The sequence below is a fragment of the Ectobacillus sp. OTK genome, from assembly GCF_059698935.1.
The window spans coordinates 1421201-1882573 of the sequence record NZ_AP048547.1 but is presented as its reverse complement, the minus strand read 5'-3'; the positions used below and the strand labels follow the sequence as shown (position 1 = coordinate 1882573).

427 protein-coding genes, 1 tRNA gene, 20 pseudogenes and 2 riboswitches (1 of these 450 running past the window's edge) are annotated in these 461373 nt (G+C 38.1%); of the genes and pseudogenes, 145 read left to right on the top strand and 303 right to left on the bottom strand.

Features of this window, described 5'->3' with window-relative positions; all coding sequences use genetic code 11:
* A protein-coding gene (locus tag AC6HZ4_RS09155) for a divergent polysaccharide deacetylase family protein (RefSeq protein ID WP_497495654.1) crosses the window boundary here: on the top strand, positions 1 to 377 show its 3' portion. Its footprint begins 367 nt before the window's first position; only the last 377 of its 744 coding nucleotides appear in the window; the start codon falls outside the window, past its left edge; it ends in the stop codon at positions 375 to 377.
* A gap of 188 nt (positions 378 to 565) precedes the next feature.
* Here the strand turns inward: AC6HZ4_RS09155 and AC6HZ4_RS09150 are convergent, their stop codons facing one another.
* Positions 566 to 1195 carry a class II aldolase/adducin family protein gene (locus AC6HZ4_RS09150; RefSeq protein WP_497494671.1) on the bottom strand — a complete coding sequence of 210 codons (630 nt, stop codon included), beginning with the start codon at positions 1193 to 1195 and terminating at the stop codon, positions 566 to 568.
* A 183-nt stretch (positions 1196 to 1378) separates the two neighbouring features.
* Positions 1379 to 1513: a hypothetical protein gene (locus AC6HZ4_RS09145; protein ID WP_497494670.1), complete on the bottom strand. Its 135-nt coding sequence runs from the start codon at positions 1511 to 1513 to the stop codon at positions 1379 to 1381.
* Positions 1514 to 1673: 160 nt separating this feature from the next.
* Between AC6HZ4_RS09145 and AC6HZ4_RS09140 the strand changes: the two genes are divergently transcribed.
* Positions 1674 to 3440, top strand: a complete 1767-nt coding sequence (locus tag AC6HZ4_RS09140; RefSeq protein WP_497494669.1) for a B12-binding domain-containing radical SAM protein — start codon at positions 1674 to 1676, stop codon at positions 3438 to 3440.
* Between the two features lie 166 nt (positions 3441 to 3606).
* Positions 3607 to 3828, top strand: a complete 222-nt coding sequence (locus tag AC6HZ4_RS09135) for a TM2 domain-containing protein (RefSeq protein ID WP_497494668.1) — start codon at positions 3607 to 3609, stop codon at positions 3826 to 3828.
* 51 nt (positions 3829 to 3879) lie between these two features.
* Here AC6HZ4_RS09135 and ykzP read toward each other — a convergent pair whose 3' ends face one another.
* A complete protein-coding gene (ykzP, locus tag AC6HZ4_RS09130; protein WP_165350754.1) occupies positions 3880 to 4047 on the bottom strand; it encodes a protein YkzP in 168 nt (55 codons plus the stop codon).
* A 134-nt stretch (positions 4048 to 4181) separates the two neighbouring features.
* Here ykzP and AC6HZ4_RS09125 point away from each other — a divergent pair, with 134 nt between their 5' ends.
* The gene (locus AC6HZ4_RS09125; RefSeq protein ID WP_497494667.1) at positions 4182 to 4526 is read left to right on the top strand and encodes a DUF3905 domain-containing protein; all 345 of its coding nucleotides are present in this window, start codon (positions 4182 to 4184) and stop codon (positions 4524 to 4526) included.
* A gap of 194 nt (positions 4527 to 4720) precedes the next feature.
* Here the strand turns inward: AC6HZ4_RS09125 and phaC are convergent, their stop codons facing one another.
* The 3 genes from phaC to phaR all read right to left on the bottom strand — a co-directional run bounded on the left by phaC (position 4721) and on the right by phaR (position 7123).
* On the bottom strand, positions 4721 to 5806 hold the full coding sequence (gene phaC / locus AC6HZ4_RS09120) for a class III poly(R)-hydroxyalkanoic acid synthase subunit PhaC (RefSeq protein ID WP_497494666.1): 1086 nt from the start codon (positions 5804 to 5806) through the stop codon (positions 4721 to 4723).
* 64 nt (positions 5807 to 5870) lie between these two features.
* A complete protein-coding gene (phbB, locus tag AC6HZ4_RS09115) occupies positions 5871 to 6614 on the bottom strand; it encodes an acetoacetyl-CoA reductase (protein ID WP_497494665.1) in 744 nt (247 codons plus the stop codon).
* Positions 6615 to 6667: 53 nt separating this feature from the next.
* Positions 6668 to 7123: a polyhydroxyalkanoic acid synthase subunit PhaR gene (phaR, locus tag AC6HZ4_RS09110; RefSeq protein ID WP_497494664.1), complete on the bottom strand. Its 456-nt coding sequence runs from the start codon at positions 7121 to 7123 to the stop codon at positions 6668 to 6670.
* Between the two features lie 241 nt (positions 7124 to 7364).
* Here phaR and phaQ point away from each other — a divergent pair, with 241 nt between their 5' ends.
* The 4 genes from phaQ to AC6HZ4_RS09090 all read left to right on the top strand — a co-directional run bounded on the left by phaQ (position 7365) and on the right by AC6HZ4_RS09090 (position 9266).
* Positions 7365 to 7814 (top strand): poly-beta-hydroxybutyrate-responsive repressor, encoded by a 450-nt coding sequence (phaQ, locus tag AC6HZ4_RS09105; protein WP_497494663.1) that lies wholly within the window; start codon positions 7365 to 7367, stop codon positions 7812 to 7814.
* A 54-nt stretch (positions 7815 to 7868) separates the two neighbouring features.
* Positions 7869 to 8393 carry a polyhydroxyalkanoic acid inclusion protein PhaP gene (gene phaP / locus AC6HZ4_RS09100; protein WP_497494662.1) on the top strand — a complete coding sequence of 175 codons (525 nt, stop codon included), beginning with the start codon at positions 7869 to 7871 and terminating at the stop codon, positions 8391 to 8393.
* Positions 8394 to 8489: 96 nt separating this feature from the next.
* Positions 8490 to 8933: a MaoC family dehydratase gene (locus AC6HZ4_RS09095; protein ID WP_497494661.1), complete on the top strand. Its 444-nt coding sequence runs from the start codon at positions 8490 to 8492 to the stop codon at positions 8931 to 8933.
* Positions 8934 to 9080: 147 nt separating this feature from the next.
* On the top strand, positions 9081 to 9266 hold the full coding sequence (locus AC6HZ4_RS09090) for an alpha/beta-type small acid-soluble spore protein (protein WP_497494660.1): 186 nt from the start codon (positions 9081 to 9083) through the stop codon (positions 9264 to 9266).
* Positions 9267 to 9438: 172 nt separating this feature from the next.
* Here AC6HZ4_RS09090 and AC6HZ4_RS09085 read toward each other — a convergent pair whose 3' ends face one another.
* The 9 genes from AC6HZ4_RS09085 to AC6HZ4_RS09045 form a co-directional block, all read right to left on the bottom strand.
* A complete protein-coding gene (locus AC6HZ4_RS09085; RefSeq protein WP_497494659.1) occupies positions 9439 to 10152 on the bottom strand; it encodes a hypothetical protein in 714 nt (237 codons plus the stop codon).
* Positions 10149 to 10730, bottom strand: coding sequence for a hypothetical protein (locus AC6HZ4_RS09080; RefSeq protein ID WP_497494658.1), 582 nt, complete (start codon positions 10728 to 10730; stop codon positions 10149 to 10151). Before AC6HZ4_RS09080 ends, AC6HZ4_RS09085 begins: the two co-directional genes overlap by 4 nt.
* A complete protein-coding gene (gene pilM / locus AC6HZ4_RS09075) occupies positions 10727 to 11680 on the bottom strand; it encodes a type IV pilus biogenesis protein PilM (protein WP_497494657.1) in 954 nt (317 codons plus the stop codon). Before pilM ends, AC6HZ4_RS09080 begins: the two co-directional genes overlap by 4 nt.
* 386 nt (positions 11681 to 12066) lie before the next feature.
* On the bottom strand, positions 12067 to 12507 hold the full coding sequence (locus tag AC6HZ4_RS09070; RefSeq protein ID WP_497494655.1) for a type IV pilin protein: 441 nt from the start codon (positions 12505 to 12507) through the stop codon (positions 12067 to 12069).
* A 21-nt stretch (positions 12508 to 12528) separates the two neighbouring features.
* Positions 12529 to 13737 (bottom strand): type II secretion system F family protein, encoded by a 1209-nt coding sequence (locus AC6HZ4_RS09065; RefSeq protein WP_497494654.1) that lies wholly within the window; start codon positions 13735 to 13737, stop codon positions 12529 to 12531.
* 1 nt (position 13738) lies between these two features.
* Complete coding sequence (locus tag AC6HZ4_RS09060) at positions 13739 to 14779, bottom strand: type IV pilus twitching motility protein PilT (RefSeq protein ID WP_497494653.1); 1041 nt, start codon at positions 14777 to 14779, stop codon at positions 13739 to 13741.
* Positions 14780 to 14794: 15 nt separating this feature from the next.
* Positions 14795 to 16459 carry a GspE/PulE family protein gene (locus AC6HZ4_RS09055; RefSeq protein ID WP_497494652.1) on the bottom strand — a complete coding sequence of 555 codons (1665 nt, stop codon included), beginning with the start codon at positions 16457 to 16459 and terminating at the stop codon, positions 14795 to 14797.
* 10 nt (positions 16460 to 16469) lie between these two features.
* Positions 16470 to 17720 carry a hypothetical protein gene (locus AC6HZ4_RS09050; protein WP_497494651.1) on the bottom strand — a complete coding sequence of 417 codons (1251 nt, stop codon included), beginning with the start codon at positions 17718 to 17720 and terminating at the stop codon, positions 16470 to 16472.
* The gene (locus AC6HZ4_RS09045; RefSeq protein ID WP_497494650.1) at positions 17717 to 18169 is read right to left on the bottom strand and encodes a hypothetical protein; all 453 of its coding nucleotides are present in this window, start codon (positions 18167 to 18169) and stop codon (positions 17717 to 17719) included. The genes AC6HZ4_RS09050 and AC6HZ4_RS09045 overlap by 4 nt, the downstream gene beginning before the upstream one ends.
* 95 nt (positions 18170 to 18264) lie before the next feature.
* Between AC6HZ4_RS09045 and AC6HZ4_RS09040 the strand changes: the two genes are divergently transcribed.
* From AC6HZ4_RS09040 to AC6HZ4_RS09030, 3 genes are read left to right on the top strand one after another with little or no spacing between them, the layout of a single operon-like run.
* Positions 18265 to 18912, top strand: a complete 648-nt coding sequence (locus tag AC6HZ4_RS09040; RefSeq protein ID WP_497494649.1) for a type IV pilus modification PilV family protein — start codon at positions 18265 to 18267, stop codon at positions 18910 to 18912.
* Positions 18896 to 19504, top strand: a complete 609-nt coding sequence (locus AC6HZ4_RS09035; protein ID WP_497494648.1) for a PilW family protein — start codon at positions 18896 to 18898, stop codon at positions 19502 to 19504. The genes AC6HZ4_RS09040 and AC6HZ4_RS09035 overlap by 17 nt, the downstream gene beginning before the upstream one ends.
* Before the next feature lie 16 nt (positions 19505 to 19520).
* The gene (locus tag AC6HZ4_RS09030; protein ID WP_497494647.1) at positions 19521 to 21365 is read left to right on the top strand and encodes a hypothetical protein; all 1845 of its coding nucleotides are present in this window, start codon (positions 19521 to 19523) and stop codon (positions 21363 to 21365) included.
* 133 nt (positions 21366 to 21498) lie between these two features.
* Here AC6HZ4_RS09030 and AC6HZ4_RS09025 read toward each other — a convergent pair.
* From AC6HZ4_RS09025 to AC6HZ4_RS09000, 6 genes are all read right to left on the bottom strand, one after another.
* Positions 21499 to 22847, bottom strand: a protein-coding gene (locus tag AC6HZ4_RS09025; protein ID WP_497494646.1) for an IS3 family transposase whose coding sequence is annotated in 2 segments (ribosomal slippage) — positions 21499 to 22391 and positions 22391 to 22847 — 1350 coding nt in all. Because the reading frame shifts where the segments join, the coding sequence is not laid out codon by codon here.
* 187 nt (positions 22848 to 23034) lie between these two features.
* A complete protein-coding gene (locus AC6HZ4_RS09020; RefSeq protein ID WP_497494645.1) occupies positions 23035 to 24246 on the bottom strand; it encodes an MFS transporter in 1212 nt (403 codons plus the stop codon).
* Positions 24247 to 24312: 66 nt separating this feature from the next.
* On the bottom strand, positions 24313 to 24912 hold the full coding sequence (locus AC6HZ4_RS09015) for a TetR/AcrR family transcriptional regulator (RefSeq protein WP_497494643.1): 600 nt from the start codon (positions 24910 to 24912) through the stop codon (positions 24313 to 24315).
* A 229-nt stretch (positions 24913 to 25141) separates the two neighbouring features.
* Positions 25142 to 29377, bottom strand: a complete 4236-nt coding sequence (locus AC6HZ4_RS09010) for a DUF5057 domain-containing protein (protein WP_497494642.1) — start codon at positions 29375 to 29377, stop codon at positions 25142 to 25144.
* A 17-nt stretch (positions 29378 to 29394) separates the two neighbouring features.
* Positions 29395 to 30249: an ankyrin repeat domain-containing protein gene (locus AC6HZ4_RS09005; RefSeq protein ID WP_497494641.1), complete on the bottom strand. Its 855-nt coding sequence runs from the start codon at positions 30247 to 30249 to the stop codon at positions 29395 to 29397.
* 97 nt (positions 30250 to 30346) lie between these two features.
* Positions 30347 to 31102 carry a prepilin peptidase gene (locus tag AC6HZ4_RS09000; protein ID WP_497494640.1) on the bottom strand — a complete coding sequence of 252 codons (756 nt, stop codon included), beginning with the start codon at positions 31100 to 31102 and terminating at the stop codon, positions 30347 to 30349.
* 842 nt (positions 31103 to 31944) lie between these two features.
* Between AC6HZ4_RS09000 and AC6HZ4_RS08995 the strand changes: the two genes are divergently transcribed.
* A complete protein-coding gene (locus AC6HZ4_RS08995) occupies positions 31945 to 32274 on the top strand; it encodes a hypothetical protein (RefSeq protein ID WP_497494639.1) in 330 nt (109 codons plus the stop codon).
* Positions 32271 to 32783: a hypothetical protein gene (locus tag AC6HZ4_RS08990; RefSeq protein WP_497494638.1), complete on the top strand. Its 513-nt coding sequence runs from the start codon at positions 32271 to 32273 to the stop codon at positions 32781 to 32783. Before AC6HZ4_RS08995 ends, AC6HZ4_RS08990 begins: the two co-directional genes overlap by 4 nt.
* A 16-nt stretch (positions 32784 to 32799) precedes the next feature.
* Here AC6HZ4_RS08990 and AC6HZ4_RS08985 read toward each other — a convergent pair whose 3' ends face one another.
* From AC6HZ4_RS08985 to AC6HZ4_RS08975, 3 genes are all read right to left on the bottom strand, one after another.
* On the bottom strand, positions 32800 to 33690 hold the full coding sequence (locus AC6HZ4_RS08985) for an SDR family oxidoreductase (protein ID WP_497494637.1): 891 nt from the start codon (positions 33688 to 33690) through the stop codon (positions 32800 to 32802).
* A 272-nt stretch (positions 33691 to 33962) separates the two neighbouring features.
* Positions 33963 to 34301 (bottom strand): VOC family protein, encoded by a 339-nt coding sequence (locus tag AC6HZ4_RS08980; protein ID WP_497494636.1) that lies wholly within the window; start codon positions 34299 to 34301, stop codon positions 33963 to 33965.
* Positions 34302 to 34546: 245 nt separating this feature from the next.
* Positions 34547 to 35923, bottom strand: coding sequence for an aminotransferase-like domain-containing protein (locus tag AC6HZ4_RS08975; protein WP_497494635.1), 1377 nt, complete (start codon positions 35921 to 35923; stop codon positions 34547 to 34549).
* 160 nt (positions 35924 to 36083) lie between these two features.
* Between AC6HZ4_RS08975 and AC6HZ4_RS08970 the strand changes: the two genes are divergently transcribed.
* A complete protein-coding gene (locus tag AC6HZ4_RS08970; RefSeq protein WP_497494634.1) occupies positions 36084 to 36986 on the top strand; it encodes a DMT family transporter in 903 nt (300 codons plus the stop codon).
* Between the two features lie 159 nt (positions 36987 to 37145).
* Here the strand turns inward: AC6HZ4_RS08970 and AC6HZ4_RS08965 are convergent, their stop codons facing one another.
* The 7 genes from AC6HZ4_RS08965 to AC6HZ4_RS08935 all read right to left on the bottom strand — a co-directional run bounded on the left by AC6HZ4_RS08965 (position 37146) and on the right by AC6HZ4_RS08935 (position 44112).
* Positions 37146 to 37859, bottom strand: coding sequence for a LutC/YkgG family protein (locus tag AC6HZ4_RS08965; RefSeq protein WP_497494633.1), 714 nt, complete (start codon positions 37857 to 37859; stop codon positions 37146 to 37148).
* On the bottom strand, positions 37859 to 39283 hold the full coding sequence (locus tag AC6HZ4_RS08960) for a LutB/LldF family L-lactate oxidation iron-sulfur protein (protein WP_497494632.1): 1425 nt from the start codon (positions 39281 to 39283) through the stop codon (positions 37859 to 37861). The genes AC6HZ4_RS08965 and AC6HZ4_RS08960 overlap by 1 nt, the downstream gene beginning before the upstream one ends.
* Positions 39284 to 39297: 14 nt before the next feature.
* Positions 39298 to 40014, bottom strand: coding sequence for a (Fe-S)-binding protein (locus tag AC6HZ4_RS08955; RefSeq protein ID WP_497494631.1), 717 nt, complete (start codon positions 40012 to 40014; stop codon positions 39298 to 39300).
* Positions 40015 to 40201: 187 nt separating this feature from the next.
* The gene (locus tag AC6HZ4_RS08950) at positions 40202 to 40921 is read right to left on the bottom strand and encodes a FadR/GntR family transcriptional regulator (RefSeq protein WP_497495653.1); all 720 of its coding nucleotides are present in this window, start codon (positions 40919 to 40921) and stop codon (positions 40202 to 40204) included.
* 175 nt (positions 40922 to 41096) lie between these two features.
* Positions 41097 to 42482 carry a sensor histidine kinase gene (locus AC6HZ4_RS08945; RefSeq protein WP_497494630.1) on the bottom strand — a complete coding sequence of 462 codons (1386 nt, stop codon included), beginning with the start codon at positions 42480 to 42482 and terminating at the stop codon, positions 41097 to 41099.
* 2 nt (positions 42483 to 42484) lie between these two features.
* Positions 42485 to 43153, bottom strand: a complete 669-nt coding sequence (locus AC6HZ4_RS08940; RefSeq protein WP_497494629.1) for a response regulator transcription factor — start codon at positions 43151 to 43153, stop codon at positions 42485 to 42487.
* Positions 43150 to 44112 carry a YncE family protein gene (locus AC6HZ4_RS08935; RefSeq protein WP_497494628.1) on the bottom strand — a complete coding sequence of 321 codons (963 nt, stop codon included), beginning with the start codon at positions 44110 to 44112 and terminating at the stop codon, positions 43150 to 43152. Before AC6HZ4_RS08935 ends, AC6HZ4_RS08940 begins: the two co-directional genes overlap by 4 nt.
* Before the next feature lie 587 nt (positions 44113 to 44699).
* Between AC6HZ4_RS08935 and AC6HZ4_RS08930 the strand changes: the two genes are divergently transcribed.
* On the top strand, positions 44700 to 45593 hold the full coding sequence (locus AC6HZ4_RS08930) for a CAP domain-containing protein (RefSeq protein ID WP_497494627.1): 894 nt from the start codon (positions 44700 to 44702) through the stop codon (positions 45591 to 45593).
* A gap of 219 nt (positions 45594 to 45812) precedes the next feature.
* On the top strand, positions 45813 to 46742 hold the full coding sequence (locus AC6HZ4_RS08925) for a CAP domain-containing protein (RefSeq protein WP_497494626.1): 930 nt from the start codon (positions 45813 to 45815) through the stop codon (positions 46740 to 46742).
* A 108-nt stretch (positions 46743 to 46850) separates the two neighbouring features.
* On the opposite strand, the gene AC6HZ4_RS08920 is transcribed toward AC6HZ4_RS08925, so the two are convergent.
* From AC6HZ4_RS08920 to adhE, 4 genes are all read right to left on the bottom strand, one after another.
* A complete protein-coding gene (locus AC6HZ4_RS08920; RefSeq protein WP_497494625.1) occupies positions 46851 to 47456 on the bottom strand; it encodes a DUF1648 domain-containing protein in 606 nt (201 codons plus the stop codon).
* Between the two features lie 91 nt (positions 47457 to 47547).
* On the bottom strand, positions 47548 to 48444 hold the full coding sequence (locus AC6HZ4_RS08915) for an RluA family pseudouridine synthase (RefSeq protein WP_497494624.1): 897 nt from the start codon (positions 48442 to 48444) through the stop codon (positions 47548 to 47550).
* A gap of 114 nt (positions 48445 to 48558) precedes the next feature.
* Positions 48559 to 48897: a YmaF family protein gene (locus AC6HZ4_RS08910; protein WP_497494623.1), complete on the bottom strand. Its 339-nt coding sequence runs from the start codon at positions 48895 to 48897 to the stop codon at positions 48559 to 48561.
* Between the two features lie 282 nt (positions 48898 to 49179).
* Positions 49180 to 51783: a bifunctional acetaldehyde-CoA/alcohol dehydrogenase gene (gene adhE / locus AC6HZ4_RS08905; protein WP_497494622.1), complete on the bottom strand. Its 2604-nt coding sequence runs from the start codon at positions 51781 to 51783 to the stop codon at positions 49180 to 49182.
* A 556-nt stretch (positions 51784 to 52339) separates the two neighbouring features.
* On the opposite strand from adhE, the gene AC6HZ4_RS08900 reads away from it, so the two are divergent.
* On the top strand, positions 52340 to 52957 hold the full coding sequence (locus AC6HZ4_RS08900) for a YitT family protein (protein ID WP_497494621.1): 618 nt from the start codon (positions 52340 to 52342) through the stop codon (positions 52955 to 52957).
* Between the two features lie 173 nt (positions 52958 to 53130).
* Here the strand turns inward: AC6HZ4_RS08900 and AC6HZ4_RS08895 are convergent, their stop codons facing one another.
* From AC6HZ4_RS08895 to AC6HZ4_RS08850, 10 genes are all read right to left on the bottom strand, one after another.
* On the bottom strand, positions 53131 to 53562 hold the full coding sequence (locus AC6HZ4_RS08895) for a YodN-related protein (protein ID WP_497494620.1): 432 nt from the start codon (positions 53560 to 53562) through the stop codon (positions 53131 to 53133).
* Between the two features lie 252 nt (positions 53563 to 53814).
* A complete protein-coding gene (locus AC6HZ4_RS08890) occupies positions 53815 to 56016 on the bottom strand; it encodes an MMPL family transporter (protein ID WP_497494619.1) in 2202 nt (733 codons plus the stop codon).
* Between the two features lie 12 nt (positions 56017 to 56028).
* Entirely contained in the window at positions 56029 to 56670 is a 642-nt protein-coding gene (locus tag AC6HZ4_RS08885) for a phosphatase PAP2 family protein (RefSeq protein WP_497494618.1), read from the bottom strand.
* 148 nt (positions 56671 to 56818) lie between these two features.
* Entirely contained in the window at positions 56819 to 57349 is a 531-nt protein-coding gene (locus tag AC6HZ4_RS08880) for a DUF2179 domain-containing protein (protein ID WP_497494616.1), read from the bottom strand.
* Positions 57350 to 57477: 128 nt separating this feature from the next.
* Positions 57478 to 58530, bottom strand: coding sequence for a polyamine ABC transporter substrate-binding protein (locus tag AC6HZ4_RS08875; RefSeq protein WP_497494615.1), 1053 nt, complete (start codon positions 58528 to 58530; stop codon positions 57478 to 57480).
* Between the two features lie 16 nt (positions 58531 to 58546).
* Positions 58547 to 59338, bottom strand: a complete 792-nt coding sequence (locus AC6HZ4_RS08870) for an ABC transporter permease (protein WP_497494614.1) — start codon at positions 59336 to 59338, stop codon at positions 58547 to 58549.
* On the bottom strand, positions 59335 to 60186 hold the full coding sequence (locus tag AC6HZ4_RS08865; protein ID WP_497494612.1) for an ABC transporter permease: 852 nt from the start codon (positions 60184 to 60186) through the stop codon (positions 59335 to 59337). The genes AC6HZ4_RS08870 and AC6HZ4_RS08865 overlap by 4 nt, the downstream gene beginning before the upstream one ends.
* Entirely contained in the window at positions 60186 to 61157 is a 972-nt protein-coding gene (locus tag AC6HZ4_RS08860) for an ABC transporter ATP-binding protein (RefSeq protein ID WP_497494611.1), read from the bottom strand. Before AC6HZ4_RS08860 ends, AC6HZ4_RS08865 begins: the two co-directional genes overlap by 1 nt.
* Positions 61158 to 61236: 79 nt before the next feature.
* Positions 61237 to 62604, bottom strand: a complete 1368-nt coding sequence (locus tag AC6HZ4_RS08855; RefSeq protein WP_497494609.1) for an aldehyde dehydrogenase — start codon at positions 62602 to 62604, stop codon at positions 61237 to 61239.
* A gap of 239 nt (positions 62605 to 62843) precedes the next feature.
* On the bottom strand, positions 62844 to 64067 hold the full coding sequence (locus tag AC6HZ4_RS08850; RefSeq protein ID WP_497494608.1) for a D-alanyl-D-alanine carboxypeptidase family protein: 1224 nt from the start codon (positions 64065 to 64067) through the stop codon (positions 62844 to 62846).
* 211 nt (positions 64068 to 64278) lie between these two features.
* Here AC6HZ4_RS08850 and AC6HZ4_RS08845 point away from each other — a divergent pair.
* Positions 64279 to 64351: transfer RNA gene (locus tag AC6HZ4_RS08845), tRNA-Val, on the top strand.
* 179 nt (positions 64352 to 64530) lie between these two features.
* Here the strand turns inward: AC6HZ4_RS08845 and AC6HZ4_RS08840 are convergent.
* Both AC6HZ4_RS08840 and AC6HZ4_RS08835 read right to left on the bottom strand, forming a co-directional pair.
* Positions 64531 to 65709, bottom strand: coding sequence for a tyrosine-type recombinase/integrase (locus AC6HZ4_RS08840; protein ID WP_497494606.1), 1179 nt, complete (start codon positions 65707 to 65709; stop codon positions 64531 to 64533).
* Positions 65710 to 66246: 537 nt separating this feature from the next.
* A complete protein-coding gene (locus AC6HZ4_RS08835) occupies positions 66247 to 67458 on the bottom strand; it encodes a hypothetical protein (protein ID WP_497494605.1) in 1212 nt (403 codons plus the stop codon).
* A gap of 228 nt (positions 67459 to 67686) precedes the next feature.
* Between AC6HZ4_RS08835 and AC6HZ4_RS08830 the strand changes: the two genes are divergently transcribed.
* From AC6HZ4_RS08830 to AC6HZ4_RS08820, 3 genes are all read left to right on the top strand, one after another.
* Entirely contained in the window at positions 67687 to 67878 is a 192-nt protein-coding gene (locus tag AC6HZ4_RS08830) for a helix-turn-helix transcriptional regulator (RefSeq protein ID WP_497494603.1), read from the top strand.
* An 88-nt stretch (positions 67879 to 67966) separates the two neighbouring features.
* Entirely contained in the window at positions 67967 to 68572 is a 606-nt protein-coding gene (locus AC6HZ4_RS08825; protein WP_497494602.1) for a CHC2 zinc finger domain-containing protein, read from the top strand.
* Positions 68562 to 69911: a DUF3987 domain-containing protein gene (locus tag AC6HZ4_RS08820; RefSeq protein ID WP_497494601.1), complete on the top strand. Its 1350-nt coding sequence runs from the start codon at positions 68562 to 68564 to the stop codon at positions 69909 to 69911. Before AC6HZ4_RS08825 ends, AC6HZ4_RS08820 begins: the two co-directional genes overlap by 11 nt.
* A 1170-nt stretch (positions 69912 to 71081) precedes the next feature.
* On the opposite strand, the gene AC6HZ4_RS08815 is transcribed toward AC6HZ4_RS08820, so the two are convergent.
* The 4 genes from AC6HZ4_RS08815 to AC6HZ4_RS08800 form a co-directional block, all read right to left on the bottom strand.
* Entirely contained in the window at positions 71082 to 71732 is a 651-nt protein-coding gene (locus AC6HZ4_RS08815) for a hypothetical protein (protein ID WP_497494600.1), read from the bottom strand.
* A gap of 41 nt (positions 71733 to 71773) precedes the next feature.
* A complete protein-coding gene (locus AC6HZ4_RS08810; protein WP_497494599.1) occupies positions 71774 to 71968 on the bottom strand; it encodes a helix-turn-helix domain-containing protein in 195 nt (64 codons plus the stop codon).
* The gene (locus AC6HZ4_RS08805) at positions 71965 to 72747 is read right to left on the bottom strand and encodes a rolling circle replication-associated protein (protein WP_497494598.1); all 783 of its coding nucleotides are present in this window, start codon (positions 72745 to 72747) and stop codon (positions 71965 to 71967) included. Before AC6HZ4_RS08805 ends, AC6HZ4_RS08810 begins: the two co-directional genes overlap by 4 nt.
* Positions 72748 to 73449: 702 nt before the next feature.
* Positions 73450 to 74265, bottom strand: a complete 816-nt coding sequence (locus AC6HZ4_RS08800) for a GIY-YIG nuclease family protein (protein WP_497494597.1) — start codon at positions 74263 to 74265, stop codon at positions 73450 to 73452.
* 697 nt (positions 74266 to 74962) lie between these two features.
* Between AC6HZ4_RS08800 and AC6HZ4_RS08795 the strand changes: the two genes are divergently transcribed.
* A complete protein-coding gene (locus AC6HZ4_RS08795; protein ID WP_497494596.1) occupies positions 74963 to 75223 on the top strand; it encodes a hypothetical protein in 261 nt (86 codons plus the stop codon).
* 100 nt (positions 75224 to 75323) lie between these two features.
* Here AC6HZ4_RS08795 and AC6HZ4_RS08790 read toward each other — a convergent pair whose 3' ends face one another.
* Positions 75324 to 75497 (bottom strand): hypothetical protein, encoded by a 174-nt coding sequence (locus AC6HZ4_RS08790; protein ID WP_497494595.1) that lies wholly within the window; start codon positions 75495 to 75497, stop codon positions 75324 to 75326.
* Positions 75498 to 75648: 151 nt separating this feature from the next.
* Here AC6HZ4_RS08790 and AC6HZ4_RS08785 point away from each other — a divergent pair, with 151 nt between their 5' ends.
* Complete coding sequence (locus tag AC6HZ4_RS08785; protein ID WP_497494594.1) at positions 75649 to 75804, top strand: hypothetical protein; 156 nt, start codon at positions 75649 to 75651, stop codon at positions 75802 to 75804.
* A 410-nt stretch (positions 75805 to 76214) separates the two neighbouring features.
* Here AC6HZ4_RS08785 and AC6HZ4_RS08780 read toward each other — a convergent pair whose 3' ends face one another.
* From AC6HZ4_RS08780 to AC6HZ4_RS08770, 3 genes are all read right to left on the bottom strand, one after another.
* Positions 76215 to 76886, bottom strand: a complete 672-nt coding sequence (locus AC6HZ4_RS08780) for a uracil-DNA glycosylase family protein (protein WP_497494593.1) — start codon at positions 76884 to 76886, stop codon at positions 76215 to 76217.
* 101 nt (positions 76887 to 76987) lie between these two features.
* The gene (locus AC6HZ4_RS08775) at positions 76988 to 77509 is read right to left on the bottom strand and encodes a hypothetical protein (RefSeq protein WP_497494592.1); all 522 of its coding nucleotides are present in this window, start codon (positions 77507 to 77509) and stop codon (positions 76988 to 76990) included.
* Complete coding sequence (locus AC6HZ4_RS08770) at positions 77493 to 78572, bottom strand: PD-(D/E)XK nuclease family protein (protein ID WP_497495652.1); 1080 nt, start codon at positions 78570 to 78572, stop codon at positions 77493 to 77495. Before AC6HZ4_RS08770 ends, AC6HZ4_RS08775 begins: the two co-directional genes overlap by 17 nt.
* A 327-nt stretch (positions 78573 to 78899) precedes the next feature.
* On the opposite strand from AC6HZ4_RS08770, the gene AC6HZ4_RS08765 reads away from it, so the two are divergent.
* Complete coding sequence (locus AC6HZ4_RS08765; RefSeq protein WP_497494591.1) at positions 78900 to 79844, top strand: hypothetical protein; 945 nt, start codon at positions 78900 to 78902, stop codon at positions 79842 to 79844.
* A gap of 17 nt (positions 79845 to 79861) precedes the next feature.
* Positions 79862 to 80218, top strand: a complete 357-nt coding sequence (locus tag AC6HZ4_RS08760) for a hypothetical protein (RefSeq protein WP_497494590.1) — start codon at positions 79862 to 79864, stop codon at positions 80216 to 80218.
* 531 nt (positions 80219 to 80749) lie between these two features.
* Here the strand turns inward: AC6HZ4_RS08760 and AC6HZ4_RS08755 are convergent.
* From AC6HZ4_RS08755 to AC6HZ4_RS08700, 12 genes are all read right to left on the bottom strand, one after another.
* A complete protein-coding gene (locus AC6HZ4_RS08755) occupies positions 80750 to 82660 on the bottom strand; it encodes a radical SAM protein (RefSeq protein WP_497494589.1) in 1911 nt (636 codons plus the stop codon).
* Between the two features lie 12 nt (positions 82661 to 82672).
* A complete protein-coding gene (locus AC6HZ4_RS08750) occupies positions 82673 to 83992 on the bottom strand; it encodes a radical SAM protein (RefSeq protein WP_497494588.1) in 1320 nt (439 codons plus the stop codon).
* 13 nt (positions 83993 to 84005) lie between these two features.
* Entirely contained in the window at positions 84006 to 86039 is a 2034-nt protein-coding gene (locus AC6HZ4_RS08745) for an ATP-binding protein (RefSeq protein WP_497494587.1), read from the bottom strand.
* Positions 86036 to 86980 carry a hypothetical protein gene (locus AC6HZ4_RS08740; RefSeq protein WP_497494586.1) on the bottom strand — a complete coding sequence of 315 codons (945 nt, stop codon included), beginning with the start codon at positions 86978 to 86980 and terminating at the stop codon, positions 86036 to 86038. The genes AC6HZ4_RS08745 and AC6HZ4_RS08740 overlap by 4 nt, the downstream gene beginning before the upstream one ends.
* Before the next feature lie 361 nt (positions 86981 to 87341).
* Complete coding sequence (locus AC6HZ4_RS08735; RefSeq protein ID WP_497494585.1) at positions 87342 to 88982, bottom strand: PhoH family protein; 1641 nt, start codon at positions 88980 to 88982, stop codon at positions 87342 to 87344.
* Positions 88983 to 90869 carry a DUF1998 domain-containing protein gene (locus tag AC6HZ4_RS08730; protein WP_497494584.1) on the bottom strand — a complete coding sequence of 629 codons (1887 nt, stop codon included), beginning with the start codon at positions 90867 to 90869 and terminating at the stop codon, positions 88983 to 88985.
* 16 nt (positions 90870 to 90885) lie between these two features.
* On the bottom strand, positions 90886 to 94254 hold the full coding sequence (locus AC6HZ4_RS08725) for a helicase-related protein (protein ID WP_497494583.1): 3369 nt from the start codon (positions 94252 to 94254) through the stop codon (positions 90886 to 90888).
* 144 nt (positions 94255 to 94398) lie between these two features.
* Entirely contained in the window at positions 94399 to 95472 is a 1074-nt protein-coding gene (locus AC6HZ4_RS08720; RefSeq protein ID WP_497494582.1) for a hypothetical protein, read from the bottom strand.
* On the bottom strand, positions 95462 to 97402 hold the full coding sequence (locus AC6HZ4_RS08715; protein ID WP_497494581.1) for a UvrD-helicase domain-containing protein: 1941 nt from the start codon (positions 97400 to 97402) through the stop codon (positions 95462 to 95464). The genes AC6HZ4_RS08720 and AC6HZ4_RS08715 overlap by 11 nt, the downstream gene beginning before the upstream one ends.
* A 14-nt stretch (positions 97403 to 97416) precedes the next feature.
* A complete protein-coding gene (locus AC6HZ4_RS08710) occupies positions 97417 to 98952 on the bottom strand; it encodes an ATP-binding protein (RefSeq protein WP_497494580.1) in 1536 nt (511 codons plus the stop codon).
* A 1440-nt stretch (positions 98953 to 100392) separates the two neighbouring features.
* Entirely contained in the window at positions 100393 to 101271 is an 879-nt protein-coding gene (locus AC6HZ4_RS08705; RefSeq protein WP_497494579.1) for a DUF3037 domain-containing protein, read from the bottom strand.
* Positions 101238 to 102236 carry a HipA family kinase gene (locus AC6HZ4_RS08700; RefSeq protein WP_497494578.1) on the bottom strand — a complete coding sequence of 333 codons (999 nt, stop codon included), beginning with the start codon at positions 102234 to 102236 and terminating at the stop codon, positions 101238 to 101240. The genes AC6HZ4_RS08705 and AC6HZ4_RS08700 overlap by 34 nt, the downstream gene beginning before the upstream one ends.
* 1166 nt (positions 102237 to 103402) lie before the next feature.
* Here AC6HZ4_RS08700 and AC6HZ4_RS08695 point away from each other — a divergent pair.
* The 3 genes from AC6HZ4_RS08695 to AC6HZ4_RS08685 all read left to right on the top strand — a co-directional run bounded on the left by AC6HZ4_RS08695 (position 103403) and on the right by AC6HZ4_RS08685 (position 108025).
* Positions 103403 to 104401 (top strand): DUF4011 domain-containing protein, encoded by a 999-nt coding sequence (locus AC6HZ4_RS08695; protein ID WP_497494577.1) that lies wholly within the window; start codon positions 103403 to 103405, stop codon positions 104399 to 104401.
* Positions 104370 to 106988 (top strand): PDDEXK-like endonuclease domain-containing protein, encoded by a 2619-nt coding sequence (locus AC6HZ4_RS08690; RefSeq protein WP_497494576.1) that lies wholly within the window; start codon positions 104370 to 104372, stop codon positions 106986 to 106988. Before AC6HZ4_RS08695 ends, AC6HZ4_RS08690 begins: the two co-directional genes overlap by 32 nt.
* A gap of 815 nt (positions 106989 to 107803) precedes the next feature.
* Positions 107804 to 108025, top strand: a complete 222-nt coding sequence (locus AC6HZ4_RS08685) for a hypothetical protein (RefSeq protein WP_497494575.1) — start codon at positions 107804 to 107806, stop codon at positions 108023 to 108025.
* A gap of 145 nt (positions 108026 to 108170) precedes the next feature.
* On the opposite strand, the gene AC6HZ4_RS08680 is transcribed toward AC6HZ4_RS08685, so the two are convergent.
* From AC6HZ4_RS08680 to AC6HZ4_RS08635, 10 genes are all read right to left on the bottom strand, one after another.
* Positions 108171 to 108320, bottom strand: a complete 150-nt coding sequence (locus tag AC6HZ4_RS08680; protein ID WP_497494574.1) for a hypothetical protein — start codon at positions 108318 to 108320, stop codon at positions 108171 to 108173.
* Between the two features lie 181 nt (positions 108321 to 108501).
* A complete protein-coding gene (locus tag AC6HZ4_RS08675) occupies positions 108502 to 108795 on the bottom strand; it encodes a hypothetical protein (protein WP_497494573.1) in 294 nt (97 codons plus the stop codon).
* 18 nt (positions 108796 to 108813) lie between these two features.
* Positions 108814 to 109284 (bottom strand): hypothetical protein, encoded by a 471-nt coding sequence (locus tag AC6HZ4_RS08670; protein WP_497494572.1) that lies wholly within the window; start codon positions 109282 to 109284, stop codon positions 108814 to 108816.
* A 1449-nt stretch (positions 109285 to 110733) separates the two neighbouring features.
* Complete coding sequence (locus AC6HZ4_RS08665) at positions 110734 to 111063, bottom strand: hypothetical protein (RefSeq protein WP_497494571.1); 330 nt, start codon at positions 111061 to 111063, stop codon at positions 110734 to 110736.
* A gap of 12 nt (positions 111064 to 111075) precedes the next feature.
* On the bottom strand, positions 111076 to 111171 hold the full coding sequence (locus tag AC6HZ4_RS08660) for a hypothetical protein (protein WP_497494570.1): 96 nt from the start codon (positions 111169 to 111171) through the stop codon (positions 111076 to 111078).
* A gap of 25 nt (positions 111172 to 111196) precedes the next feature.
* Positions 111197 to 111496: a DUF6884 domain-containing protein gene (locus tag AC6HZ4_RS08655; RefSeq protein WP_497494569.1), complete on the bottom strand. Its 300-nt coding sequence runs from the start codon at positions 111494 to 111496 to the stop codon at positions 111197 to 111199.
* A 26-nt stretch (positions 111497 to 111522) separates the two neighbouring features.
* Positions 111523 to 112527 carry a DUF8426 domain-containing protein gene (locus AC6HZ4_RS08650; protein ID WP_497494568.1) on the bottom strand — a complete coding sequence of 335 codons (1005 nt, stop codon included), beginning with the start codon at positions 112525 to 112527 and terminating at the stop codon, positions 111523 to 111525.
* 444 nt (positions 112528 to 112971) lie between these two features.
* The gene (locus AC6HZ4_RS08645; protein ID WP_497494567.1) at positions 112972 to 113580 is read right to left on the bottom strand and encodes a hypothetical protein; all 609 of its coding nucleotides are present in this window, start codon (positions 113578 to 113580) and stop codon (positions 112972 to 112974) included.
* A 12-nt stretch (positions 113581 to 113592) separates the two neighbouring features.
* A complete protein-coding gene (locus tag AC6HZ4_RS08640; protein ID WP_497494566.1) occupies positions 113593 to 114030 on the bottom strand; it encodes a hypothetical protein in 438 nt (145 codons plus the stop codon).
* The gene (locus AC6HZ4_RS08635; RefSeq protein ID WP_497494565.1) at positions 114027 to 117611 is read right to left on the bottom strand and encodes an AAA family ATPase; all 3585 of its coding nucleotides are present in this window, start codon (positions 117609 to 117611) and stop codon (positions 114027 to 114029) included. Before AC6HZ4_RS08635 ends, AC6HZ4_RS08640 begins: the two co-directional genes overlap by 4 nt.
* 1234 nt (positions 117612 to 118845) lie before the next feature.
* Here AC6HZ4_RS08635 and AC6HZ4_RS08630 point away from each other — a divergent pair.
* Together AC6HZ4_RS08630 and AC6HZ4_RS08625 are read left to right on the top strand one after the other, a co-directional pair.
* Entirely contained in the window at positions 118846 to 119784 is a 939-nt protein-coding gene (locus AC6HZ4_RS08630; RefSeq protein WP_497494564.1) for a hypothetical protein, read from the top strand.
* 177 nt (positions 119785 to 119961) lie between these two features.
* Entirely contained in the window at positions 119962 to 120486 is a 525-nt protein-coding gene (locus tag AC6HZ4_RS08625) for a hypothetical protein (protein ID WP_497494563.1), read from the top strand.
* A 159-nt stretch (positions 120487 to 120645) separates the two neighbouring features.
* Here the strand turns inward: AC6HZ4_RS08625 and AC6HZ4_RS08620 are convergent, their stop codons facing one another.
* The 3 genes from AC6HZ4_RS08620 to AC6HZ4_RS08610 are packed head-to-tail and all read right to left on the bottom strand — an operon-like array spanning position 120646 to position 122014.
* Entirely contained in the window at positions 120646 to 121278 is a 633-nt protein-coding gene (locus AC6HZ4_RS08620) for a hypothetical protein (protein ID WP_497494562.1), read from the bottom strand.
* A gap of 42 nt (positions 121279 to 121320) precedes the next feature.
* The gene (locus AC6HZ4_RS08615) at positions 121321 to 121620 is read right to left on the bottom strand and encodes a transposase (protein WP_497495651.1); all 300 of its coding nucleotides are present in this window, start codon (positions 121618 to 121620) and stop codon (positions 121321 to 121323) included.
* Positions 121616 to 122014 (bottom strand): transposase family protein, encoded by a 399-nt coding sequence (locus tag AC6HZ4_RS08610; protein ID WP_497495650.1) that lies wholly within the window; start codon positions 122012 to 122014, stop codon positions 121616 to 121618. Before AC6HZ4_RS08610 ends, AC6HZ4_RS08615 begins: the two co-directional genes overlap by 5 nt.
* A gap of 360 nt (positions 122015 to 122374) precedes the next feature.
* Here AC6HZ4_RS08610 and AC6HZ4_RS08605 point away from each other — a divergent pair, with 360 nt between their 5' ends.
* On the top strand, positions 122375 to 122584 hold the full coding sequence (locus AC6HZ4_RS08605) for a hypothetical protein (protein WP_497494561.1): 210 nt from the start codon (positions 122375 to 122377) through the stop codon (positions 122582 to 122584).
* 418 nt (positions 122585 to 123002) lie between these two features.
* Here AC6HZ4_RS08605 and AC6HZ4_RS08600 read toward each other — a convergent pair whose 3' ends face one another.
* The 10 genes and pseudogenes from AC6HZ4_RS08600 to AC6HZ4_RS08555 all read right to left on the bottom strand — a co-directional run bounded on the left by AC6HZ4_RS08600 (position 123003) and on the right by AC6HZ4_RS08555 (position 140658).
* Positions 123003 to 123437, bottom strand: coding sequence for a very short patch repair endonuclease (locus AC6HZ4_RS08600; RefSeq protein ID WP_497494560.1), 435 nt, complete (start codon positions 123435 to 123437; stop codon positions 123003 to 123005).
* Positions 123438 to 123757: 320 nt separating this feature from the next.
* Positions 123758 to 125599 carry an AIPR family protein gene (locus AC6HZ4_RS08595; RefSeq protein ID WP_497494559.1) on the bottom strand — a complete coding sequence of 614 codons (1842 nt, stop codon included), beginning with the start codon at positions 125597 to 125599 and terminating at the stop codon, positions 123758 to 123760.
* 17 nt (positions 125600 to 125616) lie between these two features.
* A complete protein-coding gene (locus AC6HZ4_RS08590; protein WP_497494558.1) occupies positions 125617 to 126630 on the bottom strand; it encodes a PD-(D/E)XK motif protein in 1014 nt (337 codons plus the stop codon).
* Positions 126623 to 129334 carry a Z1 domain-containing protein gene (locus AC6HZ4_RS08585; RefSeq protein WP_497494557.1) on the bottom strand — a complete coding sequence of 904 codons (2712 nt, stop codon included), beginning with the start codon at positions 129332 to 129334 and terminating at the stop codon, positions 126623 to 126625. Before AC6HZ4_RS08585 ends, AC6HZ4_RS08590 begins: the two co-directional genes overlap by 8 nt.
* Complete coding sequence (locus AC6HZ4_RS08580; RefSeq protein ID WP_497494556.1) at positions 129324 to 130799, bottom strand: ATP-binding protein; 1476 nt, start codon at positions 130797 to 130799, stop codon at positions 129324 to 129326. The genes AC6HZ4_RS08585 and AC6HZ4_RS08580 overlap by 11 nt, the downstream gene beginning before the upstream one ends.
* A gap of 112 nt (positions 130800 to 130911) precedes the next feature.
* Positions 130912 to 132723, bottom strand: a complete 1812-nt coding sequence (locus AC6HZ4_RS08575) for a DNA cytosine methyltransferase (protein ID WP_497494555.1) — start codon at positions 132721 to 132723, stop codon at positions 130912 to 130914.
* A gap of 230 nt (positions 132724 to 132953) precedes the next feature.
* Positions 132954 to 133106: pseudogene (locus AC6HZ4_RS08570) on the bottom strand (IS6 family transposase); the annotation flags it as partial.
* 254 nt (positions 133107 to 133360) lie between these two features.
* Positions 133361 to 135262, bottom strand: coding sequence for a DUF8724 domain-containing protein (locus AC6HZ4_RS08565; RefSeq protein ID WP_497494554.1), 1902 nt, complete (start codon positions 135260 to 135262; stop codon positions 133361 to 133363).
* Positions 135263 to 135280: 18 nt separating this feature from the next.
* Positions 135281 to 138715, bottom strand: coding sequence for a helicase-related protein (locus AC6HZ4_RS08560; protein WP_497494553.1), 3435 nt, complete (start codon positions 138713 to 138715; stop codon positions 135281 to 135283).
* Positions 138712 to 140658, bottom strand: a complete 1947-nt coding sequence (locus AC6HZ4_RS08555; RefSeq protein ID WP_497494552.1) for a 3'-5' exonuclease — start codon at positions 140656 to 140658, stop codon at positions 138712 to 138714. Before AC6HZ4_RS08555 ends, AC6HZ4_RS08560 begins: the two co-directional genes overlap by 4 nt.
* A gap of 1049 nt (positions 140659 to 141707) precedes the next feature.
* Here AC6HZ4_RS08555 and AC6HZ4_RS08550 point away from each other — a divergent pair.
* On the top strand, positions 141708 to 141926 hold the full coding sequence (locus AC6HZ4_RS08550) for a hypothetical protein (RefSeq protein ID WP_497494551.1): 219 nt from the start codon (positions 141708 to 141710) through the stop codon (positions 141924 to 141926).
* 702 nt (positions 141927 to 142628) lie between these two features.
* Here the strand turns inward: AC6HZ4_RS08550 and AC6HZ4_RS08545 are convergent.
* A pseudogene (locus tag AC6HZ4_RS08545) lies at positions 142629 to 143360 on the bottom strand (IS3 family transposase); the annotation flags it as partial.
* Positions 143361 to 143515: 155 nt separating this feature from the next.
* Complete coding sequence (locus AC6HZ4_RS08540; protein ID WP_497494537.1) at positions 143516 to 143812, bottom strand: transposase; 297 nt, start codon at positions 143810 to 143812, stop codon at positions 143516 to 143518.
* Between the two features lie 72 nt (positions 143813 to 143884).
* Between AC6HZ4_RS08540 and AC6HZ4_RS08535 the strand changes: the two are divergent.
* The 5 genes and pseudogenes from AC6HZ4_RS08535 to AC6HZ4_RS08515 all read left to right on the top strand — a co-directional run.
* A pseudogene (locus AC6HZ4_RS08535) lies at positions 143885 to 144388 on the top strand (APC family permease); the annotation flags it as partial.
* A gap of 836 nt (positions 144389 to 145224) precedes the next feature.
* On the top strand, positions 145225 to 145371 hold the full coding sequence (locus tag AC6HZ4_RS08530) for a hypothetical protein (RefSeq protein WP_497494550.1): 147 nt from the start codon (positions 145225 to 145227) through the stop codon (positions 145369 to 145371).
* 298 nt (positions 145372 to 145669) lie between these two features.
* Positions 145670 to 146035, top strand: a complete 366-nt coding sequence (locus tag AC6HZ4_RS08525; protein WP_497494549.1) for a hypothetical protein — start codon at positions 145670 to 145672, stop codon at positions 146033 to 146035.
* A 236-nt stretch (positions 146036 to 146271) separates the two neighbouring features.
* Positions 146272 to 146559 carry a hypothetical protein gene (locus tag AC6HZ4_RS08520; protein WP_497494548.1) on the top strand — a complete coding sequence of 96 codons (288 nt, stop codon included), beginning with the start codon at positions 146272 to 146274 and terminating at the stop codon, positions 146557 to 146559.
* Between the two features lie 1125 nt (positions 146560 to 147684).
* The gene (locus tag AC6HZ4_RS08515; protein ID WP_497494547.1) at positions 147685 to 148212 is read left to right on the top strand and encodes a hypothetical protein; all 528 of its coding nucleotides are present in this window, start codon (positions 147685 to 147687) and stop codon (positions 148210 to 148212) included.
* Between the two features lie 203 nt (positions 148213 to 148415).
* Here AC6HZ4_RS08515 and AC6HZ4_RS08510 read toward each other — a convergent pair whose 3' ends face one another.
* The 7 genes and pseudogenes from AC6HZ4_RS08510 to AC6HZ4_RS08480 all read right to left on the bottom strand — a co-directional run bounded on the left by AC6HZ4_RS08510 (position 148416) and on the right by AC6HZ4_RS08480 (position 153868).
* The gene (locus AC6HZ4_RS08510) at positions 148416 to 148649 is read right to left on the bottom strand and encodes a hemolysin XhlA family protein (RefSeq protein ID WP_497494546.1); all 234 of its coding nucleotides are present in this window, start codon (positions 148647 to 148649) and stop codon (positions 148416 to 148418) included.
* Between the two features lie 97 nt (positions 148650 to 148746).
* Positions 148747 to 148983 (bottom strand): annotated as a pseudogene (locus AC6HZ4_RS08505) (hemolysin XhlA family protein).
* A gap of 585 nt (positions 148984 to 149568) precedes the next feature.
* A complete protein-coding gene (locus AC6HZ4_RS08500) occupies positions 149569 to 150024 on the bottom strand; it encodes an NUDIX hydrolase (protein ID WP_497494545.1) in 456 nt (151 codons plus the stop codon).
* Positions 150025 to 150302: 278 nt separating this feature from the next.
* Entirely contained in the window at positions 150303 to 150767 is a 465-nt protein-coding gene (locus AC6HZ4_RS08495; RefSeq protein ID WP_497494544.1) for a VanZ family protein, read from the bottom strand.
* A 156-nt stretch (positions 150768 to 150923) separates the two neighbouring features.
* Positions 150924 to 151398 (bottom strand): annotated as a pseudogene (locus AC6HZ4_RS08490) (RNA-guided endonuclease InsQ/TnpB family protein); the annotation flags it as partial.
* A 141-nt stretch (positions 151399 to 151539) separates the two neighbouring features.
* A complete protein-coding gene (locus tag AC6HZ4_RS08485; protein WP_497495649.1) occupies positions 151540 to 152679 on the bottom strand; it encodes an alpha-hydroxy-acid oxidizing protein in 1140 nt (379 codons plus the stop codon).
* Positions 152680 to 153031: 352 nt separating this feature from the next.
* Entirely contained in the window at positions 153032 to 153868 is an 837-nt protein-coding gene (locus AC6HZ4_RS08480; protein WP_497494543.1) for a YitT family protein, read from the bottom strand.
* 448 nt (positions 153869 to 154316) lie between these two features.
* Between AC6HZ4_RS08480 and AC6HZ4_RS08475 the strand changes: the two genes are divergently transcribed.
* Entirely contained in the window at positions 154317 to 155225 is a 909-nt protein-coding gene (locus AC6HZ4_RS08475) for an NAD-dependent epimerase/dehydratase family protein (RefSeq protein WP_497494542.1), read from the top strand.
* A gap of 150 nt (positions 155226 to 155375) precedes the next feature.
* Positions 155376 to 155633, top strand: a complete 258-nt coding sequence (locus AC6HZ4_RS08470; RefSeq protein ID WP_497494541.1) for a hypothetical protein — start codon at positions 155376 to 155378, stop codon at positions 155631 to 155633.
* A gap of 66 nt (positions 155634 to 155699) precedes the next feature.
* Here the strand turns inward: AC6HZ4_RS08470 and AC6HZ4_RS08465 are convergent, their stop codons facing one another.
* Complete coding sequence (locus tag AC6HZ4_RS08465; protein WP_497494540.1) at positions 155700 to 156926, bottom strand: alpha/beta hydrolase family protein; 1227 nt, start codon at positions 156924 to 156926, stop codon at positions 155700 to 155702.
* A gap of 175 nt (positions 156927 to 157101) precedes the next feature.
* Here AC6HZ4_RS08465 and AC6HZ4_RS08460 point away from each other — a divergent pair, with 175 nt between their 5' ends.
* On the top strand, positions 157102 to 157653 hold the full coding sequence (locus tag AC6HZ4_RS08460; protein WP_497494539.1) for a PadR family transcriptional regulator: 552 nt from the start codon (positions 157102 to 157104) through the stop codon (positions 157651 to 157653).
* A gap of 172 nt (positions 157654 to 157825) precedes the next feature.
* On the opposite strand, the gene AC6HZ4_RS08455 is transcribed toward AC6HZ4_RS08460, so the two are convergent.
* From AC6HZ4_RS08455 to AC6HZ4_RS08440, 4 genes are all read right to left on the bottom strand, one after another.
* Positions 157826 to 158704, bottom strand: coding sequence for an IS3 family transposase (locus tag AC6HZ4_RS08455; protein WP_497494538.1), 879 nt, complete (start codon positions 158702 to 158704; stop codon positions 157826 to 157828).
* A gap of 8 nt (positions 158705 to 158712) precedes the next feature.
* Positions 158713 to 159009 carry a transposase gene (locus tag AC6HZ4_RS08450; RefSeq protein ID WP_497494537.1) on the bottom strand — a complete coding sequence of 99 codons (297 nt, stop codon included), beginning with the start codon at positions 159007 to 159009 and terminating at the stop codon, positions 158713 to 158715.
* Between the two features lie 122 nt (positions 159010 to 159131).
* A complete protein-coding gene (locus AC6HZ4_RS08445; RefSeq protein ID WP_497495648.1) occupies positions 159132 to 159488 on the bottom strand; it encodes a DUF4145 domain-containing protein in 357 nt (118 codons plus the stop codon).
* 53 nt (positions 159489 to 159541) lie between these two features.
* Positions 159542 to 160525 (bottom strand): hypothetical protein, encoded by a 984-nt coding sequence (locus AC6HZ4_RS08440; protein WP_497494536.1) that lies wholly within the window; start codon positions 160523 to 160525, stop codon positions 159542 to 159544.
* Between the two features lie 1308 nt (positions 160526 to 161833).
* On the opposite strand from AC6HZ4_RS08440, the gene AC6HZ4_RS08435 reads away from it, so the two are divergent.
* Positions 161834 to 162109, top strand: coding sequence for a hypothetical protein (locus tag AC6HZ4_RS08435; protein WP_497494535.1), 276 nt, complete (start codon positions 161834 to 161836; stop codon positions 162107 to 162109).
* Positions 162110 to 164058: 1949 nt separating this feature from the next.
* On the opposite strand, the gene AC6HZ4_RS08430 is transcribed toward AC6HZ4_RS08435, so the two are convergent.
* The 4 genes from AC6HZ4_RS08430 to istA all read right to left on the bottom strand — a co-directional run bounded on the left by AC6HZ4_RS08430 (position 164059) and on the right by istA (position 167430).
* Positions 164059 to 164214, bottom strand: a complete 156-nt coding sequence (locus AC6HZ4_RS08430; RefSeq protein WP_497494534.1) for a hypothetical protein — start codon at positions 164212 to 164214, stop codon at positions 164059 to 164061.
* A gap of 67 nt (positions 164215 to 164281) precedes the next feature.
* Positions 164282 to 165049, bottom strand: coding sequence for a hypothetical protein (locus tag AC6HZ4_RS08425; protein WP_497494533.1), 768 nt, complete (start codon positions 165047 to 165049; stop codon positions 164282 to 164284).
* Positions 165050 to 165421: 372 nt separating this feature from the next.
* The gene (gene istB, locus AC6HZ4_RS08420) at positions 165422 to 166186 is read right to left on the bottom strand and encodes an IS21-like element helper ATPase IstB (RefSeq protein WP_497494532.1); all 765 of its coding nucleotides are present in this window, start codon (positions 166184 to 166186) and stop codon (positions 165422 to 165424) included.
* Positions 166183 to 167430 (bottom strand): IS21 family transposase, encoded by a 1248-nt coding sequence (gene istA, locus AC6HZ4_RS08415; RefSeq protein WP_497492734.1) that lies wholly within the window; start codon positions 167428 to 167430, stop codon positions 166183 to 166185. Before istA ends, istB begins: the two co-directional genes overlap by 4 nt.
* Positions 167431 to 167841: 411 nt before the next feature.
* On the opposite strand from istA, the pseudogene AC6HZ4_RS08410 reads away from it, so the two are divergent.
* A pseudogene (locus AC6HZ4_RS08410) lies at positions 167842 to 167931 on the top strand (IS3 family transposase); the annotation flags it as partial.
* A gap of 179 nt (positions 167932 to 168110) precedes the next feature.
* Here AC6HZ4_RS08410 and AC6HZ4_RS08405 read toward each other — a convergent pair.
* From AC6HZ4_RS08405 to AC6HZ4_RS08390, 4 genes are all read right to left on the bottom strand, one after another.
* Positions 168111 to 169691: a WG repeat-containing protein gene (locus AC6HZ4_RS08405; protein WP_497494530.1), complete on the bottom strand. Its 1581-nt coding sequence runs from the start codon at positions 169689 to 169691 to the stop codon at positions 168111 to 168113.
* A gap of 811 nt (positions 169692 to 170502) precedes the next feature.
* Positions 170503 to 170667 carry an ArpU family phage packaging/lysis transcriptional regulator gene (locus tag AC6HZ4_RS08400; protein WP_497494529.1) on the bottom strand — a complete coding sequence of 55 codons (165 nt, stop codon included), beginning with the start codon at positions 170665 to 170667 and terminating at the stop codon, positions 170503 to 170505.
* Positions 170668 to 170798: 131 nt separating this feature from the next.
* Positions 170799 to 171410: an HNH endonuclease gene (locus AC6HZ4_RS08395; protein ID WP_497494528.1), complete on the bottom strand. Its 612-nt coding sequence runs from the start codon at positions 171408 to 171410 to the stop codon at positions 170799 to 170801.
* An 88-nt stretch (positions 171411 to 171498) separates the two neighbouring features.
* Positions 171499 to 171864 (bottom strand): hypothetical protein, encoded by a 366-nt coding sequence (locus AC6HZ4_RS08390; RefSeq protein ID WP_497494527.1) that lies wholly within the window; start codon positions 171862 to 171864, stop codon positions 171499 to 171501.
* Between the two features lie 562 nt (positions 171865 to 172426).
* Between AC6HZ4_RS08390 and AC6HZ4_RS08385 the strand changes: the two genes are divergently transcribed.
* Both AC6HZ4_RS08385 and AC6HZ4_RS08380 read left to right on the top strand, forming a co-directional pair.
* The gene (locus AC6HZ4_RS08385) at positions 172427 to 172810 is read left to right on the top strand and encodes a hypothetical protein (RefSeq protein ID WP_497494526.1); all 384 of its coding nucleotides are present in this window, start codon (positions 172427 to 172429) and stop codon (positions 172808 to 172810) included.
* 407 nt (positions 172811 to 173217) lie between these two features.
* The gene (locus AC6HZ4_RS08380; protein WP_497494524.1) at positions 173218 to 174594 is read left to right on the top strand and encodes a hypothetical protein; all 1377 of its coding nucleotides are present in this window, start codon (positions 173218 to 173220) and stop codon (positions 174592 to 174594) included.
* Positions 174595 to 174873: 279 nt separating this feature from the next.
* Here AC6HZ4_RS08380 and AC6HZ4_RS08375 read toward each other — a convergent pair whose 3' ends face one another.
* Positions 174874 to 175797: an LVIVD repeat-containing protein gene (locus tag AC6HZ4_RS08375; RefSeq protein WP_497494523.1), complete on the bottom strand. Its 924-nt coding sequence runs from the start codon at positions 175795 to 175797 to the stop codon at positions 174874 to 174876.
* An 835-nt stretch (positions 175798 to 176632) separates the two neighbouring features.
* Between AC6HZ4_RS08375 and AC6HZ4_RS08370 the strand changes: the two genes are divergently transcribed.
* The 3 genes from AC6HZ4_RS08370 (at position 176633) to AC6HZ4_RS08360 (ending at position 178263) form a co-directional block, all read left to right on the top strand.
* Positions 176633 to 177154, top strand: a complete 522-nt coding sequence (locus tag AC6HZ4_RS08370; RefSeq protein ID WP_497494522.1) for a DUF2690 domain-containing protein — start codon at positions 176633 to 176635, stop codon at positions 177152 to 177154.
* 60 nt (positions 177155 to 177214) lie between these two features.
* Positions 177215 to 177697 (top strand): DUF2690 domain-containing protein, encoded by a 483-nt coding sequence (locus tag AC6HZ4_RS08365; protein WP_497494521.1) that lies wholly within the window; start codon positions 177215 to 177217, stop codon positions 177695 to 177697.
* A 272-nt stretch (positions 177698 to 177969) separates the two neighbouring features.
* The gene (locus AC6HZ4_RS08360) at positions 177970 to 178263 is read left to right on the top strand and encodes an SDR family NAD(P)-dependent oxidoreductase (protein ID WP_497495647.1); all 294 of its coding nucleotides are present in this window, start codon (positions 177970 to 177972) and stop codon (positions 178261 to 178263) included.
* A gap of 167 nt (positions 178264 to 178430) precedes the next feature.
* Here the strand turns inward: AC6HZ4_RS08360 and AC6HZ4_RS08355 are convergent, their stop codons facing one another.
* The 4 genes and pseudogenes from AC6HZ4_RS08355 to AC6HZ4_RS08340 form a co-directional block, all read right to left on the bottom strand.
* Positions 178431 to 179888 (bottom strand): S8 family serine peptidase, encoded by a 1458-nt coding sequence (locus AC6HZ4_RS08355; RefSeq protein ID WP_497494520.1) that lies wholly within the window; start codon positions 179886 to 179888, stop codon positions 178431 to 178433.
* A gap of 206 nt (positions 179889 to 180094) precedes the next feature.
* Positions 180095 to 180187 (bottom strand): annotated as a pseudogene (locus AC6HZ4_RS08350) (hypothetical protein); the annotation flags it as partial.
* Positions 180188 to 180232: 45 nt separating this feature from the next.
* A complete protein-coding gene (locus AC6HZ4_RS08345) occupies positions 180233 to 181066 on the bottom strand; it encodes a hypothetical protein (protein ID WP_497494519.1) in 834 nt (277 codons plus the stop codon).
* 107 nt (positions 181067 to 181173) lie between these two features.
* Positions 181174 to 181653, bottom strand: coding sequence for a GyrI-like domain-containing protein (locus AC6HZ4_RS08340; protein ID WP_497494518.1), 480 nt, complete (start codon positions 181651 to 181653; stop codon positions 181174 to 181176).
* Positions 181654 to 182092: 439 nt separating this feature from the next.
* Here AC6HZ4_RS08340 and AC6HZ4_RS08335 point away from each other — a divergent pair, with 439 nt between their 5' ends.
* Entirely contained in the window at positions 182093 to 183244 is a 1152-nt protein-coding gene (locus AC6HZ4_RS08335) for a type II asparaginase (RefSeq protein ID WP_497494517.1), read from the top strand.
* 349 nt (positions 183245 to 183593) lie between these two features.
* Here the strand turns inward: AC6HZ4_RS08335 and AC6HZ4_RS08330 are convergent, their stop codons facing one another.
* Together AC6HZ4_RS08330 and AC6HZ4_RS08325 are read right to left on the bottom strand one after the other, a co-directional pair.
* Positions 183594 to 183974 carry an avidin-fold protein gene (locus AC6HZ4_RS08330; RefSeq protein ID WP_497494516.1) on the bottom strand — a complete coding sequence of 127 codons (381 nt, stop codon included), beginning with the start codon at positions 183972 to 183974 and terminating at the stop codon, positions 183594 to 183596.
* A 164-nt stretch (positions 183975 to 184138) separates the two neighbouring features.
* A complete protein-coding gene (locus AC6HZ4_RS08325; RefSeq protein WP_497494515.1) occupies positions 184139 to 184495 on the bottom strand; it encodes a hypothetical protein in 357 nt (118 codons plus the stop codon).
* Between the two features lie 368 nt (positions 184496 to 184863).
* Here AC6HZ4_RS08325 and AC6HZ4_RS08320 point away from each other — a divergent pair, with 368 nt between their 5' ends.
* Genes AC6HZ4_RS08320 through AC6HZ4_RS08310 form a run of 3 tightly spaced genes read left to right on the top strand, consistent with a single transcriptional unit; the run spans position 184864 to position 185993 of the window.
* A complete protein-coding gene (locus AC6HZ4_RS08320; RefSeq protein WP_497494514.1) occupies positions 184864 to 185235 on the top strand; it encodes a group-specific protein in 372 nt (123 codons plus the stop codon).
* Complete coding sequence (locus tag AC6HZ4_RS08315) at positions 185222 to 185767, top strand: RNA polymerase sigma factor (RefSeq protein WP_497494513.1); 546 nt, start codon at positions 185222 to 185224, stop codon at positions 185765 to 185767. The genes AC6HZ4_RS08320 and AC6HZ4_RS08315 overlap by 14 nt, the downstream gene beginning before the upstream one ends.
* Complete coding sequence (locus tag AC6HZ4_RS08310; RefSeq protein WP_497494512.1) at positions 185748 to 185993, top strand: hypothetical protein; 246 nt, start codon at positions 185748 to 185750, stop codon at positions 185991 to 185993. Before AC6HZ4_RS08315 ends, AC6HZ4_RS08310 begins: the two co-directional genes overlap by 20 nt.
* Positions 185994 to 186036: 43 nt before the next feature.
* On the opposite strand, the pseudogene AC6HZ4_RS08305 reads toward AC6HZ4_RS08310, so the two are convergent.
* The 8 genes and pseudogenes from AC6HZ4_RS08305 to AC6HZ4_RS08270 form a co-directional block, all read right to left on the bottom strand.
* A pseudogene (locus AC6HZ4_RS08305) lies at positions 186037 to 186117 on the bottom strand (IS6 family transposase); the annotation flags it as partial.
* A 28-nt stretch (positions 186118 to 186145) separates the two neighbouring features.
* The gene (locus AC6HZ4_RS08300) at positions 186146 to 186673 is read right to left on the bottom strand and encodes an AAA family ATPase (protein ID WP_497494511.1); all 528 of its coding nucleotides are present in this window, start codon (positions 186671 to 186673) and stop codon (positions 186146 to 186148) included.
* Positions 186674 to 186911: 238 nt separating this feature from the next.
* A complete protein-coding gene (locus AC6HZ4_RS08295; protein ID WP_497494510.1) occupies positions 186912 to 187394 on the bottom strand; it encodes a hypothetical protein in 483 nt (160 codons plus the stop codon).
* On the bottom strand, positions 187381 to 187839 hold the full coding sequence (locus AC6HZ4_RS08290) for a thiol-disulfide oxidoreductase DCC family protein (RefSeq protein WP_497494509.1): 459 nt from the start codon (positions 187837 to 187839) through the stop codon (positions 187381 to 187383). The genes AC6HZ4_RS08295 and AC6HZ4_RS08290 overlap by 14 nt, the downstream gene beginning before the upstream one ends.
* 574 nt (positions 187840 to 188413) lie before the next feature.
* Entirely contained in the window at positions 188414 to 189289 is an 876-nt protein-coding gene (locus AC6HZ4_RS08285) for an NAD(P)-dependent oxidoreductase (protein ID WP_497494508.1), read from the bottom strand.
* Between the two features lie 508 nt (positions 189290 to 189797).
* A complete protein-coding gene (locus AC6HZ4_RS08280; RefSeq protein ID WP_497494507.1) occupies positions 189798 to 190295 on the bottom strand; it encodes a GNAT family N-acetyltransferase in 498 nt (165 codons plus the stop codon).
* A 277-nt stretch (positions 190296 to 190572) separates the two neighbouring features.
* On the bottom strand, positions 190573 to 191307 hold the full coding sequence (locus AC6HZ4_RS08275; RefSeq protein WP_497494506.1) for a CPBP family intramembrane glutamic endopeptidase: 735 nt from the start codon (positions 191305 to 191307) through the stop codon (positions 190573 to 190575).
* 346 nt (positions 191308 to 191653) lie between these two features.
* The gene (locus tag AC6HZ4_RS08270; RefSeq protein WP_497494505.1) at positions 191654 to 192085 is read right to left on the bottom strand and encodes a VOC family protein; all 432 of its coding nucleotides are present in this window, start codon (positions 192083 to 192085) and stop codon (positions 191654 to 191656) included.
* A gap of 302 nt (positions 192086 to 192387) precedes the next feature.
* Here AC6HZ4_RS08270 and AC6HZ4_RS08265 point away from each other — a divergent pair, with 302 nt between their 5' ends.
* Genes AC6HZ4_RS08265 through AC6HZ4_RS08255 form a run of 3 tightly spaced genes read left to right on the top strand, consistent with a single transcriptional unit; the run spans position 192388 to position 194227 of the window.
* The gene (locus AC6HZ4_RS08265; protein WP_497494504.1) at positions 192388 to 192762 is read left to right on the top strand and encodes a GntR family transcriptional regulator; all 375 of its coding nucleotides are present in this window, start codon (positions 192388 to 192390) and stop codon (positions 192760 to 192762) included.
* The gene (locus AC6HZ4_RS08260) at positions 192759 to 193457 is read left to right on the top strand and encodes an ABC transporter ATP-binding protein (protein WP_497494503.1); all 699 of its coding nucleotides are present in this window, start codon (positions 192759 to 192761) and stop codon (positions 193455 to 193457) included. The genes AC6HZ4_RS08265 and AC6HZ4_RS08260 overlap by 4 nt, the downstream gene beginning before the upstream one ends.
* Positions 193454 to 194227: a hypothetical protein gene (locus tag AC6HZ4_RS08255; RefSeq protein ID WP_497494502.1), complete on the top strand. Its 774-nt coding sequence runs from the start codon at positions 193454 to 193456 to the stop codon at positions 194225 to 194227. Before AC6HZ4_RS08260 ends, AC6HZ4_RS08255 begins: the two co-directional genes overlap by 4 nt.
* A 255-nt stretch (positions 194228 to 194482) precedes the next feature.
* Here AC6HZ4_RS08255 and AC6HZ4_RS08250 read toward each other — a convergent pair whose 3' ends face one another.
* From AC6HZ4_RS08250 to AC6HZ4_RS08220, 7 genes are all read right to left on the bottom strand, one after another.
* On the bottom strand, positions 194483 to 194665 hold the full coding sequence (locus AC6HZ4_RS08250) for a hypothetical protein (protein ID WP_497494501.1): 183 nt from the start codon (positions 194663 to 194665) through the stop codon (positions 194483 to 194485).
* Between the two features lie 137 nt (positions 194666 to 194802).
* Positions 194803 to 195270, bottom strand: a complete 468-nt coding sequence (locus tag AC6HZ4_RS08245; RefSeq protein WP_497494500.1) for an NUDIX domain-containing protein — start codon at positions 195268 to 195270, stop codon at positions 194803 to 194805.
* A gap of 185 nt (positions 195271 to 195455) precedes the next feature.
* The gene (locus AC6HZ4_RS08240) at positions 195456 to 195935 is read right to left on the bottom strand and encodes an NUDIX domain-containing protein (RefSeq protein ID WP_497494499.1); all 480 of its coding nucleotides are present in this window, start codon (positions 195933 to 195935) and stop codon (positions 195456 to 195458) included.
* A 502-nt stretch (positions 195936 to 196437) separates the two neighbouring features.
* Entirely contained in the window at positions 196438 to 196680 is a 243-nt protein-coding gene (locus AC6HZ4_RS08235; RefSeq protein ID WP_497495646.1) for an alkaline phosphatase, read from the bottom strand.
* A gap of 176 nt (positions 196681 to 196856) precedes the next feature.
* Positions 196857 to 197375 (bottom strand): MogA/MoaB family molybdenum cofactor biosynthesis protein, encoded by a 519-nt coding sequence (locus AC6HZ4_RS08230; RefSeq protein WP_497494498.1) that lies wholly within the window; start codon positions 197373 to 197375, stop codon positions 196857 to 196859.
* 219 nt (positions 197376 to 197594) lie between these two features.
* Complete coding sequence (gene rpmG, locus AC6HZ4_RS08225; RefSeq protein WP_066461706.1) at positions 197595 to 197744, bottom strand: 50S ribosomal protein L33; 150 nt, start codon at positions 197742 to 197744, stop codon at positions 197595 to 197597.
* A 271-nt stretch (positions 197745 to 198015) separates the two neighbouring features.
* A complete protein-coding gene (locus AC6HZ4_RS08220; RefSeq protein WP_497494497.1) occupies positions 198016 to 199218 on the bottom strand; it encodes a GTP-binding protein in 1203 nt (400 codons plus the stop codon).
* A 524-nt stretch (positions 199219 to 199742) separates the two neighbouring features.
* Between AC6HZ4_RS08220 and AC6HZ4_RS08215 the strand changes: the two genes are divergently transcribed.
* From AC6HZ4_RS08215 to AC6HZ4_RS08200, 4 genes are all read left to right on the top strand, one after another.
* Complete coding sequence (locus AC6HZ4_RS08215; RefSeq protein WP_497494496.1) at positions 199743 to 200720, top strand: CobW family GTP-binding protein; 978 nt, start codon at positions 199743 to 199745, stop codon at positions 200718 to 200720.
* 178 nt (positions 200721 to 200898) lie between these two features.
* Positions 200899 to 201852, top strand: coding sequence for a metal ABC transporter substrate-binding protein (locus AC6HZ4_RS08210; RefSeq protein ID WP_497495645.1), 954 nt, complete (start codon positions 200899 to 200901; stop codon positions 201850 to 201852).
* Positions 201853 to 201928: 76 nt separating this feature from the next.
* Positions 201929 to 202636 (top strand): metal ABC transporter ATP-binding protein, encoded by a 708-nt coding sequence (locus AC6HZ4_RS08205; RefSeq protein WP_497494495.1) that lies wholly within the window; start codon positions 201929 to 201931, stop codon positions 202634 to 202636.
* The gene (locus tag AC6HZ4_RS08200; protein WP_497494494.1) at positions 202582 to 203406 is read left to right on the top strand and encodes a metal ABC transporter permease; all 825 of its coding nucleotides are present in this window, start codon (positions 202582 to 202584) and stop codon (positions 203404 to 203406) included. Before AC6HZ4_RS08205 ends, AC6HZ4_RS08200 begins: the two co-directional genes overlap by 55 nt.
* A gap of 64 nt (positions 203407 to 203470) precedes the next feature.
* On the opposite strand, the gene folE2 is transcribed toward AC6HZ4_RS08200, so the two are convergent.
* The 9 genes and pseudogenes from folE2 to AC6HZ4_RS08155 form a co-directional block, all read right to left on the bottom strand.
* Complete coding sequence (gene folE2 / locus AC6HZ4_RS08195; protein WP_497494492.1) at positions 203471 to 204364, bottom strand: GTP cyclohydrolase FolE2; 894 nt, start codon at positions 204362 to 204364, stop codon at positions 203471 to 203473.
* 115 nt (positions 204365 to 204479) lie between these two features.
* Positions 204480 to 204893 (bottom strand): Fur family transcriptional regulator, encoded by a 414-nt coding sequence (locus AC6HZ4_RS08190; RefSeq protein ID WP_497495644.1) that lies wholly within the window; start codon positions 204891 to 204893, stop codon positions 204480 to 204482.
* A 394-nt stretch (positions 204894 to 205287) separates the two neighbouring features.
* Positions 205288 to 205557 (bottom strand): 30S ribosomal protein S14, encoded by a 270-nt coding sequence (rpsN, locus tag AC6HZ4_RS08185; RefSeq protein ID WP_497494491.1) that lies wholly within the window; start codon positions 205555 to 205557, stop codon positions 205288 to 205290.
* A 131-nt stretch (positions 205558 to 205688) separates the two neighbouring features.
* Complete coding sequence (locus AC6HZ4_RS08180; protein WP_497494490.1) at positions 205689 to 206699, bottom strand: CobW family GTP-binding protein; 1011 nt, start codon at positions 206697 to 206699, stop codon at positions 205689 to 205691.
* A gap of 6 nt (positions 206700 to 206705) precedes the next feature.
* Positions 206706 to 207137, bottom strand: a complete 432-nt coding sequence (sufU, locus tag AC6HZ4_RS08175) for a Fe-S cluster assembly sulfur transfer protein SufU (protein ID WP_497494489.1) — start codon at positions 207135 to 207137, stop codon at positions 206706 to 206708.
* The gene (locus AC6HZ4_RS08170; RefSeq protein WP_497494488.1) at positions 207130 to 207537 is read right to left on the bottom strand and encodes a (2Fe-2S) ferredoxin domain-containing protein; all 408 of its coding nucleotides are present in this window, start codon (positions 207535 to 207537) and stop codon (positions 207130 to 207132) included. The genes sufU and AC6HZ4_RS08170 overlap by 8 nt, the downstream gene beginning before the upstream one ends.
* A 216-nt stretch (positions 207538 to 207753) precedes the next feature.
* A complete protein-coding gene (locus tag AC6HZ4_RS08165) occupies positions 207754 to 208713 on the bottom strand; it encodes a CobW family GTP-binding protein (protein ID WP_497494487.1) in 960 nt (319 codons plus the stop codon).
* Positions 208714 to 209282: 569 nt separating this feature from the next.
* Positions 209283 to 210122, bottom strand: coding sequence for a class I SAM-dependent methyltransferase (locus AC6HZ4_RS08160; RefSeq protein ID WP_497494486.1), 840 nt, complete (start codon positions 210120 to 210122; stop codon positions 209283 to 209285).
* Between the two features lie 66 nt (positions 210123 to 210188).
* Positions 210189 to 210338 (bottom strand): annotated as a pseudogene (locus AC6HZ4_RS08155) (GTP-binding protein); the annotation flags it as partial.
* A gap of 217 nt (positions 210339 to 210555) precedes the next feature.
* Here AC6HZ4_RS08155 and AC6HZ4_RS08150 point away from each other — a divergent pair.
* The 3 genes and pseudogenes from AC6HZ4_RS08150 to AC6HZ4_RS08140 form a co-directional block, all read left to right on the top strand.
* Positions 210556 to 210840: pseudogene (locus AC6HZ4_RS08150) on the top strand (porphobilinogen synthase); the annotation flags it as partial.
* Between the two features lie 363 nt (positions 210841 to 211203).
* Complete coding sequence (locus tag AC6HZ4_RS08145; protein WP_497494485.1) at positions 211204 to 211989, top strand: MBL fold metallo-hydrolase; 786 nt, start codon at positions 211204 to 211206, stop codon at positions 211987 to 211989.
* Between the two features lie 415 nt (positions 211990 to 212404).
* The gene (locus AC6HZ4_RS08140; RefSeq protein ID WP_497494484.1) at positions 212405 to 212743 is read left to right on the top strand and encodes a hypothetical protein; all 339 of its coding nucleotides are present in this window, start codon (positions 212405 to 212407) and stop codon (positions 212741 to 212743) included.
* Between the two features lie 91 nt (positions 212744 to 212834).
* On the opposite strand, the gene AC6HZ4_RS08135 is transcribed toward AC6HZ4_RS08140, so the two are convergent.
* The 6 genes from AC6HZ4_RS08135 to rpmG (AC6HZ4_RS08110) all read right to left on the bottom strand — a co-directional run bounded on the left by AC6HZ4_RS08135 (position 212835) and on the right by rpmG (AC6HZ4_RS08110) (position 219112).
* Positions 212835 to 213056, bottom strand: a complete 222-nt coding sequence (locus tag AC6HZ4_RS08135) for a chromate resistance protein ChrB domain-containing protein (RefSeq protein WP_497494483.1) — start codon at positions 213054 to 213056, stop codon at positions 212835 to 212837.
* 306 nt (positions 213057 to 213362) lie between these two features.
* A complete protein-coding gene (locus tag AC6HZ4_RS08130; RefSeq protein WP_497494482.1) occupies positions 213363 to 215024 on the bottom strand; it encodes a nucleoside recognition domain-containing protein in 1662 nt (553 codons plus the stop codon).
* Positions 215018 to 216133: an NAD(P)/FAD-dependent oxidoreductase gene (locus AC6HZ4_RS08125; RefSeq protein WP_497494481.1), complete on the bottom strand. Its 1116-nt coding sequence runs from the start codon at positions 216131 to 216133 to the stop codon at positions 215018 to 215020. Before AC6HZ4_RS08125 ends, AC6HZ4_RS08130 begins: the two co-directional genes overlap by 7 nt.
* Before the next feature lie 128 nt (positions 216134 to 216261).
* Complete coding sequence (locus tag AC6HZ4_RS08120) at positions 216262 to 217458, bottom strand: GTP-binding protein (protein WP_497494480.1); 1197 nt, start codon at positions 217456 to 217458, stop codon at positions 216262 to 216264.
* Between the two features lie 108 nt (positions 217459 to 217566).
* The gene (locus AC6HZ4_RS08115) at positions 217567 to 218742 is read right to left on the bottom strand and encodes an FAD/NAD(P)-binding protein (RefSeq protein WP_497494479.1); all 1176 of its coding nucleotides are present in this window, start codon (positions 218740 to 218742) and stop codon (positions 217567 to 217569) included.
* Between the two features lie 220 nt (positions 218743 to 218962).
* Complete coding sequence (rpmG, locus tag AC6HZ4_RS08110; protein WP_379949439.1) at positions 218963 to 219112, bottom strand: 50S ribosomal protein L33; 150 nt, start codon at positions 219110 to 219112, stop codon at positions 218963 to 218965.
* Between the two features lie 882 nt (positions 219113 to 219994).
* Here rpmG (AC6HZ4_RS08110) and AC6HZ4_RS08105 point away from each other — a divergent pair.
* Both AC6HZ4_RS08105 and AC6HZ4_RS08100 read left to right on the top strand, forming a co-directional pair.
* Entirely contained in the window at positions 219995 to 220204 is a 210-nt protein-coding gene (locus AC6HZ4_RS08105) for a hypothetical protein (RefSeq protein WP_497494478.1), read from the top strand.
* Between the two features lie 34 nt (positions 220205 to 220238).
* Positions 220239 to 220400, top strand: a complete 162-nt coding sequence (locus AC6HZ4_RS08100; RefSeq protein ID WP_497494476.1) for a hypothetical protein — start codon at positions 220239 to 220241, stop codon at positions 220398 to 220400.
* Between the two features lie 137 nt (positions 220401 to 220537).
* On the opposite strand, the gene AC6HZ4_RS08095 is transcribed toward AC6HZ4_RS08100, so the two are convergent.
* Both AC6HZ4_RS08095 and AC6HZ4_RS08090 read right to left on the bottom strand, forming a co-directional pair.
* Positions 220538 to 221380, bottom strand: coding sequence for an IS3 family transposase (locus tag AC6HZ4_RS08095; protein WP_497494475.1), 843 nt, complete (start codon positions 221378 to 221380; stop codon positions 220538 to 220540).
* A 14-nt stretch (positions 221381 to 221394) separates the two neighbouring features.
* Complete coding sequence (locus tag AC6HZ4_RS08090; protein ID WP_497494474.1) at positions 221395 to 221679, bottom strand: helix-turn-helix domain-containing protein; 285 nt, start codon at positions 221677 to 221679, stop codon at positions 221395 to 221397.
* Positions 221680 to 222073: 394 nt separating this feature from the next.
* Between AC6HZ4_RS08090 and AC6HZ4_RS08085 the strand changes: the two genes are divergently transcribed.
* The 6 genes from AC6HZ4_RS08085 to AC6HZ4_RS08060 all read left to right on the top strand — a co-directional run bounded on the left by AC6HZ4_RS08085 (position 222074) and on the right by AC6HZ4_RS08060 (position 228534).
* The gene (locus AC6HZ4_RS08085) at positions 222074 to 222229 is read left to right on the top strand and encodes a hypothetical protein (RefSeq protein WP_497494473.1); all 156 of its coding nucleotides are present in this window, start codon (positions 222074 to 222076) and stop codon (positions 222227 to 222229) included.
* A gap of 943 nt (positions 222230 to 223172) precedes the next feature.
* Positions 223173 to 223862, top strand: coding sequence for a response regulator transcription factor (locus AC6HZ4_RS08080; RefSeq protein WP_497494472.1), 690 nt, complete (start codon positions 223173 to 223175; stop codon positions 223860 to 223862).
* A 6-nt stretch (positions 223863 to 223868) separates the two neighbouring features.
* Positions 223869 to 225212, top strand: coding sequence for a sensor histidine kinase (locus tag AC6HZ4_RS08075; RefSeq protein WP_497494471.1), 1344 nt, complete (start codon positions 223869 to 223871; stop codon positions 225210 to 225212).
* Between the two features lie 78 nt (positions 225213 to 225290).
* Complete coding sequence (locus AC6HZ4_RS08070) at positions 225291 to 225872, top strand: PepSY domain-containing protein (RefSeq protein WP_497494470.1); 582 nt, start codon at positions 225291 to 225293, stop codon at positions 225870 to 225872.
* A 303-nt stretch (positions 225873 to 226175) separates the two neighbouring features.
* A complete protein-coding gene (locus tag AC6HZ4_RS08065) occupies positions 226176 to 226772 on the top strand; it encodes a beta-class carbonic anhydrase (RefSeq protein ID WP_497494469.1) in 597 nt (198 codons plus the stop codon).
* Positions 226773 to 226788: 16 nt separating this feature from the next.
* On the top strand, positions 226789 to 228534 hold the full coding sequence (locus AC6HZ4_RS08060; protein WP_497494468.1) for a SulP family inorganic anion transporter: 1746 nt from the start codon (positions 226789 to 226791) through the stop codon (positions 228532 to 228534).
* 251 nt (positions 228535 to 228785) lie between these two features.
* Here AC6HZ4_RS08060 and AC6HZ4_RS08055 read toward each other — a convergent pair whose 3' ends face one another.
* The 15 genes from AC6HZ4_RS08055 to AC6HZ4_RS07985 form a co-directional block, all read right to left on the bottom strand.
* The gene (locus AC6HZ4_RS08055) at positions 228786 to 229784 is read right to left on the bottom strand and encodes a lipase family protein (protein WP_497494466.1); all 999 of its coding nucleotides are present in this window, start codon (positions 229782 to 229784) and stop codon (positions 228786 to 228788) included.
* Between the two features lie 354 nt (positions 229785 to 230138).
* Positions 230139 to 230579, bottom strand: coding sequence for a hypothetical protein (locus tag AC6HZ4_RS08050; protein ID WP_497494464.1), 441 nt, complete (start codon positions 230577 to 230579; stop codon positions 230139 to 230141).
* A 16-nt stretch (positions 230580 to 230595) separates the two neighbouring features.
* Positions 230596 to 232596 (bottom strand): protein kinase domain-containing protein, encoded by a 2001-nt coding sequence (locus AC6HZ4_RS08045; RefSeq protein ID WP_497494462.1) that lies wholly within the window; start codon positions 232594 to 232596, stop codon positions 230596 to 230598.
* 25 nt (positions 232597 to 232621) lie between these two features.
* On the bottom strand, positions 232622 to 233278 hold the full coding sequence (locus tag AC6HZ4_RS08040; protein ID WP_497494460.1) for a hypothetical protein: 657 nt from the start codon (positions 233276 to 233278) through the stop codon (positions 232622 to 232624).
* Positions 233279 to 233299: 21 nt separating this feature from the next.
* Complete coding sequence (locus AC6HZ4_RS08035) at positions 233300 to 234076, bottom strand: PP2C family protein-serine/threonine phosphatase (RefSeq protein ID WP_497494459.1); 777 nt, start codon at positions 234074 to 234076, stop codon at positions 233300 to 233302.
* A gap of 3 nt (positions 234077 to 234079) precedes the next feature.
* Positions 234080 to 234733, bottom strand: coding sequence for an FHA domain-containing protein (locus AC6HZ4_RS08030; protein WP_497494457.1), 654 nt, complete (start codon positions 234731 to 234733; stop codon positions 234080 to 234082).
* Between the two features lie 16 nt (positions 234734 to 234749).
* The gene (locus AC6HZ4_RS08025) at positions 234750 to 237083 is read right to left on the bottom strand and encodes an FHA domain-containing protein (protein WP_497494456.1); all 2334 of its coding nucleotides are present in this window, start codon (positions 237081 to 237083) and stop codon (positions 234750 to 234752) included.
* Between the two features lie 74 nt (positions 237084 to 237157).
* Complete coding sequence (locus AC6HZ4_RS08020; RefSeq protein WP_497494455.1) at positions 237158 to 238237, bottom strand: leucine-rich repeat domain-containing protein; 1080 nt, start codon at positions 238235 to 238237, stop codon at positions 237158 to 237160.
* Positions 238238 to 238297: 60 nt separating this feature from the next.
* The gene (locus AC6HZ4_RS08015; RefSeq protein ID WP_497494454.1) at positions 238298 to 241270 is read right to left on the bottom strand and encodes an InlB B-repeat-containing protein; all 2973 of its coding nucleotides are present in this window, start codon (positions 241268 to 241270) and stop codon (positions 238298 to 238300) included.
* Positions 241271 to 242717: 1447 nt separating this feature from the next.
* Positions 242718 to 243173, bottom strand: coding sequence for a (2Fe-2S)-binding protein (locus AC6HZ4_RS08010; protein ID WP_497494453.1), 456 nt, complete (start codon positions 243171 to 243173; stop codon positions 242718 to 242720).
* Between the two features lie 30 nt (positions 243174 to 243203).
* The gene (locus AC6HZ4_RS08005) at positions 243204 to 244037 is read right to left on the bottom strand and encodes an FAD binding domain-containing protein (RefSeq protein WP_497494452.1); all 834 of its coding nucleotides are present in this window, start codon (positions 244035 to 244037) and stop codon (positions 243204 to 243206) included.
* Positions 244024 to 246354 (bottom strand): xanthine dehydrogenase family protein molybdopterin-binding subunit, encoded by a 2331-nt coding sequence (locus AC6HZ4_RS08000; protein ID WP_497494451.1) that lies wholly within the window; start codon positions 246352 to 246354, stop codon positions 244024 to 244026. Before AC6HZ4_RS08000 ends, AC6HZ4_RS08005 begins: the two co-directional genes overlap by 14 nt.
* A 1017-nt stretch (positions 246355 to 247371) precedes the next feature.
* Entirely contained in the window at positions 247372 to 248157 is a 786-nt protein-coding gene (locus AC6HZ4_RS07995) for a 3-hydroxybutyrate dehydrogenase (RefSeq protein ID WP_497494450.1), read from the bottom strand.
* A gap of 272 nt (positions 248158 to 248429) precedes the next feature.
* Positions 248430 to 248666 carry a 3-hydroxyacyl-CoA dehydrogenase family protein gene (locus AC6HZ4_RS07990; RefSeq protein WP_497494449.1) on the bottom strand — a complete coding sequence of 79 codons (237 nt, stop codon included), beginning with the start codon at positions 248664 to 248666 and terminating at the stop codon, positions 248430 to 248432.
* Positions 248656 to 248976 carry an SDR family NAD(P)-dependent oxidoreductase gene (locus tag AC6HZ4_RS07985; protein ID WP_497495643.1) on the bottom strand — a complete coding sequence of 107 codons (321 nt, stop codon included), beginning with the start codon at positions 248974 to 248976 and terminating at the stop codon, positions 248656 to 248658. The genes AC6HZ4_RS07990 and AC6HZ4_RS07985 overlap by 11 nt, the downstream gene beginning before the upstream one ends.
* A 543-nt stretch (positions 248977 to 249519) precedes the next feature.
* Here AC6HZ4_RS07985 and AC6HZ4_RS07980 point away from each other — a divergent pair.
* Positions 249520 to 250023, top strand: a complete 504-nt coding sequence (locus AC6HZ4_RS07980; RefSeq protein ID WP_497495642.1) for a CBO0543 family protein — start codon at positions 249520 to 249522, stop codon at positions 250021 to 250023.
* Between the two features lie 484 nt (positions 250024 to 250507).
* Positions 250508 to 251017 carry a hypothetical protein gene (locus tag AC6HZ4_RS07975; protein ID WP_497494448.1) on the top strand — a complete coding sequence of 170 codons (510 nt, stop codon included), beginning with the start codon at positions 250508 to 250510 and terminating at the stop codon, positions 251015 to 251017.
* Positions 251018 to 251364: 347 nt separating this feature from the next.
* Here the strand turns inward: AC6HZ4_RS07975 and AC6HZ4_RS07970 are convergent, their stop codons facing one another.
* On the bottom strand, positions 251365 to 252327 hold the full coding sequence (locus AC6HZ4_RS07970; RefSeq protein ID WP_497494447.1) for a 2-hydroxyacid dehydrogenase: 963 nt from the start codon (positions 252325 to 252327) through the stop codon (positions 251365 to 251367).
* Positions 252328 to 252640: 313 nt separating this feature from the next.
* Here AC6HZ4_RS07970 and AC6HZ4_RS07965 point away from each other — a divergent pair, with 313 nt between their 5' ends.
* Positions 252641 to 253171, top strand: coding sequence for a GNAT family N-acetyltransferase (locus AC6HZ4_RS07965; protein ID WP_497494446.1), 531 nt, complete (start codon positions 252641 to 252643; stop codon positions 253169 to 253171).
* A gap of 209 nt (positions 253172 to 253380) precedes the next feature.
* On the opposite strand, the gene AC6HZ4_RS07960 is transcribed toward AC6HZ4_RS07965, so the two are convergent.
* The 7 genes from AC6HZ4_RS07960 to allC form a co-directional block, all read right to left on the bottom strand.
* Entirely contained in the window at positions 253381 to 254175 is a 795-nt protein-coding gene (locus AC6HZ4_RS07960; protein ID WP_497494445.1) for a hypothetical protein, read from the bottom strand.
* Between the two features lie 444 nt (positions 254176 to 254619).
* On the bottom strand, positions 254620 to 255996 hold the full coding sequence (locus AC6HZ4_RS07955; protein WP_497494444.1) for an allantoinase: 1377 nt from the start codon (positions 255994 to 255996) through the stop codon (positions 254620 to 254622).
* A gap of 498 nt (positions 255997 to 256494) precedes the next feature.
* Positions 256495 to 257355, bottom strand: a complete 861-nt coding sequence (locus tag AC6HZ4_RS07950; RefSeq protein ID WP_497494443.1) for a fumarylacetoacetate hydrolase family protein — start codon at positions 257353 to 257355, stop codon at positions 256495 to 256497.
* 46 nt (positions 257356 to 257401) lie between these two features.
* Complete coding sequence (locus AC6HZ4_RS07945) at positions 257402 to 258580, bottom strand: amidase (RefSeq protein ID WP_497494442.1); 1179 nt, start codon at positions 258578 to 258580, stop codon at positions 257402 to 257404.
* Between the two features lie 225 nt (positions 258581 to 258805).
* Positions 258806 to 260155 carry a uracil/xanthine transporter gene (locus tag AC6HZ4_RS07940; RefSeq protein WP_497494441.1) on the bottom strand — a complete coding sequence of 450 codons (1350 nt, stop codon included), beginning with the start codon at positions 260153 to 260155 and terminating at the stop codon, positions 258806 to 258808.
* A gap of 171 nt (positions 260156 to 260326) precedes the next feature.
* A complete protein-coding gene (locus tag AC6HZ4_RS07935) occupies positions 260327 to 261532 on the bottom strand; it encodes a pyridoxal-phosphate-dependent aminotransferase family protein (protein WP_497495641.1) in 1206 nt (401 codons plus the stop codon).
* A 55-nt stretch (positions 261533 to 261587) separates the two neighbouring features.
* Positions 261588 to 262835 carry an allantoate deiminase gene (gene allC / locus AC6HZ4_RS07930; protein WP_497494440.1) on the bottom strand — a complete coding sequence of 416 codons (1248 nt, stop codon included), beginning with the start codon at positions 262833 to 262835 and terminating at the stop codon, positions 261588 to 261590.
* A gap of 213 nt (positions 262836 to 263048) precedes the next feature.
* Here allC and AC6HZ4_RS07925 point away from each other — a divergent pair, with 213 nt between their 5' ends.
* The 3 genes from AC6HZ4_RS07925 to AC6HZ4_RS07915 all read left to right on the top strand — a co-directional run bounded on the left by AC6HZ4_RS07925 (position 263049) and on the right by AC6HZ4_RS07915 (position 267218).
* Positions 263049 to 264680, top strand: coding sequence for a PucR family transcriptional regulator (locus AC6HZ4_RS07925; RefSeq protein WP_497494439.1), 1632 nt, complete (start codon positions 263049 to 263051; stop codon positions 264678 to 264680).
* Positions 264681 to 265587: 907 nt separating this feature from the next.
* Complete coding sequence (locus tag AC6HZ4_RS07920) at positions 265588 to 265743, top strand: hypothetical protein (protein WP_497494438.1); 156 nt, start codon at positions 265588 to 265590, stop codon at positions 265741 to 265743.
* A gap of 77 nt (positions 265744 to 265820) precedes the next feature.
* The gene (locus AC6HZ4_RS07915; protein ID WP_497494436.1) at positions 265821 to 267218 is read left to right on the top strand and encodes an NCS1 family transporter; all 1398 of its coding nucleotides are present in this window, start codon (positions 265821 to 265823) and stop codon (positions 267216 to 267218) included.
* A gap of 186 nt (positions 267219 to 267404) precedes the next feature.
* On the opposite strand, the gene accC is transcribed toward AC6HZ4_RS07915, so the two are convergent.
* The 5 genes from accC to AC6HZ4_RS07890 form a co-directional block, all read right to left on the bottom strand.
* Positions 267405 to 268757: an acetyl-CoA carboxylase biotin carboxylase subunit gene (gene accC, locus AC6HZ4_RS07910; protein ID WP_497494435.1), complete on the bottom strand. Its 1353-nt coding sequence runs from the start codon at positions 268755 to 268757 to the stop codon at positions 267405 to 267407.
* Between the two features lie 27 nt (positions 268758 to 268784).
* Entirely contained in the window at positions 268785 to 269270 is a 486-nt protein-coding gene (gene accB, locus AC6HZ4_RS07905; protein WP_497494434.1) for an acetyl-CoA carboxylase biotin carboxyl carrier protein, read from the bottom strand.
* A gap of 43 nt (positions 269271 to 269313) precedes the next feature.
* Positions 269314 to 270318 carry a 5-oxoprolinase subunit C family protein gene (locus tag AC6HZ4_RS07900; protein ID WP_497494433.1) on the bottom strand — a complete coding sequence of 335 codons (1005 nt, stop codon included), beginning with the start codon at positions 270316 to 270318 and terminating at the stop codon, positions 269314 to 269316.
* The gene (gene pxpB, locus AC6HZ4_RS07895; protein WP_497495640.1) at positions 270315 to 271052 is read right to left on the bottom strand and encodes a 5-oxoprolinase subunit PxpB; all 738 of its coding nucleotides are present in this window, start codon (positions 271050 to 271052) and stop codon (positions 270315 to 270317) included. The genes AC6HZ4_RS07900 and pxpB overlap by 4 nt, the downstream gene beginning before the upstream one ends.
* 441 nt (positions 271053 to 271493) lie before the next feature.
* Complete coding sequence (locus AC6HZ4_RS07890) at positions 271494 to 271658, bottom strand: hypothetical protein (RefSeq protein ID WP_497494432.1); 165 nt, start codon at positions 271656 to 271658, stop codon at positions 271494 to 271496.
* 492 nt (positions 271659 to 272150) lie between these two features.
* Here AC6HZ4_RS07890 and pxpA point away from each other — a divergent pair, with 492 nt between their 5' ends.
* The 5 genes and pseudogenes from pxpA to AC6HZ4_RS07865 all read left to right on the top strand — a co-directional run bounded on the left by pxpA (position 272151) and on the right by AC6HZ4_RS07865 (position 276969).
* The gene (gene pxpA, locus AC6HZ4_RS07885; RefSeq protein ID WP_497494431.1) at positions 272151 to 272909 is read left to right on the top strand and encodes a 5-oxoprolinase subunit PpxA; all 759 of its coding nucleotides are present in this window, start codon (positions 272151 to 272153) and stop codon (positions 272907 to 272909) included.
* 31 nt (positions 272910 to 272940) lie between these two features.
* Positions 272941 to 274179, top strand: a complete 1239-nt coding sequence (locus AC6HZ4_RS07880) for an NRAMP family divalent metal transporter (protein WP_497494430.1) — start codon at positions 272941 to 272943, stop codon at positions 274177 to 274179.
* Between the two features lie 12 nt (positions 274180 to 274191).
* Positions 274192 to 274416, top strand: a pseudogene (locus tag AC6HZ4_RS07875) (D-glutamate cyclase family protein); the annotation flags it as partial.
* A 321-nt stretch (positions 274417 to 274737) separates the two neighbouring features.
* Positions 274738 to 275997, top strand: coding sequence for a DNA polymerase IV (locus tag AC6HZ4_RS07870; protein ID WP_497494429.1), 1260 nt, complete (start codon positions 274738 to 274740; stop codon positions 275995 to 275997).
* A 243-nt stretch (positions 275998 to 276240) separates the two neighbouring features.
* On the top strand, positions 276241 to 276969 hold the full coding sequence (locus tag AC6HZ4_RS07865) for a ZIP family metal transporter (protein WP_497494428.1): 729 nt from the start codon (positions 276241 to 276243) through the stop codon (positions 276967 to 276969).
* A gap of 231 nt (positions 276970 to 277200) precedes the next feature.
* Here AC6HZ4_RS07865 and AC6HZ4_RS07860 read toward each other — a convergent pair whose 3' ends face one another.
* The 12 genes from AC6HZ4_RS07860 to AC6HZ4_RS07805 form a co-directional block, all read right to left on the bottom strand.
* Positions 277201 to 278367, bottom strand: a complete 1167-nt coding sequence (locus tag AC6HZ4_RS07860) for an anti-sigma factor domain-containing protein (RefSeq protein ID WP_497494427.1) — start codon at positions 278365 to 278367, stop codon at positions 277201 to 277203.
* Positions 278360 to 279088 carry an RNA polymerase sigma-I factor gene (gene sigI / locus AC6HZ4_RS07855; RefSeq protein WP_497494426.1) on the bottom strand — a complete coding sequence of 243 codons (729 nt, stop codon included), beginning with the start codon at positions 279086 to 279088 and terminating at the stop codon, positions 278360 to 278362. Before sigI ends, AC6HZ4_RS07860 begins: the two co-directional genes overlap by 8 nt.
* A 493-nt stretch (positions 279089 to 279581) precedes the next feature.
* The gene (locus AC6HZ4_RS07850) at positions 279582 to 279764 is read right to left on the bottom strand and encodes a hypothetical protein (RefSeq protein ID WP_497494424.1); all 183 of its coding nucleotides are present in this window, start codon (positions 279762 to 279764) and stop codon (positions 279582 to 279584) included.
* 658 nt (positions 279765 to 280422) lie between these two features.
* Positions 280423 to 281007: an ATP-dependent Clp endopeptidase proteolytic subunit ClpP gene (clpP, locus tag AC6HZ4_RS07845; protein WP_497494423.1), complete on the bottom strand. Its 585-nt coding sequence runs from the start codon at positions 281005 to 281007 to the stop codon at positions 280423 to 280425.
* 16 nt (positions 281008 to 281023) lie between these two features.
* On the bottom strand, positions 281024 to 281716 hold the full coding sequence (locus AC6HZ4_RS07840; protein WP_497494422.1) for a sigma-70 family RNA polymerase sigma factor: 693 nt from the start codon (positions 281714 to 281716) through the stop codon (positions 281024 to 281026).
* 208 nt (positions 281717 to 281924) lie between these two features.
* Positions 281925 to 282281, bottom strand: a complete 357-nt coding sequence (locus AC6HZ4_RS07835; protein ID WP_497494421.1) for a GIY-YIG nuclease family protein — start codon at positions 282279 to 282281, stop codon at positions 281925 to 281927.
* A gap of 25 nt (positions 282282 to 282306) precedes the next feature.
* Positions 282307 to 283062, bottom strand: coding sequence for a DUF2087 domain-containing protein (locus AC6HZ4_RS07830; RefSeq protein WP_497494420.1), 756 nt, complete (start codon positions 283060 to 283062; stop codon positions 282307 to 282309).
* 177 nt (positions 283063 to 283239) lie between these two features.
* On the bottom strand, positions 283240 to 284616 hold the full coding sequence (locus AC6HZ4_RS07825; protein WP_497494418.1) for an MFS transporter: 1377 nt from the start codon (positions 284614 to 284616) through the stop codon (positions 283240 to 283242).
* An 89-nt stretch (positions 284617 to 284705) separates the two neighbouring features.
* On the bottom strand, positions 284706 to 285296 hold the full coding sequence (locus AC6HZ4_RS07820) for a TetR/AcrR family transcriptional regulator (RefSeq protein WP_497494417.1): 591 nt from the start codon (positions 285294 to 285296) through the stop codon (positions 284706 to 284708).
* 315 nt (positions 285297 to 285611) lie between these two features.
* Positions 285612 to 286946, bottom strand: coding sequence for an NAD-dependent malic enzyme (locus AC6HZ4_RS07815; protein ID WP_497494415.1), 1335 nt, complete (start codon positions 286944 to 286946; stop codon positions 285612 to 285614).
* Between the two features lie 297 nt (positions 286947 to 287243).
* Positions 287244 to 288167 (bottom strand): DMT family transporter, encoded by a 924-nt coding sequence (locus AC6HZ4_RS07810; protein WP_497494414.1) that lies wholly within the window; start codon positions 288165 to 288167, stop codon positions 287244 to 287246.
* Positions 288164 to 289123, bottom strand: a complete 960-nt coding sequence (locus AC6HZ4_RS07805; RefSeq protein ID WP_497495639.1) for a proline dehydrogenase family protein — start codon at positions 289121 to 289123, stop codon at positions 288164 to 288166. The genes AC6HZ4_RS07810 and AC6HZ4_RS07805 overlap by 4 nt, the downstream gene beginning before the upstream one ends.
* A gap of 116 nt (positions 289124 to 289239) precedes the next feature.
* Between AC6HZ4_RS07805 and pdxR the strand changes: the two genes are divergently transcribed.
* Positions 289240 to 290652, top strand: coding sequence for a MocR-like pyridoxine biosynthesis transcription factor PdxR (gene pdxR, locus AC6HZ4_RS07800; RefSeq protein WP_497494413.1), 1413 nt, complete (start codon positions 289240 to 289242; stop codon positions 290650 to 290652).
* 182 nt (positions 290653 to 290834) lie between these two features.
* Here pdxR and AC6HZ4_RS07795 read toward each other — a convergent pair whose 3' ends face one another.
* The 3 genes from AC6HZ4_RS07795 to AC6HZ4_RS07785 form a co-directional block, all read right to left on the bottom strand.
* The gene (locus AC6HZ4_RS07795; RefSeq protein ID WP_497494412.1) at positions 290835 to 291767 is read right to left on the bottom strand and encodes a response regulator; all 933 of its coding nucleotides are present in this window, start codon (positions 291765 to 291767) and stop codon (positions 290835 to 290837) included.
* Between the two features lie 1101 nt (positions 291768 to 292868).
* The gene (aspA, locus tag AC6HZ4_RS07790; RefSeq protein WP_497494411.1) at positions 292869 to 294305 is read right to left on the bottom strand and encodes an aspartate ammonia-lyase; all 1437 of its coding nucleotides are present in this window, start codon (positions 294303 to 294305) and stop codon (positions 292869 to 292871) included.
* Positions 294306 to 294331: 26 nt separating this feature from the next.
* Positions 294332 to 295615, bottom strand: a complete 1284-nt coding sequence (locus AC6HZ4_RS07785; protein ID WP_497494410.1) for a cation:dicarboxylate symporter family transporter — start codon at positions 295613 to 295615, stop codon at positions 294332 to 294334.
* Positions 295616 to 295924: 309 nt separating this feature from the next.
* On the opposite strand from AC6HZ4_RS07785, the gene AC6HZ4_RS07780 reads away from it, so the two are divergent.
* On the top strand, positions 295925 to 296311 hold the full coding sequence (locus AC6HZ4_RS07780) for a hypothetical protein (protein ID WP_497494409.1): 387 nt from the start codon (positions 295925 to 295927) through the stop codon (positions 296309 to 296311).
* 256 nt (positions 296312 to 296567) lie between these two features.
* Here the strand turns inward: AC6HZ4_RS07780 and AC6HZ4_RS07775 are convergent, their stop codons facing one another.
* From AC6HZ4_RS07775 to AC6HZ4_RS07755, 5 genes are all read right to left on the bottom strand, one after another.
* Complete coding sequence (locus tag AC6HZ4_RS07775) at positions 296568 to 297767, bottom strand: phosphoglycerate dehydrogenase (protein WP_497494408.1); 1200 nt, start codon at positions 297765 to 297767, stop codon at positions 296568 to 296570.
* Between the two features lie 193 nt (positions 297768 to 297960).
* Positions 297961 to 298039: riboswitch (ZMP/ZTP riboswitch) on the bottom strand.
* A 44-nt stretch (positions 298040 to 298083) separates the two neighbouring features.
* Positions 298084 to 298845 (bottom strand): IclR family transcriptional regulator, encoded by a 762-nt coding sequence (locus AC6HZ4_RS07770; RefSeq protein ID WP_497494407.1) that lies wholly within the window; start codon positions 298843 to 298845, stop codon positions 298084 to 298086.
* Positions 298846 to 299113: 268 nt separating this feature from the next.
* Positions 299114 to 300658 (bottom strand): DUF4084 domain-containing protein, encoded by a 1545-nt coding sequence (locus AC6HZ4_RS07765; RefSeq protein WP_497494406.1) that lies wholly within the window; start codon positions 300656 to 300658, stop codon positions 299114 to 299116.
* A 442-nt stretch (positions 300659 to 301100) separates the two neighbouring features.
* Positions 301101 to 302771 (bottom strand): PAS domain-containing sensor histidine kinase, encoded by a 1671-nt coding sequence (locus AC6HZ4_RS07760; RefSeq protein WP_497494405.1) that lies wholly within the window; start codon positions 302769 to 302771, stop codon positions 301101 to 301103.
* A gap of 386 nt (positions 302772 to 303157) precedes the next feature.
* Positions 303158 to 303427: a DUF1292 domain-containing protein gene (locus AC6HZ4_RS07755; RefSeq protein ID WP_497494404.1), complete on the bottom strand. Its 270-nt coding sequence runs from the start codon at positions 303425 to 303427 to the stop codon at positions 303158 to 303160.
* Between the two features lie 267 nt (positions 303428 to 303694).
* Between AC6HZ4_RS07755 and AC6HZ4_RS07750 the strand changes: the two genes are divergently transcribed.
* Positions 303695 to 304249, top strand: coding sequence for a DUF3231 family protein (locus tag AC6HZ4_RS07750; RefSeq protein WP_497494403.1), 555 nt, complete (start codon positions 303695 to 303697; stop codon positions 304247 to 304249).
* A 936-nt stretch (positions 304250 to 305185) separates the two neighbouring features.
* Here the strand turns inward: AC6HZ4_RS07750 and AC6HZ4_RS07745 are convergent.
* Together AC6HZ4_RS07745 and AC6HZ4_RS07740 are read right to left on the bottom strand one after the other, a co-directional pair.
* Positions 305186 to 305737: a DUF3231 family protein gene (locus AC6HZ4_RS07745; protein ID WP_497494402.1), complete on the bottom strand. Its 552-nt coding sequence runs from the start codon at positions 305735 to 305737 to the stop codon at positions 305186 to 305188.
* A 163-nt stretch (positions 305738 to 305900) separates the two neighbouring features.
* Positions 305901 to 306269 (bottom strand): hypothetical protein, encoded by a 369-nt coding sequence (locus AC6HZ4_RS07740; protein ID WP_497494401.1) that lies wholly within the window; start codon positions 306267 to 306269, stop codon positions 305901 to 305903.
* 352 nt (positions 306270 to 306621) lie between these two features.
* Between AC6HZ4_RS07740 and AC6HZ4_RS07735 the strand changes: the two genes are divergently transcribed.
* The gene (locus tag AC6HZ4_RS07735) at positions 306622 to 307149 is read left to right on the top strand and encodes an ion channel (RefSeq protein ID WP_497494400.1); all 528 of its coding nucleotides are present in this window, start codon (positions 306622 to 306624) and stop codon (positions 307147 to 307149) included.
* A 110-nt stretch (positions 307150 to 307259) separates the two neighbouring features.
* Here AC6HZ4_RS07735 and AC6HZ4_RS07730 read toward each other — a convergent pair whose 3' ends face one another.
* The 5 genes from AC6HZ4_RS07730 to AC6HZ4_RS07710 all read right to left on the bottom strand — a co-directional run bounded on the left by AC6HZ4_RS07730 (position 307260) and on the right by AC6HZ4_RS07710 (position 311272).
* A complete protein-coding gene (locus tag AC6HZ4_RS07730; RefSeq protein WP_497494399.1) occupies positions 307260 to 307496 on the bottom strand; it encodes a YjcZ family sporulation protein in 237 nt (78 codons plus the stop codon).
* A 230-nt stretch (positions 307497 to 307726) separates the two neighbouring features.
* On the bottom strand, positions 307727 to 308065 hold the full coding sequence (locus tag AC6HZ4_RS07725) for a PadR family transcriptional regulator (RefSeq protein ID WP_497494398.1): 339 nt from the start codon (positions 308063 to 308065) through the stop codon (positions 307727 to 307729).
* A gap of 99 nt (positions 308066 to 308164) precedes the next feature.
* Positions 308165 to 309103: an ABC transporter permease gene (locus AC6HZ4_RS07720; RefSeq protein ID WP_497494397.1), complete on the bottom strand. Its 939-nt coding sequence runs from the start codon at positions 309101 to 309103 to the stop codon at positions 308165 to 308167.
* Positions 309096 to 310013, bottom strand: a complete 918-nt coding sequence (locus AC6HZ4_RS07715) for an ABC transporter ATP-binding protein (protein WP_497494395.1) — start codon at positions 310011 to 310013, stop codon at positions 309096 to 309098. The genes AC6HZ4_RS07720 and AC6HZ4_RS07715 overlap by 8 nt, the downstream gene beginning before the upstream one ends.
* 386 nt (positions 310014 to 310399) lie before the next feature.
* On the bottom strand, positions 310400 to 311272 hold the full coding sequence (locus tag AC6HZ4_RS07710) for a TetR/AcrR family transcriptional regulator (protein ID WP_497494394.1): 873 nt from the start codon (positions 311270 to 311272) through the stop codon (positions 310400 to 310402).
* A gap of 183 nt (positions 311273 to 311455) precedes the next feature.
* Between AC6HZ4_RS07710 and AC6HZ4_RS07705 the strand changes: the two genes are divergently transcribed.
* The 4 genes and pseudogenes from AC6HZ4_RS07705 (at position 311456) to AC6HZ4_RS07690 (ending at position 313708) form a co-directional block, all read left to right on the top strand.
* Positions 311456 to 312262 (top strand): efflux RND transporter permease subunit, encoded by an 807-nt coding sequence (locus tag AC6HZ4_RS07705; RefSeq protein WP_497494393.1) that lies wholly within the window; start codon positions 311456 to 311458, stop codon positions 312260 to 312262.
* Positions 312259 to 312522: pseudogene (locus AC6HZ4_RS07700) on the top strand (efflux RND transporter permease subunit); the annotation flags it as partial. The gene AC6HZ4_RS07705 and the pseudogene AC6HZ4_RS07700, both read left to right, overlap by 4 nt.
* A gap of 258 nt (positions 312523 to 312780) precedes the next feature.
* Positions 312781 to 312915 (top strand): annotated as a pseudogene (locus tag AC6HZ4_RS07695) (BBE domain-containing protein); the annotation flags it as partial.
* 34 nt (positions 312916 to 312949) lie between these two features.
* The gene (locus AC6HZ4_RS07690) at positions 312950 to 313708 is read left to right on the top strand and encodes a hypothetical protein (protein WP_497494392.1); all 759 of its coding nucleotides are present in this window, start codon (positions 312950 to 312952) and stop codon (positions 313706 to 313708) included.
* A 99-nt stretch (positions 313709 to 313807) separates the two neighbouring features.
* On the opposite strand, the gene AC6HZ4_RS07685 is transcribed toward AC6HZ4_RS07690, so the two are convergent.
* Positions 313808 to 314734 (bottom strand): DMT family transporter, encoded by a 927-nt coding sequence (locus AC6HZ4_RS07685; RefSeq protein WP_497494391.1) that lies wholly within the window; start codon positions 314732 to 314734, stop codon positions 313808 to 313810.
* Between the two features lie 476 nt (positions 314735 to 315210).
* Between AC6HZ4_RS07685 and AC6HZ4_RS07680 the strand changes: the two genes are divergently transcribed.
* From AC6HZ4_RS07680 to AC6HZ4_RS07665, 4 genes and pseudogenes are all read left to right on the top strand, one after another.
* Positions 315211 to 315414 carry a DUF3311 domain-containing protein gene (locus AC6HZ4_RS07680; RefSeq protein ID WP_497494390.1) on the top strand — a complete coding sequence of 68 codons (204 nt, stop codon included), beginning with the start codon at positions 315211 to 315213 and terminating at the stop codon, positions 315412 to 315414.
* Positions 315414 to 316936: pseudogene (locus AC6HZ4_RS07675) on the top strand (sodium:solute symporter family protein). The gene AC6HZ4_RS07680 and the pseudogene AC6HZ4_RS07675 overlap by 1 nt, the downstream one beginning before the upstream one ends.
* A 68-nt stretch (positions 316937 to 317004) precedes the next feature.
* Positions 317005 to 317211, top strand: a complete 207-nt coding sequence (locus AC6HZ4_RS07670) for a capping complex subunit for YIEGIA (protein ID WP_497494389.1) — start codon at positions 317005 to 317007, stop codon at positions 317209 to 317211.
* A 134-nt stretch (positions 317212 to 317345) separates the two neighbouring features.
* Positions 317346 to 317963, top strand: a complete 618-nt coding sequence (locus AC6HZ4_RS07665) for a YitT family protein (RefSeq protein ID WP_497494388.1) — start codon at positions 317346 to 317348, stop codon at positions 317961 to 317963.
* Positions 317964 to 317974: 11 nt separating this feature from the next.
* On the opposite strand, the gene cysC is transcribed toward AC6HZ4_RS07665, so the two are convergent.
* From cysC to AC6HZ4_RS07640, 5 genes are read right to left on the bottom strand one after another with little or no spacing between them, the layout of a single operon-like run.
* On the bottom strand, positions 317975 to 318565 hold the full coding sequence (cysC, locus tag AC6HZ4_RS07660) for an adenylyl-sulfate kinase (protein ID WP_497494386.1): 591 nt from the start codon (positions 318563 to 318565) through the stop codon (positions 317975 to 317977).
* A gap of 22 nt (positions 318566 to 318587) precedes the next feature.
* Positions 318588 to 319736, bottom strand: a complete 1149-nt coding sequence (gene sat / locus AC6HZ4_RS07655; protein ID WP_497494385.1) for a sulfate adenylyltransferase — start codon at positions 319734 to 319736, stop codon at positions 318588 to 318590.
* Between the two features lie 26 nt (positions 319737 to 319762).
* A complete protein-coding gene (locus AC6HZ4_RS07650; protein ID WP_497494384.1) occupies positions 319763 to 320473 on the bottom strand; it encodes a phosphoadenylyl-sulfate reductase in 711 nt (236 codons plus the stop codon).
* A gap of 3 nt (positions 320474 to 320476) precedes the next feature.
* Positions 320477 to 321037, bottom strand: a complete 561-nt coding sequence (locus AC6HZ4_RS07645; protein WP_497494383.1) for a histidine phosphatase family protein — start codon at positions 321035 to 321037, stop codon at positions 320477 to 320479.
* A complete protein-coding gene (locus AC6HZ4_RS07640) occupies positions 321022 to 321789 on the bottom strand; it encodes a phosphosulfolactate synthase (RefSeq protein ID WP_497495638.1) in 768 nt (255 codons plus the stop codon). The genes AC6HZ4_RS07645 and AC6HZ4_RS07640 overlap by 16 nt, the downstream gene beginning before the upstream one ends.
* 186 nt (positions 321790 to 321975) lie before the next feature.
* On the opposite strand from AC6HZ4_RS07640, the gene AC6HZ4_RS07635 reads away from it, so the two are divergent.
* From AC6HZ4_RS07635 to AC6HZ4_RS07610, 6 genes are all read left to right on the top strand, one after another.
* On the top strand, positions 321976 to 323199 hold the full coding sequence (locus tag AC6HZ4_RS07635; RefSeq protein ID WP_497495637.1) for an MFS transporter: 1224 nt from the start codon (positions 321976 to 321978) through the stop codon (positions 323197 to 323199).
* An 8-nt stretch (positions 323200 to 323207) separates the two neighbouring features.
* On the top strand, positions 323208 to 323498 hold the full coding sequence (locus tag AC6HZ4_RS07630) for a hypothetical protein (RefSeq protein ID WP_497494382.1): 291 nt from the start codon (positions 323208 to 323210) through the stop codon (positions 323496 to 323498).
* 23 nt (positions 323499 to 323521) lie between these two features.
* Entirely contained in the window at positions 323522 to 324433 is a 912-nt protein-coding gene (locus AC6HZ4_RS07625; protein WP_497494381.1) for a YIEGIA family protein, read from the top strand.
* 61 nt (positions 324434 to 324494) lie between these two features.
* Positions 324495 to 324653 (top strand): TSUP family transporter, encoded by a 159-nt coding sequence (locus AC6HZ4_RS07620; RefSeq protein ID WP_497495636.1) that lies wholly within the window; start codon positions 324495 to 324497, stop codon positions 324651 to 324653.
* Positions 324654 to 324838: 185 nt separating this feature from the next.
* On the top strand, positions 324839 to 326302 hold the full coding sequence (locus AC6HZ4_RS07615) for a spore germination protein (RefSeq protein WP_497494380.1): 1464 nt from the start codon (positions 324839 to 324841) through the stop codon (positions 326300 to 326302).
* A gap of 168 nt (positions 326303 to 326470) precedes the next feature.
* The gene (locus AC6HZ4_RS07610) at positions 326471 to 326755 is read left to right on the top strand and encodes a hypothetical protein (RefSeq protein ID WP_497494379.1); all 285 of its coding nucleotides are present in this window, start codon (positions 326471 to 326473) and stop codon (positions 326753 to 326755) included.
* A 406-nt stretch (positions 326756 to 327161) separates the two neighbouring features.
* Here AC6HZ4_RS07610 and AC6HZ4_RS07605 read toward each other — a convergent pair whose 3' ends face one another.
* The 6 genes from AC6HZ4_RS07605 to AC6HZ4_RS07580 form a co-directional block, all read right to left on the bottom strand.
* On the bottom strand, positions 327162 to 327998 hold the full coding sequence (locus AC6HZ4_RS07605; RefSeq protein ID WP_497494378.1) for a polysaccharide deacetylase family protein: 837 nt from the start codon (positions 327996 to 327998) through the stop codon (positions 327162 to 327164).
* 414 nt (positions 327999 to 328412) lie between these two features.
* Positions 328413 to 328613 carry a hypothetical protein gene (locus tag AC6HZ4_RS07600; protein WP_497494377.1) on the bottom strand — a complete coding sequence of 67 codons (201 nt, stop codon included), beginning with the start codon at positions 328611 to 328613 and terminating at the stop codon, positions 328413 to 328415.
* Positions 328606 to 329550, bottom strand: coding sequence for a hypothetical protein (locus AC6HZ4_RS07595; protein ID WP_497494376.1), 945 nt, complete (start codon positions 329548 to 329550; stop codon positions 328606 to 328608). Before AC6HZ4_RS07595 ends, AC6HZ4_RS07600 begins: the two co-directional genes overlap by 8 nt.
* Before the next feature lie 130 nt (positions 329551 to 329680).
* On the bottom strand, positions 329681 to 329884 hold the full coding sequence (copZ, locus tag AC6HZ4_RS07590) for a copper chaperone CopZ (protein WP_497494375.1): 204 nt from the start codon (positions 329882 to 329884) through the stop codon (positions 329681 to 329683).
* 25 nt (positions 329885 to 329909) lie between these two features.
* On the bottom strand, positions 329910 to 332318 hold the full coding sequence (locus AC6HZ4_RS07585; protein WP_497494374.1) for a heavy metal translocating P-type ATPase: 2409 nt from the start codon (positions 332316 to 332318) through the stop codon (positions 329910 to 329912).
* Between the two features lie 20 nt (positions 332319 to 332338).
* Complete coding sequence (locus AC6HZ4_RS07580; RefSeq protein WP_497494373.1) at positions 332339 to 332650, bottom strand: metal-sensing transcriptional repressor; 312 nt, start codon at positions 332648 to 332650, stop codon at positions 332339 to 332341.
* 298 nt (positions 332651 to 332948) lie between these two features.
* On the opposite strand from AC6HZ4_RS07580, the gene AC6HZ4_RS07575 reads away from it, so the two are divergent.
* Positions 332949 to 333500 (top strand): hypothetical protein, encoded by a 552-nt coding sequence (locus AC6HZ4_RS07575; protein WP_497494372.1) that lies wholly within the window; start codon positions 332949 to 332951, stop codon positions 333498 to 333500.
* Between the two features lie 184 nt (positions 333501 to 333684).
* Here AC6HZ4_RS07575 and AC6HZ4_RS07570 read toward each other — a convergent pair whose 3' ends face one another.
* Positions 333685 to 334302 (bottom strand): YdhK family protein, encoded by a 618-nt coding sequence (locus AC6HZ4_RS07570; protein ID WP_497494371.1) that lies wholly within the window; start codon positions 334300 to 334302, stop codon positions 333685 to 333687.
* 567 nt (positions 334303 to 334869) lie between these two features.
* Here AC6HZ4_RS07570 and AC6HZ4_RS07565 point away from each other — a divergent pair.
* The 3 genes from AC6HZ4_RS07565 to AC6HZ4_RS07555 all read left to right on the top strand — a co-directional run bounded on the left by AC6HZ4_RS07565 (position 334870) and on the right by AC6HZ4_RS07555 (position 337551).
* On the top strand, positions 334870 to 335832 hold the full coding sequence (locus AC6HZ4_RS07565; RefSeq protein WP_497494370.1) for an MBL fold metallo-hydrolase: 963 nt from the start codon (positions 334870 to 334872) through the stop codon (positions 335830 to 335832).
* Positions 335833 to 336232: 400 nt separating this feature from the next.
* Entirely contained in the window at positions 336233 to 337228 is a 996-nt protein-coding gene (locus AC6HZ4_RS07560) for a F510_1955 family glycosylhydrolase (RefSeq protein ID WP_497494369.1), read from the top strand.
* 77 nt (positions 337229 to 337305) lie between these two features.
* Entirely contained in the window at positions 337306 to 337551 is a 246-nt protein-coding gene (locus AC6HZ4_RS07555) for a hypothetical protein (RefSeq protein ID WP_497494368.1), read from the top strand.
* 32 nt (positions 337552 to 337583) lie between these two features.
* Here AC6HZ4_RS07555 and AC6HZ4_RS07550 read toward each other — a convergent pair whose 3' ends face one another.
* Positions 337584 to 339203, bottom strand: a complete 1620-nt coding sequence (locus AC6HZ4_RS07550) for a multicopper oxidase family protein (protein ID WP_497494367.1) — start codon at positions 339201 to 339203, stop codon at positions 337584 to 337586.
* Between the two features lie 156 nt (positions 339204 to 339359).
* Between AC6HZ4_RS07550 and AC6HZ4_RS07545 the strand changes: the two genes are divergently transcribed.
* The 7 genes from AC6HZ4_RS07545 (at position 339360) to AC6HZ4_RS07515 (ending at position 349121) form a co-directional block, all read left to right on the top strand.
* Positions 339360 to 340034, top strand: coding sequence for a response regulator transcription factor (locus tag AC6HZ4_RS07545; RefSeq protein WP_497494366.1), 675 nt, complete (start codon positions 339360 to 339362; stop codon positions 340032 to 340034).
* Positions 340035 to 340063: 29 nt separating this feature from the next.
* Complete coding sequence (locus tag AC6HZ4_RS07540; RefSeq protein ID WP_497494365.1) at positions 340064 to 341440, top strand: sensor histidine kinase; 1377 nt, start codon at positions 340064 to 340066, stop codon at positions 341438 to 341440.
* 250 nt (positions 341441 to 341690) lie between these two features.
* Entirely contained in the window at positions 341691 to 342827 is a 1137-nt protein-coding gene (locus AC6HZ4_RS07535; protein WP_497494364.1) for a stage II sporulation protein P, read from the top strand.
* A gap of 579 nt (positions 342828 to 343406) precedes the next feature.
* Complete coding sequence (locus AC6HZ4_RS07530) at positions 343407 to 344624, top strand: murein hydrolase activator EnvC family protein (RefSeq protein WP_497494363.1); 1218 nt, start codon at positions 343407 to 343409, stop codon at positions 344622 to 344624.
* Between the two features lie 530 nt (positions 344625 to 345154).
* Positions 345155 to 347107: a lipoteichoic acid synthase gene (ltaS, locus tag AC6HZ4_RS07525; protein WP_497494362.1), complete on the top strand. Its 1953-nt coding sequence runs from the start codon at positions 345155 to 345157 to the stop codon at positions 347105 to 347107.
* 326 nt (positions 347108 to 347433) lie between these two features.
* Positions 347434 to 347512, top strand: a riboswitch (ZMP/ZTP riboswitch).
* Positions 347513 to 347563: 51 nt separating this feature from the next.
* The gene (locus AC6HZ4_RS07520) at positions 347564 to 348730 is read left to right on the top strand and encodes a phosphoribosylaminoimidazolecarboxamide formyltransferase (RefSeq protein ID WP_497494360.1); all 1167 of its coding nucleotides are present in this window, start codon (positions 347564 to 347566) and stop codon (positions 348728 to 348730) included.
* A gap of 91 nt (positions 348731 to 348821) precedes the next feature.
* A complete protein-coding gene (locus AC6HZ4_RS07515) occupies positions 348822 to 349121 on the top strand; it encodes a YciI family protein (protein WP_497494359.1) in 300 nt (99 codons plus the stop codon).
* A 495-nt stretch (positions 349122 to 349616) separates the two neighbouring features.
* On the opposite strand, the gene AC6HZ4_RS07510 is transcribed toward AC6HZ4_RS07515, so the two are convergent.
* The 7 genes from AC6HZ4_RS07510 to AC6HZ4_RS07480 all read right to left on the bottom strand — a co-directional run bounded on the left by AC6HZ4_RS07510 (position 349617) and on the right by AC6HZ4_RS07480 (position 357195).
* Positions 349617 to 349967, bottom strand: a complete 351-nt coding sequence (locus tag AC6HZ4_RS07510) for a zinc-binding dehydrogenase (protein WP_497495635.1) — start codon at positions 349965 to 349967, stop codon at positions 349617 to 349619.
* 181 nt (positions 349968 to 350148) lie between these two features.
* On the bottom strand, positions 350149 to 351351 hold the full coding sequence (locus AC6HZ4_RS07505) for an aminotransferase-like domain-containing protein (RefSeq protein WP_497494358.1): 1203 nt from the start codon (positions 351349 to 351351) through the stop codon (positions 350149 to 350151).
* A gap of 117 nt (positions 351352 to 351468) precedes the next feature.
* Complete coding sequence (locus AC6HZ4_RS07500) at positions 351469 to 352770, bottom strand: MFS transporter (RefSeq protein ID WP_497494357.1); 1302 nt, start codon at positions 352768 to 352770, stop codon at positions 351469 to 351471.
* A 118-nt stretch (positions 352771 to 352888) separates the two neighbouring features.
* Positions 352889 to 354277 carry an aminotransferase-like domain-containing protein gene (locus tag AC6HZ4_RS07495; protein WP_497494356.1) on the bottom strand — a complete coding sequence of 463 codons (1389 nt, stop codon included), beginning with the start codon at positions 354275 to 354277 and terminating at the stop codon, positions 352889 to 352891.
* 478 nt (positions 354278 to 354755) lie between these two features.
* Positions 354756 to 355088 carry an MmcQ/YjbR family DNA-binding protein gene (locus tag AC6HZ4_RS07490; protein ID WP_497494355.1) on the bottom strand — a complete coding sequence of 111 codons (333 nt, stop codon included), beginning with the start codon at positions 355086 to 355088 and terminating at the stop codon, positions 354756 to 354758.
* Between the two features lie 85 nt (positions 355089 to 355173).
* Complete coding sequence (locus AC6HZ4_RS07485) at positions 355174 to 356394, bottom strand: sn-glycerol-1-phosphate dehydrogenase (RefSeq protein WP_497494354.1); 1221 nt, start codon at positions 356392 to 356394, stop codon at positions 355174 to 355176.
* Between the two features lie 12 nt (positions 356395 to 356406).
* Positions 356407 to 357195, bottom strand: coding sequence for an HAD-IIA family hydrolase (locus tag AC6HZ4_RS07480; protein ID WP_497494353.1), 789 nt, complete (start codon positions 357193 to 357195; stop codon positions 356407 to 356409).
* Positions 357196 to 357678: 483 nt separating this feature from the next.
* Between AC6HZ4_RS07480 and AC6HZ4_RS07475 the strand changes: the two genes are divergently transcribed.
* Complete coding sequence (locus AC6HZ4_RS07475) at positions 357679 to 358797, top strand: GntR family transcriptional regulator (RefSeq protein WP_497495634.1); 1119 nt, start codon at positions 357679 to 357681, stop codon at positions 358795 to 358797.
* Positions 358798 to 358843: 46 nt separating this feature from the next.
* On the opposite strand, the gene mmsB is transcribed toward AC6HZ4_RS07475, so the two are convergent.
* The 8 genes from mmsB to AC6HZ4_RS07435 all read right to left on the bottom strand — a co-directional run bounded on the left by mmsB (position 358844) and on the right by AC6HZ4_RS07435 (position 368859).
* Entirely contained in the window at positions 358844 to 360058 is a 1215-nt protein-coding gene (gene mmsB, locus AC6HZ4_RS07470; protein ID WP_497494352.1) for a multiple monosaccharide ABC transporter permease, read from the bottom strand.
* A gap of 6 nt (positions 360059 to 360064) precedes the next feature.
* The gene (mmsA, locus tag AC6HZ4_RS07465; RefSeq protein ID WP_497494351.1) at positions 360065 to 361600 is read right to left on the bottom strand and encodes a multiple monosaccharide ABC transporter ATP-binding protein; all 1536 of its coding nucleotides are present in this window, start codon (positions 361598 to 361600) and stop codon (positions 360065 to 360067) included.
* 84 nt (positions 361601 to 361684) lie between these two features.
* Complete coding sequence (gene chvE / locus AC6HZ4_RS07460; protein WP_497494350.1) at positions 361685 to 362761, bottom strand: multiple monosaccharide ABC transporter substrate-binding protein; 1077 nt, start codon at positions 362759 to 362761, stop codon at positions 361685 to 361687.
* Positions 362762 to 363019: 258 nt separating this feature from the next.
* Positions 363020 to 364261: a response regulator gene (locus AC6HZ4_RS07455; protein ID WP_497494349.1), complete on the bottom strand. Its 1242-nt coding sequence runs from the start codon at positions 364259 to 364261 to the stop codon at positions 363020 to 363022.
* Between the two features lie 29 nt (positions 364262 to 364290).
* On the bottom strand, positions 364291 to 366000 hold the full coding sequence (locus AC6HZ4_RS07450; protein WP_497495633.1) for a cache domain-containing sensor histidine kinase: 1710 nt from the start codon (positions 365998 to 366000) through the stop codon (positions 364291 to 364293).
* Between the two features lie 96 nt (positions 366001 to 366096).
* Positions 366097 to 367107, bottom strand: coding sequence for a substrate-binding domain-containing protein (locus AC6HZ4_RS07445; RefSeq protein WP_497494348.1), 1011 nt, complete (start codon positions 367105 to 367107; stop codon positions 366097 to 366099).
* A gap of 600 nt (positions 367108 to 367707) precedes the next feature.
* A complete protein-coding gene (locus AC6HZ4_RS07440) occupies positions 367708 to 368343 on the bottom strand; it encodes a FusB/FusC family EF-G-binding protein (RefSeq protein WP_497494347.1) in 636 nt (211 codons plus the stop codon).
* 252 nt (positions 368344 to 368595) lie between these two features.
* Positions 368596 to 368859 carry a CD3324 family protein gene (locus tag AC6HZ4_RS07435; protein WP_497494346.1) on the bottom strand — a complete coding sequence of 88 codons (264 nt, stop codon included), beginning with the start codon at positions 368857 to 368859 and terminating at the stop codon, positions 368596 to 368598.
* Positions 368860 to 369758: 899 nt separating this feature from the next.
* Between AC6HZ4_RS07435 and AC6HZ4_RS07430 the strand changes: the two genes are divergently transcribed.
* The gene (locus AC6HZ4_RS07430) at positions 369759 to 370928 is read left to right on the top strand and encodes a glucose-1-phosphate adenylyltransferase (RefSeq protein WP_497495632.1); all 1170 of its coding nucleotides are present in this window, start codon (positions 369759 to 369761) and stop codon (positions 370926 to 370928) included.
* Positions 370929 to 371123: 195 nt separating this feature from the next.
* Here AC6HZ4_RS07430 and AC6HZ4_RS07425 read toward each other — a convergent pair whose 3' ends face one another.
* The gene (locus AC6HZ4_RS07425; RefSeq protein WP_497494345.1) at positions 371124 to 371378 is read right to left on the bottom strand and encodes a hypothetical protein; all 255 of its coding nucleotides are present in this window, start codon (positions 371376 to 371378) and stop codon (positions 371124 to 371126) included.
* Positions 371379 to 371711: 333 nt separating this feature from the next.
* The gene (locus tag AC6HZ4_RS07420) at positions 371712 to 373286 is read right to left on the bottom strand and encodes an alpha-amylase family glycosyl hydrolase (RefSeq protein WP_497494343.1); all 1575 of its coding nucleotides are present in this window, start codon (positions 373284 to 373286) and stop codon (positions 371712 to 371714) included.
* Positions 373287 to 374168: 882 nt separating this feature from the next.
* Between AC6HZ4_RS07420 and AC6HZ4_RS07415 the strand changes: the two genes are divergently transcribed.
* Positions 374169 to 375743 (top strand): phytoene desaturase family protein, encoded by a 1575-nt coding sequence (locus AC6HZ4_RS07415; RefSeq protein WP_497494342.1) that lies wholly within the window; start codon positions 374169 to 374171, stop codon positions 375741 to 375743.
* Between the two features lie 146 nt (positions 375744 to 375889).
* On the opposite strand, the gene AC6HZ4_RS07410 is transcribed toward AC6HZ4_RS07415, so the two are convergent.
* The 4 genes from AC6HZ4_RS07410 to thrC form a co-directional block, all read right to left on the bottom strand.
* Positions 375890 to 377014 (bottom strand): Ger(x)C family spore germination protein, encoded by a 1125-nt coding sequence (locus AC6HZ4_RS07410; protein WP_497494341.1) that lies wholly within the window; start codon positions 377012 to 377014, stop codon positions 375890 to 375892.
* Positions 377011 to 378105: a GerAB/ArcD/ProY family transporter gene (locus tag AC6HZ4_RS07405; protein WP_497494340.1), complete on the bottom strand. Its 1095-nt coding sequence runs from the start codon at positions 378103 to 378105 to the stop codon at positions 377011 to 377013. The genes AC6HZ4_RS07410 and AC6HZ4_RS07405 overlap by 4 nt, the downstream gene beginning before the upstream one ends.
* A gap of 2 nt (positions 378106 to 378107) precedes the next feature.
* Positions 378108 to 379448, bottom strand: a complete 1341-nt coding sequence (locus AC6HZ4_RS07400; RefSeq protein WP_497494339.1) for a spore germination protein — start codon at positions 379446 to 379448, stop codon at positions 378108 to 378110.
* A gap of 366 nt (positions 379449 to 379814) precedes the next feature.
* Positions 379815 to 381218: a threonine synthase gene (gene thrC, locus AC6HZ4_RS07395; protein ID WP_497494338.1), complete on the bottom strand. Its 1404-nt coding sequence runs from the start codon at positions 381216 to 381218 to the stop codon at positions 379815 to 379817.
* 829 nt (positions 381219 to 382047) lie between these two features.
* Between thrC and AC6HZ4_RS07390 the strand changes: the two genes are divergently transcribed.
* Positions 382048 to 382401, top strand: a complete 354-nt coding sequence (locus AC6HZ4_RS07390; protein WP_497494337.1) for a fibronectin type III-like domain-contianing protein — start codon at positions 382048 to 382050, stop codon at positions 382399 to 382401.
* A gap of 57 nt (positions 382402 to 382458) precedes the next feature.
* Here the strand turns inward: AC6HZ4_RS07390 and gnd are convergent, their stop codons facing one another.
* From gnd to tkt, 3 genes are all read right to left on the bottom strand, one after another.
* Positions 382459 to 383865, bottom strand: a complete 1407-nt coding sequence (gene gnd, locus AC6HZ4_RS07385) for an NADP-dependent phosphogluconate dehydrogenase (protein WP_497494336.1) — start codon at positions 383863 to 383865, stop codon at positions 382459 to 382461.
* Between the two features lie 116 nt (positions 383866 to 383981).
* The gene (gene fsa, locus AC6HZ4_RS07380) at positions 383982 to 384650 is read right to left on the bottom strand and encodes a fructose-6-phosphate aldolase (RefSeq protein ID WP_497494335.1); all 669 of its coding nucleotides are present in this window, start codon (positions 384648 to 384650) and stop codon (positions 383982 to 383984) included.
* A 17-nt stretch (positions 384651 to 384667) separates the two neighbouring features.
* A complete protein-coding gene (gene tkt / locus AC6HZ4_RS07375) occupies positions 384668 to 386662 on the bottom strand; it encodes a transketolase (RefSeq protein ID WP_497494334.1) in 1995 nt (664 codons plus the stop codon).
* A gap of 332 nt (positions 386663 to 386994) precedes the next feature.
* Here tkt and AC6HZ4_RS07370 point away from each other — a divergent pair, with 332 nt between their 5' ends.
* Positions 386995 to 387840: a MurR/RpiR family transcriptional regulator gene (locus AC6HZ4_RS07370; protein WP_497495631.1), complete on the top strand. Its 846-nt coding sequence runs from the start codon at positions 386995 to 386997 to the stop codon at positions 387838 to 387840.
* Positions 387841 to 388067: 227 nt separating this feature from the next.
* Here AC6HZ4_RS07370 and AC6HZ4_RS07365 read toward each other — a convergent pair whose 3' ends face one another.
* The 3 genes from AC6HZ4_RS07365 to AC6HZ4_RS07355 form a co-directional block, all read right to left on the bottom strand.
* The gene (locus tag AC6HZ4_RS07365; RefSeq protein ID WP_497494333.1) at positions 388068 to 389420 is read right to left on the bottom strand and encodes a GntP family permease; all 1353 of its coding nucleotides are present in this window, start codon (positions 389418 to 389420) and stop codon (positions 388068 to 388070) included.
* Positions 389421 to 389839: 419 nt separating this feature from the next.
* Positions 389840 to 390121 carry a hypothetical protein gene (locus tag AC6HZ4_RS07360; protein WP_497494332.1) on the bottom strand — a complete coding sequence of 94 codons (282 nt, stop codon included), beginning with the start codon at positions 390119 to 390121 and terminating at the stop codon, positions 389840 to 389842.
* A gap of 271 nt (positions 390122 to 390392) precedes the next feature.
* The gene (locus tag AC6HZ4_RS07355) at positions 390393 to 392036 is read right to left on the bottom strand and encodes a GMC oxidoreductase (RefSeq protein ID WP_497494331.1); all 1644 of its coding nucleotides are present in this window, start codon (positions 392034 to 392036) and stop codon (positions 390393 to 390395) included.
* Between the two features lie 409 nt (positions 392037 to 392445).
* On the opposite strand from AC6HZ4_RS07355, the gene AC6HZ4_RS07350 reads away from it, so the two are divergent.
* Complete coding sequence (locus tag AC6HZ4_RS07350; protein WP_497494329.1) at positions 392446 to 393414, top strand: aldose 1-epimerase; 969 nt, start codon at positions 392446 to 392448, stop codon at positions 393412 to 393414.
* Between the two features lie 146 nt (positions 393415 to 393560).
* On the opposite strand, the gene AC6HZ4_RS07345 is transcribed toward AC6HZ4_RS07350, so the two are convergent.
* Positions 393561 to 393869 (bottom strand): winged helix-turn-helix transcriptional regulator, encoded by a 309-nt coding sequence (locus AC6HZ4_RS07345; protein WP_497494328.1) that lies wholly within the window; start codon positions 393867 to 393869, stop codon positions 393561 to 393563.
* A 193-nt stretch (positions 393870 to 394062) separates the two neighbouring features.
* Here AC6HZ4_RS07345 and AC6HZ4_RS07340 point away from each other — a divergent pair, with 193 nt between their 5' ends.
* The 4 genes and pseudogenes from AC6HZ4_RS07340 to AC6HZ4_RS07325 all read left to right on the top strand — a co-directional run.
* Positions 394063 to 394470 carry a DoxX family protein gene (locus AC6HZ4_RS07340; protein ID WP_497494327.1) on the top strand — a complete coding sequence of 136 codons (408 nt, stop codon included), beginning with the start codon at positions 394063 to 394065 and terminating at the stop codon, positions 394468 to 394470.
* A 19-nt stretch (positions 394471 to 394489) separates the two neighbouring features.
* Positions 394490 to 395341 carry a VOC family protein gene (locus AC6HZ4_RS07335; protein WP_497494326.1) on the top strand — a complete coding sequence of 284 codons (852 nt, stop codon included), beginning with the start codon at positions 394490 to 394492 and terminating at the stop codon, positions 395339 to 395341.
* 94 nt (positions 395342 to 395435) lie between these two features.
* Positions 395436 to 396035, top strand: coding sequence for an NADPH-dependent FMN reductase (locus AC6HZ4_RS07330; RefSeq protein WP_497494324.1), 600 nt, complete (start codon positions 395436 to 395438; stop codon positions 396033 to 396035).
* A gap of 14 nt (positions 396036 to 396049) precedes the next feature.
* Positions 396050 to 396204: pseudogene (locus AC6HZ4_RS07325) on the top strand (NAD(P)-dependent oxidoreductase); the annotation flags it as partial.
* 67 nt (positions 396205 to 396271) lie between these two features.
* Here the strand turns inward: AC6HZ4_RS07325 and AC6HZ4_RS07320 are convergent.
* The 7 genes from AC6HZ4_RS07320 to AC6HZ4_RS07290 all read right to left on the bottom strand — a co-directional run bounded on the left by AC6HZ4_RS07320 (position 396272) and on the right by AC6HZ4_RS07290 (position 403711).
* Positions 396272 to 397396 carry a chitobiase/beta-hexosaminidase C-terminal domain-containing protein gene (locus tag AC6HZ4_RS07320; RefSeq protein WP_497494323.1) on the bottom strand — a complete coding sequence of 375 codons (1125 nt, stop codon included), beginning with the start codon at positions 397394 to 397396 and terminating at the stop codon, positions 396272 to 396274.
* 35 nt (positions 397397 to 397431) lie between these two features.
* Positions 397432 to 397743 carry an AtuA-related protein gene (locus tag AC6HZ4_RS07315; RefSeq protein WP_497494322.1) on the bottom strand — a complete coding sequence of 104 codons (312 nt, stop codon included), beginning with the start codon at positions 397741 to 397743 and terminating at the stop codon, positions 397432 to 397434.
* Positions 397724 to 399061, bottom strand: coding sequence for an acyclic terpene utilization AtuA family protein (locus AC6HZ4_RS07310; protein ID WP_497494321.1), 1338 nt, complete (start codon positions 399059 to 399061; stop codon positions 397724 to 397726). The genes AC6HZ4_RS07315 and AC6HZ4_RS07310 overlap by 20 nt, the downstream gene beginning before the upstream one ends.
* Before the next feature lie 10 nt (positions 399062 to 399071).
* A complete protein-coding gene (locus AC6HZ4_RS07305) occupies positions 399072 to 400370 on the bottom strand; it encodes a CitMHS family transporter (protein ID WP_497494320.1) in 1299 nt (432 codons plus the stop codon).
* A 392-nt stretch (positions 400371 to 400762) separates the two neighbouring features.
* The gene (locus AC6HZ4_RS07300) at positions 400763 to 402199 is read right to left on the bottom strand and encodes a sigma-54 interaction domain-containing protein (RefSeq protein WP_497494319.1); all 1437 of its coding nucleotides are present in this window, start codon (positions 402197 to 402199) and stop codon (positions 400763 to 400765) included.
* Positions 402200 to 402436: 237 nt separating this feature from the next.
* Entirely contained in the window at positions 402437 to 402766 is a 330-nt protein-coding gene (locus AC6HZ4_RS07295; protein WP_497494318.1) for an ATP-binding protein, read from the bottom strand.
* A 42-nt stretch (positions 402767 to 402808) separates the two neighbouring features.
* Positions 402809 to 403711, bottom strand: a complete 903-nt coding sequence (locus AC6HZ4_RS07290; protein WP_497494317.1) for a PAS domain S-box protein — start codon at positions 403709 to 403711, stop codon at positions 402809 to 402811.
* A 354-nt stretch (positions 403712 to 404065) separates the two neighbouring features.
* Between AC6HZ4_RS07290 and AC6HZ4_RS07285 the strand changes: the two genes are divergently transcribed.
* Together AC6HZ4_RS07285 and bioC are read left to right on the top strand one after the other, a co-directional pair.
* Complete coding sequence (locus AC6HZ4_RS07285; protein WP_497494316.1) at positions 404066 to 404809, top strand: alpha/beta fold hydrolase; 744 nt, start codon at positions 404066 to 404068, stop codon at positions 404807 to 404809.
* The gene (gene bioC, locus AC6HZ4_RS07280) at positions 404806 to 405627 is read left to right on the top strand and encodes a malonyl-ACP O-methyltransferase BioC (protein ID WP_497494315.1); all 822 of its coding nucleotides are present in this window, start codon (positions 404806 to 404808) and stop codon (positions 405625 to 405627) included. The genes AC6HZ4_RS07285 and bioC overlap by 4 nt, the downstream gene beginning before the upstream one ends.
* 101 nt (positions 405628 to 405728) lie before the next feature.
* Here bioC and AC6HZ4_RS07275 read toward each other — a convergent pair whose 3' ends face one another.
* The gene (locus tag AC6HZ4_RS07275) at positions 405729 to 406664 is read right to left on the bottom strand and encodes a response regulator (RefSeq protein ID WP_497494314.1); all 936 of its coding nucleotides are present in this window, start codon (positions 406662 to 406664) and stop codon (positions 405729 to 405731) included.
* Between the two features lie 473 nt (positions 406665 to 407137).
* Here AC6HZ4_RS07275 and AC6HZ4_RS07270 point away from each other — a divergent pair, with 473 nt between their 5' ends.
* The 3 genes from AC6HZ4_RS07270 to AC6HZ4_RS07260 are packed head-to-tail and all read left to right on the top strand — an operon-like array spanning position 407138 to position 409346.
* Positions 407138 to 407920 carry a transporter substrate-binding domain-containing protein gene (locus AC6HZ4_RS07270; protein WP_497494313.1) on the top strand — a complete coding sequence of 261 codons (783 nt, stop codon included), beginning with the start codon at positions 407138 to 407140 and terminating at the stop codon, positions 407918 to 407920.
* A 56-nt stretch (positions 407921 to 407976) separates the two neighbouring features.
* Positions 407977 to 408621: an amino acid ABC transporter permease gene (locus tag AC6HZ4_RS07265; protein WP_497494312.1), complete on the top strand. Its 645-nt coding sequence runs from the start codon at positions 407977 to 407979 to the stop codon at positions 408619 to 408621.
* Positions 408618 to 409346 carry an amino acid ABC transporter ATP-binding protein gene (locus AC6HZ4_RS07260; protein WP_497494311.1) on the top strand — a complete coding sequence of 243 codons (729 nt, stop codon included), beginning with the start codon at positions 408618 to 408620 and terminating at the stop codon, positions 409344 to 409346. Before AC6HZ4_RS07265 ends, AC6HZ4_RS07260 begins: the two co-directional genes overlap by 4 nt.
* 209 nt (positions 409347 to 409555) lie before the next feature.
* On the opposite strand, the gene AC6HZ4_RS07255 is transcribed toward AC6HZ4_RS07260, so the two are convergent.
* From AC6HZ4_RS07255 to AC6HZ4_RS07210, 10 genes and pseudogenes are all read right to left on the bottom strand, one after another.
* Positions 409556 to 410860, bottom strand: coding sequence for a sensor histidine kinase (locus AC6HZ4_RS07255; RefSeq protein WP_497494310.1), 1305 nt, complete (start codon positions 410858 to 410860; stop codon positions 409556 to 409558).
* A 62-nt stretch (positions 410861 to 410922) separates the two neighbouring features.
* Positions 410923 to 411627 (bottom strand): HAD family hydrolase, encoded by a 705-nt coding sequence (locus AC6HZ4_RS07250; RefSeq protein ID WP_497494309.1) that lies wholly within the window; start codon positions 411625 to 411627, stop codon positions 410923 to 410925.
* Positions 411628 to 412228: 601 nt separating this feature from the next.
* The gene (locus AC6HZ4_RS07245) at positions 412229 to 412453 is read right to left on the bottom strand and encodes a hypothetical protein (protein ID WP_497494308.1); all 225 of its coding nucleotides are present in this window, start codon (positions 412451 to 412453) and stop codon (positions 412229 to 412231) included.
* A 269-nt stretch (positions 412454 to 412722) separates the two neighbouring features.
* Positions 412723 to 413595 carry an arginase family protein gene (locus AC6HZ4_RS07240; RefSeq protein WP_497494307.1) on the bottom strand — a complete coding sequence of 291 codons (873 nt, stop codon included), beginning with the start codon at positions 413593 to 413595 and terminating at the stop codon, positions 412723 to 412725.
* 217 nt (positions 413596 to 413812) lie between these two features.
* Positions 413813 to 414808, bottom strand: a pseudogene (locus AC6HZ4_RS07235) (family 1 glycosylhydrolase); the annotation flags it as partial.
* A gap of 98 nt (positions 414809 to 414906) precedes the next feature.
* Positions 414907 to 415263, bottom strand: coding sequence for a DoxX family protein (locus AC6HZ4_RS07230; RefSeq protein ID WP_497494306.1), 357 nt, complete (start codon positions 415261 to 415263; stop codon positions 414907 to 414909).
* A gap of 29 nt (positions 415264 to 415292) precedes the next feature.
* Complete coding sequence (locus tag AC6HZ4_RS07225; RefSeq protein ID WP_497494305.1) at positions 415293 to 415745, bottom strand: MarR family winged helix-turn-helix transcriptional regulator; 453 nt, start codon at positions 415743 to 415745, stop codon at positions 415293 to 415295.
* Between the two features lie 44 nt (positions 415746 to 415789).
* The gene (locus tag AC6HZ4_RS07220) at positions 415790 to 416551 is read right to left on the bottom strand and encodes a pirin family protein (protein WP_497494304.1); all 762 of its coding nucleotides are present in this window, start codon (positions 416549 to 416551) and stop codon (positions 415790 to 415792) included.
* Between the two features lie 28 nt (positions 416552 to 416579).
* Positions 416580 to 416933, bottom strand: coding sequence for a DoxX family protein (locus AC6HZ4_RS07215; RefSeq protein WP_497494303.1), 354 nt, complete (start codon positions 416931 to 416933; stop codon positions 416580 to 416582).
* A 307-nt stretch (positions 416934 to 417240) separates the two neighbouring features.
* Positions 417241 to 418083 carry an NAD(P)H-dependent flavin oxidoreductase gene (locus AC6HZ4_RS07210; protein WP_497494302.1) on the bottom strand — a complete coding sequence of 281 codons (843 nt, stop codon included), beginning with the start codon at positions 418081 to 418083 and terminating at the stop codon, positions 417241 to 417243.
* 215 nt (positions 418084 to 418298) lie between these two features.
* On the opposite strand from AC6HZ4_RS07210, the gene AC6HZ4_RS07205 reads away from it, so the two are divergent.
* Positions 418299 to 418691 (top strand): GyrI-like domain-containing protein, encoded by a 393-nt coding sequence (locus tag AC6HZ4_RS07205; protein ID WP_497494301.1) that lies wholly within the window; start codon positions 418299 to 418301, stop codon positions 418689 to 418691.
* Between the two features lie 112 nt (positions 418692 to 418803).
* Here the strand turns inward: AC6HZ4_RS07205 and AC6HZ4_RS07200 are convergent, their stop codons facing one another.
* Complete coding sequence (locus tag AC6HZ4_RS07200; RefSeq protein WP_497494300.1) at positions 418804 to 419787, bottom strand: sugar ABC transporter substrate-binding protein; 984 nt, start codon at positions 419785 to 419787, stop codon at positions 418804 to 418806.
* A 557-nt stretch (positions 419788 to 420344) separates the two neighbouring features.
* Here AC6HZ4_RS07200 and AC6HZ4_RS07195 point away from each other — a divergent pair.
* Both AC6HZ4_RS07195 and AC6HZ4_RS07190 read left to right on the top strand, forming a co-directional pair.
* Entirely contained in the window at positions 420345 to 420914 is a 570-nt protein-coding gene (locus AC6HZ4_RS07195) for a hydroxymethylglutaryl-CoA lyase-like TIM-barrel protein (RefSeq protein WP_497494299.1), read from the top strand.
* A gap of 68 nt (positions 420915 to 420982) precedes the next feature.
* Positions 420983 to 421306: a hypothetical protein gene (locus AC6HZ4_RS07190; protein ID WP_497494298.1), complete on the top strand. Its 324-nt coding sequence runs from the start codon at positions 420983 to 420985 to the stop codon at positions 421304 to 421306.
* Positions 421307 to 421693: 387 nt separating this feature from the next.
* Here AC6HZ4_RS07190 and AC6HZ4_RS07185 read toward each other — a convergent pair whose 3' ends face one another.
* The 10 genes and pseudogenes from AC6HZ4_RS07185 to AC6HZ4_RS07140 form a co-directional block, all read right to left on the bottom strand.
* Positions 421694 to 422164: a phosphotransferase gene (locus tag AC6HZ4_RS07185; RefSeq protein ID WP_497494297.1), complete on the bottom strand. Its 471-nt coding sequence runs from the start codon at positions 422162 to 422164 to the stop codon at positions 421694 to 421696.
* Between the two features lie 51 nt (positions 422165 to 422215).
* Positions 422216 to 422494 (bottom strand): hypothetical protein, encoded by a 279-nt coding sequence (locus AC6HZ4_RS07180; RefSeq protein WP_497494296.1) that lies wholly within the window; start codon positions 422492 to 422494, stop codon positions 422216 to 422218.
* A 107-nt stretch (positions 422495 to 422601) separates the two neighbouring features.
* Positions 422602 to 423168 (bottom strand): hypothetical protein, encoded by a 567-nt coding sequence (locus tag AC6HZ4_RS07175; protein WP_497494295.1) that lies wholly within the window; start codon positions 423166 to 423168, stop codon positions 422602 to 422604.
* 117 nt (positions 423169 to 423285) lie between these two features.
* Positions 423286 to 423573, bottom strand: coding sequence for a DUF4306 domain-containing protein (locus AC6HZ4_RS07170; RefSeq protein ID WP_497495630.1), 288 nt, complete (start codon positions 423571 to 423573; stop codon positions 423286 to 423288).
* A gap of 441 nt (positions 423574 to 424014) precedes the next feature.
* A pseudogene (locus tag AC6HZ4_RS07165) lies at positions 424015 to 424515 on the bottom strand (M56 family metallopeptidase); the annotation flags it as partial.
* 21 nt (positions 424516 to 424536) lie between these two features.
* Complete coding sequence (locus tag AC6HZ4_RS07160; RefSeq protein WP_497494294.1) at positions 424537 to 425814, bottom strand: FtsW/RodA/SpoVE family cell cycle protein; 1278 nt, start codon at positions 425812 to 425814, stop codon at positions 424537 to 424539.
* A complete protein-coding gene (locus AC6HZ4_RS07155; protein WP_497494293.1) occupies positions 425801 to 426226 on the bottom strand; it encodes a PadR family transcriptional regulator in 426 nt (141 codons plus the stop codon). The genes AC6HZ4_RS07160 and AC6HZ4_RS07155 overlap by 14 nt, the downstream gene beginning before the upstream one ends.
* Positions 426227 to 426229: 3 nt before the next feature.
* Complete coding sequence (locus AC6HZ4_RS07150) at positions 426230 to 426763, bottom strand: sigma-70 family RNA polymerase sigma factor (RefSeq protein WP_497494292.1); 534 nt, start codon at positions 426761 to 426763, stop codon at positions 426230 to 426232.
* Between the two features lie 363 nt (positions 426764 to 427126).
* Positions 427127 to 429316, bottom strand: a complete 2190-nt coding sequence (locus tag AC6HZ4_RS07145; RefSeq protein ID WP_497494291.1) for a M56 family metallopeptidase — start codon at positions 429314 to 429316, stop codon at positions 427127 to 427129.
* Between the two features lie 2 nt (positions 429317 to 429318).
* Positions 429319 to 429720: a BlaI/MecI/CopY family transcriptional regulator gene (locus AC6HZ4_RS07140; RefSeq protein ID WP_497494290.1), complete on the bottom strand. Its 402-nt coding sequence runs from the start codon at positions 429718 to 429720 to the stop codon at positions 429319 to 429321.
* Positions 429721 to 429965: 245 nt separating this feature from the next.
* Between AC6HZ4_RS07140 and AC6HZ4_RS07135 the strand changes: the two genes are divergently transcribed.
* The 3 genes from AC6HZ4_RS07135 (at position 429966) to AC6HZ4_RS07125 (ending at position 431940) form a co-directional block, all read left to right on the top strand.
* Positions 429966 to 430151, top strand: a complete 186-nt coding sequence (locus AC6HZ4_RS07135; RefSeq protein WP_497494288.1) for a hypothetical protein — start codon at positions 429966 to 429968, stop codon at positions 430149 to 430151.
* A gap of 44 nt (positions 430152 to 430195) precedes the next feature.
* A complete protein-coding gene (locus AC6HZ4_RS07130) occupies positions 430196 to 430327 on the top strand; it encodes a hypothetical protein (RefSeq protein ID WP_497494287.1) in 132 nt (43 codons plus the stop codon).
* A 1226-nt stretch (positions 430328 to 431553) separates the two neighbouring features.
* A complete protein-coding gene (locus AC6HZ4_RS07125) occupies positions 431554 to 431940 on the top strand; it encodes a hypothetical protein (RefSeq protein WP_497494286.1) in 387 nt (128 codons plus the stop codon).
* A 204-nt stretch (positions 431941 to 432144) separates the two neighbouring features.
* On the opposite strand, the gene AC6HZ4_RS07120 is transcribed toward AC6HZ4_RS07125, so the two are convergent.
* The 5 genes from AC6HZ4_RS07120 to AC6HZ4_RS07100 form a co-directional block, all read right to left on the bottom strand.
* Positions 432145 to 433590 carry an alpha/beta hydrolase family protein gene (locus tag AC6HZ4_RS07120; RefSeq protein WP_497494285.1) on the bottom strand — a complete coding sequence of 482 codons (1446 nt, stop codon included), beginning with the start codon at positions 433588 to 433590 and terminating at the stop codon, positions 432145 to 432147.
* A gap of 285 nt (positions 433591 to 433875) precedes the next feature.
* Positions 433876 to 434067 (bottom strand): serine hydrolase, encoded by a 192-nt coding sequence (locus tag AC6HZ4_RS07115; RefSeq protein WP_497495629.1) that lies wholly within the window; start codon positions 434065 to 434067, stop codon positions 433876 to 433878.
* Entirely contained in the window at positions 434054 to 434356 is a 303-nt protein-coding gene (locus AC6HZ4_RS07110) for a serine hydrolase domain-containing protein (protein WP_497494284.1), read from the bottom strand. The genes AC6HZ4_RS07115 and AC6HZ4_RS07110 overlap by 14 nt, the downstream gene beginning before the upstream one ends.
* Before the next feature lie 265 nt (positions 434357 to 434621).
* Positions 434622 to 434855 carry a hypothetical protein gene (locus AC6HZ4_RS07105; protein ID WP_497494283.1) on the bottom strand — a complete coding sequence of 78 codons (234 nt, stop codon included), beginning with the start codon at positions 434853 to 434855 and terminating at the stop codon, positions 434622 to 434624.
* A gap of 230 nt (positions 434856 to 435085) precedes the next feature.
* Positions 435086 to 435958, bottom strand: a complete 873-nt coding sequence (locus AC6HZ4_RS07100) for an alpha/beta hydrolase (protein ID WP_497495628.1) — start codon at positions 435956 to 435958, stop codon at positions 435086 to 435088.
* 456 nt (positions 435959 to 436414) lie between these two features.
* Between AC6HZ4_RS07100 and AC6HZ4_RS07095 the strand changes: the two genes are divergently transcribed.
* The 3 genes from AC6HZ4_RS07095 to AC6HZ4_RS07085 all read left to right on the top strand — a co-directional run bounded on the left by AC6HZ4_RS07095 (position 436415) and on the right by AC6HZ4_RS07085 (position 437522).
* Complete coding sequence (locus AC6HZ4_RS07095; protein ID WP_497494282.1) at positions 436415 to 436621, top strand: hypothetical protein; 207 nt, start codon at positions 436415 to 436417, stop codon at positions 436619 to 436621.
* A gap of 166 nt (positions 436622 to 436787) precedes the next feature.
* Positions 436788 to 436967: a DUF4083 family protein gene (locus AC6HZ4_RS07090; RefSeq protein WP_497494281.1), complete on the top strand. Its 180-nt coding sequence runs from the start codon at positions 436788 to 436790 to the stop codon at positions 436965 to 436967.
* A 108-nt stretch (positions 436968 to 437075) separates the two neighbouring features.
* Entirely contained in the window at positions 437076 to 437522 is a 447-nt protein-coding gene (locus AC6HZ4_RS07085) for a hypothetical protein (RefSeq protein WP_497494280.1), read from the top strand.
* Positions 437523 to 437692: 170 nt separating this feature from the next.
* Here the strand turns inward: AC6HZ4_RS07085 and AC6HZ4_RS07080 are convergent.
* The 4 genes and pseudogenes from AC6HZ4_RS07080 to AC6HZ4_RS07065 all read right to left on the bottom strand — a co-directional run.
* A pseudogene (locus AC6HZ4_RS07080) lies at positions 437693 to 437839 on the bottom strand (IS3 family transposase); the annotation flags it as partial.
* Positions 437794 to 438562, bottom strand: a pseudogene (locus AC6HZ4_RS07075) (IS3 family transposase). The pseudogenes AC6HZ4_RS07075 and AC6HZ4_RS07080, both read right to left, overlap by 46 nt.
* Positions 438559 to 438855 carry a transposase gene (locus tag AC6HZ4_RS07070; RefSeq protein WP_497494279.1) on the bottom strand — a complete coding sequence of 99 codons (297 nt, stop codon included), beginning with the start codon at positions 438853 to 438855 and terminating at the stop codon, positions 438559 to 438561. Before AC6HZ4_RS07070 ends, AC6HZ4_RS07075 begins: the two are co-directional and overlap by 4 nt.
* A gap of 105 nt (positions 438856 to 438960) precedes the next feature.
* The gene (locus tag AC6HZ4_RS07065) at positions 438961 to 439131 is read right to left on the bottom strand and encodes a hypothetical protein (RefSeq protein ID WP_497494278.1); all 171 of its coding nucleotides are present in this window, start codon (positions 439129 to 439131) and stop codon (positions 438961 to 438963) included.
* 193 nt (positions 439132 to 439324) lie between these two features.
* On the opposite strand from AC6HZ4_RS07065, the gene AC6HZ4_RS07060 reads away from it, so the two are divergent.
* From AC6HZ4_RS07060 to AC6HZ4_RS07050, 3 genes are all read left to right on the top strand, one after another.
* The gene (locus AC6HZ4_RS07060; protein WP_497494277.1) at positions 439325 to 439891 is read left to right on the top strand and encodes a DUF6241 domain-containing protein; all 567 of its coding nucleotides are present in this window, start codon (positions 439325 to 439327) and stop codon (positions 439889 to 439891) included.
* Positions 439892 to 440382: 491 nt separating this feature from the next.
* The gene (locus tag AC6HZ4_RS07055; RefSeq protein WP_497494276.1) at positions 440383 to 440778 is read left to right on the top strand and encodes a hypothetical protein; all 396 of its coding nucleotides are present in this window, start codon (positions 440383 to 440385) and stop codon (positions 440776 to 440778) included.
* Between the two features lie 167 nt (positions 440779 to 440945).
* Positions 440946 to 441218, top strand: coding sequence for a hypothetical protein (locus AC6HZ4_RS07050; RefSeq protein WP_497494275.1), 273 nt, complete (start codon positions 440946 to 440948; stop codon positions 441216 to 441218).
* Between the two features lie 194 nt (positions 441219 to 441412).
* On the opposite strand, the gene AC6HZ4_RS07045 is transcribed toward AC6HZ4_RS07050, so the two are convergent.
* Positions 441413 to 441814, bottom strand: a complete 402-nt coding sequence (locus AC6HZ4_RS07045; protein ID WP_497494274.1) for a DUF4304 domain-containing protein — start codon at positions 441812 to 441814, stop codon at positions 441413 to 441415.
* Between the two features lie 674 nt (positions 441815 to 442488).
* On the opposite strand from AC6HZ4_RS07045, the gene AC6HZ4_RS07040 reads away from it, so the two are divergent.
* From AC6HZ4_RS07040 to AC6HZ4_RS07030, 3 genes are all read left to right on the top strand, one after another.
* Positions 442489 to 442716 carry a tautomerase family protein gene (locus tag AC6HZ4_RS07040; RefSeq protein ID WP_497495627.1) on the top strand — a complete coding sequence of 76 codons (228 nt, stop codon included), beginning with the start codon at positions 442489 to 442491 and terminating at the stop codon, positions 442714 to 442716.
* Between the two features lie 98 nt (positions 442717 to 442814).
* Positions 442815 to 442976: a hypothetical protein gene (locus tag AC6HZ4_RS07035; RefSeq protein WP_497494273.1), complete on the top strand. Its 162-nt coding sequence runs from the start codon at positions 442815 to 442817 to the stop codon at positions 442974 to 442976.
* Positions 442977 to 443546: 570 nt separating this feature from the next.
* Positions 443547 to 443849: a hypothetical protein gene (locus tag AC6HZ4_RS07030; protein ID WP_497494272.1), complete on the top strand. Its 303-nt coding sequence runs from the start codon at positions 443547 to 443549 to the stop codon at positions 443847 to 443849.
* A 383-nt stretch (positions 443850 to 444232) separates the two neighbouring features.
* Here AC6HZ4_RS07030 and AC6HZ4_RS07025 read toward each other — a convergent pair whose 3' ends face one another.
* From AC6HZ4_RS07025 to AC6HZ4_RS06975, 11 genes are all read right to left on the bottom strand, one after another.
* The gene (locus AC6HZ4_RS07025; RefSeq protein WP_497494271.1) at positions 444233 to 444445 is read right to left on the bottom strand and encodes a hypothetical protein; all 213 of its coding nucleotides are present in this window, start codon (positions 444443 to 444445) and stop codon (positions 444233 to 444235) included.
* A 342-nt stretch (positions 444446 to 444787) separates the two neighbouring features.
* Positions 444788 to 445402, bottom strand: coding sequence for a hypothetical protein (locus AC6HZ4_RS07020; RefSeq protein WP_497494270.1), 615 nt, complete (start codon positions 445400 to 445402; stop codon positions 444788 to 444790).
* Between the two features lie 389 nt (positions 445403 to 445791).
* Positions 445792 to 446412 (bottom strand): hypothetical protein, encoded by a 621-nt coding sequence (locus AC6HZ4_RS07015; RefSeq protein ID WP_497494269.1) that lies wholly within the window; start codon positions 446410 to 446412, stop codon positions 445792 to 445794.
* Positions 446413 to 446575: 163 nt separating this feature from the next.
* Positions 446576 to 446866 carry a hypothetical protein gene (locus tag AC6HZ4_RS07010; RefSeq protein WP_497494268.1) on the bottom strand — a complete coding sequence of 97 codons (291 nt, stop codon included), beginning with the start codon at positions 446864 to 446866 and terminating at the stop codon, positions 446576 to 446578.
* Between the two features lie 61 nt (positions 446867 to 446927).
* Complete coding sequence (locus AC6HZ4_RS07005; RefSeq protein WP_497494267.1) at positions 446928 to 447662, bottom strand: hypothetical protein; 735 nt, start codon at positions 447660 to 447662, stop codon at positions 446928 to 446930.
* Between the two features lie 145 nt (positions 447663 to 447807).
* Entirely contained in the window at positions 447808 to 448281 is a 474-nt protein-coding gene (locus AC6HZ4_RS07000; RefSeq protein ID WP_497494266.1) for a hypothetical protein, read from the bottom strand.
* Positions 448282 to 448337: 56 nt separating this feature from the next.
* Positions 448338 to 448754 carry a hypothetical protein gene (locus AC6HZ4_RS06995; RefSeq protein ID WP_497494265.1) on the bottom strand — a complete coding sequence of 139 codons (417 nt, stop codon included), beginning with the start codon at positions 448752 to 448754 and terminating at the stop codon, positions 448338 to 448340.
* A gap of 918 nt (positions 448755 to 449672) precedes the next feature.
* Positions 449673 to 450872, bottom strand: a complete 1200-nt coding sequence (locus tag AC6HZ4_RS06990; RefSeq protein ID WP_497494264.1) for an ABC transporter permease — start codon at positions 450870 to 450872, stop codon at positions 449673 to 449675.
* Positions 450865 to 451566, bottom strand: a complete 702-nt coding sequence (locus AC6HZ4_RS06985) for an ABC transporter ATP-binding protein (RefSeq protein WP_497494263.1) — start codon at positions 451564 to 451566, stop codon at positions 450865 to 450867. The genes AC6HZ4_RS06990 and AC6HZ4_RS06985 overlap by 8 nt, the downstream gene beginning before the upstream one ends.
* A 199-nt stretch (positions 451567 to 451765) precedes the next feature.
* Positions 451766 to 451954 carry a hypothetical protein gene (locus AC6HZ4_RS06980; protein WP_497494262.1) on the bottom strand — a complete coding sequence of 63 codons (189 nt, stop codon included), beginning with the start codon at positions 451952 to 451954 and terminating at the stop codon, positions 451766 to 451768.
* A gap of 66 nt (positions 451955 to 452020) precedes the next feature.
* Positions 452021 to 452323, bottom strand: a complete 303-nt coding sequence (locus AC6HZ4_RS06975; protein WP_497494261.1) for an antibiotic biosynthesis monooxygenase family protein — start codon at positions 452321 to 452323, stop codon at positions 452021 to 452023.
* A gap of 638 nt (positions 452324 to 452961) precedes the next feature.
* Between AC6HZ4_RS06975 and AC6HZ4_RS06970 the strand changes: the two genes are divergently transcribed.
* Together AC6HZ4_RS06970 and AC6HZ4_RS06965 are read left to right on the top strand one after the other, a co-directional pair.
* Positions 452962 to 453744: a putative protein N(5)-glutamine methyltransferase gene (locus AC6HZ4_RS06970; protein ID WP_497495626.1), complete on the top strand. Its 783-nt coding sequence runs from the start codon at positions 452962 to 452964 to the stop codon at positions 453742 to 453744.
* 103 nt (positions 453745 to 453847) lie between these two features.
* The gene (locus tag AC6HZ4_RS06965) at positions 453848 to 454345 is read left to right on the top strand and encodes a hypothetical protein (RefSeq protein ID WP_497494260.1); all 498 of its coding nucleotides are present in this window, start codon (positions 453848 to 453850) and stop codon (positions 454343 to 454345) included.
* A gap of 692 nt (positions 454346 to 455037) precedes the next feature.
* On the opposite strand, the gene AC6HZ4_RS06960 is transcribed toward AC6HZ4_RS06965, so the two are convergent.
* A complete protein-coding gene (locus AC6HZ4_RS06960; RefSeq protein WP_497494259.1) occupies positions 455038 to 455178 on the bottom strand; it encodes a hypothetical protein in 141 nt (46 codons plus the stop codon).
* A 320-nt stretch (positions 455179 to 455498) separates the two neighbouring features.
* Here AC6HZ4_RS06960 and AC6HZ4_RS06955 point away from each other — a divergent pair, with 320 nt between their 5' ends.
* The 3 genes and pseudogenes from AC6HZ4_RS06955 to AC6HZ4_RS06945 all read left to right on the top strand — a co-directional run bounded on the left by AC6HZ4_RS06955 (position 455499) and on the right by AC6HZ4_RS06945 (position 456214).
* Positions 455499 to 455627, top strand: coding sequence for a GapA-binding peptide SR1P (locus AC6HZ4_RS06955; protein ID WP_497494258.1), 129 nt, complete (start codon positions 455499 to 455501; stop codon positions 455625 to 455627).
* Between the two features lie 235 nt (positions 455628 to 455862).
* Positions 455863 to 455991, top strand: a pseudogene (locus AC6HZ4_RS06950) (IS6 family transposase); the annotation flags it as partial.
* A 64-nt stretch (positions 455992 to 456055) separates the two neighbouring features.
* Positions 456056 to 456214, top strand: coding sequence for a hypothetical protein (locus tag AC6HZ4_RS06945; RefSeq protein ID WP_497494257.1), 159 nt, complete (start codon positions 456056 to 456058; stop codon positions 456212 to 456214).
* Positions 456215 to 456640: 426 nt separating this feature from the next.
* Here AC6HZ4_RS06945 and AC6HZ4_RS06940 read toward each other — a convergent pair whose 3' ends face one another.
* The 3 genes from AC6HZ4_RS06940 to AC6HZ4_RS06930 form a co-directional block, all read right to left on the bottom strand.
* Positions 456641 to 457615 (bottom strand): DMT family transporter, encoded by a 975-nt coding sequence (locus AC6HZ4_RS06940; RefSeq protein ID WP_497494256.1) that lies wholly within the window; start codon positions 457613 to 457615, stop codon positions 456641 to 456643.
* Between the two features lie 6 nt (positions 457616 to 457621).
* Entirely contained in the window at positions 457622 to 458287 is a 666-nt protein-coding gene (locus AC6HZ4_RS06935; protein WP_497494255.1) for a GntR family transcriptional regulator, read from the bottom strand.
* A 222-nt stretch (positions 458288 to 458509) separates the two neighbouring features.
* A complete protein-coding gene (locus tag AC6HZ4_RS06930; protein WP_497494254.1) occupies positions 458510 to 458689 on the bottom strand; it encodes an HAD family hydrolase in 180 nt (59 codons plus the stop codon).
* Positions 458690 to 459297: 608 nt separating this feature from the next.
* On the opposite strand from AC6HZ4_RS06930, the gene AC6HZ4_RS06925 reads away from it, so the two are divergent.
* The gene (locus AC6HZ4_RS06925) at positions 459298 to 460731 is read left to right on the top strand and encodes an alanine/glycine:cation symporter family protein (protein WP_497494253.1); all 1434 of its coding nucleotides are present in this window, start codon (positions 459298 to 459300) and stop codon (positions 460729 to 460731) included.
* 394 nt (positions 460732 to 461125) lie between these two features.
* On the opposite strand, the gene AC6HZ4_RS06920 is transcribed toward AC6HZ4_RS06925, so the two are convergent.
* On the bottom strand, positions 461126 to 461305 hold the full coding sequence (locus tag AC6HZ4_RS06920; protein ID WP_497494252.1) for a hypothetical protein: 180 nt from the start codon (positions 461303 to 461305) through the stop codon (positions 461126 to 461128).
* Between the last annotated feature and the right edge of the window lie 68 nt (positions 461306 to 461373).

Sequence of the window (461373 nt, the reverse complement as noted above, 5' to 3'; positions counted from 1 at the left end):
CAAAGGTAACAGCAGATGAACGAGTGATGCGTATCATCCTATCTGTTTGCAAAAAATATGGCCTGTTTTATTTAGACAGTAAAACAAATTCAAAAAGTGTTGTCAAAAAAGTTGCAAAAGAACTTGATGTTCCAGTGATTGAAAATCATTTATTTTTTGATGACATCTATACGTCATCACATATTACAAAACAAGCAAATCTCCTGCTAAGCAGAGTAAAACAGGAACCCGTTACAGTTGCAATTGGACATGTCGGACCGCCTGGGGAGATTACCTCTAGCGTGATTCGCTCTAGCATCCCAAGTCTCAAGGAACATGCTAAATTTGTATTCCTCTCTCAGCTTGTGCAGCAGCGCCCCTTGCTTCCCTTGCATTAAGAAGAAATCCAGGATCTCAACAACCGCAACTCAAATGAAAGAGGTCTTCCTCTCTCATTTGAGTGTGGGTTATCTAATAAATGAAGCATTTCTTTAAAAATAAAACGCTTACATTTATTCTGTAGGGCAAATGCGCCATTTGCAGTAAGAAACACTCATCGGCCTGAAATCTAAGGAGTGTTGTTCTGTCAAATGACAGAACTTCGCGCTCCTTTAATCATGAGAAGCTTCACGTGGTAATTCATTAAATACTCAAGCCCTTCTAACCATTTCTTCGTTTCCTCTGGCGAAGCAGCCCAGACGATTAATCCATAGTCATGTACGAGAACTGCACCACGCTCAGGAGTAAATGCACTTGTTTCTCCATTTAGCAGCTCAATGAATTGCTGCTCATTATCAACAATAGGCACGGTAATATTCTCAATACCTTCTTTTCCAAATACGCGGCTTACGTTCTTTTCTTCAAATGTTACTTCCCGTTGCTGACTATATAGCTCTGAAACGAGATGGCTATCTACAGTTTGTACCTGTAAAATACAATCGGCAGCTGTTTGTTTATAGATATGTGCGTGAAGAGGAGATTCTGAGGCTGGTTGCTCTTCCAGCTGAAAGACTGGCTCGCAGGAAGCATTCACTACAATAAAGTCATCTTCGGAAAAAATCCCTTTATCTTTTCCTTCTATATTTACTAGAAATGTAAGTGGATCCTCGGAAACTCTCATAGACATACTAATCTTTGTACCATAAAACCAATCCCGCAAGGCTAGTTCCATCTTAATATCCCGCAGTTCCTTCCATTTTCTTAAGAAAAATAACATTCTTTCACCCCCGTGTAATCTTGCATTCTTTACTTGATTTGTTCATTACAGTCGGCTATATATGAACGTTCATTCCTTTGAAATTGTTTGATAATTCTTAAAATTTAATCAAATTATCACATGAAAATAACTGTTTTGTCAATAACTTTTCTACATGTTCTGTAAGTTTATTCCAATAACTTTTTATGAAAAATACTTATTCTTCTTGTTCTTGTGAAGCGTATCGATAATTTGCTGTTTCTCTTTTTCAGATATGATATGAAGCTTTTTCAACAAATGTGCATACCACTCTGTTTTCCCGTTCGTTCGCTTATTCATGTTCGTCCCCCTCTTTCCTTAAGTCAACTTTTTTTCTCTTGGTAAATTATATGATGAAAGTGCAGGAATGTGTACAGTCTCCATTGAGTTTTCTTTGGAGTATGCCTATACTAGGAGAGTGTCTACACTATGACTAAAAATAGATTTGAGGTTCAAACAAATGAAGATTGTTGTAAGTACATTAAATGCAAAATATATTCATACAAATTTAGCCCTGCGTTATTTAAAAGCATATGCAGCACCGGAATTTGACTTAGAAATGGCAGAATATACGATTAAAGATCCAGCAATGAACATCGTGACAGATTTATATCGGCGCCAGCCTGACGTAATCGGCTTCAGCTGCTATATTTGGAATATAGAGGAAACCATTCAAGTTATTCAAATGCTGAAAAAAATCAATCCCAGCCTTATTGTGTTTATTGGCGGGCCAGAAGTAAGCTACGACACAAAATATTGGTTAGAGCGCATTCCAGAAGTCGACTTTATTATTATTGGCGAGGGTGAGGCTTCTGTAAAAAAATTGCTTTTTGAAATCCAAGGAAACAAGCAATACGAAACGCTCGATGGCATCGGTTTTGTAAAGGAGGATGGAACATATGTAATCAAGCCGCAGCGTGAAAAGCTCGACTTAAAAACAATTCCATCACCGTACCGCTTTCCTGAGGATATTCCGCATCTCAGTAAGCGCGTCACTTATATTGAGACAAGCCGCGGCTGTCCGTTTAGCTGTCAGTTTTGTCTTTCTTCTATTGAAACAGGTGTTCGTTATTTTGACCGCGAACGCATTAAGGACGATATCCGTTACTTAATGAAACATGGTGCGAGAGTAATTAAGTTCGTAGACCGCACCTTTAATATTAGCCGCAGCTATGCGATGGATATGTTTCGATTTTTAATTGATGAGCATCTTCCGGGCACTGTATTTCAATTTGAAATTACAGCGGACATTATGCGCCCCGAGGTCATTGAATTTCTAAATCAGGAGGCGCCTCCAGGGCTGTTTCGCTTTGAAATCGGCGTGCAATCAACCAATGATCGTACAAATGATCTTGTCATGAGACGTCAAAACTTTGAAAAACTCACTCGTACTGTGACGATGGTGAAAAACGGCGGAAAAATTGATCAGCATTTAGATCTAATTGCCGGCTTGCCGGAGGAGAACTATGACTCCTTCAAAAAGACGTTTAACGATGTGTTCGCACTCCGTCCAGAAGAACTGCAATTAGGCTTTTTAAAGATGCTGCGCGGCACTGGTCTGCGAATTCGCGCTAAAGATCACAGCTACGTATATATGGATCATGCTCCTTATGAAATTCTTGGAAACAATGTACTTCCATTTGATGATATTGTTCGCATTAAGCAAGTGGAGGACGTATTGGAGAAATACTGGAATGCCCATCGTATGGATCGTACGCTTGAATATCTTGTGTCAAATACCTTTGAGACGCCATTTGACTTTTTCCAACAGTTCGGTTCTTATTGGGACAAACAGGGGTGGGTGCGCATTGGTCACCAGCTTGAGGATTTATTCAAGCGGCTGTATCAATTTTTAGAAGAAACAGAGGCCCCGCAGCTTGATGTAATCCAAGGATTAATGAAGGCTGACTATCTACAAGGACATAAGTATCGTCCGCGCAAGCCATGGTGGGATGAAATTGTCTCAAAAGAACAGCTCTCGCTCTGCTATAAAACTATTTTGGAGCGTCCATCTCTTTTAGGCGAAGAGTTTGCTTCTCTTGCCTTGACGGAAAAAGAGCTGTATAAGCATACAATTCTAGAGTTTGTACCGTTTGACTTTGCGAGCTTTGAGGAGACAGGTGCAATTATCATGAAGCCGTCCCTTTTACTAGCCTATTTCAATCCGAAAACATTGCAATGTACCATCTACTCTGCTCCTGCCCATCTTGCTGTAGCGGCAAACTAGGAATTGTTCTGAGGCTTAGGATATGAATCCCCCGCCTGCAGAATAGCTTTACAAAAATGCCTTGGGTCATTAGAAGAATTTTCCGACGGAAGAAAGGAGACTATGTCCGATTTTTTTATTCTGATTCTTTTCCTTTCCTCATAGAGTAAGGGAGGGAGGGATGAAGATGAACGTATCGGAACGCAAATCCTTCGGTTTAGCAATTTTGATATGGTTTTTTCTCGGTGGTATTGGAGGACATCGCATTTATATAAAGGAAAAAATAAGTGTGATTCTCTGGTATTGGCTCGTTTGTATGATTACATTTGGCATCATTTGGCTCGTGGATGTCTTTTTAATTAAAAGGTGGATTGACGAAGCCAATCGGATGCATAAAGCCTCTCTTTAGGTGAAAATAGGACTAACCTTAAATGGTTAGTCCTATTTTCATTACAGGGATTTACAATTCAGAGGAAGAATTCTTTTTTCCCTTTTTTGAATTACGATTCGCATATTTGGCCACGTTTTCACTCGCGAACTCCATTGCCATTTGCCCTCCAGGTAAGCTTTCCTTCGGTGTTTGATTGTTTGTTGAAGCTGCATTGTAGCCTACTTTGCGTTTGACCATTTGTGTTCCCTCCATAAATAAGCTGTACGCTTAGTATGAAGCAAACCTTCTTGTCTATGAGTGGCAACTTTTAACGCTCAGCAAAAGAAGAGACGGCGGGTACAATAGTAACAAAAAGAAAAGGAGTATGCACTATGAAGGATCCAAAGCTTTCTTCGCCAATTTTAGATGAAACGATTCCCCATCAAGCAGGCTTTCCTTCTTTTAAGGGAACGGGGATTAAAATGGAGCCTCCTTTTATAAACAAGTACGGGGTTGTAATTGGAGACAGCAAATATAATTCAGAGAATAGTCCGCTCAATAACTGGAGCGAGGATACGGATCCGGCCATTATGTCAGGAGATGAATGGGTTCATCCAACTAATGATATCGGCTGGATTGCTCCGGAAAACCAAGAGCTGCTTGAAAAGGAACGAGAGCCGAAGCATGGTAAAAACAGTGATGTATTTATGCATCCTCAGCGCGGCATAAATGATTAAGAAAAGTTAAAGGTTTCGAGGCTGGACAGCTGATTTGAAAAGCTAGCTTCCTCTACGGTTCCTCTATAAAGCGCAAAAAGCAGCCCCTCTTTAAAAAACGGGCTGCTTTTATCTTACACTTTAGGAAGTTTTAAGAATAAAGTGAAACTACGCCTCTGTCTTCGCCTAACGGCTCGCCAATCGGCGGGTTTTCTTTATTGGGAACGTTTTTCAAGCCAATCCCCAATCGTTGGATACGTTTGCTTGACTGCTGTGCCTCCGTATACGATGGACACATGCCCTGTAGGAATGGAAACATATTCCTTATCAGTGCTGGAAATATGCTCAAGCAATGCTTCTACCTGGCAAGGAAGAGCGATATGATCACGCTGCGCTGAAAGATTCAGCACATTTGCTTTAATATTTTCAAGCTTTACCTCTTGACCGCGAATAACAAGCTCACCTTTTACCAATTTATTGTTTTGGTAAAACTCGCGAATCCATTGACGATAAGCCTCGCCAGGGAACGGAGTGCCGTCGCCTACCCACTTTTGCATAAGCTTCCAGCTTTCTACAAAGCGTTGGTTATCAGAGCGGTCAAACAAACTTACGTAAGGTCCAGCGAAGTTTGTAATCGGCTTTAGCATCTTATTTCCAAAATCGATCATTTCTGCTGGAATGTTGCCTAATGTATCCACTGCTTTATCAAGATTAAAGTAGCGCTCATCAAGTACTACGCCGTATAATCCTGTATCAGAGAAGTCAAACGGACTTGTCATGAATACTAAATTACGAATCGGCATATGCGGGTGCAAAGCAGCATAGATGGCTGTCATTGTTCCGCCCATGCAATAGCCAAGAAGGGAGATATCATCCGCTTTGGAAATACGAAGAACCTTTTTAACTGCTTTCGCAATATAGTCCATAACAAAGTCGTCGAATTTCAGGTGACTATCCTCAGGTCCGAATGTGCCCCAATCGAGCAAATATACATCAAAACCGCGGTCTACCAAATATTCGACGAGACTGCTGCCAGGTGTTAAATCCATTATATACGGTTTGTTAATTAACGCATAAATGAGCAAGAGAGGAGTAGCGTGTGTGTTCTCTTGCTTGCGAACGTAACGATATAGCTTTGCTTTATTTTTTGTCCAAACAACTTCTTTGGGAGTAAGCCCAACTTGCGGCTCTGCTTCGCGATATAAAACCTCAGTTGCCCGCTTAAAGCGATTATATGCGCTTTTATATTCTTCAGGATAAAAATCGAGCTGTTTTTCCCACTCGGTTAACATGGATGCCATTTCGGTTTCCTCCTTCTCTTTAAAAGGAGGTGCATGATACATGCACCTCCGAACATACCGAAAATTACATGTACAAGCCGCCGTTAATATTTAATTGCTGTCCTGTTACATATGCACCATCGCGGCATAGGTATAGAACACCATTTGCGATTTCTTCGGCTGATCCTAAACGTTTTTTCGGGATTTTAGCAACGATTTGATCTAATACGTTTTGCGGGATTTCCGCAACCATATCTGTTTCAATAAAGCCAGGGCAAATTGCGTTAACGGTTACATTCGTTCTCGCAAGCTCAAGCGCCAATGATTTTGTAAAACCAATCATACCCGCTTTTGCAGCAGAGTAGTTTGTTTGTCCGAATCCACCAGCTTGACCGATGATAGATGAAATATTAATGATTCGGCCGTTATCAGACTCCGTTATGTAAGGAAGAGCTGCGCTGACCGTATTGTACACGCTGCTTAAGTTTACATCGATTACTTGATCCCAGTCCTCGCGGCTAAGCTTCTTGAATGTACGGTCTCTTGTGATACCGGCATTGTTAACAAGAATATCTACTTTACCAAAGCGTTGTACAGTTTCTTCTACAAGACGTTTAGCATCTTCTAATTTAGAAACATCAGCTTGAGATGCGTAAGCTTCGCATCCTTGCTCTGCTAATTCGTTTACTAATGCTTCTGCTGCTGTTGCACTGCTGTTATAATTGATGACAACTTTTACCCCTTGTTTAGCAAGCGCTTCTGTAATCGCTTTACCGATCCCTTTCGCGCCACCTGTTACGATTGCTACTTTGCCATCTAACTGAACCATTTTCATTTCCCCCTAATATGATATAACGTAGTTGTTTGTATAGAATAAAAAGCTTATTGCTTTTCTTCTCCAGAAGTTTTCGACGCTGCTGCTAGTAATTCCTGCTGCTTTTGCAAATATTCTAAAACTTGATCCACTTTATTTTCGAGGAGTCGGATATCTTGCTTCATCTTCGTGATATCACGCTTCGCTCCAGGACCTTGATCCACATTTTCTAACTTGTCTTCCAAAAACTCCTCAATGTTATCAACTTTGCTTTCAAGATTAATGATTAAAGATGCGATCCTTGCAATGTCTTCCTGCGTCGGAACGTTCATCTTTTCTAGATACCCCTTTGTGATATCATTGAGCATTTTCTGGTAAAACAAATTTAAATCCAAAACGCTTCCTGTCCATGCGGAATATTCCTCGGATTTTAGCGTTTCGTTCAGCGTTTTACCCCAAAATTTCTCTGTTTGGTCGTATACTTCCTTCCAAGCCTTCAACGGATCAAATTTTTGATCAATCACATTATCACACCCCTTTGGAATTAACGTGAAAATTTGAAATTATTCAGTATATCTTGTATTTTCTAACATTTAGGAGAAAGGTGCAACCCTTTTTTTTACTTTTCAAAATTTGGGAAGAAAATACGAGCTTTTTTTATTTTTCGGAATTTTTCGTTGACAACAGAAACAGGTAGGTGTAAATTACATGTAGGTGAGAGAAAAAAATTACCATTTTTGGATTGGTTTACGAGGTGATGCCACTATGAACAATAAGGAACCTGAACACAATGCGCTTCTAGAGGAACCTCAAGCGAAAGTACCAAATGCTCTTCCAAAAAACTTCTTAGTGCCTTTTTTGCTTCTATGTTTAAAGGATTGGAGTCTTCATGGTTACAAACTCATTCAAATGCTTATGGATATTGGCTTTTCTTCCATTGACCAGGGCAACGTGTACCGAACGCTGCGAAAGCTGGAAAAGGAAAAGTTGATCTCATCCACATGGGATACGAGTGAGGGCGGTCCAGCCAAACGAATTTATTCTATAACAGAATACGGAGAAAAATATTTGGAATCTTGCGTTTACTCGTTTGAGCAGTACCAAAAAATGCTGGGAACTTTTTTTACACTGTACACAAATGCCTTTTTTCCTTTTTCCGCATCTGGAAGCAAGGAAAAAAAGCAAACGCCTTCATCAGGTGATTCTGCAGAATAGTCTGCATTCACAAATATGCAAATAAATATGCAAATAATTAGCGGAGGTCAAGTCATGGAAATGAAACCGTACGAAATGATGGATGCATTTTGGAAAAATTGGACTCAATCGCTCTCAGTGTTTTCTAACGCTGGAAAACAAATGGAGCATCTTACTTTAGAAACAATGAAGCAACAGCAAGAAACACTGCATAAGATGGAAGAAGCAGTGAAAATCATGGAGCAAGAAATGAAGCAGTACTCTTCCCAATTGAACTCTCAATACACAGATTATGTGAAGCAAATGGGAGGCAACCCATTCGGTGCACAGTTGGAAGAATGGCAAGGAAAGTGGAATGAATTTGCGCAGCAAATGCAGCAATTCTCTATTTCTCCTGCAAAGGCTTCCGTGTCCTTTCTTTCACAAGCAAGCGGACAGCTTGAAGACACAATGAAGCAGTTGATCGCACAAAATCAAAGCCAACGTGAAGAAATCCAAAAGCAAATGCAGACTTTTCTTGAGGAATTAAAGGGTATGCAATTGGATTTGGTAAAAAAGTTTGAAGAGGGCTCTAAAAACCTATTCGCTTCAGTAAAATAAATATATATCGACTTCTTGCTGTCAAAGGAGCTCGTCTGTTTGGTGTACCGCTGTCATCCTTCCGGCTTTATTATGGTAACTAAAAAGGAGGATCATATGAACCTTTTTCAAGAGGCACAAGTTGTTCCTGAGCGCGCCTATGGAGATATTCAGATTGGGGAGCAGGCTTCTCTTACGAAAATGATCACAGACGAAGACATTCAAGCATTCGCAAAGCTTACCGGAGACGTAAATCCCGTTCACTTACTTGATTCGTTCGCACAAACAACGATGTTTAAAGAGCGCATTGCACACGGCATGCTCGTGGCTAGCCTTATCTCGGCCGTTTTAGGCACAAAGCTCCCGGGAAAAAACACGATTTATTTGTCGCAAAACGTATCCTTTAAAGCGCCTGTTAAAATCGGCGATACAGTGACCGTGATTGCAGAAGTCATTCAAAAACGTGATGATAAAAAAATTATGACGCTTGAAACCAATATCTATAACCAGCATAAACAGCTCGTTGTAGCAGGTTCAGCAGTCGTGATGAAAATGGAGTAGCTTATGGCTACTCTTTTTTGCTTTTCCTTCTCATCCAAGAACTGCTATACCCTCCTTCTACTTCCGAGTATGCCTCTTGCAAAACAACACATTCTAATAACACCAGCTTACGAAAGCTGGAATGCAGGCAAAAAGGAGTGTTACAATATGACTCGTACAAATAAACTTCTTGTTCCAGGCTGTGAACAAGCTTTGGATCAATTCAAATACGAAATCGCAAGTGAATTCGGTGTAAACCTTGGCTCCGATTCAGCTTCTCGTTCTAACGGTTCTGTTGGCGGAGAAATTACAAAGCGTTTAGTCGCTCTTGCGCAACAACAATTACGTGGATAATTTCATAACAATGGCTGAAGGCGGGCGGATATTCCGCCCGCCTTACTTTCTCTGCCCTGCTCAATTTCCCCTATAAGCGCAGGGCCTTCCTTGTTAAGGTTCATAGTATACTGCAATTGCTACAGATAGTTGTACTAAAAATAAGCAAGGATCAGTGTATCGCAGCGCTTTTTTAGTTACATACTTGAGTCTCAATCGGGTTTGTCCGTTCCTTGCATAATGGAGGAAGATCAATGTCTGCAGCTTGCTTGCTGCTTTCTGCCGTATTTGGCGCATAATACGTTTCCAAGGTTAACGTACATGTATACGCCTCCCTCCTAGCAGACGCTGAGAACATTTCTTCTCGTCCGCCAAATTCAATGCTTTTGATTGTTGTGACTCGATTCAGTGCTTCTATTTCCTTCAGGAACGCCTGCAGCTGCTCATAGACATCAAATTTTACATCTACCGTCCATGTGATAACAGCAGGTGCAGAAGTGCTAGCTTCCTGTACTGATTCCTGCTTGGAGCTATCTATATTTGTTTTGTCTTCCTCGTTTTGAACTGCGAGGGATTGCTTTGTATCCTGGAATACAATATTTTGAATCGTTAAGCCGGCAATGCCCTCGGCTTTTTCTAAATCCAGCATGTATTGGTCCACGAGAGGGCTCGTTGGCAATTGTTCTTTTAGAATATCTGCAGCCGGCTTATCGTCTTGTCTGGCTTCTGTTCCTTTCTCCGTCTTTGACAACAAAGTATTTTGCAGCTTCAGTTCGCTTTGAAGCTGCTCCTTCTGAAGCTCAATAGACTGAAAATACGCAAAGTATGCGTATACGAGGCACAGCGCCGCTATAAGCAAAAATCCAAATAAAAACAAAAGCTGACCTTTGGAAAAGCGAAGCTTCATTGGTTCTCCTCCTTTTCCAATTGTTTCGCCTTAGCAACGTCCAGCGTGATCTCATAATGTGCCAAATATCTAGGCATTCCTGTCTCATTTCCTTGTTGGTCACGTACCTCTACAGCTTTTAAAAAGGACAGAACTGTTTCTTGTGCCCAGCCTTCTCCCATGAGGCGATTATAAAAATAAGCAGCATCTCGCTTCTCGTCAAAACGAACTTCTAAAACTAATACACCCTGCTCTCGATAAGAGAAGGTTTGGACAACACCGCGAGCTGGGAGAAAAGAAGTAATCTTTTTTAAAAGCGGCACCATCTTTACTTGCTGCTCTTGTACCATTTTTACCATCTGCTCAAGCGCTGCGCTAGAAATGGTTGTTGTTTCCTCTGTCTTTGGCAACTGCTCTGTTTTCGCTTTCACAATCATAAGCTGATTTTCCAATGCTATTTTCTCATTTTCTGCTTGCTTTGCAGCTATATACACCCAAATGCTCCCCACTAGCAGTACAACGGTGCAAAGCACCGCGATAACTGCAGAAGAGTTTGTTTTTTTCTCACGCTGCGGAAGAAGATTAATATTTGCAATCATAGCGGCACCCCTTTTAGCGCAAGACCAAGTGAGGAATAATATTTTGGATGCATATTCTCTAAATCTGATGGATAATGCATATATACCGCTTCAAATGACAAGCGTTTTTGGAGCATTTCGTATATGTCTTGTAAAAACGGATGATCTCCGCTTAGTACCGCTTTCCCAATCGTTCCGTTTCCTGACATAAACGAATATCTATAAAAATGGAGAATACGGTCAATTTCTTCCATCCATTCCTCGATTGCGGGTATAACAACCTCAAAAGGAAGCTGTACTCCCGTCTCTGTCACCTCTACCGATTTATCATATTCAAAATGCTGATGCTGCATAAAAATAGGAATATCATCGTTAAAAATAGTTAAGGTAGAATCAAGCGTATCAAGCTTAATGAATAAAAGCTCTTCCCTAGCTGTCGGTTTCTCAAGATACGTATATAACCTGTACAAGGAAAGGGAAGAAATATCTACAGCTTCGGGGCGAAGCTTCATCCCCTCAAAGACATCAACATACGATTTCACAAGATCTTCAGGAGCAGCAAAAATAACAATTTCTGTCTTCCCGTCTGTTTCACCCACTATTTGATAATCAAATGTTGGATTTTCAAAAGGGAGGTGGATGCTTCGTCCAAGCTCAAAGAAAATGTAGCCGCGCAGATCTTCCCTTGCAATTTCCGCCGGTACAAGCTGCTTGCGAATTACTACATATGAATCCGGCACTAAAAAACGAACTGCCTTGCGCTTCAATCCCCACTTTGTTACGCAGTTTCGAAAAATCATTTGAAATGTTTTCGGATCGACAATTACACCGTTTTTAATAACACCAGGGGGGATATACGCTTCATCGATAACCAATGGCTTTAGCGGCATGCCACGCTTCGCATCAACATAGCGAATGACGTAGTCCTTAATTTCAAGGTTAACGAGTTTTTTTCTAGATGATAACATCATATTACTCCCTCACCATTTATGAAATAAACGAAGTGCTATACACAATATGCCTCAAAGCAAGCATATCGCTGGCACTATCGAAATACATATTCCTTTTATCATTATAAAAGGAATTACAAATGATTCCGAGAAGAAAAATATACTTATATAACAAAAACATACCATTTTGCGTTTTTTTGTCTTTTTTACATTTTAAGAAATTATAAATTTCCAGATAGATGCTCATTCGATGTAGTAAAAAATTTTAGGGATAAAATGTAAGTGCAGCTACGCCTCTGTCTTCGCCTAACGGCTACAATAAAGAAGGGTATGGAAAGAAGCTAGCTCCTTCCCATACCCTTCTTTCGCTATATCCATTCTCTGAGTGTTACGGTGTTCGTTTTGTATTATTCTCCTGGGATTGTTCGAGTAGTTCCATAGTTATCGTCTTCATTGATGTCAGAAACCTCTGCATCCTGAAACGTAATGGTAATTTTACCAACATCAATTGCACTTGTAGTTAACTTAAATTCTTTTCCATCCTCTGAAACAGAAACGCTGTATCCTTCACCCAAGTTCGCATTGTCCACGTAATCTGCCAATTCATCCTGCGCGATAACGCCATCCTCAGCATCAGTTCCCTCTGGAATGCCATGCTCTGCCACATATGTTTTCGCAGCACTTAGTACCTGCAGCGCATCAGCTTTTACCGCATTCTCTTTCGATTTTTGAATGACGCTTCCAATGGATGGAACTGCGATAGCTGAAACAATACCTAAAATAACGATAACTGCAAGAAGCTCTACAAGCGTAAGACCTTTCTCGTTTTTGAAAAATTTTCTAAACATGAATATTCTCCTCTCAATCTATTAATGTATATTGTTATATAGTTTAAATAACGGAACCATAATTGCGAGCACAATTACCCCTACAACGACCGATAATATAACAACCATGACTGGCTCAATCAAGGATTTTAAGCTATCCGCAGCGCTCTCCACCTCCGCCTCATAAAAATCTGCTATTTTTGAAAGCATACTATCTAGAGAGCCTGTTTCTTCACCGACAGCAATCATATTAGAAACGAGCGAGGGAAATACCCAGTGCTTCTTCAACGGCTCTGATAAAGCCTTGCCGCTTTGCAAGGATTCCTTCGATTTAGACAGCGCGCGGGCTACCACTTCATTTTGAACAACGCCTTCTACGATCGACAATGCCTGTAAAATCGGCACAGCACTTGATGTGAGAGAGCTAAGCGTTCGAGCCATACGAGCGATAACAGTTTTTTGAAATAGTATGCCAATAACAGGTGTCTTCAGTATAGCATGGTCTAAATAGTACTTGCTAGACTTATATTGCAGTATTAATAAAATAATTATATATAAAATAACGGATGATATAAGAAGGATCCACCAATACTGTACAGTCCACGCACTTAAAGAAATAACGACCTTCGTAATCCATGGAAGTTCAGTGTTATTTTGCTTAAACATTTCGACAAACGTGGGTACAACCGACACAAGAAGAAAAACTACAACAGCTGCTGCGATGATTCCTACTACAATTGGATAGGCCATTGCTGACTGTATCTTTTGCCGCATACGCAGCTGCTTCTCATAGTAATCGGCCATTTGTTCAAGTACACTATGAAGCTGCCCTGTCGTCTCGCCAGCTTTCACCATACTAATAAACATATCTGAGAACAATCGTTTATGCTTGCGATATGCATCCGAAAGAGGATGCCCGGATCGTAAATCATCGTCAATTGCTTCGAGCGCACGACGCAATGCTTTGCTTTCCGTTTGTACTGTCAAAATCCGTGTTGCCTCCGCAACTGTAATACCTGCTTCTAGCAATGTGGCAAATTGGCGAAGATATACAACGAAATCCTTCAGCTTTAATGGGTTGCCAATCGTAATCTCCTTCGTCCAAAACGATTGTGGAATCTCTTGTATCTCTAGCGCTCTTACTTCCCGCTGCAGCAGCTTCTCATATGCTTCCCTGCGTGTAGCTGCAGTAATTTTCCCGGTTTGCTTTTTCCCCATTTTTGTACGCGCTGTATATTGGAATTGCGCCATTTTATCTAATCTCCTCTTGTAAATAGGCAGCAGCTGCTTCATATGAAATAACGCCCTTTGCTACATAGTCCTTGAGCGATGTATGAAGTGTATGCATTCCCTGCTCCCTATTTGTCAGCATAACATTCGGAATTTGCTCTAGCTTATCGTTCCGAATTAAGTTCGCAACAGCTGGATTGTTAAGAAGAATTTCAGTAACGGCAATCTGTCCTCGTCCGTCTGCTCGCGGAAACAGCCGCTGCGCAATTGCAGCTCGCAATACAGTAGCCAGCTCTAAACGAATTTTATTTTGCTGCTCCCCCGGGAATACCCCGATAATGCGCTCCATTGTTGCAGCGGCATTTGTCGTGTGAAGTGTCGCAAATACAAGGTGTCCCGTCTCAGCTGCCGTAATCGCTGTGCTCATTGTCTCCATATCACGCATCTCTCCGACAAGGATCACGTCCGGATCCTGCCTAAGGGCAGCGCGCAGACCGCTTGCAAATGTTTCCGTATCATGTCCGACCTCTCGCTGCTGCACAATGCAGCTTCCATGCGGATGCACATACTCAACGGGATCTTCTAGCGTAATAATATGCTTTCGCATCGTCGTATTTATATAGTGAAGCATTGCCGCAAGCGTGGTTGATTTTCCGCTCCCGGTCGGACCTGTTACAAGCACCAGCCCATTTGGTTTTGACGCAATTTTCTTGAAAATGGGCGGAAGCAGCAATTCCTCTAGACTTGGGATTTTCTTTGGTATGACACGAATTGCAAGCGAAAGCTGGCTCCGCTGCTGAAACATATTAATACGAAAGCGTGACAGTCCTTCTACTTCATAAGAAAAATCCAGCTCGCCCCTCTCCTCGAAGGAGGCCCATTGCTTCTCCGTTGTTAAAGCCTTTGCTATAGAACGCAGCTCCTCGCCGTGAAACGGCTCTTCCTCCATCCGATGCAAATCACCGTATAAACGAAAGACAGGCGGCAGGTTAGCGGAAAGATGCAAATCCGTCGCCCGCATTTGGCAAACTGTATATAGCAGTTGATGCAGCCTATGTTTCAACCCTATCCCCTCCTTCTATTGCTCCGTTACAACACGCAATACTTCTTCCGTTGTTGTGTACCCTTGCTTCACCTTCAATAAGCCATCATCAAGCAAGAAAATTGTTTTGTTTTGCACAGCGATGTCTCGCAGCATGGAAAAGCTTATCCCGTCCCCAATGGCCTTTCGCATGTTCTCATCTACTACAAGCAGCTCATGAATCGCTAATCGTCCCTTATAGCCTGTCATCCCGCATACCGCACAACCTTTACCGCGGTATACCTTTTCAATGCTCAAATTCCTTTTAGAAAAAATTTCTTTTTCCCGATTTGTTGCTTCCTGCTCTTGCTTGCAATCACGGCACACCTTGCGAATGAGACGCTGCGAGATAATACCTGTTAAGGAGGAGGCGAGTAAAAATGGTTCAATTCCCATATCAATTAAACGTGTAATTGTAGCAATCGAATCATTCGTATGGAGCGTGCTTAAAACAAGATGACCAGTTAAAGAAGCCCGGATCGCAATTTCTGCTGTTTCACGGTCGCGGATCTCTCCAATCATAACGACATCCGGATCTTGACGCAAAATCGAACGCAGCCCGGCTGCAAACGTCATTCCGACCTGTGGGTTTACTTGAATTTGATTGATTCCTTCTATTTGGTATTCAACAGGGTCTTCCACCGTAATAATATTGATTTCTTCGCTGTTCAGCTTATTAAGCGCTGCATATAACGTGGATGACTTACCGCTTCCAGTTGGTCCGGTAATTAAAACAATGCCATTCGGCCTTTGAATAAAATTTAAAAAACGCTGCATGTTGATCGGATTAAAGCCAAGCTTCGTAATATCATTCAAGGCATTTCCTAAATCTAGAATACGAATAACGATTTTTTCTCCAAAAATGGTTGGCAACGAAGAAACGCGCAAGTCCACCTGATGAAATTCATATTGAAACTTGATGCGTCCGTCTTGGGGCGTACGTTGCTCCGTAATATCCATGTTCGCCATAATTTTAATGCGGGCTGTAATCATACCCTGCATATATTTTGGCAAAATACGCTCTGTACGCAATTGGCCATCCGTACGGTACCGGATGAGCACCTTTCCTTCCTGCGGATCAATATGAATATCGCTTACCTTTTGCTGGATCGCTGTTTGCAAAAGTTGGTTCACAAGCTTCACTGCCGGCGATTCTTCTTCCACGACTGCTTCCTGCTGCTGCTGCGGAGGCATCTGTTCGATACCCCAGTCTTCAAATGATTCCTGCAAATCATAGAACCGATTAATTGTACGTAAAATATCATCCTTTACGGCAATAAGCGGCTCAATCTGGAAGCCTGTGGACAAACGCAAATCATTCATCGTTAAATAATCGAGCGGGTCTGCCATTGCCACGTACAGCTTATTTCCCTGCTTCTTTAACGGAACAACAAGATTTCGCTTTGCAGTTTCCTTTGGAATGAGATGGAACAATGTCTCATCAAACGGATAGCGATATAAGCTGACGTGCGGAATGCCAAGCTGAAATTCCAATACTTCAATTAACTGCTGCTGCGTAATATATCCTTTTTGTAAAAGCGCATCTCCGAGCTTTTGTGTCTGCCCCTTATCCCGTAACGTTTCTTGAAGCTGCTCCTCCGTAATCAGACCTTCATGCACAAGTAAATCTCCAAGACGTTGTCTATATCTTTGCTTTGACATAATATCCCCCTTACTGCGATTGCCCGTTTGTAGATGCAGGTGCCGGCTGAGTTGCCTCAGTTATTGCTTGTTGCTCTGTCTGCAAAGAAGCCGGCTGTTGTGATTCCGGCACAAACTGCATGTGCTGCACCTCATTCACTTGCAAGTAGTAATCATCTGCGACAAGCTCTCTTTTCACAAGCTGCCCGCTCTCGTTGTATGCTTCTCGGTACACATGTACTTCATAGCCGTCTTTCCCATCTGCTGGCGGTGTTACTGCATCACTCTTCCCTTGATTTGGGATCGTGGTCTGCACAATTGTTCGATTAGAAATCGTTGTTACATCGCTTGTGTTTATTCCATATGAATATACAAAGGGAAAACCTTGGATGGACAAGGAGAATAGATTATTTTCAAGAGAAAAGCTCAAGCTATAAGGGAGTTCATTACGATTTTCAAAGATAAAATCACTGTCTTCCCTTTCAACACGAGCCTCTTCTCCTAGCAGCGCATAAGAGGGAAGCTCGCGGCTAATGCTTCTTTGCGTCACGATAAAGTTTGTCGGCAATACAGCTTTGTATATAAGCGAGGCAACAAGGCTGAGCGTCTCATTGTCCGCCGCGATATTTTTTTCCTTCACAAGCTGTAATATCGACACTTTGCTATTAGGGTCTGCCGTTAGCGTCGAATAATGCGCAAGCCATTGCTGCAGCCCCTGCTGCTGTGCCGGGGAGACTTCAATAGATGCCTGCGAAACCGTTCTGCTAGCCTGCTGTTCATTCATAAATTGAACAAGCGAAAACATCCTTCCGGCTGAAAGATGCTCTGCTGCCTCTACAAGCTCTTTTTGTAATTCTTCCATGCGCAGGTTTTCTATGATTGCTCCATTATTGAAGCTTTGCTTCAAAAAGGTTATAAACTGTGTTTGATCCAGCTTTACCTGTGCAAGTGACGCTTCCCCATCCTTTACGGTATGCATCGTTTCAGTAATATCAAAGACAAACAATGAGGATGGAACAGAAATCAGAACGTCCTGATATTGAAGCTGAAGGCCCGGAGAAGACTTCCATTTTTCTATCTCCCTTCGAACGCTGTCTTCTGCTTGCTCCTGCAGCATGCCGCCCACATTAACGTTTGCAACCTTGGTTCCTTCCTTAAATCCCTCGGTTGTATGGAATACTTGAAGCATCAAAGAGTAAACCGCATGCTGCCCGATAAATATGAATATGCTGCAGGCAAGGATAATGAAGAAAAAACGAAGGGAGCGAATGTGAACCATCATCGTATATCCCCTCCTTTCATTTCCTCACTTCCCTGCCGAAATAGTTCCTCCCAATCGCGTATATCAACCTGTTCTTCCATGACCGGCTGCTCAAGAATCTTCTCCAATGAGGCGGTCTGATTGTCAGTATACTTCTCAGTAAATTGTTCATATAGCGGCGTTGCTTCATCTGTAGAAGTAACCGCTTCCTCTTTCTGGGAAATAAACAAATGATGCGCAAGCTTTGCTTGCAGCAAATACGCAATGCACAACCCGAGCATCAGAGAAATGAGCACACTTTGCCAAAGCGGAAAGAGAGCCTTTGTCAGAAAAACGAGCGTTGTGAATAAAAAAGACAAAGCAATTGCTGCCGTCATACCAACGTAAGAAAGTCCCACTCTCGTTCGTACAGCCCATATAATTGGAACAAGTAGAAGACAAGCAACTACACTCGGAAATATATGTTCCATCTCTGCACCTCTTTTTATAGTAAAATACATGTACAAATTGCTTTTTTAATATATTATTATATTATCCTATCTAAAGGTGAGAGGGAAAGAGACAAATGCGAAAAAGACATGAACAAGGTTTAACATTAATAGAAGTATTATCCTCTGTAACCATATTGTCTATTGTCATTGTTGGATTATTATCTCTTTTTCCAAAGGCTTATTTTTTTATGAAAGCAAATCAATCAAAAACATTAGCTGTTAACATTGCCCGCGGCGCTCTTCATTATTTTGAAAAGCAGGATTACGATTTACTGAACGGATACCGCCTGGCCCTAGGGGACGGGAAGGTTGCTATTTTTGATTCGGCCTCTATTTGCAGCGAATCCAAATCTATACGCATCTCGAACGAAGAAATCATTGTGTCGGCGCTATTTCCTAACGCTGAAAGCTGCGCCAAAATATTAGAACCGACCATCAACAACAAGACGTATCAAAATGGAAATATTCAAGTGTTCCTTATGCCATCCGCATGGGCGGATACACAGATTGAAGAAGTGCGTTCACATATTAAAGAACTTCATCCAAGCACATCTCTTTCGGAGGCAACAAAATCACTGCAGCGATTTCAAAAAGAGCAGAGAAACACAAAGCAAACAGATAAACCGGTTGTAAATGTTCTTGTTTATGTAGATTTGAACGAGAAGGATAACAAAGAAGGGATTATATTAGAAGGGAGTATTGCCCATGAATCGCTTCGTTAAACGGATACGGAATGAGCAAGGTGTTTCACTTATAGAGATGCTGGGAGCCGTTACGATTTCCGGTATGGCAATGCTCTTGATTTACAGTGTGTTTGCCATCGGCCTGAAAACATACAATAAAATTACTGCAGAAGGACATCTTCGCGATGAAGCAGATTATGTTGTCTCCATGATTATGAATGAATTGTATTCCGCTGATTACGATGATGTACAATACAATGAGGCTACGAAAAGCTTAGAGTTTTATAAACGAACGGACGTAGCCTTTCAAAATGATTCACTAACATATTCTTACTATAAAGTATCTGATCCGGCGGCGAGATTATACATTGAAAATGGACGAGTACTGTTTGAAAAATCTGACGGCGGTGAAAAGAAGATAGTCTCTTTTCAAGATGACACCTCAGCGCAGCTTGCAAGCAACTCCAGCATCGGGGTCTTCTGTACACAAGAAGGAACAATCACATACGAAGAAAATGGCACGATTCAATCCTTAAATGTATGCAACAGCGGGATTGTACAGCTGCAGTTGATTTTTCAAACAACGAAGAGCATTAAACCGTTTGCCGTGACAAGCGAGATTGGCTTTTAAGACGAGGTGAATGAGAATGAAAAACGAACGTGGTTCTACGTTAGTACTCGTATTGCTTGTTAGCACCGTTCTTTTAACCGTCTCTTTAACTATTTTTTCATTAACGATTGGCGGAACAAAACGAACGGAAATTCGTAAACAAGATGTGATGAAAACACAAAGTTCCATTGAAATGATGAATCGAGCCATATCAGATTTCCAGCAGGCTGTTCAAGAACTGCCAAATACTGTGCAGCTAGACGATAGCTTAGAGAGCGGCTTATACGAGGCAAAGCTAGAAAGCATTCGATCACAACTGCAATCAAACTATACATCAACCGATGGAGCTGTGCTGACGATCACGAACAATACAAAAGAGCGGCTTGGCTTCTCCTCGGCTGACTATACAAGAAAATATTTCACACGATCGTATGAATTTGCTGTGCAATATAAGAAAGGAAACAATAACAGTCCGGAATTTACAAAGATTACAAAGCGAAATGTATATATATCACCAACCCCGAGCTTCCTTCAATATGCAGTTGGATCCGAAAATACATTATATTTAAATGGGGCGTCTGATATAGTAGGGAATGTATATGCCGATACCATGTACACCGGAAATGTGGCAAAGTACGTAAATGAGCTCACCGCTGATACAAATACGTATACTTACAGCCAAGCAAAAACGTTGTATCCGTCCATTCAGGGAAATGTGGTGATCGATAAGGAATTGCGCATATTGGATAACAAAGCGGAAGAGGATGCGTCTCCCATTAAGACATTTAATAAATACACACTCTCTTTGCAAAAACGGCAAAGCTTTCTTCCTTATTTTTATACAAAGGAGGAAAAAAGTGAACAGCTTCCTATTATTCGGAAATCGTATGATCCATTTGTATCGGTGGACTTCGCAAAAACCTTTGTTGACAAGCTGAACAGCCTGGAATTAGATGGAAAGAACCTGCATCTGGAAAAGGAGGATATACAAGCAATCGACTTCGGGAATACAATAGCAGCCCAAATGCTTGCTTTAACAGGAGGGCCTTCCTTAGAAGCAGGTGTTCCTATCTTTAACAATAGTAACCACTCTGTTTCTATCATCGAGAAGCATGTAAATCCAGGAGACCTTTCAAATGATTTTACTCTTGGCTCGTATGCATCGAAAAGCGTCATTCTCGTCACGGATTTACCAGGTACGGCTTCCTTAGCAACGAATGATGCATTTATTATTAACAGCAATTTGAAAATGAAGCCGGACCAATGGCTTGTTGTCAACGGAAACTTAGAAATTTACAGCAATGGACAGCCTATTTCTGTGCAAGGAAATATACTAGTTATGGGTGACATCACCATTCATGGTAACGCGTTGAACTTCGGTCATGAACAAGATAATATTTCTTTTTATTCCTCCATTTATACAACAGGAAAAGCAAAGATTTACAGCACAAACATTACAGGAATTGATGAAAAGCAGCTTGTGCTATTATCTCAGGGTGATTTGCTTATTACACGTATTAACGAGTTTGAACGGACGGACAGCAGCATTCGTCCGATGGATGCCTTTTTCTACACAGAGCAAAATGCAGAACTGTACGGCGTTGGGTCCCTTTTTAAAATTCACGGCGGCATCTTCGCAAAACAAAAGCTAACAATCAATGCCATCCGACAAACGAACGTCCCAGCTCCGTTAGTGAATATCGCCTCTGATCAAACAGCGCGTTCCATTGAGCTTTCTATCGACCCGAGAGAGATTCAAAAAACGGCGCAGTCCCGCTTTGTTGTTGAATACGATAAATCCGTTATTTTAGATCAGCTTGATGCGCTTCCGCGCGTGAATACGCTGCAAGTTCTGGTTGATGATTATACGATTGGCAATTAGGAAAAGCGTATACGCTCCGCTCTGTTTGCAAAGAGGGCAGCATTCAAAAGGTTTTCATATCCCAGTGGAAAACAAAGTTGTCTATGAAAAAATCCTGAACTTTGAACTGAACCCAAAAAGTTAGACATGAATATTAGGCAGCTTCTTGGGCCTGAGTCCGGTATTGAACCGGGCTCAGGCCTTTTAATTTTGCCTTAATTCGTTTGTGGTTGTAATAGTGAATGTAGTTCTCTAATTCCTTCTTGAAATGCTCCATACTCTCAAACTCTTTGAGGTATAGTAACTCACTCTTTAATAAGCCAAAGAAATTCTCTATGACTGCGTTATCTAAACAATTGCCCTTACGGGACATACTTTGTCTAATTCCTCGTTCTTTCAATGCATGTTGATACGATTTCATCTGATAATGCCAACCCTGATCGGAATGAAGGATGAGGGAATCGCCATCTTGTACTCGTTCAAGGGCCTGGTCCAACATCTTTGAAACGAGTGGATACACAGGACGCTTTTCTAAGTTATACGCAATAATCTCACCGTTATAGAGATCGAGAATAGGTGACAAATACAGCTTTTGGCCATGTAAATGGAATTCCGTCACATCTGTTACCCACTTCTCATTTAGCTTTGTCGCGTTGAAATTGCGCTCTAATAGGTTTGGCGCAATCTCGCCTACCTTCCCACGGTAAGAGCGGTACTTCTTCATACGGACAAGACATTGTAAGCCCATCTCATTCATCAGGCGACGGACAGTTTTATGGTTATTTACATAGCCTCGATTGTGTAGTTCCAAGGTGATACGACGATAGCCGTACCGGCCTTGATGTTCCTCGAAAATCTGTTGGATAACTTCCCTCACTTCGCTGTGTTTATCTTGTCTACCCATTTGTTTGATCCAGTAATAATACGTACTACGCGCGATGCCAGCGACTTTTACTAAGTCAATGACTTTCCATTGATGCCTTAACTCATAAATTACTTGCGCTTTGTCCTGTTCTGTGATGTTTCCTTTTCTTGAATTAAGGCATGTAACTTTTTTAAATATGCATTCTCCATACGTAATCGCTCATTCTCAGCTCGTAATGCTTCTTCTGATCCTTCTACTGGTTGGTTCTTCTTAGACTTTTTGTTCATGATCGGACGCTCCTTTACTTTTGGTTGTAGAGCGTCCACCCCCTTTTCTTCTACCAGCCTCTTCCACTGTAGAATCGTTGATGGGGAAGGGATATTATATACAGCCGCTGTTTGGTTGAGGGACGCTCCAAATTCGTTCATGTAATTGAGTACGTCCATTTTAAAATGAATATCATACTTTGTATAGCTTGAAACTAAACCTTCCTTGCCATGTTCTCTATAATGTGCAACCCAGGTCTGTAATGGTTTAAGACCTACACGGAATCGTTTCGCAATTTTTTGAAAGGATTCTGATCCATCTAAGTACGCCAGAACTGCTTTTAATTTTAATTCAAATGAATATTTGGTCATAGAAAAACTGCACCTCCAATTGTTAGTTGTCATTGTGTCTAACAATTGGGGTGCAGTTCAACTTTCGGGATTTTTTCATAGAACTATCTTTTCTTGGTATGTTAAATCTAGATTAGGCTCGCATAGCGAACACAGTCTAGGCCAGGTTGATTTCTAATATAGGACTTTATCCCTCCTGACAATCAACTTATAAGCCCGGAGACTGTCGTTTTCCTTCTTGCAGCTCCATCCGGGAAATTGTTAAGACAGATAAGGCAATGCAAACAGAGGAGATAATAAATACTGAGATGAGCGAGGAGAAGCTCATAAGGATACCTGATAAAGCAGTGCCAAGAAGCATTGTTGCCATAAAGACTGGCATAATAGTTCCATTTACCCGGCCGACTAGATGCTCTGGCACAAGCTTGATCATGAAGGTGCCCACAACAATATTTACAACAGCGAGAAAAGCTCCGCTCAGAAATCTCATTGTGCTGGTGAGCCAAAGGCTAGTGGAAAACACCTCTATTATTGTTGCGATTGCCAAAAATAGAGTTCCCCCCATTAAAATAGTTTTTGGATGCAGTTTAGTTGCAAATATGGCAGCTACTCCGCCTGCAAGCAAACCAATCCCCGCAGCAACTGAAAGATATTGCACTGCTTCCTTTTCTAATCCTAACCTCTCTGTAATCAGAAATACTTCTAGTGGCTGCACAAGGCCTGAAGCGAAGCCAATGATAGAAAAAGCACATGTCAAGAAATAGAGATCTCGGGTATAAAACACATAATGCCAGCCTTCTCTTATATCTTGCAGCAGCGCCCCCTCTGTTCTTGTTTTATCTCCTTGCTCCTCCCATGCCGGTAGAAAGGCTAACACACACGCAGATAGAAGAAAAGCCGCTGTTAAGCTGTAGAGGGAGGAGGACAGCCCTAGCTTTGTGTACAAAAGCGTGCCAATCATCGGTCCGAAAATCAAAAATAAGGACTGCAGACTCTGTGTAATTCCTATTGCGGCAGCGATATGCTGTTCAGGCAGATGACGTTTTAATAGGCGGGAAGAAGAGGGTTGGGAAAATTGACTGACCACAGCTGCTATAAAGGCTGCCGCAAATACTGCTTGCCAATAATCGAAGCTGATGAGCAAAAGAATGAGGAGAATAGACAATGCGCTTAGCACATCTCCGGCAATCATCGTCTTCTTTGGATTCCATCTATCAGCGAGAGCCCCGCCGATGAAAGAAAACAGAAAAATTGGCACATATTCGGCGAATGTCAAAATGGATACAGCGACCGGGTCCTCATTGGTCTGCTCCATAACGAAGAACAGCAATGCCATATTTCTCACCCAAATTGCAAGGTTCTGCAGCAGGTCAGAGGCCGTGATAAGTAAGAACGTCTGATTTCTCCATAATAAATTCATTTCTAATCCCCCTTAATAAACTGACTGTTCGGTCTAAAAAATTCTAAAAAGAAAGGCTGATTACCATCAGTCCCTTCTTACACTGATACCAAACAGCAAAATGTCCATTGCTTTCTTGTAGAGCCGCTTAATTTCTGTAATATCCTTCTCATAATACAAAGTACCAAGACCGCCAAGCAGGCCGTTTAGGATATACATCAGGTCGTTTGCATTTTCCTTTTGAAATTCGCCGCTTTCCATCCCTTCCTGAAGTAATTCCTCGTATAAATGATATTGTGATTGCGTTAAAGTAAGGATTTCCTGCATAACCTCCTCACTGATCACCTGGCCGCTGATAAACTCATCCACCGTTTTCATCAGCGGATTCTCAAAATCCTCAGCGAAGTGCTCAGCTATAGCATACAGCTGTTCTGTGCTAGTAGCATACCGCTTTTTTTTCTCATACCAATTGTCTCGCCACTCATTTAGATTGAGCTTGATTAGATGCAGAAACAGATCTTCCTTACTTTTAAAGTAGTAATAAATACTGCCTTTGCTTCGTCCTGTAACTTCACATATGTCCTCCATTGAGGTGGCCGCATAGCCTTTAGAGGCAAACAGTTCTTTTGCCTGCATCACAATATCCTTCTTGATTTGCTCTGCATCTTTTCTTCGTTTCACTTCCATAGTCATTTGCCCCTTCTATTAAACCGACTGTACGGTTTAATATTAGCCGTTTTTTTATAACAATTCAAGGTAATTCTGCGGATTTTTACCATAAAAATCTTAGAGACAGTAGCTAAAGCTTGTTACGTTTACTGCTTTGCAATTGATGAATTTATTTTTCAACAAACTGGAAAAAGAACGATGCATCGGCATCGTTCTTTTTCATTATAAGGAGACAAATGGAGAGACTTTACCAACGGAACAAAGGGGCGTCTCCCTTATTCGGAAGCTGTGCTCCTCCTTGCTCTGTTACATAAATAACAATGCTGGCTGTTTTCCCACCATCCTCCGAGACAGCTGTAACGGTTGCATAGCCTTTCGCTTTCCCTTGGATCACGCCGCTGTTATTTACAACAACAAAACGCGGGTCGTTCGAAGACCAGGAAACACGCTGATTGGTAGCTGCCGCAGGAAGAAAAACGAGCAGCGATGATAAATCAAATGTATCTCCAACCGAGATGGTTTTGCTCGTATTTGTGAAGGAAATCCCTGTCACCGGCACATGATTCGCATTCACCATTACCGATACATCCGCTGTTTTACCGCTGCCGTCCTGTGCCGTCACCGTAACAATTACCGGCTCTGTTGTTGGCCTTATAGCGGAAAAGAGGCCGTCTTCACTCACCGTAACAGGCGAGAGTGGATTTGGAGTCTTTAAAGCCCAGCGGAGCGGTACATTGCTAAGCTCTTCCGGTTCAATGGCAATCTTAAAGTACGTCTTAGCGCTGCGAGTTTCCCCCTCCATCAATACCAAATTATTTGGAGTAACCTCGAGCTTTGATACGTACGGTACAACTGTAATTTTTGTTTGACGCACAATTGGCTGTTTATTGTAGTCATATCCTGTTACCTGCACGGTCGTTGTTCCCGGCTTCAGGGCAGTGACTTGCGCGTTCGGCTTCGCCGGAGAGTTTTCCAGATTTTGATCTACTGTAACAATGGAGCTGTCCCCGACCTTCCATTCGAGCGTTTGCTTCGCGCTTATAGGCGTGACAACCAGATCTAGTGACTTCGTGTCTCCAACCTTCATTTGCAGTTCTTCTATCATTTCAATATTCGAAACAGGCTGGCGCACCGTCACAATCGTTGCAGCCTCACGCACCGTACCAAAAATATCTTGTACAGATACGGATACCTTCGCGTTCCCCGGTGCTAACGGCGTAATAATTCCGGCGCTCGGATCTACGGATACAACAGCTTGTCCCGTCTCAGCGGACCATTTTACTGATTGAATGATTCCTTGCTCCTCTGCATCTGCAGGATTATACGACATCAACACGTTTTGCGGGCCGCTATCGATATTTAACTCTATAGACGAAGGAATGCTGACAGACTGCAAGCCTTTTTTGGCTGTTATGAGCAAATCCTCAAATTTCAGCACTTGGTTTTGTCCGTCAATACCTTGGAATGAGACAGAAGAACGATCCAACGAATATTGTCCCTTCTCCTGAGGGGTTACCTTGATGGAAAAGGAGTAACCCGGAGCTTCATATAAGCCTGAGGCATTTTGTTTGTATATGAAGCTGCCAATATTTCCTGTCACAATCGTTTCACCGCTTGTATTCACTTCTTTCTTGAAAGAACCGTTATCTGGCACCTGCACATCCAATCCTTTTGGGAATGTTTCTTTAAATACCATGTTATTTAAAGAAAACGAGTAATCCTGCACAAATTCCAGAAAAGTAATACTATCCTCATTTACGCGAAATCTAGCAAATCGCGTAAATAAGCTGCTTGTTTGGTCGTAAATCGGAAGCGTGAGGACAACTCCAGGAACAGCATGAATATAATCCTCTAGCGCATTTTTGTAACGGCCGTAGGCGTTCGCATCTGAATTTATAATCCCATTGCCAGAGTTAAGGTCGCTAACGGATACAGTATTTGGATGCCCGTCCATCATATCATTTTCGATGGAATCGCTAAATTTTAACGTTTGTACGATGCTTGCTTTGACAAAGGCGTTGACAAGCTGATGAACGGATGGATTTTTGGAACCTTTTATCGAAACAACTGGGTCCCCTGGTTGTAAATTGTTCACAATAGATTCATAGACTGCAAGCGGACGAATTCCGCTTGCCTTCACGTATTGCTGTGAACTTCCGTTTAAGCCGCCCGGGTCAATACTCTCTGGCTGGATTGAATATTGAATGGATAGAGGACTGCCAACTGGGACAACAGACGCTTCACTTAGCTTTCTTGTTACTGCGACATGCGCATCTGCATGCTTGACTGAAATAGTAAACTCTTTGGTCGTTTTCGCCCCGCTTACATCGCTGGCCTCAATTCGAATGACTGCTTGCCCGCCGCTTGGCAGCGAGTGTTCAATTGCTTTTGTAAGAACAGTGCCGCTCGCAGCCTGATTATTTTCATACACGAGCGCATTATTGCAATACACCTGTACCTGCAGCGTTCGGTCCTTTGCATCTACATCCTCCGCTTGAAATACAAGATTGATGTTTTGATTACTGAACACTGTATCTGCTTCAGAAGGAGAATGGACCGTAATGGACGGAGCATGGTTCGCACCGGAAAAGGCGCGGTAAAGCGTATTTATAAACAGCTTCTTTTCCTCCTCTGTAAATCCGCTGCTTAGATGTCCTGCTCCTGTATACGTAATGTTTTTTCGTGAGTAAATATAAAAATGGTTATAGCTGTCATTGCTGTCAAGGGCATCATTATTTGCGTCACTATCGTTGTCTGTGGCCATTAGGTTATACCACGGAATAACTTCAGGATCATCCAAATCAAGCGCAAAATATTGCGAGTGTGTTACCGCTACGGGCACGTTTGTCGGAAGGGAATTCGGATACATCGTCAGCAAGCCTTCATTTATACGCTTCGTATTGGCGGCCGTTACTACATTTCCCTGCCCAAGGTTTGTTTCTAGAAAGTACTTCCCTGGTGTTTTCAGCTTATTTGTTATTGCTTTCGTTGCGTAGTCTCCCATTACTCCGATCTCGTACGTTTGTCCGGCTGGCTCCATCAAGTGTTCAAACCAATTGTTTTGATTCGGCTCCTTTAGCAGAGTTTGATGCGTGCCGCTCGTTGCCATTCTGTCTCTGCGCAGTGTATCGTGGGTCATCAAAACGCTTTGCCCGGTTTCTATAAACTTGTCTAACGCAGCAATGGCAGCGTTGTTGGTTAGCTTCATAGATCCGTATTCATCCTTAAATCCAAACACAACCATGTTATAATACCCCTTACTTAAGTCACGATAGCAAGGAATATAAGAGTTAATAGAGGTATTATAGCTGCACAGTCCGTCATTTTTTCCTGAATCCGTCTCAAAATTCACTTTGTTTACAACATCGACTGTGATTTTATAATCCGCCGTATCGATGCTTGCCGCTTTATAGGCGATACCGGCTGGATTTAAAGTCGATTTATACCCAGGCATCGTTTGCAAAATATCTGTTAGCGAGCCTGTTAAAGCAGTTGTTCCTGCTCCGTCTGAGGTAACCTGCAGCACACGAAGGTTTACCTTTTCTCCTTGGAATTGAAACACTCCTGTTTGATAGTCCTTAAAATTCCGCTGGTCTGTTACTTCAAGCTTCCAAATGCGAACTCCTGATAATCCGCGCGGCAGCTTATACTGCATTGTGTACCCATTGCTGGCGGCAAGGTTTTGAACAGGGCTGGAATACACCCGTTCTCCGGGCTCAAACTTATTATTAAAGTTGCTGTCTATATAAAGATTGGCAGTTAACGTATCAGGTGCTGCGTGGGACACTTGAAACGTAAATGAAACGGTGTCTCCTGCTTTGTATATGGTGTTTCCTGAAGAGCCCGTATATTTGCTTGGGGATGCGGTTATATTGATGTGCGGACGCATTACTTTCAGACCGCTTAAAATTTTTACAGCCTGTGCGACAGTCGTTGCCGAATACACATTGCTTTTATCTGTATATTTCATAAATGTGCTGGCGAGCACATTTTTTCGGCCTTGTATTTGTTTTTCGTTTGCCGCTTGTTGTAAGATTGCCGCATCAAACACGATCGGTAATCCCTTATTAATGTAATAGGTTTCTAGCTCATTCGCCTTTAGAAGCGTCAAATCATTCATAACCGTTTGCGTTTTATGAGATTGTGCTCTTCCAGCATTATTTGTCAGCCAATTCCCTCCATTTACTGGTTCCGGATCAAGCGTAGGGAAGGCTGTTGCATACGTACCGGGGGCAATATAAATTGCATCATATTTACCGTCTATATCGTCACGTTGTGCAACAAACATTTTCATCGGCATCGTTGTGATTTTATATGCACTGCTGGAAAGCTGCCCCTTTAAAACTGAGCTATTGCTTTTATCAACAATTTCCAAAATGTGGAGTTTTCCTGAATCCTCGGCTCGTACGGAGTTTCCAAACGGAATACATGTTGTCCATAATAACAAAAGAATTAAAATTGCAGCTATCCCCCGTTTTCCCATGTGCTCTCCCTCTCTTTTTAACGTGGCTGAAGAAGGGCTGCTATATCGCTGTAACCTGCTTCCTCAGCTAATTCTCTGCATGTTTGTTGATTTTTTGTCATATGCTGCGGGTTAGCTCCAGCTTGCAGTAACGCTGCACTCATTTGGCGGAGTCCGTATGAAGCTCCGTAGCACAATGCAGTGTAGCCTTTCTCATCCTCTGCCTCAAGAGCAGCGCCATTTTGGAGTAAAATGTTAACAGCAGCTTCATCGTTTTCTTGCACAGCAACCATAAGCGGTGTGACTCCTTCTTGATTGGGAGTATTGACACTCGCCTCAGGCAGCAGTCTTTGGAGAAGCTCCAGCTGCTTTTGATAGATTGCTTCATGCACGAGTGTCCACCCTGTATTTGTCACAGCTGTTTTGTCGGCTCCATGCTGCAGGAGCCATTGTACCATCTCTGTTTTATCCTCCTGCGAGGAGACCGGCACAAGCGCCTCAAATAAAGGTGTTCTGCCTTCCTTTGTTCTCGCATTTACATCTACTTGCTTCCCTACTGCATACGCCGCCAGCTGTATATTTCCATTGCGGGCAGCCTCATGAAGAATAGTCACCCCGTCACGATCCTGCACGTTTGCTTTTGCCCCCTTCTGTAAAAGAAAAAGAGCAATGTCTTCATTTCCTGTTTTAGCAGCAAGCAGCTGGGGCGGTATGTTCTGCAAAACAGGAAGTTCATTTATATTTGTTTTTTCTGCAATAGCATGCACCGTGTGTACATCACCTTGATAAATCGCCGTATATAGCTTCTCAGCCTCGCTTTGACGCTTCTTTTCGCTGCTGCATCCCAGTAATAGTAAGCATATACATACAATTGTTCCAAGTTTGCGAATCACATTCCACCTCTGATGTGTTTTATCTATATGTTGCGTTATTATTATATTATAAAAGAGTTTTTATATATTGTCCTGCTTTTTTCGTATAGTTTAGTTCTTATAAATGAACAATCGAAAAATAATAATCCAACAACTTGGAACCGAAGAAATATGCGACAATCGTTCCTAGTGCAATAAACGGACCGAATGGGATTGGCTCTCCGCGCTTCACCAGGCCGAATATCATCCCTCCCAGCCCAAATAGGGTGCCAAAAAATGAGGCAAACAAGAAAGCAAGCAAAACGGTTTTTACGCCAAGAACAAAGCCTAGGAGACCAAAAAGCTTTACATCTCCGCCGCCCATACCGCCTTTGCTTACTATGGCGATTACAAACAACATGGAAAAAGCAACACACGCTCCCGCTATACTGTCCCACCATGGGCTAAGCGGAATAAAAAATCGTTCCACGGCAAATATGGGAAGGAAAAACAACAAAATCTTATTCGGAATTAGCATATATCGTAGATCAGATGCTACAACTGCTGCTAAGAGTGCTAATAACGTCCAAGCCACAATGGTTTCTCTATTCCATCCAAACAGCAGAAATGCGGAAACAAACAGGCAGCCGTGAATAAGCTCTAGAGCGGGGTATAAAGGAGAAATACGTACACCGCAGCCGCGGCATTTTCCTTTTTGCCATATATAAGAAAATACCGGAAGGAGCTCTGATGCTCCGAGCGTACGCAAACAGGACGGACACGCTGAGCGCGGACGAACAATAGATTGTCCTGCGGGGATACGAAGACCAACAACATTATAAAAGGAACCAAGAACGAGACCGACGGCAAACAAATACAAAATTAGACCAATCATACACACCGTCCTTTTGATTTATTTCGCGTTTCATCTAGAAATTGAGAGATTATAAAGCAACCTTTCTTTTTCATTGTATAAAATCAATGATGAAATGCAAGTGGAATTCTGGGCAGGGGGTCCTGACGGCAAAGCGCATATATTATACGCTAATACATTTTATGGAAGGGAAAACCGCAACTTCCTTACTCTAAGGACAGGTTTGATCAATAACGAAGGTTTTTGGTGATTTGAAATGATGGTTACAGCTCCTGTGTTATAGCCCGATAAACCTTTTTATTTATTGAGATTTTTTGTGATTATTCTGTTCCCTTACGTTGTAACAAGTGCATTGATATTGAATTTTCAAATCAGTTTTACATCAAACATTTGCTTATACTTAGTGTTATATATTGGTAAAGCATAGCTAATAATATGTATACGATACTATTAATTAGGCTTTTTAAAGTATAAGGTTAATTTATACCAAGGAGCTCTGTTATCGTTCGATGTTGATTTTATTGAAGTAACGGGCAGAAAAGTGGGATTCCCCCCAAAAATGGACAGGATAAGAAAAGCATTCATTGAAATTATGTTTGTTAATTTTTCTTGTAGATGCTGAATCTTATCCATAGCCGTATGCATTACAGCAATGTTGCCACTAACTAATAGAAATGATGGAAGAAACGTTTCTTTGAAAGTAGAGGAAGTGTCCGATGGCCTTGGCTTTTTTCGTTTTATTGAATGCTTCCGCAGTAGTTTCTTTTTTCAAGTACCAGCGGAGAAATCTTCATGCCCTTGAGATATTAATGTATTGGTCGGCTGCGACCATTCTCTTTCAAAACTATTCGGCGCTTTTTTTCATGAATTTTAAAACCTTTATCATACCTGATACGGCGAGCACGGAGTTATCGCACTTGTTGAACCGCATCGTGCTTTATCCGATGCTCACTTTGACGGTTTTAAATCACTACGTAGCATTGACAACTGTACGAAAAAAAGTGCTGTTCTTCTTAAGTTCTATCGTCCTTCTTGGCAGCACGGAAGGATTGGAGCATGTATGCGGTGTTCTCATTCATAATGGTTGGAAAATTTGGTGGTCGTTGTCGTTTTGGCTGCTTTACTTGCTAATCTTTCTCGGGTTTATGAAATTTTTTCGAAAGAGACTTAGAAAAGGGGATTCGTCTGCGTGAATTTCACAATTGACTGGAACGAATATTTTATAGCTCTTTGTGCGCTCGGGGGCGTATCCGCTTATTTATTGATCCGAAAGCATTTTCACCCGGTATCCAGCATCATGATTTGGATCTTTACGATTTCCATGGTTGAATTGTTTGATTATTCTTTTGCCGCCACTCCGTTTCAGTTCTACTATTGCGCAGATAACACGTCTTACGAGCCTGTAACGGGGATTCTTCAATTTTTCGTATATCCGCCCTATTCGTTTATTTTTCTGTACTTTTACGATAAGTGGAAAATTCGCGGCGGCAAGCTGATTTTATATATCTTAGGCTGGACAGGTTTTTCCGTATGGTTTGAATGGATATGTGTATTAAATGGCGTTTTTACTTATACCGGCTGGAGTTTATATTATTCGGTTCTTGTTTACCCGATTTCCGATTTGCTAATTATTAAGCTGCACCATTTTATTAATAAGCATCTTAACGATCCTTTACCCGATCCGAAGTCTGCCGTTCGTTAAGCGGTACACGCCAGGGTCATAGCCCGTAATACTCTCCTCCGTTGACATGAATGGTTTGCCCTACCGTGTAGGTGGAATCGCCGGATGCCAAATATAAATAGACGGGCGCAATTTCCACAGGCTGGGCCGTCCGTTTCATCGGAGTTGTTTCTCCGTATGAAGTATAGACTTCAGGGGGCAGCGATGCGGGAATTAACGGAGTCCACGTTCTTCCCGGAGCGACGGCATTTACCCGAATGCCTCTTTCGATAAGAGTCGCCGCCAAGGAACGGGTAAATGCACCGACCGCTCCTTTGGTTGCCGAGTAGTCAATGAATCCTTTGAAGCCTGCGTCTGCAGCTAAAGAGCTTGTATTGATGATGGCGCTTCCCGGCCTTAAGTGGGGAACAACCGCTTTGGCTAAGTAAAAGTAAGAGAACACATTCGTCCTAAATGTGCGTTCAAGCTGCTCGTCGGTAATACGTTCAAGGGTTTCTTGATAATGCAGCTCCCCCGCGTTATTGATCAATATATCGACACGCCCGAATTCGGATAATGTGAGTTCTACCGCTTCCCTGCAAAAGGCTTCCTTTCCAATGTCTCCGGCGATCGTCACGCATCTGCGGCCCAACTGCAGGATGTGTTCCTTCGTTTCCATGGCGTCCCCATGTTCATTGAGGTAGACGATGGTGATGTCCGCACCTTCCTTGGCAAACAAATAAGCGACAGCGCGCCCGATTCCGCTGTCTCCCCCAGTGATAATAGCCACCTTTTCTTGCAATTTCCCGGTTCCTATGTGCTCATGGGTTTCCGAAATCGGTCTCGGAATCATGATAGATTCGATCCCAGGCTGCCCCGGTTGATACTGGGGCGGAAACTCAACAGGGATATGTTCGCACTTCGTTTTATAACCGTAATTTGAGAACATGACCTGTTCCTCCTTTCCGGCAATGCCTATTCTAGCTTATTCCTTGGAATTCAAGTGGATGACTGTCTCGTATGAACTTATAGGGGTCCTGACGCATGCCCATCAAGACAAGGAAAAATCCTATCCCCAAAACGATAAAAATGAGTAATTTAACAAAATCTTCATCGTTTTAGGGTTATGATATCCTAACTTGATAGACATGCAGCAGCAGCCCGCTAATGCTTATTGCGAGGTACTATATTCCTCAATACAACACTTATTGTGTGCTTCATTCAATTGTGAATCTCGACGGTGAATCCGCCAGGCGCTTTAACATAAAAGGTGTAACGGTGCAGTTGTTTTGGGGGCTTTACATCAAACCCATCCTCTTTCAAATGTTGATGGATCTTGTTTACCTGCTCTTCGCTTTCCTGCGAAAAGCCTATATGAAAGGTCTTAGGGTAGCTGACCTGAGCACCTTTCGTTAAGGAGAGCAATACGCCAGCTTCATCTAGCAGTACAGCAAATGAATCTCCGTGCGTGCTCTTGGTTTGTAGACCAAAATATTTCTCCAAGAACTCTCGAGCAGCATGAACGTCAGTGACCGTGAGATTGATATGGCTTAATTTCATAGGCTGCACTTCCCCTTCTTAGTTATAATCGTCTTTCCGATATTCACTTTACGAAACCGCTCTGCCAAACTAGAAGTATAAAACAATCTAACAATTGAACTGTGATTAAAAAGATCAGTTCGAACGTCAGCAAGTTTTACCTGCCCTTTTCTCTTGGTCTGCCCTTCTTTGTTGTTTGCTCACCTGCTTTATTTTACAATTGGTTATTAATCATTAAAAATATATACTATAGAAACTTACCCATACTAAAAGAGTAAAAAGTTATTTGGAGTAATATGATTTTTCCTACTGTCAATTAAAGTAATACAGTGAGCCAATCGTTCTACTCCTAGTTTAATTTTACTCTCGTTCACTTGAGAGATGCTTAATCGAAGGAGATTTTCCTTTTTATATTCTGGCAAGAACATTCTAGAAGCATCATCAACATATATATGCTGCTCGTTAAGCATATGAACTACCCGTTTTGCTGTGACATTCTCAGGCAAAATGATGGATAGATAGAATCCTGAAGTCGGTTTAGTAAAATGAGTATTAGCTGGTAGTAATAATTCACATGCTTCTTGAAGAATTTGCATTTTAGTATGGTATACCTTTTTAATTTTTTTGAGGTGACTATTAAACATACCACTTTTTAAATAGATTTCTAGAGCACCTTGAGATAGTGCTGAACTATTAAAATCCGAACTAAATTTATATCGTAAAAAATTGTTAATCATTAATGCAGGAAGAACGACAGTAGCAATCCTTAACCCTGGGAGAAAAATTTTCGAAAAGCTTTTAATATAAATCACTCTCCCAGAAGGATTAAAAGAAAATAAAGGATCTGATTTTGCATTTGGATCAAGGTCTCCTAAAAAATCATCTTCCACTATATATACATCGTATTTTTCAGCTAGCTCAACGATTTTTTTCTTTTCACTATTCGTGTAACAATGTCCAAGAGGATTGTGAAATCTCGGGATCATATAGAAAAATTTTATATCGTTATTTCGAAAAATGTATTCCAGACGCTCTAGATCAATCCCTTCCATCGATAACTCAATCCCAAAGGTAGTAGCCTGATGCAGAGTGATGGACTCAATAAATCCGAAATAAGTAGGCTGTTCAATTAGAATATTGTTTTTTCCATTTGGAAATGGCATAGAAGCTAATAAATTAAGGGCTTGCTGCGAGCCAGATACAACGACTAATCTTTCAGGTTGAGTGAACACCTGTAAATTCTGCAAATACTTCACTAACTGTACTCGTAATGAGTAAGACCCTTGTTGATCAGAGTATGTAAAAAGCGCTTCTTTATATTGTTCAATTGCTTGATTCATACAATGTTGAAATTCAAGATAAGGCATAACGTTTTTATCTGGACCAGCAGACAAGAAATCAATCGCCTCATTTTCAATCGTCGCATTTTGAAATTCATTCACAACATAGTAGCCGCTTTTAGGAACAGAATAAATTAAATGCTCTTGTTCTAGTTCGACGTATGCTTTAATGACCGTATTTTTGCTGCATGAAAAATACTCAGATAACTGACGAACAGAAGGAAGTTTACTGCCTGCAATAAGCGATCCATCTGCTAGTCGAAGCTTAATTTCTTCCATTATCTTGATATATTTTGAGCTCATATATTAATTCCCCTTTAATTGTACCAGTACAGATGGGTAAAAAAACGATTTATTTTATTGTATGTACCCCATTATCATTTTAATTATATCAGAACTGTTTTTTAGAAAAGCAGAAAATGGTACAGATATGATCCGAATTAAAAGATAGGGGTAGGGTAAGATGCAGAGAGAAACCAGAGAGAAATTTGGACTATTGTTGGGTTTAGTAGGTGTCATTTGTTTTAGCTTAACGCTCCCTTCTACAAGCATCGCAGTAGAGTATTTTGGGACTACGGTTGTCGGCTTAGGAAGAACAGTTGTTGCCGCTATATTAGTAGCTGTGGTATTGATTATTCGAAAAGAAAAACTACCTTCTCCTCGCCAATTTAAAAGTCTAATTATTGTTGCTGTTGGAGCAGTTTTAGGATTTCCTCTCCTCACTTCTTGGGCAATGGAATCCTTGCCTGTTTCTCATGGTGCTGTAGAAGTGGCCCTGTTACCATTAGCAACAGCTGGATTTGCTATGTTTAGAGCGGGGGAAATCCCTTCACTCAAATTCTGGATTTCAAGTATAATCGGTTCTTTAGCTGTTATTATGTATGCACTTCATCTTGGATTCGGTCAATTACAATTTGCCGATTTAGCTTTATTAGCAGCAGTTCTTATACTTGGACTTAGTTACGCAGAAGGTGGGAGATTAGCGAAAGAATTAGGTAGCTGGCAAGTGATTGCTTGGGCAATTATGATCGGTGCTCCATTTTTCATTATTCCGGTTGTGCTAAACCTTACAACTGAAATGCTCCATGCTCCTTTACAAGCTTGGGTTAGTTTTCTTTATCTGGCAGTAGTTAGTCAATTTCTAGCATATGTTGCTTGGTATAGCGGAATGGCTATGGGCGGAATAGCAAGAGTTAGTCAGATTCAATATTTACAGCCATTTTTAATGATTCTATTTGCAACAGTATTTCTAGATGAATCTATCACATTGTTGACTCTTGTAATAGCAGTGATTGTTGTCTTTTCTGTTATAATAGGCAAAAATGCTCCCGTATCAAAAAAAGAAGCTGTATTAGAGAAAAACTAACTGCATGTTCAAAAGGTTGGGAAGAAATATACTTAAACTAAACGGGGGCTTTAATTGAAGAAAAAGGACAATACATATTAGTCATATAAAATATGTATTGCCCTTTCATTTATTGAGATTTTCTACTTTAGGTCTTGATAACGTATGCACTCGTTTTTCTTACACAACTATATAATACGCCTTTAACGGACCATGTACGCCGACAACGAGGTTCATCTCAATATCGGCCGAGTTGCTCGGGCCGGAAATGAAGTTAATGCAGGAAGCAACGGTTTCTCCTTGCTCAACACGTTCATGCAGACTGTGCACCGCCTGTGTAATGCGGGGCACAAGCGTTTCACGAGGGATAATCACAACATAAATTGTTGGCAGAAAATGCAGTGCACGTCCCTGGCCTTTATGTGTTTGCACAACAATTGTCCCGGATTCTGCAAGTGTATAATCGCTAAATACGATCCCGAAATTGGCTTGTTCTGCAAACGCATGGTTTTCTTCGCGTCCTTTTTCCGCATCCCAAGCCTGCACTTGTATCCCTTGACTTGGCAATTCTGTCGTCAATAGCTGCTCCAAGCCATATTCGGCAAAGCGTGCATCCTGCGATGTAATAATCGGTCCTCCGCCATTTTCTGTAATTACCTGCTTTAGCGTAGAAGCCAAATTTTCCTTCGATGCTTCCAAAACGGTTGTATGAATTTTATTACAGTGCTCCTTAAATGCGCTGAGCAATTCATCCTGCGTATAATCCTTCATTACTTCCCAGTTCACATTATGCTTCCAAGCCGGACGCGTCACACCGCTTGTGCGTCGCTCGCGTCCGAGCTGCTTTGCAAGATTGTCTAAAAATGCTTCACGATTTTGAACAGTTCCCTGCATTAGTGATTCCCGCCTTTCTTGTGGTCTTTATACCAATCGCGGAAGCGTTCCTTGCTCGGCGCCGGGAATTCGCGAATATCCGTCCAATTTTTCAGCGGACCGACACCTTTGGATACACGGCCTCCAGAGGTAATTGGCATCATTGCAGCCGGTGCGATTTTTGTTCCTAATTTGTACAATGCAGAAGAGGAGGCACCCATTTCAAACATTTTCATTGCCAGCTTTTCTGCTAGCGGGGCACGTCCTTCCTTCTCAACAATTACTTGGCGATGCTTGAGCAGCAGCTCATGCAGCGGAATTTTTACCGGGCAGGCATCCGTACATGCTGCGCAAAGGCTTGATGCATAAGGCAGCTCCTTATAGTCATCGTATCCGCCTAACAGCGGGGATAATACAGCGCCGATTGGACCTGGGTAAATGGAGCCGTATGAGTGGCCGCCGATATGACGGTATACTGGACACACATTAATGCACGCCGCACAACGAATGCATTGCAGCACCTGACGAAATTCTGACCCTAAAATTTCAGAACGGCCATTATCTACAATAACAAGATGGAATTCCTCTGGACCATCCGCTTCTCCTTCATGCTTTGGACCGACTGCTGTAATATAGCTTGTCAGCTTCTGTCCTACTGCACTGCGGCAAAGCAATCCGACTAATACATCCAGCTCCTCCATCGTCGGAACAAGGCGTTCCATTCCCATCACGGCAATTTGCGTTTTTGGAATGGCTGTGACAAGGTCAGCGTTTCCTTCGTTCGTTACTAAACAAATGGAGCCTGTATTCGCAACAGCAAAGTTACAGCCTGTTACGCCGATTTCTGCCTCTACGAACTTTTGACGCAAAATTTTTCGAACGAACTTCGTCATCTCATAGGGATCCTCTGTTTGTCCGTAGCCTAGCTTTTCTTCAAATACATCGCGGATTTGTTCTTTTGTCATATGGAGTGCCGGCGCCACGATATGTGACGGCGGCTCATGATCATCAACCTGAAGAATATATTCGCCGAGGTCGCTTTCCACAACTTCACAGCCGATGCTTTCCAGCGATTTATTCATTTCGATTTCTTCTGTGACCATCGACTTTGATTTCACAACTTTTTTTGCTTGCTTTCGTTTTGCTACATCTTGAATATACTGCGCTGCTTCTTCCTTTGTTTTGGCAAAGAATACGTGCCCGCCTCGCTTCATGACACTTTCGCTTAGCTGCATTAAGTAATAATCTAAATTCTCAAGCGTATGCTGGCGGATTTGTTCACCAAGTTCACGCCATTTTTCCCAATCCCCTAGCTCATCTGCAGCAGTTAAACGACGTGTGTACAGGCGTTCCTGAGCGGCGGAAACCGCGCCGCGCATTGTAGAATCCTGAATGCCTTCGCCGACGCGCTCATTAAACTTTTTATCGCTAATTTTCATGCTCATGATTCATTTCCCCCTTATCGGCTGTTTAATACTTCCGCAATGTGAAGCACCTTTACTTCTTTTCCTAAACGCTCGATGCGCCCCCCAATGTTCATTAAACAGCCGCAATCTGCCCCAATTAAGTAATCCGCTCCAGTTTGTTCCACACTCTGCACCTTTTCGTCTACCATCTGCTCGGAAATTTGCATCATTTTGACTGAAAATGTTCCACCGAAGCCGCAGCAATTTTGCGCATTTGGCAAATGCTCAATCTCTAATCCCTTTACGTTAGAAAGCAATGTAAAAGGCGCTTCCTTCACGCCAAGCAAGCGCGTCATATGGCACGATGTATGATACGTCGCCTTTCCGTTTAAGCGCGCACCGACATCTGTCACTTTTAACACTTCTACAATAAATTGTGTGAGCTCATACGTTTTTTCTGCGAGCCGCTTTGCCCGTTCCTCCCACTCAGCATCTCCATGAAAAATATGCGGATACTCCTGAAACATTGTCGCGCAGGAACCAGATGGCGTAACGATATATTCTGCGTCTTCAAACGTCCGAATCATATTTTTTGCGACTTCCTTTGCTTCCGACACATATCCGCTATTGTAAGCCGGCTGCCCGCAGCATACTTGCGATTCTGGAAATTCGATCTCGCAGCCAAGGCGTTCGAGCAGCTCTACCGTTGCTTTTCCGACGTTCGGCTGAAATGTATCAATTAGACATGTAACAAACAATGTAACCTTCATTCTATCTCTCTCCTCTTCCATAACACTTTCACTTATGATTATCAGGTCATCTGATGACTTAGCGAAAAGAAATGAAATATTCTCCTCTGGAATATTCCTGTTTCTTATAAATACGAAAAAAAAGAAAACGTTTACTTATTATTCTAGCAGAAATTTTGAATTTGGAAAGAAAAAGTTTTGCGCATTTTCATGTTGTTTTGCTCCAAACAGCGCTGAGCATTTCCTCTATGTCTGTTAAGTGATTAACAACGGCGTCTCTAGCGGCATCTGCATCCTTTTGCACAATGGCTTGAAAAATCATTCTATGCTGCTCGGCCAGCCGTTCTGCTGTTGTTTGCTCGCCGTATAAAATCAACCGCCGCGTTTCTCCAATGGTTTCAGCAATCATACCGGATACATGGTTCATAAGTTCAAGCAGCATAGGGTTGTGGGCAGCATTGGCAATAGCCATATGAAATTGAAAATCAGCTGTTTCCCCCGCTTCTTCGTCTCCTGCACCTCGCTCCATTTCTTGTAACCAATGTTCGATTTCAATTAGATCCTCGTTTGTCCGCTTTAAAGCAGCAGCCTGAACCGCCCCGGCTTCAAGAACCTTGCGAACCTCAAGCAAATTGATGACATCCTCTTGCTTCATTAACAAAACAGAATTTAAGGGGGCTGCTACCGATGAAGCATCGAAGCTTCTCACGTACGTCCCTTCACCTTGACGCATCTCAATGAGTCCCATTGCCCGAAGTGCGCTTAGAGCCTCGCGTACAGCGGAACGTCCGACTTGGAATTGCTCCGCAAGCTGATGAACAGGGAGCAGCTTGTCCCCTGGCTTTAATGTTCCGTTTTTAATCATAGATAAAATGGCTTCCGCTACTTCTTCATATATTTTCTTTGGTCGAATCGATTTGTAACTCAGCTTATACCACCTCGGCATCCTTCCGGCAACAGCAAGTATTTTGCTGCACCGGTAAAGGAAAGTTTTCAAATTTATCTTTTATTGTAGCCGTAATCGGCATAAACCACAAACAATTTATGAAGCTTGATTGCGAAAACAGTCGACATAATTGGATAGAACGAACTCGATTCTCTGCCTACTCTGCCATCGGGAGCGTAATAGCAACCGTTGTTCCCTTACCTTCTTCACTTATAATATGCAATGTCCCTCCGTGAATCTCTACAATTTGCTTCACAATAGCTAAGCCAAGGCCCGTTCCTCCATTTTGGCGGCTGCGTGCTTTATCGACGCGGTAAAATCGCTCCCCAAGCCTCTCTACGTGATGCGGCGGAATACCTTTTCCTGTGTCAGATATACGAAGCACGCACATCCCCTCTTGCTGAAGCAAAGCAACAGAAATTACACCGCCTTTGGGCGTGTAGCGAATCGCATTATCCATTGCGTTGTGCACCACCTGCCGCATGCGATCTTCGTCGATATAAGAAATAATATCCGGGTCCAGCTCCGTTTTTAGACAAATCCCCTTTTCAAGCAGATTCGGTTCATACGTTTCCAATGTGTCCTCTACAAGCTGTGCGAACGCGGTTGGCTGTTTATTGAGAGGAAATAAATCACCCTCAAGCTGCGCTAAGTCTAATAAATCATGTACGAGCCGCTGCATACGCCCCGCCTCTTTATGAATTAAACCAATAAACTTCATCTGCTGTTCCGGCTTACTAATACCGTCCAATATTGCCTCACTGTAGCCCTTTATATAGCTAAGCGGAGTGCGCAGCTCATGTGAGACATTAGCTAAAAACTCTTTACGCTGCAAGTCCTCCTTTTGTAAAACTTGCGCCATGCTATTAAAAGCAGATGCCAGCCGGCCAATTTCATCATTTGTTGTAATAGGAATCCGCTCGGTAAAGTCTCCTTTTGACATTTGATAGGAAACGCGCTCCATTTGCGAAAGCGGCTTTGTAATGGCAATGACAATTTTGCGGCCGACCCAAGCCATAAGCAAAATTAAAACAATAGCAAGAGGCGTTAGCACAAAGGCTAAATCAAAGATTAAATCTTTAATGCTTTTGAGCGGAACGTAGGAATATACAATCCCCATTAGCTTCTTCTTTTCTAATACTGGAATAATGACACCCATAATTTGGCGATGAAATCGTTCTTCATACCCTATCTTTGTCACTGTTTTTCCATCTAGCAGCTGCTGCCGGTTTTCCTCTGTTATAATGGCATTATATTGAACATCAAACGGCAAGCAAGCACTTAAATCGCGCGGATTGCTCACAAACAGCAGCTCCGCCCTTGAAATCGAATTAAACCACTGTACCTTCTGCTCAAAATCCGGAAGTGACCCCTTATACTCAGATACGAGCTGCCTCCCCTCTGTTTGCAGCGTATCTTCTATATGCTGTACATACAGCTTTTGATAGGAGTACATGGAAATAAAATATAACAAGGAAACGGTAATGACCACAGCGCAGCTAATCGTGAGCCAAAGCTTTTGTACCATAGTAAAACGAAGCATACTTACACCTCAAACTTATATCCGACGCCCCACACTGTGCTAATATAGCTGCCGTAGGAACCGAGCTTAAGCCGGATTGTTTTTATATGCGTATCAACCGTTCTCGTACCGCCCGCATAATCATAGCCCCATACGCTTTCGAGCAGCTGTTCGCGGCTGAATACTTGTCCTTTATGATAACAGAGGAAGGTAAGCAAATCGAACTCCTTCACCGTTAATGCTACAGCCTTGCCGCCCAGCTCGACGCGGCGGCCTGCTTCGTTAATCACAAGCTCGCCATACGACGCAGCATGTTTCGGCTCCGCTTTTGCATATCGGCGCAGCACCGCCTCCATACGCGCAACGAGCTCACCTGGACTAAACGGCTTCACAATATAATCATCACCGCCGCTGCGCAGTCCGTTCACCCGGTTCCACTCCTCTCCCTTTGCTGTCAAAAAAATCACAGGAACATCGGATGTTTTTCGGATTTCCTTGCATACAGAAATCCCGTCCAACTCCGGCATCATAATATCTAGAATAAGCAAATGAAAATGCTCGCGCCTGATCATCTGAAGAGCTGTTCTGCCGTCAGGCGCCTCATCCCACTCATATCCTGCATTCTCCAGGTACATCCCGACAAGCTGCCTCATATCACTCTCATCATCTACGATTAACACCTTATACGTCATGGCTTGCTCTCCCCTTTCCGTTCTGTCATATGAAACGGTCCTTTTCCGACCTTGATGCTTGTCTCAATTTTCATTGTGTCTGCATTTACCACGTATACTTCGTCGCTGTCATAGCTTGCAACAAGCAACGCTTTACCGTTCAGCCATAATGCAAATGGATTGGCACCCACCTCAACAGCTGCTATTTCTTTGTGCGTGCTTCCATTTATTTTTCGCAATATGCCAGAGCCGTGGCTGAGAATATATATCGATTCGTTATCGGCCGCAAAGCTGACCGGCATTTGCGGTGCAAGCACCTTCTGTTTCATGGAATGATTTTCATATACGTATACCTTCTCATTAATTTCTGCACCGCTTCCATGACCGCCAATCCATAGTTCACTGCCGTATATAACAGCACCAAGGGAAGAACGCGGGACAGAAAATGTATCTATTACCCTCTTTTCCTTAAGACCCACAACGGACAAGACAGTATCGTCAAAATTCAGCACATACAACCGATTGTTATGCTCTACCATTGTCATCGGCCGCTTTCCAACGGAAATAGATTCCATTTCCGTTCCGCTCCTGTTATATAGACGTACAGCATTGCTCTGCTGATCCGCAAGCAGTATATCCTGCCCGCTTGATGATGTAAGGATATTCGTAATTCCTTTACCCGTTTTCCATTCCCCGATCTTTGTTCCTTTGCTTAAGGAATACAAATAGACAGACTCCAAATCTTGACCATATACAGCAATCGTGTCACTATCTGGGAGCACCGCTGTTCCCATGATAGCCTTATGGATGGGCCAGGAAGCAATCATTTTCTTTTTACTTGCATCTATAAAGCTAAGGCTGCCGTCCTTTTGATTCGTTATGATCACAACATCCTTATTTTTTGGAATTCCTTTATATATCTCCCGGCTGCATCCAGTCACAAGCAATAAAGCAAACAACAGTAAAATGAAGTTTTTCAAATCATCACCTCAATGGGCAGCTTATCATTTCCATTGTAGAATACCAAAGAGTTGTGAGGAAAGTGTGAAATGCTTTGTTGGGTTTTGAAGAGAAATCTTAAACAGTCTTATGTAAGCGCAAGATGAGTTGATCTGTGTGCGAGAGAACAAAAAGCTCTTAAAACATGTCTTTTATTAACCCTATATAAATATTATCAAACAAAACTGTTACAGTCGTGTTACATGTTTTCCATATTTCTCCTCATTCATTTCATGTTTTTCTTGAATTAGCTGCATTTCTTCCGTCCTGTTCATCCAATATCATCCAATTTATCAGCTGTTCTTCTCTCCTAAAACAACCTTCCTACATCCTGTTAGCTCCCTTGAACAGATTACACCTGAAGTACATGGGGCTCCCGTTTTCCTCTAAATCGAAAAACCTATTTTACTAGGATATAAATGGAAATGTATATTGGTATGAAAATATTTCCACCCTATCATTCTCTAAAGCTATGTTACTATGAGTGTGTCGAACAACGGCACCAATATTTTGGATAACTCGACATGTTGAGATCAGTATAGACACTTCTACTTAGGGGGTTATAAGGATGAAGAAAACAACATTACTATCTCTTGCAGCTGCTGCAGCTCTTACATTTGGGGCAGCATCCACAAATGCAAAGGCAGAAACCATTCAGCAGCCTGTATCATATGAAAAAGTAATTTATGTATCTCCATTTCAATGGAATGTAGAAAACCAAATAGATTGGACAAAGCTATTTACTTCTTTATTTAATAACTACAAGGTATGGCAGTCATTTAATGTACCGCTAGAAACAGTGCAAAAACCGGCTCAGCCAGCAGCAGCAAAACCGGCTCAGCCAGCAGCAGCAAAACCGGCTCAGCCAGCAACAACGAAACCGGCTCAGCCAGCGGCAACAAAACCAGCTCAGCCAACGGCAGCAAAACCGGCTCAGCCAGCGGCAGCAAAACCGGCTCAGCCAGTGGCAGCAAAACCGGCTCAGCCAGCGGCAACAAAGCCAGCTCAGCCGACGACAACGAAACCGGCTCAGCCGGCGGCAGCAAAACCGGCTCAGCCGACGCCTGCTCCTTCAACAGGCACATTAAGTGCATATGAACAAAAAGTAGTAACGCTAACAAACCAAGAGCGCGCTAAACAAGGGTTACCGGCACTAAAGGTGGATAGCGCTTTAAGCAAGGTTGCAAAAGCTAAATCTCAGGATATGTACAATGCAAACTATTTCTCCCATACGAGTCCAACGTACGGATCACCATTTGATATGATGAAACGCTTTGGCATCTCGTACCGCACAGCAGGAGAAAATATCGCAATGGGTCAAAAAACACCAGAAGAAGTGGTACAAGCATGGATGAACAGCGCAGGCCACCGCGCCAATATTTTAAATAGCACATACACACATATTGGTGTTGGATATGTCTCTGGCAAAAACATTTGGACCCAACAATTTATTTCTAAATAAAATGGACAGCCTTCTCGTTATCGGGAGGGCTGTTATGCTTTTATACAGACAGTACTATCCTATGCTGTATTTAGTATAAGCCGGATTCCTATTCTTATTCTCTTCCTCTTGAAACTCCCTGACTTACGATTAATTACCAAGCATCTCCCTGAACCATATAGGAACAATACAAGAGAAAGGAATTCCTTTCAGTTGAATGCCATAGAGGAGGAATTTAAGATGAGGAAATTCCGTATTTTTACGACTGCTGCCGTTCTTTCTCTCTCATTGCTTACAGTTAGCGGCTGTGCTGATGGTGACCGAGACAACGCTATGGATAATGCGGGCAATCGCCGCAACGTAACCACGAATGATGTGACACGAACGGACCGTGATAGAGATTTGCGTACAGTAGGAATAGATCGTAACGGTGATTTACGTACAGATCGCAATAATGGCTTGTGGCCAGATCGCGATAATAATGGTTTGTGGCCAGACCGCGATAATGGTTTATGGCCGGATCGCAATGATCGTAACACTGGCTTGCGAACAAATCGTGATAATGATTTTAGAGACCGTAACAACGCGATACCTGCAAGAAATGCAAGAGGCTATATCACGCCAAATCCTGTAACCCATTATAATCGCCTATGTCCTTGTCCGAACCAGGCAACGCCAGGCACTACAACAAGACCGGGCACTACAACGCCAGGCACTACAACACCTGGTACCACCACTACAACACCAGGCACTACAACAAGACCGGGTACTCCAACAACCGGCGGTACACTTGATGCGACAGAGGCACGTGTAGTGGAATTAACAAATGCAGAGCGAAGAAGAAATGGCTTGCGCGACCTGCAAGTCGATACTTCGTTAGCAAACGTGGCACAAGCAAAATCCAATGATATGTTAAGCAAAAACTATTTCTCGCATACAAGCCCAACGTATGGTTCGCCTTTTGATATGATGAGAAGCTTTGGCATATCTTATTCCTATGCAGGAGAAAATATCGCCAAAGGGCAACGATCTGCTGATGAAGTAGTAAGAGCATGGATGAACAGTCCTGGTCACCGTGCGAACATCTTAAACGGCAACTTTACTCATATCGGAATCGGGCATACAGCTACGCAAGATTATTGGACACAAATGTTTATTGGAAAAAGATAACAAAAAATCGGCCATCTCGGCCGATTTTTTCTTAGGAAGGATTATTCTTTAGAAAGCAGAATTGCCGGGACTGAAAAATCTCACCAGCAAGCAATTTTGCTCTACTATCTATTTCCGATTTTCTGTTGTATAGTAATACAGCGTCATGACAATCATAAAGATTCCGCCAAAACCAATCATGCAAATAGCTGTATAGACTTGCCAATGCTGCGGCAGGGCAAGACTGGCCAGTACACCAAACCCAACGAAACGAAATGTTCGTACAGTATACATCTGCATTTTTTGAAATAGTGAAGACGCAACCGGCTCACGAGACTTTATTTTTGCAAAGCCCCAGCTTAATACAAGAAAGAACGCTCCCGCAGCCATTAGGAGACACGTTTGAAAATCAATGAAGATTCCGGTCCCTGTCAGCAAAATAAGGGCGTGAATGAATAGCAAAAAGGACAAAACGGCATTTGTGACAATCGTATGCGCTGCGTAGCTTGGTTTGTTAGGTCCATATATATAGCGCCTTGTAAAGTGAAAGACCGCAAATAGGACTATCATCAGGATCGGGATAAGGAAACCGGCGGTTATTTTTGTGGTATATTCATCTGCTGTTCCGTTAATATTCCAATGTGTAGCAATTCGATTTGGCAAAAGCGGGTATACAGCAAGACTCATACATAGCGAAAACAGACAAAGATATACGGAGGCTTTACGGATCAGCATGATCTTTCCCACCTTTCTTTTCATGTTTCGTGAGTTAAAACATTCGCTTTTCCCTCGTAGAAACCCTTCTATCTACATCATTTGTAACGATTTATAATAAACTTGTAATATCGGAGGGAATTGGTGCAGAAACTTCAACCCTTTCCTCTGTAATTGGGTGAAGAAGCCGAATTCGCATCGCATGCAGCGCCTGGCGTGTTATAAACGAAGTACGGCTGCCATATAAGCGATCCCCGGCAAGCGGATGGCCGATATAGCTCATATGTACGCGAATTTGATGCGTGCGCCCTGTTTCCAGCTGCAGTTCTACCAAGGACAGCTGCTGCTTCGGCATGTAGCGTATCACCTCGTAATGCGTAACAGCGCGGTCCCCTTTAGGCGATACTCTTCGCCGCACCGCATGATGGCGATCTCGTCCAATCGGAGCATCAATAACGCCCTTTTTCTCCTTCAGCTTTCCTTCAACAAGCGCCATATATGTTCGTTTAATATTTCGCTCATGCAACAGGCGATCCATGATGGCTCCGGCGAGCGCATGCTTCGCAAACACAACAGCACCTGACGTGTCCTTATCTAAGCGGTGAATATGCCGCACCTTTGCCGCGATGCCTGCTGCTTGCAAATAATAAGCCACTCCATTAGCTAACGTATGCTTGCCTCCCTTATCTGCCGGATGCGTATCCATACCAATCGGCTTGTTTACAATCAGAATATGATCATCTTCATATAAAACATCTACGTCCATGTATTCGGGCACAACACCAAGATCTTCCTCCAGAAACATTCGAACGCGCAGCACGTCTCCTTCTTGCAATACTTCGCTCCATCGTTTTGCTTCTCCATTTACAATAACGCTCTTCTCCATTCGATATTGATGAAGAAGCTTTTTGGGTACTTGCCACCTGTCTTTTAATAGCTGTTCAATTGTACAGTTCCAATGTGCAGGTACGATGATTTCGCACCATTCTCCTTTTTTTACCATGTACATATTTCATCACCTTGTTACATTGTAAATGAAAAAGGGCCTGTTTCCAAACGATAACAGGTCCTTTTCTTCATAAATGTGAAAGCTTTTTGTAAGGAAAAAAGAACTGTACGATCTTTATTTCGTACCTGGTGCAGGCTGGTCTACTCCCTTAACATGATGCCTGTGCCCATCATCTTCAGTAGTGTAAAAATCGTAATAATGAACATGCATCCCATTTCCAACAGGGATAGCGGGTCCTGAGTGCGCCTTATAATAATGGGTATGCCCATCCTCAAATACAACATACCCTTCTGTATAGTGAATATGCCCTCCATCCTGCGTCGGAATTGGAGGAGATGTTACGTCCAGGCATTGATGTACATGCCCTGCCTCGACAGAGGTATAATCCACAGACCCATGGTTATGGTTTGGTACAAATCCAGGAACAAAATCATTTTTTCCTACTCTATTCAAGCTGTTCACTCCTTGTCCATAAAGATAAGCTTTATAAACATATATGCATAGAAAAACAGGGCCATTCCTATTTTTTATGCCTATACTGTCAATGCGTCGCTGAACCATGTACAGCTATCAAGAATAAAAAAACCGCCTAAGCAGGCAGGGTTTGTTGCGTTAATGGGGGCAAACTAGAGGGAGAATGCTTTTCTTAGTGTCTCATTCTCGCCAGTTGTTCTTTACGATCCAAGGCAAACAGCGCCTTGGATCGTGAGGAACCTTCCGCAAACCATTTCTTACTTACACGCCTTCGTATGCTTGGCGATAGATCTCTGCAAGCTCTGTAACGAGCGGCAGCTTTGGATTGGCAGTTGTACATTGATCTTCAAATGCCCGCTCTGCCAGTTCCATGACTTGGTTTTCAAACACTTCTTTGTTTACGTTTTGTGCAGCAATGCTCATCGGAATGTTCAATTCTTTGCCAAGCTTGATGACAGCTTGCACTAAGCTTTCTACCCCTTCTTCTACAGTGCGGGCAGGCAAGCCGAGAACACGGGCAATTTGTGCATAACGCTCATCAGCAACGAAGTGCTCATATTTCGGGAACAACGCGTGCTTATACGGCTTTTTCGCATTGTAACGAATAACGTGCGGCATTAAGATTGCGTTAGAACGTCCGTGTGCGATATGGAACGCTGCACCAAGCTTATGTGCAAGGCTGTGGTTGATACCTAAGAACGCATTGGCGAATGCCATGCCGGCAATAGCAGAAGCGTTGTGCATTTTTTCGCGGGCTTCTTCGTCGTTGCCGTTTTTATATGCTCTTGGCAAGTATTCAAATACTAGTTGAATTGCCTTTAATGCCAAACCGTCTGTATAATCATTTGCCATGATAGACACATACGCCTCAATTGCATGCGTTAATACGTCCATTCCTGTATCAGCTGTAATATGCGGCGGAACTGTCATAACAAACTGCGGGTCGACGATCGCAACGTCAGGTGTTAATTCATAATCTGCCAACGGATATTTAATATTGTTTTGTTTATCCGTAATAACCGCAAACGGCGTAACCTCTGATCCTGTACCAGATGTTGTTGGAATCGCAACAAATTGTGCTTTTTGGCCAAGCTCAGGGTACTTAAATGTACGCTTGCGAATATCAAGAAACTTTTGCTTTAAGCCGTGGAAGCTTGTTTCCGGGTGCTCATAGAAGAGCCACATTCCTTTTGCAGCATCCATCGCAGAGCCGCCGCCAAGGGCGATAATAACATCCGGCTTGAACGCGCGCATCATTTCTGCGCCTTTAAACACTGTTGCATCAGATGGGTCTGGCTCAACATCAGAGAAAATTTCAACTTGTACGTGATTAGCATTTTGATTTAAGTAATGCATGATAACATCAACGTAGTTCAATTTGACCATTCCTGGGTCTGTTACAATGAAGGCACGAGAAATCTTCGGCATTTTGGCTAAATATTGTGTTGCGTTTTTTTCAAAATAGATTTTGGGAGGCAGCTTAAACCATTGCATATTATTATTACGGCGTGCCATCCGTTTTACGTTTAATAAGTGGACAGCTGTTACGTTAGAAGAAACAGAGTTCTTGCCGTAAGATCCGCAGCCAAGTGTTAAAGATGGCAGGAATGCATTATATACATCACCGATTCCGCCTTGAGCAGACGGTGCATTTGCCACAATGCGGCAAGCCTTCATACGAAGCGCAAATTCTCTTTGCAGCGCTTCATTTGTAGAGTGGATGACCGCTGTATGACCGAGCCCGCCAAGATCAAGCATATTTTCACATTGACGGAAGCCTTCTTCTGTATTTTTCACGCGAATGAAGGCAAGAACCGGGCTTAATTTTTCACGGGATAGCGGATACTCTGCACCTGCTCCAGCGATCTCCGCTGCGAGAATTTTCGTTTTCTCTGGTACTGTAAAGCCTGCAAGATTCGCAATATATTCAGGAGATTTACCTACGATATCCGGGTTTACAGCGCAAGTGTCCTCGCGAATAACAAGCTTCTCTAACAGCTTCTTTTCTTCTTTTGTAACGAAGTAGCAGCCGCTTGCGATCATTTCTGCCTTTACTTCTTTATAGACTTCTTCATCTACAATCACTGCTTGTTCAGATGCGCAAATCATACCATTATCAAATGTTTTGGACAAAATCACATCGTTTACGGCACGCTTCACTTTCGCTGTTTTCTCAATATAGCAAGGAACGTTGCCAGGACCTACACCAAGAGCCGGCTTACCTGTGCTATACGCGGATTTCACCATGCCTGCTCCGCCTGTTGCTAAAACAAGAGCCACTCCTGGATCATTCATGAGAAGCTTCGTTGCTTCCACAGAAGGCTGTTCGATCCATTGAATGCAATGCTCTGGTGCTCCTGCTTTTAAAGCTGCTTCGTATAAAACACGTGCTGCTTGCGCAGAGCACTGTTGTGCGGACGGATGGAATGCGAAAATGATCGGGTTTCTTGTTTTGATCGCAATTAACGCCTTAAACATAGTTGTAGATGTTGGGTTTGTTACAGGTGTTACCCCGGCAACTACACCGACCGGCTCTGCAATTTCAATGATGCCGGCTTGTTCGTCCTCGTGGATAATACCGACAGTTTTATTGTTTTTAATGCTATGCCAGATATACTCTGTCGCAAATATGTTTTTCGTAATCTTATCTTCGTAGACACCGCGGCCAGTCTCTTCTACCGCAAGCTTTGCGAGCGGCATATGCTGATCCAAACCGGCGAGGGCCATTTCATGAACAATTGTATCAATTTGTTCCTGTGTAAAAGTCGAGAGCTGCTGTAATGCCTTCTGCCCATTTTGCACGAGCTCATGAATCACTGCACTTGTGTCTTGTACCTGCTGCACCATTTGTTCTTTTACTGCCATGGTTGCTCCTCCTTGGCGGACCGAAAGTGACCCTAGGATACATTTTTGGTCCCGCTTAGTTTTGTTTGTGATATTTATCACAATCTCTATACTCATACTATACTGCATTATTGGAAAAATGTGTGTGAAGCAATTGTGAATCATTTCACACACATTTCCGACAAATATGTATTTTTCATGTCCCTGTTCTTCTGTAAAGTAAATGTAAATAATATACATTCTTTTCTATGCTGCGAAAACATATGATATAATAAGAATGTATCCTATAAAGAAAGGATTTGAAACCATGGTTGCTCGAAGGAGCATCTGGAAACGTCAAGATTTATCGTACACTTAGCGTCTTTTTTCGTTAGACGGTTGTTGTCTACGAAAACAAAACGAAAGTGGGCGAAAGTATGTTGGATCAACGGCCTCGTTATTCCTTCTGCTACATATAGCATAGTTAGTTTTTTTAGAAAACTAACTCCGAAAGAGCCATGCTCTTATGCTGTATGTGCGGTAGTTAGTTTTCTATCAGGATCTTCCCGAAAAAACTAACTACGAAAGAGGAATAACAATGAAATGGATTCGTTGGCGAGAATTTACGATGATTTTGTTCGGTTCTTTTGTTTTGGCAGCTGCATTTTATCATATTCACGTACAAAATAATTTAGCCGAGGGCGGATTTATCGGAATTGCTTTGCTTGTACAAGCGTTATTCCATATTTCCCCGTCCATCACAACTCTTTTATTAGATATTCCATTAATTTTACTTGGCTCGAAGGTGTTAGGAAAACGATTGGCGCTCAAAACGATTATTGGCGCGACATCCTTCTCCGTTTTTTATTCTCTCATGGAGCGATATTCTCCGTTTCAAATTAACCTTTCACAGCACCTATTTTTTGCCGCGCTGCTGGGGGGCGTTCTTGTCGGCTTTGGACTTGGACTGATTTTACGCTACGGAGGCGCGACGGGTGGAGATGATATTTTATCGATACTCGTAAGTAAAGTGTCACGCCTATCTGTCGGCAAAGTGTATTTTATATTCGATGCGCTTGTTCTTATTTTGTCTCTCATATACTTATCGTGGGACCAAGTCGCCTACACCGGATTTTCGGTGGCGGTGTGCGCCTATATGACGGATTGGGTCATGACATATCATAGACGGGATAAAACGGAAGCAGCCTATATATAAGAAGAGAAAGAAGCTATGCGAAAGGGAGATGAATTCCTGTTGCATAGCCTCTTTTTGCGCTTTCAGAAAGCATACATTTCCAGCTAGAAGCAAATTTGGCGCAGCAGGAAATTTGAGGAATACAGCATAAGTGCAACTACGCCTCTATCTTTGCCTAACGGCTCACCCATCGGCTAGGAACTAAATTCCTTCAACTTCCCGAGAAGCTCCTCAGCTTTTCGTTCATATGATATGTCATTGAATAAGGAAGCCAATCTCCGGTAATCGTTATAGGCATCCAGCAATTCATCTACATGCTGGCGGGCCGGTATTTTCGGCGGCTGTTTCGTCACCTTCGCTTTTACCGGATAGCGATAGCCGCACAGATCTTTTATTTTATAGTACTCATCCTCGACCTGCACGATTTTCACAAGTTCATATTCCTCTGCATCCATCATGTAACCGTCAAATTCACGAAGCAATTCATATACAATGTGCGTCCAATCTTCGTTGCCCTCCACGCCATATCCTTTTTCCAGCCGATAGCCGACAATTCGATAAATATGTCCGTCATTCTCTGCAAACTGTACTGTATCATTGAGCCTAAACTTGAAGTATCGAAACATCTTGTCCTCACCTCAATCGTAATCTCTTTATGACATACTTTGTCAAAAGATAGAGAAATCTATTCATCCTGCCTGTATTACATGGAGGAGAAGCACATATATAGGCTTTGCAATCTTTCTAATGATCCAAGAAAACCTGCCAATTGGCGAGCCTTTGGGCGAGGACGGGGCTTAGCTGCATCTATACTTGATTCCTAACGTTTCCCAATTCTTAAAGTATAAAAAAATCGGTATCCTCTGCAGGAATACCGACTACACACCGCTTTTTGCTTCTTTATGCATACTCCATTTCGTAAAAAACCACCAATTCCAATCCCCAAGCATTTTCATTAAGCTTGGCACAAGCAACAGACGGATCACAGTGGCGTCAAGAAAAATAGCGAGCGCAACTCCCAATCCCATCTGCTTCACAGGCAAAATATCGGTAAACGCAAATGCCCCGGTGACAACAATCATAATAAGAGCCGCCGACGTAATAATGCGGCTTGTAGAGACAAGCCCTTCCAGCGTTGCTGTATCGTTGTTTTTCGTTTCCTTATACAGCTCGTACATTCTCGAAATAAGAAATACTTCATAATCCATGCTGAGCCCAAACACAAGCCCAAAAATAAAAATAGGCAGGACGAACATAATCGTGCTTTGCTCAAGCCCGAACCGGCCTCCTTGAAATAGCCACACGATAATCCCGATTGTTGCGCTAAGACTCAGCACATTCATCACAATGGCTTTAATCGGGATAATGAGCGAGCGGAACGCAATCATTAAAATGAGAAATGTTGATCCGAAAATAACAGTCATCGCTATGGCAACACGTGCCTTCACCTCATCCTGCAATTCCTGCTCAAACGTCGTCATACCGCCGAGCGAATATGTAACACCAGGCTGCTTATACATATCTTTAAAATTCCGCACCCATCGTTTTGCTTGTTCAGCCTTTGGCTTTGCCTGCAGCACAACCTGCACGAGTGCACGGCTGCCGTGCGTGTACGCCTTTACCGCAGGAAGCACCTGTTCCTTTTGCGGTGATTGCATGAGTGCATACAGCTGGCTGCTTGGCATATCGCCGAGCATGCTGTAAACACTCGTTACTTTGTATACATCCGGGTCCTGCTCCAGTTCTTTTACAACGGCTTCCAGCTTCTCTAAGCTTTCTCTCTCGGTCATGCTTTGCTTCGTTTCCACAAGAACGGTTACATCCGCATGCCTTTTGAGCAAAGGATTGAACTCCGTTTCATACCGTTCGTAAGCTGTGCGGGCATCGCTATGTTCAGGAAGCGATTCAATGCCTGGAAACTCAAAATTTGCTCCTCGCAGCGGCAGTAAGCAAAGCACAATCCCAATGAGTACGACAGCTGTCATGATGACGGGCCTTTGCATCACAAAATGAGCGAATGCACGCCAAAACGCTGCTGATCGCCGCTTTTGGCCCATTTGTTTCAAACGCTTGCCCATCAGGGACAGTGCAGCCGGAAGCAGCGTAAGCGAGAACAGAATGCTCATTACAACGACAATCATGCCGCTTAACGCAATAGACTGCATATACTCAATCCGAAAGAAAAATAAGCCCGACAAGCCGACAAACACGCATAAGCCGGAAAACAAAATAGCACGCCCCGCCGTTTGATAGGTCGCCGCAATTGCTTCCGCTACCTCGCGCTGCTCCAATTCTTCACGGAAACGATTCACAAACAAAAGCGCAAAATCAATTGACAATGCAAACCCGACCATCGGCGCCACATTCAGCACGAAAATGGACAGCTCCTTTTGCTGGCCGATCATATATAAAATTCCCATCGTCGCAGCAACGCTCAGCCCGCCGTTAAGGATCGGCAGAAGAGATGCCATAAGATTTCCAAACGACAGCAGCAAAACAAGAAATGCAATAGGAAGACCGATCATTTCAGCCTTCTTCAGGTCACTTTGGCTGCGCGCATTAATTTCGTCATTAATAACCGTAAACCCTGTTGGAGATACCTGCAACGCATCGCTGCTTTCCTTTTGTATTCGTTTGGCAAAGGCGAGCGTGTTGGACGTTAATTCCTCTGTTGTGTTTCCTTTTAGTAAAATCGTTGCATACGCGATATCCCTGCGCATCATAGCTGGATCCTGCAGCGGATGACGAAAGGAAGCATAGGTTTCTTCCTTCTCAATTTTTTGGACAATTTGTTTGATTGCCGCATGGAACTCGTCTGACGAGACCTTTTTCTTTTTTTGAAATACGAGAAAAAGCGTATCCTGCGATTGTTTAAAATCCTTCTCTAACACTTTACGAGTTTCTTGATAATCTCCCTCTGTCTGAAAGCCATCTCCTCCTAAAACAGACGGCAGCTTCGGTGCAAAATAACCAAGAACCGCTGCCAGCAATAGAAGTGCGGCGATAAACGTAAAACGAAAACGGTGAATCAAAAGCCCGGTATATCCCCAGCTGTCGAGCTTCTGGACCGATGCCCGCAACTCTCTCCCTCCTTATTTCTTCATTAAGATTTTCAGAAAATGGTGCGCATATAAAAACGCAACAAGCAGCATGCCGCCAAGACAATAGCCGCCAAGAACGTCCGATGGATAGTGAATGGAGAGAACAATGCGGCTTAAGCCGATTGTGACGATCAAAGCAGCGGCTGCGGCAACTGCTGCTACACGTGTAGCTTTCCCAAATTTTCCATTTGCAATCAGAAAAGCAACAAACCCGTACGTGACAATACTCAGCATTGCATGACCGCTTGGAAAGCTGTAACCAAGCGCATCGGCCGCTTCAGGTAAGGCCGGCCGTTCACGTGCAACGACTGCTTTCAACCACTTATTTACGAAATTTGTCACAATGATTGCTAGTGGAAAAATAATCATCGCAGCATACTGCTTTTTTCTCCAAAGCAGCAATAGACTCACGACAAGGGTAGAAATAATCCCGATTTCTGCCCCCATCTCTGTAATCACAGTGAAAAAGGCGAGGCTTCCCTTTGTTTGCAGGGACTGCAATCGACCCTTCATAAACTCATCTACAAAAAGGGTTTCCCCTCCCTTAATGCGATTTACAATAATACTGACAAAGCTAAGCAGCAAAGCGGTAAAAACCGCTGCATATGTATGACGGTTGAAATAACGTTTCATCGTACACTCTCCTCAATTTAAAAACGCGATTTCTTAAAAAGAAACCGCGTCTCACGTTGTTGAAAAACGAAGTAGTCCATAAAAAAATCACCAATTTGAACTACACCTCTTGATAAAAGAAAACCCTAGTCGACCTTGCGTCCTTTTCTTACCCAATTTTTCTTCTTTTCATCACTTTGGTTAAATATCCACCTTTAAATGAACGTATCTCATAAGAAGCCATAAATGCTTTCGGGGCAATCGTGTTTACAATTTCCAGGAATTCCTTCTCTCTTGAGCGTTTCGCCACTATATCCAAGCGAAAACGGGTTGTATCATTAATACCTTCTCCCTCAAATACCGTAACTCCGAATCCTGCCGACCGTAACGCCTCTACCAAATCATTACATTTTTCTAACAAACTTACATTATATGTAATGTAGCCAATCGCCAATTTCCTTTCAATATACCCTCCCAGCAGCAAACCGACACTAAATCCAATGACATATGCAACAATATTCCAAATATTAGATAAATCTTGAAAGACAATTCCTAAACTGACGATGTAGATGATGCCTTCCAAAAGTCCAACACCGGCTGCTGATTTCGTCTGGTTCTTTACTAAAAGAATTGTACGAATTGTTAAGACTGGAACATAAACAATCTGTAGCAAAAAGATTAGCAATGCTTGCATTAACATGCAATCACCTCTCTATTTGTAGTCTAGGTATGGTACCAACCATTGAAAAACTTATTACAATATGAACTCTTTTGGATACTATACTTAATCTGAAACGCGATTTCTTAAAAAAAGAAACCGCGCCTTTTTTAATTTTTTGTTCCTGTTTTCAACTTGGTCCAGTATTCATCATAGGAACGAAGCTTCTCACCCACGTCAACAAGCCACTCCGTACGGCTTAATTCTTCTTTTGACAAGAAAATCATTGTATTGTCACGATACTCTTGGCTGTGAAGCGGATATGCTTTTTCGTTTGGATTGCTGTAGCCGATAGATTCATAGTTTTTCACGCTCACCTTTGGATCAAACAAATAGTTAATAAACTTCTCTGCTAATTCCTTATGCTTCGCACCCTTAGGGATGGCAAGTGTATCGGCCCAAATCGTTCCGCCCTCCTTAGGCACAACATAGGCAATATCTTTATTTTCTGCAGCGATAAACGCAGCATCGCCGGACCAAACTGTACCGATCCAAGCATCCTCAGTAATGAACTTTTGCTTAATATCATCCGTGTCGAACGCTAACACATTAGGCGTTAGCTTCTGTAAATCTTCATAGGCCGTCTTCAGCTCCTGCTCGCTTGTCGTGCTATTGGAATAGCCGTTTTTCTTTAATCCCATGCCAAGCACTTCCCGAGAGTCATTTAACAATACAACATGCCCCTTATACTTCTCATTCCATAGATCGCTCCAGCTTGTTGGAGCCTCCTTTACATATTTTTTGTTATAGGCGATGCCGGTAACGCCCCATGTATACACGATGGAATACTTATTTCCCGGATCAAACGGCGGCGTTTGGAATGTTGACACAAGATTTTCTACGTTTGGAAGCTGCTTTTTATCCAGCGGCTCCAGCATATGTAGCTGAATCATTGTCGCTACCATATAATCGGACGGCTGGATAAGATCATACTGCGCTCCGCCGGCCTGCAGCTTTGCAAGCATTTCCTCATTGCTCGCATACTTATCATAGTTAATTTTCACATTATACTCTTTTTCAAAGTCGCGCAGCACATCTTCATCAAAGTTATCTGCCCAGCTGTAAATATTGAGTTCTTCCTTCTTTTCCCCGCAGCCAGCAAGCAAGCTGCCAGTAAGAAGCAAGCCAGCCGCAACACTTATGATTTTCTTCATCGTTTTCATAATCTTCCTCCTATCTTCAAAACGGAAGCTGCCCTTTCCTTCCTTCCGCTCCCTTCGTCCGAAACATTTCCGAGATCATCATTAATATGAAAATCATACCTATTAAAATCGTAGACAGAGCATTAATTTCCGGTGTTACGCCTCGTTTTACCATGCTGTAAATATAAAGCGGAAGCGTCGTCGAACCCGGACCTGATACGAAAAAGCTAATGACAAAATCATCGATAGATAGCGTAAACGTCAGCAGTGAAGCGGAGATGATCCCCGGCAGCAGGGCTGGGAGCGTCACGTATCGAAACGTCTGCCATGGTGTTGCGCCTAAATCGCTTGCTGCTTCCTGCAGCTCCTTTCCCATCCCGGCAAGCCGTGCTGATAAGAGAATGACAACAAATGAAATGCTAAATGTAATATGGGCTATGATAAGCGTAAGTTTGCCAAGCTCCCACTGCAGCTGATGAAATAAAATCAACATCGACAAGCCCATCAAAATATCCGGCACAAGAATAGGCAAATACATGAGACCGTTCATTACATTGCGGGAACGCTGCCTATATGTATGAAGCCCCAGCGCGCAAAGCGTACCAAGTGCCGCAGCTGCTGCCGTTGTAACAAGGGCGATCAGCAGGCTGTTCAAAAAAGCATCGATAACAGCTTCATTTTGAAATAAATCAGCGTACCAATGAAGCGTAAAGCCCTTCCACTGTGCGTTAATACGAGAATCATTGAAGGAATATGCAACAAGAATTACAAGCGGTATATACAAGAATAAAAGAATAAATGAGCTATATGTCAGAAGGGCCTTCTTCATGCGTCTTTTCCCCCTTCCATATGGCTGTATCGTCTCACCACTCTGTAATACAAATAGATAAGCAGAATGGAAAACAGCACAAGTATAAACGACAACGCTGCCCCGAACGGCCAATCACGTGCGCCGAGAAACTGGTTTTGAATCACATTGCCCACCAACGAAACCTTGGATCCGCCCATTATATCCGAAACAACGAACATTCCAATAGAAGAAACAAAGACTAGAATCGATCCGGCTGCCACGCCTGGCATCGTGAGCGGCAGCGTAATACTCCAAAACGCCTTCCATGGTGTCGCTCCTAAATCATATGCTGCTTCAAGCCGCTGCTTGTCAAATTGTTCAAGAGAAGCATAGACTGGTAAAATCATAAACGGCAGCAGCGTGTAGACCATCCCTAACACTACCGCAGGCGTATTGTATAGCAGCTGCAATGGTTCAGAAATCAATCCAAGCTGCTGCAGGAGCGTATTGACAACACCTTGCGAACGTAAAATCACAATCCAAGCATAGGAGCGGACAAGAAAATTAATCCAAAACGGAATAGTGGCCAGCAGCAGCAACATCGATTGCCGTCTTTTTGAAACAGTTGTCACCGTGTACGCAAACGGATAGCCAATCAGGAGACAAAGGACAGTCGTTAGAATCGCTATTTTCAAAGTTTCCCATAATACACGGCCGTACAGCGGATCAAACACGCGCCCAAAATTTTGGAGAGTAAAGCTTTTCACAAGCTCCCCATATGTCCCGCGCTCCCAAAAGGAAAAGATGAAAACAAACATAAGCGGAAGAAGAAAGAAAAAAGCAAGCCACCCAACAGCCGGCAGCGTAAGCAACCGTCCCTTTCTCACTACAGCTTCACCTCATCTTCCTTACGCCAGCTCACCCTTACCTCATCGCCCTTTTGTCCTTGAAACGGCTCCGTCCCGTGATAGTAGATGATAAAGTTATCTGATGTCTCTTTATCACGAACATAGAACTTTTCCATGCTGCCGACAAATTCAGTATCCTCAATGATACAGATGCGGCCTTCTACGACTGTCGGCTCGTCCAGCAGACGAATATGCATTCGTTCCGGACGCACCGCAATGCGTGACGAACGAACCTCCATAATATTATTCTCGCCGATAAAGCTCGCCACGAACAAAGTCTTAGGCTGATGATAAATCTCCTGAGGCGTTCCAATCTGTTCAATTCTTCCTTCATTCATAACAGCAATGCGATCGCTCATACTCATCGCTTCGTCCTGATCATGTGTGACATACACGAATGTAATCCCTAAATCACGCTGCAGCTGCTTCAGCTCCCGCTGCAAATCCTTGCGCAGCTTAAAATCCAGAGCCCCGAGCGGCTCATCCAGCAGCAGCACCTTTGGATTGTTCACAATCGCACGGGCGATGGCCACACGCTGCTGCTGGCCGCCGGAAAGCTTGGACGGCTTTCGATTGCAGAGCGCTGTCAGCTGCGTCAAGCGCATCGCCTCCTCTGCTCTCCTTTTCTGCTCAGCCGCTGGAACATTCTTCATTTTTAAACCAAAACGAATATTTTGCTCAACCGTCATATGAGGAAATAAAGCATAATGCTGAAAAATAAGGTTCATATCCCGCTTATAAGGCGGCAAATCTACAATATTCTTGCCGTCTAAAGAAATACTTCCCCCTGTCGGCTGCTCAAATCCGGCAATCATGCGCAGCAGCGTTGTTTTGCCGCAGCCGCTCGGCCCTAAAATCGTCAAAAACTCTCCTTCATGAATCTGAAGAGATAACGGCGGAATCACAACGGTCTCCCCAAACCTTTTTTCTACAGCTTCAATTGCGATCATGTATGCCCCTCTTCCTAATTTTACATATACAGAAAAACCCCTTCTTGCAGAAGGGGATATTTACAGTTATACAACAACCTCATTTTAACAACTTCCGAATATATTTTAAAGCCTTTTTTGTTGACGAGTAGCGCAGCTTAAGATCCCACTTTGTCGATTGATACAGCACGCTTTTGTAATGAGAAAAGGATTTGAAGCTCTGCTCGCCGTGATAGCTGCCTGTCCCGCTTTCTCCCACGCCGCCAAACGGCAAATACGGACTAGCCAAATGGTAAATCGTATCGTTCACACAGCCGCCGCCGTATGAAATTCGTTCCACGATTTTTTGCTGTACATGTACATTTTCGGTGAACACATACAAGGCAAGCGGCTTCGGATGTGCGTTAACCGTTTGTATCACATCTTCTAGATCCGAGTACGTCAGCACCGGCAAAATCGGACCGAAAATCTCCTCCTGCATCACCGAATCATCCCAGGAAATACGATCGAGCACCGTCGGTTCAATCACAAGACGCGACGCATCCGCCTTCCCGCCTGCCGCAATCGTCCCATCCTGCAAAAACGAAGCTAACCGCTGAAAATGACGCTCACTTACAATACGTACAAACTCCTCATTTTCAAGCGGCCGCTCCCCGAACTGCTCCCGAATTGCTTTTTGCAGCTCCCTAAGCAGCGGTTCCTTTACATTCTCATGCACATAGACATAATCCGGCGCTACGCACGTTTGCCCGGCATTAATAAACTTCCCCCACGCAATGCGCCGCGCCGCAACATCCAGCTTCGCATCCTCATGAACAATGCACGGACTCTTTCCGCCAAGCTCAAGCGTTACCGGAATCAGCTGCTTTGCCGCAGCCTCCATCACAATCTTCCCTACCGCCACGCTGCCTGTAAAAAAGATATAATCAAAAGGCTGCCTTAGTAGCTTCGTACTCATCTCCACGCCGCCCTCTACAACCGCAATATGATCTGGGTGAAACAGCTCGCCAATGATACGCGCCAGCACCTTTGACACATGCGGCGTTAATTCGGATGGCTTCATCACAGCTGTATTCCCTGCCGCAATCGCGCCAACAAGCGGAGCAATCGCCAATTGAAACGGATAGTTCCACGGTGCAATAATAAGCGTCACACCGTACGGCTCAGGAATAATCCTCCCCTTTGACCCGGCATGTGTAATCGGTGTTTTCACCCTCTCCGGCTTCATCAAAGCGGGAAGCCGCTTCGTTAAAAAGGAAATTTCCTTCAGCGCATACCCAATCTCAGTCATATAAGCCTCTGCCTCTGACTTATTCAAATCCGCCTGAAGAGCAGCTAAAATATCAGCCTCATTCCGCTGAATCCCTTCATATAAAGCACGTAAATGATATCTCCGTGCTTCAAGCGGCCTCGTTTTCCCGCTGTTATAATACTCCTTCTGCCTTGTAACAAGTGCTGCAACATCCATTGGACTGCTCCTTTATGTATGACATACAGTGTATTCTACTGCTCATTGTCCCTATCCACAAAATTTTTACACCTAAAACGGAAAAATATAAAAAATTATCATGGTACAAAGGCCAACCATAAAACAAACAAAAAAACAGAGCTCTCCAAAAAGGATACGCTCTGTTTTTTATCAGCATCTTTTCCGCGCCCATATCTTCACATGTACAAAAAGTGATACAGGAACTAAGCCCTAACAGCCTACACAGACTCTCTATTTCCCGATTTTCTTACCCTCCGCACCACAAAAGCAAGACCGCCCACAGCGATCAACCCAACAGCTGCAGTCTCCGTTGCCGGAAACGTCGAAAGCTTCTTCGGCACCGGCTTTTCGAACGCTACATCATCCTTGGAAATGACATTCACTGTATCTAAAACATTTCCGTTTTTCATCACAGTCACTTGACCAAGCACTTCGCCCTTATGAATGCCTTCCTTATACAGCTTCTCATCATTAAAATGCAGCGGCTCAAAATGGGCTTGTACACTCTTACCCTCTCCGCGCTTTAACAGAAGCTCACTTCCTCTTTCTAACTCAACGTGAACAGGCTTATGCAGCAGCTCCTCCCGCTCTTTCCACGTCGCCTTATCAAGCACAGTTTGCTTCTCAAACTCGCTAAATGCGTAGTTAGCTATAATATTCATATCATTATAGATATCCGGCCTTTGCGAAGCCATCACAACATTAATAATCTCCATACCATCCTTTTGATTAATCAAAACGAGTGTATTCCGCGCCTGATCTGTAAAGCCTGTCTTTCCTGCAATACAGTTTGGCAGCTCAAAAAAAGTGGCCTTATTAAAAATGGAAGCCGTTTGCCGCGATGTTGTCACCGTCGTCTGCTTCGTAATCATTGCCTTTATAATTTCCGGATACTTCAACACCCCGCGCGTAATCATCGCCATATCGTATGGAGTCGTAAGATGCGCTGGATCATGCAAACCGCTAGGCGTCACAAAATGGCTATTCTTCGCCCCAAGCTCCGCAGCCTTCTCATTCATCAGCTTAGCAAAAGCCTCCTTGCTCCCCGCAATATGCTCTCCAATCGCATAAGCCACATCATTTGCGCTAAGCACCATCAAAATCGTAAGCGCCGTATCGCGATCGACCGTCTCTCCCGGCTGAAACTCAATTTGATAATTACTCTTCTCCTCATTCAACGCTGTCTGCGAAAACGCAATCTGCTCCCCCGGCTTCACACGCTCCATGAGCAAAATCGCCGTCAACACCTTTGTAATACTCGCCGGATATGCCTGGCCGTAGGCATTCTTATCATATAAAACATCCCCAGTTTTCGCATCAATCGAAACCGCATATTTCCCAAACACATCCGGCTGCGCCTCACCAGCATAATATCTCGATGGAATGCTCAAAAACGTCAAAACAGCTGCGAGCAGCATCGTAAATATTCTCACTACCTTCATACTCGTTCCCCTCTACTTTTCTCTCAATTATGAATATGTACAAGCAATATATGTATTACCCTCTTGATAAAGCGCATACAAAAACATTCTTTTAAAATATTACTTCTCATTTCACTATATCATAATTTTTAAACATTGGACATATTTTTCGAGAAAACGTTGACAAGTTGTTGGAAACATTATATATTATGTAGTACATAACTTACATCACGATCCTGTAGCTCAGCAGGGAGAGCGCCACCTTGACAGGGTGGAGGTCGCTGGTTCGAACCCAGTCGGGATCATTAGTACAGGCCCTTGTAACCCTTTGTGGTGCAAGGGTTTTTGCATTATAACAGAATTTCGGGTTTTGAGTGGTACAGATGGTTGGGGTTTATTTTGGGGTTTAACTACATCAATTAAAACATATTAAAGCCTAATAGAACTAATACAGATTAAAACTCCTCTCCTTTTTAATTTAGCATTATGCCTTTTTCTGTTCCTCATCGAATAAATCTTCAAACATCTCAGCTGCTCTATCGTCCGCTTCTTTTAAGTTATGCCCATAAATATTCATAGTTGTGCTGATATTGGCATGTCCTAAACGAGCACTTATTGTTTTCATATGTGCTCCTTTGTTAATTAAGTGAGTAGCTGAGGTATGCCGTAAGTCATGAAATCGAATGTAACGAAAATTATTTTTTTTAACGAATCTTCTCCACCATGTAGACACACTGCTCGGATTCAAAGGCTTACCATTGAATCCCGCAAATAAAAAGAAATGCTCTCCTTCCTCCCACATATCATCAGCCTTCATCCGATTCTCTAAAGCTATCTTTCTATACTTCTTTAAATTGTGCAACATCCTCGTATTAAGACTTATCCTTCTTACAGAATTCCTTGTTTTTGGTTCTTTTACAACATAACCTGCATTCTTCGTATAAATGATGCTCTGTCTCACATATATAGTACTCTCATCCAAATCAACGTTCTTCCAATCAAGTCCTAGAAGTTCTCCTCGTCTCATTCCTGATGTGACTGCAAGCCCTATGAGTACTTGCCACATAATTTCTTCCTTCTCTAACGCCATGAATAAAAATCCCAATTCTTCTCCATTATAAACATCTGCTTGTTTTTGTATCACCTTCGGCTTCTTAGCACCTGCCACTGGATTGTCCTTAATGAGCTTCCACTCAACTGCTCTAGAGAAAATATTTTTTAGAACTCTATGATAGTATTGGATAGAACCAGACGATAATCCACCTTCTTTGCCATCTCCCCTCGCGCCAGCCTGCTTCAATTTTTCCAGAAAGCTGAGCACATGTAATGTGTTCACCTTATCTAAGCGCATATGACCAAACTCAGGCAAAATTCGTCCTCTAATCATTTCATCGTACCTTGCTAAGGTAGTAGGTGATAGATGGTCTACAGCATACTTAGATCGCCATTCTGGAATGAAGTCTGCTAAGAGCATTCGTTGAGGGTCAATATACTCTCCAGTTAGAATTTCTGCTTCAAATTGAGTCAAAAGTTTCCTTGCCTCACGTGGGCCAGAAGCTTTAACTGTCTTTCGCTTTTTAATTTGTTTTCCGTTGTGGTCATAACCTAGAGTCACTGTAAGACGATATGAATTCTCACCACGTTTTTCTATGCTACCTGCCATACTTATCCCCCTTTATTTATTAATATAAACTATTGAAATTCCTATCCTGTTTTGTGCAATTGTCCCCCGTTCTCATATTATGCCTCTAACCTTGTATCTCAATTGCAGTGCTTTCTTTTCTCACACCACCTCCTTTACTATCTTAACACTTTCCCCTTTAAACACTCAGTGTAGACTGATATATCAGATTCTGAAATTACAATACAGTTATGGGATTATACTAAATACGCCAATCAAGTTCCAGTTTATTTTGTAAGATAAACACTATACATCCTAAGAAATCATTTTGCTGTCGTGACAACTTTTCTCAAATTCTTCAATCTTTCTAAAAGTATAAGCCTTGCTTCTGTTTCCCATTATCTGTTTACTAATTTCCATAGTAAATGCTATCTATATAGAATGTACTAAAGAATTTAAAAAAGTCATTAAGAGCATTAACAATTCTTCACTTATAATTATTGCACTCTCTGCACAACACTCTCTTTAAGAAATTCAAAAACCTTTCGTGCGTTTCATATATATACCTTCTTTTTATTATTACTCTGCCTTTTCTTTCTCAAAAGCCCAATTCCTTACCTTCTCCTTATCTATTTCATTAAGTGCAGCAAACATGCTTACTTTTTCTTGCAAGGATAAGTCAAATATTACAGGTGAATGAATAAATTTCAAGAACTTCTTCTTTAATCTAAATAACCTTTGTCTTTCACGATTTTTTCTGCGCTGCGCTTCCCCGCTTTTTATTTGCTCTATTTCCATCCGTTGTTTAGCTTGTCTCCTTTTACACTCCTCTTCCCCACAAGTTCCTTTTCCATATCTTCCTCTCGCATGTAGGCCGTCAAGTCGATACACTGAACCACAAAATTGACATAAGCCTATTGGCATATTAATTAGGTGTGCAAAAAATAGCTCGAAGTACGCTAAATGAAATGGGTGACTGTACTCTTTCACTGGTAGCATTAACGCATAAGATAGTTCTGGAACTAGTCTATTCTCCTCTATACCAGTCTCTAATTTCTTCACACTTTTTGAGACGGCCAATATTTCAATTGGTAACGCCTGTAGCCTCTCTTCATAGAAGGCTGACATAGAATGAACTAGCTCGCTGTGGGTAAGAGTCTCATCCGAGCTGCTACATATATAATTAATGCTCTCTATAGCTATGTTAACAAAGTCTTTATTAAAAATAGCTTGTCTATTATGAAACATAGTAGCAAAGAAAATTATACTGATTAGTTCCAAATCTTCCAGACATAAGTTACGCTTTTTACTACGCTCCTTAGAGTATCTAGTGAAAATAATCTCAGACCTTACATTTAAAATATCTTTTATAGCTCCATTAACAAGATTATCAAGAATTGAATTGCAATTTGTTCTCTCTAAGACGAATTCACCCTCATCTATACTAAATACATAATGCGTTCCACCATTGCTCACAAAGGAATTAGAGCACCTCTCCTCATTTGTATTGTCTAAACTAGCAAAAGACAAAAGTCCTATATTATCCATGAGACTGTCTATATCTTGAAAGTAATTAAAAACAGCTCCATCGTTATATCTATCCTTCTTTTTTAATTCCTCTCCATATAAGAATCGTTTTGTTACTAGGCTAATTAGTGGTAATGGATTCCTCTTCTCCTTCCATCCCCTAGTAAGCCTGATTGCTTTTCCATCACTATCTATATATAGTTCAAAGTCTTTATGTAGTATTAAACTATTCCTTAATTCAGTACTGTTAACAACATTACTCATGTAGTAGACCTCCTTCTTAATAGTTAATATATCCAAAGAATAACACCTTAAACAAGAAACAATTGAGTATAACCTTTTGTCAAAGTCAAGTCTAAACTAGCAATAGTTGTTGGTCAGGTGGCTGAATTTTACCTTTTCAAAAAATATGTATAAACACAGCGTAACTATACAAAATAAGATTAATTAAAAATTACACTTTCCCGGGACTTGTGTATAAAGGAGGACAAAATGAAGAAACGTGTTTTAAATGTAGAGGCAGTTGCAAGTTATTTGGGTGTATCAAAAGACACCATCTATAAGCTGGTAAGAGAGAAAAAAATCCCTCATTTCCAGCCTCCTGGTCTTAGACGTATCCTTTTTATCCAAGAATTGATTGATGAATGGTTAGTTGAGGGTATAAAAGATGAGAAGGTAACCTAAACACTTTACAAGGTAGTTATAGAGCCGTTATGAGATTAGTGATTTTCTGAAACAAGGGGTCAGTATCAATGAGAGGTGATAAATCAAATTGACTACTTACATTGACATCATAAAGGCTCGATTCAGTATTTTCGATGCTATTCAACAGTTCTCGAATATTGAACTTAAAAAAAGTCATTTTCATAAGAAAAGTTTTACAGTTAATTGTCCATTCCATAATGATCGAAGTCCCTCTTTTACAATCTATCCTAAGACAAATACATTCTTCTGCTGGTCTGGTTGTAATGATAGAAAAGCTGGGGATGTTATTAACTTTGTTGCCTTAGCAAAAGGGGTTTCAGTTCAGGAGGCAATCCAAGTTTTAATTAGCTATCTCAATCTTAGGAATATTCCGAAGGCACAGTTGCTAGAGCAATTGAGCAGGAAGCGGATGGAGCAACAAAAAACCTTAGTTCTTCGGGAGCAAGTACTGACTTGTACAAGGTTTCTATTCGATTTAGAGAAGCGGGTCCAAAGAAAGTTGCTTCATTTTAAAAATATCGATGAAGTCGAAGAACATTGGGCTCTGTACCATTTCTACACGAAAATTGATTACTGGCTGTACCATTTGGAACATAGTGATTATGCAGTTCAACAGGACATTATACAAACTATAGATGCTTTTATGAGAAAGGAGAGTTCTTATGTCGAATAATTTAATCCCATCTGACGATGAATTTCTGGAACAGTTAAATAGAAATGAGGAGAGAAACCATTATATTCAACAAAAGACAACTCATTGGAAGCAGATTGAGCAAGAAGATTTCATTGATGAAAAAGGGCTGTTTGAGTATAGTCTCTCTAAAGAAGCATATCATGGTGTACTAGGTAGTTTCTTAAAGGAATTCATGTCTCATACAGAAGCTGATCCTTCGGCAGTTCTTATTAACCTTCTATCTGCCTTTGGTAACATAATTGGTAGGAATGCTCATTTTGTTGCGGATGGTCAAAAGCATTTCCTAAATTTATTTACTCTTATTGTTGGGGACACAGCAAATGGCAGAAAAGGAACTGCATTACGACCAATTAAGCCTTTATTTGAAACTATTGATAGAGATTGGGCTGGTCAAATAACAGATGGTCTATCAAGCGGGGAAGGACTGATTAAGGCGATTGAAGATAAAGAAGGGATTGTGCACCCTCCTGAAAAAAGACTTTTTATTAAAGAGGAGGAATTTTCTTCTGTGTTAAATGTTATGCGGCGAGATGGTAATACACTCTCTCCTATTATAAGAAAAGCTTGGGATGACGGAGATTTGCATATATTAACAAAGTCCAACCCTTTGCATGCTACAGGTGCCCATATAAGCATTGTGGGACAAATTTCTAAAGGAGAACTTGTTTCACTGTTACGTCGAACAGATATTGAAAATGGTTTCTTTAACCGGTTTCTATTTGTGCACTCAAAACGTTCAAAATTCCTCCCCGACGGTGGAAATTTCTCAGAGGAACGCTTGAATCATTACATTACAGAACTAAAGATACGTGTATTATTTGCTAAGAAAACTGGCAGGATGGAAAGAAATCCTGATGCAAGTGAATACTGGAGAAGCCTCTATCCATATCTCTCCGATGGTATCACTGGTCCTGTAGGTGGAGTTACAGCACGAGCCACAGCACATATCATGCGCATAGCGTGCTTGTACGCCCTGTTAGACATGTCAGAGGTGATCAAATTGGAACATTTGGATGCAGCTCTCTCCGTTTGGGATTACTGCTTTAAGACTGCACGTTATGTGTTTGGAAACGAGAAAGTGTTACTTAACCCCACTGCGTGCAAGATTTTGGATGCACTAGAAAAAAACAAGGAACTAACTCGCACACAAATATCAAAGCTATTTCATAACAACTTATCAAAGCAACAAATCGATCAAGCTATTGCTGACTTAAACCATAATGGATACACCAAGGTCTTCACGAAATGCAAAGAAGGCTGCAAGAAGCCAGTGAGAGTTATAACACTAACTGAACGAATTTGTCGCAAAAAGCAGTAACATCAATAAAAAAGCAGAACCTATTCTTAAGAACTTGTTAAGAATTTAAAACGAAAAACAAAAGTAAAAAATTCTTAACAAGTTCGTTATCCATTTTTATTGTTAATCACTGTTATAAATTGTTTTGCAGTAGCAAATTCTTAAATTCTTTAAATTCGTTTATATTATATACAGAAGAGGCACCATTTATCCCATTTTAAAACATTCAAGACATCCTATTTACATCAATAATATCGTGGTGTTTTAATCTGTAGATTTTTATTAAAAACAGTCACAGAATACTTTGAGCTCCAAAAGATTCGATTTATCAGGTGGTCAGACAGAATAAAATTCTGTATTGCAAAATGAGAAACACATCGCATTCCGTATAGTAGCTATTGATTAGTGACTACATTAACAAAAAACCTAATTTTAAGTGTTGGGGAACTTTGCATCTTAAAAATGCAAACTTGGGGAAATCTTGCAAAGTTTTTCGTGAACAGCTATCTAGCAGCGCGGTAAAGGGGATTAGCACATAAAACAAACATGATTAGCTTAAGATCTCAGAAGCTAACTTAAATTCTTGATTTTACATCCTTATTCAGCAATATACTCATGAAAGGTGCTTGTATTCTCATTCTTCCTCTTACCACAATTGCCTAGTATCTTTAAGAATGGTGCTCTTATTCTGAAGGGCAGACTTTGGGCATCTGTTGGCACTCTATAGTGCATTTCACCTCTTATTGATTGGCAATCGTAAGTGTCACATAATTGAGTGCTTTTCACTTTCTTGTGAGCACTCGTTCTTTTGGCGGAGGTTTTTTCTTTCTCTGATTTCTCTCATATATGGTATCAGTATTCTTTGTGTGACATTCTGTAATGCCTTCAAATGAAATGCCCTACACTATTATTATATACCCTTTTTTTCGCCGTTTTTCTACACCACTTTTTAATGTTCACAAAATGTTCATAATCAGCGCTTATCTTATACAAAATATGGGGGATATGACTTCTCTGATTAGCAAGCCCTTACGTTAATAAAGCAAACAGTGCAGGGAATATGCTCTATCGTCTCCTGCACAAAATCTGCTTTCTTTCATATCAAATATCTTGTCTTGCACAATTTCAGTGTTATGATTCATTAATATTTTATCTTCAGACCATACTGTTCCATGTCGAATACTTCTGGTGTTATGACAGTAGAAACTCTGTATATTTCATTGATCCACCGCTCTTATCATAGAAATCTTCTGTATCCACAACCTCATAATTGTATAGTCGGAGCTCTTTAATACGTGCTTCTGCAGCCCGATTAAGCAAAACTGTTGGCTTTTCCAGATTCCTTGGCAACATACATAATTCTCTATAGGATGTATTTTGAATCTTGTTCATCAACCGTTTAAAATGGAGGGCCATATCCTCTCCGAAGATTATATCCTCAACCCAACAATCTTTTGCTAATGTTTCTAGTTCTTCCTCGCTAAAACCTGTATTCCATGAATCAATAATAAGATGAACAATTGATTTCTTATCCTCTGAACGACCAGGCTCTATAACAACCAAATGCTTCTTGATATATGAGTTTCTTCGTTTCATCTTATCCAAGATATTTGTTACTTCCATTTTTATAGATTTTAAATCATGAGAATTAGCCTTAAATGTGATATATCTTGCATCTATATCAGTATTAGAAAAATTAGTCATGATTAAGTTCTCAACAGTTACACCACCGAACATATCTGCTCTTTCTTCATGCTCACAAACTCCTTTTGTTTTCTTGTGCTCTCCATCATAAATCGCTACCTTAGCTCCCGCGATGATTAATTTAGTATAAGTGCTCATTTAAATATCCCCCTGCATAAATTATCGTTTTATTATTATAATTAAATGTTTTTGTTATCTGCGCCTTCTAGCCATTGCTGGAATACAGCTTTTGAAATTTTAATCCGCTTGCCAACCTGAGTGACATGGAAGACTCCTGATTTCACTAATTTATAGGCCTGTCTTTTCCCGATCCCTAGGTACTCTTGAATATGGATTACATCAAGAACTTCTGGATAATGCTCTAGCTTTTTCATGATAGTAACACCTCATTCCTCCTGGATACATCAATATAGTAGAAGCACTTCTGTATTTTTCCATAGTAAGGTGATTCAAATGATTCTACTCTATATAAGTCTTCATCAGTCAACTTTAACTTTTGCTGCAGTTCTTCTACTTCGTCATTCCCAATAACGTCTTTAGGCTGAAGCAAATTGCGGCTGCTTAAATATTTACTCACACCCTCCAGCCTTGAATCATAAATACCTTTTGTGATATAGCCAGAAATTCTTTGATTCTCTAGAGGTGATGAATTTGTATGGAGGCTGATATGAGTGTCACCCTTTCCCCATATGGCCCTTAAATTTTTGTTGCATATATACGGCATATCAGTTACAAGGTGAAAGTGTACGGATCCATTGCGGTTTTCATCCTGAAATTCAATTACCCCTAGGTATTTAAAAGACATCCCCTTGAACGTCTTCTTTAAATAGCGATTCATACGCTTCCGAAACTTTTCAAATTCACCTTTGCACGCAGGCACTGATGTTATGTCTAGCCCACATCCGTCTCTGAATGTCAGTGTGACGAATTTATAAGTACCTTCGAAGTTAGTTGCAATCAGCCTTTCAAGTTTTTGCGCAGCTCTTCTGGCTGAATCACGATGGTTCTTTTCTGGATCCTGAGCTTGTATGGAAAATGACTTAACATTTCTTTTAGGAATGGTAATCCCATTCATACGGATAAGTGGTCGCTCATAATGGATGATTTCTATTAAATTCCCACTCTGAATGGCTTTCTTGTTGTATTGAATCATGATGAATCCTCCTGTTTATAAATTAGGTAGTGTCTTCTAGAATGTGCTATTGCGGTCAAGATTGTCGCTAATACCTCAAGTTAAATATTTATAAGCATTTTATTTCCTGCTATTCCCTTCAGCCTCCTTTAGGTGTTTCTTGTGTACATCCTTATTGTAGTAAGCTAGCACCAAACATGCACCTTGTGTCAGGCTGCAGCAAATGCTATCTCCATATTCCTAAGCTGATTTCGCTAATGGTTCCTACATCATTCTTAGAAATGCTCAAATTATCTCTTGTTTTCTCAAATGACCTAAAAACGTGTAGTTTGAAGTGAGTTTTGGCGCGGCATTTCTTATATCGGGAATTTTTATAAAAAATTTCTGGAGAATACCTACTCTATATGGAAAGATGAAGTATTAATGTTTTGAGCCCCACCCTCTTATAAAAGACATTTCACATATCAAACAACTTCAAACTTGAGTTAAGCTTCTAATCCAAAAAACAAAAAAACACAGAAACAGTATTCTGTGCTTTAAAAGGTATTAGGGACTATTATGTTGTACGTAACCGAATTCATATGTTCATCTATCAAACTTGTTACTTGGTTATAAAATAATAATATAACTTTATAATAAAATCATATTGTTATACTTATTCAAGGTACCATTACACTTTTCTGGTCCATCACAATAGTACCACCCAGAAATAACGATTGTATTTTAGAGACTCCATCCCTTTTTTAATATGTATTTCACTGCTTGATAGCGTATACGATCCACCTCACGTTGACTTAGGTTTTGTGCTTTCAGGTTAGGTAACTCACGCCAATCCCCATCTTCAGGTATTAAAATAACTGATAAGGGATAAGGTAAATACAACCTCTGGATTCTTTGTATATCATTTGAGGAAAGGTCGTGCCACTCTCCGTCTACGCGTTTATACTTAAAGTATTCAAGTATCCACCTATCTGCTTGTCTCCCATAGTCCGTATAAAAAATCTGTAAGACTTGAATTGGCGTTGAACATATTTTTCGCACCTCGCTAATTCGCTTTTTTGCTTCCGTTGTTTTGCCCAGTTTGATAAAACCTGTTGTTTGACATTGAGCAATGTATAAATAAGCTCCATTCTTTTTGAATTTTCCTGCTAATCTCATTTCGTGCAAATCCTTTGTATACCATGGTTGATGTCGGAATTCCTCCTCCTTCACCTCATATAAAAAATCTTCCATTAAACAACGAACATCATCAATAAATGGCTGTACTGCTTGTAGATCTTTTTCAATCCAATCAAGCTGTTCTCTAACAAATAGTGTATATCTTGTTTCCCAACACCAAGCATCAATAGGAAATTCATAAGTGACTATAATAAGATTCCCTAGAAAAGGAAAGTGTATTATGTAATTAACACAATTATGAATTCGATCCGATCGATAAATATTTGCTTGTTGTATCACTGTGTCTTGCATATTGCGTAGGGTAATCTTTTTGCTGTAAATCGGTGTTTCAGTACGGAAATACTCATCGAATGTGTACATGGTTCTCCTCCCTATTTTTGCGCATTTGTTCTATTTTTAAGTTGCGTATTTTCTTTGCTACCTTTCATTTAAGTAGTTACACATAATTTTGAATAGCGGCATTTACTTACTTCAAGTAGTTGTTAAATATATTTTTGTTGTTTTTATTTTGTGACTTCTTTCTTATCAACGATGATTGAAATTTCGGGAGCGTGTCATACATAACTTGTTTCTTAATAACTAACAAAATAACTAACAAAGCCCAGATGGTTTGCTTGTGCCTAGAGTAACCGCAGCTCTTTTAATCTCATGGCTATAAGTTCCCCCTAACTTATTTTTAATTGTTATATGGTAATTTTAACATATGAAACCCTGATCAGTAAATGAAATTTTATGTTATCGTCTATTTATCATGTGCATTCTACCTATTTAGAAAGCTATTTATTACCAGAAGTTACTCAAAAGGGGTTCACTTCCTATCTCCATGCTAATTGCTCAGGTTATAGATAGTTCTAGATTGTAAAATATATGATAAGAACCCCTTCAAAGCTTCTAATATTTAATCAAAATAGGGATAATGCAGTAGTAAAAACAAGAACTAAATATATCTTATTTTGACAAGTATTACCTAGTTTTTATAAGCTAATAGTAGTTCGTAATTTGCAAACGTATGTTTACATATCATAACATCGCTTTAAACTAACAGGAGGGTGATACTATGAGGAGAAAAATTATGCGTAATGCAGCAGTACGAAGAAGCGCTCAGGCTATTCGTAGAAACAGAAGTAGAATTGGATTAGATACTTTTAGGATCAGTGAAGCAGAAATGCACAAAATCAACGAAGCACTTACAGACGCTTATGCTGATATTTTAGATGATTTTATTAATAGTCAAGAGAATATGCCTTATGAAGATGAAGATGGCACTATTCGCTTAGACAGGGATAATCCAAGACACCGTAGATGGCTAGAGGATTAAGAGGATACAGATTTATGATTTTATGGCGTGTACTTTCCGTATAAAGGTAGGCCGGATGGTAAATACTGTTCCGGTCTTATGTATTATCATTAAGGAGGTTCTATCTCCCTTCATTTTTTAAAGATTCTAAATGTACAAACACTTCCTCCTTGGTCTTAAAGACTTTATATTCACCTTTTACAAGGTCTTCTTGACTTGCCTTCATTCTATCCTGCCATTCTTTTGTCCAGAAGTATTCTTGTGATTTAGGAATTTCAACTCCATTACGCTTCAAAAAACTCCCTCCTTTCCTGTTCACATGAATATTATAACATCATTAACCATCATTTTACATACACTCGCATTTTCTTAAAACTATAACAAGCTTATACAACATTACTGTTATTAGAAAACATCTATATACTTTTAGGATTAGTGAAGCAGAAATGCAAAAGTTAAATGAACTCACCACATCACAATTTGATTTAGATTTTTTATTTGATGAAGAGCAAATGAAAGAAGATCTAGCATGTCAAGTTGAACATGGCCATTTCCATTTAGACATGAATAATCCAAGACATCGTGCATGGGTGGAGGGTTAAGTAAATGAAGATTGATAAAATTTAAGAGGTGTAGTACTTTCCTTATAAAAGTAAACCAGGTGGTAAATACTGTCCCGTTATTTATTGCCGTTAATAATGAGTAGGGCTATAGCAATGGCTTGTAAAGTTACTATCTCAAGGACTGCAATTCATTCCTGAAAAATAGTAAAAATAGATGGAGGGGTTAAGAATATCCGGATACCCTAGCAGAATAGAGTCTTTTTTATCTACAGCTGATTACAATTTTCTTAAAAATCCTCATCTTTGCTATACTGGCATTATTTACTTTGAATTGGCGCGGCGCTCCTTATACAGGCAGGATTTCAAAAAAATTCTGTAGGGTACCCACTCTATACAGAAAAAGCAGTTAATGACGTTTTGAGCCCCACCCCCACTCCTTCCTACCCTACCTAAATTTCATTTAAATGCTTATAAATTGTTTGGAGATATTCTTCCTTCCCCGCCTGAAGATTTGTCTTTATAGAACAATGGTAAGGATGATTCAAACGAGGTCCTATAGAAGCTTTGAATCGTTTATCTTTTTGCATTTGCACAAGCGTTTTCTGTACTTCTTTGCTAACTGGAATAATAGCCTTCGGCTGAACAATATCCATTTCCTTTATGAAGGTATCGGTAAACTTATGCTGCAGATTTCCTGGAAGTTCATGATAGTTTACATTTTTCCCCTTAGATTGGAATCCGAACCATGATACATTTGTTAAATATACATGGTCAAAAAAGGTTTTTGCTCCAATCTCTTCAATAATCGAATAGATGAACTGTGCACTCTGTTCCCAATCATCATCGTATGCCCCTTCAATTAGCTTTGAGATACTACGGTAATCTATAAACGGGACTCCAGTTTTCCCTGCACCTTTTTTACCTGGATTGATTCCACATAACACAATTTTGGTATTAGGCTTTGAATCGTACCATTTCCGATAGAACTGCCTTACAAGCTCAATATTGTCTTCAAACCCACTAAGAATCTGAATTTCAGACCTCTCTAGCTGCTGCATAGCCTTTGGGTCATTTTTAATTTGCTTTAAGAATGCTAAATGAAGGTCTACGATTTTCTCCACGTTCATCATCCCCCTGCTCATAAGAGCTATTTCAATCATCTCTATGCATTCATTAACCTGTGGAAACAATATTAATACCATAGCTGTCTGTGCTAAACTCTCTATTCCCTTTCACCTTTAGCTATCACTTCTTTTAAATAAATAACTACACTGTCTACATCTAGAAGTTTCTTTACCAAGTGGATAAAGGTTTGTTGTGGTTCCCGAAGCTTATCCTTGCCCTTCTTTACTTCCACGAAGAAATACTTGTTCTGACCATATACAAATAGGTCTATATTCTCAATGCGCTGTCCCTTTTCGTATAAGCCTCTAGCATGCTGCCCGAATCTCAATAAGTTCTCAGATCCAACAAGGTCCGCTATGACAGCATTGTTTTGTTTAAACTTTGATATTTTAGAAATAATGTTATAATCACGCATTACCTCATAGCCCATTTGCCTGTAATAGCTTTCTACATACCACTCACCAAATCCGTATCCGTTCTCTATCCCGGGTCCCTTATGTTCAAGTAAGTGAGCAGGCACAATACTGATATCTCTGTTACGCCAACGGTTCAGCAATGAAGAATCGTATTCCAAAACAAGCTCTTGCAGCTCTAGTTTCGCTTTATCCTTTTGAATCATCTGAACGCCATCCTAAATTAGGGTTGTTAGTCTTAATTGCATGAAGCTCGTGTAATTTCCCAACGAAATACTGCTGTATTGCTGCAATGTGATCTTCTACCCCTAAGATAGACAGCAATTCCTGCTCATAAGCAATGTATGACCACTCTTTGTCATCATCTAGATGATATGCATTCCATTCTGCATGATTAGCTACAAATTCTCTCATGACTTGAATAGCCCTATCTCTTTCAGGGTTATTGGGCTTAACTGAGAAAATAATATCTAAAGACGGGTACTCTAGAGTTTCATTAAATGTAAGACCACAGCCCACCCACATCTGCCAATTATTCTGTTGGGAAATAATAAAGTACCGATTATGATCTCTTAACTGTACATGCCGATTGGTCCATCCGAATGGCTTTCCGAATAAATTCCTCAAGGCTTCTTCAACAATTCCATCTAGGCATTCATCCATCATACGCTGCAACCGATTCATTTGCTGCAATGCATACATATCCTGCGGTAAAAATTTTCGGCTTTCATTCAATTGAATCTCCTCCATAAATTCGATTAGCTTCTTGATATATGTATCGTCTTGAAATGCTATAAGCCATTGATAAATTTGATACCAGCGCAAGGGAATGAATTGCGTAGCTGAACTCTTATCAATAATTTCACATACATCCTTGCGATCCTCATACTGTGTAGTATAGATGAGATAAGTTTTCGAGCCTTTATGTTCATATGTATGTAAATGATCGGCATATCTTTTTAATTGCTCAAATCCCTCTCCCGCATTAAGCTTATTCTCAAACATTATATAGTAGTGCTGCTTCCCATCCTTAAAATTCACAACAATATCCGGTCTGCTGTCAGTACTATGTCCTGGTAGCCTCGTGTAGACTCTCTGAGTGTAGACAGAAACTGCATAGAGATTTGTCACTTTCACATTAAGGAGCTGCTGACAGAAGCTAGCTAGGATACTTCGCTGATTAAGAATTTCTGAAAAAACCTCTGTCAAAAAATCCTCTAGGCAGCCTCGTTCTTCTTGCTTAAACAGCTTGTACAGCCTCATGAACATCGAACTCAATAAAATCACTCACTTTACTTTACTAAGGTTAATTATCCTTCACAATCAAAACTGCTTTATTTAAATGTCCAATGCGAATACATACTTCGTCATATTGTGTATAGAACCCTTTCTACTTCTCCGGTTTAAAAGACAGGGCTCTCTTCTTAATATAAAAGCTCTGTTTAAAGAGTGTTGTTGATTTTCTTCTTCAGCGGTGCAGGTTAGTTAAAGAAGTGTAAAATTTTTCGACAAATTTTAACAGGAAAGGTATAATTAAACTCAAATAATAAATACAGAAGGTAATTGGTGGAAAGTTGATTAGGGCGGAGGAGAATAATGGCAATAAACAAAAAAAAAGGAAATCTGCTTGTTGCAGACTACTCAGAAGATATAGTAGGTTTTGCGTTAGATTCATTTCTTGCGTTAACAAGTTTTCCAAAATACAGAGTGACCATTGAGCCGTTTTCTAGAGGGAAGGAACGTTGGCTTGGAGCTGATGCAAGAATTGTAAATGAGATAACTGGATTTAAGCCATTTTATATGCAATTTAAGAGACCGTCTGCATATCCAGACTCCAGTCCTTCAAAGATTATAAAGGAACGGAAATTGCTATCTCTTGGAGTTAGTCCAATATCTTTGTTTTTTGGTCTAAGAGAGAAAAGTATTAACCATAGTGACTATCAGCATAACATTCTTTATAGATGGCGAGAGCGATTAAAAAAATATGCAAACAGTGATGCGGCTTATGTCTGTCCATTATTTTTAGATCGTTCAGCATATAGATTTTATCTTCACTTATCTGGAGTAAGAAGATGGTGGGGATTTGGGAGATCCCCGTGGGACAGCAGAAATGTTTTTATTGAAGAACTTGGTGGAGGAAGCCCACGCCCATTCGCTGATGTTCCTTTTTTAGCAGAGCATGTAAGTATCCCACCACATGCTTTAGTAACAACGGCCAAACACAGCTATAGTTTTACAGAACAAGGAACGGAATTATGTTTTCACTCCCCTTTATCGATCTCGGAGGGATCTTTCCGATTGGGAGAATGGATTGATTCATTATCTAGAGATTTATTGTCTGAGGATTCTTTAATTACTGTTCAGCAAGCTAGTAACAAATTGAAAGAGCTTGTAATTGGTGATCAGCATGACGAGGCAATTCCATTTCCAGATGCTCTATTTGAAGTGGAAGAAGGTCTAGCAGCATGGTCGGAATGGGGGAAGTATCTTAGAGAAAACTACTCCATTCAACAATATGCTTTCTTTATTTGGAAGAATTGAAACGGAGGTGTAGTGTTATGGCTGAAACTAACATACAATATCAAATAATAGACGGCAACGTAATCATAGAATACAACAAGCTTTGTGGATTTGCTGAAAACTGTCAGGAAAAGGAGATTGGACAGGACTTTGAACAAAGAAGTCATTTGCTTAACGATTCGGAAGTTGCATATGATGCAATCAAGTGGTTTATCAAACAATCTAAAGAACAACTCGCTAGAGGTAAGAAGGTTATCTTTACGAAACCAAACGGAGACACGTTAAAAGAGTTTGATGATATACAGAACTTTAGAGATTGGGCAAATAAATTTTTTAGTATTCCTAAGTATAGATTTATTAAATCAAAAGTGGTTGATGTAGAGTTTGAAGATTAAGTTGGTATTTACTTGCATACGAACTTGGAGTGAAAGGATAAACAAAAAGTGGGTTCCCTCGTTCAATTTTTTACCCATTTCGTTAACTTGTTATCTATTGTATTGTTCTGCATGACCTCACCAAAATAAATTGTTTTTTACTACAGCAGTCTTTTTTTCAACAACGTGATCAGGTCACTTCTATCAAGAAGTGACCCGATGCTCAAATTAACTTGATGGCTGTGTGGAAGGGATGTCCTAAATACTACTAAATTTGTCTTGGACCTAAGTCAATAAGTTGGATACAAAAATATGAGGCTATACTGATTTTCTAGCCTGATCCTCGAAACCTTCTGGAGTGATAGTTAGAAGAATGCTTCCACATATATAAATTCATCCTAATTCTTTGAAATACCTAGCCCTATTGTCCTCTGTATACTCAACGTGGCAGGGGTTCCTATGTCATATTTTTAAATTAGATTTATATGAATAAAGTATTCCAACCCTTTTTACCCTGTAATTCAGTCTTATATGAGAGGAGCAAAGTCAATATTATAGTTGATTTATAAACATTGTAGTAGAGATTGGTTTAACAGATGAATAATTAACAAAACTTTCTCTAAACTGTCTAGAGACTCTATCATCTCCATAGATATCAACAGATTCACCATTAACCTTACTGTTAATCCTTTGCATAAAACTCTCAAGACGTAAGTAATCTTCAATTTTCAACTCTTGCCCTTCATGCCTATCTGCATGCTCCTTTTTCAACAGATTGAAAAAAGGAAGATTTTTCCCGTTCAAGTGTTGCAGATCGAACTTATTTTCCTCAATATACTGTTTATACTGGTCAAAAACCATTGTTGATGGAACTGGTGTAAAAAGCATAGGAATAACCGAACCTACTTTTTGCGAAGCATACAGCACCGTATCATAAATTTCCTCAATGTCCTCACCTGGTAAACCAAACATAACAAAAGCATTAATATTTTGTTTACGAGGATTATAACCTACCTCAATCAGAGAATTTAATAACGTCTCAAAACGAGCTAAATTACTATTCCAAGAACGATTCCAACGAGCATTTGTTTCTTTCTTTATGGTCTCGAGTGGTAAGTAAAAACGGTCAAACCCACATAATTTCATTAAATAAATAACTTCTGGTACCGTAGCTACATATAAGCCAAGCTTGCTCTCAGATTTATTTATATATATTACCTCATGGCGATTTCCAGTTTTTTTAATTTTTTGAAGAATAACCGTATCTTGGCCACCTACTCTTAAAGTAACTGTATCAGCATCTTCAGCTATCACCTCTATATTACCATGGGTAAGATCTTCCTCCATAATAAGGGATAGCTCAGTCTCACCAGTTTCAGGGTTTTTGTTTCCATCTAATGAAAAAGTAGCAATAATTTGTTTATTGGAGTCTAATTTTAAAAGAAAACGTTTTTTATCACTCAATGCAACTCCAATCTCTACTCCTTCAGGAGCATATAGTTTAATTCCTTTCAAGGATTGGTCATCCAGGACTTTTCTTAAAATTGTTTTAAATTCGTTCATTTTCATTAAAAGGTTGTCTTCGTAAAAACAGAATACTCTTGTTCCATTACGAAACTTTTCTTTAATTTCGGCAATCACGTCATCCAATGTTCGATTACGAACCTTTGTACCACCATTCAAGACATTTGAAGCACAGTATGCACAAATATGCGGGCAGCCTCGTGATGTTGTTAAAATTGTATAAGGTGGACGTTCGTTGTCCTCATATAGGTCTAGCATTAAATCCAAATCTGACGCACCAGGCACTTCTCCTGTTACAACATAATGGGTATTGAGATACTCATTATTATTCAACATTGTATCAAATACCTTGCCTGTGATTTTCTCGATTGGTCGAGAAAATGTTTGTTGGAATTTCTCTACTAAGTGATCTGGCGCTAGTGTTGGGTAAATTCCTCCAATACGAATTTTCGCATTAGGGAAAACATCAAAAGCTTCTTTAACAACATCAATTGTACTCTCCCACCAATAAGTCATAATAGATGTGATCCAGATTTCAACTTGGCCATATCCCTTAAAGCGAATATCCTTCTCGATAACCCTTAAGCGATCATTTAACATATAATGAGATAGACCGAAATGAAATTTCCATTTTTCATCAGGGTTAAGTTTGTAGTTATATGGCAACTCTTCTATCAGGGTTTCAATATTTGTACCTAATTTAATAACTGATCTTTTTTCTTTTCGTACAATGTCATATCCTTCATAATCAATTGGTTTCCCATCAACCTTACTTCCTTCACCATATGGATTTAGACAATCTATTAGTTTTATATCATAATTGTTTTTCTGTAGCCAGGATGCGATTTTTAAAAGACCATGCGGCATACTCCAACGAGCCCAATATTGTGTATCAAAAATAAACGGATTTATTAAAATGGCAAATTTCTTTTTCTCCACGATTTCCCTCCTCTACAACAATTTTTTTCGAAGACTGTTCTTAAGTGCTTCAGTCGAATAATTATCATCAAAGAAGTTAAATCCTTTACCAGCTCTTTTCTCATTTAAAAATGCTGCATGTTGATAAAAACTCCTGTACTCTTTACGTGTTATATTGCTAATTTCAGCTAACGGAAACAAATGGGGTGATAAATATTCTAGCCCTGCCTTACGCTTAACCTCTTCATACTCGCTAGACCATAAATTGGGAGTAAATGGTTTTGGAATAAAGGTTCCGAATAATTCCAATAAATTAAAGGCATGTCGAAACATTGTTTCTAAATTATCCTGACTAGTTCCTATCATTATAAAACCAGCCAGGTTTCCAGATGATATTACACGAGGCCCATTCAGGATCTCTATATAGGCACGTTGATAAAGGTCTAGAACCAGTTCACCATTGTTATCTGTTTGATGCTCAATAAATAATGACCTATAACCACCCTCTAACATCTTTGTGAAAATTCCATTCTTTGCATTTTCTAAATGAATACCACACAATCCATAGAATTTTGGTCGCATATTCTTTTTTTCAACTTGTCCCAAAAATCCCTCTAGAATATCGTCCTTAAATATGTCCTGCTCAAAAATAACAAATTCATTAACCCCATTTTCATTTAAGGTAATAACTTGTTCAATTAGGTTATTTACAGTGTCTCCATTAGTATATTTCAGACCACCAAAGTGTAATGTATACCCTTGATTCAGGAATTTCGTTATATCCTGATAGTAAATTTTAAAATCAGGAGTATAGTTGCTTAAGTCGAGAAAGTCACAAAATCCATAGTCAGCCATGGTTTTTTCAGCATGGGCAGGTTCGCAAACTGGATAAGCACCTGTCACGGTGATAATGGTCCTTGGAAGAATTGTTTTAATTAATGGAATTAGACGTATAATACTCTCATACCAATAACTTGTCAGAGAACTTATGACAATATGGTCTGGCTCCCATGTCTGTTTTAACTCGGATAACAGCGGACTTATCTCCTGATACATACGTCCGAAATGCCTTAACGTATATGTTTCTTGAAAATCCCCTACTCCAATCTTACGTTTCAATGACAAATTTCTAGTAGATACACTATTATTTTCATTTGGAAGCATAAAGTCTAAAAGCTCGACTTCACAGTTTAATCGTTTTTTTAAAAAACCTGATAAAGCCAGTAACTCAGACGGTTGATTCCATTTAGACCATGCATAGCGTATTTCCTGAACAGGCGGATTTATTAACAAAACTTTACTTCCTGATTTTAAAATTGTTTCACACCAAACCTGTGATTTAATAAGTTCCATCGGACTATCACCTTTACAAATTAGTTGTGACAATTTTTGTGTATAAATTTAACTTATCTTGGTCAATCCCAGCTGTAATAACTGCTAGACAATGTTTAATATACGCAGTGTCTCCTAATTTACTACGCAGCGGATGGTCCCAGTTAATATAAATTCTTTTTAGACTTGAATGAACTTCACAGAAAATTGTCGCTTTTTTCCCTTGTTTAAATACTACCTCATAGTTGATTCCACCTATATAAACGTTCCTTTGCCATATATCTGCACTTTTGTTCAGCAACAATTCTTTATTATAATAGTCTACTTTATACTCACCCTCGATATTATCAACTAACTTCACGATAAAGTTACTAAGTTTGCCTTCCGCCTTATATGAAACAGCAGGTTGAAGTAATAATTCATAGTTATCTTTATCTACAGCAAAATTATCTATAATAAATGGGTCCATAAAGAATTCTTCATTAATTAGAGCTCCTGCCTCAACGATAGCTTGGCGATGCCCTTCATACTTCTTCTTAAAATTATTTAAGCTTGCATTTGTCTCACTACGTGTAACAACGGCATCGATAATATCTCTCAATAGTCCAGCTGGTTTCTCTGGGTCTTCCCCAATTAGCCATTTCTTAATCATATTATAAGTCGGACTTTCTTTATAGAATCCTTCACGTCCGGGATTAATATCTGTAATTGCATCGATACCACTCAGGATATTAATTTCTCCTGAAATATATGATAAGGCTGCCTTAGTAGCACCAGATAAAACCTTATCTAATCCAAAAAATTGGGACTCACCAACAGCTACACCCTTAACTCGAAGTAAAATTCCTCGGCTTTCCGCTGGATAAATAACAGATTGTTGCCCAATTAAAAAACCTTTAATACAGTAATCGTTATTATTTTCATTAATAATGTAGTATAAATCGCGGTCTTCTATATCCGACATTGTATACTTTGGTTCAACAACATAACGTAATAACGGTTCTGTTTTATGAATGACCACGATATCCCCTGTGCTTTTATCTCTTTTATGAACAGGATAATGACATTGTACCGAAAATGTGCTTTCCCCTACTTCCGTTCGATAATAGTCCAACTCATCTGTAATAAATTCTTTTAATTCCTGTGGTAGATTATCACTTACTTTGGGCTGAACAGGGATAATCCGACTTAAATTCCATAGAAATTGAAAAATACCGTCTCTACTCTCAACATTCTTTGCTAACGGTTTTCCACTCTTTAACAGATCCGCCTTTGTTGTGTTGTTTATACCAACTAGTGTTAATTTTGTATAAGAATTGTTTTTTTGGTCTTCTTCAACCTTAGCAATACGTACTTTACAGAAATTTTGGATTTCTTCTAGGCTCGTACTTGAATCTAATGAGAATAACAAGTTAAAGTCAATTTCTGCATCTAATTCAAATGTTCTTGAATCAAAGGTATACCACACTTTTAATTGTGTTTCCGCGGTAGAATTCTCTAGTAAAAGACCTGAGTACTTTACAGAAACATCCAAATCATTATTGTCTGTTATTTTTTCAATGTTTATAAACTTGAGAATTTCCTCATCCTGAAAGCCATCAAGTAATATTTTAGAAAGGTCAAGGTGTTCATTTTTATTTACTTGAACTGTGATATATCCCCTAGATTTTTCTCCTTTCTTTGTTCTTATCAATAATTTCTCACAATATCTTGCTGGCGCTAGGAATCCAATTCCTTTACCACCAATACGAGGTCTGTTGTATCTTGGTGTTAACTCCGCTGAGCTCACTGTACTCTTGCCGATACGCAAGTATTTCTGAATAAATTCATATGGGTCCATACCCAGACCGTTATCATGTATCTCTAATTCATCGAAATCATCACTAAAACGCAATTCCACAGAAGTGGCATCAGCATCATAAGAGTTTGAAACAATCTCTTTTACAGCCTTCACAAATGGTTGATATACACCTGACAATTCACGTAATACTGTAGGACTTATACCTCCAAAACGTAAACTTTTACTGCTCTCTAATGACTGGTCTAATCTTGATGTTCCATTACTCATTCTTCATCCTCCGTACTCATCACAAATATTTCCCCATATTCTCCAACCCCAATTCTCAAAAGGAGTATATACGAAAAGTTCGTGGCCACAATATAATAGTGTCCGTTATTGGCATTAGGAATCTGCCATTCAAATCCATTATTGCTTACCATTTTGTTACTCTTAGGGTCAACAAAAAACAAACAATTCTTATATATACATCCATCATAAATGGAAGTGAAGTTAAAATTTTTATCGTTAACATGTACCCAATCACCAGTGATTCGCTTTATCTCAAATGGAAGATTAATCAATTCCTCCCTATAGTGTCCTGTCTCTATTTCTAGAGTACACAATAAGTTACCCGGCTTTAAAAAAAACATTTTATCATAGGTAGAAAATTGATACCACCATGACTTTACATCACCATTTCTCCATTCTGCTTCATGACTCGACCTTAAGTAAGTAACCCCTGTAACATTTATCGTAATACAGTCACTGTTTTTAAGTTTAACAACCAGATCATCTTCTAAAGGATAATCATTAAGGCTGAAAGTATTATTATTAAAATTAAAATAATACTTTCCAACCTTTAATAAGTTCTCCTTAATTCGTTGTGGGGTGAATCGGTATTTTTCATATAAAAGGGATCCCTTCCAAAGAGGAACGTTAGTTCTTGTCTTGTAATTATAACAACCAATCCTACTCGCCTGCAAATGTGAACGTGCATCTTCGATTTTTGCTAAATATATATTCTCACCTGAAACTCCGAGAATTGTTGTCCAATACACCTTTACGTTAACAAGAACTTTGAGGGTTTTTAAGTCATATACTAATAATTCTCTATCATTATTTTCGTTTTTTAAACATAAGCACAATAAGTTCTCGTTAAGCACTATTGAATTATTTACATCAAAGTAAGGAGGAATAACACCTTCCCAAATTTTTGAAAACTTAATCACATTTTTCATCCTTTTTTAAAACTTTAATATTGAATTATTATAACAAATGTGGATCCCCTTTAGTAAGAAAACAATCCTAAAACAAAAGAAAGTTTTTAAACAATAATTTGATATTAGAAAGGAAACATTATGGATACATTTTATAAAAAGAAGCGAATTGGAGGAGAATCGATAAAGGTCGTCCTTTCATTACCCTAAGAAATAATTGATTGTAAAAGGGAGCTTAAGGAGCTAGGGCTATGAATCTTTAAAATAAAACCACGAAATAAGCCTTCGTCTAAAGTTCGAAGGCTTATCTTCGCTTGAAAACGTAGTAGAAGCTCAACTACATCCTACTTATCTTATATCTCCCTGTACTATTTCATTGGTTTGTACTACATTCAATAACAAATAGTAGAAACTTCGCACGAGTATAGGCAACAAAATCAAGTTGAGTATTATCATAAGGACTTGTAGGGTCACAATGCTTCAAATAAATAACCACATCCGATTCTAGACCCTTATAGCCTTGAACGGTTCGGAAGAGAATTTTATTCTTATCTAGTTCTGACCTTTTTTGAATAAACGTAAATGGTCCTAAATTTTGATAACCCCCTAAAATGGAGTTTTCGAACCTCCTGTTTGAAAGTACCACGATGGATTTCTCAGGTACAAGTTCATTTAAAACAAGTCTCCTTAAATCATCTTCCAATTTTTTACGCGCATCTTTTTTTCTGCGAATTCTATGGTATTCAGGCTGAGTACCTGCGATGTTATTAATCTTAGTATAATAGCCTAAGCTCGTTTTCTCTTTTACCCATTTTGCAATCTCTGCAGTGTTTCTTAAGTTTTCACGTAATAACAAAGGTGGGTTCTCGATTAAAAAACCATTTTTGAAGTTACGATTAAATATGTTTTGTTCACTATCGTAGAAAACATAGAATGTTGATTTTATATCGTTTCTCAAAAATAAACGAGTAGTGCACGCCCATTCCTCGTTAAAGTCTTGAGCTTCATCTAGGATGATTGCATGATATTGCGGGAGGGAACTTATTCTTGAAAGAACGTCCCACAAGCCAGGCATCTCACTATCATGTACTAACATTTCGTAAGTCTTCTCGTCTACTACATCTTTTATTAACTGGTGAAATGTCTTACATATGATATTGTGAAAAGATTTAGTAGCATGAGATAGAAACTCTACTAATTCGCTATTATAACAAAGTAACAATACTTTATGTTGTTCACTTTTACTTGCTATTCTCATTGCTTTCTTTACGGCCATCCAAGTTTTTCCTGTTCCAGCACCACCTACAATAAAAGCCTGGTGATAGTTCTCTACGAAATCCAAGTAATTATCTTGAACACGGTTTAATAGCGTAAGCATTTCTTGTTGCCGGTTAATATTTGCACCAATCACCGCACTAACTGTAATTCTCCGATGAAGCATTTGAAGAAAATTCTCCTGAACTGCAGCAGAAATAAGTAACCTACCTGAACGCGTAGAAGACCAATAATGAAAGATTTCATTAATCCGCCTTTTTAGATTATTCATATCTGAGAAGTCAATGGTTAGATTTTTGGGAGCTTCTGTACCTAAATCATTACTTACATTAAACATAGGAAATGCGCACGCGAAACCATATGCCCCTGAAAAATGCACATTATATTGCTTATAATAATACTCCTTTAGAAAAAACATGCTCTCTTCGGCTTGTTTGTACGGACTCCTTTTTAGTATCCTCTTCTCACTCTCATCTAATAACAGTTCCCAAGTACCATTTAAATCTCTTTGAAGTGCTTTCCCTCCCTTCACCTCAATCGTAAGAAACCCAAAATCAGGGTCGAAAATTACAAAATCACTTTCACTATTTTCCCTACGACCATTTTGTGTATTGTACCAACTTACAGAATAAAACACTGATATTCGGTCGGGAAGCTGGATTTTTAATTGATTAAACATCATCTTTTCCGATTCTGTTACCTTAAGCAAATCAATACTATCAGGGTACATCTTTGCCATCTAGCACTCCTCCCAAAAACCATGCGTGCGCTTCCCTGATGTTTTGTCTACCCAACCAATCAACATTCGACGGTCTAGGTCTTTATTAAAGTGAACACATGAAACCTCATTAACTTGCAAGCAACCTGGGCATGAACGGTCCCGATCAATACAAACTGGGTCGAAAATACATTTTTCAAGGTCATCTTTTGTCGATTCAAGCCATTTATCAAAATATGCTTCAAATAAATTAAAGAGTGCCCCAATATTTGTTCCTTGTGAGTTCTGACAGTAAATTAAAACTGCTGGTATATTTGGGAAAATGTACTCCGACAATGAATTTTTATCTAGCCCACATAGATTAGCAGCTTGTTTCAATAGTGCATGACTCATCGAGTGGATTAAATTATACACATGGAACGTTATCTTCTCCATTTTTTCATCGATTGGTGAAAAAGTGGAAATCGCATTTGTGTGTACATGATTTAAAAACCAAATCTTCAATTCGGCTTCATTTTCTAAATCCGGAGCGTCTATCTCTGTAATAACTTCATTCTTTAGTAACCACTTAATAATCTTCGCACGGTCAAATTCAAATAGAATTCCCTCAGTGTCTAACTTTGCTGCATATACATTCTTTTTATTACGTGATTCAGCGGGAAATCCCATTAATACTGCCCCCTTTTGTGGATCAGTCTCTTTACGAGTATATCCATATGAGCATAGGATGAACGGAATATCTCCACTCGCTTGAACATGCCTAATTCCAAAATCTTGTGCTAGAGTATGGAATCTTTCTGGGTTAGCATTGGTATTAAGCTTCTTCGAGATATTAATTGCATCATCTAATGTAGATACATTCTGTCGTTTAGGATTCAGTACTGTATCGTATTCTAATATTTGAACAGCCAAGTCTTCTAGATACTTGTTACTGAGATTGAAAATTGATTGTTTAATCTCGGTAACAAGATGGTCCGAGCTAATTCCAGCGGGGCTAGCATCTAAAAACGTATTAGCAATCTGCTTTAATACCTCTAGAGGAATCCCAGGATGTTGAGCTTCTAACTGTTGTAACTTTTCGTTATATTCTTCATTAGAGATTGCCACACTTTTACTTTTTACCAGTTTTTTTAATTCATCCCTATTCAAACGTCCGAGCCAATAGCTCAGAAGGATTTCTGCCGCATCATCATCTTCTTGAAGGAATTGGTCTAATTCTATATCAACTAAGTCAATCATTGTTATACTAAATGGATAGTAGTTAGACATATCTAGAGCATTTTTAGTACGTAGCCCTTTATTACACGACGGGCATACCCTTTGGATCTCAATTTTTCTATTTTTTTCATGTTTACAGTAGTATGAAAAGTCCCCTCGATAATAGAGATTTTTATCCCCGTGATTTGGACAGGGAATTGGTTCCACAGGTCCACCCCAGCCACATTTACAGGCATATACAAGATTTAATTGCTTAATAGTGGATTTACAATCTATACAGACTTTTCTTGGATTTAAACGAGTAAACTGGTCTGACGTACGATAAGAATGTACCTTATAGCATTTACTACAGAAAAACGTTAATGGACTGATTTCTGTTATCACATCCGCGTTCAAACCTGGATCGGGCGTCCGAATTTCATACGTTGACTCATTAATCGGAAAAAGAAAATCCTTTACATCTCCTTTTTCCTTAAACTCATTTAGAACACTACCTACTCTTAATAAAACGCGATGCTTATTTAAAGCCTTATCTGACAGTATCCCACTATTCCAATTTTTTACGTATGCAGTATAAGCTGTACGATCTACTTTCTTATAAAAGTCTATCCAAGAATGGGGTAAATATTTATATAACGCTTGATTCAAACCTCTATTCATCTGATTATCTTTCAGTTCATTTTGACTCATTTAATATCTCACCACCCTATTTTAGTTCAATTATAATAGGGATATCTGTATCCCTTAAGCTCATCATAGGCCTTAAGAAACCTAATTTCTCTATTCCTTCAGTAATATACACGTCACGTTTTTCTTTTGGATTAAAGTTTTCTTGAACAATACGACTATAAAATTTATCAATTGCCCATTCAATCCATTCATCATATATTTTACCGATTGAATTTAGGTCACTTTGATATGCTTTTTTAAGATGATAGGTTACTTCTTCTTTCGGAAGCTTTCCTTGTTCAATAACCTTTCTTAAGTTACTCATCATATAAATATTTCCACATTCATTCTGAAGCTTAAAATCGTAATAATTAATAATAATTGCAGACAATATACCAGGAAACGTACGTTCAATCGCTTTACTTGCCCAACGATTAATTGGAACAGGCTCAACTAAAATATCCTTAAATTCATGAAATTTATTGAAGTTTTTCAAATAACTTAAATCTTTCTCCCGCGAAGGTCGCATAATCATAAATACAACACCGGGGTAATGACGCCCAACACGACTGTAAGCTTGAATATATTCTGCCGTATTTCCAGGCATTCCAAAAAAGAACATAATATTAAAACGGTCAGCATCAACACCGTGTGAAATCATGTTTGTTGCAGCGATCAAGTTTGGTCCTTTAAACACATCTGGTGTTGTTTCAACTTCCGCTAATACTTTACGTACATCCTGAAAACTATCGTCGCCTGTCATTTTTCGAGGGTCAAACGGTTGGACCCCTTCTTTTTCTAACTCAGTATTAATCGGGTCATCTAGTGCATTTAATATTTTATTTCCATCTAGCTTTACATTGTTATACTCCAAAAATATCCAATAATCTTCAAGTAATTTTAATGCTTCTCTTTTATCTTTTAGTTCTATTCCTTCGATTTGTAAAATAAGTTCTGGATTTTCATAATATTTCCATAAAGTTTGTTTCATGCTTTTTAAAGAATAGACTACACTATTGACGATAGCCTTCCCGAAAGGTGCATATCCTACAATTTTACGATGCAACTCCTCTTCATCAATATAAGCGTAGAAATTTCTATTTAAATAAGGAGAGGCACAAGGAAAACGTAAAGGTTCCTTAAGGTATAGATGCCAACACTGCTCTTTGTATGCTGAAATTGTTGCTGTTGCCCCAATTAACTTAATCTTCTTCCTCGATGGTGCTAAATGACGGATATAATATTGAGTAAAACCTTCGTAGTGAGCATCGTACACCCCTAATGATTCACGAATAAGATGTAGCTCATCTTGGATAAATAGTGTCGGTGATAAATCTTTTAATTGTATGCGATGAAGAAGTTCGTTACTTTTACAAACTTCTTTTTCTGTACATGTCTTCTTGCTACTATAACCATGTTTTTCACACTGATATTGAACATTGCCAAGAATATTTCGAAAGTCAGACTGTACCCCAATAGAAGCAAATTTATCAATCGTACTAATAATAACCGAGGGCAAATAGCGATAGATTTCACGGTCAACCATATAGAATGGGAGAATACCGCCAGATTCACATTCGTTATTATTACAACGATGAACGAGCCTGATTTCCTCTGGTAGATATTCAACCGAGACATCCTTTGAACGACAATAAGGACATATATCAATAACTTTATACTCCTCGGTAATTTCTTGTATAGACATTTCCTGAAATCGCTCAGCTATTGTTGTATTAATTTTATTGGGTGTATTATTATCTCCTACAAAATAACCTAAGGAAAACTCTTCTGTATCCTGGATGTCTGGCTCACAACGTCTAACTAACTCAGCCATCGCAAGTACATCTGCTAAGCGTTGTACTTGCTGAACTGAAAGTAAACGTAATGGATATTTAATAATTGCAGTTACCCCCGCAACTTTATCTCTCAATCTATCAAAGAATAATGTAAACAAGGTTATTCCTAGAAAAGCCTCTGTTTTCCCCCCACCTGTAGGGAAATACAATAAATCCACCCAATCAATAAAATGAGAAGCCATAGCTTGTTCACTATATTCACTTGTGCAAACATCAGGAATAAGAGAGACTATAAAGACGATTTGAAAAAGGCGCCATTTTTTATATCCTTTTGGTGATTTAGAAAATGATTTATTCATTAAAATAAACGCTTCTCTTATATTCGTATAGTCTCTAATTACACGAATACCATTTTCAAACCGCTTTTTCTCTATTTCAAAGTCATCAAGCTCAGCTTTGAATTGTTCTTGTCCTTTCTTAGTTAGTTGTTTGCTTGCAACTCTTTGCTCATAGTCAACACGCATTTCATCGTAAAACTTTTGCATCTCAGTTGCGACTAATTCTAATGTTCTAACTGGTTCTAAAATTAAATCATTAAAAGTTATTTCAATGTCATCCCTTGTCTTGAGTCTCTTCTGTTCATAGATTGGGATGTGTACTGTCCTAAGTGTATTACTATCTTCAATAATGCTACAATTATGCCCGATAGCATGTTGGATTTTCTCATACTTATAATCATCTTCAAAGTAAGGTAATTCTAGAGGTTCATATGCCCCGTTCGTTAGTTCGACTTCTAATCCAGAATTGAACAAAGAGTTAATTCGCACTTTATCTTTCTTATGTGAATCCTGGCCAGTTAAATTATAGATAGCCACAGCTACTTTATAATTGTTACTTGACCTCTTTATCTCACATTCAACAGCAAAATCCCATTTGGGAGCCTTAAATTCATTCCTATTTCGGTCTAGAAATGATTGCCATGTCCCTTCATTTATTAGATCCCTTACTTGAACATCTTCACGAATAATATGGTATGCTTGATAGTCTCGTTGTAATGATTGTTTTGCCTGGTCCAAGAAATTATTAAGTTTTGAGTTTCTATCTCTTTCTGTAGAATAATAACCATATTCAGTATCATTATTGTAGAAGTCCCGAAAATTAAGTTGGATTTTCAAATCTTCAACACTAACCTTTTGATAAACCGGAATAACCTCGCATGAATAATTCTCGTTTTTTAGCTTCAAATAACTCTGTAACGTTTGGATAGAATCAAATTGCTTTTGATATTGCTCAGATGCCTGTTTTAAAAATGCTGTACACTGCTCTTCGAAAGTTGGAAATACTCGATAAAAAAAGTCACCCTTTGGAATGACTACTAATTCTCCGTTTTGTAATGACTGGTTATTGATATAAAAGTCTATCCCCACACGCGAAATATTTGTTGTGGATGATTGTTCACTACTTTCAACTCCTAATGGAGAAAGCTTGCCAACAAGAAAAACTTCTTCAGGATGATTATTAACTACACGTGTCTTATTAGTTCCCTGGATCTCCTGTAAGTATTCATTAACTATATGATTCATAAAGATCTCTTTGTTTTTATTTTCCAATATACACACCTTCTTTCTTAATTTTTCTGTTTATCAGTCTAGAATAAGTGAAAGATATTTAAGTCAATAACAGGAACAAATAAGTATTATTTTGGTTAGCGGAATAATTTTCTTTTCTTAGTGCTACTCTAGCCTAAAAATTCCTTAACATCCGGAGAATAAGGTATTTAATAACTTACCAACTAAATTATCATACTGTTCTGCATCAAGAAGATATTTACGCAGCTGCAAAAAATACAGACTCTGGATCACGCTTTCACGGTCATTATTTCGCACTCTAAGATTCCGTGTGTTCTGTTTTGCTTCTACAAAGAATTCACCTAACACATCTTCTACCAATGAAATAGAATACATAAATTTTGGTGTTGAAGCCTTAATATTTAGCAAAACTATAAACTCTTCAATATATTCTAATTTTGACAGGTGTGAAAGTTTTAAAATTTTAAGATAATTCTCACAATAGAGACTGTAATTCGGTAAAAAGCGTTGGATTGCATCAAATTGTACCCCTATTTCATCATAGTCCCAATGTTGCTCCATTGTCTTTACATAATCCTCAAATAACTTAAGTAGTATAAAGTTTTCTTTACTTAATTCAACTTGTAATTGCTCCATCTCGGTATGGTCACTAAAAATTCCAATTGAATACTCACGTTTTGTCAAAGCATCAGGGGTTTCCTTATCCTGTGAGTTAAGAACCATAGACCTTTGAGCATTTATTTCCACATGCTGAATGTAATCTTTAGAAATCACTGTTTCTGCTGTACAACTGCCAGGTCCTAGAATCCCTTCAAGGCTTATTAAACTGTCCTTAACCTTTAAGTATTCGCCAACAATTATCGGTCCTTTAATAAGTAAATCTTTACCCACTAAACACTTCTCAGTATCAATTGAAAAAGCTAGTATATCGCCTCCAGCCTCAACGCTTTTGCACTTTAAGTCTCCAGTAACTTGTATAGTCCCATTTACAGTTATGCTATCTGAGCTAATATTTCCGAAGACATATATGTTTCGCTTAACATGAATTCTCTTAACTTGTACATTCCCTAATACATATAAGTCGTAATCTGCTACAATACTTTCGCTGGTAAGCCCCCCAATTATGACCATACTTGATTCGAAATGAACAAATTCTTGGGGAATTTTATCTGCAAAAACTACATCATAACCTAATGATGCTAAGAAAGACTTCTGTGATAATTCAATCTTATTTATCATACGGCTCCTTCTCTTTCATTGCATTTAATAATATCTTTGAATAAATATTTGATTGGTCATGAGATAAAATAACGTATAGGAAATCTCGAGCTCGTGTCATTCCTGTATATAACTGGTTTACATTTTTAAAGAATTCTTCTCTTCGAACCATACGAATCTCTTCCGTAATACTTTCTTCAATTAAATGTTGTTCTTCATATGCTTGCTCATAATGCCCTAATGGAAGTAACCCACAAATAATAACCGCTTGAAAATCGAGACCTAATGCAGATTCAATAGTACAAATAGATACACCCTTTCGTTCACCGTATCTTACATAATGTTCATCATCATTTAAAAGAGGGGTGCAATCTATACCTCTTCGATTAAACTCATCTGTTAACCATTTCAGAATATAATATTTCTTCGTTCTATATTGCCTTTGCGGTATAAGGATAGCAATTTGTGAGAGGGGAATTCCATGGTTACTTTCTAACTCATCAATTGCCCTAAAGACTTCTTGTACCTCTTTAACACGGCTGGAACAAATTATTTTCGGTTCATATCCATGTCTAACAGCTTTTCCACGCAAAAAGAGGTCTTCCCGTTTACTAACATCAATTTCAAAGGTTTGTAGATATTGTTTAGTTTCTCTGACAAATCCATTTATATAATTGTTTATTTCAATGCAGTTGCGGTAGTTCTTTTCGATCCTAACTGTACTTCCTCTAAACGTTGGAAATCCGTCTTTTTCGACTTGCCAAGGGGCTAAACCTTTTGCAATATTATTATTGACATTCTGGGACTTGTCACCCGCAATTACAAACAAGTGTTTATCTTTACTTTTTGAAACCAACATATTGTAACAAAATTCATACCATTCTTTCTTAAAGACCTGCACTTCATCAATAAAAATGGCATCATACTCAGGTTTGATTTTTCCACTCTTAAACTGTTGAAGAGCATAAGAAAAAATCTGGTCATAATCGTCCGTTCCAAAATTTAGAGATGTCCTATTTATATTAAAATAATCTAGTAGATATAAACAAAAACTATGAAATGTACGGCACTCAAGATTTCTATTTGTAAATCCAGCCACATCTATTCTCCACATATAATACTGGGCAAGATTTTTATTAAAGCAAGTAACTAGTACCTTTTTATCGGGATAAGCACTTGCAAATCTTAGAGCTTTTGACAATAAAATAGAACTTTTACCACTACCTGCACAAGCTAATAGTAAGTGGTCATTTGTATTAAATTGGTTAATTAAATCTATTTGGTCACTATCTAATGATAATGCTTGTGCTATCTGATGTTTATTCGTAATACTTAGGTACTCGTGCTTTATATCAGAGACAATATCGATATCATTCTTAGGGACGAGCTTTTCTACATTTAATGGGATATAGTATTCTGGCGCTATTATGAATCCTAGATGATTCATCACTTCTTCTGCAAGGTCCTGTTCATGACTAAACTTACTTAATAAAAAATTATTTAAGCTGTCTTCTTCTTTGAGAAACCTAGCAATGTCTTCTTTGAATATATAATTGTATGAATCTGTATTGGAGGTAGTCATTCTATCGGCATCCGGAAACGCATAAATCCAGTTAACATTTACAATAATTTCCCCATCACTATTCACAAGCCTCCTCTCTCTTTGGAGCTTCTTACGAAGAATAGCTTCCTGCGGTGTCCACATATTAGGTTTTAAAAGCTGTATAGTAGAGACTACATTTTCAGTACCGATTCCTTCATTGAACACTATGCAGACAAGTCCGATGGAACGGTGAAGGATTAGTAAAAAGGTAGGAATTGGGCCACCTGTAGGGTTTAGTTCTAAAAAACCCTTGAAGTCATCACCCAGTCTTTTTTTACAAATCATTAAAAACATCTTCTTACTTGAAGACAGATTAAGGCTACTGTAATCTGTTGGTACTAGCTGCATAATTTACTTCCACCTCATCTTTGTCTAACGCCAAAAACATTACTTAATTTCTTATACATATGAGCAAGTAGCTCCTCTTCATTTTCAAGTTCATATTTTCTAAAGAACGTTCTAATAGATTTAGTCATAATCTCATAAACTTGTTTTTCGCTTGGTTTAAAATCAATTTCAACTTGGTTTTCTTTTTTTACTTCTGCTTCCTCTAACTTTTTCTTCTCTTGATTAAGTTGGTTAATTACGTGTGTTGCCTTTTTTATCTTGTCCTTTGAAAGTACGGATTTGTTTGTTTGTACCTTCTTTTCGAGTTTTTTTACTTTATCCTCAATCTCTTTTTCTTTTTGTTTAATCATTTCTATCGGAAGAGATGATTGTTGAAAGCTCTGTACATCTCTAACTAATTTTTCCACTTTCTCAATTTCTTTTTCAACAGAGTTACTTTGAGATGTTTTGTTCGCTATTTTATCCAAATTTTTTCCAATCTGTTCCCTCAATTGAGTGTATAGTTGATTCCGAGCAGAATTGCTTTCAAACTGGTCGCGAGCTGAAGTTGGAATTAGCTCTTCATCTATGACATAGATTTCACCTGCAAACCATGCAGCTAGAAATAGTCGCCCAGATGTAAATAGAACTGGTGTTAATATTTCCTTGTCTCCAATCATAAAACCCTTATAACTTACACGTATATTCTTTATGTGTTCGTTTGAAATTCCTTTTGATTTCTGTCCGTTCTGCATAACCCATCCAAATGCGATTAAATCTCTCTCTGCTTCAGCATCTTTATACACTTTGTAGAAAGTTAAACCTGACAAGCCATCTTTATCATGATAAGGTTTAAATACTTTCTTCATATTTAAATAGATGTCAACAGTTCGAAAATTCTCAATATTATGTTCTAAATTTTCAGTTATTATTTGCGCCTGCTTAAATACTTGATGGTCAAACTTAACAGGCATAACCTGTGAAATATGCTGTCGTAATACCTCTTCATCAAGTAATTCACTTGCATGTTCTTTGATATCGTGTAAAATAACTTTTGTATAATGTGCATTAGCATCTTCTGGATATTCTTCGATGAGTGTAAACTCTTCAATTAGTTCCTCTAATGGATAGTTTTCACCTATTTTTTTTCCTGTAACAACTTTAGACAGCATTTTAGAAGCTTCAAACTTTATGCGATATTGGAACGGAATATTTATTTTAGATGTAATTACCTCTAAATCAGTAGCAACACTTAATCCTGCTAACTTTCCAATACCACGAAAACCTGTATTCTTTGTTGTGACTTTTTCTGAATAGCCAAAATATCGATATTTCTCAACAACCCGACGGTCCATCCCTATACCTGTATCATGAATAATAATTGATTTACCTTCTATGCTAATGTATATTTCTTCGGAAGCAGGGTATCCTAGTTCACGTAATGCTTGTATTGCATCGTAGCTATTTTGAACATACTCTCTTAAGACATCTAAATTATTTGGATATAAACCAGAAGTTAATACTTCTAATACATATCCGTAAACATGGTTACTCTGTGCATTTATACTCATCTTATAGATTTCTCCTCAATAAGGCTTGTTGATTACATAATTACTAAATCAATTATAAATGATCTTTAGATTAACGGTGTATTAAATTCGAATTTTCAGTTGGATTTCTTTAACTTTTATTGCATATTTACAGAAGCGCTCTTTTATTAAACATAACCGTTAATATTATATCAAAATACAAAAAAATCTTCTCTCTTCAATCGATGAAGGTTAATTATATTTGGTATGAATATGATATTGATGTAAATGGTTATTGCTAAAGGTTTTTCAAATAATTCCCTAAAATCAATTAATTATAATATAGAACTGTTTATTCATTTTTCATACAAACTTCTTGATATTTATCATCACCTATAGCTCATCCATTATTCTAAAAATAAAAAAGATGTGTAGGGTTAATTATAGCTCTTCAAACTTTGTGGCTTGATGTGAACGTATAATTGGTCACACCTTAAATGGGAAGTTATCGTATACTGCTATGTGTATAATAAATGGGCTGATAGAGGCTTTGACACCTTTCATCCAAAAGTATAAATACAAAAAAATAATAATTTATTTAAATTCCGATATATAAATATCCATCAGTTACCGCTGCAAAAGAAAATTAAGAGGAGAGAACAAGAGGCATACATATACTTAAGCAAGATACCATTGCACAGGGATACATAACTCTTACGTATTTTGGATTACAGAGTTACAATCTAGATGGATTGAAAGACAAGGCGGTCATCCTAAGCACATACCACATGTTGCAATTATCATTAACAGGTTCATATCCCCCAGAAGAAGCGTTGTTGGCGCCCGATAATCCTGTCACTTTTACATTTCATTAGATGCCTTATCCTTGTTTAAAAGACAGGAAAATTAGAATAAATCACTTAATAGCCTTCCATTTATAACAAGAAACAACTATTTCCTTACAACTCAATTAATTATATTTGATACCTTTAGTGAAAAAATCAACCTTAACTGGCAATAAGGGCGCTCATTATTAAATTGCTTAACTGACTTTTAATTTGAATGGCTTTTTACAACATTTGAAAAAAATGACTACGGTATTGATGTCTATGCTGAAACAGTGAAAGATGAGAAAGCAACAGATCATGTTCTTGTATTGACTTGAAGTCAAAGTGTATTTATCAAGGAGGAAAACTTTTTAAGAAAGGGTACATAAATATTGATGGAGGCCAAGAGGGGTGTGTAAGAAAACTTTATTATGTTATATTCTAATATTAGATATTTGAACTGCTTGGGGGGGAATCTCATGCTCAAGGGGATATTTGAGCCTAGTGACGACCTGCTTATTATCTAGCTGCGAGAATAAGGCAATTGTCATCCCTTATATTTCCTGGCATTATCATATACTAAATTGAAAAAAGCCTACACCCTCCTCTTGTAAAAAGGCGGGCATAGGCTCTTTGTTTTATCGGATAGGCTTCCCTATGAAATTTTTAGTGTATCTAAATCATGTGCATCTCGCGCAATTACTTTGCATAAGCGTTCTAACTCACTCTGATTATCAATGTTGAGTCGACTCACCCGCTCGTTGCGACTTACTAGATAATCCATTAGATTGCCTAAATCCTCGTTTTCCTTGCAATCAATCTGCCTGAATAAAAGATGAACATTAGCATCACCATCAATATTTTCCAACATAAACTTGGTTTTCGCAAACCACTCCGTATTCTTTGCAGAGCTATGAAGGACTGGTACTGCTTGCATATAGTTCCATACACCGTTCTTATAGGCAAAATCGATATTTAACTTCAGATTATTTGGTCCTTCAATTGGAGTAATAACAAAATCTGAAGCCACCTTCTTATGTAATAACTGTTTTTCTTCAAAAATATTCCTAATATACTTCTTGGCACCTACTTGTGCATTATTTTGGTTTGCATATTTCTTACCAACATATGTCTCAAAAATTTTATTGAATAACAAATCCATATCTGCAGTTAATGCGTACTTAGGACGTGTTAGATATAATGGACTTTTCTCATAGTAAACAGCAAGTTTTTGAAGAAAATCTTCGTCTATTGCGGGCGCAACCTGCAGTGAGCCAACAGCTCCAAACAGGTTTGAAACACAATTCTGTAAGTAATACTCTAATATGTCTCTAAACGACTTATATGTACTTATATCAACTTGAGAATTTGTTACAGCTCGAATTTTAGCTGAATTTTCCTCAAGCATACGATAGCGAATCACAACAGAATCCTCAATAGAATGCAGAATGAGACCAACATTTATAACTTCGCCTGTTAGTTGGTCAGGACAATACCTAACTATACTGTACCAGCTTGCTTTTCTTCCTTCCACTGCAGCGCACCTCCCCTGAAATTTGTAAATGCCCTTCTTTCAGCCAGACGTTGAAGAATATGTCGAACTAAATCCTTCTGTCTTAGTAAATAATGTGCGTAATAAGATACCTGAGCATTCTTTTCCACATACCATGATTCTGGTATATTATTAAGCCATTGAAGGACTTGTTCTTCGTTTATCCCTTCTATCATAGACACGATGTCTTGAAAGGAATGATATTGCAAATCATCCAAATTAATTTTCTCTTCCACAGCACGAAAAACCTCTCCAAGACCATTTGCATTTTGCAATCCGTTAATTTTATTTAAATTGAGAACAAAATTAACGAAAGATTCGATGTACTCCAAATTTGACTTAGGAGCAGAAAGTCCTTGTATCTTGTTTCCATCCCATAGCGGTCCAAAGAAAGCATGTCCATGATCTATACCATAGATTTTTCTTCCCTCCGAAGTGTTGGCAATGAGCAAATTTCCAGTATTATCATAGCGGTCAAAGTTGGCAATAAGAATATCAAATGCAACAATCCGCGCAATGTCCTCAGGATTAACAATTTTGTTAAAGAATTGTTTCCAATTTCTTTTAATATGAGATTTTCCCATAGCCATCAAAAGTCGATAGTTCTCTTGCAAGTTCTCCTCTGTTTCAGGTAACTCTTGCGAAGCAAAATGAATCCCCTCCTGAAATCTATGTACAAATACAATCTCTGGGTCGTTTTCCAGGAATGCTTGGTCAATATGAGCAATTGCAACATCCGGCACTGGGACTTTTAAGTATTTGGCAATTTGAGCACTCAATAACTCATTCAGAAACATACAGTCAAAAGTAGTTAATTTCCCATTATGTGTAACCTTCTGTGTTTTTAACACATAACGCTCCATGTCATCCCCTATAACAAGCGCTGGATCACTTATCCCCTGTCCAAGAAATTTTAAGAATGTATCTACGTTTATTTTCTTTATCACTTACATCCTCCTCTTCCCGCCCTAATACACTAATTTTAGACAAAATATACGAGGTAATCAATCAATTCATAAGAAATTAACAGCACTAGAACGTGCAGGAGACATTTGGGTATTAAGGTTCAGCATGTAAGGATAGACATTAAAATAATATATATAAAATTAATAACAGTTGCGTTTAAGAATGAAGTTCTAAGTTGTGCAAAAGAACTTGTATTAGGAGTAAGCTGATTTTTTGAAGCGCACTTCTGTGTTTCTCGAGCTGGTAGGAACATAACCGTAGAGAAAACGAGGTCTGCTTTGAGTTTTTATTGAACACAACAACTTAAAAACAGTTCCTAGTACAACATGTTGGTTCTCAGCTTTGTAGAGTTCATATTTGTATAAATAGCTTAGCGTTCTCTGTTACAATAACAAATATTCTTTGAGGTTTATTTAGGATTCAAATAAAAAATAACCCCCAACACATCCTACTCCATCTCAACCCAACGACAAATTTAATAAAATCAGGCTTTTCATACTAAATCTGTTATAACCCTACGATCACCATGGCTTTGCGAGGGCGGATGTCGCTCGTTCACGTTCAAACCCATTCGGAGTTATTCATACATATTCTCTCGGCCAATACCATTGTCTATATGGAGATAAATTTCGTCTCCCCCGCAATCCATTCTCACAGATATACTTCACCAGATTATACGTATCTTCTCCTGAATCGCGATTCTGGGACAAGATGTGTACTTGACGATTGTCTAAATAGAAGACAGCAGCCTACACTTGCCTTGCGATGGTAAAGCCTTCTGGACAGTCTCTTAGCTCACCCACATACAGATTGATTTTTTTCTTTTCTAAAACCGTATGCTATAGCGTCCTTTCCATCATCACTTGGTGCATCTGTGTTTAAGAAGGAGAACTCGAAATTCCTAACTATTCCTTTAACTATCTGATTTCTAAAGGCTGGTTTATATTGCTGGGATTTCATCTGCTTCAGAAATATATAAGACCCTCTCAGAAATACATTAGTTTTAACTCTTCTGAGCAAAATACACAGGAATAGCTTCTGTGCTTTTAAGCACCTCTTCGACTCTCTATAGATGACTAAAGGATAAAACGAACAATATTTCCTAATAATACCAAATATACTTATCCTTAGACGACAGGTAATTCATATGCAGCTGATCAACAAACTGAAGCAGCTTCAAGACAAGCTCAACGACCTAAATCAAAATAATAAAAATATCAAGCTCACCCGCCTGAATAAATCTTATATAGACCTTTCTGCAATGCCGGAACAACAATCCCAGTCCGCTATTGATCTTATCCGTTCCCTTATCAGCCAGACAAGCGTGGGAAAATTTCGGGTTACCAATACTAAAAGCTCTTCCATGGAAGAAATAAAATGGACCAACAGCTTTAAAAATCTGAAAAAGGAATGGGAAGACCATTACGCCAAAACCGGTGCACGCGATTTATACATCGGTTTTCCTTTCCTATCTGGCACACTGCAAGACGGCACGCGTGTTCATGCCCCCCTCTTATACCACTCTGTGGAGCTGACAAAGCACGGGGGAGAATGGTTTCTATCTTCCGAAGAAGACAGCGAAGTATTCTGGAACCGTACTTTAATTTTGGCCATTCAACAAAGCAATGAAACGTCTATCCCGGAGACACGCTTGGAACAAGCTCTTCTCTTCTCCGATTTTTTCAACCTGCAGGAGTATGCTATAAAACTTTGGGAGATGGGGCTGCAGATTCACTCTCCCCTACCTAATCATGTAAATGCCTTCGTTCCGCTAGAGAAGTATCTGGAAGAGTTAGAAGGGTCTTACAAAAAGGTCTTTTCATTACAGAAGACGGCACCTTTGGCAATTGTGGCTCATGCCATTTTAGGTCAGTTTCATCAAGGTAAAAGAGGAATTGCTAAGGACTATCAATCTTTAATTAGGAGCATAGAAAGTGGCGAACAAAGCAAACTGATTTCGTTGCTGTTAGATGGAACTGAACTAGAGCATGAGGAAACAAACACAAAGCGTATTAGTCATGTAGACGAAGGTCCTGAAGAAGATAATTTCTTCTTGCTCAGTACGGATACTTCACAGGAAGAAGCTATACTGGCTGCTCGCTATGAGCACGCGCTTGTCATTGACGGTCCGCCGGGCTTTGTATGACAAGCTGGTGCAGCGGCTCATCAATTCTGCGGAGGCAAATTGGGAGCAGGCAAGAGATGAATATAAGGAGTGCTCTCAAGAAATTGCTGAAAAAACCACCTATTTGAATAGCATTGCCAGAACGCTGTGGAATCCTCAGCAGAACGGACTTTCACTGTTTGAAATGTATAACCGGCACTTCTCCTACCGCGGCAAGGAAACCCGGCTTCGCCTTCCTTCAGAAGCGTACAACTTAACGGTTGCCGACCTGAAAGCAATGAAGGAAAAACTGGAGAAGCTAGGGCGCTATGCAGCACGCTATTATCATAAAGATCACCCCTGGGCCGAGCGGAACAGCTTCTCTGCCATGACGTTGGAGCAACGGAATTACTGGCTGGAAACGATGGACAGCCTGCTTGCATGGGAGCAGCAAAAAGCAGATTTGCTTCGGCTGTTTGAAGAAATGAACGTACCCAGCAGCTACCTGCAGCACCACAAGTCCTCAATCGAAAAGGGACGAGCTCTCTTGCAGGGAGCCATTAGAAACAAGTTCCTTGCCAAATGGCGCTGGAATCAGTGGACGCGCAAGCACCAGACATTTGCAGCACAGTTGGGCGGTACGTCAGAACTGGAATGGGACAAGCTGGCTGTACAGTTTGACAACATTCAAACTTGTTACAGCACTTATGAGCAAATTGAACTAGGAATAAGAAACTTTGAATCCCTGTTGCCAAAATCGATGATAAATACCAAAATAGCGGAATTGCATGAGGATAAGTCACAGGAAGAGTGGCTACGAGAATTGCGCCGCACTCTTCAGGAAGACTGGGATTCCTTAAAGCAAGCAGATTTGGAGCGAGACAGTCTCTCCCGCACAGTCCGTTCCGTTTATGAAAAGTGCATGCAGGAGTTTCCCCCATCCCCAGGCCATGCTATTGGAACACAGTGGTGGGAACAGGTGGAGCAGGCATATTTAGAGTACTGGATTCATCAGACAGAAGATACTAATCCGGCTGTTAGAGATATTTCAGAAGGAGAGCATGAACTGCACCGAAGCCGATATGGAGAACTGCTGAAGCAAAAGCAAGGATTGGCCGCAGCTTACCTGCGCCTGAAGCTACAACAGGGAATGCAGGAACTAGATGCTAAAAAGTACTTAGACATATCCAATCAGTGCAATAAAAAGACAAGAGTTATGCCTATCCGCCAGCTCCTGTCATCTTCCCCTGAGGTTATCTCAAAAATTGTACCTGTATGGCTTGTCTCCCCAGAAACAGCCAGTACAATTTTTCCGCTTCAGAAGGACTTGTTTGACCTCGTAATTTTTGACGAGGCCAGCCAATGTCCTCCAGAAAACGGCATCCCTGCTCTCTTCCGGAGCAAAAGGGCAGTAATTGCAGGCGACGATAAACAACTCCCGCCGACAAGAGTAGGAAGAAAAAGTTATTTAATGGAAGAAGATGACGAGAACTATATTGAAGAAATTCAAACAGCAGAGTCCCTGCTCACCTTGGCGGCTCGGACGTGCAAACGAAAGCCGCTGCAGTGGCATTACCGTTCTAAGTTTGAAGAACTAATCAACTTCTCCAATCATGCTTTTTACAAAAATATTCAGGTAGCGCCAAACGTAGTACCAATTCAGGACCCTCCAGCCATTCAATGGTTTCACGTAAAAAATGGTACCTGGGTGAACAACAGTAATATGGAAGAGGCAAAAAAGGTTGTAGATTTAATAGCTGACCATTATATGAATCAGAGACCTCAATCTCTAGGTGTTGTAGCCATGAATGGGCAACAGGCTGAACTGATTGAAACCCTGATAAAACGCCGCGCAGCAGAGGATGCGGCACTCGGCTCCGCATATGCGCAGGTTAATAGTCAAGAGCTTGATAAAAGACTGCTCATCCGCAACATTGAAAACATCCAAGGGGATGAACGGGATATTATTATCTTTTCCATCACATATGCCCCGGATATACAAGGAGAGATGTATGCGAGATTCGGGCTCCTTAGCCGAGCGGGAGGAGAAAACCGCTTAAACGTAGCCATCACCCGCGCCAAGGAAGCCGTCTGGATTGTTTCATCCATCCTACCAACAGAACTGCCTGGGAATGAGCAAAACAAGTCTATCTACTTTTTCAAGCGCTATCTGGAGTATACGTATGCCATTTCCCAGCGTAACCTGCAAGGAGCACGCGCAGTGCTTGCCAATTTGAATGCTGACTACAAAATGCAACTGAGCGGTCTAGGTCCGCCGGAATTCGACAGTCCGCTTGAACAAGAAGTGTATGAAGCGCTTTCAGCCAAAGGATATCTTTTGCATACGCAAGTTGGGGCATCTGGTTACCGAATTGACATGGCTGTTGTTCATCCGAATGACTCGAGACGATATGTGTTAGGGATTGAGTGTGACGGAGCGATGTACCACAGTTCTAAGACGGCGCGGGAGCGAGATGCTGTGAGACAAGATTTTTTAGAGAAACGCGGATGGAAAATTGAGCGAATTTGGAGCCGAAACTGGTGGAAGCGCCCGGAAGAGGAATTGGCGAGGATTGAAAGAAAGATAGTGGAGTTAATGAGAATAAATGAGGATGGGGCGAGTTCGTAAGGAGCTGAAAAACACTCTACTTGCTTGTATGTTGCACAAGAATTACTTCCTATAAGTTTGTCACAGGATTTCCCTTGCAGTTTTTCTGTTTAGTGAAATTGATGAAAAAAGCTCTTTCTAAATTTCTATCGAAAGGGCTTCCCTCATCATAACCGACAGCACTCACTTTCGGGCACAAGCTGAAAAGAAAAACGAAAAATTATTTGTAGGCATTAGCGTCTTTCAAGCAATACCTAATATTAGAAGCATTCGGGATTGTGTGGACTCTAATAGCGGCTGTCATCGTCAGCAGCAACGCCTATAATACTTTTTCCACAAGGGGAGTCAACGTGAACATCACCAACCGAGCGAGATTTAAATACGGAATCGCGCAAGCTGCATAGGCTAAAAGTGGATGGCTTGATTAATGGGGAGAAGTTCCAGATACAAAAAAGATTATGGATTACCATTACCATGTAAAAAAGTGAAAGGGGGGTGACTCAAAATGCTGACACGTTTTAAATCCCCCTCCCTCCTGTCTCTTCACACGGTATATTTACAGGCATGAGAAAAAGTAACAATACTTTTCAAAGACTAAGATATGTGCTATTCATAAAAAGAAGGTGCATTTCTGTTCCTCTCGGATGACTACAAAATGGTGTTTTAGCAAAAATAAAAAGAGCCCTAGGAATGACTCTGATTAAACTATCTATAAAACTGATACCCCTTGAACATGGAAACTTTAGGAAATCTAATTGAATAAATAGCGTTACAAAAGTTATAATTATCCTGATTTTTTTAAAATGCCCCAGTGGGCAGAAAGATGGTGTGTAAAGTTGGAAAATATGGTTCTGCTTGTAGATGGACGAGTCGATAACATAATAATTGTAACTGTTCAAACTGATGTTGAAGCCGCTTTGTTAGAAGAAGGGGGATCCCGTTCTTACACACAAAAAGCAGTTAACGAACAGATCGAAATCGCAAAACGACATAAATCTCATTCAATTTCTATTTATAAATCACTTGAAGATTATCTAAAGAATGAGCAACCTTTCTGATAAAAACGGTACACAAGAGGAGCATCTCTGTCCTTCTTATGTACCATCCCTTTGGTTTTTATCCCCAAAAAAATTCAATGTAAAAAACGATGCTTATGCACCGTTCTTTACATTAATTATAAAGTTCTTTTTCTTACGGATGTACTTACCTATCCAACATTCTTGACAATTCGCGTTCCATTGCTTCCTCTAATTCTTCGTCAGTTTCCGCATTAGGGAACCATGAACGCAAACCATCTTCAGCTTCTGCACGACATTTTTTGCATTCACAGTCAAAATCATGATCATAAGGCATTAGATATGCACCTCCAAAGAAAAGTACTTAAATTAAATAATACTTTAAAAGAAATGTCAATTCATTTTAATGCAGTCTATCTTTATGTTACATAATTCTCCTAAAGCCGTCTATATATACCTTCGTTGTTCAAAAGAAGAAGAGCAGCCTTAGGATACTCTTGAAATACACCTATATAAATTTAAAAACGAACACTTACGGCTCTAGTTTTAAATTGTTCCATTTCAGCTTTTGTTAAATCTCGAAGTGTTTTTCCGTGTACTCGGCAATAATTTCGGGCTGCGATATAATCCAAATGCTCCATATGTGATCTTTCCCTCTTTGACCGGCTTACTAAAGGTCCTAAAGGCGAAGCAGCAGGAAGATTGGTTTCTGAAACTTCTACTTTACGTCTCAGCTTTAGTCCCAACTTTGAAGTTCTAGCTGCTACTAGTTGTTCAGATTTATACCGATGCATGTTCCTTTTTCGATTCACACATATCTACCTCCTTTATCATAGTCCACAATTTTGAATTAATTCTTTTGCGGCTTCAGGGTATATAACCATGTACCCTAGGCTGTCCTCTTCCGCCCCGATAGCCTCGAAGAAAGCTAGTGCTTCATCATGTTTAGGTACTGCCTTTATGAAGAAATGGACATCTGTTTTAAACCAATTTATCCCCATTTTACATGCCCAACCAACCAAATGAGTGCCTACATAATCATAAGTAGACTCAACTAAGTATATTTCAACATATCCACCTTCGTTTCCCCCTTCAAAAACATAAGGTATTAAGGAAATAAAACCAAGTGCTTCGTTATCTTGACCAGGGAAATGACACATAAAGACATGGGAATTTTCCTCATAAAACGCCTCTTTCTCCCAGTCAAAGTATTCACAGCAATGGTTGAGGGTCGAAAAATCTTCAGGTTCAATTCTCCTAAATGAAGGGGTAATTAAATTTCCGTCTCGATCTTTTATCATGGTAACCCCGCTATTAAATATGATATTCAATTATAGCAGGTTTTGATTCGAACATATAGCTATGCACTATATTTTCCCCCATTATTACCCATCTTTAGACTTAGAACACTGTTAGAGCAATAAAACTTTACTAACAAAGCCGTATTTGATTAAATTTTAACCGCCTTTCAACACTTTACACTCTTTCCATGTACCTGGTGTCCAATATGCTACACACTTCCATTTTCCAACGATATACTTTGAACCTGCTGTTCCTAACTCGTTTGGTGCGGTATTGATACACTCTTCACCTTGTCAATGAGTTCCTGTTGTAGGTGTAGCAGTATCGCAGTATGTTCTTCGCGTATCCCTCAATAGCTTTTGGGCAGTTTGGAATGGTTTCAATACTAGTATAGAACGAACAAGATTCTTTATAAAGCGATGACCTTGCTCAATGGTCAGTAGCATAAATGCGCAGGTTTACACAACAAAACTCCAAAAAGTCTCATTTAGACTCTTCAGGGCTTTTATTTCTAGATAAGCATTTTATTAAAAACAAAAGTCCGATTGCTGCGATGTATACCAATATGCCCAATTAACAGCTTTTCCCCGTTTTGAACATGCTCATGCCCCCACTTGAAGTAAATACGCTGAGCAGAATACTTATTACTCAGGGTGTGGAATGATGTTTAGCCACGAAAGTCTTGTCAGCATTACAACCGCAGCGTCGCTCTCGTCGTCTGTCTGGAAGCGGAGGACTCTTGGGAGGTTGTAGCCATTGCTTCACACCACGCTCTACTTCTGCCTCTGAAGCACGACCTTTGTCAGTAACAGTTGGCCCATATGTTGGCTTTGTGTTTTGTGGTTTCATCTCCTGCATGGCTTTGATGTTTTAACGTAATTGTACAGTTCCAATATTGCATTACCAGAAGGAGACGCAGAGAGCCATAAGGCTATATTGTATCCTTTCACTTACACATTTCTGCTTGGAACTGTGGAACTACCATGAAAATTAACTTCTGTGTCTTCGATAAAAAGGCAATACTTAAATAGACGCAGCTCATTCATTAAAAAAAAAGAGGAGCGCATTGATCAGAGGTGTTTATGAATTTGGGTTATGGATTAGGAGGCTTCTGTAATTGTCACAGTATAACCTAAGTTTTCTAACCTGCGAACCGAATGTCTTACAATAGGTGTTTGTCTTTGTTTATCAAAGTAGTCTTCGCCTAAATCAACATATGTTTCTTTCCTGGTTAAAAGGTAGTAAGCGATCCTCAACATCGCATGAGCAACTACAATTGCTGCTTTTTTTACCTTTTCGTCCGGCTGTACGTCTGTCTATACAGTGCACCAAGATAGTTCTTTGATCCTCTTACTGATTGAGCTGCTTATGTTAATGCTGATCGTAAATACTTATTCCCTTTTTTAGCTCGAGCTAACTATAGGGTAGGATAGGCAGTCCCGTCTCCCTTACTCTTTGGTAATGGCTATCGGAACAACGGAAACCTCAAACTCCCATCCATTCCCGTGTGCCAAAGCCCATAATGAAGGTGCTGCTGTATGAGGGTCATTGAATGGCATATCTTCTGTCAGCGTATGCTTGATAAGATGATCAAGCACCCGCTCCCGCAAATTCCTGCCGGTCTGTCCAATATAGACAAGTCTATTAACTCCGACAGGCTTGATTCTGTACATGCCCGCCACATTTGGGACTTGCTTTCTATACTCTTGCGCCTCTGAAAAGCGAATCCAATGTGTCCATGTCAGACAGCCCCAATCCTGCTGCAAAAATTGCTCCATTGTGTGTCCTCCTTACTCATCTTGAATTGCTCTTGTATAAAATTGCAATTGTTGTCCAATTTCCAACCCTTGCAGGGGGACAGAACAAGTGATACCGGCCCCTTCCAAAATCGGGATTAGATATTGCCGATAGTTACGACCGGCATAGAAGTCTACATGTGTCGGCTAAAGTGAAAGGATGTCTGCCGACGTGCTCGGCCCATGTTTTCCGTTCTTTAGCCGGCATATCATTCAAGGTAATATCATACGGCTGAATTTCTCTCCCCCTTTCCAACAGCCCATACTTTGCTGAGAGGACATACCAGTCGCCGTAGCCCCTTCCTTGTATATAGGACGTTGCTTTACGGAACAGTGTAGATGGCTGGTACATCTCCGCTGCCTTACATGGATAGGATTGTTTATTTTTCGTACAACTGACAAGCGCAATTCTCATATAGTTCAGCCCCCCTAAAGCATAATTCAAAACAATACCACTTTCTTTGCTAATCCAAATGTAATCAGCGCTTCCTCTGGCAGCTCATTCAGGTTTTGAAACAGCATGTCTACAAATTCTCTTCCGTCAATAAAGCCAATATTTTTCCGATCCACCAAATACTTTTCAGCCAGTTTCTTGGCAGATAACCCAACATGCCCGCTTGTCACAATAATACCGTTGTCTCCCGCATCCATTGAATCAGCCAATTGCTTGACCACTCCTTCCTCTAATGCTCCGTTGCCAATATAGAAGTGCTTTACCTGCACTCGAACATTGACCCCTCCCGGTAGTTCGGCAAGAAGATCTGTATCTCCCGTCTGACTGTTCGTTGTGGCAAGACGAGTCAATCCCGGAAAATAAAGAGATAACAACATACAAACAGAACTCTCAAATGTATTGGAGTTGACACCATTGAGATTACCAGATTGCAACTTTTGCAGATACTCTTGCTTCATTTCAACGTCAGCTTGCTGCAAGAAATAGTGAGGCTTGTTTGTAACTAGATCATGAACATCGTTGTAATGCGTTGCGAACAGCGTCTGTCTTCCCTTCAACGAGTCAAACAATCGTCCTGTGAGCATTTGTCTTTGAACGGCTCTCTTGTCGCATTGCCATTCAATAAATCTCTGGTGAGGATAACCCTCCTGCTCGCTATCAACGGAAGCCTCATAATGGTAGTCGGACATCACTTTTCCAACGTACACATAGCCACCATCTGGCACAAGAACGTAATCTCCTATTTTCACTTCACAGAGGAAGCGATAGATCACTCCTACCTTTTGACCAAGAGCATTCGCCGAATATGTCCGTTTCTGGTCAAGAATATCTCTTACCTCTCCTCTTGTCGTCACACTAGACAAATCTCCAGTACCAGGCCATCCGATTGCTATTTTGCCATTGCCAACGGATTGTCCGTCTTGCTTTGTAAGAAATTCCCTCATTCGATTTATGCCATGAGGGAAAGGCCGAACTACCCACGCATTACCCATTCTTATCTCTCCCCAAACTCAAATTGGTGACTCTCCCTCCATCATACATTTTGTGTCCAGTTCCTTCCACCAGTTTGTCTCTCTGGAAATGTTGTTATTGTAATGGCAGTCAGTTCCTTCTCCATTGTCTTTTCTTATTATGATTTTCCCCTATGTACTTACCCTTTCACAAGACACACTTACCCCTTTACGCGTCCACTTCCGGTATGCTACCCCTATAATCAAGAAAGATTGTGTTATGGATGGAGAAAAAGCGGCCTAGCTCCTAATAAACCTATTAGGAGTGCCCCTAATCCCTAAGAACCGTCAAACACCCCTCCTTAACAGGGTAGAGATCGCTGGTTCGAACCCAGCCGGGAGCTATAATAGCTAAAAATACCGTATCAAACTAAATAAAAAACGACATCCTTTTAAATGTAAAGGATGTCGATCCTACTGGTTATGTTAAAACCTTGGTACAAGTGTATATTGATTTGTACCATTGGTTGAAACAACATTAAATACAGTTTGCTTCCGATCGGGGAATTTGACGGCATATGTAATTGCACCAGTTCCCTTTAGCCCACGGATTGTGACAACACTAGGTACAGGTACAGAATAAGCAGCAACATTACTGTTAAGAATATGCACTTCACGAAGCACCTTGCCATCTACTAAAATTTGAATCTCATTTCCTGAATTTCCACGAAAGTCCCACACCAACATTCGAGCATTGCCCGTTCCACTAAAGCCCTCAATTTTAAAATCTTTTGGCTCAAGCTTCACTGCCATATCCTTATTAAGTGTAAAGCCAGCCTTTGTAGAATCGCTAATACGATTTTTCACCTCTTCTACTGCTTTTTCGCTTGAAGTATTTGTTGAAGTGAGCACTCCCAACACCAGAAACAGAATGGCTAGTAACCCGAGTGCAGTACGAAACTTCTTCTCGCCTAAAACTAATTCCTCGTACTGCTCATCATCTATAAATTGCTCATTGCTATTCTCGACTTGGTCATGTCTTATTGTAGGTAAAGGACTTTCGTTAGAGAGTCCTTCTTTCTGATGTCCTCGCATTCATCTCTCCCCTTATTTGAACATTTTTACACTGATTGGATATTTCCAATACCAGTACGACATAAATGCACGCACAAGCAAGAAGCTAAGAATAGACAATATAATTGCCATTCCCCTTGAAATTACTTCGTTTTCAGCCCACATATTCATGAAAAATAATCCTACAGCTAGACCGATTGTAACCATAAAAAGCATTTGCGTAAGTGGCCAGAGTACTGGTATCTTCTGATACAACTTACGAAATAGCTGTATACGAACAGATAAATATAGAATAAAACTGATCACAAATAATAGGATAAAGTATGGATTGTCTTTTGGTACCTCATATTTCACAACTGCCAATACATCTAAAAAGGACATTAAAGGTGTAAATAACAGCATTATAAGAACAAAAAGATACAATGGAATATAAGCTAAAAAGAGCAGTCCCTTAGCGAGTTTAATCATCATACAGTACTCACCTCTCTGTTTATGTCCTCTGCCTCAATGGTAGTTAGTTCTTGGATACTAGCATCAACTTTTCCTGAGTAGCGTATCGCATGTTGACGAATGGCACCTTCACATAGATTTCGTACAAAACGTCCGTTTCCACTGTCCCTTTTTTCCTCTTGTTCCTTAAACAACTCCAACATCGCTGCTTCTGCTGATTTAGATACTGTATAGCCTTTGCTGCGAAATAAAAGTCTACCAATCTCCAAGAGTTCATGTGTTGTATAGTCGGGAAATGTAATGATGTTTGGAAAACGAGAACGAAGCCCTGGATTTATGCTTAAGAAATTCTCCATGTCGCTACCATAACCAGCAACAATGACAACGAGATCATCCCTATAATCTTCCATTGCTTTTACCAATGCATCTATTGCTTCTCGGCCGAATGAGTCAGTCGAAAGGCTATATGCTTCATCTATAAACAACACTCCTCCTAATGCACGCTCAATTACTTCCTTTGTTTTTAACGCAGTCTGTCCAACATATCCCGCAACAAGTCCAGATCGATCAACTTCGATCAAGATATCTGTTTTAATTACATTAAGTTCTTTCAGTCTTTTCGCTATAATACGGGCTATTGTCGTTTTACCAGTTCCCGGATTCCCTTTAAAGACCATATGCAAATTTTGACTGCTAATATCAGGAAGGCCCAACTGTTTGCGGCGGTTGTTCATTTCAATTTGAGCAAACAGACCATGAACAAAGTCCTTTACCTCACTTAATCCAGTGACATTTTCAAGCTCATTGAAAGCAGTAGGTTTAGCTTCTCTTTCATTTAAATTAAAATCAAATGCTGTTAACAACGTCAGTTCTTCATTTGTAAGCTTCATTTCATCTACAATACGGACCGCTTGCCTACGGATTGCTTCTTCTAATACATTCCGAACTAAGCGGCCATTCCCTGCATCTCTTTTACCAGTAATCTGCTTTGATTGGTACCATGCTTTTAACGACTCTGAAAGACCAGTTTGTAACTGAAATCCTTTTGAGCGAGCCATATGGTCTGTTATTTGTACCATTTCCTCTGGGCGGTAATCAGGAAATTCAATTTGCAGTGGGAAGCGTGAAGCGAGTCCTGGATTAACACGGAGGAATTCCTGCATTTCGTCCGTATAACCAGCAAGTATGACTACAAGATTGTCTTTATATATCTCAATTAGACGAACAAGCTCATGAATGGCCTCTTCCCCTGCTCCTCCTTGTTTTTGGTCATTAAGAGCATATGCTTCGTCGATAAAGAGTACACCACCGATAGCAGATTCAACAATATTCTTTGTTTTTTGGGTGGTTTGTCCGACATATCCTGAAACTAAATCGTTTTTTCCAACCTCGATAAGCTGTCCCTTTTTTATTACACCTAGATGCTTCAACATGTCCGCAACAAATCGAGCAATCGTCGTTTTACCAGTTCCCGGATTTCCAGAAAATATCATGTTGAGTGTTTGGTCCGTATTGACCTCAATACCTACATCTTTTCTCCGCTTATTTGCAAGAATTTGCTTTTCCAGGGTACGTAAAACAGTTTTTACATCATCAAGTCCAATAATTGTACTAAGTCTATCTTCCAGTCGGAATGCTTGTTCTTCTGTTACACCGAAATCTTCTTTCGTCAGAAGATTTAATTCTGACATGTTTTGATTACCCTTTGCAAGGCGGACTGCCTGCTTCCGAATTGCTTCCTCTAATGTGTTTCGAACGAGACGCCCATTCCCACTGTCATTTCTTCCTGGGATCTGTTTTTGAGTAAATAGGTCAATGAGTACCGTACTCAAATCTTGATCTAATTCATATCCTCGTTGTGATGCAGCCATTTCTGTAATTGCAACCATTTCTTGTGGACTATAGTCTGGAAACTCAACTTGAAACGGGAATCGGGAAGGCAAACCAGGGTTTGTCTTAAGAAATTCCTTCATTTCATTAGTATAACCGGCTAAAATGACAACAAAATCATTTCGAAAATCTTCCATCCCTTTTACGAGAGTATCAATTGCTTCTTGACCAAACGGGTCATTTTTGTCTCGTGATAATGTATATGCTTCGTCAATAAAGAGCACACCCCCAATTGCTTCATGAATCTTTTGATTCACTTTTGGAGCAGTTGAACCAACATATTGACCAACTAAGTCTTGTCTAGCTGTCTCCACTAATTGACCACGCGAGAGAATTCCCATCGCTTTTAATATACGACTGATGAGACGAGCAACTGTTGTCTTTCCTGTTCCCGGGTTTCCAGAGAAAACCATGTGTAAAGTCATTGGATTATTTTTCTGACCTGCTTGCTTTCGCAATGACTGAACGTATACCGTATCAATAAGCTCTTGTACAAATAATTTGACAGAATTCAACCCAATTAGCTGCTGAAGCTCCTTCACAAGTTCAGCTAGCGATTCCTCTTCTACAGATAGTTGGAAAACATGATAAGTTTGATCCGCTATCTTAGCGGCAATACTATCACCATCTATAATGAGAGGGACATTATCACCAGGGTTAATTCTCCCGGTTGCACGTAGATGAACAAGGGATGCCTGCATGTCTAATTCAATCCATTTGTGTATGGCAGCCCCATATTCGCCTGTGTATGCAGCATGTTTACTTATAAAATTGGGAACATCCTCCTCAAAATAAATAGAATACTGTGCATTTCTATTTAACTGATGATTCATAAATTGCAACCGCTCAACCGCAATGGTACTAAGCCCTTGAATAGATAGCGGTTCCGACAATGCTACAGTACCAATTACGCTTCTGATTGCTTGAGGCAACTTACTTAAAGCTCCCTCATAACTAGTAATATTTTCATCTATTAAAAAAACTATAAAGTAATCCCTTGCCTCAACTACAATACCCGCATCTGTCCGGAAAAAACCCTTCGTTATAAGTGAAGTAACGTAATGAACAATATCGGCATGTGCTTTTTCGATACCTCTAAAAGATACCGTTCCAATTCCATATTCAAAGGCAGCCATGCAATCAGTAATAAAATTTGTATGTATTTCCTTTTCATTGTATACAGCCAAATCTATTTCTACTGGTCTCCGATAAGGAATCAGACGGTGAATATAGAGCTGTTCAATTAGTAACGAAAGACTAAGTGCTTTACCCGTGCCTTCTGGACCTGCTAAAAGTAAAACTTGTTGAATAGCACCTTTTCTTTTATTTAAAAGTGCTCCTTTATATGCTGTAGATAGTTGTTCGATAAATGTATCTTGCTCTAAAATCCGGCTCTTCAAATGAAGATTCACCTGTTCAAAAATGTCATCAATGTTACCGCTTGACGTTTTTGTTCGTAGGCTTGCAACCCCCTTTTTTGTATCTCTAACCACTTCCTGTACTGCTCCTGTCGATAGTGGGCTGTTAGATACAGAAGAAGATTGTACAGGCTTTTGAGGTAGATGATTATTGCTAAGCGAATTCATTTTAAATTGTCTTTCTATTCCCTGAGTTGTTCGCTTTTGTCTTCTTATAAAGCCTTGCTGTTTAATATAATCAAATAATTGAACTTCCGGTAAGATAACACGTAGCCATCTTTCAAATGAAGACATGCAGTTCTCTCCTTTTTGTTTTGGATATCTTTATTTTAGAATTTCTCCCTAATTTCTTATAGATGAAAACTACAGAAGGTACCCAACTTATACACACCATATTAAATATAATGAAGTAAATAAAAAAAGATCTACATGTTGTTAATTACAAAATGAAAACAATTTTATTGTAGACACCACTTTCATCCTTCACTACTCATCTCTTCTTTATTGTAGCAAATCTCGGTAGGAATATTTCATATGTTTTCCGTAGAAATTGAGGAAATAGAAGAACCGATCTTTATCATTTTACCCAAAAAGTCTAGTTTCTCCTGTTATAATAACGTATATCCCTGGGGATTTTTTGGGGTTTATTTGGGGTTTAAATCAAAAAAATAATCCCCAACTCATCATACTCTATCAACTCAATCCAACGACAAACCCAATAAAATCAGGCTTTTTCATACTAAATCTGTTATAATCCTACGGTCACCACGGCTTTGACAGGGTGGAGGTCGCTGGTTCGAACCCAGTCGGGATCATACATACTCGTAAAAGGGCGCTCTATCAATGGATAGGGCGCTTTTTTATTTGCTGATTTGGTCGCTGATTTACGCGACAGGGTTGCGTACACCGCCAAACAGTATTATAACGTCCCTTCCCCATTAAGCTCCTATTTCGTTAACAAACGAAAAGGGAGTTTTTATTGTCCTCAAACACCCTCAAAGGCAAGCGCCTTAAGCAAGCACGATCCATTAAACGAGAAACGCAAAGCCTTACTCACCTATTTAATATCTTTTTACACATAAAAGAAGCCGAAGGAAAAGCGCCTAATACGCTAAAGCAGTACAAAGCTAACTTCCTTAAGACGGGGCGCTTATGGTGCTCTTTTTATCTAGGATAATTCGTATCCCCTTGAGTTTCGAATCGTTCACCCAGTACCGAACTAAAGCAAAAACTTTTATGATAATAAAAATGTATACATACGTAACTAACTAGCCCCGTATTACATCTAAATTTACAACACCTTATAGAATAACTTTATTTGTTTACAATAAAATTCCAGCTTAACAGTTTAATCAATGAAGTGAATATAAGAAAACCATTTATTTGATTTTCTAAGATATTAGACTAGTTTAATTATCGATAAATGAGATATCATATGATTATATTTGTTTTTTATATGAACATTTCTCTACGCTTCTCTCGTACATAATGTAATTTGAGTATTTTTATATTTAAGGAGAATTTGGGTATGAATTTACATTTAGAATTAAAAGATATTATAGCTTCCCTAGCAATTTTAGTCACAATTATTATGACTACGACAGCTCAGATTTTATCTCATTTGCTAACCCAAAAAAGAGAGGATCAAAAATATATAAAGGAGTGTTATCAGAACCTATACTCCCCTATTATATTTAAGGCAATGGATTATATAGAAAAGGAAAGAGCTGAACGTCACGCAAATAATTGGTATGAACTGTCTAAAGAAGGATCTGAGGGTGAAGTACCAATCCCTGAGCACTTGAAGAAGGCTAAAGAAGATACTCTAGCTAGTCTTGATACAATTATGGAAATCTTGAAGTCCAATATAAAATACGCTCACCCCAAACTACTGATGTCTTATGAAACTGTTAGAAAATTATCACCTCGCAACACTGGCTTTCGAGATGAGGTTGACGACTTAATGTTCAAGGTAGAAGCAATGCTTCTATGTATAAATTTTCTATCTGAATATGTACAAATAAGTCAAAAGATTAAGTCTTTATCACCTGATATTATGGAACAAATTAATCTATATTCTCTTCGAGGTAGATTATATACATTTGCAGTAAGATGTAGGTTCGAAGAACTGGCTTATAAATCACTGTACGTAACGCCCTCTAGTGAGTTTTCAGCAGAAGAGACAAAACATCTTTTGGAAGATATAGAAAAGGCTGAACAAGCATTTATTATAAATGAGAAAAAAGAAACTGAGTTACTTATATCAATCAGGCACAGAGGAGTATTTGACTCACCTGATATAAATGGTCTATTAAAACTCAATTGTTACGAGCAAGCGTTCACTTTTTTTGAAGGAATAGCAGAGTATATATCTGCTTGGAAAGGGAACGATGCCAAGGATTCATGGTTACATAACATAGAATACGATCGTAAAAGGCATACTTTCCAATCGCTAGCTAGGGGATAGGACATCTATTTAATTAAATGTAGAAAAAAGCCTGTACTTTCAAGCGGGAATTTTTGTGCAGTTACTTAGATGTACCTATAGATACAACTGCATTTAACATAATTTACCTGTATTAACAAAATAGGTATAATAATTTTATACTTGTGTGACTATTGAGCTACTATTGGGGGGGAGAATTTGGGTAAAATCGGAATTTCAATAAGAGGTAAAGGAATTCAAAATGAATGTATCAGAATTGATGCCTATGGTAGCCAGCATATCTGGTGGAAGGAAGAGGATTATACCTTCACATTTCTTCCAAATAATGAAGAAGGTGTTTATATTGTCTATGGAAAGGTAGACAGACATGATGATGATTCTCCTACTCATGTATTATATGTTGGAGAAAGTGGCGAAGACTTTCGGACAAGGTTTCAAAAACATCACTACAGAGCCTTATTTGTTTTATTTGCAACAAGAGTTGTTTTATATAAGTTTAACGATGGTGAAGATGCTGAAAGGATTCTATTTGAGAAAGCTAAAATTCTTGATTTAAAACCATTGCTTAATAAACCAAGAAGCCCTGAAAATGATAGTATCCTTAACGAATATAGGGCTAAAGTATACAACAATTCTAAATTTAATAGAATTCTAAATAACGGGTTTGGTACAGATGAAGAAGTATTGGAGCTAATCGACAATATAAAGAAAGGTAATGTTTAATTTTACTTCTTTAGAGCGATGTTACAGACATAATTGTCAGTCATGAATGGAGTTAGCCCCTGTACAGAAAAACTCAAATTAAAAGGGATGCAATTTTGCATCCCTTTTGAGGAGAAATAGGAACGAAAAAACTTAATACATAAATTTTACGAATATTTTTCACAAGGATTTTGTATCATTATCCTGATAAAATCTTCTGGAATAATTTCGTATCTCTTCAATAGGGTGTTGTAACCCTTCTATAATGACTTTTCTTAGATTTTGTATTTGTTGTTTTGAGAAGTGTTTCAAAAAACCTTGGTAAAACTCATACAAGGACTTGGTTTCCGGCAGCTTTATAAACAGTTTCTCTAGTAATGTTCTATCTTCTATTCCAACAGATGTAATATCTCGAAGGAATGCTTTCTTTATTTTGGAGTCATTCTTTTTGGACGGCAAGGACTTTACATCCACCCCCATCTTTAATAGCCGCCTGAAATCTTCAATACGTATACGTACTGTAGAGTATTTACCTGTAAAACCTAGCTTTCTTAGGTGTGCATCTATACTTTTGTTGGTATATCCTTCTCTGACTAGCCGTTGTAGTTCCTCTACAAAAGGATCAATCAGGGAAGGGCGATAACCACGTCCGCCATGCCTTGGATCCTCGATCTTTGTATATTTCTTCACTGTTCTAGGATCAAGACCAAGAAGTTTTCCGATTTTCGTCATGGACATTTGCTGTTTTTCTAATCGCTTCACTTGCTTGATTAACGCTTGTTTCTGTTTATCTACTTGCCGTTGCTTTCTCACCTTTAGTCTATTATCTGTGATGGATATCTGAAGATGGTTAGATCATAACGAAAAGCGAGCTGGAATCACTCTTTTTAGAACAGACTCTGTTGTTTTTCTTAGATTTTGTACGATATGGAAACGATCAGCTACTTGTATAATGTTAGGATTTGCTTCATCTATAGCTTTCTTAAATGTAAAGGATGAGTCCCTACTTACCAATTGGATCGTTGGATGATTCTCTAGCCACTTCTGTACATCTTCTTGTGTCCGAGAAGGCAGTACATCAATAGGACGTTTCGATTCTAAATCACAAATCAGACAGCCATATGTATCCCCCTTTAAGAAGGCAAAATCGTCAATGCCTACGAAAGGGTGAGTGATCTGTAGTAAGCCTTGTATCTTTCACTACCCGAAGCAATGTATCATGACTAACAGAAATATGATGTTGAGAACATATATACTCTGCCTGTAAACAACTAGTAGAAAACGAAACAGTGCGTAAAAATTCCTCTAACCGCTTTGTATATGTTTTATGAGGGGGAAGCCATGCGAAACGCTCCGCAAAAATATTCGATGTACAGTTAGGATTGGTACAAAACCATTTTCTGATCTGTACCCGCAAGTAAACAGCTCGATCACCTACAGGAAGATCCTTTACTACTCGATAATACAGGCTATGTTTTCGTGTGCTCATGCGTTGACAAGTAGGACATACTGCCGAGCAGCTACTACTTTTGATACGAAGGAATATCATGTTCTCTTGCATTTCATAATCTATTACTTCTATTTCTTTATCCAAGTTGAGGATTGGTTCAATTGTGCTCATATTCATACACCGCCATTTTACTTTTTGGCTATAGTGTCTCCAATCCTTTATCACCTAAGACGCGTAAGAACCATTTTTTAGTTGCCAAATACATCTAAGTATAAATTAAATTGAAACTACCTTCCTTAAAATTTAATTTAGAAAGGATAATTAGAAATAAATTATTAATGTTACATTTATACGATAAAAAGACTACCATTATTTTCAAGAATTTATTTCTAAATACAAATTAACAGGAAAACATCTCTTTATATTGAATAAATAAGTTTGGAGGAGGTGATTCAGTAAATGAAAGTAATAAAAACCGGAATTATTGATGGGAATGAATATGTAGGGCATGTTACAGAACAAGGTGATAGATTTGCTGGTTCAGTTCATCGGGTTCCTGAGGCCAACCAGACTGCTGTTTTTCATGATCATTCTACAGAGTTTTTCAACACCTTTGCAGAAGCAGAGGAATATGTAATTAGAGAATGGAACAGGAGAAAGAGTAAATAATAGCTCGGCTCGTAAGGAAAGATAATTGTTTGGAACTAATATTAATTAATGAGAGATACTGCAAGGCTTAGTATCTCTCCACACCCTTGCAAAGGAGATGATCTTGGAATTGAGCATTTTAATTTATCACTCTCTTTTAACTTGGTTTCAGTAGTAACACACAGCCAATTGTCTCTCAACATCTTTTAACACTTCGTTTGGAAAAGAGACACAAAAGAAAGTGGTCATGACTATTTCTCATTTAATTAATAAATTATATCCGCTCTCTCCTGTCTCTGCTTTTCTAATCTTCAAAACAATACCCAGCTTATCGCTCAGGCAGGCTAGGCCATACTTACGATATTAAAATACTAGCTCCAGTAAGAAACCTCGTTGTCAGGATACCTGCCTACAAATATTCACGCAGCCGAATATCTAACTATTTAATCTGTTTATTTGACCTAATTTTAGCATCCTCTATGAACTCAGCCAATTCCTCAATAACTCCATCTAGATTCTTCTTTACATCATGCTCCCAAATCCTTTTTATATTCCATCCTTTCTCTTTATAAAAGGTATTGACCTCTATATCTCTTTCCTTATTTCTTTTTAGTTTTGGGACCCAGTAGTCTCGATTACTTTTGGGAATATTACCATGTATTTCACAGCCATGCCAAAAGCATGAATCAATAAAGATTACTGCTTTGTATTTTTTTATTGATATGTCGGGTTTACCTAATAATTTTTTATCATTTCTCCTGAAACGAAATCCTTTTTTCCAAAGTTCCCTGCAAACTGTATCTTCGAGTTTTGATTTTGATTTTATAGCCCGCATGTTATTTCTTCTTTGTTCCTCTGTATGTGTATCCGACAAATTACCGCCCCCTGTATATTTCTGCTTTAAAGTTTACTTTTAGGATATCCATCTTTGTATAAAAAAGCATTATTAACTGGTGTTAAACTATACGAGTATCTATAAATGCTAAATCCATAGTACATTGATCTAATTGTACGATCCTTAAACTAAAAACACCGCCCGAATACTCGAATATTCAAACGGTGATATAAGTGATTCTTTAATTTTAAGGCTGCCTATGTTACCTAGAAACAATATTAAGGCATCTTTGAATTCTCCAAAATCTTATATTACAGCTCTGACCCTTGGGCAGTTGTTTATAAATCTTTATAAAAACACTAAATTAAGTTTATCAATTGTTTATAGCATACCTCTTTAAATTGTTCCCAACAACTTTCTTGTTTTGCCCACTGAGTTACATTACGATCCCCAGCCGATTCTTTTAAGAAATTTAAAGCATGACTAGCAATTATCTCTATTGTGTTATCCCATTGCTCAGATAATACCTGCTTTTCCCAAACTTCTTGCAAATCAATCTCTTTGCCATAAATATAGCTCAGCATTGCCGTAGTATAATAAATAACGTTAGCTCTATAGCCCTTGAGTTTCATTTGTTCAACAATATTAGCAACATGCTGATTAATAATACTTCTTGCAATCAATGTTTGATATGTTTCTACTGTAACATCTGCTAAAGCTTGTACTTCATCATCTTGGTTTCTTTCATATTTCCAATACTTACGGTTTTGTTCCATAAATCTTTTGAAAGCTTCTTCTCCGCCCTTACTTGAGATATGAGGAAAACCTTCCCATGACATAAAATATTTAGCTAGATCGACTTTTGTTAGAACTTTCTCTTTTGGAAACTGTTTTTTAAAATCATTTTGCTCTTTACCACGTTTTCTTCTGCCGATATCGACCATATATTGACCGCGAGCACGCTCAAAATACCATTTTTCTTCTGCCTTACGTCCATCTTGTGTTGGTACCCATGTACTGCGTGATAATTTTTCAATATCAGACATAAATCGAGTATTAGCTAATAAATCTGATTTATTGATTTTATTTTGTGTGTTTGCATATTCCGAGATTTTAGACACCATTTCATCTTCTAATGCATGTTGATCATTATCTTGATCCGCTTTAACCTTTAAAATAGTTAATTTAGTCTGTACATACACTCCCTTTAAATCAATACCACTTTTAAAAGCTTGATGAATTGATGCTGTAGTTTGTCCCCCGTTAACAATTTGCCATCCTGTCAATCCTGTTACACTATACAAATTAACATTTTCACTAATTTTTTGAATAGTTCCTGATCGAGCAACAGTTGAAATACCATTATTGTAAGCAACAAACATTTGACGTTGCCCTGGATCTTTGAGAGTATCCCTTATTCCTTTATTTGTACCACCTTTCGCTTGTAAGAATGAACGAACATTTCTCTCTACTAATTTAGGTCCCCAATCTTCATACATTCTAGCTAAAAGTTCAGCTGGAATAAAGCCGATGTAACAGTCAAAGTCACAGTCAGCTGTACCGTTTTGCTCATTTGGTACAAACATCATTTCAAATGATTCATTATAACTCTTCACTAAATCAATATGAAATTCTTGAACTCCTTGTTCTGCCATTGCCAATTGATAGACACGATCCATATCCCATACTTGAACATTGACAGTTTCTATACCTGAAATATTAATCTCAATTGGTTTATTTGAAAGATAAAATTTATTGGTCAAAACAAAAATATTAATTTCATCTATTAGTACGGAATCATCTTTAATCATTTTAGCGAAATCATATACATCGCGAGATTTATCAACATTCTCTAAAATAAAATTCTTATTGGTAAAAAAACGCTTTGCTTTATTTCCGACTTCTAATAATGCCGACATAGTTACTGGTGTGATAGCATTATCAAGTACGTCATAATCATAATTAACAACATACAAATCCAAAGAGTTTTGTTCTTCGTCAAAAGAGTATGCATCTAACTGAATGTTTTTCACAGAGCTAAAATATGGTGTAGATAAAAAAACTGGTTCATCTGGTCTTTCCATATAATTAAGCATCTCATGTAAAAAGGAGGTTTGATGGCTGCCATCTAATGCTGCTCGAATTTCAACTTTTTCAATAAATGATTGATAAAACTCTATTTTCTGAGATTCTTCCCTCATAAAAACCCAACTTTCTCCTATAAACTAAATACATCGTCTAAAGGACATTTAAACGCCTCACAATGACTCAAATCAATATAATAACTAACATGTGAGATACCTTTAGGCAATGCTTCATCTGATATTTTAGGAAAGTCCTCTGTGACTTTGTATGCCTTTTCTTCATGTACAAAAAATAATTTGTCTATATACTCATCATCTTTAAAACCAAGTTCCAATAACAGATCATTAAACTTTAGCAAGAGCCCTTCTGACCTCTGTTCGAGCAGCAATTGGCGAAGTTTATCAACAATTTCTTGTAATGATTGACCTTGAGCATTATTCATCTCTATAAAGCAAACATATAAGTATAGCTTGCTTACTACATCCGTTAATTTCAATTGTTTTTCACTGGAAATCTTAATTTCTTTTCGTAACTTTTCCGTACAAGTTTTAATTTCTACTCCATATCTTGTACTTTTAAAATCGATTCGACCACTCGTTGGTCCTTCCCATTGCTCAATTAAAATTGGCGGTTGATTTGGAAAACGTTTTATCCATTGCTGAATAAAGTATAGTTCGCCAAATAGCCCTCGTTGCTGTTCATCAGTAAGTCGCCGATAACCACCTTTAGAAAAGAAATGATGCCAGCGATCTAAAACACGATAAATTATACTAAATAATGTTTCTTCTTTTGACATATGGATAATATGATCAATAACATTTTGTAAAACGGATTCAAAAATTCCGGAACTTTCGTTCGATTCTTGCATTAAAATTAAGAAATATCGTTCTTTTAATGGGCCCATCCGATCAAAGTAGTCAATTTTAATAGACAAACCTCTCCATTTCGGGAGGGAGCGAAACTGCTCCGCTTCCCATGGCTGATTTCCCAAATCAATATATAGCTGGCGATTCATGTTAAGCGTATCAATTCCAGCAAGTAAGTAGGGTGATGTCGTTGAAATCAACTTTAGTTTATAAATATCCTGAGCAGATTGACTTTCAATACCTTTTATCATCTGTTCGAATTCTGATTTGAGATTAATCACGGCTAACCTCCCCTGTAATCTTTTCCGAAACGGTCGAATTTTTTTTATATATTTTCTTTTTATCGAATGTTGAATTCTCCTCATCACCAGAAAATGAAATTCCTATACCAATCGGCACTAATGAGTTAGTAAATTCAATATTTAGTTTTTGAAAAACTTCAACACCGGGGTGTAGAGGGTAAATTAATAACATTCCCTTTTCCTTTGGCCGTTTTGCCCGAAGCAGCTCCTTGTCATTAATTCCTTTAACATCATCATAATTTAAATCAACAAACTCTTGCTTACCGGCAACTATTGCTCCTATGTCTACCTTTTCAACTTGTCGATGTGGATATTTCTTGTAGGCATCCGTACCGCGTATAACGGAATTTTTAATTTCAACCTCTCCAAACAAAACAGGAAATTTTTTCAGTTCGTTCTTTTGATTATCGTTGCCATCAACTATTGCGACTGTCCAACTTATTAGCTCATTATGTTGATTTGCAGTTGTGATGTAATCAATTAGCAGCTGCGAAACAACTGTCTCAGCCATTCTGCTAGTTCTGTAATGCCTTAGAAAATCTATAATAATATTTACATCGATATCTCTTGCCATAAGGTAATTAGTTTTAGCCGCTCCAAAAGTAGTGACTTTAAGTTTAGCAGCAATACTGCTAACTAGATTTTTAGTTGCTTGCATGTTATTCACATAAAAATCTCTATCTTTATCGAATAGCCTTGTTTGCTGTAATTTCCCATGAAAATTAAAGGACGTCGATATAGCCGTTTTCATTTTCAATGGACTAGTCAAAGACATTTTTGGGTGGCTTAGCATTCTTATTGCGTATTGTTGAGGGGTTAAGTCAAGTTTAGCCAGTTTCTCAAATTCCAATCGTAATTCAACCATTGCTTCAGCAAGATGCTCAAAGTATTGCGCAATTGTACTGGAAGTGTAAATGCGACACAGATCCATATAACCTTTGCGATAACCAAACCAGCGCCCCATCTGCATTAGCGTATCATACATTAGTGTATTTCGATAATAATATGTGATGCTTAACCCTTCCAAAGTAAGACCACGGGAGAGTTTATCTCCGCCTACTGCAATTACATTTAACCCCTCCTCCTTATATTTATGATAGGCAAGAGCATCTTCACTTTCACCATTTATCTCCATTACTTGAATCTTACTGATAACTTCCTTTATTTCGCAATAAATGGTAATCCAGTCGTACGGGTTACTGGATTCCGGCCACTCGTTAGTAGTTTTCACAAAATCATTCAGATACAAATCCTTTAACCTTCTAACTGTCTCACCAGTTGGATTAAATAAAATCTGATCAGCAATAGCATTAAAACTAGCTTGGATTTCGTTTTTAATTGTTGTTTGAACATTTGTAAATCTTGAGGTATGGATTAGCATTGAATTGTGCTGTTTTTGTTGTCCTCGTAAGTTACGAATCGCTACAACAATAAGAAAGGCTAACATGGACTCAATCATCTTATCTGGAACTTGTTCAAATTTATCACTATCAGTCTTCTTTTTTATACTGTCAAATATATCTGTTTCTTCAGGAGGCAGCACTCTAATTAAACTTGGACGTGTGTCATTCTCATTTTCAAGTACATTGAAAAATTCCTCTGGTCCGCAATATTCTTCTGGTTTAGGAAGACCTATAAGAAAATCCTTTGGATATAAATCTCTTCCCTCCTGCTGCGTTTCAGCTGACACATCAATTAGTAAATTAGCAAAAGGAGTAGCTGTATAGCCTACATATGCCTTACGATTAAAAACCTCAAGTATCTGTCTGATTAAACTATTAATTGTTTTAGGATCTTCACTCTTATTTGGGTCCGATGTATCTACAGAAGCTTGATCTGCCTCATCATCCACTACCAAAACTGGAATATCAAGATTGTATAATGCTTTGTGGTAATTTAATCTATCCCTTAATGCCTCTAAAACCGTTTTATTTTTCTTTACCACCATTAATGTCGGACGATTTATATGTGTCACATTTCCAACTGAATTAGAAGATATATCTTTTTCTTGTGTAGTCCATGTTGAAATAATATGGTTAGTATCATTTGCACGAATTTGGGCTACGCCCTTTGGTTGGCCATCTTCTCCTAATATAGAACCAACGACCTCTTCTTCTAATCTTATTTGTGTTTGGCTTCGCAGGTCATTATGCATACCGGATAACACAATAATTAGCTTATAGCCCAAATCATACGCCTTATTAATCAATCCCGTGAAATTAGCGGTTTTACCAGATTGTACATATCCTAAAACTAATCCTCTTTTATCAAATGGTTCTAAGTTTTTTGGATCACCTAATGATTTTAGTATTTCATTTGTTGTTTCATCAATTACCCTAACAGCCTCTAATGGCCATGATTTAATTCTAAGCAAATATTGTTTATATCTGCTCCAGAAGAAAGAACCTGATAACATTTTATTATCAAACCAGCCAGAAGGATCGCTTGCTCGCATAATTGATATTTTTTCAAATTGTATTCCGATATCATACTTAACATACATTTCAAGTGACCATGCTTCAATGATGCTTTGGTCGGTTACATTTAAAATATTTTCCACTGTAGATTTTGCTAATTCTAAGGCTTGATCAGCAGCTCTTTCTTGATTTGAAAATATATTAAGAAATAACAGATAGTTATTTTGAAAAGTATCTTCAAATAATTGTTTTGCATTATTTTCCATGAAGTAATTTTTCCTCCTCAATTATTGATGTAAGTGTTGCATAATTTAAACTCTCAAAACCTGGCTGTGTCATAAAAATATTAACTAATTGTTCTGTGCTCTCAGCTAGGTTTAAATCACGGAAAATAGTTGCAAACTCAACAATTAAGCGCTTCATTGAGTCGTCTATATATTGAACTGTATCCTCCGCAACTTTTGGTGTATCAAAAATATTATTGGGAGAACCTAATTCAACAGATTTTAAATATACATTTAATAACTTAGATGTATTTTCATCAATTTTATCAAGGATTTCACATAAGAGTGGATGTGTTCGATTCAACTTAAACATAGTTCCGTTATCATTCTCTAAACGTTCCCATGTATTTAAGCTGCCTTTTATTTTCTGATTTGTATAACTTGATTTTGTTCGAAAGTAAAACATGTCTTTTGAAACTTGACGATATTTTTCTGCTATCTTTTGTAATGGGATTTTTGCATCTTCCGGAACAGATATTACTGATTTTTTTACGTCTACTTGCCAATCTTCATCTGCTGCATTAGTCAAATCTATTCTAATACGTGTTAATTGGGAAGCTGCATCTTTCGGAAACATTCCTAGCCAATCACCAAAATATAGTAACCGGTTTTCACGATAAACATAAAAGCCCTGTTGATCCCGCCATCCCCTTATTCCTCCTGCAAGTTTATAGTTTAGTTCATTAAAATTAGAAGAATGAGGAAGTACATAAGGAGTAACTATAATCTTATGATTATTTACTTTTAAAACTTGTCGTTCTCCTTCTGTAGTCTTTGGATTACTTAATAAGAATGGATCCCATAACTTTAAAGCAGTACTGTTAATAAAAATTTTCAAGTTTTCATTAAGGAGAGAATGAAAAATTAACTCCAAATGATTTTTAATTCGGCCGACCTTCTTAAAAAAACTAGCATCTTTAATGACTTTATCTGTGCCAAATCCCATAAAGCGATCTAGCTTATCAATACACACAACTGTTCCGCTGTCTCCCTCAATTTCATCTATATGATCTTTAATATGCCTAGGAATTTCTTTAAGAAGCCGCCATTCATTACATTCCGACACATAATCTAAATCCCAGCAGCGTTCGACATAACGATTATTTTGTTTTGTTAATACACTTAAACGTTTACCGAGCGAAAATGCAGCTGTCTTCAAACCCATCCCAAAACGTCCAAGTTCATTTGGTTTTCTTGTGTCACGTGGATCTTTTGAACCAATATTCATGGCAACTTGAAGCTCTTCCTCATTCATTCCTACGCCATTATCTCTAATTATGATAAACCCATCCGTTTGCTTAAACTGAAAATCTAAGTGCACCTGTGTTGCTTTTGCATCAATACTGTTATCTATTAAATCTGCTATTGCAGTTTTTGGTTTATACCCGATTGAGCGCAGTGCTTGCATTACCGGTGTTGCTGAAGGTTGGGTTAAAATCGTGTCCATTATAAACATGCCATCCTATCTATATACTCTGTTTTTTAAATTATATCAGAATACGCTCTAAAAGTGACAGCCTTTATAAAGTCTGTAAAAAACAGGAAAGAGTAGATTGCGGTTAGCAACTACTCTTCTCCTGTTTGTTTAATTCTTCTTCAATTGTAACCTCTGGTTTATCACCTAATATTTTTAAAATCTTTTCTGCAACTCCTCTTGCCATTAATGGAGGAACTGCATTCCCCACCTGTTGATATTGCTGATCCTTGCTTCCATAAAAAATGAAGTTATCTCGAAATGATTGTAACCTAGCTGCTTCGCGAATACTAAGTGCAACTGCATTTTCCGGATGATTCCACATTGATTTTCTAATATTTACTACGGTCGGTGACGGCTCATCATACTTTAAACGCCGATAAACTGTGTTTTGTGTTCTAGCTGCGTTAGCATAAGTTGTTTTCAACTCTTCAGGCAAACTATGAAAATTTTTTCCTCCGGATTCTTTTATCGCCTCAAAGCGTTTGAGACTCAGCTCCTTACTTTTTGTATTAATATGATTATAAATTTCTCCCCTCACATTTCCAACACGATAATAGCATTGTAACGCTGTTAATGGTTCCTTATCAGCGTAGGATTCTGGTTTATATGTTTCAATGTCGTGTTGTGGTGAAATTGATTCCAAGTCCCCAATAGCATCAAATGTTGTGTGTAATTTTGAAAAATTAGGGATTTCTTCTGGCAATTCCACCTTTTCTTCACTCAGTACCTCTTCTCTAATACCAAGAATCATAAAACGATTGCGACGTTGCGGAACTCCAAAATTTGATGCTGTGAGCACTTTAGCATCAGTTTTATAACCAAAATAAGCAAATACATGCTTTAAATATTCTACAACATTATAAGATTTTACATCAGCTATAACCTGAAACTTATCAGAAATTTTTTTTACTTCTGGCAGTTTATTCAAGATGATTTTTTCGTCAATAATCTCCTGATAATGCATTAAAAATTGATTTAAATCCATAAATGGCTCGATATTAGTTAAAATTTCTTCTCTTGTAGTTTTTGTATCTTTTATTTTCTGAAGCACGTTAACCGCTCTGGAAATTATCGGCTTAATGTTTAGTTGTTCAAAACTTGTATCAGTTCGCAACTTTGTTTCCAGATAGTCAACTAACTGGGACAGTTCTTTCTTTTCCTTATCAGTTTGTAACTGTAAATGCGATAGTTTTGTTGCTTTGCGCGTTATACTTCTCAGTCTCGAGATAAACGTTTCTGATTCAATAACAGGACTTGTTAAGTTAGTTTGGATAATCGTGTTAAAAATATTTTCTAGTTCACTATACTTTGTTGCTACTAAGGAAATTGAATCATTTTTCCAAAATGGTTTTAATAGGCCATCTTCAAATTGTGTAATTTGAGATAGATATACTTCTGAACTGTATGCAAATTTTGTATTATCGATATGCTCCGTCACAAAAAATTTATGGATCTCAGAATCCATTGTTTCTACATTTTCCATTAAAAAAGCAATGGGTTGAATTTCCTCAATAGCTCGAACAAACTCTTTTACTAATTGATTATTTCCCGATATTAAATAATTTTTTTGTCGATTTGCTCTTGAGAAACCTTGACAGGGTGGCCCTCCAATAACGATGGTATTAGCTCCAGTGATTTTTTGTTCACGAAGAAATTCAATAAAATTGATTTTCGAAATATCACTTACCTTTTGGCCCTTCGGTTTAATAATAATGCTTTCATTATCTCCATGGTTCTTAATGTATGTTTTGACAGCAGCACGGTTAATTTCCACTGCACCAATTACTTCAAAGCGTCCTGTTTGTTCAAACCCATTGCTTAACCCACCTGCACCAGCAAATAGATCAATGATTTTATACTTAGGTTTTTTTATATGTTTATCTGTAAGATTCATCACTTTACTTCCATACCTTTCAAGAACGTATATTCCTCTTTTTAATCTCTATACAGCAGCATACCATTGAATAGGAACAAAAATCAATAATTTACAGACATTAAGAACAGGTGTTTTTTGTAAGTTGATTTTTCCTAATATCAAGAATTTAATTTGGTTAAAAAATCAATATATAATAGTCACTGCTTGACTAACAAAACCTAAAAAGATTAAACCTACTAACTTCATTATTGACGAACCCAGCGCATAATCGTTATGTGAGCCGTTGATAATCCACGTTCTTTCATCATTTCCACCAGGTTACGAAAACTAAGATTGTACCATAAGTCCCGCCCCACTGTTAATAAAATAATGTCAGGTTGATAATGTTTCCGCTTGAACAAATTTTGCTTTTCCGTACCCTCACTCCCTTTTTAGGGTAACAGTATATCCAAGCTTTGATGATTAATTGCGAATTATTTTGAGTTTGCACTAGAGCCGATCTCCTTAACAAATTGCTTATGTGCTTTTTATTGAAATTTATTATAGGTTTAAATGACTCTCTTTTCATAAAAGAATAAATGCTTCTTTTTATCTATTATTAAAATACCTTAGCCAACAGGCTAAGGTCGAAGCGGTCTAATAATTTATTATAATTTCAAGCCTGTGCAAGCTCATATTCCCAGAATCCATAAGTGCGATTATTGTCTTCATCAATATTGCCAATTAAATACGCTCTGTTTAAATCCTTATTGAAATGTTCACAAGAAATTTCATTTATGTGTACACATCCTAGACATGCTCCCTTATCTTCGATACAGATTGGATCATATAAACAGTTATCCGCATTCTCGACACCGTTGATTAACCATTTATCCAGAAATGCCTCAAATAAGTTAAACATAGCTCCTAATTTAAAACCTTGGGCATTATGACAATAAATAAAGACAGAAGGAATTCCAGGGAAAATATACTCAGATAGAGAATCAATTCCTAAACCGCATAACTCAGCAGCTTTCTTCATTAGAAGGTGTGAAATAGTATGAATCAGCGTATACACATGCTTTGTTACTGTATATTGAGTGTCAATCTCCTCATGTCGATTAATTCCATTAGGATTCATATGGGTTAAGAACCATGCTTTTAAAGCTTGTTCATCATTGAGGTCGTCAGGTACATTAAAAGCTTCCCTATCAATTAGATTATTCTGAAGAAGCCATTCAATTATTCTTTTCCTATCAAATTCAAATAGGATACCTTCTGTTTCAAGTTTTGTCCCATATACTGGTTTTTTTGAAGTGTTCTCCAATTCTCTATCCTTTGGAAATCCTCTTAATTTAACTTTGTTTGGACTCGAATCTCTTCTAACATAACCATAGGATGTAAATAACATGGGAACACCAGAACAAGCTTGAACATTTGTAAATCCATACTTTCTAACGATTTCCTTAAACTCATCCGGATTTGAAGATGAAGACAACATTTTTGCTTTTTCTATTGCATCATCTATATTAGAAATAGATTTACTGGTTTTTACAGCCTGATACTCTAATAGGTTTAAAGAATTCTGATATAGTTGTTCAGGTGATGTGTGGATTATTGAATTAACCTTTAATTCAATTTCATTTAATTTATTATCCGGATTATTTACGGAAATAGCATTTGCTGCAATTGTTTTAGCTGATAATTCATCCATTCCATAGCTTATAAATTCTGCAATTTTTTCTTTTAATAAAGTTTCATAATCTTGATTTGCATCATCCTCTTCAACTTGCTTGATTATTTTTCGGACATTTTTCAAATCTGTTAATCCAAGGTAATTTGCATGAATAAGCTTTTGAACATATGCTTTTTCTAAGAATTGTTCTTCAGGATCTTGCTGAACGAGATGTCCAGACGAGTGATCAGTACGGATTAAATCAATCATTGTTAAAGTTTTCGGTATATACACATCAAACTGCCTAAATGGAGAAAGAACCAACCTTTGCTTACATTCAGGGCAAGATTTTATTAATGGTTTTTCTTTTCCGCAAGCACTGCAAAGCCATTTTCTGTTTCTTATATCTTTATGATCTTTAAATTTAATATGTTGAAAACCGTGTTCTTTGTTATTGCACGGAGACACCTGAATTGGTCCTGCCCACCCGCAGCGGCAAGAATAAATTAAATCGAATTGTTGTAATTTTCCTGAGCATTTTTGACAGCAGTATTTCCCTTTTGTTAGCTTTTTCATCTGTTCAACACTTTGATATGAAAATGCACTTTTACATTTTCTGCAATAAAATGTTAATGGATTTGCATCCACATAAATATATTTGGGTTCCATAATTTCATAGTCTTCCTCGGAAAGTTTATCAGGGAAGCCGCTTCGATTCGTGAAAACTTGAATTTCATTTTCTATTCTTTTCAAGACTCTCTTTTTATTAATGCCTTGCAAAGGTCTAGAATCCCACTTCTTGACTACTGCAACACCGTTCCCAGAATCAAAATCAATCCAGCTTTCTGGAAGATATCTAAAGAGGGATTGAAGAATCCCTCTGGACATAGTTATTTTAGCCATAAAATATCTCTCCTAATATCATTTTCTTATCATTTCTGCATCAGGGTCTTCCATAATCACATCTAGCGGTGTATCAGTGTCCCGCAGACTTCTCATCACTGGATATCCGATTTTACTTAGAGCATTCGTTAGGAAGTAGTCATTCTGTTGATTAACCTCTTCTGTCATTAACCCATTCAATATTCTTCCAGTTAAATACTTTATCTTTTCATAATATATAGCTCCAAAAGGATCCTGATCAGCACCATATGCTTTAGCTAATATTTCGAATAGTTCTGTTGCAGCAGGCAATTTATTAGCATTAACAGCCTCTTGGAATCCTGATAACATATAGATCTTATACCCTTCTTTAGATAAATAGTAATCATAGTAGTTTAACATTAAGGCTGAAAATAGACCTGGGAGAGTTTTTTCAACGGCATTATTGGCCCATCTGTTAATAGGGACGGGTTCTACCAGCAAATCTTTATACTCATTAAACTTTTTGAAATGTTGGTTGTAACTCGAATCCTTTTCCCTATTGGAGTTAAAAACCATAAAGATTAAAGCAGGATATTTTCTTCCAGCCCGCGAATAAGCCTGAATATACTCGGCAGTATTTTTAGGAACGCCAAAGAAAATCATGAAATTAAATGTGTCAGCATCCACGCCATGGGAAATCATGCTCGTTGCGGCTATCAAGTCAATCTCCGATTTCTCTCCGGCAGGTCTTTCAACTTCGGATAAAATCTCTCGTACATCCTTAAAGGTATCATCACCAGTCATCGTTTTGACCGTTAAGTCTGGGATTCCTTGAACTCTCAATCTTTCATTAATCATTGAACTAATTGAATTTACAATTTGCATACCCTCATTTTTGATCTGATTATATTCAAGAATTACCCAATAATCTTTTAGAACCTTCTTGTAATGGAGGATCGGAATAACCGGCATATCCTTGATTTCTTCCAATGATTCTGGGTTATGCCAAAGCCTATGCAATTCTTCTCTATAATATTGGATTAGATCCAAAATACTATAGACCGGCGTTTTCCCATATGGTGCAACTCCAACAATCACCCTGTTTAAATCTTTGTAATCTGTATAAGCATAAAAACTTTTATCAATATATGGAGATGCAGCAGGGAATCTTATCGCTTCTTTATGATAAAGATGGTAGACTTGCTGTTCATAATCCGAAATCGTTGCTGTTGCTGCGATAAATTTAATAGGTCTTTTCAAGGCTGTAAACTCACTTAGAAAATGATTAATAAAAGTTTCGTAGTGTGCATTAAATGCCCCAAGGGATTCCCTAACTAGATGCAGCTCATCTTGAATGATTAAACTTGGACTTGGATCATAGATTTTAATATCTTCAAAGGATTCAGGAGGTTCTTTGCACATATCCCCTTCTGATTCCAAACATTTATCCTGGCTTGTGTATCCATGCAAAGAACATTTTTTATGGAAATTACCAAAAATGTTTCTGAAATTTCGCTGCATTCCAATCAATGCTGATTTATCTAGTGTACTCACGATAAATGTAGGAAGGTATCGATATACCTCTCGATCAATGATATACAACGGTAAGATAGTTTCACTGCAATTTTTATTTTTGCATACATGAACCAATCTTCGTTCGTCGACCAGTACATCAATTGAAATTAGATTGCTTTGACAGAAAGGACATCTGTCTATGACTAAAAATTTATCCATTCGCTCTTGCTCAGACATAGCATGAATAATAGGAATAAGGTCTTCTTTTCTGTCTGATTCATATAGTTTATTTGGTGTATTGTTACTTCCGACAAAGTATCCAACGGAAAAAGGATCAGAATCAACCATATCATCTTGTTGCCGGCGAATTAATTCAGCTTGGGCAGTTATATCAGCAGCACGTTGAAGCTGCTGCAAAGAAAGCAGTCTTAACGGAAATTTAATTAAAGCTGTCGTTCCAGCTTTTTTACCTCTTATCCGATCAAAAAACATATTAAAAATTACTGTGCCTAAATATGTTTCTGTTTTTCCTCCTCCAGTAGGGAAATAAATTAAATCTACCTTTTCATATTGTGCCAATGGTTTAATTTCATCAATTTCCCGGCTAACAATGTCAGGAATCATCGAGACGATAAAGATAATCTGAAATAGCCTCCAACTTTTGTATCCCTTGGCAGAGTTTTTAAAGGCTTGGTTCATTAACTTAAATGCCCTTAATGCTAGATTAGGGTACTTTTCCAAAACATCAATGCCATTCTTAAAACGTTGAATTTCAGAATTAAACCCTTCTATTTCTTTGTTGAACTGCTTTTGGGCTATGCCGCTCAATGACTTGGCGGAAAAATCTTTCTTCCAGTTATCTCTCTCCTCAACCATTAATCGCTGAAGTTCTCTTAGTAGCGGAACTGGTTCATCGATTAACTTTTGGAAGTAGGCTTGAAACTTAGTATCATCTGTAACCAATCTATATTGTCTATAGATAGGTAAACTGCTAGTTTGAATTTTTGTAATTCGATTAGATAAAGGACTTAGGTTTTCAACACTGCAATTTTTCCCTAGCGCTATTTGAACTTTTTCATATTTGTAATCGTCTTTTAGTGCCTTTAGTTCAATTGGTACTATTTCATATTTTGATAACTCTACTGTTAAGGCAACGTTGAAAAATGTATTAACTGTCTCACGAACTTTGTTGTCATCATTGGTTGAATTGATAAAAGAAATAGAAACCCGGCTAAACTCGGAGTTTTCTTCCTTTATTTCAACCAGCACTTTACAATCCCAAATTTGTTTATAGGGTCTGGCAGCATTTCGATTGATGAAATCTTCCCATTTTGTATGTGTATCTAAATCTTCAAATTTAATCGGATCATTAATCTTTCCGTATCTATTGGGTATTTGATTAATTTTTTTATCTAAAACATCCAGGATATCTTCTCTAACATCATTTAAATATTTTTTCCCCGTAGGTTTATCCTCACAAACAGAACTTAAATTTAAGGTGAAGGAATAGTCTTCCAACCGTACTTTTTCAAAAACAGGGAGTACTTCACATGTAAAGGATGGATATTGATTAATTTTCTCTTTTAAATCACTAAAAAATGATACTTTTTCTTCAGAATGCCTATTATTAAACTCATTAAGATACTGTTGACATTGTTCTTCATAAGTTGGGTTAACTCTTACATAAAAGTCTCCTGATAACTTAACTTTAACAATTTCATCCTGTAATATTTCTTTATTAACTCTAAAGGTTAATCCGATTTGTTTTGGTTCCGATTGACTGAATTTGTTGCTGGTATCCCCTTTATTCCCAGAGATTCTACCAATAAAAAATATATCCTCGGGATGCGAGCCATCATTAAGTCTAGTGACGCTGCTCCCGCTTACTCTATCTGACAAATAATTTTGAAGATGATTTACCAACGCAACTCTAGCCCTATAATCTGTTTCCTTATCAATTAATTGCTCTATGGTCATTTCTTAACTCTCCTTTTTTGAGCCAATTGTTTATGAACTTTTTTTAAGATTATCTGAGTGTCATCAAATAACTTTAAGTAAGGGTTGCTGTTCCTTTCCAAAATTATGATTGAAAGATACTTTGATGAACGGGTAATAGCGGTATATAAAAGATTGATATGCTTCATAAATATATTTTTAGTTTCCAGTGAGGAATGGGAACTTATTTTGGAAGGGAATAATCCGTGCAATCCAAACAGAACCACTCCCTGAAAATCTAATCCTTTTGACTTGTGTATAGTAGAAACCACTACTCCAGTTCTATTATAGTAACTAGAAATATTATTCTCGTTATCACTTAAATCTGTATATGGTATGGCGTTATGCTCTAGTGCTTTTAATAAAAAATGATGAGGAAAGTAATTTTTATACTCGCTTCTTCTGTAAGGAAATAACACTGCTATTTCTGAATAAGGTATTTTTTCAGAGAAATGCAATTTTTCAATGCAATCAATAACCTTGCTAATCTCTTCATCATATTTGTCAACTCTACAAATATCAGGAGACTTCCCAGTCTGATTAAACACGGTTTTAGAACTAATAAACAGTTCCTTATCTTTACTTTGTTTAATATCAAATTGTTCTAAGGTTTTCCGGCTCGCTTCTCCAAATGCTTTTGTAAAATTATTTAAATGCTTTGTATAACGAAAATTTTTCTTCAAGATAGTTTTTGCATCTTTATAACTTATCTCTTTAATAACGTTCCAAGGTTCTCCGCTCTCAGCAATGATTCCTCTTATATCTTGTGTCTTGTCACCGCAAATATTAATAATGTATTCATTTTTGTTTTCAAGTAACCTCATCAAAAATTTATACCATTCCGGCTTGAAATCCTGAATTTCATCTATAAATATCCCGTAGTATCGGTCCTTAATTTTACCCTCATCTAAAGCTTTAACAGCTGTATCAAACAGCTTGTCAAAATATTGTTCATCACTAGTTCTGTGACAAGGTATTCCATTGCTATCAAGAAGATCGATTAATAACCCATGAAAAGTTCTATTTTTTAAATTTCTAAGCCGCATTCCTGATGTATCCAAAAATAATTTTACACTTTCAGCTAAGGGTGAATTATAGCAGGTAAGCAGGATATCTTTTTCAGGAAAAGCTTTTGCTATTCGAAAAGCCCTTGACGTTAACAATACAGTTTTCCCGCTTCCAGCACCAGCCAGAATTAACTCATGACCATAACTGATATTATTAACGATGCCTATTTGTTCATCTGTAAGTTCGAGCATTTTGAAGTGGAAATTCATTTCGTTATTATTAGTGAATTTCACCTTTCCATTTTTAAGTAAGCCTGAGTTGTGCTGCTCAGTGCTTTCCTTACTTATTTTTGGTATGATATACTCTGGGCATATGGCGAGTTTCATATTTTGCAGTTGAGCATCAGTGAACTTTTTAAAAGAAACTGGATTACTCACTAATGCCCTTTTTAGTTTGTTAAGAACTTCATTACGACTCTTCCAATTAGTAATCTCATCCACAAATAAACAATGGTTATCAATAAATTTATTAGATAAGCTAACGGAATCCCGTGATAAATTTTCAAAGTAAAAAATTATTCCATAAGGAAACTTCATTTCTCCATCATATAAGGATTTAAAATCTTTAAATTTGATTTCTAACTGGCTAATGTATTCTTTCATAATTATGTTTTCATACATAAAGAACACTTTTTCAATATTTGTAGTTTGTGGTTTTACAGTTATGATTGGGATGAATCCAATCTCATTGTCTATCCAGCAAATATCCAATTTGATATTATTGATTGGAAAAAGCTTCAATAAAATAACGGCATCGATGTCATTGTTATACTCGTTAAGCTTTTTCAAAAAAGTAAGTTCATTCGATGTAAGCCCAAGTGTATCAATTGTTTCATAGTTACTAGGTACAAACTTCATTAAAATTCACTCCGTGATGAATTATTTTTTACAAATACATACATTATGTTATAGTTTATTAACTATTTTTTAGAACAAATATGTCAAGAAGACCTATTGTCAGAATTTTTTCATTTACCTCTATAGTTTTTTGTTTTTACTTTATAAAATAGAAACAAGTGACTTAGATAGTGTTATGGATTGTTGATTCTATTTTAAACTCCCTGATGGAAAATAGTGAGGTAAAAAAGCCAAAGTAACCTAACTCGCTATAGTCATTCCCTGCATACTTTCATGTGTAAATCTCATCTCAGGTGTCTAATATTCAAAAAACGCACTTTCTAGATCTATTTTACAACATTAGAGGATATTATTCTGCAAAAAAAATGTGTCATTATCTAGAAAATGTAAAATCCCTTAAGAAAAGCCACATATATTCTATTTTATTGAATCTCCTGCCCGCATAGAATGATTCCTTCTTTAAAGAAGGCCAAAGACTACCTGTATGAAAAACGGTATAAAATTAGACTGACTTGATAACGCTCGCTATACGTATAGCGAGCGTTATCAAGTCACATATAAATAATTTGGATAAATAAAGGAAGCATCTAATAACCCTTACGATTTGCCACGTTTAATATGGGTATCCTTCTGTTATCTTCGTTATAAGATTAAACGATTACAATACATTCCTTTAGGGCAAGACACTCTTTTAGCAGTTGCAGTGTTAACAACTCTTTTTTAGTAATTGTTCTATATAAGTCCAATTTAAAAATCCGATATATCAATAACTTTACAACTCAATGAACACTTGGGTTGCCCTGATTTAGATGTGTCGAAAAATTAAAGTGGACTTATATAAATTCAAACGATATATCTGCAAATTGTTGAACATAGCTAGAGTAAGTGTTGTCATAGTAACTTCATAATTAACCTCATCCATATAATCTTCCAATTATTTCAGAACAATGTATGAAATCAGAAGAATTACAGTGATACTAATGATGACAACTTACTGTATACCAATAGCCGATCTAAATTAAATGAATAAGGGGATTCTGCATCTCTAGATGAACAAGGAAGATGTAATATTTCCTACATATGAAAGTTCTCAGCGATGGTTACACCAAGCTCGTAAGGTAACAATTGATGGAGAAGCTACAGACACTGTTCCTTTTAGAGCAGTTCAACTACCTAGTGCTAGGACTAACACCTATGTTTTTGAAGAGGTTGCTTTGTTTACCGCTTCGCTAGAACAGCAAACCCTATTTCTTCAAGAGAACAAATAGAAAATATACTTCAGAATGGTAACGACAGCGTCACAAAATATTTAGTTAGACCATGAGGGATTTCCAACATTTAATTCCACATAAAAATGAACCAAAACCTAATCTGAAGCAATATGCTGTTTACTTTAGAAAATTTGCGGCTGAAAATTGCAGGGTTGATTTGAATAGACGTACGATAACTTCGAGAAGATATACAAAGAACTTTTAGAAGGAGGGAGATAGTATCTGGGGCCCGGCATTTCCATTCAATTATATTTTGCAGAACCACAAGAAATAGAGCAGGAATTAATTCGCGAAATTCAGAAGGTGTTAGCCAAATTACCTTAAACCTTGTCTTATGAACGCCTTTAAAACTAGAAAGTATATCCTCTATACAGCCTAGAATGTTCTTTTGAGAACCATTGAAGCTTCATGCCCTAGGCCATAGGACTAAAACAGGGTATATAATAAAAAGGAATACACACAATCAGAGCAAACAGATTGGGCTCCTAAAGTCAGCCAAAATTTCAATACAAAGAGATACAAAAATTGAACTTATCTCATTAGAAAATATTCATTTTCTCCCTGAAGCATTAATTGTTCCAATACCATTCGAACAAAGAAGCCGTGGAAGACCTACTTTTTATTTACATACATAAGATAAAGGAGCCTTTCCTTATATGGAGTGACCCCTGTCAAGTAGACAGTGATAAAAAGGCAACCCTAAGCAGCCTGAGTTCTATATTCGTATGGACTCAGGTTGTTTAATTTTTTCTGGAATCGTTGATGGTTATAAAAACGGATGTACCGTTGCACAGCAGTCTTCACCTCATCAGCTGTTCGGAAGGAGTGAAGATGAAAGCATTCTGATTTAAAGTGGCTAAAGAAGGTTTCCATACTTGCATTGTCCCAACAGTTGCCCTTTCGGGACATACTAGCTTTCATCTTATACGCCTTGAGGGCATAATTATATTGGCGGGATGTGTACTGAAACCCTTGGTCACTATGAAGAAGAACACCTTGTACATTCCGTTTCTTTCGTGCCTTTTTGAGTGTATCCATGACGAGCTTTACATCATTTTTTCGACTGATCTGATAAGCAACAATCTCATTGTTATAGAGGTCTTTAATGGCAGACAGATACAGTTTTTGTCCTCGAAATATGAGATAAGTGATGTCTGTAACCCATTTTTCATTTGGTTTGGATGCTTGAAAATCTCGATTCAAGTGATTTTGCGAAATGACATATACTTCTTTTTTGCCATAGTATGGGCGTTTCTTCCGAATAACGGCACGAATTCCCATCTCACGCATGAGTCGTTGTACACGCTTATGGTTTACCTGTAAGCCGTGTCTACGTCTCAACCAAACCATAACTCTTCGATAGCCATAAATTCCTTTCAACTTTGCGTGGCATTCCTTAATTCTTTCTTTTATTTTCTGATCCTCTATTTGTTTAGGGGAGAGGTATGTTTGTCTTTGAAGCTACTTATAGTATCCGCTCCGAGAGACTTGCGCTAGGTCACAGAGGAGTTGGATTGGATACTGATGTGCCATTCCCTGAATCACTGCGTACTTCTCCCTTGCCGATACTGCTTCCAATCCCCCTTTCACTTCCCTAAGAGCTTTTTTAGTAATGCATTTTCTGCTTCCAATCGTTTGATTTTAGCCTCTGGATCCTCTGGCCGAATTCTAGGTCTCCCCTGACCAGTCCCTTTTGCCTTTCCTCGTTTTTCCTCAAGCCCCTTCATTCCTTCGGCTTCAAAGTGTTTCACCCAAAGTCGTACCGTTTTAGAATCAATCCCTAATTCCTTGGCAACCGTTTTGTATCCCATCCCTTTTTGGAAGTATAAATCTACCGCTTTTTTCTTAAATGCTTGATCATATGTTTTTCTGATTTCTCCCATAAGAAAATCCCCTCCATAGTAGATAGATTAAGGGGCTTCCTTTTTTCTGTCTACTATAAGGGGATCATATCAGGACCGGTGGGGGCATATTTAACTGCTATTTTAGCACTTTTTATCTCGTTTAGTGCTGTACACTCTAATATAGCTGGCTTTTCAAGAATGATTTATGCCTAAGCAAGAGAAGGAAATTTCCCTTCTGTCTTTTCTGTTTTACATTCAAAATTTCAAACCCCTACAAGAGTCTTGATAGCATTGGGAGGAGTATTTAGCATCATTTTAATTACATATGGTGTAGCGCGTCCTAATTTGGATATTCTTCTTAAAGGTCCTAGTGTTATTTTTATTACCTCTTATATATTCACAATGTTAGCAGCGCTTAAGCTATTAAAGATACATGATATAGGCTGGTGGATGGCCCTACTCTCTTTAATCATTTGCGTCATTGTATATTTATTTAGTGACTGGGCTATTCTTTATCCAATTAGTCTCTCTTTAATTGGTGCAGGATATATATACGCTAGCAAGAAGCGTAAAACTGTTGATAATACACATGTAGAGCTAAATAAAACACTATAAAAGGTCCTGATGCAAAAATTCTCTGAAACCTGAACATATTGATATTACTCCACTAAAAAAGGTGTATGATCAGTATGTCTAAGGAAAATTTAATTATATTATAGAAGAAACACGTCAAAAAAGGAGCATCTGTCGGTAGGCAGGTGCTTCAGAAGGCTCTGGTACAAAAATAATTTGAGAACCATAGAACAGCAATACTCTATTAACCTTGAAATTCAACAGCCAACCTAAACGACTTATGAATGACTTCAGCCTTATTTTAGGTAGATTTCGCCCTTTGATAAAGTTGCCCTTTTTTACATAACTTCGATACCTCTCAAAATCAAGATGACTGTGTGAAAGGACTTCGATACTAACATAGAACGAACCTTTTTTATAAAACAAAGAGATCTTGTTTAGATACTGTATTCGTCGTATTTGTATACCTTCTGGCAAGCTTTTTTTCTGCTTTTAACTCTTGAATCACTACAGAAAAAGTTTTATAAAACTAATTAAAAACTGGTCAAGATTCTGGTCAAGATTTTTTATTTTTTTATGTTAGCGGATTTATATAACAAAATACAGAACCCTCCTCGAACCTTTGATACGACTAGCTTTTCGTTCGATATTTCCGAAGTGTAAAATACATGTCTATTATCTTGACAGGGTGGAAGTCGCTGGTTCGAATCCAGTCGGGATCATACAAACTACGAAAACCGTGTCAAACCAACGTTTAATGCGTTTTTTTCTTTTCCGTTGACTTACCGTAGACTTGGCGCACGGTGGCGGTCGGCTGCGGCGAGTAGTTATGCGTCTCTTGTCTCGTTTTCACTAACGAAATAAAGGGCGTTTTTATTATGTCTAATGAAGAAACTGTTTCAAAACGTAAAGGGAAACGTGTAAAGAAAGAGTTACGAACCGTTACGACACAAACGATTGACTACTTAGGATACCAACAGGACAATAAAAAGTCCTCAGAATTGATTTTAGAGGCTCCGATTTAGTAACAAATAATTATTTTATAGAAATCATGATAAAAACCAATCTATTAAATATAATGCGTTCCCATTAAGAATCCTTACTTGTTTTCTTCTGTAAACTAATGGAATATATTGTAATCACCCTCTATCCTTCCTATCGATAAATAACTCAGCATACAAGAAATGTCTACATAAGACACTTTAAGAAGCAGGGAAAAAATATTTGTATTATTATGGTAAAAATGACTATTCCATTCTGAAAGGACAAGCATAATCTATTATGTAAATAGAATCACAAAATCTAAAAAAGAGAGGATAACATATGGAAAAAAAACCCGTATTCACAGAATGGTCTATTTCAGACAACCCTTATGATGATTATAAAACACAATATAGTTCAAAGAAATCTGATAATGATCACAAAGAACAGAATTGTCCGCATCGTGATGAGATTTGTAGACTACTTGGAACAATTCAAATAAATAATTTACCTATTATAGTAAGACGTGTTTCCATAGATGGTGGAGTAAGGACTAATATTGAATCATTAGTTAGCGTTATACCAGGATTTACAAATAACAGATATATTGCCGTGTTTAGAGAAACAACAGGAGATCTTATCTTTATTGATTGTATTCGTATTGATTTCATCCAGTTTCATAACCATTATTATAATGGGGGAGAGTGAAACTTATGAATTATAACCCGATATATTATTGTTGTCCGAACAATCATATGACTTTTAAAGAGTGGAAAGCTACAAGGAAGAACACTAGACCCAAACACAATTGTTGTTGTTGTAATGATGTCGATGTTAACAGCAATAATGATATAGAAGTCAATACTCGTAATTTCCAACCTGATCTAACCAACACATCTACGATTACTGCGAACCCTATTAATACCGCGAATCCTACTAATAACGTGAATTCTAGTTCTAGTATTTCAGTAAATATTCCAACTTCTATCGGAGGTGGTACAGGAGGAGGTGGTATCCCTGGCATCCCTGGTATTCCTGGCATCCCTGGTATTCCTGGCATCCCTGGTCTCCCTGGCATCCCTGGTCTCCCTGACATCCCTAGTCTCCCTGACATCCCTGACATCCCTGGTATCCCTGGAGCTGGCATCCTAGGAAGTGCTCTAGAAAGTGCAGGTGGACAATTCGGAGGACCTCTTGGAGCTGCACTGGGCTCTCGGAATCTTAGGGCATGAAATTGGAGGACAGATAGGGAATTAATTACTCGTAAATTACGATGTAAAAAGGATACCAAGCAAAAGGTATGCTTTTATAAACACAAAAACAGGACAATTAATAGTTGTCCTGTTTACAATTCGAGCGTGACATTTCTTTGTTTATTAGAATGAGAATTAAGGATCTCCTTTTCTCTCTCCAACCTTTTTATGGCATCTATCATTTCCTTCCTATTTTTCTTTAATGCTTCCTTAAAAAGTCTAGAAGCTACCTTTGGCAGTTTATTTTTGTTAAGTTGATGCCTATGTGTCGACTCCCATATAACATACATACACTGAAAAGTCGCCGGTACGAATCAGTTTACGAGCGCCCTTTTGCTATTGATATTCATACTTTTTTGTAAATGGAGCAGTATGTCATGTTTAACTGAATCACTCTACTAGTATTTACAGCGTCTAGTGGCATAACTCTTGATACATCTATATTTCTGAATGTAGTTGTCACTGATTCGTAGGGGGCGGGGTTTTCAAAATCGGGACATTTCCTGACCATAACGTCAAGTGTTTTCACTTGTCATCTATATCTAAGCTCCACTTGCGCCCAGCTTCTCATAACGTATATATCTTATATAGCTGTATCCTTATGAGGTATAACGTATTAGACGTATTGTCCGCACTAAGCCAAGAAAGTCGCTCCGCTCCCTTTCTCGTCTAACCCTGCCTTCAGCTATGCTTTCAGCAGTCTTGTGTAAACAATAGGTACATTTGATTTAGCGTCTGTTACCGAAGCTGATAAGCTGAAGGTACAGCACAGAGTTTGCAAAGCTAACTCGGTGTTAGCTCTTTGGCCGTTCAGGCGGTTATACGGTTACTACGTTTCCCTCCCTCTTATTGTAGAATCTTAATAATATAATACACAAGATAAAGAAGTAATTTCAGCGTGAAAGTACCATAAACCCAGTAGTATGAACGGTTCAAGTTACTTTTTCACAAGTTCAAAAAGGACACTTATTTTATTTGACTTCTTTCTTTATAGAGTAGATAACATGAACACAAAAAATAGCTGAAAAAGCAAATAAATAATGGTCTGTTTTCCCAAACATTAATTACAATGGTAATAGTAAGAGAATATAAGACGGTGCAAAAATGAAAGAAATAACGAATTATCGAAAATTACGCGGTCTATCTAAAATCATGGATGGTGACTATTTAAAAGCAATCGAACGTATCGAGGTAACAGAGAAAAATAATCGAACTGAGGTCCGTTTTTCTTATTATCACCCAACCCATAAGGGAAACTGGAGGATTACACCAAGTCCGTTAACTATTACAGAAGATAAGTGGTGTGAACTGTTCGAAGAAGCACTTCAAACAACTGTATTTCCTGGAGAATTTATTGAACATGTATATGCTATTTGTAAGAACTACTTAGACGAATTGACTGAAATTGTCTATAGGATTGAAATTAAAAAAGATGGAAACTATGATATCCATGCCAAAGGTTATATTGAGAATGAAAATTCATTAAATACGATAGAAAAAGTTTACTCAAAAGAACAAAACCGTGAAGAAATTCGATTTGCATGGTATCAGCGAAACAATGTAGGAAATTGGAGGCTAATGACCAAACGTTCTTTAGATGTTGTAGAAGCAGATTGGTTTGACCTGTCTTGAATTTTGCCGAGAGTACCTTCGAAGCCAACAAATCCAATCGTCTGCAGCACTAATCCGCCCAACGTAAAAAGAGCAACCTATGTTTTTCAGTTGCTCAAGCGTTTTTCAATATTCTCTTTTGTGAGTTTCATAGTAAACCTCCTTATTCAGCTCACTATCTCCTATTGTAAACATGAATCAATAGACCGTATAGGCTCACCTATTTACAGCCCACCTTGAAATAAAACTGATAAGACATACGTAATAACGGCACCTATGATAACACGCAGAATCCAGGTAGTATTACTTTTGATTCCTTGCAAATCTTCCTTAATTTCATTGATGTCTTTTTCATCAAGAAGTATTCTTGTTTCTAAAGAACGGACATTCTGGGATAAGTTCCTTTGTTCTTCCTTAAGCTGTTTTATCTCCTCTTTTGTATATCCATTTTCCCCCATCTATCACTCTCCTCCTAACACTATCAGTTTGTCCTATTATTATATGTAAGGGAAGCCTAAGTAGTGATAGAAGAATGTCATGGAATTTCCAATACTTTTACACGCCCTCTTTCATAAGTAGTCCAAGTAAGCCAGTTACTATAGCACCAATAACAAGCCGAAGAATCTATGTTGTATTGCTGCTGATTTTTTCTAACTGCTTATTAATATTCGTAATCTCTCGCTCATTCACAGTAGTCCGAGTCTCTAGGCTGCGACTATCCCTTTGTATATCCTTCTGTTCCTGATTTAAATTCTGCAACTCTTGTTTGAGTTCACGGCTATCCTCCCGCATGATCTACCCCTTTCAAGGTAAAAGAAAAAGAGAGCTATGCAGCTCTCTTACGTACGGTAAATGGTTAAACTTCTATAATAATTTTATGTAAAAAAAAATTTACATTTTTTAAGAGAAGAAATGTAAGCTAGCAATGATTATACCCCAAAGAGGTACGCTCAATAACGATCCCCACAGAACCCCTTTAAACACACTTCCTTCCTGTTCTAGAGGAGTTTGATAGACTGTTGATTGGGCGTTGATAACTCCCTGTCCATTTTGTATTTGCTCAAGTATAATCATTTGACTTCGCCTTCCTTTCCATCACTATTCCCATCGGAGCTGCTTACAGATTACCCTTCTTACATGAAAACTTGGTGAAAAACCTAAATATCAATTACTTTCAAAAAAACTTTAAACAACCATGGAGCAGAGTTTCACCCCGTCCTCTCCATCGTCTTGTACTGCTATTAATGTAAGATTTATTCATTTTTAAGTTTGTACATTAATTATAATTGAAAACGCTTTCTTTGTATATACCCTTTGCAGATTTTATGTTTGCTAAACTCATGCTTTTATTGAAACAACAACCATATCTCATCCGCTTCAATATTCGATTTTCTCACTTAAATATTTATCCAACATTACTTTACTTGTTTTCATTATGTTTTCTGGGAAGGATTGAGTATCAAAATATCTAAGTTCTTTACTCTCCTCATCAACTCTAATCTCTCCGGTGATATCGGAAGAATAGTAACAAATAATAACATTGTATACTTGATCACCATTGGGGTATTTATAATACATTTGGTCCCCTGAAAAAATGTGAAACAGCTTTAATTCTCCTACCGTTAACCCTGTTTCTTCAAAAATCTCTCTTCTCGCTGTATCCTCAATCGTTTCACCAATTTCCATAAAACCACCCGGTAACCCCCAATCATTTGTATCTGCTCTATGCTGCAACAGAATTCTGCCTTCAGCATCGATTAAGATTACACCTGCAGCAGTTAATATTAATGGACGAGTTCCTACAGCAGATCTTAATTCTTGAATATAATTCATGTTAAACCCTCCTATGGCACTAGCCTCAGTTTGATATCAAAAAACAGATTCCTCCACCATCTTACATCTGTTTATGAATGCACCTTCACAAATCTTATTTTCTGCAATTAACCTTAGCATACCTCTTGAATAAGTTTTCATCAAAGATCATATTCTATTCAGTTATACAAATGTATCTATGCAATAAAAAAAGCGACCTGCGTCGCCCTTTGAATTACTATAAAATGGTGTCTTGACTCAATTGCTCTGTTTAACAAAATGCGGAACATTCTTCTTTTTTAAATGACAGCACTCTGAGTTTTTTTATTCCCCTTTGACTGCCATAAGAATATAATCCAGAGAAGCAAGAATGCCGCAGTCGAATCCAATACTACATCATGCACAGCTGCACCACGGCCTGGAACAAAAGATTGATGCCATTCATCAGAAGCAGCATAAACAGTTACAAAAAGCCATGAAATGATGTATCGCTTGCTCTTAAGACGAAGTGTTTTCCAAGTTAAGTAAGCCAACACTCCAAATAATACAACATGTGCTGATTTTCTCATAACCTGATTCAGATAATCTGTTGTTAGATAGAACGTCTTATTGTTAGTATCCTTATTCGTTACGTGATATGAAGCCTGGACAGTCTCTTGAACTACAACTTTAGTATTCTTACTAGTAAATGATGGGGTTGCAGTAAACAAGTAAATTACCGCACACCAAAGAATAGTCATCATCACCCAAAACTTTTTAACCACATCAATTACCCCCTACAAACTTTCAGTTCTCTGTTCCGATATACGAATTTTGGTAATAATGTTATATATTAGCATGGCACACGCCGCTAAGGCGACTGTCTGTTGTATCTATACTGCCTTTTACGAGTGGATCCTTATCCTTAGCTAGCAGTATCTCTATTGTAATCTATTAATTATTTCTCCCAAATCACTTACACAATCTCCACAGGCGTAACTTCGGACAAGACCAGCTTTTTCGATATTACGTGCAGCATTGTGGTCACGGTCAAGAACAGTACCACATGTTTGTGCATATATGTACCCGGCCAGAGAGAGATTTATTTACGATTGTACCACAAAAGGAACATTCTTGAGACGTATAGTGTGGCTCCACTTTCACAAGCAGTCCACCCATTTGGTGGCACTTGTACATGAGGAAGGAACGAAACATTCCCCAGCCGGCATCGTGGATAGACTTTGCCAACTTCCGATTGCGGACCATATTCCGGATACGCAGGTCTTCCACGCAAATGATACTGTAAGCCCGAGAAAGACGGAAACTAGCTTTGTGCAGAAAGTCTTTCCGCTGATTGGCTACCTTTGTGTGAATTGCTTGTACCTTTTGTAGTTGTTTATTCCAATTTCTGGATCCTCATCACTGGGCTACGCCCTTTACACGCTTGAAAAAGGGGAGTTCTGGGCTAAGTTCGTTAAAAAGTGCCTTCATAATACAATAATACAAACCCCCAATTTTTGATGGGGGTTATCTGTGTTATAAAGATTTATTTGTTGTTTATCGAAACTCTTCTGTTACTAATAGACGATCTACCTCTTTAATAGTGCTTCTCCCTGAAATCGCTAATTGAAGTTCAGTTTCTGCAATAAAGTTTTCAAGCACTTCTTTTACACCAATTTCTCCAGCTACTCCCAATGCGTATGCATATGGCCGGCCAATCAGGACAGCAGAAGCGCCAAGTGCAATTGCTTTTAAAATATCAGCACCTCTTCTTATACCACTATCGACCAAAACGGGAATTTTGTTTTCAATTGCCCTGCATATTGAAGGTAAAACATCTAGTGTAGCGACTGCTCCATCCAGCTGTCGTCCGCCATGATTGGAAACAATAATCCCAGCCACTCCATATTCTAAAGCAAGAAGAGCATCATCAGGGTGGGTAACTCCTTTTAAAATCACGGGTAAGGAGGTTTGATTACAAATATACTCAAGCTCTTTCCATGTAAAGGAAGTATTATTTCCTTGTTCCAATGCTTTTTTGCTAGCTGCCTTAACATTTTTTTCTGGAGGTTCTTCGAGTTTAGACAGAAATATGGGATCTGAAAAATAGTTCCCCATACCTTCTCCTGATAAAAAGGGCAAATATGCATTTTGTAAATCTTTTTCTCTCCATCCGAGTAAAGTGGAATCATTGGTAACAACGATAGCCGAATAACCAGCATCTTCTGCCCTTTTTAAAAAACTATTTGTTAATTCATGATCTTTTGGTGGATATAATTGGAACCATCTTAAAGCATCTCCCATTGCTTTCGCTACTTCTTCCATTGATTTTGTCGAAACATTACTTAGAATATAAGGAACTCCTAACTTAGCAGCAGCTTTTGCTGGAGCTAGTTCAGCCTCTGGATGAAGTATAGAGTTTATACCAATAGGTGCAAGTAAAAACGGAACTGGAATATTCTTTCCGAATAAATGAATGGTTAAATCTCGTTTGCTTACATCCCGGCAAATTCTTGGACGAATTTGATACTTTTGAAATGCTTTTAAATTAGCACGTAATGTATCTCCAGCTCCCGCAGCGCCGCTTACATAATCGAAAGGACCAGCTCCGAGAACTTGCTTTGCTCTTTTCTCCCAATCTTCAAAAGAAATTGGAAGCAAACTCGCTCCCTTATCACCGCTTTGATAGAACTTCATTTGTATGTCTTCAGAATTCTTCAAAATAATACTCCTCCCAAAATTAAAAAAGAAACTTTTTGTTCGTATATTTTTTAAGACAAAGGAGACATAAAGGAAGTATAATTCTCATAAGCAATTTAGTTTCTCAATACGAAGGCAAGAAAATCATACCAACTACTTTGATGTTGATATTATATTTTGTAACGAATTTAATAATGCATTTGTTATTGTTTGAGAAACAAGCACGATTATACAAGTGAAAAGATTTAGTAACGTAGAAAGGTTGAAACCATCAAACTCTTTTTTGATAAAGAGAAAATCGAATTAGACTAACATGATTCTTAACGGAGGACAGAAAAAATCTCTTTTTTTATTCATCAATATCTACAAAACCCTCTCCAAATACATCTCTTACATCATGAACCGTGACAAACGCATCCTTATCAACTGAGGTGACAATTTTTCGAAGGTGGGTGAATTCTTGTTTATTAATAATAATATGTAAGATATCTTTTTTATTTTTTGTGTAATAACCATACCCTGTTAAAACTGTAACGCCTCTTTTCATTTCATTATTTACATTTCTTGCAATCTCATCGTATGACTTGGAAATGATTGTAACAGCCCGTTTTGAATTTAGACCTTCAATAATAAAGTCTGTTACCTTTGTTGCGATATAAAGCATGACAAGGGTTAACATAAGTCCTTCTGTACCAATAATAAAATAAGAAGAAAAAACAACAATTAAATCAAAGAATAAAAGACCATAACTTATATTCCATCCAAGATATTTATTTGTTATTTTGGCTAGTATGGTCGTACCTGCACTTGTACCACCAGCCCGAAAAATCAAACCCAGTCCTATTCCCGTAAGAACACCTGCAAAAATACTATTTAAAATAACTTGATTTGAATCAATGGACCATGATTCGGTTAGGTGCAATGATAATGAAATGCATGTAACAGCAATAATTGTGTAGATTGTTGTGGCTTTGTTTAAAAATTTATAGCCGATAATAATTAATAATCCGTTTAAAATAAAACTTGTTATACTTGGTGCCCAACCAAATAAATGATAAAGAATAATTGAAATACCCGTTACTCCGCCTTCTCCCAAATCATTTGGAATGACAAAAATGTTAACTGAAAATCCAAAAAGAAATGATCCTAATACAACAAGAAAAATTTCTAGTATTGTTTTTTTCATAATATTTAGGTCCTTTCTTTGTTGAAGATTTATATCCGAATTTAATGCTTTTACTTGGCGGCAATTTATTGTTTCGTATTAACGGTGCTGAAGTAAAGCAGAATCAAGTGATGATAGGGCATATAATTTTATTTATTCCATTAAAGGACACTTTTCATTTGTGTCTTTTTTGGTTGCTATAAAATACTTATTGACCATTATCTGCCACCCGTCCGCCTTCAATAAAACATATTAAAAAGGGAAGTCTAACAACGAATTAGGATGTAACCTTGGAGTTCTAGTTATTTTTAAAAAACATTAGGGAATGGTTCCAGTGATAGCTAAATTTAAGAACATGGTTAAAAAATATCTGATACTTCTGGAATAAGGAATTAACGAAATATTTAAGAAAGAAATGATTCTTAATGGTTACCCTAATATGGAAATTGCGGAAAAGGAGCAAAAACTTATGAAAGTTGTAGTAACAGGGGCAGCAGGTAAAATCGGTCGATGGGCAGTTAGGACAATATTAGAAGCAGGTCATGAGGTGATTGCATCTGATAGATTATTGAGGGAAGAATCAAGATCGAAAAATTTTATTCAAGCTGATTTATGTAATTATGGTCAGGTTTGTCAGCTTTTGAAGGGAAGTGATGCAGTTGTCCACCTTGGGAATATTCCTACCGATGTAAGGAATACATCGCAAGCTATATTTGAAAATAATATGCTCGTTAATTTTAATATCCTTGAAGCTTGTAAAGACTTTCAAATTCCTAAGCTGGTATGGGCATCAAGCGAAACGGTATTAGGATATCCTTTTGTTCCCGAAGAGCTCGTTTATCTTCCCTTAGACGAGGAACACCCAACCAAGGTAAAATCGTCATATGCGATGGTAAAAAAATTAACTGAAAACCTTTCTGAAATGTATCACAATCTTACGAAAGCACAAATAGTTGCTCTACGCTTTGCTAATATATATGAGCCTGATGAATATGAAAAAATCCCTATCATGCATTGGAATGATGATCGACAAAAAGATGTTCAAAAGAAAAATGTATGGGCTTACTGTGATGTTAGGGATGCTGCAAGGGCATGCCTTCTTGCAATAGAAAAGAGTAATTTAGGAAATGATGTATTCCATATTACGGCCCCCGATACAATCATGCCTGACCTTAGTAAAGATTTGGTGGATAGGTATTTTCCTAATGTAACTATAAAGAGGCCAATAGAAGGACATGAAACACTTATGGCAACTGATAAGGCCAAGAAGATTCTAGGATATGAACCTCGCTATACATGGCGTAAGGTTTTAAATAGTGAAGGCATAACCAAACCACTACCAGAGGATCAACTTGCTTTATCAAAAACAAACATATAAATAAATCTTACTGGTTTGGAGGATTTATCCCTAACTTGAACGATAGGAATCATCATAAGTTATTCAATAATAGGGTGCTTGTGTTGAAGTTCTAGCTGCCATTAGAAGGCAGCTTTTTTCTTATTGTACGAACGTAGCGGATTAGTTGAAATGAAACACCGTTATAATATCTTCTTAAATATGGAGCTAACGGGAATCAATGGTTCAATAAAAAGCGGCAATCCAGAACGTTATTTTCACGTTCTGGATTGCCGCTTTGTTGTTTATCGGGGCTTAGACAACAAGGAGTATTTAATAAGGAGGAAGTGGAAAAAGCAATTCTTGAAATTAACGGGAGTTTGCTTTCTATCCCTTGCTAAGCTTCAATCCCCCGAGCCCCTAAGAATCAATCTTGAAAATTACAAATAAAGCAAGCAGAAATCCCCTGCTTGCTTTATACATATTCTGCATTCTATCATTTGAAAAACAACTTTTTTACCTGTTGGAAATAGCGCGCTGATTATTCGTGCTACTTTTTACATTCAATATCTCGTCTAACCATTCAAATATACGCTGATTGAAGTAAACAAGCGCACCGAATTGGCAATGTTCCTCCGCACCATCTTCAGCTGTAAACAGCATATATGTCTTTGGACAAGTTAATGCGTCATACAACATTTTAGGCTGCCCAGCAAAGAAGTGATCGGCTTCTGCTTCACAAACTAATGTTGGACATTGAATCTGATGAGCCACTCCCTCAAGTGTGACGGCATCTGTTTTTTTCATAAGCTCGACAACCGATGAAGCTTTATACGTAAACATTCCATTCTCAATTGCCCATTGAACACCTGTATGTTTCTTCATTAAAAGTTGGACGAACTGTTCGATAAATTCTGGTTTATTGAACTCTTCATCACTGCCTTGATAAAATTTTCTCCCCATATCGCGGAACCTGTTGGAAAATAAACCATCGTTAGCGATACAAGCTGCTAGGCGATGTTCGAAGGCAGCTGCACGCGGGGCTAAGTATCCGCCAAGACTAATCCCTAGGAGAGCGATTTTTTTAGCGTCTGCTTCTTGTCTTGTTTCTACATAGTCTACAACTGGTGTAACTACCTTTTCCCAATCATAACGGAAAGGAATGTTTTGTTCACGAATCATAGAACCTTGCCCTGGACCTTCAAAGGTTAAACAATTGTAGCCGCGTTCAAGGGCAGATACCGCCACTTGAAAATATAACTCTTCTCCCGTTGAATCAAAACCGCCATGTACAAGTAAAGTTGGCCGTGATGTTTGGTCTACACTATAAAAATAACCAGGTATCGTTGTATCTTCATAAGGAATGTTTACTTTCTCAACAGAAACATTTAGAAATTTAATGGCTTGATGAAACGCATTACGGCTTTTTCCCCAGGTTTCTAAAATACGCGGGTCCTGTTGGTTTCCATGAAGGAAAAATTCGGCTGTTCGGTAATAGTTAGAAGCGCGTAAATAATTTTCCTTAGCACTCACTAGTTTTCCATGCTTTTCGCTTTCTTCGGCATAAGCAAAGACACGTTCAGCAGTTTTATACCATTCTGTATACCAGCTTTCCATATCCCCCTCTTGAATTCGGTATGCAGTAGCCAGACACTCACCGATATCAGCTCCGCCGAATGGAGCGTAGCTTAACGTTCTTAAAAGCTCAAACGAAAAAGTATCATCATTGAAGATTAATTTCATAATTCCCATCCCCTTATTTTATAGGTTAAATTTAACACAAGTAAAAAATAACACATTTCCATTTTATGCGTCAACAATAATATATGTTAATTTTAACCTATGTTAAAAACTTGAAAAATGCTCATAATCGCTATATAGTGTAAAGAACGTTATTTTTCCGAAGAGGAGGATTTCGATGAGTTCCATACGATATGTAATGCTAACCTTGCTAGCTCGAGAATCTCTAACTGGGTATGATATTAAGCAGCAAATGAATACACGACTGGGGGCATTTTGGAAGGTAAATAATAATCAAGTTTATCCAGAGCTGGCAAAAATGGAAGAAGAGGGATTCATTCGTCTGAAAGAGATCGAACAAGAGTCTTATCGTCCAGCAAGGAAAGTATATGAAATCACAGAAGCAGGAAAAGAGGCATTGATTTTATGGACAACTGAGCCCGTAGAATTAGCCACGGTTCGAGATGAATTTCTTGTTAAGGCTTATAACACTTGGTTAGTAGAACCAGAAAAGATGCTGATTAGAGTGGAAGAAGCAAAGCAGAAGCACCAAGAAAGATTATCTGTTTATTTGGTAAAACTTGAAGAATTAAAGGGGATGCTGGATTCTAGCTTGAAATATGATCCAATTTCTTCAAGTATAGACGTAGTTGAGCATGGAATTCTGTATGAACGCATGTATATAGACTGGTGTGATAGAGTAATAAGGAGGATATCAAAAGTACAATAAAATTCAGTGATTTCATGCCCAAAAATCTTATGCAGTTTACTGGATTATTCCTTAAATGAAGTCCATTGCTTGTTATATGGAGTTACTTCAACTTTTTTCATTAGGAATCACCCTTTTGCCCCCTCCCATTTGGAGTGACCCCTGTCAAGTAGACAGCGATAAAAAGGCAACCCTAAGCAGCCTGAGTTCTATATTCGTATGGACTCAGGTTGTTTAATTTTTTCTGAAATCGTTGGTGGTTATAAAAACGGATATACCGTTGTACGGCAGTTTTCACCTCATCAGCTGTCCGGAAGGAGTGAAGGCGAAAGCACTCTGATTTAAAGTGGCTAAAGAAGGTTTCCATACTTGCATTGTCCCAACAGTTACCCTTTCGGGACATACTGGCTTTCATCTTATACGCCTTGAGGGCGTGATTATATTGACGGGATGTGTACTGAAACCCTTGATCGCTATGTAAAAGAACACCTTGTACATTCCGTTTTTTCCGTGCCTTTTTGAGAGTATCCATGACGAGCTTTAAATCATTTCTTCGACTGATCTGATACGCAACAATTTCATTGTTATATAGATCTTTAATGACAGACAGGTACAGCCTTTGTCCACGAAATATGAGATAAGTGATGTCTGTAACCCATTTTTCATTTGGCTTTGATGCTTGAAAATCTCGATTCAAGTGATTTTGCGAAATGACATACACTTCTTTTTTGCCATAGTATGGGCGTTTCTTCCGAATAACGGCACGAATTCCCATCTCACGCATGAGTCGTTGTACACGCTTATGGTTTACCCGTAAGCCGTGCATACGTCTCAACCAAACCATAACTCTTCGATAGCCATAAATTCCTTTCAACTTTGCGTGGCATTCCTTAATTCTTTCTTTTATTTTCTGATCCTCTATTTGTTTAGGGGAGAGGTATGTTTGTCTTTGAAGCCACTTATAGTATCCGCTCCGAGAGACTTGCGCTAGGTCACAGAGGAGTTGGATTGGATACTGATGTGCCATTCCCTGAATCACTGCGTACTTCTCCCTTGCCGATACTGCTTCCAATCCCCCTTTCACTTCCCTAAGAGCTTTTTTAGTAATGCATTTTCTGCTTCCAATCGTTTGATTTTAGCCTCTGGATCCTCTGGCCGAATTCTAGGTCTCCCCTGACCAGTCCCTTTTGCCTTTCCTCGTTTTTCCTCAAGCCCCTTCATTCCTTCGGCTTCAAAGTGTTTCACCCAAAGTCGTACCGTTTTAGAATCAATCCCTAATTCCTTGGCAACCGTTTTGTATCCCATCCCTTTTTGGAAGTATAAATCTACCGCTTTTTTCTTAAATGCTTGATCATATGTTTTTCTGATTTCTCCCATAAGAAAATCCCCTCCATAGTAGATAGATTAAGGGGCTTCCTTTTTTCTGTCTACTATAAGGGGATCATATCAAGGATGCTTTACTTTTTTAAGTATTTTTTCATTGAATTAAACTTTTTAATTCATATATTTCTAAAGGTGGTTTCAACAATTTCCAAATCGGAGAATATAATTTTACGGGGCGGATTATTCAACTTATGAACTGTTTGATTACCTAGTTTTCGAATTATATGTAAAATTGCTGTTTGACTTTCTGTTAAGATATCTTGCTCTGCAAGACCATTTATTTTCCCATTAAGATTTCCACTTCTTACTTGATTATTGTCTTTGTCGAGTACAATTGAACCTGTATTGTCATCTGTTACATAACCATTTTTTATAGAATGATCATTACAAATACCTTCTACAATCATCCTTAATACTGTTCCAGTAAGTAAGTAGTACTTTAATTCATAATTAGCTACTACTTGTTCATAAATATATTATATGTACCTATTTAAACAAGCATTAATTAGTCAATAAGTTTAAGTTTTTATAGACTTCCCTCAATGTTAAACTGCTTAAAACGCTGTTCTACATACAAAGGATACGGTAAATTTTCAGTATCTTTTTCAGGGATACTAAAGGTTACAAGGTAATGAGTCTGCTTACGAACTGTATCCTCTATAACTAAATTAAACGATGTAGTTGGCCATTCACCTGGAGCAATTACAAACTCATTAATTATAAGGGCGCTTTTCCCATACGTAGAATAATAATTTTCCAGAAGTTTAGCTTGCTCAATCCCTACTCGATAAAAAATATTTATTCCTTTCCACGGTAACTGAAAATCTACATTAATTTCGTATTCCCCTACATGCTTTCCGGCTTCTATAGATTGGTATGTTAGTAGCCTTGCAGAAAGACAGGCAAAAAGAACCGTGTTTGTATTATGTACATCTATTTTAGTTGAATCATAGAAAACATCGGGTTTTGGAAATTTACTTATTTTCTTATGAAGAATTAGGCTGAATAAAATAACGCCAAATATCAAAAGTAATAAAGAACCTATAGCAGTTGAATAAAGGGAAAGATTAAAATCACCTCTAGACAAATTTTCAGAAAGATTAAAGTATCGCAGTGCCCATATCCAAAGAAATACGACAAATCCTAGAGTGATAACACAGGCTGTTATTACGACAATAATAAAAAATGATTTTTCGTTATATACCCTCTCATAATTCCACAAAGAACGATTCAAACGAACTGAAAATTCCTTCATATACTTTTTATCAAAATGCGCTTGCTCTATATCCACTAAAAGCTGCTCAGCCTCATCACTCAGTTCACGAAGTAACCACCACTCATTCCTTAATTTCTCAATGACTTGTTGAGTAGTTAATGATATGAATATCGCTACGAGTCCAACCATTGTTAATAATCCTGAAGTAATACCAAAAACTATGGTTAATACTTCACTCGTATTACTACTTAACTCTTCATTAATATTAGTTAATAAGTTGGTAATATTTTGCATAAGACAATGATACCTCCATTATTTTCATGTCCTGGTAAAATCTATTATGGTGATTTAATTTTCATTTCTTAATTTATGTAGTTTAAAACATCTTCTAAATAATACCTTGTAATCATCCTCACTGATCATAGAGGAAATAGAGTCTTTAAATGATCTTTCTCAATAAATTCATATAGATTGCCTATGCCTAAATTTTGTATCATTAAACCCCCATTCAAAGAAGTCACTTTTTTAATACATAATTTTACTATAAATATAATAACTACTTTTCATTATGTATTTCGTATTTAATAAGATTCTCTATTCATCCAAGGGCATTATGTATCTGAAACTAAATTCTAATAATATAACTTTATGGTTAGTTTCATATCATCGTGTCCTATCGTGTCATCTCTGTCTTTGTGATTCCATCCAATCCGCACTCTGTATATACTGTAATAAATGTATTGATTATTTCCACCTTTGGTCTGCCAAGTATTATCTCATTTTGTATAGCTATGTCAATACCTTCCCTCTGACGTTTCTTAATATATTGACGCTCGTCTTCGGTAAGCCACCATAGTTACCTTGTAGCACTAAATCAGAAATGAACATTCCAAGGCTATCCTGTATTTAGTAGTATCTAGCCAAGCATATCGAGAACGGTAATGTCCGCTTTAATGTTCTTCGTTATGTCCGTCCGTTCGTTTAAAATTTCTTCTTTGTTCCGTCCAAATCTGTCTAGGAAGTGAATGTACAGAGCGTCTCCAGATCGTAGATGATACTTTAACGACTTACTGTTCACGATTGAAGTCTTTACTATTTTGTTTATCCGTAAAAATGTCCCGATTACTGATACTGACCTCTTTCATTGTTTGCAGCTGACGTGCCCAGTTCAATCATTTGCGCTGACACGGATGTATCTGAATTTACGATTCTCCCACTTTCCATTCTCCTCTCGATAACTGATTGTATGTATTTTTAGTATAGCGGAAGTGTTCATAAAACCATATAAACAAACGGATATCCGTAAAATTTATTTTCCGCTTTTACGAACATTGATAAAAACGGTACATCAAGGATTTGCCGGCGATACGGAATCTGTTCGTAAATGCATACCTTTCTGGAGAAAATGTAACGGTTGCACCATTTGATGTTACGACTGATACTAACGCTAACTTTAGTGGGGTTTTAATACTTTCAATGGACCAGAAACTACTGTACAATCTAAGCTTTCGTCATATAAATATTATTAAAATGAATTTGAATAAAATACGATTATATTTCTAAGAATATCTATATAGTAAAAATTCTAGGAGAGATATAACAATGGAGTTAGAAAAAAATGTTACTGAATACAACCTTGAAATACCAATTGGTAATGGGCGCATATTAGAAATAATTACCGCAATTATTAAAGATGATAAACCCACAAATTTAGAATTAGAATTCTCTTTAAAGACAGGTTTAAAAGAGCTATTAGGCAATCCTATTCCTTCTGCATCTATGGCTTTTACTGGTGGACAACCAATTCTAGCAATTGATTGTATTACAATTAATCCAACTATTACTAATAATAAAATTAACGGAAAAGTAAATTTTTAGGAACCGCCTAATCAAGGAAGTTCCCAAGTACTTGCTTTTATAACTGTTCAAGTATTTGCATATGGTAGAAAATAAGTTAACAAACAAATCAAAAAAACATGAACTGATATTTTAAAAAAATGGTTTAAAACAAAAAGAAGATGAATTTCTACAAGAAATAGAGTTCATCTTCCTTATTTATATGATGCACTCCATAGCTTGACTTTTTAGCCCGTCAGCTGCCCTAAATGAGATATGTTAAATAGTTAACACAACCCAGATATAACCCATTCATACAATGCGAGTCTATTCTTCACTAATGAAAAAGTCTGGATAGAATTCCTCCTATTTTCATTAAAAAAATCTTACGGGACTACTATAAATTCAAATTTTTCTGGTGCGATAATTCTCTTTTGATGGAAACATTTCAGTTTACATAACTTTTAGATGTATTTTCCTGAGCTTAAAATTACCCCTATTATATAATAGAATTAGGATAATTAAATACCCCAATTAGGTTAAAAGTCGTTTAGTAATAAGTAAGCAACTAGTCCGCAGCTTCTTCTTTCATTTCAGCTACTAGTTTAACCTGAATTAGAACTAGATAACAGTAAACAATATCTTCTTTATTTATGGTTTAGTTCGAACTGATTAATGCTAAACAGTTCCATGCCAGTATCGTTATCTGTTCAACATTATTAGTTTTAGCTTTTAAAAGTGGGGACAACTTTGGGACACAAATAAACGAACTGTCCCCAATTACCTCCTACTAAATCTGAAACACTAAAAAACCAAGCCTGTTATATCAACATTTTCAAAATCAATCTGTTATAATCCGAAACAATGTCTATCTCTGGCAGCGTAGAGGTCATATACGATAAAACAGCTTATTTCACCTTAATGCAGAACAAACATTATGGGGGGGTATTGGAGTTTACTTGGGATTCAAATCAAAAAAATAAACCTAAACACATCATATTCCACCAACTCAATCGAACGAAAAACCCAATAAAATCAGGCTTTATCATGTTAAATCTGTTATAATCCTACGGTCACCACGGCTTTGACAAGGTGGAGGTCACTGGTTCGAACCCAGTCGGGATCATTAAATACAAACCCATGAAATCGCTTGTGTTTCACGGATTTTGTCACTATAACAGATATTTGGATTTTATGTAGTACAGATGGTTGGGGCTTATTTTTGGGTTTAACTCAACCAATTAGAGCCTACTTAAACAAATGAAACTAATACAGTTTAGAATTCTTCTCTCCTCAAGTAAAGAATTACGCTTTTTTCTCCTCTTCATCAAACAAATGATTAAACATATCCGCAGCCTTCTTATCTGCTTCATTTACTAGCTATCACCTTCGGCAGAAAGGACTTTGTTTTGTTTAGCAAACTCATCCAATGATAACTAACCTCATATGAAGTTCGTGTTCCTCAGACCGGAAGTTTGCCGCTCGCTTCCTTCAGATTCCACGTCACCATGAACACCCTTGCGTTAAGCTAGCCGTTACTTCTGCCTTCACGGTTCGGGACTTTCATCCTACAGACTACACTCATGCCAGGTGCACTAAAAAAGATGGAGCATAAATGCCCTCTGCTGTTTCCAGCTCCTTTACTTCTACTTCACGAATATGGAACACTTTATATCATAAGTGTCAGCGGAGTTAAGCTTAATGCCTTACCCTTACGCCGCGCTGATAAGTGGTGTACAGATTTTGAATTACAATCCATAATCGATAAGAACATATTCGCTTGCTCCCCATGCCAAGAGAGCCATTGGGTTCTGTACTTGGATCTGTAGTTTTTCCAGCCTCATAATGTGAACGAACCAAAAAGGATGGGGGCATAGCCCTCGCGTGTTCTTATTTCTAGTTATTGCAAGTCAACACTATCTTTATTATTGATCCAATTAGACAAAAAAGGGGAAGGCAATATCTATACCCTCCCCTTTTTCAAACACAACCTATTTTTTAAATCTTCTTCTAAATCCTAAATACAGACACCCTACAATAAAAGCCATAATTAGAATGGCAATCCATGGGCCAAAAGCTGTGATTGGAGTTACATAATCGCTAGTTTCGGATATTCCTTTAACAGCTTGAGAAGAACCTAGAATCATAGGTCTCAGCTCCTTAAGCGAATGAATAAGTTAAGCTTACTTCTTTTCCGCCAGAAGTAGTCTTATATCATTTCACGTATAAAGTAATTGATTTTTGAGTTGTGTAAAGGTTTGCTCCAAACGCATTGATAGTATAAGTGTAGTTACCTTTTGCATTGGCGTCATGACCTAAAGCAGAAGCGTAAGCATCAGTAACGGAATCATTAGAACTTACAGTATTTGGCCAATAGGCAGTTGTTCCAGCAGTAGTAGAATCATAAACATGGATATTGCTTGTGTTAACACGGAAGTAAGTTTTCAGTACCAACTTGGTATCAGGATACATATAGTGAACAATATTCTTTGTTACAGTATACGATGTACTTACTCCATTCCAATACCAATAAATTGCGCTGGCACTCACTTCTCCATTTGGAGTGGAATCACCGCCTACTGGTGCTGTTTGGGTGGCATCCTCAGTTTGTCCTTCTTCAGGCAATACTTCAACATCTTCAGTAATGATAACTTGTCCGCCGTCTGATAATTCAATTACTGTTTCCTGTGATTTTGCTTTATCAGCTGGACGCCATTTGATTTCCTTTTGATGTTCCTTAACTGCTGCGGCAATTTCTTTCTCCAAATCTTTCAGGTATTCATTGTAAACTTGTGGATCTGTCTTTTCTTTTAATTTCACTGCATCTTCTTTATTTCCTTCTTTATGAAGCTTTTTCAGTTCGTCCTTTAATTCTTGTTTAGAATTAATCTCAAACTGTACTTCATTCGCAAAGGCTGCAGATGGTAGAACTGCGAATAGTGCAAAAGCAGCCACTAACACCTTAATAAAAACCTTCTTCATTTTACTACACTCATAAAATATTTTGGTATAATTATGGAAACGAGTATAATATTAACACCTTTGTATTAAAAATGGTAGATTTATTTACAATATTTCGTAAATAATTTATATAATTTACAAAATACGAATTGGAATTGAAACTATTCCAGAAAGAAACACTATCTGTTTTAGAATTGTACTTGTTAGGTAATGTAACCAATTCCCAATACAATTCCCTCGCCTTCTGGAAGCTATGTTGGGTTGTTAAAGAAATAAATATAGCAGTTAGTCCCACAAGCGTTAGGACACCTGCAGTAACACCAAATATAACCGATGTTAATGTCAACAACGGTTTGAATTATCTCATTTTCAACGGTCTAAAGTTCCCCATTTTTAGCGTTCAATCGGTATCGGTTGAACGCCCGCTTTTTGTTTTTCTCTTAAACGATATGAGTTGCCTTTAATGTTAAAAGTAGTAGAATGATGTAATAGACGATCCAGTACAGCTGTTGCGAGAATGTCATCTCCAAATACATTTCCCCAATCCACATACGACTTATTAGATGTGAGAATGATGGATCCTTTTTCATAACGTTGAGAGACAACTTGAAAAAAGATAGTGGCACTCTGCTCGTCAAATGGAAAGTAGCCTATTTCATCCATAACTAGGATGTCACGTCTACACAGTTTACTAATCAATCGACTTGTAGTTCCATTTTGCTCTGCTTTTTTACAAGCTGAGATAAAATCATCACAACGAGTGTAGTAAGCTGAATAGCCTCGTTGGAGCGCCTCTACTGTAAATCCAATTGCTAGATGTGTTTTTCCAACTCCTGGCGGACCCAAGAGTAGGACGTTTTCTCCATTCTCAATAAACCGACAGGTTAATGCTTCCTTAACCCTTCTTTCGTTGATACTTTGTTGAAAGGTAAAGTCAAAGTCTTCTATCCTCTTGATATAAGGGAGCTTGGCTCCTTTCATTCGTTGTTGAAAGGCTTTTTCTTCTTGAAATTCAATCTCCCGCAATAAAAGGGTGTCTAGAAACTCAGAGTATGATACATTATGTTTAGAGGCATCTTCTAGAATGCCTTCTATTTGGTCAGCTGTAAGCTGAAAACCAACTTTCTTAAGACGTTCAGTTAGAAGAGACAGACTCATCGAAGTTCACCTTCTTCCAACTGTTCTTCATACACCTGAAGGGAACGTTGTTCCACTTGAGGTCCAGAGATGGGAATGTGACGGGTCGCCAAACCTTTTGTTGTCACATTCTCTTCTTTTTTCTCCTGATAATGCTCAAGACTAGTTAAGGATGTTGTTTCTCCTGATAGAATAGGATGTGTTGCGATACATTCTAATTCATAATAAATTTCAATGTGATGATGCAATGTTTCTTTTATTCGTACCTCTAAACCTTTGTATCGGTAAGGAACAGAATATTTACAACTCTCATATGTAACGCAACTATTAGAATCAACTGTTACTGTCATCCACCTATGAATAGGGAATAAAGGTCGTATATTCCACTTCATCAATTTCTCCTGTTCCGCTTCAAAACGCTGAAATGGGGATTCCAATGTTGTTTGATTACACTTTTTATTTGCGACTTGATCTAGCCAGTTCTGTAAGTGTTCATTCATTTCATTGAGCGAAGCTGGGAGTTTACGCTGCATAAAGTTCTTCTTTAAATATCCCACTGCGCTTTCCACTTTTCCTTTTGTCTGAGGCCTTCTTGGTTTACACGCTTTAGGTACGATTCCATAGTAAGCTAGAAATTCTTCGAATTTCTGATTAAATCGGATATCAGCCGGAGTATGCTTGGTTACTACAGTTTTCATATTGTCATATAGAATTTGTTCTGGAACACCGTTAAAGTAAGAGAATGCATTCATATGGCATTTCATTAATTGTTCCATGTTCATGGTAGTAGTAATCTCCATGTACTTCATTCGTGAATACCCAAGCACCATGACAAAAGCATATAACTTTTGTTTTTTCCCATCCATTGTGTACTCTCCGAGTTCTCCCCAATCCATTTGAGCCTGTTTACCTGGAGGAGTCTCAAAACGAATACTTGTCTGTTTCTTTGGTTTTTGACGGTACGGACGTATAAAGTCTCTTAGAATTGTCATTTTCCCATCGTACCCCATACCCTGTATTTCCTCGAAGAGGACAACACAATTCGTCGTTCCTTCTCTTAATCGCTTCAGAAGATATTCCTTATAATCATCTAGTTTGCCTTTTTTGTTAGTTTGTTGGTTATTTTTTCTCCTTGGTAGTTCATCTTGTTTTAAATATTTCCGTATGGTTTTTCGATCAAATCCAGTTTCGGCTGCGATGGCAACCTGTGTCCACCCTTTTTGATGTAACTCTCTAATCATAAAAAATTCCCCGCTTTTGACCACTGTCTCTCCACCTTGTAATCTTCTTAGTTTTGAGACAATTATCCGTTATTTATGGGAACTTTTAAACCGTTCATATTGGAGAGTTTACCACCGTTGTTTGCATTAAGGTTCCAGCTTTTTCAAATTCAGCAAAGTTATTATTGTAAAAATGCAACTAGACTTGAAATAAAATTTTTCACTAAAAATCTCCTCTTCTGTATTCTTTGCTTTAGAAGCTCCCTCAAATAATAAAAAGCCCTGAGATAGATTCTCCACAAACCTCTACTTTACCATAAATTTCCTTTAGTGTATGTTCTTGAAGGTGTTATTCCACAATATACTTTTATCATTTAATTATTTTTACAAGTTCATAAAGTGAGAATTTTCAGTTTCATTTTTAAAACTGTACAAGGTTTTTAAAAATACAATAAGAACTACATTCACTATTACAACCACAAACGGATTAAGGAAAAAAAAGGCATGAGTCCGGTTCAATACCGGACTCATGCCCAAGAAGCTGCCTGGCATCCATGTCTAACTTTTTGGTGTCAGTTCAAAATCCAAGTTGCTTCTATACAGATAAGAATTTAGAAAACACTAAACTGCTTACATGTCATCGTTGCATTTTCATATTATAACAAAATATTCATTGTAGTTTTGCGGCAAGACAATTGATAAAATAAGCTTAAAAACCAATCGACTCAGTTGAGATTTCCAATTTCCTCAAAGTTAGGTTGAATAATTACCTTTCCCTCTTTATCAATGTATCCCCATTTTCCATCCCATTTAACTGCTGCCATTCCTTCATAGAAACTATAGGCATCCTCAAATTGGGGCTGAATAACTACTTTTCCTTCTTTATTAATATATCCCCATTTCCCATCTAATTTAACTGCTGCCATTCCTTCATGAAAAACCCTGCCAACCTCAAACTGAGATTGAATCACTAGTTTTCCTTTCTTATCAATATATCCATACTTCTGTTCTACTTTGACCGGTGCTAACTCTTCACTGAAATACTTAGCATATCCAAACTGAGGTTGAATAACCAAATTTCCTTTTTTATCAATATATCCCCATTTTCCATCCAATTTAACTGTTGCCATTCCTTCATGAAAAAAATCAGTATCATCAAATTGGAATCTAGTCTCAAAATTTCCTTTTTTATCAATAAACCCATATTTCCCGTCTATTTTAACTTTTGCCAGCCCTTCTCTAAAAGAATAAGCGTCCTCAAACTGAGGTTGAATAACAAACTTCCCTTTTTTATTAATGTATCCAAACTTCCCATTTATTTTAACTTTTGCTAGTTCTTCCCTAAAAGAATAAGCGTCCTCAAATTGGGGTTGAATGACTACTGCTCCTTTTGTATCGATATACCCCCATTTCCCGCCTATTTTAACTGGTACCAGTCCTTCCCTGAACTCATAAGTATCCTCAAACTGGGGTTGAATAACAAAGTCCCCTTTTTCATTAATGTATCCCCATTTCTCACCTATTTTAACTGGTGCTATCCCTTCATAAAAACTATAAGCATTTTCATATTGAGGTTGAATAACAAAATCCCCTTTTTTATTAATGTATCCCCATTTTCCGCCTACTGTAACTCTTGCTAATCCTTCTGTAAAATTATCATTTGTTTTTTCCGTTTGGACCTTGGAAGTCGCAATGATTGATGACTTAATAAGATCACCTCTAATCATTACAAATCCAATTATACTGAGAAAAACAAGAATCGTTATACCTATTCCTATCTTCCATCCTGCACTCTTTTTCTTTTTTAATGGAGCCTTTGGCAATGATTCGGAAAATTCCAAGTCTGTTTTAAAAACTCGTGTAGGTAATTCTTTACTGTTTACCTCCTCTTCTTGACTCTCCCTCAAACCTGGATTTTCTTTAATAGTTTGTACTATAAATTCTTTAATTTCATCTAAGCTTACAGTTACTTTTTCTTCTGGGAGAGTTGGTATTTCTATACTGTTTCTCTTCTCTTCATTGGTTGACAATAAAGTTGTCTCTACTGCATGTTCATTTTTTACGGCAGAATGCAAATATACGGTTTCTTCTAGTATTCTAGTTTCATCTAATGTTTTTGCTGCCTCTGCTGCTGCCGCCTGTTGAGGAGCTCCTGTACTCTCTAATAGCTTTTCTGTTTCATCCCTGTGAATAGGCTGCTTAATCGTTTTAACCGAGGGCTTAAATATTGCCCGAAGCAGCAAGACTAATGAAACAATTATTCCAGTAATACCAATTACAACCATTATTATGCCTTTTGATAGCATTAGGTTCAACACCTTCCTAATTTTATCTATCCTTTTTCTCTAAGATCTAAAATAAGTTTATAGAGTGGAACAATTTCAGGAGTATTTGTTCCATCTGGACTGTCTTATCCAAATCCATCAATTGTTTTATCAGATATAATATGTGATTAAAATCTGTTTATAGTTTCATGTGATGGTTCTAAAACACTTCGTTCTCCTACGCCGAAAAGTAGCAAACTTCCATTTTCACAAATCCAAATATTATCTTTAGAAATATTCCTGGGAATAATATTTTTTTATGTAAGTGCCTTACTGCATCCAACAGCCCCCCTATTTGAGTAGGCTCTAAAAATCTGCTTCTCGCAATAAAGTACCTTCTACATAAGGGAGTAGGATATAGACTATGTACTTATATGTGTTTACAACAAAAGTTTTCGGTAAGTACCTAAAATTCATAATATGGAGTTGATAATATTCATAAAATTGAAACCATGCATGATGGGAATGCTTTCTAAATTCCCTCTATGGTATATTGCCGCTAGTTCCTAAATCCACTCAAATCTCTAATCCTATATAATACGCTTCTTTATTTATTAATATTGAACTAGATAAAATAGAGTATCAAAATAGGTCTGCATCTAGGATAATGAAAAACTCATATAACTTATATATTAATATAAAATAGTAAAAAAGTCTTTAATGTCCTTCCTTACTTTGTCTGATTTACCAAAAAACACTGTTAAATTTTAGTTATAAAATAGCGTGCCACAAAACTCATCTCTATACAGAATAGGAGTGTACAGATTCACCTTTTTGCGTTTGATTTAGATTATTACATAGTCATATCGATTGCGGCATCTTCTGTGGAGCTATGAAACTCATCTGTAAATGCCGGAGGAGGCAGAGAATATGAAGCTATAATCTTCGGCATAAAGTCTGCTGGTAACCTCAATAAATACTCTTGATATTGCTCTAACTGCTCCTTCAACTTTTTCACTTCTCTATCCCCTTTCTAAAACAAAAGAGGCCGCCGAAACAAAGAGCAAATATGCTCTCTGAATCAGTGGCCTCACGCTTTCGGACTATATTAAATTAAGATGATTACCAATAAATAAGAATTTAATTCAATTACAAGTAAAGTAAACCTTTCGAATCAAGAATTTCCAATACTTTTTCTTTGTATGGAATATTGGCCTCGACTTTGTAGTACCATTTTTCTGTTGCTAATTCCCGTTGTCTTTTTACTTCATCCAGCCTTGCTTTTCCCACCAGTACTAAAGAATAGCTGCTAATTAATTTTTCAGCTCCGTAAATGGCACAGTCCATACTGCAATTGTTAATGTTTGTAAAATGAACTAATAAGTCATTCATATACTTATTGAAATAAGGAAGTTGACGGGCTCTGCTGTAAAATCCCATAAAGTGTTCAATGTTGTGACATTTTTTACAAATGGATTTAATAGATGTTAAGATGAGCACACGATTCTCCTCATCAAAATCCCACCCTTCATGGGCATGCCAGTTGGTTCCTTTTTCGTCCGCTTTCTTTTTCAATCCGCAAACGTGGCAAGTAAAATCATGTTCTTCTAACACCTCCTTGCGAATCTTTGTCCAAAGGCTTTGCGGAACGACCGCTCTTATATTTTTATTGTGCGCATATAACGGCAAAGCAGAAAAAGGATGTTTGCATTTTTCTAATTCTTCCTCCATAAAATCGTCAATTTCAAACAAATCAATCATGTATTATCTCCTTCAGTTGTTCCCTTATTATTGCAGCTAAACACAACAGATATTCTCCTAAATAACTTTTTAAGTGTAATTTATTTCATCAGTCACACGATGAAAAACCTCCGCCGCTGTCATAATTACTATTAGAACCATAGCTGCTACTATCATGGTGATGACTATAGCTGTCATACGAATCATGTGAATGGCTGCTATGATGGTGTTTATGGTGATAATCATCGCTGTCATAATTGTCTACTTCGTACAGAGAAGGATGAAACAAAAGAATGCCTGTTTCATTCGGGTGAGTTGAGCTGTTCTTAGATGTGCCGCTAGAGTAACTTATTGATGCAGTTTGAGTATGTTCTATTTCTTTATTTTTCTGTTTTGCCGACTGATTCTTAGACAGGTTGTAAGCAATTCTCCCTAAAATCAGAAACACTACAACTACCAGTGCTAAATTGTACATGTGTAAGTCCTCCTCCTGGCTAGCTGCCCAATCATGAGCAACTCACCCCAATTAATAACCCATAATCCTTTTTCTCTAGTTATTTCAGCAACATGTTTTTTAAATAAAATTGCCTTAGTCTGTTATTTTACTTTTTCGATGTAAACCGCCTTATTCCCTTCATTTCATTACTGAACCAAGTTTTGCTATTACTTTAGCAGTTTAGCTTCCTGTCTCATTTGTGCTTCACTTAAATGGCACGGCAATTTAGTTTGTTGATGCAGCGTCAAATGGCACGGACAAAAATCCACCCTGCCTTGTTCATGCCGATACATGGTGCATAATGGCGAATTACATGTTTCGTGCGGTGTTTGCCCGTTCAATTCCTTGAACCATTTAGAACCCGAACAAATATAATTTCCCCATTGTATCCAATGACATCACTTTCTTCATACTGTGTTGCTTAGGAATACTTGATTTCGAATGCATGAAAGTAAACAAAAAGATGGTAGTTTGCCCCTTTCACCTTGGTTATATTCTGCATTTATTATAAGGAACTAATTAGATAAAGGAAGTGTTGATAGTGGCAATCGTATTAACCACTGGGGTGTTAGTTAAAGATCCTGATACATTTAATGCTCACGTTGAAGTAGTTAATCTTTCAAATCGTGATCGAACGGTAACTGTTGAATTTCTTGATTGGGATGTTGATCAACTGTCAGGTCCCCCCGTACCTATTCCCGGGATCCCTTCTGGGCCAGTAGTTATTCAACCTAATACTCATACAGCTTTTCTTGCTAACACGGTACAATCAACTGCACAACCAGCTCTACTATTATCTCATTATGAAATTCGAATTACTCTTTCCAACGATGACGGTGTGATAGTCAACTGTTTTGCCATTGATTCCAATACTAAAATCATAGAGGGAAATACAGTTCTTCATCATGAGCTAAGACAGATCTAATAATCTAAAGAAGCCTAATGGCGGTTCTGGTGCAAAAACCTCCTTTCAAACTTTCAGTGTATTTACACCAGAACCAGCATCCTTACTTCATAAGCTCCTGCCAAGCCGAGAGATTGAAAAATTGGAAATAATTACAGGCGTAATTTTCTATACAGATTTATTTTTTTACTGGCATAATAAGATTTAGATTTCAACTAAGAAAGGCTGGAGTGAATGTGCTTCGATCGTTTTATGTAATTTTTATCTCCTTATGTGTCCTGGTAACGGGGTGTTCACAAGCTCAACCGGAATCTAAGAACATTGCGGCTGCCGAACAGGATGCGAAAAAGAAACTTGACGAAAAAGAATTAGTTGCTTCAAACACCTATCTGCTTCATGCATGGGTATTTACTGAAAAAGCACTTCCGATGATTGAAAACCTTGTTTATACCGCGAAGGAATTCAAGCAGAATTCCGATATTGCACTGAGAAATTCAGAACCCGCATCTCAAGAGTTCCTAAAAACAACAAGTCAAATATTAGAAATCGACAGCAAAGATGTCCCTTCTGACTTCCAATCTATACATAAGACTTTGTTGCAATCGATTGTGGAAATGGCACAAGGGATTGAACAACTAGATAAAGTGAGTGAAACAGATGGCTTAAATGAAGAACAAATTGACACTATGATCAAGAAGTTCTCTGAAGGAGAAAAAATATTCAAAAAAGGAAAGGCCAGTCTGCCAAACAAAACTGCCAGCTTTTTAGCTGAAGAAGGAAAATATAGTAAGACCGCAGAAGCAACTGAGTCTGGAACAAGTGATACAGATCATGGCGCCAATTTGATTATAAATGGACAAAATTTGCTTCAGACATGGCTATCTATCGATGAATCACTGCCCATCAAGGAACATTTATACATCCAATCTTATAATCTAAGTGACTATATTGAGCAAAAAAGTGCTGAAACAGAACTAAAAACTATGGAAAAAAAGGTTGGAAAAGCTGCCGGCCAACTCCAAAATATGAGGGATATACCTTCTAGTTCCTCTGGTCTGCATGATACGCTCTCTCAATCTATAGAAGAACTGCAGCTTGCCCTACAGAAGATTAAGAAAGCAGTCGAAACTTATGATTCTACTATAGACCCAGTTGAAATACGGAATCACCTTTCTTCCTATGAAGAGGGAATTAACCTCCTGCTGGATAAAAGCACTGATGCTTTTATTGAAGGAGAACAGTATGTACATAATATAGCTGCTTCAAATGCCTCGAAAAAGGAAAAGCAAGGAGAAACCATTAATCTAAAGGAATTGGGCATGATCGTATTAGATGAGCAATTTGTGAATGATTTACATCAAGGAATGATTACAGCTATACCTTTAGGAATTGGCTCCAGTGAACAAGAATTACTCGAAAAGCTAGGTAAACCTGTTTCCTCCCATACTCTAGGGGATTGGGGCAAAGAATATATATTTTACAATAATTATGGAACATTAACATACACAATAAATACATCAGGAGTTATCAACACTATTACACAAGTTGTAAACGGAGGAGAGTTAGGAAGGAAATTGCGCCTTTCTAAATTAAAAAGTTTACTAGGAACTCCAACATCAGAAGGACCGGACAGTAATAATAACAATACGTACAAGGTTGAATATGATTTGAGCAATGGCTTGCATCTTCAGGCAGCATCGGATGATCCGCATGAATTCATTACATCTTTAACCTTAAGTAACCCAAAGGAAATATTGCAGTCTCGTCAACAAACAGGCCCTATTCAAAATTCTGAAGATAATTAAGCGAAAAAGGAACTAGATTTATAAACTACTCCATATTAAGTGGGTTCACAGGATCAGTTAATATAGCGTAATTTCATTTAGCTTACTAGGAACAAAAAAGCACACAAGATTTCATATGTGAAATTACGTGTGCTTTTTATATGGTGAAAACAATAACCTTCTCCCGACGTTTAACTGGAAGGCTTTCACGTTTACATAATTGTGAATTATCGGCACTCAATCTCTTGTGTAATAAACCATCGTTCTCGGTAGTTGTATGTGTGGCTATAACAGACTTCTCTAGCCGAATAACGTAAAAATAGCCAATCCATTAGGAAAATCTAAATCTCCAGCACCAAACTCTCCTACACGTATAGGAGCTATAGGAATGGAAATATTATAAATTTCTACCGTGTTATCTCCAGTGTTTGCTACATAAAGAGTCGTACCTGTAATAGCTAACACAGCAGGAGCATTTAAATTTCCTGTATTAAACTCTCCTATACGTACAGGGGCTGTAGGGTTGGTAATATTATAAATTTCCACAGTATTATCACCAGCATTTGCTACATAAAGAGTGGTACCTGTAATAGCTAATCCTGCAGGAACATTTAAATTTCCTGCATTAAATTCCCCTACATGTACAGGAACTGTAGGGCTGGTAATATTATAAATTTCTACTGTGTTATCCCCAGTATTTGCTACATAAAGAGTGGAATCTGTAGTAACCATTCCAGAAGGAGCATTTAAATTTCCTGCATTAAATTCTCTCACATGTACAGGAGCTGTAGGATTTGTAATATCATAAATTTCCACAGTACTATCACCAGCATTTGATACATAAAGAGTAGTACCTGTAATAGCTAATTGATCAGGAATATTTAAATCCCCCGAACCAAATTCCGTCACACGTACAGGAGCTATAGGGTTAGCAATATTATAAATTTCTACACCATTTCCCAAATTCGCTACATAAAGAGTGGTACCTGTAATAGCCAATCCGGCAGGACCCAAACTAGTTATTGATGGAAACTCTCCTACACGTACAGGAGCTGTAGGATTGATAATATTATAAATTTCTATAGTGTCATCGTCGGTGCCACCGTCAGTACTAGATACATAAAGAAATCTAGCTCTTACAATAGGTGGGAAAGCAGCTGGGAAAGCAGGAAAAAATCTACGGCAGTCTCTCTTCTGGAATGACTTTGAAAAATATGAGTTCAAAACAACTCACCTCCTTTTTTTCAAAACTTAATATAATTATTTATATTCGAATCTAGTAATTTTGCTTATACGCTTGTCCACATTTGTCCAATAAAAAAGGATGAATACCCTATACATGTGAGGTTTACATAACCACGCATTATCGGAAGTGGATTCCCTCGGGCATCCGCGCCAACACTGGGTTTCCCTCATTCTCGGACAATAGCAAATATGCAGGATTTTATGCAATGCCAAAGCGGGCGGATTTTGGCCTCCCGATCCTTTGACAAGCCTCCATGCTTTTTGCATAAAATCCTGCATATTTTTTGGTGAACTCCTTTGTTTCCAACGGCTTAGGGGGGTGTTTCTATTTGTCTTAAAGGGGGACCGACGTCAGGATCCCTTTATAAAATATTTTTTAATTAAACGGAAAGATGATTATGTTAATATTCCAGTTTTTTGTTTCTGTCGAAATCTTACATTTTTATATGGTAGAATGTGGTCGAACTCTAAAAATGGTAAAATAAACCATTTTAGAAGGATGGAAGAAAGGAGAATTGTTGTGAAAAAGACATTACATGCAGGGATTTTGTTTTTACTTATCTTTGATCTGTTTAATGTGGCATCATGACAAGAGCATTCGTACTATCTTACGGGTATGGCAAGAATTCGTTACTTTTGGCCGTAAGAGTAAAAATGACATAGAAGATGTCTTATACGTCATTTTTGGATGAGATTGGTATAAAAGATCCCGTAAATCCATCAGTTAACGAAAAGAAAATATGCTTATTAGTGTTATTTGAGAATTATCAACTTGGATGTCTAAAGGAACAATATTAGATAGGGAGGAAAATCAATGTTAGATAAAGTTCGTAATCTAATAAAAGTATGTATTTTTGCTATGGCTAGTATTGTAGTTTGGTTTGGCTTTCAAGGGACCACATTTGCTATCTCAGATTTAAGTAGTTATTATGATGGGAAAAATCCGACAACAACCAAGGTCTATGGAGGAAGTGCTACTTGTGATTCTGATGCCTTTAATGCAAAATCCGCTGGAGTTTATGAAAATGGGAAAAGAGTGGGAACTGTTTATCTTAGGTATAGTAATAAATGCCATGCAGCATGGGCTAAACTTGTGTTGAATAGTCCTGCACCCTCTGTATCTGGAGGGGTATATGCTTATGCTGTTGTTAATAAATACAAAAATGGAGTATTCCAAAAATCAGTAGACTCTAATAGCGGCAATGGAGCGATTAAAACAGGACAAACGAGTACCTATACAGGAATGGTATTTGATGAAACTCCGACCTGGGGGTATACTGCTGATGCTGCAGGGGTTACCGTTAAGTCTGGATATGGAAAGACTGCCCGCTACTAGAAATTCATTTGCAATAAACTGGTATCTTCTAGGAACCTTATTTAAGGAGAGTGAGATTTTATGAAGGCTCTAAAACAAGTTATGTCATATACTTTTTTAACCTTTATGGCCTTTTGTTTCATGTTTGGGACTATTAACTTCCCAGGCAGCCAGGTGTTTGCAGAAAGTAATTCGTATGATGGAAAAAGCCCCTACTATGACAGTTGCGCAAACTCTGCCGTAACCAAAGCGAAAAAATGGATCGATGCCACTTCATATGTAGAGTTAAAGTTTAGTACAAAGTGTAAAACTGCTTGGGCGAAAGTCACTATTACTCGTCCCGCAGTGTATAACTATGAAGCAGATGCTAGAATCGTACGGAATACCGATGGTAAGGCATATACTTGTAATAGCCTAGGTGGGAATGGCGCAGTCAATAAAGGACAAACATCATGTTACACACCTATGGTATATGATTTAGACCCGCGTAAGGCACAAGCCCAAGGAAAGCATGCGATTCCAAATAGTGATGCTTATCATTATGCAGAAACCATTTGGTATTAATAGTGAAATGGATTTTATTGGCTGACCTTTATAAGAGGTCAGTTTTTTTATAAGAGGTACCGCCACATCGCCATCAAGGTTATTATCCTAACGGTTTTTAGAATACTTTATTTACCTTATATTTTTTATTAATACAGCATTCTCACTTTTATGTCCTATGTCGAATGTTCTATAAAACCTTTTTTAAGAATACTCTGGGCAATATAATACTTTTCAATCACAGAGTTATCCCTGTGTAAAATAAAAACACCTGTTAGGGAGAAGATTTAAAGCTGAAAAAAGTATGTGTAATCACCGGTGGCGGAAGTGGAATGGGATTTGCAACCGCTAAAATACTCGGTAAGGAGAACTATTTAATTTTAGCTGACAAGAATCCAAACAATCTTGCTAAAGCACTAGAAGAATTAAAAGCGGAAGGAATCGAGGCGGAGTCCTTTATCTGTGATATTACCGATAAATTTTGTGTAAGTGATAAGGCTAGCTTCTTAACTGGTACAGACATACTTTGTGATGGAGGATGTACTGCTTCTATACCAAAAAACTTTAAGGCTAAGCTGAGTGATTAATAGGAAAGAACACCTAATTAGGTGTTCTTACGTTTTACCCACAATATATTTAAAAAAGAACCTTTTCTTGTTAAATTAACCTGCCCCTTTAGTTCCATGATGATTTTAAGTTAAAAGAAGATATGTAAAAAAGGCTGGAAAACCCAGCCTTTTTCCATAGGAAATAACTATTTCTTTATATTCTCTAATGCTCTATAAGCATTTGCTTCCCCTGCACCAAATAAAGCATCTTGTCCCTGTTTTCCATAGTCCAGGGCTGTTTGTTTAATACGTGCTGTTACTTGTGCGGGTGTATAGTCTGGGCGGGCTGCTTTAATTAACCCTGCAATACCGGCCACTTGAGGAGTAGCCATAGAAGTACCTGCACTTAAAAAATAAGGAGAACCCAAGTAGGAAGGCCAAGTACTGAGGATTAAGTTACTTGGATCAGCATCTGCAGGATCATTTGTTTCTACATATTTGGGTCCAAAATCTCCTCCGGGAGCTGCCACATCAATAGCGCTGTTTCCATAGTTGGAGTAGAAAGCGAGCTGCTGAGTCGACCATCTTATGGAAGCAGATACGTTAATGACTCCTGGAATTTGTGCTGGTACTACAGTAGCTGGTCCCTTTACATTTATTCCATATGGTTCATAGAGCTTGTTTAAGAATTCGTTAACCTCATTCTTGTCATCCAAATTCAAACTTTCATTACCACTACCTGCTACTACAGTTACACCATTCTTTACCGCGTATTGAATGGCTCTTTTCCAAAGTAACGTTTCAGCAATTGACTTATAGCTTTCTCCTTCAATCGACATTTTGGTATTATTATAGAAACGAAGAGACATATTGATAACGTCTACCTTATCATTCGTTGCTGCAATAATTCCCTCTATGATCCAAGACGGTTGTGCAAGAGCCTGTTCCGAATAGAGGACACGATAGGCACGTATTCCTAACTCTGGCCCTACACCTTTCACTTTACCATTAGCTGCAATGGTACCGGCAACGTGTGTACCATGCCCATTACGATCTTTTAAGTCATTAGGATCTCCTGTTTCGGATTCATCCATTCCGGCTGGAACAAGATTACGCCCGCCAATTATATTATTCTTCAAATCAGGATGAGACTTGTCAATTCCAGTATCAATAACCCCCACTACGGCTTTGTGTACTATAACGCCATTTTCGTCTTCATATCCACCTGTTTCTAAATCATATGACTTTCCCGCATTTGTCACTCTTTGGATATCCCATTGTGAATTCCAGTAATTCTCCTGCTCTTGCTGGCTGATTATAGCAGACTCTTGTTTGTAAGGAATCGCTGCTGGTTCGTTTAAGACTAGAGGAATTTCTATATTAGCAGCCTCTATTGAGGAAATGTTCTTTAGATTTTGGAGAAAAGAAAGCTGGTCAGATTGGACCTCTACTCCTCCGACTTCAGGGAAAGTTTTGATGATCTCGCCGCCAGCTTTCTGTATCATTTCTTGATAGTCCTTTGGCAACTCACTTTTAAAGGCTATAACATACTTGTTATTCACCTCCTGATTTGGGCTCTTGGCCTGGGCAGGTGCACAACTGACCGACAATACCCCCACACCTAATGTAACCGAAAACAAAGTATGTAAAAATGTTTTGTTCATAATTATCCTCCTATATTTGGAAATTACCTATCAAACAATATCTTAATATAAAATGAGTTTAATTCCAACTTTTTCTAAAATATTCAATTGGGTTTACATAACAATTAGCATATCATTCAAAAAAATCTTTGGATTTAATAGAATCCAAAGATTTTTTGATTGCCGAGAATTCAGTGTTAGGTTAACTGGAGAGCCTATAGCACTGCCTATGTACAACAATATGTCGCGTCACTAACTGCATCTTCAGGAATATATATTTTATTGTCCTTGATTTTATATGGTATATCGTTTCTTTTGAGTTATCTTCTACATGGATTTTTTTGAACTAACGCTACCCATTAAGATTAATCTATATTTTTTAATCTATTTACTTCATCATATAATCCTAATTTATTCATTTCACTAAGGACCAGTTCTTTTAAATCTAGCTCATTTGAAATTAGGAAAGTAAATTGAGCATCTCTTATGAAAGCTAGTTTACTTTCTGTTGTTGCAGTATTAAAAAAAGATTTTACTTCATTTAAGTTAATATTTATGTCATTTTCAAATTGGTATATGGTATGGTTAATATTGTCACTATTTAAAGCTGTTATTCCTATACCATCAAGAGTTGATAAAACTGTTTGTTCCTTTCTTTCTGTCATTACTTTTCTTTCTACATAATCAAATACATCTTCTATTAATTCACATCCAATGGCGAATTTTATTTTTTCTACTACATAATTTACTTTTTCTGCATATTCCTCATCTTCATTTTCTTCTTGTTTTAATTCTTTGAGTAAATTTATATACTGTTTCTCTTCTTTAATATGATTAAAGTTAGAAATAGTTACTGCACTTTTCATAGTAACAACTAAGCTAACAAACTCCCTTATATTTCTAGCTATAATCTTTATATGTGAACCAAAATCCATTGGACTTATGCATACAACAAAAGCCTTCTCTAAATCAGATACTGTTCCGAAATCGGTTAAGAAGCCGAAATGTATGCCATCACAACCTGTACTTGCAAATGTAATTACATCATAAGGAGTAACATCATAAGCGAGGTAGTCAGATTGTAAAATAAGGCATAATTCTCTATCTAAAGAGTACCCTTCCCTTTCGAGAACTTTCTCTAACTTCTTTAGCTTTTCAAAAGTTGGCGGCATGTTCATATACTTTCCAAGATAACTCATTTTTCCTCCTTATTGTCAGGGGTCAAGGTATTTAAAAAACTGCCAAAAGCCCTCCGATTAAGCGTTCTGAAGGGCTTCGTTTCCACATAATCAGGTATTATCAGGAGTTAATCAATAGCAATATAGATGTCTACCTGGCTATTATTTGTGTCTATGCATCGTTCATCATACAATTCAAAATCAGTTGTAAATTTTCTTTTATTCTCTTTTGACCATTTCCAAATATATTCCCAAGCCTCTGGTACCACTTCCGACAATTTCCCCTTGCGTGTTGTAAATACAGCATATTTTGAGGCTGGAATATTGAATACATTCATGTTTTCAGGGACATGAGCTACTTTATCGACAGGAACGCCAACTGCATAAGTATATGTACCATTTTCATTAGATTCATAGTTGGTATATAAGGCAATTGTTACTTCAGGAACCTGTTTATTTAAAATCTTTTCAGCTATTTGCTCCTTATAGTACGCTTCCCATACCTTAGGTATTTTCCCCTTCTTAGTCATCTCAATTTCATTTTTTGTTTCAGTAGCTAACCCAACTACAAAAAATGAATCCCTTGCAATCAAATTTGGTGAATTCATTTAAACCCCTCCAGAACTTACGTTTGTTTTATTGTATCATTAATTGGAAGATAATTACAAGTTTTCTTATATAGATTGAACTAAAAAATATGTATACCCTATTCATGTGAGGTATACTCTTCTAATAAATATTCTTCAATGAGATCTATGTTTCTTTTGTTTTCTGCATAGTTGATTATATGTTCCTTTTCTTTTAGTTTGATTTTTTCTTTCCTTAATGTAGTAATATATCGTGATAAGAGTGAAAATTCCTAGCAACTCCATAAATAAAAAAATTTACAGCTAAAAAAGACGAGTTTCCTAAAATTTTAATTTTTAAGTTTTTGTAGTTTTTTGTTTTTTTATGTGGTTTTTATTATAAAGTTAAAGAAGTGATTTTACCGAAAAATGAAAACGCTTCATTTAACGGATTTATTGTCAGTAAACAGGAGGAATTCTCATGAAGAAACTATCAAAAAAGAAAAAAGCTGCCCTTACCACACTAGCATTAATGTCTTCTGGAGTTATAGCTATCTCCGCAAATAATACTTATGCATCAAATCCCGTTGAAACTAAGCCAGCTACAACAGCTGATGCAAACGATTCTAGCAAGAAAAAGTTACCTGAAATTAAAATTTTAGCAACGGGCGGCACCATAGCCGGCACTGGCTCTACCTCAACTCAAACCACCGGCTACCGAGCTGGGGTCCTAACTCCAGATCAACTATTGGAAGCGGTTCCGTCACTAAAAGATATTGCTAGCATTTCCACTGAGCAAGTAGCAAGCATCGATTCTGGTACGTCTAATACCAACGCCGTGATGGTCAAACTGGCAAAGGAAGTCCAAAAGACATTGGATGATCCAAAATGTGACGGTGTTGTCATTACTCACGGTACGGACACCTTGGAGGAGACAGCTTACTTCCTCAACCTTACTGTTCATTCTGACAAACCAATTGTCATGGTTGGTTCAATGCGTCCTTCTACAGCACTCTCTGCTGATGGTCCGTTGAATCTGTACAACGCTGTAGCACTTGCTGGTTCTAAAGAAGCTTATGATAAGGGCGTTTTGATCTCTATGAATGGCAAGATCGGAAATGCTCGCGACACCTTTAAAACCAGCACAACCGATGTTGATGCTTTTAATAATCCGGAACTCGGTATCCTGGGGTATATGCAAGATGGTAAACCATACTTCTACAACCTGCCGGTTAAAAAGCACACCAAAGGATCCGAGTTTGACATTCGTAATATTACCGAAGATAATCTGCCGCGTGTTGACATTGTTTATTCGCATGCCAACGATGACCGAGTCTTGGTTGATGCTGTGGTTGAAGCGGGGGCAAAGGGAATTATCCACGCTGGTACGGGTAATGGTTCCGTCCACGAAAAAACACTTCCGGGTCTGCAAGATGCTGTGAAGAAGGATGTTGTTGTTGTTCGTGACACTCGTGTACCAGAAGGTATGGTTACTCATGAACAAATCGACACAGATAATCATTTTGTCAATTCTAACAACATTAACCCCCAAAAGGCTCGTATCCTGTTAATGTTGGCACTCACTAAAACCAATGATCCAAATAAAATTCAAGAGTATTTCAATGAATACTAAGGATCGGTTCGGCTATCGGCAGTGGTTCTGATGCAAACATTTTAGAAGAGATATAAAGAGATAAAAAATTCCCTAGTGGAATCTATTTTATGCTGGAAGGTAAAATAGTTGATGAATAAGGTTCATTTGATTTCGGACAGGCTTCTCCCTTGAAGAGTTTGTCCTTTTTTCATCATATGCATCGCTTCTGCTCCTTGAACTATCCGCTAACGCTCCTTTCCCACAAGGGGACAGGGACTTCCTTTGGCCGAAGGGAGAAGTGTTCTCGCCTATTTTTTGCCAAATTTATAATAAATCTCTTCAGCAAAATGGCAATGAAGGAATGTATTGTTTATTATCACTCGGATCATTAGTTATTAGAGGGCCTATTTTTTACTTCTTCCACTATTGATACCCCTTCACTAGTATCATCTATTGTCCATTGCCATTTCTCATGAAGGCGGATTCGGCCATCATGTAAAATTTCTGGAGTTGAGGTACACATACCACTTCTTAACTGATGTTTATTATTTACTTGGCTATATCGAAAATGAAGACAATTTTCATCGTCTACGATTCCAACTAAACTTCCATATAGAATAGAGCCGCCTTTATAAGTGGCGGATAGTACTTTCCCTTCTTGTTTGTAATGGAAAATTGTATCTGTAGATGTTTCTCCATTTTCAGTGTTGCTTATAGCTTTAAAGATTCGATTATTATAATTGATTTGAACTGATTGTTTCTTTTGCATCACATGAACCTTCTTCCTTTAGTGATAGTTAGATTATGGAAACCCTCTGTATGCCGTATACATGTGAAATTAACATAACCATTCATTATTGGACAAAAGTACAGTCACCTCATTTACTCCATTCTGTTATTTGATACATATAGAGACTTTCGCTTTTTGCAAGTTCAAGAGCCGTTGCCTGCGCCTATTTCCTGAATACTGTGTGCTCCAGGATTTCCACCTGAAAGGGCTGGAGAATTAGAGGGCTCAACAGCCATAATTTGAATAGAAGGGTTAAACTTTCCCCACCCTGCTAATCGTGCCGGCGGTGCCTGCACCGCCAACAAAAATGTCCACCTTTCCATCTGTATCATTTCATATTTCTCTAGCGGTTTTTGTATATAATTCCTTATTTCCCTTATTATACTATCTAGAAGAAGCGGCTTGTTATAAAAATGCTCTCCAGCTAAGTGGTCTGGAGAGCATTGCTTGTTCACATCATTCTTAAAAGCGGACGTTGTTTCTGCTTCAGCAGACTCCACTATAAATTCCAGTTTAGTTTGACTTTACTATAACCTGTTTAAGGACAATCCTTCGAATAGAAGAATGCTTATTCCAGATACTCGAATTAGTCCTTTTAGTAAATATATACTGTCCATCCGTTATATCCCCTGTTCGAAACATTCGTTTCCTAATTAATTGTACCGTGTGAGGAAAGGGAAGAATGAAATAAAGAAATTTTCTTATTTAAGTAACGTGGCAAGAATATTGAAAAGGTATAATTTTCCAAAGGCATCGACTAAACCAGTTAAAAGGCGAAGACATCAAAAAATTTTTTTCATTTTAAATGAACTTTTTTGCTCTCTTATTTGTATAGCTTAGGAAAGAAGATAAATGAGAGGTGTTTTAATTGGATATTGGTTGGATTGTTTCACTGATTGTTACAGGTTTTTTAATGGTTTTGATTTTTGCGATTGCTATTCCAATGGATCACAAGTATATTGTCCGTGAAAATGGTAAAATCAATTATAAGAAAACGAAATTATTTTTGCGTTGGAATTTATTTGATACACTTACGCTAAGCCTAGCCGTCTACTCCATGATCTGTGTTCAAACTCTTAATATTTTAATCTCCAGTGGTGAGACGATTGAGAATGTTTTTGTACAGTTTTTTACAAACCAGGCACAAGTCTGGACAGTTGTATCAATTATTTACTTAATTGTCCGGGTGTCTATGACTTTAAAAGCTATAAAGGAACGCTGGGGCGATGACATTGATTGAACGTGAAGACGAATTGATGATCGCTTATCAAAATGGAGATGACGAAGCGTTAGAAGGCATTTACACCCTTATAAAACAGCCTCTTTATTCGTTTGTTTTCCGTTATACAAGAGATGAGCAATTAAGCATTGATATCGTTCAAGATACGTTTGTCAAACTACAACGTTACAGGCACTACTATAATCCAAGCAAAGGAAAACTAAAATCATTTCTTTTTCAAATGGCGTACCGACTAATGATAACGAAATTAAACCGGCGCAAAAAATGGCGTAACCTTTTGCCCTTTCTCACTCCGATCATGAACGAGGAATTTCATCATGCAGATCGAATTACGATTCGGGATGCAGTGGCAAAGCTCCCTGAAATACAGCGTGCGGTTGTTTTACTTTTCTACTATCACGATATGACATATGAAGAAATTGCTGAAATCCTTGAAATTCCTAAAGGGACAGTTAAATCAAGACTACACAAGGCAATCCAAAAATTAAAAGAAGAATTGGAGGGAGATGATTATGAGTCAAGATCCCTTTAAAAAGGAGCAACATCTGCGTACGAAGTTAGATGAATATCACGTAAATATTCCCGACTTCCCTATGAAACCTAAACGGTGGGAACGATTCATCGATGTTCTAGCTTCACCCGCACAAAACCCCCTTGATTCAATAATTTCAACAACTAATGGGTTTATGATGTTAAAAATCGCACCTATAATAGGAACAGTTGTACTCGTATTTATACAATTTTTACTTTTCTTGTAATAAATATTAATATGAATTCAACTTCATCTTGGGCAGACTTCACCTACAGGTGAAGTTGTCTTTTTTTCATCATATGCATAGCTTCAACGCCGCTCAATATAGAAGCGGCTGTTGCATACGACTTTTGCTCTAATTTTCTCGTTGAACAAGAATCAATATTTGAATCTAGGGTCTTCTTTTATATTCAAGACGATTTTATCCAAATCAGATGATTGTAAATTGGTTGTATGATAGAAAAAGCGTTCATCTATCTGTTCTCTTTCAAATTCCCCCATCAGTTCCAAACACCTTGTTCCCATCTGATATTCCTTACTTCTCAACGCATCCCTGCGCAATAACTCATTACTATGTACCCATAAGACAACGTATATGATTTCAACATTCTTAACTTCTGCGTAAAGTCTTTGGGAAAACTTTTCGATTTCTTTTGGAAAAACAACATAATCAATCACAACATCTTTATTTGCTTGAATAAAATTGATACTTAAGTCAGCTATATTTTCCCATATTAGCGATAACAACTCTTCACTTTCCCAAGGTGGCAGGTATCCACCAATAACCATATGGTTGATTACATCTCCTTCAATATAGGCACTATGTTCAAGGGATTCGGCAAGTCTTTTGGAAGTTGTAGATTTTCCTGCCCCTGCTGGACCAGTTATAATATAAATTCTTTGCATAAATTTCCCTCCTTGTCACCCTATACCTTCAAGTTAGCACTACTATATTCCTGCTTCGTCCGAATGTACAAATTTTGAGTGTATATGGTATTTGCATCAGGTCGTACATTATCAGGAGTCAATGTATTTAGGAGACTGCGAAAAGTCCTGCAGATCACTTAACTTTTTCTTTCCTTAATGTAGTAATATATCGTAGTAAGAGCGAAAATTCCTAGCAACTGCATAATCACAAAACTTGTCATAAACTTGTCACCCTTTTTTCTATACTTTTATCGCCCACATTCCCAGCCTTCTTAGTGTTTGTAAAAATCATGAACAATTTTTTGCGATCTAACCAGATTAAAATTGAGCACATAATAGTTAATACAGTACTTAGGTCCTGTACGCCGATATCAAAACAGTAATTTATCATCATAACATTGATTACAATCGGAAAATAACAAATAGCTCCTAGCGTTGCTGTCCTCGGAATCGCAATTAAAATAGCAGAAATGACTTCACCTAGTCCGATAAATATTTCATAAGTACGAGAATAACCAAAAAACGTCCAAGCCATGACAAATCCTTCTCCATTTATCGCTGCAATTTCTGGAGTGGGAGCGCCAAATTGTCCTACAGCTAATTTAGCTGCTCCATAAATAAGGAAAATTATAGCTAAAAAAAGACGAAATGTAGTTGGAATAGACTGCTTAAGTACAGACCCTAGTCTACTGTTGTTCATTTTGTGCACCTTCCTTCTTGTTATCGATATGCAAAAACCTTTTACGAATCTCTGGGGCAGGAATTATACAAATTTCTTGTTTTCTAAAAAAATTGTATCGATGTTTCGCAAACCAACGGTATAATATATCTCGAATTGGTTTAGGAAAAAGGATTAGGACATATAATCCTTTCCATAATCCATCCAATTTTTTGCAAATGCGAAGTACTGCAGTTGACTCTGTAAATAATTGTTTTTTCTCGATCAAAACAATGGAATCTAGCCGAGAAGCAAAAGGGTGATCGGCAAGCATTGATTTCGCTATACTTGATTGCAGCGATGCAAACCGAAAATGGCCTTTGCGATCACGCTGAATAATAAACTGCACAGACTGATTGCAAAAATTACACTCTCCATCAAAGAAAATAATAGAGTGTTTATATAGATCAACTAGGCTGCGATTCATCAGTCCTTCTCCTTTTCTTAATATTCTCCAATAGGGATCTCGTCATCTATCAAGTTAATACAAAATCATCTCTTTAGAACACGGAAGGATTTACTCTTTCTATACAGTATTTAGGAAGGATAGCTTTTTTAATAAAGTGTTTTATTTTCAGTTGCATTGTATCTATTCTCCCATGAAGTACAAAATTACAAATAATATACGCTAAACTGATAAGGTGATTGTAAGGATTCTCTGAACTTATCCCTTTCTACAACAGATTTTATATTTATTTTAAAAATAATTTTAATCCCTCTCCATCGATTTTCCTTACAATACACAAATAAGAATGACAAAAATGTCACTTAAGAATTTCACCTTATCAACAGTAAAACTGAAAATGCGTTTAAAGGGTAGAAGAGGAAACAAAAAGAGCCAGCGTATGCCAGCTCTACTTAACAATAATCTTTGTTATTGGTAGTCATATTGAAATGACTCTGCTACCTGAATAAACTTGTCCTTTGTTGTATCCCTGCCTTGCATATAACAGTATTCTAACCTATCTTTTTGAGCGCCTTCGAAAGGATGCACTACTGCTTTACTTAGTATTTTTATCTTTTAACTCTAAATAAACTGCTGCCATATCTAATTTTGCTTTTCCATTTTCTTTTGCAGCATGATAGGTAGTATTCGTTGCTTCAGCAAGCGGCAATATTGTTTCCATACGGTCTGCCTCAGCTTGTATGAGACCTAAATCTTTAGACATGAGTTCTAACATAAATGCAGAAGGGAATTCCTCTTTGCGGTACATATCTTTTTTTCCTTGGAATAGCGGAGTATTCATTCCAGACAGGGAGATCATATCCAATACTTTTTCTTTATCTAATCCTGATTTCTCTGCAAATAATAATGTTTCTCCGATACCTTGTCCTATAATGCCTAGTAACAAATTAATCGCTAATTTTGCAGAACTGCCTTTTCCATTAGAACCAAAATGAATGGTTTCTTTGCCTAAAATATTAAAATAGGGCTGGCAAAGTTCTATAGCCTTCTTTTCTCCGCCCGCCAGTATAACTAACTGGCCTGCTTTTGCAGCTCCTACTGAACCAGATACTGGTGCATCTAAGTATATGCCGCCTTTTTCTGATACCAATTTCGCAAATGACAATGAATCTTCTGGTGAAATTGTACTCATGTCTACTACCGCTTTACCTGCTCTTATGGCTTGTAATACTCCATTGTCTTGAGTTAGTACAGCCTGTACAGCATTAGAGTCCGATAACATGATAAATGTAATATCTGATTGTTCTATTATTTCTTTTGGTGAGTTTAGTTGAGCTGCTCCTGATTCTACCAAAGATGTTGTTTTTTCTTGGGAACGATTATATACATTCACCTTGTATCCTGCTTGTAAAAGATTCATTGCCATAGGTGCTCCCATATGACCTAATCCAATCCATCCTAATGTATGCATTTCTATGTCACCTATCTAATTTTATTTTAAAATCCACGCTAAGAACCCACTATAACAAGATCGCCATCTCCTACGAAGTGGCGATTTGTTTACCTCTTCCTATGCTTCTTGGTCTTTTCCACTTTTATACTTTGGGAACAGAAAACTAAATAATTCTTTGGAACAGAGTATATTCTCAGCCTCCATAGCCTGAGAGATAATACCCAAATTGTTCGTTGCTCCCTTCCCCCTTTTAAACCACTGTCTCTCAAATCTACAAATCAAGAATTCTCGATATGATTACGGTAAAAATTATCGACAAATCGCTAATTGTCGATAATTAAGGTAATAATAACAACCAAATCCTTACTGGATTTTGGCTGTTATAATTCTGTTTGAATAAATTTACCAAGATTTTTTATGGCCTCCTCATCCCTTTTGTAAAAAGTCCATTTCCATCGTTTTGAGGATAATTCATGATGGCTATGCCACTGAACCCCAACTTAGAAAAAAATGATGAAAATGAATTTTATACAATATTTTTTTCCATCCATACTACGTCAAAATTGTTTTCTTTTTTCTTTCCTATACTATGAAATCTTCCACACTCTGAAAAACCATTTTTTAAGTGAAATTGAATACTAGATTCATTATAGGAGGAGATACTAGCTAAAATTTTCTTAATCCCTCTTTTTCGTCCTTCTTTCTCTAACAAATTAAGTGCTAATTTCCCAACACCTTTTCCTAACCGATCCTTTGCTATAAAGTATGTAATTTCTGCTGTTTCTCTGAATACAGATAGAGAGCTATAAGGTTTTAAGAAACAAAAACCAATTACTTTATCTTCGGTGCTATCCTTTATTACGTAAGCTGGATAACCCTGAGATATAGCCATAAATCTTTCCGCAAATTCATAGGGTATTTTCTCTTCAAGATATGCTGCATAGCTATGCTCTACATAGTAATTAAATATATCGAGTATATCCTTACTATATGTAATTGTCATATCTTCAAATGTTATGCTCATTAAGGTTTATCCCCCTTTTTTTTGTATAAAATTACCATAAGATAGAATGAATTTCAATACTACTGTTTGCTGTTTTTTCTAAGTGAAGAAAGCCCTTTGAGGGAAACTTCAAAGTTTTATTTGTCTTTATTTGGTAAAAAACATTATAAAAACAACCTATATTAAACCTATTGAGAGGTGTTAGTCGTGTATTTAAGCAGAATTTCAACCAATAAAGACAAGATTGTATATATGAAAGGCATATTAACAACACTCGAAAAATTCAGGCGTTTCAGAGTTATTTATGTGTTTTTAAATCTCCTAATTTCGCTATATAATCTATTAAGAAATGAAGGATGATAAGTGGCAAAATTGAACCTAATCCAATATACAGAATAGAAAATAGAATTCCGAAAATGGTTGTTCTTAAAACTCCTGTTAGTAAACCTTGATAGGTGTGAGCGAGTCCAAACAATAAGGAGGAAAAAAGTATAATTACCCAAATCGAGAAGCTTGGAAATAAGTATGCCAAAGCAAAAATTAGAAACCCTCTATATATAATCTCCTCAGTGACTCCCGCTGTTAGCGAAACGTAATTCCATAGTTTTTTCTCTTTATTAGTAATAGGGAGTATCTCTGAAAATCCCGCTTTTTCCCACTCCTTTTCCTTCGCCCTCGATATTTGCGTTCTAACTTTGTCACTAAAGTGATAACCAATCAAGTAATACAAGATAGCAAATAAATAAAGTAACGCTATGCCAAATACAGCATAAGTTATCCATGGACCAAATGTCTTTATATTTATCATTGGGATTGTTAATCCAATATGAGCTAAAGTCAGTTTCGTGAAAGCAGCCAGGAGCAATATAAAAATAGTAGGAACCCATAGACCCACAATTGAATTTATATAGTATCTTGATCTTGCGTTTTCATTTTCTTTCACGTTAGCTTTGAATTTTTGAAAATCGAAATAACCAATAATCGGTTCATATAATAATACGAAAATTATTACTAACCAAAACCCAAATTCCAAATAAATCACCCTATTCCTCATTCATTTTAATTTCACGATGATTTTAAATAGCTCCTCTTATCTATATTGTACCATTCAGAAGAAGTGATTTGTTATAGGGATTTGGATGTATATGGTATTCATGTCAAATTAACATAACACGGAATTATCGGGATTCAATGTATTTAGGAAACTACTAAAACCCTTCAGTTAAGCGATCTGAAGGGCTGTTGTGTCCATATAATTAGCGTTCTCGGAAGTTAAAAGTTTTTTTGCTATGCTAATGACAATCTACTAAAAAAGGATACCTTTTAGTGGGTTATTCAGTTAAAGTAACCGTTTAAGAAACGATTTATACAAAATAGAATTAAAACGAGATCATTGCCCCTCTTTCATCAAATACGGCTGTTGGATTCCATGCTACTTCCCAAAGATTGTTTTCAGGATCAGCAAAATACGCTGTTCTCCCTCCCCAAAAAGCATCGCTTGGTTCCCTAAGAATTTTGCCGCCTGCATTTCGAATCTCGTTAATAGTTTCATCGACTTGTTCAGGCCTATCAACATTTATGGCAAATGTCACTCCGCGAAAATTTTCCGTGTTTTGCGTAATTTGAACTCCAGCATCTTTTGCCAATTCCTCAATTGGAAAAATAGAAAGGATAACGCCTGATGTTTTAAATGCTGCATAATTATCTGAGCTTATCTCTGTTTCCTCCCACCCTAGATTTTTATAAAATGCACGAAGAACAGGTAAGTTGTAGGCTCCAATTGTTATCAAACTGACTCTTTGCATAACCATAATAATTGCCTCCCAAAATTTAATTGAATCTTATTTCCTTATTGTACCATCTGGAAGAAGCGATTTGTTGTGCATTTTTGGATGTTATACATTGCTAGAGAAAAACGGGCGAAAGTCGCACAGGCATGAGAAGAAAACCATCTTTGATATTCTTGGAGTTGTGTATGAGCGAAGTGAGATAATAAAGAAAGCTACATAATTTTTAAAAATATGCAAAATACCCATTTACATCCATAGTGTAACTGTGTATTATTTAACTAGAACACCAAGACAATATCACACTAAGGAGGTGACGTTCTATCATGTTTACATTTGATCCAAACATACCCATTTATATACAAATTATGAATTACGTCAAAAAAGAAATTGTCACAGGCAGGCTGCAACAAGGAGAGAAGCTGCCATCAGTGCGCGAGTTGGCTGGGGAGCTACAGACAAATCCAAATACAGTACAGCGGGCATTGCAGGAGCTGGAGCGTGAGGGAATTGCAGAAACGAGACGCGGCACAGGCCGTTATGTTACACAAGAGAGGGAGAAAATTATGGAGATGAAGAGGGAGATGTCAAAGGATCTCATTGATGCGTATATAAACGGCATGCAGGCACTTGGGTTTTCGGAGGAGGAAATGCTGACATTAATTCGATCTTCACTGCACAAAGGAGAGGAACAAGAATGACACCATTAATTGATATGAGGCATGTTACAAAGCGTTATGGGCAAAAGACAGCGTTGCGTAACGTGAATATACGTATAGAATCTGGAAAAATTATTGGATTAATCGGCAGCAATGGCAGCGGAAAGACAACCTGGATGAAGCTGCTGGCAGGTCTCGTTCAGCAAACAGAGGGAGAGCTATATGTAGACGGAAAGAAGATCGGCAAGGAAACAAAGGCGATTGTTTCATATTTGCCTGACAGTCCCCACTTTGATAATTGGATGAAGGTTGAGGATGCTCTTCGCTTTTACGGGTACTTTTATCCGGATTTTGAGATGGATGCTGCGTTGGCAATGCTTGAGGAAATGAAGATTGGAGAAAAAGATAAAATCTCCTCGCTCTCAAAGGGAGCAAAGGAAAAGCTATATGTTATCGTTACATTGGCACGGAGGGCAAAGCTATATTTACTTGATGAACCTCTTGGAGGTATTGACCCGCTTGCGCGGGAACAAGTGCTGCAAATGATTCTTAATCATTACCGAGAGGACAGCACAATTATTATTTCGACCCATCTTATTTCAGAGATTGAAAGAATGTTTGATGAAGTGATTTTCTTGAAAAATGGTGAACTTGTACTGCATGAAAATGTGGAGCAGTTGCGCATGGAACAGGGCAAAGCTGTGAATGAACTATTTCGGGAGGTATTTGAGCGATGATAGCAACACTGCAATATGTATATCACAGTAACATTCGCCGGTTATCTATTTTGTTTTTGGTGTTTATCGGCATACAGGTGCTTTTATTTTTAAATATGAAGGTGTTTCATCTTTTCCACATGCCTACTATAGCAAGGGATAGATTAAGTTTGGGACTCTTTTGTTTGTCGAGCATCATTTGTGGTGTATGGATTTTCTCTCAGGCAATTGCGACGTTTCGCCGTCTTAGCCGACAAACAATGCTACGAACGGCACCAATTGCAACATCAGCCTTTATCATTGCACCGTTGCTTTTCTGGATTATTGGTATTGCTGTACTGGGAGTGGCAGCGGCTGTAACACTTTCTCTGTACAGCTATACAGAGGCACGTACATTACTGAATGAACCATGGCAATATATACAGGCACTCGGATTGCAAAATATTATTATTATTCTGCTAATTTTTGGATCAAGCTGTCTGCTGCTTTCAGCGATTTTCTTCTGTATAGCACTCGCAAAATCTATCCCTGTAAAAAAGGGTTGGCAAGTTATCCTTGCTTTTGTGTTCTTTTTGCTTGTTTCGTCAGCTAGTGTGTGGCTAAGCGATTTTACAATAGGTATTGGACCTTCTTACACGGTAATATCAGCAATGGATGTGCAGCGAGGTGGAGTGCACATTATGATACATGAATTAAAATTTAGTATACTTACAAGTCTATTTGATTGGCTCACATTTGCTATATTTTTGTTCGGAACAGCTTACTTAATTGATAGACGGATAGAGGGATGAGGTGAAGACAGGCGTAACACTCCTGTCTTTTTCAATCTCAAAAAATTTGACACTCTCACCCGTAAACAGACAAGCATGGCTCATGCCAGTGGGATTCTTGCTACTAAAGACCGATTGCATTTCTGCTACGGTTGACATGCGAGATGGAGTGTGCCATCACCCCTGCCGTACAAGTCATGCTTGTGCAGCAATGCCATGATAGTTTAAATTTTATTTCCAATGGTATCACCTTTTTTCTTTGTATATATTATCAACCTATAGTTCTAAAAATTTATACCGTATTTTTTCCCTTGTAATAAAATAGCAACCCCCTCCCGTTCTGGAGAAAGGATCATCTCTTTTTGCAAGTACAGCCTTTAGGAGAAAAAACAAGCCGCTTACAAACGCAATGAGAAAAATGAAGAGAATTAATTGATAAATAATTGTTCCCCCAGACATGTTAATACCCTCCTTTTTCTCTAAATTATATCATTAGGATGGTACAGTTATAATAAATTTTTCCTGTATAGGATATAAATGTTAACATAATCAAGTGTTCCTGGAAGTTGCTTTTGCTCCCTTTTAATCTATAAATATTATCCCATATCTCCAAGATAAGTTACCGACTTCTTATTTCTAAGAACATATTCTGTTAAGAACGGTATCATTGCTTTGGGGTAAAGGTTTGTGTTTTGAAGATCTTCTAAAGGCAGCCATTCTAGGCCTAATTGATCAGGATCAAGTTCTGTACCCTTTCCGAAAGAACTGTCATCGCCAGGATACAGACATTCAAAAAGATGCACAACGACATGTACATTACTGTCCCACTCGGCATGTTCATGATTCTTTCCTATGTACTCACTTACAAATAACAAATCTCCTGCTTTTACTTTTAAACCAGTTTCTTCTAAGCATTCTCTGACAACAGCTTCTTTTAGAGTTTCCCCTGGTTCTTGACCACCGCCAGGTAGGATATTCATAAACTTGTTATAGTCATATTTCTTAATCGTTAATAGGTAGTTCTCTTTAATTATAACTGCCTGCACTGAACTTTTAATTTTCATTTATAGTTCCCTCTCTCAATATTGGTATAGGCTTTATTGACACTCTACGTTTCTTACTTCCTGTACGTTCTTTAACTAAAGAAGTTTGAATACTGTATACATGTGAAGTGAACATAATCACGCATTATCATAACAAAAAGCTGTCATTGGGCAGCTTTTTGCTATGATAATGCAAATTTTAGAAATTATCTCGAAGCGTATTCCTCTAATAAACGTTCTTCAATGAGGTCTATATTTCTTTTACTCTTCGCATAGTTAATTATGTGTTTTTTTATATTTGGATACAGGACAATATTATGTAATTCAGCTAGTGGTATCCATTTTACATCAGTTTGATTTGGATCAGGATTAGCAGGCATTTTTGGTATAGAAGCATCTTTGATTGTACATTCAAACATTAGACCTAAAGAGTGTGTTGTTCCATACTTATTAGAGTTTAGATGCGGCGCATATTCATAAGCAAATGCTAATGGACCTACTTCTACATCAATTGATGCTTCCTCCTTTGCTTCTCTTTGTACGGCTTCCATAATTGTTTCATTAGGATCTACTCCACCTGCTGGCAAATTATAATGGAGTCCGTTTTCATCATTAAATTCAATTAAGAGAATTGAATCGTTTTCTATAATAACCGCTCCTGCCCTTATCCTAATATGATAAGCCATTAATTATCTCCCGCCCTTTGAAAATGTTATTGGTTTATTTTACCTTAATTTTAATATTCTTTGTTGCGTAATTGATCTGTTTTTTCCAGTGGAAGAAGAATGTATATTATACTCATAGTTAGTTAACATGATAGATAATTATCGGGAGTCAATGCTGCATTTACATCCATCTTGCCACTCAAGTTTGCGGAGTTTGAAACCCCATTGTCTTTATGAAAGATAGTAAGATACTGCAAGTCGTCCTTATACTTGTATGTCTGCAACAGTTCTTTGTCGGAGTCATAATAAACTGTAGAAATTACAGTTTTGGTAATGGTTCTTATCATAGTTTGGGTGATTTCATATCTTACTCCGCTTTTATAAATGTATCTTAAAAATGCTCCAGAGTTAACCAACCATGCGGAACCAAACAGTAACTCAGGAGTCGCTCTCTTGAAAAACTTAAAATCAGAAAAAGAGACACTGTTTAATTTGAAAACAGTGTCTCTTTCATTATTGCAAATTATTTAGAAGGGGTAAAATTAACTTTCATCGCTTGTGCCATTAAAACAGGGATATCGGTATTTTGGTGCAAGCCGCGGAATAGGTCAGAACCTGGACCAAAGGCATAAAGCGGAATATCTACGCCAGTGTGCTGAAGGCTTGTCCATCCTACAAGAGCACGTTCAGAGATCACTTTGTTAATGGCGATATCTGGTTTTTGGGCAGATTTGATTTTTTGCGCTTCTGCGTCTGTTAGGTCAATCGCAGTATACTGTTTAGATGCAGTTGCTGTTTAACTTCTTGTACGCATTGCAATACCTAAATCTACTCCTAATACATGATTTTCTTCATATTATCCTAATCTTAGCTCTTGATTTATGTATTCTAGTAACTTAGTAGAGTTTTATTCGAGCCGCTGCGGATTATTTCCACCATATCCTATTCTTTAGAATCTTTACGTATTTCTCTCACTACATGGGATATCTCTGGAATAATGAGCTTTTCCATTGCTAATTTGACTGCACCGCTGGATCCTGGCATAGAAAAAATAGCTGTATCATTAGCAACTCCAGCAATGGCTCTGCTTAGAATGGCTGCAGAACCTATATCTTCTAAATAACTAAGCATACGGAACACTTCACCAAATCCATTTAGTTCTTTTTCTAATAGATCTCGCACAACTTCTACTGTGACATCCCGTTTTGCAATACCTGTTCCACCATTTATCAAGATGACATCAATTGTAGGATCTTCGCATCCGTTGGTAATTGCTTTCCTTATTAAATCATAGTCGTCAGTGACGATCTCATAGTTACGAATCATATGATTATTTTCTTCTAGCATATGTATAATCATGTTTCCACTTCGATCTGTCTCTTGTGTACGTGTATCACTGACTGTAACTACTTGACAATTAACCTTTTTGGGTGCTTCTTTCTTATGTTCCTGAACACTCATACTTTTTCTCCTATATCTTTAGCTTTGTAAACCTTGAAATTTTTTAGAAGTTAACTCTTTTCACTGATGACTAGTGTAATTAATTCCTTTTTCTACCTTTTCAGAATTTCTTATAAAAGTAGAAATGAATTTTTATAGTAATTCCAATTAGCTGCGCTGCTAGCCAAGAATTCAAGAAATAATAGGAAGAAGCCTACGTTTAAAACGCAGGCTGTGTTTTTATTTTGTTTCGCGGTGTAATGTCACTCTTTTTAATCTTGGGCAGTACTTCTTCAGTTCAATCCGTTCGGGGTTATTCCGTTTGTTTTTTGTTGTAATGTAATTACGATCCCCAGTTTCTGTACATGCTAATGTAATGTTTACGCGCATCTAAAATCTCTCCTAATAACATATAGTATTGTTTTGTAAATGTAAGACATATCATTGTGTTTTTTAGATAAATCAAATTCATTACGATTTATAAACTATAGAGCTCCTCAAACATTTTCACTTTGTAGCTTTGCAGTATACACTCTATATGGACGGTCTGTATAAATCGTAAATATTCTTATTTAAAACGCATAATGCCGGAAGTACATAAAAAAGGCAATATATTTAGTTTTGGTGAACACAAAAATTATATGTCTAATGGAGCTTCACTTTATGATAAAATATTCTCTTCCATCACTTCAAAAGGCGGAAGAGGATCCCTAAATGCAGACCAATCTTCTGCCATCTCTTTATCTGTTAACAAGCATTTGTCTAATGATTCTTCAATTTCAGTTCGATTCATGTCAATCCCAATCATAACAAGTTCTGTCATTCTATCACCATATACACTATCCCATTTTTTTAATAATTCAGGTTCTTCTTTTAACGTTTGCTGCTTTTCTTGTTCGGGATAGGCAGCAATCCATTCACCAGCACCTTGAATCATAATGGATGTACCTGCTTGTGAAAGTAAGCCAGTCATATCATTACGGGATGCAAGCCAAAAGAATCCCTTAGCTCGAACTACATCTATAGGCCAGTTCTCTAACCAGCTCATAAAGCGCTCGGGATGAAACGGCCGTCTTCTTCGATACACAAAAGAGGTAATCCCATATTCTTCTGTTTCTGGTGTATGTTCTTCATTTAATTCCTTAATCCAGCCGGCACTCTCACTAGCTTTCTCAAAGTCAAATAACTTTGTATTCATTACTTTATCTAATGGAACATGAGCATGTTTTGTTTCAATAATATGTGCATCTGGATTCAATTTTTGAAGTACTGCTTTTAACTCCAATACATCTTCCGTTTCGACCAAATCAATTTTGTTAAGTAAAATGACGTTAGCAAACTCTATCTGATCAATTAAAAGATCTACAACTTCTCTTCTATCATTTTCATCATCAGTTTGTTTCCGGTCGAGCAAACTTTCGCCTGAAGCAAAATCATTCCAGAAACGGTTAGCATCAACAACTGTTACCATCGTATCAAGTGTACATATCTTCGATAAATCAATACCCACAGTCTCATCTACATACGTAAATGTTTGAGCGACAGGAACAGGTTCACTAATTCCTGTTGACTCAATTACAATATAATCAATGTCACCTGACTTCACTAACTTTTCTACTTCAATAATTAAATCCTCCCTTAGCGTACAGCAAATGCATCCGTTCTGCATTTCTACTAGTTTTTCTTCTGTACGCGAAAATCCTCCTTGTTTGACCAGTGAAGCATCTACATTAATTTCACTCATATCATTAACAATAACAGCTACTCGTTTACCTTCACGATTTTTTAAAATATGGTTTAATAAAGTTGTTTTTCCTGAACCTAAATACCCGCTTAGAACAGTAACAGGAATCTTCTTTTTCATAAACAATCTCTCCTATCTAGATAATAAACAGTTATTATTACGATTTACACATTATACTGCTTACGATTCTTTTATCAGCTTCCCTAGCATCCACAATATTTATTGCTGCAGACCCTATTTCTCATTCTGCTAATACCCTCTGCGATAAATAACTTGGGAGCCATTAATGTTTAAATGTGAACAAGTCGACATTTCTGTGAAACACAGGCTGTATAAATTGAACTACAGATTCAAAGATGCCGTTTTCATAAGAAACGTCCAACCTTAATCGTAATCATTCATATTTAGAGTTAATAATGCGGGAAATACATCAAAAAGTCAATGCATAATTCTCTCTGAGTACGAGAATTATATAGATCCAAAGAGAGTATTAGTATGTTACTGTGTTTTCTTACAAAGATTATATTGGTTTTATAAAGGTTTTTCAGTTTAGTATACCTAAAGCCATGTATATCTGCTATAATTTAAATCGTAATGTTTACGTTTTATGTCAGAAAATTCGTATCTAGTTAGGAGGAAGTGCTATGAGAAAAATCCCCTCTTATGTTATTTCAGGATTTTTAGGAAGTGGAAAAACGACGTTATTACTTCGTGTTTTGGAATACTGTAAAGCTCAAAATATGAAACCGGCTGTTATATTAAACGAGCTAGGAAGTGTCAATGTTGAAAGTCATTTATTTCAAGATGAGAACGTGTTTGAACTGCTCGATGGCTGTATTTGCTGCTCGATTCAAGACGACTTAAAAGTGACATTAACAACTCTTTTAGAAACACATGTTCAAAGCCCTATTGATGTCCTGTTTATTGAAGGGACAGGCGTTGCCAATCCCTTAGAAATTGTCGAGGTAATTTCCAATCCATCCCTTGTGCATTTCTTCGAGATCCAATCGGTTATTAGCGTCATTGATGCAAGTTCATACTTAGAAGATCAAAGTATCTTTACACTCAAAACAGTCCGTGACTTGCTGAAAAATCAAATTAAGGGAGCTACATCGGTCGTACTTAATAAGGTGGATTTAGTGAATGAAAAACAATTGCAAAAAGTGGAAGCCAAACTCGCTAAGGTACTAGATACAGAGACACAAGTCGTTAACGCTTCGTATGGGAACGTAGATATAAGAGAATTACTACAAAAACAAGTAAAAGCTACCGTAATCTCCCATAAGCACCATACTTGTAGACATGATCACCATGAACACGAACATTCTCATGTGCACCATACCGGTATTAAAACCATTACAATTCAAGATGTTCCTTCTATATCGAGAAGAAAACTGAAAAAGTGGCTAAAGTCATTACCTGAGGGAATTATTCGTGGAAAAGGATACGTATCATTGCAAGATGAACGAGGAATCTACCCATTCCAATATAGTTCCAATCAAGTTCATATTAGTGACTTTCCTCAAAAACAGACTCTAGATCCTTGTATTGTCTTAATAGGAAAAGATATAGATATCACTCACATTCAAAATTCCTATACAGCTCAAATTTCTGTACAATAAGTGAACTTTTAGATTCATAGAAGGTGAAAAAGGTGATATCCCTTCCTCTCTAACGAGAAAGAACTATATAAGTATTGACGAATGAAATTAAAAAGTGATAGTATTCTCCTTATAAATCGTAATTATTATTATTTATATCGAGTTATATACTTGTAAAAAGGAGAATGAGTAAACTATGATGAAAAAATGGAAATATGGAGTGGTATTGGCTGCCTTTGTACTTTCCAGTGCGATTGTGGGATGTTCCAAACAAGAGGAACCACAAAGCAGCGAGAAGCAAGAAAAGTCTCTCAAGGTTGTTACAACGTTTTACCCTATGTACGACTTTACAAAAAATGTAGTTGGATCCAATGGGAAAGTAGATGTGTTAGTTCCTGTGGGGACAGAACCACACGATTTTGAGCCATCTCCAAAAGATATGGCCAAAATTGAAGATGCTGATGTATTTGTATATAATAGTGACGCTATGGAAACATGGGTACCTAAGGTACTAAAAAGTCTTGATAACAAAAAGATAAAAGTGGTAGAAGCAAGCGAGGGAATTTCGCTTATGGAAGGAACTGTTGCGGAAGAAGAAGACGAGCATGCTGATAAGGACCACGAACATCCGGTAGATCCTCATGTATGGTTAAGTCCAGTGTTAGCTCAAAAAGAAGTAGAAAATATTAAACAAGCAGTCATAGAAGCAGATCAAGATCATAAACAAGACTATGAAAAGAATGCAGACCAATATATTGCGCAGTTAAAAGAATTGGATAATCTATTTAGAACAACACTTGATAAAGCAAAACGTAAGGATTTCGTAACGCAGCATGCAGCATTTGGATACCTGGCAAAAGAATATGGCCTTACTCAGGTTCCAATTTCAGGTCTTTCTCCTGATCAAGAGCCAAGCCCAGCCAGACTAGCTGAACTGCAAAAGTATGTAAAAGATAACAATATCAAAGTTATTTACTTTGAGGAAGTTGCCTCTCCAAAAGTGGCAAAAGCTTTAGCTGATGAGACAGGAGCAAAAACAGTTGTATTAAGCCCAATTGAAGGAATTACGAAAGAAGAACAGGCAAAAGGACAAGACTATATTAGCTACATGAAGAAAAATTTAGATGCATTAAAGGAATCTCTTATGCAATAATAATGGTAGTGCGTTTTACATGATTGTAAAACGCACTTTTTCTGCTTACATCTGAAGAAAGGACAGGAATACTCACATGAAACTCATATCCATGGATCAAGTTCAATTTAAATATGGACATGAAACCATTTTGGAAGACATTTCTCTCGACATACATAATGGTGAGTTTGTTACACTGACTGGACCAAACGGAGCTGCAAAATCTACTTTGTTACGAATTATGTTAGGCTTATTAAAGCCTTGGAGAGGAACTGTAAGTATTAGTAAGAAAAATGAGAAAGGAGAAAAGCTTGTCGTTGGATACGTTCCCCAACAAGTCGCTTCCTTTAATGTAGGATTTCCAAGTACTGTTTTAGAATTGGTACAATCCGGGAGATTTCCTCGTGGAAAGTGGTTTCGTTCACTTTCTAAAAAAGATCATGAGCATGTCAAACAGGCGTTACTTGGAGTCGATATGTGGAAGTTTCGTAATAACAAAATTGGTGAACTATCCGGGGGACAAAAGCAGCGAATTTGTATCGCTCGTATCCTAGCTTCTGAACCAGATATTCTAGTGCTGGATGAGCCTACTACCGGTATGGATTTTGAAAGCCGCAATCATTTTTATCAATTGATGAGACACCATGTTACAGAACATGGGCGAACGGTCATCATGGTTACACATGATTTGGACGATGTAAAACAATATGCAGATCGAAATATTTATCTAGAAAGAAAGGAGAACACGCAATGGAGATGCTTCACTTTGGGTTCATGCAGCGAGCATTTTGGGCCGGTGGATTAATTGCTGTCATAGCCCCCATATTAGGGATGTTTTTGATTTTAAGACGCCAGTCTTTAATGGCAGATACCCTTTCACATATTTCATTAGCAGGGATAGCCCTTGGCCTAACGCTCCGTTCCAATGTCAATGTAGTTGCGATTATTGTTATTATTATTGGAGCAATGGGAATTGAATATATGAGAAATGCGTATCGTACATATTCGGAAGTATCCGTAGCTATCCTTATGGCAACAGGATTATCCTTTGCTCTCGTCCTGATGAGTTTAGATCAGGGCGGTATCTCAACGAACGTAGAACAATATTTGTTTGGCTCTATTATCACCATTAGCAAGGAACAGCTTCGTTTCTTAGTAATAGTTTGTATCTTGGTAGGAATCTGTTATCTAGTGTTTCAACGCCCTATGTATGTGCTGACATTTGATGAGGATACAGCCTTTACAAGCGGACTTTCTACAAAATGGCTGTCTTTGTCTTTTAGCGTATTAACAGGGCTAACCATTTCCGTTATGATGCCTATTATAGGAGCATTACTTGTGTCAGCGCTTATGGTACTGCCAGCAGCTATTGCGATGCGTATGGTAAAAGGGTTTAAAGCTGCTATTCTGTTTAGTATAGCAATAGGCGTCATTAGCATGTTTTTAGGACTTACGTCTTCGTACAAATTAGGGACACCCCCTGGGGCAACCATTACACTTGTCCTTGTATTATTTTTAATTTGTGGTCTGTGCATACAATGGATTTGGAAATATATTCGTTCTACGCGCGCGTAGAACAAATAAGGTTCCGTGTAACTATAAAAATAAGCTGATCCTAATCAAAGGATCAGCTTATTTTCTATTTATTGACTGTCAGTAACGCTACTGCATCATGTAAATGAATCGACTCCTCATTTCTGCATTCTACTGTAAAGGATGTTATCCATTCTATTTCATAAAGATCAGCCGCCACGAGACGCACCATATCCTCTACAAAACGGGGGTTTTCGTATGCCTGTTCCGTAACCATTTTCTCGTCCGGCCTCTTTAATATAGGATGAATACATGCACTTGCATTTGATTCGGCTGCATCTAATAAAGCCGTTTTCCAATCTTGCTCTTCATCATAATCATCTGACAGGCGAACGTTCATAGTGACATAGCCGCGCTGGTTATGCGCGCTATACTCACTAATTTCTTTAGAACACGGGCATAAAGTAGTGATTCCGCATATCAGAGTTACGTCGGTTGTAAATCCAGCCTCTTGGCTATATGAAATGCATATTCTGGCAGTTGCATGATTTAATCCAGTTAGGCCAGAAGACGGGCCTTTACGTTCATAAAACCAGGGAAACTCCACTTCTAGTTTTGCATCTGCTTGCTCCAATCTTTCTGAAAGCTCTTTCACAAAGTCGCGTAATATAGGAAGATCTAGCATGAATCCTTGTTGCCGATACTTCTCAAGCTGCTCCGTAAACCTGCTCATATTCGTTCCCTTATGATTATACGGAATACTAGAGGTTAAGGTAAAAGTAGCAACAGTCGTTTGTTGAGTTGGGGACAGCGCGCTATGTACGCTGACTGGCATTTTCACATTACTGACACCGACCTGGTTTAAAGAAAATAAGAAATTATTTTTCTTATTTTGCAAATCGGACATCTTATGTTTTTGTGTAGGTTTTGTCTTAGAGCCTGGAGTAACCGAACCGAAGAGAATATGACGTTCAGCTTTGGATGGTAGTTGAATATCCATAAATTCACCCTATCTATCTCTTTTTTACAATTTATACTGTCTCACATTTTTCTTTACTATATTTAAGAAAGCCTTTCTTATATATAAACGCTTGCATACAGTATATGAAGCAGTCCTATATACAAGCGTTACAATACCCATAAACCTCAAATCGGTGCTCAACAACTTGAAAGTCATCAAAAACTGTATCAATAAATGTCATAGGACACTGATCTAATATCTTTGTCTTTCCACAAGAAAGACAAACAAGATGGTGGTGGTGATGATGATGACAAACAAGCCGAAATGTGCTCCCCTTCTCACCAAATTCTCTTTTCTCAATTATACCTTTCTCTAATAAAAGAGCTAAAGTACGATAAATAGTGTCCCAACTTACATGCGGATACGTTTGCTGTACTTCCTTATACAGTGCTTTAGCAGAAATAAATTTATCTTGGTTGGCAACCAAGATTTCAATCATTGCTTTTCGTTTGTTAGTGAATTTATACCCTTCTTTTTTTAAATGTTTTAGAATGTTTTCTGCTAACATCACGTCTCTTTCTCCCCTTTTTCAACCTGTCCGAGTAAATATGTCTGAAGCCTTTTCATTTTTAATAATATGTATTATACCTGATATTTTAATTTTTGTAAAAAGTAATCATTCCTATTTTCAATAAATCTCCATAATTCTATTAGCATAAGTTATGCTATATACAGGAAAATCCTATATAAAAACGCAGAAACAACATATGTGATTTTCTCTCGTCCTCTTCTTAATCTTTGAATTTAGGAAACACGTGCGGTTTTTTAGAATAAGGAAAAGAAACTTTGTCTTTATTGCTGCATTAGAATGAAAGCAAGCTAATCTATTTTTAGATTAGCTTGCTTTACAAATTCACATAGCTTTTAATCCTTGCTGCATGTATTTGTTAGTACATAGACTGTCACCAGCTTGATTTCTTCACACCTGGTATTTGTCCTTTATATGCAAGCTCTCTAAATTTAATTCGAGACATTTTAAACTTTCGCAAGTTTCCTCTAGGTCTCCCGGTTATCTCACAGCGGTTGCGTAAGCGTGTGGGTGATGAATCCCGTGGTAATTTCCGTAATGCCTCGTAATCTCCTTTTTCTTTTAGCTCTTTTCTGAGCTCTGCATATTTTGCTACTATCTCTTGACGCTGTTTCTCTTTTGCAATTTTTGATTTTTTAGCCAATGAGATTCCATCCTTTCTGTTATAGTTTTTATACTCGAATGATATGGATTATTCGCACATCGTCTTATATAACAGCAATTTCCTAGGTATTCTTTAGGTGATGTCTTTCTCTATAAAGGTTTTATATCTCCTCATGAAACAGATTTCGATTGAGATTCCTCTGCAATGCAGTTCATAAATTGCTTTTGGAACCAATCACGGTCAAGTTTTTTTCCGATAAAAACAAGCTCGCTTATTTTATTCTCATTCTCTTCCCATTCTCGTTCTACATGACCTGCAAATAGCATATGGAGACCTTGGAATACCACTCGGCGTTTTTCTCCTGCTACGTGTAAAATGCCTTTATAGCGATACAAATCTGGGCCCATTTCTTGTACAAGATAACTCATCCATTGATCTAGTTTCCTTAAATCTAATGGCCTTTCTTCCCGTAATACAATAGATGAAACGGTGTCATCATGATGATGATGATGCCCCTCTGTGTCCAAAAGGTGAGGGTCTACTTGCAGCTTTACATCTACATCAAAAGTATCGATTTCAAGAATTTGTTTTAAATCAACTCTGCAGTTTTGTGTATGAATTACGGTTGCAGTAGCATTCATATTACGTAGACGCTGCTCTACAGCCTGCAATATACTAGAAGAAACCAAATCTGTTTTATTTAACAATAAGACGTCTGCAAATGCGACTTGCTCTTGCGCTTCATGATCCCGATCTAACTGATCACTAATATGTAAGGCATCAATTACAGTCACAATAGCATTCACATAGTAATGCTGCTGGATAGTTGGTTCTACTAGGAAGGTTTGAGCAACTGGACCTGGATCAGCTAAGCCCGTTGTTTCAATAACAATACGATCAAACGATACTTTTCCTTCTTTCTTTGCGCTATAAAGCTGTTTCAGTATACGAATTAAGTCCCCGCGGACCGTACAGCAAATACATCCGTTGTTCATCTCAAAAATTTCTTCGTCTGCACCTACTACAAGTTGATTATCAATACCTACTTCACCAAACTCATTCACAATGACTGCAATCTTTTGATTATGCTGCTCAGATAGAATATAATTTAATAAGGTTGTCTTACCAGCCCCTAAGAATCCTGTTAAGATTGTAACCGGAATTAATGATTGATTTGCCATCTTCCTCTACTCCATTCTATTCAAAGTTTTAAGCATTTTATCATACGCTTGCCACGGCATAAGTGCACAGTTATGTCTGGCTCTTAGTTTATGAACACCTTCTAGGGAAAGCCAATCTCCTAAATCTGAATCCGCTGCTTCTCCTGTTCGAATTAGTTTTTCGGCATGAATCCGCAGGCTTGCTGTATCTTCAAGAGACTTCCCTTTTATAAGTTCTGTCATCATAGAAGAAGAAGCCATACTAATACTACACCCCTCCCCTAGAAATGAAATGTCTTTAATCCTATCATTTTCAAGCCTCGTATATAGAGTCATGACGTCACCACAAGTAGGATTTTTATAATGAACCTTTATCACATCTTCTCCTTGCAGCTCATAGTAGTTTCGTCGGCGTTTATTATGATCTATAATAGTTTGCCGATATAAATCGTTAAGCATGATTTCTCTCCATTCCTAATTTGCTAACCTTTGCAGCTGCATCTGCCTTGAGTGTCCCTTTCACTGTGTTAGGCTCTGCCACGAAGTGTTCCCCATTATATTGATGAGTTAGCATATCTGTGTACACTTCATTCTCTACTAAACAGTCCACAAACTTTTTTACATCAGCTTGTTCCATATCCTTGTACCAAGCTCCCTGTGGATACACAACAACTACGCAAGCATCCTTGCAGCGTCCATTACATCGGGTGCGTGATGTATGAATGACATCATCTAAATTTCGTTCTGTTAACTCTGCACGGATACGCTGTGTAACCTCTTCTGCTCCCTTGCGCATACAGCTACTTCCATTACAAAGTAAGACATGCTGTTTCGTTTGAGAAAGATTCCATGTACTCATTAATAAGCATCTCCTTTAAAGCGTAATTGTTACGATTTACATCATACATTATTACTAGTAACAAAACTTATATTCATTTATACCTAAAATAAATCGTAATTATTACGATTTATTACTTATCATGCAACAAATATGTGTAACTGTCAACTTTTTATTCTGTTTAAATACAGTATCTTCCTATTCTTAGTGGATGAAGTGTATATTTCAGAAAAGTATCTAAAGATTTAACCTAGCTTGCACACGTTCAAATTGAGAACATATATACTCCATCTGTGCCAGCTCTTTTCTTATCTCATCCTTTTGCAGTTGTTCCCCAATAAAGACGAGCGTTTTTCGAAACTCCATAGGTTGCTTAATGTACTCAGGTATTCCATAAGCATACTGAAACAGATATACGTTTGGATCTTGATAAAACTGTATATATCCCTTGATACGATAAATCGTTGAAGGTAATGTAGAAAGCCAATTCTCAAATGCTTCCTTCTGCACCGCATAACGAAAATCATATACGAGGGTTTTGATGTGTAAATCATATTGCGAATGACATGTTTCGTGCTCTTGAACCGTAACATGTCTCGTGTTGTTAATAAGAAGCGCATCCATATCCCCTTTAGAATTCACAGTATGGATATAGGCATCTGAATTGATATGTAATATGCCTTCTATTACCTGTTGAGTTTCCTTTATATTGAGTTGCTCTGTTTTATTTAGGACTATTATGTTTCCGTATTTCACCTGTTCTACTAGTAACTTCTGCATTCGTAGGTTCATCCTTGCACGATCTTTCCAACGTAACGAATCTACTACAGTTATAATGTTCTTTACATACATTTTATGGACAAGCAAAGGAGATGTACAAGCCTCTAGAACTTCAATAGGGTGTGCTACTCCCGTACATTCAATATAAATGGCTTCCAAAGAATGTTCTTGGATAAAGGACAATAATTGAGTTTCTAATCTCCCTCTAATGCTACAACAGATACAACCATTTAACAGCTCACATAATGGTGTTCCGGTTGGAATCTCGTTGGAATCAATTGAGATTTCACCAACCTCATTCATAATAACTCCGATCTTCTTATTCTTTCGTTGCTCTTCTTGAATGAGTTGCTTTAATAAAGTTGTTTTTCCACTTCCCAGAAATCCAGAAAGTATATAAATAGGAATTTTTCTCATAGCTCTCCACCTTGTGCATACTTTCGTCAGTCTTTTAAAACGAAATAGTTCCGTTTTATATTATAACATTCTTTCTCTAAAATACATACTATCTGTCTTTCATGATGTCTAATCCAACATGCACAATTATAGATAGGTTGACAATTTATAAGCAATTGATATAATAAAATCACAGTAAAAATAAAACGTAATTATTACGTTTTATTTTTACCTCCAGACGTTGTGCCATTACAAATTTGTAATGGCATTTCTTTACTTTAGAAGTTAATGAACTATAAACGTTAATGAATCTATACAGTTTCATCACAACACTTTCAATATAATGATATAGGTTCAATAGCTAGTTTGATTATTAAAAAAACCTTACTGTCTCACTAATTGTCCGTAATCATGAAAATGACTGTGGGCATGAAATGGTTCCTCATGACGATCACATGGATTATTTAGTGAATGAAAGATTACATCATGTTCACAATAGTCATTGTGATGACCATTGTCCAGTCGAAATCATCACCATACAATAAACAAAAAGAGCCTAGGAGAAAAAGTTCCTAGGCTTCCATTCCTCTTTATATACATGTTGGATTCCAATATATTAAAGCTGCCTGAAACGGATAGACATACTCATATATCCCTTTCTTTTCTGATACATATTTATTAATAACCGCTTCCACTTCGTGGCCACTATACTGCGTATCTAAAATCTTTGTAGTATTGTCCCGAATCAATTCTTCATAGGAAGAGTAGCTCTTTTTGCTTTGCAGCTTGATTATTTTGCAATTTGCCATGATTCCGAGCTGATACAGTACATTCAGTATATGGATATAGTCCCTACGCCTCAGATCGATCTTATATCCCATTCGATGCAATTCCATGTAATGAGGCTTCTCCGGGCCTGTCGTCATTCCGGCAATCGCCAGACGAGTTGCCGAATCGTTCATTTTTCGTAAAGCCGTTCCAATATCATACATGCGGTAATAGCAATTGAATCCGAATACGACGTCATACTTTTCGGACACTCCCCAATCTTCCCACTTTCCGTACTCCAGTTTTATATTTTGAATAGTTTTTGTAGCGGCTTGCGATTCCAAGAACCGCAAAATGCTTTCCGAGCTGTCCACGCACGTCAGCTTTTGAACCTTCTCCGCGATAGCAAACGTATAGTTCCCCCATCCAGGTCCAATTTCCAATACATGATCGCCACTGTCAATCAACGAGAGAAGCTCCCATTGAACGACTTGTGCATATGGGTCAACCTTGTGCTGCTTCTTCTTTTCCACCATAGAAGCCCAAAACATCTCTTCGGCTCGATCATCCTTCATTCGCTTCGGTATGATTCCTTTATGGTCCCTCATAAGCTCTTTCCATAACTCAATATAATCATAGTCGATTTTTGTTTGTTCAATCACATTGTCCTCTCCTTTCAAATCCTATCCCAATGTATACTTATCTAACCGACTTGCCTCATCCTCTCATACTAAATCGGCACCCACATTGATTTGGCTCATATCACTTACGATGACAGCTATCTTCATTCCCTCTCTATTATGTAATACGTGATTCAACATTGTCGTTTTTCCAGAACCTAGATATCCGCTTAACGCAGTTACCGGTATACGCTTCATTATACTCTTCTTTTAAAACGTAATTATTACGTTTTATATTGTAGACGATAGTTTTCTATTCGTAAATGAAAAACTCCTGCATAATACATCTGTTCTTTAGATATTGTAGAATCATTTTCTAATCCCATTGACATTCCTCCCTTATATAAGGTACCTTTTAGTAATAAAACGTAATCATTACGTTTTATTACCGTATCTATAGGCAGAGGACTATTTTATGAATACTTACACATTTCAAAGACACCGCTGGCTTCGCAAAAACGAAGCCATGAGAGCTCTTGTACAGGAAACTTATCTACATAAGGAGGACTTAATTTATCCAATATTTGTAGCGGAAGGCGAACAGCAGTGCAAACCGGTGTCTTCTATGCCGGGGGTACATCAGCTGTCCTTGGACTACTTAGAAAAAGAACGAACAGAGGTCACACAACTCGGGATTCGTTCCGTCATTATTTTCGGTATACCGCAGAAAAAAGATAAAGAAGGTACATCTGCTTTTTGTAAAACCAGCTCTTGCCTACTTGGATATCATTCGGGATGTTCGCTCCCGTCATATTGTGTTCGCGCAGACGGATCGTTCTCCCCTTACAAGCTATCAAGGCAAATATCTTGGACAAATGAAGTCTGTAGGAACACAAATTGCATTTGATAAAAAAAATGAATTTCTGGATTAACGAGTGTTTATCAAGGTGTTAGAAGTGCAAATTATCCTTCCAATATCGTAGTATTATTTTTAATTTGTGGTCTGTGCGTACAATGGGTTTGGAAATATATTCTTTCTAATCGTGTGTAGGAGGAATAGTATTCCGTGTATTTTAATCCAGAAATAGTAAATTACAATATAAAGAATAGGGAGAGAAGAAACATGAATCAACAAACATATCGTTTCACATGTGGAAAGTTTAACATGCTCGCAATTTCGGATGGAGTCTTCCCTGTATCGCGAGAGTTCTTTTTTGCAAATACTCCAGAGGAAATAATCAAACTGTTTCCCAAAACATTTGGTGCTCCACTCAACTTCTTAGTAATTGATACAGGAAGCCAGTTGGTTTTAGTGGACACAGGGTTTGGAACAAATAGTATACCAGAGGCGGGTAAATTAATTCCAAATCTAAAGACCCAAGGTATCCACCCAGAAGATATAGATATAGTTGTCATTACTCACGGACACATGGATCATATTGGAGGTGTTTCAGAGAATGGAGTACCTTGCTTCCCGAACGCACAATACGTTATGAGAAGAGACGAATGGGAACAATGGACAAAAAATCCTGAATCAGCCGAATATAAAAAGTTGCTATCATTAAAAGATAAAGTATGTCTAATCGAATCGGATACAGAGCTTACTCCAGGTATCCATCTTGTGCACACTCCTGGTCATACAGTAGGACATCTTTCTGTCTCTATTTATTCAGAAGGACAATACTTACTAGTGGCCTCCGATATTTTAAATGATCCTTCTACTTTGCAATACCCACCCTCTCATATAGCTGCAGAGATGTCACCCAACATGGGTCATGAAACTAGAAAAAAATTTTTACAAGAGGCAGCAAATAAATCAGCACTACTATTTGTATGTCATTATCCATTCCCGGGGTTAGGACGTATTGTAAGGGAAAGATTAGGGTGGAAATGGATTCCTATAACTTAGGAGCATAAAGAAATAAGCTGATTTTGGTGAAGAATTAGCTTATTTTAGACTGTTGAAAAAATGGAGGTAGGAGTATGGGGCCAGACTTTTCTAAGGGGTTATTGCCGGCCATCATTCAAGCATATTAAGGGATGTAGTCAGCAATGAGCGAGAAATGAATTTCGGTTAGGTGATAGCTCAAGATGTACGGTGCCTTTCGAAGCCCCGCTTCAAACAAAGCGTAAGAGCATGACATGACAGGTAGTTCCCTGTCTCAATACAATTTCCTCCCAACAAAAACAGTTTGATTATCAAGATAAAAGCCTAATTACTTCACCAACTGGTCATGCTATTTGCAAATAAAGCAAAAAGTTTATTTTAATGCTTCTAAGGAAATATTATGGGGTGTAAAAGAAACTAGGAGGTATCTCAAAAAATGGAACACTCTATTCATACAGGAGAACACAAACACCATCATAGTATTGCTTGTGGCCATACTAAAATTCGTCATGACGATCATATTGACTATGTTCATAATGGTCATCTTCATCATGAACATGAAGGTCGTTTGACCGAATGTAAGATTCCAGTTAGTGAAACGAACCCGGCTGAATGTAAACCTATTTCTTGCGGTTGTAACCATGAAAACGATTGTGGACATGAAATGGTTCCTCATGGCGATCATATGGATTATTTAGTTAATGGAAGATTGCATCATGTTCATAATGGTCATTGTGATGACCACGGTCCAGTTGAAATTGTTACAATACAATAAACAATAAGAGCCTGCAATTTTATGTAGGCTCTTATTGTTTATTTACCTTTGTAAGGATACGCCATGTAGTCGGTCAAGATATAAATGAATTTTATCCTGCAGATAACTGAGCATATAATGCTTCAAAAATTAAACTACCTCTTTCTAATGCAGTTGTATCATCAGGACTTGTTAACCAAATTCCATCACATATGAAATCAAGTCCTGGTGCAATTGGCTCCAAGGTTACTTCTTGTACCGTATCCGCTTCATCTACAATGAGGGCAATTCGGTCAGCCATTAACGTATGAGCAGCGACGCGTCTTACAAGCACTTGGTTTTACGGAAGAAATTTACCTATAAATGTAAGAACAGGATAAGCCGTGGCGAAAAAAAATGAATGACGTCACGGCTATACGTGCTGGTGTTGAACACCTTTTCAAAAAAAGAGCGAAAAAGGTGACGAACTTTCTTAGTTAGGGTGCGAAATGTGAGGGTTAATATATAGATAGGAACTTTTTTCATAACTCCCCCTAGGTTGCTACTAACATTTTAGTATTGACTATATAACAACAATAATGAAAATACCTATTTAGCAGATAAAAAAATAGTATCCAACACTGTGACTGTGTGAACGTAATTAACCGATATAGTGCAATAAGCTTACTGCAACAAAAATACATAAAGCGCATAAAATGGACGTTACAAGCTGACGGGAAATAAGATGCAACGCCTGTTTATACCCCAATTCTTTCCACACTGTAAGCATTGTAACGAAGCAAGCAGTCATCGTTGATGCTACAAAAATGAGCAGAAATAATTGAGAATCTGTTAGTTGCGATAACAATTGCCCATTACCTTCATTAAATATCAGAATGCCGTCTTTTCGAATGATAGAAAATACTAATCCAGAAGCTGCTTCAGCTGGCAATTGTAATACCCTTAGTAAAGGCTGGAATACGACGGAAACATATTGGATCACATGAATATACTCCAAGGTAGCTGCAAAGAAGCAAATGATAGCGAAAATAGGCAATGCCTGTGTGCAAAACTGTTTGATATCACTTTTTAAACGAAACGATATTCCTTTCCATGTTGGCATTTGCAAGAAAGCTCTTCTAACAGGCAACAAAGCATGTGAATGCAAATTGCTCCTATACCAAAGCTTTGTATGGATGATACTTCCTATTACTAAAAGAAGAATATAAGGAAGGAACATCCACATTTTGTGAGCTGAGTTGAATACTGATAATGTGGCGCCAATTTGATAGCTGCAAGCAGATCCGAATGTAATAAGGGATACACATTGTTTACGAGTGCATACACTGCAGCTTCTGCTTTGAAAGACAGCTACAACATTGCACCCGAACCCTGAAAGAACAGGCATTAAATCCCGGCCGTGCAGCCCTATTTTTCGTAACAGAGGATCAAGGGAATCAATAATTCGATCTTTAATCCCCGTTTCATCTACGAGCGCAGTGCTGCATCCGATTAAAAATACGACAGGGAAAGCCCATATGAAGGAATAGATTCCAAGAGTAAATAAACCGTAATCCCCTGTAAGCACACTTTGAATAAACGGATGTGCGGGCAGAAAAAACTGAATCAATGGAGACATAACGAAATCATCTACAACAGATTGCATCCAGCTTGAAAACCAATAGGCAATGATGACCGGAAACAAAAACATGCTTATTAACGCAGCAACCGATAAAATTGGACCAACAAACGAGTGATCAAATAGAAGCTTATTAGGCTCGACCTTATCAAGCTTTATGCGTAATAATAACTGAACTTGCTCATCTGATAAATGGTTTTGTTCTTTGATTTTTTCCAATACGGCATGTATATGCTCGCGTTTCAAGCTTCTTGTATCTACAACAACGAGTGGTAATGAGTGAGATGTAATTTGTTTTGCGAGAGCTTGTTTACTGCTTGAGGTCATTTTATCTCCATACGTTACCACTATACTTACTGGCACAGGCTTATCTTGTACTAACGGGAGCAAAGATTGTATTTCTTCCTGAAAATGAGTTCCTCTTACAACCAAAACAATTTTGTCTGATTTATAAATCTCTTGTACAGCAATGTTGTTTGAAGCTGTATCAAAGTCTCTAATGCCAGGTGTATCTACTATATAATCCCCCCATACCCGCTGCACGTGTACACTATACGTCGTTCCCTTTACATTTGTTTCATATCCAGCATCGCTGCCGTCTAGTCTTGAGAACAGAGTAGTCTTTCCTGCTGATTCTAGTCCTATTAGCGCAATTCGTTTCGGGGAATGCTCATAAGCTAACACTCACACTTCACCTCGCAGCAGGATAGATCATCTAAGTACATATTATTTTGACGATACTTTTCAAAAATGGTTTCGTCATAGTCTATCTCAAGCCTATCAAGAATTTCCTTTGCCACAACAGCAAAACGTTGGCGAAACTTATAAATAAAGCAAAAAATCACTTCTTTTTGGCGCACGTGAGGACCAATAAGAAATAGATTCGGCTGTTTTACAGATTCATCATATTCATTTAAAGCCGGCAGACCATCGTCTCTCCAGTCAAAATACTGGCCGATTTGCTTCGCCCCTGAATGAAAACCTGTCGCTAAAATAGGCTTTGTTTCCGTTGTATGAGTCGCTCCATTAGAAAGAAATAATGTGTATCCTTCTGTTTCTTTCACAATCTTTACCACTTCACAATTCCCATTGAGATGGAGCCTTTTCGTTTTCTTTGCTTGCTCAAACCTTTCTAACGTAAAAGGGGAGAGCGATCGGCTTGGGTCTGCATCTTCTGAGTTCCACCACATCGTTTTAGAAAATAATGTTACTCTTTTCCCATTATTGATTAAGTGTGTTGCAGCATCGATGCCGCTCTCATAGCCGCCAATAATCGTAAACTCATCTCCGGATAACTCCTTCCAGGAGCTTACTTCACTATTGTGGACAGCGTGTTCAGCACCTTCAATACTCTGCTTATTCGGAAAATGGTATTCACCCGTCGCCCATACTACATGAGATGCTTCGACTGTTCCTTGCGTAGTTGAAATCGTAAACGTATCGCTAATGTATTCAACATTTTGCACATCTGTTTCTTCATATACCGGAAGCTCAAAGTGCTCAGCAAGCATATCTAAGTAGTCTCCGTATTCTTCCCCGCTCAAATGCTCTTTTTTAAATGTGTAAGCAGGTGATGTATCCGGCGTAATCGCATTTAAGTCAAGAAGGCCGAAGCCGTGACCCGTAAAAGATGGGGTGATCAATTTCATTTCTTTCGGCCATTTATAAAATGTCGCTCCGACTCGATCCTTTTCAAGAATCGCAAAATCGTGAATTCCTAGCTTTTTAAGTAAAATGCCAAAGCCAATTCCTGCAGGCCCTGCTCCTATAATGACTATTTTTCTCTTCAACACTGAACATCCTTTCTTAAAATATAACATTTAAATCATAATCATTACGATTTAAATGTTATATGTATGTATAGCAGTTTAGAGAAACAACTCCCTAGCTGTCATGATTTATATACTATAACTTAGCAGCCTCACCGAACTGGAATCTCCCATTTAAAAGGGTCGGAAAACGAAGTCCAGTCCCGATCATATTCCTCAGCGGTAAGTAAACAGCGATCAAGCGCGGCTGAAACAGCTTTAGGGTCTAAATCCGTTCCGATAAACACAAGCTTCGTTTGACGATCGCCAAATTCCGGGTCCCAGTCATCTAATACGTCAGGATTTTCGCGTATAATGTCTACTTGCTCCTGTTTTGATAAAGAAGCCACCCAATAGGAGGCTGGTTCTATCGTAATAGACGGTCCTGCTTGTGACACAAATAAAGAGATATTATTTCTTGTCGCGCACCAAGCAATTCCCTTCGCACGTACAATATTATCAGGCATAGAAGTAATCCAATTATGGAATCGCTCAGAATGGAAGGGAAGTCTCCGCTTGTATACGTAAGAAGAGATGCCATATTCCTCTGTTTCCGGAGTATGATTTTCGTGACCATGCAGCAGCTCCTTCAGCCAACCTGCGGATACACTTGCTTTTTCAAAATCAAAACGGCCTGTATTCAAAATTTCTTTTGGATCAACTTGCCCTTTCACCGTTCGAATAAGCTTTGCGTCTGGCTGAAGGGTTTTCAATACTCGTTCCAAGTGTATAAGATCTTCGTCAGGAACTAAATCACATTTATTCAAAATTAGCACATCACAAAACTCAATTTGGTCAATTAGCAAATCGGCAATTTTACGTGTGTCTCCTTCCCCTAATGCCTCTTTTCGATCAAGCAAGGTATCTCCTGAACGAAAATCATGCCAAAATCGATTAGCGTCAACTACGGTTACCATCGTATCTAAACGGCAAAACTTTGTTAAGTCAATATTTAGTTCCTCATCAATATAAGAAAATGTTTGAGCGACTGGTGTGGGCTCGCTAATTCCAGTCGATTCAATCACAATATAATCTATATTACCTGCTAGAGCCAACTTCTCTACTTCAATTAATAAATCTTCCCTTAGCGTACAACAAATGCAGCCGTTGGACATTTCCACTAACTTCTCTTCCGTTCTTGCAAGCTCACCGCCTTGCTTAATTAATTCAGCATCAATATTAATTTCACTCATGTCGTTGACAATGACAGCTATTTTTAGCCCTTCACGATTTTTCAAAATGTGATTTAATAATGTAGTTTTCCCTGCTCCAAGATAGCCGCTTAATACTGTTACAGGTATTTTTTTCATATAATCGCCCCCTTAAATCGTAATTATTACGATTTTTCGATTAGAAAATAGCTCTTCCTTATTGATGGCAGAGGTTTTTCATCACTTATGATCGAAATTAGACCGTTTTTATAGACTGCTAACAATTCGTTCTGCAGCTTGGCGGGCTCCAGAAATATTACGAGCTATCGGTCCCATTTCTAACTCGGCTAATGCTCCTATTACATATAAACTTGGGCCCCACTGCAATGATTTTGAAACAATAGGATATCCGCATTCGGCACAATGCAGGCGATGCTTCTGAATCATTGGTGTCAACCACTCTTTCCCTGGTAATGTTGGCTTAAAGCCTGTTGCTAGTAAAAGAGTGCCTGTTTGGTGAATTACATTGTCTTGATCATCATGTAATAGAATTTGGCCGTTGCTTAATGTCGCCCGCTCAGCACTTCCATCCACTACAGATAGCTTACCTCGTCGGATTTGATGCAACAGTTTGATATATAAATCACGTGGAATAGAGCCTTTATGACGTGCACCTATGATTTCCTCCCTCCGTTTCTTATAGCTTTCTAGCTTACGGAATGGCAGCTGATTTTTAGGACCTAACCAAGCAGGATCACTGTCAAAATCATGAAGGCGAAACGAATGCCGTTTGAATAGCGTTACAGCGTTTGGAAATAAAGTACTCAGTTTTAAGGCTAAGTGAACAGATGTAATGCCGCCTCCAATAATAGTGAAAGGATGTTTCAACTGTTCGAAGCCTGGAAAATCAGAATCAAAAATATGATATACGGAAGTGTTTGATTCTTTTTTTAATGTTTCTGCCCATTCAGGCCAAGACGGCTGTTCACTAATCCCTATAGCTAATACTAGATTTTGGCCTAGTATTTCCTGCCCATTGTCTAGTTGGACACTCCAACCATTCTCCATTTGATTGGCACCCCGTACACGCCCTTGAATCCAAGCTTCCTTTAGCAACAAATCTTCAATGATATGCTCACAATGTTCGTTAAATACCTGAAGAGAGGGCCGTTTAAACCTACCATAAAAAGCAGTATTCCAATCATATGTTTTATGTTTTACAAACGCTTGTAGACTAAGTGGTTCAACATCAAGATGGTGAACTACTGGAGAACGTAAATACGGCATGGAGATACTGCTTGTGCAACGTTTCCAGTTTTCAAGCGGTTCAGAGTGCGGATCCACAATGGCCAGCTCACTGATAGTTACTTTCTTTTGCTTAAGCAAAAAGGTAGCCATTGTAATACCCTGCACTCCACCGCCAACAATAACCCATTTATACATATGTATACGCTCCCTCCTCTTAAATCGTAAACATTTCGTTTTAAATGATAATAATTGATACTGTATCACTTTTTTTGAAAATGAACAAGTAACAGAAGATTATTTCTCAATCATGAAGGAAAATCTTGAAACGCTTAAAACGGCCTTACAATAACTTAAAAAAGAACACTTGTATAGATAAATAGTAAGAAGCCTACGTTTAGAACGTAGGCTTTGTTTTTTACTTTGTTTCGCGGTGCAGCGTCACTCTTTTTAATTTTGGGCAGTATTTCTTAAGTTCGATTCGTTCAGGGTTATTGCGTTTGTTTTTTGTTGTAATGTAATTACGCTCCCCAGTTTCTGTACATGCTAATGTAATGTTTACACGCATCTAAAATCCCTCCTAATAACATAACAGTATTATTTTGTAATTGTAAGACATGTCATTGTGTTATGTTAGATAAATCCTATGTACTCATAGTAATTCACCTTACACAAATCCAATTTATTACGATTTAAAAAGTATAAAAATACTTACAAATTGCTTCTTTGTTATCTAGTACTATATACTTGTGTATGGAAACCCATATAAATCGTAAATATTTCATTTAAAATAATGCAGCAAGTATTAAAAAAAGTCAATACATTTAGTTCTAGTGAACAGAGAAATTGTACACATAATTTTTATGGGCTTCAATTTATCATAAAATACTTTCCTCAACCACTGTAAAAGGAGCCCGACGATCCTAAGTGCAGACCAATTCTCTACATCTCTTTCCCTGTTAACAATTATATATATTTTCACTTTACATCCTAGAAACTACATGGTATATTTTAATTGTAAATAGGAATGATTACGTTTATGAAAAGAATTTTTTAGTTATTTCTCACAGTATCAAGGTAATAAGGCAAAAATCAGACAAACGAGTAAAACCGTATCGGGTGATACGGTTTTATTCATTCATCTTCAGACATTGCGTCATTACAAATTTGTAATGGCGTTTTTCATTGTAGAAATGATTGTGGACATGAAATGGTTCCTCATGGCAATCATATGGATTATTTAGTTAATGGAAGATTACATCATGTTCATAATGGTCATTGTGATGACCATTATCCAGTTGAAATTGTTACAATAAGCTAAATCTAAAAAAGGCTGCAAAGATTTAGTTGATTTTATCCCTAGCAGGCAGACCATCATAAAAGGTCTAGGTAGCCAGTGTGTTTCGGTATTCTATCAAGACGCACTGGCTTCACTTTTTTAGAAGCTTTCGTGATTGTAAAACAAAATGAAGAAGCAGTTTCAAAACGTAAAGGAAAACATGTAAAGAAAGAATTAAGAACAATTACGACACAAACGATTGACGACTTGTTTGAGAGGTTCTACCACGCCAAATTTGTTGAAGGAAGAGCTGAACGTACCTTGCATCAATATGAGGAGTCATGTATTTTCTCGACTACAAAGGTCTCAGCAGAAACATAGACACCATTACTATTACCGTAATTACGTAGTATTCATGAAAAACGAAACAGCACAGTTTGAAGATTATGCTTATAAGCCAAGTGAAAGCAAATCGGCCGGTTTCTCCCCTTCTACAATTAATACACGCCTAAAGACATTACAAGTGATGCCCCGTTTTCTAGTTGAAGAAGGATTGATTGAAGAGAATCCTTATTAGGATAGAATCGGATATAATGAAAATAAAAATATCAGCTGTGTATATAGGCTCTGGGAACGTTAATTATCTGAACGTGAAAGCCCTCCAGATCACTTGGTCAAGCCCCAAAATAATAGACAGGGTAAAAGCCCCCTGGGTTAGGACGTAAACTGACACCTGTATTCCACAGGTGTCAGTTTATTTAATTTTAATTGTGCTCTCTTTTCATTGTAAAAGCGTATATATTGTTGGATTCTCTTTTGCGCTTGCGCAAAAGTTGAGATATGATAGGGATAGATTGCTTCTGATTTCAAATGGGAAAAGAAGCTTTCTACACAGGCATTGTCAAAACAATTGCCTTTGCGTGACATGCTTGGTGTCCAGCCAAAACGCGCAAGCATGTCATGATAAGAGTTAGATGTGTACTGGTATCCTCGATCACTATGCAGGATGACGCCAGTCGCATCTTTTCTTTTTTTTCTTGCCTTTTTCAATGTTTGTAATACAAGATCAGTGTCGTTACGCAAACTAAAATGATAAGCAATCACTTCGTTATTAAATAAATCTAAGAGTACAGACAAGTAGCCCCACTGATTTCCTAATCGAATAAAAGATATATCCGTTACCCATTTCTCATTTGGTTTGTATGCGGTGAACTCCCGATTTAACACATTGTCCGCTACCTTATCTATGCCTAGCCGAGAAGATGTCATGTGGTTATACTTCTTGCGGATTCGTGCTTGAAGTCCGAGTTCCTGCATAACACGTAACACACGCTTATGATTTACGTTCCAAGCATATTGGCGTTCAAGTTCCATTTGGATACGGCGGTACCCATATATCCCTTTAAACTGCTGGAACATCTTCGAAATCGTTTGACGCAACTTTTCGTCACGAGGCTTCTGTTTTCGTTGTAAATAACGGTAAAAACCACTTCGTGATACATGGAGGACCTCGCAGAGATCTCGGACAGAATACATCTCCCGCAATGCTTCTATCACTTGATATTTCTTTTTTACACCTCCTCTTTTGTAATTTGGATCCACTTTTTTAAAATGGCATTTTCCATTTCTAACCTTTTGATATAACGTTCTTGATCTGTGTATGCTTCCTGTTTTCTACCTCGTTTATCAATCAAGGCCGATTCACCGTATTTCCGATATTGACGCATCCACACTTTAATCTGATCTTTATCTACAATCCCTAACTCCGCTGCAATGTCTCGCTTCAATTTCCCCTCCATTCGCATATGAATGGCTTTTAGCTTTGTTTCGAATGAATAGCTTTTCTTTTTCCTCATATAAAAATGCACCCCCAAGATACATACATAGATTACCCGGGGGTTTTATCTATGTCTATCTTAAGGGGTGCATATCAACTTGACCTGAAGGGCTTTTGTGTTCATATGAGAAACAAAAACAGAAGCACGTGCAGTCTGTTTATTTAATATTTCACAAGAAAAATTACTTATTAGCTATTATCAAGAATCTTTTAGAATTTGTACAAATTCCCTTTTTAGTTCGATTACTTTCAATGAAATAGAATAGGTACTTTTAGAGACAACAATTGAAAGTATGACTTAGCATGGGATTTCTTTAGCGCTGTGCGGTTTTCTTTTTTACATATACTCCATAAAATATTTACATTGAAATGCTATGATATGTATTGACTAAACAATACGGGGAGAGCTGTCGATGAAGTATCAGGACATTGTTATGTACAATAAAAAGTGTTATACGATTCTTTTCATCTACAAAAGCGGATTTGTAGAGATACAAGAAATTAATAGGAAGTTTTCCGTTGAGCTTGTTCCAATTTCAGCGCTTGAGACAATCAACGTAAGTAACTAAGCCATGGAGTTATTTTTTCTGTACGCTAATCGCAAGCAGCAACCGCAGCGCCCACCTGTACATGGCTGGGGAATCGCAGCGCAGCCTTTAACGATCCTCCTTGCCGATCTCTAGCCGCTGTTTTACGGTTGTTTCCTTATTCGCTGCCTGCTATGTTCATTCATACGGAAGGAATGATTGCTATTCTTTTTGTAGTTCTGAAAATAATCCTCATTATCTATAAGATAGCTTCTCTATTTTCCACAATAATTGTTCAGGAGTATTCTTTTCTATAAACGTAACTACATAGCTGCAATCATGTCTTCGATCCGTAAATGTGACTTTATGATTTAATGTCCATCCCAATTCCCTCAAATCATAAAAAAGGTTCTGTTCATCAGTATCAGATTCTCTAAAGAGTTTTTCTCTCCTGATTATTTGTTCGCCATATCTTCTCTTTATCCCTGAATAAATATCTATATGAGAGACTTCATGTTCGCAAACTTATGTATTTAATTCAACGACATGAACTCTTCGCAGTATTCACCAATTCTTTCAGCAGTAATGAGAGCCTCTCTAATAATTTCCTTGTATTCTTCACTAATTTCATAAGTGGGCAACTCTTTTCATATCGCTCCCTTTCCTTAAAATTGACTGCATATGCCTTATACGAGTTAAGAAAGGCAGAAGTTAAACTTATTTGCTATGAAATATATAGATTACATTTTCTGTACAGGGCGGGACGGCCTGGGGATATGTAAAATGCAGATCTTATATATATATCAATGTAGTAAAGAAGTAGTTGCCAACTATAAATCTATTATATTATCTAACTAGTGCCAATTAAGTGCAGATGTACAAAAATTTGTTAGATTTTGAGCATTACAATCATATTTTTTGATGAACTATGTTTAAATGAAAATTAGCAAATACAGGAAAAGCAGTAGGGATGGTGATTTATTTCATGGATAATGAAAAAGTTTTAATTATTGAAGACGAAACAAAAATTGCAAGAATCATTAAATTAGAGCTTGAACATGAAGGGTACAAGGTCGAAACAGCCGAAACCGGCATAACAGGACTTGAAAAATTTAATAACGATCAATGGAACCTTGTGTTATTGGATGTTATGTTACCTAAGTTAAACGGGATGGAAGTGCTTCGAAGAATTCGGGCTTCAGGGAACATGACACCGATTATCTTATTGACAGCAAGGGACTCTATTCCTGATAAAGTAAGCGGGCTTGATCATGGAGCAAATGATTACATTACAAAGCCGTTTCAAATTGAGGAATTGTTGGCAAGAATCCGTGCATGTTTACGAATCAATCAAATGATGGAGAAAAAGACAGACGAGCAAATATTAACTGTTGCAGATTTAAAAGTTGATAAAAAAACACGAATGGTAACACGTGATTCCACAAATATTGACTTGACTCCTCGAGAATTTGATTTACTTGTTTATCTATTGCAGCATCAAAATCAAGTTCTAAACAGGGAGCAGATTTTAACGCATGTTTGGGGCTTTGATTATTATGGGGAGACAAACGTCGTGGATGTATATATTAGGTACTTGCGCAAAAAAATTGATTATTCCTTTGATTCTCCACTTATCCATACAGTGCGAGGAGTTGGATATGTTATAAAGGAGTAATATTTTATGAATATCCGAAATAAAATCCATTTGTTTTCAACTGTTTGGCTGCTCGTGATCAGCCTTACAATTAATACATCCATCTATTTTTTATTTTACAAAATTACAACGGACGATAAATTAGATCACGTTCGTTTACAAGCTGAAACGATTGCTGGAGCAGTGAAATCTGCTGCGAATCACATGATTGTATACGATATTTTGAAAGTACGCTTACCATTGAATGGAATGATTCGTGTTGTGAATGAGGACTCACATCCCATTATGAACATTACAAAGGAAACGGTATTTACAGAGCTTGAACCAACATTTAAAAATTCCCAAACAGTTGAATTGAAATCAGTCAATGGAGTTCAGTATGCCATTGCGAGCTTTCCGATCATATGGCACGATGGAAATATTGTGATGTTAGAAGTTACAGAAAGTTTGGCATCTACATATGAAAGTTTGAAAATTTTGAGGCTCGTGTTAACTGTCGCTTCACTTGTTGTTCTGATTCCATCATTTTTAGCCGGCAGAATGCTAAGCAATATCATTTTAAAACCAATCAATTCAATGATTGAGACGATGGAGGAAATTCAACGAAAGAGTATATTTAAAAAGCTTGAGCTAAAAACACAATCAAAAGATGAATTATACAAATTAGGAAGTACGTTTAATAAGATGATGGACATTTTGGCAAAAAACTTTGAAAAACAACAGCAATTCGTTTCTGATGCTTCTCATGAATTAAAAACACCGTTAACTATTATTGAAAGCTACGCAAGTATGCTGAAACGATGGGGGATGAAAGATCCGAACCTATTAGAAGAATCTGTGGAGGCAATCTATTCAGAAGCCGTCAGAATGCAAGAAATGACAAAGCAAATGCTCATGCTTGCAAATCATGATGCAGAATGGAATTTAGATATAAAACAGGTGGACTTTGTTTCCCTTAGTAACGAGACAAGTAAACTGATTAAAAGTGTTTATGGCCAGCACATTTCTGTATACACTCGACATGATAGAGTAGTAGCAAATGCAGATGAGCAAAAAATGAAGCAACTGTTGTTTATCTTACTTGATAATGCGTTAAAATACAGTACATCATCTATTGAGTTATATGTTGGATATAAGAACGATCACGTTTTTTTCACTGTGAAGGATCATGGCATCGGCATACCGAAAGAAGATATCGCACATATTTTTGATCGCTTCTATCGGGTCGATAAAGCGAGAAACCGGGAAACTGGCGGGACTGGGCTGGGCTTATCAATTGCAAAACGAATTGTAGATTCTCATAGAGGAAACATAGATGTTGTTAGCAAAGAGGGAGAAGGAGCAAGCTTTACTGTAACTTTACCGAAATAACCAATGGTTTCTCATTAATTTTTAAGGGGAAATGTCATTTTTATATCGAAAGAAAACTCTCTTATTAGGTGAAATCATATGAACCCAAAAAAAATTGTTTTTCTTTTCAGCTTTCTAGCAATTGTGTTCATTGTTGCTGATGTTCAGCAAATATTTGCAGATAGAGACCAAAAGATGCTGACTGCTGCAGAAGTAAAAAAAAGCATTCAAACAAAATACCCAGGAAAGATTGAGGATATAAAGCTTAGTGAAAAAACAGGAAATAAAATATATAAGGTAGATTTGCAAGATCAAAATAGGGTGTATGCATTACAAGTAGATGCTTATTCAGGGGAGATTTTACATTTAACACAATTGAAAAAAGATACATCTGAGACTTCAGCAACCATTGAAAACGAAGAGATTGTCTCTTTTTCTTCTGAAGAAACGAAAGATGAAGAATTGTCCGAAAGTAAGGCGTCCCTAGTAGCAATTAGTTTAGATAGAGCAAGAGAAATTGCCCTTTCTAAAGTAAAAGGAACATTCAATAGCATTGACTTAGAGAATCACAATGGTTCTTTTATATACGAAATAGAAGTTGAGACAAATAAAGAAGAAGAAATAGACATACAAATCAATGCTCATACAGGAGAAGTTCTTTCCATATCGTGGGCTGATTGATCTTTCCATTTGAAGTGAAATGAAAGCAAAGAAGAATTGAGTAAGCGATCAAGATCGAAACAGTAGAGGGAGAGTCTAGAAGTTATAGGGCACTCCCTTTTTCTTTGATTTCTAAAAGAATTCTCATCAAATTCTAATGTTTCTATTATTTCCCTTTAATTTAGAAGCTTTAAGGTGGAATTAGGCTTAAATAAAAGGAGGATGCTCAGGAATCTATATTTTTATATAGCTTTTTTGCAGAATACTTGCTTTAAATTTTTTAAATTAAGAGAAAAGATAAAGGAATAGAAAGGGGAAAAACAAATGTCTATTATTTCTAGAATCTTAGATTACAACAATACTTTTGTAGATCAAAAAGAATATAAAGAATTCCATACCACGAAATATCCAGACAAAAAACTAGTCATTTTAACTTGCATGGATACCCGCTTATTGGAATTGCTGCCAAAAGCAATGGGATTGAGAAATGGAGATGCTAAAATTATTAAAAATGCTGGAGCTGTTGTCTCTCACCCTTTTGGCAGCATTATGCGCAGTATTCTTGTAGCCATTTATGAATTGAAAGCTGAAGAAGTGTGTGTGATTGGACATCACGGGTGCGGCATGGTAGGCCTTCAATCTTTTTCCATTCTTGAGGCTGCAAAGAAAAATGGAGTTAGCGAAGATCGAATCGGTACCCTATCGAATGCCGGTATTGATTTATCTGCATGGCTGACAGGCTTTCAATGCGTAGAGGAGAGTGTCACAAATAGTGTCCATTTGATCAAAAATCATCCTTTAATGCCAGATAATATTGCCGTTCACGGTCTGGTCATCCACCCAGAAACGGGTAAATTAGATCTTGTTGTAGATGGATATAGCAATGTTAATCCTGAAAACAATGAAATACTCAGTATGTAAAGGGAGGATGTTATAAGTGATTACCTCTAACAGGTTTTATGGATACAATCTAGGTCATTTTCGGAAAGATCTCGTTGCCGGATTGATAGTTGGAATTGTGGCGATTCCTTTAGCAATGGCTTTTGCCATTGCTTCCGGGGTGAGACCGGAGTATGGAATCTACACGACGATTATCGCCGGAATTCTTGTTTCTCTTTTAGGCGGTTCCAAATATCAAATTGCGGGTCCGACTGGAGCGTTTGTTCCTATCTTATTTGGAGTTGTCATGCAATATGGATATGAGAACCTGTTAATTGCCGGGTTTATGGCAGGGATTATCCTCATTCTGCTGGGAGTTTTCAAACTGGGGAGATTTATCAAATTCATCCCCCGTCCTGTTACGATTGGGTTTACTGCAGGAATAGCAGTTATTATCTTTTCCGGGCAAATTGCGAACTTTTTAGGGCTTCGCAATGTTAAAAAACATGAAGAGTTTCATTTGAATATGAAGGAAATCGTCATGAATCTGGAAACGATCAATATATACAGCGTGATAACTGCCTGCATTTGCCTAGCAATTGTTATCTTAACGCCAAAGTTTTTCCCGAAGATTCCTGGAGCGTTACTGGGGCTGAGCGTATCCAGTTTAGTGGCTATCTTCTTCTTCCCTAATCAAGTAGCAACAATTGGTTCGACTTTCGGGTCGATTCCAAGTCAATTACCTAGTTTTCAATTTCCTGATATTACATGGGAAACGATTGTCATGCTTTTTCCTGCTGCTTGTGTAATTGCGATGCTGGGGGGAATTGAATCTCTTTTATCCGCCCTTGTAGCGGACAGTATGACGAACGGCAAACATAACAGCAACAAAGAACTGATTGGACAAGGGGTAGCCAATATTGCTGCAACATTATTTGGAGGAATTCCTGCCACAGGAGCGATTGCAAGAACGGCTACCAATATAAAAAATGGGGCAGTTTCTCCTATGTCTGGAATCATACACGGACTTGTTGTGCTGCTTGTGCTGCTGCTTTTAGCACCGTATGCATCTCATATTCCGCTGGCAAGCATGGCGCCTATCTTAATGTTCGTAGCATGGAATATGAGCGAACGAAAAGAATTTGTACATGTGCTAAAAACCAAAACGGCCGATTCTGCAGTGCTAATTGTTACTTTTCTTCTGACCGTTTTTACCGACCTTACAACAGCTGTTGGAGCTGGATTGCTCTTAGCCGTTATTGTATTTGTGAAGAAAATGAGCGAGGCTCTAATCATTTCGAAAGTACTGCCGGATCCATCTGATAAGCTGGTAAAATCCGAAATCGTTGAAAAAGGCTCTAACTGTCCTCAAATCAGTATTTACACAATCGAGGGCTCCCTATTTTTTGGATCCACTGAAGTATTCGAAAAATCGATTGAGAATATTATCCAATCTAAGCCAAGGGTGCTGCTATTACGCATGAGTAAAGTTTCCTTTATTGATACCTCGGGGGAAGCTATGCTTTTGAATATTGCGAAACGATTCAAAGAACAAAATAGGACCATTCTTATATCCGGCATTCAACAACAGCCAAAGGAATTGCTTTGGAGAACCGGATTGCATCAAGAGATCGGAGAAAAATACTTTTTTGACCGTACAGGCGACGCACTCAACTACGCATTGGCACAATTAGAGACTAAAAAGTGTATAGGTTGTAAACAGTTTGCTTTTAGCGAATGCTCCAAGTTGTCCCAGCAAACAGTTAAGACCAACCAAAAGGAAGCAAAGCTGCTTATGACATAATGGCGGCATGCACATTTTTAGAGGATACACTGCTTTATCCAAACTGTAGTGTAATGCTGAGCAAATTAACAACTTGAATTTAAATTTTTCTGCGTTACAGGATTTGTATAAGAAAACATAGAATACCCTGTAAACCCATTGCTACCCCCCCTTGATCAAGGGGGTTTTTTCGTCAGAATCCAAAAAGGAAGCCTTAAAATAGGCTTCCCTGGTAAAAATTATTGAAATTTTTTATTAGTTGAACAAACTGCTTAATAGCTAACTCTGTTTTTGAAGTTGTCTATATCGTGAGCATTTGTAACAGCCCGTTGATCAGGATTTAGAGACAAGGCATTATATAAGTAATAATTTGCGAGGTTTGCAGATATAATAGCAGATGGTCTATAACCAAGCGTACTATAGTATTTGATTCCTGTATTAATACTCTCATTGGTTCCGATATAAGCTAATTGGCCGGTATGCATGTCGGACACTCCATTTAGCCACTCATTTTCAAAATAAAGATTTTTGACATATTTATTGTATAGGCCATTTTTGTTTGCATTCCACTGAGCAGCAGAAACACTGACTTTGCTAATAGGAAGTGCATTGAATGTATAAACTCCACTTATAGTTGATTTGCCAATAGCTCCGCCGTACACCAATACACTAGGATCATTTAACCATCTGGCGGCACGAATATCTAAATCCATTTTGGCTGCCAGCCAGCCTCCTAAAGAATGCCCCGTAAAGTACCACTTATACCCTTGATATTTTTTGAATTTTTGGTAAATGTAGTTCACATAGAGCTGTGCTTGATATTCTTGTCCCGGCGGTATTGCAGAAACGGCTTTTCCAGCTGCAGTATAATCATACATGTCATTGCTTCCAGTGAACACGATAAATAATTTCGACCTGCCTTCACTAACAACTGCAGCTGCACTAAATCCTGTCTTCTCAAACTTTTGCGTTTTCCCCGGCTTTAGTGCTCCCATGGGATGCCTTAACGTACCGTCACTGTCGATATGACTATTAATATCAATATAATCAATCACTTTAAACCTTGGAGTACCAGAAGCATACTTACCATAAAGGGCAATAAGCTTATCCTGAAGGGCTGACTTTCCGTTATACACCTCATCTGATAACGTATAATACAAACCGTTGGGATTGTCACTGTAAGCTGCTTGAGTCGGTGTTACCAATGAGGAGGAGAAAAGAGTGAACAAAAGAACTACTAAACTAATTTTTTTTAACAGATGTTTCCTCATAATATAATGAACCTCCTTTTCCATTTGTCTTCATCTGTAAATATCATCGTACCGTTTTCATACAATCTTTTGAAGTGTAAAGATAGCTCCATCATTTAAATTGTAATTCCTACAAAACGTGTGCCGAATCATCCGCAGGTGAAGTTTTTCTATTCCAATGCCCTTAATCCGATTTAGTCTTCTAAAGGCTTCAGCAGTACACAATTCGCCGTATGTATTGTAGAACACGCGTATTTGCATTCATCAAAATAATTGCATATTCCCTTGTGGCACGGAAATCTTTTCCTTTCCAGCCCTTTGCAATTTGTAATGGAATGCGGGTTCAGGATCTAAAGCACCTGTTACTTTGAACCCCTACATTTCCTGTTCCTCCGCTTTTAATAAAACTGTTGCGGCTACACTATTTCCTTCGTCTGTAGTACTTTTATTAAAATTAGATTGAGTTTTCTCTTCCTGCTCTTCATCCAACAATAGGATAGTCGGTATTTCTATACTGCTTTTCTTCTCTTCATTGGTTGACAATAGAGTTGTCTCTACTGCATGTTCATTTTTAACGGCAGAATGTAAATGCGCTGTTGCTTCTAGTATTCTAGTTTCATCTAATGTTTTTGTTGCCTCTACTGCCGCTGGTTGAGGAGTTCCCGTACTCTCTAACAGCTTTTCTGTTTCAACGCTGTGAATAGGCTGCTTAATAGCTTTAGCCGAAGGCTTAAATATTGCTCGAAGCAACAAGACCACTGAAACAATTATTCCAATGATACCGATTACTACCATGACCATAGCTTTTGATAGCATTAGGTTCAACACCTTCCTATTTTATCCATCCTTTTTCTTTAAGCTCTAAAATAAGTTTATGGAGTGGAACGATTTCAGGGGTATTTGTTCCATCTGGACTGTTTTTTACAGCCAATTCATAATATTTCACGGTTTTATCATAGTTTCTATCGGCTATTGGTTTTTGATTTTCCATTTCTATATAGAGCAATGCCAGTTGTACGTAGCCTGTATGGTTATTCGGGTATAATTCAATCATCTTTAACAATACCTTTTCGCTTTCACTGTACTCCTGCATGAGCTGGTAGATAATGGCGATATTTAAATAGATATACGGCCTCTGGTATCCTTGGTCTAACAAGAATTGAAACTTTTCAATGGACTTTACAAACAAGTCACGATTGTTGTCCTCATAAACTGCTTTATCATGATAGGCTTCCGCGAGCAGTTCTGTAACAATGACATCATTCTTATTTTTTAGTTCGCTGCTAGCTTTTTCGAGTACAGCGATTCTTTGATTAACGTTATCATCATGTAATTCTTTTTGGAAATGTTTATATAAGTTTGCTAAAGCAATAAATGATTTATATTTTATGGTTTCATTATTGCTGGCTGCTAGTGCTTCCTTAAAGCTGTTAAGGGCATCATTATAGTTTGATTGTGCAGCCTGTATCTCACCTGTAACATAGAGGTTCAACGCTTTGTCTGAATCCAGTTTTTGGAGCTTTGCCAAGGTTTCATTTGCTTTTTGGAAATCACCCGATCTTGCATAGCTTATTGATAGATCTCTATAATATTTAGAACTTCCATTAGACAGGCTCTTGGCTTTCTCAAAACCTTGGATTGCTTTCTCATAATCCTTCATTTCAAAGGCTGCTGTACCTATTAAATAGTACATTTCACTGTCTAGTTCACTGTCCGCTACATTTTTAAATACTTCGTTTGTAATGTAATTGATAGCCTCTTCATATTTCCCTTCTACAATAAGAGATCGCGCAACCTGCCGATACGCACTAATATTGTCAGGCATTAAATCCATTGCTTTTTCTAGCTTTTCTTTCGCTTGCGGAAATTGTGATCTGTCAATATTAGCAGTTGCTTCACTAACAAGATTGTCATATGCGAGTGCTTTCTCTTCCCTAAGTTGATCGATTCCGGCGAGTGTTAAATAGCTGAAAAAAGTTAAAGAAGCGACTAGCCCTGACATCTGAATTCTTTTAGCCAGACGTTGTTTTTTATACGATTTGGAAAGCTTCTCGATATTTTTTAAATCTTGTAATAAAGAGATTGCATTTTGATACCTCTGATCAGGGTCTAATTTTGTACATTTTTCGATAATGTACTCCAAACCTTCCGAAAGGTTCGGGTCTAAACTTCGTATAGGTAAAACCCCGTAAGGTTCCTCATAAGGACGCTTGCCGGTAACGGTATGAAATAATGTTACCCCTAAACTGTAAATATCACTTCGCTCATCTGTTTGAGCGGTTCCCCCTTTCTGCTCAGGCGCTGCATACTCTTCAGTTCCCAGATACATTGTATCGCTTTTAGATTCAACCTTATATTCACGCGCAATACCAAAGTCAATTACTTTAATGTCATTATTGGGGGTTACCATTAAGTTTGAAGGTTTCATATCACGATAAATAATAGGGTGAGGCTTTAATTTGTGCAGGTAATTATACACCTCACAAATTTGCTTTGCCCACTCTATTACCTGTCGTTCAGAGAATCTTTGTCCGTTAAGCAGCAGTTTATCAAGGGATGTTCCTTCAACGTAATCTAATATGATGTAAATATAATTATCATCTTCTACGATATCAAAAATTCTTGGTAAGGAAGGGTGATTTAGCTTTTTCATGATATTGGGCTCAGCTAAGAAATCAATATTTCCGTTTGTATGCTTACTTACCTGTTTGATGGCCCAATGATTACCTAGATTAGTATTTTGAACAAGATAAACTTTGCCCATTCCACCTTCGCCAAGGACGTCTATTATTTTATACTTTCCGTCAAAAATTTTATTTATTTCCAATTCCATTTTATACCTCCTGGGCAGAAAGGGATCAGTTGAACTTTTCTATAAGATTAATCCCATAAGGAATCATAAAAGCCCCTATCTCCATAAGATCTGTAATTGATGTTATCTTTGTATTCATTACCACCTTAACGGTTTTGTCTGATATTTCTAAATCCTGAAATTGAATTGCTTTAGGAAGATCCTTGAATAAAACCATTTGATCACCCACTATTTCTACAGAAGGAATATCCTCTAAGTTGATTCTACTCAAAATGAGCGAAGACGGCAGAGGCAGCCTGCCCATTTTACTGTCAATGACTTGTAGAGATAGCACACCATCTGAAACCTTTGGCTTTAATTCAATGATATATTGAGTTTGAAGGAACCCTAACTTCTTATTTACATGTAACTTAATAAGGTTCGGTTTAAGTTCAAGTTCCATTTCCTCTATCTCATGATCCGCAAGATGAATTTGATTTTTAATAAACTCATTCAAAAGTTTTTCGGAAAACCGATAGTTGATTTGAAATTCTGATTGACTAAGTTGCACAACTAAATCTTTTCCCTGAACACCTTTAAGCAGGGATTGAAGAGTAGTACTTTGATACTCAGTTTTTTCAATCTCCTTTACTGGAGAAATCAGGTAAATAAATACACCAAGCAAGCATAAAAGCAAGCTGCTAATTAAAACATATTTTTTCATTGACAATTCCCTACTTATCTCTCATATTTGAACGGCAATAATTGACATATTATCATCAGCTTGATTCTGAAAAGCGATAGAAACACATTTTTTACAAATTTCGTCCAATTCCTGATTTGTATACGTTCTCTCTGTACAAAATAACTCTATCATTTTTTCCTCAGATAAAAAGTTATATACACCGTCTGAACAGATTAAGTAGATATCATGATCCTCTGCGAGTTCCTTAGCAAAATAAGGGGATATTTTCTCTGCTCCCCCTATACCTTTCGTTAAAACGTGCTTTTGCTTATGCTCGTTTAATTGTTTCTCATTAATCAAGCCAAGCTCAAACTGTGACCAGGCTACTGTATGGACTTTAGACAATAATGTTAGTTTCTTATCCCTTATTCTAAAAATTTTTGTATCTCCTACATTACTAATAATCATTCGATATCCTACAATATTGATCATAGATAAGGTTGTTACCATAACATTGCCGGAAGACATACTATATGAATAAATATGATTATTAATTTGGTCGTATTTCCTTTGTAATAGCTTATATATATAGTCTATTGAATACTCATTGTTATTTTTCAGCTCATTTTCTATAGCCTTTACCGTTATTTCACTTACCTGTTTCCCTAATGCATGACCGCCGGCTCCATCCGCAATCCCAAATGAATAAAGGATGTTATCGTGATAAAGGAGGAGAGAATCTTCATTTTCCTCTCTCTTTCCCTTATCTGTATATGAGCCAAAGCGAATCTTGAAGAATGGTTTTGTTTCTTCAAGAAGACTAATATTTAAATCCAAAACTCATCCCTCCAATGAGTATAGTTCCATTTCAGTTTTGCCAATTTTGAACTTCATATTATAATTAATTTCTCTTTGGCCTTTAAATTGTTCCCCGTCTATATATGAGCCATTTGCACTATTTAAATCAACCAAGAAGATTTTTTCTCCTTTTTTATATAATAGAGCATGATTTCGGCTTACATAACTATCATTTTCTAAAACTACATCGCAAATCGCCGGATCTCTTCCTATCAATGTTGTTTCCTCTGATAAAGCTAGTTCAACATTCTGGTCCTTGCTTTTATAGTGCAAAATTCCATATGTTTTTGTTTCGCTGCTTACCGCGGCCTGTTCGTTTGCTTCATGCAAAATAACTGTTTGAGCTACTGCAGACACACCGTTTTTGAGAGCCTGCTTCTCATCAGAAGATAAATTTCCGATACTTCCCAACATTTCCGTTTTATCCGTGGATACCGCCGCTGGCTTTACACTCCTATTACCTTGCCCCAACACTTCTGTCTTTGCATGTTGCTCAACTGGTTTCTCAATAATCTCACGTGTTGGATTGGATACTTTCACTGCCTGTTGCGGTGCCTTTTTTTTAATTAAAAATACTAAGAAAACATTCATAATAATAATGAACCCGATAAGTAAATAAATGTATAAATTGTCCATATTTTCTACTCCATCCTTATTGTTTGTCTTTTTGCTTTAAAACAAATAGGCTAAGCATGATACTTAACACAGAAATCCCGATTAAAATTCCCCAATTTTGATAAAGTAAAGAGATATCATAATCATAGTAGTCTGGTAAATCTCTCGGTGGAACAGGTACACTAGTTTCAAGTTCTGTAGGTTTATCATTTAAATCTACTGAAATACTAAACGCCCTAGCTGCCCACTTACTTATCACGAAATCGGAGATTATTGATTTAGAAAAATCTTCTATGTCAAAAACCAGTCCATTGAAGATTAACTGAGGTATGAGCAAAACAGGAGCCAGCCCCATTGCTCGATCCGAATTTCCTACTATAGATGATACAAAAAGACCTAAAGAAGTCGCTGCCATCGTTGCTAGGAAGAAAGAAAGAAACAATTCGACTTGTATCGAACCAATTAAGGTTTTAGTAGGAAGATCCATTACAAAACGAAATACGATAATGAAAGCTACTGATTGCACTAGAGTTAACGTTCCTAAGATAAGAATCTTAGACAAAATATACGGAACTAAATGCAAGTTAACAGCTCGTTCTCTTCGATAAATATCATTCTCTTTCGTAATTTCTTGAAGTGAGTTTAAAAGGCCGATCCAGACAGCAGACGCAGCAAGCGTAAAAATGACCTGTTTGGAAGTCTCATAGAATGTAAATGAATCTCTTTCTGCAACAAAGCCTAATAACAACGCAACAAAAGGTGCTTGTAACAAAAGAAATGCCAATCTTTGCTTGTCAATTAAAGTAAGTTTTAGATACCTTTTTGTTAAAATAATGAGTTGCCTGAAACTGCTGTTTTGGGACACATTCTTTTGTTCAGTCATCTTTACGTCTTTTTGAACTAAGGAATTATGGTAACTATAATATATTGACTCTTTAAACTTCTTTTGCCATTTATCTGACTCTTTATTGATAAGATCATAAATATCAGCATAATCTTCTACATTAAAAAACTCCAATGCTCCATTAGGCGGCCCAAAATAACAGAGCTTCCCTCCATAACCTAAAATAATAGCTTTATCACATAAATTTAGATTTGCTGTAGCATGTGTAATAAGAATAATCGTTTTTCCATTGTTTGAGAGTTTACGTAAAAGTTTCATCATATTTCGTTCCATGCCTGGATCTAAGCCAGACGTCGGTTCATCTAAGAAAAATAATTTAGGATCTGCTAGTAATTCAACAGCAATACTAGCTCTTTTTCTCTGTCCCCCGCTCAATTGTTTGATAACTAAATCCTCTCGGCCCTCAAGTTCAACATCTTTAATAACTTCTTGCACTCTATTTGCTATTTCCTCTTCAGTTGTATCATCAGGCATACGAAGCTCCGCTGCATAGGTTAACATCTCACGCACAGTCAATGTATCGTATACAATATCTTGCTGCGGTACATACCCCATTATGTTTTTATACGCATTATAATTAGAGTAGAAATCGTCACCATTAACTAAAACCGTTCCTTCTGTCGGCAGGCGAAATCCATTTAAACTATCCATGAAAGTAGACTTTCCAGCACCACTCCCGCCAATTAATGCAACAAGTTCTCCTGACTTTACACTGATACTAATGTCATCTAAAATACGCTTTGTTAATTTATGTGTAAATAATCCTCCTTTAGAATCCTGCACATCTTTTGTAATGTTAATAGCATCAATACGCATTCCTCTAGATTGCACATTATAAATAATCTTCGTTGACTGAAAAATTAATTTTGTATGACCAACTATAATTACATCATCATGAGTCAATTTTGTTTTTGATGTAACAAGCCGCCCATTCAAAAAGGTGCCATTGGTGCTTTGATTGTCTTCTAGAAAAAACGCATCCCCGTTCCTTGTAATTCTCGCATGCTCTCTTGAAACGGAACTATGGCTGATTTGTACATCATTAGAAATGTCTCGGCCAATTGTTATGGTTTCCTTAGATTCTAAATGCAGCTCGTTCCATCGTTCATCACTGTAGTTATCTAATAGTGAGTACACAATTAGAATTCCATCTTTATGAGGTTGATTTATGTCATCAATTCGGAGGTTGTAACCATTTTCTAACTTAGCACTTGTTATTTTTTTGCCATTGATATGTATACCGTTCGTGCTATTTGAATCATACACATAACAGCCATCTTTTTTTATTTCAAAGATTGCATGACGGGAAGAAACAATGGGGGAGTTGACAACAATGTCATTATCCATTGCTCTTCCTAGCGTGTATTGCTTTTTTTCCTCACTGTGCTCCATATCGATTGTACTAGCCAGTTTACCTTGTACATAAATTGTTAAAACACTTTTAACATGTTGATTAGTATTGTACATGCTTCGTACCATCCTTACGCAGTAATTAATAACTTAAAAGCAGTAGATCATTACGATGTCACCAACTTGTGATTTTACGCTGCTTTATTTCTTTTTACTAAAAAGAATGCAACTACCGCCGCTTGAAGGATTGCAATTCCAAGTAAAAGATATAATATATTGTTATTTTCTTTCTTTTTTCCGCTGCTTCCATCCTTAGAACTTTCTTCTGTTCCTTCTAGTTTAAAATCTTTTACTTTTAGAGTATTGTAGTAAGACTCAGTCGGTGTGAAATCCTTAATTGAATTCCCGCTCAAATATAACTCTTCTAAATTGTTTAGTGTTCGTAAAGGGGCGATATCCTCAATATTATTATCTTTTAGGCTTAAGACTTTTAAATTTGTTAAACTTTGCAGGTCATCTAGCTCTCTTACTTTTCCATCATCTAAAAGAAGTACTTCTAATTCTGATAATCCGTTTAATGGCTTAAGATAACCAATTGGATTATGAGATAGGTGTAATACTTTTAATTTTATTAAGCTGCTCAATGGACCTACATCAGAAATATCATTATTGTTCGCACGAAGCACCTGTAATTCTTGCATGTTTCTCAATTCAGAGATGTTCTTAATCTCATTATGGTCAATCCAAAGATTTGTTACTTTAGTAAGTTTGCCCAAAGGTACAATGTTGTCAATTTTATTATGGTCAATCTGTAAGATAACCAGCGATTTTAATTCTTCCAATCCACTAATATCGCTGATTTGGTTTTTAGACAAATATAATCTCTCTACGTTTGTTAGCTCCTTCAGCGGCTTAATATTTTCAATTTGGTTTTCACTTAAGTTTAGTACCTTTAGACCCGATAGCGATTTTAATGGAGCTGCATCATTAATTTTGTTTCCGGCCAAATTCAATTCTGTTAACGACTTAAGATGTTCAATCCCGCCTAAGGTTTCAATCTTTTTACTTTGGGCAGCTAGAGAGGTTAATCCTTCAACATCCTTTTCAAAGAGGTCTCCTGAAGGTTTATCTATTGCTTTTCGAACGACATCCTCTAGGTTTTTATCACTAAACTCAATTTTTTCCTCAGCAGCTGCGGCAACTTGAGTGATGCTTAGTAAAAGAACTAATATAGTACTTAATACAAGTAACAGAGATTTTCCGATTCTCATCTTAATCCTCCTTAATAAAGATATGCCCCCTATTACATAAGGGACATATCTGTGTCATTTCTATTCCATTTCGTTGTTTGCCAGTATGTTAATTGTACGTAATTGGCCATTCTCAATCTCAAATACATGCCAATACCGTTCTGTTCCCCCTGCTGGTACCAAGAATGTACGATAGAGGTTACCATTCTTGTAAAGTTCTACTTTAGCTCCTGAACCCGCTAACGGTGCATCGCCTCTGAAGTTATAAACATAGTATCTGTAGACACCGGCAACTTGTTTAAATGCCGTAATCGTCTCTGGTCCCTTACCGTCTGTATCATCAGTATCTAATTGAGCATAGGTAACCCCATTCTCCGTATAAGATCTCTGCCCATAATAGATATGGAAACGCCCAGTTCCATTAGCTAATGGCCCTTTCAAATGAGCATCCAAGTCTGCTGGCCGTTCTCCCCATGAAAGCACAACAGAGAATTCAGTAAGTCCATCGCTCGTTGGCATTATATTTATGTCCTGTTCGTTCGTTGCAGCACTTTGGACTTCGACCAGCTCATACTTTTTGTTATATCCGTTACCCGACAATTCTAACGTATACTTTCCAGGCGCCAAACGTAATTCGTATTGACCGGCACTGTTTGTGGTAGTCTCCGCGGCTGCATTTCCAGTTTCGGCCCCTTCACCTTTTCTAGCTTTTATCGCTATACTTGGCGCTGGTGTACCTGTACGGGCGTTTTTAACTATTCCCTTTACTGTTCCATGTTCAACGAAAACAGCCTTAATTTGCTTGTTACTATCCATATGGACAGATAACGGATTCGTCTCTCCAGAGGCATCTCCAGACCACTCCTTAAAGGACCAGCCTTCTTTTGGCGCTGCTGTTAGCTGGACAGTTGCTCCAGCCTCATAGCTATCTTGCGCAGGCTGCGGCTGCACAGTACCTTCACCTTCAACTGAGGTTTGTAGTGTATAGGATTCTGGTGCCTCAACAAAAATTGCTTTAACCGTTTTTTCTCCATCCATTGTAACTGTCACTGTACTTTGCGTACCCGTTACATCTCCAGTCCAATGATCAAACTTCCAGCCTTCTTTTGGCGTTGCTGTTAGCTGAACAGTTGTTCCAGCCTCATATTTGTCTTGTGCAGGCTGCGCCTGTACAGTACCTTCACCCTCAACTAAGGTTTGTAGTGTATAGGTTTCTACTGGTGCTTGTGATGCCTTAACAAAAATCGCTTTAACCGTTTTTTCTCCATCCATTGTAACTGTCACTGTACTTTGCGTACCTGTTGCATCTCCAGTCCAATGATCAAACTTCCAACCTTCTCTTGGTGTTGCTGTTAAACGTACCTCTGTCCCCTCGGCATAGGCGGCAGTATTAGGAGTTCTATCAATAGACCCTTCGCCCGTTACTTCTGTTGTTAGCTGATAGCTTTCTTGGATTCTACTAAAGATAGCACGTACAGCTTTATTGCCATCCATTGTTAAAGTAACTTTTGGATTTGTTGCGCTAACGTCGCCTTCCCAACGTTCAAACTTCCATCCCTCATCAGGAGTTGCCTCCAATGTTACAGTGGTACCTTTTAGGTATTTACTATCAGAAGGTGATCTAGCAATTGAACCATTTCCTTCTACACTGGATGATATCGTATATTCCGGAATTTTTGTAAATACAGCCTCTACTGTTTTGTTTTGGTCCATCTTTACTGTTACCTTCGAATCAGTACCTGAAGCATCGCCTGCCCAGTGACTGAACTCCCAACCTTGAGCAGGAGTAGCTGTTAGCGTAATTACATCCCCATCAGTAAACTCTTTACCGTTTGGATTGGACTGAATTGTCCCTTGGCCATTAGAGATCTTTGTTAATACAAATTGTTTTTTCTCAACAGCAATTGTGACGCTAGCTTCGATTTTATCTTGTGAAACTACAATTTCAGTCGTTCCTTCTTCCTCTGTAGTGAATGTGTTTGTAGATCCTGTATCTTCACTTAAAGTACCAGCCCCGCTTTTAATACTCCAAGCCGGGTTAATTTCTATTTCCTCGCCTTTTGCATCGAACCCTTTAGCTGTTAACTGTACTACTTCTGATGGTTTAGCAGCGGAAGTTGACGTTTGGACCTTAATTTCCCTTAATACATGATCTTTAACTTCAAGAGTAGCATCCTTACTAATTGAACCTACCTTAGCCGTAACTCGAACAATTCCGGGTTGTTTCGCACTAAATACATTCGCCTCACCCTTTTCGTTCGCTAAAGAACCAGGTCCTTTAGTTGAGAGTGACCAGGTTGCAGATACATTAGTCGTTTTTTCTCCAGAATGTTCTGAATCTGAATTCCCCGAATCACTGGAACCCTGTTCATTGCTTGGTTCTTCCTCAACTGCTTCACTGCCATCTGAATCATTTACAGGTACAGTTTGTTCAGATCCTGCTTCTTGCCCAGATCCTGCTCCTTGCTCGGATCCCGCTTCTTGTTTATCTTCTGCGTCATTTATTACGCTTGAATGATAGACTACTTGCAGATTCGCTGTTTCATCCACTTGAAGTAACGTACGATCTACAGTAAGTTCTAAATTATTTGAAATCTCTGTACGCTTCTTTATTAAGCTATCATCCTTACTAGTCGATAACCCCTCGTCAAGTATCTTAACTGCTTCTAGAACATTTCCTTCTGCTAAGTATATATCCACCAGATTCGAATAAAATCTCGGTTCCTTAGGAACTATTTGGATACCCGCTATCAAGACCTTTCTGGCCTCAGCAACCTTATTCAAAGCTCTGTAAGACTTGACCAATCCAATTCTGGCTTCAACATTTTTCTCATCCAACTCGAGGACTTTCTCGTACTCTATAATTGCCTCTTCATATTGAGCCTCAGCATAATACTTGTTACCTAGATCTAAATGCTCCCGAATTTCTTTAGCCTCTACCCATTGCATAGTCACATATGCCATAGAAGATAGCAGAAGTAATATAAGGAGAGCAAATATACCTAATTTTTTCTTTGTAAGAAATTCTTTTCGTTCTTCCACTCGTTCTGCCACGTAATTGCCTTCCTCCTTAACCCAAAGTTTCCTTACATATTAAGAGCCGACAAAAATAATTTAATATTTGATGTTTTAACTCTTCTACTTTGAGCAGGAGGGATTCATAGTATTGCTCCACTATTAAATCTTCTCAGATAAGTGCTATGCTTGTTTTACAGACAAAGAACCGTATCAACTTCTCTCAAACACAAAAATCTATCAGCTTAGGTTTGAATTTTGTTGATGTATACGGAATATCTCAGTTAATTATGTAATTCATCACACGTCTTCATTTTACATTATCCTGGCATTTCAGATTGGGATATGTTTACAAAAATCCGTCCGCGGTTTTATATGGAGCAGCCGGTATACTAAGATGGCGACCTTGTAAAACAAGGATCTCCCATTTTAACTTGTGCTAGGAGACACATAGATTCGAATACTCCATATAAATAAAAAATATGGTAATGAATTTGCACGTACTACACTATATTTCAGCCGAAACAATACAATGAGTGCCATACTGATTTATATTATTGTAACAGCCATTTCATGTAGGGATATCAGGAGAGGACATTTCATCACATGTATCATTGTGCAGAATCATGTTATACCCTATGTAACTACTAGTTAAAATAGCGATTGAAGCTTAACATCGGACATTTAAGCGAGTATTAAAAACTTTGTAAACAAACCATTTCTCCATCTATTTTGATAAAATGACGAAATGCACATCCGGAACCAACAACTTTTACATATTGCTTGGTCACCCAAAGGGAACATAAATCAAGTGGAAATAGAAGGCCTCCCATCTAATTTTCACTTATTTGGCACCTCATAATGTAAAAGAAGATTATATAAATGCTATGATTATTCCAATGTTACAACACACAGACCTTTCAAAGATTTCTAGAGAAAACGAAAGCATGTTTTACTCTCTACTCTCTACTCTCTATTTCTTACCTCTATCCTCTCTGCAGTCTCTGGTAACAAACCGTTATTCCCCCTTTCGCAAACTTTTTTCAGAGCATTTAGCGGTTTTTACAAGACATTGCACAAAAACCCAATGAAGTAGTAAGAAGAGTAGATTCATAACAAATATTACAAAATCAAGTCGGTCTCATATGTAAGAACTCACATTCATTTTTTATTATATTAAAAACATGGTATAAATTGTATACTTTTTTAAACTTTTTTTACTTTTTTTCATGTTTCAACCAATTTCATATATAAAAGCTAACCTAATTTAAAGTTTATACCTTCTTATATGAAATTAACGATAAGAAGATGACAAATACAGTCATTTTATTTAAATACTGGCCCTAAAGCTTGTCTATGCTGTGCTTTGTAGTCCTGAGATGATATATTCATTCTTTGAATATATCAAAAAGCCCTGATAATCCAAAAAGGATTTCGCCTTCCAGCAAAATCCTTTTTTATACAATTCACTTGTAAAAATAACTGCTTATTTCTCCTCCAGGACAGATTTTAAAGCTTTTTCAATTTCGGCATAGCCGGTACACCGGCATATATTTGATTCCAGCCATTCTTTAATTGTTTTATCATCGGCATTGGGGTGCTGCTGGATGAGCGAGTGGCAGTTCATGATAAAGCCAGGTGTACAATAACCGCATTGAAACGCGAAGTTTTCCACAAATGCCCGTTGAATCGGGGAATCCTTCAGTCCTTCAATAGTTGTAACCTTTTTTCCAACTGCTTCAATGGCAAGCATCAAACATGATTTCATCGGCCAGCCGTCAACATTCACCGTACATGCCCCGCAATCCCCATTTAAGCAGCCCGGTTTTGCACCAGTTAAGCCCAGTTTTTCCCTTAATGCAGACAAAAGGGTGTCTGCTGCTCTTACCGTAACAATTTGATTCTCATCATTGATGCGTAACACGATTGTTTGTAAGTTCAAGCTTTCAGCCCCCTTCAGCATGCAGCTTTCTCATGCCTTATCCAATGACTCTAAGACATCCAATAATAAATTCCGCAGCACAAATAAGCGATAATTTGCTGAACCTTCGACATCATCTAAAATCGGTCCCGGCAATGAAGTAAGTGCGCGTTCAACTCTTTCTGCTTCCGGCATCTCTTTATTATTTAATGCTGCTTCTATCAGCTGCGATCGAAAAGGAAAGGGACAGAGCCCGCTTACAGCTACCCTGATCTCGTTATCGATTTTTAAGGCCGCTGCCGTTATCAATGGGTAGCCGGTATCCCACTGCTGGCGTCTTTTGAAGGTAAAGAACGGCGCCTCAGTAAACCGTTTTTCTGTTGCTATTTGTACAAGAAACTCGCCCGGCGAGAGCTGCAGCTGTTCCCGGAATACCTCATGAATGGGAACCACTTTGCTTCCTTTCGGCCCAACAATGACTACTTGGCTGTCGGAGAGTAAAAAGGGTAAAACAGCTTCACGATAGAAAATTTGTGCACATATATTCCCGCCAAGCGTAATTTTTACCCGTGCGGTATGATCAGCAACTTCACTTGCCGTTTTAGATAATAAGGGAAATAGATTCTCTTCACCAAGTTCAGTAAGAGTGACCGAGCTTCCTAAAACGAGATGTTCTCCGCTAAATTGTATGACTTTGCTTTCAGCAATTTCTTTCAAATCAATGACCGCTTCTGTATAGACTAAATTAATTCTCCCAAGCGTAATTAATTCTGTTCCCCCTGATATAAACATGGGCTTTTTGCCTTGCTGGTTCAGGTGCTGGTATAAGTCAATAGCCTCCTGAAGTGAAGATGGTTTATAATAATCAAAATTAAACGGAAGCATTCTTTATTGCCTCCTTTGCTTTCCAAATCAATTCTGGAATTAAGGGCAGATTATGAAGCGAAACACCAGCGGCTACGGACAATGCATTCCCGAGGGCACCAGGCATTCCCATTAACCCTAGTTCTCCTATCCCGCGGGCTCCATATGGTGCATCAATCTGTGGATTTTCAACAAAATCAACCGAGTAATTAGGGTTTTCTCCATACCGGAGCGGGCGATACGTCCGAAGCTGCGGATTCAAAACCCTCCCAAGAGCATCAAAGTAAAATGTTTCCCTCCCAGAGAATGCTAACCCCATACTCATTGCGCCCATAACCTGACCTAATGCTGCTTTTTCATTCATCACCTTGCCGGCGTCTACCACCGTCACAGCATTAATAATCCGATAGGTATAATCTTTACGGTCGAATTCTACTTCTACTCCATATGCCGCAACAGACCATTCCGGACCAGGTTTCCCAGCTCCAGTTTCAGGATCCAAATGCGTTATATGACGTAATATATAATTTCCTCTGCCAATGATTTGACCGCCAATAGCATTACCATTTGGATACTTATAACCGTAGCCAATATCTTTAAAATGGAGCCCAATGGATGGATCATCTCTTAAAAATACCCGGCTATTCGCCACTTCAAAATCTTCCTTTGGTGCTCTTAACACACATGAAGCCAATTCTTTTAATTGCTTAATCACATCATCTGCAGCATTTAAGGTAGCCCTGCCTGCCATAAATGTTCCCCTGCTGGCGACGGTTTTCCAATGTTCTGGCATTGTCTGGGTATCTACTTCCATCCGAACATGAATTTTATCGACATCCATTTTAAGTCTCTCAGCGAGGATTTGAGCAAGCACAGTCTTAGTTCCTGTTCCAATTTCTGTAATCCCTGACATTAAATTGATACTCCCATCCCGATTAAAGGTTAAAATAACGCCTGAGGGAGCGTTAGCATCAATCGTTGACGTTTTCCAGCTGCAGCTTACGCCTTTTACTCTAACAAAACGTTCATCTATCTCTTGAATCGGACCTTCGTCCCACTTGAGCAGCGCTCTTACTTTCTCAATACATTGCGGTAGGTTTCCTACATTGCTTTTATTTAAAAGAACCCTTGTCGGTGTCGTATTTCCTGGCCTAATGGCATTTATATAACGGAGTTCAAGCGGATCCATCTGCAGCTTTTGTGAGAGCAGGTCCAGTGTTCTTTCAATCACAAAGGAAAGCTCGGAATGAGCAAATCCTCTAAATGGGGATGCATACGGATGATTGGTATACATACAGTATGAATCACACCAAACATTCTCAACATTGTAGGGGCCTGTGCAGTCGACTGCCCCTGATCTCGTTATATCAATGGCTTTATCGGAATAAGCACCCCCATCCCACAAGTAAAGGATTTCCATAGCTTGAATTTTCCCGCTGCGGTCGGATCCGATTTTAACTGTTGCATCCAAACCAATATGACATGGGGATGTAATCATATCCTCTTCACGGTCATTCCAAATCTTTACGGGCCGGCCGCTGACAGCCTTTGATGCTAAGTAGGCAAGTACTTCAAGCTGAACGGCTGCCTTTCCGCCGTAGGCTCCTCCAACAAGCGGCGTATGAACAACAATTTTCCCTATATCCTCACCAAAGTAATCAGCTATAAGCTTTTTGGCCATAAAAGGGGCCTGAGACGAGGTCGTTATATTGATTGTTCCATCTGGTAAAATCTCGCAAGTCGAACATCTTGTTTCCATTGCGGCATGGTCCGAAGGGGCAAAGGAATAACTTGCTTCTACTGTTACCTCACTATCAGCCCATCCTTTATCCATATTGCCCTTGCGAATTTTAATGTGGGTTGCAATGTTTGTTCCCGGAACCGGGTGTGAATCTTCCTCTTTTTTATATTCGCCTAACTTTTCATGGACGAGGGGAGCATTTTTTTGGAACGCCTGTGTCGGTGAATTTACTACTGGCAGTAATTCATAGTGGACCTTAACCTGGTTGGCTGCCGCCCTAGCCTGTTCTGGGGTTTCAGCGATAACTAGTGCAACTGCTTCCCCGTGATAACGGACTTTATCCACAGCAATCGGCGGACGGTCGCGAATCGCCTCCCCTGTGAGCGGAAAATGTTCTCCTGCGACAATTGCCCTAACTCCTGGCATTTTTAGTGCTTCTGTCGTGTCAATTGCAATGATCCTAGCGTGCCCGTATGGACTAATGACTATTTTACAGGAAAGCATTCCGACTGATTGGTAATCATTTGTGTATTTCGCCCGGCCCGTCACTTTATCCCACGCTTCTTTACGAATGACACTTTTCCCAATTACCTCCAATTTGTTCCCTCCTAACCCTCGTTATTCATGAAACATTTCGACTCATCACTCCTAAGCCTATCCTCAGCATAAAAATGGAGTAATCCTCTACCCGGAGATAAAATAGATGTACCTGAATCTAGTATTCTCTTTAGTACCAATACATCTGTAGCATATTGATTTGTGATTGGCTCAAGTAAAATATCAATTATTTTATTACAGCCTGCAATTCAAGAAGCCTGTATCAGCCTCATCTTCAAAAAGCATGGATGCTCCTTCTCTCTTATTGGCAGGTCTTATAACTTAAATGATGGTTGCTGCTGCTTTTCCCGGATGTTTAATGGCGTTAAGTATCCGGGAAATGTGCTGCTCTCCTATCTCTCAGCATTACGCAAACACTGTTTTAGTAAGAGCTCTATAATGCAAAGGTTCCTACAGTATTTATATTAATGGGAGAACCATTCTTAGAATCTTTAATTTTTTTCCCGGAAATTCAAGAAAAATCACCAATAGGCGAGCCTGCAGGGACGTCGGCAGAGGCTCAGCTGCATTAATGGGTTCTAAAAGGATTACTACGAAAGGGACGGTTATCATGGAGTTACGAAATGTAAAGGCCTGCTGCCGATTCCTCCTGCATGAAAACCGAAATGGCGAACACAGGAATACACTTATTACGAAGTAAAAAGAGAAGAAGTCAATCTCAGATTTTCTAGTATATCCGTCAGAACTATAGAATACGAAAAGTAGAATTGAAGAAGAACGGACACAGCAGTTCTAGGCGGAGAATTGGCCAAATCATGAGCGAATAGGCCAATTCTCTGCTTGCTGTGGAAGCGGGTTCAAAAGAAGGTTAATTGATAAAACACTTAAAATCTTTGGAATCTATCATTTTTTTATCTAGAAGACTGCCCTTACTATAATGCTGCGTTTAAAATTCTCAAAATAGGGTTCATTAAGGTGCACCATTTTGTTAGGATTAAGAGTTCAATGAGGAAACGATAAGCTTGTGTTAACAGCTCAGTATTGCGAAATCTCCCTTCATTGTGCAGTATATCCGCCGTCTAGTACAACAGCTTGGCCTGTAACACCTTTAGCCTTTTCACTTGCCAAAAATACAGCATAGTCGGCTACCTCATCAACCGACAACAAACGCTGCTGCGGAACAAGAGGATAGATGACCTGCTCCAGCACTTGTTCTAATGGTACATTCCGTGTCGCAGCTAAGTCCTTGAGTTGATTTCTCACAAGAGGGGTATCTATATAACCCGGACAAAGAGCGTTTACGGTAATGCCGTACTTAGCTACCTCTAAAGCCGCAACCTTTGTTAAACCAATTACCCCATGCTTAGCACTATTATAAGCAGCTTTTCCTGCAAATCCAACAAGCCCATTGATGGACCCCATATTGATAACTCTGCCGTACCCCTGCTTCTTCATAATAGGAAATGCATGTTTCATTCCAATGAAAGGTGCTGTTAACATAACCTTGATGAGCAGCTCAAATTTATCTGTAGAGAATTCTTCAATAGGCGCGACATGCTGGAGACCGGCGTTATTTACTAATATATCAAGACTTCCAAAAGATTGGAGCGCATAGTCCAGACTTTGCTTAAATTGCTGTTCATCTGTTACATCACAATGAGCGGCTAATACTTTATGGCCATGGGCTTGCAATTCTTTTGCAGCTCTTTCACTCCCCTCTTTATTTACATCTGAGATGATAACCTTTGCCCCTTCCCTTGCAAACATTTCGGCAATTTTCAGCCCTACTCCGCTTGCGGCACCCGTCACAAAGGCAACTTTCCCATCTAACATCCTATTCATCTACTACGCCCCCCTATGGATATACTAGATTGATTGATCAATTCTCACTTGCTGTAAACGAAGATCCTGTCTTTCCTTAACCTCCTCTACGGTTGCTTCTCCTAGTCATTCTATGAACATCATGCCATCTTCATTAAAATCAAAAGGCTCTTTTCTAAAGAATCGCTGCTGTAGGAATAAAAGAATGTGCTTTGATATAAGCAAGGGGCTATTCGCCTCTTGCAACCGACCTTCCATTTCTGGCTTCCCCACAGTGCTGTATACGTGCTGCCTTAAGCTTCTCTATCTTTCTTTAGCCAATAAATCAGTTCTCCCTCACGTTCTTCATTTATTCTTTTCGATTGTTCAGGTGTCCATTGATAAAAGCCTGCGCCCGTTTTTTGTCCATATTTTCCTTCTTCCACTAGCCTTCTCATCGTTTCAAATGATTCTTGATGACTGCTTAAATCTGGAAACAAGTAGTTAGATATAGAATCAAAGACATCCAATCCGCCCATATCAGCTGTCATAAATGGACCAGTTACCGGGTGCCGCCATGTATTTTCCTGCTCTTTGTGCACAAAAAAATAGACCTTTTAAATTTGTATCCAATACTCGATTCCAATCTTCTTCTGTTACTTCTAATGCTGGTTTCGGAATATTAACCCCAGCATTATTAACCAGCACATCAAGCCCGGTCATCCTGGATACAGCCTCGTCAACCATGTTATAAACATTTTGGACATCCTGCATATCTGCCGCAATATAGGAACAATTCGGGTGTACTTGTTTTAACTCCTCTACTGCGGCAGACAAATCAGACTCGTTTCGGCCAGTAATGATAACATTTGCCCCTCTAGCTCACTAAAATACATCATTGATTTCCCCCTTTGTGTATGCAACAGTACGTGTTAAGCGATCTGCATACGTATGCAAAAGGTAGGAATGAAATAAGATATAATCTATATCTTGTTTCATTAGCATACATTTTTTCTCTTGCTGCAGCTTTACGTGTGGGTAACTTAATTGGTTCTATCTGTTAATAGAATAGTTGATACCCATTATACTGTCAATCTTTTTTGAAAAGGCTTACACATAGTGCTTTAATTCGTTTTCCAGGGGTTCATACAGGAACCGGGCTCTCATGTTCTCCAGCAATCTCAATCAATAAAATATGAATATTCAGGTTTGTTTAGCTTGTTTAAAATTGGCCTAGCCCAGATGTTACCAAGTTCATGAATTCAAGTTAAGGTTCCTTTAATCTTTTATAGAATTTAGTATCATTAACGACACAAGTTCTATGGTTAATAATCTTCCTTGTTTGGAATAATTAGGTTATACAAGTAAAGGGCAGGTAGATAATAGGTGCACTTTATATACACTATGTTATTTTTGGCTGCGGCAATAAAATGGGGAGATTGGAGGAACTGGAGAGTTTATTATCCAACAATCCTGTTCTTTATTGGCGGTGACCTCTTAAAGAACGCTATGCTTCATAGTTATCACATGTGGGAGTATCAGGAAACCATAGCAGGAGAAACCATTTTATTCGGGCATCTAATAATTAATTTTATGATTATGGCAACTGTATATCCAGCTACAATATTGATATATCTCGGAAAATATCCTCGTGTTTGGTGGAAACAACTGTCATGGTACGCCTTTTGGATAGTTCTTTATCTCATAATTGAACGTATTAATCTTCACTTTGACTTGATATATCATTATCACGGATGGAATATGTGGTGGTCATTAGCATTTGACATTGTAATGTTTTCCATATTGCGGCTTCATCATAAAAACCCTCTGTTAGCTTGGGGATTTTCAATAATTTGGCTAATCTTCTTATGGAATGTATTTGATGTACCTACTAAAACATTGAAATAAGGTGAACGAAATGGTATTCCCTATTTTCATATCCATAACATTAATACTTCTTATTTCTTTTTGTGTTACTCCGAAAAGGCTGCATGTATTTGAGATTTTTTTCCTTTGGATGATCATTTGGCTGCTTACTCATACTATAGCTTGGATAGTTTTTGTAAACCTTAAATGGTTAAAGCTTTCAACGGAATTAGGGAGCTTTTGGAGCGAGACTCTAGGCCTGCTTATTCTTTATCCTCTACTCATTATTTGGTTCTTTAATATTTCCCTGCTTGTTCATAATAAAGTAAAAAAGTTTATCTTCCTTTTATTGGCTGTATTTACAGTAGCTTCAGTTGAATTTTGTTTGATTTTTTCAGGCACCATCATTAGAAAAAATTGGAATTTTGCTTATTCATTGACCAAGTGGACTTTTATAGTATCCATTTCATACTTTCTATGGCAGTTGTATAGAAAAAAATTATGTAAAGAGGAGCTTATTTAATATATGCTTATGTTGCCGAAACACTTTGATGAAAATGAATGGTTTATAATCATCATTATCCTTTTGAGTACTATTTTATTTAAATTACCTAAAAGATTCCCTGCGTCGATCACCATTCTAATCATATTATTAGGTACAGCAATTCCTAAGATTATTGATCACAGCATCGCTGCTATATCGCCTTATGATTTTTATCGTTTAAATGATTCGGAGAAATTTGAAGTATTTGATCTAATGTTAGATGGAGTGTATCTTCCTTTTGGTTATTTATGCGTATATTTTTATGATATTCTTCTTCCCAGAGGCTTTCAAATTGTCCTTTATATTCTAGTTTGGGCTATATTTGCAATGCTTTTTGAATATATCAACATCAGGTTAAATGTATTTACCTACCATGGCTGGAAATTGATTTACTCATTCCCGACTTATATAACGGTTATTTCTCTATTCCTCTCTTTTTACGAGTGTATCCATTATTACTACAAGAAGACCAAGAAAACCATCGAAGCTTAATTTTGCTGTTTGAATCACCTTATTTATAATGAAAACACTAAGCATAGGAATCATAATGAGGGCCTATGCTTAGCCTCCTTATTGATCCGCTGTTAATCCTGAAATCTGTCACATCTGTTTGATTAATAGATAAAAAGCAGCCTAAAACAATCCGGCTTCTTTCATTAGCTCGATTTTGATTATGCATATGATAAAAAAAAGCAGCTTCACCAAGAGGTGAATCCTGCCTAAAATGAGGTTGAGGTCATTCATAAATGATTTAGATTAACCGTTTAATTTCAAGATTAATAGGATATTGCTGTTCTATAGTTCTAGCTAATTACTTTTGCGTCAGAACCGTTTGTATGCTACTTGTAATTAACAGACTGATTTACACAAGTAGGTAAAGGTTTCCCAGAAAGTCCTGCCAATAAGTTTTCAGCTGCTAAATTAGCCATACGATTACGCGTATCAAATGTCGCACTTCCAATATGCGGCGTAATTAAAATATTCGATAATGAAAGGAGCCGGTGATCGGCTGGAAGCGGTTCAGGATCTGTTACATCAAGTGCTGCGTATGTAATTTTATTCTGTTGCAATGCTTCATAAAGAGCATTAGTATCAACGACAGGTCCGCGTGATGCATTAACAAAATAAGCCGTTGGTTTCATTTTGTTAAATTGTTCTGTACTAAACATTCCTCGACTTTGCTCGGATAATGGAACAAGGCTAATAATGCAATCAGATGTTGTTAACAGCTCATCGAATGATACATATGCAGCACCTGCTTGTTCATCGTTTTGCCGGCGTTTACGATTATGATAAATAATATTCATTCCAAAGGCCTTCGCCCTTCTTGCAACCGCGCTTCCAATATCTCCGAGACCAACAATACCAAGTGTCTTTCCATATAAATCAATGCCGTATACATCACGCCATTGACCAGTTTTAACAAGCTCCCATCCCTCATGAATACGACGAGCAGCCGTTAAAAGAAGACCAAACGTGAGATCAGCTGTTGCTTCAACTAGTACACCTGGTGTATTACTGAATGGAACACCTTTTCTCGTGCAAGCCTCGACATCAACATTATCATAGCCTACTCCTGATTGAGCAATTACACGTAAATTTGATGCTGCATCCAGCAATTCTTTGTCTACCCTTACATGCCCAATATTAAATAGTCCTTCCGCATCAGCTAACCATTCTAATAATAGGTCACGAGGAATGGGACCTGGTCCTTCCCACAGTTTCACTTCGCACTGCTCTAACACCTTTTCATATGCTTCAGGCCATGTTTTTCCGGTTAATACAACCTTATATTTGCTCATCCTCTTCAAACCCCTCCCTTGATTGGGCGTAACTATATTTCCCCTATTACCATTATATTCCTAAAAGAACTCAAAGGGAAAATATTGAGCCTATCGATCTCTCAGTTTGAATACTCATCGGTTACCCTTTTTACTCAAAATGGATTTTTTGCACAGTTTCTTCGAAATATGCCATAATTAAATCGATTAAGCATCCATTTGTGTATTCTTTTATACCTTATATAATGAAAATATTAAAAAATGAAGGGACTGAACTATGCGCAGATATCAATATTTTTAACTCACCTATAAAAATATATTGGAGGTAAAAGTATTGATTACAGAGTTGTACACAGAAAGATTATATTTAAGGAAAATGAAGGTATCAGATTCATCTAGCTTGTTTAAAATTTGGTCTGACCCAGATGTTACCAAGTTCATGAATATTAGCTGCTTCACTCGTGAGAATCAGGCAAAAAATATGATCCAGCTTCTCGATGAACTTACCCAAAATAACAAAGCTGCTCGCTTCTCCATAATTAAATTAGAATCCAATGAAATTATCGGTTCTTGTGGCTATAATTCCCTAGATTTTGAAAATGCAAAAGCAGAAATTGGATATGATATTGCTAAAGCGTTTTGGGGTAAGGGATACGCTTCAGAAGCCATCTGTTCTTTGGTCGATTACGCATTCTCATCCTTAAAACTAAACCGAATCGAAGCAAAAGTAGAACCCGAAAACGTGAATTCAATAAGAGTCTTACAAAAGTTAAACTTTACGTTTGAGGGGACACTAAGACAGTGTGAAAGATCAAAAGGAAAGTTTATCGATCTCAATATTTATTCAAAATTAATAACAGATTGATTTGATTTTCCCTGGAAGCTGTCCCAAATCTCCATAGCCATCAAGTTAAGAAAATGATATAAAAAGACAAAAAGTGACCATCCTGATTCAATGCACTCCTGAATATGAAAGGATGGTCATTACTTTTCCTGTGATCCATCTTTCTTATGATCACAGCAATTTACATTGACATTAACAATAGGACCATCATGTTTTGCTTTCTTATCCTATTAATACCAGTCGTGCTCATCCTTCTTGTCCCATGAATACCAGTCGTGCTCATCCTTCTTGTCCCATGAATACCAGTCATGCTCATCCTTCTTGTCCCATGAATACCAGTCGTGCTCATCCGCTTTCTTCTTATCCCATGAATGACAGTCGCACTTATCCTTTTCCTTCTCGTGCCATGAATGATTGTCGTACTTATCCTTTTCCTTCTCATGCCATGAATGATTGTCGTACTTATCCTTTTCCTTCTCGTGCCATGAATGATTGCCGTACTTATCCTTTTCCTTCTCATGCCATGAATGATTGTCGTACTTATCCTTTTCCTTCCCGTGCCATGAATGATTGCCGTACTTATCCTTTTCCTTCCCGTGCCATGAATGATTGCCGTACTTGTCCTCTTTCTTCTTGTCCCATGAATGATTGTCGTACTTATCCTTTTCCTTCTCGTCCCATAAATGACAGTCGTAGGAATAACAGTCGTACCCATCCTCTTTCTTCTTGTCCCATGAATGATTGTCGTACTTATCCTTTTCCTTCTCGTGCCATGAATGATTGTCGTACTTATCCTTTTCCTTCCCGTGCCATGAATGATTGTCGTACTTATCCTTTTCCTTCCCATGCCATGAATGATTGTCGTACTTATCCTTTTCCTTCTCGTCCCATAAATGACAGTCGTAGGAATAACAGTCGTACCCATTCTTTTTCTTCTTGTCCCATGGATAACGGCCGTACTTATCGCTGTAATGATTGCTGTACCCATCTTGTTGGGCTCTTAATCTATCGTAGTAGCTTCCCATATACTTATCTCCTTTTTTAGAATCACACTAAAAATATATTAAAATTTAATAATTTAGATTGTACGCTTGTCCTTCCTGTATAAAAAAAAATTTAGTTTTAGTTAAAATCTTTTCCATAAATTCCTTATGTTCCCGATATTGATTCAAAATTGATAACAGATTGATTTGATTTTTTCTGCCTATATTTAAGTGAAATATAGGCTCTTTCCTATTTCTCGTTTAAGTATTGTATGATTTTCACAATCTTAATAGACAGTTGTACGGCCGATGTCTATTTTTATTTAAACGATGATTTTAAATGTTTTTTCTTCCATTCCTTTTCTATAGAAGCACATACTCAAAAATCCCTCGATGCTGCGACATTCTTCTTTGACCGAAATGTAAAAAAAACCTTCCTCCGTTTATACTGAAGAAAGGCTTTTTATATTCTCACAAAATATAAATTTATTTAACAGCCGTATATTCTTTAGGCTTTATCCAACCGCCATCGGGTTTTTTGGCTTCTATTTTCCCATCTTTAAATACTAATTTTCCTCTATTAAAAGTCCCAACGACCCGGCATGGGAAAGTATGGTTTATATACAAGCTTTGTTTATGCTTGGCATAATAGTTTTCTTCCGTAACTACATGCGATTCTTGTAAGGTAACGATTGCCAAGTCAGCGTCTGCCCCTTCAACAATTTTACCCTTTCGATCTGAAAGCCCGAATCTTTCTGCTGGTGCTGACGCTGTCCATTTTGCTACTGTTTCAAATGGTATATCATACTGTAAGGCAAGTTCAATCATCGAAAGCAATGAGAATTGTCCGCCGCTAATTCCGCCCCATGCTTGAAATAAATTATGAACTGTAGGATCCTTTAATTCATAAGGACACGGGGAGTGGTCCGAAGAGATCATATCAAATTTATTATCAATTAATAGAGAAATTAATTTTTGCTGCTCTTCTTTTTCACGTAGGGGTGGAGCGCACTTAGCGATGGTACCCAATTCTCTCAGATGCCCATGGTTAAATAATAAATAGTGCGGACAAGTTTCAACAGTTATATTCATTCCTTTTTGTTTCGCCTGCTCGATTTTTTCTATTGCTTCGGCCGAGCTGATGTGTACAAAATGAAGAGGACATCCAGTAAGTTCCGCATAGTAAATGGCGCGTGCTACCGCCTCAACCTCAGCAATAATTGGGCGTGTTTCTAAATAGTCATCGGCACTGCATTTCCCTTCTTTTTCTTTCTCCTCCTTGAGCCAGTTTGTGATTGCTGCACTTTCTGAATGAAGAGCTAAAACCTTGTTGAGTTTAGCGATAATTTTCATCCCATTTAGCAATGTTATATCATCTACTGCTTCAAATTCCTTGTTTCCTGTTGTGGAAAGAAACGCCTTAAAGCCTATCACACCTGATTCAGCAAGAGGTTCTAAATCTTTTTCATTTCCCGGTACAAGCCCGCCCCATAAACTAAAGTCAACGAAGGATTTTTCATTTCCTAACCTCGCTTTTTCATAAAGAGCATCTTGATTAACAGTTGAAGGGATTCCGTTTAACGGCATATCAAAATAAGTCGTGCATCCTCCTGCTGCCATCATCATTGAACCTGTATGAAACCCTTCCCAGTGCTCCCTCCCCGGTTCACTAAAATGAACATGCACATCAATCATGCCTGGAAAAATATATTGATTTTCAGCATCCCATTTCAAATCCGCTTCATTTGGTATTTCTTTTTGAATAACGGCAATTTTCCCGTCCTTGATGCCAATGTCAGTTTCTGCTACCCCTGTAGGAAGAACTACTTTTCCATTTCTAATAATTACATCTAAATGTTCCATGCACGTTTCTCCTTATAAATACAGGTTATATTTTAGTTAAAAACAACTTTCTCGATCATTCTAGCCATACATATACTTTTAGTCCTAAAACAGGATTTTCCCTCTAAAATCGGACTTAGATTATAAATGCTTTTCTAAGTTATCCCCTTTTTTAATAAAAGGCTTTCGCAAAACTTAATGTTAGGTAATATTACTTTTATGCGTAATGAAATATAACTCTTTTATTTATGTTTTATATTTTATCTTTTCTGTTTTATGAATTCATTAGAAAAAATGTAGATTTTTTATTTTTTCATTGTACTCTTTAACCTAAAAAAAGAATGGGTGCACAAACATTGTTATAAAATATACCATGAACATATGTACATCAAATCTGAAAGCAAAATGCTAAAGAAGTACTGCCTGCTCGGGAATCTTTAAACTTCCTCTTGCATAGACAAGAGCTCCAAGGTAAGAACACAAAAAAGCCAAGCGCTTCTAAAACGCTTAGCTTTTTCTTTATACAAAAACCGGGTTTTGCAACGGTTTGAATTTATCGATATTACACTGGGCAATATCTCCTTCACGAATCACTACAGATCCAGGAGTACCAGTCATAATGATATCACCCGGATACAATGTCATGATGTGCGAAAAAAATGATACAATCCAACTTGGTTGATACATCATATTCGCAACGACGTTACGGTGGCGCACTTCTCCATTTAAAATGGTTTCTACAGCAAGGTCCTTTAGCTCAGGAAACTCATCAATAGTGATAAGATATGGGCCAAAGCTAAAGAAAGTATCAAAACTTTTTGAACGCTGCAAATAGCGGGGGTTTCTCGCATGAATATCCTTTGCAGTCATATCTAAGGTAGTGGTAAAACCGGCCACAACACTGTAGGCATCTTGTTCTTTAACATCTTTGCATGTTTTCCCGATAATGATTCCAAGTTCAGCTTCTGCTGTTACTTTACTGGACTGAGAAGGCAGCTTAATAGCCTCCTCCGGACCAATCAAACTAGTATCAGGCTTCATAAAAATAACCGGTTCTTCCTCAGGAGGTTTACCTGACAGCTCAATGGCTTTTTCCATATAGTTCATGCCAACACCCAGTATTTTTCTAGGGTTGCGGTAAAGCGGTGCATAGTCTATTTCTTCAGCTGAAATATAGGGAAAATGCTGTAATTTATTTTCTCCCCCTTCTTTATACCAAAGGTTTATTTCAGTTAACTGGTTACTCTGTAAAATATAAAAAAGGTCCGTGCTCCATCCTTTATTCTCTATCTCGTTTATCGTTTTAATCGAAATAGCCTTATCGCCAGAAATCACCGCAGCAATTTCTTCACCATTTACTTTTACTGTTGCTAGTTTCATACATAGTCTCCTTATACCATTGTTACATATGATTCCGTTACTATTTTTAAAACTGCCTTCTCGATAAAAACTCAGCTGTCCAACGCAATAGCTTCAGATCTTGATGACGATTAGCGATCAATGATAGTCCTATCGGAAGCCCGTTCACTTCTGCTAAAGGGAGAGTGATTTGAGGCAGCCCGGCTAAGCCTGCGATACAGGACAGCTGCATTGTTTTCGCTCGATATTGCTCCGCTTTTTCTCCTTGTAAATTGAGCAGAGGTGCTGCTCCAGGAGCAGTTGGAATTACTAGCACCCCTTCTTCTCTTAAAAGGTTTGACATCCATTGACGGAGCTCTTCCCTTAGTTCATACTGAGGGGCGCTTTCACTCTTTTTCAATGTGCTTGTCCACTGGAATCTTTCAGCGATACCAGGTCCAAATTTCGGATTTTCCCTTCGAATCCATTCGCCGTGTTCGCTCCAAATCTCTAATCCTTGAAGAATACGAAACGTACTCGACCACTCAGCTAACCCCTCCTTGGAAATTTTTATCCACTCACTGTTATCAGATATTTCTTCTAGTGCAGGAAGGAAGGCTAATAGAGCCTCCTTGTCTTTTTTATCCAAGATCTCCCATGCCTCTTCTGCTAAAAAAATGTTATGGAACTGACCTTCTTCATTTTGACCATCGATTAGGATATGACCGATCTCAAGCAATAATTCCGGATTTCTGGCCATCCATCCAACTGTATCAAAGCTTTTAGCTAACGGAATCACCCCGTCAATCGGAACTGCACTGTGTGTAGGCCGGAATCCATAGATTCCACAGTAAGAGGAAGGGATACGAACAGATCCTCCTGTATCAGTCCCTAACGCAAAATCTACTAAACCTGCAGATACTGCAACTGCCGATCCGCTGGAGGATCCGCCTGGAATTCGATTAGGGTCCTTTGGGTTTACAGGGGTACCGTAATGAAAGTTCTCACCGTTCAAACTATACATCAATTCATCTGTCTGTAGAGTTCCCTTTAATCTCGCTCCATGTTTAAGGAGGCGATCGATAGCAGATGCATGTTGGGACGCAGGGCCATGTGTGCGAAGCCAATCGGGATTTCCTGCTCCGTTCGTATAACCTTGAATCGAAAACACATCTTTCACAGCAAACGTCAAACCATTTAACCGTCCTGACCCTGTTGGTTCAATACTTATATTCTCGGTTACAAATGCATTCCACTTATCATTCATTGTAACTCCCTCCAAATCAATACCATTTTTTGGTGATTTTAAATCATTTTCACTAGCATATCTTGACTCTCTGAAATAAAGAGCTGCAAATTCCCGCCTAAAAAGGAGTTTTAATTGACCAGTCTATCGTATAAAGAGGTAAAGACTTCATTGTCAGTCTATTTGTTCTCTCCAACATCCAGCAGATCCAAGGTACATCCAATCCTATAAAAACAATCAGTTTTTCTATATTACTTTCTCTTCTTGAACAAGCTCCTTCATGTGCTCTGGATCTTTTCTTGCAGCTAACCATTTAAAACGAATATTTTCTAATAAAAGGGACAATAAAATCCCGACTAATAATCCATTGCTTAGCAGCGGGCGCAAAATACTAGGAGCTGTTTCAAAGTAAGAGGAAGGAAATGTCATAAAAATAATTCCAATGAATAAAGGCGCTGCTAAGCGATAAACATTCGCCGCATTTAAATGAATCTGCGCAAAATATTGAAGTGATGTGTGCAGCAGACGTAAATAGGTAACAAATAAAACTGCACTCCCCACACTTAAAGGAAGCCTAACCATTAAACTGCTGATAGCCGGAATCAGCCCCATCAGCATGAATATCCCCCCGCCAATTATAAAGGGGACTCTATCCAAAATTTTAGTTTGATTGAGAAAACCAATTGACGATACATACGGAGCATAAGGAACCATCCCGAACAATCCTGCAATAATAGCAAATAACCCGCTTATCATAAATGAGCTTCTATATTGTTTTGCAGTTGCATTTGTTTTATAAATCTCATCGGTACCCTTTAGTGCTCCGAATGTATTCGATGTATTAATAAGACCAGCGATGACAGCTATTACAATGAATCCTATGTCCAGACTAGGTGCACCAAGCGGAAACAATCCCATATCCATTTTCCCCGCAACATCAATGGTTTCTTTTTTATGAAAGAACAACTCGAACAGGCCCCATCCCCCAATGATCCCCATTAATAGTGAATATCTGCTGAATGCAGGAGGTGCTTTAATGCTAAAAACAATAACAAAAACGGCAACAATACTAGATAGCAAGAAAATAGGCAGGTCAATATGTGGTGTTTCCGATTGGGTCCCAAAAGGAATACCTAGCATCCCCTGAAGGAAAATTGTATTTAATCTGCACCCTAGTAAGAACATAAACACAGCCATTACACCGGAGTTAAACCACTTCGAAAAATGTTGCGAAAAACCGCTTAATCCAATGGCCATCGTAGTGCATCCGGAGATAATAATTCCAACAGCTAAGCTTCCCCCGAGAGTAGTTAATGATACCCCTTGAGAAGGCGCTGCGTAACAAAGACTTAAAATTACTCCCCACCACAATCCAGATTGCCCCTCCATCACGGATCGTTTATGTCCTAGTACAGCCTGCATCATACAAGCTAACCCCGTAAAAAGAAAAGAGAATTGAACTAGGGATATCATTTTGCCTTGAGGAAGCTGGAAAGCTGCTCCTACAGTAATAGGAATGACAACTGTATTTGTGAAAAGGAAAAAAAGCCATTGTAATCCAGCAAGCCAATGTTCCGTTCTGAATAGATTTGTCATAAGTCCACCTTCTATATCTTTGGGAAAGCGTTGAAGAAATGAACTAGTTTTATAACTGATTTATAAACTAGTCCCAGGTCATCCCAAAGAAAAAGTTCGTTCATCCTGCGCAAAAAGATTCCGGATCTAGCCGGAATCTTTTTTAGATTTCAAATTTAAAACCGCTCATTTTTACTGCTGCTTGACTGCTAGATTTGGTAATTCATATACATCCAGCGCAGCTTGTAAGCCTCGCCCGATTTGAATCTGTGCATTATGACGGATCAACACAGCTTCAAGAGCTGCCAGAACAAATAAAACATTCTCTTTTCGGCAGCTGTACCCCATCGTTCCAATTCTCCAGATCTTTCCGTGAAGAGGACCAAATGAGCTGGCAATCTCTATGCCAAACTGCCCAAGCAGCATCGTTCTTACCGACTCGCCGTCGATACCGGATGGAATTGTAACACACGTAACCATAGGTAACTTCCAAGGAACATCATTAAATAATTCCAAGCCCATTGCTTTAATTCCTTCTATAAGTGCTTTCTCGTGCAAACGATGTCTCTCAAATCGTTCCTCTAGCCCTTCTTGTAAAACAATGCGTACTCCCTCACGTAATGCGTAAAGCATTGATGTTGCTTCTGTATGATGATTTAACCTTCTTGGTCCCCAATAATCCTGCAGTTGGCTTAAATCAAAATAATTACTGCGAATTGGCTGTTGAACATTCCTTCTATCCTGTTCCTGTGCAACACCTCTTTCTACCTTTTTCCTAGCAGAAAGCACCCGTTCCACACGTTCATTATACGTAATTGGAGCCATACCGGAAGGAACGGACAAACATTTTTGCGTCCCTCCTATTACCGCATCAAGCTGCCATTCATCTACCTTTACCTCTGTTCCGCCAATAGTCGCAACTGCATCGACAATACATAAGACATCAAGCTCCCGGCAAGCAGGCCCGATTTTATCTAATGGCTGCATACAGCCAGTTGACGTTTCACCATGCACAATCGCAAGTACCTTTGGTTTTACTCTTTTCATTTCATTAATGATTTCCTCTTGATCGAATACTTCTCCCCACTTACATTCGATAATGTGGATTTCCGCTCCATTACGCTCAGCAATTTCTGTTAACAAATGTCCGAATCTACCGAAGATGGGGATAAGCACCTTATCTCCCGGCTCCAATACGCTGCACAGTACAGCTTCAATACCAGCTCGGGATGTTCCGTCGATCGGAAACGCCCATTGATTTTTTGTTTGAAACACTTGACGAAGCATCTCCATCGTTTCATTCATCATTTGGGTAAAAGCTGGATCAAACTGTCCTAGGATTGGAGTACTCATTGCACGCAGCACTCTTGGATCAACCTCTACAGGTCCCGGAGTCATAATTGTTCGTAATGGTGAATTAATCTCTAGAAAAGCTTTCACTATTTTCCCCTCCTTAGTATGCTAATTCATATAAAACCTTTATTAATAATTGAATACCCTTTACTAAATCTTCTGTCCTCGTAAACTCATACGGCGAATGGCTAATTCCTTTATGGCTCGGTACAAACAATAAAGAAGTTGCGCAGGACTGCCCAAAAACTTGCGAATCATGACCAGCCCCGCTTGTCATTTTCTTAAACGGTATTTGTTCTTCCTCTAAAATTGATTCTGAGATTTTATTCAACTTTTCGCACATCTTTACTGGTTTTTCATTCATCCAATTATGAATAGTTAACTCAGTATGATGCTTGCTTGCAATTAATCTAAATTCTTTAAATACATCGTCACAAAATTCAACAAGAACATTTTCATCGCTATGACGAATATCAACACTAAATGTTACTTTTCCTGGGATAACATTTGATATATTGGGCTCTAAATAAATTTGACCTACTGTAGCAACTAAGTCAGGTGATGTTTCCTTCGCTTTTTGCATGAGTACTTGGATCAGCTCGGTTGCTGCATACATTGCATCTTTACGCCAGCCCATTGGTGTTGTACCGGCATGGTTGCTTTCTCCAATCACTGTGATATTATATCTCCTCTGCCCGACAATATGGCTAACAATTCCAATAGCTTTTCCTTCTCTTTCTAACACTTCCCCTTGTTCTATGTGCAATTCAATAAAACAGTCTAGATCATTTCGCTTTGCTTGCGGGTATTTCCCTTGACCAAACCCTGCTTGCTGCATTGCTTCTATAAAAGGCGTGCCGTTTGCATCCTTCAAATTCTGTACATCTTCAAATGATTTGATCCCGGTGATACTGCCGGAGCCCCAATATGTCATAGGGAAACGGCTTCCCTCTTCTTCGCATAAAGAAACAACTTCTATATTTTTTTGGGGCAATCCATAATGTTTATATAAATATTCTACAGCTATTAAACTAGCAATTATCCCATATGCTCCATCATATTTCCCTCCATCTACGACAGTATCAATATGAGATCCTGTTAAAATGGTAGAGGTGTTTTCTTGTTTACCATCTAATCTGCCAAATAAATTTCCGACATCATCATAATATGCACGGAGCCCAACTTCCTCCATCCGTTTTTTAATTGCTTGCTGAGCAGCTTGCCATTCTTTTGAATACAGTTGGCGTGTAACTCCGTTGCTTTTTGTTTTTCCGAATGAAGCTAACCACTCCACCATCTCTTCAATTTGTGTGAATAAGGCAGATGACTTATTTTCGCCTATAATCAACCTAATCCCCCCTATTCTAATAATCCTTTTTTCTATCATTAATTGTTATATATGCTAACATGATGGAAAATCTAAAATAATTGTAAAATAAATGCTAAGCAAAAACATTCACATAAATGTGAAAAGTTTAGTTATTTTGTTGTTTATTTTAACTAGAATTCCAGTTAAAATGTGATAAACTTGAAAATATTCTACAGAGGAGAAATACAGAGAATGAGATTAAGTGAGCTATTGGATATTCCTGTGTTTAAAGGGACCGCCTTAACGGCAGGGAAACAAGGAATTGAACGTGAAGTGAATACAGTAAACATGATGGACGCCCCCGATATCATTCATTTTTTAAAGAAAAATGAACTGCTCGTAACAACAGCCTTTCATTTCAAGGATGATCTTGATTCATTATTACAACTTATTAAAGAAATGGAGAAACAAGGATGTTCAGGATTAGGGATTAAAACAAAGCGGTTTTTAAATGAAATACCTAAGGCTGCTATTTTGCTTGCAAACGAACTTCAGTTTCCGCTCTTAGAACTTCCTGTTCACACTTCATTAGGGGATATTGTGAATAAGTCATTGAGCTATATTCTTGATACTCGTACAAATGAGCTCCATAATGCCATGCAAACACATCAACAATTCAGTAACCACATTATAAGCGGACAGGGGATACATAAAATTCTTGAAAGTTTGTCTTCCCTTATTCGCTTGCCTGTTGCACTGCTGAACCATCATTTGCGTCCGGTTGTAAATGATTTTGATAATGCTTCCATTTTTGAACAATTGGAGACATTAATTGCAGGTGGACATCACTTTCATCTTTCAAACACAACTATGTCTGCATTCTCCTTATTAAATGGGGCTCGAGAGACAATCACACTCTTTCCTGTTTACACGCATAAGCAATCCAGCTACCTATGTGTATTAGGATTTATACCTTTATCAAACCATTCAACCATTTTAACAGTTAAGCAAGCGACAAATGTCATTGCATTTGAATTAATGAAAGAAGATGCATTAAAGCAAAATACAAGACGAATTCAAAATGAGTTTTTTACGAATTTTATTAATGGTTCATTTTCTACAACCGAGGAAGTAATTAGCCGAGGCAGGGAATTTGGGCTAGTAAATGAACAACCGTATGTTTGTGCAGTTGGCAGAATAGATAATAAAGAGAAGAATATTTCGTTTATTCAGCACCAATTAGAGCGAGAACTGATTTACGATATAATTGAGTCAGAACTGCAGCTTTTTCACCAAAAGATGCATCTTTTTACAACTGATGACTCATACATCTTACTTACACAAGCAAAAGACGGATGGAGAGCCCTTGAAGAACCATTCTTTTCATTTTTAAAAGCAATACAAACAAAGATTGCGACACACTTCCAAGAGGGGATTTCCTTCGGTATTAGCAATTATGCGCAGCAATTAATACAAATTCCTATCTCGTATAAAGAAGCAACAGACACTTTATACTACGGAAATATGTCAGGAAAGAAACAATTTATTGAAACTTATCAACCTAAGGAAGTTCCAGAGATTTTACGAATGATTCCTTATGATCAATTAAAAAAGTTTTATACAGACACCTTTCAAGCGTTTGCCAATAAATCGAAAAAAGATCATGAACTACTGCTCCATACTTTATCTGTTTATTTAGAAACACATTGTGAGCTGGCTGAAACAGCAAAGCGATTATATGTGCACCGCAATACTGTAATTTATCGTCTGGAAAAATGCGAAGAGATTATTGGCAGAAGTTTAAAAGACCCAGATGAAACATTACGGCTTCGTCTCGCTTTTAGAATCAAAACTTTAATCCAGGGGAATAGCGAGCTTGATTGAAAATAGAAATCCAGCCTGGAAAAAGCCTAAACATCTCTTCGTCATGGTATGATTCCTCTTATAACCTTCTATTCTTAATTTTGTACAAAAAGAATCCTTGATAAAGCCCAACTCGATTGAGATGGGCTCCTCTATTTTGTTCGTTCTTCTGCTTCTAATAAGAATGCTCTTTCACCGTACTTGAATAAAAAATGTGCCATTCCTGCTGAAAAAGTGCACCTGAGGGTCGGCCAGCAGGGCTTCGTCACAAAAGAATATAAGAAAATCACGTTCTTACATAATAGTTAATAAATTTTCAGAATAGAAGAGATGTATATCGGAGCGATGATTAGCGGATTTAAAACTTTACAGAGTCCAGCTCAAAGACTCTCCCTTTGCGTATACAAGACCATGATAACTAACATTCCAAAGAAACATCCAGGTATTTAGATTTTAATGTACTACAAAGAATCAATCCCTTCACTTCCTCCTTTTCTGTTTAAATTATACATACTTTTAATGTGTATCCTTCTTGATACTATAAATGATTTTGGTTAAAAGGTACAAAGAAGTTTCGGAAAATTCACATTTCTCCTAATGACTCTAAAAAGAATATTATATAAACTACATACATGTTAGTTTTGTTTACACTGAATGACATTATGTGTGACGAAAGAGGTTGTAAATCAATATAAATTCTTTTACATTTCTTATTTCTGGTATTTTTTGCAGTAATTCAAAAAACAAGTCTTATAAAATTAGGGGGTAGATCGGTTAACGATGAAATTTGTAACAGAAGTATTGCATGAATTCCAGTGTTAATAGCTGTGTATGGCTTTTCTTTGTAGCTTGATTAGAACTCAGGAGCAAAGTTTAGTACATGTTCCTGTTGCTTTTCCATGAATGATTGCAGATAGGATATATCTCAATGCTAGCAGTTACCTTGGCTTTAGTTGCAACAACTATTGAATTTATGACAGGAATTCTTCATCCGATTTATATGGAATTAGGTCAAAAGGTATCTGGACTTCTAGCGTTCCAGGACTTACAGGATATTTTGTTGCACTTGTTTATTAGGTATTAGCCAAGGGGAGCTTATGTTAGCAATAGCAGAGCTGTTTAAGAAATAGGGCAAACAATGAAAAAGGAGTGGAGTATACAATGTCTACAAATTTAGCAAGGCAAGTTATAGAAGAGACACAGATTCACCATGCTGCTGGCGTGGATGAATCACTAAAGCCGAAAACGAAAGAGGATAGGGCTGTAGGTCCAATTTCCTATATGTTTATGTGGATTGGGGATGGTGTTAATTTAGGCAATATGACGCTTGGAGCTAGTTTGATTGTAGCAGGAACTGCAACGCTGAACATCTTTCAGACATTTGTCGCAGCTGCTATAGCGATTGGTATCATTTCGGCTTTGTTTGCTTTAAATGACCGGGTCGGATACAGAACAGGAATACCATATGTTGTACAGCTCAGAATGTCCTTCGGGATGAAAGGCTCCATTATATCATCACTTTTGCGCGGTATCCCTGCCGTAATTTGGTACGGTTTTCAAAGCTGGACTGGCGGTACTGCCTTAAATGAAATTATGAAGGTTATTACAGGAGGCTCCTTTGATAATATTGCCATTTGCTTTGTAGTGATTCAACTGGTGCAAATTGTACTTTCTCTTTACGGCTTCCATACCATTAAATGGGTGGAAATACTTTCATCTATTGTTATTATGCTAGCGCTTGTCTATGTATTTGGTGTTCTTCTAACATCTCATAGCGATGTGATTGCAGAAAAATGGGTTCATGCAGAAGGCTCATGGGGCTTGCCGTTCTTTGCATTCATAATGATGTTTCTAGGAAATTATGCAGCTATCTTTCTAAGCGCAGCTGACTATTCAAGAGAGCTGAAATCTGGTATTAGTGATGCAAAACGCGGGTTTTTGTACTTTTCACCTATTCTAATAGCGTACGGCTTCGTACTTACAATCGGTGCAATGCTTGCTTCTGCAACCGGCATTTCTAATCCTGTAAAGGCATTTGCAATCGTAGTAGATAATCCTTATATTACAGTAGGTGTATCCGCATTTATTGTTATAGGTGCGGTGGCAGTAAACATGGTTGCCAATATTATTCCGCCTACCTATGTTATTACATTACTTACAAAAATGAAATATAAACCTGCTGTTACCATAACGGGGCTGCTCGGGCTTTGCTCATTCCCTTGGGTGCTTGTACAGGATTCTTCAGCTAAAGGTCTTGGTATGTTCATTCTCATATATTCCGCATTTTTAGGTCCAATTGTTTCTATTTTACTAGTGGAATATTACATATTAAGAAAACAAAAAGTAAATATTACAGATTTGTATAAGGAAGATGGTCCATTTGCCGGATATAACCCATGCGCACTGCTTGCGATGCTAATTGGCGCTGGTGCCGCTTTTATAAAAGTAGAGCTAGGATGGATTACGGGCGTTATTGTAGCAGGCATTTCGTATATTCTTCTGACAAAATTTTCATTTAAAGATTCAAAGTTTAAAAAAGGCACAATATTTGAGAAATAATTGCAGCCCTGTTAAAGCAATTAAGTCTATAAGTCAGAGATAAAGGGAGTGGATGTTTTTTATCATCCACTCCAATCAATTACAAAATAGCCCCTGCTTAAGCGCTCTAATTCTCCAAGTTAGTTTATGAATATGTAATAAAGAATTCTAGAGTATATTGCCAAATAATCATGTTATATAAATCTATTATTCTTCGATCGGAAGGCTATATGTTTCTAAAAATTTTGTATTAAAATCTCCTTTCACAAATGCTTCGTGCTCCAGCAGCTGAAGGTGGAAAGGAATCGTTGTTTTAATACCAGTAATAAAAAACTCATCAAGAGCCCGCTTCATTCTTTGAATGGCTTCCTCTCGATCTTTGCCCCAAACAATGACTTTTGCTACCATTGAATCATAAAAAGGTGAAACCGTGTATCCCGGATAAACTGCACTGTCTATTCTTACACCAAATCCTCCAGGAGGAAGATACATATCTACCTTTCCAGGGGATGGCATAAAGTTTTTCGATGGATTTTCAGCATTCACCCGGCATTCAATAGCCCATCCATTGAATTTGACATCTTCTTGAGTAAATGAAAGCTCATGGCCTGCTGCAACTGCCAATTGCTCCTTAATCAGGTCGATTCCTGTGATGAGCTCCGTTACGGGATGTTCTACTTGGATACGCGTATTCATTTCCATGAAATAAAATTGCCCATGTTTATCTAGGAGAAACTCTACGGTTCCAGCTCCATGATAATGAACGGCTTTAGCCGCCAACACGGCTGCATCTCCCATTTTGCTCCGCAATTCTTCAGTAAGAGCTGGTGATGGTGCTTCTTCAACTAGCTTCTGATGACGGCGTTGGATTGAGCAGTCACGTTCGCCAAGATGGACGACATTACCATATCGATCTCCCATAATTTGAATTTCCACATGCCGAGGCTCTTCCAAATATTTTTCAAGGTATACGCCCGGATTTCCAAATGCAGTTTCAGCTTCACTTTGGGCTTGGCGAATTGCTTTTTTTAGTTCTTCCTCACTATAGGCTACTCTCATGCCTTTCCCGCCGCCCCCAGCGGTTGCTTTCACAATGACAGGAAACCCAATTTCTCCTGCGACCAACAATGCTTCGCCCTCATTTTCAATTAGTCCATCTGTTCCAGGAACAGTTGGTACCCCTGCTTGTTTCATCGTTTCTCTTGCGGTTGCTTTTGCTCCCATCTTGCGGATCGCTTCCGGATTAGGACCAATAAATATAATATTGCACGATGCGCATATTTCCGCAAAATCGGCATTTTCTGCAAGAAAACCGTAGCCAGGATGAATTGCATCCACTTTTGTGGATGTAGCAACACTCATTATATTTGGTATATGTAAATAACTATCCTTTGAAGAGGTCTTGCCAATACAATAGGCTTCATCAGCTAACTTGATATGCAATGCTTCCTTATCGGCTTCTGAATACACAGCAACTGTTTGAATCCCCATTTCCTTGCACGCTCTGATAATCCGAACAGCAATCTCTCCTCGATTAGCGATCAACACTTTCTTGAACATATGATGCTCCCCCTCCTAATCCATGAATTAAGCCTTCTTTATGGCGAACAAAGGCTGTCCATATTCAACAAGCTGTCCTTCTTCCACTAAAATCTCAACGATTTCGCCGCTTACTTCTGCTTCAATTTCATTGAATAGCTTCATGGCCTCTAAAATACAAATGACTGTATCCTTCTGAACCTTTGTTCCGACTTCCACAAAAGGAGCTGTATCTGGATTAGGACGGGAATAGAAGGTGCCGACCATTGGTGCGAGCACTTGATGTATATCATCTTTCTTAAGCTCTGCAGCTGGTTCATCCTTATCTGCCGCATGCTTCACATCTGGTGTTGCTGCCAGGCTGGAAGCTGTTTTACTAAAATGGTCAGTCACTATATTAGCCCCTGGCTGAAGGCTATGAACATTTGATTTATCAATGACAACCTTTGTTCCCCCATGCTCCAATTCAAACTTTTCAATGGATGACTGCTCGATCACTTTAATCAGTTCTTTAATTTCATTTATATTTAACATATTAGATGCTCCTTATTTTTTATATATGAAAATTCATCTGGGGCTACTCACATTTAAAACCAATACCTACTTCTAGCTCTTTCATATTTTTTTCTCTCTCTAGGTATAATTGCTCTGCTTCTTCTAATGTTACAGGGATAAAACGAATGGTTTCTCCTGGCTTTATTTGCGCAACCGCAGATAAATCTACCGTGATAACTTGTGCGATTTTTGGGTATCCCCCCGTTGTTTGCCGGTCTGCAAGCAATATAATAGGATTTCCATCGGGGGGGATTTGAATGGTTCCATAAGACACTGCTTCAGAAATCATCTCCAATTTCTCTTGCAATTGTATAGCCGGTCCTGATGTTCGATATCCCATACGATCAGATTGTGGTGTTACTCTAAATGGCTGTGTAAAAAACTGCGTCTGACTGAGAGGAGTAAACTTGTCAAATTGCCCTCCATGTAAAACACGAATAACGGGCTCTTTTGAAAGTTGTAAAAACGGTTTTGAATCAACAAACCAATTGGTGGTTGTAAATGAATACGCGAAGGTTTTGCGTTTAAGTTTTTCAAAAAGACGGACGGATCGTTTAGACATCTGATTCGTAGCCAGTACATCCTCCCCTTGTAATGCTCGGCCCTTATATCCCCCAATTTCCCCACGCAAATATGTGCTTTTGCTGTTCATGATTTCCGGGATAGCAAAACCACCCGCCACTGCAATGTACGTTCGGCATCCTGACTTATGTGCTCCAAACCGTAGTATACTTCCTTTTTTTACATATATAGGACGCCATAAAGGAACCGGGTCTCCTTCGATTGTTGGGGACAAATCGCCTCCTGTGATAGCTATGAGCATATCTTGTTCGAATAACAAGGTTGGCCCCATTAGTGTAATTTCTAAAGCAGCTTCTCCTTCTTTATTACCAACTAATAAATTAGCTATTCTGAGTGAATATGTATCCATCGCACCGCTAACGATTACTCCATGTTTTTGGAAACCATACCTTCCCAAATCTTGAATACTAGTAAGCAGGCCTGGACGAAGAATCGTGATACTCATGTATTCCCCTCCCTATATTCTCTATACTCTTCGTATGAAATAGAGCGAAACTTAACCACATCCCCGGCTTGAAGCAAGCTTGGAGGATTCTCCTCAGGTAAGAAAAGATTCAGAGGCGTTCGGCCAATAAGCTGCCAGCCTCCAGGGGTTGCAATTGGATAGACCCCGGTCTGCATCCCAGCAATTCCAACAGAACCGGCTGGTATTAATGTTCGTGGTGATGAGCGTCGGGGTGTCGCAATTTGTTCCGATAGTCCTCCTAAAAACGGAAAACCAGGAGCAAATCCAATCATATAAACGAGATATTCTCCACTCGAATGAATATCAATCACCTCATCTGTCATTAGATTGTTGTGTTTTGCCACAATCTCCAAGTCCGGTCCGTATTCTCCTCCATAGCAAACAGGAATTTCAATGATTCGATGCGTGTCCTTTTCTTCTTCTTTCAGGTTCATTACAATATCTTCCATTATAGAATGGACTATTTTGTAAGGGGATACTATTGGATCTAAATGATGAGCCCTTCTCAAATTTTGGTTATATCCATTGCGAACTAGTAATGGATCATAAAAAACGGTAACGCTTGTAAAGGATGGAACACATTCAATAAACCCAGGAAAAGAGTGCTGTTCAAAATAATTGGTTAGCATCTGTACTTTACGATGGATTGTATAATCGATTTCATTACCAAATCGGATAAGAATTGCTGAATCTCCGAATGGTTCTATCCTCATACTTGTTCGAACATCAGCAGCAGTCTGAGCCAATCTAATCACCTCTTTAATAGTGTGTAAACATCCATCAGCAGCAATTACAATGAGAATAGAGCTAAGCTAATGGACATAGGGGTTATCTTCACCTGTCATCTTGGAATTTTAACATTTTACCGAATTTCGGGATTTTAGTTCCGTTTTTTTATCATAGATTAATCGTATCATGTATTTCTCCCAAAAAAAACTAGTGCGTAAAAAAATCTTACGTACTAGTTTTTTGTTATATCACTGATATTGATTCTATCCTGTTTTAGAGCAGCAAGTAGTATAACGTGTCCAAGAGTGATTTGCAGGTGTCTGGAGTTTTTTGAACGAGAATCATTCAACTCATATGGTACATAAAAGTCTATTACGGACTAGTTATATTTATTTTTCCAGCTCTCGTACAAAACGAATATACCGTTATATATTCTCAAGGTTTTTGTACTGGACATCATTAAAGTAAACAACTTCAGAAAGAATCTTACAGCCCTGAATTTTTTTAAAAGCTTCTCTTGCTTCTTTTTCGGCATTAAATTCAAACATTGTAGTATTGTTTTCTGTTGAATACACAGTAATTATCCACATAAAAAATCCTCCTAATTCAAAGATCACAGTTTTCAGCTATCAAAAAAATCAAATGATTTTTCCAGAAATTTTTCATAATTTTTAAAAGGTATTTCTTCTTAAACCTAGAATATTAGTAAACACTCCTCCTTTTCCCGATTTACGGAACAACAATTCTTAATAATGGATTTCATGGCTATTATAATTACCAAAATTTAAAAATACAACCGTTTCCCCTTGAAAATTCTTATTAAAATTTGCTGTTAATTTTTTTGACAAAATTATTAAAAAATTAAGTTATATGTATTAAGATTATTCTATGCACCATATTTGAAACTGTAGTTCCTAAATTCGGGAAATTCAAGAAAAGGATATAGTTTTGAAATGTTTTGGAGAAAACATAATCAAAGTTTTATATTAGGCTATATCCAGAGGAGCTAATAAAATCAACTCTCAATCAGGGGGGATGCCAGTTAGAGCAGTATAAGCATTTTATAGATAGGAGGGTTTTTCTTGTATCAAATTGATTTGAATTGTGATTTAGGAGAAAGTTTTGGAGCTTACAAAATAGGAATGGATGAAGAGGTTCTTCGTTTCATTACATCAGCGAATATTGCCTGTGGATTTCATGCGGGAGACCCGTCTGTGATGCGAAAAACTGTCCAGCTTGCTCTTAAAAATAACGTCAAGATTGGCGCACATCCCGGATTGCCTGATATAGTTGGCTTCGGCCGGCGCAACATCAGTATTTCACCGCAGGAAGCATACGACATCGTCATTTATCAAATCGGAGCCCTTTATGGATTTATTAAAGCCGAAGGCGAAAGAATGCAGCATGTTAAACCGCACGGTGCGTTGTATAATATGGCGGCGAAGGATAGGGAACTAGCAGAAGCCATCGCAGAAGCTGTCTACATGGTAGACCCGCAGCTCATTCTATTCGGCCTTGCAGGCAGTGAGTTAGCACAGGCTGGGGAAAGAATAGGACTCCAAACAGCACATGAAGTATTTGCTGATCGAACTTATCAACAGGATGGTTCATTAACACCGCGAAAACAGCCGGATGCTCTTATACATAGTCATGAGCAAGCCGTCTCCCAAGTTATTCGTATGGTGAAAGAAGGAAAGGTTCTTTCACAACAAGGAGTTGACGTTGCTGTCAAGGCCCATACGGTTTGTATTCATGGAGATGGCCCTGAAGCGCTCGTATTTGCTCGGCAAATTCGGGAAGCTCTTGTGGGCGCAGGCATAATAGTGGAAGCGATTGGATGATAAAAAAGAGATCATAGAGGAGGAATAGAACATGGAACCACTTAAAGTGTCATCGGAAAAAGATGAAAAACGCTCCCCAGTGCCAAAATTAAACTGGAATTTACTAATGGGGGCTGCCTTCTTGATGGCAACCTCGGCAATTGGGCCAGGTTTCTTGACACAAACAACCGTATTTACGCAAAGCCTAGCAGCTAGTTTTGGATTTGTTATCTTAGTTTCAATTATATTGGATATCTTTGCTCAAACTAACATTTGGCGTATTATTGCTGTATCTGAAAAAAGAGGACAAGATATCGCTAATATGGTTTTACCTGGATTAGGGTATCTTCTTTCCTTCCTTATTGTAATAGGAGGACTTGCCTTTAATATCGGGAATATCGCGGGTGCTGGGCTTGGTTTGAATGCTATCACTGGCCTGTCGCCAGAAACAGGTGCTATTATTAGTGCAGTTATCGCTATATTTATTTTCGTTGTAAAAGAAGCAGGAAAGGCAATGGATCGCTTTACACAAATTGCAGGATTTGTCATGATTGGTTTAATGTTATATGTCGCCTTCTCTACGGCTCCTCCTGTCGGTGAGGCTGTTATTAGATCGGTCGCGCCAGAAAAAATTGACATCTTGGCAATCGTAACGTTAGTAGGCGGCACAGTTGGAGGATATATTACATTTGCCGGCGGACACCGCCTATTAGATGCCGGCATAAAAGGGATCGGCTCATTGCCTGAGGTAACTAGAAGCTCTGTTGTTGGAATTTTGATTACCTCCGTTATGCGTATCGCTCTCTTTTTAGCGGTGCTTGGGGTTGTTTCAAAAGGATTAGGATCACAGATTGATCCAACTAACCCTCCGGCATCTGTTTTTCAGCTTGCTGCAGGTAATATCGGCTACAAAATATTTGGTATTGTAATGTTCTCTGCTGCCATTACATCGGTAGTTGGTGCGGCTTATACATCTGTATCGTTTATTCGTACATTTAGTCCTAAACTAGATAAAAATTATAAACAAATTATTATCGGCTTTATTGTGATCTCAACATTGGCATTTGTTTTAATAGGGAAGCCTGTTAAGGTTTTGGTTTTAGTTGGCGCTTTAAATGGTCTTATTTTGCCAATTGCACTTGGTACATTGCTGATTGCCGCTTATAAAAAGAATATTGTCGGTGATTATAAACATCCATTATGGTTGACGATTTCAGGAGTATTTGTTGTAGTAATTATGGCATTAATGGGCGGGTATACAATTATTCAATCGATTCCACAGCTGTTTTAAGGAAAAGCCGCACCTATTCATATTGGAAATCCAGCCGATCTCGGCATTACAGATATTACTCGCCCTGATTTTGGTGATGCTGTTACCATAAACAAAGGTGAAGTCCCTGTATTTTGGGCATGCGGCGCTGCTCCTCAAGCAGTTGCTATGGAGTCAAAGCCCCAATTAATGGTTATACATGCACCCGAGCATATGTTTATTACGGATTTGCGCGATGAAAAGCTCGGTATCCTATAAAATATATAAATCTAGCTAAATCAAAGGGCATGGATAAAAAGTATCCATGCCCTTTGATTTTATATATCACTTGCTATCCATTTAACAAACTTAGCTCAGAAGCCTCCTTCTTCAAGCGTGTAAAAGGCAAAGCCCGGCGGTAAGCGGGAGACGAGTGGGCTTCGGAATCGTTGTGCCTTCCTGCCCAATAAGCTTCTGACTTGAAACATATGTTCCGGGTTGATATGATACAAGTATCTCATATCGAAAAAGGTGACGGCACATGTTGTTGAATTAAAAGTGAAACTTTAAAGGATTCTTCGATAGGATGGAGATGATAGTATGACACAATTTCATCCCCGTAATGGCCGCGTAATTGCTCATTGCGATTGCAATGCATTCTTCGCTAGTTGTGAGATTGCAAATGATCCCGGCCTTGAAGGTAAAGCAGTTGTCGTAGCAGGGAATTTAAAACGAAATGGCATGATTATAGCAGCTAATTACACAGCAAAAGCTCTTGGTATCTATACAACCATGTCTTTATGGCAAGCTCGCCAAAAATGTCCCGATTTGGTGGTGAAAGCTCCTAACTTTGATTTATATAGGAAAACCTCAGCTAACATATTTACTTTTTTATCCGATATTACTGAGGAAATTGAAGTAGCAAGTATAGATGAGTGCTATCTTGATTTAACGGAGCTTGCCCGGCAGGGAAAAGATCCAATCCTAATTGCTGGAAATGCTCAACAGGAAATCTTTCGCTTATTTCGCATACAAACTTCCTGGGGAATAGGCCCTTGTAAGGTTCTTAGCAAGCATGGAAGCAATTGGAAAAAACCAATGGGACTTACAATTATAAGAAAACGTGATGTCCCGGCCATGCTTTGGCCGAAACCAGTTCATGAGTTACATGGCTGCGGTACGAAGACAGCTGAAAAACTTATAAATATTGGGGTTTTTACGATTGGGGATTTAGCGAACATAGAAGAAGACAAGGCGAGGGACCTTCTCGGGAAAAATGGAGTAATGCTTAGAAATTGGGCAAATGGCATTGATTCCAGACCGGTTGATAAAGACAGAGCCTCGCTTTTCAAAACCATTGGAAACTCAACTACCCTTCAACATAATACGGCAGAGGAACGTATTCTTATAGAAACGTTTGAAAAGCTAGCTAAATCAGTAAGCAGCAGGATGAAACGAAAAAACGTAATTACTTATACTGTTCAAATCACTATTCGATATAACGACTTCAAAACCGTTACAAGAAGTCAAACATTTGTAAATCCTGTTTTTGAGTCAACTGATTTATTACGTTGTGCTATGCAATTATTTAAAAAACACTGGAGCGGCGACAGTGTTAGGCTGTTAGGGATTTCCGCTCAAAATGTAATTGCTCAAAAAGAGGCTGCAAAACAACTCGACCTCTTTAATTTTGAAGAAGAAGCTAAGGAAGTGGAAAAGAAAGAACCATTAGACAAAACTATTACTAAATTAAAGGAAAAGTTTGGGGATACTATTATTAAAACTGGAGCAGAGCTGGATAGAACAAGAGAAAAGAGTGTAACAGAAAAATTCAAAATGCGATTTGATTCAAAGAAATAAGCCTTATTCTCGAACTGGGACTAAGGCTATTTTTATTTAAGATCTTAATGGATTTCATACACAAAGAATTGTTGATCAAGAGTACATAACAAGGCTCAATCCAAAATAGCTTATGTCATTTCAATTCTTTTAGGAAAAGCTAAGCGGCAGGAGAGTTCTATGCCCCTATAAATTGTAAAAGTCAACGAATGTTGCAATTATCTTGTACATATATTGGGATAAGGATAGGATTAGGAGGTCGTTATGTTAGATATATATATAGGGATAATCACATCTTCCGTGTGCACTATACTAGGAGCTATTCCTGCCATGTTTTTACAAGCTATTTCGCACCGCCATAAAGATAACTTACTGGCTTATACAGCTGGAATCATGGTGGCTGCTGCTACTTATGGATTAATTCCTTCTACACTAAAAATCTCTAATTTATTTGTACTTTCAATCGGGATTATCCTAGGAACAATAGTGTTGACACTTTTAGATCGTTATCTTCCTCATATAGATTTGAATCACTCATCTAGTCTATCATTTCAGACAAGTGCACCCTTATTATTTATTGCCATGGCTCTTCATAACGTACCTGAGGGTCTTTCCGTTGGCGTAAGTTACGCAAGTGATTATCAAGATTTAGGACCGGTTGTTTCCTTCGCAATTGCACTACAAAATGTTCCAGAAGGGTTCTTGCTAGCATTATTTCTTATATCAAATCATTCTGGTCGATTTAGAGCGTTTCTGTATGCTGCTATCACCGGATTAATTGAATTTATTTCGTCAATTATAGGTTTTCACTTTACTGGTACGTTTCTATTCATCGTTCCTTATGGACTAGCTTTTGCTGCGGGTGCAATGCTATTTATCGTATATAAAGAACTTATTCCAGAAAGCCATGGTGATGGAAATGAAACATCTGCAACCTTTTCCTTTATTTTTGGCTTACTCTCTATGATAACATTGACAAATTGGTTCCGATAATATTTTAAGCGAAATTATTTTGCAGTGTATTTCTATCAGATTTTACCTCAGAGTACCTCTATGTATCGCTGGGCTGCGCCTTCTCATTCCTTGAGAAAGGAGTATTCGTACATTGAACTATCCGTCACCAGCTTGCTAACGCTCCCTGAGGCGGGCTTTGCCGTAACACGTTTAAAGCGGAGGTCTTTTGTAAGAAAATCACAAAAAAGAACATAGACTGAGCCTCTATGTTCATATTATGATTATTCTTTTTTTCCTTTCCTTGTTTGGGAGGATATGAAGTGATTGTTTCTTTTTTTGTATCTTCTCTTCGCGCTTGCCGTTTTGATTAAGACGCTCGTTTTTCTGTTCTATCTTCTCTTCGCGCTTGTCATTTTGATTAAGACGCTCGTTTTTCTGTTCCACCTTCTCTTCGCGCTTGTCATTTTGGTTAAGACGCTCGTTTTTCTGTTCCGCCTTCTCCTCACGCTTGTCATTTTGATCAAGACTCTCGTTTTTCTGTTTCGCTTTCTCTTCTTGTTTGCCGCTTTGATAAGGGGATTCTTTCTCCTTTTTCACCTTCTCCTCGGGTTTGTTGTTCTGAGGAGTATTGCTCTTCTCCTTCTCTTTTACTGTTTCTTCCTGGGAACCGGTATTGTGCTGTTCTTCAGAGGAAGGATGAGGCGCTTGCTCAATTTGGTTACTTGCCGGCGGGTGCTCTGGAACAGGAGACGGTGATTTTGGAACAACCAAAGGAGATTGTTTAGCTTTTTCCTTTTCCATATAAGCACCGGTACTCATTCTCGATCCCCTGGCGTTCTCCCTCATTTGAACTGTCCCCTCTTGATATACTATCGATACACTCTCTTTGGCATACTTTGTTCTTATAGTTTGTAAAATGGGTTCCAACTTTTGTTGGAACATCTTATTATTATCTACTACAACAGAAGTGAGTGCGACCGGTGTTTCCTTTGTTAAGTATCCGTCTAGTCGACATCGATTTATAACCTGCCCAATTACATCAGACAGCGGCTGCTTCTCCCAGTTCTTAAGCTTCTTTATAATTTGTTCACCTTCTGCATTATAAGCCTCTAAGCGAAGCACTCGAAAATTGCTATCCACGCTTGCTTCTATACTTGGATTTATATCGATGGATACGTAAGCCATAACTTTTTCTTGCCGCCCGTTATAGAAGAACAAAAATGCGACAAGGAAGCAACAACTTATCATAAGTATTGGTTTCAAAAAGGGGAAAGCAAATAAATATTTTCTGTTTGGCAGCAATTCCTCCTCAGTAAACACGATTTCTTGCCCGATTGCATAGTTTCCTTGCTTTTTTATGCACTTCACAAACTTTCCATCGCGGGTAAGGAGCAAAACATTTTTCTTTTGAATCTCTAGAACAATTCCTTTATTCACCGTTCATCCACCCTTTTACATACTCCTTGATGTACATATAATCGCTGCTGAAAATGATGCACATGGCAATGATATACTTTCTATGTCGTTCCAGCGTTTTTCGGCTTGTTCGCACCCGATTTTCCAACCGTTTTAACGGAATTCGTTTCTTTCGAAAGAGCTCTTGCAACATTTGTTCATCTTGTACGACTATTTGAGCGATTTCTATTAAATGCTCCCTTGTATCATGATGCTTCGGTGAGTTGTTTACAAGATCTGTAAATGAAATACGGAATTCATCCAATACCTTTTGAAAATGAAAAATCTCTTCCTTACGGTTCTCATTCTCTATTTCCTTTAAATATTCAGAAAGCGAAACCTGCATATCTATCAAGTTCTGTTCTTGCTGATCTTCTTCTAAAAAGACAAGTTTTTGATGAACTTCTTTTCGTATATAGTCAATCACATCTCTTTTTATAAGAAGCCCAGCAAACGCAAAAAATGATTTTCCCTTGTGATACGAATACTTCTCTATGGCCTGATGGAACGCAAATAAGCCAATGCTGTACTCATCATCCTGTTCTGTTATGTAACGCTTACAGACGTTGGAAACGACTTTTCGAATAAAAGGCTGGTACTGAACTAAAAATGCGTTTTTGTCACCTTCTCCTGTTTGAAGGCGAAGTACAATTTCCTCTGTTGTTTCTTTCGGTTTAATAGCTTGCAGTAGTAAGCTTAACACAAACTCTCTCCTCCTTTCTTTTCTCTATATAAAATGACATGTTTATCTTTATGCCTTTCTTGCCCGGCTTTTTATCTGTTATGACCATACTGATTTGTACCAAATCAGAAGACTGAATTACTAAACATAATATCAGTAACATAGCTTGAATTTCAAGATTAATAGAATATTGTTTTGGGTGAAGTGATAATATCATGGCAGATAAAGGTTCATTTTATCAAAATTTATCGAAGGAAGACTTCTTTCTCCATTTCGTGAAGGGCGAGGCCCAGAAATAAGCGGGAAACGAATTTCGCTTTTTATGTATTGAAACATAGTTTTCAGGGACGGGACGACCTATGGAACCTGCTAAGAAACTGAGCGTTGGCTTGATTCGCAAGAACAATCCCCCACTTCCAGCATAGCTAAGTGGGGGATTGTTCAATGAGCTTCAAGTGGTTGAAGCTCTATTAACCAATGAAACAGACTATCATGTTCGCCAGCATACTAAGATTTAATTAGTAGTCTCTTTTGCGATCATGGTTGCAATCTTTTTTACGACTGTAGTCATAATCTTTTTTGCAATCATAGTCGTAATCTCTTTTGCGATCGTAGTCGTAGTCTTTTTTGCGGTCGTAGTCGTAGTCTTTTTTGTAATCGTAGTCGTAATCTTTTTTGTGATCGTAGTCTGATTCATGGTCGTAGCCTTTTGGATAGTAAGGCTCGAAAGAACAGTCGCAATGACATTTCTTAACGTAGTACTTTTTATAAGAATAGTCATAGCACTTTTTCTTTTCTTGTTTGCAATCGTCATTGTCTTTCCAATATCCGTATCCCATTATGTTCCCCCCTCTATTAAGTTTTTTCGTTGCACTGTAGTATATGCATGTCCAATCTTAATTGTTAGCATTTTTAGCGTTTTTTTTTACACAGATTTAGTAGGATAGGAGATTTCTGAATGCTATAAACTCCTGAAATTTTGGTTCCAAATTATCTAACAGGAAAGTTCATGTAATCAAGAAAGGAAAGTTATCGCCAAAAGGTGCGCACTTTTAATTTTATTAACAAACAGCCGGTCGATTGTTTCGCAGCACATAATATATTAGTCATATCGCATTATATGACAAGGAAAAAGTCTCCAGTTCGGTGCACTGGAGACTTGCTTTTATTAGTATGCATGTTCTAAGCTGGAGCAGAGAGATGTGAGTTCCCTCTTTTCATTTTTGCGAATCTTTGGAGCGTCTTCGCAGACATATTTTTTTATTTAAAACATATCCGTGTTACAGCAGCAGCCTCATACAATTATCCTGCGCATCCTTCAATTAAACGCGTTTATCAGTTGAAGAAGATAAGCATCATTTATTTTTATTGATAATTTCGTCGATGATGCCATATTCCATTGCTTCTTGTGCACTCATAAAGTAATCACGGTCCGTGTCTCTTGCCACTTTTTCAATGGGCTGACCTGTACGCTTAGCAATTATTTCGTTAATATGATCTCGGAGCTTTAGGATTCTCCGGGCCGAGATTTCAATTTCTGTTGCCTGGCCCTTTACCCCTCCAAGCGGCTGATGAATCATTATTTCGCTGTTTGGAAGAGCATATCTCTTCCCCTTTGTTCCTGCGAGGAGCAGTAATGCTCCAAACGATGCAGCCATCCCAATGCAGATTGTGCTAACTTCTGGTTTAATATGCTCCATCGTATCAAAAATCGCAAATCCTGCTGTAGTTGATCCACCCGGACTATTAATATAAATAGAGATGTCCTTTTCAGGATTGTCAGCTTCCAAAAACAATAATTGGGCTATTACGCTATTTGCCACCTGATCATTAATTTCATTCCCAATTATGATAATACGATCTTTCAATAGACGTGAATAAATATCATATGAACGTTCCCCTCGGCTGGATTGTTCAATTACATATGGAATCATGTTCATTAAAATTCCTCCCTTTTTAAGCTGCCATGCAGTAAAGGTTAAGAGGGGAAGCAGAATGCTTTTGTTGAACCAGCTTAGGAACTTCTGCCAATGAAGGTATTTCTGATATGCAATCAACTAAAATGGACGGGTCCTCAGCTTGAAGAGATTTGTACAGCAGGTCAAATAACAATTCCCTGTCTTCTTTACTCCAGAAGGAATCCACGGATTGAAGCGAAGTTTTCTTTTCCAGCCGTTTCTTTGCCCTGTGAAGTGAGGATTTAACCGCCATTTCTGTAGTATCCAGTAAATGAGCGATTTCCCTTGCTTGATAGCTGAATGCTTCCTTCAATATAAAAATGACCGCTTGTTTTGGGGTTAAATGATTCACCAATAGTTTCACAGTATCAAGCAATTGATCCATATTGCATGTATTATCTCCTTCTGATACATCTTGAAGGATTCCGACTACCTCCTGCTTTCTTTTTCTAAGAGTGTCAACCCAGTGATGGTAAGCAATCCTATTCAAGAGTGCGGAGCTTAATTCGGATGGATGATAATACTGGATAGCTTTTAGGACAGCCTCTTGAACGAGATCCTCAGCATCCCATTTGTTTTTAGCAAGAAAATGGGAATATCTTTGAAGACCCGGGTATAGTTGATTTATTTGGATTTTTTCTCCCTCTAGTTGAACGCTTTCATCGGCAAACAAGTCTCTGTTGGTAATCATTCTGTTCACTCCTTTTGAACCTCTCTGCCCTTATAACGGATTTAGGGGGAGGAAAAGATACGGGCAAGAAAAATTTTTAGTTTTGTATAGATGATAACGGTACCTTGGAATCACCAGTATCACGTATAAAAGCAGTGTATGCAATATACAAAAACATGATTGACAAATTCCAAAATAGGATCCGTGCATAATGAACACTAACGGATTTTCATCGGAATTTTTCTTGATTGTATCCACGTTCTCCATACGGTTGAAGTTTATCCAGCCATGCTTCCTCAAGTTTTTTTAACTCATGCTTCGCATCAAAATATCCAGTCTCTTTCTTTTTTAAAACCTCTAACACCTCAAAAACAAACGCTTCTTTTCCAAATTGCTTCCATTCTTCTTGTAACTTTTTATTTGTATTCGTTCCTAATTCCAACTCAAACCTTTTTCCGTTCAAAGTTTTTAAATTCATCGTGCTTCCAACAAAAATCTTTTGATTTTGGGTGTTTTTAATCTGATAAATTCCCGCTTCAGTTTTTGTTTCTTTATATAGATGCTTTAATTCTTTTTTTCGATCCATCTTTCTTTTCCCCCTTCTCCGTTCATTATTTTTTTAGCCAATACTCGCTTCCATCAGGCTTTCTATCCAAAAAGCCATATTCGATTAAATATCTTCTTAACAACACATAATCATGATAGACAGCTTTCAATATCTCATTGATTGCCTGCTCATCATAAATTCGGTTACTCGTTAAATGATGTACGACTTCCCGAAGCACAACCAGCCTCTGCTTTTCCTTTGGCGGAAAGGTAGACAATGGTCCGTTACTTCCTTGAGGAAAGTATTTCTTTATGATATCCTCCTTTTCTTCCTGCGTAATATGATAACGGTCATCTACCATCTTGGCTGTTTTATGGGGGGATAGGATGATCGGTGCATGCTGATCTTTTTCTTTTAAAAGCTCCATCATAGTTAAAAACATCTTAGCCTGACGCTCTTTCTCCTTCAATACAAAACGGTGATGCCGAATGGTAGAAGCACTGCCAATCCCCAGTTCCTTTTGAATCTCTGAATCGCTTTTACCTTGGTAAAAAAGGTGAAGAAGACGATTCTGATGATCTGTAAGGCCTGTGAGCTTTTTATCAAGTCCAATCAGGGATTCAAACACCGATTGATGTACATTCTCGATATGGATCCTTACATATCTTTCAGCTTCATAAAGGACTCCGTTGTCAGGATAGATTACACCTTTTTCGATTTGTTTACCGCAAAGCAGACAGGTATAATAATTTGGCTCTTCAATATATCCCCGTTTAAGTTCCTCCAGCGATGCGTTCCAAAATAATTCTGAATTCTGCATTAAACAAACACCTCCTCATCATGTTTATATTATAGCTAACATTTTATCAATTTGTTTTTGTATATTCAAACATTTTTCGTTTTTGTTTTTTAAAAAACAAACATTTTATCAAAATGTTTGCTTCTTTTTGCGTTCAATAATGCTGCTTTCTTATTAGGTAATAGGCCCACTAAGCCTTCAGCCTTCCAACTGAATGCTTTTTCTCTTTGTTCTGCCAAACTGGAAATAGTAAAACAACAGAATGCTGGCATGCAAAGCAGCAAGAACCAAATATATATTGCTATAAATAGTACCATTTGGAAATATATTTACTGGGTTCCAATGGACAGCGGGGTCAAGATCCACCACTTTACCATAAACCCCTGAAGCCATTCCCCCCGCAATGAAATTCAACATTGACAGAAGCCCCATCCCTACTCCGGCCTGTTCCTTTGGTAATGTCATCCGGACTGAATTAGACATCGCAATCATCATAAAGGTTTGCCCTACATTGCCCAAAACCAAAAAGATAGCAATGAATACGGGAGATATTCCAGTAAAGGTGGAAAGCAAAACAAAGCAGGCTAATAGCGATCCAGATGCAACAAAGAAAAGATATGAATTCCCTTTCAAGTCAGCAAGCTTACCGCCTTTTCTCCCAAGAATGGCTGAGGCTGCTGCACCAGGAACCATTATAAAACCGATCCAGCTCGGTGGCAGCTGATGTACATGAGCCAAAAGCAATGGACTTAGAAAATAAAGGGAAAAACCAATTCCGCTTATTAGAAAAGCTATCGTTAGCCAGAGAGAATAGCTCTTATTGGTAAAGAGCTCCGGTTGAACAAACGGTTCTGCAGCGGAACGAATTCGTACTATAAACAAAGCCAGAGCGAGCAGACCTCCAATCATACACCAGCCTGCTCCATTGGTCACACCTAAAAGCAGCAAAGCCACTGTCACAGCTAGTAAAACTCCTCCTATCCAGTCAAATTTACTAGGGCTGCCTTTCTCATCCCCTAAATATTTACGGTAAAAGGGCAACGTGATTAAGATGAGGAGGGGTACACAGAATAACCAGCGCCAATGCATAACACTTAGAATTAATGCAGAAATAACCGGACCAAGAGCACTGCCAATAGCTAAACCTACGAACGCAGTACCCGTAGCTGAACCTCTCTGTTCAGGAGGAAAGTAGCGCAATGGGATAAGCATAGCTGTTGCTGGGATAGCAGCGGCTCCTATTGCCTGCAAACATCTTGCGACAAGCACCATCCAGAAAGTTTGGGAGACGAGGCCAGTCAGTGAACCAAAAGCAAAAAATAACAATCCAAACGTCAGTAAATTTTTGAGCTTGTAGCGGTCTGCCAGCTTTCCGTAAATAACCGTTCCTATCCCGTAAATCAGAGCATACGATGAAGTGACCCAACTTACCTGTGCAGTGTTAAGATGAAACGTCACACTAATCTCAGGAAGTACGAAGTTGAACATCAATACACTCATCGCTGAAAGAGCAAGTGTGAACATCACAATACGCATTAATTTCTCTCCTGTTTGCTGTGAAACTTCTGTTTCCATTCTCCATTATCACCCTTCTTTTAATTCTTTTTTATTTTAAAAAAGATGATTGACAGTCAGTACTGACTGTCATAATACTGGTGAAAAAACTAGGGAGTCAAAGCCCTAGTGAAAGTCTGTACACTCTCCATTATAAATTTCTCCAAGGACACAGTTGGAAAGCTATTATCGGCATCTAGGTTGTTCATAAATGCTCCGAAATTCATCATCATGAACGACAATGCCTGCAGCTCTGGGTCCGTTCGAATCAGTTTTCCTTTCTCATACATAGCTGTAAAATAATTTTTCAAAATTTCAAGCAACTGTCGCGGCTGCTCTTGTGTTCTTTCTCGAAATCCAGGTAAATTGCCTTCCTCCTTGATGCTAATCATAATCATTTTCCGATTGCGATTCATAATTTCATGATATGTTCGGCTGATCAGGAGCAAGTCTGTTTGCAAATCCCATATGAGCTTCTCGTTAAAAAGTTTTGTCATCTCTTCACCATAATGAAAGCGATCAAATGCTGTTTCGAGAAGGTTTTGTTTGCTTCCAAAGCGGCGAAACAGTGTCTTTTCACTCAAACCCGCCGCAGCAGCGATTTCCTGGGTGGATACACCATTGTAACCTTTCTCCGCTATTAGATCGATTGCTGCCAACAACAGCTTATCATCGTTACTTAAATTATTACTGCTGCTCATACTCTCATCCCTTCTCGTTGACTGTCAGTACTGACTGTCATTTTAATTGCATTCTATTCCAGTTATTACAAATTTGTCAAGATAAATGTCACTTTCGGCACAAATAAATTTATTTATACCATGTGGTTCGTATATCTAAACTCCTAGTGCAACCAAAAATAATATGGAGGACTTGGAGCTTAAATTTTTAAAAAAATAATCTCCCAGTTCAGGCGGGAGATTATTTTTCTTTATATTTTAATTTTTTATAAATATTTCCATCGTCTTTTTTTTACCTTTTTAATTGATTCAGGAGGCATTTCATACTTTGTATCCTTACTTTCGCATATCTGCTTCATTATGCAGAAAAGCTTCTCTTTCTACGGCTTCTGTCACCATTTTATGAACATGTAAATCTAAAGGATGCGGAACCAAGTCCCCTGGTTTGGTGCACGCTGCGATTGTCTCAGCTGCAGCAACTAGCATAGAATGGGTGATGTCCCTCGCCCCTGCATTTAACACGCCGCGAAAGATACCAGGAAAACCAAGAACATTGTTAACAGAGCGGCCGTCTGCTGCATAAGCAGCTCCTGCCTGCAGGGCTAATTCTGGTTCGATCTCTGGTTTTGGATTAGATAAGGCTAGAATCACTTGCCCTGGGCGTACCCATTGCTTTTGAATAAGTCCAGGTACACCTGTAGTTGCGATAACAATGTCACAGCTGCTCATTAACGCTTCAATACTGTCGACTGGATGGCCGCCATAGTTCTCTAACCGCATCTTCGCATCCGGACACTTGTCTACACCAAATACATCCTTTACTCCATACGCCATAAGCATTCGTGAGATCGCTAATCCTGCTGCTCCAAGGCCAATCTGTCCTACTTGCGCTTTTTTCAAGTCAATACCGGCGCTTTTACATGCCGAAATCGCTGCAGCCAGGGTGACAACGGCAGTTCCATGTTGGTCATCATGCATAACCGGAATGTCTAACTCCTTCTTAAGCCGCTCTTCGACCTCGAAGCAATGCGGAGAGCCAATATCTTCGAGCAAAATACCACTGAACCCGGGTGAAATATGTTTCACCGTACGTACAATTTCATCTGGGTCTTTCGTATTTAGAAGAATAGGAATTCCGTTAATTCCGGCTAATTGATCGAAGAGAACAGCCTTACCCTCCATAACCGGCATTCCGGCAACAGGGCCGATGTCCCCGAGACCGAGAATCGCGGTCCCATCTGTAACAATGGCTACCGAGTTGCCAATACTCGTATAAATTCTTGCCTTATCCGGCTCTTCTTCAATGATTCGGCAAACATTTGCCACACCCGGAGTATAGACCCGTCTCAAGTCAGACAATGATTGAAGAGCTACTTTGCTCTTCATATGAATTTTTCCTCCCTCGTGTGCGTGAAGGACTTCATCTGAGACGGTATGAAGCCGAATGCCTCCTGCTAATCGGGAGAGGGCACTCGCTAATTCCTCTATCTGCTCCTCATGATCGACTTGAACAGTAATATTACGTATCGTGTAATTAGGACCTACCTTTATTGTTTCGATTTCCCCTATATCTCCTCCTGCAAGACCGATTGTCGTTGCTACTTTCCCAAGACTGCCAGGGATAGAAGGCGTTTCTACCATCAAAGTACGAATGATTTGTTTGCTAGTCATAATGTATTACCTCCCGCTGCTGTCGATTCAAGATTGCTTGTTTATAATATACAGCTCGAAATACGCAGAACAACAAAACTCTACATAATCTAACAAGAATATTTTAATTCGAGATATGGCATCAGATAGGGGGCGGAATGCATAGGGAGAGATATAGAACATTGAATGAAAAAGACCGCTGAAAACGTAAATGTTCTCGGCGGCCTTTCTTTCATTCCCTGCCAATAAAAGGAATGTTTTTGAGATCGAATAACGCGACTTACTATGTTCAATCTCAATACTCCTTCCTTGATCTCTCTAAACTTCTTTTCCTAAGCTTTGAGCTTGTGTATTCTCTGACGGTTGTTTTGAAATCAAATAAATCGCTGTGAATATCAATCCTATTCCTACAAGGTGAAACAAGGAGATTTTTTCACCTAATATAAGGATAGAAAGAATAATACTGCTAATCGGCAAAACACCTGTTAATACTCCAGCTGTACTTGCAGGAACTTTTGAGACACCTTGGTACATAAGAATAAAAGCAATAACCGTTACAGCGATACCAAAATAGAATAGCAGCCCCCACTCTGAAATGGATACCTTTTCAAAATGAAACCGACTGCTCTCGTAGAGCGAAAACGGTAAGAATAAGATAGCACCAAAAGCACTGACAATTGTTGAAATGGCAAGAGCACTCACTTGTTGCGCGACAAGTTTCCCTAATATGATAAATAATGCTTCACTAATAACAGCACTGAAAATAAGCAAATTCCCTAATACATGTGAGGAACCGTGTGCCGCATTTGAAAATGATCCGAAAACATTGATTGCTAATGTCCCTAAAATGGCTAGTATAATTCCTATACCGATGTTCTTTGTTAATTTTTCCTTAAGGAGAAGGAAGGCAAGTCCCCCAGTGACAGCCGGAATTATACTTGTAATAATTCCACCTTCAATGGCTGTAGTTAATTTCAGTCCATATAACATAAAAATATTGAATAAAAATACCCCAAATAATGCTTGTAAGAAGAGGATGAAAAAATCTCTTTTACTAATAGGAGGTATTCCCTCAAATTTTATCAGCAACGGAACAAGAATAATGGCTGCGATAAGAAATCTTAGTTCGGATGCTACGAATACAGGAAAACTTTGAACAATTAATTTACCTGCTACGACTGAGCTTCCCACAATAACCATAGCCAAAGTAATTTTTAAATTTGGAATTAAATATTTATTCAATATTCCTGCTCCTTCTTTGTTGAAGATGAATATATCATATCCGTCACTACACGATACAGATTTTCTGGATATTCAGCTATCCGATGACATAAATACAAGTACCACTCTTTCCCGTAAGTCAAATATACTCTAGAGTTATACCCTTTGTTTTTTAATTCTTTTAACAAATCAGGCCGTATCCCATAGAGCATTTCAATTTCTACATGGGGGTTATTAATATATTGACGTTGCTCCATTTCCCGAATAAGTGTCTCATCATGTGTTGCTATAGATACAGAATGGTTGGCTTCAACTAATTGTTCTACAAGTTGAAGAAACTGTTGATTTAAATCAGTTGACCTGGGCATAGCAATATCCGAAGCTTCTTGATAGGCACCTTTTACAACTCGTATTTTTCCTGGATAATGAATGAGTTCTTGAATATCATTGTCTGAACGATATAAATGCGCCTGGATCGTTATCCCTACATTAGGATATTGCTCAGTTGTTTTTTTATAGATGGAAAGAATTTCATCTGTTTTAGATGATTCTTCCATACTGATCATGAGCGTAATTTCATCCGTTTTTGCCCTCTCTGCTAACTCTGTTAAATGGATATAAGCTGTTTCCGGATTTACAGACAACCCGATATGCGATAAATCGAGTGATACCGTTTGTTTTGTAGACAGAGCACCTATGCTCTTAATAAGATTCAAAAACTCATTTTTTGCTTTATAACATTCCTCCAAATCCTTTGTATTTTCCCCTATGTATTCCAGTGAAGTAAGATAACCTTTTGTGATCAATTCTTTTGCTATTGCAATCCCCTCATGTCTCGTTTCTCCGGTGACAAAGCGTTTTGCACCTTGTAATAATAATGCATAGAGCTCAGTGGATTGTTGTATGTAGGATTTGATATGTTCATTACGTGCAATCGATTTAAGTGCTTGCGCTACTTGAATTTCTGGGTTCGTCATCATATTTTCATCTCCTTTAGAACTGTTTGATCTAACTGTAGCATGCTAAAATGGTTTGTATTAGTACCATTTCATACAAATTTTAACAGTACCACTTTTATGAAAGGAAAATATATATGCTTTGGATACCTATTGATCGATCATCAGATATACCTTTAATTCGTCAGGTTTATCAACAAATAAGAGAACGAATTTTAAATGGAGAGCTGCAATCAGGAGAAAAACTGCCATCAACGCGGGAACTAGCTTCTGAGCTAGAAGTGTCTAGAAATGTAATTTTAGAAGCTTATGATCAACTATTTGCCGAAGGCTTTTTGGTTGCTCGACGAGGTTCAGGAACATTTATTGCTGAAGGAACATATTTAGAAAAACATAAAAAAGCACCTCTGCTTGATTCTTTATCTTGGTACGAAAAAACAAACAAAGACAGTAACATCATTAATTTTCGTTCAGGAATACCGGCATTGGACTTATTTCCACGTAAGGCATGGGCAAAGTTGTCTCACATCATATGGAATGAAGCGCCTCCTTCTACGTTTGGATACGATATTCCCGAAGGGCGTCCGGAATTGAGAGAGGCTTTATCTCGCTATTTACTGAAAACAAGAGGAGTTTTTTGTCATCCAGAACAGTTGGTGATTACTTCCGGTGCAACTCAAGCTTTAACACTTGTTTCTAAGTTACTTTTATCACCGGGTGACGAAGTGCTAATAGAAGATCCTATCACCAATGACATTCAAATAATTTTTAAAGCTTCAGGGGCCTCCCTTTATCCTATACCAGTTGATGAGAATGGGATGGATACATCCTTGCTGCCTTTAAATAAAAATCCCAAGTTCATCTTTATTACTCCTTCCCATCAGTTTCCTTTAGGTGCGGCGTTACCGATTCAACGACGGGTCCAATTGATTAACTACTCGAGAAAAACAAATTGTTATCTTGTTGAGGATGATTATGACAGTGAATTTCGATATGAAGGCTCACCTGTAAGTTCATTACAGGGATTGGATCCGGATCGTGTATTATATATTGGTTCATTTAGCAAAATCTTATCACCGGCCCTTAGAATGGGGTATTTAGTTCTTCCTTCACACCTTATTGAAAAATGCCGCAGGTTAAAATGGTTTTCGGATCTACATACCCCTTCTTTAGATCAGCTTATTCTTGCTCAATTTATTGCTGAAGGTTATTTAGAACGGCATATTACGAAGATGAAGAAAATTTATAAAAAGCGAAGGGACTTCCTAATTCATCAATTACAATCCGCATTCTCGAATCAAATCAATATTTTCGGTTATTCTACAGGGTTACACCTGATTGCTGAATTCAATCAGTTTCAATTCACAAAAGAATTACTTGAGGAAATTCAACAACTTGGAGTGAAAGTATATCCTGTGGAAGACCACGCCATTGAAAAAGGAAAGCATCATAACCGAATTATTTTGGGTTATGGGCATTTAACAAATGAAGATATAAAAGAAGGCGTAAGCAGGCTGCATAAGGCAATATCCTGTATATACTCTTTTTAACGAATAAACCTCCAACTTCTAAACTTAAAATTAACGAGCAGGTTTTTTACACTAGAAAAAATCTGCTCGTTTTATGCTGAAATTTGCTTAGCGTATATTTTCGTTAAAATGTGTGCTGGATCCCAAAAATAAAAAAGCTAAACATAGAATCCGATTATGGATTCTATATTTAACCTTTTCCGTTAATCCTCTGACATGAGGCGCTTCGATTCGAAATAAAGGACCTGAATAAATTTCTTCGTATTAATCCGCGTACTGGAAGCAGAAACTTTGGGATTCCTTTGCAGCTCTGTCATCTTCTTACGCACAATCGTAAAATCAAAAAACCTAGAAGCATAATTTTCAAACTTGGCATTTGAGAAATCTGTTAGGCCGAGCGATGCTAGGTGATTTAATGATTGGTAAATTGCCCTTCGTACACGCTGTTCAGAGGCTTTTACCTCTCGCTGAATATCAATTTGTGCCGCAGATACCCCTACTTTTTTTAAGGTGATTTGCACAAAAATCTCTTTGAGCGGCGGAAATTGCTGCTCAAACCCAGGAGATTGTTCGTATTGATCTAAATATTGCAGAATATCCAGTAAATCCTTACTGCCGCTTTCACCAACGATGCCTAATTCAGATAAGAGAAACTCTCCAGCCGTTACGATGCTGCTTTGCTTCAATGCATGTGCCGTTTCCTGCTTTGGGTGCTGGAAGCTCAATATATTATTTAATGTTTTTTGAATATCAGAAATAGACTTTTCTAGCTGAATTCGTTCCATTACATTTCGGATAACAGTTAATACTTCAATACGGTTGATAGGTTTCGTAATATAATACTCAACACCAAGTGAATAGGCTTCCCCAATCAGCTCTTTTGATTCTACTTGTGAAATCATGATAATTTTACCTGAGAATTTCCCGCGTAGAGAGCGAATTGTTTCAATCCCATCACGAACTGGCATTAACAAATCAATAAATAGAATATCCACATACTTTAAAGCTATTAAATTTTTATCCAACATGGAGCCGTCTTCGGCTTCCCCTACAACATCTCCCAAATTCTCATCCTCAATTATTTGTGTCAACATGGAACGATGTACTTCATCATCATCTATTATATAAAAATGCATAGACTTACCTTCTTTCAAATAGGCTATATACCGGAATTTTTTATGAAAGCGTTTCCGTTATGTTTCAAATCCTTTGGAGAGTAACTAATCCATTGAGCTCCTCTGTAATTCGTGTACATACGAAAGGCCGATGTCTCAGTTGCCCTTCATATAACTCCATTATACTAAAGACGGAAAGCACAAAAAAGCTGCGGAAAATAGCAATTATAAAGATTTGGATTAGCTTTGGCAGAGTAAGGAAGTCTCCAACAGCCATATATCGAAACATTAGTTCAGTTGAACTAGATATGATTGCAACGGTAACTCCTAATCCCCCAATAATCCAAGGACGATGATGAAACCGATTCTTTTTTAGTATATAAAACAGAAACGAGTATATGAAATAATAAATTGAAGCAGGATAGCGCACTTGAACAGAAGTGACAAAATCCAAAAGGTCTTGTATAAGCCAGTCTAGCCCAACCCGAAAGGAAAAAATAGGTGTACACTAAACTGACACGGAACATATCATGAAAAGGATAAAACTTCAACTCTCCTGCGAATGGAACAGCAACTATAATAAATATGAAAACATATAAATCCTTTTTTAAAAATCAGTTGATTTGCAAGCACTTCACTTCCAGCATTTTTTAACATACATAAACCTAAACAACGAATCTAACACAGGTAAATACTACCCATGTCAGATTCGTTATGCATAGACAGCTTTCTGTTGAGCTGAGAACTGCCTATTTTCGTCTATTTTGAGATAAAGAAACCAATCATACGTTTGAAATAGCAGATGTGTTGATCAGTACAGTAAGTTTAATTAAAAAAATTATACAATGTTGAAAATGGAAAGACAACCTCTCCTTACAGGATTCATATCCATCTAGATGTCTATACTGCTTCGCTTGTCATCTAAGAATGGGAACCTCCAATTTCATAGAAGGTTCCCGCAGCAAAAATCCTTTTTACACTTTAAGAAAGTATAAGTTTCCAGCTAGGAGATGATTCGACGCAGTAGGAAACTTTAGGAATAAAGTGTAAGTGCAACTACGCCTCTGTCTTCGCCTAACGGCTCGCCAATCGGCGAGTTTTCTTTAAAAGGATTTTATTATGTTATTCCCTGTCGAAAAGTGATGCACCGGAAATGCCCGGGTTTGTCATTTCGTAAGGGTTTAAGATAAGATCGAGCTCTTCCTCTGTTAACACATCATACAGCAAGCATAATTCACGTACTGGTTTACCTGTTAAAATGGCCTCTCTTGCAATACGCGCAGCTACTTCATATCCAATATGAGGATTAACAGCGGTTAGGATTCCTACACTTTTTTCAACATATTCTTTTAAACGTTCCGTATTTGCTTCAATCCCTGTTAGGCAGTAATCCGTAAACGCACGAAATGCATTGTTCATTATGCTGATAGATTCAAGCAGGTTAAAAACAAGTACAGGCTCCATTACATTTAGTTCAAGCTGCCCTGCTTCTGAAGCTAAACAAATAGTGTGGTCATTTCCAATCACCTGAAAAGCTACCTGGTTGATCATCTCAGCCATGACCGGGTTAACCTTTCCTGGCATAATAGATGAACCTGGCTGACGGGCTGGTAATGTGATTTCCCCAAGTCCTGCACGAGGACCGGATGCCATTAAACGTAAATCATTTGCGATTTTGGACATGTTCATCATACATACTTTTAACGCTGCAGATACCTCAGTGTAAGCATCCGTATTTTGAGTTGCATCGACAAGATGCTCAGCTCTAGTAAGCGGCATTCCGCAAATATCTGCTATGTGCTTGACCACATTTTCGATATAGCGGGGATCCGCATTTAAACCTGTACCAACTGCTGTTGCCCCCATATTTATTTCATATAGGTGCTGACGTGATTGTTGGATACGTTTAATATCACGCTCTAAAACGCGGCTATAGGCTGCAAATTCTTGACCGAGACGAATCGGCACGGCATCTTGCAGATGTGTTCGTCCCATTTTAATTACATGATCAAATTGTTCTGCCTTCTTTTTAAAAACTGATAGCATATCCTGTATCGTATCTAATAATTCTTCAATTAAGTGAAGAGTAGCAATATGAATCGCAGTTGGAAAGGCATCATTTGTAGATTGTGACATATTCACATGGCTATTGGGACTTACATGCATATAATCGCCTTTTTCTTTTCCAAGTAATTCAAGTGCACGGTTAGCAATGATCTCATTCATATTCATATTCATGGATGTTCCTGCTCCGCCTTGAATAGGATCAACGATGAATTGTTCATGCCACTTACCTTCTATTACTTCTTCTGCTGCCTGAACAATAGCATTACCCACGCCTTCATATAAACGTTTAGTATCCATATTAGCTAAGGCTGCCCCTTTTTTGACAATCGCTAATGCTTTAATTAACTGTTCGTGAACACGATAGCCTGTAATCGGAAAATTTTCAACTGCCCGCAGCGTTTGAATCCCATAATAGGCATCCGCTGGTACTTCTTTTGATCCTAAAAAATCCCTTTCTATTCGTACACCAGTATTTCCATTAGTAGATAACATAATATTTCCTCCTATGCTCAATGAAATTATGCTACATGAGACTCTTTATTAGCCTCTTTAAATGATTTCACATAATCATTTGCTTTTTCTTGGTCAAATTCGCCTTCCCATTTTGACATGACGATTGCCGCCAAAGAATTCCCTATTACATTAACTACTGTTCGAACCATATCCAAAATACGGTCAATACCGGCAATGAAAGCAACGCCTTCTAGAGGAAGTCCCATAGCGCCAAGTGTTGTTAAAATAACCACAAACGACGCACCCGGAACACCAGCCATTCCTTTTGATGTAAGCATCAGCACAAGTAATAGTGTAACCTGCTGCGAGATTGATAAATCGATCCCATACATTTGCGCCACGAAAAGGGAAGCTAGAGCTTGATAAATGGATGAACCATCTAAGTTAAATGTATAGCCAACTGGAATCACAAAAGAAGTGATTGATTTTGGGCAGCCAAACTTCTCCATCTTATCCATAATTCTCGGCAGCACTGCTTCAGAGCTAGCTGTTGTAAATGCTAAAACAATCTCATCCTTTAGCACCTTCAGAAGAATAAAAATGCTTGTCCCGGACAGTTTCGCAATCACACCAAGAACAACTAACACAAAGAGTGCCATTGTTACATAAACAGCAATTACTAGTTTCCCTAGAGGGATTAATGAAGCTGCGCCAAATTTAGCAACGTTCACCCCGATGAGTGCAAATACTCCAAATGGAGCAAATTTCATAACTAAATTTGTTACCCAAAACATCGCCTCTAATACGCCTTCAAAAAATTCTAGAACCGGCTTTCCTTTTTCACCTATCGCTGCAACTCCTAATCCGAACAAAACAGAAAAGAAGATGATTGGAAGTAAGTCACCCTGAGCGGCAGATTCAAATACATTTTTCGGAACAATATGAACAATAATATCCGCCACACTAGGATTTTCCGTCGTTTTCATTGTTTGTTCATACTTTGAAATATCACCTTGCTCAACATTGGCCGTATCCAAACCTGTGCCTGGCTGAAATAGATTTGCCGCCAATAATCCCATTGCAATCGCAATTGTTGTAACTATTTCAAAGTAAAGAATACTCTTACCGCCTAATTTCCCTAATTTTTTAATGTCACCTACACCAGCTATCGACACTATTAATGCAGCGATGACAATTGGCAGCACAATCATCTTAATGAGATGGATAAAAATATCCCCAATCGGTTGTATGGCAACGCTTACATCTTCGTTGCCATGAAAAACGATACCAACAATAACTCCAAGTACAAGTGCAATAAAAATTTGGGTCCCCAAACCAATTTTCTTCATAAAACTCCCCCCTTTGTTTTTTCACAAGCCTGTTTTTATCTATATCAGAATGTATTACAAGCTGTACCCTTAATCTATAGTCAGATCTACATAATCAAACAAAAAACTACAAAAAAGCCAGAATAAAAATTTGATTTTTTGTAACAAACTCAATTTTAAATTTTTGATGAATATGAATTTTAATAGGTATTTACCTAAAACAGCTCTAAAACGGACATACATTAAAACATCAAGGGATTTTCACCAAATTGTTCCATTTAGGGTTATAATAAATTTATTCTGAATAGATTTTAATAGGGGGTGTAGAAATTGGCTAACATATTTATACATATATCCAGGCTTTTATTAGGAGTTATTTTCCTAGCTGCAGGTGCAAACGGTTATTTTGTTATTTTTGGACTTGAACCGTTTATAGCAACTAGTCCTGAGGCGATGGCATTATTCGAATTTAAATATTTATTAATTGTTGAAAAGTCTTTGGAGATCCTATGTGGAGTTTTACTTTTAATGAATCTGTTTGTCCCATTAGCACTTGCAATATTATCTCCAATCGTAGCCAACATTTTCTTACTTCATTTTTTCCTAGATCATTCGCTGCTTCTTTTAGTAGTAATTCTTATCATTCTTTATAGTTATATGTTGTTTTATTATAGAGATAACTTTAAAAGTATATTGGAGAAAAAACCTTCCCGATAATTCTTTGTAACTGCATACTGCCTATTATTTGTTGTCTTTTACCTTTATTTTTTCTTGCAAGAAATCTTGTTAACGTAAAAGGCGCTTTAATTCAAGAAGATTTATAAATAATGAATAAAAAGGAAGCTGTCCCAAAAGGTCATATTGAAAAGGAACTTTTTGGGACAGCTTTTCTGTTTTATTTTTTCTTCTAAGTGATTGTATGTGTTGTAAACTATACGATAATCTTATTTAAACGTTACAATTAAACTATTATTTAGATAATACGCGCTGTAACGATACCTTCAATTTGTTTGATCTTTTCCTCTAAGCTAGGAAGGATATCGCCGTTTACTTCATTGTCAATGTCAATCATCGTATACGCATATTCCCCTCGGCTTCTGTTTACCATATCAGCGATATTCAAATTATAGCTTGATATAGTCGATGTGATCTGCCCAACCATATTAGGAACATTTTTGTGGAAAGCTGCGACACGTCGCTTTCCTACGTAAGGAAGAGAAGTATTTGGGAAATTCACTGAGTTTTTGATATTTCCTGTTTCTAGAAATTCCTTCACCTGACGAGCCGCCATAATAGCACAGTTTTCCTCTGACTCTTTCGTAGAGGCACCAAGATGCGGGACTGGAATTGTATTTTTCATTTTCAACACTTTTTCATTCGGGAAATCTGTAATATACTTACCAACTTTTCCACTTTCAAGTGCAGCTTCCATATCCGCTTCATTCACAAGCTCACCGCGTGAGAAATTCAAAATATGAACGTCTGGCTTCATGATGCTAAAAGCTTCTTCGTTAAACATTCCTCTTGTGCCATCAGTTAACGGAACGTGTACAGTAATATAATCGGAGTTAGCAAACAGCTGTTCAATCGTCATAGCACGCTGTACATTGCGGGATAAATTCCAAGCTATATCGACGGAGATGAACGGGTCGAACGCAATTACATCCATGTCTAAATCAAGTGCATCATTTGCTACAAGCGCACCGATCGCACCTAATCCGATTACGCCAAGAGTTTTTCCTTTAATTTCTTTTCCAACAAATTGTTTCTTTCCTGCTTCTACAAGCTTCGGAATTTGTTCTCCTTCACCTTCTAATGTCTTTGTCCATGCCACACCGGCAAAAAGATTACGGGATGAAGCGATTAATGAAGCAAGTACCATTTCTTTTACAGCGTTAGCATTGGCACCAGGAGTATTAAAAACAACAATGCCTTGTTCTGTACATTTATCAACCGGAATATTATTAACACCCGCTCCTGCCCGTGCGATTGCTTTTAGATTATTGCCGAACTCAATTGCATGCATATTAAAGCTGCGAACAACAATGGCATCAGGATTTTCACTGTCATTGTCGATTGTAAAGCCATCCTTATTGAATACATTTAGTCCGCTTTCTGCAATATTATTTAATGTTTTGATTGTTTTTACTTTTTCTAAAAGAATTGTGCTCATACTGCTCTCTCCTCTTTTTACTGATGATATTTTTCAAATCGCTAAATTCATTCACAAGATTTTAAGCAAGGAAACCTGCTGCTGTCCAAAATCTATGAAGATCTCGACTTACTATAAATAATGAAATTTAAAAATTACTATCAGCTTCAATATCCTCTCCTTATAAACAGAAAGAGGTAAGGGATATTTCCCTTACCTCTGCCCAGGCGAACGGCTACGTCACTATGTGCTCCCTCACGGTTATCCGTGTTTCGCCAGTTACACATAGTCTTTTCATTTCTTTTATCATATCAAATTCTTCAGCAATCCTCAACCCTTATTTAGTAGGTCTATGTCCTAATTTTGCCGAAATGCTTTCAGCAGCTTTTTTCACCTTTTGAATTAATTCAGGTAACCTTTCTTCCTGAAAACGTATATCCGGACCTGCAACACTAATACCCGCGATGACATGGCCTTCATGGTTAAAAATGGGAGCGGCTACTGAAGTTGTATAGTTTTCAAGCTCTGAGTTGCTGATCGTATATCCATTTTTTCGAGTTTCCTCCAATATAAAACGAAGCCTCTCTTTATCCGTAATCGTCCCATATCCAATCGGTTTCAAATCAATATCATTTAGGTATTGCTCCCGTTCGTATTCAGGTAAAAAAGCAAGAATAATTCGCGAACATGCCCCAGCATAAAGAGGTGATTTTCTGCCTATTGCCGTATACAATCTCACTGACTGTGTTGTATCTAACTTTTCGATATAAATTGCTTCTTTTCCATCTTGGATAATTAGATGAACTGCTTCTTCAACATCATCCCGAAGCGCCCTCATAATCGGTAATGCCGCCTGCCGGATATCCAGCCGTTCTGCTACTAATTGCCCAAATTGCAAAAATAATAGCCCGAGTGAGTATTTCCCATCCTCATCTTTATCGAGAAAGCCCATGTCCTCAAGTGAGCCAAGCATACGATGAACAGATGTCTTCGGAATCCCAGAAAGTTTGATCATTTCATTAAAAGTTAGCTTAGGGTATGTTAAAAAGAGATTAAGGAGGTCCATAGATTTTATCACTGTTTTATTCTTACTTTGCACTAAAAATTCCTCCTTAGTTGATCTGAAACATGCCGATGTAAAATATATAGTATGTAATTTATTATATATTTTTTCGACATAAACACAAGAATTGCAGAGCATACTGATGAGGAAACATGCAATAATCTCAAATCTTAAAATAACGATAATAATCGTTTTCTGTTTAAGGCAGATGATTCCCAATACCACAGAGGACAAGGCCCTTGTCGTTTCTAATCATTTCATTAATTTATCAGTAATAAGAAGATTCTAAAGCACTTTAGAGGGCTCAGCTATAAGTTACTACAAGATTTCTTCCAGAGTGTTTTGCCTTATACAAGCATTCATCGACTCTTCGTAATAATGTGCTGTACTCATCTCCCTTTTTCCAATATGTTAAGCCGATACTCACTGTGGTCTTTATATTATGGCCCAAGAACTGCAGTTCAGTTTCTTGAATAGCTAAACGAATTCGCTCACTAATACTAGTTGCTGCATCGAGGTCAGTATAAGGAAAGAGCACAATAAACTCTTCCCCTCCAATACGCCCAATAATATCCGTTTTTCTTACCGATTGACAAAGTATTTCTGCAACTTTCACTAGAATTGCGTCTCCTGTATCATGTCCATAACAATCATTTATGTTCTTAAAGTGATCTATATCGATAAGCGCCAAGGAAAATATATTCCCATCTTGAGCAGCCTGTGTCCCTAACCCTGAAAGAGCTTGTTGTATATACCGCCGATTCCACAGGCCGGTCAGATAATCTGTCATTGCTTCCTTCTCTCGAAGGGAGTTAATCTGTTGCAGCTCTTGTATAGTGAAATGCAGCTTCTTCTCTGATTCTACAAAAAGATTGATTAATGTATGATTATCTTGTATGGTCAAATATTGTCTAAATGCTAGTAGAATGAAACATATGACACTACTAATAAACCAATCGTCCCTTTGCGGAACTTGAATAAGTAACCAAATAGACAGAAATAATGTACTAAATAAGGGGATTAATTTGTCGCTTCTTTGGAATGCATCCTTTTTAGGATTCATTGGCTGTACAGGCTCTCCCTCTAGGACAAATAAGCTAGAGAAGCCTAATAAAAGAGTCGTAAATGACCAAACAGGATCCGTTAGCTCACCTGATTGATATAGACCATGGCTCTCTCGGAATAAGTAAATGGAGTCAAGAATTATATTTATAAAAAAGCTGCTAATGAGAATATAGATCGTTTTGCGCGGTAACACTCCCCTAGCCAATATATATAAACTCCAGATCCCTAGAAATATCCCTAAATCGCTAATTGGGTAAAATAACAATATGATCATTTCTAGAGCAGATAAATTTGTGTTATTATAAATCGGCTGCATAATATAATGCCAGCTAACGGTACAAGCAATTATCATCATAACGACAATATCAAATATGATACGAGTGGATTTCCACTTCCCTTTATTCTTGGTAATTACGTACCCAATAGCAATAAACTGAAAAATAATTTGGAGTATATAAAATACATCAGCCCAACTCGGGAAGGGATCTAATTGATGTAAAGCTATATCATAATAACTAAATAACGCTTCAGCTATGAAGTTGCAAAAAAAACCTATCCCCATATATAACCAAAATTTCTTTTGGTTTAATCCTCCGTTCTTGTAGGTGGAAAAAAGTAGAATGCAACTAATAAGAGGACTGACAGTTGAAAAAAAATCCCCTCCTATTATCTTAATCCGTTCTTGATGCCTCCAGCACCAAATCCATATATAGTAAAATATTGTATAAAAAATGATGAATGTACCAACCGTACGTGCACTATATTGAAACCGTACATTTTGCAAAGAACTTCCCCCTTTTACTATTTCTCTAAAAAAGTACCGTGCATCCTAAAATTGAAAAAATGTTGCATCGATATGTATTTTAAACAACTATCAAAAAATGAAAGCTTCAATAGAGGTGTTAGTTATATAAGAATTCACTTTAAAAGTACCAAAAATCAGAAAAAATTTCATTGAGGTATTATTTCCATAAAAAACGGTGAAATTTTTGGCTTGAAAAACCTTACAGAAATAAGTCGAGAAGGCTGCTATTGACACTTTAGCTTTCAAATAAGGTAACAACTGAAATGTTAGTGAACATCACTAAGTTCATCAAAAATAAATAAACCGCCGAATGAAAGGCGGTTTAAAAATCCAAAAAACAGCTGTTGTTTATAGTCTTTTTCTTCCCATTCAAGACTAAGCAGCAGGGAGAATCAAGAGGAACCTGCCAAGATAATCAACCTTAGACTTCGTTTCTGAACGGGATTCCTTCAATAGAAGTCGGAAGTATAATATCTACCCTTGTTCCCTTATTCATCTCGCTTTTTATTTTTATATGTCCCCGATGCTCTTCAATAATCTTATAACTGACCATTAAACCCAAACCTGTCCCTTTTTCCTTTGTTGTATAAAAGGGTTCTCCCAGTCTCGGCATTAAGTCGCTTGGGATACCGCACCCATTATCAGTAAAACTAATACATACTCTATCTTCTCTCAATTGTTTAACCCTAATAGAGATTTTACCGCTATTTGGAACAGCTTCTATTGCGTTCTTAAAAATATTTATAAATACCTGTTTTATTTGATTTCCCTCACACTTGACAGGGGGAATGTTCTCTTCAAACTCCTTTATAATTTCTATATTCTTTAAGATAGCTATTGTTTCAAGTAAAGTTATCACATCTATGAGTAAAGACGTAATATTTTTGTTTTGATAGGTAATGGCTTGAGGCTTGGAAAGAATCATAAATTCACTAACAATTGAATTGATGCGTTCTATTTCTGATAACATAATGTTAAAGTATTCTTTATTCTCAGCAGCCTGACATTCAAGTAATTGGAGAAAACCTTTTAAGGATGTTAGAGGGTTTCGAATTTCATGCGCCACAGCGGAAGCCAATTCACCCACAATAGAAAGCTTTTCGGATTTCCTTATAAGTTCCTCTTTTTCCTTTAATTCTGTAATATCTCTAGCAATTGCAAAAATACCTGTTACTTGGTCATTTATTATAATAGGTTCACTCTTTACACTTAACAGCATGTAATAACCACTTTGAGGAATACTTCTAATTTCTATTCTTGAGGACTTTCCTTTGCCTACTTCTGCAAAGTGTTTTGAAACCTTATTCAAGTCTTCTTTAGCCACAAAATTTGCAAAAGATTTTTCGGTTAACTCTTCTTTACGGTATCCTGTTATTCTCTCAGTTGCTTCATTAACAGCTAAAATATTCCCATTTAAATCTAAATGAATGATTGCATCTGTATTATTTTCAAATAACGATCTATAAAGTTGTTCATTATCTTTCAAGCGTTGTTCTACTTTTTTCTTCTCTGTAACATCCCTTCCAATTACTATAAGTCCTTTTCTTTGACCATTGGTATAAAAAAGGGGCACTTTGATAGTGTCAAAAATCTTATGCTCTCCATTTGGCTGTGGAATCACTTCTTCATAACGGATAAGTTTCCCATTTTCCCATGCCTTTTCATCTGACTTTTCACAGGATATGAATTCCTCCTGATGAAAATTGGACATTATCCCCAATTCAGAATCCCGCTTTCCTTGAAATAGAACATTTTCGAGTGCAAATAATTGAATGGCGAACTTATTTGCTTTAATCCATCTTCCTTCTCCATCTTTAAAGCTAACAAAATCTGGCATATTATCAATAAGACTATCTAGATGCTGCTCACGATCCTCAATACCTTTAATATTTTTTTGAATTAATTTATATAATAAGATTCCTGTTGCAATAACAAAGAGAATCCCCTTACCAGTACTTATCCAAAGAACATCAAGTATATGAAACTTTGACAATATCCAATCTGTTGTAGCAATATAAATAACACATAGTGACATATAAATAGCTGCTATTTTGTATGCAACTTTCTTACTGCAACTAACATTGTTCTGCATAATAGCCCCTTTCTCCATTGAACAAAAACTTATTATAGCTTCAGACTTCAAATTTTTAATACTCGTTTTTGTTACATATTATAAGATTATAAGTTCATAAAAAACTGGTAATATATAGAATGTTATTGATTATAGCACAAAAATTTTAACTATTTTAATGTATTCTCCTTGAAAGGAGTTTTTATATCAAGGAAAGCATGAATTCTAAATTGTACAGGAAAAAACTTTTAACATTTCCACACAAAAAAAGTGCAGAAACAATGCTCTGCACCTAGAAGAAATTATAAAAGTTACTCAGCTTTGGTTATGGGATTATATTAGCTTTCCATTACCTATTATTACCTTGCTATATCGCGGTATTACATGCTACGAGCAAGTATACAACATCAGTCTTGCTTATTCGTAACTTCCTCAAACGCGGCAGACACTTTTTCAAACTCCTTGTCGTCCTCAATGTATGACAACTCACCATCATGCTCTACTCTTAAAAAGAAGATGTCAATGTCTTCGTCTGTTTCCTTTTGAATGTCTTCTACAAAACCAACAGCAATATATTCTGCTCCTTCGACATTCATCGTTCCCAGCACTTCAACTTCCTGCTCCTGGTCGTTTTCGTCGCTAAGGATAAACACTTCGCCTGCTTCAATTTTTTCCATATAATACTCTCCTCCATATTCCAAAAATAAAGTATTTAAATACCATATTTACCAACATATCTTTCCATACAAAATTAAATTCATACATATAACCTGCTCGTTGGGCTGCACCGTAGATACCATCTTACTGTTAACAAAATCATGTCAGGACGGTCATGTTTCCGCAATGTATGAAAAGCTTATTAAATATCTTTTTCCAATTGAATAGCAAAAGGATTTTCAGGAAAAATAATCCTATAAAAAATTTAACTCATAGGAGGAAATTACATGGCAAACATATTGGAATCAGTCATTGATGCCATTAAATCAATAAAAACTCAAGATGAACATCAACCTCTTCATGTAGGTGAGGTAATGGCATGTTGGCTATACCTAGAAGGACTTGAATTAGCCAAAGTATCCGTTCAAGCAGCTATAAATACCACGAATGATGATGAACTAAAAGCAATCCTTGAGGAAGATATGAAACTCGGAACCAGTCAACGGAAACGGCTCCATGATTTCATGATTAAGGAAGGAATTACATTACCGCCCTCCCCTGAAGATATGCCAGTATCTGATTCTAACGCTATTCCGCTTGGTGTTAAATTAACGGATGATGTGATTGCCAACGAATTATCTGTAAAAATCATTAGTTTGATTATGCGGGCAGCTGGTGCCGCTTCTGAGTCGGTTCGTACAGATGTCGGTTTATTATTTATACAGTTCCAAGCGGAAAAATTAGATTTTGGGACCCGGTTGAAACAGTTAATGCGTAGACGCGGCTGGATTAAGGTACCTCCGTTTTACATTCCGCCTGGTTCCCCACAACCATTAAAGTAAGAATTTTGTGAGGCTAGCCTCCATAGCTGCGGGGGCAAGAAAATATTGTTCCTATGTTTTGATATTGACCATTCCTTTAAAAATGGATTAATAAATATTGTCTTTTCCAAAAATAAAACTGTTCTCCAGGAGAACTAGAGAATTGCATGATTGACCAAAAAGAAGAAACAGGGTTTCAAAAGTTTGAGGCAAAAGTCTGCCTTGAAGCCTTTTAGCCTGAAAAAACGATGGAACTGTGTGATGCATATGAGCGGTAAGAAAGTACAGGAACCGCAGAAGGGATTGTTCTGCGGTTTCCTGGATGTAATCTGTCTTTCTCGCACCCTTATCATTGTGTTAGGGTTTCTCCCCACACATTCAAAAAGGCAAGCATAATACTATGCTCACCTCTCTCTTACAACAATGCGAATTAGATGATACTTATCGAATACTCAATGCTTACGTTAAAGATGGAATTCTTAACAAAGATTTCAACCTAAAGGTTGTATTACTAATTAAGAATACAGCTCTAATACCCACAATAATTAAGGCAGGAAATAAGCTAAAAAGAGTATTCAAAGTATATCCCTCCACATTAAAGTTTAGTGTTAAGTGTTAACACTAAGATTATTGTTCATCTAAGAAACGAATTTATTCAAGAAAGATTTTTTTATTTAAAAACCGACAATAAACTTTAATAAAGCCGAGCAATAAAAAGACTCTGTACGAACACAAGAATGTAAAGGTGAATGCCTCAGCACTTATCACTGTAATGTGTATAGCTATAGAAAAAGACAGAGAAAAACTTCTTACTGCAGCTTTGTTTTGAGTGGAAATAGACTTCCTCAAAAGAATTTTAGTTAGCATGATAAGTTACTTTGTAAAACAAAAAGCCATCATCTACGATGAAGATGACGTTTTTTATGCACAAAACTCCCCCGGAACCCAATTATAGACCTATTGTTTATCTGGCATTCCAGGTGGATAATAATAAGGGGGTATTTTTAACCATCCTTTTCTTTTCATCACTTGCTTTACCTTTGAACCAAACATCACTTTTTCTGTATGAAACTTTAACCACATGATTCCCAGATTATTTCGAATGGATTGACTTAAATTTGTACTTGTCATTACTATATTGCTGGCTACTTTAACACTAATTAGATTCGCGATTTCAGAATCAGTTGACTTTGCTCCTAATGGTACAGCGTTAGGATTTGAGTCTGGTTTATGTGCTGCAGGCGGTGAGGATGGGATACCCTCTTCTTTCATAAACCTTTCCAGCTGTTCAATTTGAGAGGCAGCTAATTTGATGGAGTCTTCAATCAATGCACGTAATTCATTATCAGTTGTAGTATTTAATGATATTTCCAATGCCGGTATTTCTTCAATTAATGCAGTATGATACAACCAACAACCCATAACTTCCCCAACATGAAGTTTTGATTCTGACTCTTCGTCTAAGTTTCCCTTGAAATAATCGATAAGAGCCTCAAAAGCATTGGTCACTGTATCACCTCCTAACAGATACAGTACCCATTTTTTTGCAAATTATTACAATAATATATTCAAGATGCTGCTTTAGGAAAAATCTTGCTAAGCTAATAAAACAAAAGGGCCAACATTGAATTGTATATGTCAGCCCTTTTTGTTTCTCAAAAACCTTACTATTTTATTGTAGAGAATCGTTCGGAGATGTCATGGCATTAGTTGCAGTAGCTTGTGCTTGCTGAACTTTTTGTTGTGCCATTTTAACATCTTGTTGTTCTTGCTTAACTTGTTGCTGTGCTTGCAGTAATTGTTGCGTTTCCATTTCCAGCTGCTGTTGTGCTTGTAGTAATTGTTGATTTTCTAATTGTAATTGTTGATGCGCCTGTTGAACAGCTTGCTGCGCCTGTTGTAATTGTTGACTTTGCTGAGAGCTGGCAGCTTGAATATTTTGCAGCTGTTGTTCTGCTTGTTGGACGTTCTGAATAGCTTGTTGTAATTGCTGTTGTTGATTTTGCTGATTTTGTTGATTTTGTTGATTTTGTTGTGTCATAAAACAAAGCCTCCGAATAATTATTATTTTGGTACTTAAATTCCCGACAATTATTGTGCTCCTAATAATTTTTTCTATGCTATAACTCAATTGAATCTGCGCAGACTACAGACTGCTTGATACATTTGGTACATAATTCGTCCAGCTTTAGAAAAAACATGCTTTAGCCGTTAGAAGGAACGGTAATTCTTATAAAATAACTTCCTTTAACATCAATAGTGAAGAGTTAATTAGAAATTTGCAGTATATGTATACCTTCGTCCCAATGGAAAAAACTAATCCTGCACGAAACCAACTGCCATATATTTCTCAGTTTCCTTCCATCACAAAATACAACAAAATTGAGGTCAGTATGAAGAAAAAACTTTTTCTTAAGGGAGAATTTAATAAAAATAAATTATATATATATGGAATTCTTAATGTTCTGGTGATTTTCCTTTTAATAATCAGTTCGACTTTTAACATTAAAGGGGGAATAGGAGTTTATGTTTTAATAGTAACTCTTGCATCACTTTTAATAATTTGCATATATCTGCTAATTGAATTTATTATTTTAATTCCTAGTACTACGGCACGTTTAACGAATATATGCATCGGATCAGGTTTGCTTTTGAGCTTAATTTTGATCACGTATGCTAATCTATACCTTCAAATTTATCGAATAAAAGGGGATAAAGCCTTTACGGGCAAACATCTTTCTGGAAACGACTTTCTTTATTACAGTATTACGACTTTTACTACGACAGGCTATGGAGATATTACCTCAATCGGTTTAATTTCTAATGCCCTAGCGGCGTCGGAGATGTTGATGGGTATGATAAGTAACACAATATTCATGGCTGTTTTAACGTCAAAACTTCTTAAAACTCTAAAAAATTAATACAATGCATGTTAGTCTCTCTGAGTTCATTTGAAAATCAACAAAGAACTTTGGTAAATCCAAGCAATAAAAACCCCCCTGTATGAATACAGGGGGTAAAGGTGAATGCCTCAACACTTATCATCATAGAACTTATCACCATAGAAAGTACAAGCACCTATAATGATCAGTAAGATGAAGAGCACAACTATGAGCGCAAATCCGTGACCGTAACCTCCGCAGCCGTAACCGCCATAGCCGTAACTATAAACAGGCATGGAATAACCATAGACTGGAGCTTGCTGAACAGGAGCTACGTTTGAAGCATAAGGAGCATTGTTACTGAATGGTATATTTGCATTTGACATCAATTTAACTCTTCCCTTCGTTTGTAAGGAGAGGCATTTCTGTACGGATATCATATTATACGCCTATAAAGGAAATGTGAGCACGTCTGTTTTTTTATTTGTTAAACTCCTCCGCTATTTCCCCAAAAAGAATTTCCTTCTTTTTGAAAAGGCCGCTCGACTTTATAGCTTTTTGATTAAATTATCGCACCATTCTCTATACAAGTGTTCATATTGCACACCAAATTCCACTATAGAAAGACTGGAGAAAATGGGATCTTTGCATTGGATGGTTCAAGCATTCCTTTAAGCTCAGTCACTTTATCCAAATATGCTGCTAGTTTCTTCTCGTGCTGCTTCTTTACTTCTTGTATTTGTTTAATCATCTTTTCAGGTTCTACCATCCAAGAATTGTAAGCTTTTAGCTTGAAATCATCACGGATATTCGGAAGCTCTCCAGACTCCAGCGTCCATTGTACAACTGCCTCCTTCCCGGCTTCGGTAATCTCATACAGTTTTCGGGCAGGACGGTTTGCATGCTGTTCGATTCCGTGAAGCTTGATCAAACCCTCTTCTTCCATTTTTGCCAATTCAGGATACACCTGATTGCTTCCAGCTTTCCAAAAAGGACCTAATCGATTGTTTATACTGGAATCCTAACAAAAAGCAGTACCGATGGTTCGGTACTGCTAGGCAATATCACGTCTTTGGAATACAAAAAACGCAATAAGAAAGAACACAGCAATATAGAAAAGCAGCACAAAAATAGAAAAACCTGTTTCAGCAAATTCTCCTATATTCATCCTAAGATTTGCGTGCATGACAAACACGTATTTACTCCATTCATACTTGCTTAATAACTGCGCCAACGTTCCTTTCAATAGAAACAGAAGCAAAGTTGTAATCAAAGCTGGACTGCTCGAACGCAGCAAGACAGATAGGCATAAGGCGATTGCGGCAAACAATAGCATTGGAAGAAAATCAAGTATATATGCCTTTATCGTTGCCATCATCATGCTTTCTGTCGCTACTGTATTATTTACGGCAGTCACCACTACCGAGGAAAAAGCAATTCTGCCGTATAAAAATACTCCTTGTATGAACGAATACAGCATAAGAACTGCACTGAGTATCACGTATAGCATAGCAATGGCTGCAATCTTGGCCCACAGAATTTTTGTCCGCGATGCTGAACGCACTAAAAGAAAGTGGATTGTCCCCATACTATGCTCCTTTGAAACAATCGAGCTTGCGTAAAAAATCAGCAACACACCAACAATGCTCGTTAAAACAGAAGCGCTATTCATAAAACCTGATACACTATATCCGCTGTACGGCGGGATATTGTGTGCCAATTGATATTCGCTCACAGCAATTTCTTGGCGCAGCATCTTCGCTGTCGGACTGTCCGTTTGCCCAAACGACCTCAGCTCTTCCTTCTTGCGGGCTATATCAAGTTGCATATCTTCTTTCCAATCTCCTGTCTCTAGCGCCTTCTGATATTCAATATAATCCCAGTTTCCTAGAACAAGCACCGGCAAAAAAAGCAGAAGGAGCGGAACGAGAAATCCTTTGCGCTTTACAATCTTTAATAGCTCGTTATATACAAGCAATGTCCATCTAAACAATGACGTTTCCTCCTGTCATCTCTAGGAACATGTCCTCCAAATTTTGCTTGACGGGTACAATTCCATATACATCAATCTCATGCTGTACAAACAGTCGAACTACTGCCGGAATTTGCTCCTCTGCCACAGAAACTATCAGTGTTTTCTCTTCTATATGGATATCCTCCTGTTTCAACTGAAACGCTTCTGCTAATAAAGCAGCTGCTCTTTCTGCATTCTGCACCTGAAACGCTGTGTATCTCGGCATATCAGCCAGACTATGCTGCTCAATACAGACTCCGTTCTGAATAATGATGACCCGCTCACACATGAGTTCAATTTCTGCCAACAAATGGCTGGAAACAAGAATGGCGGTTCCTTCCTCTTTTGCAATATGCTTTACGTAATTACGCATCTCCCGGATTCCAGCCGGGTCTAATCCGTTTGTCGGTTCATCTAAAATGAGAACAGACGGCTTATGTAAGAGTGCCTGTGCAATTCCAAGACGCTGCTTCATTCCCAAAGAATATGTCTTTACCTTTTTATGAATGGCCTGTGTCAGTCCAACAAGGCGGGCTACTTCATCAATACGCGTTGCATCAACATTTGCTGACATACGGGCGTAATAGGCCAAATTATCGTAGCCGCTGAAAAACGGATAAAATGAGGGCGCTTCTACCATCACTCCAGCTCTCGCAAGCGCCTGTTGCAGCTCATTTTTCACACTATAGCCCTCTATAAAAGCATCGCCCTCCGTGATATGCATCAAGCCCACAAGCATCTTCATCGTGGTTGTTTTCCCCGCGCCGTTTGGCCCAAGCAATCCGACAATTTCACCCTTCTTTAACTGAAAGGACAAGCTTCGAACGAGTACATCATTCTTTATCTTCTTGGTTATGCTCTGGACGTCGAGCACAATTTCTGATTTCATCCGACAATCCCTCCCTTTTCCTATCATACCTTGTCTGCGCAAACTCGTCTAACACACGAAAACACAAATAGAACTCAACCGAGTGAAGACACTAGATAGGTATAATAACAGAGTGTATTGAATGTATGATGTAATTTACATTCGGCTGAATAGTCCAATAACAGGAAAAGTGCATGTAAGCGCTCTATCATTGCTCCCTTTTGTATCTACGAGTCCACTCCGATATGATCAAGCTTTCTGCTTATTCAACTGCATTAGGTATGTCAGCTTTTGCGGTAGAAGGCTTTATAAAAAATGGAATAAAAGCTCCATAAGTTTCAATAATTGTTGTGGAACAATGAAGATTATCCCCCCTTAATTATCAAGGGGGATGTTCTTTTCAAGAATTAACCATACTGTTTTGAATGAAAGAAGCTATCCATTGCCTCTTCTAGTACGCACAGCGCTGGCTTCCACTCTTCAATACCTTGTTTTTCTAAATACAGCAGCAGTCCTTCTGCAATATATTCCCGAGGTGCATCGCTTGCAAATTCCGCTTCAAGAGCATCTAGAGAGGACACAATATTTTCCGCGGCATACGATAATGCCTTTCGCAAATCGGTGATGCTGCTTCGCACGCGCTGCAGCTTTATGTCATCATCTGCTTGTAGAAATTCCTTCATCATCTCCTTTGTTAGTAACGGAGCTTCGTTGCCCATTTGCTTGACTATGCTGTCCAGCCTGTTTACAAGAAAGCGGGCTGTTCTTTCGAAGGAAAGCGGCTTTTGATCTAAAATGATAAGGCCCATATAGCCGTGAATCATTGACAGCAAAAGAACTACACAATCGAGTACATACGCCTCTATTTGCGGACCATACACTTCCCTAAGACGCTTCGTATACCACCTAAACGTCTTGATACGTGTTTCAAAAGCATAACGCTTCAGCTCTTCTGTCATTTGCTGCGGCTGCTCTGTCAATTGCATTCGTATAAATTCCTTGTGCGACTCGATAATAGCAAATTGAATCCGGATTTGTTCAATTAAAATCTCCTTCTCGCTCTCGCCCGCCGTTATGCTTTGCACTTGTTTAAAAGCCAGTTCAGTGTAAAACTTCATAATACAAAACATCAATTCCTCTTTAGAGGAGAAATTATTATAGAATGCTCCTTTTGAAATACCCCAAGCCTCCGTAATTTCTTGGATGGAGGTAGCGTGATATCCTTTTTTCGCAAACAATGCGAGTGCGATTTCCAGCATCTTTATTTTTCTTTCATTCATAATCCGTTCCACTCCTTCCAATTACGAATCATCACGCTATGACCAGTCAGTCATGCTCATTGTACAGAAGCTGCTGTTACAAATCAAACCACACTAAAATTATACAGTATTTATCTATTGTAAATACATGACCCATCGGTTATATTAACCATGTGACCAATCGGTCAAAGAATCTCAAAATATATGCAGGAGGTCCATATCATAATGAATTGGCTGACCCGATTTTCATTAAAAAACACAGCCGCCGTTCTAATTGTTACGCTGCTCATTGCGTTTGGAGGAACATACTCAGCGGCAGGGCTCAAAAAGGAAACGATGCCAGACATTAATATCCCGATCATTGCTATCATTACGCCATATCCGGGTGCAGCGCCAGCCGATGTAAAGGATTTAGTATCCGAACCGCTCTCAAAATCTCTCTCAGGCATACCGGGACTAAAGGATGTGAGCACAACTTCAACAGATAACGTATCAGCAATTATCGCTCAATTTGATTTTTCGGCCAACTTAGACGAAGGAAAACGAAAAATTGAAGAAGCGGTATCGAAGGTGACATTGCCTGAAGGTGTCATTTCTCCGCAAATTACACGCATTAGCTTTGGTTCATTTCCCATCTTGAAGGTTTCATTATCCAATAAAAATGTAACAGATGCGGAGCTGGAGCAGCAAGTACGTGCAAATATTGTACCGAACATAACGACTGTTTCCGGTGTTGGACAGGTAAACATCTCCACACAAAAGGATAGCGGTGTATATGTGCGGCTATTGCCTGATAAACTAAAGGAAAAAGGAATTACCTTCCAGCAGGTACAGCAGCAATTACAAGGAAACAACATGTCCTTCCCAATCACATCATTAACACTTGGCGAACAATCGAAACCAGTTCGTTTATCCGGCCAAATTACATCTGTGGACGATGTGAACAATTTAATGATTCCGATCTTTCCAGATACACAAAAAGGAATGGCCGATACATTTTCACAAATATGACGATTCGTGATGCATTACTGGAAGCAGGCTCAACGCGCTTACGCCCTATTTTAATGACGGCAATCGCGACAGTATGCGCCCTGCTTCCGATGTCATTCGGCCTCTCAGAAGGCGCGCTTCTATCGCAATCATTAGCGATTGTCGTAATAGGCGGACTAGCAACATCAACACTGCTCACGCTTATTGTTGTGCCGGTCGTGTACGAAATGTTTTATCGAAAAGAACGCAAGCAGGAAGAAGGGCTGCGTGAAGCAGTCTAATAAGAAAATCAGCATAGATTACTAATTCTCAAAAGTTATTTATAACAGAATGTGCAGCCAACAGAGTACTTTGGTTCATAACTTCTCAAACATGTATATAAAGAAAGAAGAGGCAGATCAAATGAGCTTGCCTCTTCTTTCTTTATATACATAAACTTTATTCACAAGAAAGAATGTATAGCTGAATCATTATGGTCCATAGGGAGATAACGGCTGTTTTTTATCTCTTTTGCTAAGCTTGTTTTATAGTATGGAGAAAATGTTAACCGTCTTCGCAAAATCAAAACAGCTTATGACCCGTATAATGTATTTCGTTTTCCTCTATACTTCCCCTGCTTAGCTGTATCAGCGAAATGCGGCTTGTGTTCCCTATTTTGTTCCTCACGCATATGATATCACAACACATAATGAAGCGGAGGGGGAAAGAATGGGATTATTTATTAATAATGATGATCATCCTGATGTGTATAAAAATAATAAAATCATTCAAGCATCCAATCAAGGGATTGTACGACATAATCCTTTAACAGAGCTAATGAAGGAACAGCAAAAAGCTAACATGGCTCTTACGAAATCTATTGCTGAGCTTAAAGCACGCTATGAGCAACTAGAAGAAAACAGATTGATTCAGTGGAAGCACGTTATCGACCAAATGAGTGATATCAAAGCTAGCAGCCGTCATCGTGAAGAATTTGAAAGCCAAATGGTTCAACGCTTACACACATTAGATGAAAAAAATAGGCATCTACAAGTAATTTTGGAAAATGAAAATTTATTAAAGAAATCTATCATAGACAACATTCATAGTCTAGGTGAATCTAATCAAGAGATTGTAAAACGCTTGGAAGAAAATGAAGCTGCCCATCAACAGCTCTCTTTGCAGCTCAATGAGCAGCTTGAACTGCAAAAAGAAATAACTGATAAATTGTCAAATCAAGATCAACTTCAAACAGGGATGTTACAACGATTAGACAATCAAGAAGCGTTGACAGAGAAAATCTCCCGCCAACTTAATCATATTCGTTCGATTCTATTTGAACGAACAAATTATTTAGCTACGAAAATCGAAAACGGTTATAAACTAACATCCTCATATGTTTATAAACTCATGACAGGTTCTGACCAACCAATTACCTTTTCCTTGATGAATAGTAAAAAGAAGGAAAATACAAAACATTCCGACTAACAATTCCTAAAATTAAAAAGGCAGGCAATGTGCCTGCTCCTTTATCGATATTTGCTCCGTCTGCGATTACCGGTCTGCTTAAAAAGCTTGTTTTGAACATTAACGTACAGCCCTTTGTTGAACAGCTTTTGGAGCTGTTGTTGAGGAAAGCAAAACCCCGAAAATAACAATCATTCCACCAACAATTTGGTACCATAACAGGGATTCGCTTGTAAACATTGTAGCAAAAGTAGTTGCAAAGACAGGCAGCAGATTTAAGAAAATACCTGATTTTGCCGCCCCGACTCTCGCTACACCTGTATTCCACGACAGAAAAGCAATAATAGAAGCTAAAATTCCTACATAGAACAAGATAAAAATAGACATTGGGGTAAATAAAACATGGACATCCGGCCGATTCAATTCCAGCATACTAAATGGAGTCAGCATGACAATTCCTATAAAAGAGGTAATATACAATGTGCTATTAGTTGGCAATACCTTTGCATACTTTTTAACAATAACTGAGTACAAGCTCCAACAAATAACAGCGATTAACACAAATAAGTCTCCTGTATTAAAAGAGAAAGCTTGCAATGTTCCCAGAGACCCTTTTGATAGGATAAAAATAACACCTGTAATAGATAAGCTTATTCCCGCTACTTGTACAAATGTAAGCCGCTCCTTAAGAACAAAAACAGAAAAAATGGCAATAAATAATGGAGTGATTGAATTCACAACAGCTGCATTAATAGAAGTTGTAAAATGCAAAGAAAAATAAATGATAGTATTATATCCTGCAATACCTGTAACAGTTAAAAGAAGCAGTATCCACTTGTAACTCCACAAAATCTTCCAGTCCGATTTCAGATGCTTCGCCATAAACGGTGTCAGTATGAGAAAAGCAACTAGCCATCTCAGTAAAGAAAATGTAAATGGCGGAAAGTAGTTTGCTCCAATACGCCCTATTACAAAATTGCCACCCCATATCATATTCGCTAAAATCAAAAGGAAATATGCATATCTAGTTTTCGCTATAGTTGCCATAGAAATAAAGTTAACCTCTTTTCTTATCTTGTAATCTCCGATCCGTCCTAAATACAATGTTCATTCTACAAGCTTCTTTCAAATTTACCCTTCTTTTCCACCTTTTCAATGTTTTATGATAGCAAATTCAATAAGCTGAAAGCAACACACCCTATGATTTTGATAAAACTTTATTAAATATACTATAATCCACATTACCTTATTCTAAAAATCTATTAACGGGTTACCTATAGCATATGTAGTACTACTCGATCCTTTCAATTCCCTAGTCATTTTGTGTATTTCTCATCTTCTTAAAGAGTAAGATCATTTGAATCTTATAAATTTTCAAAATTTTACTTGTAATCACCTTACATAATTGTTATTATAATGAACATTGAAAATTATTTAATAATAACAATTATTTAGATAGTAAATTTATTTAAATAATTATGTTATTACTAAAGTCAGATATTTATTCAACAGGAGGTTCTAAATTGGGCAAAAAATTCTCAATATTCTTACTAGGGATACTCCCTTTCATTTCTCAATTAGTGGTATTGCCTTTTGTAAACCGCATTGATCCTATTGTGTTAGGATTACCCTTTCTTCAATTTTGGTTCTTTTTGTGGATTATTTTAACTCCTTTATGTACATTTGGGATTTATCGACTTCAAAAATCAGAAGGGAGCATTGACTAATGCATGGAAATTTGACAGCTTTGTTAATCACCGTATCTATTATCTTGACAGTTGTTTTAATTGGGTTTATAGCAGGACGAGATAAATCTGCAAGAAGTTCTGTAGAAGAATGGTCTGTTGGCGGAAGACGCTTTGGCGGATTGCTGGTTTGGTTTTTAATAGGAGCTGATTTATATACAGCTTATACATTTTTAGGCTTAACGAGCTCAGCCTATGCAGGCGGGAGCCTTGCATTCTTTGCGATTCCTTACTGTATCATAGCCTATTTTGTTTCTTACTTTTACCTTCCAAAACTATGGAAAGTAGCTAATCAATATAAACTAACAACACTGGCTGATTATGCAAGAGAACGTTTTGATAGTAAGCTTCTTTCTTCTATTATTGCTGCTGTCGGCGTATTGATGCTCATTCCCTATATTGATTTGCAGTTGGCTGGGATTCAAGATACGCTTCAGGTAGCTGGAACAGGTTATATTAATGTGAAGGTAGTCGTAATCACTTCCTTCTTGCTAGTTGCACTTTATACATTCTTTAGCGGAATCAAAGGCCCTACCTATACAGCAATCATTAAAGATGTTCTCGTTTGGGCAATTATGTTATTCCTAGTGGTTTCTCTGCCAATTATCCACTTTGGCGGCTGGAGCCCGATGATTGATACATTTGTTAAAGAATCACCGCAATTGCTGACAATCCCTACATCAGGTCCAAAAGGCATTCCGTGGTTCATCACGGCATCTCTCGTTTCTGCCTTGGCATTATTTATGTGGGCACATGGTGCAACAGGAGTATTCACAGCCAAAAGTGCTGATGCGGTTCGCAAAAATTCTATGTTCCTGCCTTTATACAATGTAGTTTTAATCTTGGTTATTTTCCTTGGCTTTGTAGCTTACCATGTGTTGCCGCAAGGAAGCAATCCGCGTTTTGCATTGCTAAATCTTATCCAAGTTTCCTACGGAGGTGTAGCACAAGGATTAGCTTATGCAACCATTGCTCTGGCATCTTTAATTCCGTGCTCTATTATGGCGATTGGTGCTTCTAACTTGTTTGCAAACAATATTTATCGTGATCTAATAAATCCTAACGTAAATGGCACTAAGTTAACTCTTATTACTCGTTCCATGGTATTTGTCGTAATTGGACTTGCGTTATTGTTTGGATTGTTATTCCCTTCAGCATTAGTATCTTTACAGCTTTTAGGTGTTTCAGGAATGGTTCAAATTTTCCCTGCGATTGTTGTGAGTTTGTTCTGGAAAAACCAAACGAAAGAGGCGACAACTCTTGGATTGCTTGTTGGGTTAGCGACAACATTTACTGTATATGGAACAGGCAGTTCATTTGGGATTTATGAAGGCTTCTGGGGGCTATCTGCAAACATGTTAACTATCGTTATTTTGAATCCTTTCTTTGTTGCAAAAGCAAAAAATCAAACAAATTCTGTTAAAGAGTATCTCTTTAACTCATCAAAAGGCATGGGAACAAAAATCAAAAAGGGAGCATAACTGCCATATTTGCTCCCCGATAAATACCTCCGTGAATAATGTTAAAAATGAATGGAAACATAAGACAAAAGGCTAGGAGGTAAGGATAAATATGGGGAGAGAAGCTTCCGTTGCACCAAACTATAAAATTTTGGCTTATTTAACAGCAAATAAGGATCGAAAAGTTACAGGAGCTCCTTTGTTTATGACGCTGAAGGATGAGGAAGAGCTTAAGGAAACAACAGCAGATCTTGCACGTGCATTAAAAGCGGACGTCGTTAAATTAAAAAACAATGATTACTTGATTATCCAAGCTTGATGATTATAATTCAGAAAAATAATCCAACATATTCTTTTATGATACCTCATAAAATGGACAAGGAAGGCAAGCCTTTAGGGAGGAATGAATGTGGAGGGTATAAATGTTCATTTGAGGAATCTTTTTAGTTCATTATGAAGAGAGTTCTATTAACTTATTTTTGTACAGTATTTGGTGCCTTTTTACAAGGCATGTCCATGTCCTTGTTTTTGTTTCCGCACTCTATACCTTCCGGAGGAGCTGCAGGCTTGGCTCTTCTGATGAATCATTGGCTTCATTTATCCCTTGGCTTTTCCTTGTGGTTAGCAAATGTTGTTTTCTTATTTTTCGCATTGAATTATTTTGGATATTCTTGGACGATTCGAACCATCATTTCGGTTGCAACTACCTCGACTACTATTAGCATCCTAACTCCTATGGTTACTCTTCCTCATGTACATATAGCGCTGGATATTTTGGGAGGAAGTATTCTTTTTGGTATTGGAGTAGGGCTGCTCATTCGGGTGGGAGCCTCAAGCGGCGGGATGGTCATCCCGGCACTTATGATTGCCTCCTACAAGAATTGGAGTCCTGGAAAAGTTATGATGGTCATCAATCTTTTAATTTTTCTATTAACCGCCCTTGTCATAGATTATAAAGTTGTGATCTACGCGGTAATTTGCCAATTTCTCTCGACTAATATTATTGATTTTATTTACGCCTTTAAATTTCAAAGAATTAGTACCCTATCTGTAAATCTAAGAAAAAAGTGAGAAGATCCTAATCAAAGGATCTTCTTTTCTTCTAGAAATGATACTATTTTTTTAACAGATTGCTCGATTGTCATTTTATGGGTTTCAATTATAATGTCTGGTTTATATGGAACCTCATAAGGAGAGCTAATCCCAGTAAAATCAAGAATTTCTCCCTTTCTTGCTTTTCTATATAAACCTTTGGGATCTCGGTTTTCACAAACCTGAATAGGGCATTTTAAAAAGATTTCTATAAATTCATCTTCTTCAAACATGTTTCGGACCAGCTCTCGATCCTCAACAAAAGGAGAGATAAAGGCTGAGGAAACAATTTGGCCGCTATCTACAAATAGCTTTGCTACTTCCCCGATTCTTCGGATGTTTTCCTTCCGATCCTCGATCCCAAAACGTAAATCGCTGTTTAATCCATGGCGTATATTGTCACCGTCTAAAACATAACTTCTAAAACCTTGCTTAAACAATTCATGGTCTACTGCGTTCGCTAAGGTTGATTTTCCTGACCCTGATAGCCCTGTAAACCAAAGGACGCAGCTTTTATGACCATTCAGGAGCTGGCGGCTTTTTTTGGTGACAGTTGAATGATGCCAGATAATATTACTCATTTTCTCCACTTCCTACATCCTTTTAGTTGATTGTGTAGATTTCTTTCATCCCTTGAATAAGAACTTCTACTACCTCGGGACGACTGAATTCTTTAGGAGGCTGTTCTCCGTTTTTTAACATTTCTCTTACTTTTGTTCCTGATAAAATCACATGATCCTGTGAATCATGAGGACATGTTTTATTAGATGCCATGTTTCCACACTTTTTACAATAAAAGCTATTTTCAAAAAATAATGGTTTAATCCCTAATTCTTCTTCTGTAAAATTCCTAAATATCTTCTGGGCATCATAGGTTCCATAATAATTTCCCACTCCTGCATGATCCCTTCCCACAATAAAATGCGTACAGCCAAAATTTTTACGGACGATCGCATGGAAAATAGCCTCTCTAGGCCCAGCATAGCGCATAGCTGCTGGAAATACAGACAAAAATACGCGGTCTTTCGGATAATAATTTTCAAGCAGAACCTGATAGCTTTTCATTCGAATTTCACTTGGGATATCATCCGATTTTGTCTCTCCTACGAGCGGATTTAAGAACAAACCATCCACGATCTCTAATGCTGTTTTTTGAATATATTCATGCGCCCGATGAACAGGATTTCGAGTTTGGAAACCAACGATTGTATTCCAACCTAATTCTTTAAACTTTTCCCTTGTTTCACTAGGATCCAAATGATAAGAGGCAAACTTGCTTTTTTCAGGCCTTTTTATAAGGGTAATAGGTCCGGCTATATACACTTCAGGCCGATCGAATAGCTTTTTTACGCCTGCATGGGCCATATCAGTCGTTCTATAGACCATTTCAGCCTCTATATGTTTATCAGGCAAAAACTTTTCTTTTATGTCCATCATGCCATAGATCGTGCCTTTATGAATGAGATTAATCGTTTCGCCTATTTTGAGTGCTGTCGCTTTCTCTTTATCGACCGCTAATGTGATCGGCAAAGACCAAGGAAGCCCATTTGATAGTCTCATATTTTCAACAACAGAGTCATAGTCAGCTTTCCCCATAAATCCTTCTAACGGACTATAACCTCCATTTGCGATTAACTCTAGATCACTTAACTCTGCATTATCTAATTCAATCCCATTAAGAGAAGAATCTTTCATAAAATGCAAGTCCATTCGATTCACCAATTTCCCGCCATGCGGCATACTTTGGCTCACAATATTTCCTCCCCAAACTGACTTTTTTAGGCTTGATGAAGTCCGCACTCTATTTTGGAATGACCTGCCCAACGGCCTGCGCGAAGGTCCTCTTCTCCAGAAACAGGCTTGGTACATGCGGCACAGCCGATACTCGGATACCCTTTTTCGTGCAATGGATTAAATGGAAGCTTGTTTAAATGGATATAGGTCATGATATCTTCCCATGACCAATGAATAATGGGGCACACTTTTATTTTTTGAAACTTTTCATCTTTGTTAATGTATTGGATATTACTCCTTGTAGGGGACTGCTCTCTTCTTAGCCCGGAGATCCATGCTTTTACATTGCTCAATGCTTCCTTCAGAGGGACAACCTTTCTCATATGACAACAAAGATTAGGATTACGGCTCCACAGCTCTTCTCCATACCATTTCGACTGCTCTTCCAAAGAAACCCTAGGTTTAACGAGCTCGATTTGCAATGAAGGGTAACGATTTTTTACTTTTTCAATTAACTCATATGTCTCTGAAAAATGAAGGCCTGTATCTAAGAAAATAATTTTCGCTTTTTTATTCACCTTATAAATTAAGTCGATTAATACGATTCCTTCCGCTCCAAAGCTGCAGGCATAGACGATTTCATCTCCATACCCTTGAAACGCCCATTTTAAAACATCTAGGAAATCCGATTGTTGATCCAAAAGAGCCTCTACCTTCTCTTCATCCCAATTCTCATACGTTAACATTTTACACAATATTCATCCCCCCATTTCTATCCTTCTCTTATCTAAATCCATTGATAAAGTTATACATTCGTTGTTGCTAATAGTAACTTTATTCATATGATTGACATGCCCGTATTGGGAATACGATAGAATCGCCCGGATCCAGGAACCATGGCCGAACACTAACAGATTAGAGCAGTCCTTATATTTATCTAAAAATAAAACAATTCGTTCTTCCAGGTTCTGAATGCTTTCCCCTAAAACCAGTTCCTTTGGGTTTTCAATCCATTTGTTCCCATACTTTTCAATTAGCTTTTCCTTCGGTTGCCCTTCGAAGGGACCGAAATCTAATTCGTCTAATAAACCTTCTGTTTCTGCTTGATAACCATATAGATGTGCTGTCTGATGGGTTCGTTTTAATGTACTAGCTAATACTAAATCAAACGGAGATAATTTTCTGAGCAGCTGCTGATTATCGGCGATTCCTTTATAAAAATCCTCTGTGGGAAGGGCAAGCTCGATATTTCTTCTCCCTTGAAGCCATGTTTTCTTATTCCATTCTGTTGGAAGATGTCTAATTAAGGTAATTTGCATTCGTGCTCCTCCAAATAAAATGTTTCGCTTCTTAAGCCGCAGCGCTGAGCCTCTAGCGCTAATACATCATTTAGTTTCACATTTCCCAAATTCACATTTGGACCAATTTCTTTAATGAAATACATTTGGTGTTTAGGGGTAGGAGCTTCAAAGATGATTTTTGTACTATCAATAGCTTGCAGTAATTCTTGAATCAAATCAGATTTGATGCTGCCGCATTTTTCATAAATACCGGCAGTACCTGAATCCCTTCCCTCTGTAATTACATAATCGCAGCCTGCCTCTAGTAAAAGATTTATTTCTTCCGACCATTCAGAAATGGACATTTCCTGATTTGAATCTTTTGAGCCAACCTCCCCCAGCACATGAAAATCTTTTTTTAAACGAGAAACAAGCTGGAGGCGTTCCCGAAGAGATATATCTAAAGTTCCATTTGAAATTTCCACCCATTCAATTCCTAAATCACGCAAATACACCAGATATTCAGGAATTTTATTCTGATAATAGCATTTTTCAAAAAGTGTTCCCCCGCAATAAGGTTTAATATGATATTCCTTGTACAGATCAATTTTTTTCTTTAGGTTTGGTGTCACATAGGCAGAGCCAATTGCAATTTTGGCTATGTCAATAATGTGGCTGTAATCGGATAAAATATTTTTTAGTTCCCCCATTGGGGTTCCGAAATCGGCTACAGAGGTCAGGCCATGGCTTCTAATTCCTGATGTCCTTTTCGGTAAGTTTAAAAAATCCATCAAAAAAACGCCTCCTTTTTTTAGGATAGATTATTCAAAAATTGGGTGAATGTGTAAATAATGGGCATTTCCCTTATAAAATTGGGTATTTGCCTTGCATAAACTATCATCTTCCTTCAAACAATAGAAAGGCTTATTTCAACAGTTAGGGGGGTACATTCATTGCCAAAGCAAAAACATAAAGGCATGACGATTCTGGCTATCGGTTCAATCCCGCTTATTCTTGTCCTAGGTAATTCTATGTTGATTCCAGTGCTTCCACGAATGAAAACAGAACTGGATGTTTCTCAATTTAAAATTAGCCTGATTATTTCAGTATTTTCGATTGCCGCTGCGATATCTATTCCTATCTTAGGGTATTTATCAGACCGCTTTTCGCGCAAGGCCGTGATTATCCCTGCTCTCATTTTATATGGAAGCGGCGGGCTTTTGGCAGGTGCAGCCGCAGCATGGTTTGCTAATGCCTACATGTGGATTCTCGTAGGAAGGGTTTTGCAAGGGATTGGAGCAGCCGGAACAGCACCGATTGCGATGGCGTTAACAGGAGATTTATTTAAGGGCGGAGAACAAAGCCGCGTTTTAGGTTTAGTTGAAGCCTCTAACGGCTTTGGAAAGGTTATTAGTCCGATTATTGGTTCTCTATTAGCTATTCTCTTCTGGTATGCGGCTTTTTTTGCCTTCCCGATTTTTTGCTTAATCTCCGTACTATTAACGATATTCTTTGTTAAGGAAAAGAAAGATAAACAAGCACATCATACACCTATAGGAAAGTACGTAAAAGGTCTTATATCTGTGTTTAAAACCGAAGGACGTTGGTTATTTGCTGCCTATTTGACTGGTGCTACCTGTTTATTTACTTTATTTGGGATATTGTTTTATATTTCTGATATTCTTGAAAAGGATCATCACATTAACGGTGTCTTAAAAGGTTGTATATTAGCTATCCCTCTTTTATTTATGACAACTACTTCATATATAACTGGCAGTAAAATTGGGAAAAGAATGTCCTTAATGAAAACTTTGATTATTCTCGGGTTGCTGCTGATGACGGCTTCTTTTTCAACACTGGTTTTCTTTAAAAATTTAGTTCCCTTTTTTAGCGTTCTTGTTATTAGCAGTATTGGTACCGGACTTGCACTTCCATGTATTAACAGTTTTATTACAGGTTCAGTCCCTGCTGATCGAAGAGGATTCGTCACAGCATTATATGGATCTGTTCGATTTTTAGGAGTTGCCATCGGTCCGCCTGTTTATAGTGCTTTAATGGCATGGTCCCGCACAGGAATGTTCTTAGTAACTGCTGGTTTAACACTGTTTGCTGGATTGCTGTGTATGATGCTTATCCATGTAAAGAAAAAAGAACCATCCAAAGAAAGTGATACTCTATTTGAAAAATTACAGCTTACATAAAGGAGTAGATGGAATTGCAAATTTATTTTTCACCTGAAGTAATAACTCCGGAATATCAAGTTTTAAATGTAGTGGATGCAACAAATAAAGGTGTAGGGAATGTAGCTTTTTTATTTGACGAAAAAAAGCTGTATGTATATGGAATTTTAGAGGCAGAGGAAGTAGGGGCGGACTTTAAAGATCTAGTCACTCCTTATTTAAGAGGGTTGGCCAAAGCAAAGCCTGGTGTAGATATTTTTTCTTGTTTGTATGTAGGATGTAAAAAAATAAAACTGCACGAGAAAGAAGAAGAAGAATAAAATTCTCTTTTTGGAGTGAATCGATGAATGTACAATGGATTTCTCACGAACACATCGTCATGATTATTACAGCTATCATTGTTGGTACACTAGCTAGAGTGTTCACTGTTAAAGAGGATTTTCGGCAATATCCAAGTTATCCAAACGGCTACATGATTCATCTTGTAACGGGTTTTATTGCTGCTGCATTAGGAGCAGTTGCGATTCCGGCCTTGATGACCAAAAACTTTATAGCTGTTACATTCTTATCCCTTGCTATCCAACAATTTAGGGATGTAAGAAAAGCGGAAAGGGATAGCTTAAAGGATCTAGAAAAAACTGAATACACATATCGTGGAGATGCTTACATTGATGGTATCGCGAAAACATTTGAGGCCCGAAATTATTTCGCTTTAATTGTTTCGCTGGCAGCTGCTATCACAATACAGTTAGTAAATGCTAAAAATGATTGGATTAATGTCTTATCTGGGGTAGTGGTTGGTTTCATCATTTTTTATATCCTTAAAAGGTTCTCAAAGGGAAAAAACATCGGAGATATCGCTGAAGTGGAGGAAGGAACGATTGAAGTCAAAGACTCAGAACTTTTTGTGGATGGAGTCTTTGTATCAAACCTTTTAGGTACAGAGCATGCGTCCAACTTGTTTGAGAAGGAAGGACTAGCTGTTATTATTACTCCTCATGAGGAGCATTTCCGTATAGCCTTAGATAATTTTGGTCAGAGACAAGCGGCATTATTTGAAGCGACAAGAGCAATAGGTCTTAAGCGATATCACTTTACAAGAAGGGATTTTGACAAAGGAAGATTCATTATTGCCCTTATTCCTATCATTAAAGATCGTGATCGCCTAATTGAAGCCGTTAAGAAAACTCCATTGCTCGAAAGCATTAAGAAAAGTAAGTCTGTAATAAATACGAATTTAGTTGGTAAAAAATAAAGACAATGAAAGTCCGGTCAGCAGCCGGGCTTATTCGGTTTAGGTACGGCAGCACGCTGGAATTGGTAATGTCGATTACTTATTAGTGTTTAATCTTTTATTAGGCTCAATACCAGGTGTGATGTTAGGAAGCACCTTATCGTCTAAGCTTCCTACAAAACCTTTAAGAACTATTCTAGCATTAATCATCTTAATTAGCGGATTTAAGCTGGCTGTATAGCGCAGGAACCTCTTTTTAAGGCTAGTAAATGGCATCCCATGAATATTTGTCTGCTTGCAAAGAATCTACCTATAGACACAGAAATATAAGAAGATAGTATTATTTTTCACCTCGGTGTCAATTATAAAAATAACCCATTGGAAATGTACGGGAATATTTTGAGCTGATTGTCTTTGAGGTGAACTATGGAAAAAACAACAGATAAAAAGCAAGTAGAAAGCAACATAGACGAAAATATAGCATATTTACGTCAGGAACTTGGCGTTGGCAAAAATTTCGATATCATTCATTTGGATATGGAATATGCGGAAAAGCGAATGGCGATGTTTCTCGTTGATGGTTTAGTAAAAGATGATATTCTGCATCTTTTAATGAAATTTTTGGCAAAGGTAAAAAAAGAGGAACTCGAAAAGGATGTATTACAAAAACTGCTTAAAACGTATCTCCCCTATGTAGAGATTGATACAATAGATGACTTGAACAAAGTAGTCGATACGGTATTATCAGGTCCGACAGCGCTTATCGTAGATGGCATTGATGAAATTATTTTAATCGATGCGCGCACATACCCTGTCCGAGGGCCGGAAGAGCCGGACACAGAAAGGGTGGTCAGAGGCTCTAGGGATGGCTTTGTCGAGACTATCGTCTTTAATACAGCCTTAACAAGAAGAAGAATACGGGATCGCACATTAAGAATGGAGTTTATGCAGCTGGGACGCCGATCGAAAACCGACATCGTTATCTGTTATATCGAAGACATTGCCGATCCGTCGATGGTAGAAAAAACAAAAGAATTATTATCTAAGATAGATACTGACGGACTGCCAATGGCTGAAAAAACTATTGATGAATATATTTCAGGGAATTATTGGAACCCTTTTCCGATAATTAGATATACGGAACGTCCTGATACGACAGCGGTTCATCTGTTTGAAGGCCATGTATGTATCTTTGTCGACGGTTCGCCATCCGCTATTATTACCCCTGTAACCTTCTGGCATCATCTGCAGCATGCTGAAGAATACCGAAATAAACCGTTATCCGGAGCGTACCTGCGGTTTGTCCGTTATCTTGCGGTATTGGGGTCCATCTTTTTAATGCCGCTTTGGTATTTATTTAATATTGAACCAGGTCTTTTACCCGCCGGCCTTGATTTTATCGGTCCTAACAAGGAAGGTCAGGTACCGTTGCTCCTGCAATTTTTATTGGTTGAGGTCGGAATTGACATGCTGCGGATGGCTGCCATTCATACACCGACATCGCTTGCAACTGCACTCGGACTTGTTGCGGCTTTAATGATTGGACAAGTTGCCGTAGAGGTTGGATTATTTACAAACGAAGTAATCTTGTATTTTTCAATTGCAGCAATCGGCACCTTCGCTACACCAAGCTATGAACTAAGCCTGGCAAATCGGCTTGCCCGCATTGCCTTATTACTGATAACCGCCGTGTTCCACACACCTGGATATATTATTACTGTAACTTTATTTATCATTATGCTAGCTAGAATGCAATCCTTCGGGGTTCCGTATCTCTGGCCATTTATTCCATTTAATTACCGTGCATTTCGTGATGTGCTCGTACGAGCGCCAATTCCGTTAAAGAACCGGCGCCCGCGCATTCTGCATCCTCAAGATCCAGATAGATAATTGAAAAGCGCTGAAAGGCGCTTTTTTATACTTTAAGAAAACCTTCCGTTTTGGAGCATTCTCTAGCAGGCGCGACCTGCTCCCTTTTTAAACAAGGGAATAAAATCGGATGAATTTCAGGTAATTATGGAACAATATACATATCACGTAAAAAGGGGGAGATCTCTATTGTATACATACAGCTTATACGATTCAGGAGATTCTTTTGGCATCGGCAAATCTTACCACATTAAATGCGATATTCCTCCCCATAGATTTAGATCCATTATGATGGAATTTCGCCGTAATAAAGAGATAGGAGAAAACATTAAAGAATTTATCGCCTTCATGAAACGGGAATTTGGTGAAGGATTCGAACTGTTTGAGTATGACGATATTGTACAGTACGATGCAGACCAAGAGAATAGCATGATACTGGCAAATCTGCTGGATCAGGCAGATAAACATGTATAAAAAATCGCAGTATCCGCTATCACATAAGTGTCAAGCAACCATAAACAAGGGCGATTTTCCTTGCTTGTTCTATTTCTATTATAGGAACAAATAAAAAACCTTCCTAATAAAAAGCGTGACAGCTGTCACAGTCTTTTATTAGGAAGGTTTTTAGGCTATTTTTTAAATAAAAATACATACAAGGCTTTTTTTTGTATGTGAATTGTTAAAAGTAAATTTGCTTAGTATGTAAAAGTTTATTTTTATTTTCTAATAGATAATCTAGTTACACGTATTCAAAACTCCGACTTTTCCCCTAAATATTTAACATAGAATTTCCTGCAACCCTAGTTTATCTCTATCTTAATGTAAAATCATCTTTAATCATTAAGCTGGTTTGTCTATCTCCATAACAAGGGGAATTCTTCTATAATCTTTGATCGTGCCAAAAGTTTACAACAAAATGCTCTTTCTCATCATAAGCCTCAAACTCGTATCCTTGTTCCTTTAGTTTCTGAATAATCAAGGGTACTGCTTGAACAGATTGAGCATGAATATCGTGAAGCAAAATTACTTCCTTATCACGTGTTGCTTGAGAAACGACTGAGTCTGCAATTGCAGGTACCGATCTATCCAGGGGGACGCGATTATACTTCCAATCTAATGAATCAATTGTCCAATCCCATAGCTTAAGATGAGCATCCGCTACCTGGTCCCGTAATGACTTGTTGAGACCGGGCATAGAACCATACGGAGCACGGACAAGGTTAGAATGCTGCCCTGTTACATCTTGTATGATTTGTTGATTTTCCTTCATTTCAGATAGAAATGTTTGTTGTCCATATAATTTTTTATAATCATGTGTCATGCTATGCATTGCAATATAATGACCTTCATTTGCCTGTCTTTTGGCGACATCCTTATAGATTTTTACATTGGGACCTAAAACAAAGAAGGTTGCCTTTACATCATATTGCTTTAAAATATCCAGCAGTTGATTCGTATAATCTCCAGGTCCATCATCAAATGTGAGATATGCTTCTTTACGTATTTTCCCATTATATTTTTGAGGTATTTCTTTTTGCATATTTGTCTGGGGAATTGTTGAAACCAAATTCACTTCATAGTGAGATGATGGAGCTGCTGCATGAATTTGAGCACTTACTTTCCAGCCGCCATACCCGGCTACGCTTAGGATAACAATGGTTAAAAAAATATACTTTATAAAAGGAGGTTTAGAACGTTTTCTACTTAATCTTGTCATAAGCCTATGATCCTCTCCCAAAATCCTAAAATAAAGGAAAACTATTCCCATTCCATTGTATGTGACTCTAACATCCAGTTCAATAAAAAATAATTTACTTATCAACATTTTATGATTAATTCAAATAGACTGACAAAATCTATTTAAGCTTCAAGCGAATATCGCGTTAGATATTTCCATTAAATCCAAAAAAATCATAGCGTGCTATTGCTAAAATTAAGAAGAAATAGGAAGCATCTAGCTATGTTTAACATAACTGCATTTTCACAACTACATCATCATACATAGGTCCTTAAAGCTTGTGTGAAAAAACTACGCGTAGGTACAGAGGTTATTCTCATTGTACCTACGATGACTCCCTCTTTGTTATATGAGTGAGTATGTGAGAAACTAAGATAAAATTGTATCTAAAAACTAATTTTTCCCTATTGTAGAAAGCCATTTTGCAATCTTATATCCTACCCATAAGGTAATAGTAAACTCTAATACTACTAGAATAGGGTGTAAATCAGGAGCTAATTGATTCGTTGCTGCGTCCTCATGGGCAAATACGTCTGTTAATGTAAAGAAATATGCTGTTAACGACAATAGTATATACTTTAGATATTTACGCATGGTATCCACCTTCCGATGCGATTCGTTTCCCAATCCACGTGAAAATCAAACCGGATACGACAGCTCCTGTAATAGATATAACTATATTTAACCAGCTTTCATTTATTGGTGACTGTAAGATTACGACCAAAGACAAGGCAGCTCCTGCAACAATGGCTGCAACGTGCATTTGATACTTTTTGTTCTTGGTTAACAGGTAAATTAAGTCAAACACTACGCCGCAGATGATGATTAAAATAGGAAAGTATAGTTCTATACTTGTAAACGACCAAGCAATGTATACTGCAATCTTATAAACAAAAGCTATACCGGTTACTAATGTACCAATTGGTTTTTCCATTTTAACTGTGCCAAATGAAATAATAAGAGTTGCACAGCTCATGAATAAAAATGGTAAGTAATCTCCGTATGGTTCCCATCGGTTCTCTAGACTCCAGGCATCGTAAATGTCATATTCCATTATAGAAAATTGGAAAAAGGCCAGAGCAAATCCAAGTGATAAAATCATCCCTGTTGCAAAGTTACGTTCATGGGATAGTTGGAACACTCCTAAAAGAAGCAAGACCCCGCCAAAGACAACTAATAAATGTGGCGGACTCCAAATTGTAATATCAAACCCCACCAGGTTATGATATATATCATCGAAAATCCCTGCTATAAGCTGGAGAACTGAACCTGCACCAATCAGCGCAAGGGATTTTACTTCTTTGATTTTTGCCGGAGAAAAAGAGCCGATCCTTCGCAAACGAACAAAAACGATTCCAAGGACAGTTATACCACTCACAAAAATAGATACATAAATAACTAAATGCGGCAATGTATAAAAGGTTTCTACCAGCTCCATCACATGCCACCAAACATCCCAATATCCACCGCTTAAAGCTGTTAATGCAAACAGAAGCAACCATAACGGTATAATTATCGAGTTTTGCTTCATTTTCCACCTCTTTATGCAGATTTGATATCGTTACTACATTATTTTTTATTAATGCTCTTCATTCCAAAAAAGGCAGTTTGTCGAGAATAAAAAGAGGCCATGGATTGCATCCATGACCTCTTTTTATATGTTACTTCACATCGTAGCCTTGCTCTTCAATTGCTTCTTTTAGCTTCTCTACATTTACTTTTGTTTCATCATAATCCACGTCTACTGTACCTTCTTGTAGGTGCACTTCTACATTTGATACACCTTCAAGCTCTGTAAGAGCTTTTGTTACTGCCATTTTGCAGTGATTACATGTCATACCCTCTACGTTTAATTTGATTGTCATAATACATTCCTCCATTATATTTCATTTATATTTTCACGCGTTTCAAACGAAGCGCGTTTGTCACGACAGATACAGAACTGAATGCCATCGCAGCCCCAGCAACCCAAGGCTCTAATAGTCCGGCTGCTGCTACAGGAATACCGATTGCGTTATAGAACAAAGCCCAGAACAAGTTTTGACGAATATTCTTCATTGTTTTGCGGCTTAGATCGATTGCTTTCGGGATATGAGCTAAATCTCCGCCTACTAAAGTAACATCGGCAGTCTCAATGGCAACATCGGATCCTGTACCAATTGCCATACCGATATCAGCCTTTGCAAGGGCAGGCGCATCATTAATTCCATCACCGACCATCGCCACTCGTTTGCCTTGTTTCTGCAATTCATCAACGATGTTTGCTTTATCTTCCGGAAGTACCTCTGCATACACACGGTCCAAATGTACTTGTTTGGCAATCGCTTCCGCCGTACGTTTGTTGTCTCCCGTTACCATGTATACTTCTATGCCCATTTGCTTCAATATTCCAATGGCTTCTTTTGAGCTTTCTTTTACAGTATCAGCAACAGCAATGATCCCTGCAAGCTGCCCATTGATTGCAACAAGCATTGCTGTTTTTCCTTGTCGTTCAAGCTCTGCCATCTTATCTTCATGCTGTGAAATCTCTACAGAGCGTTCTTTCATCAGTTTTCGTGTTCCGACAAGAACGGCTTTTCCATCAATGGTAGCTTCAATTCCGTGGCCAGTGATTGCAGAAAAATGCTCTAACTGTTTAACGGAAATCGATTGCTTCTTACCATACTCCACAATTGCATGAGCCAATGGATGTTCAGAAGCACTTTCAGCTGAAATGGCATAGTCGAGCATACCTTCCTGGAATTCCAACACATCGGTCACTTCTGGTTTTCCTTTTGTGACTGTTCCTGTTTTATCTAGTAATACCGCATTTACTTTATGCGTTCCTTCTAGGTATTCACCTCCTTTAAAGAGGATACCCTTTTCTGCACCCTTACCTGTACCAACCATAATGGATGTCGGTGTTGCAAGACCAAGTGCACATGGGCAAGCAATGACGAGAATCGCAATTGCTACTTCAAGTGCCTTTGGCAAGTCGCCTGGTGTAATAAAGAAATACCATACGATAAAGGCAGCCACAGCAATTCCTACAACAATTGGTACGAAAATACCTGAGATTACGTCGGCCATACGTTGGATGGGTGCTTTAGATCCTTGTGCTTCTTCTACAATTTTAACGATACCAGCTAGCGCTGTATCTTTTCCTACCTTTTCTGCCCGAATCGTTAGAATACCGTTTGTATTGATGGTTGCGCCGATAACAGGATCTCCTTCTTTTTTATCGACTGGAATGGATTCACCTGTAATCATTGATTCATCCACTGAAGACGCACCTGTGATGACGATACCATCTACCGGTATTTTTTCTCCCGGTTTGACGAGAATCGTATCACCGATTACAACTTCCTCTAGCGGGACTTTTACTTCTTCCCCATTACGAATCACAAGAGCTTCTTTTGCCTGCAGGCTTAACAACTTAGAAATCGCTTCTGTTGTTCGCCCTTTCGCTAGGGATTCAAAGTATTTTCCGACAAGCACAAGTGTAATGAGCACGGCACTTGTTTCAAAATACAAGCTTGGCATATAGTTAGGATTTTCTAGCGTTTTGAAAGCTTCGTACAAGCTGTAAAAGTATGCTGCCGATGTTCCAAGTGCTACTAGCACATCCATATTTGCACTCCGGTTTCGTAATGCTCGGTATGCCCCTACATAGAAGTGTCCGCCGATATAAAACTGAACCGGTGTAGCTAAAAGAAGCTGGAACCACGGATTCATCAGAATATGCGGTATTGGTAAACCGATATCAAACGGCATGTGAGCAAGCATTGTATATAGTAAAGGGAGCGATAAAATCGTAGAAATCCAAAGGTGCCGTTGTTTTTGTTTCAGCAGCTCCTCTCTCCGAGCCGTATTATCATGCTCTTCGTTTCGCACCTGCCCCTTGTACCCAAGCTTTTTAATTTTTTCTAAAATGTCTTCTATGGATGCAGTGCCTTCGTTGTATTCTACAACAGCACTGTTGGTTGCTAAGTTTACAGCTGCATTTGTGACACCCTCCATACGGTTTAAACCTTTTTCAATCCGAGTGGCACATGCAGCACACGTCATACCTTCAATATCCAATGCGACTTTTTCTGTCGCAATGCCGTAGCCTAAATTTTCAATTTTTGATTGAATATCAGCTACACTTTGTTTGGATGGATCATATTTAACTGTGGCTTTTTCCATCGTTAAATTGACATTCGCTTCTACTCCATCCATCTTGTTCAATACCTTCTCAATTCGGTTCGAACAAGCAGCACATGTCATGCCGGTTACCCCAAGTGTAATCAGCTTTTGTTCGAGTGTTTGTTCACTCATAAAGCTCCCTCTCCTTTATTTTATTTTGAGAACTGTTTAATTACGTTCAGAAGCTCTTGAATCGATTCTTCCCCATTTCCTTCACGAATCGCTTTAGAAACACAATGGTTTGTATGGCGTTCCAGCAAGTTGAAACCAACTTTGTTTAACGCTGCATTAATCGCAGAAATTTGAACCAAAATATCTACACAATAACGATTATCCTCTACCATTTTTTGAACGCCGCGAACTTGCCCCTCAATACGCTTTAAACGTTTGATGAGATTATCAATTTCCTCTTCTGTCCTCGGCACCATGTTTGGATTTATATTGTTATCTTCACAATGACTCATCGCAATCACCTCATGTATTATGATGACTATCTTTATATACATTATACGGGTATGGGGTATATAATGCAACTGATTTTCTTTTAAATATGAGCCCATTTTTTGATACATTTTTTGCATATTGTATCCAAAGCTGCTGCAATATAAAAAGAACCTGCTTGTATAGCAAGCCTCCAATCATTTTGTGCTCTTCAAACAAAGTTTTTTCAAATTATGCAGAAATCTTGCAGATAGATATAGTCATAAGAATTCCTAGCTGACACATATGATGAAGGGAACAAAAGGACAGGGAGGTATTACGATGTCCATATATACACCGACAGTCTTAGCCCTTTGTTTTATCAGTGTTTTGGCTTCAGCATATACTTCTAAAAAGAAAGGTACCCTCATGGAGTATATGGTATTTATCATGTCGTTTAGCATGACTATCAGCTTAAGTCTTGGATTTTATTTTGGAATGATTTTCAAAGGAAATTTAGTGTTCTCTATTTTGCTTTCCATGTTGATTGGCGGGGGGGTTGGTTTATTGATTGGCTTACGATTTCATCTCTATTCCGCTTTAGAAGGACTATTTTCTGGATTAATGGCAGGTATGATGGGAGCAATGACTACAGAAATGCTAAATATGCAACAAACGCATACCGTACTGTTGATTAGTATTCTACTTACCATTACCTTCACTTTGTTTTGCATCATTCAATTTTTATCTGAAACCTTCTCAACACACAGCTCCCGCCGATTTTTCTTTTTACTTTCAATAGGGATTATGCTTCTTCTTACTGTTTTTGTAACATTTCCAAATTTTCATTCAAATGGTTCCTCTGAACATGAACAACATATGCAGCATCACTAGAACGCAAAATCCCCAATGTTCAGACCATTGGGGGTTATATTATACAGATTGTTTTACTTTTTGATGAGCTATTATACGGTTGTAATTACATAATAGTTGTAGGCCCTTTTACAAAGATAAGAAATAGTTTAATTAATAAAAAGAGCTTTTCTATATAAGAATAAGCTCTTGGAGTTAAAAAGGTTTAATGATTTTGATGTTCAGATGATTCTTCTTCGCTTGGCTGTTCAGATGGTGATAGTTCGCTTTCTGTTACCCATTTATGATTGGTTACTTTTTCTCCCCCAGTCGTTGGAGTAAAATCAATCATGTATACAGTTGTCTTTTCAGCAAAATCAATTGTTGCCTTTGCACCTTTCATGCCTTCCATATGCGCTGCATTGGTCGTTATTTCTGTTCCGGGTTTCAATTCATCTTCACCAGCTTCTGGGATTTCTTCTTGAATAACCCACTTATGATTGGTTACTTTTTCTCCTCCATTTGTAGGAGTATAAGATATAGCATAAGCTATAGTATCGTAAGCACCCACGATTGTTGCTTCTGCACCTTTCATGCCTTCCATATGACCTTCTTTGATAATTGCTTTACTTCCAACTTTATAAGTTGGGTTTTCTGCAGCTTTCAAACCTTCAGGTACTTCACTTGAACTAGAATGATTCATACTTGAGTGGTCCATTGTTTTCTCTTCAGTTTGAGTTGTTCCCTCTTTGGGAGACGTACCCTCATTATCACTTGCACATCCAGCTAATGTAAGTGCTGAGATCAATGAGATAATTCCTACAGCTATTTTTTTATTTCTCATATTTTTCACCTCTTAAGAGTTTTTTACCAACCAACTTTAACCTATTTTCAGCAAAGTCCTCCAAAACAATGCTCTATTTCAATGGAGTATTTCATATCAAATTACTAGTACCATTGAACAAACCAACAATATTCTTTAATAGGTCCTTCTCATAAATGTAATGGTGGTATTTTTATCTAAAAGAGTCTTTTTACACATAAAAGACAAAAAATGGATAAAAGTAACTTTTCCCCTCATATGTTACCACATAAATATCGAGAAATTATGGAGATTTTATTTAATTTTTCTTTTTGTTGTATTTCTCCACACAAAATGCAAAGTTTTATTTTAGAGTAAAAAGGGATAGACAAATTTAATAAAAAAGGAAGAGCATGATTGAGAATTTGAATGAATGCTTTCCTGAGAGTTGTAATCATACTTGGATAGATAGGGGGATTTCGTGTAATCATGACTTCTACAATATTTCTTACCGCTACCCTTCAATCCAAAATTACCCAACAGATTCTGCAGGAATATCAGCACAAATGTTTAAGTAGATATAGATTCCAATACAACGAGGTGAATAAGTTGCAAGCAATTGATTCATTGACCATTCAAGTGTTAGTAGACAATATTACAGATCCTTTATCAAGCAAGCCTGCTCATGTAGATTCGGAATTTAAAGTCCTGCAAGAGGCCGGCATGAAAGGATGGCAGGGAGAAGCTCTTTGTTCAGCTCACCACGGTTTATCACTTATCATTATAGCAACGATTAATGGACAAAAGCGGACAATCATGTTTGACGGCGGACCAGATGGATATGCAATCGATCGTAATGGAGAGCGTTTGGGGATTCGATTCGGCGAGATTGATGGCGTTGTTCTTTCTCACGGGCACTTCGATCACTCGGAGGGCTTGCCTCGCGCTATTCAAAAGATATATGAATCCAGCAACAAAAGTGTCCCTCTCTATGTTCATCCCGGTGCTTTCACGGAGAGGGGGCTGCGCTCTGCAGATGGTTCCATAACTCCCCTGCAAGCTGTTCCGACAATTCGGGAATTTGAAAGCTTGGGTGCCAAAGTCATTACTTCTACGGAGGAGCAAAAAATCTTAAACGATATGTTTTACATTAGCGGTGAAATTCCTAGAAGCAGTTTTGAGCGCGGTCTCCCCGGTCACTTTCAAAAAACAAAAGATGGTGTTTGGACAGAAGATCCGTTGATTATGGATGAACGTTTTGTTGCAGTAAAGCTTAAAGACAAGGGAATCGTAGTGATTACAGGCTGCTCGCATGCAGGAATTATCAATATCTTACATCACGCAAAAGCTCGATTTCCCTCTGATTCTTTATATGGACTAGTGGGAGGACTTCATTTGGTCCATCCGAATGAAGATTTGATTCCGGATACTGTTAAGGTGTTAAAGGAATTTGGCCTCAAATCCATTATCGCCGGGCACTGTACTGGCTGGAGAGGTATTTATGCTTTGGTGAACGAATTCGGAGAAGAGATTGTGGCTCCGCTAGCTGTCGGAAGCCGGTATCACTTATAGTAGGGGTACCGCCACATCGTCATCAAGGTAAAGTAATTAAATACCCCAAAACGAAAAAATGCGTTATTCTTTCTCTATCACCATGGAAAGGATAGCGCATTTTTGTATGACGTGTTCTGTATCTCAAGAGCTACATAAACACTTAGAAAGAAAAAGGAGACATAGTATCATGCAGCAACAATTAGAAAACGCACTTTATACTTATAACGAGCTTGCCATTCTCTTGAGTATTCTCATTAATATAGGAATCAGTATTGTTGAATTCATGCCAAGTGTTTTTCTTACTGCACTGAATGTGAAGTTAAATGACGCTATATGTTTGGTTCTCCATAATTTCTTGACATTTCTTTATTATAATAAAAGTTGTAATTGCATTCTAGAGAGGAGAATACAAAATAACATGAAAAAATGGTTAACAAGTGGAATTGTCATTACATCTCTACTTACATTCACAGCATGTTCAAACGGACAAGAAGCCGCCCCGAAGGAAGAGAAAGATGTATCTTCTCAACAAGAAGAGCAGCCGAAACAAGAAACGGCAGAGACTGTGGACCCGCAAGGTTTTTATAAGGCTATTACCAGTAAGAAAATTGAACATATTCATGGCGTTGGATATCCGGGCAATATAGCTGGAATTACGATTGCTACACACAACGGCTTAAGAGTATATCAGGGCGGAAAATGGTTGGAAACCATCAGTAACAACAATGATTATATGGGATTCCAAGCCGTCCAAGACGGTTTTTATTCAAGCGGGCATCCTGGACAAGGCTCCAACTTGAAAAATCCTTTAGGCTTAGTAAAGAGCAAGGACGGCGGCAAAACCCTTGAACAAATCGCATTTTATGGAGAGTCCGACTTCCATTATCTTGCTGTCGGTTATAACAGCCATAGCATGTATCTGTTTAATGAACAAGCCAATTCCAAACTAAAAAACGGGTTTTATTACAGTATTGATAACGGAAAGTCATGGAAAAAAAGTGAATTGAAAGGTCTTTCTTCGTCAGCCAGCATGTTTGCTGTGCATCCCGATAAAGAAAGTGTAGTCGCAATCAGTACAAAAGAAGGTATATTCTTATCTACAGACTACGGAAACACGTTCAATCTATTCTCTGATAAAATAGAGACAAGTGCTGTAACGGTCGGAGCTGAAGATCTAATTTACTCTTATATAAAAGATGAACAACAAGGATTGATGAAACAATCGCTTGCTACAAGTGAAAAAGTTGATATTAAGATCCCTGCTCTTAATACCGATGACCATATTATGTACGTGGCTCAAAATCCAAAAAATCCATTAGAAATCGTCTTCGTCACAATGAATGCAAATATATTTGTTACTACAGATGAGGGCAAGACTTGGAAACAAATTGCTAACAAAGGCTCAATCCAATAACATAAATCAGCAACGAAGAGGCGGAGTGTTTCTAAAATCTCCGCCCTTTTTTAGTTCAATAACAAAGGGGACAGACTATGTTTACAACGATTAGCCAATGGAGTTATCAGCTTATGGCTCCTATTATGGGGTATGTATTTCCATCCTTTTTCGCTATCGGAACTGCACTACCAGTCATTATCTTAACCTTAATCCTTTCTTATTTAGGTTTAAGCGGTGCATTATTGAAAAAGAGCAGAAAAATAGGAAGGAATGTTCAAATTACAGCTGGTCTGTTTATGATCTTAATCGGTATTTATGATTCATTTTTATACTGGATGTAAAAAGGTCAACCCCGCAGGGTCGACCTTTTTTATTATTCCGGCATGTTTGGAACATCGGAATTTGGCTTATAATCCGATTGATAATCCATATACTTTACTTCTGTTACCATTCCAGCAGAAGCGTGGTGCAAATCATGGCAGTGGAACATCCACTCACCTGGGTTATCAGCGACGAACGCTACTTCATATTCTTCACCTGGCTTCAAGTTTAGTGTATCCTTCACAATTGGAGACCCTTCTAATGGTTTGCCGTTCTTACTTAATACTTGGAAGAAGTGACCGTGTAGATGCATTGGGTGATCGTCTGTCGCAGAGTTATTTTTCAACTTCACTTTGACAAGATCTCCTTTTTTCACTTGAATCGACTCTGTGTCTGGGAATGTTTTACCATTAATGGTATATACCATATTTTCCCCATCCATCTCTGTATTTAAATCCATGGTGTAGTTTACATCATACTGCTGATCTAGTGTGAAGGTACCTACTTTCTTCGTGCCATAGGTTGTTAAATCGATTTTCGGAAGATTTTCTTTCTCGTTTGCTTTATCTGTCATTTCTTTGCTTCCTTCGTATTCAATAACAGCCTTCATCCCCTTTGAACCTTCCATGTCACCATGACATTCAATATACCACTTGCCAGGATTGTTTGCTGTAAACTCTACATCATATCGTTCACCCGGTGCAATCGTTAAAAGCTGATCTTTTACCTCTGTTGGATTATTGATAGGCTGACCATCTGTCGCGATTACCTTTATATCTTGACCATGAATGTGGATGTTATGAGACATGTAGCCGGCATTCACAAATCGAAGACGAACCTTATCTCCTTCCTTTACTTGTAACTTTTTAACTAAATCACCGCTTTTTCCATTAATAGTAAACAAGTCATACATGCCCATATCATGACCTTGCATGTTCATTCCGTCCATATCCATATCATTTGAGTCTGCTGTATCGCTGTTCATGTTCATCCCGGAATGATCCATGCCTTCCATATCCGTGCTTGAATCTGTATCACTTTTCTCATCTTTCATGCTCTGGGTCATTTCCTTTATTTGTTCATCAATTTCTTTTTGATCCGTCACCCATTCGTCCAACATTAAGGTATAGTCTTTATCATATTTTTCTGCAGGGTCTTCTACCACAAGTGAACCGTATAAACCGCGGTCTAGCTGATTTACAGAGTCTTGGTGGGAGTGGTACCAGTATGTGCCCGGTATGTCAGCAGTAAATTCATACGTAAAGCTTTTTCCTGGCATCACGGCATCTTGTGTGACCCCTGGAATTCCATCCATATTATTTGGAACGGGATAGCCATGCCAATGGATAGAAACGGGAGCTGGTAATTCATTTTTGAGCGTTACTTTTACCTTTTCTCCCTTCTTAACACGAATTTCAGGACCAGGTGCTGAACCGTTAAATGTCCAAACAGGTACAACAACGCCATTGCCGATCTCCTGTTTTTCTTCTTTAGCAACCAATGTTATGTTAGGTCCATTTAGAATCTTCAACGGTTCTACAGCCGTTGCTTTTGTGCTAGTTTTGTTTTGGTTTGTATTCTTATCACCCGTTGTTCCACCTGTTGCCGCAGAACATGCAGTAATAAGTGATATGGCGGAAACTGCAATGGCAGTCAAAATGGATTTCTTCATTTTTTTCCTCCTTCTGTTTCGTTTCGCTCATTATACAAAAACATTTTCGAGAAATTATGGAGATGAAAATGTTTAGAAAATAAAAACAGAACTGCATAATTTCTGCACGATTTTACAGTACACTACTCTTTAGAACATACTATAGGGAGGATTTGTATGATTGAAATCTTACTTGTCGATGATGAGCCGCGTATGCTTGATTTATTGTCGTTATATTTGACCCCAAGAGGCTATCACTGTATAAAAGCAACGTCTGGACAGCAAGCAATTTCTTTGCTTGAGCAAAGACCATTTCGGTTAGTGCTGCTAGATGTGATGATGCCGGAAATGGATGGTTGGGAAACTTGCAAGAAAATCCGTGAATTCAGCAGCGTTCCTATCATTATGGTTACAGCACGTAATCAAATGCCGGATATCGTTCAGGGATTGAAGCAAGGTGCTGATGATTATGTCACAAAGCCATTTCATGAAGAGGAGTTATTAGCACGGATTGAAGCGGTTTTGAGAAGAATGCATAGTCACTTAAAATTAGAGTTCAAGGGTCTTATATGGGATGAATTCAAACATCTTGCATCTTTTCAAGGAAAAGAATTGTCTCTTACACCCATAGAGTTCTCACTGCTGGGCCTCTTTTTAAATAACCATGCATATGTATTCAACCGTGAGCAACTGATAGAGCGCATTTGGGGGAACGAATCGGATACAGAAGGTCGGACTGTCGATTCTCATATACGAAACTTACGTGATAAATTAAGAAAAGCTGGATTCCCAATTGAACAACATTTAAAAACCGTATATGGGATTGGTTATCGTTGGATGAGTGAAGAATAATATTACTTAACCACAAGGATTGTGAAAATATGAAGCATATCTCCATTAAATTAGGATTTTACTTTTTAGTTTGTGTAACATTCATTGAAGCTGTATTGTTTGCTCTATTGTATTTTAGTCTAGTTAATACACGAGTTGATGAAGAAGTCTCCTCTCTTCTTGCTCGGGGTAACAGTCACAGTGATGTGTTGGAAAAGTATTTCGACCCACAAACGATTATGCACGTAGCACTAATGGAGTCAGAAGCCGAAACGAAAGTAGTCATAACAGCAAAGAACGGGAAAATACTTGCAAAGTCAAATAATGTGGACACGGCAATGGAGGAACATCTATCTAAGTCAATGGATTCTATACCTGACAAAGGAATGGTGATAGAAAATCATTGGAAAACATCCAATTATATTTGTACGGTTAGCCCTATCCAAGTTCAAGGAGAAACCAAGGGTTACGTTTATATGTTTTTAGGAACAGATTCCATTGACAAAATGATAGAGCGGTTAACAAATCAATTTTTAGTAATTGCTGCTATTACTTTTTTGTTAACAGTCGTGACCATTTTCCTTCTGTCTCGCAGCCTTACACAGCCGTTAATACGTATGAAGAAAGCCACAGAAAAGATGAGTAAAGGGGACTTGTCGGTTTCCTTAAATATTAAAAGCAATGATGAAGTGGGAGAATTAGCGCATTCAATTCAGAGATTGGCAAACGATTTGGACTATATGAAAAAAGAAAGAAGTGAATTCCTAGCGAGCGTGGCTCATGAACTTCGTACACCGTTAACCTATGTCAGAGGATACGCAGATATCGCAATGCGGGATACACTCTCCTTAGAGGAACGAAATACGTATTTGACTATCATCAAGGATGAGGCTGACCATGTCACAGGCTTAGTTCAAGATTTATTTGAACTGGCGCAAATGGAGAAGCATAATTTCATCATTGAAAAGCAAGAAACGAACCTCTATGACTTTTTAGAGAAAATCGTAACAAAGGTACAACTTGCCTACGAAGATAAACAGATTCGCATTCTTTTATCTTGTCCGAAAGGTATTATAATCTCTATTGATCAAAAGCGGTTTGAACAAGTTATCATAAACTTACTGAATAATGCATATTTCCATTCTCAGTCAAACTCTATCATATCTGTTACAGTGAAAAGCGATCAATCAAACGTACAAATTGTCATTCAAGACCAGGGAGAAGGCATTCCTCCCGAAGACCTCCCTCATATCTTTGAACGGTTTTACCGGGTTGATAAATCACGTACACGAGCAACCGGCGGTAGTGGTTTAGGGCTTGCAATTGTAAAAGAAATTGTTGAATTCCATGGCGGAACAATAGATGCAACAAGTCAACTTGGAAAGGGATCTATATTCACTATTACGTTAAAAGAACAAGAAAGTTAAAGTCCGTTTTGTTTAACCAATACAAACAGTTCCAAAGCCTCTAAAGTACAATTGTGTACTTTAGAGGCTTTTTCTAGTAATAAGTTCGATAATAGATATAGTAATTTAAAATACTATTAGAGTGCTAATCTACCCACATATACGTACTATCAATATGTTTCGTTGTATATCAATTCTATTTTATTTCTTACATAAAATAGTAGTATTTGATAGGACTTGTACATATGTATGTATGGAGAGGGGGAGAGCATTGAATCGTCACCATATCATCAAAAGTGTGAAAATAAAGCAAGTACTGCTGCTTTGCTTTATTTTAGTGCAGCTGTTATTCGTATTCTCCGCAATGTTTGTATCGCTTTTTCCAAGTATGAAAGCTTCTTCTTTAAATAAATGGTCAAAAACAGAGACGCTTAATACGTTTATGTATGCTTTTCAAATGGAAAACCACTATTTTACACAAGAGTTCCAAAAGCAAGGGAATTCCCCCCGCTTCTCAGCTATATTTCTTTCCATGATGACTAATATCAAAATGAATGACATTCGTACTCTTATGCGTAATCAATTACCTGGTTTTTCTAATTACTATTCGCAAATTGCTGTAGCAGGTGAGGGAACCAATGAAACAAACGTTCCTCAAGATCCAAATATTCCGCTAGAAGAGCTGTTGAAACAAAGGCAGGCAGATACGACCGTCCTGCCACCCGAGAAATCTACACCTCCAGCAAAAGTAAATGAACAAAAAATTGCTTTTATCTATCACTCGCATAATCGTGAATCGTTTCTCCCTCTGCTTCCAGGTACAACGAACCCTAATGCTGCCTCAAGCGACAAGGTCAATGTTTCCATATTAGGGGAACGGTTGGCAGCTAAGCTTGAAGAACAAGGAATCGGTGCTATTGAGAATAATGTAGATATAGTAGACACGCTGCTGAAACGTGGTTTGAACTATGTGAGTTCGTATAATGTTTCTAGGGAAGTAGTAAAAGAAGCGATGAGCCAAAATCAAAGCTTCCGGTATCTTATTGATATACACCGGGATTCTTCTCGTAAAGCGGTCACTACAAAGGTTATTAACGGTAAATCCTATGGAAGACTTTATTTTGTGGTGGGAAAGGAAAATAAGCATTATGAAGAGAATCTGCAGTTTGTAAAAGCGATTAATGCATACTTGGATAAGCACTATTACGGTATCAGCCGAGGTATTTTTTTGAAGGATCGTCGAGAAGGAAACGGCGTTTACAATCAAGATCTTTCCCCTAATGCTATGCTCGTAGAAATCGGCGGCGTTGATAATAATGTAGACGAGTTATACCGAACTGTCGATATTTTAGCTGAAGCCATTAGCGACTATCATAAACAAGCGGAAAAAGTGAGTAAACCTCAATAAGATGGAATCCGTGGAGGGAATAGAATGCACGATTCGAGAGAACCTGTAGGGTGGCTGATTTGGACATTATTCTCAACTTGTTTAGCTATGCTTCTCAGTATATGGTATATTGTTCTACCTTTATTTGTCGCTGGCATAGCAATATCCATAAAAGTGTTGATTGAAAAACACATATATTAAATGTATGCAAGGGGCTAGCTCTACTAGTCCCTTCTGCATTTTTAATACCAGTATTGTATGTTAGCGAAAATTTGCCTCCTTCCCTTACTTACCCATGTGTTGCTTCCTTCGTATTTTCATTTGTGCTAGATTCACAGCTACGCTTTCTTTATAATTGTCTTTCCTTTTGAAAGGAGTTATAATTTTTAAATACCCCTCAAGAAAATTACATATTTTTACCATCCTCGATTTTATTTTACATAATTTTCCCTTTATATTAGAGAATATGCAGAAATTTTGCAGAAATAACGACAAAAAACCCTTCTTTTTTTAAATGTATTTTACACTTTTGTTACAATCCTTTGGAACCTTTTCCGACATGTTATAACTTTAGTGGAGAATATGGGGAGGGTTACTGGAATGAAAGGAAAAGCAGCTCGTGTTGCGTTATTGACAAGTATTATAATGGGGGCTTATGCACTGCCTACATACGCTGAAAATATTTCGGGAGACTTAAATGTCCTTCAAGATAAATTAAGTGAAAGTACGAATACAATTAATCAAAAGGAAGCAGAAAAACAACAACTTCAAACAGAGATTGAACAATTTAAACAACAATTACAGCAATTTGATCTAGAAATAGAAAAAACGCAAGGAGAATTAGATTCCATCCGCCAACAGATTCAAGAAACGAATGAATTAATTGCTTCAAAAAAGCAAAATATCGAAGTACTGCAAAAACAAATTCAGCAAAGACAAGAGATTATAAAAAAGAGATTAGTAACCTTACAATCACAGCCAAAAGCCAATCTCGTAGCGGATGTGTTAATTGAAACGACAAGCATCGCTGATTTATTAGATAACATGTATTCATTAAGCCTTATTTTTCAGTCTGATAAGACAATTCTAGAAGATCAACAGTCTGACCAAGAACAACTTCAAAAGGAAAAACGCAGTGTAGAAGAGAAAGAAGCAGCATTACGTTCTTACGAAGCCTCTTTACAAGAAAAACAGCAACAATTAGAAAAAAGTCAACAAGAAAAGGTTAATGCTATTACAGCTTTAGAGCAAAAACTAGATCGAACGCTGCAAGAAATCATGGATGAAGAAGAAGAAAAACGATTATTAGAGTCACAAGCTGCTGCCCTTGAAAACATGCAAAAGCAACAAGCATCAGCTGCAGAGACAAACCAAAGTGATACGGAATCAGCTGCACTTGCCCTATCACCTCAACCAACGGGTTCAAGAATCTTTATAAAGCCTGCCGCTGGTAGATACTCATCAGGTTTTGGCATGAGAGGAAATGAAAATCACAAGGGTCTTGATATTGCATCTGGTGGAACGGTTCCGATTGTGGCTGCGGCATCAGGAACTGTAATCCGTTCGGAATATTCATCAAGCTACGGGAATGTAGTATATATTTCTCATAATATTAATGGAAAAACATACACTACTGTTTATGCTCATATGCGCAGCCGTGCTGTCCAACAAGGACAAGCTGTACAGCAAGGTCAGCAAATCGGTATTATGGGCAATACAGGGATATCCTTTGGTCAGCACTTACATTTTGAAGTTCATATCGGAAGCTGGAACGCGGCTAAATCTAACGCGGTAGATCCTATGTTATTCCTGCAATAAGGGAACGGTGTGTCTTCCATACATTTGAATTCCTATACTTAAAAACGCATCTTCCTATGCTTATAAAAAACAGGTCAGCACTTATAAAATGTTGGTCTGTTTTTTTGTTTATATTGGGAGCAGCTCCCATCACCATCAAGTTAAGATTTTACAGGACCCTAAGACATACAAAACGAAGGGCCTCTTCTAACCTCTTTTTCACTGTTTTTTCACTTTTAAATGTTAAAATGACAAATAGGCAGAAGGTCTCGATAGATTGAAGCACGAATAAGTCTAGAAATTCAAGAGGGAAACAAATGGACTTCATTAGGAAGAACAGAGCTTTGAATTGGTTCTAAAGATGAAGGATAAGAGGAATAAAATAATAATTTTACCAACCGATTATATTTGACTTCTTCTTATTAGACATTGTATAGTAATTCATGCTTCTTTGGCATCTCCTGCACCTTGTTGTAAGGGGGGGCTTTTATTTTGGTGTGCTTAAACATTACACATGAGACTAATAAGAACAGATAAATAGAGGTGAAAAAATGAAAAATTTATGGACGAAGGGACAGTATGTTCTCAATAAGCATCTTGGCTTTTTTCTTTTCGCCGTTGTTCTATTCTGGTTTAAAACATATGGAGCCTATCGTGCAGAGTTCAATTTAGGTATTGATAACTCCATGCAGCAATTCTTGTTATTTTTCAACCCATTAGGTTCTGCTATTTTCTTCCTTGGGTTCGCCCTTTTGGCAAAGGGCCGAAGAGCGTATATTTGGCTCATCGGAATTAACTTGATGATGTCACTTCTTTTGTATGCAAATATCGTGTACTATCGCTTTTTTAGTGATTTTATTACTTTGCCAACCTTTACCCAAACCAAAAATGTAGGTGATTTGGGTCAAAGCCTTAACGCATTATTACACGCATACGATCCATTATATTTCTTAGATACGATTATCTTAATTGTGCTGGTAGCAGCTAAGCTGGTAAAACCAAAACCGATTTTTGTGGGGCGCCGTAAAGTAACGCTCGTATTTTTAACGGCTATCTTGGTTTCAACTGTAAATTTAGCCTTGGCAGAAACTGACCGTCCTCAATTATTAACGCGGACATTTGACCGTAACTATATTGTAAAGTATTTAGGAATGTATAACTATACGATTTATGATGCGATTCAAACAACAAAATCATCTACTCAACGAGCTTTGGCAGATGACAGTGATTTGACAAATATTCTTAACTATACAAAGGCAACTTATGCCGAACCTAACCCAGACTACTTCGGTGTCGCTAAAGGCAAGAATGTTATTTATGTTCACTTAGAATCCTTACAAAACTTTGTTATTAACTACAAACTCAATGGACAAGAAGTCACACCATTTTTAAACTCGCTTACACGCGATTCCAGTACCTTTTACTTTGATAACTTTTTCCATCAAACAGGTCAGGGTAAAACGGCAGATGCCGAGTTCCTATTGGAAAACTCATTATTCGGGTTACCGCAGGGAACGGCCTTTTCAACAAAGGCTCAAAATACGTATCAGGCTGCTCCGGCCATTTTAGGGCAAAATGGTTATACATCAGCAGTTTTTCACGGCAACTATAAAACATTCTGGAATCGTGATGTGATGTATAAATCATTGGGATTTGATAAATTTTTTGATGCGAGCTACTATGATATGAATGACGAAGATGTAGTAAACTACGGATTAAAAGATAAGCCATTCTTTAAGGAATCCATACCTATGTTGGAATCCTTACAGCAGCCTTTCTACACGAAGTTTATTACCTTATCTAACCATTTTCCTTTTCCTATCGCAGAGGAAGAAGCAACGATTGAACCTGCTTCTACAGGAGATGGATCTGTTGACCGTTACTTCCAAACGGCGCGTTATTTAGATGAGTCTCTCAAAGAGTTCTTTGATTACTTGAAACAATCTGGCTTATATGATAACTCCGTTATTATTATGTATGGTGACCATTATGGAATTTCGGAAAATCATAATAAAGCCATGGCTCAAGTGATGGGAAAAGAAATTACTCCATTTGAGAGTGCGCAATTACAACGTGTACCATTATTCATTCATGTACCTGGTGTAGAAGGCAGAGTGATGCATCAATACGGAGGACAAGTAGACCTTCTGCCAACACTGCTTCACTTATTAGGTATCGATACTAAAAATTATGTGCAACTTGGCTCAGATTTATTCTCGCCAGATCACCAGCAGGTGGTAGCATTCCGTAATGGTGACTTTGTCAGCCCAACTGTCAATTCTATCGGCGGAAAATACTACAACTCAACAACTGGTGAACCAATCGAGAAAAATGATGAGATTGAAGAATATGAAAAAATAGTAAAAACAAAGCTGGATTTTTCTGATAAAGTCGTTTATGGAGATTTATTACGCTTTTACACCCCTGGAGGATTTAAACCAGTAGATCCTTCTCAATACAATTACAATAATTTGGATTCAAATCAAATTACGGGAGAAAAATAATGAGATTCTTCTGTTCCTGATTTGATGACATTGTTACAGTGTGTATGGAGACAATGATTTCTTAACGGTCTCGAAAAGAGCTGCCATGAACATGGCAGCTCTTTTCATATTGTTGAAAAAATGCCGATAAGATATAGCTTTTCCTCAGCTGGAATGATCGTGCTTACTTGGTTCTTCTCGTTATCGATTACACTGACGGTATTCTCAAATATATTCGTTAGGAAGCAAATCCACCTTAGTTTACATGTAGTAAACATGCCATTCTTACTTTTAAAAAGGATCTTATTGTAAAAAATGGGATTGTTATGTATAATTTTCCTAGAAAATCAATTGTGTGTTACTGGCGTGAACATGGAGAACCATGAGGGAGCACACAGATACCCGCCGTACGCCTGGGCAAAGTATTTGGACTTACGTTCAAATACTTTTTTTATTTTCAGAAAGGGGCTCAAACAGATGGGAAAAATTGATTTGCGATATGGAATGAATCCGCATCAAAAGCAAGCAAAAGTATATTCTGCAGAAAATTTGCCTATTAAGGTTTTGCATGGCGAGGCAAGCTACATTAACTTTTTAGATGCATTAAATGCTTTTCAGCTTGTGCGAGAACTTAGACAAAGCATCGGTCAACCAGCAGCAGCATCATTTAAGCATGTAAGTCCAGCTGGCGCAGCTGTTTATTGTCCACTAAGTGATCAGCTCGCAAAATCTTACTTTGTTGAAGGGTTAGAAATGTCTCCATTGGCTATCGCTTACGCAAGAGCAAGAGGAGCGGACAGGATGTCTTCATTTGGTGACTGTGCGGCTTTTAGTGATCCAGTAGATATAACTGTAGCAAACCTTCTAAAAAAAGAAGTTTCTGATGTAATTGTCGCACCAGGATATGATAAAGATGCGTTAGCAATTTTAAAAAAGAAAAAAGGAGGCAAGTATCTTATCTTAGAGATTGACACCGACTACGTACCTGATCCAGTTGAAAAAAGGTCAGTGTTTGGAATCACAATGGAACAAGAAAGAAATGATATACTCATATCGGAAGAAATCTTTAAGAACATTGTCACCTTACAGCGTATAATTCCTGACAATGCTAGGAGAGATCTGCTCATTGCTATGATCACTCTCAAGTACACTCAATCAAACTCTGTTTGTTTTGCGTTAGATGGCCAAACGATTGGAATTGGTGCAGGGCAGCAATCACGAATTCATTGTACCCGATTGGCCGCTGAAAAAGTGGATAATTGGCGATTAAGACAGCATCCCCTCGCACTCCAAATGAAGTTTCGAGAAGGAATATCTCATGTTGAGATAAACAATGCAATTGATGGCTGGATAAATGATGATATTACTCCTGCAGAAGAGCAACAATGGGAACAATATTTTCAAGTAATACCTGAGAGACTAACTATATCTGAAAGAAAACAATGGCTAAAAGGCTTAAAAGAAGTTTCCTACGCCTCTGATGCTTTTCTGCCATTTCGTGATAACATCGACCGTGCTGTTCAAAGCGGTGTTAAATATGTGATCCAAACTGGCGGTTCGTTGCGTGACGATCAAGTTATACAAGCAGCAAACGAATATGGAATTGTAATGGCATATTCGGGTATTCGTTTGTTTCATCATTAAATCACAAGAGGAACTATCGATCTTTAGTACATATGCTTTCATGATAATGAAATATATGGAAGTAAACTCAAAAAAGATAGGAGAATGCTATATGTTTTTGGTTTTAGTAAATTACGTCAAGCCGATTGAAGCCGTCGAACAGCTGCTAGAGAGCCATGTTGTATTTTTAGACAAATATTATGAACAGGGAAAATTTATTTTTTCAGGGCGGCGTAATCCACGAGTAGGCGGTGTTATTTTAGTTAATGCAGAGTCTAAAAATGAAGTTCAACAAATTGTATCTGAGGATCCTTTTTTTGTTAACGAAATCGCTCAGTACGAGATAATAGAGTTTATTCCGACAAAGTTTGATGAACGATTTTCTTGTTTTATAAAAGGAACAGAAAAATAGTTTTGATTAACTAGTAAAAGAATTAGAGAGTGAAAACAGTTATTTAAGTTCCTTTAATATTAATGGATTGGATTTGTAAGGTTTCAAAATCAACAGCCTTATTATTGCTATACAAATGTGTTTGCGATGCACCTGCGAAAGACTACTTATTTCCTTTGGGACCCCGGCAGCCTGGGTCCGAAAAATAAGTAGTCTCATTGAGTTTGTATACAAAAAACGATTAGTTTGATGGACGTGGCGACCCCTGCATCTATCAAACTAACGAAATTAAATGCTCTCAAAGCAAAAAATGCGATATTCTTGTATATTACAAATAAAGATGTAAGATAGGAGCCAATGCTTTCAATCCAACAGCTCAAACTGCTGTGCGTTGTGCTTCTTTTTTGCTTCATTATAATTTAGAAAAAAACAAGCTTAATCTTGTCAGGAATAGTACCAAACGGTTATCAAGACCTAAATTATAAAAACCCTTAAAAATATAGGAGAGTACATATTTTACATGACTAATATGTATTCTCCTTTAACCGTATTCGGCCCTTTTAAAAAGTCCACTGCTGACAATTCTAATTGCTCACCAGAACCAGCTACAATGATTAGTTCGCTGTCTAAACCAAGCCCATTGATCAGAGAAGAAATAGCTTTGGCGTTCGGCGCAGTAGCAAGGATTACTTTGGCTCCACCTAATGCCTGTAATGCCTGAGCTGGATCTTCTTTTTCTAAATCAATGTAGTGATGTGCTCCAAGTTGACGTACCAGTTCTTCTTTATCACTACCACGCGAAATGGCAACCGTGCGAAATCCTGCCTTCTTTGCGTACTGAACAGCTAAGTGCCCAAGTCCACCAATGCCCTGAAATATATCTCCTATTTTTTAGTACAGTATTGTTGAGTTAAGAAATTTAAGATTGATTACTGGTTGTAGAGGAAATACCCTCGCATATAGCCATCAACTTAAGGAAATGTATAAAATTTGAGCACAAGACCTTATTTCTTTGTGTGTCTTCCTCGGTCAGACTGTCAGCTCTGAATCATAAAGGAGTTGTTTCTTTTTCTAATTCACGATGTAGCACTTCTCCCATACGCTTCATACCTTCAATAATTTTCTTTTTAGGCATATTCGAGTAATTTAAACGTAAAGTATTATTCTTTGTGCCATTTGGAAAGAATGGGGCACCAGGAACAAAAGCAACATTATTTTCCAAGCATTTAGCGAATAATTCCCTCGAATCAACAGACTCAGGAAGCTCAATCCAAATAAATAATCCACCGTCTGGCATACTATAGGTTATATTTTGGGGGAAAAATTCCTTGATACAAGATAACATAGCTGTGCATCTTTCTTTATAAACAGCTTTGATTTTATTAATGTGCTCTTCGATATCGTAAAGTTCCATATACTTTGCTGTAACTCTTTGAGCAAAGCTGTCAGTATGCAAGTCAGCTGTTTGCTTTAAAGAAACATACTTATCAATAAAAGGCTCGTCTGCACAAATCCAGCCAAGTCGAAGACCGGGAGTAAAAATCTTAGAGAAGGTACTTATATAAATTACTCTACTCTCTGTGTCAAAATGTTTCACAGGTGGGAGTGCCTCTCCAGCAAATCTTACAGCTCCATAGGGATTATCCTCCACAATCAGCACATTATATTGATTAGCAAGCTCAATCATTCTTTTTCGTCTTTCGAGTTTTAATGTGCGACCTGTAGGGTTTTGGAAATCTGGAATAGTGTAGATAAATTTTGTGTTAGGATGCTCCTGCAGCTTTTTCTCTAGCTCTTCCATAACCATTCCATCATCATCCATAGCTACTTCAACAAATTTGGCATTGTATGACTTGAATGCATTAATTGCTGCAAGATAGGTTGGGCTTTCACAAATAATAGTATCTTCCTCATTGATGAACAATCTTCCAGTAAGGTCGATTGCTTGCTGGGATCCTGATGTGATAAGAACATTTTCAATAGTAGAATTGATCTCAATAACTTTCATCCTTTGACAAATAGCTTCTCTTAAAGGAATATATCCTTCAGTCGTACTATATTGAAGAGAAGCCGCACCCTCTTCATTCAATACAGCATTGCATACATCCTTAAGAGCTTCTACAGGAAACAACTCTGGAGCTGGCAGGCCTCCCGCAAAAGAGATAACTTCTGGTCTTTCTGTTACTTTCAATATTTCACGTGTCTCAGAAGGTTTTACTAAATGAATCCTCTCAGCAAATTTATCTTCCATTTATAAACATTCCTTTTTTTATTTTTTGTAATTGATTACGTTTAACAATTATTTTAAAAGTTTAATAGGCTACCTTTACTCTAATAATATCTTGAATTTTCAGTTATCCTTATTTTGTTAGACCTTACTCTGAGTGCTACCTGCCCAAATAACAATTGGAATAAGCAGTAATGAAAGCACAGCACCAATAATGGAAAGGGCTGCATAACTAGAATGTGCTACAACCATTCCGGATAAGCCTCCTCCTAATGCTCCTGATAAAGCAATCAAAACATCTACAGAACCCTGCGTCTTAGCCCGAGTAGAAGGTGGGGTTGCATCTACAAGAATTGCTGTGCCACTAATTAAACCAAAGTTCCAGCCAAGCCCAAGTAAAGCAAGTGCTGTAATGAGTACTACCATCGAATCAGCAGGCCCCATAGCAGCTAAAATGCCAGAAACAAGTAGCGTAATGGCAGAAGCAATAGCCATAACAGCACGGCCAATTTTATCAACAAGAAAACCAGTTACTAACGAAGGCAAAAACATAGCACCTATATGAAATCCAATGACAAGTCCTACTTCATGCAAACCATGGCCATGGTGTCCCATATGTATGGGTGTCATCGTCATAATTGCAATCATAACAAATTGAGTTAGAACCATTACTGCAGCTCCTGCAAAAATACCTCGCTTGTTTATCGATAACAAATTAGAATTTTCTTCTAAAAGTAAATTACTGGTTGTTCTTTGAGCATCTGATATTGCTTTTGCAACAATAAAGGGATCAGGACGAAGTAAAATTAATAGAACTAAACCAGCAAGTATATAAGCTGTAGCAGCTAATATAAATGGGCCAGCCAAAGCAGGAATTCCTATGGATACAGCAAACTCGCCCATTACATCCACCAGGTTTGGGCCTGCAACAGCACCGAATGTGGTGGAAACCATGGCCATACTAATAGCCTTTGCCCTTTGTGTTGAGTTTGCTAAGTCAGTTCCTGCGTAGCGTGCTTGTAAGTTTGTAGCCGTTCCAGCCCCGTAGATGAGCAGTGAAGTAAATAAGAGTGGAATGCTATTTGTTAATGCTGAAATCACCACTCCAATGGCACCGATACCTCCAGCCAAAAATCCTGCTGCAAGTCCAGGACGACGTCCAAATCGCTGAGAAAGTCGTCCCACAAGTAACGCAGCCCCTGCTGACCCTAAAGTAAATAACGCCGTAGGAATTCCCGTTACACTATCTGTACCTAACATATCTTGGGCTAGAAGTGCCCCCACTGTTATTCCTGCTGCAAGTCCTGCCCCTCCAAAAATTTGAGATATGACAACAACCATTAATGTTCTTTTATATAATTGTTGTTGTTTTTCTGAAGAACTAATGTAGACTTGTAACCAAGCTGATTGAACGTCTAAATTTTTTACGCTATCTTGTAACACAATCTAACCTACCTTTCTAGAAAGCTAATTCTATTTCATATAATCCTCCAACTAGATTTCAAACATCTTAACACGCACAAAAAGACCATACAATATTATAATTGTATGGCGAACAATATTAGGTAAGATCGTTTAGCAAACGTTTAAGGATAATCAATCCTTGCTCAAGCTCTTCGAGCGTTTTTGGTGCACATACAGAAACCCTTACAGCCCGCTCTGGACAACTATTTCCAACTACAAAACGTTCAGCCGCATACACTTGTACCCCCTGCTGTGCAGCTAACGTTTCAAATTCAGCACCTGTAATCTTGCCTGGTAATAGCAACCAACGAAAAATACCTGTTTCAACACCTAGACACGTATAGTCACCCAAATATCGATTTACGACTTGGTTTCTGCGAATTGCTTGTTCTCGATGACTCTCAATTAAGACTTCAAATTGATTCGATACAATCGTACGTGCTGCCAGTTCTGCTAATAACGGGGAAACCGTTATATTCAAATTATAAAGCGCCTTTGAAATTGGCTCCTTGAATTGACTCGGCACTGCTACATAGGCTAGTCGTAACCCCGGTGCTATTGATTTCGATAAACTCGCAATATAGATGACCTGTTCTGGTGCAAATGATGCGATTGCTGGAAGTGGTTTTTCGTTGTGAAGATGATACGTCGCATCTTCAATGATGAACTGATTATACTTTTTGGCAATTGCTGCAATCACTTTTCGATTCTCGACAGACATACAACAAGCTGTCGGATTATGATAATCTGGAATCAAGTAAATACCTTTAATATTGTCATTTTTACACGCATATTCAAAGGCAGCTGGACTCATTTCATAGTTCTCTGATTTTATCGGTACTATTTGCACACTAAGCATCGCTGCAACAGTTTTCAAGCCTGGGTAAGTATGATGATCAACACCAATGCGATCTCCAGGCTGACAAAGACTCGCCAGTGTGGCAGCAATCGCATTTTGACCCCCATTTGCAAATAAAATGTGATCAACTGTTGTTTCAAACCCACCTCTTCGGATTAGCTTTATAGCTGCATCCTTTTGCCAAAGGCTTTCGCCTGCTCGACCATAATCAAACCATTTTTCATAATCTGTCTCTTGCAGCATATTTTTCAGTTGAAGTAGTAGTGGCTCGTATGAAGCATTATCTGGTAGTGTCGCTCCCATTTCAATTAAATGCTTCGGCTTTGTATCTTCAAGTAAATACGCATTCGACAACGCATCATACGATACAAATGTGCCGCTTCCCACAGATGCACTTAACAATCCCTTTAACTCACACACTTTAAACGCTTTTGAAATGGTACTCAAATTTAAATCTAAATAATCGGCCAGTTCTCGCTGTGGGGGAAGTTTTGTTCCAGGTAATAAAACTCCGTTTAAAATATCTTGTTCCAATTGCCCTGCGATTGCTTGATAAATTGGCTTTTTAGTTTTATCAATCGATGGCTTCCAGCTCATCGGATAGTTTTCAAAAGAATTAATCGGCATAATACGCATCCTTTTTCATACAATTATATGATTGTGCCGTTTATAAAACAATTATGATTTTCTTTAATATTATGCCCTTTAGTGAATATCCGGGAAGTGATTCTTTTCACTTGATTTTCTCGAAAATAGCAAAAGCTAAAACTATCAAAAGTATCGGGTCTTATTTTTTAAACAACTATATTATTTATTCACAACCAAATGTAGCTTTAATATAAAGTTTGGTTAAAAGTTCCTTCAAACCTTGAGGATGATTAATTCCCCTATAACTATTGTTCTTTGGTGTCCAACCTTTCTTAACATCAAAGCAAACTGTATCTGGTCGGAGTTGAGAAAGGTCAATTATTGAGGAGTTAAACTACCTTCCGCTGACTTTTGCTCTCTATCTCACTGCCGCATTTATAATAGTAAGTTCCACAGAAAAAGGCATTAATCCTTACTGCTGAATCAATGCCTTCACTTATTGAAATTAACTTTACTCTTACTTTTTTTTAGTTAACATATAGCTTTGTTTTATCATTTCGTAAATTTCTTCCTCTGGAACAGTACCGTCAAGAATTATCGAATTCCAATAGTCCTTATTAAGATGAAATGCTGGAACTACCGAAGTGTAAATCTGACGCCAGTAATCCAGAAAACCGGGTTCACACTTCACATTGATCCAAATACGGTCATCTTTTTCAAAGATCCACGCAAACACTTTCTTGTTTTCTATGTGTCGTATTAATGTCCAATTCTTATCACGAAACGGATAATCTTCATATGTGTTACCCATTCTCAAACAGTAACTGATAGCTTCCTCTCTATTTTTCATTATTTACCTCTTCTCTAACATAAATTAATAAAGCTGCATCCTAAATTATAACCCTCGGGTCCTTTAGTGCACTAACCTGTTTCGTTTAAGTACATTCCTTCATAATCTCATTTAAAAATTTTAAAACAGTAAATCTATCTCTTAGCAAATGGGCTTCGTTCAAGCTTCTTCTTACAAGGTCTTCGCTGATGCCCAGCTGATCCGGCCTGGATTCCCCTCCTACCTTCTCTATCATGCCTCTCAGTTGTGAAGGATCAGGTATAGATTGAAAAATCTCTATTAGCTCCTGCTTATGTGCTTCAATTTTTTCTATTACTTCATGGGAGGAATGGAATAGTTCCTCCATTCCCGCTGCATCAGACAAAAGGTGTAAAAATTCTGTTTGATAAAGCTCTGTAATCAGAGGGAAAGACACTCCTACCTTAGCGCCGTGAAGAACCTGCGGCCGTTTTTCTCGTAAAAATTCCATCTCCCAGTAATGAGAAAGATGGTGTTCCGCACCTGAGGCAGGATAGGAATGCCCCATCATCAGCATAGCCAGCCCAGACTGCACAAGTGCGGTTATAAGAATATGTATTCCTTCTTCTTCTGCTGCCGCAATTTTGTCTATATGAGCTATGCAGGACTCCAACGCTTCCCGGGTTATTTGTGCAGCCAACGGACAATAAGGTTCCCCGGCCACAAGATGACCAAAGCGCCAGTCTGCCAGTGAGGTGAATTTGCCGAGCATATCACCAAAGCCGGCGGCAATCATTTTCCTCGGTGCCTGCTTTAACACAGTCAGGTCAGCAAATACGGCAACAGGCGATATCGTTTGAAAGGTTTTCTTTACTCCTCTTACAATCAAGGGAGCACCCATTGAGTTGAAGCCGTCTACTGAAGGTGCTGTCGGCACTGAAATAAATGGTTTTCCCATTTTATAGCTGCAAAATCGAGCAATATCATGAATGGTCCCAGACCCGACAGCCAAAATCACATCGGCTTCCTTTGGAATTTCTATGAGGGTCTGTACAATAGAAATCTCATCTGCCACTACATCGCCGTTATGATCCGGCTGAATAGTACAAACAGTATAAGGAAGGTGAACTTGTTGTAATAGCAGCGTTAACTTTTGACCAGCAGCTTGGAATGTATGTTCATCTGCGATAAGAACAGCCTGTTTATAGCCCTTGTCCCCTATATATAATACAGCTCGCTGTAAAGCATCGTGAGCGATTACAATCTTGTCAATCGGGATTTCATAATGCGGATTACCGCAATTACAAGTTTGAGAGAGCACTGCAAACTCAGCAATTGTTTGTTCCATAGTCTTCATCTCCTAATTTAATTGAGTAATATTATAAATCGAATCGACGATATAATTAGGTTTACTAGTTCCTAGCAAAGACTCTAACTGCTTCCGTCGCGTGTTTCCCGAAAGTACAAGCATTGTCTTCATACCGTGCGCATGACCCATAAGAATATCTGACTCGATACTATCACCAATCATCATACATTTTTCTGGATCTATGTTCAGTTGACGTAGTGCTGCTTCTGCCATAAAACAAGAAGGCTTTCCGAAAATGAGTTCTGTTCTTCGACCGCTCGCTGCCTCAATAGCACCAATCATCCCGGCAACATCTATCGAATTTCCCTTCTCATTGGGAAAGGTCTTATCAGCGTTAGTCGCTATGATTCTCGCTCCATGCTGAACGGCCTGAAAGGCTTGATTTAAATCGTGGTAAGTGAGCGTTTCATGCAGTGTAATAACGAGAAAATCTGCATTCTCTGGCACTGCGGCGATATGTATCCCCTCTTCCTCCAGTTCCTCTCGCAGCCCCTGGTCTCCTAAAGTCCACACCTGACAGTCAGGATAGTGTTCCTTCAAAAAACGAGCTGCTACTGTACAAGATAATAAAATCTCTTCCTTTTCAACCTGCACTCCTAATTGCTGCAATCTTTCGCAGCACATCTTTCTGGAAATATTTCCACGATTGCTAACAAAAACAATTTGCTTGTGAAGAGATCTCAAGTAGAAAATGGCTTCATCCGCACCAGGAATAAGTTCCTCCCCCTTAAAGATCGTGCCATCTAAATCAATGAGAAGTCCCTCAACTCCTTTTAGCAACTATCCTGCCCCCCATCATAAAATTCGTTTTATACGTATAAGGTTAAAAGTGAAAGCTATAAACAGGCTAATTGTACTAACTACTACAATAAAAAATCTAAATACAAAGCAACTTGTTCGTATAACTTTGATTAAAGTTTACCATTTCCCTCCCTTTTTTCAATACAAATTTCAAGAATTTTATTATTTTTTAGATACTTCTCCCTTTTTTCTGTAGAATTCCTTATAATTGATGCTGCTGCTCAAGACTGTCAAAGGCTGCTTTTCACCCTAAATATTTCATCTATTCCCCCTTTTACCTCCTCGAAATCTGTGCTTTTCTGTCCATGCCTATAAAGGGAATTGAATGTTTTAATCTAGGTGTTGTTTAAAAGAGAGAAATCCTGTACTCTTTATTAAAATAAGGTATAATAAAATTAGTTGTACGCATAAGTTATCTATTAAACATACAAGCTGAAAATAGAAATGAAAGTAGTGATAAACGTGGCGCAACAAACAAAATATAGTATGGTCAAAGAAAAAATAAAGGACTGGATTATAAGAGGAGAGGTGGAGCCAGGGCAAAAAATATATTCTGAAAATGAACTTGTGAAAATGTTTGGTGTGAGTAGACATACTGTACGCCAAGCGGTTGGAGACTTGGTACACGAAGGATGGCTGTATAGAGAGCAGGGTGCTGGAACCTTTTGCTCCAATCGGGTAGACGAAAATCAACCGCAGCAAACTCAAGTGACAAATGCGAACGGAAAAAATATTGGTGTCATTACGACATACATTTCTGACTATATTTTTCCATCCATCATTAAAGGAATTGAATCTTATTTAACCAATTGCGGATATTCTTTAACCTTCGCATGTACAGACAATGATGTGGAAAAGGAAAAACAGTGCTTACAAACAATGCTAAGCAGAAATATTGATGGACTCATAGTCGAACCTACGAAAAGCAGCAGCTATAACCCTAATATTCAATATTATTTAGAGCTGGAGCAGAAAAATATTCCGTATTTAATGATTAACCAATTCTATGCCCAATTAAATCCTCCTCATGCGATTGTAGATGACGAAAAAGGCGGATTCCTCGCAACCGATCACCTGATAAAGCTAGGCCATGAAAGAATTATTGGTCTTTTTAAAACTGATGATTTACAAGGAATCAATCGTATGCAAGGATTTATCCGTGCATTTAGAGAAAATGGCATATCGTTTTTCCCGGAAATGATTATTACCTATGCAACGGGTGAACTCAGCTCTCAGATTTCCGAAAAGGTAAAACCATTTTTGCTGTCTCCTAAAACCCGGCCTACCGGAATCGTTTGCTATAACGATGAAGCCGCCTTGGCCATCCTGAACGAGCTTAGGGAACTAGGATTACAGGTTCCTGAGGATATTTCTATCGTCGGATACGATGATTCGTATTTAGCTGAGGCATTGGAGGTCACTTCGGTTGCGCATCCAAAAACGCAAATGGGCATCGATGCTGCCAAGTGGATTGTTGCCGCTGTAGAAAAGGAAAATGTCAAGGATGCGAATCAGCAATCTACCATATACGAACCTGAGCTCGTTATCCGAAACTCAACAAGCATGCTAAATAAGGGATAGAAAGGAACTAGGCAGGTCTTTTCTCTGTAACCTGCCTAGTTCCTTTTTATGAAGCCTTATTTTTATTATAAATATCGAAAGCAACAGCTGCTAATAGTACAAGACCTTTGATGCCTTGCTGCCAGTCAATGCCAAGTCCAAGCAAGGACATACCATTATTCATGATTCCCATAACAAGACCGCCAATAATTGCTCCAGCAACTGTACCAATTCCGCCATAAGCAGATGCTCCGCCAATGAAGCAAGCTGCAATAGCATCTAACTCAAACAAGTTCCCTGCTTTTGGTGTTGCAGCATTCAAACGAGCAGCGAAAATCAATCCTGAAAGTGCGGCTAGAACCCCCATATTTACGAACACCCAAAACGTAACGCGTTTTGTTTTCACACCAGATAGCTGGGCTGCTTTTTCATTTCCGCCAATCGCATAAATATGACGGCCCGCTTTTGTTCGATTTGTAACAAATCTATATCCCATAATTAAAACAGCCAGGATAATTAAGATGTTAGGAATTCCTTCATAAGCAGCAAGAACGTATGTGAACAGGTTAAGAATCGTTACAATAACCACAAGCTTTAATACAAACATTCCAGCTGAGGGCACGTCAAATTGATATTTGATTTTTGTTTGTCTGCTTCTCCACTCTGTAATGATAACAATAACGGATAAAACAACCCCGATTACAAGAGTCAGAATATGAAGAGTTCCTCCGCCGAACAAATCAGGAAGAAACCCTGAACTTATATTTTGGAAGGAAGTTGGAAATGGAGCAATTGACTTTCCTTCTAAAACAATCATCGTTAAGCCTCTAAATAAAAGCATACCAGCAAGGGTAACAATAAAAGCAGGAATTTTGACATAAGCTACCCAAAATCCTTGCCAAGCTCCGATAAGAGCCCCCATTACTAATGACAAGATAACTGCTATATAAACAGGCATATGGTAATCTACCATAAAAATAGCCGCAGCGGCTCCTACAAACGCAGCTACCGATCCCACTGATAAATCAATATGGCCAAGGATAATAACGAGCACCATTCCAACAGCCAATACTAAAATATAACTATTTTGCAGAATTAAGTTCGTAATGTTTAATGGTTTTAGCAAAATACCATCTGTTAAAATTTGAAAGAGCAGCATAATAAAAACAAGTGAGATAATCATACTGTACTGTCTTATGTTACTCTTTACCATTTGTTTCAATGTTTGTCCTTTATTGATATTCTGCTTGCTTTGCAGCTCTTTTTGCGCAACTGTCTGCATTTGTTACTACCCCCTTGTCTTGCTCTTTGTCATATACTTCATAATATTTTCTTGCGTTGCTTCTTCTCCGCTTACTTCACCTGTGATTCTCCCTTCACTCATAACATAGATGCGATCGCACATTCCAAGAATTTCAGAGAGCTCTGAAGAAATGATTAAAACCCCTTTTCCTTCCATTGCCAATTGGTTAATAATGGTATAGATTTCATATTTTGCGCCTACATCTATTCCGCGGGTTGGTTCGTCTAAAATGAGAATATCCGGTTCGGTAAAGATCCATTTGCTGAGCACTACCTTTTGTTGATTTCCGCCGCTTAGGTTTCCTGTCTTTTGAAAAATACTTGGCGTTTTAATTCTCATTTTTTCACGGAATTTCTCAGCCTCTACTACCTCCTGGTTTTCATCTATGACTAGCTTATGTGTAATCCGATTTAAATTAGCTAGAGTGATATTTTTCTTAATATCATCCATCAAAATAAGCCCGTTTCCTTTTCGATCCTCCGTTACATATGCAATCCCCTGTTCAATAGCTGCATTCACATCATCGAGACGGATTTCTTTGCCGTTTTTATAAATGCGTCCGCTTATTTTCTTTCCATAGGACTTACCGAAAATACTCATTGCCAATTCTGTTCTGCCTGCGCCCATAAGGCCGGCGATTCCGATAATTTCACCTTTCCGAATATGAAACTTCACACTATCGACTACTTTACGATCCTGATGCAGAGGGTGATACACATTCCAATCTTCTATCTGAAATATAACTTCCCCGATTTTAGGTTCCCTTTTTGGATAGCGATTTGTTAAATCTCTTCCCACCATTCCTTTTATAATGCGGTCTTCCGTAACATTGTCATGCTTCATATCCAATGTTTCAATTGTTTGACCATCACGTAAGATGGTAATAGAATCGGCAACCTTCGAGATTTCATTTAATTTATGGGAAATAATAATAGCTGACATCCCTTGCTTCTTAAACTCTAGTAATAGGTTCAACAGATTTTCACTGTCATCCTCATTTAAGGCGGCAGTAGGCTCATCTAAAATTAATAACTTTACTTTCTTAGAGAGCGCTTTTGCGATTTCTACCAATTGCTGCTTACCGACCCCAATATTGGTAACCAACGTATCTGGTGATTCATACAGTCCTACCTTCTGCAGTAGTTCCCTTGTTCTGACAGTAGTAACATTCCAATCAATGATTCCCTTATTCTCCTGCTCATTTCCTAAAAAAATATTCTCTGCTATAGATAGATAAGGTATGAGTGCCAGCTCCTGGTGGATAATAACAATTCCTAATTCTTCACTATCCTTGATATCTTTAAATTCACATACACTTCCTTTAAATAAAATATCTCCAGTATATGTTCCGTGAGGATATACACCGCTTAGCACCTTCATTAATGTTGATTTTCCTGCCCCATTCTCCCCGCAAAGCGCGTGAATTTCTCCTTCCTTCACCTTCAAGTTCACATTTTGAAGAGCTTTTACACCTGGGAATTCTTTGGTAATATTTTTCATTTCTAATATAACTTGTGACATGTTCTCTTCACATCCTTACAATCGGATAAAATGATTTAGCAACAGATTTTCAGCCATTGCTAAATCACTTCATTACAGTTTCAATTACTTTGCAAGCTGGGCTTTTGTATAGTAACCGCCCTGTACAAGCACAGATTCATAGTTTGACTTATCAACAGATACAGGTTCTAACAGGTAGGCAGGAACTACCTTTACGCCGTTGTTATACGTTGTTGTGTCATTTACTTCTGCTTCTTTTCCTTTTAACACTGCATCAGCCATCGCAACTGCTTTCTTTGCTAATTCACGTGTATCTTTAAATACAGTTTGCGTTTGTTGACCTGCAATAATAGATTTTACAGAAGCAAGTTCAGCATCTTGTCCCGTAATGACAGGCATCGGTTTATCAGCATTTCCGTATCCAACACCCTTTAAAGAAGAGATGATACCGATGCTGATTCCATCATAAGGCGATAATATAGCATCCACTTTGTCAGTTGCATATTTAGCGCTTAGCAAGTTATCCATCCGCGCCTGTGCAGTAGCGCCGTCCCATCTTAAGGTAGCAGCTTGCTCGAATTTTGTTTGGCCGCTTTTTACAACTAATTTTCCAGATTCAATATATGGCTTTAATACTGACATCGCACCATCGAAGAAGAAATATGCGTTGTTATCATCTGGCGACCCTGCAAACAGCTCAATGTTAAATGGACCTTTCCCATCTTTTAAACCGAGTTTTTGTTCAATATAAGAACCTTGAAGAACTCCTACCTTGAAGTTGTCAAATGTTGCATAATAGCTAACGTATTTGCTGTTTTTAATTAAACGGTCATACGCAATTACCTTGATACCTTGTTTATTTGCCTTTTCCAAAACATCTGTTAGTGCTTTCCCGTCAACTGGGGCGATAACAAGAACATTTACACCCTTTGTAATCATGTTTTCAATTTGAGATGTTTGGTTTTCTACTACATCCTCTGCATACTGCAAATCAGTTTTATATCCGAGCTTCTTAAACTCCTTTACCATGTTCTCTCCATCATTAACCCATCTTTCAGAAGACTTCGTAGGCATTGAAATCCCCACATAGCCTCCCTTTCCGCCGCTCGTCTCTTTGCTTCCGCATGCCGCTAAAGCGAACATGAGCACACATAAAACAATGATTGACATCAATTTCTTCATTCTGTTTCCCCCTTTTGCTTCAGCTATCAGGATAAGCTCCTGTGTTGTAAATTGAATATATCATCTTGCCAATTTTCAGTCTTTTTAATAAAACAACTCTTTTTATAAAAATTTAATCTAATTTGAAACGCTTTCAAAAAAATCCTACAATTGTCTACTACATCGAAATGCTCCTTTCTGGCAATTTCTTAACATACAAATAAACCGGACTAGCGTATGCTAATCCGGTTTATTTAGATAAACGATTTAACCTTCCCTTCATGTAAGCCGCTTTTTTTCCTTCTGCATGTCATGCGGCATGGCGGCTTCTTTTCGGTATTGCTTAGGTGATACTCCTACAGCCTTCTTAAAAGCTGTACTGAAATAATGCTGTGTTTCATATCCAACCCGTTCAGCTATTTCATAAATGGAAAAATCGGTCGTATTTAACAGCTCAATTGCTTTTTTGATCCGCATATTCGTCAATAGGCCGACGAAAGACATTCCCAGCTCCTGCTTGATCATCTTGCTTAAATATACAGAGGATACTTGTAGTGAATGAGCGAGTGATTCCAACGTTAAATCCGCTTCTGAAAAATGATTGGAAATATACTCTCTTGCCCGGCGCACCATCGGAGAAATATGCATATCTTTGTAAATGATTTTCTTGCAATGCCTATACACATGAGGAATAGCTGCAATTTCCTGTCCCACAGACTCGAAGTGCATATTGATTGCAATTTTTAAATAGTGTTTTAGCATTCTTTCAATCTCAAATAGTTTCTCTGTCGGAGTCATATCCCATAGAAACACAACAACCAGTCCTGTATGGTCATGAAAGATACTATTTTGAAGCGGCTTCAGCAGTTCCGATACAATATTTTCAATTGCAAATAAAAGGAGCCGTCTATCATTCTCCTTCATCAACAATTGATTCGCGTAAAACTCAGGACATTGAATGACACCCAATTGCCTTGGACATGCCGCAGGCAGCTGCAGAAAATGAAGCTGTTCGATAATTTCCCCTTCCGTCATGCCCCCTTCTATCCATTCCAAATAAAACCGTTCCCGTAAAATCGTAAAGTTTTTTGTAATTTGATTGGATGCCATTTCTAAGTATTGCTTCTGTTGTATTGTTGTCTCTAAGCTTTTGCGAACATTCTCAAGCACACTTCGCAGCTGTTCCGGATTTGCCGGTTTTAAAATATAATCATCGACATTTAAACGGATCGCCTCCTGTGCATATGTAAACTCGTCATGGCCTGTAATGATGACAATTTTACATTGCGGAAGCTTCTCACGCATATGCCGAATCAATGTCATTCCATTCATAATCGGCATATTCAAGTCAACGAGAAGAACATGAATATCGTGCTCAAGAGCCAGCTCTAACGCTTCCTCACCGTCCTCAGCCTCCGCTATGACCTTCATATGCATTGCTTTCCAATCCAACGCATCACGAATTCCCTCGCGGATAATCGGTTCATCGTCAGCAATTAATACTCTCCATGTGTTTGGCAACGATTCCACCCCCCTGTTCGCTCTTCTAGTTACGATTGCTCCCTCATAAGCGGCAAGCGACCTGTTACCGTTGTCCCTTTTCCTAGTTCGCTGTCAATCCACAAGCCGTACTCGCCTCCAAATGTAAGCTTAATTCTTGCCTGGACATTCATCATCCCATAGCCTGCATCCTTAATCCCATCCAGTTGTTCAGCAGCCGCCAGCATTCTACGAAGGGCATGAAGCTTTTCAGGCGGAATTCCAGATCCATCGTCTGTTACACGAATAACAAAATCGCCTTGCTGTTCCTCTGCCTCTATTAAAATATGACCCGGACCTCTCCTCGCCTTAATGCCATGATAAATGGCATTCTCTACAATCGGCTGCAATACAAGCTTTAGAACGGACACATCCTGAATGTTCGGGGCAATACACAAAGTGTAATTGAGTTTATCCTTATACCTCGCCTTTTGTATTTTCAGATAGCTTCGAATGTGCTCGATCTCCTCTACAAACGGAATCATATCGTTCCCTTTACTAAGACCAATACGAAACAGGCGTGATAATGACTCTACAACTTCTGCAATATCCGCTGCTCCCTTTTTACGCGCCATCCAGTTAATTGTATCGAGTGTGTTATATAGAAAATGCGGCTTAATATGTGCCTGCAGGCTGCGCAATTCCGCTTCGCGTTTTTGGCGTTCCTGCACCTCGGTCAATGTAAGAAGTTTGCGGATTTGCTCAAGCATTTTGTTAAAGCTTTGACCGAGCTTGCCAATTTCGTCTCCCCGTTTTCCTTCGTAGCGAACTTCCAAACTTCCTGATTCTACCCGCTGCATAACTGACATAAGCTGACCAATCGGCCTCGACATCGAATGTGATAAGTAGTAGGCGGCCGCAATTCCGATTAAGCATACGAAAAAAACAAAGCTAATCACATAGAAGCGGATCTCCTTTACTTCAAAAGCGGATTCCTCTGTTGAAAATACACCAATAGTTGTCCAATTTGTAAAAGGTGATTTTTCATAAATAAATTGCAGCCTGCTTCCGTCTATTTGCTTAGAGAAATCTCCTGAATCTCCCTTTAACCATTGAACAGGAACCTTACTAATAAGCCGTTTTTCAGGAGAATAAATGCTTGAGCCAGCTTCGTCCGTTACCATTAAATAGCCCGACTTGCCAAGATGGGTGTCCTTTACCGCTTCCTCAATGACGCGCAGCTTTAAGTCGATTAATATAACCCCCTTCACTTGCTGTGTATCAGGGTCCAAAATAGCTCTTACGATAGACACAACCTCATCCTCACTATAATTCACATGACTCGTAATGTTCCGATTGACTGGGTGACCTATGATTTTAAGAATGCCTTGATTCTTTACCGCCTCTTTATACCAGGACTCCTCTGTAAGGCTGACAACAGAACGTGCATATAGTTCATTACTGACATATTCTCCTTTGTTATTTACAACAAGAATACCTGCTGCTTCTGGATACAAAGCTGTAAGCCCTTGCAAAAATTGCAGCATATCATATTGATTATCTTCGGAGAACAGCTTTGGTTCTTCTCCGTTCAAAAATCGTTTCACGCCTGGATGAAGCGGGATAAAATAGCTAATATTTTGCATGTTATTCGCATAAGATTCCAGTGTTTTATTTACCTGCCCGATTAATTGCAGCGTATTACGAGCGACTTGTCTTTCAATAATCCGATCTGCCGTCCAGCTCGTTACAAATCCTAGTGCAATTGAAGGTAGAATCATAATTAATAATAGAAGGCTAATCCACTTATACCGTATAGGAAGGTTATTTATATTCAACTGCTGCACTCGTTTCAACTCAATTCCCTCCCCTGCAAATCACTTGGCATAATATTGTTCTACGTTCTCCTTTGTCACAATTGAAATTCCGGTATCAACATACGTTGGCACTAACGCTGCATTAGGAGTATTTGGCCTTGGCATGCCAATATGATGTTGAAGATGAAACAAAAATTGCAAGGACCAATATCCCATGTTCCACGTTCCCTGCGCCAATGTGACTGCAATTTCCCCATCCTTTACCATGTCGAGTGTTCTCTTATCTGTATCAAAGCTCATGATTTGTATTTTCCCTGTTTCACCTAACGCCTGCACAGCCTCAGCAATCCCAACGCCGCCATTTGCCTCTGTCACAAAAATTCCAGACACCTGCGGGTATTGCTTCAAAATATTTGTTGCTTCCTTTCTAGAGACAAGCTGATCCCCTTTCCCATCCCTTACCGCAATCACTTTCATATTGGGATATTGCTGTTCGATTGTTTCAATAAAACCCTTTGTTCTTTGCTGATGATTTAACTGGTTTGGTAATGTCACAACCGCAACTTGTCCATTATTATTTAAAAGCTCGGCCATCTTACGTGCTGCCACTACCCCCGCATGATAGTTATCCGTTCCCAAAAAGGGCCTTGCTTTGCTGGAAGAAGCCCCAGAATCAAACAGTACGACTGGAATTCCTGCATCGACAGCCTTATTAATAACAGGAGTCAGTGCATCAGGATTAATAGCAGAGATAGCAATACCAGAGGGCTTTCTCGCGATTGCCCGCTCTAACACCATCATTTGCTCATGTATGTCATACTGCTTAGCACCACTATATTCTACCGAAACGTTCAATGCCTTCGCGGCATCCTCAAACCCTTTTAATGCAGGTTTCCAGTAATCAATTCCTGCCAAAAAGGTCACCATAATATACTTTTGTCTCATGTCTCCTTGCAGCGTTTTATCAGCTTGGTTAGAAGATACCAAAGAGGTTTCTATGTGATAATGATGATACAAATAAAAAGAAAATAATCCAACTAAGGATATATAAATGAATAATAGCTTTCTCATTCTTTGAAACCCCTTTCAAAAAAAACGGTATTCATCAAATCTTGCTAACTGCTTTGAGCCTGTTTGACAACCCCCTTATACTCCAGCATCCACAAATGTGTGACATAAATATATACAAACTAGCACCGATTGACAAGAGAACCCTGGTAATCTAGCACTGCTCTAATTTTATTCTGTCCCTACAGCAAAAACAATCCTAAATGTTTAGCTGTCTTATAAATACAAGATAAATAGAGGTACCTTCTGGAAACGTATCTGAATTGACAAAGCGAGGCATAGACAAAACTAACAGTTTGAAGCTTTACAAACGAATAGGTTTTGAGGATTCAGGGGTATATGTATGTAGATGTTTAAGACAAGATGTAACGCAGCTGGATATAAAGTCTTTGATTCAGGGGAGACGAGATAACCTACAGGCCATTCCTGTCTTTTTTGCGGAATAAGGCGGGATACCTTTGAGGGAGTATTGTCTAACGAACACGGAATGCTCCCGCCTCAGAATAATCTCCGTCACAACAAGCAAATGCACGCTATATGACGGAGAACATTCTTCCGCAGAAGCAAAGACAAGCATGTTTGCTTTTCTTAATCCTAACCTTCTTACTGAACTCTCTCCAGGAAATCATGCAATTTATCCAGTGTAATTAAGTTACGGTTACAAGCATAGCTGTCTTGGCAAATATAGTTTCCTCTTTTTGTAAAGGTGTCTATTCCCGAGCCTTTTATTTCGGACATAAACATCCCCACTTCCGCATGGCGATTGCACAACGCGCAAATTCCCTTTTGGCTGACACTTTTAAATGTACCCTGTACACCGATGAGCTTGTTATTGTATGGAGCTACAAGATATTTTTTATTTGAGCCTTGATCATTCCATCCCAAATAGGAAATCTCCCTTACATCCATATTCTCTAGTGAAGGGGCCTTGAGCTTCTTTACCTTTGGGAATAGCTTTCTGATTGTTTGTTCTGTTACATCTTGAAAAGGAATTACATACGGCTTTACTTGTGATAAAAACACTTCAGCATCCTCTTTATTTTTTATACTAACAATTGAGTGCAGCAGCTGAGTTTGTTCCTCACTAATATCTGCAAATAAACGCAGCACCTTTTCCTTCGCAAGAGACCTTAGCGCATCAAGAACACCTGCGTCGTTGGCGGACGCATGCCCATTAATAAGAATCTGTGTTTGTGCTTTTATAAAGTTATACTGATCACTTCTGATAAAGGGCTTCATTTCCATCACTCCTATTCATCCCGCATGAACGGGAAATGCAGCAGCACTTGTCCGTTCATGTTTGATTCATTCAACGAACCACCAGCAGGGAAACCCCTCACCCTCACTAATAATTGTTCGTTCATCTCTTTTCATTTTAAAAGAGCGCTTCGTGATACACAATGCAGCAAATAATTCTTAATCAAACTCGGCATACAAAAAGCACTGATAACCTATATATTAGATTATCAGCGCTACGATTATCATTCCTATTTACTTCGAATATACAATTTTTTTAATCGTTTCCGTAGAGAGAAAATATTCTTCGGCTAATTGATTGATACTCTTTCCGCTTTGAAATTCGTTTTTAATAGCGGTATTTCTGCTCTTAATCAATGTTCTTGTTCCAGAACGTGTACCCCATTTTTGATAAGATTGTTTAGGTTTAGGAATATAAATCGTTTCTCCTTGCACATACTTCTGAATTTCTGTAATAAGCTCTTCAGGCAAAATAGCGGTCGCTTTTACATATCTCATTTCTGCCAGCCCCTTATTTTTTAGTAAAAATGAAAATAAGGTGCAAAGCCAAGTATGTGAGAAAGGACAGAAACTCACTTGGGCGATTGTATATTACATTCTCCACCCCATGCAAAGTATCGCCTCTCCTATACTAGGCTTTGCATGAGACGCTGCAGATTTTGGCAATACAATTGTATTTGCCATTTTTACACCCCCTCAAAAATTTCTTAGTTAACCATTTTAGATCCTTCATACAACTTACACTTACATTTTCTATTATTATACAACGATTGCAGACTTCATACATCTTTATGTATCTAACGAACTTCACATTTATCAACCATGGTCATGTTAGTTTAGTAGATGAGCATCATAAATATGGTTCTGGGCTTTTATTTTTCGTGTTTGATGAATCCGTTTCGTTTCGTGTGGAAATGAATTTGGAACAGCAAAGGGAAAATCTTTATTACATATATTATTTCTAATAATAAGATATATCATAACAGACCCGTAAAAACAAAGAAACAATGCCAAAATTGTGAATTTTTTTACAGAATCCCAAAAAAAGTTTCGACAATTTTACAAAAAATAATTTTAATTTCAACAATAACCTTTTAAAAAAAGCCCATATTGACTATATTCATTGTCATTTTTGTCGATATTCACCTAAAATCGTCATACGGTTTTGACTAGTTAAATAGACATATTTTGTTAGAATAAGTCTTGTTATATAAGATTGTTTCAGACAACATAGAGGAGGTTTGTAATGGAAGAGTTACTTAATCATGAAGAGGATCGTACACAGACTCCTATCTACAATGAGGAGGAGCAAGAATATTTTTACAAATTATGGGAAGAAGATCGGTTATAATAACCCTTTATATACAAAACTAAGGAATCGCTTTCAGGAGGGGAACATATTGAAAAAACAATGTATTGCTATGCTTTTGGCTGGCGGAAGAGGGACAAGATTAAAAGCATTAACAGACAATTTAGCAAAACCTGCTGTGCCCTTTGGAGGGAAATATCGAATCATCGATTTTACATTAAGTAATTGCAGAAATTCAGGAATTGATACGGTCGGAGTATTAACCCAGTATCACCCCCATGTTTTACAAAGCTATATTAGAGACGGGAAGGAATGGGATCTTGGCAGAAGAGATGGCGGTTTAAGCATTCTTCCTCCGTACCAATGTGAAAATGGTGCACGCTGGTATGAAGGTACTGCACACGCGATTTACCAAAATGCTCATTTTATCGAACAATATGACCCTGAGTATGTGCTTGTGATTTCTGGAGATCATATTTATAAAATGGACTACACCAAAATGCTCCAGCAGCATATTCAATCCTCAGCAGATGCCACTATCTCTGTGATAGAAGTTCCATGGAATGAGGCAAATAGATTCGGGATTATGGAAATAGATGAAAATACGAATCAAATCGTAAATTTTGCGGAAAAACCAGAAAATCCTATCTCTAATTTAGCTTCTATGGGAATTTATATTTTTAATTGGAAAACACTGAAATTCTATTTAGAACAAGAAGAAAAAAATGAAGATTCCTCCAAAGATTTTGGAAAAGACATTATACCTGCTATGCTTCGAGACAACCTCAAGCTATTTGCCTATGAATTTAACGGATACTGGAAGGATGTCGGAACAATTGACAGTTTCTGGGAAGCGAATATGGATTTGCTCAAAAAGGAAACAAACGTCCTTCTAAATCAGCCGGATTGGAAAGTATATACAGTCGAACAAACTTACCCTCCTCAGTACCTTGATTATGATGCTTCGGTAAAACAGACCCTTATTAGTGAGGGGTGCGAAATTTATGGAACAGTTGAAAATTCCGTTCTTTTCAACGGAGTAAAGGTGGGAAAAGGAACAATTATAAAGGATTCTGTCATTTTACCAAATGCAGTAATTGGTGAAAATGTAACCATCGAAAAAGCAGTCGTTGGCCCGGGAATCTTTATAGGAAACCATGCTGTCGTTGCTTCTGCGGATTCGTTTAAAGGTATTACATTAGTAGGAGAAAATATACCAGGCCAGCCTAATAAGCCTGTGTTACCTAATGTTATTTAACAAAGAAAACAGAGGCGCAGTTGCCCTTATACTTTATCCCTAAAATTTCCCGCTGCATCGAATTAGCTTCTAGCTGGAAATTTAGACTTCCTTAAAGTACAAAATGTTAGAATCGTCCCCCTTGATACCAAGGGGGATTCTCTATGTAGCGAAAGCATATACTCTTTTGGGACCAAACGGTTCGCTGTTAGACATTCAGCTTAATGTATTCCGTAATGTTCCAAGCATTTGTATTGATATAGTAATCTCATCCTCTGAAGCCAGCCAAGATTGTTCGCTCTCCGGATAACTCAATACTACACCTTCCTCACCTTGTACAATGGCTTGCTTTAAGGTTTGCGGAACGGGTAAAGCGAATGCTTCGCTAGCTTCCACCAAATCAAGAACGCCATGCTCAGTGAGAATAGCTAATCTTAATCCTTCATCTTTCGCAATGTGCAGAAGTTTCATATAAAAGTCCTCTTTCTTATATATTCCTTTACCTATTGGTAAACTGTCGCCTCTTCAAGTTCATTAGTCATTATACAATGTAATTATTTATAAAGCTCTCTTATAAGATCCTGTCGTATATTTCTAATAAACAGCTAAAACAAACCAAAGAAACTCGCGCCAAAATCCTGCTCGCAGTAGACTTTTGGTTAGCTCTTCCCTATATCAGCTGTAAAAGTCTAAATTGTACTAACATAGTACATCTAAGTGATAAAAGAAAGCAACGTAATGGTTATTACGTCGCTTTGGGGATTAAATGTTTATTTCATGATACTTCAATAAATATTAACCAATTTATCTTACCAATACTGTCGTATTTGCCGGGATAACTAATGTTGATTTTTCTTTTTTTGCTCCCTCTTCACTAGAGAAAATTAGTTTTCCTTTCTGTGAAACAGTTAATGTAACCTCTTTATCCGAAATGTTGTGGTACACCTGAATCGATTTGTTTTTATAGGAACGGCTGTATGCAATAACTTGTGAATTCTCCACTTGTATCACCTCTAAGTTCCCCTTCACAAGCTCCTCGTGCTGCTGGCGAACACGTATCATTTCTCGATAGTGATTCAAAAGAGAGCTTTCTTCTTTATCTTGCGCTTCTACTGAGATGCCGTTGTGACCGACGTTATACACTGGAGTTTCCCAGCTTGTTTGACCTTGTCCATCACCTTCGTACCAGCGGAACGGTTCGCGAATCAACTCATCTGGTTTTTGACCTGTCATGCCAATTTCTTCACCGTAGTAAATGAACGGGTTACCAGGAAGCGTCAATAAAATAGAAGCCGCTGATTTTGCTTTATTCACATCACTATTTAATTCACTCATAACACGATTTTGGTCATGGTTTGTTAAAAATGTGCCGTCAATTTTATTTGGGTTATATGTTTTATACAATTGATCCGTTGCTAACGCAGCAGCCGCTACCCCTTGGTCTGTACCATTTTTAACAGAATTTACGATCTTGCCTGCCAGGTCGAAATTAAACAAGGAATCTAATGATTGATAATAAGGCGCGACTACTTCTGGTTGATCCCATACTTCACCGACTAAATATGCATCTGGCTTTGTTTCTTTCATTGCATCGCGAAATTCATTCCACCATTGGATATTTTTCTTTGCCCCTTCAGGTGTTTGACCTTTAAAGATATGCATGGCTGCATCTAAACGAAAACCATCAATCCCTTGGTTTAGCCAAAATTTCCCGACATTGATCATTTCTTCTCTTACTTTAGGGTTATCATAGTTTAAGTCTGGCATTCCTTCCCAAAATGTCGCGTAGAAATATTCCCCATTAGGTGCTTTATGCCATACCTGCTGCCCCCACGAGCCCTTTTCATTTAAATCTGTATTTTTGTCGGCCCAAATATAGTAGTCTCGATATTTACTATTTTTATTTTGCAGTGCATCGATAAACCATGGATGTTCACTGCTTGTATGGTTTACCACAAGATCCATTACAACTTTCACATTACGCTTGTGCGCTTCCCTCATAAGATTACGGAAATCCTCTAAGCTTCCGTACTGAGGATCGACATTATAATAATCTGTTACATCATATTTGTGATAGCTGGGAGATGGATTTACAGGCATCATCCAAAGTCCATTGACCTGAAGATCCTTGTTTGTTTTTGGATTTCCATCATTCAAGTAATCAAGCTTCTTTGTGATACCTTTTAAATCACCGTGTCCATCCCCATTGGTATCATAAAAAGAATTCACATACACCTCATAAAAAACTCCATCTTTGTTATTTAACTTTGGTGATTTTTGACCTTTATCATGAGTGAGTGTTTCTGCATGTATGCCTGTTGATAAACTTATAATTAACGGTACAGATAATGCTAATGCAGTTAATTTTTTCCCCTTCATACGTCTATCCCCCTATTTGTAAACGTTTTAATTTTTGTTCTCCGCCTGTCATATGTATAAAGGCAATAGTTTCATTTATACAAGGTGTGTATTTATTGCAGCTATACGTGCGGCCGAGCATTTCTTCCAATGATACAGCCAAAGATTCATAAAGTGCGATTTTATTCCGGATCCTTAAAACTCATTAAACATATAGATTCATCAGAAACATTGAGCCTACAATGCTTTTAGTTGAATCTCTCATTTACAGACAACGTCCAAAGCAGTTGCGCAACCGTTTTCACTTGTCTTACTTTAATCCTACTTAGATTGGTTATAGTTGTCAATTATATTTCAAAAAAATGTAAAAATATTGTGCAACCACGATGTATTTCATTCACTCTAGTAATTATGCTCTTCCCAGTAAGATTTTTCTCTTTCTTATTAGTTAAAATAGGGGGATTAATTAGGATCCTTCCACTGGTTCAAATACTTTATTGTTAAATTGACCCTGCACTCAATTTAGATATAATTCCCGCTTGTACATGAGAGCAGAAATAGCGCAATCGATTTCATAAATTATCGGTGTAACCCCGTTTATAATTTAGTCTATAGCTGTACATAATCTTTCTCACCCCTATTACGAACACAACACTCTACCTATCTGTATTTAATTCTAATAGGCTGTGCTGAAATAAACAGCCTGCAGATTGTTTGAAGCTTTAGACGTATTTCAAAATCGGACACTCCCACAACCCATCCACAATCATGTTACATTTCCTCGAAAATAATGGAAGGTTAAGGCCACTCTTTACAGAACTATTTAGAAGGGACTATTTCCAGTTATTACAATCTACTGTCCTTTACTTCTCACATTTAATATATAAGGAGAGTGAGCCCGCAATGACAGTCTACGATATTATTATAATCGGAAGCGGACATAATGCTCTAATTACTGCTGCCTACTTAACCCGTGCCGGCCGCAGTGTGTTAGTGTTGGAGAAAAATGATCGACCAGGGGGATTCCTACGTACGGAGGAGTTAACTGTGCCAGGATTTAAGCATGATGTATATGCTGCAGCCCATCCGCTCCTTTTGACGGGGCAGGCCTATGCGGATCTTGGAAAATCCCTAGAAGCACGCGGGTTACGCTATGTAAATACTGATTTGCCTACTGGTGTTTCTATGGAGGACGGACGAACAGCAATACTCCCTCGCTCGTTTGAGGATTTCGTTGCAGAAGCCGAACGATTAGCTCCAGATGACGGAGCCGCAGTGATTCGGATGTTTGAAGAGTTTAATCCATATGCTAACGATGTTTTCACGTTATTTAATCAAGATCTTTCCCGCCCTCCAGCAAACGAAATAATTACAAAACTACTTCACGAAAGAGGACGTCCAGGCTATTCGGAATTTGCCGCTTCATTGTTCTCAACCGCGCGAAATGTTGTAAGGTCTTTTCAATCCCCAGTGTTACGGGCAATGCTAGCGTCTTGGGTTACTCATCTGGGCCGTACACCGGATGAAGTCGGTAGTGGAATTTGGGTTCCGCTTACTGCGATGGCACTGATGGGCGGCGGGATGCCGATACCGGAAGGCGGCAGTGAAATGCTGGCACAAACATTAACGCAGTTAGTGCAGGACCAAGGCGGAGTCATTCGCACGCAAACGCATGTCCAGCGTATTATAGTGAAGAACAATCGTGCTGTTGGAGTGCAAACAGCAGATGGTGAAGAATTTCACGCTGCACAAGCTGTGGTTGCTTCTACCACTCCTGATCAACTCTACCTCTCGCTATTAGCGGATGCGGATATTAGTGCTCCTTTACGCAAGCAAGCAAAGCAATATCGCTACGGGCGTGGCTGCGTACAAATCCATCTTGCACTGAGTGAGCCGCCGCGCTGGCCTGATGCACGTTTTTCCAAGGTTGGTCAACCGCATCTTACAGATGGGCTGGACGGCTTTACACTGGCGATTGCGCAAGGAATGGCCGATTTATTGCCGGTTAAACCAACCTTCACAGTAGATTGCCCGACCAACCTTGACCCTACGCGCGCACCAGCTGACAAAGCCATCATGCGGATTCAAGTGCTGGAGGTACCATGCCGCCCTCGCGGTGATGCTGCCGGTCAGATCGACGTTGGTGATGGCACTTGGACTCCTGATCTTACTCAGCGCTTTACTGAACGTGTGCTTGCAGTCGTGAGTAAACATATTCCTAATATCCCAAGTGCCATTATTGGACAAGCCGTTGTCACACCTAAAACAATCGCACAATATAATCCAAACGCAGGACCAGGTGATCCGTACGGTGGTGCACATGACCTGTCGCAGAGCTATTTGTTCCGCCCTCTTCCTGGACAACCGAGCCATCAGACAACGGTGCCAAACCTTTATATGGTAGGTGCGGCAACTTGGCCAGGACACGGAATCAATGGCGGATCAGGATATATTGTCGCGCGGCAGCTTCTATCGTAATTCGGCCAGTGAATATAAGCAGATCCTATCTTAGTAGTCTAAATAGTTAACAGCGTTACAGTTTCATCAATTTTATCTTGTACTATCCTCACTTACTGATTTTTCATCGGATAGTGAGGATAGTTCACTTTTTTAACTATTGCAGATTACTCAATTGTTCCGGTACTCTTTACCGAGGTGTCAACAGATACATCAAATTTCAAGCGGGGATATATTTGTTTCCACTCTGCGTATGTATCTCTTGTGTGAAGGCGGGTTGCCTGATAGCGCAGACCAAATCCTAATGGGTCTACCTCATTTTTCTGAAGCATTTTCAAGAAGTCGACAATTCGTTCTTTGGATGCTTCACTTGCATATTTGCTATATGTATCCATGTTACTAGGTGAAAGGGAATCCTTTGATTCCTCTACAATCCCCTCCATTTTGACTTTTATTTTCAAGACAGGTGCTTGATTGGCGGGGGTCAAAATTTTATAGTTCACCTTTGCCGTATCAACAGACAGTGTGAAGTATAATCCTTTCTTTTTCACCTTCACATCTACCTTTTCAGCATTTCCGGAAAGTGTACTATAATCTTTCGTCTGATCAGCTGTTAGCTCTAGCTTTTCTTTACGATTTTTAAATATGACCGCTTTGTTGATGATAAATTTCGTTTTTTTCTTATTTGTTTCGATAATAGGTACAATTGCATCTATACCCTGTTCTAACAACCTTCTTCTAAAATCAAATAAATAGGTTGTTACAATGTATCCGCTTTCTGTTCCAATTCCAGAAAAAATATTAAATAAGGCATTGGAGCCCGCCATTTCCGAAGAAGGTTCTGTTTTTAGTACCTTTGCCGCTGTCGGTCTGCCGATAGCTACCCATGAGATGAATTGAATATCCCTTCTTCTCAGAAAAAAATCAATGTCTTCTACCATATCCCGATGGATTAAATCTTCACCTAACACAATCATTTTGGCCTGGCCAAAATCCAATTCCTTATCAATATGCGTCTTCAAAATACGTATAGCCTCCGCTAAGGTTGCTGCCTCGTTTGTTAAATAAGTATAGCGCGGCCCCGGAGAATCTTTGGCCGTACCAGATGGAATAGCTAATTTTAAAATAACACGATAGGGCTTTGTCTTGCTTTTTGTATAATCAAGGCCGATTGCAACGACAAAGATACGTTTATCAATATCCTTAAATCCGCATCCTGCTGATAAAATGACAGAGGACAGCATGACCATCACAAGGAAAAGGATTTTTCCTTTTTTCAAGACTGCCTTCATGCTTTTGCCCTCCTTTTTATAAACCAAAGCATCATTAGAACGACCATAAAGAAAAATGGTAATACGTTAAAAAAGTACCTTGTATACACGGTAACTTCATGCTCCGTTACATATGGAATCAATCTCAAACTAATAAGCCAGAAAATACTAATAAACAGATAGGGTGTGAGATTGCGGCCCTTCCATTGGAACCGTTTTAACCAAAACACACTTTTCAGAAGTTCTATTGCCACATGCCAGTGAATTAGAATACTCAGAAATGAAATTACCAAATACAAAACTAAGAACATAAATAGAACCCGCTCCACGAAACCGAATTCGATCCGCATCGAGTCACTTGTAAGAATCCACGGGTAAACTAGGTTTCCAATATGGTCAAATCCGTTGTAGCCAATCGGGACAAAATAGGTTGTACATAGGTTTCCTCCCATAATGAGGAAAGTAATTACTAATTGACGCCAATTCATCTTTTGCCTCTTTGTGAATACACGATTGAAAATAATTAAGTTGGAGGCACCTAAAAATACATATAAGGCTGCAGAAAATGCGGAATAACTTGGAGTATGATACATATACATCACAGACTTCTTCACAAAGTCCCATTCCATTCCTTCGCCCGTATATGCTTTTAGCATGATAAGAATTACCAAAGGAATATTGAAAAACACAACCGCTTCAATTGTGTATAATACACTTTTGGAACTCATTAACATTCCAAATGAAATAAAGCATAGAAAAATAGACACAATCCATGACACCGGCATTTCCGGTGTCAAAAATCGTTTTAATAAGAAGGAATAGGTAATGAGCGTCGCAAGTCCTGCTAAAAACCATGCAATTACAAGATACATAAGAAATGGAAGAGAGATCCATTTAGGGGTATATTCCTTGAGTAATTCAGGCAGTCCTTTACCAGGAAATGAATGAAAAAATCTTGCCATTATATATATAAATAACGAACCAAGAATTAAGGCCAGAATCATAGAAGGAATCGTTCCCTTTGTTCTATCCTCAAGTAGAATTTTAGGGACAGATGCAACAATATTTGCAGCCATATTTACGAGTACTAGATAATAAAAATATCGATTCACCTCTACATCCCTCTATTTTCATCAGGTTTTTTCTGGATAAATAGCTTAAAATACGGTTCTCCAAAGCTGTTCATATGTGTCAGATACATAATGAATCCAATAAGCGATAACATCAACCCTGCAATTCCAGCAACAGCTGCAAAGAATAATAACAAATATTTTGTAACCCGTATCGCAAAACTCATCTCATTTATGGGAACGGCGAAGTTCGAAATTGCTACAGCAGATACAATAATGATCATAATATTAGAAGCTAATGCTGCTTCTGTTGCAGCAGTACCTAAAATCAATCCCCCTACAGTTGTAGCTGTTCCGCTTATCGATTTAGGGAGCCGGATACTCGCTTCGATTAACAGTTCCATGATGAGAAGCATAAACAATACTTCTAAGTAGGAAGGATACGGAACACCTACACGACTCCCTGCTACTGACAGCGCAAGCTGCACCCGAAATATTTCAGGATTAAAGGAAGTAACTGCGACATACGTTCCCGGTAAAACTAAACTAATTAATAATCCTGTGTAACGCAGCATCTTTGTGGATTTCGTGATCCAATATGAACGGTAATTATCCTCCATTGAATTCATAAAATCATAGAAAACACTAGGTGCTATAATTGCAAATGGGTTGCCATCCAACAGTAAAACAACTTTTCCGCCTGTTATATTATAAATAATTCGATCTGTCCGTTCTGTAATCATCATAGTAGGAAAGAGGGAATATTTCTTTCCGTTCATCATCCGCCCTAGCTCTCCAGTGGATTGAACAATAGGCTCCCCTAACTCCTCTAATCTTTTTTTTACATTTTCAAGAACTGTTTCATTAACAACATCTCGATCATATAAAATAGCAAGTGACTGATGAGATTTCTTTCCTACTTCAAACATCTCTATGGAAAAGGACGGTTGATGATACCGTTGCCGAATTAAATTGATATTCGTCTGCATATCCTCACTTAATGCAGTTTGCGGACCTTGAATAGTCGTTTCAACAGAAGTTTGCAACACGTTATTTGTATTTACCTTCTTGACATCAAACATGAGGAGATTGCCTTGAATCATTACCACAACACTGCCTTTTGTCAATTCCAAAAGAATCTGCTCTCTTGATGTAAACTCCTGCTGATTAGGAAGTGATTGCAGATACGCTTCAAAATGCTGTTCAGTAGGCATTTCAAAGAAAGGTTTGATGATATTCTGCTGAAGCTGCATACCATCCACTACTGTTTTAATGAATATAAGTACAGCCGTTTTTTCCTCAATTTGCAGCTTTTTGTGTGTCATATCAAAAGACTGCTTTAATTGTTCGGCTAGCCAAGATACGGTTTGAGTTGCATTTAACATCCTTTCACCTGCATTTTCTTATATTTAGACTTCATCAATTCTCCCATCATAGCTTTCGTGGACCTGCCCTTTTGTTTCCATGATTGCGCTAATTCTTGAGGCAGTCCTCATGAGCAAACGAATTTTGCGTCCTCATACATCCCCTTTTATTAACCTACATGGAAGATCTTTATTTATAAACTTCCTACATATGTAATTTTTTATTCAAATAAACCTTTCATAAGAAATTTTGGATTATATGCTAAAAGTATATAAAGGTTCATCATATATCCATCTAATTTTACATATATTTTCTTTTTTCTATCTAATCGCAAAACAAAAAGGAGTAGACTCTCTACCCCTTTTCGTGATGATATATCTTAAATTTTATGAATTGGAAGGACTAAACAGCTTCTCAAGCCTACGAGCGATTTCCTCGTTGTCCGCCTCGACAACTTCCTGATATTGCGGTTTGTCGAACAATTGACTGATTTGCTCAGGGAATGTCTGCTCAATATCGCAGCGTTCAATGGATTCATTGAACTTTGCTGGATGAGCTGTTGCAAGCGTTACACAAACCTCATTAGGCTCATTGCATGTTTCGTACGCAGCAACACCGCAGGCAGTATGCGGATCAAGTAAATAGTTGGATTCAGCATAGTACTTGCTGATTGTTCGCAAGCACTCTTCCCCTACTACTCCATGTGCTGCGAAATCCTCTTTCACCTGGCGAAGCTGCTCCTCATTTACAACGATTTTGCCTTCTGACTTGAATTGATCCATTAAGGCAGACACTGCACTTGGATTTTCATCAAGCAAGTAGTACAGATAACGCTCGAAATTGCTAGCTACTTGGATATCCATAGAAGGGCTGTATGTGCTGCGGAACTCACCAGGCATGTACACTCCATCATGGATAAAACGTTCTAAAATATTATTCTCGTTCGTTGCCACAATGAGCTTGCCAACTGGAAGACCCATTTTCTTTGCAAGATAGCCAGCAAAGATATCCCCAAAGTTTCCAGTTGGAACACTGAAGTTCACCTTCTTCGCGCCTGTCTCTTTCGTAACTTGGAAGTAAGCATAGAAATAGTAAACTGTTTGAGCTAAAATACGAACAAAGTTAATGGAGTTAATCGCACGCAGATGATATTTATTTTTGAAATCTACATCTGCGAACAATTCCTTAATGATTCTTTGACCATCATCAAATGTTCCTTTTATCGCTAAATTTAAGACGTTTTCGTCATGAACAGTCGTCATTTGCAATTCTTGTACCTTACTTACTTTTCCATACGGATGCAAAATACAAATGCGAATGCCTTCTTTTCCTCTTACTCCTTCAATTGCTGATGCACCTGTATCCCCTGAAGTAGCACCAAGAATATGGATCGTTTCACCTGTCTTCTTTGATACGTAGGAATATAAATTTCCTAAGAACTGCAGAGCAATATCCTTAAAAGCAAAGGTAGGACCATGGAACAGTTCCAGAACATACATGTTATCCTTCACCTTTTGAACAGGAGTTACCTCTGGGTGGCGGAAGGTTGCATAGCTTTGCTCAATTAATTCCTTTAACTCATTGTCTGGAATTTCACCATCAACATAATAGGAAAAGATTTCATATGCTAATTCCTGATAGGTAAGCTGGGACATTGCCTGTAGCTTTTCTGCAGGAATTTGTGGGATTTTCTCCGGGACTAAAAGGCCTCCATCATTTGCCAGTCCCATCAAGACTGTATCGATAAAACCAATTTCACTTACATTTCCTCGTGTACTAACAAAATTCATAGTTATCCTCCAAGTAAAAATTAAATGTATTACTATCGTCACCTAAAATTAGATGTAAGTCAATATAATCAATATGGTAAATTGAGAAAATTTCAAAATTTTTAAACGGCTGAGGCCTCATTTCCAGTATTTATGATAAAATTGGCATCCCAATTGCTTATAAAGAGTACTGCGTTTCCAAATGGCAGTTGCTTCTTCATTTCATTCTCTTCATCTGATATAATTATCTTGAGAACCTATGAGCAAAAGGAACGACGTATCAATGAAACAAAATCTTGTATCTATTCTGTTTTTCAGCATAAGTTTTATTCTGATTTTTGCAGTGATTCAATTTGTATCAGAAGTTCAAAGAGAACACCAATCATTGAACCTGCGCTATTATCCTAAAATAGTAGTGCACAACATAAAAAATGGATTTCTAAAAATTTAATCGATATCTTTCTAAATTATAAATGATATCACCTTTTTATTTACATAATAGCCATCTGTTTATATGATTGCTTCCCTTCTCCTTGCGCCTTTCCCCCTACTTAAAAATACAATTTCAAATTAGTAAAAAGAAGAGACTAAAATGGTATCATTTTTACTGCATCAATTTTTGGAAATAAATGATGGTACATTGAAGGAGAATGGATTATGAAAAAAGTAAATTTTTGTCCTTCATGCGGACAAAAGCGACGCTTCTTCCAATACAGTTCGTTATGCTGAAGGGATCTATGTTGGCTATCGTCACTATGATACAAAAAATATACAACCTGCGTACGCATTCGGTCATGGTCTTTCTTATACAAACTTTACGTACAAGAATCTTACTTTAAGTTCCACTCAGATGGACTTGGATGAGAATCAGCCAATCATTGTATCGGTAGACGTTTCGAATACAGGGAACGTATCAGGTAAGGAAGTTGTGCAGCTTTATGTTCGTGATGCACATTCAACAGTTGAAAGACCTTATAAGGAACTGAAGAGCTTTGAAAAGATCTCATTACAGCCAGGACAGACCAAAACAGTAACATTTACGATAGATAACAGAGATCTCGCGGCTTATGATGACAAGTTGAAAGCTTGGATTACAAAAGCAGGTTTGTTTCAAGTTCTCGTTGGAAGCTCTTCAAGAGATATTAGACAACAGGGTGAATTTAAGACTATCAGAAATGTGAGGCAGCCAAAAAATCCTTACTAACGTCTAGCATCAAAAGAACAAAGGGAGCAGGCCCCATAGCCTGCTCCCTTTCACATCTTATATCCACTTTGTATGGAATGTTCCTTCTTTATCAATTCGTTTATACGTATGGGCTCCGAAATAATCTCGTTGCGCCTGCAGCAAATTTGCAGGCAGCGTTGCCATGCGGTAGCTGTCATAGTACGAAAGCGCTGCGTAGAAAGCTGGTACTGGAATTCCGTGTTGTACAGCTGCTCCAATCACCTTGCGCAGCCCGCCCTGGTATGACTCTACAATTTCCTTGAAATAAGGATCCAGCAGCAAGTTCGGTAAGTCTGCCTTCCGGTCATATGCTTCTTTTATGTTTTGTAAAAAGCCTGCTCGGATAATGCAGCCTCCTCTCCAAAGCAGCGCGATGCTGCCGAAATCAAGACTCCATCCATACTCCTCCGAAGCTGCCTTCAATTGAGTAAAGCCTTGCGCATACGAACAAATTTTGCTCATATATAAAGCCTGGCGTACTGCTTCGATGATTTCTTCTTTATTGAAAAGCTCTGGCTGCTCCTTAGGTCCAGCGAATACCGTGCTGGCATGCATACGCTCTTCTTTTAAAGCAGACATATAACGCGCAAAGACGGATTCTGTAATAATCGGAAGCGCGACACCTAAATCAAGCGCATTCTGACTTGTCCATTTCCCTGTACCCTTTTGTTCTGCCATATCAAGAATCACATCTATTAACGGTTTGCCTGTTTCTTCATCCTTCTTTGTGAAAATGTCAGCTGTAATCTCAATTAGGTAGCTTGTTAGCTCACCTTGATTCCACTTCGTAAAAATTTCATGAAATTCGTCTGCACTTAAATCTAGTGTTTGTTTTAGGAAAAAGTATGCTTCGCAAATTAACTGCATATCTCCATACTCAATCCCATTATGAACCATTTTTACATAGTGACCTGCACCATCTGGTCCCACATAGGAACAACATGGCTCGCCATCCACCTTTGCAGCAATGCTCTCAAGCATCTCCTTCACATGTTCATATGCTTCTTTCTGTCCCCCAGGCATAATCGATGGCCCTTTTAACGCACCCTCCTGTCCGCCGGAAACACCTGCACCGATAAAATGGATGCCTTTTTCAGCAAGACGTTTGTTTCTGCGAACTGTATCAACAAAATACGTATTGCCGCCATCAATCAAAATATCCCCTTTATCTAGATAAGGAAATAATGAAGCAATTGCTTTATCTGTAATTTCCCCTGCATTTACCATAAGGAGAATCTTACGTGGAGACTCAAGGGAGTTGATGAAATCTTCAATTTTATGAGTGCCTACAAAATTTTTGTCACGATTTTCCTCGATGATTTCATTTACTTTTTCTTCTGAAATATCATAGAGGGCAACGGAATACCCTTTACTCTCAAAGTTCAGTGCAAGGCTTTTTCCCATAACGCCTACACCAACGACCCCAATTTGCTGCTTTGGCATATTTAATCCTTCCTTCTTATATTTCTACTTGAACTTTTTACTGTTAGAAATAGATGAGAGCGTTAGTAATACGTAAAGAACCTAACGCTCTATGAAGAGTAATCACATATTTTATCTTAATTTTTAGGAGCTTTTACCCAATCATCAGCAAATTTTTCTATACCCTGGTCTGTTAGTGGATGCTTAGAAATTTGCTCAATTACTGAATACGGAATGGTTGCAATATGGGCACCTGCCATAGCTACACGAGTTACATGATCCGGATGACGAACAGATGCCGCAATAATTTGTGTATCGAAATTATGAACGCGGAATAGTTCAGCTACTTTTGATACTAATTGTACGCCGTCCTCAGAAATGTCATCCAGTCGGCCTAAGAATGGAGATACATAAGTTGCTCCTGCACGAGCTGCTAATAATGCTTGATTCACTGTAAAGATAAGCGTAACGTTCGTTTTCACACCCTTATCCGCAAGATAACGGCAAGCCTCTAAACCAGCTAACGTCATAGGGAGCTTGATTGTAACTTTCTCATCCCCGCCGTTAATTTTGATAAGCTCTTCAGCCTGAGCAATCATTTCATCAGCTGTAACGGCATCTGGAGTTACTTCAGCCGAAACAGACTCTACACGTGGAACCGCTTGGCAGATTTCTGCAATGCGATCTTCGAATTTAACACCTTCCTTAGCAACTAAGGAAGGATTTGTTGTAACACCAGCTAAAACACCAATTCTATACGCTTTTTTGATATCCTCAAGATTTGCAGTATCAATAAAAAATTTCATGATATATTTCCTCCATTTTAAGAATGTAGTAGACTTTTTGCAGTTCGAACAACATTTTCTGTCGTAAATCCAAATAGCTCCATCACTTCAGCTCCCGTTCCTGAAGCTCCGAATGTTTCAATGGACAATATTTTTCCTTCTAATCCTACAAATCGTTCCCATCCTAGGGAGATACCCATTTCTAGTGCCACACGCTTCGTAACAGAAGCAGGCAGAACAAATTCTTTGTACTCTTTCGATTGACGATCGAACAGTTCCCAGCTCGGCATAGCCACAACACGAACGGATACATGCTCTTTTTCCAGTTCAGCCTTCGCGTTAACAGCCAAGGATACTTCCGAACCTGTCGCAATCAGGATAACATCTGGATTTTCATCCGTTTGCGTTAACACATAAGCACCTTTAGAAAGATTCTCTATATTCGCCTCTGTTTCATGGAACACAGGCAGATTTTGACGGCTGAGTACTAGAGCAACCGGGCCATCTGTTTGTTGCAGAGCATACGCCCAAGCACTCGCTGTTTCGTTTGCATCTGATGGGCGGATCACTGTGAGCCCAGGGATCGCACGAAGGGCAGCTAGATGCTCAATCGGCTCATGAGTTGGACCATCTTCTCCGACCGCAATCGAATCATGGGTAAATACATAAGTAACTGGCAGCTTTTGCAACGCAGCTAGACGAATAGACGGGCGAAGATAATCATTGAACACAAAGAATGTACTTACAAAAGGCTTCACGCCTCCATGAAGAGCCATACCATTGCCGGCTGCCCCCATCGCATGCTCACGAACACCAAAGTAGACATTTCGTCCGCTAAATGATTCTACTGCGTATGCTGCTTCTTCCTTAATATCAGTCATAGTAGAGTGAGAAAGGTCCGCGCTTCCTCCGAAGATAGAAGGAACTGCTTTGACAAAGTGGTTAATTGCTTCTCCGCTAGCCACACGAGTTGAAATAGCTTTCTCTGTGCCAAAAGTCAAGATATCTTTTGCCTCGATAAGAACCTCCCCTGCAATCGCACGTTCTAGTTCATTCGCTAATGCAGGATAAGCCTCTTTATAAGAATGGAACAATTCATTCCAGTGATCTTCTTTTCCAATACCTCTTTGTTTGAGTTCTTCAAAATGAGCCTTTACTTCTTCCGGCACGAAGAAGTCCTCTTCGTAATGCCAGCCATACACTTGCTTTGTTGCTGCCGCTTCTTCTGCTCCAAGCGGATTCCCATGTGCCTTGTTTGTTCCAGCAACTTTTGGACTGCCATAACCGATAATCGTTCTAATTTCGATAAGAGTTGGCTGATCCGTATTTTGCTTCGCTAATTCAATTGCCTTTGCGATATCTGCGACATTATTTCCATCTTCCACGCGTAAATATTGCCAATGAACAGATTCAGCTCGTTTTTGAATGTCTTCTGAAAAAGAAAGGTTTAAGGAACCGTCCAAGGAGATGTCATTTGAGTCATATAAGGCAATTAATTTTCCTAGTTTCATATGACCAGCCATAGACATGGCCTCATAAGCGACACCTTCCATTAAATCTCCATCACCAACTAAAGCATATGTATAGTGATCAATTACCGGAAATCCTTCTCGATTAAATTTCGCAGCCAAATGAGCTTCTGCCATTGCCATCCCTACCGCATTCGCAATCCCTTGTCCTAAAGGACCTGTGGTCGCTTCAACTCCATCTGTATGACCAAATTCCGGATGGCCTGGTGTTTTGCTATTGAGCTTTCGAAAGCTTTTCAAATCGTCCAGAGACACATCGTACCCAGCTAGATGGAGCAAACTATACAACAAGCTAGAGCCGTGTCCCGCAGAAAGAACAAATCGATCCCGGTTAAACCATTTTGCATTTGCAGGATTATGATCGAGATGATGTGCCCATAGTGCGTACGCCATTGGAGCAGCTCCCATAGGAAGACCCGGATGACCAGAATTAGCGCGATTGATTGCGTCTATTGATAAAGTTCGAATCGTATTGATAGCTAGTGTTTCAATGTTATGGTTCATAGTTTTTTCCTCCTTACATTTCTCAAACTTGAAGCTATTTAAAAAAGGGCTGCTTTCGCTTTCTCTCACGTATAAGTAACCGCTTGCAACGAAAACACTACGGAAGAATGCTCCAAGATACTGCATATCCTTTTATACCTTCCGAATATTTCTAATATGAACACTCCCTTGAAATATTTTTTCTTCTATGATTCAAATGATACAAAAAAAATTTCATGATTACAAGATTAATAAAAAAATTTTTTTCTTATTTTTGTTTTCATCAAATTTTATTTCTTTCTCATACTTTATGTTATACTTTATGTAATAACCTTAAAGAAGGGAAGTTTCTTATGGCAGGGAATTGTTTAGGAAAAATACGTTCCTATTACGCTCGACTTAGTGAAAAGGAAAAGAAAATTGCTGAGTATATCCTAGAAAATCCGGAAAGAATGATCCATAGTACGATTAATACAGTGGCTGATGACTTAAGTGTTGCAGAAGCGACCGTCTTTCGTTTTTGTAAACGCATAGGCTTTAAAGGCTATCAGGCTATGAAAATTGCACTGGCATCGGAAGTTATGAATCCTATTCAGCAGATTCACGAAGAAATTAGCGAACAGGATAATGAAAAAACTATAGCTGAAAAAATATTTAAATCTAACATCAGAACATTAGAAAATACATTACAAATTTTAGACAGCGATTCTCTCAAAAAGGCGGTAGAGCTCATTCTTCATGCCAATCGAATAGAGTTTTATGGAACAGGCGGCTCAGCGGTCATTGCGATGGATGCCTATCACAAATTTCTACGAGCAGGAATGAAAGCATTTGTCTTTTCCGACTCCCATTTTCAATTAATGTCTGCTTCCCAGTTAACAGAAAATGATGTTGCTGTTGTCATTTCCCACTCCGGCACAAACAAGGATACACTTCGTATCTTAAAAACAGCTAATGAAAGTGGTGCTAAAACAATTGGTATTACAAGCTTCCCAAAATCTCCAATCAGCCAAAATGTAGATGTTGCCCTTTATACAACTTCGGAAGAAACCGAATACCGATCTGAGGCGTTAGCTTCACGAATTGGTCAACTGTGCCTGATTGATGCCTTGTATATAAACATTGCAATTTTAAATAGGGAAAATGCAAAAAAATCACTTGAGAGAATCCGAAATGCTATCTCAGAAACCCGAATATGATGAAAATTATCTGTAAAATAAGGACGAATCTCTCTAAAATATCTATATCAACATAAAAAGGTGAGCTGCTTTTAGTAGAAGCTCACCTTTTTACACTTTAGGAAGATATAAATTTCCAGCTAGACGCGAATTCGACGCAGCAGTGAATTTTAGGAATAAAGTGTAAGTGCAGCTACGCCTCTGTCTTCGCCTAAAAAGCTCGCCAATCGGCGAGCTTTCTTTATAAATTAGACAAATAAATCAAGTATTAGAATAAATACAAATGCTGCTACAGATATAATTGTTTCTAAAGCTGTCCATGTCATAAGTGTTTCTTTTACAGACATTCCAAAGTATTCTTTAATCATCCAGAATCCAGAATCATTTACGTGAGAAAGAATGAGTGATCCTGCGCCTGTCGCTAGTACAAGAAGCTCTACGTTCGTACCAGGCATCGCAGCCGCAATAGGAGCAACAATACCAGCTGCAGTCATCATTGAAACAGTTGCAGAACCTGTTGCCACACGAATCATCGCAGCAATACCCCAGCCTAATACGATTGGTGAAATATGTGATTGTTGTGCTAACTCAGCAATATAATTACCAATACCTGAATCCAGTAACACTTTATTAAATGCTCCGCCTGCTCCGATAACTAAAAGAATAGTAGCTGTTGGAGCTAAGCAATCATTCGTAAACTTTAAAACAGTCTCTCTATTTAAGCCGCGGAAGAAACCTAGGCTAAAGAAGGAGTAAACGGTTGCAATTAAAAGAGCGACAACTGGGTCCCCTAAAAATTTAAATACTTTAAATGCCGCGCTGTCCTTTGCCAAGGATAACTCAGCGATAGAAGCAATTAGCATTAAAATAACCGGTACGAGAACTGTAAACACTGTATTGAAAAAGCCCGGAAGTTTCTTTGCTTCTTTATGCTCTGTAAGCTGTTCGCCAATTTCTTTTGGTACTGTTTTATGAATGCGTTTTCCAATCCAGTTACCGTAAAGTGGACCTGCAAGAATAGCAGTTGGAAGACCTACGATAATGGAATAAAGAATTGTTAACCCTACATCTGCCTTGAAAATACCAACTGCAGCCATTGCAGCAGGATGCGGCGGCACAAGTCCATGAACAACTGAAAGACCTGCTACTAACGGAACCCCTATCTTTACTAATGAAACTCCTGTTTGACGTGCAATTGTAAATACTAATGGAATTAAAAGAACAAAGCCCACTTGGAAGAATACAGGTATACCAACAATAAATGCTACAAACATCATAGCCCAGTGAACATTCTTCTCGCCAAAACGAGCAATAAGCGTTTGTGCAATACGCTCAGCTCCACCCGACTCTGCCATCATTTTTCCAAGCATCGTTCCAAGCGCAAGGACAATCGCGAGGAATCCTAACGTATTTCCCATACCTGCTTTAAGAGAATCGATAATACCAGGAACCTTTGCCGGGTCAGGTGATATAAGCGGCATGCCTGTTGCAAGGCCTACGCCAATAGCTGTGATAATAAGGGAAACAAATGGATTGAGCTTTGCCCAAGTGATAAGTAGCAAAAGGGCAACAATCGCTGCTAAAACAATTAGTAATAACATGATGAATCCTCCTTTAGTTCTATAAAGCGTTTACTGAAAACACTTTCATTTCTTGAGTTGATTATAAAGAAAAAAATTTTTTTAATCAATACATTTAAGAAAAAAATTTTTATTTTCATAAAAAATGCATTCCCCATAACAAAGCTATCAAACTATTTCAGTATGCTCAAAAAGCATTTTTATATTGCCTAATTACTTTATATAACAAGTAAAAACTTAAGACTTATATAAACCCACGGCCAGTGTTACAGCACTTTTCTCAAACGAAAAACACTAGATTACCAAAGCAATCTAGTGCTGCAACAGAATGAAAATGATAAAATAAATCATTCAAAAGGGATTTGCTATGAGCACTAGCTTGGTGTTCGCAGGAAAAATCCCCAGTTTCGATCGAAGGAATTCCTTTAGGGAAAGCGCAGTTAAGTAGCGGGAGCGTTCAAATAGGCATCTACAACTTTGGCAACATAATCATCGAGTCCTGATTTAGCTAAAATGACAATTGATTGCTCTGGATCTCCTGGGATTGTAGCGCTGTATGCCTGTGCCTCGTTTTGGTCAAATCTTTTATCCCGATTTACCGTCCATTCATTTCCATTTGCTGCTCCATACCCCTCTAATATCTCCTTAACTCGCTGTTCCAAGTCTCCAGTTGGGCATTCCAATATTTTAATTCTCTCAACTGCATCTTCTAGAATTGGCATATGCTGATCCTCCTGATTATACTCGCCCATTTTCTAACTGGCTTGATATAGATGTACTGCTGATTATTACTGTTATTCCATACTTCAAGTTGGTGCTTTGAATACATTACCATATGTTAATGTATACAGATCTCCATTTCTTATTCCTGTATGAACCTGCTTTTTCACTACAAATAGCTTCATAAAAAATACCACCCTTGAAGGATGGCATGTTAGAATATAATTTTTTAACCTTTCTCCTTAACAGGCTATATCTTCTGCAAGCTTCTATTTACGCGCAATATAATCTGCAGTATGAAAAAAAAGCTAAGGCGATTGTAGTAAGCGTTGGATTTGCAGCACCGCTATGAGGCAATACACTATTATCTGCGACAAATAGTCCTGAAACATTATGCACCTGTCCGTACTTGTTCGTAACCGATGTTTCAGGGTCTTCTCCCATTCGACAGGTACCCATTTCATGATAATCCAGTCCAGGCGGGCGCAGGCAAATCTCCGTTCCTGGTTGAATGCTTACCCTCATGCCATTTAACGCCTGTTTCATCTTTTCTTGGATATAGTTAATCAATACGAGGTCCTTTTGGCTGTAAGAAAAGGTCACGTCTATTTTGGGTATGCCAAAAATATCCCGTTTAGCGGGATGCAAGGCTACTTTATTTTCATACCGAGGTTCAACCTTTCCAAAACCTTGTAAATAAATTGGTATTTTCTCGCGTAATGGCACTTGTCTTTCATGATAAAAGAAGGCTCCCCCTCTTCCATACATTTGAAATTGATATGGAATTTCCGCGGTTTGCGGGACTAGAATACCAAGACTCCCTAAATTTTCGGGGAACTCGAAACGGTTTAACTCCCCATTTACCTCTAAGAAGGAATGATTCACTAGGTAATGTCCAATTGCTTTCCCCTCTATTCCTGAATTCAGTAGAATTCTAGGAGTTTCAAGTGCACTAGCTGATAAAATAATGTTTTTTGCTCGTACGATATAGGTTTTTCCTCCCCACGTTAACACCCTAACTCCTGTCGCTCTATTGTTTTCAACAATAACCTGAACGGCGCGGGAATGGATTGATAAATCAAAAGGATGTAAATTGAGGGATTTTGCTAAGAATGAGATGGAACTAAAAAAGACATCTGAATGAACTTTTCCAAATTTCGCTTGTGAAATATCTGTTGCAATCGGGACATGCATAGCCTGCGGGAACCCGCTTTGGTGAAGACGATCAATGACAATATCAGTTAACAGGGAATCCTCTGTAAACTCCTGAGTAACCTTTAGAACTTCCTCAGCTTTATTATAGTATTCAACTAAATCCTCAGCAGAAATTGGCCAATCCTTAAATTCTGCTTCATTCATTCTTGGACAAACTGCTGACCAGAATAGCGTTCTTCCTCCTAATGCAAACACAAGCCTTGCCCCAGGGAATTCTGGCAGCTCCCGACCTATAGGTGTAGAGATGTTAGGACTTAAAAAATATTGTTGAAAACGTTCTACTTCCAGAGTAGGAACATTCTGTGCATGCGTAGGTAATAACAGTCCTCCTGCTTCAATTATTCCAACTTTTTTCTCTTTGCCCTTCCACTGTTCACATAAATGATAAAGGGCAGCACTTCCCCCGGCTCCGCTTCCTACGACAAGGGCGTCATACTCCTCCATTGCCATTTTTTCAAGGGGAGTAATAGGAATCCAATGATTTAAGTATTCAGCAGGCATTTCTGGATAACATACTGGAGGTGTTTGAGACAGCATGGGAGATGTTGGCTGCTTGGGAATACGAACTTCCATATTCGGGATTTCTTGGTCTGGAAATGCAATATTGGGATTAGCATCTAACAATGTTTGAAGCTCTATATTATACTGATGGGACAGCTTTCTTAACGTATCATTTTTTTGGGCGACTATAGTTTCCAGCATCCTCACCACTCTTTGAGTTATTTTCTTTCTTAATATTTATTGTCTTTTTTTAGATATATAACTTTTTCATACGGAAATGTTTGATGGTTGTATGGGAGCTGAATCCCTGTGCAAGCAGGCTATGGGAGGGGATATTGATATAGGCTGGAATAAAGAAGAAAACAAGCCCCAGCATAGTGTTTAACTTTATCACAACAAAAGTGGCAATAAGCTGGGAATAGCTTCATATTTAAAAGCGGAAGAACATTTCGAGTTTTTTGCACCAAAACCTCAGAAGTCCATATCGGTATGTATAAGAAATTGCCCTTCCAGGTCATTCTATATCACTTCACGGTCATTAATTAAATGGGATTGTTCCTTCGAATTTACGTATATATAAACTAACGTAAATATGAAGGAGGTCAACTCAATGGTTTCGAAAGAAATACTGGATGGCTTCGAAATATATACATTACAAAACGAAAGGTTAATGGCATGTTTGTGTCCGTCATTGGGAAACAATTTGTATAAATTATGGGATCGGGTCAACCAACGCGAAGTGCTGAAAAAGCCCAAAAATCTCAACGTGTTAAAGGATGAACCAATTTACTACGGTATACCTGTTTTGTTTCCGCCAAATCGAACACGCTTTGCTCGTTTTGAATTCCAAGGAAGAATCTATCAATTGGACATTAACTGGGAAAACAAGCATAATAACCACGGATTTCTTGTTTCGCATCCATGGAAAGTCGCATCCACCATGCAAATTGGCAACAGCCAGGCTGTCACTTCAACATTTGCCACGGTTGATTTCCCAGATGTTTTGCGGCAGTATCCTCATGATTTGTTTTTCAGCATGACTTACGAATTGAACGGGAGTACGCTAACACAAAAGGTCAGCATTACAAATCGGGGCACAGTAACGGCACCTATTGGCTTCGGATTACATCCGTGGTTTTGTATTGATCATGAACCGGAAAAATGGATGCTTAAACTTCCGGTTTCATATGAATGGGAGTTAGATCCCGAACTGATGCCAACTGGCAAATTGCTTCCTTTAGGCCCTTATGAAGGGCTAACTAAAGGAATCAATTTACAAGGTGTAGAAATGGAGAAATTGTTTTCAATCGGTGATAACCCTCATACGGCAGTGCTTTCCCGAAGAGATTATGAAATTCGAATCCAAACTTCCGGATTATATAGATATTGGCTCATTTATACAATGGGAAAGGCTAATGAAATTATAAGTATTCAGCCCTACACTTGGGTGACCAATGCGCCAAATCTCCCTTTGCCTCCTGAATTAACCGGAATGATAGCCCTTCAATACGGTGAAACAATAGATCTTAAAATGACAATAGACATTTCGGCTCTGGCTCAAAAAGATTCTCAATATTGACAGATAATCTCTAGATCTTGGGTATACTGCTGCTTCTTAAGTTGATGAATGCGTGGTCCTGACGCCAAAACACAGATAATATCCGCGAAATGTCATCAGGATCACCTGTAAAAGATAAAGATGACTTAGGATAGGGAAACTCACTTCTATCCTTCCAACCAGCTTTGTGACCATTTTTCTATATCTCTCATAAGAGGTTCCAATGCCAAACCTTTATCAGTCAACGAATATTCAATTCGAACTGGGGTCTCTGGAAAAACTTCTCGCTTCACAATCCCTTCGTTCTCCAAATCCTTTAACCTCTCTGAAAGCACTCTGCCGCTGACACCAATTGAAGATTCAATGTTGCAAAAACGCTGCGGACCGGATAGCAGCTGGTAAATAATCATTCCATTCCATCTTTGGCTTAATAAACTCATAGCTTTTTCAAATCTAGGACAAACAGATTTATCCAATTGAATCACTCCTTATTTACTATTATAGTCATACACATAAATAATTAAATTATTTTTTATCAATAAAGTGTTTGACATAATATAATTACAAAAATATAATAACTTACATAAAGTAACTAACTGAAAAATTAAGTTTTAAACTTCGATTTGTTTTCGCTAGGCACAAAATAATTCATAAAGGAGCGTTACGTACATGATAAGAAATAATGAAATCGGTGCAGCAATTTTGAGAGTATTCTTAGGTGCCACATTCTTTATACATGGACTGGCAAAATTTCAAGGCGGCATTGCAAATACGGTTGGATTTTTTGAAAGTTTAGGTCTTCCAGGTTTCAGCGCTTATGTAGTGGCTTTGATTGAATTAATTGGCGGTATTGCTTTGGTTTTGGGAATTGGAACAAGGATTATTTCTCTTTTATTTGTACTTATCCTAGCTGTTGCGACATTAAAGGTAAAACTTGCTGCTGGATTCCTTGGAAATGGTCAAATGGCTGGTTACGAGCTTGATTTAGCTTTAATGGTAATCGCAATCTATCTTGCTGCAACAAGCAAATCCTTTTTAGCTTTAGATAATCTGCTTTTTCGTTCAAAGGATGCTTAAATCAAAAGGAGGATCTAAAATGAATTTTCATCGTGAACCTCATATGTTTGTAGGGCAAGTAAACCTAAAGGTACAAAATTTGGATCGTGCGCTAGCATTTTACCAGGAAGTAATCGGCTTTAAGGTATTAGAACAAACTGAAAGAACAGCTAGCCTGACTGCGGATGGAAAGACAGTTTTGTTATCAATTGAACAACTAGAAAACGTTGTTCCTAAGCATGGAAGAACTACAGGACTGTATCACTTTGCTCTTTTACTGCCTAACCGTGCTGATTTAGGAAAAATATTAAAACACTTTCTCCAAGTCGGCTATCCTTTACAAGGTGGATCAGACCATCTTGTAAGTGAAGCTCTATATTTAGCTGACCCTGATGGAAATGGGATTGAAATTTATGTGGACCGACCATCTTCTACATGGAATTGGAAAAACGGTGAAGTAGTAATGGCAACCGAACCGCTAGATGCAGAGCGCCTTCTTGCGGAGGGAGAAGGGGAACCTTGGATTGCTCTTCCTGCCGGCACCATCATGGGACATATCCATTTACATGTATCCGAGCTGAGAAAGACTGAAGAATTTTATATTAAGGGACTCGGATTTGAAGTGGTTAACCGCTATGGGAATCAGGCACTTTTCATCTCTACTGGTAAATACCATCACCATATTGGGTTAAATACATGGAATGGTGTGGGTGCACCTACACCTCCTGTGAACAGTGTCGGACTCGAATCATTTACTTTAATGCTGCCAGATGAAGAAGCAAGAAATAATGTTATTGCTCAGTTAAAGAGCATTGGTGCATCCGTCACAGAAGAAAATGGTTCTTTTGTTACCTCAGATCCGTCCGAGAATCGTATTCATTTACGGGTTTAAATCAAGAACTCGTAAAGAAACAGGTAAGTAAGTTTGAAATGTTATTCATTATTCAATATACAGTCGTTGAAAAAAGCATAGGCGGTGTGAAAAAATGGGTTTTTTAGACAAAATATTTGGGAAATCCACTAAGGGGGAAAAAACAATGGTAAATGAAACATTAAATATCGGAATTATTTTAGGAAGCACACGTCAAGGGCGCGTAAGCCCGCAAGTAGGAGAATGGATAAAAGGAATTGCTGACAAACGCGGAGATGCAAATTATGAAATTGTAGATATTGCTGATTTTAACTTGCCGTTTTTAGGAACAACCGATGGAACGGAACCAGGAATTGCAGCTTGGAATGCAAAACTTACTGAGCTGGATGGGTTCGTATTCATCGTTCAAGAATACAACCACAGTATTACTGGAGCATTAAAGAATGCTCTTGATTTAGCTCGTGAAGCATGGAACAACAAAGCAGCAGGTATCGTAAGCTATGGTTCAACTGGCGGAGCTCGTGCAGCTGAGCATTTACGAGGGATTTGCGGTGAATTGAAAATTGCCGATGTCCGTACACATCCAACATTGTCTTTATTTACAGATTTTGAAAATGGCACTGAGTTCAAGCCTCAAGCATTACATCTTAAGAATGTCAATGCAATGCTTGATGAAGTTGTGGCATGGAGCGGTGCATTAAAAACATTGAGATAAAAACTAGAAATGCAGGAAAGACTACTGGAACGTATCAAACAGGAAAAGATCATCTACTTGTTCATTCAAAAGGCGGCAGCTTACTGACTATGCAATTGCTGTCCTCAATGAAATAGAAAACCCTCAGCATCTGAATGAAAGATTCACTGTTGTTGATGAGGCTGACTAAATATAAGGAGCTGTAATCGTAAAATTACAGCTCCTTATATTTTGTAAGAATACTAGTTAACGAATCCTCATTCAGGCTTGGTTAGCTTTACTTGCTTAAATACCCACTCTATCATGTCTTTATTTTCGTAAGCAGGGACCCAAGATGCATGATTATATTTCATCTCAGATGGATATTCAGTGTAAAGGGGAGTTCCTCCGGCATCTTTTATAGCTGCAATTACATTTCTGGAGAATGACACAGGAATTACTTGATCGTCCTCAGCGTGAAAAGCCCAAATTGGCTTATTAGCAAGTACATGCGCCTTCGTTGGATCACCGCCGCCCGCTATTGGAACCATTGCAGCAAATAAATCCGGATAGGCTATATTCAAATTAAACGTACCGAATCCACCCTGGGATAAGCCTGTTGAGTATAAGCGATTGCTGTCAATATTATAGCTGTTTCTTACATGTTGAAGGATTTCATATGCTGTTTGCAGATCTTGAGAAAACTCAAAAACTCGGCTTAAGTTGATAACATTATTAGAATCACGGGTAACAGTAAATCCGCCATCAGGTACATTACGTGCCTGCGGCGCTAATACAAAAGCAGGATGTTTCGCTTGATTTTCAGGTGCAGCCCAGATAACCGCACCATCATTAGCCAGCAGCTGCTTTTGATTGTCATCACCGCGTTCTCCTCCGCCATGTAAAAATAATACAAGCGGATACGATTGATTTGGATTATAGTTTTCTGGCACATAAAGGCGATACGGCATTGATTTATAAGTAAAACTCAAAAATTTAGAAGCAAGTGATTCTCTTGTTTCAAACGTGTAGGTGAAAACAGCTGCATCACTGCTTATCTTTCCGTTGCTGACTGCTAATGCGTTACTGCTTACATTCCCTCTCACAGCAATGGCTTTAATGGTTGTATCTTGTTGGATCGTAATTGGTGCAGAATATAGATTACTATTGCTTGTCGGAGTACTTCCATCAAGTGTGTAGTAAATCTTCACACCCGGTGTGGAGGAACTTAGTTGTACGGTTTGTTCTTTATAGTACGACCCTGGTGCTAATGAAGAAACGGGGGCAGCAACTTCCCCATCATTTTCACCATCTTTTGCATGAACTGTTAAAGTTATCGCAGGGAAAATAAATACAGCTAGCAGAATAGCGCTTATGAATTTTGTTAATCTCCAATTTTTCATACGAATCATACGCCCCCTATTAATGTGATAGTTACTTATACGTCTATTTCCATCTCCAATAAGGCATAGCTTAAGCTCTTCCCGTGAGTATCTGTGCTTAAGGAAGTCGTGACTCCTCCAAGTAATGCCTGGTGGCAGACAAACTGAAGAGCAGCTATGTTAGGAACCTCGTAGCGGATTACGTTTCCTTCGACAACCTCTTTTAAATGTTCCTTCACTTTCTTGGCAGTAACTTTTTCAGACAGCATCAGGTAATCCTGCTCATCATACGGAATAAGAGATAATATCAACGTATTTCCTTTATCGCCTGCACGACTGTGAGCTAAGTCATATAATTTTTTCTTCATGGTTTACACTCTCCATTATCATGACAGACATATTTATTTTTTCTCGTGGAATTAGAGTAGACACGACACCAATCACCTCATTCCTATATTTGCGTGCCCCCCCTCCTCCTGCCGGTCCGTTGGTGTACAGTGCTTCGACCTCTTCGCCGATTTTTGCAGCCTTTTCTTCCGTAGGGGCTCTTCCTGCCGCCCGAAGCCTAATCTCATAGGGAGCATCATACTGTCCAAATGTTGTTCGATGAACGGAAGAGCTTCCGATATAATCAATCCGAAGGTCGGAAAAGTCATCTTTTAGCCGTTCGTATATGACTTCGCCTGCAAGCTTTGCCCTGCCTAATGCATTTGTTCCAGCGTAGGAAATCTCTCCTTCTCCTATGAATCCAGCATGATAGCCCACACTCACCTTCAGGGTATCTGGTTTCATCTCTCCCATGCAGCCGGAAACTTCAATACAGTTTGGCGCGATCTCCCGCAGCCGAACCGTTGTAAAGTCTGCTATCACATCTGGAGTAATATATTTATGCGGATTTGTGACTTCATACAAGAGCTGTTCTTTTGCTGTCGCTAACGAAATGGCTCCACCGGTCCCTTCCACTTTACTGATGACGGCAGTTCCGTCTGAAGCTACGTCCGCATACGGAAATCCTAAATGAGCAAAGTCAGGTACGTCTTTCTTGCCCGGGTCGGCAAAATAGCCTCCGCATATTTGTCCCCCGCATTCCAGCAAGTGACCCACTACGGTTCCCTGTGCTATCCGATTTACATCATCCAAAGACCAGCCGTAATGATGGACCATTGGCGCGACAAATAATGAGGGGTCGGCAACCCGGCCTGTAATAATAATGTCAGCCTCGCTCTCCAACGCCGGCAATATCGCTTCTATACCAAGGTAAGCGTTCGCTGAAATTAGCTGTCCAAAAGAAGATAGCGGTTCATTCGTTTCCAGGACATTTTCATCATGCTGGAGGTATGGAAGAACATCATCTCCAGTAACGGCCGCTACTTTTAAGGAAATTCCAATATTCCGCGCTATCTCTGCAACCTTTTCAGCAGCCCCCACAGGATTTGCTGCACCCATATTGGTGATAACACGAACTTTGTTTTTGCTGATAACAGGCAAAAGAAGTTCCATTCTCTTTTCCAACAAAGGATCATACCCCAATGAAGGGTTTTGGCGTTTTCGTTTTTGGGCCAACGCAATCGTACGTTCAGCGAGACATTCCAGTATAAGATAGTCTAATTTCCCTTTCTCTGCCAATATAGCAGCAGGTTCCAATCGGTCTCCTGAGAATCCTGCTCCTGATCCAATTCTAATCATAGTAATCACCTCAAATAGTTATGGCTCCTGTAGCAAGCGCAATAATGGTCATAACGATGGTTGTTCCAAAGGCCCATTTAAAAATAAAACGCTGGTGTTCCCCTAAATCTACTCCGGATAGTCCAACAAGAATAAACGTTGACGCTGTTAAAGGGCTTAATGGAAACCCGGTCGTCATTTGGCCAAGTATAGCCGCGCGTCCAATTTCAATTGGGTCAATTCCGAAACTAACAGCCGTTTGACTAATGATGGGAAGCACGCCGAAGTAATACGCATCAGGTGTAAATACAAGGCTGAGAGGCATACTTGTAATGGCAACAAGAATCGGCAAATACTCCGCAAGCTGTTCAGGGATAACGGAAACCATTGATGATGCCATAGCATCAATCATTTTTGTCCCAGTTAAAATGCCTGTGAAAATACCTGCGGCAAAAATCATCGTCGACACCATTACTACGCTGCTTGCATGGTTGGATAAGCGCTCTTGCTGTTCGCTAAGCTTCGGATAGTTCACGAGCAAAGCAATGACAAATGCAACAATAAATAGGACAGGCATTGGCAGCCATGCCATTACCAATGCAACGAGAAGGAGCGCCGTCAACATGAAATTGAACCAAAAAAGCTGGGGTCTCTTCTCTTCAACAGCAGCGGCATGCTCTGTCATAAAATCCTCATAATTGCCTTGAAGCTCTGTGATTCCTAATCTTGCGCGTTCTTTTTTTCCAAGCCAATAAGCCGAAAATAGTACCCATACAATACCGCCAAGCATCGCAGGCAGAACCGGATTAAATAGTTGCGCGGAATCTGTATGGAGCGTTGTCATCGCTCTTGCCGTTGGTCCGCCCCACGGCGCAATATTCATAACACCTGCTCCTAATGCAACAACGCCCGATAGTATAAGAGGATTCATACCCAGTCTCTTATAAAGCGGAAGAAATGCTGAGACAGTAATCATAAACGTAGAAGCACCATCACCGTCCAAGGCTACAAGCAGCGTAACGATTGCTGTACCGATTACAATCTTTAGAGGATCTCCTTTGACGATGCGAATCATCCGGGAAATGATGGGATCAAATAACCCGGCATCTATCATGAGTCCAAAGTATAAAACAGCAAAGCCTACCATAATCCCTGTTGGTGCGACTTTTTGGATCCCTTCCAGCATCATCGGCCCCAATTTTGTTCCAAATCCGCTGATAACACCAAAAACAATAGGTACAAGAACAAGGGAAATAATAACAGAAAGCCGCTTTGTCATAATCAAATACAGAAATGTCCCAATCGTTAAATAGCCTAACAATGCTAACATTTAATCCCCCCAATATCCTGTTGGTTGTTACCCCTTTGCGTAAACCCTATTTTTAAAGAAACTATCTTGCTGCTATTCCCCCTCTTCTGCTAAGAATGGTAACCCTTACACCCTTCATTAATTGCAAGACTCATGCCAAAAGAACAGATGCTTCCTTTTTCTGCCCAAATTTTTTACATATTTCATTCTAAAACGTTGATTTCCCAGCGATTAAAAAAAACAAAAAAGAAAGCGTTACCATTAGTAGACGCCTTCTTTCCTGCCTCTTTCTTCTACCCTCTTTCTAATATTTTAGAAAAAAGGATAAAGTTATCTTGTCTATTACACCGTTACTATAATACATTCCTTATATTTCTAACTCCTTAGAAATATAGAAATACGTTTCTAAAAAATTAGAAACTTATATTATAACGTTTAAGTTTGTTATATAAGGTTGCAAGCGAAATTCCCAGTGCGTTTGCAGCCCTTTTCTTTTCTTCTATATCGCTCCCAAATCTTTTTAAAGTTTCTTGAATAAATTTTCGTTCTGCTTCTTCCATTGCTTGCTGCAAAGTTTGATTTGGTGAGTTTTCTATTGGAGTAAACAAGTTGATTCGATTTTTGGTAATTAGCTCAGGAAGGTGCTGAATCTTAATTTCTGTTCCCTCCGCCATACAGGTTGCATAATCAATAACATTTTTTAATTCACGAACGTTCCCAGGCCATTCATACGACTGTAAAAATTTTAATGTTTGTCTGTCGATCGTATAAATCGATGGCGACTGTTCAAGCGATAAATTCATGACAGATGAATAAAGCAGCGAATCTACAAGGGCGGGGATATCTTCTTTTCGCTCTCGAAGAGGCGGTATTTGAAGGCGTATGACATTCAGCCTGTAAAATAAATCTTCGCGAAAGCGATTCTTTTTAACAAGCTGTTGCAAGTCTCGATGCGTTGCGGCAATAATCCTCACATCAATGCTCCGCTCGATCGTTTCCCCTACCCTGCGAATCTTTCCTTCCTGTAACACTCTTAACAGCTTGGCCTGAAGATCGTAAGACATATCACCTATTTCATCAAGAAAAAGCGTCCCATTGGTCGCGATTTCGAACAGGCCGATCTTCCCTCCTTTTTTTGCATTTGTAAAGGCACCTTCTCCATAACCGAATAATTCGCTTTCCAAAAGTGATGATGGTATCGCCGCACAGTTGACAGGGATAAAAGGCCGATTCTTTCTGCGGCTTTCATTGTGGATAGCTTGGGCGAACAGTTCCTTTCCTGTACCGCTTTCTCCTGTAATGAGGATAGGCAAATCTGCTTCGGCTACCCTTTCTGCCACATAGACAGCCTCTTTTAGTCCTCCATTTCTCCCAATGATTTGCTCAAACGTGTACTTTGCTTGGTATAGAGAATTTATCTTTCGTTGAAGATTATCTAATTTTTCCCTTTTTCTTTCTAGCTCTTGGGACAGCTTATGCACTTCAGTGAGGCTCTTACAAACTGATACGGCACCAATGACTTGATTATTCACAATGATAGGAGCCATATCTACTATATATTCCCTAGTCCCTGTTTTTCGGTAAACTCCCACTCTGCATTTTCTATCTATCAAAGTTTCTGGTAGCTGGGCACCCGGACGACAGTCCTGCAGCCGCTTTCCGATAATATCAGGAGTAACTCCTGTAATCTGCGTATATTCCGGGTTAATGAGTCTAACAAATCCCTGATGATCAATGACGAGAATACCGTCATTGATAGAATTGACGATTGCCTTCCACCACTCTATCTGTTTTTCCGGAAGGAAGCATGTTGAGTAATCTTCGGATGATTCATACATGGCTTTGCACATTCCTTTCTTCTTTTCATAAAAAATCAGTCTATTGCTATTTTTTTACGTTTACATATCCCTTTTTATATACAGAATATTCTATCATTTTTTCGTGAATAAAACATTCTATTGAAGTTGTATACGAGCGGACTAAGAGTACAAAGCAAATTGCATAAGCAAAAAAACGTCCAATTTAGACGTTTCTTTGTCATTCCTATTATAATTCCTTGCATCTCTCTTTCAATTTTCCAGCCCAGCCTAATTAGCAGGTAAAACAACACTTACGATAGTTCCTTTACCCGCTTTACTATCAAGCGTTATGTACCCTCCGTGATTTTCAATAATTTTATGACTCACCATCAATCCTAGCCCTGTCCCTTCCTCCTTCGTGGAATAAAAAGGATCTCCTATACGATGCAGCTGATCCCCGGGAATTCCGCAGCCTTCATCGCGTATCAAAACGCAAACTTCATTCTCGTCAAATGCTTTTAATTCAACATAAATCCTCCCACCGTTAGGCATTGCCTCCATCGCATTTTTTAAAAGATTAATAAATACCTGCTTTAATTGATTCTCCTCACATTTCACGCTAGGAATATTAGGTACTACATGTGTTGTTATTTGTATATTTTAAATATTCGCCTGTCCTTCAAGGAACATCACTACACTTGCGAGTATACTTTTTAGATCCTTTTCTTTGAAAATACTTTCTTGGGGCTTAGCCAGCATTAAAAATTCTCCTACAATGAGGTTAATTCGATCTATTTCTGCTAGTACCATATCTACATGCCGCTTCTCTATTTTCGATTCCCATAATTGTAAAAATCCTCGAATTGTTGTTAACGGATTCCGAATTTCGTGTACTATGCCTGCGGCCAATTGTCCTACTAAAGAAAGCTTTTCCGAATGACGAACAAGCTCTTCTAATTTTTTTGACTCCGTTATATCCTTAAGCATCTCAAAAACACCAACCACTTCATTACCTAATGTAATGGGGATCATTTTTATTTGCATTTCTAACTGTTTTCCGTTCCTATGGGTAATGAATAATTTATATTCCTGTGGTTCACCGCGGATTGCTTTTGTATAATATGTTAATCGCCTTTCCATATCCTCAGATAAAACTAGTAAGCTTATTCCAAATTTTTTCAATTCCTCAGGAGAATACCCGCACATTTTTTCTACAGCCGGGTTCCCATCTACTACATTTCCTTCTAAATCAAAGACTAAAATAGCTTCCGTATTATGAACAAATAATGAGGTGAGCCGTTGTTGACTTCTCATTAAAAGCTTGTTTGTATGCTGTGCTTTAGATTCCAGCAGCTTATTGGTTTCGCTTTCATTTATTTGCAGCTGCTGTAAACGATATTTTATTTGATCATACTTTTTGCCAAACCACCAATTCAACATACAAGGAATAATAGCAGCAAAAAAGACAACTAAAAGACTATTTCCCGTATTTCCGTACATAAACCATAGTACACTGCTCATTCCTGCAACTAAGAGGCCTATTATTCTTCCAGTATATTTCAAGCTATTGAACACTCCTACTATTTTATTCTGCTTATAATGTTTTTTATATCTACTTCGTATGTTTCTCGCATGGAATACCTTGTATCTAAACACATGAAATTGACATGGAGCTGTTCAATATAGTATATGGTATAAAAATTACCAATTCAATATATCAAATCTATTTAAGGATAGGAAAAAATTAATATATAGGAAAATAGTATTTATAATCTTTTTTAACACTCCTTTCCCGCAAAGAGACTTCCTTCTGTCTAAGGAAGAGATGCTCCCCCCTATTTTTTGATAAAGTCATGGTGAAATAGAAAGAAAAATGTTAACCTATAATAAAAATAAGTTAACAAAAGGGGTTCTAGGATGAACAAATCACATCTATTGCTGCTTCCTGGTTGGGGAATGGAAGGATCGGTATTTCAGCCATGTATTGAATCGCTCTCTAAAATCTTTGAGCTTTCGTGTGTGGAATGGCGCCGTATAAAAGCTCCTACTGACTTTCGAGAACGCGTGATACAAACAATTACCTCGATTCAAAGACCTATTTTTTTACTCGGCTGGTCATTAGGAGCACTTACAGCACTTGAAATTGCAAGCCTATATCCGAAACATATAAAGGGCCTTATCCTTCTTAGCGGGACAAGTCGTTTTACAAGCTGCGAACAATATCCTTCAGGCTGGCATCCACGCGTTGTGAAACGTATGAAAAGGCAATTGCAACAGACAAATGAAGAAACACTTGCTCTTTTTTACGAAGCGATGTTCTCCCAGTCCGAGCAAGACAAGGGATGGCATCATAAGTTTAAAAAAATAGTGCAACAAGAATTTCAAGGAGATGACACGTTATCCCTTATGATAGGCCTGGATTATTTATTAGAAACAGACCACAGAGCATGCCTTCATCAGATTGAAGTTCCATGCCTATTGATTCACGGAACGGAAGACACGATCTGTCCGCTTGCGGCTTCTTCTTTTATGAGTGAACAGCTTGGGGAAAAAGCTCAATTTTCTATCCTAAACGAAACGGGCCATATCCCATTTTTCACAAGACCGGAGGAATGCGTGCAATTGATTAGAAAATTCTTGCAAAGGATGGGAGATGAATGATTAATAAACAGCTTCTAAGAAAACGATTTAGTAAACATGCGAAAACATATGATGAATATGCGAATGTTCAAAAAACGATGGCAAAGCGGCTAATAGACTCTCTTCCGCAAAACATAGTAAAGCAAAACATAACTATTCTTGAGATTGGCTGCGGATCGGGTTACTTGACACGTTTATTATGCGAAGCATTTCCAAGGGCGCAAATTCTTGCAGTTGATCTGGCACCTGGAATGATTGAAGTGGCGCAAGAAAGAATCCGAGAGAAACGTGTTACCTTTTTATGCGGTGATATTGAAGAAATCGCCCTCCAAGGAAGCTATGATCTTATTCTTTCAAATGCAACATTTCAATGGCTTAATTATCCTCAAAGGGTGATTGAACGATTATTTACATTATTAAAGCCGGATGGAATGCTTGTATTTTCGACATTTGGGGCTAAAACCTTTCAGGAGCTTCATGCCGCTTATGGGCATGCAAAGGAAAAGCTTCAGCTTCAAGTGAACAGCTCACCAGGGCAATCATTTTATTCCCTTGAGGAGTTATATAAGCTTTGTGAGCAGGCCCTCCTTTCTTCGGCCTCATGCCCGTTTGAAATAACCGGAACAGAACAGCTTGAACTAGAGTATTTTCCGACAACGCGCGCTTTTTTCAACTCGATTCAAAAAATTGGAGCAAGTAACAGCAATCAAGAACACTCATGCCAACGCCCTTCTTTTCTCCGAGAATTGATGAATCTCTATGAAACTCATTATCGGGATGAGAAGGGCGTAAAAGCAACATACCATTGTTTATTTTTAACGATTATGAGGGGGATGTAACTATTTTTACATGAATCGTTTTCTAGTTTAGTTAGGCAATAGGCTCTACATAATACTTGTAGAGCTCCTATAAATTAAGGGGATTCTCATGCTCCCCTTGTTCAACCTGAATAGTGATGTAATCGCTTTGCTTCAAAATAGAGAACTTGGATGAATTTTTTTGCATTAATTCGAGTATGAGAGTTAAATATTGCGGAACCTTTCTGAAGTTCAGTCATTTTTTTACGTACAATAGTAAAATCAAAAAACGTTGAAGCATACATTTCAAACTTTGGATTTGAATAGTCTATTAAACCTAGAGATGATAGGTTGTTTAATGATTGATAAATTGCCCTGCGTACACGCTGTTCAATAGCTTTTATTTCTCGATTAATATCAACTTGTGCAGCTGATACTCCCAGCTTCTTAAAAGCAATTTGCAAAAAAAGCTCTTTAAGAGGAGGAAAATGTTTTTCAAGCGTATGTTTTTGTTCATATTGATATAAATATTGGAGTATTTCTACTAAATCCCTACTCCCGTTCTCACCGACGATACCTAATTCAGATAAAAGAAACTCACCAGATGTTGCGATACTGTCTTCCTTCAAAGAATCTGTTATGTCCTCTTTCCTCTGATTTAAATTCAACACTGTATTTAATGATTTCTGAATATCATTTATCGATTTCTCTAATTGAATGCGTTCAATTACTTTTCGGATGACCGTTACCACTTCCATACGATTAATTGGTTTTGTGATGTAATAGTCAATTCCAAGTGAGTATGCTTCACCAATTAATTCTTTTGATCCTACTTGTGAAATCATAATGATTTTCCCCGAGAATATCCTCTTTATGTGACGAACAGTTTCTATACCATCACGAATCGGCATTAATAAATCAATGAATAAGATATTAATACCATTAAAATTAAGCATATTTTCATCTAATAATGAGCCATCTGAGGCTTCTCCTACAACTTCTCCCAAATCTTCATCTTCAATAATTTGTGTTAACATAGAACGAAACACTTCATCATCATCTGTTATGTAAAAACGCATGAAATCATCCTTTCTTAATTACGCGCAGCTCATCCTTGCAACAATTATTTATGACCAATAGGCATCTGTATTTAAACTATCTAATGAATACATTTTTCAGAAATCCTACTATATTTGATTACTTTCAATAATTCTAGAAGTTTGTCACATCTCCTCACAATATATTTGTGTGAATAGCTTCTCGTGTTTGTAAACTTTGTGGTATTCCTCCCCTCCCCACACTTCCTGCATTGGAATAAAGATTTCAGGAGAGAGATTCTCCGTAATTTCACTAAAAAACAAGAAGTTAGTATGATCTACTCTTATCTCGCTCTGTATTTACTTCAAAAAAAAAAAAAAAAAAATGTAGGTTTTCGTGGTTTTTTGTTTTATTTTGTAGGTTTTATATAACATTGATGTTACATTAAGTAACTAGTTTTGTTATATTTTCTTACATAACTTGTTACATTATTATATAAAAAAGGAGAGTTTTTATGAAGAAGTTTTATTTAGTTATTCTCTGTTTCATGTTGAGTCTGCTGTTAGCTGCTTGCAGCAGTAATCAAACGCAAGCAAATGGTCAAGAAGGTAGTAATACAAAGGAACCAGTTTATAAGGTTGGTGTAGATACAACATATCCTCCGTTTGAATATCAACAGGATGGACAATACAAAGGAATTGATATCGATTTAATTAATGAAATAGCTAAAAATCAAGGATTTAAAATTGAATTAAAACCTATGGACTTCGGCGGAATTATCCCTGCCCTGCAGGCAAAACAATTGGATGTTGCAATTGCGGGTATGAGTATCACAGATGAAAGAAAAAAGGTAGTTGATTTTTCTTCCCCATATTTTGATGCTGGATTGACATTAGTTGTAAAAAAAGAAGACGATACGATTAAAACAATTGATGATTTAAAGGGAAAAACAGTAGCGGTGAAAAAAGGAACAACTGGTGCAACATATGCACAAGAAAATTCCAGCAAAAAAGGATTTAAAGTTGTTCAGTTTAATGACAGCCCTGCTATGTTTCAAGAAGTGGCAAATGGAAATGCTGATGTCCTTATTGAAGATTATCCTGTTATTGCATATGCCATTGCCCAAAAAGATCTCGGATTAAAAATTGTTGGAGAGCGCCTAACTGGTGCCCAATATGGTATTGCGGTGTTAAAAGGAGAAAATCAAGAAGTATTGAAAAAGATCAATACAGGTCTTGCAGAACTTAAAGAAAATGGAAAATACGACGAAATTGTAAAGAAATATCTTGGTCAATAATTTAAAAGAAAGGCGTATTCCTTTATACGCCTTATTTTTGAGAGGATATGATTAACATGGATATAATTAAAAATACTCTTCCATATCTATTAACTGGTCTTCAAACAACCCTTTATATTTTTGTTGCAGCAATTTTGTTAGGCTTCATCATTGGTTTAGTGACAGCTTTATTTCGGTTATCTACATTAAAGATCTTAAATTTGATCGCTAAGGTATTTGTTGACTCAATTAGAGGTACGCCATTTATTGTACAATTATTTTTTATTTATTTTGGCCTTAACTCTTTGAATGTAATTTCACTAGATAATACGACAGCAGGCATTGTTACGGTAGCAATTAATGCAGGAGCCTATTTTGCCGAAATTATTCGAGCCGGTATCCAATCCGTGGATAAAGGACAAACGGAAGCAGCTAGATCATTAGGCTTAACAAGCGTCCAAAATATGATTTATATTGTTTTGCCGCAAGCATTTAGAAGAATGCTCCCTACCATTACGAACCAATCTATCATTAGCTTAAAGGATACATCCTTACTATCCATTATCGGAATTGCCGATTTAACGCAGCAAGGTCAAATTCAAGCTGCTGCTACCTTTGAAGCATTTAATATTTGGCTTGCAGTAGGCGTAATTTATTTTATTTTCATCTATTTATTAACGCTGCTAGGTAATTTCACTGAAAGGAGATTCGAACTAAGATGAGCATTATCACAGTTAAAAATCTAAAAAAAACATTTGGGCATTTAGAAGTTTTAAAAGATATAAATGCAGAAATTGAGGAAAGAGAAGTTGTCTGTGTGATAGGTCCTTCTGGTTCTGGGAAAAGTACATTTCTGCGTTGTTTGAACCGTCTTGAAGATATTACAGCTGGCCAAGTTGTTGTCAATAATTATGACATCACAGATCCAAAAATTAACATCAATAAAGTAAGACAAGAAGTAGGAATGGTTTTTCAAAGCTTCAACCTATTTCCGCATAAAACGGTATTAGAAAATATCATGCTTGCTCCAATTAAAGTACGTTCTATGTCAAAAGAAGCAGCAAAGGAAAAAGCATTGGAACTTTTAGATAAGGTAGGCTTAGGTGCAAAGGCCCAAAGTTATCCAGGGGAGTTATCAGGCGGACAAAAACAGCGTGTTGCAATTGCCAGGGCCTTGGCCATGGAGCCAAAAATTATGCTCTTTGATGAACCTACATCTGCACTCGACCCAGAAATGGTAGGTGATGTGTTAGAAGTTATGAAACAATTAGCTAAAGAAGGCATGACAATGGTTATCGTCACACATGAAATGGGATTTGCCCGTGAAGTAAGTAATCGAGTCATTTTCATGGATGGCGGTTATATTGTAGAAGAGAATGAGCCAAATGAATTATTTAATCACCCAAAACATGAAAGAACAAAAGCATTCTTAAGCAAAGTGCTATAAACAGGATTCTATTAAAGTATCAATCATTCAATTGATGTATAGGCCTAACACATTTTTCATGAATTGCCGACAGTCAAAAAGAGTCCCCTTCCTCAAGAATTGTGAAGGGAAAAGCTATGTGAATAGAGTCTTATCACAAAAATCAAGTCCCCTTGACAACCAAGGGGACTTATTATCTATGAAATCTTATGGAAAAAACACCTCTTCTATTACCTTCTTTCAACTAGACTATCCATCGGAATTTTTATTATAAAAGAAGCCCCAGAGCTTTTCAGAGCATTTTGCAGGGTAATAACTCCTCCAAGTTCTTCCGTAATTTCTTGTACATATGAAAGACCAATGCCTGTTGAGGGCGTACCTATGTGATTATATTTTGAGGTAAATCCCGGCTTAAAGATCAAATCTCTATATTTTTCGGAAACACCAGGACCATCATCCTCTACTTGGAATATTACAAATTGATTTTCTCGCTTTACATGGATAGCTACTGATCCTTTATCTTTAATAGCCTCTACCGCGTTTGCTACTAAATTATTGATTAAGGATAAAACAAGATAGGCGTGGTATTCTGAATGTTCGCCATCTATTTGATATCGAAGATCAATCTGCTTTCCTAATGAACTGGCGTATTTTTTATTTGTTCGGATAATGATGGAAATAAGTTCATGTATGTTCATGTAGTCGGAAAATTTTTCATCTACAATCAACTTAGAAAGTCCTGCAAAAATCCGTTGATTGTCTTTTTTTATTTCATGTACTTCTCCAGCAATTCGTAAAGCCCGTTTGCTAAACTCCTTTAAAGACCGCTCTGAACAACTCTTTATTTGATTTAAGTCTCGATATAAATCGTATGATGTCTTCGTAATATTTTCTGCATTTTCTAATACTTTTTTTAGATGGACGGACTCCTCATATAAATTGGATAACAGCGCTAATAAGTGATGATTCTTTTGACGAATTTGTTCTTCTCTTAATTGGCCTTCATACAACTTCATCATGCTAAAAAAGGAAAGTACAAAAAAGCTTCGGAAAATGGCAATCACGAAAATCTGGGTCAACTTTGATAAGCTAAGAAAATCCCCAATAGCCATATGCCGAAACGCCAGTTCAGTTAAGCTGGCTATGATTTCAATAATAATGCCTAGTAATCCTATAATCCAAGGACGAGAATGGAACTGATTCGTTTTTAATATATAAAATAGGAACGCGTACACTAAATAATAAAAAGAAGCAGGGTAGCGGTCCTGAACAGAAACTAAAAAGTCAAAATGACCCTGTACGAGCCAATCCAATCCAACTCGAAAGCAAAGAACAGACAGCGCTGTACAAGTGCCGATTATTATTGGTGAAATACCCCGTAACAATAGTAAAGAAAGGAAAAAAATAGGCGTACCTAAGCTAACGCGGAACGTATCTTGAAAAGGATAAAACTTCAACTCTCCCGCTAGTGGAACGGCAACTATAATAAGTAGCAAGGCATATAGATCCTTTTTAAATAATTGGTTGATTTGCAAATCTTCCACTTCCTAATATGCATAAGCAAAAGTAACGAATCTACCTATGCCGAATTCGTTATTTATCCTAGTTTTACTATCTCCAAGATAGATGGTAAGTATTCGATTTCTGCCAATGGTGTATGCTTTGTCTCCTGCTGTCTTTTTCGGTGATTATACCAAATGGACTGCCATCCTGCGTTAGAAGCCCCTACAACATCATTTGCCCAAGAGTCTCCGACATAGAGAATATGCTCCGGGGAACAGCTTACCGTTTTAGCAGCCTCATGGAAAATTTGCGGGTTTGGTTTTGCATGTCCCACTGCATCAGATATAAATATACGCTCCTTTGGAATATACTGTGTTACACCAAGACATTTTATTTTATTGCTTTGGTGTGCAGTAGGTCCATTCGTAATAATTCCGAGTTCAAAGCCTAAATTAGCAAGTGTTGTCAATAATTCAGGTACTTCCAAAAATAATTCAATGGCATTCAGCGCAGCTTCGTATTGGAGTTGAAATTGATGAGCCGTCTCATTGGAAATATGAATCTCATATTCCTTTAATGCTAGTATAATCCTTTGCATGCGAAGCTCTTCTAGTGTTAATCGCTTTTGACTATAATCCTCCCAGAGTAAATCGCTAAAATACCTAAACTTTTTATAGGTAGCTTCAGCAGCAAGGGTTTGAGTATGCTCCGGAAACATTTTGTATAATGAATCAGTGAAAGGCTTTTGATGGTCGTGTAAAGTATCGTCTAAATCGAAAAAAATTGCTTTAATAGCCATATTTGTATTCCTCCAGTCGATTTACTCCTCTCCTATTATATCAAATGTTCATTGCAAGATTGAGTATAGGTTACACAAAATACCCCCTGTAAAATCACAGGGGGCTTGCCCATATTCTATTACCACTTTATTTTAGAGACTTTATTGTCTTGCAATCCATCACGGTCAATCATAATCATCCTTTCCTTTCTGCCATTTTCAAAATTGTTTTATAACCTCCCTTGACGTAAATGCTTTCTAAAATTCCTAGATTACAGTTATTTAAATCGATTACATAACCATTTTCTTATAAAACCTACTTTAATATAACCGCTTTCATTTAGATTCAGGTGTCTTATTATTTGATATTCCCAAACGAATAACCATAATGTGGGAATAGTGTCTTTTATTATAATTAACAAAGAAATATAAAACACTTTTAAAAGGATTATGTTACAGTCATGCAGTATAGGCATTGCTGCTTCCTTTTTAGTTACTAAGAAAAAAGGAAGGTATTATGCTTGTACAACTACTATACATAAAAAATAGGCCTTATCGATTTTCGATAAAGCCTATTCCTCACTTAATTCGGCTCTTTTTCTCCTAAAGAAAAAGGGGGTCCTTAAGCCCCCTGTGAATGCGCATCTAATTCGTACAGATAAAAATTGATGATTCTGCAGAGTTCGACTAGCTTATTCTGTCCGCTTACACAGACAAATAATCCATTTTTAACTTCAATTTCACCCGTCTCCAAGTAGAAGATACCGTTTTTATAATACGCATCAATCCCAGCAATTCGTTTTAGATCGTATAGTACGATTGGAATTTTACCTGTATGAAGACTCATAATTGTATCTCCTTTTCTTAGTGTCCTATCCTAATGATAACGCTTACAAAAAACTTCTGTAAATATTAAATAGTTGGCTTTTAATACGGTTTCATTCATTTTAGCATTCTCTTTTTAAATTCATTACTCCTTAAGAACCCTGAGTTTCGTTATCGCTTATTTCAATAAGAAAGCGTAAACTATGAATGATATAGTCTACGCTTCTTTAGTATAATTTATTCATACATTAACAGGCAGTAAGCCCCTCATTGTCAGGTCTTTTTTGATACTTATTTTTTTAATAACGGCAGAGAACTTAGTAAACTGGAAAGTGCAATAGAGTCCCAAGGCAGGTGTTCCGTAATACCAAGACCGACGACATCATATTCAGCCGCTACATCTTGAATCAGTCGGGCAACAGACTGCATAGAAGCACCTTTTGGCCACTCACGCACATTTTTCTCGTATTTATCAGGGCTGGCTTGCCAAAGAGAACGGAATTCCTGCATATCCATCACATCGAGATCAAAATGAATTGCTACGCGGGAAACCCCTGTTGTCTTGAGCAACTCCAAAACTTTTCCGCTGGATGAGGCAAAATCACTTGTGCTTACATTGTTAAAATTAAATTTTTGATAAACAGGACGTTCTTTTTCAGATTCATCATTTATACCGGCAAATAAGACGTTTGATGGATTTACTTTCGTAGGAACGAGCGAAGCAAAATCTCGATCGCCCTCTCCAAGCAGGCTGGCCAAGACCATAGCATGATAATTTAGCCATAATTCAGGTGTTGTAATGTCAGGGTGGCCATCAATCCATAAAATTGCCAAGTCATCCTTATATTTTTCTAAAAGGTAAGCAAATGGAGCCAGCTCCACACTGCAGTCTCCTCCCAGAACAACAACCCGGTCCGGCTGCCGGTCCCTCAGAATGTTAAATGCTGCATTTGTCTGCTTAAGCAATTGCTGCTTGGCCACAATGCCATCTTCTTTTTCATCATTCGTTGGTTCCATATCAATCGGAACTTCAATTGTTTCATCATTAGATTCCGGTGCAAGCCACGCTAATAGACGTGAACCCAAATAGTAGGTAGGATCGTTTCCACCCTGCCATTGTGGCATGACTAATCGTAATGTACTAGGCTGTTGTTCTTTTCTCATCAAAAATACCTTCTTTCTTATAGGGATAAATTGATTGATTAAAAGCCATAAAAATATTTTGCACTACACATTATAACAATGGGAGCCAATTAAAATGGCTCCATCATATATTGAAAAGGTGTTATCTTGATTTTTGGACAGAGATTTCTGTAATATTTCAACTTGTAGCTGCTCATTTATTATAAGTTTACTAGTACAACTCATAAATATAATGTATTTATACTAGATTTTTACCATTAGTTCTTATTACTTCTTTATACCAATTAAAGCTTTTCTTTTTGTACCTTTCAAAACTTCCTTCACAATCATCATTTCTATCTACATAAATAAATCCATAACGCTTTCTAAATTCCCCCGTAGAATTGCTGACTATATCGATTGGTCCCCATGAAGTATATCCCATAACTTCAACTCCATCAGCAATGGCTTCTCTTACTTGGACCAAATGATCATTTAAATATTTGATTCTATAATCGTCAATGACAGTTAGATTACCATTCTCATCTTTAGTTAATTCATCTTTTGCACCTAATCCATTTTCTACAATAAATAAGGGAAGTTGATATCTATCATAAAATTGATTTAAGATAAATCTGAGTCCTTCTGAGTCTACCGGCCATCCCCATTCTGATTCTTGTAAATAAGGATTTTTAATAATACTCACAATATTTCCTTTAGATTGCTCATTAAGTTCTGGATCTGCTGTAGCACAAGAACTCATATAGTAACTAAAAGAAATAAAATCAACAGTGTTTTTTAGTATTTCTTTATCTGTATCAGTAATTTCTATGTGAATATCATTTTCTTTAAAATACCGATTCATATAATTTGGATATTTTCCTCTTACCTGAACATCTGAGAAGAATAATGTCTCCCTTTCCTTTTGTATCGTTTCAGCTATATCTGCAGGATTTGGTGTTAATGGATAAACAGGAGTTCCAGCTACCATACAACCAATCTTTGCTGTTGGCATCATCTCATGGCCAATTTTAACTGCCAATGCACTGGCAACAAATTGGTGATGAATAGCTTGATAAAGAGTACTTTTATCGATCTCCTCAGGCTTTCCTTGAATTCCTCCCCCATTAAATGGTGCATGAAGAATCACATTTATTTCATTAAAGGTTAACCAGTATTTCACTTTATCCTTAAATCGTTCAAATACAACTCTAACATATCGTTCAAAGAAATCGATTAACTTACGGTTACCCCATCTGGCAATGCATCCGCAGTAGTTAAACCCTTTCCATCCTCTAAAGCTGCTCCTTCTACTTGATTTGCAGCAAGAGCTCCTCCCTTACACTTTCTTGCTCAGTGTTTACCTGCTCGTTTTCCAATAAAAACGACCAAGCTTAAGATAAGAAAGATTAAGGCAGGCATAGCTGCTCCTATTCCTTGACCAGCCTTTAAATGTACAAACACAGCACCAGCCATCAGTAATACGAGTCCACCGGAAGCCAGTAAAGCAATTCTTGACTTCCAGAACCCAACCAAAAGTCCAATAGCTCCTAATACTTCACAGAAGCCTACAAAATACATGAATCCTAACGGATAACCAAAACCTTCAAACGTTTGAACCTGCATTGCATTTCCTGTTAGCTTCATTACACCAAAAGCTGCAAAACCAACCACAAGTAATCCTTGAAGAATACGAATAATCCATTTCATCTCTTATTTCTCCTCTTATGTTTTATCTGTTATTTTTGTAAACTTTGTGCACCTATTCCTATTTTCTTTAATAAATGAATTAGTTGCTCTTTCTCTTCGTTAGTAATGAATGAAACATTTTCTGAGATTGTTGCAACGTGTTTTGGGAAAATCTCATCAAACAGTGCTCTTCCTTCTTCCGTTAGGACGACATTAGAAGCCCTTCTATCATTAGGGTTTGGTTGTCTTTCTACAAGCCCTTTCTTTTCTAACTTATCTACGACATAGGTGATACTTCCACTTGGAATAGAGAACGTCTCACTGATCTTTTGGACAGGATGCGGACCTTTACTGTAAAGCAATTCAAGAATCATAAAATTTTCCTTACTAATATTATGACATTCAATATCTTTCAGTATGTTTTCAGCAACAGCTTTGGAAGCTTTCATCCAAACACGAAACAATCTCAAATCCAACTGACTTTGTTCATCTTCTTGATACATTCATCGAACCTCCTATTACAGTAATTTTAAAAATTCAATTTAGGTTATCTTGGTTTTCTGTATAAAGGATAGTCAACTTCAGCTGGAATCTCTATTAGCAGCATCCGAAGTTCTTCACCTTTAGGCTGAATGGTAAAGCTTTCAACTTTCTCTGACTGAATAATAATGAAATCCTTGTTCTCAAATGAAACCTCCAATTCATCAATCACACCACCATTACCTCTAATAGATAAACCAGCTAGTGTCCGATTAGGTGAAAGAGCATACTTATAGGTTGCACCATTTCCAATTTCAACATCGTACATTTTGGCATCTGTCACGAGTTTGATTGGTGAATGTTCACCTAATATCGTCTTAACCATTACACCGTTTTCTGAAGTGAGTGTGAAATCTTCATGCACGTATTTTGAGTAAGTGGGCGGTCGTTTTATGGCTTCATTTAAATACGGCTCGAACCAAATTTGAAACCCTTCTGACGGCTCAAGAAGAGATTCGGCATGGTGCACACCTGAGCCAGCCTGCATCACTTGAACACCACCAGCACCTACTTCACTAATCGTACCAAGCGTATCTTGGTGACGACCTCTACCCTTAATGTTGTAGCTTAATATTTCAAAGCCCTGATGAGGATGAAAGCCAATACCACCTTCGCCTTCAGATTTTGCCCATGCCCAGTAAAACAATGGACCAAGACGATTAATGAAGGAACCTTCACCAGAAAAGCCAATGGGTTTTTGTTCTATTATTTTACCGCCATCAAACTGCCCAAACGCCTGATCTTGTGGTTTAATAATTTTAATTTCCATTTTAATCCCTCCTTTATGTTAATAGGCATTAAAGCAATGATTCAAAATTTATTAGTAATACAATTAATCCAAGAATTAATAAAACAATCGGCATCATCATTTTGTTTACAGGATCCTTAACTTTCATGTGTGTAAAAATTGCTCCCAACATTGTTCCTACAATTAGCAAAGCACCCCACGCAGCTAATGTATCATTCCAAATACCTGAAATGACTAATACCGCCGAAATCACTTCAACCAGACCTGTAAATACCCTAAAACCTGCTGGATGCCCATAACGCTTAAATTCAGCCACCATTTGCTTTGAACCAAATTTCATAAACCCAAACATTAGGAATCCTAATCCTAATATGCCTTGAAGAATAATTGATAAAACAGTCATTTATTTTCTCTCCCTTTATCCTAAAATTATTTATCCTAAATTTAGTGTATTTTTATCCTAACATTAGGATATATTTTGTGTCAATAAAAAATAACCCGTTTTATTTATAACGGGTTCTAAAAATAAGTAGATGTATGTATTTTGTTTTGGGAAATGGCGTGTTTTTTTGCCACCCTATTTGTCCACAACTCGTTTACATAACACGAATTATCGTACATAAAAAGCCGTTGAACCCACATGTCCAACGGCTTTTATAATAAAACATTATCTTTGTTCAAACCTATATGACAACAAATCTTGAGTTAAATTACTTAATAAAGTCAGCCATTAATTCTTTGACGATGTCTTCGCAACTCTTTACTTCAGTAATAAGATCAATAGCCGTGTTTACAGACACGATTCCCTCATCCAGCTTCCCTTCTAGCATTCCCGGACGAAGACTAATTTCCTCCTCGGAGGACATTCCATTTTTGTACATACTCTCTAATTCTCGAGCTAATTTATGTGGTGTGGAGCGTTGAAGCGGCGACACAAAAATCAGGTCCTTCGCTTTTGAACGAATAATATCTTGTTTCGTAATGCCTGAAGCAGGGCATTCTTCCGATACAATAAAACGAGTTCCTACATAGACGCCTTCAGCACCAAGAGCAAAGGCTGCTCTCACACCACGAATATCATTAATTCCACCTGTTGCCATTACCGGAATATCCACTGCGTCTACGATTATTGGAACAATTGAAAATGTTCCAATTTGGTTCTGAGGAATCCATCCGCCTTCATCATAGCCCGTCGCAATAATGATATCCGCACCTGCATCCTCTGCCATTTTTGCAGCTTCAGGTGTAGGAGTCAATTCGCGGTGAATTAAAATGGCATTATGTTCTTTAATTTGTTTAAATAATTTTTTGTTAACATAGCCAACGCTTACGAATTTTTCAACTCCTTCTTCTAAAGATATATTTAGAACTGTTTGTGTGTAAGTATCATCCATCCCCTCTTCTGGAGAGAAAATATTCACAGCAAAAGGTTTATCGGTCAGTGCTTTAATTTTGCGTAATTCATTACGAAGTCTTTCTTCCGTATTAATTCGTTTAGAGCCCACAACTTTTGGACCAGCGTTAGGGCCTAAAATACATGTACCCCTGAACATATGCAAACCTTTCTTGAGGAGCAAGAAAGCGTTATTGAGCACGAAATGGAGAACCTCGAACGTGCTCGGCGATTACTTCAAAGAAGAAAGAATCAGCTTAAGGAACAATTAGAAATATGTAGTAAGAAGAAGGTTTCGTTTACTTTCGACATATAGAAGAACAAACCATTTTAAAAGTAGCGACGCCTCAAGTTAATCCACATGAGCAACCAGATTTGTATTTCCGAAAGCTGGCTGATGTTCTGGAAGAAAGAGGAGATATAGTAGATAACTATTATGGGTTCATTTATGATTTAAAGCCTTTATATTATAAGGATTCTCGTGATATTTATTTCAACAGTATTTATACGACTATTTGTAAAGGAGAAAAGATAGATTTAATAGGAAAAGACATTAGTTTAGATACTATCCCACCCGGTGAATATATATGTATTTCATTTGATTGGTCTACAAAACATTATTATTCATATTATCAAAAGCTTTACCATTATATTGAATCCAATGGCATCCAAACAGATGGAAAGGTATATCAAGTTTCTCTTCCTATCAACTATAGCTCATTAAGAGAAGAACAGTTCCTTACAGAATTAAGAGTGCTAAAAAAATAGTTCACCCTTGACCTTATAGTTACTATAAGGTTTATTATTTGTTGCATAGTTCTTATAAATATTTTGAAAGGAAGGATGCGAAATGAAGATGTCATTCAACAGTTTGCTACAATCATAATAGTTCAGATAAAAAATGTTTGAATTTCTCAACTCTGCTATATAATATATTGTTTAGAAACGCTAATCTGTCTTTTGCGTTATCTTGGGTTAAAATATCAACCCCGCTATCAATCCTTTCTGGGATATATTCCCCCTTAACTGCTTTTATTGCTTGTTCTACGCTTAAATACCCCATATCATAAGGATTCTGCGTCACTGTAGCGCTCAGTTTTCCTGCATCTACAATTTCCAACATTTCTGTAATGCCATCCGTTCCAACTATAGGAATTACCAAGCCTTCTTTTTCTGCTGTTTTTAATACATTTAGAGCAATTAAATCGTCAGTAGCCAATACCCCTTGGATATCTGGATGATTCTGCAAAATATTCCCTATTACAGATATTGTCTTTCCAAATCGATCTTCTCCTAATTGTTCTGTGGCAATCTCGATTCCGGCTTTTCCTAAGACCTCCTTCGCTCCCTTTAACCGCTCCACCTCAGCAGAATCTTTTAAAGTTCCATGAATAATTGCTACTTGATCCCCTGGCTGCAGCATGGATCCTAGCAGCTCTCCTGCCATTATGCCCAATTTAAAGTGATCCGTTCCTATATAAGTGACTTTGTCTTTCCAGTCAGCGTCTCTACCAGCAAATAATACGGGAATGTTATTTTTCTTATATTCCATCAATACTGGAATGGTAACGGAGGGGTGCATAGGAGTAACGATCAGTGCATCCGGATGTTGTCTTAAAACTTTTTTCAATATATTAGCTTCATTTGTAATGGGATAGATGGAATCAGGTGCTATCACTTGACCATCTATGTCAAAATCATTAAACGCTTTTTTAGCTCCTGATTCAAAAACTCTCCAATACTCTAAGTCTAAACTTTTCGCAACCACTACCACTTTAAGCTTCTCATCTTCTTTCAAAAAATGAACGATAAAGCTTATTAAAACTGTAAGACATACTAATGAAACGATCCCTTTCTTTTTCAATATTCTTCCTCCTATGGACGATCGGGATTTTATACGTGTTATAATCTGTTAAAATTTAAATGCATCCGAATCGTTTTCCTTTCCTTTCTTTACGTATCTTTGCTCGCTTTGGTGCGGTTTCATGTAGTTTTTTCTCTTCTTCTGTTTATGGAATGACTTGTAGAACACGCGTTGGGTGTTTATGCTCATCAATTGCAACAAATGTTAAGAGGGCAGTCGCTGCCATTTTACGATTTTCCAATTTCATGTAATACTAGAGTAAGCATCTTTTAGAAATTCGCCACCTTCATAGACTCCTAAAAAATAAAGTAACAGGATAGTAAAAAAAGTAGTATGAACCCTTATCCTCTTCACCTACTTTTCACCGGTTAACTATAAACCAGAAATCTAAATATTAAACGCTTTCAAATCCCCTTTAATAATACTTTAGGTTTAATTTATAATAAGAACTACATAATCATACGGAAAAATACAAAACAAGCTGAAATTGTTGGTTAAACCGATAATATCCAAAAAGCCTGCCCAGAACACTTCTTCCACTTGCTACCCCTCCTGAAATGAAGAATTTATTCAAATTTGTTCCTCCACAATCCTGCCCGTTAATTGAACAACTTAGAGCTTCGTTTCACTTTCTAATAATTCCTTCTCTTATTCATGACAGATTACTATCAATCCTTGAAGACTACCGTAAAATGGGGATAACTGAGATTTCTTTAGCGGATACAAGCGGTACAGGTGACCCGAAACATATTTACGACGTTTTAGGTATAATGAAACAAGAGTTTCCAGAATTCATATTTTCTATGCATCTTCATAATACAAGGGGGATGGCATTTGCGAATGCAGTAGCAGCACTCCAACAAGGTGTTACAATTTTTGATAGTTCAACAGCAGGTCTTGGAGGCTGTCCGTATGCACCAAATGCAACAGGCAATATTGCATCTGAAGATATCGTTCATGCATTTCATGAAATGGGTATAGAGACAGGAATTGATTTAGATAAATTGCTTGAGGCAGCAAAAGAGGTAAAGAAAACAATTGGACATGACGGGGGAAGCTTTCTGTTGAAAGCTGGTCCAAATTCACAGCTCCACTGTAAACCAGAAGGGCAGGAAAAACTGGGATGAGAAAAGGTTTAGGGAGCCTTTTCTCATCTATTTAATGAAAGCGTTATCTAAAAAGAGGGGTGAAGAAATTGTTAACATTTTTAGGGTTTTTAATGATCGTAGTTTTTATGTATTTAATTATAAGTAATAAAATGAACGCTCTGAATGCTCTTATAGTAATTCCAGCACTATTTGCTCTTTTTGCAGGTTTTACAGATGCGGGCGACATGATTTTAAGTGGAGCTGAAACCGCTTCACAAATTGGAATTGATAAACTAGAAATTGCACAAGCATCACTTCTTGGACAGCCTCTTCATTTGTTAAGCCCGCTTGTTGGCTCTGTTTATGTATTAATCGGGCTTGTTGGTATAAATTTTCTACTAAATACGCTGTTGGCAGCGCTTTTGTCATGATAGTGGTTGGTATTATTACAGGTGCATTGTCCATTTAATTGAATACTGCTTTCTAAAAAAGAGGCTTTAGCTGAAGAAGATGAGCTAATGTAAGCTTGATTTTAAATATGTAGTTCTTCCATTATCGGGCCCGTTTCTTCAATAAATATAGAGGCATTTTTCTTATTTGAAGTAATAAAGCAGAATAGTTCTATAAATGATTCGGCGTAAATAATTAAGAAACCCAGCTAATCTTCTAATCATGTGAAGGTAGCTGGGTTTTAAAGTTAGATGTGCAAAATAGCACTTAAAATATGCGCAAAATATCTCCTAAAGTGACAACCTTGATACTACAGGGATTTCATGTTTATCATGTTTACATAATCATTGTTATCTGAAGTCTTAACTTTATAAGTATGTCTCCCAATGTTTACGATGTTTTTGGATAAAAGCAATTTCATTTTGATAATAAGTGACATGCCCTTCTTCAATCATTCGTTTAAAAGCTTCATCTCCTTTTTCAGCTTCTGTAATGATTGTACTGCATAATGCTTCTAATCTATATTCCACTGCGTCAAATAGACTAGAGTCTATTTTTATTTGGTATGTGCTACAAAATAATTTCAGTCTTTGCATCAATCTATAGGCGTGTTTAGATGGTTCATATGGCACCATTTGACCGTTAGAAGATGGTACAGGATCAGAAAGAGGGATGAATCTATAAACCGTGTATGCGATATCCCAAATACGTGGACCAGGTCCTACTGTATCAAAATCTATAAGTGCTATAGGCTTGCCATCTTGAAATACTGTATTGTAAGGAGCTGCATCATTATGGCATATGACTTCATGTTGTTGTTTATCAGGATATGTAAGCATCCATTTCGCATTGGATTTGGGAATATAGTTAGCAGTTATATCATGGAATTGTCATAAAAGTTTTGCCATTGCGGTTAAACTTTCATCTGACCACATATACGGTTCAAGTGGATAATGTCCTACGTTTCCAGGGATGTAAGTAAGAATTTCACGGTTTTTTTGATCAATCCCTAAAAAATAGGGTGCACCACTAAAATTGTGTTGTTCTAAGTATAGTAACAGGTCATGTACAGAATCACTCCAAGGCTTCAAATGTCGTCGAACCGTATCTTTAATTCGAACAACCTGATTTACATTTCCACCTTGTACAGGTACTTCATCATAGTGCAATAGAACTCCCCCTATCTTATTATTAAGTATTCTATTCGCATTAAATGGCAAAATCCCCTTTGTATATCCCATACAGTCCTTGTTTACATAATCCCCGAAAGCGGAAGTTAATTACTTACTTTTCCTTTGAAAGCTCCCTCTTTGTAGGTACCCTCTTTCCAATAGATATTACCTTCCTTGTCAAGCGCTTCAATTCTAAGGGGGTCTGGCTTACCTTTGTTGGATTCCTCTAACTCATTAAAGGTGACAAACCATACTCTTTTACCATCTTTTGTATTAATGATTGTTGCTTTTTTTTCTAAAGTCTTTTGTTTTACAATCACTGTATCTATTTTTTCCTCCATAATAACACCTGCAAATAGAACTAAAGGAATACTTGAGTCATTTTCCATTCCCCAAGCGAAACCATCTTTTGGATGTAGTTCAATATTTCCAGTGCTCATAAAACGGTTCTCCTGTCCTGTATCAAAGGCAGCTCTAAATCCCGTTTCGTCTTCATACAAAATAATTGTACCGTCATCAGATTTTTTTGTATAAAGAATATGCGTAGATTCGGGATACGGAACTTTCTTCATAAGCTGATTTTCATTGTCATGACTTGTTTTTAATGAACAAGCACTTGTTATTAAAACAAGTAAAAGAATGATTGGTATGCTTACAAACTTTAATCTCATTATTTTTCCTCCGAAAAGCTATCTTATCAATACGCCCTTATTGCAAACCCCCTCCCTGTTTTGATCTGGAGGGCATTGCTTGTTCACATAATTCTCGAAAGCGGAAGCTAAATTTATTTATGAAATAGATATCTGTTTCACTTTCCAAATACTATAAATTAAAACAGACAGACAATATAAGAAACTAATTAGCATAATAGCAATGTAATGTGAATGAAATTTTGCTGTATAAACAAAATAATCGATTTGTAAAATTTCCTTATCTATCAATGGTCGACCAAACCATTGTGTGAACTTTGCTGTATAAGGCCATTCGCTTTCATCAAAACGTAGTTCACTACCTGCATACCAGCTGAAGATTGTAAAAAAAACAAAGATGATAAAAGAAACTCCTATTTGTACCATATGTATGATTTTCAAAACACAACAACCTTTCCTTTTTAAAACATAATGTTCGTTATAATCCTTCTAAGAAGAATTCAAAGGCTATTAATGATCAAACAGCAAACCCCTCTCATTTTGGAGAAGGATATGGTATTACCATTAGTTCTGCTTTACAAAAAAGAATCCTGGACCGTCTTTTTGCCATACAAACCCTGTTTGCTTTGGTGAATTTTCTACGGCTTCTTGTTCTTCCGCTGTTATAACTGTTAAGCGGTCTTTATTATGAACCTTTACTGGTCCTTCTTCACTTTGTGAAGGGACCTTTATATCTTGAAAACCATTATATTCGCTGCTTTTTGTTCGTTTAACGTTGTTTATCTTATAGGTCATGCCAAATGTAGTCACACGCTTACTCATATCAATAGAATATAGATCTTTCCGATTTGGCTCCTCTGTCTTAGCTGCTTCAGAGGTTTTTTCTTGCTGAAGCTGGCTTGGTTCGGCGGCATGTGCATGTAACAAAGATAAGGATGACACGCCAAGGGCTGCTGCAACCCCAAGTGCAGACCAACGATACGATTTTCTTTGGAATCTCTTAATCATCAAAATTCTCCTCTTTACTGTTTTTTTATTTCCACTTAAATTTGCTAAGGCGGGGACTTGATAATACTTTGAATAGTGTTCTAAAAGGCTGATAATTGTGTGACCATATGCCTTGCGCTCTTCTGCATCCATGTATGAAAGGACAAGTGAATCACAAGCGAGCTCCTGATCCTCTCTCATGCGGAAGTAAGCGTACCAAAGAATAGGATTGAACCAGTTTACAAGCAGCAGGCTGTACATCAGCCAATTCACACCAACGTCTCTACGCTTAACGTGAGCAAGCTCATGATAAAAAATATGCTGTAATTGCTGTTCATTTAGGTGTTTCAGATGAGCAGCTGAGGAAAGGCCCTGCGTACGGTGTGCGCAGGGCTGCTGTCATTATTTGCTTGTAACCGGCACAAGATGTCTACGGCGACAAACGCTCAGCACGATACCGAACAGAAAAGCATCCAATATGGCAGAGGTAAAACCATAGCTGACAAACGGCAAGGTTATAGAGGTTAACGGGAAAAATCCTGCGATCATGCCAATGTTGTACAGATACTGGACAGCAAACAGAGTAAGAACTCCAATCAGCAGCTGTCTGCTAAAGCTTGTTTTTGTCTGCCGGAGCACAGCTGTCATCCGCAGCAGGAGAAGAATCAGCACAGTGACCAGCAAGCCTGTCACAATCCAGCCATAGTAGTGGGCAATGTTCACCAACACAAGCTCCCCGGTCGGTGCCGGTATATATTCGGAGTAGGAAGAGGTACCGAACCAGCCGCCTGCAGCCATTAATTCTTTAATTTTCAGGTACATAAAGCCGCCCTCTTGCGCATGTGCTTCCGGATGCAAAAAGGCAAGGATGCGCTCTTTTTGATAAGGGGCGCTGCGCAGCCAAAAAAGAAAAGCGGCAATGATACCCAGTCCACAGGCGGCAGCAACTGTTGGATACATCAGCCTCCGTTCCATGCTGCTGCCGAGGAACATGATAAGCACAACGACACTGTAAATCATAGCTGCTGTCAGATTCGGCAGAGATACATAGTAATACACAGTGACCAAATAGATAGAAACAACAGCCCATAGCTTCGTATTGTTTTTGGCAAGATAGGATGCCCAAAATAGACAAAGGAAGGGCAGGGCAGCATTGCTGGAGATAGCACCAACACCAGGAATATCCATGTAAGGCTGTGCCCGTATCATTGCGTTAGGAAAATAGGCCAGCACAACAAGGATCCCTAGTCCAATGCCGAGGAACCACCAGCTGTGCCGCTCTAGCTTTCGATAGTCCACCAGCATCATTACAACAGCTACAGTCAAGGCAAGGGCGACATGTAGGATCCGCTTTGAAACCAGGTCTATACCTGCATATACCCCCTGTGTGTTCAAAAGCGGCAGCAGTCCCATTGCAAACGCCAATATGCACAAACTAATCAGCATCCAGTCTGTCTTGGGCCGATGAAGCTTGTTAAACTGCTTGCCAAGTTCAATGGGATTCCCCATTTGCCGGACAGCCATCTCCTCTGCTTCTTCTTCCGACATCCCTTTTGCCAGCAGTTGCGACTTGGATTGGGACAAATGATGAACCAGTTCCATTCGGACAAAGTCCTTTGCCTCCTTGGACTTAATATGCTGCAGCACCGTGGTCAAAAAGCTGTCCTTATAGCTGTTCATGCAGCGACCACCCTTCCAGTAGTTTTTGCAGCGCAGCGCTGACATTCGCTTTTTCAGCTGTTTGTAGCAGCTTGCTCCCTTTGCGTGTAAGAGAGTAATATTTGCCTTCTGTTTCTGTCCAACGGACCTGCAACTGTCCTTTTTGCTCTAAATGATGCAGCAGCATATACAGACTGCCCTCATTATTTTCAAACGCCGCAATACCTCTGGCGCGTAAAAGTGTATGTAACTCAAACCCTGTTTTCTCCTGTGTAAGCAGCTGCAGCATGGCAATTAGTATGTCTTTCTCTGTCTTCTCGCTTATTCGGTTTATTTTTTGTTGAATCTGTTTCCGTTGCTGTTCTGAGAAGGTAATCTGATTGAATGCATGCTGCTTCATGGCTTTTTTCAAATGCTTGAGACGCTCTTCCATACCTCAGCCCTCCAGACTTTCTTTTAATAGAACCTTTGCCCGTTTCAGCCGGGTTTTCACAGTATTTTGATTTAACCCTGTCACATAAGATATTTCCTTAATAGAGAGCTCCTCATAGTAATGAAGATAAATGGCTTCCCTATAGGGAGCAGACAAGCTCATGACGGCCCGAGCGAGGTGCTCCTGCTCGTCTTTGGCGACAACCTCGTTTTCTACCGCTTCTCTCGTACTGGCAGCTGCGCCAGCATGCTCTTCTGATATAACAATATTTCTGTTATACCAGCTTTTCAGGTAATCTCTACAATGGTTAATGGCAATTTGCCAAAGCCACGTTTTAAATTTCGCTTTCCCATTATACTGGTGCAGCTTTTGGTAGCATTTTATAAAGATCTCCTGTGTTAAATCCTCCGCAAGCTCCCGGTTCTGTACATATGAGTACACCAGTTCCAGTAGAGCTTGTCCATGCAATTCCATAGCTTGACTGATGACAGCTTCATGGTTATCGGACATGAGTACATTTGCAACAGCTTCTTCCATCCTTCCAAACTCCTTTCCATATAGTTAGACGATTCACGAAGGAGCTTGGTTTCCTTGTGTTTGCAAATATAACAATTAACCTAACGAAATAAACTGCTGTGCTGCAAAACAATAGAACCGAGTAACTTCTACAACAATTTCGTTTTAGGGTGGTTTTGAGTTTTTAGCTTGATGGGCATGGGGTATTTAATTACTTTACCTTGATGACGATGTGGAGGTACCCCGAAAAACAGAAGTAGGCAGAACGTGTGAAAAGTAGGATATCCAAACAGATAGCCTACTTTTATTAGACAATGACATTTAATTTTAAAGAAATTATGTCAAATAAAAAAGAAAGTTACATTTTTGGTCAAAATTTAAATTTTATTCATAGACAATCTTGAGGGTTTCCACCTTATATCCTTCTGCTAAAGCCTGGAACATAAATTGTGATTTTTGAGGCGATACTTTAGCTAAGAGCAGTGTCCCCTCTTTCCCGTTGACTTGGATGTAGTTTACCAAGTAGCCCTTTTTGGCCTGAATATACCATTTACCGTCGTGTTGTAAAACCGTTGTTTCCTCTGGTTTTTTCTTCGCCTCCTCCCATTGCGTTTTTAGTGCTTTAGGAACGAGACTATCAATGTTTCCAGTCATTATATGAGGCTGATCCTTTCTAGACATTTCTTCTTTTTTGTATCCAGTTAAATTCGGTGTAAATCTTTTGCTGTCAATGGGAACATTGATTTCTAAACTCGTCGGATATAAATAGTCGGATACCTTGCCAGCCGCATCATACGTTTCGTACTTTACGAGAATTCCCGTATCTTTATCAACCCAAAATCGGAAGGACTTGTTGATCCGTTTGTTGATTTTCCCTTTGATGACAAGCGTATTATGCCCCAGCAGTGGTTCGTTTTGCTTTTCAATCTCCCAGGAATTCAAGTTTCTCGTATAGTTCCATGCAATTTCATAAGGAAATAATGAACTTTGTGCTTCTCCAATCAAAGGTCTCTCCCGATACTTTGTTACGTTAATTCCATCACTATCTACTGAAAATGCATCCTCAATTGTTAAGGTTTGTTGTGAATATGTTTCCTGTTCATATTTTGTTTCTCTGTACATGCTTGTATCTTCCTCAACATCCCACATCGTGCCATTATTATAATAGTGAGATGTTACCTTTTCTGCCCCATTTACCACATGAATGGATTTACTATAACCGCCTGCTTTGTGATTTAAACTGAGTTCATAGTTAATTAAGGTGTCTTCTGGAGTAGTAGCAGAATGAAATTTAAATTCGCCCTTGGCAGTTTCAAAATTATCAACTGTGTTAAGCATTTTTGTAAGGATCTCTTCTTTTGTCATATCCCCAGAGTATTCCTTCTGCTTGGGTGGGGTATATCTCGTATTCTCCTTTTTAGCTTCTGTTTTTACTGAGTTTTGCTGTTTTTTCACCCCATCTGCATGTGCGTTTAGCAAAGAGAGGGAAGAAACAGCAAGCATAGCACCTATACCGAGTGCTGACCAACGATACGATTTCTTTTGGAAGTTTTTAATCATCAGAATCCTCCTCTTTAAAGACCTTTTGTTCCTGCTTAAATTCGCTAAACCTGGTATTGGATAGGAATGGGAATAATGCTCTAACAGACTGATAATAGTGTGTCCATAAGCGATTTGTTCCTTCTTCTCCATAAACGTGAGGGCAAGTGCATCACATGCAATCTCCTGATCTTCTCGCATACAGAAGTAGGCATACCAAAGAATCGGATTAAACCAGTTGATGAGTAGCGAGCTATGCATGAGCCAATTAACACCAATGTCTTTTCGCTTTATGTGGGCTAATTCATGATAAAAAATATGTTGGAGCTGCCGTTCATCAAGCCGGCTAATATGCATACTCGATAGCAATACTCTCGGATGAAAGAATCCAAAGACTGTCGGACTTGCAGTTTTTCCTGCTAACAGCAATGGTATATTTCTCTGAATACACATAGATTCCTTACACTTCTCAAAGATTCCGACAACCCGTTCTTCTGTGATAGCGGGTTGTTGTTGTATGTAACGATATAGTCGTCTATTGACCAGATAAGTTGTGAAACCTAGTAGGATAACACCTATTAGCCAAATGTATGAAGCAATTGTATAAAAAGAGAAAGGGGCATCTTTTTGCACCTTATTATGAAGGGGTTCTTCCGTGCTTTTCTCCGTTGTTTTGGGGATACCGTCAATGAAGCTTGTCTCCTCTGTAGTTACCTTGGAGTCAGGCATTCCTTTCGTCTCATGCACATATTCGATTTTTGAAGAAGCAACAGGTTGATTTTGAGCAAAAGTGGTCATTTTGTAACCATATGAAAGGAGCGAATAAATGCTATAAGAACTATCTGGTGACCATGGCAGCAGCAGCCTTACAATTAAAATCATCCATAATAGGTAGTGCCATCTTGGGGTCAGCTTATTTCGCAGTAGAACTTTAATACATAAAATGAGACCAACTAGTACACTTGCCATCACAGATGTTTCTATGACCCAATTAAATACAGAAGGAAGATAGGTGTTTACAAGCCGATCTATCATTACTACCTCTCCTTCTCCTGATTTTCTTCACTCTTCTCATCAAGGATCCGTCGGAGCTCATGGATGTCCTCTGAAGATAATTTTTCTTCTTTTAAAAAATTCACGAGTAACGGTTTAAATGCTGCGCCATAGAAGCGTTTGAGTAAAGATTTTGTTTCTACTTGCAGGTAATGATCTTGTGAGACCAAAGGATAATAAGCATACATACGCCCTTTATCCTGATGATACGAAACGGCTTCCTTTTGAACCAATCTGTTAATCAGCGTTCGAATTGTTTTCGGGTTCCAGTCTACTGTGGATTCCAACTCTTGAATTACTTCGTTGGCCGTTTGAGGAGATTTTGCCCAAAGAACCTTCATAATCTCCAATTCAGCTTCAGATATTCTAGGTACTTCCTTTGTCATACACATTCCCACCCTTTATATTACAAATGTAATCTTAAAATAGATATTACATTTGTAATCTTTAGTTGTCAACCACATTTTGGATTAGATGGGATATTGTCTGCTATTTATTTGTTAAACGGTACGAATTGAAAGAGGTCACCAGTGAGAAGATACTGCAATTATTGAAGAGTTCGAGTTATAGAAGGAAACAAAAGATACGAAATGTTTCGTTACAACATTTAACAAGAAAAGGAGATGATCCCATGGCTTTCGTAATCCGAGAAGTAGGGCGTGAGAAAGAAGTTCTATTAGAAAGCTGCGAGACTGGCAAAGAGGGGCAAGAAGAGACATTTAAAACACGCCAGCAAGCCCAGAACACGCTTGAACAACTAAAAGGTACTTATCCATTCATGAAGCTTGAAATTATTAACTTGAGCGAAATTAACTGACGTAAATAATGATATGCTTATCTGTTAAGAAAGGTAGTGATAGGATGAAAGGGAGCAATGTTAAGAATATACAACATGAAGTCATAAGAAAGCGCGAGAAGTTATTTGTGCAGAAATTAGAACTTGAGAATGAAGCAAGCCGGCGGATGTTAGAAATTAATTTATTGGATGCATAACATACTCTCGATAAAGTAAGCCAGTTAAACCGACAAATAGATGATATAACTGCTGAAATGGATTATTTGAAACAAGTGCTTGAAGCCATTAAACAAGGGCAAGTCTCGGAATACGGTATATAGGAAACAAAACATACATTTTGTTTTCGACTTAGCGTAAGAAAATCAGGGTTCTGACTAAAATGTATTAATGGCCAATATTTGTGTTTTAAGACAAATAAGAACACCCCTCTGGGCCGTTGAAAACAGAGGGGTGCGCAAAAAACAAGAAGGAGAAATGAACAAACTTGCAAGTAAGGGAGTCCTTGTCCATTTCCCTGTCATTATATCTTTGCCATGAATAAAATATGTCCAAAAAATCTGCATATTTGCTACTGTCCTAGAATGAGAGAAATCCAGTGTTGGTGCGGATGCCCTGGGTATGGCACTGCCGGTAATGATTGATTATGTTAACCTGACATGAATATCCTATACATCCAATTTTTGTGACAAATCACTTCTTCCAAATGGTACAATAGAAGAGTTGCGAAACCCCTCTCCTAACGGGGAGGGGTTTGCTGTAAAAGACAATATATTGTAAAAGGGGTAGTTCATAATGGAATTTCAAATGGAGGTAATCTTAACAAGTATCTGTTCGACTATCATAGTATTTATAACTGTCTACTCCATTATTAGAGTGTTAAACATTGCCTACAAAAGAAAAGAAATAACTTTCGGTAGGTTTACAACTTCAGTGATATCTACAATTTTAATAGGGTTATCCATAACGTCAGCTTTACCCTTTGCTTTCCAACGAATATATAATCTAATTCTCTAACCTATATCGTAACAAAGACCTTCCAATAATGCCGGATTATGTTAACCTAGCATGTATGGAATATACATCCAAAAATCCTTACAAATCGTTCCTCTTAAGTGGTACGATTAGGAAAAATAAATGGGGATGGGAAGCCAATGGAAGACTCCATGTTTTGGTATCGAGTTGTTTTCAATGCACTAACATCATTCTTTTCTAATGGGGTCTGGGTCGTTTTGTTCTTCTTCTTGTTGAATAAAACATATGAAACCAAAACTTTCAAAATTGCATCGAGTAGCATTACTGTTCTTGTCTTGGCGTTTTATTTGTTTTACTGCATTCGGAATAGCATGTAATACCTCTCTCTGAACGGGAGTGGTTTGCTGTTTGTTTAGAATGGGACAAATATTTAAAAAGTGGAGTGAAACATATGAAGCATAGACTGTGCTTAACCTTATGTATCTTGTCCTTGATTGTTCTTTCAGCTTGTCAGAACAAAACGCCTTTAGATTTTTCAGGCGAAGGAGAAAACTGGACAGCGGATCTAACGATTACGTCAATTGACAGTAAGCAAGAGGAAAGAACTATTACCTTGCGCTATAAAGGGCAGGACAAGACAGCGGTTGGCGAATTTGAGTTTAAAGTAAGTGCTCCAAACGGGGAATGGGGCATGGGAATTATTACTTTAGATAAAGATGGCTCCTTCAAGAAGACCAACAAAGTCATCGTCAGCAACGCCACGAGGAAATCTGATGAACTTGTTCTCACAGTTAAGTGGAAGGGAAAAACCGAACAGTTTCCTTTGAAAAATAAGTGAAGAGTAACTTCCGAGTTCGAATTTTATGTTAACTGACAGCCCTTTTGGTTGTTTTTTAGTGTCATTTCTTATAACTTTTGACACTTATAAACATAAAAAAGACGCCTTTATTAAAGAAAAGCGCCCGATTGTGGAAGATCATTTAGGTTGTCTTATTGAAAGGTAAGCATCCGTTAAACAAGAACCTTTTCATAAGATTGGTCGTCATTCGTTTTTAGGCAAAGTGACCTTTACTTCTTGATAAGGTGAGGTTGATTTGTCAAAAAGGGTGTCCTTTTTTCCCTTTAAATGCTTGTTGAAAAAAGCGAGCGTATAGTCATTGATAATTGTATGCGCACGCTGTTGTGACATTTGTTGATTCCATGAAAAAATTGGTGACAATAAGTACAGGTCAGTAAAACTCAGATGGTCGATCTTGTCAATTATTACATTGTAAGCGCCGTTTTTAAGCAGATTGTTTTTACGCTTCGGCATTTCTTTCAAGAAAAAGTTGAACTCCTCACGAGTCATTCCAATTTGCTTCAGTTCTTCTTCAGAAGGTTTTGCATCCCCGGTGATTTCCGATGTTTTCGCGTTCATCATGAGAAACGGCTGTTTCAATCCAGATAAATTTCCTGCTCCAAAAAGAGTTCCATCCATGTTTATTCCTGCTTTGAACCGCGAATCTGCCAGTAAAGTCTGCGCGGCAGCAGCTCCCCCAAATGAATGGCCGAACATTCCTATGTTGGAAAGATCAATTTTTCCTTCAAAAATACCATTCGGATCCTTTGTGTTCAGCTTTTCCATTTGGTCTAATACAAAGATTGAATCTGGCACCCAAATATCAGAGACAATATGATCCCAACCATCCCAATCTGTCATTTCTGGCTGGTTGTTGGTTAATAAAGCGAGCTTTCCATCAGGATACTTTGTCGCCAATGAGTAATAAGCATAGTCGATACAAGCGACAATATAACCTTGGCTGGCAAGCTCCTCTGCTTGCGATGTATTTGTATATCTGGTTCCTGGAAAACCGTGTGCAAACAACAGCAGCGGATATTTCGGACGATCAGCTGATACCTTTGCTTTAATGCTGGCGTGTGTGTTTACGCTGCTGAGATAGTCAAGGAGAAAACCAGGAAACCCGTACTTTTGTTGAAGGACCGTTTGTAAACTAGACAGGTCTGGAATGTACGACGCAATTTTTTTATCCTCTGATGGTTCTGCCGGATACCAAATCTGCACCATTAACTGTCTTTTGTCGGAAGGATCTTCAGACAGCGTTTCCTCTCTTTTCTCATCGATGAAATGGTAAGTGGCCGTTCCAATTGCGTAAGGTCCGTTTGGCTTTGCTAATTCAAAAACAGGCAACATCACTGGAAGCCCAACAGCGATCACCATGAAAAATGCTCCTAAAGCCGCAGCAATAACCGGATGGCGCAACCGTGTTAAGTGACTGCGAAATATCTTGATCATCCAAATGAACAAAAAAATCGTTAACGCATAGGCGGGTATCATTTGCCAGCGGTAGTGCTCAACCGTAAGCTGTAAAACGAGGAAAAGCAATGCCGTTCCGCTAAATGCAAGGAGCAGCTTGTTTTTTCTTTGTAATAAAAGGATGACGAGTGTTAGTCCATTGAATCCCAGCAATATCATTTCAAAGGTTCTCATCTGGTTGGACCACCTTCCTTATATATCTATCTTGTTTCATATTAAATTCAGTTTGCTAACGAAATATGGATTCTCAATGACAAAAACTTGAAAAAGTTGTAAATTCAAAGATTAAAGAAATGCAAAAAAAATAAATAAACGTTGAACAGTAAAGTTATGAAACTAAAGAGATAGAAACGAATTGTTGATTTCTGCTTTTTCATAGTTCTAGTTACTAGCCGTATGCATAGAGGCGAAAGAGTAATAACCGGCAAAGAAAGCAACAGATAAGACCAGATTGGAATCTCATTTATAAACAGCTCCGGAGTCGAAATGATAAAAAGAAAATAGACGATAAACAGAACGGAAACCAGCAGTATGGGTAAGCAAATGGTGAGAGGTAACAGGAAGATGATTGATGTATTCCAGCTTAAGCTCTGGAATGTATTCCTTAATATCCTTGTTCAAATCTAGCAGTCCACGTTCATAAAGCTGCATCATTGGAAGTAGCGGTAAACAACTTTGCCAACGAACCAACGCGAAAAACCGTTTGATTCGGATCGACCGGAGTTTTCTTTTCAAGATCGGCAAAGCCATACCCTTTTAACAACTGAATTTTCCCATCTTTAACGATGGATATTACTGCGCCCGGCACGTGATCTTCTTTCATTTTCCTTTCAAAATACGTATCGACAAATTCACTCAACCTTTTTTCGGTACTTGCAAATGTATGGTCAGGGATTACTACCAATAAACAAAAAAATAACAGCCCAATTCGCTTTAACATGCTTAACCTCCTAATTTGTAATCTTTTGCCATTACCAATTATAAGGTTAAATTGATCTTAAAGAATAGGGCTGGGGACTGGTTTGCAGCTGGACCTAAAGTCGAAATGATTGCCCTATAAACATCAGCGAAAAAAATAAATCCGTAGAAATTATAAATATGCTTTGCTATGATAAATTTACAATTGCATAGCAGGGTGGACGGTTAAGCCTCTCATAAGGACGGTGCAACTGATGGACATAAATGCAGCAATGTTTATGATAGCTTTAGTATAGCACGTTGGTGCCCCACATATGATAGCGGACGTGATCAGCATGCGCGGCCAATGTCGTTCTATGTATCGATATAGAAGCTTCGTCGGCAAATATCCCTTCCAGTGCACCGAAAATTCCTGAATTCGGTTCAGTATTTGTGAACCAACTCTCTTTTATTGGAATGGGCGATCCTTCGAATGCTTCCTTTACCATATTCTTTACTGATGTATCTAACGGATGGTTCATTTCATTCCCTCCAAAACTGTCTAATAAAAGAACAATACCCCTGAAAAATGATTAGATTTCTCCCACCCGGTAGAACAAAAATTCCTCTTAAAGCCATTCGACTTACCATTATAGATTCCTTCCTTTATTCAACTATATAACTCTTAACATAAAGAAAGAGCACAATTCTTGCTGTAGAATCGCGCCCGATTGTTGAAGAATATATTTAAAATATTTAAGTGATCTATTCATTAAAATGTATCTATAAAATCATTAACGGTTTCGCTTATTTCCTTATAACGAGACCAATGTAGATAATGATGTCCTTCTAATACAACGAGCTTATTAATAGGTAAATGGCTTATTTGCGTTTGATAAAAAGATACAATTGTTTTTCCATCTTCCGTCACTTTATCATCTTTTTTACTAAATATCATGACAGGAATCTCTGGAGGAAATGACATATCAATCGTTTTATCAATATTATGATTCATCTCATTAACTTCAGCAACTATATTCTTGTTACCTAGATTCCAGGCAGAAATGATCTTGGTCATCTTTAAATTATCATCAGAATAAGTCCCTTTATCCGTATTGGGAAGATACTCCTCTGGATTCATATATACTGCCAGTCTTGCTATTCCAGTCGGGGCTAAAACGCTCAAGTATCGGGGCATATTTGGAGCAGATTCGTTAAAATACCCCACTACTTGAGGCAAAGTGCAATCAATACCTATAATTGCTTTAATTTCATCAGGGTATTTATTGGCATAATACATACTGTAAATGCCAGAAACGGAATGGGGCATTAATATGTATGGCCCTTCTATATTTGCTTTATTAAGTGCATCTCTTATTTCCTCTACGATGTTTTCAACTGTTCGTTCCTTATTTGTGGTATCACTCCAGCCATATCCAAATGTCTCTACCACTACTACTCTATTATTCTTTGCCATTTCATTCATTAAAGGTACATAATCCAATGCAGGCGCTGCTGTACCAGCACCACTTAATAAGACAATAGTGTTTTCACCTTCACCCTTTGTATATACATGCATTTTCTTACCGTTCACTTCAACTAATTGACCTAACGGAGGATATTTATTCCGTTCATATGCAATCATAATCTGATTAAATATTATCCAAATAAAAAATATCGCTGTAACAATCAATAAAATATTTCTAATAAAAATCCAAAATCTAAACTTTTTCCACGTTCTCACTATTTTCACTTCTTTCTATAATAAGTAGTTATATCAGATATACTGTTCTCTCTTTTCCATAACTACTTAACATTTTATAGCCCTTTCCTTAAATCTGACTTAAGAATGGTTTAAATATAGCTTAAATTTATTCTGGAACCTTTCTTAACTCAGGACCTGCATTAATCTAACGCAGGCATTTGAAAATGTTATCCAACAATCTGGCCCGATTGCTGAACAAGAAAAATTCTGCATTTCATACGGAGTTTTGATCAAACTTTTTTAAAACGGTGCAACTTTCTTTCAAAGCCACATCGGCTCGTGAAATACCTCAAACTTCCCCTTCATATGCTGTAGCAAATACAAGCAGAGGGAAGGATGAAACAAATGATTTCTCCCTATCAAGTTGAATACACAATGAACATTGGAAATCGAGTTGTAGGCGAATGTATTACAGTGTATGCCTCTTCTGAATTCTTTGCTATAGACAAAGTTAAACAGGAACTTCATCGTCGTTTTGGTTCTGTAACATCCATTGAATTATATACATCTTCAAGCGTAGAATTACTATGGGGATCTAAGTAGCCAGCCCTTCAGCTTGGTTGGAGGGATTTTTTATAGACTTCTAGATACATTGAATGCCGATAATTAGGGATTATGTTAACTGAACATGAATACGGTATACAGGAAAAAATTTCCTATAACCGTACTATCCTAATGGTATAATTTAAAGAAAAAGGATGGTACTAACATGTCTTGGGGAACAATTATTTATCAATCAATCCTCTTCATTTTTCTCAGTACATTTGTAGGTGGTTTGTTTTTCCTCCTAAAGGCTGTACTTACGAAAACAAATACAAAGAATAACACACAAATTGAGAAAAAGTTGGACAGAGTAATTGAACTGTTAGAGAAACAACAAAAAGGATAATCCTCTCTCCAGAACGGGGAGAGGTTTGCTGTTTTATTACGAGTAGAAATTTATATGTTTTACGAGGTATCCCAAAGGGTCTCCCGACATTCACTTTTAAAGATCGGAATGAGAGTAGCAATCATTGTTATTGCACTTACAAGTTTTTTCTACTTCTTCATCTATTCATTTTATTTAAAAGGACTTTCTTCTTCTGAAGAAAAATTGTATCAAACTTTAAAAACAACAGGCGATATGCAGTTTCTTCAAGGGATAGAAGCGGAATCGGTCGTAAAACTATTTTTGCATTCAATTAAGAAAGAAGATTGGACTGTTAGTTCCCTCTTTTGTGATGTAAATGGTGATGGTACAATCAATACAGCATTTGATCCGGAAAAAGTAACTCCTAATTTACTCAAAAGTTATTACAAGATGTTTGAAGAAGCAAAAACTTCTTCCGTCCAAGAAAATGAAGATGACACTAATAAAGCTTACATCTCTCTGAAATTCCCAATATTTGTAGGTTTAAAACGTGAGGAAGGCGTTTGGTACATAGAGGGAGTATATACACAGTAAAGTCAAAAGGATGTACTGTTACGATTTGTTTCAACTTCCTATATCGCTAATTGTATAAATAAAAAAGTCCTTCAGTTAAGCTGATATGCACCCCTTAAGATAGACATATAGAAAACCCTCGGGTAATCTGAAGAGACCCCTGTCAAGTAGACAGCGATAAAAAGGCAACCCTAAGCAGCCTGAGTTCTATATTCGTATGGACTCAGGTTGTTTAATTTTTTCTGAAATCGTTGGTGGTTATAAAAACGGATATACCGTTGTACGGCAGTTTTCACCTCATCAGCTGTCCGGAAGGAGTGAAGGCGAAAGCACTCTGATTTAAAGAGTTTTCCATACTTGCATTATCCCAACAGTTACCCTTTCGGGACATACTGGCTTTCATCTTATACGCCTTGAGGGCGTGATTATATTGACGGGATGTGTACTGAAACCCTTGGTCGCTATGTAAAAGAACACCTTGTACATTCCGTTTTTTCCGTGCCTTTTTGAGAGTGCTTTAAATCATTTCTTCGACTGATCTGATACGCAACAATTTCATTGTTATACAGGTCCTTAATGGCAGACAGGTACAGCCTTTGTCCACGAAATATGAGATAAGTGATGTCTGTAACCCATTTTTCATTTGGTTTTGATGCTTGAAAATCTCGATTCAAGTGATTTTGCGAAATGACATATACTTCTTTTTTGCCATAGTATGGGCGTTTCTTCCGAATAACGGCACGAATTCCCATCTCACGCATGAGTCGTTGTACACGCTTATGGTTTAACTGTAAGCCGTGCATACGTCTCAACCAAACCATAACCCTCCGATAGCCATAAATCCCCTTCAGTTTTGTATGGTATTCCTTAATTCTTTCCTGTATGTTCTGATCCTCCATTTGCTTCGGGGATAGGTGTGTTTGTCGTTGAAGCCACTTATAGTATCCACTCCGGGAGACTTGCGCTAGGTCACAGAGGAGTTGGATTGGGTACTGATGTGCCACCCCCTGAATGACTGCATATTTCTCCCTTGCTGATATTACTTCCAATCTCCCTTTCACTTCCCTAAGAGCTTTTTTAGTAATGCATTTTCTGCTTCCAATCGTTTTATTTGAGTCTCTGGATCCTCTGGTAGAATTCTAGGTCTCCCTTGACCAGTCCCTTTTGTCTTCCCACGTTTTTCCTCAAGACCCTTCATTCCTTCGGCTTCAAAGTGTTTCACCCAAAGCCGGACCGTTTTAGAATCAATGCCTAATTCCTTGGCAACCGTTTTGTATCCCATTCCTTCTTGGAAATATAAATCTACCGCTTTTTTCTTAAATGCTTGATCATATGTTCTTCTGATTTCTCCCATAAGAAAATCCCCTCCATAGTAGATAGATTAAGGGGCTTCCTTTTTTCTGTCTACTATAAGGGGATCATATCAGTTCTGGAGAGGGATTCTTGTTATTTCATACGCTCAATCAAACTGCGTAGCGCCTTCACTTCTGCCAACAATTCCTCGTCTCTTTTTCTCTTCCATATCCTGTGTCCGCACTTTCAGATACTTTGCTACTTGAAATATGATTGCAATACCGTAAATGATAAGAACAAGATATATAAGTACCGTAATCGATGTAAATGCTGTCATACGCTTCCACTCCCCTCTTCTCGATTGTACCATTCAGAAAAGGCGATTTGCTATAAAAATCGGATGTATAGGATATTCATGTCAGGTAGACATAGTACCTTATTATCGGAAGTCACTTTTGTCTTATACATGAATAATAATTTGGATTATAATGTTAACATAGTTATAAATTAACAGTTAAGGGAGTTCAACTATGAAAAAACTAATATTCGGTCTTTCAATTGTAGTAGGTATAGCTTTGCTTTCCATTAGTACCTACTTCATTATAGACACCAATGGAAATCAAAAAGAAATACATAATGAGTCGAAAGCAAAACCAAATAAACCTAAGGAGGAGACTGAGGTTCTGGATGAGGTAGAACAAGAACATGGGTACAAACTGTATCGTCCAGAACAAACTGTTAAAGTAGATGGAGCTAAAAATGGCTTAACTATCAATAAAGGTTCTGATGAAGCTGCAGTAATTCAGGATATGCATGAGATGACCCACCAAAAGGTCCAAGCAGAGGGGAAAAAGGGGGCTATTGAAATGACTTCAACTCATGTGGATACTGTTTATAGTATTGTAAAAGATAGTGATTTTACACATAAAGCTAAACTATTAGAGATTCTGACAAGATGGAAAAAGAGTGATTTCAGTAAAATTGTCGATGATCATAATGACCTCTGGACCATTCAAGGTGGAAAAACTGGAGAAGCCACAGGGAGATTAACAACAAGAGAGGAAAAAGAGTTTATAGTTAATAACTTTGGGAAATAGTTAAGGAAGTGACTAGACATAAAAATTACTTATTACATTTCAGAGAATACTCATAAAGATACGGTTGAAACTGTTACAAGGAAATTAAAATACTACTGCGAAGGTCTTGCACAATTATTCTCTATTCATGTCAGGTTTAACATAATTATTTATTCCGGAATTCAATGTATCTAGAAGCCTATAAAAATACCCTCCAGATAAGTGATCGATCTGAAAGGTATTTGTGTTCAGATAATCAGTGAAAACAGAAGTAAGTATATATAGTTTATCTGGTATTAAAAGCCATTGGATAAAAGGAATTTACTGAATCATCAATTTCATCTTTCTTCCTTTCCTATCTACGAATCCATTATTTTTATAAAACGAAATTTACATAATATCCCATTGCAGGTAATTTTATTATACGATTGGATCTTAATATCTCATTATTCGGTTGAAAATAGGGATAATAAGGTGTTCTATTAAATGAATTACTCAGGTGCTATGTAAAAATGGAGGTAGAAATTTTGAAAATCTTGTCTACATGTATGTGCATCTTTCTTCTTTTGTTAGGTGCGTGTGATCACAAAGAAGTTGCAAATCCTACGTCTAAGAATCAAATGGGGGAAGACAAAACTTCTGAAAAAAAGGAAAAGCAATATGACTCACTTACATCAGCGCAAAAGGATGTGTTTGCAGACATTAAAACGGCTTTAGCTACAAAAACGAACATGAATGTATTTTTGCCAACTGTAATGCCACTGTCTAGCAAAAAAAGGTTTTATCAGCAACTACAGAAGGCCAGAATACGCATTATACTGTTAGCTTTTTCGAAAGTGATACCTCGCTGCCTGTCGATGACGCCGCACTACTGGATTCCGATCAAGCTACGCCGGTTGCAAGTTTAATTGTTAAACAGTATAACACGAAGGCTGAAGCTGGAGATGATTTACTTGCAGCGTTTGCATTAAGCCCTGATTATGACAAGTATACACCGAACAAAAAAGCTCCTAATGCAGTCGATTTAGGTCATAAAGTTACAGGGATTTTTGATGGTGCAGCGGGAACGATGTATTTGACCTTTGTGAAAAAGCATTGGGCTTTCTTTATTAAAACTTCATCGTCGGACCAAAAAGAAAGTACATCGATAGCAAAGTTAATCTTGAATCAATTAGAAAAAGAACCGTTACCTGCTCCAGATGAATACGCAGTAGTTGAAGTGGATACTAGACTGAAAACAAATCGTGTATATTGGCAAAAAGGAAATGTTATGTATGCAATAGATACGCGTGCTGCGTTCCAAGATGCTTTAACTATTGCCGCTCATTTTGAGTCAACAACCAAATAATTGCGTTAGAACAGAACCCTAAAAAGACTTTACTCAAACAATAAAAGATTCGGTTTAGCGATCAAAGTAATACATAATAAAAAACCCTTCAGAATCCTGAAGGGTTCAGACCTTTTAGGGCTGTCAGTCGACATAACATTCGAAAGCGGAAGTAAATGTATTTGGTCGATTTAATTTTAACACCTGTTGTTCATTTAGCTATTTTTCCAATGTTCTTCAGCCTTGTATAGTTGATTCAACACTTCATCAGCAACATTTTCGTAAATGTCTTTTGATACGTTTTCTACGTCATACCTAAACCATTCACCATCATTTCCTTTTAACCTCAACCTACTATTAGGATGTAAGTCGTGTGCTGTGACTTTATTTGGGGGAACTTTCTCTCCCCAGTAATGAAAAACTCCTTCTGGAGAACAAATCCCAACTTCAATTACAAAACCCCCGCCATATCTGTCAAATTGAAAGGTCATTAAATCTATTTTGTTATCACAAATTCTGCGAAAATGAGGGAACGAACCTTTAAAGCCCCTTTCTCTAAGTACAGGCACTACCAGTTTTTCCAGTGTGGAAACCATATTATTTTTTTCGGATGACACCTTTTTCACCCTCTTTAATGTTTATATTATTATGTTCTCCCCTATTTATTGAACCAAGCTACTTTTTAGTTGAACAGAGAACATGTATATCCTATACATGTCAGGTAGACATAATCCCACATTATCGGGAGTCAATATATTTAGGAGACTACTAAAACCCCTTCAGTTGAGTTGATCTGGCGGGATTTCCTGTTCACATAATTCCCGTTCTCGAAAGTTAACAGTACTTTTATGATGTGAATACTTGTGTTTTTACTACGAGATACATAGGCTCGAAGTACAAAATGGCTAGGACTAATGCTCCATAAAATCCGACTTGTCCTATGTAATGTGAAATTTTATGTTCTACTTTTGTACTTCGACCGATAATTCCTGAAATAAGTGCTAGTATAATGCAAGTATAAAGTGTTAGGAATCCTGAACCTAAAAAAGCAAAAGGTACCCTGATACTAAAAACGATATACGATATAACTAATATACATGCTAAAAATGAAAACCGTTTATAAAACATGCTCCCCCCTCCTTTGAAAAAATATATAATTTTTTTATATGAAAAATACCAAATAAAGAGATTTATTTTTTATAAAAGTTCAAACTTTTTATGTATATCCTATACATCCAAATTTGTACAACACATCGCTTCTTCTGAATGGTACAATAAAGAAAAAAGGGGAATGATTCCTGTGCCACACATTAGTATTAAGTTAGCTAAGGGACGCACTATTGAGCAAAAACAAGCTTTTGTCGAAGCAATTACAACAGAAGCTGTAAGGGTACTTAATGTAAAAAAGGAATGGGTCACAATTATCTTTGATGAATACGACAGAGAGAATTGGGCTACGGATGGACAGCTACATGCTATTAAATTCGGTAAGGGCTATGGTACACAAGGAGTTGAATGAAGCAATTTTTGTTTTTTTGAATACGCATAATCCTCTCTCCAGAACGGGGAGGGGTTTGCTGTTTTTGAATAAAAGCTCAACAAGGAGGGTTTAATAATTTGAGATGGTTTTTTGCTATTCTCTTTATTTTATTTGGAGCTTTCTTATTTTCATTAACCATCAATGATATGGGAAATATAGGTCATATGATTATGAGAATTATAGGATTTGGATGTTTTTTTACTGCTGGTTCGATTGTCAAATACAAGAAAGAAAAATAATAAGAGTCTTGCTGCATTTATGTGAACAAGAAACCCCTTCAGACTTTGTGTTCTGAAGGAGTTTTTATAATATATGAGATACATTGAATTCCGATAAACCTGATTATGTGAACACGAATCCCCTTCAGATTGCTTAACTGAAGGGGATTTTTTTCTAGTCTCCTAGATACATTGAATTCCGATAATGTGATGTTATGTCTACCTGACATGTATGGAATATACATCCAATTTTTATAACAAATCGTTTCTTTCAGATGGTACAATAAAGAAAAAAGAGGAGCAGTTTGCTGTATTAAAAACTTAGAAAAAGAAGAAATTTCTATGAAAAGAGGGATGAAAACAATGAGAAAGAGAGACCAACTTATTTATAGCAAATGGTTTATTGTTGGTGGAGGTGTAATATTATTAGCACTTGTTACCGCTTTTGTCTGGTTTTATGGTGTAGGATCGTTATATAAATGATAGATACCTTTGCCTACAATGGGTGTCACTGTATTTTGAATTCTAATAACATCCCCTCTCCAAAACGGGAGGGGTTTGCTGTATTTAGAAGGGATTAGGAGATTAACAATGAAGAAAATAATTATTTGGATAATTGGAGCTTTTATAATAGTGATTGGGCTGAATATATGGAGTTTAAAATCATCTCCATTGGACAAATTTCCAGTTCCACGTACTGCAGAAGTTGAAAAAACTCGTGATGATGGTATTACATACAGTTGGAATGGTATTAATACACTGTATCGTTTTCAACTTCAACTAGCTGGTTGGCGAAAAGTTGACCAAATGGGTGCCCTTATCTTCTATTCAAAAGGAGGAAAAAAGGTTGGGCTTCTGACAGGCAAGGAGAACTTTAGCATTTTAAAAAGGTGATGATAGTAGAGAATCTTATCATACTGTCTTTTCTGTCTCTTTTTCCAATTAATCAACTTCCGCTTTCGAAGATTATGTGAACAAGAATACCCTTCAGATCGCAAGGACTGAAGGGTATTCTTATAGTATCTGAGATACATTGAGTTCCGATAATGACGGGTTATGTAAACCTGACATGTATAGGATATACACTGTTCCTTGTTCAACTAACTACGGGCAGTTTAGTTACATATGAGTATAAAATATTTAAAGAAAAGGAGGTCCCAATTGGACTCCTTTAGAATTCATCTATTTTGATTTAGTAGCTTTAGAAAGAGGTTAGGGGCTGATGTAAAACTTAATTCTAAAATAATCATAGTTTGAACCAAAGAAAAAGCTGATAATTAGCTTTTTTTATCAAGGTCATTTATTTCTCTTTCAATAAGAGATACTGAAATTTCGAATGCTTCTATCCGTCTTTTAGCTAAGGTAATTTGAGATTTATATCTATCAGGATTTTCTTTAGCTTCAAAAGTTTTTACTGTCTCTCTGAGTTTGTGTAAAGTTGAATCAATTTGACGTTTTGCTTCAACTAATTCAGATACATCAAATTCCATTTAAATACCCCCCTTTTATAATTAATGATTGTTAATTTTGCCTTTCGTCTATCGGAACTAATTAATATATCAGATACTGAGAGGACTGTCAAAGATAGACATCTACATTGCGATTGACTAACTTCCGCTTTCGAAGATTATGTGAACACAAATCCCTTCCGGATCGCTTGATATGCACCCCTTAAGATATACATACATAGATTACCCGGGAGTTTTCTATATGTCTATCTTAAGGGGTGCATATCACATTAGACCGAGGGCTTTGCTTGTTCACATAATTTCTGTTAGAGGAAGTAAATATATTTGATTTATTCAAAATTAGCACATGTTAAACAAAATTATTTATTTAAAATATTTCTCCAACCTCTTTTGGATTTTGGGGAGTAACAGAAGTTGGTCGTGTTTTCTTTGCTGAATCTCTTTTATCCCAAGTTCCAGAATTTCTTTTGCTTTTTCTCTTTGTCCTGAAATCAGGTAAAAATCGCACACTTTATGATACAAAACAGTGCTTTCTTGAGAAGTATGTTCTGCTGCAATATTCCAACTGCTAATCTTTTCATAATAGGGAATCCCAACATTTATTACATTATTTATAAATTCATTAAATTCTGCTTCATCATCTTTCGAATTAGTAAGTTGAAAGTGTTTAATGACATCTCTTGTCCATCCAGGGATATTCCATTCTGCTTCTCCTGCTATTGTATTGCTTACTGGCTTACTACCCCATTGTTCTTTATACCATTTAGTGTATGCCTTTGATTTAACTGCCCATATTGTCCAAAATTCACAATCATCTTCTGAATTCCATTTGCTACGTGAAAAGCTAAAAGTTAGTTCAAAATCACCTTTTATTCGAGAAAATTTAGGTACACTTTTTGAATATCGAAAGCCTAATTTTTGTAACTCATCGACTAAATAATTTTCTATATATAAGCTTAATAATTCTTTTGGTTTCATATGATACTCCTTTACATACCGATAATCCCTTAATTTTCACATTCTTATTATAATATATCTTAGTTTCTTTAAATAATCTGTCCTTCTAGTTGAACAAGGAAAAATGTATATTCTATTCACGTCCAGTTAACATAATCGCGTATTATTGGAATTCAATGTATTTAAGAGACTATCAAAACCGTAAACCCCTCTTGTTGTTTGATATGCCCCCCAAGATACATACATAGATTACCCGGGGGTTTTCTATATGTCTATCTTAAGGGGTGCATATCAAATGAATGATCTGGAGGGGTTCGCATTAACATAATCTTCGAAAGCGGAAGTTGAAAATTTTTAGTTTCTTGCTCAATTAAAGCACCCAGTTCAACAAAGGCGAATAGAAAACAAATTCAAATCTGCAGTGGAATATATTCCCCTGTTTTTACATCAAAGCCAGCTGCTTTCATTTTTGTCTGGTCGCTATTCCAACCTATCACTAACATTAGGGTAATATTTTTCTCTGTGTCTTTTCTAAGCATAAAATTAAAACCTTTTGCCCAATCTTTGCCTGGATAAATACTGCCCATTTTTAGAGCCTTTTTAAGTAACTCAGGTGAATCATACTTAATATCCTCCAATTTTATAAACTCTTTTTTGGGATACGGTGAATCACCTTTCCCCGTTGTATCCTTTGTTAGATCAATTTTTCCCTCATGGATAATGACTAAAAATGTTTTATTCGTCTCTGGAACCCCAAATTGGATACTCCAATATTTCCTTTTACCATTGCTCCCAATTGACTTCCCAGGCTTATCTAAGTCTATATTTACTGCATCTAATAATTGAGCGTTTTTATTCCATTCCAAAGCAGGAGGATAAGCTAAATCAATTGCTTGCTTTATTGATAATTCTTGGTGCTCAAAGACTTCTAATGTATCTTCAGCTGATTTTATTGAACGAGCAGATATTTTCTCATCAGTTCCATTAGAAATTAACAAAACTAAGACAGCAAGGAGGATTATTTTTTTCATTTTTTTGCACCTTTTTTAGGGTGTATTCTTTCCAAACCTTATTTAATTATTCTGTCCCCTTAGTTGAACTCGGAATTCAATGTATCTAGGATTATACAAAAAATACTCTCCAGCTAAGTGATCTGGAGAGTATTCGTGTTCACATAATCATACTTATCGGTATTTACTTTGGTTTAGGATCGACATTACCTAAATCATCATGTAATGTAAAGTCTACTGTTTGTCCAAATATTTCAATCAATCTTTGTTCTATCTTTCTTCTTGTATCTGGATTGATTTTATCAACATGAAAGTGCAGATTACCTTTTTTATCATAGGAAACTGCAGTAATTCCTAACTTTATTAGCTCTTCCTGTTTATCAGGAATTCCGTAATTTTTAATATCATTTTCCCTAATTTTTTGGCAGCTAACTAAAATAAGTAAAATAGACAAAAGAATAAGCGTTTTTCTCATCAGGTCACATCCCATTTATGTAATACTTTTAAGATGTAACTTGCTTGGGATTTTATTCTTGTTAGTTCGTTGAATAAAAATCTACCTTTTCATAAGAATTTGTATCAGGATTGAATACCTCGCCTTTATTATTGATTTTTCTATATCCAAATGCATCTGCTATCACAAAATAATTATTTGGAGCAGGGTTACGAGATAAGAAAACCATGATTTCTGAGTTTTTATCTTTATCTTTATTAGCTTGGTATTCACCACGTGTATAAACAACCTTTTGAGATTCACGTTCTTGTTTAGAATATTGTTTTTGTTTATGAAGAATACCATTGCTATCAACTTTATCGGGTACTGGTGGGGCGTTATTCAGATAAGTATCCAGAGTCATTTCACCTCCGTAATACACTATATCTATCCCATTTTCCATTTCTGAATCCGTCAGAGTTCCCTTTAGCAGTTTAGTTATTTTCATGTGTGACTCAGTTTCAATCGTACCATGGTCTACAAAAGATTTATTATCTTTCTCAAATTTCCCTACTAAAACAATATCCGCCTCTTGGTACATTGTGTAAACAGAGGCCACAGCTTTGGTATAATCTGCATAGAAAGACATTGTAAATGCTGTTTTCATGCCTGCTGTTGTTCCGCTTATCGTTTCATTTTTATTATCCTTTTTCATACTTGATGAAACGCTTTTAGACGTGGCTGGAGAATTGCTTGACTTCTTCTCATCTTGATTGGAGCAAGCAACTACACTCAACATCAGAACCGCTAGAACAGCAAATAAAACGCTCTTCCTCAAAAAGCACACCTCCGTTTGTCCGTCTATTACCATAAGATTCATCAGTTATTGGGACAACACCTGCATGTATCTCATATTCATGGCAAGTCAACATAATGTGCGATATAGGAAGTCAGATTATCTTATTTGTTGAACTAAAGGGTAATTAGTTCAACAACATATCCTTTCCCCAAACAATTCCCATACATATTAGCCATGTCAACACAGGAATTGCCAAACTTTTGATTGCTCCCAACCACTCATACTTCTTATTATGACTTCTCAATATTCTATCGATAATAAAAAATAATATAGATGCCGCAAGACTAACCCAGAGCAATACTAAACCGAAAAGGATATGCAAAGCTCCTGAAATAATTATTTCTGCCCTTTTTTCCTCCATCTTGATTGATATAAATTCTCCTATTTTATCACTAATAATAGACGTTAAAATACCATAAATTAAAATTGTTGGTAAGCTATATATCATATAGAATGGGATACTTGAAATAACAGAATATAAATAACTTTGTATGGAATCTATATTTTCACCCCCAAAAAGATTGGGGAAAATTAAACCTAAAATAATAGTTAAAAAAGTGCCAGAAACTGATGCTGAAATTATTTTTCTCGATAACATTTATCTCCACTTCCTTTACAGCAAACCCCTCCCGTTCTGGAGAGGGAGAGTTCTTTCTACATAACGCCTTTTTGTTTTAATAATTTTAGAATTGGTCTTTCCCATCGATCTGGAAGTTCAGAAAGAGAATTATTTTTTTCTCCTTCTAATTTAATGATCCCATCGTGTGTTTCCATATCAAATTGAGCAAGGAAGTTTTTAGTTCCCCCATTTTTATATACGTAAGAAATTTTATACACTATTTTTGAATCATCCCATTTCTCTACAACATTTCTTCTACTTGATTCATCAATTGCTGTTTGGAACAGAGCTACGTTCTTATCACTAGTAAACGTATATGTCTTTTGAGTTGCTTTGTTTTCAACAATGATTTTTTCAATGAGTGGTTCACGCTCTTGTAGTCTTTGGTTACAAACTGCCATTATGAAAGCAGCAACAAGGAGAATGACTGCAATATATTTTATAGTTTTCAAAGAGATCCAACCTTTTTTCTTGATTATATCATTCGGAAGAAGCGATTTGTTATAAAAAATGGATGTATATTCCATACATGTCAAGTAGAGTCGGGTAAGTTAGGGGCATCACTGCCCCTTCCTCCCCTAAGAACCGTGCGAATCCCTTTCGAGATACAGCGGCTCAAGCCTCCCATTGCAGGTCCATTTGTTATCGTATCTTCTTCACAATCCTGATGGATAAGTTAAGCGTACGCCGACGCTCCGTTTGGAGGTATACATAGCAGTACGCTTCTTTCGTCAGAAAATAACCATAACCTTATGTTCCTGCGAGAGACCAACAAGAAGTGGGCTCCCTTTCGGGCCTGTCATGGGATTGTCCGTAGGGACGACAGTATCCGTCCAGTTATTCAGTTCCCTGTTTTCCTGTTCCCTTTCGAGATGACGGCATTTGCTTTTTCTCGTATCCTTTACCCTCTGTCACATTGTTTGACCTTAGATGACATAGGGCTTACCAAGTTTCGCATCCCATAGATACGACGAGGTTAGGTGGGTTCTTTACTCCGGACAAGATGTGGGACGCAGCACAGCAGCATTATGAATCTACTTTTCCTCTTGCCAATACCCGAGTAAATCTATGCACGATCTCGAGCTAACGCTTACGAAGCTTACAAACCTTCACTTTCGTTCACCATACTCATCTTCCCCTAGCAGTTTTCTAAGCCGTGCACTGGCTCTCTGTTTCCGCATTTCCTCATGCAACCCACGCACCCGTTACCAGGTACGCAGTTTCGGACAGGGATAGTCTTTGCTTCTAAACTAGTAGCGTAAGCTACACTATATGAAAGCGACATCTTGTCGCACCATAATTAACGTTATCGGAATTCAATGTATCTAGGATCCTACAAAAAAATCCCCTACAGGGACTCTTTTCTTTTTTTATGGAAGCAGAGCATACCGAATGCCGAACCCCATTATAAGAAGAGCAAGTCCCATCCCCAACCAGATGTTTATCACTCCTACACCCACAACACCATACAAGAGAAGGACCGGTAAAAAGAGAAGTACTCTTGCTTTTTCCGCTATCAAAAGCAGCTCGCCCTTTTGACAATATAAACGAAGAAACATTTTATCTGCAAATGTCTTCCACTGTTCACCCAATTGCTGAAAGAGGGCAAATAATGCAAAAGAAATGACAATTAAGCTCATCCACCATGGAGCAACATATAAAACAGCCGAGCTATAGCTCGCTATCAGAAAATAAAATTGCAGGTTCGTATTTGTCCGGAAGTAATCCTTCGTGAACGCCTCAGCAATCCGGAATGTCTTGCTGTCAGATTTCCCGAGCCGTTTGGAACGCGGAAACAGCCACGGCCTCTTTGCTTGGACAGGCTTCTGCACATGACCGGCTCTCACCATTACTGTTGATGTCCATCGCATCGCCTCTGTCCGCTCCTGTTCCGCTTCTTGAAAGAAAAAACGCTGGTACTGCAGCTTTTTCCGAATTATATATAGAAGAAAACTGCCAAGCAAAAAACCATACAGCAGAATCATATAAGGTAAATTCACTAACAGAAACACCCCGGTGGTAAACACCAGCATTGCAATGCCTCGACTGGTCAAATGAACCAATAGCTGTTTCCATCTCTTCTGAATATGCACTGCCCAATACCGATTCAAGAACAATTGAATATAACTCATTAAAGTTAGAAACACAAATAAAACCACAATTTGAACAGCTGTGAGACTGTATCCTTTCAGAAGAATGGGCAATCCATATATAAACAAAGCTCCATTTAACAAACAGACTTTAATAAAGGTGTACCACATCCCCCGCCTCATAATAGAACGTAGAAAGTCCGGATATTGAATTAAAAAGAGGCTGTCTCCTTGTTCTAAAAAAGAGCGGACACTTCCAAAGGTTGTAAGGAAAAACAGCAATGTAAAAACTGTGGGAAGCGCTACATAATGGATCCATTCCGGTGGTGTTTTCCATAAGGAGGCATGATACATGCTTGCAAACACAATGACAGGAATAACAAAATATAAGGCGACTGTCCAATCGACGATCGAACGAACAGTCTGCCATTTTTGTCTCCATTCATAAAACAAACGTTTATAAAAAAGCTGTTTATACATGATAATCCCGCCTTACTATCGCATCGAAGCAATCCATCAATGTTGCACCCGGCATATCACATAATTGCTGAATATCCGCTAAACTTCCGTTTGCAAGCAGTTTTCCATTAGAAACAAGCAAAAATCTCTCACATATTCTTTCAGCCGTGTCCAATACATGAGTGCACAACAAAACTCCTGCGCCGCGCGCTCGTTCCTTTTCCAGCAATGTCAAGAAATCACGGATGGCTGTCGGATCTAGCCCAAGAAATGGCTCATCCACAATATAAAAGGCAGGTTTCGTTAAAAATGCAAGCATTAACATAACCTTCTGCTTCATTCCCTTGGAGAATTGTGACAAATAATGATGTTTATTATCCTCAATTCGAAAAATGCGAAGCAGCTCTATGGCTTGCTCTTCCCATCCTTTATGGAATGATTTGGCTGCCGCAAGCAGTTCCATATGCTCCCATAATGTTAAATAGTCATAATATGTAGGCTGTTCCGGTACATATGCGTATCCTCCTTCTTGAATCGAGATCATTCCGTCCATATAAGGCAATAATCCTAGAATAGCTTTAATCGTTGTACTCTTTCCAGCACCATTTGCACCAATCAAGGCAACAAGCTCTCCGCTGTTCACGGAAAACACAATGTCTTGAATGACCTTTTCCTCCTCTATGTAACCGGCCGAGTGTATATTTACTTGAAGCAAAGTCGTTTCCTCCTGCTTATTTTGAATAAAATTTCCATATATTACTATTATATCATTATTACGAATTAGTAAAGGTATTATATTTTTTCTAATATACTTAAATTCTATCAATTTATGTTAGTGGTACCGCCACATACCTATCAAGCCGAGAAAACAGGTCACCTCAAATCCGTTTTCGGAAGTTTGTTGCAAGTAGTATTTATCGAATGTGGTCAGCATAAGGGTCATAGATTCCGGTAAGTAATAGAACACTCACTGATAAAATAATCATTCCTGCTACTAACAAAACATTACCAACAAGTTTATCTTTCTTTTTTCGTGAAATTACACTTAATACAATAAAAATCATTGCAAAAGGTACTGCTATTAGTCCTAAGCCGATATTCAAAAGCTATTCAATCCCTTCAAAGAATAATAATTAAACAGCAAACCCCTCCCCATCCTGGAGAGGGAGTTAGTTTTGTGATAACTCTACACTCTCAAAGTGTTCAACTGTTGGGAACGGGTCATAAAAGCGATGCAACAATGCTCTCCACTCTTGATATTGTTCAGATTGCCGAAATCCTATCGTGTGATCTTCTAAAGTCTCCCATTGTACAAGGAGCAAATACTTTCCTTTTTGCTCCATACAACGTTGTAGTTCATGACTTATGTACCCTTTCATGGAAGAGATAATGGAGGAGGCTTGTTTGAATACTGCTTCATACTCTGTCTCCATACCAGCTCTTACTTGTAACATGACTGCTTCTAAAATCATCTTAAACTCCTCCCTTTATCCATATTGTACCATTCAGAAGAAGCGATGTGTTGTACAAATTTGGATGTATAGGATATACATAAAAAGTTTGAACTTTTATAAAAAATAAATCTCTTTATTTGGTATTTTTCATATAAAAAAATTATATATTTTTTCAAAGAAGGGGGGAGCATGTTTTATAAATGGTTTTCATTTTTAGCATGTATATTAGTTATATCGTATATCGTTTTTAGTATCAGGGTACCTTTTGCTTTTTTAGGTTCAGGATTCCTAACACTTTATATTTGCATTATACTAGCACTTATTTCAGGAATTATCGGTCGAAGTACAAAAGTAGAACATAAAATTTCACATTACATAGGACAAGTCGGATTTTATGAAGCATTAATCCTAGCCATTTTGTACTTCGAGCCTATGTATCTCGTAGTAAAAACACAAGTATTCACATCATAAAAGTACTGTTAACTTTCGAGAATGAGCGATTATGTTAACTGGACTTGTATACGGTATACGGTCTTCCTTATTTAAATATAGAGCAGCTGAAATAGGATTTCTCCAACTTTTAAAGAATTATTAATAATAAACTTAACAAGGTATCAAGGATGGTGAAATAAATAGGAAAACAATTTGATTTTTATATAAATTCGGAAACAGAAAAACGTATAATAACCGAGCTTCGGACTGCTGGTTGTGTTTTTGCAGAGGATGAGGCGCTATTGCTTATCTCAGAGGCACAAACACCAGAAATATTAGCCGATATGCTGGAACGACGAATAGCCGGTCTTCCCTTAGAACACATCATCGGTTGGGCAAATTTCTGTGGTCTTCGGATAGCGGTAGAACCAGGTGTTTTCATCCCCCGCCGCCGTACCGAGTTTCTTGTCCAACAGGCAGCTCAATTTGCTATGCCAGGAGCTATCATAGTTGACTTATGCTGTGGTACGGGTGCGGTGGGTACCGCACTGGCTACAATCCTGGAACAGATCGAGTTGTATGCGGTTGACATAGACCCCGCCGCAGTGCGATGTGCCCAGCGCAATATTAATTGGATAAATAGTAACGTGTACGAAGGTGATCTCTACCGTCCACTTCCGACTAAACTACGTGGTTGCGTCCAAATCTTGGTCGCAAACGTACCCTACGTACCTACTGGGGCAATTAAGCTGTTACCTCAGGAAGCCCGTAAACATGAGGCAAGGGTTGCACTCGACGGTGGAGAGGATGGGCTGGACATTCAGAGGAGGGTGGCTAATGAAGCACTACTCTGGCTAGCGCCCGGCGGCCATCTACTTGTCGAGACTAGCCAACGACAGACATTACAAACCGTTGAGATATTTGCTCAAAATGGATTAATCCCACAGGTGACAAATTGTGATGAACTTGACGCTACTGTCGTAATCGGAACCAGACCGTCCCTTTAGAATGAATGCGGACAAGTACCTCGTTGAAAGAGTTTCAGATACAAAGCCACTGAAAGGGAGCGGCCTAAGTCACATCTCCGAATCGGAGGAACAGAGCCCAGTATTGAACATAGATCAAGGAAAAGCAGAATATGAATTTATCCTAGAATCTCGTGAGAGGGCAATGCCACATTTGAGAGGGGCAGTTATAGAGATAGAAAGTGTGCATTTTCTGTACAAAGATGGGGCCGTAAAAAGTATAAATGGAATGTGGAGTTTGCCAATTAGTGATAGTAAGAGTACAAAAGAAGATACCATCCAATACTATGCAAAGGGATCGGAACATAGCCTCCAAGTTGTGACAGCCTCTCTCAGTCCAACATCTTTGCAGCTTACCATTTCTGTAAAAGGTGAGTATTCAGATGAAAATACATTTATTGGCGGGAGGATGAAAGTGAAGGATTCCAAAGGCAAAGAATATGCATCTAAGGGGTATTCAGTTGAGATGAAGGATGGGCGCACAATTGTAGCAGCACATTTCCCCGTTACTTCCTATGACAAACCTAAGACACTTACTCTTATGATTAAGGATATTGGTAGCATTGAAATAGTGAGAGAATAAATACAACCGGTTAATGGTGCTCCATTTCCTCGTTTTGGGGTTGATGACTATGCGTCAGCACCCTTTTATGTATAGATTTCTTTGAACTTGAAGTAAGATGCAGATGTATAAAGCGACTCATTTTCTAGTATTTGCATCCTTTCTGCTATGTCCTGTACAATAAATGAAAGAGAACATAATAGACAGGGAGAGAAAACCCATGTCCCATTAGTTAGTAAATTTACGAATCCATTTTGCATTCAAACAGCTATTACATTCTGGGGCATTATCTACGCTTGAAGAAGTATGCAATTCAATGGATGTTGCAGAACCAAAACGACGATGAAGTTCCTGTTTAACTTTAAGAAAAAAGAACGGCAGTTTGCCATTCTAAAATTTGTAGCGGAACATTTAATGTACGGTTTTGCAATACAATTCGTTCTCCTTTTCACCGATTCTCATTCTACAAGAAAATGAATGTACGAAAGAATATATTTTCGTACATTCACACTTACGTCCGTTCCAATATTCTTTACCATCTTTATATTCAATCATGTTTTACATTTCCTCCTATTATTAAAAACTAACCTGTAAAATCACCTGCTCCCCCTATATTCATTCTGGTTCAACAGTAAAGTTTTTTACTGGCTTTACTATAACTTCTTCAATTGTAAAATTAGGAGAATCATATTTAAGATATATATGCCCTTTCTTTATGTATTCCTCAGCTTCCTCAATGCTTTTAAAACGTTTAGCATAACCATCACCAGAGCACATTCCGGATAGCCTGTTGCACGCAAATCCTCATAAATATAATATTTGAATTTATTTAAGTAATTGGACACTATGTACATTTAAAAATCCTCCTTTGATTACGGAGGTAATTTAAGAAGCAAAAAACAGGGCGAGAGTTCATATTTAACAACTCTCATCCAGAAATAAAGGAGTCAGACCCCAATTACTCGAGAAATCCAACTAATTAACCACTATCTGTTTGTAAGACTCAAAGAAAGTATCATATGAAATAAAACACAACATATAATAAGTTAAAAAAAACAAATATATTATACTTTTTTTCTGATTGACTAATATAGTATAACACATTAAAATGTAGTTATATAAAGAAAGCGGTTACTTAATTAAGATGATTTATAAAATTAGGAGGGGAATAGAAATGGGTACAATAATATGCCAAGTTTGTGAGGGAACAATTGGAAAATTTGAAGATGAAAAGGTAACAGTATTGTACGGAAACTGCTGTTCTCACTGCAATCCAAAAAATAGAGAGAATGCTAAAAAATAGGGGTTTGCACAAGCGGGTTCCAGAGTGTTGAAAAACAAATTCGTCAATAAAGAATTGATTCTTCTCCCTCCTCTTTACGATAGAAAGAAGAGGGGGTTTTTTGGATTCTGGTGCAAAAACCTCAAAACAATCGTAATTAACGAAACTTGGACATACTGATACTATTAATCTTGAAAAGCGTGTGATTAGTATGGAAAGGCAAAGTTTATTTAAGTAGAAACATTATCAGCCCAACATTATTTTGTTAACAGTAAGATGGTACCTGCAGTACAACTTGAGCTTTCGTAACATAATGGAGATGATGGAAGAACGTGGCTTATCAATGGCTCACACAACGATTATGCGTTGGGTTCATCAATATGGTCACCATAAGTGCAACTTTATAAGGAACCAAAAAAATTGGGTTTATAAAGGAGTGGCGGATTGATATGGGAAAATTATATTGGAACGGAAGAGAACTAACAGAAACAGAGTTAAATTTTATTGCTGAATTTTTACATGCAACTGTTAAAGGGACAACGGAAGACTTTTATCTCCAACCAGAAAATATTGGACTAGCTAAGTCGTTAGGTATAGTCAAAGAATAGGGAACTCACTATTATCTTTAGGTAACAAGAGGTTAGCCTCACAGAGAGTAAGGATGTCACATAATACACATGTCTAATATGTATCGATTTTTTAATCAGTTCCATTAGACAATAACGTTGATAATGCATCAAAAAGAAAAAGAACATATGCAGTTAAATATATATAAGGACTAAAAATTTAGAGCTATTAAAACATGTAACTTTAATTACTAAGTAATTAAAGTTACATGTTCTTTTTGAATGTCTCCTAGATAGGAATCTCGACGTCAAAAAGCGGAAGTTAAACGTTGGGGCTATGTTAAATAATAACGTTGATAATTCACCCGAAAGAAAAAGGACACGTTTGTGGTTTTTTTGTAGGTCTCTTGTTCAACTAAGCCCCGTTAATGAAAGAGCAATGCCTTCCTCCAGCACCGCCCCTTTCGTTTAGTTTAAATTCACTGAGTGCTTAAAATGACTTTCTTCTTTTCTATTTGAAACATAACTATGCAAAATCATGCCAAGAATGACGATGAAAATACCGCACCAAGATAATAGAGAAGGAATTGGTATTGACAAAAATATTAATTCCCCAGCTAATGCAAATAGCACTTCCATTGATTGCGTCGCTTCAACAGAGGCTAACTTTTGCATACTTCCTCTCACCATGTCTGTTGCTTTAAAAAATAGAACGGTTGCAATAGTTCCCGAACAAAGTGCTACTAATAAAGACTGGAGACTTTGCTCCTTGCTAGGTAATCCAACAGTAAAATAACCATATATCGAAAGTAAAAACCAAAATGGAAGACTTGCCAGTGTCATCCCTAATACCCGTTGATAAGCATCTAATCTACCTTCACAAACATCCATCATTTTACGATTCCCTAAGGGATATGCAAATGATGCTATTAGAACAGGAACAACTCCCAGTATTAGACTTTCTAAAGAAAGTTTCTTTGCATGTTCAATTTGCATTAAAACAATACCTAACAGAATGATAAGCGACATAGTAAGGCCTTTAAAGGGAATTTTTCCCCTTATCTGCAAAGGGCCATTCTTTGTGTATATCGTCTCAAAAAATAACGGTGCAAGTAAAGCACCTGAAATAATAGTAATTTGCCATGTTCCAGCAATAAGCCAACCCGGTGAATAGACAGATGCAAAACATAAGGGAGCATAGAATAATCCAAACCCAACAAAGCTCCATAAACCCCATGTTCCTGGTTGTTTTCTCATTTCATTTAAGAGTGGGCGTAAGTTTTTTCTACTCATTACAATACACAACAGAAATGGAACCATAAAAATATATCGGAGTGAAGCACTCCAAATCCAACTACCACCGGACAACTCCATAGATGCATTGAGAACAAATGTAAAAGCAAAAAAGAAGGCCGAACATATACCTATTAAAATTGGTTGCACCTGACCTCACCTCGTCTCCAGTTGCTGTGTTAGTAGTTCGCCAAGGCTTAGCCAGTTTTTCTCTACAAGACGGACAACTGTTTCATATTCCCGACTTTTACAGGCTGATATAATTTGATTATGCTGCTCAACCGAATTTAACCCTTTTAGAGAAGTAAATTGCGAAATCTCTAATCGTTGAATCTTAGGTAGGCCAATTTTTAAAGCGGATACTATTTCAGGGTTCCCAGCCACATCTAAGAAAACCTTATGAAAACTTTCATCTGCCTCAATCGCTTTAATAACATCTCCTTTTTCAATTGAAAGTTGTAAATTCTCATTGCTAAACTCTAATTTTTCAATATCCATGTCCTTTAATAAAGGACATGCAAGTCGAGCAGCTAAAGCATGTAAAACTGCTACAACAGTAAAAGCATGTTTCGCCTCCTCTAATTTTAATGGTGCTACACGAGTAGATGACCCTGGAAGCGACTCTACAAGTCCTTCATCTTCAAGTCGTTTAAGTGCCTCCCTAACAGGAGTGCGACTAATTCCAAACTTCTCCGCTAATTCTTTATCACTTAAGCGTTCTTCTGGATGCAATTCCAAGGTGATAATGGACTTTTTTAAAGTTTGATATACTTCATCTCTAAACGACAAACGTTTAATTGGTTTTATAATGTCTTTTTCCATAAAACCAATATATCGCATATTGATTTTATGTGCAATTATTTTTCAACTAGCCTGCTCGTGGAAGAAAGAAGGCCGTATACTCCATACATGTCAGGTAGGCATAATCGCACATTATCGGAATTCAATGTATCTAGAAGCCTATAAAAATACCCTCCAGCTAAGTTCTGGATGGTATTGCTTGTTCACATAGTCCTCGAACTCGAAAATAACTATACCAATCCTTTAACTGTTACTAATAGTACAAATTAACTTTTCTAATACCTGAGCTGCACCATCTTCATCATTGGCATCGGTAATAAAATATGCAGCACCCTTCAATTCAGGTATGGCATTTCCCATAGCAATTGGAAAACCGCATGCATAGAACAGCTCTAAATCGTTCCAATCGTCTTTAAAGACCATTTGTTTGCTCGATACGTTTTAGCGTCTTGTAAAGGAGCATAAACAAACACTACCCTTTTTCTAGATTGATAGCACAGTATGTCCAGGTCTCCTAAATTTTCACATTAGAACCATCTTTTAAAATTTTTAAAATATCTTAAAAAAATTTATGTAGTTTTTTGTTTGTTTATGTAGCTTTAATTATAAACTAAAAATACATCGTTCTAGAACAAAAAAATGAAAGCGCTTAAAAATATTTATGTTTTTGGGTTTAGTTTTTGGGTTTAGTTTCCTATGAAAATAATAAAAAGAGAAAAAAGGATTTATATAAATCCAATTTAAAAATTCGGCATACGGGACAAGCATGATGATGCAGCCGCATTCCTGGATGAAAAAACCTATTTTTAAGGGAGGCGCTAGAGCATCCACATGTAGAAGCGATCAGGTCCTTCAAGATGTCCGCTGTACGGTTATATATTATGGATATTCGTGTAAACGAGGAAACACCATTTTCATAGAAAATGTTTACCTGCGTTGCATGCGTATATGAGGTGAGCTTGGATATGCCGGAAAATTAAGACGGATCTATATAAATTATGGGCTACTAAATTTTAATATGGAGTGATGATATGGAACAGTTTTTGTTGGATCTAGTCGGGACAACGAATGATTTTCTATGGTCTAAATTGTTAATTATTATGCTTGTTGCTTGCGGAATTTATTTCACATTTAAGTTGAAATTTGTACAGTTTCGAATGTTAAAGGAAATGGTTCGTGTGTTAATGGAAGGGAAAGCTGGTTCTAAAGACGACGTTTCCCCATTTCAAGCGTTCTGTATTGGTATGGCCGCTCGCGTTGGAACAGGCAATATCACAGGAATTGCGATTGCGATTGCATTAGGCGGTCCTGGAGCGGTATTCTGGATGTGGATTATTTCTATTATTAGCTCAGCGTCCAGCTTTGTTGAAAGTACGTTAGCGCAAGTATATAAAGTAAAAGATAAAAATGGTTTCCGCGGCGGCCCATCCTATTATATGGAAAAAGGATTAAACAAGCGTTGGATGGGAGTATTATTCTCCATTTTAATTACGCTTACTTTCGGTCTTGTATTCAATTCTGTACAATCAAATACCGTTACAATTGCTTTTGAGAACTCATTCGGTACAGATCGTTTAACTGTAGGGATTATCATGGCACTTGCTTTCGCTGCGATTATCTTTGGTGGTGTGCAGCGTATTGCAAAAATGGCTGAATACAAGGTGATGATTCTAGCGGTGTTATACATTGGTGTTGCATTATTTGTTGTAGTTACAAACATAACAAAAATGCCGGAAGTTCTTTCACTTATTGTTAAAAACGCGTTTGGATTTGAACAAATAGCAGGCGGTTCAATCGGCGCCGCACTCATGAATGGAGTTAAGCGTGGCTTATTCTCGAATGAAGCTGGTATGGGAAGTGCGCCAAACGTTGCCGCATCGGCAACAACAAGCCATCCGGTGAAACAAGGGCTTATTCAAGCATTTGGCGTATTAACAGATACACTGATTGTCTGTACAAGCACAGCATTTATTATTTTACTTTCTGATGCCTACAAACAACCAGAGCTAAATGGCATTGCGCTTACACAAGCAGCATTAAGTGAACACGTCGGTTCCTGGGCATCAGGCTGTCTTGCCATCTTTATTTTCCTATTTGGATTCGGTGCGTTAATTGGTAACTATTATTATGGAGAAACAAACATTCGATTTCTGCACAAAAGTAAAGTATGGTTGATGCTATACCGAATAAGCGTATTAGCCATGATTATATTCGGTTCGGTTGCAAAGATCCAGCTTGTATGGGATTTAGCGGATTTATTTATGGGCTTTATGGTTATCATAAACTTGATTGCTATTGCATTACTATCAAAAATAGCCTTTGCTGCGTTACATGATTACATGAAACAGAAAAAAGCTGGCAAAGATCCTGTTTTTTATAAAGACAGCATTAAAGGTCTTGAAAATATTGAATGTTGGGAGCATTCTCAGGATGCTTCAACTTCAAAAAAGGCAAATACCATGTAATAAAAAAGATATTCAGACTGTAATATGTCTGAATATCTTTTTTGGTTCTGGGGCAAATACTTGGTAAGAAATTCACATCGACTTCCTACGAACAGGATGTAATTGCCTTACTTATAAAGTTTTCTTCTTATACTGTTCCCATTCATTATTTAGATTGCTCTAATATGTATTTCATAAATTGGATGGCGTCATGTATCTGATGTTTCTTGGAAGAGTAATAATGTGTTTTTGAATTTTCACGAATACTGATGGAATATGAATAGATAATGATGCCTGGGGTTATATGGATGCTAAGAAGAACATGTATAGTGAAAAAAGCTAGAGAACAACCAACGAAAACGAACGTTGCGGGCCTATTACTGAAGAAGAGAAGGAAAAAAGGATATTAAGGAAGTTAGGAAATATTTTTATACCTAACTCCTTTAAATTTAATTTTTATATCATACTTGTTCTCAAGCTCTACCTGTTTTTTAATTTCTTTTACTTGATATACCGCGTCATAAATCCCATTGGCATTAATTAATAAATCTCGATTGTTTTTATTCGTATCAAAAGTAAAGATATACTGTTTCATTGTGTTCCCTCCTTACCAAATTCATTTGTTACAATTAGATTGTATACTATTTATTACATTATTTACTA

What these genes read in the sequence shown, in the direction of transcription:
- AC6HZ4_RS09150 (WP_497494671.1), bottom strand. Translation starts at nt 1,195, where the DNA reads ATGTTATTTTTCTTAAGAAAATGGAAGGAACTGCGGGATATTAAGATG.
- AC6HZ4_RS09145 (WP_497494670.1), bottom strand. Translation starts at nt 1,513, where the DNA reads ATGAATAAGCGAACGAACGGGAAAACAGAGTGGTATGCACATTTGTTG.
- AC6HZ4_RS09140 (WP_497494669.1), top strand. Translation starts at nt 1,674, where the DNA reads ATGAAGATTGTTGTAAGTACATTAAATGCAAAATATATTCATACAAAT.
- AC6HZ4_RS09135 (WP_497494668.1), top strand. Translation starts at nt 3,607, where the DNA reads ATGAACGTATCGGAACGCAAATCCTTCGGTTTAGCAATTTTGATATGG.
- ykzP (WP_165350754.1), bottom strand. Translation starts at nt 4,047, where the DNA reads ATGGTCAAACGCAAAGTAGGCTACAATGCAGCTTCAACAAACAATCAA.
- AC6HZ4_RS09125 (WP_497494667.1), top strand. Translation starts at nt 4,182, where the DNA reads ATGAAGGATCCAAAGCTTTCTTCGCCAATTTTAGATGAAACGATTCCC.
- phaC (WP_497494666.1), bottom strand. Translation starts at nt 5,806, where the DNA reads ATGGCATCCATGTTAACCGAGTGGGAAAAACAGCTCGATTTTTATCCT.
- phbB (WP_497494665.1), bottom strand. Translation starts at nt 6,614, where the DNA reads ATGGTTCAGTTAGATGGCAAAGTAGCAATCGTAACAGGTGGCGCGAAA.
- phaQ (WP_497494663.1), top strand. Translation starts at nt 7,365, where the DNA reads ATGAACAATAAGGAACCTGAACACAATGCGCTTCTAGAGGAACCTCAA.
- phaP (WP_497494662.1), top strand. Translation starts at nt 7,869, where the DNA reads ATGGAAATGAAACCGTACGAAATGATGGATGCATTTTGGAAAAATTGG.
- AC6HZ4_RS09095 (WP_497494661.1), top strand. Translation starts at nt 8,490, where the DNA reads ATGAACCTTTTTCAAGAGGCACAAGTTGTTCCTGAGCGCGCCTATGGA.
- AC6HZ4_RS09090 (WP_497494660.1), top strand. Translation starts at nt 9,081, where the DNA reads ATGACTCGTACAAATAAACTTCTTGTTCCAGGCTGTGAACAAGCTTTG.
- AC6HZ4_RS09085 (WP_497494659.1), bottom strand. Translation starts at nt 10,152, where the DNA reads ATGAAGCTTCGCTTTTCCAAAGGTCAGCTTTTGTTTTTATTTGGATTT.
- AC6HZ4_RS09080 (WP_497494658.1), bottom strand. Translation starts at nt 10,730, where the DNA reads ATGATTGCAAATATTAATCTTCTTCCGCAGCGTGAGAAAAAAACAAAC.
- pilM (WP_497494657.1), bottom strand. Translation starts at nt 11,680, where the DNA reads ATGATGTTATCATCTAGAAAAAAACTCGTTAACCTTGAAATTAAGGAC.
- AC6HZ4_RS09070 (WP_497494655.1), bottom strand. Translation starts at nt 12,507, where the DNA reads ATGTTTAGAAAATTTTTCAAAAACGAGAAAGGTCTTACGCTTGTAGAG.
- AC6HZ4_RS09065 (WP_497494654.1), bottom strand. Translation starts at nt 13,737, where the DNA reads ATGGCGCAATTCCAATATACAGCGCGTACAAAAATGGGGAAAAAGCAA.
- AC6HZ4_RS09055 (WP_497494652.1), bottom strand. Translation starts at nt 16,459, where the DNA reads ATGTCAAAGCAAAGATATAGACAACGTCTTGGAGATTTACTTGTGCAT.
- AC6HZ4_RS09050 (WP_497494651.1), bottom strand. Translation starts at nt 17,720, where the DNA reads ATGATGGTTCACATTCGCTCCCTTCGTTTTTTCTTCATTATCCTTGCC.
- AC6HZ4_RS09045 (WP_497494650.1), bottom strand. Translation starts at nt 18,169, where the DNA reads ATGGAACATATATTTCCGAGTGTAGTTGCTTGTCTTCTACTTGTTCCA.
- AC6HZ4_RS09040 (WP_497494649.1), top strand. Translation starts at nt 18,265, where the DNA reads ATGCGAAAAAGACATGAACAAGGTTTAACATTAATAGAAGTATTATCC.
- AC6HZ4_RS09035 (WP_497494648.1), top strand. Translation starts at nt 18,896, where the DNA reads ATGAATCGCTTCGTTAAACGGATACGGAATGAGCAAGGTGTTTCACTT.
- AC6HZ4_RS09030 (WP_497494647.1), top strand. Translation starts at nt 19,521, where the DNA reads ATGAAAAACGAACGTGGTTCTACGTTAGTACTCGTATTGCTTGTTAGC.
- AC6HZ4_RS09020 (WP_497494645.1), bottom strand. Translation starts at nt 24,246, where the DNA reads ATGAATTTATTATGGAGAAATCAGACGTTCTTACTTATCACGGCCTCT.
- AC6HZ4_RS09015 (WP_497494643.1), bottom strand. Translation starts at nt 24,912, where the DNA reads ATGGAAGTGAAACGAAGAAAAGATGCAGAGCAAATCAAGAAGGATATT.
- AC6HZ4_RS09010 (WP_497494642.1), bottom strand. Translation starts at nt 29,377, where the DNA reads ATGGGAAAACGGGGGATAGCTGCAATTTTAATTCTTTTGTTATTATGG.
- AC6HZ4_RS09000 (WP_497494640.1), bottom strand. Translation starts at nt 31,102, where the DNA reads ATGATTGGTCTAATTTTGTATTTGTTTGCCGTCGGTCTCGTTCTTGGT.
- AC6HZ4_RS08995 (WP_497494639.1), top strand. Translation starts at nt 31,945, where the DNA reads ATGAATTTTAAAACCTTTATCATACCTGATACGGCGAGCACGGAGTTA.
- AC6HZ4_RS08985 (WP_497494637.1), bottom strand. Translation starts at nt 33,690, where the DNA reads ATGTTCTCAAATTACGGTTATAAAACGAAGTGCGAACATATCCCTGTT.
- AC6HZ4_RS08980 (WP_497494636.1), bottom strand. Translation starts at nt 34,301, where the DNA reads ATGAAATTAAGCCATATCAATCTCACGGTCACTGACGTTCATGCTGCT.
- AC6HZ4_RS08975 (WP_497494635.1), bottom strand. Translation starts at nt 35,923, where the DNA reads ATGAGCTCAAAATATATCAAGATAATGGAAGAAATTAAGCTTCGACTA.
- AC6HZ4_RS08970 (WP_497494634.1), top strand. Translation starts at nt 36,084, where the DNA reads ATGCAGAGAGAAACCAGAGAGAAATTTGGACTATTGTTGGGTTTAGTA.
- AC6HZ4_RS08965 (WP_497494633.1), bottom strand. Translation starts at nt 37,859, where the DNA reads ATGCAGGGAACTGTTCAAAATCGTGAAGCATTTTTAGACAATCTTGCA.
- AC6HZ4_RS08960 (WP_497494632.1), bottom strand. Translation starts at nt 39,283, where the DNA reads ATGAGCATGAAAATTAGCGATAAAAAGTTTAATGAGCGCGTCGGCGAA.
- AC6HZ4_RS08955 (WP_497494631.1), bottom strand. Translation starts at nt 40,014, where the DNA reads ATGAAGGTTACATTGTTTGTTACATGTCTAATTGATACATTTCAGCCG.
- AC6HZ4_RS08945 (WP_497494630.1), bottom strand. Translation starts at nt 42,482, where the DNA reads ATGCTTCGTTTTACTATGGTACAAAAGCTTTGGCTCACGATTAGCTGC.
- AC6HZ4_RS08940 (WP_497494629.1), bottom strand. Translation starts at nt 43,153, where the DNA reads ATGACGTATAAGGTGTTAATCGTAGATGATGAGAGTGATATGAGGCAG.
- AC6HZ4_RS08930 (WP_497494627.1), top strand. Translation starts at nt 44,700, where the DNA reads ATGAAGAAAACAACATTACTATCTCTTGCAGCTGCTGCAGCTCTTACA.
- AC6HZ4_RS08925 (WP_497494626.1), top strand. Translation starts at nt 45,813, where the DNA reads ATGAGGAAATTCCGTATTTTTACGACTGCTGCCGTTCTTTCTCTCTCA.
- AC6HZ4_RS08920 (WP_497494625.1), bottom strand. Translation starts at nt 47,456, where the DNA reads ATGCTGATCCGTAAAGCCTCCGTATATCTTTGTCTGTTTTCGCTATGT.
- AC6HZ4_RS08915 (WP_497494624.1), bottom strand. Translation starts at nt 48,444, where the DNA reads ATGTACATGGTAAAAAAAGGAGAATGGTGCGAAATCATCGTACCTGCA.
- adhE (WP_497494622.1), bottom strand. Translation starts at nt 51,783, where the DNA reads ATGGCAGTAAAAGAACAAATGGTGCAGCAGGTACAAGACACAAGTGCA.
- AC6HZ4_RS08900 (WP_497494621.1), top strand. Translation starts at nt 52,340, where the DNA reads ATGAAATGGATTCGTTGGCGAGAATTTACGATGATTTTGTTCGGTTCT.
- AC6HZ4_RS08895 (WP_497494620.1), bottom strand. Translation starts at nt 53,562, where the DNA reads ATGTTTCGATACTTCAAGTTTAGGCTCAATGATACAGTACAGTTTGCA.
- AC6HZ4_RS08885 (WP_497494618.1), bottom strand. Translation starts at nt 56,670, where the DNA reads ATGAAACGTTATTTCAACCGTCATACATATGCAGCGGTTTTTACCGCT.
- AC6HZ4_RS08880 (WP_497494616.1), bottom strand. Translation starts at nt 57,349, where the DNA reads ATGTTAATGCAAGCATTGCTAATCTTTTTGCTACAGATTGTTTATGTT.
- AC6HZ4_RS08875 (WP_497494615.1), bottom strand. Translation starts at nt 58,530, where the DNA reads ATGAAAACGATGAAGAAAATCATAAGTGTTGCGGCTGGCTTGCTTCTT.
- AC6HZ4_RS08870 (WP_497494614.1), bottom strand. Translation starts at nt 59,338, where the DNA reads ATGAAGAAGGCCCTTCTGACATATAGCTCATTTATTCTTTTATTCTTG.
- AC6HZ4_RS08860 (WP_497494611.1), bottom strand. Translation starts at nt 61,157, where the DNA reads ATGATCGCAATTGAAGCTGTAGAAAAAAGGTTTGGGGAGACCGTTGTG.
- AC6HZ4_RS08855 (WP_497494609.1), bottom strand. Translation starts at nt 62,604, where the DNA reads ATGGATGTTGCAGCACTTGTTACAAGGCAGAAGGAGTATTATAACAGC.
- AC6HZ4_RS08850 (WP_497494608.1), bottom strand. Translation starts at nt 64,067, where the DNA reads ATGAAGGTAGTGAGAATATTTACGATGCTGCTCGCAGCTGTTTTGACG.
- AC6HZ4_RS08840 (WP_497494606.1), bottom strand. Translation starts at nt 65,709, where the DNA reads ATGGCAGGTAGCATAGAAAAACGTGGTGAGAATTCATATCGTCTTACA.
- AC6HZ4_RS08835 (WP_497494605.1), bottom strand. Translation starts at nt 67,458, where the DNA reads ATGAGTAATGTTGTTAACAGTACTGAATTAAGGAATAGTTTAATACTA.
- AC6HZ4_RS08830 (WP_497494603.1), top strand. Translation starts at nt 67,687, where the DNA reads ATGAAGAAACGTGTTTTAAATGTAGAGGCAGTTGCAAGTTATTTGGGT.
- AC6HZ4_RS08820 (WP_497494601.1), top strand. Translation starts at nt 68,562, where the DNA reads ATGTCGAATAATTTAATCCCATCTGACGATGAATTTCTGGAACAGTTA.
- AC6HZ4_RS08815 (WP_497494600.1), bottom strand. Translation starts at nt 71,732, where the DNA reads ATGAGCACTTATACTAAATTAATCATCGCGGGAGCTAAGGTAGCGATT.
- AC6HZ4_RS08810 (WP_497494599.1), bottom strand. Translation starts at nt 71,968, where the DNA reads ATGAAAAAGCTAGAGCATTATCCAGAAGTTCTTGATGTAATCCATATT.
- AC6HZ4_RS08805 (WP_497494598.1), bottom strand. Translation starts at nt 72,747, where the DNA reads ATGATTCAATACAACAAGAAAGCCATTCAGAGTGGGAATTTAATAGAA.
- AC6HZ4_RS08800 (WP_497494597.1), bottom strand. Translation starts at nt 74,265, where the DNA reads ATGTACACATTCGATGAGTATTTCCGTACTGAAACACCGATTTACAGC.
- AC6HZ4_RS08795 (WP_497494596.1), top strand. Translation starts at nt 74,963, where the DNA reads ATGAGGAGAAAAATTATGCGTAATGCAGCAGTACGAAGAAGCGCTCAG.
- AC6HZ4_RS08785 (WP_497494594.1), top strand. Translation starts at nt 75,649, where the DNA reads ATGCAAAAGTTAAATGAACTCACCACATCACAATTTGATTTAGATTTT.
- AC6HZ4_RS08775 (WP_497494592.1), bottom strand. Translation starts at nt 77,509, where the DNA reads ATGATTCAAAAGGATAAAGCGAAACTAGAGCTGCAAGAGCTTGTTTTG.
- AC6HZ4_RS08770 (WP_497495652.1), bottom strand. Translation starts at nt 78,572, where the DNA reads ATGTTCATGAGGCTGTACAAGCTGTTTAAGCAAGAAGAACGAGGCTGC.
- AC6HZ4_RS08765 (WP_497494591.1), top strand. Translation starts at nt 78,900, where the DNA reads ATGGCAATAAACAAAAAAAAAGGAAATCTGCTTGTTGCAGACTACTCA.
- AC6HZ4_RS08760 (WP_497494590.1), top strand. Translation starts at nt 79,862, where the DNA reads ATGGCTGAAACTAACATACAATATCAAATAATAGACGGCAACGTAATC.
- AC6HZ4_RS08750 (WP_497494588.1), bottom strand. Translation starts at nt 83,992, where the DNA reads ATGGAACTTATTAAATCACAGGTTTGGTGTGAAACAATTTTAAAATCA.
- AC6HZ4_RS08745 (WP_497494587.1), bottom strand. Translation starts at nt 86,039, where the DNA reads ATGAGTAATGGAACATCAAGATTAGACCAGTCATTAGAGAGCAGTAAA.
- AC6HZ4_RS08735 (WP_497494585.1), bottom strand. Translation starts at nt 88,982, where the DNA reads ATGGCAAAGATGTACCCTGATAGTATTGATTTGCTTAAGGTAACAGAA.
- AC6HZ4_RS08730 (WP_497494584.1), bottom strand. Translation starts at nt 90,869, where the DNA reads ATGAGTCAAAATGAACTGAAAGATAATCAGATGAATAGAGGTTTGAAT.
- AC6HZ4_RS08720 (WP_497494582.1), bottom strand. Translation starts at nt 95,472, where the DNA reads ATGATAAATAAGATTGAATTATCACAGAAGTCTTTCTTAGCATCATTA.
- AC6HZ4_RS08715 (WP_497494581.1), bottom strand. Translation starts at nt 97,402, where the DNA reads ATGCAGCTAGTACCAACAGATTACAGTAGCCTTAATCTGTCTTCAAGT.
- AC6HZ4_RS08710 (WP_497494580.1), bottom strand. Translation starts at nt 98,952, where the DNA reads ATGAGTATAAATGCACAGAGTAACCATGTTTACGGATATGTATTAGAA.
- AC6HZ4_RS08695 (WP_497494577.1), top strand. Translation starts at nt 103,403, where the DNA reads ATGCAGCTGATCAACAAACTGAAGCAGCTTCAAGACAAGCTCAACGAC.
- AC6HZ4_RS08680 (WP_497494574.1), bottom strand. Translation starts at nt 108,320, where the DNA reads ATGCCTTATGATCATGATTTTGACTGTGAATGCAAAAAATGTCGTGCA.
- AC6HZ4_RS08670 (WP_497494572.1), bottom strand. Translation starts at nt 109,284, where the DNA reads ATGATAAAAGATCGAGACGGAAATTTAATTACCCCTTCATTTAGGAGA.
- AC6HZ4_RS08665 (WP_497494571.1), bottom strand. Translation starts at nt 111,063, where the DNA reads ATGGAGCAATTTTTGCAGCAGGATTGGGGCTGTCTGACATGGACACAT.
- AC6HZ4_RS08655 (WP_497494569.1), bottom strand. Translation starts at nt 111,496, where the DNA reads ATGAGAATTGCGCTTGTCAGTTGTACGAAAAATAAACAATCCTATCCA.
- AC6HZ4_RS08650 (WP_497494568.1), bottom strand. Translation starts at nt 112,527, where the DNA reads ATGGGTAATGCGTGGGTAGTTCGGCCTTTCCCTCATGGCATAAATCGA.
- AC6HZ4_RS08645 (WP_497494567.1), bottom strand. Translation starts at nt 113,580, where the DNA reads ATGCGAGGACATCAGAAAGAAGGACTCTCTAACGAAAGTCCTTTACCT.
- AC6HZ4_RS08640 (WP_497494566.1), bottom strand. Translation starts at nt 114,030, where the DNA reads ATGATGATTAAACTCGCTAAGGGACTGCTCTTTTTAGCTTATATTCCA.
- AC6HZ4_RS08635 (WP_497494565.1), bottom strand. Translation starts at nt 117,611, where the DNA reads ATGTCTTCATTTGAAAGATGGCTACGTGTTATCTTACCGGAAGTTCAA.
- AC6HZ4_RS08630 (WP_497494564.1), top strand. Translation starts at nt 118,846, where the DNA reads ATGAATTTACATTTAGAATTAAAAGATATTATAGCTTCCCTAGCAATT.
- AC6HZ4_RS08610 (WP_497495650.1), bottom strand. Translation starts at nt 122,014, where the DNA reads ATGATATTCCTTCGTATCAAAAGTAGTAGCTGCTCGGCAGTATGTCCT.
- AC6HZ4_RS08605 (WP_497494561.1), top strand. Translation starts at nt 122,375, where the DNA reads ATGAAAGTAATAAAAACCGGAATTATTGATGGGAATGAATATGTAGGG.
- AC6HZ4_RS08595 (WP_497494559.1), bottom strand. Translation starts at nt 125,599, where the DNA reads ATGAGGGAAGAATCTCAGAAAATAGAGTTTTATCAATCATTTATTGAA.
- AC6HZ4_RS08585 (WP_497494557.1), bottom strand. Translation starts at nt 129,334, where the DNA reads ATGGAAAATAATGCAAAACAATTATTTGAAGATACTTTTCAAAATAAC.
- AC6HZ4_RS08580 (WP_497494556.1), bottom strand. Translation starts at nt 130,799, where the DNA reads ATGGACACGATTTTAACCCAACCTTCAGCAACACCGGTAATGCAAGCA.
- AC6HZ4_RS08575 (WP_497494555.1), bottom strand. Translation starts at nt 132,723, where the DNA reads ATGAATCTTACAGATAAACATATAAAAAAACCTAAGTATAAAATCATT.
- AC6HZ4_RS08565 (WP_497494554.1), bottom strand. Translation starts at nt 135,262, where the DNA reads ATGGCTAAAATAACTATGTCCAGAGGGATTCTTCAATCCCTCTTTAGA.
- AC6HZ4_RS08560 (WP_497494553.1), bottom strand. Translation starts at nt 138,715, where the DNA reads ATGACCATAGAGCAATTAATTGATAAGGAAACAGATTATAGGGCTAGA.
- AC6HZ4_RS08555 (WP_497494552.1), bottom strand. Translation starts at nt 140,658, where the DNA reads ATGAAGTTTGTACCTAGTAACTATGAAACAATTGATACACTTGGGCTT.
- AC6HZ4_RS08550 (WP_497494551.1), top strand. Translation starts at nt 141,708, where the DNA reads ATGAACAAGGAAGATGTAATATTTCCTACATATGAAAGTTCTCAGCGA.
- AC6HZ4_RS08540 (WP_497494537.1), bottom strand. Translation starts at nt 143,812, where the DNA reads ATGGGAGAAATCAGAAAAACATATGATCAAGCATTTAAGAAAAAAGCG.
- AC6HZ4_RS08530 (WP_497494550.1), top strand. Translation starts at nt 145,225, where the DNA reads ATGTCTAATGAAGAAACTGTTTCAAAACGTAAAGGGAAACGTGTAAAG.
- AC6HZ4_RS08525 (WP_497494549.1), top strand. Translation starts at nt 145,670, where the DNA reads ATGGAAAAAAAACCCGTATTCACAGAATGGTCTATTTCAGACAACCCT.
- AC6HZ4_RS08515 (WP_497494547.1), top strand. Translation starts at nt 147,685, where the DNA reads ATGAAAGAAATAACGAATTATCGAAAATTACGCGGTCTATCTAAAATC.
- AC6HZ4_RS08510 (WP_497494546.1), bottom strand. Translation starts at nt 148,649, where the DNA reads ATGGGGGAAAATGGATATACAAAAGAGGAGATAAAACAGCTTAAGGAA.
- AC6HZ4_RS08500 (WP_497494545.1), bottom strand. Translation starts at nt 150,024, where the DNA reads ATGAATTATATTCAAGAATTAAGATCTGCTGTAGGAACTCGTCCATTA.
- AC6HZ4_RS08485 (WP_497495649.1), bottom strand. Translation starts at nt 152,679, where the DNA reads ATGAAGTTCTATCAAAGCGGTGATAAGGGAGCGAGTTTGCTTCCAATT.
- AC6HZ4_RS08480 (WP_497494543.1), bottom strand. Translation starts at nt 153,868, where the DNA reads ATGAAAAAAACAATACTAGAAATTTTTCTTGTTGTATTAGGATCATTT.
- AC6HZ4_RS08475 (WP_497494542.1), top strand. Translation starts at nt 154,317, where the DNA reads ATGAAAGTTGTAGTAACAGGGGCAGCAGGTAAAATCGGTCGATGGGCA.
- AC6HZ4_RS08470 (WP_497494541.1), top strand. Translation starts at nt 155,376, where the DNA reads ATGAAACACCGTTATAATATCTTCTTAAATATGGAGCTAACGGGAATC.
- AC6HZ4_RS08465 (WP_497494540.1), bottom strand. Translation starts at nt 156,926, where the DNA reads ATGAAATTAATCTTCAATGATGATACTTTTTCGTTTGAGCTTTTAAGA.
- AC6HZ4_RS08460 (WP_497494539.1), top strand. Translation starts at nt 157,102, where the DNA reads ATGAGTTCCATACGATATGTAATGCTAACCTTGCTAGCTCGAGAATCT.
- AC6HZ4_RS08450 (WP_497494537.1), bottom strand. Translation starts at nt 159,009, where the DNA reads ATGGGAGAAATCAGAAAAACATATGATCAAGCATTTAAGAAAAAAGCG.
- AC6HZ4_RS08440 (WP_497494536.1), bottom strand. Translation starts at nt 160,525, where the DNA reads ATGCAAAATATTACCAACTTATTAACTAATATTAATGAAGAGTTAAGT.
- AC6HZ4_RS08435 (WP_497494535.1), top strand. Translation starts at nt 161,834, where the DNA reads ATGGAGTTAGAAAAAAATGTTACTGAATACAACCTTGAAATACCAATT.
- AC6HZ4_RS08430 (WP_497494534.1), bottom strand. Translation starts at nt 164,214, where the DNA reads ATGATTCTAGGTTCTTCTCAAGCTGTTAAAGGAATATCCGAAACTAGC.
- AC6HZ4_RS08425 (WP_497494533.1), bottom strand. Translation starts at nt 165,049, where the DNA reads ATGAAGAAGGTTTTTATTAAGGTGTTAGTGGCTGCTTTTGCACTATTC.
- istB (WP_497494532.1), bottom strand. Translation starts at nt 166,186, where the DNA reads ATGAGTCTGTCTCTTCTAACTGAACGTCTTAAGAAAGTTGGTTTTCAG.
- AC6HZ4_RS08405 (WP_497494530.1), bottom strand. Translation starts at nt 169,691, where the DNA reads ATGCTATCAAAAGGCATAATAATGGTTGTAATTGGTATTACTGGAATA.
- AC6HZ4_RS08395 (WP_497494528.1), bottom strand. Translation starts at nt 171,410, where the DNA reads ATGATTGATTTGTTTGAAATTGACGATTTTATGGAGGAAGAATTAGAA.
- AC6HZ4_RS08390 (WP_497494527.1), bottom strand. Translation starts at nt 171,864, where the DNA reads ATGTACAATTTAGCACTGGTAGTTGTAGTGTTTCTGATTTTAGGGAGA.
- AC6HZ4_RS08380 (WP_497494524.1), top strand. Translation starts at nt 173,218, where the DNA reads ATGATTGAAAACCTTGTTTATACCGCGAAGGAATTCAAGCAGAATTCC.
- AC6HZ4_RS08370 (WP_497494522.1), top strand. Translation starts at nt 176,633, where the DNA reads ATGTTAGATAAAGTTCGTAATCTAATAAAAGTATGTATTTTTGCTATG.
- AC6HZ4_RS08365 (WP_497494521.1), top strand. Translation starts at nt 177,215, where the DNA reads ATGAAGGCTCTAAAACAAGTTATGTCATATACTTTTTTAACCTTTATG.
- AC6HZ4_RS08355 (WP_497494520.1), bottom strand. Translation starts at nt 179,888, where the DNA reads ATGAACAAAACATTTTTACATACTTTGTTTTCGGTTACATTAGGTGTG.
- AC6HZ4_RS08345 (WP_497494519.1), bottom strand. Translation starts at nt 181,066, where the DNA reads ATGAGTTATCTTGGAAAGTATATGAACATGCCGCCAACTTTTGAAAAG.
- AC6HZ4_RS08340 (WP_497494518.1), bottom strand. Translation starts at nt 181,653, where the DNA reads ATGAATTCACCAAATTTGATTGCAAGGGATTCATTTTTTGTAGTTGGG.
- AC6HZ4_RS08335 (WP_497494517.1), top strand. Translation starts at nt 182,093, where the DNA reads ATGAAGAAACTATCAAAAAAGAAAAAAGCTGCCCTTACCACACTAGCA.
- AC6HZ4_RS08330 (WP_497494516.1), bottom strand. Translation starts at nt 183,974, where the DNA reads ATGCAAAAGAAACAATCAGTTCAAATCAATTATAATAATCGAATCTTT.
- AC6HZ4_RS08315 (WP_497494513.1), top strand. Translation starts at nt 185,222, where the DNA reads ATGACATTGATTGAACGTGAAGACGAATTGATGATCGCTTATCAAAAT.
- AC6HZ4_RS08310 (WP_497494512.1), top strand. Translation starts at nt 185,748, where the DNA reads ATGAGTCAAGATCCCTTTAAAAAGGAGCAACATCTGCGTACGAAGTTA.
- AC6HZ4_RS08300 (WP_497494511.1), bottom strand. Translation starts at nt 186,673, where the DNA reads ATGCAAAGAATTTATATTATAACTGGTCCAGCAGGGGCAGGAAAATCT.
- AC6HZ4_RS08295 (WP_497494510.1), bottom strand. Translation starts at nt 187,394, where the DNA reads ATGAACAACAGTAGACTAGGGTCTGTACTTAAGCAGTCTATTCCAACT.
- AC6HZ4_RS08290 (WP_497494509.1), bottom strand. Translation starts at nt 187,839, where the DNA reads ATGAATCGCAGCCTAGTTGATCTATATAAACACTCTATTATTTTCTTT.
- AC6HZ4_RS08285 (WP_497494508.1), bottom strand. Translation starts at nt 189,289, where the DNA reads ATGCATACATTAGGATGGATTGGATTAGGTCATATGGGAGCACCTATG.
- AC6HZ4_RS08280 (WP_497494507.1), bottom strand. Translation starts at nt 190,295, where the DNA reads ATGAGCATAACATTTGAAGATATGACAATTACATATAGTAAGGATATA.
- AC6HZ4_RS08270 (WP_497494505.1), bottom strand. Translation starts at nt 192,085, where the DNA reads ATGGTTATGCAAAGAGTCAGTTTGATAACAATTGGAGCCTACAACTTA.
- AC6HZ4_RS08265 (WP_497494504.1), top strand. Translation starts at nt 192,388, where the DNA reads ATGTTTACATTTGATCCAAACATACCCATTTATATACAAATTATGAAT.
- AC6HZ4_RS08260 (WP_497494503.1), top strand. Translation starts at nt 192,759, where the DNA reads ATGACACCATTAATTGATATGAGGCATGTTACAAAGCGTTATGGGCAA.
- AC6HZ4_RS08255 (WP_497494502.1), top strand. Translation starts at nt 193,454, where the DNA reads ATGATAGCAACACTGCAATATGTATATCACAGTAACATTCGCCGGTTA.
- AC6HZ4_RS08250 (WP_497494501.1), bottom strand. Translation starts at nt 194,665, where the DNA reads ATGTCTGGGGGAACAATTATTTATCAATTAATTCTCTTCATTTTTCTC.
- AC6HZ4_RS08245 (WP_497494500.1), bottom strand. Translation starts at nt 195,270, where the DNA reads ATGAAAATTAAAAGTTCAGTGCAGGCAGTTATAATTAAAGAGAACTAC.
- AC6HZ4_RS08240 (WP_497494499.1), bottom strand. Translation starts at nt 195,935, where the DNA reads ATGGCTTATCATATTAGGATAAGGGCAGGAGCGGTTATTATAGAAAAC.
- AC6HZ4_RS08230 (WP_497494498.1), bottom strand. Translation starts at nt 197,375, where the DNA reads ATGAGTGTTCAGGAACATAAGAAAGAAGCACCCAAAAAGGTTAATTGT.
- rpmG (WP_066461706.1), bottom strand. Translation starts at nt 197,744, where the DNA reads ATGCGCGTAAACATTACATTAGCATGTACAGAAACTGGGGATCGTAAT.
- AC6HZ4_RS08220 (WP_497494497.1), bottom strand. Translation starts at nt 199,218, where the DNA reads ATGAAAAAGAAGATTCCTGTTACTGTTCTAAGCGGGTATTTAGGTTCA.
- AC6HZ4_RS08215 (WP_497494496.1), top strand. Translation starts at nt 199,743, where the DNA reads ATGAGAAAAATCCCCTCTTATGTTATTTCAGGATTTTTAGGAAGTGGA.
- AC6HZ4_RS08210 (WP_497495645.1), top strand. Translation starts at nt 200,899, where the DNA reads ATGAAAAAATGGAAATATGGAGTGGTATTGGCTGCCTTTGTACTTTCC.
- AC6HZ4_RS08205 (WP_497494495.1), top strand. Translation starts at nt 201,929, where the DNA reads ATGAAACTCATATCCATGGATCAAGTTCAATTTAAATATGGACATGAA.
- AC6HZ4_RS08200 (WP_497494494.1), top strand. Translation starts at nt 202,582, where the DNA reads ATGGAGATGCTTCACTTTGGGTTCATGCAGCGAGCATTTTGGGCCGGT.
- folE2 (WP_497494492.1), bottom strand. Translation starts at nt 204,364, where the DNA reads ATGGATATTCAACTACCATCCAAAGCTGAACGTCATATTCTCTTCGGT.
- AC6HZ4_RS08190 (WP_497495644.1), bottom strand. Translation starts at nt 204,893, where the DNA reads ATGTTAGCAGAAAACATTCTAAAACATTTAAAAAAAGAAGGGTATAAA.
- AC6HZ4_RS08180 (WP_497494490.1), bottom strand. Translation starts at nt 206,699, where the DNA reads ATGGCAAATCAATCATTAATTCCGGTTACAATCTTAACAGGATTCTTA.
- sufU (WP_497494489.1), bottom strand. Translation starts at nt 207,137, where the DNA reads ATGCTTAACGATTTATATCGGCAAACTATTATAGATCATAATAAACGC.
- AC6HZ4_RS08170 (WP_497494488.1), bottom strand. Translation starts at nt 207,537, where the DNA reads ATGAGTACATGGAATCTTTCTCAAACGAAACAGCATGTCTTACTTTGT.
- AC6HZ4_RS08165 (WP_497494487.1), bottom strand. Translation starts at nt 208,713, where the DNA reads ATGAGAAAAATTCCTATTTATATACTTTCTGGATTTCTGGGAAGTGGA.
- AC6HZ4_RS08145 (WP_497494485.1), top strand. Translation starts at nt 211,204, where the DNA reads ATGAATCAACAAACATATCGTTTCACATGTGGAAAGTTTAACATGCTC.
- AC6HZ4_RS08140 (WP_497494484.1), top strand. Translation starts at nt 212,405, where the DNA reads ATGGAACACTCTATTCATACAGGAGAACACAAACACCATCATAGTATT.
- AC6HZ4_RS08120 (WP_497494480.1), bottom strand. Translation starts at nt 217,458, where the DNA reads ATGAAAAAAATACCTGTAACAGTATTAAGCGGCTATCTTGGAGCAGGG.
- AC6HZ4_RS08115 (WP_497494479.1), bottom strand. Translation starts at nt 218,742, where the DNA reads ATGTATAAATGGGTTATTGTTGGCGGTGGAGTGCAGGGTATTACAATG.
- rpmG (WP_379949439.1), bottom strand. Translation starts at nt 219,112, where the DNA reads ATGCGTGTAAACATTACATTAGCATGTACAGAAACTGGGGAGCGTAAT.
- AC6HZ4_RS08100 (WP_497494476.1), top strand. Translation starts at nt 220,239, where the DNA reads ATGAAAAACGAAACAGCACAGTTTGAAGATTATGCTTATAAGCCAAGT.
- AC6HZ4_RS08090 (WP_497494474.1), bottom strand. Translation starts at nt 221,679, where the DNA reads ATGAGGAAAAAGAAAAGCTATTCATTCGAAACAAAGCTAAAAGCCATT.
- AC6HZ4_RS08085 (WP_497494473.1), top strand. Translation starts at nt 222,074, where the DNA reads ATGAAGTATCAGGACATTGTTATGTACAATAAAAAGTGTTATACGATT.
- AC6HZ4_RS08080 (WP_497494472.1), top strand. Translation starts at nt 223,173, where the DNA reads ATGGATAATGAAAAAGTTTTAATTATTGAAGACGAAACAAAAATTGCA.
- AC6HZ4_RS08075 (WP_497494471.1), top strand. Translation starts at nt 223,869, where the DNA reads ATGAATATCCGAAATAAAATCCATTTGTTTTCAACTGTTTGGCTGCTC.
- AC6HZ4_RS08070 (WP_497494470.1), top strand. Translation starts at nt 225,291, where the DNA reads ATGAACCCAAAAAAAATTGTTTTTCTTTTCAGCTTTCTAGCAATTGTG.
- AC6HZ4_RS08065 (WP_497494469.1), top strand. Translation starts at nt 226,176, where the DNA reads ATGTCTATTATTTCTAGAATCTTAGATTACAACAATACTTTTGTAGAT.
- AC6HZ4_RS08055 (WP_497494466.1), bottom strand. Translation starts at nt 229,784, where the DNA reads ATGAGGAAACATCTGTTAAAAAAAATTAGTTTAGTAGTTCTTTTGTTC.
- AC6HZ4_RS08050 (WP_497494464.1), bottom strand. Translation starts at nt 230,579, where the DNA reads ATGCTATCAAAAGCTATGGTCATGGTAGTAATCGGTATCATTGGAATA.
- AC6HZ4_RS08045 (WP_497494462.1), bottom strand. Translation starts at nt 232,596, where the DNA reads ATGGAATTGGAAATAAATAAAATTTTTGACGGAAAGTATAAAATAATA.
- AC6HZ4_RS08040 (WP_497494460.1), bottom strand. Translation starts at nt 233,278, where the DNA reads ATGAAAAAATATGTTTTAATTAGCAGCTTGCTTTTATGCTTGCTTGGT.
- AC6HZ4_RS08030 (WP_497494457.1), bottom strand. Translation starts at nt 234,733, where the DNA reads ATGGACAATTTATACATTTATTTACTTATCGGGTTCATTATTATTATG.
- AC6HZ4_RS08025 (WP_497494456.1), bottom strand. Translation starts at nt 237,083, where the DNA reads ATGTACAATACTAATCAACATGTTAAAAGTGTTTTAACAATTTATGTA.
- AC6HZ4_RS08020 (WP_497494455.1), bottom strand. Translation starts at nt 238,237, where the DNA reads ATGAGAATCGGAAAATCTCTGTTACTTGTATTAAGTACTATATTAGTT.
- AC6HZ4_RS08005 (WP_497494452.1), bottom strand. Translation starts at nt 244,037, where the DNA reads ATGCTTCCGTTTAATTTTGATTATTATAAACCATCTTCACTTCAGGAG.
- AC6HZ4_RS07995 (WP_497494450.1), bottom strand. Translation starts at nt 248,157, where the DNA reads ATGAATAGGATGTTAGATGGGAAAGTTGCCTTTGTGACGGGTGCCGCA.
- AC6HZ4_RS07990 (WP_497494449.1), bottom strand. Translation starts at nt 248,666, where the DNA reads ATGACAGCTGATATGGGCGGATTGGATGTCTTTGATTCTATATCTAAC.
- AC6HZ4_RS07980 (WP_497495642.1), top strand. Translation starts at nt 249,520, where the DNA reads ATGTTATTTTTGGCTGCGGCAATAAAATGGGGAGATTGGAGGAACTGG.
- AC6HZ4_RS07975 (WP_497494448.1), top strand. Translation starts at nt 250,508, where the DNA reads ATGCTTATGTTGCCGAAACACTTTGATGAAAATGAATGGTTTATAATC.
- AC6HZ4_RS07970 (WP_497494447.1), bottom strand. Translation starts at nt 252,327, where the DNA reads ATGAGCAAATATAAGGTTGTATTAACCGGAAAAACATGGCCTGAAGCA.
- AC6HZ4_RS07960 (WP_497494445.1), bottom strand. Translation starts at nt 254,175, where the DNA reads ATGGGAAGCTACTACGATAGATTAAGAGCCCAACAAGATGGGTACAGC.
- AC6HZ4_RS07955 (WP_497494444.1), bottom strand. Translation starts at nt 255,996, where the DNA reads ATGGAACATTTAGATGTAATTATTAGAAATGGAAAAGTAGTTCTTCCT.
- AC6HZ4_RS07950 (WP_497494443.1), bottom strand. Translation starts at nt 257,355, where the DNA reads ATGAAACTAGCAACAGTAAAAGTAAATGGTGAAGAAATTGCTGCGGTG.
- AC6HZ4_RS07945 (WP_497494442.1), bottom strand. Translation starts at nt 258,580, where the DNA reads ATGAATGATAAGTGGAATGCATTTGTAACCGAGAATATAAGTATTGAA.
- AC6HZ4_RS07940 (WP_497494441.1), bottom strand. Translation starts at nt 260,155, where the DNA reads ATGACAAATCTATTCAGAACGGAACATTGGCTTGCTGGATTACAATGG.
- AC6HZ4_RS07935 (WP_497495641.1), bottom strand. Translation starts at nt 261,532, where the DNA reads ATGACTCCGGGACCTGTAGAGGTTGATCCAAGAGTGCTGCGTGCAATG.
- AC6HZ4_RS07925 (WP_497494439.1), top strand. Translation starts at nt 263,049, where the DNA reads ATGAGATTAAGTGAGCTATTGGATATTCCTGTGTTTAAAGGGACCGCC.
- AC6HZ4_RS07920 (WP_497494438.1), top strand. Translation starts at nt 265,588, where the DNA reads ATGCTAGCAGTTACCTTGGCTTTAGTTGCAACAACTATTGAATTTATG.
- AC6HZ4_RS07915 (WP_497494436.1), top strand. Translation starts at nt 265,821, where the DNA reads ATGTCTACAAATTTAGCAAGGCAAGTTATAGAAGAGACACAGATTCAC.
- accC (WP_497494435.1), bottom strand. Translation starts at nt 268,757, where the DNA reads ATGTTCAAGAAAGTGTTGATCGCTAATCGAGGAGAGATTGCTGTTCGG.
- accB (WP_497494434.1), bottom strand. Translation starts at nt 269,270, where the DNA reads ATGTTAAATATAAATGAAATTAAAGAACTGATTAAAGTGATCGAGCAG.
- AC6HZ4_RS07900 (WP_497494433.1), bottom strand. Translation starts at nt 270,318, where the DNA reads ATGAGTATCACGATTCTTCGTCCAGGCCTGCTTACTAGTATTCAAGAT.
- pxpB (WP_497495640.1), bottom strand. Translation starts at nt 271,052, where the DNA reads ATGAGGATAGAACCATTCGGAGATTCAGCAATTCTTATCCGATTTGGT.
- AC6HZ4_RS07890 (WP_497494432.1), bottom strand. Translation starts at nt 271,658, where the DNA reads ATGTGGATAATTACTGTGTATTCAACAGAAAACAATACTACAATGTTT.
- AC6HZ4_RS07880 (WP_497494430.1), top strand. Translation starts at nt 272,941, where the DNA reads ATGGAACCACTTAAAGTGTCATCGGAAAAAGATGAAAAACGCTCCCCA.
- AC6HZ4_RS07870 (WP_497494429.1), top strand. Translation starts at nt 274,738, where the DNA reads ATGACACAATTTCATCCCCGTAATGGCCGCGTAATTGCTCATTGCGAT.
- AC6HZ4_RS07865 (WP_497494428.1), top strand. Translation starts at nt 276,241, where the DNA reads ATGTTAGATATATATATAGGGATAATCACATCTTCCGTGTGCACTATA.
- AC6HZ4_RS07850 (WP_497494424.1), bottom strand. Translation starts at nt 279,764, where the DNA reads ATGAATCAGACTACGATCACAAAAAAGATTACGACTACGATTACAAAA.
- clpP (WP_497494423.1), bottom strand. Translation starts at nt 281,007, where the DNA reads ATGAACATGATTCCATATGTAATTGAACAATCCAGCCGAGGGGAACGT.
- AC6HZ4_RS07840 (WP_497494422.1), bottom strand. Translation starts at nt 281,716, where the DNA reads ATGATTACCAACAGAGACTTGTTTGCCGATGAAAGCGTTCAACTAGAG.
- AC6HZ4_RS07835 (WP_497494421.1), bottom strand. Translation starts at nt 282,281, where the DNA reads ATGGATCGAAAAAAAGAATTAAAGCATCTATATAAAGAAACAAAAACT.
- AC6HZ4_RS07830 (WP_497494420.1), bottom strand. Translation starts at nt 283,062, where the DNA reads ATGCAGAATTCAGAATTATTTTGGAACGCATCGCTGGAGGAACTTAAA.
- AC6HZ4_RS07825 (WP_497494418.1), bottom strand. Translation starts at nt 284,616, where the DNA reads ATGGAAACAGAAGTTTCACAGCAAACAGGAGAGAAATTAATGCGTATT.
- AC6HZ4_RS07820 (WP_497494417.1), bottom strand. Translation starts at nt 285,296, where the DNA reads ATGAGCAGCAGTAATAATTTAAGTAACGATGATAAGCTGTTGTTGGCA.
- AC6HZ4_RS07815 (WP_497494415.1), bottom strand. Translation starts at nt 286,946, where the DNA reads ATGACTAGCAAACAAATCATTCGTACTTTGATGGTAGAAACGCCTTCT.
- AC6HZ4_RS07805 (WP_497495639.1), bottom strand. Translation starts at nt 289,123, where the DNA reads ATGACGAACCCAGAAATTCAAGTAGCGCAAGCACTTAAATCGATTGCA.
- pdxR (WP_497494413.1), top strand. Translation starts at nt 289,240, where the DNA reads ATGCTTTGGATACCTATTGATCGATCATCAGATATACCTTTAATTCGT.
- AC6HZ4_RS07795 (WP_497494412.1), bottom strand. Translation starts at nt 291,767, where the DNA reads ATGCATTTTTATATAATAGATGATGATGAAGTACATCGTTCCATGTTG.
- aspA (WP_497494411.1), bottom strand. Translation starts at nt 294,305, where the DNA reads ATGTTATCTACTAATGGAAATACTGGTGTACGAATAGAAAGGGATTTT.
- AC6HZ4_RS07785 (WP_497494410.1), bottom strand. Translation starts at nt 295,615, where the DNA reads ATGAAGAAAATTGGTTTGGGGACCCAAATTTTTATTGCACTTGTACTT.
- AC6HZ4_RS07775 (WP_497494408.1), bottom strand. Translation starts at nt 297,767, where the DNA reads ATGAGCACAATTCTTTTAGAAAAAGTAAAAACAATCAAAACATTAAAT.
- AC6HZ4_RS07760 (WP_497494405.1), bottom strand. Translation starts at nt 302,771, where the DNA reads ATGCAGAACAATGTTAGTTGCAGTAAGAAAGTTGCATACAAAATAGCA.
- AC6HZ4_RS07755 (WP_497494404.1), bottom strand. Translation starts at nt 303,427, where the DNA reads ATGGAAAAAATTGAAGCAGGCGAAGTGTTTATCCTTAGCGACGAAAAC.
- AC6HZ4_RS07750 (WP_497494403.1), top strand. Translation starts at nt 303,695, where the DNA reads ATGGCAAACATATTGGAATCAGTCATTGATGCCATTAAATCAATAAAA.
- AC6HZ4_RS07740 (WP_497494401.1), bottom strand. Translation starts at nt 306,269, where the DNA reads ATGACACAACAAAATCAACAAAATCAACAAAATCAGCAAAATCAACAA.
- AC6HZ4_RS07735 (WP_497494400.1), top strand. Translation starts at nt 306,622, where the DNA reads ATGAAGAAAAAACTTTTTCTTAAGGGAGAATTTAATAAAAATAAATTA.
- AC6HZ4_RS07730 (WP_497494399.1), bottom strand. Translation starts at nt 307,496, where the DNA reads ATGTCAAATGCAAATATACCATTCAGTAACAATGCTCCTTATGCTTCA.
- AC6HZ4_RS07715 (WP_497494395.1), bottom strand. Translation starts at nt 310,013, where the DNA reads ATGAAATCAGAAATTGTGCTCGACGTCCAGAGCATAACCAAGAAGATA.
- AC6HZ4_RS07710 (WP_497494394.1), bottom strand. Translation starts at nt 311,272, where the DNA reads ATGAATGAAAGAAAAATAAAGATGCTGGAAATCGCACTCGCATTGTTT.
- AC6HZ4_RS07705 (WP_497494393.1), top strand. Translation starts at nt 311,456, where the DNA reads ATGCAGGAGGTCCATATCATAATGAATTGGCTGACCCGATTTTCATTA.
- AC6HZ4_RS07690 (WP_497494392.1), top strand. Translation starts at nt 312,950, where the DNA reads ATGGGATTATTTATTAATAATGATGATCATCCTGATGTGTATAAAAAT.
- AC6HZ4_RS07685 (WP_497494391.1), bottom strand. Translation starts at nt 314,734, where the DNA reads ATGGCAACTATAGCGAAAACTAGATATGCATATTTCCTTTTGATTTTA.
- AC6HZ4_RS07670 (WP_497494389.1), top strand. Translation starts at nt 317,005, where the DNA reads ATGGGGAGAGAAGCTTCCGTTGCACCAAACTATAAAATTTTGGCTTAT.
- AC6HZ4_RS07665 (WP_497494388.1), top strand. Translation starts at nt 317,346, where the DNA reads ATGAAGAGAGTTCTATTAACTTATTTTTGTACAGTATTTGGTGCCTTT.
- cysC (WP_497494386.1), bottom strand. Translation starts at nt 318,565, where the DNA reads ATGAGTAATATTATCTGGCATCATTCAACTGTCACCAAAAAAAGCCGC.
- AC6HZ4_RS07645 (WP_497494383.1), bottom strand. Translation starts at nt 321,037, where the DNA reads ATGCAAATTACCTTAATTAGACATCTTCCAACAGAATGGAATAAGAAA.
- AC6HZ4_RS07640 (WP_497495638.1), bottom strand. Translation starts at nt 321,789, where the DNA reads ATGGATTTTTTAAACTTACCGAAAAGGACATCAGGAATTAGAAGCCAT.
- AC6HZ4_RS07635 (WP_497495637.1), top strand. Translation starts at nt 321,976, where the DNA reads ATGACGATTCTGGCTATCGGTTCAATCCCGCTTATTCTTGTCCTAGGT.
- AC6HZ4_RS07630 (WP_497494382.1), top strand. Translation starts at nt 323,208, where the DNA reads ATGGAATTGCAAATTTATTTTTCACCTGAAGTAATAACTCCGGAATAT.
- AC6HZ4_RS07625 (WP_497494381.1), top strand. Translation starts at nt 323,522, where the DNA reads ATGAATGTACAATGGATTTCTCACGAACACATCGTCATGATTATTACA.
- AC6HZ4_RS07615 (WP_497494380.1), top strand. Translation starts at nt 324,839, where the DNA reads ATGGAAAAAACAACAGATAAAAAGCAAGTAGAAAGCAACATAGACGAA.
- AC6HZ4_RS07605 (WP_497494378.1), bottom strand. Translation starts at nt 327,998, where the DNA reads ATGACAAGATTAAGTAGAAAACGTTCTAAACCTCCTTTTATAAAGTAT.
- AC6HZ4_RS07600 (WP_497494377.1), bottom strand. Translation starts at nt 328,613, where the DNA reads ATGCGTAAATATCTAAAGTATATACTATTGTCGTTAACAGCATATTTC.
- AC6HZ4_RS07595 (WP_497494376.1), bottom strand. Translation starts at nt 329,550, where the DNA reads ATGAAGCAAAACTCGATAATTATACCGTTATGGTTGCTTCTGTTTGCA.
- copZ (WP_497494375.1), bottom strand. Translation starts at nt 329,884, where the DNA reads ATGACAATCAAATTAAACGTAGAGGGTATGACATGTAATCACTGCAAA.
- AC6HZ4_RS07585 (WP_497494374.1), bottom strand. Translation starts at nt 332,318, where the DNA reads ATGAGTGAACAAACACTCGAACAAAAGCTGATTACACTTGGGGTAACC.
- AC6HZ4_RS07580 (WP_497494373.1), bottom strand. Translation starts at nt 332,650, where the DNA reads ATGAGTCATTGTGAAGATAACAATATAAATCCAAACATGGTGCCGAGG.
- AC6HZ4_RS07575 (WP_497494372.1), top strand. Translation starts at nt 332,949, where the DNA reads ATGTCCATATATACACCGACAGTCTTAGCCCTTTGTTTTATCAGTGTT.
- AC6HZ4_RS07570 (WP_497494371.1), bottom strand. Translation starts at nt 334,302, where the DNA reads ATGAGAAATAAAAAAATAGCTGTAGGAATTATCTCATTGATCTCAGCA.
- AC6HZ4_RS07560 (WP_497494369.1), top strand. Translation starts at nt 336,233, where the DNA reads ATGAAAAAATGGTTAACAAGTGGAATTGTCATTACATCTCTACTTACA.
- AC6HZ4_RS07555 (WP_497494368.1), top strand. Translation starts at nt 337,306, where the DNA reads ATGTTTACAACGATTAGCCAATGGAGTTATCAGCTTATGGCTCCTATT.
- AC6HZ4_RS07550 (WP_497494367.1), bottom strand. Translation starts at nt 339,203, where the DNA reads ATGAAGAAATCCATTTTGACTGCCATTGCAGTTTCCGCCATATCACTT.
- AC6HZ4_RS07545 (WP_497494366.1), top strand. Translation starts at nt 339,360, where the DNA reads ATGATTGAAATCTTACTTGTCGATGATGAGCCGCGTATGCTTGATTTA.
- AC6HZ4_RS07540 (WP_497494365.1), top strand. Translation starts at nt 340,064, where the DNA reads ATGAAGCATATCTCCATTAAATTAGGATTTTACTTTTTAGTTTGTGTA.
- AC6HZ4_RS07530 (WP_497494363.1), top strand. Translation starts at nt 343,407, where the DNA reads ATGAAAGGAAAAGCAGCTCGTGTTGCGTTATTGACAAGTATTATAATG.
- ltaS (WP_497494362.1), top strand. Translation starts at nt 345,155, where the DNA reads ATGAAAAATTTATGGACGAAGGGACAGTATGTTCTCAATAAGCATCTT.
- AC6HZ4_RS07520 (WP_497494360.1), top strand. Translation starts at nt 347,564, where the DNA reads ATGGGAAAAATTGATTTGCGATATGGAATGAATCCGCATCAAAAGCAA.
- AC6HZ4_RS07515 (WP_497494359.1), top strand. Translation starts at nt 348,822, where the DNA reads ATGTTTTTGGTTTTAGTAAATTACGTCAAGCCGATTGAAGCCGTCGAA.
- AC6HZ4_RS07505 (WP_497494358.1), bottom strand. Translation starts at nt 351,351, where the DNA reads ATGGAAGATAAATTTGCTGAGAGGATTCATTTAGTAAAACCTTCTGAG.
- AC6HZ4_RS07495 (WP_497494356.1), bottom strand. Translation starts at nt 354,277, where the DNA reads ATGCCGATTAATTCTTTTGAAAACTATCCGATGAGCTGGAAGCCATCG.
- AC6HZ4_RS07490 (WP_497494355.1), bottom strand. Translation starts at nt 355,088, where the DNA reads ATGAAAAATAGAGAGGAAGCTATCAGTTACTGTTTGAGAATGGGTAAC.
- AC6HZ4_RS07485 (WP_497494354.1), bottom strand. Translation starts at nt 356,394, where the DNA reads ATGGAACAAACAATTGCTGAGTTTGCAGTGCTCTCTCAAACTTGTAAT.
- mmsB (WP_497494352.1), bottom strand. Translation starts at nt 360,058, where the DNA reads ATGCAGACAGTTGCGCAAAAAGAGCTGCAAAGCAAGCAGAATATCAAT.
- mmsA (WP_497494351.1), bottom strand. Translation starts at nt 361,600, where the DNA reads ATGTCACAAGTTATATTAGAAATGAAAAATATTACCAAAGAATTCCCA.
- chvE (WP_497494350.1), bottom strand. Translation starts at nt 362,761, where the DNA reads ATGAAGAAATTGATGTCAATCATTGTTTTATGTGTGCTCATGTTCGCT.
- AC6HZ4_RS07450 (WP_497495633.1), bottom strand. Translation starts at nt 366,000, where the DNA reads ATGATTCTACCTTCAATTGCACTAGGATTTGTAACGAGCTGGACGGCA.
- AC6HZ4_RS07445 (WP_497494348.1), bottom strand. Translation starts at nt 367,107, where the DNA reads ATGAGAAAGCTATTATTCATTTATATATCCTTAGTTGGATTATTTTCT.
- AC6HZ4_RS07440 (WP_497494347.1), bottom strand. Translation starts at nt 368,343, where the DNA reads ATGAAGCCCTTTATCAGAAGTGATCAGTATAACTTTATAAAAGCACAA.
- AC6HZ4_RS07435 (WP_497494346.1), bottom strand. Translation starts at nt 368,859, where the DNA reads ATGAGATATGTAAAAGCGACCGCTATTTTGCCTGAAGAGCTTATTACA.
- AC6HZ4_RS07425 (WP_497494345.1), bottom strand. Translation starts at nt 371,378, where the DNA reads ATGAAACTTCTGCACATTGCGAAAGATGAAGGATTAAGATTAGCTATT.
- AC6HZ4_RS07420 (WP_497494343.1), bottom strand. Translation starts at nt 373,286, where the DNA reads ATGAAGGGGAAAAAATTAACTGCATTAGCATTATCTGTACCGTTAATT.
- AC6HZ4_RS07415 (WP_497494342.1), top strand. Translation starts at nt 374,169, where the DNA reads ATGACAGTCTACGATATTATTATAATCGGAAGCGGACATAATGCTCTA.
- AC6HZ4_RS07410 (WP_497494341.1), bottom strand. Translation starts at nt 377,014, where the DNA reads ATGAAGGCAGTCTTGAAAAAAGGAAAAATCCTTTTCCTTGTGATGGTC.
- AC6HZ4_RS07400 (WP_497494339.1), bottom strand. Translation starts at nt 379,448, where the DNA reads ATGTTAAATGCAACTCAAACCGTATCTTGGCTAGCCGAACAATTAAAG.
- thrC (WP_497494338.1), bottom strand. Translation starts at nt 381,218, where the DNA reads ATGAATTTTGTTAGTACACGAGGAAATGTAAGTGAAATTGGTTTTATC.
- AC6HZ4_RS07390 (WP_497494337.1), top strand. Translation starts at nt 382,048, where the DNA reads ATGGACTTGGATGAGAATCAGCCAATCATTGTATCGGTAGACGTTTCG.
- gnd (WP_497494336.1), bottom strand. Translation starts at nt 383,865, where the DNA reads ATGCCAAAGCAGCAAATTGGGGTCGTTGGTGTAGGCGTTATGGGAAAA.
- fsa (WP_497494335.1), bottom strand. Translation starts at nt 384,650, where the DNA reads ATGAAATTTTTTATTGATACTGCAAATCTTGAGGATATCAAAAAAGCG.
- tkt (WP_497494334.1), bottom strand. Translation starts at nt 386,662, where the DNA reads ATGAACCATAACATTGAAACACTAGCTATCAATACGATTCGAACTTTA.
- AC6HZ4_RS07370 (WP_497495631.1), top strand. Translation starts at nt 386,995, where the DNA reads ATGGCAGGGAATTGTTTAGGAAAAATACGTTCCTATTACGCTCGACTT.
- AC6HZ4_RS07365 (WP_497494333.1), bottom strand. Translation starts at nt 389,420, where the DNA reads ATGTTATTACTAATTGTTTTAGCAGCGATTGTTGCCCTTTTGCTACTT.
- AC6HZ4_RS07360 (WP_497494332.1), bottom strand. Translation starts at nt 390,121, where the DNA reads ATGCCAATTCTAGAAGATGCAGTTGAGAGAATTAAAATATTGGAATGC.
- AC6HZ4_RS07355 (WP_497494331.1), bottom strand. Translation starts at nt 392,036, where the DNA reads ATGCTGGAAACTATAGTCGCCCAAAAAAATGATACGTTAAGAAAGCTG.
- AC6HZ4_RS07350 (WP_497494329.1), top strand. Translation starts at nt 392,446, where the DNA reads ATGGTTTCGAAAGAAATACTGGATGGCTTCGAAATATATACATTACAA.
- AC6HZ4_RS07340 (WP_497494327.1), top strand. Translation starts at nt 394,063, where the DNA reads ATGATAAGAAATAATGAAATCGGTGCAGCAATTTTGAGAGTATTCTTA.
- AC6HZ4_RS07335 (WP_497494326.1), top strand. Translation starts at nt 394,490, where the DNA reads ATGAATTTTCATCGTGAACCTCATATGTTTGTAGGGCAAGTAAACCTA.
- AC6HZ4_RS07330 (WP_497494324.1), top strand. Translation starts at nt 395,436, where the DNA reads ATGGGTTTTTTAGACAAAATATTTGGGAAATCCACTAAGGGGGAAAAA.
- AC6HZ4_RS07320 (WP_497494323.1), bottom strand. Translation starts at nt 397,396, where the DNA reads ATGAAAAATTGGAGATTAACAAAATTCATAAGCGCTATTCTGCTAGCT.
- AC6HZ4_RS07315 (WP_497494322.1), bottom strand. Translation starts at nt 397,743, where the DNA reads ATGAAGAAAAAATTATATGACTTAGCTCACAGTCGTGCAGGCGATAAA.
- AC6HZ4_RS07310 (WP_497494321.1), bottom strand. Translation starts at nt 399,061, where the DNA reads ATGATTAGAATTGGATCAGGAGCAGGATTCTCAGGAGACCGATTGGAA.
- AC6HZ4_RS07305 (WP_497494320.1), bottom strand. Translation starts at nt 400,370, where the DNA reads ATGTTAGCATTGTTAGGCTATTTAACGATTGGGACATTTCTGTATTTG.
- AC6HZ4_RS07300 (WP_497494319.1), bottom strand. Translation starts at nt 402,199, where the DNA reads ATGTGCAAAGCCATGTATGAATCATCCGAAGATTACTCAACATGCTTC.
- AC6HZ4_RS07285 (WP_497494316.1), top strand. Translation starts at nt 404,066, where the DNA reads ATGAACAAATCACATCTATTGCTGCTTCCTGGTTGGGGAATGGAAGGA.
- bioC (WP_497494315.1), top strand. Translation starts at nt 404,806, where the DNA reads ATGATTAATAAACAGCTTCTAAGAAAACGATTTAGTAAACATGCGAAA.
- AC6HZ4_RS07275 (WP_497494314.1), bottom strand. Translation starts at nt 406,664, where the DNA reads ATGCGTTTTTACATAACAGATGATGATGAAGTGTTTCGTTCTATGTTA.
- AC6HZ4_RS07270 (WP_497494313.1), top strand. Translation starts at nt 407,138, where the DNA reads ATGAAGAAGTTTTATTTAGTTATTCTCTGTTTCATGTTGAGTCTGCTG.
- AC6HZ4_RS07265 (WP_497494312.1), top strand. Translation starts at nt 407,977, where the DNA reads ATGGATATAATTAAAAATACTCTTCCATATCTATTAACTGGTCTTCAA.
- AC6HZ4_RS07260 (WP_497494311.1), top strand. Translation starts at nt 408,618, where the DNA reads ATGAGCATTATCACAGTTAAAAATCTAAAAAAAACATTTGGGCATTTA.
- AC6HZ4_RS07250 (WP_497494309.1), bottom strand. Translation starts at nt 411,627, where the DNA reads ATGGCTATTAAAGCAATTTTTTTCGATTTAGACGATACTTTACACGAC.
- AC6HZ4_RS07245 (WP_497494308.1), bottom strand. Translation starts at nt 412,453, where the DNA reads ATGAGTCTTCATACAGGTAAAATTCCAATCGTACTATACGATCTAAAA.
- AC6HZ4_RS07240 (WP_497494307.1), bottom strand. Translation starts at nt 413,595, where the DNA reads ATGAGAAAAGAACAACAGCCTAGTACATTACGATTAGTCATGCCACAA.
- AC6HZ4_RS07230 (WP_497494306.1), bottom strand. Translation starts at nt 415,263, where the DNA reads ATGAAATGGATTATTCGTATTCTTCAAGGATTACTTGTGGTTGGTTTT.
- AC6HZ4_RS07225 (WP_497494305.1), bottom strand. Translation starts at nt 415,745, where the DNA reads ATGTATCAAGAAGATGAACAAAGTCAGTTGGATTTGAGATTGTTTCGT.
- AC6HZ4_RS07220 (WP_497494304.1), bottom strand. Translation starts at nt 416,551, where the DNA reads ATGGAAATTAAAATTATTAAACCACAAGATCAGGCGTTTGGGCAGTTT.
- AC6HZ4_RS07215 (WP_497494303.1), bottom strand. Translation starts at nt 416,933, where the DNA reads ATGACTGTTTTATCAATTATTCTTCAAGGCATATTAGGATTAGGATTC.
- AC6HZ4_RS07210 (WP_497494302.1), bottom strand. Translation starts at nt 418,083, where the DNA reads ATGTTCAGGGGTACATGTATTTTAGGCCCTAACGCTGGTCCAAAAGTT.
- AC6HZ4_RS07195 (WP_497494299.1), top strand. Translation starts at nt 420,345, where the DNA reads ATGAAGAATTTATTCAAATTTGTTCCTCCACAATCCTGCCCGTTAATT.
- AC6HZ4_RS07185 (WP_497494297.1), bottom strand. Translation starts at nt 422,164, where the DNA reads ATGCTTACATATCCTGATAAACAACAACATGAAGTCATATGCCATAAT.
- AC6HZ4_RS07175 (WP_497494295.1), bottom strand. Translation starts at nt 423,168, where the DNA reads ATGAGATTAAAGTTTGTAAGCATACCAATCATTCTTTTACTTGTTTTA.
- AC6HZ4_RS07170 (WP_497495630.1), bottom strand. Translation starts at nt 423,573, where the DNA reads ATGGTACAAATAGGAGTTTCTTTTATCATCTTTGTTTTTTTTACAATC.
- AC6HZ4_RS07160 (WP_497494294.1), bottom strand. Translation starts at nt 425,814, where the DNA reads ATGAACAGCTATAAGGACAGCTTTTTGACCACGGTGCTGCAGCATATT.
- AC6HZ4_RS07155 (WP_497494293.1), bottom strand. Translation starts at nt 426,226, where the DNA reads ATGGAAGAGCGTCTCAAGCATTTGAAAAAAGCCATGAAGCAGCATGCA.
- AC6HZ4_RS07150 (WP_497494292.1), bottom strand. Translation starts at nt 426,763, where the DNA reads ATGGAAGAAGCTGTTGCAAATGTACTCATGTCCGATAACCATGAAGCT.
- AC6HZ4_RS07145 (WP_497494291.1), bottom strand. Translation starts at nt 429,316, where the DNA reads ATGATAGATCGGCTTGTAAACACCTATCTTCCTTCTGTATTTAATTGG.
- AC6HZ4_RS07140 (WP_497494290.1), bottom strand. Translation starts at nt 429,720, where the DNA reads ATGACAAAGGAAGTACCTAGAATATCTGAAGCTGAATTGGAGATTATG.
- AC6HZ4_RS07135 (WP_497494288.1), top strand. Translation starts at nt 429,966, where the DNA reads ATGGCTTTCGTAATCCGAGAAGTAGGGCGTGAGAAAGAAGTTCTATTA.
- AC6HZ4_RS07130 (WP_497494287.1), top strand. Translation starts at nt 430,196, where the DNA reads ATGAAAGGGAGCAATGTTAAGAATATACAACATGAAGTCATAAGAAAG.
- AC6HZ4_RS07125 (WP_497494286.1), top strand. Translation starts at nt 431,554, where the DNA reads ATGAAGCATAGACTGTGCTTAACCTTATGTATCTTGTCCTTGATTGTT.
- AC6HZ4_RS07120 (WP_497494285.1), bottom strand. Translation starts at nt 433,590, where the DNA reads ATGAGAACCTTTGAAATGATATTGCTGGGATTCAATGGACTAACACTC.
- AC6HZ4_RS07115 (WP_497495629.1), bottom strand. Translation starts at nt 434,067, where the DNA reads ATGCAGCTTTATGAACGTGGACTGCTAGATTTGAACAAGGATATTAAG.
- AC6HZ4_RS07110 (WP_497494284.1), bottom strand. Translation starts at nt 434,356, where the DNA reads ATGTTAAAGCGAATTGGGCTGTTATTTTTTTGTTTATTGGTAGTAATC.
- AC6HZ4_RS07105 (WP_497494283.1), bottom strand. Translation starts at nt 434,855, where the DNA reads ATGAACCATCCGTTAGATACATCAGTAAAGAATATGGTAAAGGAAGCA.
- AC6HZ4_RS07100 (WP_497495628.1), bottom strand. Translation starts at nt 435,958, where the DNA reads ATGATTGCATATGAACGGAATAAATATCCTCCGTTAGGTCAATTAGTT.
- AC6HZ4_RS07095 (WP_497494282.1), top strand. Translation starts at nt 436,415, where the DNA reads ATGAAACAAATGATTTCTCCCTATCAAGTTGAATACACAATGAACATT.
- AC6HZ4_RS07090 (WP_497494281.1), top strand. Translation starts at nt 436,788, where the DNA reads ATGTCTTGGGGAACAATTATTTATCAATCAATCCTCTTCATTTTTCTC.
- AC6HZ4_RS07085 (WP_497494280.1), top strand. Translation starts at nt 437,076, where the DNA reads ATGAGAGTAGCAATCATTGTTATTGCACTTACAAGTTTTTTCTACTTC.
- AC6HZ4_RS07070 (WP_497494279.1), bottom strand. Translation starts at nt 438,855, where the DNA reads ATGGGAGAAATCAGAAGAACATATGATCAAGCATTTAAGAAAAAAGCG.
- AC6HZ4_RS07065 (WP_497494278.1), bottom strand. Translation starts at nt 439,131, where the DNA reads ATGACAGCATTTACATCGATTACGGTACTTATATATCTTGTTCTTATC.
- AC6HZ4_RS07060 (WP_497494277.1), top strand. Translation starts at nt 439,325, where the DNA reads ATGAAAAAACTAATATTCGGTCTTTCAATTGTAGTAGGTATAGCTTTG.
- AC6HZ4_RS07055 (WP_497494276.1), top strand. Translation starts at nt 440,383, where the DNA reads ATGGAGGTAGAAATTTTGAAAATCTTGTCTACATGTATGTGCATCTTT.
- AC6HZ4_RS07040 (WP_497495627.1), top strand. Translation starts at nt 442,489, where the DNA reads ATGATTCCTGTGCCACACATTAGTATTAAGTTAGCTAAGGGACGCACT.
- AC6HZ4_RS07030 (WP_497494272.1), top strand. Translation starts at nt 443,547, where the DNA reads ATGAAGAAAATAATTATTTGGATAATTGGAGCTTTTATAATAGTGATT.
- AC6HZ4_RS07025 (WP_497494271.1), bottom strand. Translation starts at nt 444,445, where the DNA reads ATGGAATTTGATGTATCTGAATTAGTTGAAGCAAAACGTCAAATTGAT.
- AC6HZ4_RS07020 (WP_497494270.1), bottom strand. Translation starts at nt 445,402, where the DNA reads ATGAAACCAAAAGAATTATTAAGCTTATATATAGAAAATTATTTAGTC.
- AC6HZ4_RS07015 (WP_497494269.1), bottom strand. Translation starts at nt 446,412, where the DNA reads ATGAAAAAAATAATCCTCCTTGCTGTCTTAGTTTTGTTAATTTCTAAT.
- AC6HZ4_RS07010 (WP_497494268.1), bottom strand. Translation starts at nt 446,866, where the DNA reads ATGAGAAAAACGCTTATTCTTTTGTCTATTTTACTTATTTTAGTTAGC.
- AC6HZ4_RS07000 (WP_497494266.1), bottom strand. Translation starts at nt 448,281, where the DNA reads ATGTTATCGAGAAAAATAATTTCAGCATCAGTTTCTGGCACTTTTTTA.
- AC6HZ4_RS06990 (WP_497494264.1), bottom strand. Translation starts at nt 450,872, where the DNA reads ATGTATAAACAGCTTTTTTATAAACGTTTGTTTTATGAATGGAGACAA.
- AC6HZ4_RS06975 (WP_497494261.1), bottom strand. Translation starts at nt 452,323, where the DNA reads ATGATTTTAGAAGCAGTCATGTTACAAGTAAGAGCTGGTATGGAGACA.
- AC6HZ4_RS06960 (WP_497494259.1), bottom strand. Translation starts at nt 455,178, where the DNA reads ATGTACATAGTGTCCAATTACTTAAATAAATTCAAATATTATATTTAT.
- AC6HZ4_RS06955 (WP_497494258.1), top strand. Translation starts at nt 455,499, where the DNA reads ATGGGTACAATAATATGCCAAGTTTGTGAGGGAACAATTGGAAAATTT.
- AC6HZ4_RS06945 (WP_497494257.1), top strand. Translation starts at nt 456,056, where the DNA reads ATGGGAAAATTATATTGGAACGGAAGAGAACTAACAGAAACAGAGTTA.
- AC6HZ4_RS06935 (WP_497494255.1), bottom strand. Translation starts at nt 458,287, where the DNA reads ATGGAAAAAGACATTATAAAACCAATTAAACGTTTGTCGTTTAGAGAT.
- AC6HZ4_RS06930 (WP_497494254.1), bottom strand. Translation starts at nt 458,689, where the DNA reads ATGGTCTTTAAAGACGATTGGAACGATTTAGAGCTGTTCTATGCATGC.
- AC6HZ4_RS06925 (WP_497494253.1), top strand. Translation starts at nt 459,298, where the DNA reads ATGGAACAGTTTTTGTTGGATCTAGTCGGGACAACGAATGATTTTCTA.
- AC6HZ4_RS06920 (WP_497494252.1), bottom strand. Translation starts at nt 461,305, where the DNA reads ATGAAACAGTATATCTTTACTTTTGATACGAATAAAAACAATCGAGAT.